The organism is Paenibacillus odorifer (assembly GCF_000758725.1).
GTDB classification, from domain to species: Bacteria; Bacillota; Bacilli; order Paenibacillales; family Paenibacillaceae; genus Paenibacillus_AQ; species Paenibacillus_AQ odorifer.
Map to the genome: position 1 here is coordinate 3,229,609 of NZ_CP009428.1, position 461,373 is coordinate 3,690,981.

The 461,373-nt window shown below is 42.7% G+C and carries 388 protein-coding genes, 4 pseudogenes, 2 riboswitches and 1 other annotated feature (2 of these 395 cut by a window edge); of the genes and pseudogenes, 265 read left to right on the forward strand and 127 right to left on the reverse strand.

Going from position 1 to position 461,373, the window contains the following annotated elements; genetic code table 11:
• The 3 genes from PODO_RS14070 to PODO_RS14080 form a co-directional block, all read left to right on the forward strand.
• On the forward strand, positions 1-2,248 hold the 3' portion of the coding sequence (locus tag PODO_RS14070) for an ABC transporter permease (protein ID WP_038570852.1). The gene continues 356 nt to the left of window position 1, outside the view; 2,248 of the gene's 2,604 nt are visible here — the last part of the coding sequence; its start codon lies off the left edge, out of view; its stop codon occupies positions 2,246-2,248.
• Positions 2,249-2,392: 144 nt separating this feature from the next.
• Positions 2,393-3,787, forward strand: coding sequence for a protoporphyrinogen oxidase (locus PODO_RS14075; RefSeq protein ID WP_038570855.1), 1,395 nt, complete (start codon positions 2,393-2,395; stop codon positions 3,785-3,787).
• 188 nt (positions 3,788-3,975) lie between these two features.
• Positions 3,976-4,242: a CD3324 family protein gene (locus PODO_RS14080; protein ID WP_038570858.1), complete on the forward strand. Its 267-nt coding sequence runs from the start codon at positions 3,976-3,978 to the stop codon at positions 4,240-4,242.
• Between the two features lie 70 nt (positions 4,243-4,312).
• Here PODO_RS14080 and PODO_RS14085 read toward each other — a convergent pair whose 3' ends face one another.
• Together PODO_RS14085 and PODO_RS14090 are read right to left on the reverse strand one after the other, a co-directional pair.
• Positions 4,313-5,068: a hypothetical protein gene (locus tag PODO_RS14085; RefSeq protein ID WP_155288132.1), complete on the reverse strand. Its 756-nt coding sequence runs from the start codon at positions 5,066-5,068 to the stop codon at positions 4,313-4,315.
• 287 nt (positions 5,069-5,355) lie between these two features.
• Positions 5,356-6,159 (reverse strand): DUF2935 domain-containing protein, encoded by an 804-nt coding sequence (locus PODO_RS14090; protein WP_036678028.1) that lies wholly within the window; start codon positions 6,157-6,159, stop codon positions 5,356-5,358.
• A gap of 404 nt (positions 6,160-6,563) precedes the next feature.
• On the opposite strand from PODO_RS14090, the gene PODO_RS14095 reads away from it, so the two are divergent.
• Both PODO_RS14095 and PODO_RS14100 read left to right on the forward strand, forming a co-directional pair.
• Positions 6,564-7,115, forward strand: a complete 552-nt coding sequence (locus PODO_RS14095; RefSeq protein ID WP_038570863.1) for a GNAT family N-acetyltransferase — start codon at positions 6,564-6,566, stop codon at positions 7,113-7,115.
• 20 nt (positions 7,116-7,135) lie between these two features.
• On the forward strand, positions 7,136-7,975 hold the full coding sequence (locus tag PODO_RS14100; protein WP_038570867.1) for a GNAT family N-acetyltransferase: 840 nt from the start codon (positions 7,136-7,138) through the stop codon (positions 7,973-7,975).
• A gap of 47 nt (positions 7,976-8,022) precedes the next feature.
• On the opposite strand, the gene PODO_RS14105 is transcribed toward PODO_RS14100, so the two are convergent.
• Entirely contained in the window at positions 8,023-8,664 is a 642-nt protein-coding gene (locus PODO_RS14105) for a cell wall hydrolase (protein WP_038570869.1), read from the reverse strand.
• A gap of 175 nt (positions 8,665-8,839) precedes the next feature.
• Between PODO_RS14105 and PODO_RS14110 the strand changes: the two genes are divergently transcribed.
• Positions 8,840-9,391, forward strand: coding sequence for a YdhK family protein (locus PODO_RS14110; protein WP_038570871.1), 552 nt, complete (start codon positions 8,840-8,842; stop codon positions 9,389-9,391).
• 91 nt (positions 9,392-9,482) lie between these two features.
• On the opposite strand, the gene PODO_RS14115 is transcribed toward PODO_RS14110, so the two are convergent.
• Both PODO_RS14115 and PODO_RS14120 read right to left on the reverse strand, forming a co-directional pair.
• Entirely contained in the window at positions 9,483-11,117 is a 1,635-nt protein-coding gene (locus PODO_RS14115) for an MDR family MFS transporter (RefSeq protein WP_038570873.1), read from the reverse strand.
• A gap of 29 nt (positions 11,118-11,146) precedes the next feature.
• The gene (locus PODO_RS14120) at positions 11,147-11,575 is read right to left on the reverse strand and encodes a MarR family winged helix-turn-helix transcriptional regulator (RefSeq protein ID WP_036678010.1); all 429 of its coding nucleotides are present in this window, start codon (positions 11,573-11,575) and stop codon (positions 11,147-11,149) included.
• Positions 11,576-11,833: 258 nt separating this feature from the next.
• On the opposite strand from PODO_RS14120, the gene PODO_RS14125 reads away from it, so the two are divergent.
• The 7 genes from PODO_RS14125 (at position 11,834) to rsiV (ending at position 19,861) form a co-directional block, all read left to right on the forward strand.
• Positions 11,834-12,895 carry an AAA family ATPase gene (locus tag PODO_RS14125; protein ID WP_038570875.1) on the forward strand — a complete coding sequence of 354 codons (1,062 nt, stop codon included), beginning with the start codon at positions 11,834-11,836 and terminating at the stop codon, positions 12,893-12,895.
• Positions 12,896-12,897: 2 nt separating this feature from the next.
• Positions 12,898-14,697: a vWA domain-containing protein gene (locus PODO_RS14130; protein ID WP_038570877.1), complete on the forward strand. Its 1,800-nt coding sequence runs from the start codon at positions 12,898-12,900 to the stop codon at positions 14,695-14,697.
• A gap of 36 nt (positions 14,698-14,733) precedes the next feature.
• Positions 14,734-15,195 (forward strand): NUDIX hydrolase, encoded by a 462-nt coding sequence (locus tag PODO_RS14135; RefSeq protein ID WP_052097483.1) that lies wholly within the window; start codon positions 14,734-14,736, stop codon positions 15,193-15,195.
• Between the two features lie 72 nt (positions 15,196-15,267).
• Complete coding sequence (locus PODO_RS14140; protein WP_052097024.1) at positions 15,268-16,338, forward strand: stalk domain-containing protein; 1,071 nt, start codon at positions 15,268-15,270, stop codon at positions 16,336-16,338.
• Positions 16,339-16,509: 171 nt separating this feature from the next.
• Positions 16,510-18,375: an acyltransferase family protein gene (locus PODO_RS14145; protein WP_038570880.1), complete on the forward strand. Its 1,866-nt coding sequence runs from the start codon at positions 16,510-16,512 to the stop codon at positions 18,373-18,375.
• Between the two features lie 90 nt (positions 18,376-18,465).
• On the forward strand, positions 18,466-18,972 hold the full coding sequence (locus PODO_RS14150; RefSeq protein ID WP_038570883.1) for an RNA polymerase sigma factor SigV: 507 nt from the start codon (positions 18,466-18,468) through the stop codon (positions 18,970-18,972).
• Position 18,973: 1 nt separating this feature from the next.
• Entirely contained in the window at positions 18,974-19,861 is an 888-nt protein-coding gene (gene rsiV, locus PODO_RS14155; RefSeq protein ID WP_036677997.1) for an anti-sigma-V factor RsiV, read from the forward strand.
• 342 nt (positions 19,862-20,203) lie between these two features.
• Here the strand turns inward: rsiV and PODO_RS14160 are convergent, their stop codons facing one another.
• Positions 20,204-20,788, reverse strand: a complete 585-nt coding sequence (locus PODO_RS14160) for a P-loop nucleotide/nucleoside kinase family protein (protein ID WP_038570886.1) — start codon at positions 20,786-20,788, stop codon at positions 20,204-20,206.
• Positions 20,789-21,020: 232 nt separating this feature from the next.
• Here PODO_RS14160 and PODO_RS14165 point away from each other — a divergent pair, with 232 nt between their 5' ends.
• Positions 21,021-22,577, forward strand: coding sequence for an ABC-F family ATP-binding cassette domain-containing protein (locus tag PODO_RS14165; RefSeq protein WP_036677991.1), 1,557 nt, complete (start codon positions 21,021-21,023; stop codon positions 22,575-22,577).
• A 106-nt stretch (positions 22,578-22,683) separates the two neighbouring features.
• On the opposite strand, the gene PODO_RS14170 is transcribed toward PODO_RS14165, so the two are convergent.
• The 3 genes from PODO_RS14170 to PODO_RS14180 all read right to left on the reverse strand — a co-directional run bounded on the left by PODO_RS14170 (position 22,684) and on the right by PODO_RS14180 (position 25,825).
• Positions 22,684-23,007, reverse strand: coding sequence for a DUF5823 family protein (locus PODO_RS14170; RefSeq protein ID WP_235219403.1), 324 nt, complete (start codon positions 23,005-23,007; stop codon positions 22,684-22,686).
• A 44-nt stretch (positions 23,008-23,051) separates the two neighbouring features.
• Complete coding sequence (locus tag PODO_RS14175; RefSeq protein WP_038570889.1) at positions 23,052-23,921, reverse strand: helix-turn-helix transcriptional regulator; 870 nt, start codon at positions 23,919-23,921, stop codon at positions 23,052-23,054.
• Between the two features lie 236 nt (positions 23,922-24,157).
• Positions 24,158-25,825, reverse strand: a complete 1,668-nt coding sequence (locus tag PODO_RS14180; protein ID WP_244886483.1) for a ribonuclease J — start codon at positions 25,823-25,825, stop codon at positions 24,158-24,160.
• 123 nt (positions 25,826-25,948) lie between these two features.
• On the opposite strand from PODO_RS14180, the gene PODO_RS14185 reads away from it, so the two are divergent.
• From PODO_RS14185 to PODO_RS14210, 6 genes are all read left to right on the forward strand, one after another.
• Positions 25,949-26,425, forward strand: a complete 477-nt coding sequence (locus PODO_RS14185; protein ID WP_038570891.1) for a GNAT family N-acetyltransferase — start codon at positions 25,949-25,951, stop codon at positions 26,423-26,425.
• A 116-nt stretch (positions 26,426-26,541) separates the two neighbouring features.
• Positions 26,542-27,075: a TetR/AcrR family transcriptional regulator gene (locus PODO_RS14190; protein ID WP_036677976.1), complete on the forward strand. Its 534-nt coding sequence runs from the start codon at positions 26,542-26,544 to the stop codon at positions 27,073-27,075.
• Positions 27,076-27,088: 13 nt separating this feature from the next.
• Positions 27,089-27,415, forward strand: a complete 327-nt coding sequence (locus PODO_RS14195) for a DMT family transporter (RefSeq protein ID WP_038570894.1) — start codon at positions 27,089-27,091, stop codon at positions 27,413-27,415.
• A gap of 17 nt (positions 27,416-27,432) precedes the next feature.
• A complete protein-coding gene (locus PODO_RS14200) occupies positions 27,433-27,792 on the forward strand; it encodes a DMT family transporter (RefSeq protein ID WP_038570897.1) in 360 nt (119 codons plus the stop codon).
• Positions 27,793-28,082: 290 nt separating this feature from the next.
• Positions 28,083-31,637: a discoidin domain-containing protein gene (locus PODO_RS14205; RefSeq protein WP_038570899.1), complete on the forward strand. Its 3,555-nt coding sequence runs from the start codon at positions 28,083-28,085 to the stop codon at positions 31,635-31,637.
• A 292-nt stretch (positions 31,638-31,929) separates the two neighbouring features.
• Entirely contained in the window at positions 31,930-32,271 is a 342-nt protein-coding gene (locus PODO_RS14210; RefSeq protein WP_036677965.1) for a DUF1801 domain-containing protein, read from the forward strand.
• An 81-nt stretch (positions 32,272-32,352) separates the two neighbouring features.
• On the opposite strand, the gene PODO_RS14215 is transcribed toward PODO_RS14210, so the two are convergent.
• On the reverse strand, positions 32,353-32,775 hold the full coding sequence (locus PODO_RS14215; RefSeq protein ID WP_169744822.1) for a MarR family winged helix-turn-helix transcriptional regulator: 423 nt from the start codon (positions 32,773-32,775) through the stop codon (positions 32,353-32,355).
• Between the two features lie 276 nt (positions 32,776-33,051).
• Here PODO_RS14215 and PODO_RS14220 point away from each other — a divergent pair, with 276 nt between their 5' ends.
• The gene (locus tag PODO_RS14220) at positions 33,052-34,575 is read left to right on the forward strand and encodes an MDR family MFS transporter (protein WP_038570903.1); all 1,524 of its coding nucleotides are present in this window, start codon (positions 33,052-33,054) and stop codon (positions 34,573-34,575) included.
• Positions 34,576-34,653: 78 nt separating this feature from the next.
• Here the strand turns inward: PODO_RS14220 and PODO_RS14225 are convergent, their stop codons facing one another.
• Positions 34,654-35,739: a helix-turn-helix transcriptional regulator gene (locus PODO_RS14225; RefSeq protein WP_038570906.1), complete on the reverse strand. Its 1,086-nt coding sequence runs from the start codon at positions 35,737-35,739 to the stop codon at positions 34,654-34,656.
• Between the two features lie 128 nt (positions 35,740-35,867).
• Between PODO_RS14225 and PODO_RS14230 the strand changes: the two genes are divergently transcribed.
• From PODO_RS14230 to PODO_RS14275, 10 genes are all read left to right on the forward strand, one after another.
• Positions 35,868-36,947, forward strand: a complete 1,080-nt coding sequence (locus PODO_RS14230; protein WP_036677954.1) for a saccharopine dehydrogenase family protein — start codon at positions 35,868-35,870, stop codon at positions 36,945-36,947.
• A gap of 35 nt (positions 36,948-36,982) precedes the next feature.
• Positions 36,983-37,549, forward strand: coding sequence for an adenylyl-sulfate kinase (gene cysC / locus PODO_RS14235; RefSeq protein ID WP_038570909.1), 567 nt, complete (start codon positions 36,983-36,985; stop codon positions 37,547-37,549).
• Positions 37,550-37,715: 166 nt separating this feature from the next.
• The gene (locus PODO_RS14240; protein WP_038570912.1) at positions 37,716-38,486 is read left to right on the forward strand and encodes a flavodoxin family protein; all 771 of its coding nucleotides are present in this window, start codon (positions 37,716-37,718) and stop codon (positions 38,484-38,486) included.
• 76 nt (positions 38,487-38,562) lie between these two features.
• Positions 38,563-40,947, forward strand: coding sequence for a polyprenyl synthetase family protein (locus tag PODO_RS14245; protein WP_038570915.1), 2,385 nt, complete (start codon positions 38,563-38,565; stop codon positions 40,945-40,947).
• 166 nt (positions 40,948-41,113) lie between these two features.
• Positions 41,114-41,611, forward strand: a complete 498-nt coding sequence (locus PODO_RS14250; RefSeq protein ID WP_036678355.1) for an RNA polymerase sigma factor — start codon at positions 41,114-41,116, stop codon at positions 41,609-41,611.
• Between the two features lie 17 nt (positions 41,612-41,628).
• On the forward strand, positions 41,629-43,110 hold the full coding sequence (locus tag PODO_RS14255; RefSeq protein WP_038570918.1) for a DUF4179 domain-containing protein: 1,482 nt from the start codon (positions 41,629-41,631) through the stop codon (positions 43,108-43,110).
• Between the two features lie 58 nt (positions 43,111-43,168).
• On the forward strand, positions 43,169-43,795 hold the full coding sequence (locus tag PODO_RS14260; protein WP_038570921.1) for an HAD family hydrolase: 627 nt from the start codon (positions 43,169-43,171) through the stop codon (positions 43,793-43,795).
• A 222-nt stretch (positions 43,796-44,017) separates the two neighbouring features.
• Positions 44,018-45,385 (forward strand): Na+/H+ antiporter NhaC, encoded by a 1,368-nt coding sequence (gene nhaC, locus PODO_RS14265; RefSeq protein ID WP_038570924.1) that lies wholly within the window; start codon positions 44,018-44,020, stop codon positions 45,383-45,385.
• A 94-nt stretch (positions 45,386-45,479) separates the two neighbouring features.
• On the forward strand, positions 45,480-46,700 hold the full coding sequence (locus tag PODO_RS14270; RefSeq protein WP_036677937.1) for a GNAT family N-acetyltransferase: 1,221 nt from the start codon (positions 45,480-45,482) through the stop codon (positions 46,698-46,700).
• 84 nt (positions 46,701-46,784) lie between these two features.
• Positions 46,785-47,108, forward strand: a complete 324-nt coding sequence (locus PODO_RS14275; RefSeq protein ID WP_036677934.1) for a hypothetical protein — start codon at positions 46,785-46,787, stop codon at positions 47,106-47,108.
• A gap of 170 nt (positions 47,109-47,278) precedes the next feature.
• Here the strand turns inward: PODO_RS14275 and PODO_RS14280 are convergent.
• Both PODO_RS14280 and PODO_RS14285 read right to left on the reverse strand, forming a co-directional pair.
• A pseudogene (locus tag PODO_RS14280) lies at positions 47,279-47,740 on the reverse strand (TIM barrel protein); the annotation flags it as partial.
• A 113-nt stretch (positions 47,741-47,853) separates the two neighbouring features.
• Complete coding sequence (locus PODO_RS14285) at positions 47,854-48,885, reverse strand: M23 family metallopeptidase (protein WP_080742494.1); 1,032 nt, start codon at positions 48,883-48,885, stop codon at positions 47,854-47,856.
• A gap of 191 nt (positions 48,886-49,076) precedes the next feature.
• On the opposite strand from PODO_RS14285, the gene PODO_RS14290 reads away from it, so the two are divergent.
• The 8 genes from PODO_RS14290 (at position 49,077) to PODO_RS14325 (ending at position 60,266) form a co-directional block, all read left to right on the forward strand.
• Entirely contained in the window at positions 49,077-49,832 is a 756-nt protein-coding gene (locus PODO_RS14290; RefSeq protein ID WP_036677929.1) for a response regulator transcription factor, read from the forward strand.
• Positions 49,829-51,580 (forward strand): sensor histidine kinase, encoded by a 1,752-nt coding sequence (locus PODO_RS14295; protein WP_036677927.1) that lies wholly within the window; start codon positions 49,829-49,831, stop codon positions 51,578-51,580. The genes PODO_RS14290 and PODO_RS14295 overlap by 4 nt, the downstream gene beginning before the upstream one ends.
• Positions 51,581-51,776: 196 nt before the next feature.
• Positions 51,777-52,643 carry an SDR family oxidoreductase gene (locus tag PODO_RS14300; RefSeq protein WP_038570928.1) on the forward strand — a complete coding sequence of 289 codons (867 nt, stop codon included), beginning with the start codon at positions 51,777-51,779 and terminating at the stop codon, positions 52,641-52,643.
• Positions 52,644-52,855: 212 nt separating this feature from the next.
• Positions 52,856-53,401 carry a CueP family metal-binding protein gene (locus tag PODO_RS14305; RefSeq protein ID WP_036677924.1) on the forward strand — a complete coding sequence of 182 codons (546 nt, stop codon included), beginning with the start codon at positions 52,856-52,858 and terminating at the stop codon, positions 53,399-53,401.
• 412 nt (positions 53,402-53,813) lie between these two features.
• Positions 53,814-54,326 carry a DinB family protein gene (locus PODO_RS14310; protein WP_038570932.1) on the forward strand — a complete coding sequence of 171 codons (513 nt, stop codon included), beginning with the start codon at positions 53,814-53,816 and terminating at the stop codon, positions 54,324-54,326.
• 279 nt (positions 54,327-54,605) lie between these two features.
• Complete coding sequence (locus tag PODO_RS14315) at positions 54,606-55,514, forward strand: NAD(P)/FAD-dependent oxidoreductase (protein ID WP_038570935.1); 909 nt, start codon at positions 54,606-54,608, stop codon at positions 55,512-55,514.
• A 300-nt stretch (positions 55,515-55,814) separates the two neighbouring features.
• The gene (locus PODO_RS14320) at positions 55,815-57,296 is read left to right on the forward strand and encodes an Lsa family ABC-F type ribosomal protection protein (RefSeq protein ID WP_038570938.1); all 1,482 of its coding nucleotides are present in this window, start codon (positions 55,815-55,817) and stop codon (positions 57,294-57,296) included.
• A 180-nt stretch (positions 57,297-57,476) separates the two neighbouring features.
• Positions 57,477-60,266, forward strand: coding sequence for a glycoside hydrolase family 3 C-terminal domain-containing protein (locus PODO_RS14325; RefSeq protein WP_038570940.1), 2,790 nt, complete (start codon positions 57,477-57,479; stop codon positions 60,264-60,266).
• Positions 60,267-60,355: 89 nt separating this feature from the next.
• On the opposite strand, the gene PODO_RS14330 is transcribed toward PODO_RS14325, so the two are convergent.
• Positions 60,356-63,835 carry a glycoside hydrolase family 2 TIM barrel-domain containing protein gene (locus tag PODO_RS14330; RefSeq protein WP_038570943.1) on the reverse strand — a complete coding sequence of 1,160 codons (3,480 nt, stop codon included), beginning with the start codon at positions 63,833-63,835 and terminating at the stop codon, positions 60,356-60,358.
• A 476-nt stretch (positions 63,836-64,311) separates the two neighbouring features.
• Between PODO_RS14330 and spoVB the strand changes: the two genes are divergently transcribed.
• On the forward strand, positions 64,312-65,862 hold the full coding sequence (gene spoVB, locus PODO_RS14335) for a stage V sporulation protein B (protein ID WP_244886484.1): 1,551 nt from the start codon (positions 64,312-64,314) through the stop codon (positions 65,860-65,862).
• 812 nt (positions 65,863-66,674) lie between these two features.
• The gene (locus tag PODO_RS32160) at positions 66,675-66,806 is read left to right on the forward strand and encodes a hypothetical protein (protein ID WP_256720315.1); all 132 of its coding nucleotides are present in this window, start codon (positions 66,675-66,677) and stop codon (positions 66,804-66,806) included.
• A gap of 33 nt (positions 66,807-66,839) precedes the next feature.
• Here the strand turns inward: PODO_RS32160 and shc are convergent, their stop codons facing one another.
• Both shc and PODO_RS14345 read right to left on the reverse strand, forming a co-directional pair.
• Positions 66,840-68,732 carry a squalene--hopene cyclase gene (gene shc, locus PODO_RS14340; RefSeq protein WP_036677908.1) on the reverse strand — a complete coding sequence of 631 codons (1,893 nt, stop codon included), beginning with the start codon at positions 68,730-68,732 and terminating at the stop codon, positions 66,840-66,842.
• A 120-nt stretch (positions 68,733-68,852) separates the two neighbouring features.
• Positions 68,853-69,299, reverse strand: coding sequence for an OsmC family protein (locus PODO_RS14345; RefSeq protein ID WP_036677906.1), 447 nt, complete (start codon positions 69,297-69,299; stop codon positions 68,853-68,855).
• A gap of 190 nt (positions 69,300-69,489) precedes the next feature.
• Between PODO_RS14345 and PODO_RS14350 the strand changes: the two genes are divergently transcribed.
• From PODO_RS14350 to PODO_RS14400, 11 genes are all read left to right on the forward strand, one after another.
• Entirely contained in the window at positions 69,490-70,125 is a 636-nt protein-coding gene (locus tag PODO_RS14350; protein WP_174890055.1) for a formylglycine-generating enzyme family protein, read from the forward strand.
• 41 nt (positions 70,126-70,166) lie between these two features.
• Positions 70,167-70,508 (forward strand): hypothetical protein, encoded by a 342-nt coding sequence (locus PODO_RS14355; RefSeq protein WP_052097028.1) that lies wholly within the window; start codon positions 70,167-70,169, stop codon positions 70,506-70,508.
• Positions 70,509-70,728: 220 nt separating this feature from the next.
• Positions 70,729-72,084: an ABC transporter substrate-binding protein gene (locus PODO_RS14360; RefSeq protein ID WP_038570948.1), complete on the forward strand. Its 1,356-nt coding sequence runs from the start codon at positions 70,729-70,731 to the stop codon at positions 72,082-72,084.
• 58 nt (positions 72,085-72,142) lie between these two features.
• Positions 72,143-73,042 carry a carbohydrate ABC transporter permease gene (locus PODO_RS14365; RefSeq protein WP_038570951.1) on the forward strand — a complete coding sequence of 300 codons (900 nt, stop codon included), beginning with the start codon at positions 72,143-72,145 and terminating at the stop codon, positions 73,040-73,042.
• Positions 73,042-73,881: a carbohydrate ABC transporter permease gene (locus PODO_RS14370; RefSeq protein WP_038570954.1), complete on the forward strand. Its 840-nt coding sequence runs from the start codon at positions 73,042-73,044 to the stop codon at positions 73,879-73,881. The genes PODO_RS14365 and PODO_RS14370 overlap by 1 nt, the downstream gene beginning before the upstream one ends.
• 104 nt (positions 73,882-73,985) lie before the next feature.
• Positions 73,986-75,752 carry a cache domain-containing sensor histidine kinase gene (locus PODO_RS14375; RefSeq protein ID WP_038570956.1) on the forward strand — a complete coding sequence of 589 codons (1,767 nt, stop codon included), beginning with the start codon at positions 73,986-73,988 and terminating at the stop codon, positions 75,750-75,752.
• Positions 75,742-77,346 carry a response regulator gene (locus PODO_RS14380; protein ID WP_038570959.1) on the forward strand — a complete coding sequence of 535 codons (1,605 nt, stop codon included), beginning with the start codon at positions 75,742-75,744 and terminating at the stop codon, positions 77,344-77,346. Before PODO_RS14375 ends, PODO_RS14380 begins: the two co-directional genes overlap by 11 nt.
• Positions 77,347-77,549: 203 nt before the next feature.
• Entirely contained in the window at positions 77,550-77,915 is a 366-nt protein-coding gene (locus tag PODO_RS14385) for a hypothetical protein (protein ID WP_052097030.1), read from the forward strand.
• Entirely contained in the window at positions 77,902-78,387 is a 486-nt protein-coding gene (locus PODO_RS14390) for a nitroreductase family protein (RefSeq protein WP_038570966.1), read from the forward strand. Before PODO_RS14385 ends, PODO_RS14390 begins: the two co-directional genes overlap by 14 nt.
• Positions 78,388-78,405: 18 nt before the next feature.
• Positions 78,406-80,145 (forward strand): ABC transporter ATP-binding protein, encoded by a 1,740-nt coding sequence (locus PODO_RS14395; RefSeq protein ID WP_038570969.1) that lies wholly within the window; start codon positions 78,406-78,408, stop codon positions 80,143-80,145.
• A complete protein-coding gene (locus PODO_RS14400; protein ID WP_080742495.1) occupies positions 80,132-81,997 on the forward strand; it encodes an ABC transporter ATP-binding protein in 1,866 nt (621 codons plus the stop codon). The genes PODO_RS14395 and PODO_RS14400 overlap by 14 nt, the downstream gene beginning before the upstream one ends.
• Before the next feature lie 208 nt (positions 81,998-82,205).
• Here PODO_RS14400 and PODO_RS14405 read toward each other — a convergent pair whose 3' ends face one another.
• A complete protein-coding gene (locus tag PODO_RS14405) occupies positions 82,206-82,781 on the reverse strand; it encodes a TetR/AcrR family transcriptional regulator (RefSeq protein WP_038570972.1) in 576 nt (191 codons plus the stop codon).
• A gap of 168 nt (positions 82,782-82,949) precedes the next feature.
• Between PODO_RS14405 and PODO_RS14410 the strand changes: the two genes are divergently transcribed.
• Positions 82,950-83,696 carry an SDR family oxidoreductase gene (locus PODO_RS14410; RefSeq protein ID WP_038570975.1) on the forward strand — a complete coding sequence of 249 codons (747 nt, stop codon included), beginning with the start codon at positions 82,950-82,952 and terminating at the stop codon, positions 83,694-83,696.
• Between the two features lie 47 nt (positions 83,697-83,743).
• A complete protein-coding gene (locus PODO_RS14415; protein WP_052097032.1) occupies positions 83,744-84,310 on the forward strand; it encodes a dihydrofolate reductase family protein in 567 nt (188 codons plus the stop codon).
• 76 nt (positions 84,311-84,386) lie between these two features.
• On the opposite strand, the gene PODO_RS14420 is transcribed toward PODO_RS14415, so the two are convergent.
• On the reverse strand, positions 84,387-85,517 hold the full coding sequence (locus tag PODO_RS14420; RefSeq protein ID WP_080742496.1) for a glycosyltransferase family 61 protein: 1,131 nt from the start codon (positions 85,515-85,517) through the stop codon (positions 84,387-84,389).
• 713 nt (positions 85,518-86,230) lie between these two features.
• Entirely contained in the window at positions 86,231-87,094 is an 864-nt protein-coding gene (locus PODO_RS14425) for a helix-turn-helix domain-containing protein (RefSeq protein ID WP_038570981.1), read from the reverse strand.
• A 143-nt stretch (positions 87,095-87,237) separates the two neighbouring features.
• On the opposite strand from PODO_RS14425, the gene PODO_RS14430 reads away from it, so the two are divergent.
• A complete protein-coding gene (locus PODO_RS14430) occupies positions 87,238-88,929 on the forward strand; it encodes a glycoside hydrolase family 43 protein (RefSeq protein WP_425311685.1) in 1,692 nt (563 codons plus the stop codon).
• A gap of 247 nt (positions 88,930-89,176) precedes the next feature.
• Here PODO_RS14430 and PODO_RS14435 read toward each other — a convergent pair whose 3' ends face one another.
• Complete coding sequence (locus PODO_RS14435) at positions 89,177-90,085, reverse strand: AraC family transcriptional regulator (RefSeq protein ID WP_038570984.1); 909 nt, start codon at positions 90,083-90,085, stop codon at positions 89,177-89,179.
• A gap of 156 nt (positions 90,086-90,241) precedes the next feature.
• On the opposite strand from PODO_RS14435, the gene PODO_RS14440 reads away from it, so the two are divergent.
• The 25 genes from PODO_RS14440 (at position 90,242) to PODO_RS14560 (ending at position 122,358) form a co-directional block, all read left to right on the forward strand.
• The gene (locus tag PODO_RS14440) at positions 90,242-90,628 is read left to right on the forward strand and encodes an NAD(P)H-binding protein (RefSeq protein WP_244886485.1); all 387 of its coding nucleotides are present in this window, start codon (positions 90,242-90,244) and stop codon (positions 90,626-90,628) included.
• 157 nt (positions 90,629-90,785) lie between these two features.
• On the forward strand, positions 90,786-91,769 hold the full coding sequence (locus PODO_RS14445) for an aldo/keto reductase (protein ID WP_038570987.1): 984 nt from the start codon (positions 90,786-90,788) through the stop codon (positions 91,767-91,769).
• A 288-nt stretch (positions 91,770-92,057) separates the two neighbouring features.
• The gene (locus tag PODO_RS14450) at positions 92,058-93,872 is read left to right on the forward strand and encodes a hypothetical protein (RefSeq protein ID WP_143767718.1); all 1,815 of its coding nucleotides are present in this window, start codon (positions 92,058-92,060) and stop codon (positions 93,870-93,872) included.
• A 170-nt stretch (positions 93,873-94,042) separates the two neighbouring features.
• Positions 94,043-96,403: a glycoside hydrolase family 95 protein gene (locus tag PODO_RS14455; RefSeq protein ID WP_244886486.1), complete on the forward strand. Its 2,361-nt coding sequence runs from the start codon at positions 94,043-94,045 to the stop codon at positions 96,401-96,403.
• Between the two features lie 179 nt (positions 96,404-96,582).
• The gene (locus PODO_RS14460; RefSeq protein WP_051491014.1) at positions 96,583-97,476 is read left to right on the forward strand and encodes an ABC transporter permease; all 894 of its coding nucleotides are present in this window, start codon (positions 96,583-96,585) and stop codon (positions 97,474-97,476) included.
• A gap of 18 nt (positions 97,477-97,494) precedes the next feature.
• Complete coding sequence (locus tag PODO_RS14465) at positions 97,495-98,358, forward strand: carbohydrate ABC transporter permease (protein WP_038570993.1); 864 nt, start codon at positions 97,495-97,497, stop codon at positions 98,356-98,358.
• Positions 98,359-98,529: 171 nt separating this feature from the next.
• On the forward strand, positions 98,530-99,555 hold the full coding sequence (locus tag PODO_RS14470) for a response regulator transcription factor (RefSeq protein WP_036677877.1): 1,026 nt from the start codon (positions 98,530-98,532) through the stop codon (positions 99,553-99,555).
• The gene (locus PODO_RS14475; protein WP_076144147.1) at positions 99,555-101,381 is read left to right on the forward strand and encodes a sensor histidine kinase; all 1,827 of its coding nucleotides are present in this window, start codon (positions 99,555-99,557) and stop codon (positions 101,379-101,381) included. The genes PODO_RS14470 and PODO_RS14475 overlap by 1 nt, the downstream gene beginning before the upstream one ends.
• A gap of 209 nt (positions 101,382-101,590) precedes the next feature.
• Positions 101,591-103,153, forward strand: coding sequence for an extracellular solute-binding protein (locus PODO_RS14480; protein WP_038570999.1), 1,563 nt, complete (start codon positions 101,591-101,593; stop codon positions 103,151-103,153).
• 59 nt (positions 103,154-103,212) lie between these two features.
• Positions 103,213-104,412: a hypothetical protein gene (locus tag PODO_RS14485; RefSeq protein ID WP_038571002.1), complete on the forward strand. Its 1,200-nt coding sequence runs from the start codon at positions 103,213-103,215 to the stop codon at positions 104,410-104,412.
• 16 nt (positions 104,413-104,428) lie between these two features.
• Positions 104,429-105,460 carry a glycoside hydrolase family protein gene (locus tag PODO_RS14490; protein WP_174890040.1) on the forward strand — a complete coding sequence of 344 codons (1,032 nt, stop codon included), beginning with the start codon at positions 104,429-104,431 and terminating at the stop codon, positions 105,458-105,460.
• 47 nt (positions 105,461-105,507) lie between these two features.
• Positions 105,508-106,674, forward strand: a complete 1,167-nt coding sequence (locus tag PODO_RS14495; RefSeq protein WP_052097034.1) for a glycoside hydrolase family 88 protein — start codon at positions 105,508-105,510, stop codon at positions 106,672-106,674.
• Positions 106,668-108,470: an alpha-L-fucosidase gene (locus PODO_RS14500; protein ID WP_038571004.1), complete on the forward strand. Its 1,803-nt coding sequence runs from the start codon at positions 106,668-106,670 to the stop codon at positions 108,468-108,470. The genes PODO_RS14495 and PODO_RS14500 overlap by 7 nt, the downstream gene beginning before the upstream one ends.
• 239 nt (positions 108,471-108,709) lie before the next feature.
• On the forward strand, positions 108,710-109,453 hold the full coding sequence (locus PODO_RS14505) for a metal ABC transporter ATP-binding protein (RefSeq protein ID WP_280513481.1): 744 nt from the start codon (positions 108,710-108,712) through the stop codon (positions 109,451-109,453).
• Complete coding sequence (locus PODO_RS14510; RefSeq protein WP_036677866.1) at positions 109,446-110,288, forward strand: metal ABC transporter permease; 843 nt, start codon at positions 109,446-109,448, stop codon at positions 110,286-110,288. Before PODO_RS14505 ends, PODO_RS14510 begins: the two co-directional genes overlap by 8 nt.
• Entirely contained in the window at positions 110,285-111,205 is a 921-nt protein-coding gene (locus PODO_RS14515) for a metal ABC transporter substrate-binding protein (RefSeq protein ID WP_038571008.1), read from the forward strand. Before PODO_RS14510 ends, PODO_RS14515 begins: the two co-directional genes overlap by 4 nt.
• Positions 111,206-111,418: 213 nt before the next feature.
• Entirely contained in the window at positions 111,419-112,309 is an 891-nt protein-coding gene (locus PODO_RS14520; protein WP_038571010.1) for a hypothetical protein, read from the forward strand.
• Between the two features lie 221 nt (positions 112,310-112,530).
• Positions 112,531-114,453, forward strand: a complete 1,923-nt coding sequence (locus PODO_RS14525) for a BglG family transcription antiterminator (RefSeq protein ID WP_038571012.1) — start codon at positions 112,531-112,533, stop codon at positions 114,451-114,453.
• Between the two features lie 143 nt (positions 114,454-114,596).
• Entirely contained in the window at positions 114,597-114,914 is a 318-nt protein-coding gene (locus PODO_RS14530; protein ID WP_036677859.1) for a PTS sugar transporter subunit IIB, read from the forward strand.
• 23 nt (positions 114,915-114,937) lie between these two features.
• Positions 114,938-115,261: a PTS sugar transporter subunit IIA gene (locus PODO_RS14535; RefSeq protein WP_052097037.1), complete on the forward strand. Its 324-nt coding sequence runs from the start codon at positions 114,938-114,940 to the stop codon at positions 115,259-115,261.
• A 59-nt stretch (positions 115,262-115,320) separates the two neighbouring features.
• On the forward strand, positions 115,321-116,619 hold the full coding sequence (celB, locus tag PODO_RS14540; protein ID WP_038571015.1) for a PTS cellobiose transporter subunit IIC: 1,299 nt from the start codon (positions 115,321-115,323) through the stop codon (positions 116,617-116,619).
• A 42-nt stretch (positions 116,620-116,661) separates the two neighbouring features.
• Positions 116,662-118,134, forward strand: coding sequence for a glycoside hydrolase family 1 protein (locus tag PODO_RS14545; RefSeq protein ID WP_038571018.1), 1,473 nt, complete (start codon positions 116,662-116,664; stop codon positions 118,132-118,134).
• Positions 118,135-118,351: 217 nt separating this feature from the next.
• On the forward strand, positions 118,352-118,672 hold the full coding sequence (locus PODO_RS14550; protein ID WP_038571021.1) for an ArsR/SmtB family transcription factor: 321 nt from the start codon (positions 118,352-118,354) through the stop codon (positions 118,670-118,672).
• A 2-nt stretch (positions 118,673-118,674) separates the two neighbouring features.
• On the forward strand, positions 118,675-119,091 hold the full coding sequence (locus PODO_RS14555) for an SRPBCC family protein (protein WP_036677852.1): 417 nt from the start codon (positions 118,675-118,677) through the stop codon (positions 119,089-119,091).
• 102 nt (positions 119,092-119,193) lie between these two features.
• On the forward strand, positions 119,194-122,358 hold the full coding sequence (locus PODO_RS14560; RefSeq protein ID WP_038571023.1) for an ATP-binding cassette domain-containing protein: 3,165 nt from the start codon (positions 119,194-119,196) through the stop codon (positions 122,356-122,358).
• 68 nt (positions 122,359-122,426) lie between these two features.
• Here the strand turns inward: PODO_RS14560 and PODO_RS14565 are convergent, their stop codons facing one another.
• On the reverse strand, positions 122,427-122,822 hold the full coding sequence (locus tag PODO_RS14565; RefSeq protein ID WP_036677849.1) for a cupin domain-containing protein: 396 nt from the start codon (positions 122,820-122,822) through the stop codon (positions 122,427-122,429).
• 234 nt (positions 122,823-123,056) lie between these two features.
• Here PODO_RS14565 and PODO_RS14570 point away from each other — a divergent pair, with 234 nt between their 5' ends.
• On the forward strand, positions 123,057-123,449 hold the full coding sequence (locus PODO_RS14570) for a MerR family transcriptional regulator (protein WP_036677848.1): 393 nt from the start codon (positions 123,057-123,059) through the stop codon (positions 123,447-123,449).
• A 91-nt stretch (positions 123,450-123,540) separates the two neighbouring features.
• On the opposite strand, the gene PODO_RS14575 is transcribed toward PODO_RS14570, so the two are convergent.
• Entirely contained in the window at positions 123,541-123,942 is a 402-nt protein-coding gene (locus PODO_RS14575) for a MerR family transcriptional regulator (protein WP_036677847.1), read from the reverse strand.
• Between the two features lie 123 nt (positions 123,943-124,065).
• Here PODO_RS14575 and PODO_RS14580 point away from each other — a divergent pair, with 123 nt between their 5' ends.
• From PODO_RS14580 to PODO_RS14590, 3 genes are all read left to right on the forward strand, one after another.
• On the forward strand, positions 124,066-124,917 hold the full coding sequence (locus tag PODO_RS14580) for an aldo/keto reductase (protein WP_038571026.1): 852 nt from the start codon (positions 124,066-124,068) through the stop codon (positions 124,915-124,917).
• Between the two features lie 229 nt (positions 124,918-125,146).
• On the forward strand, positions 125,147-127,105 hold the full coding sequence (locus PODO_RS14585) for an RICIN domain-containing protein (protein WP_052097039.1): 1,959 nt from the start codon (positions 125,147-125,149) through the stop codon (positions 127,103-127,105).
• Between the two features lie 162 nt (positions 127,106-127,267).
• The gene (locus tag PODO_RS14590) at positions 127,268-128,194 is read left to right on the forward strand and encodes a VanZ family protein (protein ID WP_038571029.1); all 927 of its coding nucleotides are present in this window, start codon (positions 127,268-127,270) and stop codon (positions 128,192-128,194) included.
• A 24-nt stretch (positions 128,195-128,218) separates the two neighbouring features.
• Here the strand turns inward: PODO_RS14590 and PODO_RS14595 are convergent, their stop codons facing one another.
• Entirely contained in the window at positions 128,219-129,277 is a 1,059-nt protein-coding gene (locus PODO_RS14595; RefSeq protein ID WP_038571032.1) for a PocR ligand-binding domain-containing protein, read from the reverse strand.
• A 203-nt stretch (positions 129,278-129,480) separates the two neighbouring features.
• Between PODO_RS14595 and PODO_RS14600 the strand changes: the two genes are divergently transcribed.
• The 3 genes from PODO_RS14600 to PODO_RS14610 all read left to right on the forward strand — a co-directional run bounded on the left by PODO_RS14600 (position 129,481) and on the right by PODO_RS14610 (position 134,426).
• Positions 129,481-130,617 carry a glycerol dehydrogenase gene (locus tag PODO_RS14600; protein ID WP_038571035.1) on the forward strand — a complete coding sequence of 379 codons (1,137 nt, stop codon included), beginning with the start codon at positions 129,481-129,483 and terminating at the stop codon, positions 130,615-130,617.
• A gap of 1 nt (position 130,618) precedes the next feature.
• Positions 130,619-132,379 carry a dihydroxyacetone kinase subunit DhaK gene (gene dhaK, locus PODO_RS30565; protein WP_038571038.1) on the forward strand — a complete coding sequence of 587 codons (1,761 nt, stop codon included), beginning with the start codon at positions 130,619-130,621 and terminating at the stop codon, positions 132,377-132,379.
• A 136-nt stretch (positions 132,380-132,515) separates the two neighbouring features.
• A complete protein-coding gene (locus PODO_RS14610; RefSeq protein ID WP_052097041.1) occupies positions 132,516-134,426 on the forward strand; it encodes an alpha/beta hydrolase in 1,911 nt (636 codons plus the stop codon).
• A gap of 97 nt (positions 134,427-134,523) precedes the next feature.
• Here PODO_RS14610 and PODO_RS14615 read toward each other — a convergent pair whose 3' ends face one another.
• Positions 134,524-135,303: a GNAT family N-acetyltransferase gene (locus PODO_RS14615; RefSeq protein ID WP_038574477.1), complete on the reverse strand. Its 780-nt coding sequence runs from the start codon at positions 135,301-135,303 to the stop codon at positions 134,524-134,526.
• A 176-nt stretch (positions 135,304-135,479) separates the two neighbouring features.
• On the opposite strand from PODO_RS14615, the gene PODO_RS30060 reads away from it, so the two are divergent.
• The 6 genes from PODO_RS30060 (at position 135,480) to PODO_RS14645 (ending at position 140,639) form a co-directional block, all read left to right on the forward strand.
• A complete protein-coding gene (locus PODO_RS30060; RefSeq protein WP_244886487.1) occupies positions 135,480-136,154 on the forward strand; it encodes a hypothetical protein in 675 nt (224 codons plus the stop codon).
• 74 nt (positions 136,155-136,228) lie between these two features.
• Positions 136,229-136,885, forward strand: coding sequence for an RNA polymerase sigma factor (locus PODO_RS14625; RefSeq protein ID WP_244886488.1), 657 nt, complete (start codon positions 136,229-136,231; stop codon positions 136,883-136,885).
• Entirely contained in the window at positions 136,882-137,787 is a 906-nt protein-coding gene (locus PODO_RS14630) for a hypothetical protein (protein ID WP_244886491.1), read from the forward strand. Before PODO_RS14625 ends, PODO_RS14630 begins: the two co-directional genes overlap by 4 nt.
• A 176-nt stretch (positions 137,788-137,963) precedes the next feature.
• A complete protein-coding gene (locus PODO_RS14635; RefSeq protein WP_038571041.1) occupies positions 137,964-138,938 on the forward strand; it encodes a helix-turn-helix transcriptional regulator in 975 nt (324 codons plus the stop codon).
• A gap of 130 nt (positions 138,939-139,068) precedes the next feature.
• Positions 139,069-139,977, forward strand: coding sequence for an ABC transporter substrate-binding protein (locus PODO_RS14640; protein WP_038571044.1), 909 nt, complete (start codon positions 139,069-139,071; stop codon positions 139,975-139,977).
• A gap of 68 nt (positions 139,978-140,045) precedes the next feature.
• Positions 140,046-140,639, forward strand: coding sequence for a chloramphenicol phosphotransferase CPT family protein (locus PODO_RS14645; RefSeq protein WP_038571047.1), 594 nt, complete (start codon positions 140,046-140,048; stop codon positions 140,637-140,639).
• Between the two features lie 255 nt (positions 140,640-140,894).
• Here the strand turns inward: PODO_RS14645 and PODO_RS14650 are convergent, their stop codons facing one another.
• Positions 140,895-141,977: a GntR family transcriptional regulator gene (locus PODO_RS14650; RefSeq protein WP_036677364.1), complete on the reverse strand. Its 1,083-nt coding sequence runs from the start codon at positions 141,975-141,977 to the stop codon at positions 140,895-140,897.
• 308 nt (positions 141,978-142,285) lie between these two features.
• Between PODO_RS14650 and PODO_RS14655 the strand changes: the two genes are divergently transcribed.
• From PODO_RS14655 to araA, 3 genes are read left to right on the forward strand one after another with little or no spacing between them, the layout of a single operon-like run.
• Entirely contained in the window at positions 142,286-143,893 is a 1,608-nt protein-coding gene (locus tag PODO_RS14655; RefSeq protein ID WP_038571051.1) for a xylulokinase, read from the forward strand.
• Between the two features lie 16 nt (positions 143,894-143,909).
• On the forward strand, positions 143,910-144,605 hold the full coding sequence (locus PODO_RS14660) for an L-ribulose-5-phosphate 4-epimerase (protein WP_036677359.1): 696 nt from the start codon (positions 143,910-143,912) through the stop codon (positions 144,603-144,605).
• Positions 144,606-144,637: 32 nt separating this feature from the next.
• Positions 144,638-146,062: an L-arabinose isomerase gene (gene araA / locus PODO_RS14665; protein ID WP_038571054.1), complete on the forward strand. Its 1,425-nt coding sequence runs from the start codon at positions 144,638-144,640 to the stop codon at positions 146,060-146,062.
• Between the two features lie 83 nt (positions 146,063-146,145).
• Here araA and PODO_RS14670 read toward each other — a convergent pair whose 3' ends face one another.
• On the reverse strand, positions 146,146-147,288 hold the full coding sequence (locus PODO_RS14670) for a family 8 glycosyl hydrolase (protein ID WP_038571057.1): 1,143 nt from the start codon (positions 147,286-147,288) through the stop codon (positions 146,146-146,148).
• A 49-nt stretch (positions 147,289-147,337) separates the two neighbouring features.
• On the reverse strand, positions 147,338-148,312 hold the full coding sequence (locus PODO_RS14675; RefSeq protein ID WP_038571060.1) for a glycoside hydrolase family 43 protein: 975 nt from the start codon (positions 148,310-148,312) through the stop codon (positions 147,338-147,340).
• A 326-nt stretch (positions 148,313-148,638) separates the two neighbouring features.
• Here PODO_RS14675 and PODO_RS14680 point away from each other — a divergent pair, with 326 nt between their 5' ends.
• Positions 148,639-149,538, forward strand: a complete 900-nt coding sequence (locus tag PODO_RS14680) for a glycerophosphodiester phosphodiesterase (protein WP_052097044.1) — start codon at positions 148,639-148,641, stop codon at positions 149,536-149,538.
• Between the two features lie 123 nt (positions 149,539-149,661).
• Here PODO_RS14680 and PODO_RS14685 read toward each other — a convergent pair whose 3' ends face one another.
• Positions 149,662-150,150 (reverse strand): nucleoside deaminase, encoded by a 489-nt coding sequence (locus PODO_RS14685; RefSeq protein WP_038571063.1) that lies wholly within the window; start codon positions 150,148-150,150, stop codon positions 149,662-149,664.
• Between the two features lie 153 nt (positions 150,151-150,303).
• Here PODO_RS14685 and PODO_RS14690 point away from each other — a divergent pair, with 153 nt between their 5' ends.
• The 5 genes from PODO_RS14690 to PODO_RS14710 all read left to right on the forward strand — a co-directional run bounded on the left by PODO_RS14690 (position 150,304) and on the right by PODO_RS14710 (position 154,107).
• Complete coding sequence (locus tag PODO_RS14690) at positions 150,304-150,753, forward strand: OsmC family protein (protein ID WP_038571065.1); 450 nt, start codon at positions 150,304-150,306, stop codon at positions 150,751-150,753.
• A 37-nt stretch (positions 150,754-150,790) separates the two neighbouring features.
• Complete coding sequence (locus PODO_RS14695; protein ID WP_038571068.1) at positions 150,791-151,153, forward strand: hypothetical protein; 363 nt, start codon at positions 150,791-150,793, stop codon at positions 151,151-151,153.
• On the forward strand, positions 151,134-152,081 hold the full coding sequence (locus PODO_RS14700; protein WP_038571071.1) for an LLM class flavin-dependent oxidoreductase: 948 nt from the start codon (positions 151,134-151,136) through the stop codon (positions 152,079-152,081). The genes PODO_RS14695 and PODO_RS14700 overlap by 20 nt, the downstream gene beginning before the upstream one ends.
• Before the next feature lie 18 nt (positions 152,082-152,099).
• Positions 152,100-153,125, forward strand: a complete 1,026-nt coding sequence (locus PODO_RS14705; RefSeq protein ID WP_038571075.1) for an AraC family transcriptional regulator — start codon at positions 152,100-152,102, stop codon at positions 153,123-153,125.
• Between the two features lie 166 nt (positions 153,126-153,291).
• Positions 153,292-154,107, forward strand: coding sequence for an SDR family NAD(P)-dependent oxidoreductase (locus tag PODO_RS14710; RefSeq protein ID WP_038571078.1), 816 nt, complete (start codon positions 153,292-153,294; stop codon positions 154,105-154,107).
• 24 nt (positions 154,108-154,131) lie between these two features.
• Here PODO_RS14710 and PODO_RS14715 read toward each other — a convergent pair whose 3' ends face one another.
• Positions 154,132-157,194: an ATP-binding response regulator gene (locus tag PODO_RS14715; RefSeq protein ID WP_342342257.1), complete on the reverse strand. Its 3,063-nt coding sequence runs from the start codon at positions 157,192-157,194 to the stop codon at positions 154,132-154,134.
• A gap of 781 nt (positions 157,195-157,975) precedes the next feature.
• Between PODO_RS14715 and PODO_RS14720 the strand changes: the two genes are divergently transcribed.
• From PODO_RS14720 to PODO_RS14740, 5 genes are all read left to right on the forward strand, one after another.
• A complete protein-coding gene (locus PODO_RS14720) occupies positions 157,976-158,323 on the forward strand; it encodes a VOC family protein (RefSeq protein ID WP_036677331.1) in 348 nt (115 codons plus the stop codon).
• A gap of 349 nt (positions 158,324-158,672) precedes the next feature.
• Complete coding sequence (locus PODO_RS14725) at positions 158,673-159,236, forward strand: hypothetical protein (protein WP_038571086.1); 564 nt, start codon at positions 158,673-158,675, stop codon at positions 159,234-159,236.
• 100 nt (positions 159,237-159,336) lie between these two features.
• Positions 159,337-160,218: a phosphotransferase gene (locus PODO_RS14730; RefSeq protein ID WP_038571089.1), complete on the forward strand. Its 882-nt coding sequence runs from the start codon at positions 159,337-159,339 to the stop codon at positions 160,216-160,218.
• Between the two features lie 735 nt (positions 160,219-160,953).
• On the forward strand, positions 160,954-161,403 hold the full coding sequence (locus PODO_RS14735; protein ID WP_038571092.1) for a DUF1569 domain-containing protein: 450 nt from the start codon (positions 160,954-160,956) through the stop codon (positions 161,401-161,403).
• A 78-nt stretch (positions 161,404-161,481) separates the two neighbouring features.
• Positions 161,482-161,719: a binding site (T-box leader), on the forward strand.
• Positions 161,720-161,766: 47 nt separating this feature from the next.
• On the forward strand, positions 161,767-162,576 hold the full coding sequence (locus tag PODO_RS14740; protein ID WP_038571095.1) for a GNAT family N-acetyltransferase: 810 nt from the start codon (positions 161,767-161,769) through the stop codon (positions 162,574-162,576).
• A 47-nt stretch (positions 162,577-162,623) separates the two neighbouring features.
• On the opposite strand, the gene PODO_RS14745 is transcribed toward PODO_RS14740, so the two are convergent.
• Positions 162,624-163,337 (reverse strand): MerR family DNA-binding transcriptional regulator, encoded by a 714-nt coding sequence (locus PODO_RS14745; protein ID WP_038571099.1) that lies wholly within the window; start codon positions 163,335-163,337, stop codon positions 162,624-162,626.
• 115 nt (positions 163,338-163,452) lie between these two features.
• Here PODO_RS14745 and PODO_RS14750 point away from each other — a divergent pair, with 115 nt between their 5' ends.
• The 3 genes from PODO_RS14750 to PODO_RS14760 all read left to right on the forward strand — a co-directional run bounded on the left by PODO_RS14750 (position 163,453) and on the right by PODO_RS14760 (position 166,224).
• Positions 163,453-164,376, forward strand: a complete 924-nt coding sequence (locus tag PODO_RS14750) for an alpha/beta fold hydrolase (protein WP_244886493.1) — start codon at positions 163,453-163,455, stop codon at positions 164,374-164,376.
• Between the two features lie 252 nt (positions 164,377-164,628).
• Positions 164,629-165,264, forward strand: a complete 636-nt coding sequence (locus PODO_RS14755) for a glycoside hydrolase family 11 protein (RefSeq protein WP_036677315.1) — start codon at positions 164,629-164,631, stop codon at positions 165,262-165,264.
• 132 nt (positions 165,265-165,396) lie between these two features.
• Positions 165,397-166,224, forward strand: a complete 828-nt coding sequence (locus tag PODO_RS14760) for a formylglycine-generating enzyme family protein (RefSeq protein ID WP_038571105.1) — start codon at positions 165,397-165,399, stop codon at positions 166,222-166,224.
• A 103-nt stretch (positions 166,225-166,327) separates the two neighbouring features.
• Here the strand turns inward: PODO_RS14760 and PODO_RS14765 are convergent, their stop codons facing one another.
• A complete protein-coding gene (locus tag PODO_RS14765) occupies positions 166,328-167,182 on the reverse strand; it encodes a LysR family transcriptional regulator (protein WP_038574483.1) in 855 nt (284 codons plus the stop codon).
• 131 nt (positions 167,183-167,313) lie between these two features.
• Here PODO_RS14765 and PODO_RS14770 point away from each other — a divergent pair, with 131 nt between their 5' ends.
• A complete protein-coding gene (locus PODO_RS14770) occupies positions 167,314-168,303 on the forward strand; it encodes a quinone oxidoreductase family protein (RefSeq protein WP_038574485.1) in 990 nt (329 codons plus the stop codon).
• Between the two features lie 23 nt (positions 168,304-168,326).
• On the opposite strand, the gene PODO_RS14775 is transcribed toward PODO_RS14770, so the two are convergent.
• On the reverse strand, positions 168,327-168,896 hold the full coding sequence (locus tag PODO_RS14775; protein WP_038571107.1) for a hypothetical protein: 570 nt from the start codon (positions 168,894-168,896) through the stop codon (positions 168,327-168,329).
• A 276-nt stretch (positions 168,897-169,172) separates the two neighbouring features.
• Between PODO_RS14775 and PODO_RS14780 the strand changes: the two genes are divergently transcribed.
• Complete coding sequence (locus PODO_RS14780; protein ID WP_036677310.1) at positions 169,173-169,676, forward strand: DUF1572 family protein; 504 nt, start codon at positions 169,173-169,175, stop codon at positions 169,674-169,676.
• Between the two features lie 70 nt (positions 169,677-169,746).
• Here PODO_RS14780 and PODO_RS14785 read toward each other — a convergent pair whose 3' ends face one another.
• Positions 169,747-170,616 (reverse strand): helix-turn-helix domain-containing protein, encoded by an 870-nt coding sequence (locus PODO_RS14785; protein ID WP_038571109.1) that lies wholly within the window; start codon positions 170,614-170,616, stop codon positions 169,747-169,749.
• Between the two features lie 123 nt (positions 170,617-170,739).
• Here PODO_RS14785 and PODO_RS14790 point away from each other — a divergent pair, with 123 nt between their 5' ends.
• From PODO_RS14790 to PODO_RS14825, 8 genes are all read left to right on the forward strand, one after another.
• Entirely contained in the window at positions 170,740-171,798 is a 1,059-nt protein-coding gene (locus PODO_RS14790) for a Gfo/Idh/MocA family protein (RefSeq protein ID WP_038571112.1), read from the forward strand.
• On the forward strand, positions 171,795-172,652 hold the full coding sequence (locus tag PODO_RS14795; RefSeq protein WP_038571114.1) for a sugar phosphate isomerase/epimerase family protein: 858 nt from the start codon (positions 171,795-171,797) through the stop codon (positions 172,650-172,652). The genes PODO_RS14790 and PODO_RS14795 overlap by 4 nt, the downstream gene beginning before the upstream one ends.
• A 25-nt stretch (positions 172,653-172,677) precedes the next feature.
• Positions 172,678-173,571, forward strand: a complete 894-nt coding sequence (locus PODO_RS14800) for a sugar phosphate isomerase/epimerase family protein (protein ID WP_036677301.1) — start codon at positions 172,678-172,680, stop codon at positions 173,569-173,571.
• 144 nt (positions 173,572-173,715) lie between these two features.
• Positions 173,716-174,849: an amidohydrolase/deacetylase family metallohydrolase gene (locus PODO_RS14805; protein WP_038571116.1), complete on the forward strand. Its 1,134-nt coding sequence runs from the start codon at positions 173,716-173,718 to the stop codon at positions 174,847-174,849.
• A gap of 13 nt (positions 174,850-174,862) precedes the next feature.
• Positions 174,863-175,915 carry a DgaE family pyridoxal phosphate-dependent ammonia lyase gene (locus PODO_RS14810; protein ID WP_051490980.1) on the forward strand — a complete coding sequence of 351 codons (1,053 nt, stop codon included), beginning with the start codon at positions 174,863-174,865 and terminating at the stop codon, positions 175,913-175,915.
• A complete protein-coding gene (gene dagF / locus PODO_RS14815; RefSeq protein ID WP_038571118.1) occupies positions 175,908-176,663 on the forward strand; it encodes a 2-dehydro-3-deoxy-phosphogluconate aldolase in 756 nt (251 codons plus the stop codon). Before PODO_RS14810 ends, dagF begins: the two co-directional genes overlap by 8 nt.
• Complete coding sequence (locus PODO_RS14820; RefSeq protein ID WP_038571120.1) at positions 176,656-177,672, forward strand: sugar kinase; 1,017 nt, start codon at positions 176,656-176,658, stop codon at positions 177,670-177,672. The genes dagF and PODO_RS14820 overlap by 8 nt, the downstream gene beginning before the upstream one ends.
• A gap of 213 nt (positions 177,673-177,885) precedes the next feature.
• Complete coding sequence (locus PODO_RS14825) at positions 177,886-179,823, forward strand: YhfM domain-containing protein (RefSeq protein ID WP_038571122.1); 1,938 nt, start codon at positions 177,886-177,888, stop codon at positions 179,821-179,823.
• Positions 179,824-179,928: 105 nt separating this feature from the next.
• Here PODO_RS14825 and PODO_RS14830 read toward each other — a convergent pair whose 3' ends face one another.
• A complete protein-coding gene (locus tag PODO_RS14830) occupies positions 179,929-180,468 on the reverse strand; it encodes a GNAT family N-acetyltransferase (protein WP_036677290.1) in 540 nt (179 codons plus the stop codon).
• A 294-nt stretch (positions 180,469-180,762) separates the two neighbouring features.
• On the opposite strand from PODO_RS14830, the gene PODO_RS14835 reads away from it, so the two are divergent.
• The 17 genes from PODO_RS14835 (at position 180,763) to PODO_RS14915 (ending at position 200,734) form a co-directional block, all read left to right on the forward strand.
• Positions 180,763-181,656, forward strand: a complete 894-nt coding sequence (locus PODO_RS14835) for a LysR family transcriptional regulator (protein ID WP_038571124.1) — start codon at positions 180,763-180,765, stop codon at positions 181,654-181,656.
• A 119-nt stretch (positions 181,657-181,775) separates the two neighbouring features.
• The gene (locus PODO_RS14840) at positions 181,776-182,291 is read left to right on the forward strand and encodes a GNAT family N-acetyltransferase (RefSeq protein ID WP_036677287.1); all 516 of its coding nucleotides are present in this window, start codon (positions 181,776-181,778) and stop codon (positions 182,289-182,291) included.
• A gap of 4 nt (positions 182,292-182,295) precedes the next feature.
• A complete protein-coding gene (locus PODO_RS14845; protein WP_038571128.1) occupies positions 182,296-183,153 on the forward strand; it encodes a transporter substrate-binding domain-containing protein in 858 nt (285 codons plus the stop codon).
• A 33-nt stretch (positions 183,154-183,186) separates the two neighbouring features.
• A complete protein-coding gene (locus PODO_RS14850; protein WP_038571132.1) occupies positions 183,187-183,972 on the forward strand; it encodes an amino acid ABC transporter permease in 786 nt (261 codons plus the stop codon).
• Positions 183,969-184,679, forward strand: coding sequence for an amino acid ABC transporter permease (locus PODO_RS14855; protein WP_036677282.1), 711 nt, complete (start codon positions 183,969-183,971; stop codon positions 184,677-184,679). The genes PODO_RS14850 and PODO_RS14855 overlap by 4 nt, the downstream gene beginning before the upstream one ends.
• Positions 184,676-185,428 carry an amino acid ABC transporter ATP-binding protein gene (locus PODO_RS14860; protein WP_036677280.1) on the forward strand — a complete coding sequence of 251 codons (753 nt, stop codon included), beginning with the start codon at positions 184,676-184,678 and terminating at the stop codon, positions 185,426-185,428. Before PODO_RS14855 ends, PODO_RS14860 begins: the two co-directional genes overlap by 4 nt.
• 11 nt (positions 185,429-185,439) lie before the next feature.
• Positions 185,440-186,456 (forward strand): LLM class flavin-dependent oxidoreductase, encoded by a 1,017-nt coding sequence (locus PODO_RS14865; protein WP_036677277.1) that lies wholly within the window; start codon positions 185,440-185,442, stop codon positions 186,454-186,456.
• 53 nt (positions 186,457-186,509) lie between these two features.
• Entirely contained in the window at positions 186,510-187,691 is a 1,182-nt protein-coding gene (locus PODO_RS14870; RefSeq protein ID WP_036677275.1) for an amidohydrolase, read from the forward strand.
• A complete protein-coding gene (solA, locus tag PODO_RS14875; protein WP_038571138.1) occupies positions 187,688-188,860 on the forward strand; it encodes an N-methyl-L-tryptophan oxidase in 1,173 nt (390 codons plus the stop codon). The genes PODO_RS14870 and solA overlap by 4 nt, the downstream gene beginning before the upstream one ends.
• A complete protein-coding gene (locus PODO_RS14880) occupies positions 188,860-189,339 on the forward strand; it encodes a DinB family protein (RefSeq protein ID WP_036677271.1) in 480 nt (159 codons plus the stop codon). The genes solA and PODO_RS14880 overlap by 1 nt, the downstream gene beginning before the upstream one ends.
• A gap of 75 nt (positions 189,340-189,414) precedes the next feature.
• Positions 189,415-190,761, forward strand: coding sequence for an LLM class flavin-dependent oxidoreductase (locus tag PODO_RS14885; RefSeq protein WP_038571141.1), 1,347 nt, complete (start codon positions 189,415-189,417; stop codon positions 190,759-190,761).
• A 211-nt stretch (positions 190,762-190,972) separates the two neighbouring features.
• Positions 190,973-191,866 carry an ABC transporter permease gene (locus PODO_RS14890; protein WP_052097050.1) on the forward strand — a complete coding sequence of 298 codons (894 nt, stop codon included), beginning with the start codon at positions 190,973-190,975 and terminating at the stop codon, positions 191,864-191,866.
• 6 nt (positions 191,867-191,872) lie between these two features.
• A complete protein-coding gene (locus PODO_RS14895) occupies positions 191,873-192,769 on the forward strand; it encodes a carbohydrate ABC transporter permease (RefSeq protein ID WP_036677267.1) in 897 nt (298 codons plus the stop codon).
• Positions 192,770-192,800: 31 nt separating this feature from the next.
• Positions 192,801-194,486: a type 2 periplasmic-binding domain-containing protein gene (locus PODO_RS14900; RefSeq protein WP_038571148.1), complete on the forward strand. Its 1,686-nt coding sequence runs from the start codon at positions 192,801-192,803 to the stop codon at positions 194,484-194,486.
• A 104-nt stretch (positions 194,487-194,590) separates the two neighbouring features.
• Positions 194,591-196,381, forward strand: coding sequence for a cache domain-containing sensor histidine kinase (locus PODO_RS14905; RefSeq protein WP_038571151.1), 1,791 nt, complete (start codon positions 194,591-194,593; stop codon positions 196,379-196,381).
• Positions 196,381-197,985, forward strand: a complete 1,605-nt coding sequence (locus tag PODO_RS14910) for a response regulator (protein ID WP_038571154.1) — start codon at positions 196,381-196,383, stop codon at positions 197,983-197,985. Before PODO_RS14905 ends, PODO_RS14910 begins: the two co-directional genes overlap by 1 nt.
• Positions 197,986-197,995: 10 nt before the next feature.
• Complete coding sequence (locus tag PODO_RS14915) at positions 197,996-200,734, forward strand: DUF8487 domain-containing protein (RefSeq protein ID WP_038571157.1); 2,739 nt, start codon at positions 197,996-197,998, stop codon at positions 200,732-200,734.
• A gap of 572 nt (positions 200,735-201,306) precedes the next feature.
• Here the strand turns inward: PODO_RS14915 and PODO_RS14920 are convergent.
• Positions 201,307-204,048 (reverse strand): hypothetical protein, encoded by a 2,742-nt coding sequence (locus PODO_RS14920; RefSeq protein ID WP_038571160.1) that lies wholly within the window; start codon positions 204,046-204,048, stop codon positions 201,307-201,309.
• An 89-nt stretch (positions 204,049-204,137) separates the two neighbouring features.
• Positions 204,138-205,061 carry a ketopantoate reductase family protein gene (locus PODO_RS14925; RefSeq protein ID WP_244886337.1) on the reverse strand — a complete coding sequence of 308 codons (924 nt, stop codon included), beginning with the start codon at positions 205,059-205,061 and terminating at the stop codon, positions 204,138-204,140.
• 113 nt (positions 205,062-205,174) lie between these two features.
• Here PODO_RS14925 and PODO_RS14930 point away from each other — a divergent pair, with 113 nt between their 5' ends.
• The 9 genes from PODO_RS14930 to PODO_RS31905 all read left to right on the forward strand — a co-directional run bounded on the left by PODO_RS14930 (position 205,175) and on the right by PODO_RS31905 (position 217,734).
• Positions 205,175-205,753 (forward strand): TetR/AcrR family transcriptional regulator, encoded by a 579-nt coding sequence (locus PODO_RS14930; RefSeq protein WP_038571167.1) that lies wholly within the window; start codon positions 205,175-205,177, stop codon positions 205,751-205,753.
• A gap of 469 nt (positions 205,754-206,222) precedes the next feature.
• Positions 206,223-206,792, forward strand: a complete 570-nt coding sequence (locus tag PODO_RS14935) for a TetR/AcrR family transcriptional regulator (RefSeq protein WP_038571169.1) — start codon at positions 206,223-206,225, stop codon at positions 206,790-206,792.
• A gap of 73 nt (positions 206,793-206,865) precedes the next feature.
• On the forward strand, positions 206,866-208,053 hold the full coding sequence (locus tag PODO_RS14940; protein WP_244886338.1) for an MFS transporter: 1,188 nt from the start codon (positions 206,866-206,868) through the stop codon (positions 208,051-208,053).
• Between the two features lie 5 nt (positions 208,054-208,058).
• Positions 208,059-208,523, forward strand: coding sequence for an FAD-dependent monooxygenase (locus PODO_RS14945; protein ID WP_038571172.1), 465 nt, complete (start codon positions 208,059-208,061; stop codon positions 208,521-208,523).
• A gap of 41 nt (positions 208,524-208,564) precedes the next feature.
• Positions 208,565-209,095 carry an FAD-dependent monooxygenase gene (locus PODO_RS14950; protein ID WP_038571175.1) on the forward strand — a complete coding sequence of 177 codons (531 nt, stop codon included), beginning with the start codon at positions 208,565-208,567 and terminating at the stop codon, positions 209,093-209,095.
• 142 nt (positions 209,096-209,237) lie between these two features.
• The gene (locus PODO_RS14955; protein ID WP_038571178.1) at positions 209,238-210,980 is read left to right on the forward strand and encodes a sensor histidine kinase; all 1,743 of its coding nucleotides are present in this window, start codon (positions 209,238-209,240) and stop codon (positions 210,978-210,980) included.
• A complete protein-coding gene (locus tag PODO_RS14960; protein ID WP_155288133.1) occupies positions 210,896-212,560 on the forward strand; it encodes a response regulator in 1,665 nt (554 codons plus the stop codon). Before PODO_RS14955 ends, PODO_RS14960 begins: the two co-directional genes overlap by 85 nt.
• A gap of 8 nt (positions 212,561-212,568) precedes the next feature.
• Complete coding sequence (locus PODO_RS14965; protein ID WP_038571184.1) at positions 212,569-214,311, forward strand: type 2 periplasmic-binding domain-containing protein; 1,743 nt, start codon at positions 212,569-212,571, stop codon at positions 214,309-214,311.
• Positions 214,312-214,539: 228 nt separating this feature from the next.
• Positions 214,540-217,734 carry a glycoside hydrolase family 9 protein gene (locus PODO_RS31905; protein ID WP_052097054.1) on the forward strand — a complete coding sequence of 1,065 codons (3,195 nt, stop codon included), beginning with the start codon at positions 214,540-214,542 and terminating at the stop codon, positions 217,732-217,734.
• On the opposite strand, the gene PODO_RS31910 is transcribed toward PODO_RS31905, so the two are convergent.
• Positions 217,697-217,834 carry a hypothetical protein gene (locus PODO_RS31910; protein WP_244886339.1) on the reverse strand — a complete coding sequence of 46 codons (138 nt, stop codon included), beginning with the start codon at positions 217,832-217,834 and terminating at the stop codon, positions 217,697-217,699. The two genes, PODO_RS31905 and PODO_RS31910, sit on opposite strands and share 38 nt — an antisense overlap.
• 172 nt (positions 217,835-218,006) lie before the next feature.
• Here PODO_RS31910 and PODO_RS14975 point away from each other — a divergent pair, with 172 nt between their 5' ends.
• The 3 genes from PODO_RS14975 (at position 218,007) to PODO_RS14985 (ending at position 221,568) form a co-directional block, all read left to right on the forward strand.
• Positions 218,007-218,966 (forward strand): ABC transporter permease, encoded by a 960-nt coding sequence (locus tag PODO_RS14975; RefSeq protein WP_038574490.1) that lies wholly within the window; start codon positions 218,007-218,009, stop codon positions 218,964-218,966.
• A gap of 13 nt (positions 218,967-218,979) precedes the next feature.
• Positions 218,980-219,915, forward strand: coding sequence for a carbohydrate ABC transporter permease (locus tag PODO_RS14980; protein ID WP_038571187.1), 936 nt, complete (start codon positions 218,980-218,982; stop codon positions 219,913-219,915).
• Positions 219,916-220,005: 90 nt separating this feature from the next.
• Complete coding sequence (locus PODO_RS14985) at positions 220,006-221,568, forward strand: ABC transporter substrate-binding protein (RefSeq protein WP_038571189.1); 1,563 nt, start codon at positions 220,006-220,008, stop codon at positions 221,566-221,568.
• A 94-nt stretch (positions 221,569-221,662) separates the two neighbouring features.
• Here the strand turns inward: PODO_RS14985 and PODO_RS14990 are convergent, their stop codons facing one another.
• The 4 genes from PODO_RS14990 to PODO_RS15005 all read right to left on the reverse strand — a co-directional run bounded on the left by PODO_RS14990 (position 221,663) and on the right by PODO_RS15005 (position 227,020).
• Positions 221,663-223,423 carry an ABC transporter ATP-binding protein gene (locus tag PODO_RS14990; RefSeq protein ID WP_038571192.1) on the reverse strand — a complete coding sequence of 587 codons (1,761 nt, stop codon included), beginning with the start codon at positions 223,421-223,423 and terminating at the stop codon, positions 221,663-221,665.
• Complete coding sequence (locus PODO_RS14995; protein WP_038571195.1) at positions 223,423-225,174, reverse strand: ABC transporter ATP-binding protein; 1,752 nt, start codon at positions 225,172-225,174, stop codon at positions 223,423-223,425. The genes PODO_RS14990 and PODO_RS14995 overlap by 1 nt, the downstream gene beginning before the upstream one ends.
• A 119-nt stretch (positions 225,175-225,293) precedes the next feature.
• Positions 225,294-226,349 carry a HAMP domain-containing sensor histidine kinase gene (locus PODO_RS15000; protein ID WP_080742500.1) on the reverse strand — a complete coding sequence of 352 codons (1,056 nt, stop codon included), beginning with the start codon at positions 226,347-226,349 and terminating at the stop codon, positions 225,294-225,296.
• Positions 226,346-227,020, reverse strand: coding sequence for a response regulator transcription factor (locus PODO_RS15005; protein ID WP_036677195.1), 675 nt, complete (start codon positions 227,018-227,020; stop codon positions 226,346-226,348). Before PODO_RS15005 ends, PODO_RS15000 begins: the two co-directional genes overlap by 4 nt.
• Positions 227,021-227,344: 324 nt before the next feature.
• Between PODO_RS15005 and PODO_RS15010 the strand changes: the two genes are divergently transcribed.
• Together PODO_RS15010 and PODO_RS15015 are read left to right on the forward strand one after the other, a co-directional pair.
• A complete protein-coding gene (locus tag PODO_RS15010; protein WP_036677191.1) occupies positions 227,345-228,310 on the forward strand; it encodes an aldo/keto reductase in 966 nt (321 codons plus the stop codon).
• Positions 228,311-228,346: 36 nt separating this feature from the next.
• Positions 228,347-229,198 (forward strand): annotated as a pseudogene (locus PODO_RS15015) (aldo/keto reductase).
• 119 nt (positions 229,199-229,317) lie between these two features.
• On the opposite strand, the gene PODO_RS15020 reads toward PODO_RS15015, so the two are convergent.
• Positions 229,318-230,814, reverse strand: a complete 1,497-nt coding sequence (locus PODO_RS15020) for a glycoside hydrolase family 43 protein (RefSeq protein ID WP_038571198.1) — start codon at positions 230,812-230,814, stop codon at positions 229,318-229,320.
• A 174-nt stretch (positions 230,815-230,988) separates the two neighbouring features.
• Between PODO_RS15020 and PODO_RS15025 the strand changes: the two genes are divergently transcribed.
• From PODO_RS15025 to PODO_RS15060, 8 genes are all read left to right on the forward strand, one after another.
• Positions 230,989-231,903, forward strand: coding sequence for an ArsR/SmtB family transcription factor (locus PODO_RS15025; protein WP_036677185.1), 915 nt, complete (start codon positions 230,989-230,991; stop codon positions 231,901-231,903).
• 154 nt (positions 231,904-232,057) lie between these two features.
• Positions 232,058-233,077, forward strand: coding sequence for a phosphotransferase enzyme family protein (locus PODO_RS15030; RefSeq protein WP_170914197.1), 1,020 nt, complete (start codon positions 232,058-232,060; stop codon positions 233,075-233,077).
• Positions 233,078-233,147: 70 nt separating this feature from the next.
• Positions 233,148-234,071 (forward strand): phosphotransferase family protein, encoded by a 924-nt coding sequence (locus tag PODO_RS15035; RefSeq protein WP_038571204.1) that lies wholly within the window; start codon positions 233,148-233,150, stop codon positions 234,069-234,071.
• A 235-nt stretch (positions 234,072-234,306) separates the two neighbouring features.
• The gene (locus tag PODO_RS15040; protein ID WP_038571207.1) at positions 234,307-236,958 is read left to right on the forward strand and encodes an endo-beta-N-acetylglucosaminidase; all 2,652 of its coding nucleotides are present in this window, start codon (positions 234,307-234,309) and stop codon (positions 236,956-236,958) included.
• Between the two features lie 286 nt (positions 236,959-237,244).
• Positions 237,245-239,860, forward strand: a complete 2,616-nt coding sequence (gene ppsA / locus PODO_RS15045; RefSeq protein ID WP_038571209.1) for a phosphoenolpyruvate synthase — start codon at positions 237,245-237,247, stop codon at positions 239,858-239,860.
• A 92-nt stretch (positions 239,861-239,952) separates the two neighbouring features.
• Positions 239,953-240,561, forward strand: coding sequence for a TetR/AcrR family transcriptional regulator (locus tag PODO_RS15050; protein WP_038571215.1), 609 nt, complete (start codon positions 239,953-239,955; stop codon positions 240,559-240,561).
• 172 nt (positions 240,562-240,733) lie between these two features.
• Positions 240,734-242,059 carry an amidohydrolase family protein gene (locus PODO_RS15055; RefSeq protein WP_038571217.1) on the forward strand — a complete coding sequence of 442 codons (1,326 nt, stop codon included), beginning with the start codon at positions 240,734-240,736 and terminating at the stop codon, positions 242,057-242,059.
• Positions 242,060-242,251: 192 nt separating this feature from the next.
• On the forward strand, positions 242,252-244,018 hold the full coding sequence (locus PODO_RS15060; protein ID WP_169744771.1) for a M20/M25/M40 family metallo-hydrolase: 1,767 nt from the start codon (positions 242,252-242,254) through the stop codon (positions 244,016-244,018).
• A gap of 17 nt (positions 244,019-244,035) precedes the next feature.
• Here PODO_RS15060 and PODO_RS15065 read toward each other — a convergent pair whose 3' ends face one another.
• Positions 244,036-244,845 carry a MerR family transcriptional regulator gene (locus PODO_RS15065; protein WP_038571223.1) on the reverse strand — a complete coding sequence of 270 codons (810 nt, stop codon included), beginning with the start codon at positions 244,843-244,845 and terminating at the stop codon, positions 244,036-244,038.
• A gap of 357 nt (positions 244,846-245,202) precedes the next feature.
• Here PODO_RS15065 and PODO_RS15070 point away from each other — a divergent pair.
• A pseudogene (locus tag PODO_RS15070) lies at positions 245,203-246,638 on the forward strand (amino acid permease).
• Here the strand turns inward: PODO_RS15070 and PODO_RS15075 are convergent.
• Both PODO_RS15075 and PODO_RS15080 read right to left on the reverse strand, forming a co-directional pair.
• Positions 246,635-247,267: a LysE family transporter gene (locus PODO_RS15075; protein WP_038571226.1), complete on the reverse strand. Its 633-nt coding sequence runs from the start codon at positions 247,265-247,267 to the stop codon at positions 246,635-246,637. The pseudogene PODO_RS15070 and the gene PODO_RS15075 sit on opposite strands and share 4 nt — an antisense overlap.
• Positions 247,268-247,386: 119 nt before the next feature.
• Positions 247,387-247,908, reverse strand: a complete 522-nt coding sequence (locus tag PODO_RS15080) for a DUF3231 family protein (protein ID WP_036677170.1) — start codon at positions 247,906-247,908, stop codon at positions 247,387-247,389.
• Positions 247,909-248,608: 700 nt separating this feature from the next.
• Between PODO_RS15080 and PODO_RS15090 the strand changes: the two genes are divergently transcribed.
• Entirely contained in the window at positions 248,609-248,917 is a 309-nt protein-coding gene (locus PODO_RS15090) for a WGxxGxxG family protein (protein ID WP_038571232.1), read from the forward strand.
• Between the two features lie 452 nt (positions 248,918-249,369).
• On the opposite strand, the gene PODO_RS15095 is transcribed toward PODO_RS15090, so the two are convergent.
• A complete protein-coding gene (locus PODO_RS15095) occupies positions 249,370-249,918 on the reverse strand; it encodes a TetR/AcrR family transcriptional regulator (protein WP_038571236.1) in 549 nt (182 codons plus the stop codon).
• A 183-nt stretch (positions 249,919-250,101) separates the two neighbouring features.
• On the opposite strand from PODO_RS15095, the gene PODO_RS15100 reads away from it, so the two are divergent.
• The 3 genes from PODO_RS15100 (at position 250,102) to PODO_RS15110 (ending at position 252,947) form a co-directional block, all read left to right on the forward strand.
• A complete protein-coding gene (locus PODO_RS15100) occupies positions 250,102-251,103 on the forward strand; it encodes an NADP-dependent oxidoreductase (protein WP_038571239.1) in 1,002 nt (333 codons plus the stop codon).
• A 236-nt stretch (positions 251,104-251,339) separates the two neighbouring features.
• Positions 251,340-252,092 carry an SDR family NAD(P)-dependent oxidoreductase gene (locus tag PODO_RS15105; protein ID WP_038571241.1) on the forward strand — a complete coding sequence of 251 codons (753 nt, stop codon included), beginning with the start codon at positions 251,340-251,342 and terminating at the stop codon, positions 252,090-252,092.
• 282 nt (positions 252,093-252,374) lie between these two features.
• Positions 252,375-252,947: a TetR/AcrR family transcriptional regulator gene (locus tag PODO_RS15110; RefSeq protein WP_038571243.1), complete on the forward strand. Its 573-nt coding sequence runs from the start codon at positions 252,375-252,377 to the stop codon at positions 252,945-252,947.
• A gap of 221 nt (positions 252,948-253,168) precedes the next feature.
• On the opposite strand, the gene PODO_RS15115 is transcribed toward PODO_RS15110, so the two are convergent.
• On the reverse strand, positions 253,169-254,878 hold the full coding sequence (locus PODO_RS15115; protein WP_038571245.1) for a glycoside hydrolase family 2 TIM barrel-domain containing protein: 1,710 nt from the start codon (positions 254,876-254,878) through the stop codon (positions 253,169-253,171).
• A 150-nt stretch (positions 254,879-255,028) separates the two neighbouring features.
• Between PODO_RS15115 and PODO_RS31915 the strand changes: the two genes are divergently transcribed.
• From PODO_RS31915 to PODO_RS15135, 5 genes are all read left to right on the forward strand, one after another.
• Positions 255,029-255,733, forward strand: a complete 705-nt coding sequence (locus PODO_RS31915) for a helix-turn-helix transcriptional regulator (protein ID WP_038571247.1) — start codon at positions 255,029-255,031, stop codon at positions 255,731-255,733.
• Positions 255,697-255,870 carry a helix-turn-helix domain-containing protein gene (locus tag PODO_RS31920; RefSeq protein ID WP_080742502.1) on the forward strand — a complete coding sequence of 58 codons (174 nt, stop codon included), beginning with the start codon at positions 255,697-255,699 and terminating at the stop codon, positions 255,868-255,870. Before PODO_RS31915 ends, PODO_RS31920 begins: the two co-directional genes overlap by 37 nt.
• A gap of 114 nt (positions 255,871-255,984) precedes the next feature.
• Complete coding sequence (locus tag PODO_RS15125; RefSeq protein WP_038571249.1) at positions 255,985-256,767, forward strand: ABC transporter ATP-binding protein; 783 nt, start codon at positions 255,985-255,987, stop codon at positions 256,765-256,767.
• A gap of 296 nt (positions 256,768-257,063) precedes the next feature.
• Positions 257,064-257,747, forward strand: a complete 684-nt coding sequence (locus tag PODO_RS15130; protein ID WP_052097055.1) for a MarR family winged helix-turn-helix transcriptional regulator — start codon at positions 257,064-257,066, stop codon at positions 257,745-257,747.
• 233 nt (positions 257,748-257,980) lie between these two features.
• Entirely contained in the window at positions 257,981-259,333 is a 1,353-nt protein-coding gene (locus tag PODO_RS15135; RefSeq protein ID WP_038571252.1) for an MATE family efflux transporter, read from the forward strand.
• A 130-nt stretch (positions 259,334-259,463) separates the two neighbouring features.
• On the opposite strand, the gene PODO_RS15140 is transcribed toward PODO_RS15135, so the two are convergent.
• A complete protein-coding gene (locus tag PODO_RS15140; RefSeq protein ID WP_038571255.1) occupies positions 259,464-260,441 on the reverse strand; it encodes a biotin--[acetyl-CoA-carboxylase] ligase in 978 nt (325 codons plus the stop codon).
• A 247-nt stretch (positions 260,442-260,688) separates the two neighbouring features.
• On the opposite strand from PODO_RS15140, the gene PODO_RS15145 reads away from it, so the two are divergent.
• The 16 genes from PODO_RS15145 to PODO_RS15220 all read left to right on the forward strand — a co-directional run bounded on the left by PODO_RS15145 (position 260,689) and on the right by PODO_RS15220 (position 281,795).
• Positions 260,689-261,240 (forward strand): biotin transporter BioY, encoded by a 552-nt coding sequence (locus tag PODO_RS15145; RefSeq protein WP_036677150.1) that lies wholly within the window; start codon positions 260,689-260,691, stop codon positions 261,238-261,240.
• A 118-nt stretch (positions 261,241-261,358) separates the two neighbouring features.
• Positions 261,359-262,792 (forward strand): AcpB/EbpR/MafR family transcriptional regulator, encoded by a 1,434-nt coding sequence (locus PODO_RS15150; protein ID WP_038571259.1) that lies wholly within the window; start codon positions 261,359-261,361, stop codon positions 262,790-262,792.
• A gap of 161 nt (positions 262,793-262,953) precedes the next feature.
• Positions 262,954-263,661 carry a purine-nucleoside phosphorylase gene (gene deoD, locus PODO_RS15155; RefSeq protein ID WP_036677145.1) on the forward strand — a complete coding sequence of 236 codons (708 nt, stop codon included), beginning with the start codon at positions 262,954-262,956 and terminating at the stop codon, positions 263,659-263,661.
• Positions 263,662-263,708: 47 nt separating this feature from the next.
• Complete coding sequence (locus tag PODO_RS15160) at positions 263,709-265,013, forward strand: purine/pyrimidine permease (protein ID WP_038571262.1); 1,305 nt, start codon at positions 263,709-263,711, stop codon at positions 265,011-265,013.
• A 15-nt stretch (positions 265,014-265,028) separates the two neighbouring features.
• Positions 265,029-266,210: a NupC/NupG family nucleoside CNT transporter gene (locus PODO_RS15165; RefSeq protein WP_036677141.1), complete on the forward strand. Its 1,182-nt coding sequence runs from the start codon at positions 265,029-265,031 to the stop codon at positions 266,208-266,210.
• Between the two features lie 20 nt (positions 266,211-266,230).
• Positions 266,231-267,418 carry a phosphopentomutase gene (deoB, locus tag PODO_RS15170; protein WP_038571264.1) on the forward strand — a complete coding sequence of 396 codons (1,188 nt, stop codon included), beginning with the start codon at positions 266,231-266,233 and terminating at the stop codon, positions 267,416-267,418.
• A 383-nt stretch (positions 267,419-267,801) separates the two neighbouring features.
• Positions 267,802-269,505, forward strand: coding sequence for an alpha,alpha-phosphotrehalase (gene treC, locus PODO_RS15175; protein ID WP_038571266.1), 1,704 nt, complete (start codon positions 267,802-267,804; stop codon positions 269,503-269,505).
• Positions 269,506-269,555: 50 nt separating this feature from the next.
• Positions 269,556-271,526: a PTS system trehalose-specific EIIBC component gene (gene treP, locus PODO_RS15180; protein ID WP_036677132.1), complete on the forward strand. Its 1,971-nt coding sequence runs from the start codon at positions 269,556-269,558 to the stop codon at positions 271,524-271,526.
• A gap of 164 nt (positions 271,527-271,690) precedes the next feature.
• A complete protein-coding gene (gene treR, locus PODO_RS15185) occupies positions 271,691-272,410 on the forward strand; it encodes a trehalose operon repressor (protein ID WP_038571269.1) in 720 nt (239 codons plus the stop codon).
• A 646-nt stretch (positions 272,411-273,056) separates the two neighbouring features.
• A complete protein-coding gene (locus PODO_RS30575; RefSeq protein WP_080742504.1) occupies positions 273,057-274,874 on the forward strand; it encodes a glycosyltransferase in 1,818 nt (605 codons plus the stop codon).
• A gap of 19 nt (positions 274,875-274,893) precedes the next feature.
• The gene (locus PODO_RS32165; protein ID WP_080742505.1) at positions 274,894-277,272 is read left to right on the forward strand and encodes an exosporium glycoprotein BclB-related protein; all 2,379 of its coding nucleotides are present in this window, start codon (positions 274,894-274,896) and stop codon (positions 277,270-277,272) included.
• A gap of 92 nt (positions 277,273-277,364) precedes the next feature.
• Positions 277,365-279,155: an RCC1 domain-containing protein gene (locus tag PODO_RS30065; RefSeq protein WP_169744772.1), complete on the forward strand. Its 1,791-nt coding sequence runs from the start codon at positions 277,365-277,367 to the stop codon at positions 279,153-279,155.
• A gap of 161 nt (positions 279,156-279,316) precedes the next feature.
• Positions 279,317-280,327 carry a phosphotransferase enzyme family protein gene (locus tag PODO_RS15205; protein ID WP_038571272.1) on the forward strand — a complete coding sequence of 337 codons (1,011 nt, stop codon included), beginning with the start codon at positions 279,317-279,319 and terminating at the stop codon, positions 280,325-280,327.
• A gap of 137 nt (positions 280,328-280,464) precedes the next feature.
• Positions 280,465-281,052, forward strand: a complete 588-nt coding sequence (locus PODO_RS15210; protein ID WP_036677123.1) for a DUF1349 domain-containing protein — start codon at positions 280,465-280,467, stop codon at positions 281,050-281,052.
• 159 nt (positions 281,053-281,211) lie between these two features.
• Entirely contained in the window at positions 281,212-281,475 is a 264-nt protein-coding gene (locus PODO_RS15215; RefSeq protein ID WP_051490957.1) for a hypothetical protein, read from the forward strand.
• A 128-nt stretch (positions 281,476-281,603) separates the two neighbouring features.
• Positions 281,604-281,795, forward strand: coding sequence for a hypothetical protein (locus PODO_RS15220; protein ID WP_036677120.1), 192 nt, complete (start codon positions 281,604-281,606; stop codon positions 281,793-281,795).
• A 93-nt stretch (positions 281,796-281,888) separates the two neighbouring features.
• Here PODO_RS15220 and PODO_RS15225 read toward each other — a convergent pair whose 3' ends face one another.
• A complete protein-coding gene (locus PODO_RS15225) occupies positions 281,889-282,701 on the reverse strand; it encodes a class I SAM-dependent methyltransferase (RefSeq protein WP_038571275.1) in 813 nt (270 codons plus the stop codon).
• 310 nt (positions 282,702-283,011) lie between these two features.
• On the reverse strand, positions 283,012-283,695 hold the full coding sequence (locus PODO_RS15230; RefSeq protein ID WP_036677115.1) for a helix-turn-helix transcriptional regulator: 684 nt from the start codon (positions 283,693-283,695) through the stop codon (positions 283,012-283,014).
• A gap of 166 nt (positions 283,696-283,861) precedes the next feature.
• Between PODO_RS15230 and PODO_RS15235 the strand changes: the two genes are divergently transcribed.
• The 9 genes from PODO_RS15235 to PODO_RS15275 all read left to right on the forward strand — a co-directional run bounded on the left by PODO_RS15235 (position 283,862) and on the right by PODO_RS15275 (position 296,094).
• Positions 283,862-285,265 (forward strand): MFS transporter, encoded by a 1,404-nt coding sequence (locus PODO_RS15235; RefSeq protein WP_051490956.1) that lies wholly within the window; start codon positions 283,862-283,864, stop codon positions 285,263-285,265.
• 18 nt (positions 285,266-285,283) lie between these two features.
• Positions 285,284-285,643 (forward strand): HesB/IscA family protein, encoded by a 360-nt coding sequence (locus tag PODO_RS15240; protein ID WP_370510539.1) that lies wholly within the window; start codon positions 285,284-285,286, stop codon positions 285,641-285,643.
• Positions 285,644-285,666: 23 nt separating this feature from the next.
• On the forward strand, positions 285,667-285,951 hold the full coding sequence (locus PODO_RS15245; RefSeq protein ID WP_051490955.1) for a hypothetical protein: 285 nt from the start codon (positions 285,667-285,669) through the stop codon (positions 285,949-285,951).
• A gap of 153 nt (positions 285,952-286,104) precedes the next feature.
• Positions 286,105-286,902, forward strand: coding sequence for an AraC family transcriptional regulator (locus tag PODO_RS15250; RefSeq protein WP_244886340.1), 798 nt, complete (start codon positions 286,105-286,107; stop codon positions 286,900-286,902).
• A 208-nt stretch (positions 286,903-287,110) separates the two neighbouring features.
• Positions 287,111-288,421: an NtaA/DmoA family FMN-dependent monooxygenase gene (locus PODO_RS15255; RefSeq protein WP_038571282.1), complete on the forward strand. Its 1,311-nt coding sequence runs from the start codon at positions 287,111-287,113 to the stop codon at positions 288,419-288,421.
• Positions 288,422-288,446: 25 nt separating this feature from the next.
• Positions 288,447-289,496 (forward strand): NAD(P)/FAD-dependent oxidoreductase, encoded by a 1,050-nt coding sequence (locus PODO_RS15260; RefSeq protein ID WP_038571285.1) that lies wholly within the window; start codon positions 288,447-288,449, stop codon positions 289,494-289,496.
• A gap of 25 nt (positions 289,497-289,521) precedes the next feature.
• Complete coding sequence (locus tag PODO_RS15265) at positions 289,522-290,469, forward strand: ABC transporter substrate-binding protein (protein WP_036677107.1); 948 nt, start codon at positions 289,522-289,524, stop codon at positions 290,467-290,469.
• A 133-nt stretch (positions 290,470-290,602) separates the two neighbouring features.
• Positions 290,603-292,522 (forward strand): AraC family transcriptional regulator, encoded by a 1,920-nt coding sequence (locus PODO_RS15270; RefSeq protein ID WP_038571288.1) that lies wholly within the window; start codon positions 290,603-290,605, stop codon positions 292,520-292,522.
• Positions 292,523-292,797: 275 nt separating this feature from the next.
• Positions 292,798-296,094 (forward strand): chitobiase/beta-hexosaminidase C-terminal domain-containing protein, encoded by a 3,297-nt coding sequence (locus PODO_RS15275; protein ID WP_038571292.1) that lies wholly within the window; start codon positions 292,798-292,800, stop codon positions 296,092-296,094.
• Between the two features lie 136 nt (positions 296,095-296,230).
• On the opposite strand, the gene PODO_RS30070 is transcribed toward PODO_RS15275, so the two are convergent.
• Positions 296,231-296,878 carry a hypothetical protein gene (locus PODO_RS30070; protein ID WP_155288134.1) on the reverse strand — a complete coding sequence of 216 codons (648 nt, stop codon included), beginning with the start codon at positions 296,876-296,878 and terminating at the stop codon, positions 296,231-296,233.
• Between the two features lie 275 nt (positions 296,879-297,153).
• Here PODO_RS30070 and nikB point away from each other — a divergent pair, with 275 nt between their 5' ends.
• From nikB to PODO_RS15320, 8 genes are all read left to right on the forward strand, one after another.
• Positions 297,154-298,098, forward strand: a complete 945-nt coding sequence (nikB, locus tag PODO_RS15285) for a nickel ABC transporter permease (protein ID WP_244886341.1) — start codon at positions 297,154-297,156, stop codon at positions 298,096-298,098.
• Positions 298,099-298,130: 32 nt separating this feature from the next.
• Complete coding sequence (gene nikC, locus PODO_RS15290; RefSeq protein ID WP_143763136.1) at positions 298,131-298,967, forward strand: nickel transporter permease; 837 nt, start codon at positions 298,131-298,133, stop codon at positions 298,965-298,967.
• Positions 298,964-299,749: an ABC transporter ATP-binding protein gene (locus tag PODO_RS15295; RefSeq protein ID WP_051490952.1), complete on the forward strand. Its 786-nt coding sequence runs from the start codon at positions 298,964-298,966 to the stop codon at positions 299,747-299,749. Before nikC ends, PODO_RS15295 begins: the two co-directional genes overlap by 4 nt.
• A 37-nt stretch (positions 299,750-299,786) precedes the next feature.
• Complete coding sequence (locus PODO_RS15300) at positions 299,787-300,635, forward strand: ATP-binding cassette domain-containing protein (protein WP_051490951.1); 849 nt, start codon at positions 299,787-299,789, stop codon at positions 300,633-300,635.
• An 18-nt stretch (positions 300,636-300,653) separates the two neighbouring features.
• On the forward strand, positions 300,654-302,327 hold the full coding sequence (locus PODO_RS15305) for a nickel ABC transporter substrate-binding protein (protein ID WP_038571294.1): 1,674 nt from the start codon (positions 300,654-300,656) through the stop codon (positions 302,325-302,327).
• Positions 302,324-303,079, forward strand: coding sequence for a class I SAM-dependent methyltransferase (locus PODO_RS15310; RefSeq protein ID WP_244886342.1), 756 nt, complete (start codon positions 302,324-302,326; stop codon positions 303,077-303,079). Before PODO_RS15305 ends, PODO_RS15310 begins: the two co-directional genes overlap by 4 nt.
• Before the next feature lie 7 nt (positions 303,080-303,086).
• Positions 303,087-303,836: a class I SAM-dependent methyltransferase gene (locus PODO_RS15315; protein WP_038571300.1), complete on the forward strand. Its 750-nt coding sequence runs from the start codon at positions 303,087-303,089 to the stop codon at positions 303,834-303,836.
• Between the two features lie 261 nt (positions 303,837-304,097).
• Positions 304,098-305,081 (forward strand): alpha/beta fold hydrolase, encoded by a 984-nt coding sequence (locus PODO_RS15320; RefSeq protein WP_038571303.1) that lies wholly within the window; start codon positions 304,098-304,100, stop codon positions 305,079-305,081.
• Positions 305,082-305,163: 82 nt separating this feature from the next.
• On the opposite strand, the gene PODO_RS15325 is transcribed toward PODO_RS15320, so the two are convergent.
• Complete coding sequence (locus PODO_RS15325) at positions 305,164-305,772, reverse strand: TetR/AcrR family transcriptional regulator (protein ID WP_080742704.1); 609 nt, start codon at positions 305,770-305,772, stop codon at positions 305,164-305,166.
• Positions 305,773-305,879: 107 nt separating this feature from the next.
• Here PODO_RS15325 and PODO_RS15330 point away from each other — a divergent pair, with 107 nt between their 5' ends.
• The 6 genes from PODO_RS15330 to PODO_RS15355 all read left to right on the forward strand — a co-directional run bounded on the left by PODO_RS15330 (position 305,880) and on the right by PODO_RS15355 (position 315,314).
• Positions 305,880-307,727 carry a zinc-binding metallopeptidase family protein gene (locus PODO_RS15330; RefSeq protein WP_052097061.1) on the forward strand — a complete coding sequence of 616 codons (1,848 nt, stop codon included), beginning with the start codon at positions 305,880-305,882 and terminating at the stop codon, positions 307,725-307,727.
• 565 nt (positions 307,728-308,292) lie between these two features.
• A complete protein-coding gene (locus PODO_RS15335; protein ID WP_036677095.1) occupies positions 308,293-309,657 on the forward strand; it encodes a cytochrome ubiquinol oxidase subunit I in 1,365 nt (454 codons plus the stop codon).
• Positions 309,654-310,670, forward strand: a complete 1,017-nt coding sequence (locus tag PODO_RS15340) for a cytochrome d ubiquinol oxidase subunit II (RefSeq protein WP_036677093.1) — start codon at positions 309,654-309,656, stop codon at positions 310,668-310,670. The genes PODO_RS15335 and PODO_RS15340 overlap by 4 nt, the downstream gene beginning before the upstream one ends.
• Before the next feature lie 68 nt (positions 310,671-310,738).
• On the forward strand, positions 310,739-312,583 hold the full coding sequence (cydD, locus tag PODO_RS15345) for a thiol reductant ABC exporter subunit CydD (RefSeq protein WP_036677091.1): 1,845 nt from the start codon (positions 310,739-310,741) through the stop codon (positions 312,581-312,583).
• The gene (cydC, locus tag PODO_RS15350; RefSeq protein WP_036677090.1) at positions 312,580-314,307 is read left to right on the forward strand and encodes a thiol reductant ABC exporter subunit CydC; all 1,728 of its coding nucleotides are present in this window, start codon (positions 312,580-312,582) and stop codon (positions 314,305-314,307) included. The genes cydD and cydC overlap by 4 nt, the downstream gene beginning before the upstream one ends.
• Before the next feature lie 383 nt (positions 314,308-314,690).
• Positions 314,691-315,314, forward strand: a complete 624-nt coding sequence (locus tag PODO_RS15355) for a hypothetical protein (protein ID WP_036677088.1) — start codon at positions 314,691-314,693, stop codon at positions 315,312-315,314.
• A 199-nt stretch (positions 315,315-315,513) separates the two neighbouring features.
• Here PODO_RS15355 and PODO_RS15360 read toward each other — a convergent pair whose 3' ends face one another.
• Entirely contained in the window at positions 315,514-316,536 is a 1,023-nt protein-coding gene (locus tag PODO_RS15360; protein WP_036677086.1) for an MBL fold metallo-hydrolase, read from the reverse strand.
• 206 nt (positions 316,537-316,742) lie between these two features.
• Here PODO_RS15360 and PODO_RS15365 point away from each other — a divergent pair, with 206 nt between their 5' ends.
• From PODO_RS15365 to PODO_RS32320, 11 genes are all read left to right on the forward strand, one after another.
• Positions 316,743-317,318 carry a TetR/AcrR family transcriptional regulator gene (locus PODO_RS15365; protein WP_036677083.1) on the forward strand — a complete coding sequence of 192 codons (576 nt, stop codon included), beginning with the start codon at positions 316,743-316,745 and terminating at the stop codon, positions 317,316-317,318.
• 386 nt (positions 317,319-317,704) lie between these two features.
• Entirely contained in the window at positions 317,705-318,652 is a 948-nt protein-coding gene (locus tag PODO_RS15370) for an ABC transporter permease (protein ID WP_036677080.1), read from the forward strand.
• Positions 318,653-318,665: 13 nt separating this feature from the next.
• Positions 318,666-319,535 (forward strand): carbohydrate ABC transporter permease, encoded by an 870-nt coding sequence (locus PODO_RS15375; protein WP_036677077.1) that lies wholly within the window; start codon positions 318,666-318,668, stop codon positions 319,533-319,535.
• 66 nt (positions 319,536-319,601) lie between these two features.
• Positions 319,602-321,188 carry an extracellular solute-binding protein gene (locus PODO_RS15380; RefSeq protein WP_038571309.1) on the forward strand — a complete coding sequence of 529 codons (1,587 nt, stop codon included), beginning with the start codon at positions 319,602-319,604 and terminating at the stop codon, positions 321,186-321,188.
• 288 nt (positions 321,189-321,476) lie between these two features.
• A complete protein-coding gene (locus PODO_RS15385; RefSeq protein WP_038571312.1) occupies positions 321,477-323,216 on the forward strand; it encodes a sensor histidine kinase in 1,740 nt (579 codons plus the stop codon).
• Positions 323,213-324,838: a response regulator gene (locus tag PODO_RS15390; protein ID WP_235219391.1), complete on the forward strand. Its 1,626-nt coding sequence runs from the start codon at positions 323,213-323,215 to the stop codon at positions 324,836-324,838. The genes PODO_RS15385 and PODO_RS15390 overlap by 4 nt, the downstream gene beginning before the upstream one ends.
• A gap of 99 nt (positions 324,839-324,937) precedes the next feature.
• The gene (locus PODO_RS15395; protein ID WP_080742506.1) at positions 324,938-327,154 is read left to right on the forward strand and encodes an FAD-dependent oxidoreductase; all 2,217 of its coding nucleotides are present in this window, start codon (positions 324,938-324,940) and stop codon (positions 327,152-327,154) included.
• Positions 327,155-327,171: 17 nt separating this feature from the next.
• Complete coding sequence (locus PODO_RS15400; protein ID WP_036677063.1) at positions 327,172-328,380, forward strand: SGNH/GDSL hydrolase family protein; 1,209 nt, start codon at positions 327,172-327,174, stop codon at positions 328,378-328,380.
• A 296-nt stretch (positions 328,381-328,676) separates the two neighbouring features.
• Complete coding sequence (locus PODO_RS15405; protein WP_038571314.1) at positions 328,677-334,283, forward strand: golvesin C-terminal-like domain-containing protein; 5,607 nt, start codon at positions 328,677-328,679, stop codon at positions 334,281-334,283.
• A gap of 121 nt (positions 334,284-334,404) precedes the next feature.
• Entirely contained in the window at positions 334,405-334,569 is a 165-nt protein-coding gene (locus tag PODO_RS31110) for a hypothetical protein (RefSeq protein ID WP_155288135.1), read from the forward strand.
• The gene (locus PODO_RS32320) at positions 334,556-334,768 is read left to right on the forward strand and encodes an ATP-binding cassette domain-containing protein (RefSeq protein WP_076143638.1); all 213 of its coding nucleotides are present in this window, start codon (positions 334,556-334,558) and stop codon (positions 334,766-334,768) included. Before PODO_RS31110 ends, PODO_RS32320 begins: the two co-directional genes overlap by 14 nt.
• 107 nt (positions 334,769-334,875) lie before the next feature.
• On the opposite strand, the gene PODO_RS31940 is transcribed toward PODO_RS32320, so the two are convergent.
• Complete coding sequence (locus tag PODO_RS31940; protein WP_244886518.1) at positions 334,876-335,592, reverse strand: galactose-binding domain-containing protein; 717 nt, start codon at positions 335,590-335,592, stop codon at positions 334,876-334,878.
• A pseudogene (locus PODO_RS31945) lies at positions 335,569-336,717 on the reverse strand (family 8 glycosyl hydrolase); the annotation flags it as partial. The pseudogene PODO_RS31945 and the gene PODO_RS31940, both read right to left, overlap by 24 nt.
• A gap of 951 nt (positions 336,718-337,668) precedes the next feature.
• Here PODO_RS31945 and PODO_RS15415 point away from each other — a divergent pair.
• From PODO_RS15415 to PODO_RS15540, 26 genes are all read left to right on the forward strand, one after another.
• On the forward strand, positions 337,669-338,634 hold the full coding sequence (locus PODO_RS15415) for a hypothetical protein (RefSeq protein ID WP_169744774.1): 966 nt from the start codon (positions 337,669-337,671) through the stop codon (positions 338,632-338,634).
• 109 nt (positions 338,635-338,743) lie between these two features.
• Positions 338,744-345,541: a stalk domain-containing protein gene (locus tag PODO_RS15420; protein ID WP_038571317.1), complete on the forward strand. Its 6,798-nt coding sequence runs from the start codon at positions 338,744-338,746 to the stop codon at positions 345,539-345,541.
• Between the two features lie 202 nt (positions 345,542-345,743).
• Positions 345,744-346,421, forward strand: coding sequence for a response regulator transcription factor (locus PODO_RS15425; protein ID WP_038571318.1), 678 nt, complete (start codon positions 345,744-345,746; stop codon positions 346,419-346,421).
• The gene (locus PODO_RS15430) at positions 346,418-347,434 is read left to right on the forward strand and encodes a sensor histidine kinase (RefSeq protein WP_038571320.1); all 1,017 of its coding nucleotides are present in this window, start codon (positions 346,418-346,420) and stop codon (positions 347,432-347,434) included. Before PODO_RS15425 ends, PODO_RS15430 begins: the two co-directional genes overlap by 4 nt.
• Positions 347,435-347,512: 78 nt before the next feature.
• Positions 347,513-348,235 carry an ABC transporter ATP-binding protein gene (locus PODO_RS15435; protein ID WP_425311652.1) on the forward strand — a complete coding sequence of 241 codons (723 nt, stop codon included), beginning with the start codon at positions 347,513-347,515 and terminating at the stop codon, positions 348,233-348,235.
• Positions 348,232-349,005 (forward strand): ABC transporter permease, encoded by a 774-nt coding sequence (locus PODO_RS15440; protein ID WP_036677043.1) that lies wholly within the window; start codon positions 348,232-348,234, stop codon positions 349,003-349,005. The genes PODO_RS15435 and PODO_RS15440 overlap by 4 nt, the downstream gene beginning before the upstream one ends.
• Complete coding sequence (locus PODO_RS15445) at positions 349,002-349,760, forward strand: ABC transporter permease (RefSeq protein WP_036677041.1); 759 nt, start codon at positions 349,002-349,004, stop codon at positions 349,758-349,760. Before PODO_RS15440 ends, PODO_RS15445 begins: the two co-directional genes overlap by 4 nt.
• 295 nt (positions 349,761-350,055) lie before the next feature.
• Positions 350,056-350,640 carry a TetR/AcrR family transcriptional regulator gene (locus PODO_RS15450; RefSeq protein WP_232061372.1) on the forward strand — a complete coding sequence of 195 codons (585 nt, stop codon included), beginning with the start codon at positions 350,056-350,058 and terminating at the stop codon, positions 350,638-350,640.
• Positions 350,641-350,797: 157 nt separating this feature from the next.
• Positions 350,798-351,667, forward strand: coding sequence for an NAD(P)-dependent oxidoreductase (locus PODO_RS15455; RefSeq protein ID WP_036677038.1), 870 nt, complete (start codon positions 350,798-350,800; stop codon positions 351,665-351,667).
• A gap of 64 nt (positions 351,668-351,731) precedes the next feature.
• The gene (locus PODO_RS15460) at positions 351,732-352,784 is read left to right on the forward strand and encodes an LLM class flavin-dependent oxidoreductase (protein WP_036677037.1); all 1,053 of its coding nucleotides are present in this window, start codon (positions 351,732-351,734) and stop codon (positions 352,782-352,784) included.
• A 60-nt stretch (positions 352,785-352,844) separates the two neighbouring features.
• Positions 352,845-353,786: an alpha/beta hydrolase gene (locus tag PODO_RS15465; RefSeq protein WP_036677034.1), complete on the forward strand. Its 942-nt coding sequence runs from the start codon at positions 352,845-352,847 to the stop codon at positions 353,784-353,786.
• A 304-nt stretch (positions 353,787-354,090) separates the two neighbouring features.
• Complete coding sequence (locus tag PODO_RS15470) at positions 354,091-355,017, forward strand: ADP-ribosylglycohydrolase family protein (RefSeq protein WP_036677031.1); 927 nt, start codon at positions 354,091-354,093, stop codon at positions 355,015-355,017.
• 44 nt (positions 355,018-355,061) lie between these two features.
• Positions 355,062-356,714 (forward strand): DUF6138 family protein, encoded by a 1,653-nt coding sequence (locus tag PODO_RS15475; protein ID WP_038571324.1) that lies wholly within the window; start codon positions 355,062-355,064, stop codon positions 356,712-356,714.
• Positions 356,715-356,776: 62 nt separating this feature from the next.
• Positions 356,777-357,085 carry a hypothetical protein gene (locus PODO_RS15480; RefSeq protein ID WP_036677026.1) on the forward strand — a complete coding sequence of 103 codons (309 nt, stop codon included), beginning with the start codon at positions 356,777-356,779 and terminating at the stop codon, positions 357,083-357,085.
• A 33-nt stretch (positions 357,086-357,118) separates the two neighbouring features.
• The gene (locus PODO_RS15485; RefSeq protein ID WP_036677025.1) at positions 357,119-357,571 is read left to right on the forward strand and encodes an NUDIX hydrolase; all 453 of its coding nucleotides are present in this window, start codon (positions 357,119-357,121) and stop codon (positions 357,569-357,571) included.
• A gap of 385 nt (positions 357,572-357,956) precedes the next feature.
• Positions 357,957-358,637, forward strand: coding sequence for a nicotinamide riboside transporter PnuC (gene pnuC / locus PODO_RS15490; protein ID WP_038571327.1), 681 nt, complete (start codon positions 357,957-357,959; stop codon positions 358,635-358,637).
• Positions 358,634-359,644, forward strand: coding sequence for an AAA family ATPase (locus tag PODO_RS15495; protein WP_036677020.1), 1,011 nt, complete (start codon positions 358,634-358,636; stop codon positions 359,642-359,644). Before pnuC ends, PODO_RS15495 begins: the two co-directional genes overlap by 4 nt.
• 26 nt (positions 359,645-359,670) lie before the next feature.
• Positions 359,671-360,558: an NUDIX domain-containing protein gene (locus tag PODO_RS15500; RefSeq protein WP_038571330.1), complete on the forward strand. Its 888-nt coding sequence runs from the start codon at positions 359,671-359,673 to the stop codon at positions 360,556-360,558.
• Between the two features lie 2 nt (positions 360,559-360,560).
• A complete protein-coding gene (locus PODO_RS15505) occupies positions 360,561-361,112 on the forward strand; it encodes a riboflavin biosynthesis intermediates N-glycosidase (RefSeq protein ID WP_038571333.1) in 552 nt (183 codons plus the stop codon).
• A gap of 59 nt (positions 361,113-361,171) precedes the next feature.
• The gene (locus PODO_RS15510) at positions 361,172-361,420 is read left to right on the forward strand and encodes a hypothetical protein (RefSeq protein WP_038571336.1); all 249 of its coding nucleotides are present in this window, start codon (positions 361,172-361,174) and stop codon (positions 361,418-361,420) included.
• 437 nt (positions 361,421-361,857) lie between these two features.
• Positions 361,858-363,828, forward strand: coding sequence for an AraC family transcriptional regulator (locus tag PODO_RS15515; RefSeq protein ID WP_038571339.1), 1,971 nt, complete (start codon positions 361,858-361,860; stop codon positions 363,826-363,828).
• A gap of 74 nt (positions 363,829-363,902) precedes the next feature.
• Positions 363,903-364,928, forward strand: a complete 1,026-nt coding sequence (locus PODO_RS15520) for a FecCD family ABC transporter permease (RefSeq protein WP_052097066.1) — start codon at positions 363,903-363,905, stop codon at positions 364,926-364,928.
• On the forward strand, positions 364,925-365,938 hold the full coding sequence (locus PODO_RS15525) for a FecCD family ABC transporter permease (protein WP_038571342.1): 1,014 nt from the start codon (positions 364,925-364,927) through the stop codon (positions 365,936-365,938). Before PODO_RS15520 ends, PODO_RS15525 begins: the two co-directional genes overlap by 4 nt.
• Before the next feature lie 9 nt (positions 365,939-365,947).
• A complete protein-coding gene (locus PODO_RS15530; RefSeq protein WP_038571345.1) occupies positions 365,948-366,805 on the forward strand; it encodes an ABC transporter ATP-binding protein in 858 nt (285 codons plus the stop codon).
• Between the two features lie 768 nt (positions 366,806-367,573).
• Positions 367,574-369,067, forward strand: a complete 1,494-nt coding sequence (locus PODO_RS15535; RefSeq protein WP_038571348.1) for an SMI1/KNR4 family protein — start codon at positions 367,574-367,576, stop codon at positions 369,065-369,067.
• 255 nt (positions 369,068-369,322) lie between these two features.
• Complete coding sequence (locus PODO_RS15540) at positions 369,323-370,795, forward strand: serine hydrolase domain-containing protein (RefSeq protein ID WP_038571351.1); 1,473 nt, start codon at positions 369,323-369,325, stop codon at positions 370,793-370,795.
• 218 nt (positions 370,796-371,013) lie between these two features.
• Here the strand turns inward: PODO_RS15540 and PODO_RS15545 are convergent, their stop codons facing one another.
• From PODO_RS15545 to PODO_RS15555, 3 genes are all read right to left on the reverse strand, one after another.
• Positions 371,014-371,364, reverse strand: coding sequence for a hypothetical protein (locus PODO_RS15545; RefSeq protein WP_036677002.1), 351 nt, complete (start codon positions 371,362-371,364; stop codon positions 371,014-371,016).
• Positions 371,354-371,593 carry a helix-turn-helix transcriptional regulator gene (locus PODO_RS15550; RefSeq protein WP_036677000.1) on the reverse strand — a complete coding sequence of 80 codons (240 nt, stop codon included), beginning with the start codon at positions 371,591-371,593 and terminating at the stop codon, positions 371,354-371,356. Before PODO_RS15550 ends, PODO_RS15545 begins: the two co-directional genes overlap by 11 nt.
• Before the next feature lie 294 nt (positions 371,594-371,887).
• Positions 371,888-373,066 carry an MFS transporter gene (locus PODO_RS15555; protein WP_038571354.1) on the reverse strand — a complete coding sequence of 393 codons (1,179 nt, stop codon included), beginning with the start codon at positions 373,064-373,066 and terminating at the stop codon, positions 371,888-371,890.
• Positions 373,067-373,209: 143 nt separating this feature from the next.
• On the opposite strand from PODO_RS15555, the gene PODO_RS15560 reads away from it, so the two are divergent.
• Entirely contained in the window at positions 373,210-373,821 is a 612-nt protein-coding gene (locus PODO_RS15560) for a TetR/AcrR family transcriptional regulator (protein WP_038571358.1), read from the forward strand.
• A gap of 551 nt (positions 373,822-374,372) precedes the next feature.
• Here PODO_RS15560 and PODO_RS15565 read toward each other — a convergent pair.
• Positions 374,373-375,296, reverse strand: coding sequence for a ketopantoate reductase family protein (locus tag PODO_RS15565; RefSeq protein WP_038571361.1), 924 nt, complete (start codon positions 375,294-375,296; stop codon positions 374,373-374,375).
• Positions 375,297-375,444: 148 nt separating this feature from the next.
• Between PODO_RS15565 and PODO_RS15570 the strand changes: the two genes are divergently transcribed.
• The 7 genes from PODO_RS15570 to PODO_RS30590 all read left to right on the forward strand — a co-directional run bounded on the left by PODO_RS15570 (position 375,445) and on the right by PODO_RS30590 (position 381,231).
• Positions 375,445-375,996, forward strand: a complete 552-nt coding sequence (locus PODO_RS15570) for a TetR/AcrR family transcriptional regulator (protein ID WP_038571364.1) — start codon at positions 375,445-375,447, stop codon at positions 375,994-375,996.
• A 413-nt stretch (positions 375,997-376,409) separates the two neighbouring features.
• Entirely contained in the window at positions 376,410-377,336 is a 927-nt protein-coding gene (locus PODO_RS15575; RefSeq protein ID WP_036676993.1) for a DUF2268 domain-containing putative Zn-dependent protease, read from the forward strand.
• On the forward strand, positions 377,311-378,060 hold the full coding sequence (locus tag PODO_RS15580; RefSeq protein ID WP_036676991.1) for a MerR family transcriptional regulator: 750 nt from the start codon (positions 377,311-377,313) through the stop codon (positions 378,058-378,060). Before PODO_RS15575 ends, PODO_RS15580 begins: the two co-directional genes overlap by 26 nt.
• Positions 378,061-378,511: 451 nt before the next feature.
• A complete protein-coding gene (locus PODO_RS15590; RefSeq protein WP_342342218.1) occupies positions 378,512-378,679 on the forward strand; it encodes a hypothetical protein in 168 nt (55 codons plus the stop codon).
• A gap of 271 nt (positions 378,680-378,950) precedes the next feature.
• A complete protein-coding gene (locus PODO_RS15595; protein WP_036676986.1) occupies positions 378,951-380,450 on the forward strand; it encodes an alpha/beta hydrolase family protein in 1,500 nt (499 codons plus the stop codon).
• Positions 380,451-380,632: 182 nt separating this feature from the next.
• Positions 380,633-380,986 (forward strand): sensor histidine kinase family protein, encoded by a 354-nt coding sequence (locus PODO_RS30075; RefSeq protein ID WP_052097068.1) that lies wholly within the window; start codon positions 380,633-380,635, stop codon positions 380,984-380,986.
• Positions 380,983-381,231, forward strand: a complete 249-nt coding sequence (locus PODO_RS30590; RefSeq protein WP_076143606.1) for a sensor histidine kinase — start codon at positions 380,983-380,985, stop codon at positions 381,229-381,231. The genes PODO_RS30075 and PODO_RS30590 overlap by 4 nt, the downstream gene beginning before the upstream one ends.
• Positions 381,232-382,063: 832 nt before the next feature.
• On the opposite strand, the gene PODO_RS15605 is transcribed toward PODO_RS30590, so the two are convergent.
• The 12 genes from PODO_RS15605 to melA form a co-directional block, all read right to left on the reverse strand.
• Positions 382,064-382,591, reverse strand: a complete 528-nt coding sequence (locus tag PODO_RS15605; protein WP_038571367.1) for a putative immunity protein — start codon at positions 382,589-382,591, stop codon at positions 382,064-382,066.
• Between the two features lie 15 nt (positions 382,592-382,606).
• Positions 382,607-384,484, reverse strand: a complete 1,878-nt coding sequence (asnB, locus tag PODO_RS15610; protein ID WP_038571370.1) for an asparagine synthase (glutamine-hydrolyzing) — start codon at positions 384,482-384,484, stop codon at positions 382,607-382,609.
• Between the two features lie 147 nt (positions 384,485-384,631).
• Complete coding sequence (locus tag PODO_RS15615; protein WP_038571373.1) at positions 384,632-385,570, reverse strand: alpha/beta fold hydrolase; 939 nt, start codon at positions 385,568-385,570, stop codon at positions 384,632-384,634.
• Between the two features lie 279 nt (positions 385,571-385,849).
• Positions 385,850-386,062 (reverse strand): DUF896 domain-containing protein, encoded by a 213-nt coding sequence (locus PODO_RS15620; RefSeq protein WP_036676956.1) that lies wholly within the window; start codon positions 386,060-386,062, stop codon positions 385,850-385,852.
• A gap of 62 nt (positions 386,063-386,124) precedes the next feature.
• Positions 386,125-386,541: a MarR family winged helix-turn-helix transcriptional regulator gene (locus PODO_RS15625; RefSeq protein ID WP_038571376.1), complete on the reverse strand. Its 417-nt coding sequence runs from the start codon at positions 386,539-386,541 to the stop codon at positions 386,125-386,127.
• A gap of 190 nt (positions 386,542-386,731) precedes the next feature.
• Positions 386,732-387,826, reverse strand: a complete 1,095-nt coding sequence (locus tag PODO_RS15630) for a sensor histidine kinase (RefSeq protein WP_038571378.1) — start codon at positions 387,824-387,826, stop codon at positions 386,732-386,734.
• Positions 387,827-387,907: 81 nt separating this feature from the next.
• The gene (locus PODO_RS15635; protein ID WP_036676948.1) at positions 387,908-388,546 is read right to left on the reverse strand and encodes an ABC-2 transporter permease; all 639 of its coding nucleotides are present in this window, start codon (positions 388,544-388,546) and stop codon (positions 387,908-387,910) included.
• A gap of 17 nt (positions 388,547-388,563) precedes the next feature.
• Positions 388,564-389,199: an ABC-2 transporter permease gene (locus tag PODO_RS15640; protein WP_038571380.1), complete on the reverse strand. Its 636-nt coding sequence runs from the start codon at positions 389,197-389,199 to the stop codon at positions 388,564-388,566.
• A complete protein-coding gene (locus PODO_RS15645; protein WP_038571381.1) occupies positions 389,192-390,061 on the reverse strand; it encodes an ABC transporter ATP-binding protein in 870 nt (289 codons plus the stop codon). The genes PODO_RS15640 and PODO_RS15645 overlap by 8 nt, the downstream gene beginning before the upstream one ends.
• The gene (locus PODO_RS15650) at positions 390,058-390,438 is read right to left on the reverse strand and encodes a GntR family transcriptional regulator (RefSeq protein WP_036676940.1); all 381 of its coding nucleotides are present in this window, start codon (positions 390,436-390,438) and stop codon (positions 390,058-390,060) included. The genes PODO_RS15645 and PODO_RS15650 overlap by 4 nt, the downstream gene beginning before the upstream one ends.
• A gap of 156 nt (positions 390,439-390,594) precedes the next feature.
• Positions 390,595-391,272, reverse strand: a complete 678-nt coding sequence (locus PODO_RS15655; protein WP_038571386.1) for a M99 family carboxypeptidase catalytic domain-containing protein — start codon at positions 391,270-391,272, stop codon at positions 390,595-390,597.
• Positions 391,273-391,452: 180 nt separating this feature from the next.
• Complete coding sequence (gene melA / locus PODO_RS15660) at positions 391,453-392,751, reverse strand: alpha-glucosidase/alpha-galactosidase (protein ID WP_036676934.1); 1,299 nt, start codon at positions 392,749-392,751, stop codon at positions 391,453-391,455.
• Positions 392,752-393,008: 257 nt separating this feature from the next.
• On the opposite strand from melA, the gene PODO_RS15665 reads away from it, so the two are divergent.
• Positions 393,009-393,872: an AraC family transcriptional regulator gene (locus PODO_RS15665; RefSeq protein ID WP_038571388.1), complete on the forward strand. Its 864-nt coding sequence runs from the start codon at positions 393,009-393,011 to the stop codon at positions 393,870-393,872.
• Positions 393,873-393,882: 10 nt separating this feature from the next.
• Here the strand turns inward: PODO_RS15665 and PODO_RS15670 are convergent, their stop codons facing one another.
• Together PODO_RS15670 and PODO_RS15675 are read right to left on the reverse strand one after the other, a co-directional pair.
• Complete coding sequence (locus tag PODO_RS15670; RefSeq protein WP_235219390.1) at positions 393,883-394,413, reverse strand: GrpB family protein; 531 nt, start codon at positions 394,411-394,413, stop codon at positions 393,883-393,885.
• A 39-nt stretch (positions 394,414-394,452) separates the two neighbouring features.
• Entirely contained in the window at positions 394,453-395,673 is a 1,221-nt protein-coding gene (locus tag PODO_RS15675; RefSeq protein WP_052097071.1) for an MFS transporter, read from the reverse strand.
• Between the two features lie 281 nt (positions 395,674-395,954).
• Between PODO_RS15675 and PODO_RS15680 the strand changes: the two genes are divergently transcribed.
• Both PODO_RS15680 and PODO_RS15685 read left to right on the forward strand, forming a co-directional pair.
• Entirely contained in the window at positions 395,955-396,641 is a 687-nt protein-coding gene (locus PODO_RS15680; protein WP_169744775.1) for a GNAT family N-acetyltransferase, read from the forward strand.
• Positions 396,642-396,665: 24 nt separating this feature from the next.
• Positions 396,666-396,974, forward strand: a complete 309-nt coding sequence (locus PODO_RS15685) for a DUF4190 domain-containing protein (protein WP_036676925.1) — start codon at positions 396,666-396,668, stop codon at positions 396,972-396,974.
• A 76-nt stretch (positions 396,975-397,050) separates the two neighbouring features.
• Here PODO_RS15685 and PODO_RS15690 read toward each other — a convergent pair whose 3' ends face one another.
• From PODO_RS15690 to PODO_RS15725, 8 genes are all read right to left on the reverse strand, one after another.
• A complete protein-coding gene (locus tag PODO_RS15690; protein WP_036676923.1) occupies positions 397,051-398,241 on the reverse strand; it encodes a Ger(x)C family spore germination protein in 1,191 nt (396 codons plus the stop codon).
• Positions 398,234-399,337, reverse strand: a complete 1,104-nt coding sequence (locus tag PODO_RS15695; RefSeq protein ID WP_036676920.1) for a GerAB/ArcD/ProY family transporter — start codon at positions 399,335-399,337, stop codon at positions 398,234-398,236. Before PODO_RS15695 ends, PODO_RS15690 begins: the two co-directional genes overlap by 8 nt.
• Positions 399,338-399,374: 37 nt before the next feature.
• Complete coding sequence (locus PODO_RS15700; protein ID WP_036677387.1) at positions 399,375-401,045, reverse strand: spore germination protein; 1,671 nt, start codon at positions 401,043-401,045, stop codon at positions 399,375-399,377.
• Between the two features lie 181 nt (positions 401,046-401,226).
• Complete coding sequence (locus PODO_RS15705; RefSeq protein WP_036676919.1) at positions 401,227-403,416, reverse strand: DEAD/DEAH box helicase; 2,190 nt, start codon at positions 403,414-403,416, stop codon at positions 401,227-401,229.
• Positions 403,413-404,732, reverse strand: a complete 1,320-nt coding sequence (locus tag PODO_RS15710) for an ATP-binding protein (RefSeq protein ID WP_036676916.1) — start codon at positions 404,730-404,732, stop codon at positions 403,413-403,415. Before PODO_RS15710 ends, PODO_RS15705 begins: the two co-directional genes overlap by 4 nt.
• A 15-nt stretch (positions 404,733-404,747) precedes the next feature.
• On the reverse strand, positions 404,748-406,307 hold the full coding sequence (locus PODO_RS30080; protein WP_052097073.1) for a TerB N-terminal domain-containing protein: 1,560 nt from the start codon (positions 406,305-406,307) through the stop codon (positions 404,748-404,750).
• Between the two features lie 187 nt (positions 406,308-406,494).
• On the reverse strand, positions 406,495-407,697 hold the full coding sequence (locus tag PODO_RS15720) for an MFS transporter (protein WP_038574515.1): 1,203 nt from the start codon (positions 407,695-407,697) through the stop codon (positions 406,495-406,497).
• Between the two features lie 91 nt (positions 407,698-407,788).
• Complete coding sequence (locus PODO_RS15725; RefSeq protein WP_038571393.1) at positions 407,789-408,556, reverse strand: DUF1836 domain-containing protein; 768 nt, start codon at positions 408,554-408,556, stop codon at positions 407,789-407,791.
• A gap of 114 nt (positions 408,557-408,670) precedes the next feature.
• On the opposite strand from PODO_RS15725, the gene PODO_RS15730 reads away from it, so the two are divergent.
• Complete coding sequence (locus PODO_RS15730; protein WP_036676912.1) at positions 408,671-409,981, forward strand: hemolysin family protein; 1,311 nt, start codon at positions 408,671-408,673, stop codon at positions 409,979-409,981.
• A gap of 50 nt (positions 409,982-410,031) precedes the next feature.
• Here the strand turns inward: PODO_RS15730 and PODO_RS15735 are convergent, their stop codons facing one another.
• The 3 genes from PODO_RS15735 to PODO_RS15745 are packed head-to-tail and all read right to left on the reverse strand — an operon-like array spanning position 410,032 to position 411,397.
• On the reverse strand, positions 410,032-410,565 hold the full coding sequence (locus PODO_RS15735; protein WP_038571395.1) for a GNAT family N-acetyltransferase: 534 nt from the start codon (positions 410,563-410,565) through the stop codon (positions 410,032-410,034).
• 24 nt (positions 410,566-410,589) lie between these two features.
• Complete coding sequence (locus tag PODO_RS15740; protein WP_038571397.1) at positions 410,590-411,018, reverse strand: GNAT family N-acetyltransferase; 429 nt, start codon at positions 411,016-411,018, stop codon at positions 410,590-410,592.
• A 25-nt stretch (positions 411,019-411,043) separates the two neighbouring features.
• Positions 411,044-411,397: a VOC family protein gene (locus tag PODO_RS15745; RefSeq protein ID WP_036677380.1), complete on the reverse strand. Its 354-nt coding sequence runs from the start codon at positions 411,395-411,397 to the stop codon at positions 411,044-411,046.
• Between the two features lie 191 nt (positions 411,398-411,588).
• Between PODO_RS15745 and PODO_RS15750 the strand changes: the two genes are divergently transcribed.
• Positions 411,589-412,905, forward strand: coding sequence for a TrkH family potassium uptake protein (locus PODO_RS15750; protein ID WP_036677378.1), 1,317 nt, complete (start codon positions 411,589-411,591; stop codon positions 412,903-412,905).
• Between the two features lie 57 nt (positions 412,906-412,962).
• Here the strand turns inward: PODO_RS15750 and PODO_RS15755 are convergent, their stop codons facing one another.
• Positions 412,963-413,238: a hypothetical protein gene (locus PODO_RS15755; RefSeq protein ID WP_038571400.1), complete on the reverse strand. Its 276-nt coding sequence runs from the start codon at positions 413,236-413,238 to the stop codon at positions 412,963-412,965.
• 178 nt (positions 413,239-413,416) lie between these two features.
• Between PODO_RS15755 and PODO_RS15760 the strand changes: the two genes are divergently transcribed.
• From PODO_RS15760 to PODO_RS15770, 3 genes are all read left to right on the forward strand, one after another.
• Positions 413,417-414,649: an aminopeptidase gene (locus PODO_RS15760; protein ID WP_038571402.1), complete on the forward strand. Its 1,233-nt coding sequence runs from the start codon at positions 413,417-413,419 to the stop codon at positions 414,647-414,649.
• A 44-nt stretch (positions 414,650-414,693) separates the two neighbouring features.
• On the forward strand, positions 414,694-415,923 hold the full coding sequence (locus tag PODO_RS15765) for an aminopeptidase (protein WP_038571404.1): 1,230 nt from the start codon (positions 414,694-414,696) through the stop codon (positions 415,921-415,923).
• Positions 415,924-416,150: 227 nt separating this feature from the next.
• On the forward strand, positions 416,151-416,333 hold the full coding sequence (locus PODO_RS15770; protein WP_036676895.1) for a hypothetical protein: 183 nt from the start codon (positions 416,151-416,153) through the stop codon (positions 416,331-416,333).
• Positions 416,334-416,407: 74 nt separating this feature from the next.
• Here PODO_RS15770 and PODO_RS15775 read toward each other — a convergent pair whose 3' ends face one another.
• The 10 genes from PODO_RS15775 to PODO_RS15820 form a co-directional block, all read right to left on the reverse strand.
• The gene (locus PODO_RS15775) at positions 416,408-417,100 is read right to left on the reverse strand and encodes an AlkZ-related protein (protein ID WP_036676892.1); all 693 of its coding nucleotides are present in this window, start codon (positions 417,098-417,100) and stop codon (positions 416,408-416,410) included.
• 25 nt (positions 417,101-417,125) lie between these two features.
• The gene (locus tag PODO_RS15780; RefSeq protein WP_038571406.1) at positions 417,126-417,698 is read right to left on the reverse strand and encodes a TetR/AcrR family transcriptional regulator; all 573 of its coding nucleotides are present in this window, start codon (positions 417,696-417,698) and stop codon (positions 417,126-417,128) included.
• Positions 417,699-418,415, reverse strand: coding sequence for an MBL fold metallo-hydrolase (locus tag PODO_RS15785; protein ID WP_038571410.1), 717 nt, complete (start codon positions 418,413-418,415; stop codon positions 417,699-417,701).
• Between the two features lie 98 nt (positions 418,416-418,513).
• On the reverse strand, positions 418,514-418,981 hold the full coding sequence (locus PODO_RS15790) for a DUF6773 family protein (RefSeq protein WP_038571413.1): 468 nt from the start codon (positions 418,979-418,981) through the stop codon (positions 418,514-418,516).
• A 2-nt stretch (positions 418,982-418,983) separates the two neighbouring features.
• Positions 418,984-419,187: a helix-turn-helix transcriptional regulator gene (locus PODO_RS15795; RefSeq protein WP_036676881.1), complete on the reverse strand. Its 204-nt coding sequence runs from the start codon at positions 419,185-419,187 to the stop codon at positions 418,984-418,986.
• Positions 419,188-420,240: 1,053 nt separating this feature from the next.
• Positions 420,241-420,843 carry a nitroreductase family protein gene (locus PODO_RS15800; protein WP_052097075.1) on the reverse strand — a complete coding sequence of 201 codons (603 nt, stop codon included), beginning with the start codon at positions 420,841-420,843 and terminating at the stop codon, positions 420,241-420,243.
• A gap of 222 nt (positions 420,844-421,065) precedes the next feature.
• Positions 421,066-421,842 carry a phosphate ABC transporter ATP-binding protein PstB gene (gene pstB / locus PODO_RS15805; protein WP_036687516.1) on the reverse strand — a complete coding sequence of 259 codons (777 nt, stop codon included), beginning with the start codon at positions 421,840-421,842 and terminating at the stop codon, positions 421,066-421,068.
• Positions 421,843-421,880: 38 nt separating this feature from the next.
• On the reverse strand, positions 421,881-422,777 hold the full coding sequence (gene pstA, locus PODO_RS15810; protein WP_036687518.1) for a phosphate ABC transporter permease PstA: 897 nt from the start codon (positions 422,775-422,777) through the stop codon (positions 421,881-421,883).
• Positions 422,774-423,676 (reverse strand): phosphate ABC transporter permease subunit PstC, encoded by a 903-nt coding sequence (pstC, locus tag PODO_RS15815; protein ID WP_036687519.1) that lies wholly within the window; start codon positions 423,674-423,676, stop codon positions 422,774-422,776. The genes pstA and pstC overlap by 4 nt, the downstream gene beginning before the upstream one ends.
• A 90-nt stretch (positions 423,677-423,766) precedes the next feature.
• A complete protein-coding gene (locus PODO_RS15820) occupies positions 423,767-424,702 on the reverse strand; it encodes a phosphate ABC transporter substrate-binding protein PstS family protein (protein WP_036687522.1) in 936 nt (311 codons plus the stop codon).
• A gap of 328 nt (positions 424,703-425,030) precedes the next feature.
• Between PODO_RS15820 and PODO_RS15825 the strand changes: the two genes are divergently transcribed.
• Positions 425,031-425,921: a LysR family transcriptional regulator gene (locus PODO_RS15825; protein ID WP_038571421.1), complete on the forward strand. Its 891-nt coding sequence runs from the start codon at positions 425,031-425,033 to the stop codon at positions 425,919-425,921.
• A 50-nt stretch (positions 425,922-425,971) separates the two neighbouring features.
• Here PODO_RS15825 and PODO_RS15830 read toward each other — a convergent pair whose 3' ends face one another.
• The 15 genes from PODO_RS15830 to queF all read right to left on the reverse strand — a co-directional run bounded on the left by PODO_RS15830 (position 425,972) and on the right by queF (position 441,212).
• Positions 425,972-426,961: a substrate-binding domain-containing protein gene (locus PODO_RS15830; protein ID WP_036687526.1), complete on the reverse strand. Its 990-nt coding sequence runs from the start codon at positions 426,959-426,961 to the stop codon at positions 425,972-425,974.
• Positions 426,958-428,742, reverse strand: coding sequence for a cache domain-containing sensor histidine kinase (locus PODO_RS15835; RefSeq protein ID WP_038571423.1), 1,785 nt, complete (start codon positions 428,740-428,742; stop codon positions 426,958-426,960). The genes PODO_RS15830 and PODO_RS15835 overlap by 4 nt, the downstream gene beginning before the upstream one ends.
• On the reverse strand, positions 428,739-430,349 hold the full coding sequence (locus PODO_RS15840; RefSeq protein WP_036687530.1) for a response regulator: 1,611 nt from the start codon (positions 430,347-430,349) through the stop codon (positions 428,739-428,741). Before PODO_RS15840 ends, PODO_RS15835 begins: the two co-directional genes overlap by 4 nt.
• Before the next feature lie 80 nt (positions 430,350-430,429).
• Positions 430,430-431,410: an ABC transporter substrate-binding protein gene (locus PODO_RS15845; RefSeq protein ID WP_036687532.1), complete on the reverse strand. Its 981-nt coding sequence runs from the start codon at positions 431,408-431,410 to the stop codon at positions 430,430-430,432.
• Positions 431,411-431,470: 60 nt separating this feature from the next.
• Positions 431,471-432,463 (reverse strand): ABC transporter permease, encoded by a 993-nt coding sequence (locus PODO_RS15850; RefSeq protein ID WP_051491519.1) that lies wholly within the window; start codon positions 432,461-432,463, stop codon positions 431,471-431,473.
• 32 nt (positions 432,464-432,495) lie between these two features.
• A complete protein-coding gene (locus tag PODO_RS15855; protein WP_036687534.1) occupies positions 432,496-433,995 on the reverse strand; it encodes a sugar ABC transporter ATP-binding protein in 1,500 nt (499 codons plus the stop codon).
• Between the two features lie 225 nt (positions 433,996-434,220).
• Positions 434,221-435,066 carry a class I SAM-dependent methyltransferase gene (locus tag PODO_RS15860; RefSeq protein ID WP_051491520.1) on the reverse strand — a complete coding sequence of 282 codons (846 nt, stop codon included), beginning with the start codon at positions 435,064-435,066 and terminating at the stop codon, positions 434,221-434,223.
• 32 nt (positions 435,067-435,098) lie between these two features.
• Positions 435,099-436,013 carry a DMT family transporter gene (locus PODO_RS15865; protein ID WP_036687536.1) on the reverse strand — a complete coding sequence of 305 codons (915 nt, stop codon included), beginning with the start codon at positions 436,011-436,013 and terminating at the stop codon, positions 435,099-435,101.
• Between the two features lie 142 nt (positions 436,014-436,155).
• On the reverse strand, positions 436,156-437,292 hold the full coding sequence (locus PODO_RS15870) for a zinc-dependent alcohol dehydrogenase (protein ID WP_038571426.1): 1,137 nt from the start codon (positions 437,290-437,292) through the stop codon (positions 436,156-436,158).
• An 81-nt stretch (positions 437,293-437,373) separates the two neighbouring features.
• The gene (locus tag PODO_RS15875) at positions 437,374-438,192 is read right to left on the reverse strand and encodes a VanW family protein (protein WP_038571429.1); all 819 of its coding nucleotides are present in this window, start codon (positions 438,190-438,192) and stop codon (positions 437,374-437,376) included.
• Positions 438,193-438,714 (reverse strand): cysteine hydrolase family protein, encoded by a 522-nt coding sequence (locus PODO_RS15880; RefSeq protein WP_038571431.1) that lies wholly within the window; start codon positions 438,712-438,714, stop codon positions 438,193-438,195.
• Between the two features lie 135 nt (positions 438,715-438,849).
• Positions 438,850-439,572 (reverse strand): 7-carboxy-7-deazaguanine synthase QueE, encoded by a 723-nt coding sequence (queE, locus tag PODO_RS15885; RefSeq protein ID WP_038571434.1) that lies wholly within the window; start codon positions 439,570-439,572, stop codon positions 438,850-438,852.
• Complete coding sequence (locus PODO_RS15890; RefSeq protein WP_036687544.1) at positions 439,565-440,047, reverse strand: 6-pyruvoyl trahydropterin synthase family protein; 483 nt, start codon at positions 440,045-440,047, stop codon at positions 439,565-439,567. The genes queE and PODO_RS15890 overlap by 8 nt, the downstream gene beginning before the upstream one ends.
• On the reverse strand, positions 440,047-440,709 hold the full coding sequence (queC, locus tag PODO_RS15895; protein ID WP_036687545.1) for a 7-cyano-7-deazaguanine synthase QueC: 663 nt from the start codon (positions 440,707-440,709) through the stop codon (positions 440,047-440,049). The genes PODO_RS15890 and queC overlap by 1 nt, the downstream gene beginning before the upstream one ends.
• A gap of 29 nt (positions 440,710-440,738) precedes the next feature.
• On the reverse strand, positions 440,739-441,212 hold the full coding sequence (gene queF / locus PODO_RS15900; RefSeq protein WP_038574518.1) for a preQ(1) synthase: 474 nt from the start codon (positions 441,210-441,212) through the stop codon (positions 440,739-440,741).
• 163 nt (positions 441,213-441,375) lie between these two features.
• A riboswitch (PreQ1 riboswitch) is annotated at positions 441,376-441,419 on the reverse strand.
• Positions 441,420-441,738: 319 nt separating this feature from the next.
• On the opposite strand from queF, the gene ymzB reads away from it, so the two are divergent.
• Complete coding sequence (gene ymzB / locus PODO_RS15905; RefSeq protein WP_036687547.1) at positions 441,739-442,074, forward strand: protein YmzB; 336 nt, start codon at positions 441,739-441,741, stop codon at positions 442,072-442,074.
• Between the two features lie 63 nt (positions 442,075-442,137).
• Here the strand turns inward: ymzB and murB are convergent, their stop codons facing one another.
• From murB to PODO_RS15960, 11 genes are all read right to left on the reverse strand, one after another.
• Positions 442,138-443,049, reverse strand: a complete 912-nt coding sequence (gene murB / locus PODO_RS15910; protein WP_036687548.1) for a UDP-N-acetylmuramate dehydrogenase — start codon at positions 443,047-443,049, stop codon at positions 442,138-442,140.
• Between the two features lie 150 nt (positions 443,050-443,199).
• Positions 443,200-444,000: an ABC transporter ATP-binding protein gene (locus PODO_RS15915; RefSeq protein ID WP_036687549.1), complete on the reverse strand. Its 801-nt coding sequence runs from the start codon at positions 443,998-444,000 to the stop codon at positions 443,200-443,202.
• Between the two features lie 55 nt (positions 444,001-444,055).
• Complete coding sequence (locus tag PODO_RS15920) at positions 444,056-445,090, reverse strand: FecCD family ABC transporter permease (protein WP_036687550.1); 1,035 nt, start codon at positions 445,088-445,090, stop codon at positions 444,056-444,058.
• Positions 445,090-446,145 (reverse strand): FecCD family ABC transporter permease, encoded by a 1,056-nt coding sequence (locus PODO_RS15925; protein WP_051491521.1) that lies wholly within the window; start codon positions 446,143-446,145, stop codon positions 445,090-445,092. Before PODO_RS15925 ends, PODO_RS15920 begins: the two co-directional genes overlap by 1 nt.
• 220 nt (positions 446,146-446,365) lie before the next feature.
• Positions 446,366-447,373 (reverse strand): iron-hydroxamate ABC transporter substrate-binding protein, encoded by a 1,008-nt coding sequence (locus PODO_RS15930; RefSeq protein WP_036687551.1) that lies wholly within the window; start codon positions 447,371-447,373, stop codon positions 446,366-446,368.
• Between the two features lie 203 nt (positions 447,374-447,576).
• A complete protein-coding gene (locus PODO_RS15935; RefSeq protein ID WP_036687552.1) occupies positions 447,577-449,394 on the reverse strand; it encodes an APC family permease in 1,818 nt (605 codons plus the stop codon).
• A 124-nt stretch (positions 449,395-449,518) separates the two neighbouring features.
• A riboswitch (cyclic di-AMP (ydaO/yuaA leader) is annotated at positions 449,519-449,678 on the reverse strand.
• A 194-nt stretch (positions 449,679-449,872) separates the two neighbouring features.
• Positions 449,873-450,337: a disulfide oxidoreductase gene (locus tag PODO_RS15940; RefSeq protein WP_038571439.1), complete on the reverse strand. Its 465-nt coding sequence runs from the start codon at positions 450,335-450,337 to the stop codon at positions 449,873-449,875.
• Entirely contained in the window at positions 450,334-451,086 is a 753-nt protein-coding gene (locus tag PODO_RS15945; RefSeq protein ID WP_036687554.1) for a DsbA family protein, read from the reverse strand. Before PODO_RS15945 ends, PODO_RS15940 begins: the two co-directional genes overlap by 4 nt.
• A 161-nt stretch (positions 451,087-451,247) precedes the next feature.
• A complete protein-coding gene (locus PODO_RS15950) occupies positions 451,248-452,564 on the reverse strand; it encodes a hemolysin family protein (RefSeq protein WP_036687555.1) in 1,317 nt (438 codons plus the stop codon).
• Positions 452,565-452,878: 314 nt separating this feature from the next.
• Positions 452,879-453,343 (reverse strand): spore coat protein GerQ, encoded by a 465-nt coding sequence (gene gerQ, locus PODO_RS15955; protein ID WP_036687556.1) that lies wholly within the window; start codon positions 453,341-453,343, stop codon positions 452,879-452,881.
• 121 nt (positions 453,344-453,464) lie between these two features.
• On the reverse strand, positions 453,465-453,896 hold the full coding sequence (locus PODO_RS15960) for a cell wall hydrolase (protein ID WP_036687557.1): 432 nt from the start codon (positions 453,894-453,896) through the stop codon (positions 453,465-453,467).
• A 294-nt stretch (positions 453,897-454,190) separates the two neighbouring features.
• Here PODO_RS15960 and PODO_RS31115 point away from each other — a divergent pair, with 294 nt between their 5' ends.
• Entirely contained in the window at positions 454,191-454,601 is a 411-nt protein-coding gene (locus tag PODO_RS31115; RefSeq protein WP_155288137.1) for a hypothetical protein, read from the forward strand.
• Positions 454,602-454,859: 258 nt separating this feature from the next.
• Here the strand turns inward: PODO_RS31115 and PODO_RS15965 are convergent, their stop codons facing one another.
• The 4 genes from PODO_RS15965 to bcaP all read right to left on the reverse strand — a co-directional run bounded on the left by PODO_RS15965 (position 454,860) and on the right by bcaP (position 458,549).
• Complete coding sequence (locus PODO_RS15965; RefSeq protein ID WP_036687780.1) at positions 454,860-455,252, reverse strand: DUF2500 domain-containing protein; 393 nt, start codon at positions 455,250-455,252, stop codon at positions 454,860-454,862.
• A 194-nt stretch (positions 455,253-455,446) separates the two neighbouring features.
• A complete protein-coding gene (locus tag PODO_RS31505) occupies positions 455,447-455,623 on the reverse strand; it encodes a hypothetical protein (protein ID WP_169744776.1) in 177 nt (58 codons plus the stop codon).
• A 223-nt stretch (positions 455,624-455,846) separates the two neighbouring features.
• Complete coding sequence (locus PODO_RS15970) at positions 455,847-457,136, reverse strand: VPS10 domain-containing protein (RefSeq protein WP_038571444.1); 1,290 nt, start codon at positions 457,134-457,136, stop codon at positions 455,847-455,849.
• Positions 457,137-457,166: 30 nt separating this feature from the next.
• Complete coding sequence (gene bcaP, locus PODO_RS15975; RefSeq protein ID WP_036687561.1) at positions 457,167-458,549, reverse strand: branched-chain amino acid transporter BcaP; 1,383 nt, start codon at positions 458,547-458,549, stop codon at positions 457,167-457,169.
• A 172-nt stretch (positions 458,550-458,721) separates the two neighbouring features.
• Between bcaP and PODO_RS15980 the strand changes: the two genes are divergently transcribed.
• Positions 458,722-459,645, forward strand: coding sequence for an L-lactate dehydrogenase (locus PODO_RS15980; protein ID WP_036687562.1), 924 nt, complete (start codon positions 458,722-458,724; stop codon positions 459,643-459,645).
• Between the two features lie 191 nt (positions 459,646-459,836).
• Here PODO_RS15980 and PODO_RS15985 read toward each other — a convergent pair whose 3' ends face one another.
• The gene (locus PODO_RS15985) at positions 459,837-460,808 is read right to left on the reverse strand and encodes a glycoside hydrolase family 113 (RefSeq protein ID WP_244886345.1); all 972 of its coding nucleotides are present in this window, start codon (positions 460,806-460,808) and stop codon (positions 459,837-459,839) included.
• A gap of 110 nt (positions 460,809-460,918) precedes the next feature.
• Positions 460,919-461,373: the 3' portion of a tyrosine-type recombinase/integrase gene (locus PODO_RS15990; RefSeq protein WP_038571448.1), read on the reverse strand. Its footprint extends 451 nt past the window's final position; only the last 455 of its 906 coding nucleotides appear in the window; its start codon lies off the right edge, out of view; the stop codon is at positions 460,919-460,921.

The following is a 461,373-nucleotide window of genomic DNA, read 5'->3' on the forward strand; positions in this document are numbered from 1 at the left end:
TGAACTGCTGGAAGGTAGACTCCCGAAGACAAACCACGAAGTAGTCATTTCTGAGGAGATTGCAAAGAATGCAAAAGTCCCTTACAAGATGGGGGAAACTTTAACGCTTGATGTTGGTGAACGTGTCACTAGCGATGATGAAAATAGTGGCCAACCCCTATCTCAGAATGAACGATTACGGACTGAAGAGGACACCCTGCTTGAAAAGATTATTCATAAAAAAACAATGAACTATACGATTGTGGGAGTGATAAAGCGTCCTACTTGGGAACCAACATGGTCTCCGGGCTATACTGCCTTAAGTTATGTGGATGAAAGCTTGATTGGAGCAGCCGAAAAAACCACAGCGACGGTAGTATTAAACAAGGTGGATAGCTCCATATACAAGCATGCAGAGGAATTGGCAAAAGAAAACAATATCGAGTCGATCTCTTATAATAATAGTCTGCTCCGCTACTATGGTGTGACGAATAACGATGGCTTACGTAACACACTTCTTTCATTGTCAGTGATCATTATGGTTGTGATTATCATTGGTTCCGTTTCATTAATCTATAATGCTTTTGCGATCTCTGTCTCGGAGCGTGCACGTCATTTAGGGATGCTCTCCAGCGTAGGGGCTACAAAGTGGCAGAAGCAGAATTCAGTGTTTTTTGAAGGAATGATTATCGGTTTAATTAGTATCCCCATTGGGATCATTTGCGGAATAGCAGGCATCGGGATCACTTTTATGTTTATCAATTCAATGATTCAAGATGTATTAGGCATAACAGAAAAATTAACGTTAGTTGTTACACCTCTGTCTCTACTAACCGCTTGTTTAGTTTCAATACTGACAATTTTTATATCCACTTATCTTCCAGCCAGAAAGGCTTCAAAGATCTCGGCTATTGATGCGATCAGACAAACAACCGATGTTAGGCTCTCTGGTAAAGCTGTGAAAACATCCAAGTTCGTGCGCAGATTGTTTGGTATTGAAGCAGAAATTGGTTTGAAGAATTTAAAGAGAAATAAACGCAGGTACCAAGCAACCGTGTTCTCACTTGTCATTAGTATCGTTTTGTTTTTATCTGTATCAGCGTTCACTTCTAATATGACAAGGTCGGTAGAACTCTCACAGGATGGGTTGAACTATGATATCCAAGTATATATGGGGACTGAGGACGCTCAAAAAGTGGATCGGTTGACGAAATCGATATCCAAATTACCTAATATAACGGAATATAATGTGACTAGGGAACTTAGTGTGAGTTCATGGATTGATGAAAAAAATATGGCGAAAGAATTGCAAGAGATTGTGCAGGCGGATAAGAGTGTTCTAAAGAACGGGAAATATCCTTACTACATTCAGATTTATGCACTAAATGAACAGAGTTTGAAAACCTATGCAGAAACGGTCGGCACAAATTATGAACAACTAACGAAGCTTGATCAGATGACTGCTATTGTGAATGATACGGTTACTTTTGAGGATGAGAAAGCCAAAAAAATTGTCGAGACCAAAGCTTTTCACTCTGAAGTCGGCCAAAAGCTTGATCTTTTTTATACGGATTGGGATACAAAAAAAGAGACGGATTTATTACCCGTAAAAATTGCCGCTCTAACTGATAAACGTCCCATGGGTGTACATTCAGCAATGGTTGGTGGAATAAACATCATCGTCTCTGAACAAGTCTTCGATAAACTAACAAATGATACGATGAGTAAAGATATTCAAAGTCGGCTTAACTTGAACAGCACAGACCCATTAGCGACACAGCAAGCCATAGAGGAAATGAAAGAGCGTAATATCTATGTTCAAAATGTGTATCAAAATAGACAAAATAGTGAGCAGATGATCATGTTAATGTCTATTTTCACCTATGGTTTTATTGCTTTGATTACTTTAATATCAATTGCGAATATTTTTAATACGATATCAACCAGCATATCCCTTCGTAAAAGAGAGTTCGCAATGCTGAAGTCTGTGGGGATGACACCAAATGGTTTTAATAAAATGATTAATTACGAAAGTGTTTTTTATGGAATAAAGTCACTACTATACGGGCTTCCGATTAGTATCGTTATTATGTACTTGATCTATAGATCAATGATGAGCAGCTTCTCTTATGGATTCACACTTCCGTGGATGAGTATCTTGTGTGTCATAGCGGCTGTATTTATCATCGTTAGCGCAGCCATGTTATATTCAAGCTCAAAAGTGAAAAAAGAGAACATTATTGATGCATTAAAACAGGAAAATATATAATTATTAGCCCATCATTGCCGCGTTTAACGCGGCTTTTTTGTGTCATATCTGACACGTTGGTATGTAAATTCTTATAAATTCCTATGATATAATGTACACAATTGAATTGATACAGATTATAACCACGAGGTAGGTGTCAACGAATTGAGAACAGTTGTCGTGATTGGCGGGGGAATTACTGGATTGTCTACCGCTTACTATTTACAGAAATCTATTGAGCATAACAAGCTAGATGTAAAAATTATTTTGGTTGAAGCCAGCGATAGACTGGGCGGCAAAATCAGAACACTAAAACAAGAAGACTTCATTATGGAGTCTGGGGCAGATTCTATGGTCACTCGCAAAACGAATGTTGCACCTCTGATTGAAGAGTTGGGTATACAAAATGAAGTCGTATATAACGCGACAGGAATATCCTTTATTTATACAGAAGGTAAACTGAAGCAAATTCCTAAAGATGCAGTCTTTGGCATTCCGCTCAGTATGGAGTCGCTTGCTACTACAGAACTGATCTCAGCTGAAGGAAAGGTTGAAGCACTTAAAGATTTCTACACACCCAATAATAAGTTTACGAAAAACGATTCCGTGGGTGATTTTCTAGAAGCTTTTTTAGGAAAGGAACTTGTCGAGAAGCAAATTTCACCTGTTCTTTCAGGTGTATATTCCGGGAAGTTGAGTGAACTTACAATTGCCTCGACACTGCCTTATTTGATTGATTATAAGAATGAATACGGCAGTATTATTCAGGGTTTATCCGCTAATAAAGCCAAATTTCAAGGAAATGGCGATAAGAAGTTCATGTCATTCAAGGGAGGTGTATCTGCCTTGATCGATTCTATGGAAGAACATCTTTCTAATTCGGAGATCATCAAAGGGATTCGTGCCGAGAGAATTGAGAAACGTGGAGAGCAGTACCGGGTAACTTTGGCAGATGGACGAATCATAGACTCCGATGTTGTCGTACTTGGAACGATGCATTCTACTGCACAAGCGCTACTTCAAGACGAAGAACTAAATGAAGATTTCAATCAGTTATATAATAGTTCAATGATTAGTGTATATTTAGGATTTAATATCCCTGATAGTCAGTTGCCTGCGAATGGCACAGGGTTCATCACTGCCAACAGCGATGATGTTCTATGTAATGCGTGTACGTGGACAAGTCGCAAGTGGGAGCATACGTCAGGACAACAGCGTTTGCTTGTCAGACTCTTTTATAAGAGCTCAAACCCTCATTATGATTCGTTGATCAAGCTATCTGAAGAGGAACTATTGAAGGTGGCTTTGAAAGATATACAGACCAGTCTCGGGATAACAGGACAGCCAGCTACCTATGATGTGACCAAATGGCATGATGTAATGCCAAATTACCATAAACTTCATCATCAAATTGTAGTATCCTTAGAGAAGAAGATGACAGATAGGTATCCTAATGTTATCCTTGCCGGATGCTCTTATTATGGAGTTGGTATTCCGGATTGTATTGCGAATGGAGAAAAGACAGCTGAGCGTATTTTGGAACAAGTAACTATACAATAAAAAGGAGGGTGTACAATCGTGAGAAGATTAGCGATCAGCTCTATGCAAAGTCTAGACTTATAAACAACGGCGGTTGTTTGTATAGAGCGAAAAATTGAGTTTACCGCTAGTGCAGTGTGCATGGGTTGTTTACAGAATAGACTTTGCTACCTTCAAACTCATTAAAAAGTTTAAGGAGCAGAGCGATTATGAAATATGTAAATGCAGATACGATTTTCCCAAAAGAATTATTAGAGGAAATTCAGAAATATATCAACGGTGGTATGGTTTATATCCCTAAGCCTGAAGAATCACATGTAAAATGGGGCGAAAAATCAGGGAGCAGAAAATACTTAAGATCTAGAAATATCGAAATCTGTCTAAGATTTGCTGTTGGTGCAACGGTTGACCAGCTTTCAGATGAATATTGCCTTTCTAGAGATAGTATCAAGAAAATTGTTTATTCAAAAAAATAGCTTATCATCCAAAAAAACCACGTTAGAGGAAACTCTGACGTGGTTTTTGGAATTTGATTATAATTTAATCTTAAATACCATATTTTTTCCGATATTTATTGATCCCATCTACAAACTGTCCTTCATACTTCACGCCTTCATCCATCTTTTTATTTGCGGCATTAATAGCTGTACTAGAAACCTTTGTTTTGTATAGTGCTTCTTTCATCATTGTCATTGCTTCTAATTGCAACTTAATCGCTTTTAAATAGATATCATGTAACACCTGCAATTCTGTATTGGGTGCTTTGATCTTTTTCGCCTCTATTACCAACTTAGTGTAATTAGGAATGATCACATTATTAAACGCTGTATAGCGTTGTTTTCTATTGTTACCTGTATCTATTCTGTTCTTTACATATGCCTCAGAGGCAATTTCGTCAAATTTAAAAATCGCTGCTATTTGATTAGAATAGGTTGTGAAATCTATTACTTCTTGTGGCGTTTTCATCTTTTCTTCATAATCTGCCTCAGATAGAACGGTAATAGGGAATCTTTCTTTAGACCAACCAGGAATGTTGAAGACTACTTCTGCAGAACCTTCTTGAACTCCTGTAATAATATAATCTGAGTAACCATCCAATTCAATGGTAAGTATAGATTCATCAGAAACTTCAGGTGTCAATTTTGCATATGTAAGACTGGTCATTTCGGCTAGTAAGCGAACTTTTATTTTTGTGGTTCCACCCACGGGAATAACATCACTAGACAAAGTAATACTCGCTTCGTTGAGCAATTTCTTATCAGCAGCAAACACAGTGGATGGCATTAATAGAGCAATAACCATAGTGCATAGTATCAAATATCGACCAAACCTTTTCATTTTCAATCATCCTTATCTATTGATTTTGTATTTACTGGTAGCAATCCCGCATTCCATAAACTTACTATTCCTCCCTGAGTTTTACTATAAAGTGTTTTTTCTCAAATACCAACTACTTTTTGTGCTTTAAATCTCTATACATCGATTGGGAATGGATTACTGAATTAAATGAAGTCAAATATAAAGATAGATAGGGCGACAACCTGTATTTTTTGATACAAGTTGTCGCCCTATCCATTAAATATGTAATGCTATACGATTTGTTTATTCATATTCAAAGAGGCTTCAAATGCATCAATTATATACAGGAATCGTTCTGCTTCTCGGAATACATGATCCGCAAGTAATGGATGGATGATGCTCTTTATTCGACATTCCTCAATAAGATCTCGTGCCGTTTTCTTAAAGTCACGGAGAGATTTAACTGAGACTTTATTCTCGTCAAGTTGCTGACTGAGCAGGGGTTTGGTTTGGGATTGAGGACGCATGGAGCTAAGATCAATAGCTTGATACAGCAAAACATCAAAGTCATGGCTGAAATTTCTTGCTTGTTCAACAAGTTGACGTTCAGAAGGGTCCAATAAATGACCAATGAATTTAGCATGGTCTGCCATTATACGTAGGAAGAATACATTTTCATTAATAATTGCGTCTGGTAAAGGATCTAACCTACCCTGATTCAGTTCTTCCAGTCGATTTCGAAAATAGTTGGCTTCCCTACTGACATGATCCACTAATAAGGGGAAGTTCGTTCCGCCTGGAAGCTTACATTGTAGAATTAGACCTAGTATTTTTCTTTTGAACGCCCAGATATGTGAAGCTGCACTATGAACTTCCTCATTAAACTTCCGTATTACTGCTGGATCAGAATCCACAGTAAATCCGAGTGATCTATTCTCTATGGCTTCGAATGTGGCATAGAAATGGTTTGCTTCATTAATTAGTTGCGTGTCTTCACAACGAAACCCTAATTTAAGAAAAAAAGAGTGTTCTTTCATGATTCGTGACCAGAATCGTATTTCATCTAGAGATCTCGAAACAAAAGGATCCGGCATATCTGAGCACACCTCCCATTTTTATACAATTATAATATGCTAGAGGTTTGTACTATATCCGCAGAAGTTAAGGCGAGTCGAGTATATAGAAGTACAGGTACGCTTAACTTAATTATCAAATATAAATGGTGACATTATATAAAAATTAATTCTAATCGAATATGGCATATAACTAGAGCGAGGTCGTAATTATACTGAGAAAAGAAGTAATTATGGAGAAGAAATTGTGGGGGATGATGGAGATTAAGTTTGTTCCTGAACCGTTGAAGATAAAAAGTTATTCTGCCATAATATTTTAACGGAAAGTACTTACAGAGTATACAAAAGATAATTATACAGAATGTTATTTGAGTGATCTCCATTAATATATTCAAAAATTCGATAGAAGGTAGGAAGGTAACGATATGAATATCACAATCACCTTAACTGATAGTGCCTCGAAGTTTATTATTAACAACCTCTACCCACTATACTTACACGATCTATCAGAAATATGGGGGACGATTCCTAATCGATACGGGGTATTCGAGGAGGACGAGACACAGACACTGAAGGAACAGAATAAAGTCTTCGACATTTGGTGGGAGAAAGCTGGCGTTTTGTATCCTTATTTAATAAAAGAAAATGATATTCCAGTAGGGTTTGCATTAGTTGCTACACCGCCTTACACACCGTCTGCTTGTGAATTCTATTTGAATGAATTTTTTATTCTACGGCCCTTCCGTGGTAAGGGAATTGCTGAATATGCAGCTAAGGAAGTCTTTAAGCTTCATTTGGGTAACTGGGAGTTGCAAACAAATCTCACGGGCACAAATAGGAGAGCACAGCATTTTTGGAGGAAAACTTTAAAAGAATACACTGGTGATAGTTATTTAGAGGAATGCGGGAAGTCATATGATGATGAATTAAAGATGATTTTTACATTTAGTAACCAATCAAAATTATCGAATCCATAAAAGGGGATTATTTCGAAGTTATGTTTAAGAATTCATTCCTAAAAGCGAAAGCTTATAAGTACAGTTCTTTGCAATATTTGGATGTTGAAGAGCTGGAACTACAGGCGCCTGAGGATATTCTTATTGATGAACCTGGTGTGTTTATATTATGTAAATCGGTTGATGAGGGTCATAATATTCATTGGGCTGCCGAGTCTACAGAATTATTTAGGACTGCACTAATAGATCTGACCAGTAAGTTTATTCAATTACCTGTGGGTGGAACTCATAGAATGTATATCGAATTTATACATCTAGATCTCATGCCAGTTATGGAGTCTTTGGGGTTCAAGGTAGTTAGTCAATTTATTGATTTCTGGAATGAGGATATCTCAAAGAAGATCACCGATCAAGCAGAATCACCATTCATAAGAAACATTGAGCCTAAAGACTATTTACAGGTTAGTATGATCACCAAAGCATGTATAAATCTTTCAAGAGGTTTCTATGGTGAAGAGTTGGATTTCATACAAACATGGAATGAATCGGATCATTCTTGTATTCTTGTAGCAGAATTGAATAAAAGCATTGTTGGAGTATGTTTATTGAACATCTACGGATTTGAAAATGAAAAGGGACCTGTGTTATGGCTTAGAGAATTAGCTGTAGATCCGAAATATCATAACCAAGGTATCGGACATAAGTTAGCTGTTGAAGGTATACGCTGGGGGAATAACAATGGTGCTAAGCGGAGTTTTCTAGCAGCAGATAAAGAAAATCGAAATGCGATCAGAATCTATAATAAATTGGGGTATAACCATAAGGACGAAGTAGGGCAGATTAATATGGCTTTAGTGCTTGGAATTGAAGAGCCGATCTAACTATCATAGTTAGATCGGCTTTTGTTGATCTTAGCTATTTGATGCGTTTAACTTGCAAATATATGCTTACCAATTTTTAAGTTTTGCGGACGTGACCAGATCCATGCACTTGTTGCTGTATCCGGATTGAAATAATAGATTGAATGGTTTGTGGGGTCCCAACCCCGAACAGCATCAAGAGCAGCTAAATAAGCTGTCTGATTTGGTGTAAGCCAATACTGGCCGTCAGATACGGCTGTGAAAGCTCCTTTTTGGAATACAACTTCTTTAATATTGTCAGGAAATTGACTAGATTGTATACGATTCATGACTACTGCACCCACTGCAACTTGTCCAACATAAGGCTCACCGCGAGACTCACTGTAGATAACTTTAGCCAAAATATCCATTTCATTAATATTAAGCGTGTGTTTTTTTAAAATATTCCAAGTTTTTGTCCCCGAAATTCCATCAGCGCTTATTACATAGGCCTTTTGAAATCTAGCAACCGCTGCTTTCGTTTGTGATCCGTATACCCCATCTAAGGGCTCAGTGTAGAAATCAAGGGTTTTTAATCTATATTGTAGATCCCATACATCTCCTGAAGAACTTCCTATGGTTAATACCGGAGCTGCATTAGCAGAACCGATCATAGTAGCCATGCTCACCAGACCCAAAAGAAGCAACAAAGTGAATATTTTAGTCTTCATTATAGCAGCCTCCTTTCAGAAAACATTATAAATATAGTTTAATCATTGAGACAACACTCATTTAATGGAAAATAAATTACTGTTTTACAAACTGTAAATCCTTAGTTCAGTTTGTGATTTTCTGAAATGGGTAAAATAATACTTATAGGCAGATAAAATTTCGGAGGTCTTTTATATGAAAAAGCAATTATTTCTACTAGTCGTCGCAGCTGCTTTCAGCTTAAGTGCTTGTAGTAATGACAATAGCTATGGCAATCAAATGTCTTCTAACGATACACAAATGGAACATAACTCACATTCAAGTTCAGGTGAAGTTCCAAAAGATCTGAGGGTAGCGGAGAATCCTACTTACAAAGTAGGAAGTGAAGCTGTGATCCAAACTGACCATATGGAAGGGATGAAGGGAGCCATTGCGACAATTGTGGGAGCTTATGAGACGACAGCATATAATGTTTCCTATAGACCTACTACAGGAGGTCAGCCGGTCACAAATCATAAGTGGATTATTCATGAAGAAATAAAAGAAACAGATGATATATCCTATCAACCAGGCTCAGAGGTTATTATGGAATCTGATCATATGAAGGATATGAAGGGTGCAACGGCTCAGATTAACTCCGCAGAAAAAACCACTGTCTATATGATTAATTACAAACCTACTACGGGTGGAGATGAAGTGAAAAATCATAAGTGGGTAACAGAAGATGAGCTTTCACCTGTAAAATAATAGATCAACACAAAAACTGCAACTTACTCAGTTACGCATGAGTACGTTGCAGTTTTTGTTGTTTTATAGTCAGCTTCAAAGTAATTTGCGGTTAGGCTTTATCCACTGCAAGTTTTGAAGATTTCATGTTTGACGGGTCCTGTTCAGCTTCTTCAGGAACTGGCATTTGGTTAGAAGTACGAAGTGGAAGCTCCTTCAGGAAGAAGACAAGCACGAAAGCTACAACAAGCACAATGGTCCCGGTTAAGAACACGGATGACAATGTCTGTCCTAAAGCGTCACGGATACCCTCAATCATTTGTAAGAAGATAGGCTGTACATCGGTTGGCAGACTAGCTTGAGTCTGTTCAAGCAATGGTTTGTTCATTAATGCCTGTGGATTAGCGAAGGAGAGCATTTGCTCAGCAAGTTTTGGATCTATCTGTGTGAAATCCGGTGCTGATGACGATTGCAGAGCTTCCTTCAAGTTTTTGGTAAGACTATTTGACATAACGGTACCCATGACTGCGATACCGATCGTACCGCCTAAATTACGGAATAATTGTGAGGAGGCCGTTACTACACCCAGTTCTGTGTGTGAAACCGCATTTTGAGTAGCTAGTGAGAATACTGGCATTCCCAATCCTAACCCAAGACCAAACACAATCATACTTAGGACAGCCATCGGTACATTATTCATAAATACCATAATTGTCATACCAGCAATCATAATGGGTATTCCAATTAATGCGTAACGTTTATACTTCCCTTTTTTCGCCATCTTTTGTCCGGTAAGGGCACTGGCTACAACCATAACGATCGACATTGGCATAGTAACATACCCTGCATATGTCGCGGAGATCCCCAGAACACCTTGTACGAAGAAGGAAAGATAGATCATAGCTCCCATCATACCGAAGTTCATAATAAAACCAATAATATTAGATATGGTAACTACGCTATTCTTAAATAGATGAAGCGGAAGAATTGGATTTTTAGCTTTGGATTCGACAAAAATAAAGAGAAGTGCCGAAACGACCGTTCCCGCCAACAGGCCGAGAATTTGCGAAGAACCCCAATCATATTCTGTACCTGCCCAGGTGAAGGCAAGCAGTAGAGGCACGATGGTAGTTGTCATTAGCAAGGAACCTAAATAGTCGATGCTTGTTGACTCCCCGCGTTTGCCTTTAGGAAATAAGGTAAGAATCATCACGAAGGCTACTACACCAAGCGGTAGGAAGATCCAGAACAGCCAATGCCAATCCATATTGTCAATCAAAAAGCCACCAAGCGTTGGTCCAAGCACACTGGAGAAGCCGAATACTGCCATCATCAACCCCATCCATTTACCACGTTCACGCGGAGGGAATAAGTCACCTACGGCAGTAAATGCGGTGGATTGAATAATACCTGCACCTACCCCTTGAATCCCACGGTAAATGATAAATTGATAAACATCGGAAGATGTACCTGTCAGAAAAGCCCCAACCATAAATAAGAGAATACCTGCTAATAGAAAGGGTTTACGTCCGAACATATCAGATAACTTACCGACAAGAACGGTTGCTATTGTTGATGTTAATAAGTAAATGTTAATAGTCCAAGTATAGTAATCCATGCCATCAAGAATTGCGATTATACGCGGCATAGCAGTACTTGTAATTGTCTGATTAATCGCTGCGAACAGCATTGCAGCCATTATTGCTATCATAATACTAAGTTTTCGTTTGCTGGATAAATGTTCCATTTGATTGTTTCCCCGCCACTTTTTAAATTTTATCTCTTGTCTAAATCAGAAATTATTACTGCGAAAATTCTTCTTAAATGCTCAATATCTTCATCGGGCAGTATCTTAAAGTAAGATTCCATAAGTTCTTGATGGCGTTCCTGCACCTCTTTAATCGTTGCTTCTCCTTTCTGCGTAATGGTGATGTGTACAACCCTTCGATCATCTTTGGCGCGTTCCTTATTTACGTAATCTTCAGCGATTAATTGGTCTGTTACGCCTGTAATTGCTGCTGAGGTAATACCCAGAGCTGCAGCAATCTGTGATACGTTTTGTGGACCGTTCTTAGATAAAGTCCTGAGGGTTTTGAACTGTGTAATATTTAAGGGGTAGTCTTGTTTGTTCCAATCTTGGGAGATTCCTTTTAAAAAGGATTTGAACATAGTAGAAATCTGAAGAAAATCTTCATTATTAGCCAAATCACGCCTCCTAAAGTTATGAAATAGGGCGGAATAAGTAATTCCATTAAATTTTAGATAACAACTAAATGATTAACTACTTAATTATTAAAGCGTGAAACAATATATCATCCTTTTTTATATCTCGTCAAGAAAAGGTTTGTTTTTTTCGAATGAAATAGAGTGTTGTTGTTGAAGTTCGTTCCTGAGCTAATGAATTATTTGTTATACTGTGTATAGTTATCGTTATTATCATTTCATTAAAAAAGGAGCATTTATTTGAATCTAGCAACTCCTGTAACACCTATTCAACTTATGCAAGTACTTCTAAACGTTTCTGTGATTCGCCCTGTTTTTATCTGGGGGGCGCCTGGTATTGGGAAATCTTCGCTAGTAGAAGCTTTTGCTGATCAGGTGGGTCTTCCTTGTGTGTCACTATTAGGTTCTCAATTAGCACCTGAAGACATCATTGGAGTCCCGCAAATCGTTAACGGTAAGAGCCAATTCTGTCCTCCAAAAATGATTGCTCGGGATGAACCATATTGTTTGTTCCTGGACGAGCTTAATGCCTGTTCTCAAGAGGTGCAAAAAGCTTTTTATAGTCTCATCCACGAACGCCGCATCGGCGATTATCAACTACCTGAGGGCTCTATAGTAATAGGAGCTGGTAACCGTGCACAAGATAGTGCAATTGTTAAACCTATGTCCTCCGCGCTTATCAATCGGATGTTCCATATACAGTTAAATGTATCGTTTCAAAATTGGATCTCTTGGGCATATGAGCATAGCATTCATCCTATGGTTATTGAATATCTGGAATTGCGTCCCAATCATTTGTGGAGTGCACCTCCAAAGACTGAAGAGCCTTTCTCCACGCCACGCTCTTGGCATATGCTTAGTGATGCACTACATGAGTTTGGCGATGATATAAATGTGGATACCGTGGGGATTTTAGCGAATGGTTCACTGACACCTTCTCACGCCACACAATTCAGGGCTTTTTATAAAAATCTAACTGGAAAATATGAACTTAATCAAATTATAGATGGTAAATCCTCATTTCCAACGGCTCCAGAAGATCGGGATCTCCTGTATTTTCTGGCGCAATCCTTGCGTGCCCAGATTATCAAAGAACTCCCTCCGATTAAAGATAACGTACGAGATGGACATCGCCAATTTGCACATACGGTTAAAAAGCTGATTAAAGACCTGTCCGTCATTAGCTTTGAAATTGCACAGCTAGTAGTTGCTAAGCAGGAGCAAAGTGATAATATTCCAGATTGGTTAATGGTTGAAATTGTACGTGATTTACCACGTCTTGCAATAAAAGAGCGGGGGTAAATATGGCTAAAAAAACAACTCCAGATAATCCCGCTTTGAAAAATTTTAATGAAGCATGTTCGTTAATCGCGGATCATCCTATTTTTGCGCCGTTATCTGTTCGAGCTTCGATTATCCATAATGAAAATAGTCCCTATCCTGAAGACGGCTGGGCAATTGTCACTAATAACGGTTATATTTACACTCATCCTAAACGGCGTGGCGAGGTTGCTGAATGGATGTACGTTTTGGCACATTGTTTTCTTCATTTAGGTCTTGGACATTTAAAGATTAAAGAGAATCAAGTGGCGTGGAACGTTGCATGTGATGTGTACATAGCAAAGTTTTTAAATGACTTGAAGTTTGGGAAAATACCCGCAGATATGGAGTCGCGAATTGATCTTACAATTAAAGATGAACAACAGCTTTACGAGCAGTTTATGATAAAAGGAATTCCGGACAACTCCAGATATTTTGGGACTGCGGGTGTTTCAAAACTGGATATGAATGTTAGAGATGCCACCAAAAGATACTGGGGAAAAGCACCGGATTGGGAAGCCTATTTTGCTTATGGGTTATCTAATGCTGTGACGAATGCAGTAAGTGTTGCTGGAGGACATGCTAATACTATTAGTGACCCTGCACTTTCATTAACAGCTCCACAACGGGCAAAACGATGGTTTATGGACAGATATCCTTTATTAGGAGCGCTTGCCGCCGGCTTTGAGATTATAGAAGATCCAGCGATATGTCGGCGATTAGATATTTCCATAGCTGCCATTGACGTTATTGATCGCAAAATATTCATGAACCCTGCAGCTGGACTAAACGATGAGGAGTGTATTTTCGTGATGGCGCATGAGCTTCTGCATGCGGGGCTTCAGCATCACGAGCGATGTCTTGGCCGGGATCATTATCTTTGGAATGTGGCTTGTGACTACGTTATAAATTTATGGCTAGTGGAAATGAGTGTAGGGGAGTATCCGCGAATTGGACTCTTATTAGATCCTGAGCTTAAAGGTTTATCTGCTGAAACGATTTATGATCGTATGGTCGGAGATATCCGCACTTATAAGAAACTGGCAACCTTAAGAGGGAATGGACTCGGTGACATTTTAGATAACGGTTCATCAAGTTTTTGGGATGCGAGAGAAGGACAAACGTTAGATGATTTCTGTAAAAATGCTATGCAACAGGGACTTATGTATCATGAAGAGCAAAGTCGCGGTCTTTTGCCATCAGGCCTAGTTGAAGAGATTAGAGCGCTGGGCCAGCCACCTATTAAATGGGATGTAGAGCTTGCACGGTGGTTTGATCATTATTTTTCACCGCTTGAGAAGACCAGATCTTATTCACGAATTAGCAGACGTCAATCTTCTACGCCTGATATCCCTCGACCACAGTGGGTTCATAGCGGTGCTGCAGATGATGGCCGTACTTTTGGAGTTATTTTAGATACCTCAGGCTCAATGGATAAAAAACTTCTGGCCAAAGCATTAGGGGCTATTTCAAGTTATGCGCAGGCTCGTGATGTTCCTTTTGCACGGATTATCTTTTGTGATGCTTGTCCTTATGATGCAGGTTACATGCCCCCCGAGGCTATCGCGGATCGGGTACAAGTGAAGGGAAGAGGGGGAACGATCTTACAACCAGCTATTGATTTGATTCAACAAGCTGAGGATTTCCCGAAAAAAGGACCGCTTCTAATTATTACAGATGGTTATTGTGACAAGCTGATCCTTAAAAGAGACCATGCTTATATTTTGCCCAAGGGTAATGACTTGCCTTTCTCACCCAAAGGACCTGTATTCAGAATTAATTAGGGCTTAGAATAAATTTAGAGCGAGGTAACAATGGATATGAATCCCCCCAAACATATTCTTTCAGCAGCTACAGTTGTATTCAATGATCAAGAAGAAATCTTATTAATAAAAGGTCCACGTAGAGGCTGGGAGATGCCAGGCGGACAGGTTGAAGAGGAGGAGTCCCTTATAGAAGCAGCAATCAGGGAAGCCAAAGAAGAATCGGGCATTGATATAGAGATTAATAAGTTCTGCGGAGTTTTTCAAAATGTTGATCGATCTATTTGTACTAACCTATTTCTAGGGAATGCCATCGGCGGCGAACCTGCTACTAGTTCCGAGAGCTTAGAAGTTGGGTTTTTCTCGATAGAACAAGCATTAGAAATGGTCACATGGAAAAACCTCAGACTGCGGCTGGAGTATTGTCTAAATGATGAGGTACAGCCTTTTTACGTAGAGTTACGGGGTACAGAAGTTGAAGAAATTATATTTAAATTAGAAAACCAGCAAACTTTTTAGAGGTCCTCCTGCGTCCTAGCTAATGAGTGTCATCGGAAGGCACTTATAAATAGAGATGGAGGATGACGAGATATGAACAAAAGAACAAAAAATCTATTTAAAATGAGTGCAGTGGGATGTGTAGCCATTATGGGAGTGAGTGCAGCTTCTTTACCGGTTCATGCTATGGTTTCCACACAAGTAACAGCTAATGTTTCTGCGGCTTTACCGTCCAAGATACCAGCCCTTGCTGGCATTAAAGTACAAGAAAAAGTACTTAACACAACAAGTAAATACCTGATTGCAGATTTAAAAGTACCACAGCTAACAGGAATGCTGGATACTCATTATCAAGATGAACTGAACGATATTATCCTCTCTCATGCTGAAAAGGATCTGGCACAATGGGAGAAAGACGCTGCAGAAATGGGCAAAAAAGCACAGGCTGATCAAATGGAATTTCATCCTTATACTCTTTACATTACTTATGATCTGAAATCAGATGGAACAGGTTCTCCAGCAGGCGTTATCTCTTTGACTGTTACTACTGAAGGCTCTGAAGGTGGAACAAGCATGCCGCGGATCGATACTTATAATGTGAAAAATATAGCTGAGGCAGAACCTGTTACACTAACGGATCTACTGGGCGCTAACTACAAAGAGAAGCTCGATGCAGACATTCTGGCAGAAATTAAAAAGGATTCAGATAAGTATTTCTTAGAAGAGTACACAGGAACTTCAACTGAGCAGTCGTTCTATATCGATAAAGGTAACTTAGTAATCGTATTCCCTAAATACAGCATTGCACCAGGTTATGTAGGTTCACCAGAGTTTCGGTTCAGCTTAAATCATAGTTCAACGGATACAACCAAGCTAGATTTGAAAAAAGTAGCTACTTTCACGAATAAGAAAGGCGTGCTCATGGTATCGCTTCGTGATGTGGCCAGTCAACTAAACTATGAATTGAAATGGAATCAGTCTACCAAAACCGCTGAATTGATGAAAGGTGCACAGTGGACAAGTGTTACGCTTAACAAAGATTCATACTTCTTCGCAAAAATGACTCCTAAAGCTTTAGGTGCTGCACCTGTTCTACAAGATAACAAAACCTATGTACCTGTTCAATTCGTATCAGAAATTCTACAGGTTGAAGTTCAGAAATAACCTTTTAGAAGTTTGTGAAAGTAGTTAGATTTTTTAAAAACATCCCGCAGGGTAATTCTTGCGCGGGTGTTTTTTTACTTTTGATAACAGAATAACCAGTTAAAAGAACTTTTTGTGCTACTCCTGCGTCCTGCCTATGAACAACAAATTAAGGGTAAGGACTGAAACAGAATGAATGACAACAAGCGTTATATGCCTGGAATTGATGGACTAAGAGCTTTTTCTGTACTCGCTGTCATAGCCTATCATTTGAATTTGAAATGGGCTGGGGGTGGACTGCTGGGAGTGGGAATCTTTTTTGTGATCTCGGGTTATCTCATCACAGACCAAATCATTAACCAATGGGAGCGTCATCGAAGATTGGACCTTCTGGACTTTTGGATACGTAGAGCACGGAGGTTGCTGCCGGCGACGATAGTCATGCTGATCGTTGTCACCTTATGGCTCTTAATCATAGATCCCACGAGATTAAATGGGCTGACAGGAGATTTCATGTCATCACTATTTTACGTTAATAACTGGTGGTTAATATTTCATGATGTTTCGTACTTCGAAAGCTTTGGACCTCCTTCACCGATCGGACATTTATGGTCACTTTCTATTGAAGAACAGTTTTATATTCTATGGCCGCTGCTGCTCGTATTAGGACTAAAGATCATACCTCGTCGAGGTAAACTTACTGCCTGGATTCTGGCTTGTGCTGCTGTCTCAGCTTTAGCCATGGCTATGTTCTATGTACCGGGCACAGATCCAAGCAGGGTCTATTATGGAACAGATACTCGCATATTTGCACTTCTAGTTGGAGCGGCGCTTGCCGTTGCATGGCCTAGTCAGAAACTTAAAAATACAGTCACAGAAAGATCTCGTTATATGTTTGATATCATTGGTGCTCTGGGACTGCTGGTATTAATGGTGCTAGTTTACCGGATTAACGAATTTGATGAATCACTATATCGTGGTGGATTTTTGATCATCTCTATCATTACTGCAGTAGTGATTGCCGTGCTTGCTCATCCTGCCAGTTCTCTTGGCCGGAAAATAGGCTGCAAACCTTTGCGATGGATAGGTGTACGTTCATATAGCTTATACCTTTGGCATTATCCCGTAATTATTCTTACCAGCCCTAATGGGAATCCAGATGAGAGCGGCGTGCTTCGTATGATCCTTCAGTTAGCAGGAAGTTTTCTACTGGCAGCCTTATCATACAAATATGTGGAGGAGCCGCTCCGGCGGGGATCATTAAGAAACATTTGGAACCATTGGAGTGCGAAACAACGCCGCAGCTACCGCCCAGTCTTTCTTATGACCATGATCTTTTTGATTCTTATTCCGATTGCCTGCAATGGATATTTATCCAATGCTGAATCTGACACGCCTACAATCGAAGTTGCAGATAAGCAGAATGTACAGCAAGAAGGAACAGCGCAAGATCCAATAGATCACAACTCATTGGCACCACCCGTAGAAAAAGATACGACGGATGTTGAGAAGCAAAAACCTGACACTGAAGAGAAACAAGCTGAACCAGAAAGAAACATAGCGGTAACCGAAAAAAATCAAACCGGAAAGAATATTACGGCCATTGGCGATTCTGTCATTTTGGATGCGGCACCATTTTTGGTAGAAAGTCTCCCTGGTATTGTTATCGATGGAAAGGTCGGCAGACAGATGATGCAGGCACAGGAGGTGGTTGATCAGCTTAGAGCAGAAGGACGGTTAGGGAAGCGGATGATCATAGAGCTGGGGACGAATGGAGCTTTTAACTCCAAGCAATTACGTAAACTATTAAACTCGTTAAGCGATGCGGAGCAGATTATTTTGGTCAATACACGTGTGCCGAGAAAGTGGGAGCAGACTGTGAATTCCACCCTTTCAAAAGTTTCCAGTGAATTCAGGAATACGACCATAGTAGACTGGTACTCAGCTAGTGAAGGAAAAGACGACTACTTCTACAAAGATGGTGTTCATCTGAAACGTGAGGGTGCCAAGTATTATGCATCAATTCTAATTAAAGCTTTGGAAAAAGAAAATAAATAATTTATTTGGAATCTCCAAACTTTTTTATACTCACCAAACGTCTTACTCCTGTTACAACACCAGATCACAAACAGAGAAGGATAATCGACCATGTTGAATAGGAAAACCGAGAAAATATTGACGCGATGTATCAAAGAAAACAAAGAAAATGTATACCGGCTTGCTTACAGTTATGTGAAAAACAAAGAGGATGCCCTCGACATTGTGCAGGATTCTATTTATAAAGCGATGACACGAATGGATTTGCTAAAGGATCACGATGCCGTGAAAAGCTGGTTTTACAGGATTGTCGTGAATACCTCTTTAGACTTTTTGCGCAGAAACAAGAAGGTTCAGACGATGGAGCCAGAGATAATAGAAACCTATAGTCCGGCTGTTGAGGATAACTATACAGATATGGATTTGAAAAGAACACTGGAAGAGCTGCCGGCGAAATACCGAAGTGTGATCGTGCTTAGATATTTTGAGGATATGAAGATTAATGAAGTGGCTGAAGTTCTTAATGAGAACACCAATACAATAAAGACAAGGCTGTATCAGGCCCTTCAGTTATTGCGAGTGAAGCTGAATGATGAAGCCTTAAAGGAGATAAAGTAAGATGGACGAAAGAATACAAGAATTACATAAAGAGTATACCGATATTCCCATTCCGGATGAACTTGATTTGATTGTAAACCGCTCTATAAAGCAGTCACTTAAAGCCAATAGAAAAAAACACACAACAACTAAGTGGGTGGCTAGTGTTGGAGCGGCCGCAGTTATTTTTCTAGTAGCCATAAACACCAGTACAACCGTAGCTAGTGCATTATCTTCCATCCCAGGCGTTGATCGGATAATAAAAGTGCTAACTATTAAAGAATACGTTGTAGAAGAAGAGAACTACGATGCTAATATCAAAGTTCCAGCCGTAACGGATATGGAGAACAAAGAACTGGAGCTTGGATTGAACAGCAAATATTTAAGTGAGAATAAAGCACTATACGAAAAGTTCCAAGCGGAGATCGAAGCGTTGAAGGAACAAGGTGGGGGCCATTTGGGGCTGGATGTTGGTTATGAAGTGAAAACGGATAATGAGCATATTTTCTCCATTGGCAGATATGTTGAGGAAACCGCTGGTTCATCTTCAATGGAAGTTACTTTTGATACGATAGACAAAGAAAATCAGATCCTTATTACATTACCAATGTTATTTAAAGATGATCAATACATTGAGCGCATCAGCGAAAATATTAAAGAACAGATGATTGCTCAAATGAAAGCAGACTCTGAGAAAGTTTACTGGATCCCTGAGTATGGCGATGATGTGCCAACGGATCAGTTTACATCCATTACGAAGGATCAAAGCTTTTATATCAATACCGAAGGTAAGCTTGTGATTGTGTTTAATAAATACGATGTCGCACCGGGTTATATGGGCTCCGTTGAATTTGTGATACCAACCGCGGTGCTTGCTGATGATTTGGTCAGTCAGAAGTATATTCAATAAAAGAATTCTGGGAATAACGTCATCTGCGTTCCGAAACTCTGCGCAAAAGTTGATAAATGTGGAACTAGCGTCATCTGAGTCCAAAAGTTTAGCCAAAACTCTTTGTCAAAGCCTTAAACATCGTTTGATGTCATTATTTTACGGGGGACGCAGCAGCTATCGGACTCAGCTGACCCTAAACGCAGCATTATCGCACTTTTGCAATCCTAACGGACCACATCGTCGCTATTGGCACGAAAAACACTCCCCAAGCACTCTTTTCTAACGAATAGCTGCACTGGGGTCCGAAACTCTGCGCAAAAGCTGATAAAAGCGGAAATAACGTCATCTGGGTCCGAAAGTTTAGACGTAAATAAATCGCTCTACTGCCGCAACGGTAGCATTAATATCCGGGTTAGAATTATCGATCAACGCAATATTTTCAGCCGGGAGCGGCCATGCTACCGTACGGTTGCCAAGAGAAGTGCGGAATTCATTCCAATGCTGGAACTTCCATTCATCTAGTGGTGATTGTCTGTCTTGAATTCGTTCCCGGTACAATTCCTCGTTGGCTAAACCTACCAAGACAACCTTGACTTCAACATCAAGGAGGGAACGTCCGATCCGAACTAACTCATTGCTGATCCAGTCAGGATTGGCCGCCTCTTTGGTGAAGGGACCAACCACAAAAGCATCGACGTACAAGCCTATATTATCCAGCGCAGCATCCATAGTGATTCGATAACCTAAATCGCGGCATAACCTTTTGTACTCTGCTGAGTCTCTATCTGCCGGATCCAGTCCGTGTAAAGTCATTATGGCGTCGGCAGCAGGCCGTAGCAGAATATCCATATCGAAAAATGGTATTTTGCGCCGCGAAGCAATCGCTTTAGCTAACGTTGTTTTGCCTGCTCCAGCTGGACCAAGAAAAAATACAAGTTTATTCATTTCTAATTCTCCTTAGTTCTCAAGTCAACTCCAAAGTGTATCTATGCATACTATCATATAAAAGATGACGAGCGATCGCCAGCGCAAACCTAATCTCGGCAAGTGACGGTCCACAAAAACTAAAATTGTTCGCAAATTAGCCTGAAAAATGATAATTTTTTGCTTCTCCATTGAGTTTTTAGTTAATCCTGCTTATAATATAGCGAGAAAAATAAGAAAAAGGTGTCCATAAATGAGCATATTAAATGTTGAAGGATTAAGTCATGGCTTTGGGGATCGTGCGATTTTTAAGGATGTTTCATTCCGTCTCCTAAAAGGCGAGCATATCGGATTATTCGGCGCTAACGGCGAAGGAAAATCCACTTTTATGAATATTGTTACAGGCAAACTGCAACCTGATGAGGGTAAAGTCGAATGGTCCAAGCGGGTGCGTGTTGGCTACCTCGATCAGCATGCTGTGTTAACCAAAGGAATGACGATTCAAGACGTACTCAGAAGTGCCTTTCAATACCTGTTTGATCTGGAGCAAGAGATGAATGATATGTACGGCAGAATGGGTGACGTTTCACCTGAAGAGCTGGAAAAGCTGCTTGAAGAAGTAGGTACCATCCAAGATACACTTACAAATCAAGATTTTTACATGATTGATGCGAAAGTACAAGAAACTGCGCGTGGACTAGGGATCACTGACATTGGATTGGATCGTGATGTAGCCGATCTTAGTGGTGGTCAACGTACCAAAATCTTGCTTGCGAAGCTATTGCTTGAAAAACCAGATATTTTGCTCCTCGATGAGCCTACCAACTATCTGGATGAGCAGCATATTGAGTGGCTGAGACGTTATCTTCAAGAGTATGATAATGCCTTTATTCTGATCTCTCACGATATGCCATTCTTGAACAGCGTTATTAACCTGATCTACCATATGGAAAATCAAAAGCTGACCCGCTATGTGGGTGATTATGAGCAATTCCAACAAGTCTACGAAATGAGAAAACAACAGCTTGAATCTGCTTATAATCGTCAAAAGCAAGAAATAGCAGAGCTGAAGGATTTCGTAGCTCGTAATAAAGCCAGCGTGGCAACCCGTAATATGGCAATGTCCAGACAGAAGAAGCTCGACAAGATGGAGATCATCGAGATTGCCAAGGAGAAACCGAAACCACAGTTTAACTTTAAAGAAGGTAAAACTGCGGGCAAGATGATTTTCGAAGCAAAAGAATTGGTTATCGGCTACGATTCTCCATTGTCCAGACCGCTTAATTTGCTGATGGAGCGTGGACAGAAGATCGCGTTGGTTGGGGCAAACGGAATTGGTAAAACAACTTTGCTGCGCAGCATTTTAGGTGAAATCTCTGCATTGTCCGGTTCGGTAGAACGTGGATACCATCAGGAGATTGGCTATTTTGAGCAAGAGATGAAGGAAGGCAATTACAAGACTTGTATTGAGGAAATCTGGGACACGTTCCCGTCTCTGTCACAATTCGAAGTACGTGCTGCCCTTGCTAAATGCGGATTAACTACGAAGCATATTGAGAGTAAGATTGCTGTTCTAAGTGGTGGGGAAAAAGCCAAAGTGCGTCTATGTAAGCTCATTAATAGCGAAACCAATATTCTCGTATTAGATGAGCCGACAAACCACTTGGATATCGATGCCAAAGATGAACTGAAACGCGCTCTAAAAGCATACAAAGGAAGCATTCTTATGATTTCTCACGAACCCGATTTTTATCAGGACATCGTAACAGATATCTGGAATTGCGAAGATTGGACGACGAAAGTATTCTAATTATACGAGTTCAATTAACGAATCTTAAATAGGATACCTTACTTCGATTCTCCGAAGGGTATCCTGTTTTTTTATCCCGAGGCACCATCTGCATTAACTGTGACGATTAAAATTGGCGTCTGAGGCAATGATTCCATCTCTCTGAGAAATCTTGAACAGTAACGCAAAAACACCACTGAGGATGGATAATGTAACTACACAAGGTTACTAGGATACCGATGATCCAGCCTGCAAGATGGGAGACACTTTCAATGCAGATGCCTTTTATAAAATCGACTGATTTATATTTCATCCGTACCTCAAGATAGGCGTAGATGATTACAAATAGCATAAATAGACCACACCAGAGGTAAAAGTATTTTGGCAGATTCCCAGATAACAAATCCGTCAAAAATTGAATGGCCGTCTTCATGATTTCCATAATTAACACAAACAATAGATCACTCCTCAAAACTTTCCGCCGGTAAGCAAACTTTAGGCTTCAAACTTCAGATTCTGCGGTTCCGTCGGAAATTCTTCTGTCCGTGCACGGGAATCAGTGACGGGAACGTCCAGGCCTACTTCTTCAAAGGTGCAGTCATCCAGCCAAATCTTTCCGGATCCGGATAGGAGAATACCTATGTTGATACAATCCGCCTCTGCCGGGATATCCAGCACACAAGCGTAAAAATTCCAGGAAGCAGTTCCTTTAATACTTCTGTACTGCATGTTGTCAAAACCCAGCATATTCTGGAGCTTGTCATCAATACGCATCCATAAGCCGCACCAGTCGCTTACTTCTTCGGTCCGGATAAAGCCGGCAAACCGCATCCGTTTCCCAAGATAATTTTTTGCGTCAAACTGCTGCATTAGAGTACCGAATTCGTTCCCTTCGAGTGGTTCAGTTTCTGCGCATTCCAGTGATACAGAGTTCCTTCCCTTATGGTAAATCTGCATATCTAATGATGCCTTATATTTGCTGGGAGATGTTCCGGTGATGAACCAACCTTTAATTTCGGACATGGTAAATTCCTCTCTTTCCTGAATCAATAGTTTTATCTGTGACCTGTATTGGGCTGGGGGGAGAACATAATGTCCTTTAAAAGCTCTTGTAAAAGCCTCTTGACTATCAAAACCATAAAGAAGTGCAATATCTAGAATGCGTTCTTCGGAATAGAGCAGCAGTTGGGCAGCAGAACTCAACCTACGGGAACGAATGTATTCAGCTACACTTTTGCCGACATATTTCTGAAAGAGCCGATGGAAATGATATTTGGAGAATCCAGCCTCTTTCGCAATTCTGTCCAGATTCAATTCTTCTTCTTCCAAATGGTTCTCAATAAATTCAATACTATTGTGAATCATCTTGTAATACAGCCTGATCACCTCCTTGTTCTGGTCTTAATATACCTCATCTATTTAAAGGGATTTTGATAATTCTTGCTTAGTTGTACTTCAGTATGTAGAAATTTGCACCTGAATCTAATACTATCAGCAGAATATATAAAAGAAGAGTATTAAAACTATAAAACACAAAAAGGCGAATTCTTACTCATAATGGAGTGAGAATCCGCCAATATCTATTTGGATGCATTCCTACATTAAACCTCAATGATGATTGGAAGGATCATTGGACGCCGTTTCGTTTTCTCGTATAGGAACTTACTTAATGATTCTTTGATGGTCTGCTTGATGATATTCCATTGGCCGAGATCAGTTTCGTTCATCTTTTTAAGGGTCGATGTTACATGCTGGTTGATCTCGTCCATTAAATTATCGGAGTTACGGACATAAACGAATCCCCTGGAAATGGTGTCCGGCTCATTTAATAGACGTCCATCGGTTTGGCTCAGTGTAATCACCGTAATCAGTATGCCGTCTGCTGACAGCTGGCGACGATCGCGAAGCACAACATTTCCAATATCACCGATCCCAAGGCCATCCACTAGAATTTGCCCAGCAGTCACTCGACCGGATTGGCGGACAACACCAGACGATGACTCGACGATGTCCCCATTTTTTAGAATAAAGATATTTTCTGGTTTGACGCCTACCGCCTCCGCTAACAAGCTGTGATGATGCAGCATGCGGTATTCACCATGGATCGGAATAAAGTATTCAGGTTTCATTAGAGTCAGCATTAGCTTAAGTTCCTCTTGGCTACCATGCCCTGAGACGTGAAGCTCACTGCGTGAACCATAGATGACTTTAGCACCCAGCATATATAAATTATCGACAATCCTTGAAACATTTCTTTCATTTCCTGGGATGGGATTGGCTGCGAGCAGAACCGTGTCCCCAGCCTGGATCTCCATCAATCGATGGCTTGAGTTCGCTAAGCGTGAGAGGGCGGCCATGGGCTCTCCTTGACTGCCTGTACATAAAACAGTTACCTGAGCCGGAGGAAGCTTAGCAGCTTCTGCAGGTTCGATCAGCATATTGTCCGGAATGTTTAAGTAACCGAGCTCTTGGGCTACTCCGACTACATTAACCATACTTCTGCCGAGTAAGGTCAATTTACGTTCAGTTAAATGAGAAGCATCAATGATCTGCTGTAGACGATGTACATTTGAGGCGAAGGTAGAAATAAAAATTCTACGTTCTGCTTTTAAAAAGGCTTCTTCTATGTGAGCGCCAACAAGCTTCTCAGAAGGGGTGAAGCCAGGGCGCTCAGCATTGGTGCTTTCTGAAAGCAGGATCTTTACACCCTTTTTACCGATATCGGCCATTTTATGTATATCTGGATACTGCTTGTTGACGGGCGTCATGTCAAATTTGAAGTCTCCCGTATGAACTACGGTACCTTCAGGTGTATCGAATACTACGCCAAGGCAATCTGGAATGCTATGATTTGTATTAAAAAATGTTGTAGTAATGGCACCCAGGGTTAAAGTAGATTCTGAATCAATACAATTGAGTTTCGTTTGTCGTAAAATCCCATGTTCCCTAAGTTTATTTTCGATTAATCCTAGGGTTAAACGGGAAGCATATATCGGGATATTCAACTGTTTAAGCAGGTAAGGAATCCCACCGATATGATCCTCATGTCCATGAGTAACCACCAATGCTTGTACCTTATCAATATTATTTAATAAATACGAAACATCAGGAATAATTAGGTCAATTCCTAAAAGACTTTCATCTGGAAATTTAGAGCCGCAATCAATAACGACAATGTCATCTGCGTATTGCAGGATATACATATTTTTACCGATTTCATGAACCCCGCCTAATGCTGCAATCGAGAGCTGCTTAGCTGCCATTTTCATTGAAGCCCCTCCTAAATAAATTTCTCTATATTATGTTTGATTCCCATTATAATTATCCATTCTGAAGGCTGATACAATATAATAACTGAAGAAAGCTAATCGAAAGATAGGAGAACGTTACTCATGAATATCCGACTATTACAAATGAAAGATAATAGCTCCATTGAAAAGGTCATCAGGGACTGCCTAATTGAGTTTGGCGGGAATCGCGCGGGTCTCGCCTGGGAGGATGACAGCCTGCATCATTTATCAGATTATTATAATCATAGTGAGAATCGGGCTTATTGGGTTGTTGAAGAGGGAGGGGAAGTATTGGGAGGTTGTGGAATTGCTCCTTTCGGGAATGATGACAAGATATGTGAGTTGCAAAAAATGTATTTATCTCAGTCGATTAGAGGTAACGGGATAGCCAACGAACTTTTAAATACAGCGCTGGACTTTGCCAAGCTTCATTACAACCAATGTTATTTGGAGACACTGCAAAACATGCACGCAGCCAACCGTTTCTACACAAAAAATGGATTTGAGCTTTTAGAAAAACCACTTGCTGGGTCGGAGCATTTTGCTTGTGATGCTTGGTATATTAAAAATTTAATGTAATTGATTTAAAAATGTTGGAGGCCTGGATTACCAGGCTTTTTTTGCTCTAAGATAATGATTTTTTATTTGACAATAAAACCGTCCAGACGGTATAGTAAATAACAGAGGTGATTATCGTGAACAGTAATTCAAAACGAAGTAGTATTTTATTAGCAGCTTCTATTGTTGTTAAAAATAATGGGGTGGAGAAGCTTACGCTTGAAGCTGTTGCCAAAGAAGCCGGGGTCAGTAAAGGTGGACTGCTGCACCATTTTCCGAATAAGGAAGCTTTAATAAAAAGTATGGTGGAAGAGTTAACAAGCGATTTTTTCAGTAATGTTCAAGAAAGAGTAGCGAATGCATCTAGAGAAACGGGGAAGTGGGGACGAGCGTTTGTTCAGGCGATTGACGACGATCTTAAGGAAGAGCAGGAGATTAGCACAGCGCTTTCGGCTGCTCTTTTTACGAATCCGGATATCCTTAAGAAATTTCAAGATCAATACTCAGTATGGCAAAACAATATAGAGAACGATGGAATAGATCCTGTACGTTCAACGATTGTCAGGCTGGCAGCGGACGGTTTATGGTATTCAGAAATGTTCGGATTAGGAGTTTTAGATAAGGAGTTACGCAGTAAAGTGATTCAAGAATTAATAAACATGACGGAGTAAGGAGGGGCTATTGTTGAATTCATATCTGTTACTGGCAACAGCGATTATCTGCGAGGTATTTGGTAGCTCCATGCTTAAGGTTTCTAACGGGTTTAAAAAGATTTTACCTTCAATAGGAGTCGTACTCGGCATGGGTTCAGCCTTTTATTGTCTTTCTTTAGCGCTTTCAACGATTCCTCTAGGGACGGCTTATGCTATTTGGTCGGGGGTAGGTACGGCTTTAACTGCGTTAATAGGAGTAATCATTTATAAAGAAAAATTCAATCTGAAGAAATTACTCGGTCTGATTCTTATCATTGGTGGAGTAGTCATTATGAAACTTTCTGGTGGATCTCATTAGAGCTTGGAGGAATTATTATGAACAAGAATAAGGGTTTTTTGGTACTAGGGGTAGCTATTATAAGCGAAGTAATAGGTACAACTATGCTGAAAATGTCAGAAGGGTTCACACAAATATTGCCTACTATAGGTGTTATTATTGGTTTTATAATCGCATTTTATAGTTTGTCTATAAGTCTCAGAGTTTTACCTTTAAGCTTAGCTTATGCGATTTGGGCAGGTGTAGGTACAGTTCTAACCGCTATCGTTGGCATAGTAATATGGGGGGATCCATTTAGTGTGCTTACACTTGCAGGCATAGTATTAATAGTTGGAGGTGTAGTTTTATTAAACTCTCCAGATTCAGCTGATGAAAAAGAACTTAAAACCACAAGCTAATCTTTATAAAAAACAAGGGCCTGAGAAATCAGGCCTATATTTGATTGGCGTGATGTTGATAGATTCCATATTTAGGGTAGTTTGGCGATATTGGTATCACATATCTTTTCCGTAGAATTACATCTTATAGCTTGAACTGTTCTTTCTCTATAATGAAAGTGTCTCACATTGAAAGGAGGATCGGTTGTTATTTAATGTGCTCTGAGATGAATTTGAATGTAAACGCTATCATTTGAGCACTCAGATAGGGTGACACGTTAGTGATAATCTACATTAAGAGGAGGATTATAATGCGCAACAAGTATGTCGTATGGTCGCTTGTAGTAACCCTGTTGATTTCAAGTTTATACCTGGCAGCGGGTCCGTTCACATTTGTTAGTGCCTCTGGTGGCGCGAATTTGACGCTGGGCAAAACTGTAACGGCTAGCGGTCAATCACAAACGTACAGTCCAAACAATGTGAAAGACAGCAATCAAGAGACGTATTGGGAAAGCAGCAATAATGCATTTCCGCAATGGATCCAAGTTGATCTCGGTACAGAGACAAGTATTGACCAAATCGTATTGAAGCTGCCAACGGGCTGGGAGACGCGTACGCAAACACTCGCCGTTCAAGGCAGCACAAATGGATCTACATTCACTGACATTGTTGGTTCAGCTGATTATGTGTTCAATCCTTCAGCAGGAGGGAACACCGTTAAGATTGATTTTTCAGCAACCAGCACTCGTTATGTACGCCTGAATGTAACAGGCAATACGGGTTGGCCGGCAGCGCAAGTATCTGAATTCGAAATTTATGGAGCTAGCACACCAACACCGACGCCAACAGCCACACCGACAGCCACACCAAGTCCAACAGCCACACCAACGCCAACTGTCACACCAACGCCAACAGCCATACCGACAGCAACGCCAACGCCAACAGCCACACCGACAGCCATACCAACGCCAACAGCCACACCAACGCCAACTGTCACACCAACGCCAACAGCCATACCGACAGCAACGCCAACGGCTACGCCTGTTGCGGGCAGTAATATCGCGGTTGGCAAATCGATTACCGCATCCTCTAATACGCAATCATTTGTGGCAGCAAATGCTAATGACAACAACACCAACACATACTGGGAAGGTGGCAGTAATCCTAGTTCATTGATACTTGACCTGGGGTCAAACTACAATGTTTCCTCAATCGTTCTAAAGTTAAATCCAACCGCTGCATGGGGAGCACGTACCCAAACGATTCAAGTGCTCGGTCACAATCAAAACACAACGACATTTGGGAATCTGGTGTCAGCACAATCGTATTCGTTTAATCCAGCTTCAGGAAATACAGTAACCATTCCTGTTACCGCAACTGTCAAACGTCTACAGCTTAATATTACTGCCAACTCGGGTGCTCCAGCTGGACAGATCGCCGAATTTGAAGTGTACGGTACTCCAGCTCCGAATCCGGATTTGGTGATTGCTGGCATGTCCTGGTCACCAACGAATCCGGTTGAGTCTAATGCGATTACGCTGAATGCAATCGTAAAGAATATCGGCAATGCCAACTCATCAGCTACTACTGTTAATTTCTATTTGAATAATGAGCTTGTAGGCTCAGCTCCGGTAGGTGTACTAGCAACTGGAGCATCGACAACAGCATCGATGACACTTACCGCAGGAGTTAAGCCTGCCGCAACGTATTCAGTTAGTGCCAAAGTTGATGAAGACAACCTAGTTATCGAACAAAATGAAGCGAATAACAGCTACACGAACCCAGCCTCACTTATTATCGCTCCAGTGTCCAGCTCTGACTTAGTGGGAACTGTTACATGGACGCCAAGTAATCCTGTTGCTAATAACAATGTAACGTTCAATGTAAATCTTAAGAATCAAGGAACCATCACCACTGCAAGTGGTTCACATGGTCTAAGCGTTGTTCTTAAAAACTCTGCGGGTTCCACTATTCAAACCTTTAATGGATCTTATAACGGTGCCTTAGCAGCGGGGGCATCAGTTAATGTTGCGATTCCAGGGACTTGGACAGCGATTAATGGTAACTACACAGTCACCACTACTGTTGAAGTGGATGCTACTGAGATAGCTGCCAAGCAAGCGAATAATGTAAGTGTTTCTAATCTCGTTGTCTATGCTGCGCGTGGTGCAAGCATGCCGTATAGTCGATATGATACCGAGGATGCTACTCTCGGGGGTGGCGCGACATTGAAATCGGCGCCAACCTTTGATCAAGCATTAATCGCTTCTGAAGCTTCTGGCCAGCGTTATATAGCTCTTCCTTCGAATGGTTCGAACTTAGAGTGGACGGTCAGACAGGGTCAAGGCGGCGCAGGTGTAACGATGAGATTTACAATGCCTGACTCTGCAGATGGGATGGGATTGAATGGTTCACTGGATGTGTATGTGAATGGAGCGAAAGTAAAAACAGTTTCCTTAACCTCATACTACAGCTGGCAGTATTTCTCAGGTGATATGCCTGGCGATACACCTAGTGCAGGACGTCCACTATTCCGTTTTGATGAAGTTCACTGGAAGATGGATACACCCCTCCAACCTGGGGACAAGATTCGAATCCAGAAGAACAATGGAGATAGCTTGGAATATGGTGTGGATTTCATTGAAATTGAATCTGTTCCAACAGCAATTGCCCGCCCAGCTAACTCCGTATCTGTAACAGATTACGGTGCTGTGGCAAACGACGGACAAGATGATCTGGCAGCTTTTAAAGCTACTGTAAATGCAGCCGTGGCAAGCGGAAAGTCTATTTATATTCCAGCAGGAACCTTTAATCTTAGCAGTATGTGGGAGATTGGTTCTGCTAGTAATATGATCAATAACCTCACTATTACTGGTGCTGGTCTCTGGCACACCAATATTCAGTTCACCAATCCTAATGCTGCGGGCGGTGGTATTTCACTCCGTATTTCAGGTAGGCTAGATTTCAGTAATGTATATATGAATTCTAATTTGCGCTCACGTTATGGGCAAAATGCAATTTACAAAGGTTTTATGGATAACTTTGGAACCAACTCTATTATCCATGATGTCTGGGTAGAGCATTTTGAATGCGGAATGTGGGTAGGCGACTACGCTCATACACCTGCGATTTATGCTAACGGGCTGGTAGTTGAAAACAGTCGGATTCGGAACAATCTTGCAGACGGCATCAACTTCTCGCAAGGTACTAGCAATTCAATTGTACGCAATAGCAGTGTGCGAAATAATGGTGACGATGGTCTTGCAGTATGGACCAGTAACACAAATGGTGCACCTGCTGGTGTGAATAATACCTTCTCGTATAACACCATTGAGAATAACTGGCGTGCGGCAGCGATTGCTTTCTTTGGAGGAAGTGGTCATAAGGCTGATCATAACTATATCATTGATACAGTTGGTGGTTCCGGCATACGTATGAATACCGTTTTTCCAGGTTATCATTTCCAGAATAATACGGGTGTAGTTTTCTCAGATACAACCATTATTAACAGTGGCACGAGTAAAGATCTTTATGGGGGTGAACGTGGCGCAATTGATCTTGAAGCATCAAATGATGCTATCAAGAACGTTACATTTAACAACATAGACATCATTAATACCCAGCGTGATGCGATTCAATTTGGATATGGTGGTGGATTCGAGAACATCGTGTTCAACAACATCAATATTAACGGTACAGGACTTGATGGAATAACAACTTCACGGTTCTCAGGTCCACATAAAGGTGCAGCTATTTACACCTATACAGGCAATGGTGCGGCAACCTTTAATAACCTGACAACTTCCAACATTGCTTATCCGAATCTGAATTATATTCAGAGCGGTTTTAATCTAACGATTCATTAATTTTATGTACGAGGTTAAGGGAGAAGCTCTTAGGAGCTTTTCCCTTTTTAGCTTGTAACGAGCTGGATATCTCTAATTTGCCAGAAGGATAATGACTACATGAACAAGAAATTAATATATGGGGAATTTAAACTATTAAATTTTTGAAATTCTTTTGCAGATGTGTTGATTTCATCATCTTATGTTCGTCATAGCAGATGCGTCGGATCTCAAAGGACCTCCTGATTTTGTTAAACAACTTACTGCGCTTATTCAGGCAAACCATTTAATTACTTAAAGGGAGAGATGAAAAATGAATCAGGAAGTAATCGATTTTATTGAAGCGCTAAAAGAATCATGGCAGGTGGAGTTGTCCACCTCACTACGTGAGGTTGTTCATCAGGCTATACCGGATGTGCAGGAACGTATTCAGTATAAGAAACCTCATTTTTTGAAAAATGGAAAATACGCTGCGGCCATCTCGACATCAAAAGACGCAGTCAGCTTTGTAATCTTTAATACAACCGAGCTAACGCTTCCAGAGGGAGCATTTGAGGGACCACCTGAAAGGAAAACCTTAAAGCTTCGAAAAGGAGACACATTTGATTCTGCACAGTTGGTCTCTTTAGTTGCTCAAGCTTCAGCTTCTCTTTGATCCATACTTATATTAAAAGGACGATATCTCAAAGTCATTTGACTTCATGGGATATCGTCCTTTTTTGATGATTATACAGTTTTAGTTACTAGTTGTAGTGCTGAGATAATGAATCTGCTCTTCCAGGATGGTACTTGCTTTGCCTAAAAATGTTGTTATCAACTCAAGCTCCTGCTCAGTAAAGGAAGACGCCAGTTTAACCATCTTAGTGTGCAAAGGAAGGTAGGCATTTCCAACCTCGTTATTCTCATATAAAGGGACAATGATCACCTTACGACGGTCATTTGGGTCATGTTCTCTGCGAACAAAGCCGTTTTTTTCAAGTCGATCAACTAATGTGGTAATGCTGCCTGTAGTAAGTCCAGTTAATTTGGATAGCTCGCCGGCGGTGATAGGACCTTTTTCCTGAAGGATATCTATAGATAGAAAATCGTTATTGTATAACCCCAAAGAAGTTGCTACTTTTTGCTGATACAAAACCGTTCGGCTGCCTAGGCCCCGCATGCGTAAAGTTAAGTCTTCCTGCTGAATTGTAACTTGATTGTGTCGATCTCTTGACAAAAGAGGACCCTCCTTTTAAAATGTTTATATCTTGATAGTCAAGATAATTAATAAACAAGATGCTTGATGAACATCTAATTAATTGTCTTGATTTTATCGAATTATTCACTAATTTGCAAAGGATATAACATCACGTGGTTTGGAATGAAGCCTGTGCACAATCCTTTAACAATTAGAGTAGAACTAAACATTTGGGAAAAGTGGAGGAGAAAAAGGAGCATGGAAAAGAAAAATAAAGTTGGGGTTATTATAGTAGCTCTATTGTTGGCCACCCTTATGGCATCAATGGATAATACTATACTTGCAACCGCAATGGGAACCATTGTAGGTGACCTTGGCGGTTTTGACAAATTGATGTGGGTTACGTCCGCTTATATGATAGCTGAGATGGCGGGTATGCCGATTTTCGGTAAATTATCGGATATGTATGGACGTAAGCGATTTTTTATTTTCGGTATTATTGTCTTTATGATTGGTTCAGCTTTATGTGGTACGGCAAATTCTATTGTCCAGCTTAGTATTTATCGGGCAATTCAGGGTATTGGTGGAGGGGCACTCGTTCCTATTGCATTCACGATTATGTTCGATGTAGTGGCCCCAGAAAAACGGGGGAAAATCGGGGGGTTATTCGGTGCTGCCTATGGTATTTCCAGTATTTTTGGTCCTCTTATTGGCGCTTATATAGCGGATTATATTCATTGGTCTTGGGTCTTTTATATCAATTTACCCATTGGTGTTATTGCATTCTTTATGATCGCTTTCTTCTACAAAGAATCTGTTGAGCATTCCAAAGAGAAAATTGATTATCTTGGGGCTTTTACACTTGTAGCTTCAATCCTTTGTCTCATGTTTGCGATTGAGCTCGGGGGTAAGAAATATGCTTGGGACTCGACAATGATTCTGGGATTATTTATGGCTTTTGTTGTGTTTTTAATTGGTTTTATTTTTATTGAACGTCGTGCAGAAGAGCCAATCATTACCTTTGGCATGTTCAAGAATCGTCTCTATTCTACGAGTAATGTTATGGCGATATTTAGCGGAGCGGCATTTATTACAGCCTCGGTGTACATTCCAATTTATATTCAAGGGGTTCTTGGCGGGTCTGCCACAAATTCGGGGCTTGTTCTACTTCCGATGATGATTGGTTCTGTTATCACTGCTGCTGGCGGAGGATTCTTGCTCTCTAAATTTAATTATCGCACGATCATGATTTCTACGTTAGTACTCCTTGTTGCAGGTATTGCTCTGCTTACCACACTAACACCAGACTCCTCCCGGTTTATGGTCACTATTTTTATGTTTCTGGTGGGTCTTGGCATAGGTTCATCATTTTCTGTTCTAAGCAATGCAGCGATTCATGGATTTACAGCAAGACAACGGGGTTCTGCAAGTTCGACACTTAGCTTCACACGGGAGCTGGGAATGACACTTGGTATTACGGTATTTGGTATTATTCAAAGTCACATTTTTTCGAATAAATTAACTTCCATGTTCAGTAAAGGAGGCGCGGCACCAGAAGGTGTTAATCTAAGTGATCCAAGTACAATTTTGACTCCCGACACACGGGCCAAAATTCCCTCTGAGGTTCTTGATAAAATCACCGAAGGATTATCTTCTTCTCTTGTTCATACCTTTGCTTGGGCGATTATTCCATCAGTTATAGCTCTAATGGCAGCATTTGTGATGAGCAGGGAGAAGTTTGATCCTGCTTCTGAGCTGGAAGAATTTACGGCATCGCATTAAGGAAATAAAAGATAAAATAAAAGCCTAAGTCCTTTGTTAATAAAGGCTTGGGCTTTTTTGATAAGAAGCTCGGCGATCCTATTTCTCTGAAATGCTATATCGAGAATGTAAATGCCAGATAAGCTCTCTACGGCTGCTGACACCTGCTTTAGCGAAAATGGATTTTAAATGATCCTGAACCGTGTAAGCAGAAATATGTAACTCAGCAGCCAATTCTTTAGTAGATAATCCACGAATTACTCCTTCAAGTAAATGCTGTTCCCGTTTCGTCAGATCATACGCTTCTGCAATGATAGGAAGCATATCTGCTGGACGTGCAGGCTCGAATGAAATAGCGATTTGCGTCTGACCGTCGTATGCATGAAGCCGGCTAGCCCGGATCACTAGATAAGGTCCTTCTGACATCCGGATACAGGACTTAGCCATCCCCGAAGATTCAGAGGGACTATTGATTGCTTGTGTGCTCACCGCCCGAATTGGACGTGGCAGGATATGGTGATCAATTTTTTCTAATGAACGAAGTTTCTCTAACCAGCGGTCTGCTGTAGGATTGGAGGAGAGGAGCACTAGTTGATCAGAAAGGACAGCAATTCCGGAACCGTAATCTTCTTCCAGCCAAGTCTGATTTCTCTCAGGCAACTCAAGACTGAAAGCCCGCATTCTTGCGGCAATCTCAGGAAGCATTAAGGCTATCCACTCACAATCCTCCCGCGAAAATACAGGCTGACCCGACTTTCTGTAAAGTGTCAGATACCCCCAACACGCATCTCCATGAACAAGTACAGCGCGTAATTCATCCTCAAATCCTGCCGGAGATAGTACCTTTTGATAGCGAGCACTCAAATCTGGCTGCCCTTCGGTTGCTTCATATAAAGTAGCTACGTGCACTTTACTATGAACCATTTGCTCATAGGGATTAATATCGTCTTCACCGTATTCGATCTGGAACAAGTGATGGTGAATGGATTCCACGTTATCTTCTGTAACTGCACCTGTCGAGAGTAGTGTACGTGGATCAACATGGGTACAGCAGGCAGCATCAAAGGGTACAGCATCGCGTAAAATCGACAGTAATGAAGTACGGTAGCTATGTGAAGAATCAGAAACAGCACCGAACCTTATGATTTGTTGTTTAATATGATTAAGTTGTCTTATGGTTTTCATAGGTAAGCCCTCTAGTCATGGAGTATAAAAACAGGTATCCCACATTTATGGGATAGTGAATGTAAACCATATCCGTATAATTGAGAATGGTTCTTAATTATTTCTATTATATAGGATGCGGTGATAAAATGCAGAGAAAAGAAGATATTGTAGTCGTCGGTGGATATGGCCATGTAGGGCGTACCATTTGTGAAATCTTAGAGAAAAAATATCCTGGAAAGGTATATGCTGCAGGGCGAAGCCTTGTAAAAGCAAAGCAATTCAGTCAAGCAACTGATGGGAAAATTAAGCCGATGCAGGTGGATATTAATAAACCTTTACCTACTGATAAGTTAGAACGAGTTAAATTAATCATTATGTGCTTAGATCAAACGGATACAGATTTTGTAAGAGCTGTGTTTCGAAGCGGTATTCATTATGTGGATGTATCTGCGAACGGTTTGTTTTTGAATGAAATTGAGAAATACAAGAGAGAGGCTGAAGATAATGGGTCAAGTGCTGTCTTAAGTGTAGGACTTGCTCCCGGCATCACTAATCTCCTGGCCCTTGAAGCAGAGCGGCAGATGGATCAGATCGAGGAGATAGAAATTGCAATTATGCTCGGACTAGGTGATTCTCATGGCAAAGCGGCGCTAGAATGGACAGTCGACAGTTTAGCAGCTAAGTTCGAAGTGAAGCAGGGTAATCGCCAGGTTGAGGTGGAGAGCTTTACAGACAGAAGGTTATATCATTTTGGTGATAAGATGGGTAATCGATATGCTTACCGTTTTCCATTCTCAGATCAACAGACACTGAGCAGAACACTGAAAGCATCGTCTATCTCCACACGATTTTGTCTTGATTCAGCTATGGTTACTAAAATACTGGCAATAACGAAAAAAACAGGAGCCGTTCGCTTACTGCAAATAGGCTGGCTGAAGAATTTAATTGTTCGTGCTATGGGGCGGCTGCATTTGGGGGATGATGGGTTCGCTATTAAGGTTGAGGCAAGTGGAAGAAATTTAGAAGGTAAATTACTTCATGCGGATTTTTTATTACAAGGAAAGAATCAATCTATCATTACGGCAAAAGTAACAGCGGCAGTAGCAAAACATCTATATGATTCACCACCCCCAGGTGGAGTTTACCATATTGAGCAGCTGACTGATATAGCGTATATACAGAAGGAATTAGGATCAGCAATTTCTCTCAAGACTGCGGTAAACTAGTATAATATTAATCATATAGAAAGGGGCGTCATAGAATGAATAGAAAAGATTGGGAGCTGTTGAACGGTCATAAAGCGGGCGTGTTTTGGTTCACAGGATTATCAGGTTCAGGAAAAAGTACACTAGCACAACAAGCTGAAAAAGAATTGTTTAAGCAAGGCATAAGATGTGCTGTGATCGACGGCGACCAGCTAAGAAAAGGTTTAAATATCGATTTAGGTTTTTCAGAAGAGGATCGTAAAGAAAATATGCGGCGCGCGGCCGAAGTAGCGTCTATGTTTTTGGACCTTGGCTTTATAGTGCTTGTCCCGATGATTTCACCTTCTTCAGCTGCTAGAGAAGCGATTAGATATCGTTTTCAGTCTGGCGAGTTTGCAGAGATTTATGTGCAATGTTCATTAGAAACCTGCGAACAACGTGATCCTAAAGGGTTGTATAAGAAAGCTAGAAAAGGTGAAATTCGTGAGTTTACAGGTATTGATGCTATTTATGAACCCCCTAAACATGCCGAATTGACAGTTGACACAGAGATTTACAATATGGAGAGCAGTGTGAATCTGCTAGTTGATTTTGTTACACATAATTACGCTAAAAAGATATAGTGGGAAGTTAACAGAAGCCTAATTAAGTAGGGCTTCTTTTTTTGCATTCTCAAATGGAATTTTATCGCATAAAGGGAATCAAGGTGCTACAATATGAATGAACAAAAATAAATTCATTCATATTTATCGGGATTATTCAAAATATGCGATATATGGAGGACTCCAAATGAAAAAAGTTACTGCATTTATTGGGAATCAGCAAAAGCATGCGACCTTTGAAGCGGTTTGTGAATTTGGCAATAATTTAAAAGCATATGGTGATATTGAATTTGAGTATGTCTTTTTAAAAGATTATCGGCTTGAATATTGCCGGGGCTGTAAGATATGTTTCAATAAAGGTGAGGAGTATTGTCCACTAAAGGATGATCGTGATGTATTGATGGAGAAAATGATTCATTCTGACGGGGTTATTTTCGCTACCCCTAATTATGCATTTCATGTATCGGCACCGATGAAGAACCTCTTGGATCGGCTTGCCTTTGTATTTCATAGACCTCGTTTCTTCGGAAAAACCTTCACGGCTATTGTCAATCAGGGGATCTTTGGAGGCAACAAAATTGAAAAATATCTTAGTAATATGGGCGAGAATTTCGGATTTCAAGTCACAAAAGGCTGTGTCTTGACTACTTTGGAACCAAGAACAGAAGTTGCGCAGAAAAAAATGACGAGAGAAATTAAGAAAGCCTCCGAAAGATTCTATAAGGACCTCATGTCACCTAAGACTCCGGTTCCTTCATTTTTCAGGTTAATGCTGTTTCGAATGTCACGTACAAGTATAAAAACAATGCTTGATGATCATTCCAGGGATTACCGGTATTACAAAGAACAAGGCTGGTTTGAGTCTGGTTATTATTATCCTGTTTCATTGGGTCTTATAAAAAGGACAGCGGGTCTGATCTTTGACTTTATTGGGAAACGTATGGCGAAGAATTCGTAACCATAAAGACACTTCCCCGTATAAGATATGAACATGACCGACAATTAACCAAAAGAGAAGTTGAGGTAATCCACCTATGAATGTAAATTTAACCGATCATGCCGATTCAGCCTATTCGCTAGCCGAGCAGAGGGCGGCTCAGTATTTTGTTTCACTGCATATGCAGTTCAAAGAAAAAACGTATGTATCTACTCTGACTGAAGATATTCAATTATGGAAAAAACATCATATTCATCACCGCTCATGGTTGTCCTTTTTCTCTAGAGGGAAGAGGAAACCTGATTCTCAGGATTATCATAAGTATATAGGGTGGCTGAATCTTTCCGGTAAATTGGATGATTATTTAGATCGCAGCGTTTCCTATTTATATATGAGAGATCTGGGCAAAGCCTTGGATTCTCCTGACACACAAAACAGGATTAAGCGAATGGTTGCTGACATTAGATCTCAATTGATCCCAGACGGTTCAACAATGATAAGAGAACAATCAGAATTTATGAGCTTGGCAGGAGTATATCGCTGGGCGCAAAAAGAAGGCGTCGAGACCGCCACCATCTGGGTGATCGACAAGCTAAAGAACGTATCAACCCATATTCCGCAGGAAATGAATGCCGAACAAGCGCAGCGTAAGTTAATTAAGATCATTATCGGGGTCATTCTGCATGTAATGGAGGAAATGGGGGAGAGTACCCCACCTTTGGAACGTTCTAAGAAGCTTAGTGAAGCCATTAGACTTGGTTATTCTTATGGGCTGACTTACCCTTTTATTGATGATCTTCTCGATTCCAGTGTCTTAACGCTTCAAGAAAAAGAGCAATATTCCCTCATGATACGCGACGCTATCCTTACTAGATCTGTGCCTGAGCTTGGAGAATGGTCCGGAGAGAACATGGAATTCATTCGATACGTACATTCGGAGCTTAGTGAAGCTTTCCAATATATTAAAAGCTATCAACGTCCAGAAATGCAGAACATATTTTTCGAGCAATCCTTTGTGTTTTTTCAATCTCAGGAGCTGGACCGTGTTAAGGAACTCTCCAACGCTAAATACACCAATGAAGAGCTTTATATCCCCATTATCTTAAAATCCTCTTCTTCCCGTTTAATTGTCCGATCCGTTATTAGTGCTCCTACAGATGATGGATTTGATCAACGTACTTTTTATTATGGTCTTTACAATCAACTGGCTGATGATTTTGCGGATATGTTTGACGATATGAAAGAGGGAGCGGTAACGCCGTATACCTATTTTCTGAAATACCGTGATCAACGTTCAGATTTGATAAACCCTTTTGAATTATACTGGACCGTCATCTCTCATCTAATCCATTCCGTATATCACTCCGATGCCAAAACCCGTGAAGTGATTCTAGATCGAGCAATTAACGGTTTGAAGCGTTGTAAAGAACGTGTGGGTACTGAAAAGTATAAAGAGATTATGCAGATCTTTGCTTCGGGTCAACCCGAATTTAATCATCTCGTGCAGCAAATGGTGTTGAAAGCTGATGATGTGGATTTTTTTGACAAACTACTAAGAGATCAACTGCTTACGAATTTAAAAAACAACAAGCAGGAAAAGGTGGATTTTCACAATACGATTCAAAAGGTTCGTGGTGAAATCAACAATCAATTGCCGATTAATAAACCTGTTGGGACACCAGCTATGAAAGAAATGTTAATTGATGCAGCCAATTATAGTTTAGAGGGTGATGGCAAGCGAATACGACCTATCCTGACTTGGGTTATGGGTGTGAACGAATACGGATTAGACAGCGCAGCAATTGTGCCGCTTTTGAGGTCTTTGGAATATATGCATACTGCATCCTTAATTTTCGATGATCTGCCCTCTCAGGATAATGCCCCCACTCGAAGAGGCCGTTCAACTCTACATGAGGTGTATAATAGCGCTACGGCGGAATTGACAGGACTCTTTCTAATTCAGAAGTCGATTGAGGAACAGGCATCCCTTCATACATTCGATGCTAAATCCGTAATTGCTTTAATGCAATATTCAGCTCAAAAGGCGGAAGATACCTGCATGGGGCAAGCGATGGATTTGAATTCTAAAGGAAAAGCATTGACGCTAGAGCAATTAAATATGATTTGTTTCTATAAGACGGGCATTGCGTTCGAAGCTTCACTAGTTATGCCAGCGATTCTTGCACAGGTTAAGGAGACAGAAATAGAAGCTTTGAAGAAATTCGCTTATCATGCGGGGATTGCTTTTCAGATTAAAGATGATTTACTCGACTTGGAAGGGGATTTACAATTACTAGGTAAGCCGACAGGGCAGGATGTTGAGAATAACAATGCAACGTTTGTCTCCATTCTGGGTTCAGAAGGTGCTAGAAAAGAGATGTGGGAGCACTATTGTCTTGCCATGGAGGCGTTAAAAGAGATCCCCCGCAATATCAATTTTTTAAAACATCTATTGAATTATATGGTTAATCGTGATCGATAAATATGAAAATGGAGTGTTGGCATCTTTGCCAGCACTTTTTTATGAAAAAAATCAATCGTTTTTACGTTCAGCTCCGTCTTACTTATAAGAACATCAGAACGATGACTTTATCCTAATACCGACACTGACAAAAAAAGAGGGGGTGTAGTGAGTGGTGGATAGGACGATGGACGAGGTCAGAATGGTTGATTTTGCCCGTATGGATGAGGAAGTTTTCTTTAAACGCCTGTATGTGGAGCATCGGAAAATGTACACCGTCGCTTATAGTTATCTACGAACAGAAGCGGACGCGTTAGAAGTTGTACAAGAGGCTTCATGTCGGGCCTGGATGAAACGTAAGAAGCTTAAAGATGAACAGTCATTTACACCTTGGTTGATTCGAATTACGATCAATTGCTGTATGGATGAACTACGACGAAAAAAACGAGTGATTCCTACGGAGAAGCTGGCAGAGGTTGCAACTCAGGAAATGAAAAGCAACGACCGGATTGATCTGGAACGCGCTATGAACAGGTTAAAGCCCAAATATCGGCATGTGGTACTTCTTAAATATTACAATGACATGACTACAATCGAAATCGCAAAAGTGCTAAAAAAACCAGAAGGTACAATCAAAACCTGGTTACGTGAGGGACTTAAACAGCTTCGTAATGTGCTGAAGTGATATGGGAGGTGAACAGAGTGACAGATAAAGAAGATCGTATTTTGCAGAAAAATGTTGATGAAATGAATCAGAATACTGAAACTTTACAGGAAATGAAAATATATAACGCGATGCGAAAGGGAATTATGGAAGGAAAAAAACGTGAGAAACGCCGTGTTTATACCGCAGGTTTGGGAGTGATTGCAGCTGCAGCCGTAGCCCTATTATTTACATACTCTTCAATCGGATTACCGGCCAAGGAAGTGGCCCAACCTTCAGTTCAAACCGCCAGCCCTAAAAATACAGATGATTTTGCAGCTTATCGCTCATTTTCAAGGTTAGAACCAGCACTTGCAAGTGCTCTGGAACAGAATCTCGTGATGCCGGTGGGTCAGAGCGCGGAAAACAAGGGGTACCGAGTGGATGTAACTGGTGCAGTAACAGATGGAAGGAAGGTGTATATTCTATACAGTGTTCAGAACAATACAGACAAAGAAGTTATACATGCGGATTTTGCGCTTCAATATGAAGGCATACAGGAGTCGAATCTACATAAAGGTGCTGCACTAAGTATGCTTGCCAGCGATAACCGAATTCAACCAGGCCAGTCTAAGGATTTTATATACACCACTAGTCTTTCACCAACGATTAAATATCCAAAGGAAGTAAACTATAATGTCATTCTCACTGAAACTTCAGATAAGGCGCTACAATCCAGTAGTAATAAATACCGGACTAATCTGGATGTTGCTTTCGAACTTAATCCTGATATGCTCAAAGCACAGGAAAGAATTCTAAAAACGGATAAAACGCTGACAGTTGACGGGCAAAAGATTAAAGTGAATCTAGTGCAATATACACCGCTTAGTACCTATGCAGATTTGGAGTATGATCTGAACAATGATAAACAAATTTTCCAATTGATTAATCCAGTTCTGATTAGTACAAATGGGGGTGCTACCGAAAAATTATTTTACCCCGACATCGTCAACTCTGACAATTCTGAAGTCTATTCGGACAACACCAAGTTTACGCTGGTGTTCAGGAACAGCCAGAGCGGCCTAAAGCATCAGCCAGACACCGTTTCATTAAAAACCTTTGGTATCTCGGCAGTCGAAAAAAATAAAATGAAAATTGTTGTCGATCTCAATAGGCAGCAAATCATTGAAGCACCGGGAAGCGGCCTTGAGCTTGTTGCTCCAACGCAAGAGAATTATGCAGATGAAGGAGAGATCTTGTTGCGGCATACAATTACTGATGCCGAATATTTAAAATACTACACTAGACTTGCTGAGACTTTTACTGATGCGGAAGGAAATGTGCATAAAAGAGCAATCAAAACAACTTCGGCAGGAAACTTCGGTGGCTACATGACTTCAAAGGATGGTACAGCCGTGGATGAAATGCGTTATACTTTTGGAAAGGGAGCGAAAGATTATCCTCAACCACTAACGATTACGCTAGAGAAATATATCAATCCGATTATGGATACGCAAGCCGTAGAGTTATTTTCTAAGTAATAGATTAAGCTTAACGATTAATAATCTTGTATTTGTTGTAATCCTATAGGAGGTAGTTATGCGTAAATATAACACTGTAATCTTTGATGTGGATGGAACCTTAATTGATACAGAAATTGCTGTTTTGAGTTCTCTGCAAAAGATGTTAAAGGTGGATCACAACAAAGAGTATGAATTGTCAGAGCTTAATTTTGTGTTAGGTATTCCAGGTTCAGCTTCATTACCGCAACTTGGGATCGAAGATATTCATGAGGGCAATGAGAGATGGAATGTTTTCATGAAAGATTTCTATGATACTATTAACATCTTTGACGGAATTGTAGATGTAATGAGTTCATTACAGTCAAAAGAGATCGTTCAAGGAATTGTGACTTCCAAGACAAGAGATGAGCTAAATGACGATTTCGCTCCATTTGGCTTAACTAAATATTTATCATATACCGTTATCGCAGAAGATACAGCAAAGCATAAGCCACATCCAGACCCCTTGCTAGAATTTATTAGAGTATCAAAAGCAAACCCTGAATCATCTATTTACATAGGGGACACGATTTATGATTATGAATGTGCACGAGATGCTGGTGTCGATTTTGGATTAGCTTTATGGGGATGCAAGCAGCATGAGCATATTCCCGCGAAATATAAATTTGAAACTCCGCAGGATATTTTAAAGCTGCAATTGTAAAGTGAATAGGATGAATATAAAGCAGAGCGGCATTTTGCCCTCTGTTTTTTAATGGAAAAACCTTCATTGTATGTTCTTAACATTGACTCTTCTCTATCTTATCGTTAATATTACCTCTGTGCTTCATTGCCCAAAAGCCTAAAAGCTTAAAAGCTTAAAAGTAAGGAAGCGCCGCATTCTTCGGATTTTATCCCAATCACAATGTTAAGGAGCACTATCGTTATGGACCGTCAGCTTAGTTTTTCAAAAAGTATGATTATCATCGCCTTTATTCTTGCATTTCTTTTTGTATCTATTTTCCTATTAAAAGCAGAACCTCATATCCCGCTTCTCGCAACCACAGTTGGCACAGCAGTCTTATTGGGTTTATTTGGTGTGTCATGGAAAGATATTGAGGCAGCTATCATCAAAGGCATACAAACAGCTATAATGCCCATTCTTATTCTCATGCTAATCGGAATATTGATCGCTGTATGGATGATGAGTGGTACGGTGCCTACACTTTTATTTTATGGTATGGATTATATTAATCCGAACTACTTTGCAGTAAGCGCGTTATATGTCACAATTGTCGTCTCTATGTTTACTGGAAGCTCATTCACCACCGTTAGCACGATTGGTGTAGCTTTGATGGGTATTGCTTTGACGACAGGGATTTCTCCAACACTTGCTGCTGGAGCGATTATTTGTGGAGCTTGTTTTGGTGATAAAATGTCACCTTTATCTGATACTACAAATTTCGCACCTGCAGTGGTAGGTATATCCTTGTTCACACATATTCGTAATATGATGTACACAACGATTCCAGCGCTTATTATAACTACTGTCTTTTTCTTGTTCGCACCAAAAGCCGATGCGATTGATTTATCGTCGATTCAGGGGATTAAGTTTGCTCTACAGGATGGATTTAGTATTCACTGGTTAACGTTGATCTCACCACTTGCCGTTATTATTTGCTCAATCAAACGAATCCCAATCCTTCCTACACTGATGGTTGGCATTGTCACTGGTCTTCTGGTGACCGCTATTATTCAGCAGCAGACAGAAATCGGTGTCTGGTTCAGTGTGATGCAGAATGGATACGAAAGTACTATTGCCAATGAAACCGTTGCTTCTATCGTTAACCGAGGTGGAATGCAATCAATGATGAGCTCCGTTTCACTTATCTTGATTGCTTTATCATTAGGCGGGCTAATACAATATTGTGGTGTCATAGAGGCTTTTTTTCGCAAAATCATTCAACCTCTCAAACGTAAAAGCAGTATCGTGCTTATGAGCGGCGCATCATCCATTGCGGTTAATGGGATGACTGGTGAACAGTATCTTTCTATTTTGCTGCCCGGTCAAATGTTCAAAGATGAATATAATCGCCGAGGCATTCCAGCAAAGACACTATCCCGTACGTTAGAGGATTGTGGAACCCTTGTTAATCCTTTAATTCCTTGGGGAGTTAGCGGTGCTTTTTTCGCAGCTACACTAGGTGTACCGGTAATTGAATATATACCTTATGCCACCCTTCTGTGGTTAAGCCCATTCATCACGTTTGCGTATGCTTTGATCCCGAAGCTGCAAAAGAACTCGTTAGGCTAACCTTCTCTGAAAGAATGTATTTATTGAACGGATATAAAGAATAATAAGAGTGATTTCTGATTTATATCTGGGTAATTCAGCGGGGGTATTGATAGTGAGTCGCAATAAGTTGCAGGATAGAATCAGGTTAGCAAATGTCGAGACTAAACATGCAGAGCAATTTAATAATTTATTACGTTATGTATTTCAAGTGACGAATCGTGATTTACAAATCTTTGGTTGGGAAAATCGTGAAATCACCCAAGCGAAGCTGCCAGTTCTAAAGTATGCTGATGTAGTCGGTTGGTTTGATGGTGATAAATTGATTTCACAGTTAGCAGTATACCCATTTCAAGTAAATATTTTTGGGCGAATTTATGAGATGGGTGGCCTGACGGGTGTTGGAACCTATCCCGAATATGCTAATTTAGGTTTAATGAATAAGCTGATGCTGCATGCATTAACTAAAATGCGGGGCCGCAAGCAATCAATTTCTTATCTATTTCCGTATTCCATTCCATATTATAGGCGGAAAGGCTGGGAGATCATTACCGATAAAATCTCATTTGAAGTTCCGGATACTCAGCTGCCGAAAACTAAAAAAGTTCCTGGGAACGTGGAGCGGGTAACTATTGAACATCCGGATATCAAGGAGATATATGATCAGTTCTCCATGCAGCATCATGGAGCTATGCTTCGAAATAAGTTGGCTTGGGAAGAATATTTACGCTGGGATCTGGATGAAATGACGGTAGGCATCTATTATAACAATGATGATTTGCCCACGGGGTATTTGTTGTATTGGGTTGCTGAGGAGATCTTTTATATCAAAGAAATGGTATATATTAACGAAGAAGCTCGGGTGGGATTATGGAACTTTATAAGTGCACATTTTTCGATGATTACTCTTGTCAAAGGGGATATTTATAAAGGGGAGCCGCTTTCCTTCGTTTTAGATGATGGTGACATCAAGGAAACCATTGCTCCTTATTTTATGGCCCGGATAGTGGATGTACAATTATTTATCGAACAGTATCCGTTTAAAAAACAGGATAAAGAGGGTTGCCTTATCTTCACCTTGAGTGATCCGATGCTGGAATGGAACCGGGGTACATTTACGCTTAATGTGGATAAAGATGGAACAGGTGTTTTGCACGCAGGAGGGACTAACCCTTCCTTGTTGATTGACATTCCGACTTTAACCACGATGTTAATGGGCTATAAGCGACCTACCTATTTGGCTAGGATCGGTCGGATCCAGGCAGATGAAGCGACAGTTCAATTCCTGGAAGGGTTAATCAGGCCAGAACATCCTTATTTCTCTGATTATTTTTAAAAAGCATACTCTAATGAGTGTGCTTTTTTGTTCTTTTATAGTAGAATTGATTCTCGGCAACACTAAATGATATGGGGTGTAAGAATGGCGATTAATTTCACCAAACCAATGATCCAAAGGTTAGAACAAGAAATCATAGAGGTAGAGAGCAAGCTCAAAAACGTGAAGAACAAAAAGGAAAAATCCAAATTCAAAATTAATCAATTAGAACAGGATATGAAATTTAGCAAGTCTCACACAGATTTGAGCAGTAAAATGACGCGAATCAAAAAGCTTAACGATGAAATTAAAAACATGAATCGCCTGCAAGCTGATCTTTCCAAAGAATTAACAGCAAAGAAAAACTCGTTAAAAAAACTCCAGGTAAATGGAACCGCGCCTACTACAATTGATTCCACAAAAGGATAATCGATGATGGTTGCACAGATAAAAAACCGCGTAACTGGCGGTTTTTATTTTTTTACCAGCTCATCTGTATCTCCCCTTAACAAGGAAATCTCATGCTTATAGGGTGCGTTTACATATTTCTTTTCACCGATGGAGGGAGTCTCTAAGAGTTTGGGAATAGCTGGAAGTTATTCAAAAGAGACTCCACATTCACTACCTTTTCCAGCCATAGTTTCTAATGAAACCTGAACATTTCGTTTATCTGTTAGCACTTCGTTTAAGCCTTCCGCGATCCGAGAGATGCCGGCTTGAGAGCCAGGATGTAGGACGATTTGGGTTGAACCCAAAGCTTCTGTTCTTATGATTTCTGATTGAAGAAACTCTATACTATGCTCAAAGACCTGTGCCGAAAGTGTATTTCCTAAGTTAACAATAAATGGAGCGTGTACAATAATATTAGAAATACCGTTATCTCTCATATGAGCATGTCCTGCTTCAATATTCAAAGCTTCAATGGGTTTGCGGCGTGTATTTTGTGGGGCTCCGGTATAAAAAAGGAAGGTGGCCGCTCCATAAGAAGCTGCCTCTTCACTAGCTCGAAGGAGCATTTTTGTTCCGGTCATAGACACATGAGAGCCTAGGAGTAAAGACATCGGGGTTGACACTTCCTTTCCTCAGAATACAGGAAGTTTTTTAGGGAAGATCAAGGTTGTCTTATCTGATCTATTATTTATGAGAGACAACCTTAGCGACCCGGAATTTAGCGCTAATTAGCGGCGAAAATAGTCTCGCCTTGAATTGGTTTTAAATCTTGCTCCCATTTAACTCTGATTGCCCGGGAAGTGAATAGATCAGCTCCATCTGAGATTTGGAAGTGTAGATGGGCCTCGCTCGTATTACCAGAATTACCTGTTAAGCCAATAACCTCCCCTTTTTCGACTTTATCCCCCGGTTTTACAGTAACTGACCCTTGTTTGAGATGCGCCAAATGACTATATTCCCCGCCATGATCAATGACAACGATATTTCCGGTAGCTTGATTCGGATTCATGACCCCAACTGGCTCATTGTCTTTAATGTCATTCACAACCGATACAACGGTGCCGTCCGCTGGAGCGAGAATGTTTTTGCCAAAGGCATAATAGCTTTCATTTTTTAGTGGGTCTCCTTTATAGGAATAGTTATCTTTGGTTTGGATAAAATCGTAAGCGTAACGCTGGATTTCTAACTCATAATGATAATTCACAAGCACATTCTCGCCACCCCAAAACACATACCAATCCCCCTCAAACGGCAGCGCGTATTCATGTTTACTTAGTACATTGTCGGTTTCAGGAGAAGGGATAAGCTCTTGAACTTGAATTAATGTAATCATCCCATCCGGATCAAACATCCCGACGAGCCCCTTATTGCCAGCATCACTAACCCATGTGCGTCGATCAAATCCATTAAGCTGCATGGTCGATGCCTTTTCCAATGTATGGATACCCTTAGTGAATTCTTTTCCTGTCTCTGCTAATTCTGCTTCACTTATTTCATCTTTTAAAGGCTGGTTAAAGCGGGCATACAACTCCTTATACTTCCCGTCCAGTAGAATCTTTGATAGTTCATCTGGAGCAAATCCGCTCAGAATGGCAGCTGTGGCCGGGTTTGTTGTCTGCTCCGCCTTTTCAGTAGTCGGCACATCAGCATTCTCTCCTCCACAGGCAGCCATTAATAAAGACAATGACCCTACAGCCAAGACAGTTCTTGTATTCAAAATAACTTTATGAATGATTTTTTTAGGTTTTTTGTTCATATATATCGCCTCCCAGTATTACGATTGTAGCAGTCTATCCTTAGCTCTTCTGAAATTCTATATTAACACTTACATAATTTACTAGCTATTTAATGAATACGAATTAAGCTTCCGTTAAGATTAGTAAGATTGCTAGCCAAAAAAATCATGCTATGATGATAAAAACGTCTATTGTGAAAGGGAAAATTTATATGAATGAGGCTTCAATTTTATTGGTTGATGATGAGGTATCACTTTTAGACATTATGGAGACAGTGCTGCGTAAGGAAGGCTACGTCAATATAGATACAGTGCAAACAGGTGAAGAAGCAGTAAGTGCCTGTGAATCCAAAAAATATGATTTAATTGTGCTGGATGTAATGCTGCCCGGACGAAGTGGCATCGAAATCTGCCCTTTTATCCGGCAGACGACGGATGCTCCTATTCTTTTTCTGACTGCTCGGACGTCTGATTTCGATAAATTAACGGGCTTTGCTATAGGTGGAGATGATTATATCACCAAGCCCTTTAACCCGCTTGAAGTGGTGGCTCGTATAAGAGCACAGCTGCGGAGATATTTTGCTTCTGCTAACCAACAGGCTACTGGCAAGAGTGTAGAAATAGTCCCCCATAAATCTGCAAATGTATATGATTACGGAAGGTTTAAGCTAGATGAGACAGCGGGAGAACTCCTGGTAGAGGGTCAGTCTGTTGCTTGTCCGGCACTTGTATTTCAACTGCTGGTCTTCCTATGCAAACATCCCAATCAGATTTTCAGCAAAAGTGAGTTATATGAGAAAGTATGGGGCGATGAAGCACTGAGTGATGATAATACGGTCATGGTTCATATTCATCGAATTAGAGAACGCATCGAAGCAGACCCGTCCGATCCAAAATTTATTGTTAACGTTAGGGGCCTTGGTTATAAGCTGGTGAAGGTAGACCGCCAGGAGTTGTCCATGCCATGAATATCAAACGCCGGTTAACGTTAAGGTTCGTTCTACAGCTAGCTATTACGGGAATGGTTGTTCTCGCTATTGCAGCAGTAACGTTTACTTGGATGCTGTTGCGTTTTCTCGATATCAGTATTACGCGTGATTTTGCTAATGTTGGCTTAGAGCAACTGGTTGAATCCTCCAAAATTGATGAGAAGGGCATTCAATTTTCCCCGAGCTTGCTGGAGCAAGTGAAGAAGAATAAGGGCTGGCTGCAAAACATCGATGAAAATGGAAAAGTTGAAAGTGCCTACAACACTCCAAAAGATGTCCCAATTCAATATGGACCGGGTGAAGTAGTCGCCTATTGGACAGGGACTCAGCCTTTTCCGTATACTCTGGCTGTATGGATTCAAGAGAAAAATGGGAGACAATTCACGCTTCTTTATGGCGCGCCAAATATACTAGATCCTCTGTTAAAAAAAATGAGCGAAGGTACATTTGATGCAGTAGATGGAGATCTGGTTCTGCCTGATTCGATTGAAAGAGAAATTAAATCATCACAGGCTTTTGTTCAACTCATTGATTCATCGGGTACGGAGCTGCTCTCCTATAATAGGCCAAAGATGATTCCCACCAAGTACTCAGTGCCAGAGCTAGCACTACGCACTCTCTACAGTGAACGTTACGGCTATCATGTCCGATCTTCTTTTGATAAACAAACCGGCCAAACATGGATCGTTGGACAACCAAACGTAAAGGGAGCAGATATAGGCCAAAAGGTATGGGTACCTGAAGAGGTTAAAATTGTTATTAAAGGCTCATTAGCAATGCTCGCGGCTTTATTGCTTGCATTTATATTGCTTTCTTTATGGCAAGCTCATAGGTTTGGAGCGCCAATGCTGCATATGCTTGTATGGCTCGATTCCATTGGAAATGCCATATATACAGAGCCTATGGACCGTAAAGGAAATCGTCGTAGTCGAACACACGTAGGTAAATGGAGACGGAGATACCGGGTTTTTTCTGATGTTATGGTATCCATAGAGAAATTATCTGCTAATTTGCAGAGAGATCAAGCGTTGCGGCAACAAACAGAGAATTTGAGGGAAGAATGGATCGCAGGTGTTACACATGATTTAAAAACTCCTTTATCTTCTATAACTGGTTATGCCCATTTACTGGCGGAGCCTTCGTATGATTGGTCGAAAGAGGAAGTTCGCAAGTTTACAAGGACTATGCTGGATAAATCAGCCCATATGGACATGCTTATTAGTGATCTTGCCATGACCTATCGGCTAAAAACAGGGATCAAGCCACCAGAGCTGATGGAGGTGGAATTGAACTTTTGGCTACATCAAGCCCTTGATCAAGCTGCTGCAAATCCCGAATACGGGAAGCAACGAATTATATTTGTGCCGGCACCAAACGAAGTGAGAGCTCGATTGTATACTCCATGGCTAGAGCGGGTGGTCAACAATTTGACTGCGAATGCTTTACTTCATAACCCCTCAGATACGATTTTAACGGTTTCGCTTACTATGAATGATGAGGACAGTGGATTTACTATTCAATTTTCCGATGATGGCGATGGAATGGATGAAGTCACACTTAACCGTCTATTTGAACGTTATTATCGAGGAACGGACACCGTATCTAGCTCCAACGGATCCGGCCTTGGCATGGCGATCTCCAAGGGATTAATCGAATGTATGGAGGGCAGGATTGCTGTTGAGAGTAGCCCTGGACAAGGGACCATTATTAAGTTGATATGGAGCTGATCATAGAACCAGCGTTTTTCCTAACGGAAATGACGGTGGTTTTTTTGTTGTGAATATAGTTTTTTAATTCTTCTGTTTATTATCCAGCCAGAGTTGGGATCATAAATAAGTTGACATCTAAACTGATTGTAACTACAATAGTTACAGGTAGTGATTAAAAATAAATTTATCATCCTAATTTGAGGAGGAAGTAAAAATGAAAATAGCAATAACAGGAGCAACAGGTCAATTCGGATCATTGGTGATAGAAGCTTTACTTAAAACTGTACCCGCAGGTGATCTTGTAGTTAGTGTGCGGAACCCAGAAAAAGCAAGTGATCTTCAGGCGCGTGGAGTAGAAGTCCGTCATGGTGATTTTGATCAACCTGAGACGCTGGAATCAGCATTTGCCGGTGTGGATCGACTATTAATTGTATCCGCAGATGGTGATAATGAAACCCGGATTCGTCAACATAAAGCAGCTGTTGTTGCTGCGGAAAAAGCAGGCGTTGGCTTCATTGCCTACACAAGTGTAGGACAAGCAGACAAGAGTGAACTATTTCTTGCTGAAGTTCACCGCATCACCGAAGAAGCTATTCGCGCAACAGGCATTCCTTACAGCTTCCTCCGTAATAACTGGTATTTGGAGAATGAGATCGGCTCCATTCAAGGCGCTCTAGCAGGTGCCCCATGGGTGACTTCAGCAGGGAACGGTAAAGTTGGCTGGGCTACACGCGGAGATTATGCAGAAGCTGCAGCTAATGTACTGACAGGTGACGGACATGAGAACACAGTGTATGAATTGTCTGGCAAACCTTTAACACAAGAGGAATTGACTGAGATCATAGGCACTGTAATCGGTAAAGAAATCAAAGTAATCCAGGTTGACGACGAGGCTTATGCCAAGACCATGTCGGAGGTGGGTGTCCCAGAAGCTGCGCTTCCAATAGTTGTAGCTATACAACGTGGTATTCGTGAAGGTTGGCTTAATATTGAAAGTAGCGAATTAGAGAAACTGCTGAAACGTTCAGCTACTCCTCTTGCGGATGTCATTCGTGTTATGGTCGGTAATTTACAAGCATAATAATATAAAAGATAAAAGGCTTCCTCGAGGTTGAAAAACCAGTGAGGAGGCCTTTTTTTGTGTTGATAGAGGATGAATCAAATACATAACTTTTCACTATTTTGCCTTGTTCATAATTGTGTTAGTTTAGTTTAACTAGTTATACTAAAAGAAATGGAAGATACTCTGAGAGAGTACATAATCTGGCGAATAAGCGAAGGAGATGATTACAAATGAAAAGAAATATCTTGCTGGTATCTGGAGCGGCGGTTGTTGCATTAGGTGCGTATTTGTTATTGGGAGGTATCGACAAGGATACGCCCTCAGCACAAGATACAACCGACATTAAGCAATTAGTGCAAGAATATAGTTCAAGCAGTATGGAAAACCTGTCCGCTTCTATCACTTCTGAGCAACTTATTGTAACCGATAGTAACAATAAAGAGAAAACTTACGACTTGCCTAAAGATGAGTTTTTTGTTTCTATAGCTCCATATGTGGAGAATACGCATCCTTGCGCTACACATAGCTTGACCGGCTGCCAAGGGGAATTAACGGATGATGAGTTTAAAGTATATATCGAAGACAGCGAAGGCAATGTGATTGTGGATAAAGAAATGAAATCGCTATCTAACGGATTTATTGATCTTTGGTTGCCCCGGGACAAAAAATATAACGTAACCATTGAGCAGGACGGAAAAGCAGCAAAATCTGAACTTTCCACTTTTAAGAGTGATAATACATGTGTTACCACTATGCAATTGGCAGAAAGTATCTAAAAAGTTGTAGAGAGAAGACTTGGAAAGCGAATGCTCAGGAGGATGTTTCTTAAGCGATGTCGAATTCGTTATTCATAGTCCAATCTGATCTTCCTTCTGATGTATTCTGTGTCGGACTTTCGCCAAATGTCCATCGTATCGGACTCCATTGCAGCTATTTTAGATTTTCGCAGCATTTTTCAAGCTTATCGGACTGCATAGCTCTTATTGGGTTGTAATGGCACAGAATCGGAGTGTTTTTAGGGAAATAGCTGCATCTGGGTCCGATAACCTGGTGAAATGCCATAAATCTTCGAAATAAGAGCCTCACGGTCCGATCCAGCGGAGAGTTAGAAACTGTTTGGGAAAAGGAACAAAAGTATCACACGAATGATCAAAAGAAATTGCTTTACAGAAGAGAGGAGAGAGATGAATGGTTAAAGAGCTGATCATTGGGGATGTTTTGCAGGAGTTGGCTGGTACGCGTCGGATACTGGAGAAGCTGCCTCAGGAGCATATGACATGGAAACCACACTCTAAGTCAATGAGCCTGGGTGGGCTGGCCACACATCTTGTTAACCTTCTGAGCTGGCAATCCGCAATTCTTCTTTACTCGGAGTTTGATTTGGCAACCGTGGCATACCGACGAGAAGCACTGGAGAGTCCCGATGCGATTCTACAAGAGTTCGACCTGAAAGCTCGTGAGATAGAGGAATTAATTACTGCAAGCAATGTGGAGATGCTCGGCGCCGAGTGGACCTTGCGGAACGGGGAGCAGATCATCCGTCGTCAGACCCGGGCTGCTGCGCTTCGTACCATCGGATTGAATCACATGGTTCACCACCGGGCACAGCTTGGAGTATATTTGCGGCTGCTTGACGTGCCGGTACCTGGTCTTTATGGACCCTCGGCTGATGAATTAGAATTAGCAAACGGGGAAGTTTGATTAGTGAGGAAGCCCTACACTGCCAAGTAAGTTCAAGATATAGCTCTTACTTTATATATTGGAGTATTAAGTTACTTCCAAACATACGGTAATGGGCTTATTTGCTTTTTTCTAGCACTACACTAAATAAAACTCATGGAGGATCGGGAGGTTTGGGTTGACACTTTAGTTAATTTGGAGATATTATAGATTCATTAAATCTATGATGTAACAGATATTTTTTTGATTTAATAATAGATAAAAAGAGTCTTTAATATCTGCATATAGGAGATGATTCATATGATTTACGATTGCATTATTGTTGGTGGTGGACCCGCAGGCTTGAACGCAGCCCTTGTTCTTGGTAGGGCAAGACGAAAAGTAGCTTTAATTGATAATAATCAGCCAAGAAATGCTGTTACCCATGCGTCATATGGTTTTATTACAAGAGACGGGGTTACACCAGCCGAGTTTCGTCGTATTGCGTATGAGGAGGTACTACGTTATCCGTCAGTTGAGCATATCCAGACTGAGATTATTTCGATTAACAAAAATGATTCTGGATTTGCAGTACTTGATTCGTTTGGTCGTCACATTGAAGCTCGCAGATTGATTTTGGCGACTGGGTTAAAGGAGGTCCTTCCTGAGATAGAGGGCCTACGTCCATTATACGGAAAAAGTCTGTTTAATTGCCCGTATTGTGACGGCTGGGAATTACGAGATCAACCCCTTGTCGTTGTTTGCGAAAATCCACATATTTTTCATATGGCAAAGATGCTGCTCAATTGGAGTAAAGATTTGGTTATCTGCACGAACGGCAAGACATTCCTTTCAGATGAACAGAAAAAAAGTCTTGAGGCCAAGGGGGTTGTAGTCAAAGAATCATTAGTTTCCTCTTTTATGGGTCATGACGGGCAACTTCAGGCGGTTCGTTTTGCGGATGGTACTGAGATCATAAGAACGGGAGGGTTTATTGCTCCGAATTTGATCCAAACGGCATCGATCGTAGATCATTTGGCTGTAGAGCGGAATGATTCTGGTGGGTTTAGCACAGATGGTGCGGGGAGAACCTCGATTCCAGGATTATATTCGGCTGGAGATGTTTCTTATTTTATGCCTTCTCAGCTAGTGTTTGCCGCGGCTGACGGGAGTCGGACAGCTATGAGTGTAAATATGGATCTTACAGAAGAAGAATTTGAACTTTTTTAACGAATTATGGGTAGGAAGTTGAAAATAATAAGTATGCATGATAACATAATTACAAATTAATGATCGGAGTTGAAAAGTATAGTGTAGTAATTATTCTTGCGTCCTATGATGAATAAAACAACAACAATGGTTTATTTCGTTTGTTTTATTCTTTGTATGCAAGAAAGTTACTACTTCTTTTCACTCGAAAATATATCCATATCTAACTCCATTTGGGGCTGGATTTGCTGTATTTATTTGAGTCACAAGAAAGTAACTTTCTTGTGGCTTTTATTTTTTAAAATACAGGAGGATTATTTTATGTCATTAATAAATGTCACAAATCTAACCTTTGCCTATGAAGGCAGCTACGATAACATATTTGAGAACGTAAACTTTCAAATCGATACCGATTGGAAATTAGGTTTCACAGGGAGAAATGGTCGAGGAAAGACTACATTTCTTAGCTTATTGCTTGGAAAGCATGAATACAGCGGTAATATTTCTGCTCATGTCAGCTTTGAATATTTCCCTTTTCAGGTGAATAACAAGGAGCTTAACACCATAGATGTGATCAGCGAGATTTTTCCGGATTATATTCATTGGAAGTTAATGCGTGAGCTTTCTTTGCTAAAGGTTTCTGAGGATGTGTTATATCGTCCCTTTGATTCATTGTCTAACGGAGAGCAGACGAAAGTGCTGTTAGCCACATTATTCATTAAGGAAAATAGCTTCCTGTTGATTGATGAACCTACAAATCATTTGGATATGACGGCAAGAAAGCTTGTCAGTGATTACCTCAATTCAAAAAGTGGATATATTCTGGTTTCTCACGACAGATCCTTTCTTGATAATTGTGTGGACCACATCTTGTCAATCAACAAAACCAATATAGAGATTCAAAAGGGCAATTTTTCTAGCTGGTGGGAGAATAAAGTCAGACAAGATAACTTTGAGTTAGCAGAAGACGAAAAACTTAGAAGAGATATCAAACGCTTGTCAGCATCATCTAAACGGACAGGTAACTGGTCACATGAGGTGGAAAAAACTAAAAACGGAACTAGAAATTCTGGATCTAAGTTAGATAAAGGTTATGTTGGGCACAAGGCCGCTAAAATGATGAAACGCTCTAAAGCCATCGAGCAAAGACAGCAATCTGCCATCAACGAAAAGTCTAAGCTTCTTAAAAATATTGAAAATTCTGAGAACTTAGAGATTACGCAGCTTGCTTATCATAAACGTCATCTTGCGGAGCTGGACAATGTTTCGGTTTTTTACGGAGAGAAAAGGGTATGTTCAGAAGTAAGCTTTACCATTGAGCAGGGGGAGAGAATAACACTCTCGGGTAAAAATGGTTCCGGGAAATCAAGTATCATCAAATTGATCTGCGGTGAGGAGATAGATTATACCGGCACCTTCACTAAGGATAGCCAGCTTATCATTTCCTACGTATCGCAAGACACTTCTGATCTACGGGGCGATTTAACAGATTATGCTAGAGAGAATGGGATAGATGAAAGTCTTTTTAAATCTATTCTGCGAAAGCTTGATTTCTCCAGAATTCAATTTGATAAGGATATTTCCACATACAGTGGCGGCCAAAAGAAAAAAGTCCTGATCGCCAAAAGTCTTAGTGAAAAAGCTCATTTGTATATTTGGGATGAACCGCTTAATTTTATTGATGTTATTTCACGTATGCAAATTGAAGAGCTATTGCTTGAATATACACCAACACTCGTTTTTGTGGAGCATGATCGCGAATTTTGCCATAATGTTGCCACGAAGATCATTGAACTTAGCTGATATTTTTAACATCGATTGAAAATTTCCAACTCTAACAGACCAATATTATTATATTAATAAAGATAATTATTATATATATTACAGTTATCCAATGTACTATAATGGTATAGTTAAACTTTATGATATGTAATTGATGCCTAAAGAAACAACCTATAGAATTGAACAACAGGAGGAAACAAGTTGAGTACACAGAGTGTGGGAATTCCATTAGAAGGTTTTGCAGAATTTAGCCGAACGGTAGCCGCTGAAGGTGCGGTACTGTTGAAGAATGATCATCAGGTGCTTCCGCTTGGTGAAAATGATAATGTTGCTGTATTTGGCAGAACTCAAGTGAATTATTATCGCAGTGGTACTGGTTCGGGCGGTAGTGTTCATGTTACTTATACGACCAACCTGCTAGGCGGTCTTCGCAGTAAAAAGAACCTTACGGTCAACGAAGATTTGGCAGCAGTATATGAGAAGTGGATTGCGCAAAATCCATTTGATAATGGTGGCGGCGTTTGGGCTGCAGAGCCATGGAACCAGAAGGAAATGCTTTTATCCGACGAATTGGTAGCAGAGGCTAGAAGAAAATCGAACAAAGCAATCATTGTAATCGGACGTACAGCAGGAGAAGATCAGGATAATGTCGATGGTTCAGGGAGCTACCAACTAACAGCTGATGAAAAGGCGATGCTGAAGCAGGTAACTACATATTTTGAGCAAACGATTGTTGTACTGAACGTCTCTAATATTATTGATATGAGCTGGCTAAACGATGAAAGTTATAAAAATCCGATTTCGTCTGTCATCTACTCTTGGCAGGGGGGAATGGAAGGTGGTAATGCAATTGCGGACGTGCTGGCCGGAGAAGTGACTCCAAGCGGTAAATTAACAGACACGATCGCATATTCCATCAACGATTACCCGTCAACACATAACTACGGCAATGAATTTACAAACCTTTATCAGGAAGATATCTATGTTGGTTATCGCTATTTCGAGACATTTTGCCCAGAAAAGGTTCAATATGAGTTTGGTTATGGAATATCGTATACCAAGTTTAAGCTCGAGCCAGAAGAAGCAAAACTTATTAACAAAGCTGGCGAACTAAATGTTGAAGTCGGCGTAACCGTAACCAATATAGGAACTACCTTTGCTGGAAAAGAGGTCGTTCAGGTCTATTATGAAGCTCCACAAGGGAAATTGGGACAGCCTGCTAAAGCTTTGGCAGCATTCGCAAAAACAAAAGTCCTTCAGCCAGGCGAAGCACAACGTCTTACTGTGAGTTTTCCTGTTCATTCTATGGCTTCCTATGATGACGCTGGTGTGACAGGGCATGCTTCTGCTTATGTGCTAGAAGAAGGCACGTACCGCGTGTTTGCGGGAACGAGTGTTAAAAAAGTGGAGGAAGTCAAGGTTGAAGGGAATAGCGGCTATGTCGTGGAAACTCTTCAAGTTGTGGAACAGTTACAAGAAGCTCTTGCACCAACGCAAAGCTTTACAAGAATGCAACCTGGCGTTCAAAATGCAGACGGTTCGTATGAACTTCTGTATGTAGAGGTTCCAACACGCAAGATTTCGTTAGCAGAACGGATCGAGAGCAATCTACCAACAACGATCTCCCAGACAGGCAATCAAGGGCATAAATTAAGAGATGTATTTGAACAAAAAGTTAGTATGGAAGCTTTTATTGCCCAGCTTAGTGACGATGACTTGGCTGCCATTGTCCGGGGTGAAGGCATGAGCAGTCCTTTAGTTACACCGGGTACAGCTTCTGCATTTGGAGGAGTAAGTGATAGTCTATATAACTTAGGAATCCCTGTTGCATGTACGGCAGATGGTCCTTCAGGAATTCGTATGGATAGTGGAGCAAAAGCGACTCAGGTTGCGATCGGAACGCTTCTTGCAGCTACTTGGAATGCCGAATTAGTCGAAGAGCTGTATGTGTTAGAAGGACAAGAGTTGGTAAGAAACAACATAGACACCTTGCTTGGACCAGGTCTGAATATTCGTCGCAGCCCGCTTAATGGCCGCAACTTTGAATATTTTTCTGAAGATCCTTTGATCTCTGGGGTGTTTGCCGCTGCATGTACACGTGGGATTATGAAAGGTGGCTCTAATGCCACACTGAAGCATTTTGCCTGCAATAATCAGGAGAAACATCGCAGTAAGGTTGACGCTGTTGTGTCGGAACGTGCGCTTCGCGAGATTTATTTGAAAGGTTTCGAAATTGCTGTGAAGCAGGGTGGGGCAAATTCAATTATGACCTCTTATAACCCTGTTAATGGACATTGGGCCGCTTCAAATTACGATTTGAACACTACAATTCTCCGCGGAGAATGGGGCTTCAAAGGTATTGTCATGACAGACTGGTGGGCCATCATGAATGATGTCGTTAATGGTGGAGCTGCAGACCGGAAATTTACAAATTGGATGGTCCGTGCACAAAATGACCTGTACATGGTTGTAGCTAACTATGGCGCCGAAATTAATGGATGGAATGACAACACCATTGAATCCTTGGAAAATGGATCTTTGACTAGAGGAGAGCTGCAACGTTCTGCAATGAATATTTGTGAGTTCATCATACATGCTCCAGTATTCTCGAGAAAACAGCAAATTGTTGAAACAGTTGAGTCCTTTAAGGCTAATCCTTCACTTACTGCAGAACAAGTACAATCCTTATCTCAAAATCCACAGGTTAAGCCAGCCGTTGAAGGATCGACTTTCTTTGAAGTTGGCCAAGCTGGTCAATATCGGATCCTCGTGCATATCATGTCAACAGAGCCTGAGCTGGCTCAAAGTGCATGCAATGTTAATTTGAATGATCAATTGATGACAACCATTCAAACCAACGGGACAGAAGGTCAATGGATTAGACAAAAGCTTGTGAAAGTAGAACTAGAAGCAGGTCTTTATGAAATGAAACTGGAGTTCATTAAACCAGGTTTACAGATCGACTGGATCGAATTTAATAAAGTTGACTAAGTAGCTCTAAATATAAGTTAAAGGAAAAACCCTGTGCTAATGCGCAGGGTTTTCTTTTGGTAAGCGATTAGTTTAAAGTTGAAACTATCTTATTCTGCTTGGAACTGGAACCACTTAAAGTCAAACTGGCTCCCCGGTAGAAATATAAAGGTGACGGTTTGTGGACCGGTTACGCGCTCCAACACAAATTCTCTTTCGCAATAATCACTTGACTGTGTAAACTCCACAAGCTGTCTCTTTTCACCCTCTGGTCCGCTAAATAGAATATGCAGAGTATTTTTATCGATAGGCGAATGCCCGCATAAGGTTAGTTTAGTGCTTCCAGTATCACCGAAGTCCATATCTTTAAAGATGAGAGAGACGTTGTTACCAATATTTTTGATTTGTCCATCTGCCAGTGTAAAGGAATCTCCATAAATCTGATTGTATTCCAGAACGTTAAGTTGTTCGTACGCTTTTAAAGGTTTGTTAAACTGAAAGCCCTTGAGATGAATCTTTTTATGAAGAACAAAACAAAGGGTGGTGACACCTTTTATTCGCTCAGGTAATGAGTAGGTTTCCTCTTGATATACATTCCATATAGAAGGTTTTTGATAGGTTACCTGTGTCAGCAGAGCTGCGTTTGGAGCATCCGGAGTACCTTTCCATATATCAATCGTATATTTATCGTTATCTAGCGCGAAGATAGGAAGGGTAAGTTCAGTAGCTCCATAATCACCGAAATCGATGTTGTCGAAACAGATCCAGCTTTCTCCTTCTCTTGCAGTAGCCACTCCGCGTTCATTCCCATTTGTTAAGTTCCGGCTCGTATTGCTATGATAACCAGCGGAAACAAACTCATAAGGATTCAAAAAGGCAGCTCCCATATCTCGAATATGGAATTCCATAAGCGAGTACAGGCGCACTTGATCTGCACCGTTTTTCGTTGCACACCGTACATAGACGTCTCCGTCTCCCAAAGCCGATATTACTGCTTCATGCCCATTTGCCTCAAGAACGGCTATATTGGCGTCAATGCCGGCAGCATTCGTAACTCGCCATTCAATTTCCTGATAGGTTGCGTTCTCTGGATGAATTTGCACACGAACCGGAAGTGCTCGGGTGTCCTTCGTTAGTTGATTTCCTTGTGGGCATATGATTTCCAGCTTGCGAACGGGAATTTCATCTGATAAATAGTCTTGGGATAACTCGCTCACATCCGATAGTGATTGTGACGAATGCTGATAAAGTACAAGCTCTTCGTCCTTAGAATGATCTAGCTCTCGTGCTTCGGCAGTCAGTGTAAGCTCAGCGGACTGTAAGGCTTGGGAAGATGCACGTACAACGATTTTACCTGGCTCCAATGAAGAGGCAATGACTGCAAGCAATTTTCCACTGAACATCCGGCGACTTGTTCCTTTATATGAATCGTAGTCAGTGCTGTCACCATTATCCAAACCAACAAGACGCCCCGGTCCTTCTACAGAGATTTGGATACGATTATTGGCGTTCTCCACGGGACGTCCTTCTTGATCGAGGGTCGAGATCTCAACAAATACCAAGTCCGATCCGTCAGCAGTGATCTGAGTTTTATCAGGCTTCATGACCACAGTAGTTGAATCTCCGAAAGAAGTTACCGTATCTTCAGCGATCTGTACTCCGTGTTCATCATAAGCGACTGCTCGTAGAGTACCTTCGCTAAATGGGAGCTGCCATTCCCCAAGCAGCTTTTTACCATGTTTATGGTCAATGTTAAAAGTGCCCATGGATTGATCATTAAAGAACAATTCGATTTGTGGTGCGTTGGAGCATACTCGCACATCAATAAGCTGCCCTTCAGAGAAATCCCAGTATGGAAAAATATGAATCATCGGGGCGACCTTGTAATCCGTCCATTCTGCTTGATAAATATAATAGGAATCCTTTTTGAATCCCGCGGTATCCAGTTGACCGAAATACGAGTTTTTAGTGAAGTACGGGGTCGGCTCCCCGATATAGTCAAATCCAGTCCAAATAAATTGTCCCGGTGAGTAGGTCGCATCACGATCTGCAATGATGCAAGCTTCTGTGTTCTTGGCACCCCAGCTAGTGGAGCTATTTCCTAAAGCTGAGCATTGTTCATCATCGTCAGACAATACAGACTGAGCAAAAGGGAAGTGATAGATGCCTCTGCTCTGTACAGTAGACGATGTTTCACTGCCATAAATAATCCAGTCTGGATGTTCCTCATGATGCTGATCATAGTATTTTTCGGCATAGTTATACCCTGCGAACTTCACTAGATCTGCGCATTTCTGTGCATTCTCCCAAGGCATATAGTTGGAACCGATAGTAACCACTGCATTTCCTTTAGGGTCATGAACCTGCACCAGATCTCGTAATTCTATGGTTAACTCTTGGCCGCGTTCATCGGCATGGGTGTCGTATATTTCATTTCCGATACTCCACATGAGCATGGAGGGGCGATTTCTATCCCGGCGTACCCAACTGGCAATATCTTGTTTCCACCAATCCGGATAAAATCTGGCGTAGTCAAAAGGAGTTTTACTGCGTTCCCACATATCGAATGCTTCGGAAACTATGAGCACGCCCATCTCATCGGCTAGTTCCATCAATTCAACGGCTGGCATATTGTGGGCCGTACGAATAGCGTTTACGCCCATCTCCTGCAGGAGGATAATCTGTCTTTTTAGAGCTACCTTATTCACCGCAGCCCCCAAACATCCCAAATCATGATGTTGGCATACGCCATGAATCTTCACCTTTCGGCCATTCAAAAAGAAACCTTGTTGGCTGTCAAACTCCATCGTACGGAATCCGAAGGTTTGGACTTCTTCCTCGATCACTTGTTCGTTCTCTAACAGCTCCGTTTTTAGGTTATAACAGTAAGGCTGGTTAATATCCCAGAGCATTGGATTATTGATGGATAAGAGGGCAGAGCTGGATACAGCAGACCCGACTTGTACTGGGATTTCATTTTCTACATGAGAGATACAAGTTCCTGAAGCATCTAGTATACTGTGACGAATTATGTAGTGCTTTGCGCTTTGCAATAGATCATTGCACAATACTTCGGTATCTACCTCAACATTCCAGGTATCCTCTTTTTTGCGAGTAGAGATATAAATACCATCAGGCACAATATGTGTCCCTGGATACGTCTTCAGCCATACACTCCGATAGATGCCCGCACCGGAATACCAGCGTGAATTTGGAGACTCATGAACCACTTGAACATAGATTTCGTTGACACCTTCAATAATGTATGGCGTGATATCTAATTCAAAAGTGGAGTATCCATTTTTCCAGACACCTGCGATATGGCCGTTCACATAGAGAGTGGAGTCCATGTATACGCCTTCAAAACGAAGCGACACACGGCTATTTGGCACGTGCTCATCTATAACTATGCTTTTACGGTACCAGCCTTCTCCGCTTTCATATAGATTATGTGTATCAAAAATTAGCCAGTCATGGGGTAAGGTTACGTCGATCCACTCCGAATCAGCTGCTATCACCGATTCTAAAGTAGACTTAAGCGGCTGTTTGCTGAATAACCAGTCATTATTTAATCTTGTTTTCTGACTCATGAATGAAGTTCTCCTTTATCTTTGAAAAATTTAGAAGTGGTTATTATCGATGTGAATGATTTCCGTAAAGCCTTTTCTATTCTTTTTTATCATATCAAAGATTTTGCAAAAAGACATTCACGAAGAAGAGTAAAAAAACCGTTATAACAAAGCTATTGAAATCGCATTCAAAATGATAACATGCCATTGGTAAATTATCTATTTATTTCTTAATATATCTTTTATTGCGGAGGATGAAATTTATACAAAAACAGTACTAATGAGCGATACAGAGGAGTATCTCTGGTCTATGAAAAATGTTTTTGCTACAGAGGATAATGAAAGTGAGGGAAATTGCCTGGTATACCAACTAAGATGTGGCGGCTTATTGCTGATTAAATACTTTACAAATACTTGTCTGCATGTACTTGTGTTTGTTCGAATAAGTTAGAAAGAAGGACAGGACAAACCATAGGTGGAGATGCGTATAAATGGGGATGCGTAAACAAAGTTTTATTCGTGGCACGTTCATATTAACCGTGTCGTCATTTTTCACAAAAGGGCTTGGTTTTTTGAACGGAGTCTTGCTGGCACGTTTTTTGGGAGCAGAGGGAGTAGGGCTGCTTATGATTGCTCATCCACTGCTTCCCTTATTTATTACGCTGACAGAGCTGGGGCTTCCTGTTGCGATTTCAAAGCTTGTATCGGAAGCTGAGGTTAAGCAGGATGAAGCGCGAGTAAAGCGTATTCTCACTGTATCCTTAAGCATTACGGGTACGTTGAGTATTATATTAACTTTAGTGGCTCTATTTGGCTCCAAATGGATCGCATCGATTTTTTTGGCCGATCAGCGGGCGTATTATGCTATGGTTGCTATTACGCCGATCATTCCAATTATTGCGATGTCTGCTGTACTGAAAGGTTATTTCCGTGGAAAACAGAACATGAACCCACTTGCCTTTTCCGATATTATTGAGAATCTGGCGCAAATCATTGTTATTATCGGTGTTGTCAACGTTTTGCTGCCCTACGGTATTGCTTATGCAGCTGCTGGCGCAATGGCTGCCTCCGTTGTTGGAGAAGGTTTTGGTTTGCTCTACTTGTTTGCAGTTTTCAAATGGGCTAATCGAGGTAAGATCAAAACCTCTCCACCACCACCGTCAAGAATTTCACTTAAAGGAGATAGTACGTTAAGAGATTTGCTGCGCATCGGCTTACCGATGACAGGCAGCGGTTTTATTCATTCGCTCTATCATGCCTTTCTACCACTGCTGATTACGAAAAGTCTAGTACTGTTTGGTGTAGGTGTTGAGATGGCAACCAAGCAATTCGGACTTCTGGCGGGTTATGCTCTTCCCATGTTGTTTCTCCCCAGCTTCTTCACACAATCGCTGTCGACTGCATTAATTCCGGCGATCAGCGAAGCAAGTGTGAGCAACAATAGCAAGCTTATGCATAATCGGATGGATATGGCTATGCGATCCGCGCTTATAGTAGGTTTCCCATGTACAATCATCCTGTACTTGTGGGCTGTACCCTTAACAACTATGATCTATCATTCGCCAGAAGCGGGCGAGCTGTTAAGGTTAATTGCCCCCTTATTTTTTCTTTATTATTTCGGAGCGCCACTGCAAGCGATTTTACTTGGTTTGGGGAAAGCATCAACCGTTATGTGGAATCATATTCTTACGAATATTTTCGAAGTGATTGCGATCTTTGTTCTAGGTTCTAATATTGGAATCGAAGGGGTGGCCATGGGATTCGGACTGGGACTCTTGCTGCTGACACTGTTGAATTTCTTATCTGTGGCAGGAACGATCGGATTTTATTTTGACTTTCGTATTGTATTTAAGGTGGGAGCAGGAGGAATTGTCATGGCGCTTAGCGGACTGGCGGCTCACGGAATTCTGGAACGATTGGACCTGGGGCAGATCATTGAACTGTTCGGAGCGTTGCTCGTTTCGTTAATCACCTATGCAGCAACATTGCAGGTAACCCGTGCTTGGGAAAGAGCACCGAAACCACCAACGATTACGCCTGTTTCTTGAAAGGGAATATTTCTGATATTCCGGTACCGTGCTCCAAAAAGTAAACTTAGTAATGATGCAACCCTCTGTGTACCCGTATGGAGGCGGATGAAGGTAATGGATGGGGAGCAGCGAGGTGTTTAACTGTATTTTGTGCAGCTATAATCGTTCAAAATAGTTGTGCATTAAAAATAGCTGTATTTCATACATCTATTCTCATGAGATTAAGGCTTCTAGGTGATTTCTCTTGATTTTAATTGTATAGAATGCAGTTAAAGTCGAAGTTATTCCCTAGCAATATGGATTAAGTGTATAAAATGCAGTTATTTCATTAAATTGCGTGAAAATCTTGCGCTACAAATATACGGAGTGGGGATATCAGACGTTACAGTCTTAATTGCTCAGGCAAACCGCGAGTGATCCAAAATATCAGGCAGCGATCCTTGATTATCGGAGATCGCTGCCTGATTCTAATTAGCTTTATGCTAACTATGCTCGATTGACTCACATGCAAAAATGGAGTCTATCTCATAAGTAATTTAAGTAATTTCTATAGGGTTGCTCCAAATGGCAAGTTGGCTTGATAGGTAACATTTTGCGCACACGTATTTGCTATCGGACTCAGCTGACCTTAAGAGCAGATTTAGCTTACAATTGGAATTTTAACGGACACTATCGCAGTTATTACTATGAAAAACACCCGAAATGACTCTCTTTTTAAGGAATAGTTTCACTGGAGTCCGTAACTTAACTCAAAAGCCTAAAAACAAGCAAATAGCGTCTTCTGAGTCCGAAAAGCTCTAAGCTTGATCAAGACTGGGTGATTTAGGTAGGTGCAACGGACAAAAGCATTCATCTCTCGATTCATAACATCAGAGCAACGAGATTCTCCAGTAACGACGATTGCTGCTCTGGCGATCCAAGCTTTTTCGAGACAGTTAAGAAGTGGAGCAGGACAACGCTAGTTATTACCGAGTATTACCGAGTATTACCGAGTATTATCCTTGACCGTATTTTTTTCTGTAATGACTCAATGTGAGTAGTGGCCAGATATAGCGGTAACTATGATAATTGGAATAGAAATTACCGGGGAGTCCAGCGCCAGTGGGATAAGAAGTTTTCCAATCCTCTTCATGAATAGACGTGATTAGTCTTTGAATCCCTTTTTCCACCGCAGCTGTTGGCTCTGGCTGAACGGCAATAATCGCATCAAGTGCCCAGGCGGTTTGTGAAGGTGTGCTTTCTCCTAAAGGAACATATTGTAGAAGCCGGTCGCTGTGACAAGACTCCCCCCAACCGCCGTCCGAGTTCTGAATGCTTAGAAGCCACTTCACTCCTTTTTGCAAAGTATCATGATTTATAGGGAGCCTAACAGCCTGCAGGCCTGTTAATGATGCCCAAGTGCCATAAATATAACAAACACCCCATCTTCCATACCACGAACCATCCTTCTCCTGATGTTGAATCAGCCATTTCGTACCCCGTTTAATGAACTCGTGTTGTGTATTTAAACCAGCGAAGTTTCCGAGAAACTCCAAAGTTCGTCCGGTAAGATCTGCTTCCGAAGGATCAATGGCTGCAGATTTAGCACCATCGATAGCGAGCCATGTGAGCATTTCTTTATTGGTGTTTTTTTCGAATGCCGGCCAGCCGCCGTCGTTATTTTGCATCGATAGGACCCAATTCAGACCGCGATTCCATGATTCCAGATATGAAGGGTGAATTGTTGATAAGCTTCGGATGGCTCGCAAGGCTGCCGTTGTATCATCTACGTCCGGATTGATTGTATTGGACTCAGAGAATCCCCACCCACCGGGAACTGTATCCGGATTATGGATGCTCCAATCAGCAGTTTGATGATGCTGTTTATCCAGAAGATAAGCTGCAGCGTGTTTTATTCCTTTGTGATCAACCGGAATTTGAGCCTCTTGTAAAGCATAGGAGATTAACGCTGTATCCCATATTGTAGATGGAGAGTTTTGAATTGTAGTTTTATGATTTGATTGGCATTGCAGCGCGGTGAGCCCTTGAATGGCCTGTGTAATTATTGGATGCTGCCGATCATAATCGAGAGCAAGCAGGGCAAAAACCATAAGAATTGTACTGCTGGCATAGCTGTAAAAGGTACCGTCGGATTCGATTCGCTGGAGCATATATTGCTCTGCTTTGTTTTTGGCAGCTTCATGTATGTAGTGTGGACTCCCGAGTAATCTGCTCAAACCCATTTGAATAACATCCTGCAGCTCCTGATATCCACGGGTAGGCGATTCATCTGCATCCAACCGTGTCTCCATAAGATCTGACAGATCAGGAGCATGGGCTGTAGTGATCGAAAATCGCCGATCGGCCATAATGAGCATAGGAGTGAGGTGTACCCTAGAGTAGCCAGAGAATTCGAAATAGTTAATAGGGAAGTAAGACGGAAACAAAAGCACCTCCAGTGGAATCGAAGAAATTGCTAAAGGCCACTTGCTTTGACCCGTTGCGGCGAGAATGACTCTAGTTAAGATACTTGTGACTTTGCCTAATCCATCTTTAGACAGTATATAACGCTTAGCACGCTGTATTGGCTCGTCTGTTATCTTACTGTACCCAGAGTAGAGCAGGGCATAATAAGCTTCGACCGATGTGGATAAGTTCCCAGCTTCTTCGTCCTTATATAACTGCCAGAAACCCTCTCGCTGTTGTGCGTCAAGAATGCGTTCATGTAGCTGCCGAATGAGGGTTTCATTCTGTTGGTTCAACACCCTAAAGAGAATGATCATATAAGCATCGATCACAATCCCGTTCTCAAAACAAAAATGCCATGAGCCGTCATCCTTCTGCTGTTGTAGCAAGAACGTTGTCAAACGTTCGATTTCTTCATCTACTTTTCTTAGTATATCCGTCATTTTTTGGGTTCCTCCGAAGGCATCATTTTTAACATTATATGAAGTCGGAGAACAGGTCATGAAAAGAGCTGCTTAGTCGCTTTTACGCAACTTTGCAGCTCTCTTAGCATTATAAAACGGTTAATTTTCAATCACAATACGATGTAGCTTGAGATTAACCGGAGCAGCAATGGTGTCACCTACAGGGCATTTACTCTCCAGAAATTGTACGAACTGTTCGACCTTCTCAGCAGGGGATGGAGTCTTTATGTAGAATGTATACCGAATATCGGAATAGCCAGGACGTACTTCAGAGCGGTTGAAGAATCCGTCGAGATCCAAGTCACCTTCCACATCTACTCTGAAATCTTCAAGCTCCACCTCAAATTTAGAGGCGTAGACCCGAGCTACAATGGATTGGCAGGCACCCAAAGAAGCGAGCAAAGCTTCAACAGGATTCATTCCTGTATCCGTACCCCCTAGACTTGTCGGTTCGTCGATGACCAGCTCGAATTGTCTTACATTAGTAACGACCCTAACGCCGTCTTGCAAATGAGCAGTTGCTTTGAAAGTTTGAACATTTGGCATGTGTTTACACTCCTTCTTCTGGATAAACCAAGTATGATTTAATGTTTCTTATTGTTTGTAATCCTGAGTAATTAACTAGGAAATGTATAGATTATAGTTCTATTCTGTATACCCGTCAATACATGATTAAAATAATAGATAGGAGGCAGCTAGAGTGTCAATCGAAATTGAGAGCTATTTGGACTATCCTATGGTTGCAATTCCAGGGGGAGAAATAGAATTAAGAGACGATCGGATAAAGCGTAGATGGAAAGCAGAAATCAAACCGTTTCTTCTTGCACCTTATCCTGTAACTGTGGATCTATACAATGCTATAATTAATAACTCATCTCATGGAGATCTAAAACCGGTTGTGAATATTTCATGGTTTGAAGCCATCTCTTTTTGCAATCTGCTTTCCCAGAAAGCTGGATTTATAGAAGCTTATACTATAGGTGAAGATGGTAAACTCATTACTTGGGATAAGGAAACAAACGGATATCGACTTTCAACAGAAGCAGAGTGGCAATATGCATGTAAAGCAGGAACTTCCGGTTATCAATATGGAGAACTGGATAAAATTGCTTGGTATAATGAAAATTCAGGTGGCGAACTCCACGAAATAGGACAAAAGGAACCCAATGCTTGGGGACTTTATGATATGTTAGGAAATGTATGGGAATGGTGCTGGGATTTATATGATGAACAAGTGTATGGCTCCTATCGAATTTTTCGGGGAGGCAGCTGGGCAGAAGAGGACAGAGGATGTGGAGCCACATGCCGCCGTCGTAGTCATCCAACATTTAGCGTAGATGATCTTGGCTTCCGTCTTGCCCGGTCTTATTAATGGGCCATACATTTGTAATCAGAGTTAGAGGAGGAAATAACATGCGCGAAGGACACATAGAAAAGCACAGTTATAACGAGCATCGAGAATACGGAGAGCATGGAGAAATGAATATAAATGGAGTCAAGGAGGGTTCGGAGCATCCTCACAAAAGCGCTCAGACCTTTCGTCGTGCTAGGGCTATCGCATTTTTGGACAAGCTAATGATTAATCGTTCGGCGTTGCAGCAGCAGCTAAAAGAGTCAGAGGTTGAAACGACAAAACAAGTCATTAGTGGTGAACTAAAAGCTACGGAAGCGATCATCGATGAGTTCATACATATGTTTCAGATTCATGAGATAACTTCTGATAAAAGAGAAAACTTTAATTTGGATAGAACCTAAGCCACTCAGCTATATAGAGGTGTTTATGCCCTAGGTTTTGATATGAATGAAAAAAGAAGACTTCTGAAGAAATCAGAGGTCTTCTTTATGTGTAGTTAATAAAGAAAAATGTCTAATGTAAAGAGAATACATCATAAAGTAAAACGCTTTCATGTTCACTTGATAAATTGATTTATATAATTAGTCCTGTAAGCAATATAAAAATGGGGGGCGAAAAAGAATGAAAAAAGTCAACAAAAAAAGGATGAACCTAACTCTAACAGTGTTGATGGCTATGTCCATGCTTATCACTGCTTGTGGTGGGAACAACGGGAATAACGTGAATTCCGAGGCTAATGCAAACGCAGGCAATACGGGAAAAACAACTGCGGCGGAAGAGAAGCTCAAGATTACCATGTGGTCTCAATTCGCGGATCCAAATTCTAAAGATGGTGGGTTTGTTGGTTTTTATAAAGCACTTGAGGCAACCAAGGCTAAATTCCCTAATGTAGAAATCGAGCATGTAGGTGTTGGGGGCGAATCTTATAAAACAAAAGTGAAAGCGGCTTCAGCAGCCAATGAACTGCCCGACATTTTTTACACCTGGGGTGGCGGATTCTCTGAGCCATTTATAGCGGGGAACCGGATTCTGTCCATTGATGATCTCGCAAAAGATGGAACGCTGGACCAAATCGTACCAGGTACGACAGACAATTTCGTCTTCGATAGCAAGCTTTACGGTCTGCCGATCAATATAGCTACTGCTCAAATGTACGTTAATAAAGAACTATTTGAGCAAGCAGGAGCAAAAATTCCGGAAACATGGGATGAGCTTGTTGCTGCGATTGAAGCACTAAAAGCAAAAGGTATTCAGCCGATTGCACTTGGGGCTAAAGACAGATGGCCAGCCATGCAATGGAACGCGATTCTAGCCATCCGGATGGCAGGCGTGGATGCTGTAAATGCCGCTTTAACGAAAACAGGATCATTCGACACACCTGAATTCACAGAAGCTGCTGCGAAATACAAACAATTGATTGATGCGGACTCCTTCGGCAAACATTTTGTTGGAACTTCTTATGATGACGCGACAAATATGTTCCTATCAGGCAAAGCAGCTATGATGTTCATGGGTGCTTGGGTCAACGGACAGATTGAAGATGATAACTCTCTGGTCAAAGGTAAAGTGGTACCGATTAAATTCCCAACCATTCCAGGGGGGAAAGGAAATGCTGACGAGTGGTTCGGAGGTTCGGGTGAAACATTCGTGCTCAATGCCGATCTGAAAAACAAGGAAAGAATATGGGAAGTATACAAGTTCTTTATTGAGACCATGTCTAAAGAAGTATTTCTGGCTGGTTCAGGCTCCTCAGCATGGAAAGTTGATGTAGGTGACACTTCTCAAATGAATCCACTGGCTCTGCAAATTGGTGAATTGTCTTCTTCAGCAACAGGTTTCTCCTACTGGTGGGATCAAATGCTGAATGGTAATGACACTGAATCTATGTTCGGCTCGCTGATGAAATTCGTTGCCGGAAAAACAACACCTGAAGACTACACGAAAGAATTACAGAGCAAGGTCAATCAAGGACAATAATCTGCGTCAGGCGGCGAGAATTGTTCGCCGCCTGATCGATTTAAAGGTGGAGTGAAGCATGCATCAAGTATTCGGAAACAAAAAGGCTATCGCCGTATTTGTTGTTCCTGCTTTGATTTTATACATTCTTGTTGGTTTTTTCCCGATCCTTCAGTCCATGTATTACAGTCTGCTGGACTGGGATGGGATTCAACCGGCTAAATTTATCGGTTTAGCTTCTTATAAGGATTTATTTTTTACAGATACGTACGGCATGGATTTTAATCATTCGATACTTAATACGTTGTATCTGGCAGTTCTTTCTGTTTTCATGCAACTTCCGATAGCTCTGGTGCTCGCTCTGGTTCTTGCCAGAGGGGTCTGGGGTGAAAAGCTGTATCGTACTTTGTATTTCATTCCAGTCTTGGTATCCTCCTCTGTCATCGGCGTTATGTTTCTGAAAATCTATCAGCCTGAATATGGCTTGCTGAATACGATACTCAATCAACTAGGCTTGTCCTCCTGGACACATGATTGGTTAACGGAAAGCGGAACAGCACTAATAAGTGTTATGATTCCAATCGTTTGGCAATATATCGGCTACCATATGCTTCTAATGTACGCTGCCATCAAAGGGATACCTGAAGATTTGTACGAGGCTGCAAAAATTGACGGAGCATCAAGTATAAGAACCGCCTTCTCTATTACCATTCCACTTATCTCACCGATCCTGAAGGTATGCGTCATATTTGCTGTTTTGGGATCATTAAAGTTTTTCGATTTAGTCTTCATTATGACCAATGGCTACCCTACACCGGAAACTAGTGTTCCAAGTACATTGATGTATTCATCGATTTTTAATCGCAATATGTATGGGTACGGCAGTGCGATGGCCGTGTTTATGGTTGTGGAATGTCTCTTTTTCTACTTAGTTCTACAAAAACTGATCAGAACCTACGATGATAAGGAGGAGAGCTAATGACAACAACACATAACCGCCGCTGGCCAAAGGTTGTTTTGCAGCTTGCGTTTCTAATCTTCGCCGTTATTCAATTGTATCCGCTCGTGTGGCTTGTATTTTCATCCTTTAAAACAAACTTAGAAATTACAGGCTCAAATGTGATGGGCTTGCCTAATGAGTGGCGGTGGGCGAATTACGACTACGCACTTTTTAAGGCGAATATCGCACGTAACTTTTTGAACAGCCTTATGTATACAACGGTAACTGTCATTATTTCTGCTCTGTTATCGGCAATGGTTTCTTTTGCTGTCGCAAGAATGAAGTGGAAGCTTAATAATGTGGTGCTTACTTTCTTTATGCTGGGATTGATGATCCCCGTACATGCTACGCTGCTACCTGTCTTTCAGATGTTAAAAATGACAAGTTTGCTGAATACACCGTGGGCTTTAATCATTCCTTATACCGTTAGTGCACTTCCTACTACAATCTTTATCATGATTGGTTTTTTTAGAGCGCTGCCAGGGGAGTTGGAAGAAGCCAGCGTTGTAGACGGCTGCAATATTTATCAGGTTTTTTTCCGTATTATGCTTCCGCTTGTAAAGCCGGCTATCGTAACCACTTCCATCTTTACTTTTTTATCCGCTTGGAACGAACTGATGTTTGCTAATACGTTCATTAATGATCCTGACTTAGCAACAATTACCGTCGCCATCAATTCGTTTAAAAGTGCCTATGCCACAGAATTCGGACCTATGTTCGCAGGAATGGTTGTGGCTACACTACCCATGATCATTATCTACTTGTTCCTAAGTAACCAAGTCCAAAAAAGCATTATTGCCGGGGCAGTTAAGGGCTAAAGCAATGGGATAGGAATCCTTCGAAAAATGCTATACTAGTTTCGTATTGAAGTAGCTATAAATAAAAGTCCGTATTCGCTTAATTGTCGGCCAGGAGGTTACCGATGAGGTTTGCACGTATCCGATCACAAATCGTTTTTTACTACTTGGCTTTATTAGTGGTTTCCATGATTGCAAGCGGTATTATGTACCAACGAATCAATGAGAAATTCACCGAGGAAAAGGTAGGTGAGGTATCGCTTCAAACCTTAAACGCCATGAATTCCGGAATCGAATCACTTCTTGACAGCACGAATAATTATTCCAAGATGATCGTGTCGAACAACACAGTTCAGGAAATTTTGGGCAGTGATCTGGCGGGTAACGACATCGGGATTTTAACTTACAAGCTAGAGGTGGCTCTGTCAGATTTTATGCTCGCAGAGCCCTCTATCTCTTCTGTTTATCTATTCGATAATGCAGGACGTAAGTTTGCGATTGATTTGCAGTCTGCAAAACCGATCAGAACGGATGGGATCGAGTCAGCGGAATGGTACTCCGAGGCGGTCGCCTTGGACGGAAAAGCAATTTGGAGGAAAAATGCCGGAGGTATCTTCAATTTTGAGACGAAGGAACCCCAGCAGGATCCACAATATATTTCTCTGATTCGCATCGTAAACGACATGAACACTTCCAAGAAAATAGGAGTATTAGTCGTGAACATTACCGTTCAGGAGCTGAAAAAAAGCTATGAACGTTCGATCAACGATAATAAACCTGATTTAATGATCGAAACTGGATATGAGACACTCCTTGATTTTACAAGGCCTGAATTATCGACTTATACAAACTCTTCTATGCTTGATGTGCCGCTCGGCAGTAGCAAAATCGTAAAGATCAAAGATCATAATTATCTGATCTCTTCTCTGGTTTCAATGGATCGTGGTTGGAAGTTTACTAGCGCTCAGCCTCTGGGGGAATGGGAAAGCCCCTATCGTCAATTTAATCTAATGCTGTTAATGATTATGTTGTTTAATTTCATTTCTATATTTTTAGGTTCCGTCTGGATTTCTAGATTCATTACAACACCTATTTTACATATGCTGCGATCCATGAAAAAAGTGGAGATTGGAGAGTTCAGTTTGGTTCGGTACGAGGCAAGAACTGATGAACTGAACCAGTTGAAAGATAGGTATAACAATATGATTATGACCATTGAGCAAGCGCTGAAGCGGGAGAAAGAAGAACAGAAATTGATTCGGAAACTCGAATTGGATATTTTGCAGCAGCAAATTAAACCACATTTTTTATATAACACGTTAGAATCAGCTGGCTATTTAACTTTGTCAGGAAATAATAATGAGGCGTACCAGATTATTTCTGAGCTTGCAGCCTTCTATCGTCAGAGTCTTAGTAAGGGCAGTGATGTAGTAACGTTAAGAGAAGAAGTAGAGATCACTAAAAGTTATTTGAGTATACAAAATATTCGCTATCCAGAAATTTTCACCAGTGAAATTGAGGTGCCGGAAGAAGCTGAGTATGTTCGGATACCCAAATTGACGCTTCAGCCGCTTGTAGAAAATGCGCTTTATCATGGTATTCGCCCTTTAGGGGAGTGTGGTAAGATTCGCATCCTTGCCCGAATTCAGGGGAATCGACTGAAGCTAGTCGTGGAAGATGATGGTGTGGGGATGAATGAAGACAAACGTCGGGAAATGCAAGCTGAGCCCTATGGGCAAAATGAGTCCAGTTTTGGGTTGCGCGGTACTTTGATGCGTCTGAAGCTGTACTATGGGGCGGACATGAATTGTAGTTTGGTCAGTGCACCGGGAGAAGGAACTCGGATTGAATTGGAACTACCGCTTGAGGAGGGGAATAGTCATGGAGCTTGAACTGCTCAGAGCCATTATTGTGGATGATGAAATTAATGCGAGAAAAATTGTTCCCATTATTATAGATTGGCAAGCGGTTGGTTACAGATTCGTAGGTGAGGCCTCGAATGGAAGCGAAGCGTTAGATTTGATCGAAACGATGAAACCGGATGTAGTATTTACAGATATCAGTATGCCTTTTATGGATGGGCTGGAATTAAGCCGGTTGATAAAAGAAAGGTATCCGCTAGTCAAAATTGTGATCATCACTGCACATCCCGAATTCGAATATGCAAAAAGAAGTCTGGACATTGGAGTACAAAATTTTATCTTGAAGCCGCTTCAAGCCGAGGAAGTACGAAGAGTTGCGGTAGATCTTCATGGGAAAATCCGGGAAGAGACAGAGCGGTGGAACGAATATCAGGAGCTGAATCGACAGTTAAAAGAAAATGCCGTTCAACTAAAAGAAAAATTTCTAAATGATTTGCTATCAGGCCTCTGGGACCCCGATCAGCTGGACAGCCGGTTCTATTACTTTTTTCCTGACTCAGAGAGCAGCCTGTTTTCAATCATGCTCATTGAACTTCAAATCTCCTTAGAAGAAGGGGAGGAACAACGAATCCTGCAGTCTTTGCGTTGTAAGAGGTTTATTGATTACGCGCTTGAAGAGTATGAGGGAATCGAAGTTTTTTTTGATAACAGTCAACGAATAGTCCTTCTCAATAGAAAAGATAATCAGAATCTTACGAAGATTGGAGAGTGGCTGGCCCAATCGCTCCATGAAAAGCTTGAATGTAAAGCTTCCATTGGCGTAGGGAGTACCTGCAAGGATTTCAATAGGATCAAAGAATCCTATAAAGAGGCGCTGGAGGCAGTTAGATATGGTAAGTTAAAGGGCAGTAACGCTATCTATTTTTTTAATGAAGAAATTCATTTCGGAGGCCGATCCTGGGAAGTTAAGACGAATGAAATTGAGGAGATTTTGTTTTTTGTAAAAGCTGGTGTCTTAGACAAGGCTATGCAATCCATCGAGAAATTGTTTCAGGATTTGGAGAAGTCCAAAGCTTTTTCTGTGGAACGAGCTAGGTTGGTTTCCGCCCAATTTGTCTCCACATTAATCAATTCACTCGCTGAAATGGGAGTTATACTAGATAATAATCTTTCATTCGATATTTCGCCATATAAAAGGATTTTTGAGCTCGATAGCCTGCCAGACATGCAACAGACATTGCTAGAACTCACAGAGAAGGTAACCTCTCAAGTAACCCGGGCACGAAGTAAAAAAACCAATAATATTATCCATGAAGTTAAAGATTTTATTCAACAGGAGATGCACATTCCGGAGATGTCTTTATCCTATGTATCGAATAAATTCCACATGAATTCCAGTTACTTTAGCCGGATCTTTAAGCAGGACATAGGGATTAGCTTTACGGATTATCTTCTCAAGTGCAGAATGGAAAAAGCGGTGAAGCTTCTGAATGAAACGGATTGGAAAGCTTATCAAATTGCTGAAAAGGTAGGCATTAAAGATCCATTTTACTTCAGTAACTGTTTTAAAAAAGTAATGGGAGTATCCGTTCAGGAGTATAAGAAAAATAGTTTTTCCCTATAAATCACTCCGTTGAATTTGATAATTTTTCTCTTTAAGCCCGCACTTTATGCGGGTTTTTATTGTTTTTTCAGATATAAAATGAGCAATTATGATGTTACAAAATGGAAAAATGATCTTGACAGAAATGGATTCTATCGTATACATTTGTATACATGAAGAACGCGTATACAAATGTATACACTACTGCAAAAGGAGGAAATAAAATGCGTGAAGGACATATCGGCAAACGTGGCGGTCATAGGGAGCATGGAGAACACAGAGATCGAGGCTTTATGAAACATGGGATGACAGAACCGATGGATCAACATCCTAAAAGTGCTCAAACTTTTCGCCGTGGCAGAGCCATCGCTTTTTTAGATAAGCTTATGGTTAACCGGGCTACATTACAGCGGCAGTTAAATCAGCCTGAGCTTGAATCGATTAAACAAGTGGTTAGCGGTGAATTAAAAGCAACGGAAGCGATCATTGAAGAGTTTAAACAAATCTTTCAGATTCATGAGATCGCTCCAGAAGATACAACATCAAATGTAAAAAAAGAGGAGAGTAAAGAAAAAGATGAAAATAACTGAGCTCATTAAAACCCGTAGAAGTATAAAACAATTCAAACAGACTCCAATAGGTGAAGAGGAGTTACATTCATGGCTGGAGGCTGCAAGTTACGCTCCTAATCATCGTATGACCGAACCTTGGGAGCTTCTTTTCATCGGATCCAATACTAGAGCGAAATTAAAACATAAGACGGATTTTGGCAACGCACCTGTTGTTTTTGCAGTTCTGTCTAAGCCTGCCGCAACTGCGTTTGAACGCGATGAGAATGTTATGGCTGCTGCTTGTTTCGTACAAAATTTCCTATTAGCTGCACATGAAGCAGGTGTAGGTACGTATTGGGCTTCGCTGGGGGCTTTGCCTCATAATCGTGAGATTCTTAATGTTCAAGAAAATTACGATGTTATTGGGATATTTGGAATGGGTTATCCGGAGGAAATGCCGAATGCGAAACCCAGAACACCGATTAGTTCTAAAATCACGTATTTATCTTAAACAATTGAAGGTGGCGGAATGTGGAAGCTTAAGCATTATTTGAGGCCATATTGGGTGTGGTGTGTGTTGGCACCATTGCTGATGCTGGTCGAAGTGACTATGGATTTACTGCAGCCCACGCTCATGGCGAGCATTGTGGATAAGGGTGTTATGACAAAAGATTTGTCTCATATTTTCTCGACCGGACTGATTATGCTTGGTGTAGCGTTTATCGGTCTAATTGGTGGGGTGGGCTGCACTATTTTTTCGAGTATTGCTTCTCAAAACTTCGGTAATGATTTGCGGATTAGCTTGTTTGAACATATTCAGAAATTTTCTAACAAGAACCTGGATCAATTGAAGACGGGCTCACTGATTACGCGATTAACAAATGATGTGGTGCAGCTGCAAACCTTTGTGCAAATGATTTTGCGGAGTATTCGATCTCCATTGCTATTAGTCGGAAGCTTGGTGATGGCCATCCGGATTAGTCCTATGCTGACCCTCATCCTAGCCGTTGCCGTGCCACTCTTGAGTTTAATATTGTATGGGTTAATCCGACTTTCTTTTCCTTTGTTTCAAAAAATGCAGGTCAAATTAGACGGTGTGAACACAGTGTTGCAGGAAAATTTATCCGGCATCCGTGTAGTCAAAGCATTCGTCCGCGCTAATCATGAACAGAAACGCTTTAATACAGCTAACAAGGATTATACAGAAATTGCGATAAAAGCGGTACGGTTAATGTCATTAAATATGCCGCTAATGATGCTTGTACTCAATGCCAGTATTGTTGCTGTACTATGGTTTGGGGGAGTGCAAAGCTGGAACGGTGGGCTGCCAGTTGGTCAGCTGATCGCTTTTATTAACTATATAACCCAATTGTTGATGTCAATGCTGATGTTAAGCAATATGTTGACCTTCTTCTCACGAGCCAAGGTTTCTGCCGATCGGGAGAATGAAGTATTTTCCACCATTAGTGAGATTACAGAAGTTGCCAACGCTAAAAAAGATGCCATACACAACGGTCGGATCGTATTTGACAATGTATCTTTTGCTTATGATCCTACGGATGAAAATCTAGTGTTAGACGGTATTAATTTCACTGCGGAGCCAGGAGAAACAGTGGCCATTCTTGGTGCCACCGGTACTGGTAAATCATCATTGGTCAGCCTTATTCCCCGGTTTTACGAAGTGTCCTCTGGCGCAATCACAATTGACGGCTCCGACACTCGTATGATTGCTCTGGAAGATTTGCGCAGCAGAATCGGATATGTTATGCAGCAGGCTATTCTGTTCAGCGGTACTATCCGCGATAATATCCGATATGGCAGATCGGATGCCACAGATGAGGATGTGGAAGAAGCAGCAATAGCCGCTGAAGCTCACAATTTCATTTTAGAACTTCCACAGGGTTACGATACAGAGCTCGGCCAGCGTGGCATTAACCTGTCCGGTGGGCAAAAGCAGCGGCTTTCGATTGCACGGGCACTTTTAATTCAGCCAACAATCCTCATTATGGATGACAGCACTAGTGCGCTCGATGCAGCGACAGAGTCACGAATCCGGCAGATGTTAAAAACACGGCTGCGCAGCAGCACGAATATTTTGATAGCTCAGCGTGTCACCTCTGTAATTGACGCTGATCGCATTCTGGTATTAGAAAACGGCCGAATTGCTGTACAAGGTACACATGAGGGGCTGATGAACAGCAGTGAAATATACAGAGATATTTGGAGATCACAGATGAAGGGAGAGGAGGTGCCTTATGTCAAAGCTTAATAACGGCATGAACACCACTCCTTTTAATCGATCAGGCGGATTCGGACCGGGACCTGGATCTGGACAGGGATCTGGTCCCGGACGCGGCGGAGCTGTGCCGATCGTACGCGCTAAGAATCAAGCGGGCACACTCAAACGCATCTGGACTTATTTGAACCGCCAGCGGTTCGGGTTAATCATTGTATATGTATTTACTGTGTTGAATGCAATCCTTTCGTTGATTGGGCCTTATCTAATCGGTAAAGCCATTGACACTGCCGTAATTCCCCACGATTATCAGGGTCTAATTCGCTTTTGTCTACTCCTAATTGGTATTTATGGGCTAAGCAGTGTGGTTGCTTGGGTGCAAGCCTATGTTATGACATCCGTTTCACAAAATACCGTATTCGAGCTGCGTCGTGATTTGTTCAGCAAATATCAACAGCTACCGATCAAGTTTTTTGACACGCAAGCTAACGGAGAACTAATGAGCCGGGCAACCAACGACATAGAGAGCGTATCCAGTACACTTAATCAGAGTGTGACCCAGTTATTAAACAGTTTGATCACATTAAGCGGTTCACTAGTGATCATGTTAATGATGAACGTTCCGTTGACCGTAGTTTCACTGATAACGATCCCTCTTGTGTTATTGTCCAGCCGTAAAATCATAGGTTTAAGTCGAACTTATTTTAAAAATCAGCAACGCCATTTAGGTGAGTTGGGTGGATTTATCGAAGAAACCATCAGCGGACAAAAAGTGGTCAAACAATACAGCAGGGAAGAGACAGAAGTGAAACGGTTCCGCAAAATCAGCGGAGAGTTGAATAAAGTCGGCGTTAAGGCACAAATTGTTTCCGGATTAGTGGGACCGGTTATGAACATGATTAATAACCTTGGATTTGCAATCATTGCCGGGGTGGGTGGCTGGATGGCTTTTCATAACATGGCTACGGTTGGCGTAATCGTTAGCTTCCTTACGTATTCCAAACAGTTCGGACGACCGATCTCCGATCTTGCTAACCAGTACAATCTAATTCAGTCGGCAATTGCTGGTGCGGAGCGTGTGTTTGAAGTTATGGATATGCCATCCGAATACGGTGACGGTGATGAACAAAGTGACGATCTGCCGAGGTTAAAAGGGAATGTTGTTTTCAAAGACGTTTCATTTGCTTACAAGCCGGATTCACCAATTCTGAGTGGGGTTACGTTTGAAGCAAAACCCGGAGAGAAAATTGCGCTTGTCGGCCCAACGGGTGCTGGGAAAACGACCATTGTGAACTTGCTGATCAGATTCTATGATTTGAGCGGCGGCTCCATATTCATTGATGGGCGCGACATTGGAGAGCTGGATAAAAACGCACTTCGTAGTCAATTGGGAATGGTATTGCAAGACGCGCATGTATTCTCGGGAACGATTCGGGAAAATATTCGTTTTGGCCGTCTTGATGCGACAGACCAAGAGGTAGAGGAAGCGGCAAGATTGGCCAATGCAGATGCCTTTATCAATAGACTTCCACATGGATATGAGACCATTCTCCATGCGGAAGGCAGTAATTTGAGCCACGGCCAGCGCCAGCTTTTAACGATTGCCCGCGCCATTCTAGCTGATCCAGCTATTTTGATCCTAGATGAGGCAACCAGCAGTGTGGATACGCGTACGGAAATGCATATTCAACAGGCGATGGAAAAGCTAATGAAGGGACGAACAAGCTTTGTGATCGCCCATAGGCTTAGTACCATCCAGGATGCTGATCGTATACTCGTTATTCAGGGTGGCGGAATTGCCGAGCAAGGCAGTCATAAAGAGCTTCTTGCGCTGCAAGGTGTTTATTACGAGCTGTACAATACCCAGTTCAAACGAGCGATTTAAAAGAATCTTTACTTGAACCGATAACATTTGTAAGTAGATGCTTTTATCGGACTCATCTGACCTTAAAGGCGAGATTTTCTGATTTTCAGAATGTTAAAGGACCCCACTGCAGCTATTGGGGTGAAGGAATAGCATCCCAGGGTCCGAAGTCCTTAAAAAGATGTGTAATCTATTGCGTAATTAATGCCCGATAAAAAAGAGCGACGATTCACCTATTATAGGAGAATCGCCGCTCTTTTAATAAATTCCTCTCTAATAACGTTCCGAGTTGTTCAGCCAAGACTTGATGTGCTACAGGTCTTTCATTCTTGAACCACCATTCCACTACCCCTGCATAAGCCGATGCAACAAAACTAATAATAACCTCTTCATTTAACCCTTGGTTTATTCCTGCGGTGACATTTACTTCATGCCGAAACTCATCGAGAAGAAAGCTTAAGAAACGATTTCGAAAATAAGGAGCACCTTTACTCGCTAACATCATAGAGAAGAAAGAATAATTTTTATCGAAGTATTCCGTCCAGATCAACGTTGCCTCGATAAAATCCAATTCAGACGCCGATTCACAAAGTGCTCTTAGGACCTCTATATGTTCTTCGATAAGTTTATCTAACAAATCATATTTATCCAGATAATGAAGGTAGATCGTTCCCCGGCTTACATTTGCTGTGTCGGAGAGATCCTGTATGGTAATGTCGTCAAAATTTTTCTTAGTCATCAGTTCAATGACGGCCTTTTTAAGCGCATCTTGAGATTTGAGTATTCTTCTATCCACTTTAGACATTCGAGGTTCACCTTACTTTCTAAAAATAATAAACACATTTATAGGATCTGTTTAGTATTGAACAAAACAGACTCATCGTACAATTGAATGTATTCTGTAACTGTTTATAATAATAGATTGTAGTCTATTAATAAATCAATATACGATATCGAAAGGGTGTTTTTTCACATGCCAAATATCAAAGATAAAGTCGTAATTATTACAGGTGCTTCTAGTGGGATTGGGGAAGCCGCCGCGAAAGAACTAGCCTCTAAAGGTGCTAAGCTTGTTCTAGCCGCTCGTCGTGAGGAACGTCTTCAAAAGCTTCAAGGAGAAATTGAACAAAGTGGTGGAACAGCCATCTACAAAGTGACAGATGTGACTTCCCAAGCACAAATGGAAGAACTGGCTGCTTATGCACTTAAAGAGTTTGGCAAAATTGATGTATTAGTTAATAATGCGGGAATCATGCCACAAGCTTTTCTTTTTAAGAAAAAGGTGGATGAATGGGATCAAATGATTGACGTAAATATCAAAGGGGTTTTATATGCGATTGCAGCTGTTCTCCCATCAATGAGAGAGCAAAAATCTGGTCATATTATTAACTTATCATCGGTTGCTGGCCATAACATTTACCCAGGGGGTACAGTATATTGTGGCACCAAGCATGCGGTTAGAGCAATTTCTGAAGGGCTTCGTCAAGAAGAAGCGATGAGTGGAACCAATATTCGTGTTACCAATGTTTCTCCAGGAGCCGTCAGCAGCGAATTGTTAGATACTACCTCAGATGCAGAGTCAAAAGCTGGCTTGAATGAATTTTACAAAATAGCCATTGATGCAGACAGCATCGCTCGTGCCATCACATTTGCCATTGAGCAACCTTCAGATTTGGCTATCAATGAAATGATTATTCGCCCAACAGTTCAAGTAGGTTAAAAGGGGATCGTTATGGATGTAAAGCTTGGATATGTGGCAGGATTACCATGGAGGAAAATTTTACGTTAGGCAATAAATTAGAATTAGAGCAGAGTAACACTTCAAGCATTCCTAGAACAGAATTTATCGCTCAAAATGATGCCTCAACATATGCAGTAGCTGTAGATCCCTCGGGAAAACTGGGCTGGACCAAAAACTACATTTCAGAAGGAAGTCACAATAGAACAGAGCATCATATCATTGAAGTGCTTACAGAACAGGTATCTGATGCTTATCTAGCTTATCTGAAAAATCTAGGAATCTCATATATATTCGGTGGAAAAGAACGATTGAATTTTTCTGTAGTCGTGAGAAAGCTGAAACAATTATTCTCAATCGATGAATTGATGCTGGAGGGTGGGGGCGTTTTAAACGGCTCTTTCCTGAACGAAAACTTAATTGATGAGTTAAGCTTGGTTATTGTTCCCATCGTAGATGGTGCCTCTAATTCTGTGACCATATTTGAAATGGATGCATCTATGAAACAACAGACCCCAGCAAATTTCAGCTTAAAAAGTGTAGAAAAACTTGCGGATGATGGGCTATGGTTGAAGTATGTAACACGGCGTGATTAAATCTATGTTTCTTAAAAAGCGCAAAGCAAAATATGCTTTGCGCTTTTTGAATTCGAGAAAGTAGTAAGCAAGCTTCTCATTCGAAGCCTGCCAGATGCATCGTTTGTTTCAGACGATCTACGTTCACATAGATGTCCTCCAGTCCTGGAAAACGAATCGCAGGATCTGCTACACCTTGCCCGTACACCATATAATATTCGAGATTATTATGGTTGCTGATCATCCAATAGGTTGGAACAACATGCTGGGCATGGAAAATTTCAATGACCTGTGTTCCAGGCTGGCAAAAAGCCAAATTAGCGAGTCCAGCACCATGTGGACCTACAATTACTTTTGCTGAGGCGAATAATTGGATTTGCTGGGCAACCGTCCAGTCCTCTAGACAAATCGGTACGATATTAAATTTCTCTAGGCAGCGGATGACATCATCTTCATTAACCAACCTTCTTGAGCTTGCTTTTTTTCGTGAGATATAAATTCGTTCTGGAGTGACTAGTGTTGTTTCTCTATGCGGTAACAAAAATCTCCGCAGTGTATCCGTGGTCCAAGGAGGATAATGTGAATTCATCATTAAGGAAGGGACAAGTAGCTGGTCAGCCTGAACATATGCTTCTGAATTCGTCCGGATCACCAATGACTCGGATATCCCAAGCATGGCCCACGTTTGTTCCACAAAGGGTCCATACGGATTTGGATTCATGATAATAGTGGAGTAAGTGATTCCGCTCGATTGAAGCATCGCTAATCTAGGAAGCACATCATACATCCAATGAAAATAGTTATGGGCTCCGCAAAATGTTAACACCGCCGCGGTCCCGGCAAAATGTTGAAGCTGAGGATCGTTCCACCGGTGAAACACAGGGTGCTCATCTGCTTCAAGCATCCTGTATTGTTCGGCATCATATTCTTGGGAAAGATCAAAGATCAATTTCCCTTCTGGTGTTAGAAGGGCACCAGATTCTCCCCATACCTTCCCTCTGGAAATGGTGGCTACGTATCCGCCAAAGGGCTCTAAACAATAAGGTGTTAGTGCTGGAGCAATACTCGTTTCAATGCTTTTGGGCGCTCTGAACTCAGCCGCCCGTCCGAAGTCAAAAGGAACGACACTCCCAGCTTCCTTTGTACTGTTTTCGTTGTGGGAAGTAAAGTCCCAGATGCTTTGGTAATATCCTTGGGGTGGTACCCCTTGTGCAGAAAATAACATCATGTCACCTCATATTCCCAAGTAGAAGCGCAGAAACCTTATTAAGCTATTTTATGAAATGAAGATTCTTTGGACACAGGCTTACTCGGAAAGAGGCGTATGAACAAGAAGACTTACGTGAGACTGAGCAGAAACAACTCATCGCACAGAAACAGATCAGATCCAAAAATCTAAATATATGCGTTAACCTATGAAGAAATTGCGTTTCTGGAAAAGACATATGTTCCATTGTTGGTATGAATTAACTTATTAACTAATAAGCGACGAGCACGCTAACGCTGAATAGATAGCCGATGGATGCGATGTGTACCAACGTTTAACTGCATTTCGTACAACTATATTCCTTCAAATCACTCAGCTCGGGGATATAAGTGTACTTCGTACATCTATTTCCTTGATTTTCTACCCAATAGGTGGATTTGATCGTTTTTAGTTGTATAGAATGCAGTTAAAGTATGAAGGTTCTTTTTGCGTACGGAATAAGTGTATAGAATGCAGTTATCTCCCAGATTCGATTAAGACACAGAACTAAGAGAATACGGAGAGGGCATTCCGATCGGTTACATTCCAAGGTTTGCTATAAGCGATATGCGGACCATTAGTTTGTTTATATTCACTTGCCCATAATCTGATCAGGTAAGCTGGTTAATCCAAAAACACCAGACAGTAATTTTCCAACAATAGGAGAATCGCTGCCTGGTGTTCTTTTTTTACCCTCAAAGCTTGTTCCTATAGACCTTGGGTGACATCCCATAGATTTTAGTGAATTGGCGGGTAAAATAATTGCTATCACTAAATCCGCATTCATGTGAGATTTGGGTGATACTGAGGTTAGAATGCTTTAATAGTCCGCAAGCCCGTTCCAGACGTAAACGATGAAGATAAGCGATCGGGGTTGTCTGATAGTAGGAGCGAAAGATCCGGTTTAAGTGTCTGACTGAAATGTCCGAATGTTTGGCGATCTGATCCAGTGTTAAGGGCTCAAGATAACGATCTTCCATATATGAGAGTGCATTCGCCAAATGCATCAGATGGTTCCCTTGAATCCCTTTTTCCTGTTGGTCATAATGTCTGGACAAATAGACAACCAGTTCCATAAACTTGGAGCCCAGCATGGTCTGATAACCCTGTAGCTTGTTGTGATATTCTTCAATCATGCCCGCTATGAGAAAAGAGACATACTCCAGGTTAGGAATCGGCAAGCTGAGTTTGCTTGTGTAGGAATGTTTATGACGATACAGGGGTTCCAACACAAATAATGCTTGAAAGCCGTTGGATGTCCGCAAATCTGGCCCAGCTGTCGATAGCATTTCAGGCTGAAACATAATATTGCAGATCTTGAAATCCTGAGGATCTTTAAAAGCATGCGGGGTCGAACCATTAATTACAAACACATTTCCCTTTTTGATAAAAGACTCCTCAGTATTAACAATATGTGTAGCTGTGCCACTCAATACAATTACGAGCTCTGAAAAGTCCGCATGTCTATGTAGATCGGTGTCTTCGTCGTGATAGCCGTATTGAATAAAAAATGGAAATTGACGATCAGATGTAAACCATTTTAAATAAAATTCACTCAACTCGTTACCCTCCAAAAGCTTGTCTAGATGAATGTCTATATCATGCTATTTTAGGACCGAATAATCAAGGCTTTCTATCCAGCTGAAGCAGTATAATCCTTGACATAGGTTTCAGTGATTAAGATAGAGAAGGAGAATACTACATGAAATATAACAATCCGATTATCCCGGGGTTTTATCCAGATCCAAGCATTTGCAGAGTAGACGAGGATTATTATCTGGTAAACAGTTCATTTGCCTATTCTCCGGGAATACCTATTTGGCACAGCAAGGATTTGGTGCATTGGAAGCAGCTTGGGTATTGTTTGACTCGTGAGAATCAGCTTCAATTTGATGAATCAGTGGTTTCCGGAGGTGTGTGGGCGCCGACTCTTCGTTATTATAACGGACGTTTTTATATGGTTACGACAAATCAGGATAGCGGAGGTCATTTCTACGTTTGGGCGGATGACCCTGCAGGCGAATGGTCGGATCCACTTTATGTGGAGCAGGAAGGTATTGATCCCTCCTTGTTTTTTGATGATGGAAAGGTTTATTTCACAAGCACAGGCTCCGAGCAAGGAATGGGGATCTACCAATGTGAGATTGATATTGAAACGGGTCAAAAGCTTAGCGATACACGCTTGATCTGGACTGGTAGCGGAGGGAAATTCCCGGAGGGTCCACATCTTTACAAAATAAACGATTACTATTATTTGATGTGTGCAGAAGGTGGGACAGAATATGGACATATGGAGACTATTGCAAGAAGTAAATCGCCATATGGGCCTTATGAATCGTCTCCTCACAATCCGATTTTGACTCATCGAAGTTCAGATTACCCCATTCAAGCTACAGGACATGCCGATTTAGTTGAAGCACAGGATGGTAGCTGGTGGGCGGTATTTCTGGGGATTCGACCAGTAGGTTATCCTTACCGTTATCATCTTGGCAGAGAGACATATTTGGCTCCGGTTCAGTGGACGGAGGAGGGTTGGCCAATGATTGGGGATAACGGAGTGGTTGGATTAGAAATGGAAGCTGACCTGCCTTCACCAATGCCGTGGGAAGAAGAGCCTGAAACCGACGATTTTAATCAATCTGACCTAAGAATGAGCTGGAATTTCATTCGTAATGCTAATAAGGTGGATTGGTCATTGCAGGAACGGGGAGGGTGGCTAGCTTTACGTGGATCAGATGTGAGATTAAATGAGAAGGGAACGCCTGCTTTTATTGGCTGTAGACAGCGGCATTTGAATTGTGAAATTACCACCAAAATGGAATTTAGCCCTCTTGATGGTGACGAAGCTGGTCTTGTAGTTTTTATGGATCAGAAGTATCACTACGCAATTGGACTAACGCAGATGGAAGGTAAAAATGTTATTGCGCTGCGCAGACAGGTAGGGAGCATTAGTGATGTGGCATATTCTTCGGCTTTAGAAGGTACAGGGGTAGATTTGAGAATCCAGGCATCACCTGAAAAATATATGTTTTACTATCGAGGTGTGGATCAAATATGGCATCAGCTTGGCGAAGCCGAGACACACTTGATTTCTACTGAAGTCCAGGAGGATTTACTGGAGTATTTTTCGGTATGTATAGCTACTCTCCTAATCAAACAACTGCTTATTATGATTGGTTTAGCTATCAAAAGAAATAAAAAGCGGTCGGCTACGTGTTCGTCAGAAAAAGCAGTGTTAGCTTGTGGAAAACACAAAGCAGTGATTCTCCAAGTATGGATGAATCGCTGCTTTGTGTTTTTTGGTTGTCGTTGGTTGTTTGCCTCAGCTTGTATTTATAAACCTCTTGGGCTTAAGGACTCAGAGGACGTTATTTGCGTATTTATCCCTTTTTGAGCTTAGTTTCGGACCCCATTGCAGCTATTACTTCGAAAGCGATTCAGATTGAGCGTTTTTTGAGCCAATAGCAGCTATGCGGTCCTTTAGCATCCCAAATGTGAGATATTACTGCGTTTAAGGTCCTCTGGGTCCGATAGTAATAAGCTCATTAGCGATAAACCCGATAGAATCAGCGTGTGCGCAAAGGTTACCTATACATGTTGGTGTTTAGCGGATAGTTCCATATTATGAATGAAGCACGCTTTTATCCAATGAGCATATCTTCCTTCAAACGCTTGATGTCTGCTCTAGGTGGTGAACCGAACATCCGTGAATATTCGCGGCTGAATTGTGATGCACTTTCATAGCCAACGCGAAACGCGACATCCGCTGCATCCGCTGATTCAGATAATAAAAGGCGGCGAGCTTCCTGTAAGCGCAGATGCTTTTGAAACTGTATAGGACTCATAGCAGTTACCTCTTTGAAGTGTCTATGGAACGAAGAAATGCTCATACTGGCTGTTTCAGCAAGCTCTTCAATGCGCAAAGGTTTATCACATTTCTCGATAATCTGTTCGATGGCCTCCCGAATGCGGTAGGTGCTGCTACCTTCCATCGCAATTTGAGCGAGTGTAACTCCATATGGTCCCTGCAGAAGCCGGTATAGAATTTCATCAGTATAAATCGGAGCCAAAAACGGAATGTCCTTGGGATCATCCAGCAAACGTACCAATCTCAGGATCGCATCCAATAGTGATAACTCTATCTGCCCGACATACATAGCTCGCTTAGCATTTTCTTTCGGAGCGAGTTTAAATTCGGAATCATTTAGTACCTTCAATATCTGACTCTGCGTAAATTCTAGCTTAAAGCTTAAATAGGGTGCATTGGGAGAAGCTTTTATAATCTGACCGATAACCGGTAAATTCATTGATGATATTAGATAATTTGCGGGACCATACTCAAAACGGTCCTTGGCCAGTATGATCTCCTTTGTTCCTTGCGCAATGAAACATAAAGAAGGTTTGTATACTCTGTATACTGGCTCAGTCACGTTGGAGTTACGAATCACAAACAATGAGGGGATAGCGGTCTCATATACTCCATCCTGGCACGAATGATGTTCGATCAATCTGGCGAGTTCTTCTTTCCGCTCTAGTAATTCTTTAGACATGTGCTCCTCCTAATGTTTTATTCTTACTCAATTATAAAGTAAAAGCATCTTTTGTGTTAGTGCTAGTGAGAGGAATAGGCAATCATTTAAGATAATTGAGATAACGGTGTCAACTTCATACATCGCATAATTAGAACTAAGAAAGGGGTTTTGAAATTGAGCAATGTTTTGATCTTAGGCGCTAACGGTGGAATTGCTCGTCATGCGATTGATTTATTCTTGAACGAAACCGATGCTCAGTTAACTCTATATCTTCGCAACTCGGACAGATTAAGCTATATAACATCCAGCCGTGCTCGAGTAGTTGAAGGGGACGTTATGGATAGTGAGCAATTAAAAGAAGCGATGATCGGGCAAGATGTTGTTTATGCCAATCTGGCTGGTAATTTGGAAGGAATGTCTAGATCTATCGTAGAGGCAATGAATACAACTGGTCTTAAACGTTTGATTTTTATAAGCTCAATGGGCATTTACGATGAAGTTCCCGGAGAGAAGTACAGCAGTATATTGGATCCATATCGAAAATCAGTAGAAATCATTTGACTACGAAACAACTCAGAAAGGTGAACCTTTTAAAGGGAGAGAAGTGTCGCGAAAAAGTGTGGCTGCGTTAGTTGTTAAATTGGCCGAATCACCAGATATGGAAATTTGCCGCAGTTTAGGAGTTAACAAACCCAAAATCTAAAGGAGGCACAAGCTAATGGAATATATAAAACTTGGACGTACTGGTTTGGACGTATCTAGAATTTGTCTTGGCTGTATGAGTTACGGAGTACCTGAACGTGGAATGGCTCCGTGGTCGCTGAATGAGGAGCAGAGCAGACCTTTTATTAAAAGAGCACTGGAGCTTGGGATCAACTTCTTTGATACGGCTAATGTATACTCTGACGGAACTAGCGAAGAAATTGTCGGACGTGCCTTAAAAGAATTCTCTCGCCGGGATGAGGTAGTCATTGCGACAAAGGTGTTTTTCCGGATGCATCAGGGACCAAATGGGGCAGGACTTTCACGCAAAGCGATTATGACCGAAATAGACAACAGTCTAAGACGGCTGGGCACGGATTATGTGGACCTATACCAGATTCATCGTTGGGATAATGACACTCCTATCGAAGAGACCATGGAGGCACTCCATGACGTAGTAAAGGCAGGGAAAGTTAGATATATAGGAGCGTCCTCTATGTATGCATGGCAGTTCTTGCAGGCGCAGCATGTTGCTGAGCGAAATGGTTGGACTAAATTTGTCTCTATGCAAAATTACTTGAATCTACTCTACAGGGAAGAAGAACGGGAAATGTTGCCTCTTTGCCGGGAAGAAGGAATCGGTGTGATCCCATGGAGTCCGCTTGCTAAAGGCCGACTAACCCGTGATTGGAATGAACAAACAGCTCGTTCAGAGATAGACGAAGTCGGAAAGGCATTTTATGCAAAAATGGCTGAAGCTGACCGCAAGGTTGTTGAGGTAGTTGCCGAAATTGCGGCTAAGCGGGGGATTCCACGTGCACAAGTAGCGCTTGCTTGGGTTCTGCAAAAAAAGCCAGTAACATCGCCTATCATTGGTGCAACCAAACCTAATCATCTGGAGGACGCCGTTGCAGCGTTATTAGTGACGCTGGAGCCAAGTGATATAGCGAGACTAGAAGAGCCTTATGTGCCACACCCAGTTATAGGAAATCTAAGCTAGATAAAAAAGCGTGATGCCCTTTGGGATCGCGCCTTTTTTTATCTAAGTTAACTTTCATCTCTTATTTAGTGCCTTTAGAATCTTATCTTTAGTTTGGCTTAATCGTTGCTCAGCATCATGCGGGTGCAAGGGTTTGCTTAAATAGGTGAATAAGAAAACACATTCCAATCAATAAAAATGACATGTTAATTCTTCTTTAGCCAAGGTAATATGTATCCGACATGTGAGAGTGAATATAGAAAAGGAGGTGAACTCTTTATTATTAATTCCACGTTAAAGCATACGCACATGACTACTGAAATTGGTCAACCAGCTATCCTCAAGCCTAGGGAGGGTTATCCGACGGTTTCCTTCACATCGTGTGTTGACGGAAGGGTTGCCGGTGAATTGATTTTTGATAGAACGAAGCTGGTTGATAGTTTGCCTGAGACTCCTATGGTCAAAGACTCGTTAATGGAATGGACACCGTTAGGCACGGCAGAACAACTGGGTACTTATGAACTGCGAATGACCCTCAAGCAGGACGGAAAAGCTCCTCAGTATGACTCATATTATTTTACCGTGCTGGATCCAAAGAGCATCCCCGCGGGACAGAGCCCAATTGCTTTCCTTGGTAACGATGGAATGATGATGTATATCGGTGATTATCGAGGTAATCGGATCTTAGATTTTTCCAATGCGGGTTATAGGGGTGGCGGTGTTGAAATCCCGAATATCCCCGTTAAGTCGACCGTTCTACCCTTAGACGGAGACGCGACGGAACGTATTCAGGTTGCGATTGACCAGTTGGCCAAGCTCCCGCTCGATAAGAACGGATTCCGCGGAGCGATCCTGTTGAAAAAAGGCAGATATGAAATCGGAGGCACGTTATTCATTAAAGCAAGCGGGATCGTCCTTCGCGGCGAAGGTCAGGACAAAGAGGGCACAATTATCTATGGTACCGGAGCGAAACCACGAAATTTAATTGAAATTGGTGAAAATGCAGATCTTATGCTGGACAGCAACTCGAAACGGATGATTTCAGATTTGTATGTACCCTCAGGCTCGTGCACTTTCCATGTAGAAGACGGGAATGCTTATCGTGTAGGCGATCAGATCATAGTCCGCAGAATAGGTGATAAAAACTGGATTCACGAAATTGGCATGGATAACATATATAAGCGCCCGGGTGGAACCGTAACCCAATGGTCACCGTTCAATCTGGATTTTGACCGAGTCATCACTGCTATTGTAGGTAATGCGATTACGGTCGATGCCCCACTAGCGAATGCTATCGAACTTCAGTGGGGCGGCGGAGAGATCTATAAATATACAGACCATGCCCGCATTCAGCAGGTGGGGGTAGAGAATATGAGGGTAGAGTCCGATTTTGACCCGAGCATTATAGATATTAAGATGGATAACGATACAACGGATCCTTATTATGCGGACGAAAAGCATGCTGAGCGTTTTGTCGTATTCAACAGTGTGAAGAATGGCTGGGTTCGAGATGTGACGGGTTACCATCTGTCCTATTCTCTCGTTCAAATGAAGCGTTATTCCAAATGGATTACGGTTCAGGATTGTCAAATGTACGATATGATCAGTATGGTTACTGGGGGTCGCCGTTATGTCATACATCAGATGGGCCAGCTAAATCTCGCTCAACGTATTTATACAGAAACGGCGCGGCATGCTTTCACCGTCGATAGCTGGGTACCGGGGCCAAATGTATTTCTGGATGGGGAAGCTGTTAACAATTATAACACCAGTGAGCCTCATCATCGCTGGTCAGTCGGAGGCCTGTTCGATAATATCAAAGCTCCCATCTCTATTCGGGATAGGGCGTGGTTAGGCAGCGGACATGGCTGGGCAGGCGCGAATTATGTAACCTGGAATACGCAAGGAGAACTCACTTTACAGCGGCCACCAACCGCTCAAAACTACGCCATTGGCCATGTTGGTAGCAAGGTACCCGGACTGGTTCCTAACGATTATGATCCCCGGCCCCGTGAAGATGGATATTGGTGCAGTTGCGGTCAACATGTCGTCATTAATAGTCTCTACAAGCAGCAGCTGATGGAACGTTTAGGTCGAAATGCGCTCAGTAATATAAAAAAATAATTTACAGTAGGGTGCGGAATCTTCCGCATCCTTTTTAGTTTGGATCATAAAAAAACACAACCCCTAACAATCTATGCCATGGAGAGACATCAGAATCAAGAGTAGCATAAGAAGTGGAGTTACTGACGAATGATATGACCTGAAAATAGGAAAGGCCAGGTGAACAAGAGTTGAGTGAAAGAAGACGAGCGAAACAAGAGGTGGCATTACCGGCAACCATGCGGGAATCAGAACGTCTTCGATTATGGTATACAAGCCCGGCGTCAAATTGGAATGAGGCTCTTCCCATAGGAAACGGGCGCCTTGGGGCGATGGTGTCTGGTATGATCGGCCAAGATAAAATCCAGCTTAACGAAGATTCAATCTGGTACGGCGGCCCTGGACGCGCAGCTAATCCTGCAGCTCAGCCGTATTTGACGGAGATTCGGCAAATGCTGAAAGACGGCAGGCAGGCGGAGGCAGAACATTTGGCTCGAATGGCTATGACTGCTTCACCAAAATATGAACAGCCGTACCAGCCACTTGGCGATTTGATTTTGAAGTTTCTGGATTCCAGTGAGGTTATTGAAGAATACGAGCGGGAGCTCGATTTGGAGCAAGCGGTTGTTACGGTGTCGTACCGTTGTGGCGGGGTTCGCTATTACAGGCAATATTTTGTAAGTGAACCGGACGGTGTATTAGTAGTCCGATTGACAGCTGACAGACTTGGCAAGATCACGTTGGCTGCGAATCTTATGCGTCGTCCGTTCGATACCGGCTGTAGTACTGGTCCTGCAAACACAGTTCTAATGAATGGGGAATGCGGAGCGGATGGTGTTCGCTTTTGCACAGCACTAAGGGCAGTTCAACAAGGAGGCCGCCAGAGGCTCATAGGGGATTTCATCTCTATTGAGGGAGCAGACTCCGTCACCCTTATGCTGGCAGCGCAGAGTACCTTTCGTGTGGATCAACCTGAAAAAGCCTGTCTGGAGCAATTGGATCAAGCCACGGCTCAGTCTTTTGCAACTCTAATAAAGCGGCATAAGGAGGAATACAAGTCCCGGTTTGCTCGATTTTCAATCGATTTAACAAGGGATGGCGACCCGTACGCCGAGCTTCCTACCGATAAACGATTACTGCGGTTACAGCAAGCAAAAGATGAAAGAAGCAATTCCAATGAGTTTGGTGATCCAGGACTAGTTGCACTATATGTGCAGTATGGGCGCTACCTATTGCTTTCCAGTTCTCGACCAGGTACGTTGCCTGCTAATCTGCAAGGCATATGGAATGATAGCTTTACCCCGCCATGGGAATCAAAATATACAATTAATATTAACCTCCAGATGAATTACTGGCCTGCCGAAGTCCTAAATATGGCTGAATGCCATGAACCGCTGTTTGATCTGATCGAACGGATGCAGTTGAACGGTCAAGAAACGGCAAAAGAAATGTATGGCTGTCGCGGTTTTGTTGCTCATCATAACACTAACTTATGGGCGGAAACCCGACCTGAAGGCATCCTAATTACCTGTACGGTCTGGCCAATGGGTGCTGCTTGGTTATGCCTTCATTTGTGGGAACACTACCGGTTTGGACTGAACCTGTCTTTTCTCAAGGAAAGGGCCTATCCAGTGATGAAGGAAGCAGCGATTTTTCTGCTTGATTACATGGTAGAGGAGGGTGGTGTACGGATTACTGGGCCTTCGGTCTCCCCTGAAAACCGCTTCCTTCTTTCGGACGGAAGCAGCGGCAGCCTCTGTATGGGACCATCTATGGATTTGCAAATCGCATATGCAATGCTTTCCGCCTGTTCGGAAGCGGCATCAATAATTGGAGAAGCAGATACAATGTTTCTCTTTGAACTACATGAGACGCTTGAACACATTCCACAGCCGAGTGTGGGCAGTCATGGACAGATTAAGGAATGGCTGTTTGACTACGAAGAGCAAGACGCAGGTCACCGGCATATTTCTCAGTTGTTCGCATTACATCCGGGTGAACAGATTGACATGAGGCACACCCCTGAGCTTGCCGCAGCAGCCCGACGAACGCTTGAACGCCGTCTTGACGGAGGTGGAGGCCATACCGGCTGGAGCAGGGCATGGATCGTCAACTTTTATGCCCGTCTCGGTATGGGTGCGGAAGCCTACGAGCATTTACTTAATCTCTTAGCCTCCTCCACGTATTCGAATCTTTTAGACTGCCATCCACCCTTTCAAATAGACGGAAACTTTGGTGGAGCAGCAGGCGTAGCAGAAATGCTGCTGCAATCCCACCGAGGAGAACTTCGACTATTACCTGCCCTTCCTAAGGAGTGGGCTTCAGGCAGCATAAGGGGAATGAGAGCAAGAGGTGGTTTTACCGTTGATCTTTCTTGGAGCCAAGGAAAGCTTGATGAAGCGACGATTCACTCTACGTTAACCGCTGAATATCGAATTTGGTCTGCTGTTCCGCTTGATCTGCCAGAACAATCTCTTATTAGCGATGGTCAGGGATTTGAATATACTTTTTCTTCAGTTGCAGGGAAGTCCCGCAAGATTTGTGCACAATAGTCAATCGTAATAAAACACAGGCAAGCCGAAAAATCTCCATTTTGAAGACCTGGATATTGGATTAACATTAGCCATACAACAAAATCCAAACTGCAACCAAAGGAGCGATATTTATGCCACAACAAGTGCCAGCCGCATTGCCAGCGAGCAGGCCAGATCTTTCCCCATTCCAAAGAAGAATGACCAATTTGCGCAAATATAAGGCGCTATATCTCATTTCACTGCCGGGCATTATTTTTTTTATCGTATTTAAATACTTACCCTTGGCGGGTTCCATCATGGCCTTTCAAAACTACAACATATTCAAAGGTTTTACAGGCAGTCCTTGGGTTGGCCTTGATCAGTTCCGGCGGATGTTCACCTATCCAGAGTTTTTGAGAATTCTTGAAAATACTATCCTGATCGGCCTATATGATATGGTCTTTGCGTTTCCGGTTCCCATAATATTCGCCCTCCTTCTTAATGAAGTGAGAAAAGCTTTCTATAAACGGATTTTGCAGACCGTCGTTTATTTGCCCCATTTTCTCTCATGGGTCATTATTGGGGGGATTATGATCGGCATTTTGTCCCCAACGACAGGTATCGTGAACCAGATCTTAAATGCTTTTGGGCTCGACTCCGTTTATTTTCTGGGCGAGGACTCGTATATTCGTACCATCCTGGTTGGAACAGGCATATGGAAAGACAGTGGATGGGGAACTATTGTTTATTTAGCCGCACTCGCAGCTGTGAATCCCGAGCTGTATGAGGCGGCCCGGATTGACGGAGCAAATCGGTGGAAACAAACCTTATCCATTACGATCCCGACGATCTTGCCCACCATCATGATTATGTTCCTGCTTCATATCGGTAACTTCCTTGATTTTGGCTTCGAGCGAGTGTTTGTATTTATCAATTCGCTTAATGAGACCAATGGAGATATTCTCGATACGTATATATACCGAGTGGGTCTTATTGATCAGCAATACAGCTATACAACAGCTATAGGCCTCTTTAAATCGGTCGTCGGACTGTTGCTAGTCATGATCGGGAATACGCTTAGCAAAAAAGCATCAGGGGATGGACTTTACTAGAAAGGAGTCGAAGAGTAAATGAAAAATAAAGGTCGCCTGTTTGACGTTTTTAACTATATATTTCTGATGCTGGTCGGGTGCTTGATGATCTTCCCTCTGCTGCATGTGCTCGCCAAATCATTTAGCAGCACTCATGCCATTAATGCAGGCGAGGTTAAGCTATTCCCTGTAGATTGGACGCTTATGAATTATCAAGTTATTCTTGGGGATACCTCCATCTGGAGAGCTTTCATGGTAAGTATATTTATTACAGTTGTCGGAACAGTTATTAATCTGATTTTAACTGCATCACTGGCCTATCCTTTATCCAGATCCGAATATTCGATGCGCAAAGGAGTTCTGATTTTAATCCTAATTACGATGATATTTCACGCTCCGCTCATACCGAACTATATGGTCATCAAAAACTTGCACTTGATCGACTCTTTATGGGTATTAATCATCCCATCGGCCATCAGTGCATATAACCTGTTCATCATGCGTTCTTTTTTCTCAGCCCTGCCTACTGAACTGATAGACAGCGCGCGAATGGATGGAGCGGGAGAGCTGCGCACGATGTGGAGCGTCATCCTTCCTTTGTCCAAACCTGTTATGGCAACTATGGGCTTGTTCTACGCGGTATCCCATTGGAATTCTTATTCATCGGCGTTGTATTTTATCAATACACGAGCGCTTTATCCACTTCAGCTGCGGCTTCGGGAAATCGTACTGAGTAACGACCTTGGGCAAGCGGGCAGCTTATTAGAAAACGTAAATGAAGTATCTCCGGCAGGTGTGCAAATGGCAGTTATTGTCGTCTCCGTCATACCGATTATTATCGTGTATCCGTTTCTGCAAAAGTATTTTATCAAAGGGATGTTAATCGGATCTATTAAGTCTTAAATCAACCAGCTTGCATCATCCTTTAAAAGAAACAGCCATCTGCTTATCAAAATATGGTAAGATATAATCCAAACTCAAAAATGGAAGCGTTGCCAATGATCGCAACTTCAAATCAATTTCATACCACAAGACAACTGATTCTGATTCCATTCCGGAAGGGATTTGATACAAGTGCGAGTATTGATTGTAGAAGATGAGCCTGTCATTCAAAAAGGATTGGTGAAGATGGTCCAGCGTTATCCGGTCTCATTCACCGCGATTTATACAGCCGACGATGGCGAAGCAGCCTTAGAAACTATCCAAAAGCTAGAACCGCATTTAGTGCTGACAGATTTGCGCATGAAGCGGATGGATGGCCTTGATTTATGTGAACGAATTCACCGTGATTACAGTCATGTCCAGGTGGCAGTCATTTCCGGGTACAATGACTTTCAATATGCTCAACGAGCAATGGCATACGGCGTTAAGCGATATTTGTTAAAGCCGGTTCTCCAGCAGGATGTGCATGATATGCTGAGAGAACTTATATCCGGAATGACAGGCAACATTATTCCTGTTCATAAATACGTGGATTGGGCCGAACAGCTGGAACAACATATCTGGCTGCTGCAACGTGATGAGACAAACCGTCTGCTTGATGACAGAGAAACATCCGGTTTATTTGAAGGGTTGAACGTCTTTAGCATGGATGCAGTCCTGAATGATTGTCTACAAATGGTCGTAGATCGCTTGGAACGCCGAGGCTGGAAGCCTCAGTCCCGGTGCTGTGGAGATGTGAAAGCCGCCAATACGAAAAAAGAAACGATGTTAGCATTTGTCGCGATAATAAACGGTATACTTGCGGAGCTGCAACTTACTCGCAAAGGCAACTATAAGGACCCGGTTGAAGAAGCAAAAGCTTTCATTGATAAACATTTGGCTGAGGATGTGTCGTTAGAAGAAGTAGCCAAACGGGTGGGACTTGCCCGCACCTACTTCAGCGCATTATTCAAAAAAATGACGGGGGAAACCTTCGTACACTACCGGATCCGAAGAAGAATGGAGGAAGCGCGCAGACTTCTTGCCGTACCTACCATGACAATCAGTGATATCTCGATTCATGTAGGTTACGAGGATTATCCCCATTTTACGAAGACGTTTAAAAATCTCGTGGGTGTGTCACCTTCGGAATACCGTGCTTCGTTTGGCATTGAATAATGAGAGCAACCCTCAGCCGGAAGCTGCTATTTTATTTTACCATTGTCATCTTACTTTCCCTGTCAGCGCTGGGGATTTCCTTCTACAGCATTTCTGCCAAGCAATTGCAGGCAAGCACTGAAAACCAAATGATTCAGATCGTAAATAATGCAGTTCATCATACCAATCTCTATATTTCATCCTATCAACGGTCGACCGTGGCGCTACTAACGGATTTGAGAGTTAAAAGATATATTGACCTATCATCAGACCGTGAGGAATATGAAAATTACCGCTACACGACCGATATTCGCGATGCAATTGTCGAACCAGTATGGATTCGCAATCCCGAGATTGAAGCCTTATATATTATCGGGTATTCCGGAAATGCGCTTTATTATTATAATGGCGGTTCAGCGCCATCTTTTACACAGGAAGACACCGCTAGACAGATCAGGTATTTCAAAGAACATACAGATGTCAGTGGACAGTTGAATGTAATCAATTACAGTATCCGTGGGGATCAAACGCCGATGTTGACCTTAATCCGCAGCATTCGTGGCCTTCAGTCACCAGAGATGAAAGGATTTGTAGGCATCGAAGTCAAAGCGCAGGAGCTCTCCACGTTATGGAAAGGGATCGATCTTGGTCCCGAAAGCTATTTTTTTATTGTAGATGGCGAAGGCAGGATTCAATATCATAACGATCAAAACAAAGTAGGGACGTTGATTCCCGATAGTCTTGGCAAGCAAATTGAGTTAGCAGGAGATGCGATGTTCCGCAGCTCGGCAGAGGGAGTGGAAAAATCTTATATCAGCCGTAATGCGGAATATTCCGGTTGGCATCTGGTTGTATCCATTCCAGACACTCAGCTGCAAAAGCCGCTAATTACCATCAGGAATTATATTATTGCTGTCGCGATTTTGACATTTATGATAGCGCTGTTTCTGGCAAGCCGATTTGGTAAGTCTGTTACTACACCAATCCGTACACTGATGAAAGGAATGAGCCAGACCGAAAAAGGAAATTGGGAATTAATCTCCCTTCCGAAAAGCCAGGATGAGGTCACTGGGCTTATCGTTCGTTACAATCTGATGGTAACGCGCCTGTCAGAGCTTGTGGACACCGTGTATCAATCAGAACTGAAGAACAAGGAAGTGGAAGCCGAGCGGCAGAAGGCCGAATTCCAATCCTTACAGTTACAGATCAACCCCCATTTTTTATATAATACGCTCGAAACGGTGGTCTGCTATGCAGTAATTCAGGATTCAGATGAAATATCAGAAATTGTCGGAGCCCTGTCCTACATGCTGCATTATTCGGTGCGCACCAATCTTGAAGAGATAACCGTGGCCAATGAGCTGAAGCATGTCATCCATTATATGGTCATTATCAATCACCGGATCGGAAGGCCGTTTGATATCGATGTGCGGATAAAGCCTGAAATGCTTCTGCGCAAAATGGTCCGCCTGACCTTACAGCCACTTGTGGAAAATGTGTTCCAGCACGCTTTTCGTTATGGTGTTGAAGATCATCACACGATTACGATTGATGCTGGAGAGGATGGCGATATCTTCTGGGTCAGCATTACGGATAATGGCAGCGGGATGACCCCGGAGCGGCTTGAAGAACTTCGCCTCAAACTGAGCGAAAATCGACTCGCCGATGTGGAGGAAGGTAAAGGAAGCCCAGGCGGCATCGGTGTGCAAAATGTTCACCGCCGGATACAACTTGTCTTCGGGGAAGAATGCGGTGTTGACGTAGAGAGCAGTCCAGAATGGGGAACACGCATGATCATGAGAATGCCGATTTCCGGAAGGAAGGAACATCAAGTGCTTAACGCATAGGCGCTACTCGCCGAAGAGAACGAGGATCAAAAGGCTGTCCTGAGGTCCGAGCCGCGGACTTTTTGGGATGGCCTTTTTTTATAACGGCAACCGATCACAAAAAAACACATCCCATAATAATCCACCCCATGGGAGTGCTGATGATACAGCTTTATGATGGGTACAGGTAAACCAAATACCTTTTTATACTAATAAGGGGGATTATCCAGATGAAAAAATGGGTTAGTCTGATCCTATCCACGGCGCTTGTATCAAGTCTCGTCGCAGGATGCGGAGGCAATGAAACATCGGACGGTAACGCCGATGCAGCAGGCGAATCAAAACCGCTTAAATTTAGTATTTCGTTAAACACAAGCGGAAACGCTTACACGGAAAGTTCTAAAGACATTAACACCGATAAGTGGGTCAAGGAGTTGGAAAAACGGGCGAATGTCGATTTAGACATTAAGTTAATTCCTTTGAAGGACTTTGATTCCAAAATGGCTGTTATGTTCGCAGGCGGTGATATTCCGGATGTGGTTCAAAATGTCGGAGGGGCTACAGATAAATCGATGGCTGGATCGGTTCAGGCTGGTGTTTTTATGCCGCTAGATGATCTGCTGAAGGAGAATGCGCCTAACTTGATGAAGGTTGTCCCGCAGGAAGCATGGGATGAAGTCAGCTACGACGGAAAAATATATGGCATTCCGACTTGGCTCAGCAATCCGTCTCGACGTGCCACCTTTATCCGAACAGATTTATTGGAGAAAACCGGTCTCCCGGTACCTGTAACGATTGAAGATTTCTTGAATGTGCTACGCGCTTTTAAGAAACTCGGTGTGAGCGCGCCTTATCAGATGCGTGAGAACTTCAAATATGCAGATATCGCATTCGGTGCATATGACGCGCTTGGCTATCAGTTTACAGAGGATAATGGAGAGATCGTACCCAAATTTTATAATTCCGAGAATATGGAAAAAGCACTGAACGTATACAAAACGATGTATGACGAAGGCCTCATTCAGAAGGATTTTGCGACAATTCAGACGGCGCAGTATGGCGAAAATATTGCTGCAGGCAATGCAGGAATCTGGACAGCTAACGCGCAAAATCTACTGGATTTCCGGACCCAAATCGCCGCATCCAATCCGGAAGCGAAAGTGGATATTATCTCGTCGCCAACCGGTGACAATGGACAAAAAGGATATGGCTTGTATAGTTCGGTCAATACCTCACTGTATATCAACAATAAGGTCAGTAAAGAAAAGGCTGCCCGGATTATTCAAATGTTTGAATGGATGCAGACCCCGGAAGCAAGTAATTTCTATAGTTTTGGGATTGAAGGCGAGAATTACACGGTAAAAGACGGAAAAGTTGATTATAAGCTGCCAGAGAACAAGGCTGCCCAAGATGAAGAGAAATTCCGCACACAGCTGCGCTGGGTAGGGGACGGAACGATCAACCGCGAACGAACTGAGCTGCTTTCGGGTGGTAAAGATGTCTTGAAAGCATTGGATGAAACGCTGAGCAAAGAAGGCTTAGGGGGCATTGGATTTGTACCTGATCTGGAGTCTTTTAGCAAGTTCCCTGATCTTGCCTCCAAACGTCCCGATCAGGCACCAAAATTGATCATAGACCATATGGTCAAAATGATTTATGGCAAAGAACCGATTAGCGATTTCCCAAAAGTCATCGAGGAATATAAGCAAAAAGGCGGCGTAGAAATCTTAAAAGAAGCAACAGAACGCTACAAAAATAATGAGGGAATCCTTAATCAGCAAAGTCGTAAATAGATAGATTCTCAGGAAGCCTCTTCATTCGAAGGGCTTCCTGCCAGTTAGGAGGGAGAACGATGAGTCAAACTTCATTGTGTGATGAAATCATGCGTCTGCCTGTAATCGATACACATACCCATCTCGTCGGCGATAAGCTAAACGCGGCTGACTTCTGGGAAATAGCCGATTATTTCTGGTTGAACCAAGAGCTTCAGTCAGCAGGATATCCGGCGAATGCGGACCAACTTTCGAAAGGGAAACGGGCTGACTCTTTTGTTAGCGCCTACCACGCTTCCCGTAATACGATGATGAATCGTGCTTTTACAGCAATCATGAAAGATCTGTACGGTATCTCCATCACAGATTCAGAGTCGGTGTTCAAAGCGGATATAACGATTAAACAGCAAAGTCACGATCCCGGCTGGGCGCAGAACGTAGCTGACCGTCTGCATGTGCAGCGGTTTATTGTAAACCGTCCGGAACATGCCAACTTTGCACACATGAGGGAAAATGCTCTACTGATTCCTCGAATTGACTCTTGGCTGCCTGAGCTGGCAAAGAATATTGCAGATTCCTATGATCCCAGCCGGGAGGCTGCTTATGCTCAAGCGAAAAAATTTATTAGCGAGCAGCTGCAGTCTTATCAGACTATGGGCTGTCCAGGAATCATGACTACGTTGCCAGCTTTTGAAGCCAAAGCTCATGATGTTTACAATCTTAGCAACGTAACTGGACCGGATGAAATCATGATGCTGCTCTTTCATCATATTTGTTCGGAACTGCAAGCAAGAGGAATGTTCTTGCAGTTGTTTCTCGGCGTCGAACGCAGATGGTGTAATACATCAGCTGCGCCAGTTAACGATTCGCTACGGATTGTTAAACTGTACGGTTTATTCGAACGGTATTCCATTCCGTTTGAGCTGGTGGTGGCTTCGGAATTAAATAACCTGGATGTTGTGCAGGCTGCATGGAATTTCCCTAACGTTCATGTAGGCGGGATGTGGTGGTATAACTTCAGACCCAGTACCTATTTGCAGAGCATGCAGTATCGGTTAGAGGCACTCGCCCCGCTCAAGTGTTCGCTCATTGTCTCGGATGCGCGCTGTATCGAATGGACATATGGCAAGCTGCTGATCGTTAAAAAAATACTTGCGCGCTTTTTGGAAAGTCAAATAGCGGAAGGCTGGATCAGCCGGGATGAGGCGCTGGATATTGCTGCGGAATGGCTGCATGGCAGTGCTGCTAAACGTTATAGACTAATGGATGTTAAGCAATAAGCCATGGAGGGAGAAAATGACTTTTTCATTAATGGACCGAATGTTGCCTGCTCCTTTGAACGGAGGATTCCGTATGGAGAATTGGTGGGTGTGGTGCGGATCAGCTGTGCGTGGCGAGGATGGGCGTTTTCATTTATTCGCATCCCGTTGGCCGAAATGGCTGCCGATGCATCCGGGATGGTTACTTCGCTCAGAAATTGTCCGCGCATCTGCCGATAACGCGGAAGGACCCTATACGTACGAAGAAACCGTACTACCCGCAAGGGGAGCGGAATACTGGGACGGACGAAGCACCCATAATCCGCATATCCTTCGGTATGGCGATAAGTTTCTGTTGTATTATATGGGCTCAACTCATCCATTCGCTGAGCCGCAACCTAATGAAACAGTGGAACTTGACGACTATCGGGTGATTGCCGCTCGTGCCAACAAACGTGTTGGCCTAGCTGTAGCCGACAGTGTATTCGGACCATGGACAAGGATGGATGCACCTATTCTGCCTACACGTCCGGGCAGGTTCGACAGCTTCCTCACATCCAATCCGGCTCCTTGTATCCGCGAAGATGGCTCCTTGCTATTGGTATATAAAGCCCGCAAATACGAAGGCAATTCCTATGGACAGATGACGCTTGGCATTGCCGGTTCATCTAAGGACGAAGGGCCATATAGAGTAATTAACAACGCACCTCTGTTTCCACCAGAGCGGTCCCATATTGAAGATCCATTTATCTGGCGGTCCGCGGACGGGTACCAAATGATCGCCAAGGATATGGATGGCCGGATATGTGGAGAAAAGCACGGTGGGATATTTGCATCATCTACGGATGGAACCGACTGGCAGCTGGCTGATTCAACGCAATCGTATTCCCGGCGGGTTCTCTGGGAGGACGGCACTGTGCAGTGGATGGGCAGCTTTGAACGTCCGTTCCTATTATTTCAGGAAGGGGTTCCTACCCATTTATTCGCTGCAGTAGCAGATGGACCGGGAGGGTTCCGAAATGCGAAGCACACTTGGAATATGGTCATTCCACTACGGACAACGTTTTAAGAAATTGAATTTCATAAATATCATCAGTGTTAACAGGAGGAACTAGAATGGGAGAAGTACTACCAACTCAACAAACTCGCGAACTGCTGATTTCGGAGTCTACTCTGGAATGGGCGGATAGCGCATGGCAACAAATTGTAAATAAAGTGGAAAAGAATAGTAAGCGAATTGGTGTTAGTTTTCCGCATGCTTCCGTGAGCGGAGTATACGATAACATGCGTCCATCATGGTGGACAGCAGGGTTCTGGCCGGGTATTTTGTGGCAGATTGCCGCAGAAGGTAATCATCCGGCACTGCAAGAAATCGCCGAGCAAATTGAAGAGAAATTGGATGAACCTCTTTATGCCCTTACCGTACATCATGATGCTGGTTTTATATGGACACTCTCAGCTTTGGCCAATTACCGAGTGACTGGTAATGAACGCTCCAAGCAGCGCGGGTTGATGGCTGCCGCTCAACTGGCCAGCCGCTTTAACCTGAAAGGGTCATTTATCAGAGCCTGGCATGACACGGAGAAGATAAACCGGGCGGGATGGTCCATCATTGATACTGTAATGAATCTGCCCTTATTATACTGGGCATCGGAAGTTACAGAGGATCCGCGTTTCCGGCATATCGCCGCTGCGCATGCGGAAACGGTAGTGGAGCATTTTTTACGTCCAGATGGATCAAGTTATCATATTCTGCAGTTCAACCCGGAATCAGGAGAAAAAATCGGCGCTATGGCCGGCCAAGGTTATGCGGAAGAATCCGCTTGGGCACGGGGCAGCGCATGGATGATTTACGGTCTTACTTTGTCTTATCACTATACCGGAGAGAACAAGTTTCTATCGGGAGCTAAAAGAGCTGCGCACTTCTTCTTGGCTAATCTTCCGGAGGATCATGTACCTCACTGGGATTTCAGGGCACCTGATGCAGGCGAAAAGCCGCGTGATACCTCTGCTGGTGCATGTGCGGCATGTGGCTTGATCGAGCTGGCAAAGATCGTACCACAGGCAGAAGCCTCTTTTTACCTCCGAGCAGCAGAACAAATCGTTCGCTCACTTTATGAGAATTATGGGGCTTGGGACATTCCGGAAGAGGAGGGATTGATTCTTTCTGGAACATCCAATCTTCCAGGGGGTGTGCATATTGATACGCCACTGATCTATGGCGATTATTTCTTCGTCGAGGCTGTTTCTAAACTCCGCGGAGCCGTTCTTCAGTTATGGTAAGGAACGGAAAAACAACAGAAAACCTTCTCGATGATCCGTATAGTATACAGTCGGTCGACACTCCGATAGATAACGAGCAGGCTCGGCGTATGGAATGGTGGCAGGAAGCAAGGCTCGGCTTGTTTATTCACTGGGGACCTTATGCCCTGCCTGCGGGTGAATGGAAGGGAAAAGAAATACAAGCTTCTTACAGTGAGCATATTATGCTACGCGCGAAGATCCCAGTTGCTGAATATGAGGAAATGGCCGCGGCGTTCAATCCATCAGCTTTTGATGCAATGAAGTGGGTGCGGACTGCCAAGCGTGCTGGCCTAAAATATATCATCTTTACAGCTAAACATCACGACGGCTTCGCGATGTATGACTCGAGTGTATCCCAATATTCGATCAGTAAGCACACCTCATTGGGCCGTGACCCCCTTCGGGAACTAATGGAGGCATGTCGTGCGGAAGAAATGGTACTCGGAATTTACTACTCCCATGCGATGGATTGGCATGATCCAGACTCTCAAGGGAATACCTGGGATTATCCACTGAATATCGGCGCTTATGATGACGTTCAAACTTGGTTAAATGATACCGATAAACACACCCGCTTTGAACGATATTTGCACAGCAAATCAATCCCTCAAGTCCGTGAGCTGCTGACGGACTACGGAAAAGTTGGTTTAATGTGGTTTGATTGCGGGGGCAAACTGACCCGTGAGCAAGGAGAAGCGTTTTTGGCGGCGGTTCATGCAATTCAGCCAGATTGTTTGGTCAATAGCAGAGTATGGAAAGCACCACTTGGAGATTATTCAAATACATCTGATAATCAACTTACGACTCGTAACCTTGGTAAGTACTGGGAGAATATTATTACGTTAAATGACTCATGGGGGTATAAGAGATCCGATCACCATTGGAAATCCCCTGTAACTATCATCCGCCAGATCATCGATGTTGTAAGCAAAAATGGGAATCTGGTTATCAATATCGGCCCAACAGCGACAGGGGAATGGGATCCGGTATCCGAATCCATTTTGCTTGAAGTAGGAGATTGGTTAAATACCAATGGGGATAGCATTTACGGTGCTGGAGAATCGCCCACAGCCAAACCGTCTTGGGGTAGATGCACTTTGAAAGGAAACACATTATATCTGCATATTTTCGATCTTAAGAAGAGAAATAAGCTAATCGTTCCCGGTCTGAAGACCGCTGTTCAAAAGGTATTTGCTTTAGATGGAGGGGAGGAGCTGTTTTTCACAAAGCTATCTGAGCAGGATCTGGAAGTCGAACTCCCCAGCTTACCGAACTTTGCCGAAAATTCTAACAACATGCCGCTGGTCATCGCAATTGTCTGTGCAGAACCTGTAGGAGGTAATCCAGTCCGATTATTGGACTTTGGAGAAGATACCTTACTAGAATTGGGGGTATTTGAAAGCGAGATCTTTGGTCCAACCCTCCGTTACGATACAGGAAAAAAAGACCATGATAATTTGTTGGACTGGAAGGATAGAGAGGATACCACAGTTTGGCATGTCCGGACATTAGGTCCGGTAAGATTTCAAGTTAGTATCGCATATCGCAGCGAAGAAGGAGAGAATGGCGGTGGCGGAGTCTACCTCATCAAGGCTGCGGATCAAATTTTGCAAGCTAAAGTTATTTCTACCGATGAGGTTAATAATTTTCAAAGCTTTCAAGTAGGTGAACTGTATCTCCCCACGGCAGGAGAATATACGATTCAATTGCAGGCAGAGCTTATTACAGGGGGTTATTTGATGCAGCCTAGATGTTTAAAACTACTGCAACTATGATATTTTTATATTGTAATAATGAAAAAGAACTCAAATCACTTGGGTTCTTTTTTTTGTTGATTTAAGGATTGTTGTTGACATATTGCCCTTGGGTAAATATATTGTATATAAGAATAAATGTTTACCGAGGGAAACAAATTGGATCAAAGGAATCATTGTTTCTATTAGGAAATAAATTAACCGGGTGAACAGAACAGTGCTACATATGAACTTAACAGAGATAAGGAGTTTTTTTTATGATTGAAATCAGAAACCTAAACGTAGATTATTTCGGTAATTCTGCACTAGAAAATGTAAATATTGATATTCCCTTTGGGTATGCAATCGGAATTATCGGACCAAATGGTGCCGGGAAATCTACATTTATCAAGTCTTTGTTAGAGGTGATAAAGAAGAGAACAGGATCAGTTATGGTGGAGGGAAAAGATATTTCTGAGTACAAACGGAAGATCGCATATGTGCCGCAAAAAAATGACATTGATCTTTCTTTTCCAATCACGGTGAGGGATACAGTACTGACTGGAACTTACCCAAATTTGCGAATCTTTCAGCGCCCCGGAAAAACAGAGCGGCAAAAAGTCGAGGAATGTATGGCGATGGTGGATATAAGTGATCTTGCGAATAAACAAATCAGCAATCTGTCCGGAGGACAACTACAAAGAGTTTTTATCGCCAGGGCTCTTGCACAACAAGCAAATGTATTTTTTTTAGATGAACCTTTTGTTGGCATAGATCTAGTCAGTGAAAAAATCATTGTAAAGCTGCTTAAACAACTTCGCGAAGAAGGAAAAACCATACTCATCGTTCATCATGATTTGCATGAGGTCGAAGAATATTTTGACAAAGTCATCATTCTCAATAAGAAATTAATTGCTTTTGGTGACGTTAAAGACACCTTTACGCCAGAGAATATCCTCAGCGCCTATGGTGCGTCCTTAGGTAATCTGGTGATCAAAGGGATGGGGGCGACAGATCATGATTGATTATTTCTCAGGGGTATTAAACATTCCAATATATGCACTTAACGCGGGATTATCTGCTATCATTCTTGGAATTGTATCAGGGGTTTTAGGAAGCTTTATTGTGCTCAGAAAGATGTCATTAATGGGAGATGCGTTATCACATGCAGTGTTACCTGGGGTGGCGTTATCTTATATCTTAGGAATCAACATCCTTCTTGGAGCTTCACTGTTTGGACTATTAGCAGCAGTTCTCATTCAATTTATAACAAGTCGCAGCAATATTAAAAGTGACACTTCTATTGGCATTATTCTTAGCTCATTTTTTGCGCTAGGCATTGTCCTAATTACTTTCGCCAAAAGCGGGCTTGATCTAACTCACATTCTGTTTGGTAATATTCTGGCCGTCCCACAGTCGGAGTTAATGCAATCCTTTATTATTATGATTGTTGTTATTGCCATCATTTCATTGCTGTATAAAGAGCTTTTAATGAGTTCGTTTGATCCGGTTGTTTCCAAAGCCTATGGGTTAAAAACAGGGTTCTATCATTATTTATTGATGATGCTCCTATCTGTGGTTACCGTATCTTCGTTATCTCAAGTAGGAATTGTGCTTGTGATTGCAATGCTGGTTATTCCTGCTGCTACATCCTATCTCTGGACGAATAAGCTGTTCCACATGATTATCCTGGCTTCTACAATCGGCGCTGTATCCGGGATTATAGGTGTAATTGTAAGCTTTAAATTCAATTTACCTACAAGTGCCACGATTGTTCTGGTCGGCGTAAGCATGTTCGGAATTTCATTTATAATCTCACCCAAAAATAATTTTTTCAGGAAAGGGTTGAAACAAGGATGAAGACCATAAAAATACTCTCTTTGACAATGTTTATCGTACTTCTTACCGCATGCTCAAAGGTTAGTGAAGGAGAAGCAGACCATGATAAGCTGCAGATTGTTGCAACATACTCCATTATCGCTGATATGACCGAAAACATTGTAGGGGAGAAAGCTGAAGTTTACAGTATGGTACCCATCGGAACAGATCCGCATATGTACGATCCATTACCCAAGGATACAAGTAAGGTTTCTAGCGCAGATTTAGTGTTTTATAACGGTTTGAACCTAGAAACAGGTAAGGGGTGGTTTCAAGATCTTCTAGATGTGACTAATAAAAAGGATGTTGCTTTTGCAGTCTCAGATGAAGTATCTCCAATGTATCTAACAGAAAAAGGAAAAGAAACTCAGGTAGATCCTCATGCTTGGCTGGATATTCAGAATTCAATAAAATATGTAGATATCATCACAAAACGTGTAATCGAAAAAGATCCCGACAACAAAGAATTTTATCTTAATAATCAATCGGAATATGTTAAGAAACTGAATGAATTGGATCAATATGCAAAAGAAGCAGTCGAAAAAATTCCACAAGAGAAACGTATCCTTGTTACCAGCGAAGGAGCATTCAAATATTTTTCTAAAGCTTACGGATTTGAATCGGCTTTTATCTGGGAGATCAATACGGATAGTCAAGGAACGCCAGAGCAAATGAAAAATATAATTAAGATCATTGATGAAAATCAAGTGCCTGCATTATTTCTGGAAACTAGCGTAAATCCAAAAACAATGGAAACCATCGCAAATGAAACGGGAGTACCGATACACTCTAAGATTTTCACCGATTCTTTAGCTAAGAAAGGCGAAGAGGGCGACACATACATTAAGATGATCAAATGGAATATTGATAAAGTTATAGAAGGTTTATCTCAATCCTAAATGCCTGGCTCCAAGCTTATATCAACCGACAGAAGGTTCAGTTTACAGCTGATTCCTATGTCGGTTTTTTATTGAATAAAATCTACATTCGAGCCTCGAAATATTACGTTTATGCCTTGGGATAACCTGCTACAGGAAATATCTTCTTGTCTACTTTTCAAAAAAATCTTGGTAAGGTAGAGGCTAACACTTAATAAGAGGTGAAAAGTTGTCATGATTAAGAAACACTGTTTGTTCTGTGATGAGATTGTTTCCATTGAACCAGAAGGCGATAACGATAGATATATAGGCTGTTCTTGTTCACCAGGCGGGTTTTATAGTCTACGTAGAGACAGCTACGAACCCATTAATTCACTCCCGCATCAAAAGAAACGCGATATGCTGCATGTAGTATCGGCTTACATACGTGAGCTGACTGATTGTGATGAAAAGATCACTATATCTGCTGATGATTTAGAGTCCATTGTAAATTCACCCAAAATACCTGTGAGCATTGAAGATAAAGGAAACCGTCTACTGCAATATTTATATAGACATTCTGAAGGCCCGGGGGAAGCGGTTGTCATTCAACCCCTCTCTAGCAGCTATAACTTGACGTATTCTCCCAATCTGCAAGAGCTGGTATATATCATAGACAAGTTGATAAGTGATCAGCTTCTGATCAGGGAAGGCATGACCTTTAAGCTTACTGAAACCGGCTGGAATGAAGCTGCGGAAAGCGCTGGAGGTAAGAAACTAAAACCTTGCCTCGTGCTCGTGTCGGATGAAGAGAATTTGTCTACAACATGGCTGGAGAAGTTATTGCCCAAAATAGAGCAGTGTGGTTTTCTTCCGCGCTTATTAACACATACGAAAACTCAGAGTGGTGAAAAATACGAGTTGGAACAAATCGCAGATAGCAAACTGATTATCGCAGATTTAACGGGACAATCCCCAGAGGTGTATTTCTCAGCGGGATATGCACTTGGTTTAAACATACCCGTATTATGGACCGTAAACAGTATTGAGGCGGATAAACTTTTTGTACAGCTTAAGGATATTCGTCCTATTGTGTGGGATTCAGCAGAAGAACTAGCAATTATACTACAGCAGAAGTTGAGTTAACCCGCAAAATCATTGCCTATGACTCGATAAGCTGGCTGAAATTCAAACAGGTGTCTTCTTAAATGAGGACGCCTGTTTCGTTTGGTACTGTAAGAACACTATCAAATTTTCTTAGGAAGTGATATTGTAACCGATATAAAAAAATGAGCAAATGTATGTAAATGTATGCTTCAGTTAATATTAGCTCATATTCATACTCTGGATAAGAAAGAGGGATAGAATTGTTTTCAAAACGGCAAAAAGAAATACTTTTATATTTAATTAATTCTAATCAACCTGTCACAGCTGCATGGATTTCTAAAGAACTGAATGTTAGCGATCGAACGATCCGTAATGATTTAAAGGAACTACAAAATATATCTTCCGTATTAGGCCTGAAAATAGAATTGATTCGTGGGAAAGGCTTCGTTATAAGAATCATCGATAAAGATACATTCTCTCAAAAATTACATGAGTTAACTAATGATAAAATCAGTCATTCTACATTTGATTTTTCAGAACAAGATAATAGGGTTTTTTATTTGTTGAGCCGTTTTTTATTAGAAAATAACTATATCAAGTTGGTCACTATTGAAGATGAGATGTTTGTATCTAAATCAACAATCCAAAACGATCTAAAAGAAGTGCGTAAGATACTGGAAAAATACAACCTGAATTTAGTTAATCGGCCTCATTATGGCCTGTTTATAGAGGGCGATGAATTTAAGAAACGAATATGTTTGTCCAATTTTTTATACAAAAGAGAAGAAAACTCCGATCCGACCCTCGATAACTTTACTTTGTTTGACAAAGAGGTATACACGAAAATTAAAGAAATTATCATTGGCAAAGTAAATAAATACAAAATTGAGATTTCAGATATTTCCTTGGAAAACCTCGCTATTCACTTAATAATAGCTTGTAAACGTATCGAAGAGGGATTTTTAATCGAAGAACCGTCGGTAAATCTTATGGAAGAGTACCCGTTTGAAAAAATTGTTGCCCATGAAATTGTTAAAGACATAGAAGAGTTCACAGATTTGCTCTTTTCTGATTCAGAGATTAATTATATTATCATCCATTTAGTTGGAACAAAGTTGCTGCCGAAAGAAAATTTAACGGAATACAGTAAGTTCGATGAAGTGGACTCCATTGTCAGCTGTATTTTGAAAAGTTTACAAACTGAGTTGAATTGGGATTTTGGCCATGACCATGAATTTATTCAAGCCCTGACCCTTCACATTAGGCCTGCGATGAATAGGTTAAGATACAACATGAATTTTAGAAATCCTCTGTTGAATGATATTAAGACGAGTTTTCCAGCCGCATTCGAAGGAGCACTTATTGCGAGTAAATGTATTAACTACTATTTGGATTTAGAAGTTGGAGAACATGAAGTTGCTTACATTGCTTTGCACATTGGGGTTGCTTTAGAAAGAATGAAAAATAAAAACAAAAAAATAAAACGAGTTATTCTTGTATGTGCGTCCGGTGTTGGAAGTGCCAAATTACTTTATTACCGATTGATCAATTCATTTGAGAATCTATTGCAGATTGTAGACACAATTAGTTTTTACAAATTAGCAGAAACGGACCTATCCTCGATTGATTTTATTATCAGTACAGTTCCGATCAATGAAGATATATGTATTCCCGTCTATGTTGTAAATACCTTTTTAGAAGCTAAAGACCTCAAAAGAATCAAGGACGTCTTATTGTCTTCAGAACAGGTGGCAGAAACTCATTCTTACCTTGACGCATCTAGAGTATTCGTGAAAAAAGAATTTACCACAAAGGAAAGTGTGATTCATTTTTTAAGCAATGAGCTAACAAAACAAGGGCTTGTACCAGAGCATTATGAATCCTTAGTAGTTGAAAGGGAGTCCTATGCACCCACTAGTTTTGGAAATCTTGTCGCTGTTCCACATCCTTCACTTCCAGTTACCTCGGAAACCTTTTGGACAATCTGTACGTTAAAACGTCCTATTCGTTGGAATGATAAGCAAATGGTGCAATTAATTTGTTTATTAAACATTAAAGAAGGAAACAATGTCGACCTAGATAAAATGTATAAAAAGCTAGGATCATTGATAGAGGATAAAGAGATTGTTGTGCAGATCCTTGCCAAGGACTCTGTGGAAGAAATTATACAATTACTAAACTAGAGTGAGTGAGAAATTAGGTATGGCCTTACTGTTTGCAATGTAACCGTTTCCTGTTGATTTGGAAAAAGGTTAGCTTAAAAAGAAAGCGATTTAAGTTTACACTAAAGGTGTTCAATAAATGATAATTTTAGGGGGAAGTCAATATGAATACAATTATGTTGGTGTGTTCAGCAGGAATGAGTACAAGCCTTTTAGTAACAAAAATGCAGAAGGTTGTTGAAGAAAAAGGGTTGGATGTCGATGTTTTTGCTAAATCAGCATCTGAAATTGATATTACTTTGCAAGAGAAAAAGGTTGATGTCTTATTGTTAGGACCTCAGGTGAAATATATGAAAAAGCAATTAGAAACAAGATTAGCAGATAAAAACATTCCTATAGAAGCTATTGATATGTTGAATTACGGAATGATGAACGGTGAAAAAGTACTTGAACAAGCATTGCAATTAATTGAAAGTAAATAGAGATAAGAGAGGAGCAGAGAGTAATGGTAGATGAAGTGAAAGAGGAATACTATACTGTGGCTTTTAACATTATCAGTAATGTAGGCGCAGCTAAAAGCTTAGTAATGGAGGCGCTTTTCGCAGCCAAAGAGGGAGAATTTAAAGAGGCACAAGAAAAATTAGAAGAATCAAAGCAATTTTTTAGAGAAGGTCATAAAATGCATAAATCATTAATCAAAAGAGAAGCAAATGGCGAACAGCTTCAATTCTCACTGATCCTTATGCATGCTGAAGACCAACTAATGAGTGTTGAGACCATTTCTTTACTTGTTACGGAAATAATTGAACTTTATAAGCTTTCAAAATAGGATCAAAAAGAAGTGGCATCGCAATAAGAAAATACTTCTTCGGGAGCGTGCAAGAAACTATGGATAAAATAACGAAATTTTTAGAAGATAAGGTAATGCCAGTTGCAGGTAAAATCTCTGGTCAGCGGCATTTACAAGCGCTTCGCGATGCAATGGTTTTAACTATCCCGTTTATTATTATCGGTTCCATTTTTTTAATCTTAGCAAACCTGCCAATTCCAGCCTATTTAGATTTCTTGGTCGCCCATCCAAATATCAAAACAGCCTTACTATATCCGTACAATGGTACATTTAACCTTGTCGCATTAGTTGCAACATTTGCCGTTGGTTATAGACTAGCAGAGAGCTATAAAGTGGATCCGCTTTCCTCAGGGGCTGTGGCATTATGTTCATATTTTGTAGTCACTCCATCAACATCTTTCACAGTAGATGATGTTGTCACAAAAGCAATGAACGTGAACTATTTTTCGAGTCAAGGATTATTTGTAGGATTGTTAACCGCAATCTTCGCAACAGAAATATATCGCAGAATCGTACAAAAAAATATAGTTATTAAAATGCCGGATGGTGTGCCGCCAACAGTTGCTAAATCCTTTACAGCGATTATTCCTGGTTTCTTTGTTATCGTGAGTGTCTGGGGAGTTCGCCTACTCGTTGAGAACTTCACTGGTTTTGATAACGTGCATACCATTGTTGCCAAACTTCTTCAACAACCATTAACTACTGTTGGTACAAGCTTAGCGGGAACAATTGTTGTGTTTTTGTTAATCAACTTATTATGGGCAATAGGATTACATGGTTCCACCATTGTAGGTTCTGTCATGTTGCCTATCTGGTTGCAATTGACCTCAGAAAATGCTGCAGCTTACGCAGCGGGTTCACCCGTCCATAATATTGTTACAGCAGAATTCAGATATCTTATCTTTATCGGGGGTTCTGGTGCAACTCTAGGACTAACGATTGCAATGTTATTCTTTGCGAAGAGCAAACAGCTGAAACAAATGGGTCGACTGACGATTGGACCAGGACTATTTAATATCAATGAACCGTTAATTTTCGGGATGCCCATCGTATTAAACCCAATGATGTTAATCCCATTTCTTATAACACCGATTGTTACTGTTTTGATAACCTATCTCTCCATGGATTTTGGATTAGTAGCGTTGCCAATAGGTGTACTGCCTCCGGGAACAATGCCATTAATTATCGGCGGATATTTGATGACAGGTAGTATCTCGGGAATGATCTTACAAATTGTACTGTTTGCAGTAGCGTTTATTATTTACTATCCGTTCTTTAGAATAATGGATAATCAAAAATATAAAGAAGAACAAGATGCCCTTATCCAACAGGTTTAATCCGTAGTATATGTTTTATTTAACAACAAGGAGGGTTTACACATGTTTGAATTGAAAACGACATTTCCAGAAAACTTTTTATGGGGGGGAGCAGCAGCTGCTAATCAACTAGAAGGAGCAAGTGATGTTGGCGGTAAAGGGCTTTCTCTAGCAGATGTATATATTTTTGACGAAAACACCCCTAAAAAAAACTGGTCTGACCAGTGGCACCTCATGACTCATAAGCAAATAGAAGAAGCACAAGATCCCGCAAGTGAAAAGTATTATCCCAAAAGACATGGGGTGGATTTTTATCACCACTATAAAGAAGATATTGCTTTATTAGCCGAAATGGGTTTTAAAGCCTTCCGCATGTCCATTGCTTGGACTCGTATTTTTCCAAATGGGGATGAATTAATCCCTAATGAAGAAGGTCTTGCATTTTATGATCGTGTGTTTGATGAATTGAACAAATATGGAATTGAGCCTATTGTTACTTTATCCCATTATGAAATGCCACTTCATCTAACAACTAAGTATGGAGGTTGGGTGAACCGGAAAGTTATAGATTTTTTTGTTCGCTATGCAACCACTGTAGCTGAAAGATACAAACATAAAGTGAAATATTGGATGACTTTTAATGAAATTAACTGTGTAGTACACCACCAATATGTAAGTCTAGGAGTTATCGAAGAAAATCACCCGAATATTGAACAAGCAATGTTTCAAGGAGCACATCATCAATTTGTAGCAAGTGCACTTGCAACCAAAGCGTGTAAAGAAAGTAATCCTCAAGCAATGGTTGGATGTATGGTTAGTTATCAACTTCTTGTTCCTTATAGCTGCGATCCTGACGACGTTCAAGCCACAGTTGATAAACAACGTACCTCTTTATTCTTTACTGATGTACAAGCGAGAGGTTACTATCCGGCTTATACCGCTCGAATGTTTGCAGAAAAAAATATAGTTCTGAAAACAGAGCCTGAGGATGAACAAATCATGAAAGACTATCCAGTGGATTATGTATCCTTTAGCTACTATATGTCTGGTGCAGTCAGTGCACATCCAGAAAAGATAGAAGGCGCAGAAGGGAATTTGCTTACAGGCGGAGTGAAAAATCCTTATTTACCATCCAGTGATTGGGGTTGGCAGATTGATCCTAAGGGTTTACGAACTGCAATAAACCAATTGTATGACCTTTATCAAAAGCCGGTACTTGTTGCAGAGAATGGCCTAGGTGCTTTAGACGTATTACAAGAAGGCGATGTTATAGAGGATGATTATCGAATTGATTATTTAAAAGAACATATTAAGCAAATAAAAGAAGCCATTGCAGATGGTGTAGATGTAATGGGCTACACAAGCTGGGGTTGCATAGATATGGTGAGTGCAGGAACAAATCAAATGTCCAAGCGTTATGGCTACATTTATGTGGACCAAGATGATATGGGCAGAGGTACAAAACGTCGTATAAAGAAAAAATCATTTTATTGGTATAAAAATGTTATCGCTACTAATGGAGAACAATTAGATTAATTATTAAATCGTAAAACGAAATGATTCATCTGGAGGCATTATCAGGAGCAGTCGTAAGCGGGACTTGCTTTTGGTAATGCTTTTTTTCACTGGATTGTTGACATGTGACCATTTGGTGTCTTATAATCAATCAGACACCAAATGGTGTCCTATTAGGTAATATTGATGGATACTCGGTGACATTACAGGAAATATTACGGAAAAGGTGGGGGTGGTTGTGAGCGACAATAGTCAAGTGAGGGATGTTTATGACGCTGTTGCGGATCCAACAAGACGAAAACTTCTTCAAATTCTGGCTGATGTTGATGAATTACCTCTGTATGAGATAACGATTCATTTTGAAATGGGTCGTACAGCCGTTTCGAAGCATTTAAATATACTTAAAGATGCTGGTCTCGTAATTGCTCGAAAGGTTGGCAGAGAGACGAGGTATCGGTTGAATGCCAATCCTTTGAAAGAAATTCAAGATTGGGTATCTTTTTATGAAGGATTCTGGAAGCAAAGAATTGATAAATTAAAACTTATATTGGAGGAATAACTATGAAACCAGATGTATCATTAGATTTTCAATTTACAAGTTCGATCGAGAAGGTATGGAATGCTTTAACGGATTCGGATACGCTTGCGAAATGGATCTGGAGTAATGATTTTAAACCCGTCGTTGGTCATAAATTTCAATTCCGTGCTGAGCCAAATGAATGGTGGGATGGAATTGTAGATAGCGAAGTACTCGTCGTGGATGAGCCTCATACGTTATCTTATACTTGGAATAGTGCGGGAGAAAGTACTACTGTTACTTGGACTGTGAGTCAAGATTCAGAGGGGAAGGTTAATCTCCATCTAGATCAATCAGGATTTAGTGAAGAGACGAAAGCCCGCCAAGGAGCCATCGAAGGTGCTAAATATGCTTGGACAAATATGGGTGGTCAGCTCGAAAAGGTATTAGCAGAATTGTAATTCAAGAATAGGGCGCTTTTCTGGAACAGGGAAAGTGCCCTTTTTAATGGAATAAATCATGGCAATACTAGATGAAGAGAATGGAGATGAGATGAGCTTACTATGAAAATAAATCAATTAATTGCGAACAATATTAACAGATTAGAAACGGTACTGCCAGTGGATGAGTCGTTAGGAATTGCTGGTTTGTCTGGATCTGGTAAAACAACTTTTTGTCAAACGATTGGGGAAGAATCAAAAAAACGTCTCGTTTCCTTATTGCCAAAAGCTGAATACCAGTATTTATTCCCCAATATTATGGAGACTAATTTCAGTGCGATCAAAATGGAAGCAATGCCCCTTGTTCTTTTTCTTGGTAGGTCATCCATATCTTCAAATCCTCGGTCAACCATTGGCACACATACAGGTGTGTTTACTGAAATTCGTGTCACTCTTGCTGAAAAATATAATCTCTCTCCAGAGGTTTTTTCATTTAATAATGAATTAGGTTGGTGTCCTGATTGTAAGGGGCGTGGAACTACAAAAAATATCGAGTGTAAAAAGTGTCAAGGAAAACGCTACAATCAAGCAGCTGAACAATATAAAATTGAATTATCGGATCAAGCACAGAGTATTTCCGATCTAAACGACTTTAGCATCGAAACCATTTTTAAACTAGCAGAAAAGCTTAAGATAAGTGAGGGTAAACAACAAATCCTGAAAAATATAATCAATATGAATATTGGTTATTTAACATTAAATCGTATTATGGGTACATTGTCAGGCGGAGAATTAACACGACTTTACTTGGCAGAATTTATGGCAACAAGTGAAAATACCGTGATTATCATTGATGAAATCTCCGTGGGTCTCGATCACCAAACCCTATTGAAGATTTTAGCGGAGATTAAACAATTGGGATATAAAAATCAAATTTGGCTCATTGACCATTCTGACACGGTGCTGGACACAGCGGATAAACACTTGTTCTTTGGACCTGGCAGTGGCAAATATGGCGGGAAAATTGTTGAGGAATCACCACGTCCTGAGCCCATCAATAAAGAACTAAATCAGGCAGCACCTGCAGAATATTATCAATTTCATGATCTTTATTGTCGTAATATTCAAATGGCCGAGATTCAGATTCCCCAAAATAGGCTGGTAACTTTTACAGGTGAGTCCGGATGTGGTAAATCTACGCTGGTTAATGAATGTATGGTCAAAGATTTTCTAAAGCGTTATTCCAAAGATAAGCTGGTGATCGTAGGGCAAGATCGAAATCAGTCGATTACCAGTCGCTCGACCGTTGCCACTTTTCTTGATATTAAAAGGAAACTGACAAAATACAGTGAGGATATTGATGATATTTTTGAGCGCTCGATTGAAGATATTATTGTTGAACTGCCAAATGAGGACATTGCTCATAAAAGACTAAGCTTATTGATCAAGCTTGGACTTGGTTATTTGACGTTGGAGCGAAAAACACAGTCCTTATCCACGGGTGAATTTCAATGTGTCCATTTAGTTTCTGAGCTGTTTGCGGGCTCAAGAAATCCACATACACTTTTTATTTTTGACGAGCCTTCCAAAGGTTTATCACAAAATATTTTAAATCAATTCATTGACAGCATTAGGGACATTTTGCAGGATGAATCTGTCTCCATAATCATGATTGAACATAATTCTTATATGTTAGATAACTCTGATTTTATCGTTGATTTTGGCAAAAGACAGCTTGCACCTGTGGAGCATCTTGATGTTCTCAGTCATGATGATTATTATCGTCAACAAAACAGTGCAGATAGCGTGGCGCCTGCGCACATTTCTTCAACACTCCAGCAACAAAATGGAATTGCCTATTTAAAAGAAGATCAGATCGCCTATTTTAAAAATGCAGAGAACATCTATAAAGGTGGCATATTAAAAAGCTTATCCTCCATGGCCCGCCTGATTTATGGTGAATATGAATCGGATACGATTGCACCTGTCATCGCCATTGATCTGGAACGACACTTGTATAGTCAGTTTACTTTCCTTTATGAAATGGGTGGCTTGATCAACCATATTGTGGCAGCGCATCCCACTAATAAGGATACAAAAAGCTTTGATTTCTATCAATCAGACAATCATTGTCCAAGCTGTAAGGGCCGCCGTGTGATTGAAGAATTTGATTTTGATATTGTACTTCAGGACAAGAACGTCCCCTTTTGGGACGGCTCATTACATCCAGATGCGATGGAGATTCTGAAATTCTATCAATTACCAAAAATAAAATTCATCTTTGATGAGTTAAAGAATGAGCTCGGACAAGATATTAGCAAAAGTTATAATGAGATGACAGAAGCTGAAAAACACACCTTTTTATACGGGTATTGGGAAAAGTCCTTCTATGATAAAGCAGCTAAAGCCTCGAGAACTTGGGAAGGCTTTAATACCATTATCGGGAACTATATGGTCATTTCGAAATCAATTATTAAAGAGCATATTAAAGCGTCCAAAAAAATGATTACTTGTCCAATCTGTCAAGGAACGGTGTTAAATCATCATAAAAAGCTTAAATTCGGCGACACTGATATTCGCGAGATTATTGGGATGCCCCTTGATCAAGTCATTAGCACCGTTGGTGAATTACAGGTACTAGAAAAAATGAAAGCCATCGTGGGCGGAGATATGGTTTTGACAGAAGAGGTCTCTCTATTACCCAGGGAATCACAAGTCGCACTAAAAATGCTTGAACTAGAGTTAGGAAGTTTTGCGCAATATGAAATGGTGTTACAAAATGCCTTGCCATTCTGGGACAGCATTAGCAGCAGTATCGAATCCATCAGCAGGAAAAACCGGATTACGATCTGTGATTTTGCCAATATCCACGAAACAAGAGAAAATATCATAGATAAGTATTTCACTAATGGAAAATATAAAAAGCTGACTTATGTCTATGAAGCGTTTGGTTACAAAAAAATCGTCACCTTAATTAATAAGATTAAAGCAAGCCATCCATGTCCATTCTGTAAAGGGAAAAAAGTTATTTCGGAAGATGGACTTCATGATGGCGTATATAAATTAACGATTCCTTGTGTAAGTTGTTATGCGAGTGGCATCAATGATGAAGGGCGTAAGGAAGTCGTTGAAGGTATAGATGTGCAAACTTGGCTAACGGGTAAAATAAGTGACGTTGTTTCTAAAAGCTTAAACATTGAGGCTGTAGCTGATATTCCAATTTTCAATCGTATTCGTGAGTTGAATAAACAAGAGATGATGGCAGTTTACCAATTTCTTGAGCAATAGAGTTTAGTTTTCTCAAAAAGACGATATAGAAAAGTAACGCATCGAGTCCATAGACCCGATGCGTTTTTTTACAATTGATTATAAAGCTTACCATCAACAGGTTCTAACCATTCTGTTTCTCCGGGTGAAATGGCTAAGTGAACAAACCAGCTGTCTTTTGTAGCACCATGCCAATGTTTTACGTTCGCTGGAATATTCACAACATCCCCGGTTTGGAGGAATTGAGCTGGTTTGCCTTCTTCTTGATACCAACCCTCACCACCGGTAACTAATAATACTTGTCCGATTTTATGGGAGTGCCAGTTATTGCGAGCTCCCGGGGCAAAGGTTACGTTCCCAATAGGCGCATTCAAAGGTGTCGCGTCAGTATAAATCATCTGCAAGTATGCATCACCTATAAAATTAGCTTCAACCTTTTGTCCGAGTGGAAAGATAGTACTGTTGCTTAGTTGCTCATTAGCCATAATAAAAAACCTCTTTCGTTTAATTTTTATAAATTTCTTTGGCAATATTAAATGCCGCCCAAGCTTTAGGCCACCCTACATAAAACGAAATTAACTGCTTCAAAATGAAGTATAGACCTTAAAGTACACTTTAAGGCAAGCCATAAAAATGGATTCATACTCCGACATTTGGTTTTTTATTAGTTTAAGTATATCCTTTGGATAGAAACAAAATTAGAAATGGAGGTGGGGATCATGCCTTATTCCATTGGAGAATTTGCAGAAATCGTCGGTGTTAACAAGAGCACGCTCAGATATTACGAAATGGAAGGATTACTTACTCCACATCGAAGTGACAATAATTTACGCGAATATACAGATCAGGATATAGGTTGGGTTCAATTTTTACTTCATTTAAAAGATTCAGGAATGACGATGGCAGAATTGAAGCAATATACCGAGTGGCGGGCTATGGGGGACGAGACAATTCCTGAACGGAAAAATTTACTTGAACAGCGTAAGCAACAAGTGGAACAAGAAATTAAGGCATTGCAACAAAACTTAGATATACTGAACCGTAAAATTGTATTTTATAATGATCAACTAACGGGGAATAAATACGAATTCGTCCTTTATCACAATGAATAGATATCACATCAAGAAGAAAAGTAGATTCCTAACAAGTTAAGAGGCAGATGAACAACCTTTGATAATCAAAAGTTGTTCATCTGCCTCTTGTTCATGATTTTGTCCATTTAGCTGGATTCGTGTCATCCGGGATTACCTGATTGATAATATCTAGATAATGATTGGCTTTGTCTTCCATATATTTGACTTTAAGTTTGGCCTCTTCCAACTGAGCTGCAGCAGCGGCTTTATACTCCATTATGATTTGATAACGATCGTGGATGGTAGAATCGCCTAGTAAACACAAGTCTACATAGCTTTTAATGTCTTCTACTGACATCCCACATTGTTTGAGATATTTTACACCTGTTAGCCAATTAATGGAGTCATCATCAAAAAGACGAATGTTATTTTTGTCCCGTTGTATCGTTGGAACTAAACCCTTATCCGTATAATAACGGATGGTATGTTCAGTCAAACCCAGTAGTTTGGCAACTTCCTTCACAGTATACATTGTAATTCCTCCTTGAAAATGGATGCGAAAAGAACTCAGCATCGCTTGACTTCGTGTTACTCGAACCTGTTAGGCTAATTATTGTAATCTTAATCACAGAACATGTAAATAGGAGGATTTCATATGCAAACAGTAACTCTGAACAATGGTGTAGTGATGCCTATCCTTGGTTTTGGTGTCTATCAAATGAATGATGCTAGCGAATGCGAGCAGAGCGTTTATGAAGCTATTATGGCAGGCTATCGCCTGATTGATACTGCAGCAGCTTACCAAAATGAAGAAGCCGTCGGTAGAGCCATCAAACGCAGTGGTGTACCAAGAGAAGAAATATTTATTACTACTAAACTTTGGATTCAGGATGCCGGTTATGAGCGTACTAAGAAAGCCTTTGCCAAATCGCTCGATCGATTACAAGTGGATTATTTAGATTTATATTTAATTCATCAGCCATTTGGTGATGTATATGGTTCCTGGCGTGCTATGGAGGAATTGTACCGTGAGGGTAAGATCAAGGCGATTGGAGTCAGCAATTTTCAAATGGATCGTCTAATTGATTTGATTAGCCACAATGAAATTACACCTGCAATCAACCAGATTGAAACACATCCTTTTCAGCAGCAAATCGAAAGTGCGAATTATATGAAAGAGAAGAATGTGCAGATCGAGTCATGGGGACCTTTTGCGGAAGGACGAAACAACCTTTTCAATAATGAAGTATTAGTTTCTATCGCTGAAAAATATCAGAAATCCGTTGCTCAGGTAGTTTTACGTTGGTTAACTCAAAGAGGCGTGATTGCTATTCCAAAGTCTACGCATAAAGAACGGATCATCGAAAATTTTAATATTTTTGACTTCGAATTAAACCAAGAAGATTTAGAGACAATAGCTAAATTAGATACGAAACAGAGTGTTTTCTTCTCGCATAATGATCCCCAAATCGTAGAAGGACTCGCCAAACATAAATTTGACATTTAACATTTGTATAGCACATCCAAGGGGTGCCCTAAAAGCCATGAAAAGGCTAAGGGGCACCCTTATTTTATAAACCAGATCTAACTCCAAAACTTTATTGAGGAGATGATAATCTACTTGAGTAATCATATTGCATGATCCGGTCGAGATATTACATTCTCATTTATCCGTTTATTAATTATATTGAAGCTGTATTCGTTTAAAAAATCCCAGAGTAAAGGAGAAATTACTTTTGAGAAGAGAACTGAGGAAGGTTTTGTCTTTTTTGTTGGTTTTAGTGACAGTGGTTGGCACAGGGATTAGCTTTGATGGTAATATTGTAAACGCTTTCGGACCTAATGTCTTATATGTACCACCAGCAGATTCACCATCCTATGGGGCTTTATCACCTAGGGCAATCCAGCTTAAATATAGTGGCATCAACAATAATAAAATGTATGCTACATTTGAACAAACCTCTAATACCACACCTGTTTTCCCTATTTATGAAAGCGTTGACAATGGTGTCACTTGGAATCAGGTTGGAGAAGTGGAGGATACTCAAAACGGTTGGGGAATGTTAAATTGCCCTGAATTGTTTGAACTCCCCCAATCTTTAGGTAACATGCCTGCGGGTACTATGCTTCTTGCAGGAAATTCTGTGCCAAGCAACAAAGCAGCTACCAAGTTGGAATTATATAAAAGCAATGATTTAGGTAGAACATGGACATATGTAAGCACCATTGCTGAAGGTGGACGAAACGATATTGGTTACGATCCCATTTGGGAGCCTTTCTTTTTGGTTCACAACAACAAACTCATTGTTTATTATTCAGATGAACGTGATCCAGCCCATGCCCAGAAGTTAGTTCATCAGACTACGTTGGAGGGCACGAACTGGGGACCTGTGGTAGTTGATGTGGCATTTGCAGACAGTAAATTACGTCCAGGAATGCCTACAATCGCTAAGCTGGGCAATGGTAATTACGCAATGACCTATGAGATGGTCGGATACCCGGGCGTGCCCAATTATTTGAAAATTTCAGCAGATCCTGAGAGCTGGAATCCAACTGAAGTAGGAACTCTTGTAGGGTACGGAGGAAGTCCCTATATATCTGCTTTGGGAGATGGGAGACTCGTATTAAACGTTGCAGGAAAAAAAGAAGTGCTGATCAACTCTTCTAGAGTGGATGCATCCGGCAGCTGGGTTCCATATAATCCACCCGTAGACGCAGGGTATAACCGCCAACTACTGCCGCTTAGCAATGGCCGCTTATTTATCCCACAAGCCGGATTTTTTAGTGGGAAAAACACGGTGAAATACGGTGATATGTCCGTAGGTTACTACAAATTAATTAATGTGAAGAGTGGGAAGGCTTTAGGTGTATTGGAAGGCGGAACTGCGAATGGCAATCCGCTCGTGCAATGGAGCAGTGGGACTAATTCCTTGGATCAATATTGGCTCATTTCCACTGCGGAAAGTGGTTATGCTCCTAACGGTTACAAATCCATTGTGAATGCAAAGAGTGGTAAGGTCGCCGGAATATTAGAAGGATCAACAACAGAAGGAGCCAAAGCCGTATTATGGACTGAAAACAATTCCGATGACCAGCAGTGGACTTTACAAGCCTCTGGTAACTACTACAAGATTGTTAACCGTAACAGTGGTCAGACGTTAGGTATAGCGCAGGGTTCTACTGAAGAGGGTGCCCAAGTTATACAGCAGGCTGATGCAGGCAGCACTGATCAGCTGTGGGAGTTGGTTCCAGATGAAGGACATATTATGGTGGACAGTTATCGATTGGTTAATGAGAACAGTGGTAAAGTGTTGGGTATCTATCAGGGTTCGATGGCAGATGGAGGGAAGGCGGTTCAGTGGACCAGCGGAATTTCATCATATGACCAAAATTGGTTTGTAGTCAGCACAGCTGATGGTTATACGAAACTGGTCAATACTAATAGTCGTAAAAACCTGGGCATTTTAGGAGGTTCATTAGCTAACGGTGCTCAAAGTGTTCAATGGAATGATAACGGATCGAATGACCAGCAGTGGACTTTGGAGTCCTCAGGTGAGTTTTACAATATTATTAATCGTAACAGTGGAAAAGTTCTGGCAGTAGATCAGGGTTCAACGACAGAGGGTGGAAATATTATTCAAGCAAATAATACAGGTTCTGCTAGCCAGCACTGGAAACTAGTCACGAATAGATAAAATATCATGTATCAAAAAGTCATCGGCCTTAAACTAAGGGTGATGGCTTTTTTATCGAAATAAGCCTTGAATGACTAAATCGTCACCTTCAGTGTCACTGGAATGTCACCTTGGAGAGATATACTATTTCCATCGACATATGGAGGGAATTGTGAAGTTATTATGGGAGTGAAATTACGGAAGATCCTTATTATAGGAACTATTTTGTATACACTGTTGATCTTATATTTTTTGTTTTTTGCTTTCAATAGAGTAGAGCATGCAACAAGCCAGTATGAATACACGTTTATGTTGATTCCTGAAAGTGTTCCGCTTCTTTTTCCTGATCTCTTTGACCTATCCTTTTCTTGGGTTTATGACTTTGGGAACATCGCTGCTTTTATTCCTTTTGGCGTATTATTCCCTTTGCTGTATCGTACACATTTTAAGAAGTTTATTTGTTTGTTTATCTTAACAATTTTTGGGCTGGAAACTCTTCAAGCTTTAACTTTTTTAGGTTCCTTTGATGTAGCCGATGTCATCTCCAATACGTTAGGGGCAATGATCGGATTTTGTGCATATAAGATTGGATTTTCCCCGGAAATCACCAGGAGATCGCTTTTTACTTCGACATTATCTGTTGTTGTGCTATTGGTTGGAATCATGGGAATCTCTGAGATCATTGATTTAACTCTGAAGAAAAGTGAAAGACCTGTGCAGGGATTACAAACGTTGGAAAAGCTTACGGGAAGCATGCCTATCACGCATAATCTTCCCAGTTTCACTATCGCTGGTGAAAATATAATACCAAAAATGAATTTATACAGCAGTGAAGGTGAAGAAATTAAAAAATACACCTATACTTTGGGTGATAAAAAAGAGGTATGGTTATATTTCAGCTTTGGATTCCCGCAAAATGAAAATTCTAGCAGTGAACTAATGATTATAGCTGATGGTAACATGATCCTTCAATCCAGTGAACAATATAGTTCCCAAGCTGAACTCAACAATACGGCATTAGTTACCGTAAAAGAAATAACCTTTATCCTTAAAGGGAATGTGAAGTTATGGGATGTAGGATTTAGTGAAATGAAGCATTGGTGGGAATGAGAAACTAACCCTTCGTTAATTTTATTAACGGAGGGTTTCTTTTGCTGATCGCCTCATATACATATTCCGATATACAGCCGGGGTGAGGTTCTCGTATTTTTTGAAGGTTTTAATGAAATAGCCCGTGTCGCAAAAGCCCAAATCATCACTGACTTGATTGATCGGGGAATCCGTGGATTCCAGCAGTTGCTTAGCCCATTCAATCTTGAGTCTGGCAATGAAGACGGAGAAATTCTCTCCAGTTTCTTTTGTGAAAATACGGCTGAAATAACTGGGGCTGATATGACAAAGCTTAGCCATTTCTTTGAGGCTGAAATTCTCATTTTTGTGTGCATAAATGTAATTAAAAGCAGGCTGAAGCACAGAATTTACTGAGACGAACTTTTGAACACCATTCTTTAATTTGGTCTCGATCAAAGCCCCGGATAACTCCTGCTGTATGGATTGGATTTTTCGGTACGTACGGTCTGACTCGTCCATAGCTTCAGCAGAGGCGGGTTCTTCTATATTGGTGGTCAGAACCTTTTTGTACAAATCCACGGTAGTATGCTTTTGAATGGCTTCCTCCACGATATAGGTACTTAACTGCAGCAGCAGCTCAACACACTTTGTTACTTCATCGTAGGATAAAACAGGCAGTGCCTGGTAATGCTCTTTGAGTGCTTTAAATTTCATGTTCGTCTCCACATTCGGCGGCCGAGAGACAATCTGCTCCAGTTGTGGCACGTCAGGTTCACGAAGCTTGAGCTGTCCGGCCATAATTGCACCTAGATATTGATTATCTATAATGATGGGAATCGCGATATCTATAATATTGAAATGACATAAATAAATAAACGGTTTGTTCTGGCGAACCGCTTCAATCCCAGCGCGGGCATCACATTTTTGACAATATTGAGAGAGATGGGAGTCCTGGCGCACACCTTGACAGAAAGGCTGACAATAGCTGTGCTTGGTCACGGGAACACCCTTGTAATCAACAGTAAGAATAGCCATTTTGGTTACAAGAGATAAGGAATCCTGGAGATTTTCCCATTTCTTCAAATCAATAATTTCTTCTAGATTGAACCGGGATTTTGACATCACAAAATTCTCCTATGTAAGTTATAGAATCTTAATGAACATTATACAGAATAATTCAACACAATGACATGAAAGTTCGATTTTTCACGATTATGACAAAAAAATACGATAAGAAAACGCTTTAATAAGCTTTTATTGTTTCATGTTTCTTAAATTAGAGCAATCTATAATGATAACTATAAACAACTGAGGAGGAACGAAAAATGAGAAGAGCGTTTATCAGTCCGACGAAATATGTACAAGGTGAGAATGAATTATTGAACTTAGGTTACTTCGTAAAAACATTTGGTGATTCTGCTTTGTTAATTGCCCATCCAGATGATGTAACACGTGTGAAAGACAAACTGGAGGCAACTAAACAGAAATTTAATATAACTCTTGTTGAAAGCGGCTTCCACGGGGAATGCTCAAGACAAGAAGTCGCCAGATTACAAGCGCTAGCCAAGGAGCATCAATGTGCATGTACGATTGGCTTGGGTGGAGGTAAGGCGATTGATACGGCAAAATGTGTAGCTGAAGGAGAAGCACTGATTATCGTTCCAACGATAGCAGCAACTGATGCTCCGACAAGCCACTCAGCGGTGCTCTATACTCCGGAAGGTGAATTTGATGATTATGCTTATTTCAAGCAAAGCCCGAGTGTAGTCATGATTGATACAACTGTTATTGCTAATGCACCTACAAGATTTCTTGTGGCAGGCATGGGAGATGCACTTTCAACCTATTTTGAAGCAAGAGCTACTGCAAATTCGTATTCCAATGTGAATGCAGGTTTACCTTGCGGAGTTCGTGAAGGGGTTTGCGGTGAAGCTAAAGGGACGGTAACAGCGCTGGGACTTGCAAAGCTCTGTTATGAGACATTGCTTGAGAATGGATTCAAGGCGAAGCAGGCTTGCGATCTGAATATCGTAACCCCAGCTTTGGAGAATATAATCGAGACGAATATTCTTTTATCGGGTCTTGGGTTTGAAAGCGGTGGTTTGGCAGCGATTCATGCGATTCATAATGGGTTAACTGCTTTGGAAGGAACTCATCATTATTATCATGGTGAAAAGGTAGCCTTCAGCACGATTGCTCAACTGGTTCTTGAAAACGCAGACCGGACTGAGTTAAAAGAAGTGTTGGACTTCTGTCTTTCGATTGGTCTCCCAGTTTGCTTAGCGGATATTGGTGTTGAGCATGTAACCTATGAGGAACTGCTTGAGGTTGCTAAAAAAGCTTGCATTGCTGAGGAATCTATCCATTCGATGCCGTTCCCAATTACGGAGGATGCGGTTGCATCAGCAATTATGGCAGCCGATCAATTAGGCCGTCAATATAAATCAAGTAAGGAGCTTTAAGATGAAAAAAATCATAAACAAGCCGGAGACTCTGGTTAGGGAAATGTGTAACGGGCTTGTCTTGGCGCATCCCGAGCTGGATTTCGATCCGAAATTTAAAGTGATTTCTAAGAAAGAGATTAATCAAGATAAAGTTACCCTGATCAGTGGTGGCGGAAGCGGGCATGAACCGGCTCATGCCGGGTTCGTAGGAACCGGGATGCTGGATGCAGCTGTATGCGGTGATGTGTTTGCTTCACCATCCCAAATCCAGGTTTATCAAGCGATTCGCCGCACAGCAAGCGCCAAAGGTTCGTTGCTTATTATCAAGAATTATAGCGGTGACATCATGAACTTTAAAAATGCGGCCCATCTAGCAACTGAAGATGGTATCGAAGTGGATTATGTCAAAGTAGACGACGACATTGCCGTTGAAGACAGTCTTTATACAGTAGGGAGAAGAGGCGTAGCCGGAACAGTGCTTGTTCATAAGGTAGCCGGAGCAGCAGCAGAAGCTGGATTGTCTTTAGCAGAAGTGAAAGAAGCGGCGCAACATGCAATTGATCATGTGCGCAGCATAGGCTTCGCCTATACCTCTTGTACCGTACCTGCCAAAGGTACTCCGACATTTCATATTGAAGAGAACGAGATGGAATACGGGGTTGGGATCCATGGAGAACCTGGAATACGCAGGGAGAAAATTGTACCCGCAGATGAATTAGCACAGCGAATGGTTACCTCTTTGCTAGACAACTTCCAAATGAATGATCAGAAGCAGGAGGAAGTAGCCGTATTAATTAATGGATTTGGCGGCACCCCGCTGCAAGAGTTATATTTGCTGAACAATTCTGTCATCCGCGAATTAACTGCTAAGAATAAACAAGTGTTTAAAGTGTTTGTTGGTAACTACATGACCAGCATTGACATGGCAGGTGCATCGGTGACGATAATGAAGCTGGATGAGACGCTGAAGAAATGGTTATCTGCGCCTTGTGATACACCAGCCTTGTCGATTAAAGGCCCCTTTGAGCCTGTGAACTATACTGAAGTAATCCAGGAAGAGAAAGCAGACAGCAATGTATCCTTTAAGAATAATACGGATGCTGCTGCAGCGGTGATTAAGAACAATCGGTTTACTTTGCAAAATATCGTCTATCTGCTCGATCAAATGAGCCAGGTTATTATTGAGAATGAAGTTCCGTTCTGTGAGCTTGACTCCCACGCTGGAGACGGCGATTTTGGGATGAGTGTAGCTAAGGGCTTTAAACAGCTGAAAGTCGAGTGGGAGGATATTTTAGCTCATCATCTCACTAATATCGGCGAGTTCCTTGATGCCTGTTCCATGGTCATTATGGAATATTGCGGCGGAGCATCCGGACCGATCTGGGGATCAGGCTTCCGCGCAGCGAGCAAAAATGTTCAACAGAAGGAAGAGCTGACCATTCAGGAGTTTGCTGATATGATGCAAGCTGTTGTCAAAGGGATTCAAGATACGGGTGAAAGATCTTTTGGCAGAGGGGCTGTTGTCGGAGACAAGACATTGATTGATGCGCTTGTACCGTTTGCAGATGCCTGGACCCAAAGTGCAGAACAAGGCGACGATATCAAAGTGGCGGCAAGTAAAGCAGCGGAAGCAGCTGTCCAAGGTTCTAAAAATACTATAGAAATCGTTGCCCGTATGGGAAGAGCCGGCACAGTGGGGGAACGTAGCATAGGTTATCCAGATGCGGGTGCTCATGCACTTGGGGTTATTTTCACAGAGCTGGCAAAAGCAATGAAATAAGAATCACACATAACCTGAATCCGAGGGATATCTACTCATGGGGTCTACTAATGAATTTTTCGGATTCAGATTATTTTTTTTTGCCCATTTTGTGTTACACATTTTGATTTGATACTTTTTTTGGGGGGGAGACCAGATGAAAAAGTTTCTGTCTACGAGATTAGCATTGAAATTTTTATGTGTCGCTTTATCCATGGTTTTGATCAGTTGTGTGGGAGCTTCTTTCTTGCAAACAGATTTCGGAAAGGTCCAGATTAGTAAGTTTAAGATTCCGTCCGATAATGGTACTTGGATTGAGGGAAATCTGTTCAGGCCTGTCTCAGCAAATGCAGAGCATAAAGTTCCACTCGTCATTACTAGTCACGGTTTTTTAAACAATAAAGAGATGCAGGATAGTACCGCAATCGAACTTTCCCGTCGGGGAATTGCCGTGATTGCAATGGATTTCTTATGGCATGGAGGCTCGAGCTCTCCTGATATGCCATTTTTCCCAACGATAATGTCAGAGAATAATGGGATGATTCCTCTGGTGGAATATGCATCATCCAGTCTTGATTATGTAGACTCTACAAAAATTGGCATTAGTGGTCATTCTATGGGTGGAATGATTACCTGGAGTACACTCCAGTATTATGGCCAACTTTATTTGGCGGAGCTCGAAGCGGCGAAAGATCCCTCTTCGGAAGACGGCGCAGTTATTACGGTAAGTGAACAAGCCAAGGCTGATGCTTCGAATAAAGTTGCATCCGCTTTCATTGTTTCTCAGGTCGAACAGTCTACCGATGAGACTTTTCAAAACATCCATGCCAATGTAGGCATCAATGTAGGCAAATATGATGAAGGCGGCTCCGGATTTGCGAGAGGGAATGCTGATCTTTCGGGCGATGCCCCAGAATCACTAGCTGCTATAAATTCAGTAATGCCGGAGAATCAAAAGATAAACGCTGTGGAAATCGGCAAATATTACGGTAATGCAGCTGATCAAACCTTGCGCGTCGTGTACAATCCAGCGGAGATCCACCCTTGGCAACACTTTTCGGTGGCGAGCACTGGTTATTTAGCAGACTTTTTTACGAAAGCGTTTCAAATCAATAATCCGTTATCTGCCGGCAACCAATTATGGTTATGGAAAGAGATCTTTAACTTTATCGGCTTGTTAGGATCCTTTTTATTTATTGTCCCCTTTGCGGTATTGCTCCTCAAGCTTCCTTGTTTCAATAGTCTAATTCAACCTACTCCTGCCAAGTTACCGGAGCCTAAGACCAGAAAAAGCAAAATTCTTTTTTGGGGTTCTTGGATAATGAGTTGGGTAATTTCCGCAATATCATACCTTCCGATCAGTCGCTGGAGTATTATAGCTGGACAGGATATCCTTCAGCCTCGTAGTTTGTTTCCACAAACCGCCATGAACTTTATTTTAATCTGGGCGATCTTTAACGGCCTTGTGGGTCTATTGTTATTCTGGTTAACCACTCGTTTATCAGGAAAAAATTATAATGAGCACTCTGAAAGCTGGGGAATAAAAACAAATTTGAAAGAACTGCTGAAGACTTTTGCACTTGCTGTATGTATATTCACTGGATTCTATGCTTTGGTTGCATTTGCAGATTATTTCTTTCAGACAGACTTCCGCTTATGGGTACTGGCAATTAAAGTATTCACTCCGAATCAATTATTAATTGGCTTACGTTATATGCTTTTCTTCTTTATATTTTATGTTGCACAGTCAATTGCCGTGAACTCTACCACCCCAGTTGAAGGGCAGAAAGAATGGAAGGATCTGCTCATTAGCGGGACAGGCGGTGTACTCGGAATTCTAGTGCTCATTGGGGTACAATACGGAACGTTATTTTCAACAGGTGTAACTTTTTGGCAAAATCAAGATTGGCTCAGAATACTAGTCCTTTTCCCTCTCGTTTTCCAGCTCTTTATTGCAGCTTATATTTCGCGTTACCTCTTTAAGTGCACAGGAAAAATATGGCTGGGAGCCATGGTGAATTGTATGATTATTGTGATGATGGGCGCAGCCAATACATTTACATTTTGAGAGATGCAATAATCTATTCTTCTACGAAGAATATGCCTACGGCGTAAGAGGTTTAGATAGAAAAAACGTACTGCAGCTTATGCAGTACGTTTTTTGATTAAATAATAAATTCAACGATGTATTGTTGGCAAATGAGTTCATATCCCAGCGATTGATATAGAGAAATGGCTCCTACATTCTCCTCAAAAACATTCAAATATACGTTAGCTGAAATGGCATGTCCTTGGCGTGTTAGCTCTGCACAGACTTTTTTTCCATATCCATTTCTTCTCCAGGCTACATCCGTTCCGATATTTCCTAGTTCAACGTAATCCTCACTATATATGTGGTATCCTCCTACAGCAATCAGCTCGTCTTGTGCCATCACACCATAGAACGGATTCTGTAATTCTTCTTTTGAAAAAGCCATGGTTTGCAGCTCGTTCATCTTTGCTTCAATTCGCTGGAAATGAGCAGGTCCTAAGTGCATAACATGCTTGTCCGCTGTTGGTAGAACATCTTCATGAATATGTTTCATTAGAAGCAATTTTTGGGGAGGGCTGTAGAACTCAAGCTGAGAAGCAAAGACCTGCAGCTCTTGTTCGTTAATAATAAAGCTACCCACCGCATAGTTATGTAGATGTAATTCATCTTTCATGAACGCCAACATTGAGCTGAGACAAAAGGATTGCTGAACTGGATATACAGAAAAAGCATTAAACGGAAGGCCACTTAAAAAGGCTAATACTCCAAGCAACTCGCCCTGGTCAGAATACTGACCGTAATGCACTGTGTTTTGTCTGCGAAAAGTAAGGTATGAATAATATAAAAAATGCTGTTCCTTATTAATCGAGCTTAAAATAACATCCAACTCTGCTGCTGTTAATTTTTTATACATATACGACCTGCCTCCATTAACAATTGCTGTTGCTATTTCCTCTTGCCGAATTAGCACAACCTTTTCTAATATATCATAAATCAGAACTTTAATTGCTTTATTGCTGGGTTGAGCCAAGTATGATACTATTGTCCCCTTAGAAACATAAAATGAGATATGAAGGTTTTCTTGAGAGGATGATATATATTAAGGCAATCTTAGTTCGGTACTTCGGAAATCCGCAAGATCGAACCGCCATGTTCAACGCCGCTTCCCTAGTCATCAATGCTTTTATTGGTATAGGCAAATTAATTCTTGGGTTATATCTATTGTCCGGATGGTTCATCACAAATGCACTTTATTATCTGATTCTTTGTATAGCCAAAGGACAGGTGCTTCATAAATATACATTAGCTAAAAAAGTCAGTTCACCACAGCAAAGGTATTCCATGGAGCTTTATGTTTATAAGCGTGGCGGTGTTTTTCTTTGTCTTCTAGGTGTTTCATATCTGTTGGTCTGCCTGCGGATTTATCTAGTCGGGGACGCTTTGGTTTATGAAGGTTACATTGTATATCTGGTAGCACTGATCGCTTTTACAAAACTTGGTTTTGCCATTCATGGAAACATTGTTAACCGTCATCTCAACAATCCCATTATATCAACATTAAAAATGATTAGCTTTACTGATGCCGTAGTCTCCATTGTTGTCACTCAAATGGCTGTGCTTACGATGAAAGGCTCACCTCAGGCATTAAACGCCAGCGCGTTGTTTGGCATGGGATGTAGTGTTTTATTTTGTCTGGGGGGGATCTGGATGATGCTCCGTAAGACAAAGGTTCCAATGAAGGAAGTAGAATTAATTAAAAATTAGAAGATATTATAACTTCCCCTTATCCCATAGGATGAGGGGTTATTTGTATTTTTATGTCATATTATCAGCGTTGAATGCCGAAGCTTATAGAAAATTATATTTTAATGCAACCTAAACACTTCTTTTCCTACTTTATAAGTGAATGCTTAATCAAATCGAACGGAAGTGATGGAGTGGAAGATAGTGAAATCATACAATTGTATTTTGCACGTAATGAAAGGGCAGTAGAAGAAACATCGAAAAAATATAGAAATTATTGTACTCGGATCGCTCATAACATTTTGTCTAATGCTGAAGATTCGGAAGAATGTGTTAACGATACCTTTCTTGGTGCATGGGAAGCAATACCGCCGAAGTCTCCTGCAAAGCTGTCCTCTTTTCTGGGGAGAATCACACGAAATATTGCTTTGAACAAATATGATTATTACATGGCTAAAAAACGGAATAAAAAATTCGATACGATTCTTGATGAATTAAACGATTGTTTATCCTCTTCAGACAACGTTGAAACCCAATACGAGGAAGCACAAATAGCCGAATCTATAAGCAAATTTCTACACAACATTAAGGAAGATCAGCGGGATATTTTTTTGAGGCGTTACTGGTATTCTGATTCTTTGGCCGATATTGCCGCACGCTTCTCAATCAGTGAAAGCAAAACCAAATCAATTCTTTTCAGAACACGCAAAAAACTCCAAATATATCTTCAGAAAGAGGGTTATTTCCTTTGAATAATAAAGAGCTCTTCAAAACAATCGGTTACATAGACGAAAATTTGATAGAAAAAGCCAACTCCGCGAGACGCACTAATAAAAAAGCTTATGTAAAGTGGGGCTCATTCGCAGCTTGTGCTGCATTGGTGTTAGGTGTGGCCGTTTATAAATTTCCACAGACGCCGTTGCCTAATTCACCACAAATATCGCAGCAGACAGCAGTCTCGTCTCCCACAGGGGTTCGCAAAATTCTGAATTACAATGGATACCGTTATGCATTCGTAGCAGATGGCGCTCAGTTTAAGTTCACAGGTATGGAGCCTGACAAATCGCTTGGTGCATTAGAGTTTGATCTCAACCAAGAGCCCGGAAAGAAAGACGGGGATAAGAATGCGGAAAAGGATTATGCCGCTACGTTCGCAATTGGTGGAAAGCTGTATGAAATCCCAACATACCCATCCCATTTTCGTATTGCAGTTAAGGATGAGCAATATTTTTATCTAGCTGAAATTGTGGCGAAGGTAGACGATTCTGCAATGAGCGCGAAGGAGTATTTAGATCTGGCTAATCTGAAGGAGCATGCAAAAGATATCTATATTCTGAATCATGTGGGGAATGACGTGCAAAAGACTATCACTGATCATCCTATTGTTGAGTCCATTATCGAAGGTTTGTACAGCGCAAAAAAAACAGAGCTAAGCAATAAGGAATATGAAGCTCTTGCAGCGGCGCAATCCCAAGGGAAATCATATCAATTACAGTTCAACCTAAAAGACGGGACTTATATCGCCATGTATATCATTCCCGAATTAAAGGTGGTGTCTATGGGTGATGCTTATTATTATTTGCCTGATGCCTTTTTTGTTCAAACCAGCGACCTCTTTTCAGGGCTGACCCAAGAGGTGCTACCGCTTTACTGAGGAGGCGGAGATAAGTGATCCTTACAAACTGTACATTGCAGGTTATCCAATATCTCGCATATAATGATCTAAATGATAATCGTTATCATTTAATAGAAGAGAAAAGGTGATCTGCTCATGATAAAACATAATATTGGGATTACGGAGTGCAGCTTACCTGCTGAGTGTATAACAGAATGACAAGTTCATCTATTCATAACATCTATAACGGGTATTTCGATGCTTTGTTTGAGGCTCCGTCTATGAGGGACACTACAGAGAGGAAACATTTTGCACAATCCAGTACCCAAGGATACGTCGATAGGGTGATCACACCCTCCGGGATCGAAATTGTTGATAGTGATTACCGTTTTGCTGATGATCGCCTAGTTCAGGTTCAATCCGAAGCAGCAATGATTGAGTTAAGCTTTTGTCTGCAGGGGAGCGGGGAAGTTCATGTTACAGATACTAGCCATGAGTTAATGCCCGATAGTTGTTCATTGCAGTTCATGCAGGATTTCCAGGCGGAATTTCACTATCGCAGTGCTGAACCTATCCGTTTATTGTCCATAGGTGTACCAGTTACACTATTTGATTCATGGATGGAGGATCAAGGCTCTTCACATGCTCGCAGCTTATCCGGACTGTTAGATTCACGTGCTTTTCGAATGTTCCGTATGCCTATTCTTCCAGAAACCACCCGATTATTGGTGCAATTGAGAGACTGTCCATATCATACCTCCATGCGCCGGTTGTACGTAGAGGGGAAGGCATTAGAACTCTTATCTGTATATTTTGACGTTTTTCTTTTTGAGCAAAAGCATATTAAACGCAGTTTGCATTTATCACGTAGTGACCGAGAAAACATTCGGAAAGCCAGGGATATCATCCTTGACCACATGGCAAACCCACCATCGCTAATCGAATTGTCCAAGCTGGCAGGCATTAACGAATACAAATTAAAAGTTGGATTTAAGGAAGAGTACGGAACAACTGTATTTGCATATTTACGGAACAAACGTTTAGAAAAAGCATGGGAAATCATAAGTACCGGGGATATTAGTGTCAGCCAAACAGCGACGATGGTAGGTTACAACAACTTTAGTCATTTTGCCGAAGCTTTTCGGAAGCAATATGGAATTAATCCTTCAGAAGTAATTAAAAAACGATAAAAATTAAATAAATATCCGCCAAACCGTTATTCAATCCCTCTGCCGGTAGTTCTGTCCTATCAGCAGAGTGTATGATCGGACTTGCTAGAAGTGAGAATGATTATCAATAGATTGGAGAGGGTTGGAAAAAATGTTCAGTTTAAAACGGATCTCTTTTGCCGGAATCGCCTTAATCATGATGGTGATGCTGTACGGGTGTGGGAAATCAGGTCAGGAGGCTAAAGGAGATGTTGAATTACCGGTGAATCCGGTTAGAATTGCCGATGTATCCGGCTCAACGGAAGAACTTCTGGTGCTTGGATATAAACCTGTTATTACTGGGAATACAGATATGGCTAATTCATTAGAAATCACTCCTATTCTCAAAAAAGAACTGCCTGATGTAACTCCCGCTGGATGGTTTCAGACGGAAGTCAACTTAGAAGCGATCATTGCAGCAAGCCCTGATTTGATACTGGCAGGACCTACCCAAGAAAAAATCTATGATCAACTAAATATGATTGCTCCAACAGTGAGGGTGCCTTATGGCTTTAACGCTTTTAGAGAGCGATTTGCATTTGTTGCGGAGGTGCTTGATAAGAAAGCGGAAATGGAAGCGTGGTTGAAGGTCTATGATCAACGTGCTCTACTACTACATGATCAAATCACTGAGATAACCAAGGAAGAGACGTTTGCGGTAATCGAAGCTACAGAGAAAGAAATACGCATCTATTCCCGCACAGGTATTGCGGATATGATTTTTAATGATCTAGGATTACCCATCGCGCCAGGTACACCGAAGCCAGATCCATGGGGAGGGAAAGTGACAAGTCTAGAAGCACTGTCCACCTTTAATCCAGACCATATCATTTTATTATCCGATAATGACCAGAATGTTCTTGACCAAAGCAAGGTCTGGAGCAATCTGAAAGCTGTAAAATCGAATAATATATATCGTATGACAAGCAGACAAAATTATAATGAGGCTTTCTTTGCTTTAGGAAAAGAAGCATTGTTGGAGCAAATAGCCGAACAAATCAAGGAACATATCAAACAGTAAAGGATAATTTAATCTTTTCTCGAATAATCTCTGAGTTGCAATGATTATTATTTGAAGGGATGATTAAATTGAAGCAAGGGATATTAGTTTTTCTAAATGGAACTTCAAGTTCCGGAAAGACCTCCATATCGACTGAACTGATAAAACAGAAAGAGATTCCTTTTTATCATTTATCAATTGATGATTTTTTTAATAATTACAATGATTTTATTAATAATAAATTTCCAGATGAACCTACAAGAGAAATAGATCATCAAGTCGTTTCCCAAATATTGGATGATTCCATATTCTCAGTGTACCATTCGACAATTAAATTGTTATCAGAATTTGGTTTTAATGTAATAGTAGATACCGTAATCGACAACGATAAGAGGTTTAATGTGTTTCTTGATCAATTTTTCGATCACCCTACGTTATTTATAGGTGTAATATGCTCGAAAGAAGAACTCATAAGAAGAGAGCAAACAAGAGGAGATAGAATGATTGGACTAGCAGCTTCACAGTTTAGCAAAGTATATTGCTTTGAAGAATATGACCTCGAAGTAAATACGGAAGAGATGAATTCATTAGAATGTGCTGAAAAGATATTAAGTTTTATTAAGTCCAATAAGGAATACTCGGTATTTAAGAAATTAAGTAAAAGAAATGTTAGTGTTTCCTAGATGGTGTATCCAGATAACACCATATTCAAGCCTTGGGGCTATCACCCCTCGGGCTGCCGAGGGATTTCGGGATAAATACGGGATAAATCCCGGCAAGCTTGTGAAACAGTTTGCTTCTTCTGTACTGTTGACTTCAAAACAAGAATCGAACCTTTAAAGAATACTAAGATAACAGTTGCAAATAACCCACCAGTCACAACTGGTGGGTTATTACATTTATATATGAAGATAAACACAAATCCCTCAGAATTTATTCTATCTCTCGACTACTGTTTCTCCTTCAATTAACACAGGTTGATAATAAGTATTGTTGGGAAGATCCTTTTTTCCTTGTAATTTTTTAATGACCCAATCCGCTGCATCACGGCCCATAGTTTCTTGGGGATGCGTTAAAGTGGTCAGTTTGATGTTCGCATTTTGGGCAATATAGGAGTTGTCCTGGCCAATAATTGATAATTCCTCTGGTATAGAAATGTTCAGCTGTCTGCAAGCATTGACCACTTCCAAACCAACCTCGTCGTTGTAGCAGACAATCGCAGAGAGGGTATCTCTATTTTTATTTAGGAAATCCTTCAAGTTCGTAGCTAAGGTTTGTTTGGTCTCGGTGTTGAACGAAAATATTTGCTCTGGATAAAACCGCAATTTAGCTTCTTCGAGGGCTTTGATATAACCCTTCATTCGATATTTGCCTTGTAAATCATCCATTTTTGCGATAAGTCCAATTTGAGAGTGGCCTTTGGAAATCAATTCTTTTGTTGCCAGATAACTGGACTGCACATCGTCAAGACAAAGGAAGGGGAGCTCTATTTCCTCATAAAAAGCATTAATCATAATGAGTGGAATATCTTGCTCCTTAAACGACAGATAATACGCAATATTGGGATTATACAGATTACTTTTCGTAGGTTCAATAATTAAACCATCTACGCCGTAGGACAACATCATTTCGAGAGCTTTTTTTTCTTGCGCAACATCGTTATTGGTACTAGCCAATAATAGAGAATAGTTATCCTCATTCATTCGGCTTTCAATCCCCCGGATAATAGAAGGGAAGATGTAGTCAGAGATATACGTCGTAATTACACCGATCGTCTTCTTATGTGAACTCCCGCCGGTCTTTGTGCGATATTGGTTGCTGACATACGTGCCAGAACCTTTTTCGCTGCGGAGGAATCCTTCGTTGGATAGCTCTAAAATGGCTTTTCTAACAGTCTGTCTGCTAACCTCGTACAAGGACTGCAAGGCAGACTCCGTAGGAATTTGTTCGCCTACATTGTAATCTCCTGAAAGGATCTTGCTTTTTATATCCTCTATAATCACTTGATACTTTGGTTTCATGTAATTCCTCTTTCCATACTTGTTCGCTTTTTGATTCGTTCATTTCGTTAAGTTGTATGTACAAATTATAGCATGACTACGAATTAAATATAAAGGGGCTCTTTTTTTATGAAAAAATGTAAATATTTCGTACCTTTAGATCATCATAAACAAACTAAGTACGGAGTTAAATTATTATCATCTCCATATTTGTATGTATATATAACTATTTTATTGACAAATGTACGTACAAAAATTTATACTAAAGCTGTTAATTAAGAAAGCGAATTCTTTTATATTAAAAAAGCGCTGTCAGAGAGGTGACTAACGTGATATCGAATCGATTAAGCATCGAAGAAGCAATCAATAAGGGAGAAACTTCGCTAGGGATTGAATTTGGATCCACGCGTATTAAAGCAGTACTTATTGATCATAGTTTTCAAACGATCGCTTCTGGAAGTTATGAATGGGAAAATCAATTGAAAGACGGCTTTTGGACGTACAGCCTAGAAGATATTATCAAAGGTCTACAAGATGCTTATCGTGAGATGAAGCAAGAAGTTCAACAAAATTACGGAATCACCCTCCAAACCGTTGGTTCAATCGGGTTTTCTGCAATGATGCATGGATATATGGCTTTTGACGAACAGGATCAATTGCTCGTTCCGTTCCGGACTTGGCGTAATGCAACAACTGGTAAGGCAGCCAAAGAATTGACGGATGTATTTAAATTCAATATCCCGGAACGTTGGAGTATTGCTCATCTTTATCAGGCGATCTTAAACAAAGAAGAACATGTACCGGAGATTCGGTTTGTTACGACGTTGGCAGGATACATTCATTGGTTATTGACCGGCAACAAAGCACTTGGTGTTGGGGATGCTTCAGGTATGTTCCCGATTGATGAATCCATAGGGAATTATAATGAATCCATGATACAACAGTTTGATGAGCTTATTGCTGGCAAAGGTTATTCGCTGAAGACCAGCGATCTTCTTCCTAAGGTGTATGTTGCCGGTGAGCAAGCGGGTCTATTAACCGAAGCAGGAGCCAAAATTCTGGATCCATCATTGCAATTACAAGCTGGGATTCCGCTTAGCCCTCCAGAAGGGGATGCGGGAACCGGTATGGTTGCTACCAATAGTGTAAGAAAACGTACCGGGAATGTCTCCGTAGGAACCTCTGTTTTTGCCATGATCGTATTGGAACAAGAACTTTCTAAGGTTTATCCGGAAATTGATATGGTGACTACACCAGACGGAAGTCCGGTAGGTATGGTTCATGCTAATAACTGTTCAAGTGACCTTAACGCCTGGCTCGGATTATTCCGTGAGTTCTATGAAGCAATGGGGCAAAACGTAGAAGCTGATAAATTGTACAGCGTATTGCTGAATAAGGCTTTGGAAGCAGACGCAGATGCGGGTGGATTGCTCAGTTACGGGTATTTCTCGGGTGAGAACATTACGGGGTTAGAAGAAGGCCGTCCGCTATTTGTACGTTCGCCTGAGAGCAAATTTAATCTGGCTAACTTTATGCGTGCACATTTGTTCAGCGCCTTTGGTGCTTTGAAAATTGGAATGGACATTTTGACGAAAGAAGAGAATGTAGCCATAGATAGTATTTTAGGACATGGCGGTATATTTAAGACTCCGGTTGTTGGCCAAAAAATGATGGCAGCTTCACTGAATGTTCCTGTTTCCGTAATGTCAACTGCTGGAGAAGGCGGCGCATGGGGAATGGCTATTCTTGCCTCCTACATGATGAACAAAAATCAGGAAGAAAGCTTGGAAGACTTCCTCGATCAAAAAGTGTTCAAAGATGTAAAGGGAGAAGAAATTCATCCCGATGCAACCGACATTAAAGGCTTTGAAACCTTTATCGAACGTTATAAAAAAGGTTTGGCGATTGAGCAATCCGCTGTTGATAATTTAGTCTGAAAATGGAGGGACCAAGATGTTAGAACAACTTAAAGAAGAGGTTTTTCAAGCCAATCTGGAATTGCCGAAACATGGACTTATCAAGTATACATGGGGAAATGTGAGTGCAATTGATCGCGAAAGTGGATTATTCGTAATCAAACCTAGTGGTGTAGATTATGAAACAATGAAAGCCAGCGATATGGTAGTTGTTGATCTGGATGGCAATGTGGTTGAAGGGGAGATGAGACCTTCCTCCGATACACCTACTCACGCAGTACTTTATAAACATTACTCCGAAATTGGCGGAATCGTGCATACACATTCCACTTGGGCAACTATTTGGGCACAAGCAGGACTTGACGTTCCTGTAATGGGAACTACGCACGCTGATACATTCTATGGCTCCATTCCTTGTGCGCGTTTCTTGACGCAAGAGGAAATCGATCGGGGTTACGAAGCGGAAACAGGTAATGTAATCATCGAAACCTTTGAACAACGCGGGATAGATATTATGGCGGTTCCCGGTGTTTTGCTTAAAGGCCACGGACCCTTTACTTGGGGGAAAAATGCAAAATCCGCTGTAATGAACAGCGTAGTGTTGGATGAAGTATCAAAAATGAATTTATTTGCTAGAGAGTTAAACCATTTTGCGGAAGAATTGCCACAACGTATTCTAGATAAACATTACTTGCGCAAACATGGGAAAGACGCTTATTACGGTCAAAAATAATCAAACTACAAAATGATGAAAAGAGGATGAATATGTCAACAGCAGTAGCAAAAGAATTTTGGTTTGTCGTAGGTTCGCAACATCTTTATGGGGAAGAAGCATTGGCTGAAGTTAAAGCGCACGCACAAACGATGACAGATGCTTTGAATAAAAGCGGAGTTTTGCCTTACCCACTAGTATTGCAGGATTTAGCTGTCAGCGCAGATAAAATCACCAACATTATGAAAGAAGTTAACTATCGTGACGAAGTTGCCGGTGTCATCACTTGGATGCATACTTTCTCACCTGCAAAAATGTGGATCCGCGGAACAAAAATGCTGCAAAAACCTTTGCTTCATCTAGCTACGCAATATAATGAAAGTATTCCATGGGCAACAATTGATATGGACTTCATGAATCTAAACCAAGCAGCTCATGGTGACCGTGAATATGGTTTTATTAACGCCCGTTTGAACAAACAAAACAAAGTGGTTGTAGGCTATTGGGAACGCCCTGAAGTTCAAAAGCAAATTGCAGAATGGATGGACGTAGCTGTTGCTTATAACGAAAGCTTCAATATCAAAGTTGCTCGTTTTGGTGACAACATGCGTAACGTTGGTGTAACTGAAGGAGATAAAGTTGAAGCCCAAATTCAATTTGGCTGGACGGTTGACTACTTTGGTATTGGTGACCTGGTTCAAGTCATTAATGAAGTTAAAGAAGAAGAAATCGATGGTTTGTTTGCTGAATATGCAGAGCTGTATGAATTCGACTATGGCACTAACAGCAAAGAAGCATGGGAAGCTAGCGTAAGAGTTCAAGCAAGCTATGAAATTGCTATCAAACGTTTCCTTGATCAAGGTGGCTACAATGCCTTCACCTCAAACTTCGAAGATTTACATGGAATGAAACAACTTCCAGGACTTGCTGTTCAACGTTTGATGGCACAAGGATATGGTTTTGCTGGAGAAGGAGACTGGAAGACTGCAGCTCTCGACCGCTTGCTTAAAGTGATGAGCCATAACCAATCCACTGGCTTTATGGAAGATTACACTTATGAATTGACGGTTGGACAAGAATCTATTCTTCAATCCCATATGCTTGAAGTAGATCCAACTTTGGCAAGCAACAAACCAAAAATCATCGTGTCTCCACTAGGTATTGGTGGCAAAGACGATCCAGCCCGTTTAGTATTTGACGGTAAAGCAGGAGACGGTGTAGTGGTTTCCATGGCTGACTTCGGTACGCATTACAAACTTTTGATCAATGAAGTGACTGCTTTTGAACCAACTGTTCCAGCTCCAAACCTTCCAGTAGCTCGTGTGCTTTGGAATGTTAAACCAAACTTCCAAGACGGGGTAAAAGCTTGGATCGAAAATGGTGGCGGTCACCACACCGTTGTTTCTTTAACTCTTACAACAGACCAAATTATTGCTTACGCAAAACTTGTTAACTTGGAATATGTAGTAATTAAATAATAGCAAAGCTTTATTACGATTAATAGGACTCCATTCCTCGACCTTTTCGAGGAATGGAGTCCTATTGTTTTGTTCGATATACTTCAATAAATGCGATAGTTTCCACTTAGGGCTAGTAAACTAAAGAAGTACAGACAGTTATCATAATAACGACGTTGTCCAGTTCGCAAAGGTGTATCCCAAAACAAACGGACAAAATGCTCTGCCTCCGGGCCATCCGAAGCAAGCGAAGCCATGGCATTGGTCGCCAAAAGGCCTACTGGATGCAGCGCCGGTTCGTCGAATGCCTGTCCCTCAATGGTGTACCGCCGGTAATTGGAAACTTCGATATTCCTAAAAAAAGCTTGAATTCGGTTACATTGATTGACCTGCCAGCTGTCCTTTTGGAACCATACCCAGTCCAGACCGATATTAGCCGCAACCCGGTAAGCATCACTGAAAAAATGGCTGAAATCACCATGAGGCTGGGGTTCTGCCGGGGTGCCGTTAAAATTGGCATATTCGGGAGCGAGACCAGTTATAGGATGGCATGTAGTGTGTAGATATGTGCGGCTGGCTTCCGCCGCTTCTCGCCAAAATATATGGTCACCTTCATCAGCCCACAAAGCGAACAAATCATAGAAATGGGGGAGATGGTAAGATGGATCACTGAAGGTGGATTCCGGTACGAATTTAATCAGTTTCGTTTCCGCGTCCCACATTGAGTCACCAGCGCCTGTTTCAGTTTTATGTACACAAGCACGCAATATTATTCGAGCCTGCTCGGAATAATTATAAGGTGCCGGACCGTTCCCCCAACGTTTTGAGGCAAAAAACAAAGCCATGGCGAAAAACTCTTCCCCGTCCGGTGCGGGTCCTGGTGAAATTCTTGTACCGTCAGGCTTGCAGTGCCAAGCAAAGTAATCGGCATAACGGCCTTCTTTGTGCTGCATAAACGTCTTAGAGAAGTTCCATAAACGATCAAACTCATCTTTTTTATTCATTTGAACAGCCATCATCATCCCGTAGGACATTCCTTCAGACCTAACATCCAGATTACCTGTATCCAGAATATAGCTTTTATCCTCGTCCAGCGGATAGTAGATTCGTACGTTCGGATCTCCGTAAAACAAATCACTCCAAGTTTCTTCGAGTTTAGCGTTGATTTCATCTTCAGAAAAGCCAAACTCCTTAAATAAATTGCGATATTTCCCCGTATAAAAAGCACCTTGTTGTGTCATTGGCATGATATTTCCCCTCCTGTGCACTCCAGCATGCACTCCATTTCAATAAAAACTAAGGATGGATGGTTTGAATGGTGCCATCATCGTTGTATTTCAGCTCCGTATATTTTACAGATCGCTTGTTGTCAGCACCACCAGATAAAGAACTATCATGATAAAATAAATACCACTTCTCTTTAAACTGAACAATAGAATGGTGTGTTGTCCAGCCCAGGACGGGTGTAAGTATTTTTCCTTGATATACAAAAGGCCCAAGCGGATCTTTACTGATAGCGTATACAATATTATGGGTAGTTCCCGTGGAATAAGAAAGATAATAATAACCGTTATATTTATGAACCCATGGACCTTCAAAATATCTTCTTTCTTCATCTCCAGCAAGAATCGCATTTCCGTTCGTATCGATGATGGATATTTCTCTAGGCGCACCTTCAAAGCTCAGCATGTCCTCGCTCAGCTCCGCTACGATAGGTCCAAGAGCTGGTGCCGTTTCAGCCGGTCCCTCGGCATTCGCAACAAATGAGCCGGTTTGCCATTTTTCAAGTTGACCGCCCCAAAGACCCCCAAAGTATATATATGATTTGCCATCATTATCAACGAAAACAGCGGGATCAATGCTATAACTGCCAGGAATGTAGCTTGGTTCAGGTGTAAAGGGTCCGGAAGGTGAAGTTGAGGTGGCAACCCCGATTCGGAAAATATCGTCATGGTCTCGGGCTGGGAAAAACAAATAGTAGGTATTGTTTTTGTATGCTGCATCCGGAGCCCACATTTGCTGTTTAGCCCATGGAACATCCTTCACATGAAGTACTTCACCGTGGTCGATACAAGGGGAGCCATCTCCATCAATAGACAGAACATGGTAATCCTCCATATTATATTGGTCACCGTTGTCATTAGAGATCATATCGTGATCCAGGTCATGAGAGGGATAAATATAAATCTTGCCTTCAAATACATGAGCAGAAGGATCCGCAGTATAAATATGAGTTACGAGAGGTTCATTGGGTTGCACTGGCTTTGTCAAGTCATTTCCTCCTATAAAGTTAATCGCTTACAAAGTTAATGGTATAAGAACTTTAGGACTCTGTATATATAGCAACTATAGTTTATACCCCACAAAGTTTAGATGTTGCTTCTTGACCTTGCAGACCCTTTCCCATTTATGCTGCCTCGCAATATTTTCTCTAGATAATCTGGTACAATAGAAATCTCCAAGCTTTGACCTTACAAATACATTGAGGTGGGATTAACATAAGGGAATATAAATCATAATTTTACACAAGAATGAATGTTAGAGCGAAAGTCACCAAGTATTCTACATTATATTTATTAAAAGATGAGGTCAGCTTAATGCAAAAAATTCAAAATTCTAGAATCTACTTTATAGGTATACATGTGCTTTTGTTAATCTTATTGTTCACCTCTTTGTATGCTTATTCCCCCTGGATTCGCATTAAAGTAAAGGAAATTATCATGCCTGCGGATAAAGTATATACAATCGCTCACCGTGGTGCTTCAGGATATGCTCCTGAGAATACAATACCTGCATTCGAACTAGCTATTGATATGAAGACCGATTATATCGAGTTAGACATTCAGTTAACAAAAGATCATGTTCCTGTTGTTATTCATGATGGGACCGTAAATCGCACCACGAATGCTAAAGGGTATGTAAAGGATTTTACTTTAGAGCAGATCTCAAAATTAGACGCGGGATCATGGTTTAATGAACAATATCCCATGTTCGCTAGAGATAAATATGTAGATTTACGTATTCCGACACTAAAAGAGGTATTTGAAAGGTTCGGAAAAGAAGTGGACTATATGATTGAGATTAAAGATCCCACGTCGAATTCGAACATCGAGGCATTGTTAAATGAAGAAATCTTAAATTATGATCTGTCGGCTCATGTTGCTATACATTCATTTAGTGAAGCGAGTTTACGTAGATTCCATTCCATAAATCCAGCAGTCCCTCTTTATCAAATTGTATGGTATGATTTTCCTGTTTATAAAATATCAGAATCCTATGTGAATAGATTAAAAACTTATGCGGTAGGCATAAGTCCTAACTTTCAAAAAATAAATGCGGCATATGTCGCGCAGGCAAAAAATTCAGGGCTAAAGGTGTTTCCATATACTGTGAATTATCAAGTGAATATGGATAAAGCCGTAATTTGGGGTGTAGATGGTGTACATACAAATTTCCCTGACCGCTTTAGCGAAGTAATTAAGAATAATAAAAGGTAAAGGGATGTGAAATCACCCTTTTCTGGACATAAATAAAGCTGCCGAGACTTTCTCGACAGCCGAAGAACCTTTATCCGAAGGTTCTTTTTTTACGGAAAAATAGAATATTTTTGATTCTTCGTATTACTGAAGAAGTCTTTTCTCGTGAAATTGTAGATGAAGCTCCCGTACTTGTTCTGCAAGATCCGGTACAGGGCCATCTACGAACGCATCGTGAATAACCTCTTGAATCCTTAAATTACGGACGGGTGATGCTGCAATTCCCATATCATTTAACCACGCCGATAATTGCTTCGAGGAACTGGCATATACAATTCGTCCTAAACGAACCCAACCGTGTGCCGCTGCACACATAGGGCAATGTTCTCCGGAGGTATACACTGTTGCCTGCTTACGTTCTTCCAGTGTCATATTCTGAGCTGCCCAGCGGGCTAAAGCGAATTCGGGATGCTGAGTATGGTCACCGTTACCTACATGGTTGCGGTCTTCCGCCAGCACTTCTCCACTTGCTGATACAAGGACTGAACCAAAGGGTTCGTCCCCAGCTTCTAGTGCAATTCGGGCAAGTTCAATACAACGCTTGAGATGTTTTATATCCGTGTCGTTTATCATGATGGTAGAACCTCCTGGATTTTAATTTATAGATAAGTTTCATGAATTGTAGGCCTGAGCCTGTTTGTTCACCACATTCTTCTATGTTAGCATGTAAAGTATTCGATGAAAAATATATCATGCAATATCAAACTAGGGAGGATATATATAAAAATGAAGCACCCATTTATATTGAACGCCGTATGGAACGGTGGCCGTAACAGTGACGGAACTATTGAAGCTGGACAGCTTAAGACTCAAATTTCCATTCCGAAAGAAATGGGAGGACCCGGAGTAGGAACGAATCCGGATGAGATGCTTTTGGGAGCAGCAGCAACCTGTTATCTCATTACACTTGCAGCAATGCTGGAGCGGGCAGGGCTGACGACTTCAGAGCTGACGTTAACCTCAGAGGCGACGGTCGATGTAACGAATAACATTTTTACATATGAAGCCATCAAACATTCACCCCTAATCACCCTTACCAAAGATGCGTCACAGGACGATATTGATAAAACCATCCGTATTGCCCATAAAGCAGAAGGCTCCTGCATGATCTCCAGAGCCGTTGCAGGAAATGTAGAAATCACGACAGAGCCAACGGTGCTGACTGCAAGCCTATAAAATTGAGTTCTAGGTAATCAGAGAGGAGACGTTAACTTTGAATGTTGAGTTATATAAGGATTTGATCAAGGATGATCGCGGAAATTATTACGTAGCTGTACAAAAAGAGGGCAATGAGCTGACTTTGGTAAACGCAATGCTAGAGCGGTCTTACCAAGAGCTGTGGGAGTTTAATGAAGCTTTCAAAAAGAAGTACGCGGAATACGAGCATCAGTTCATCGGCAAAATGATTATGGATAAGCTGCGGCACGATGTTGTTTTTGCCTCCAAAGAAGACGGCCATGGCCGAATGTATGATCTGGCCGCGGTTGCAGTTGATTACAAGCTTATTTTTATCGATATGATCGAATTTTACCGAAACCCTCGAGTAGGACTTAACCATGACAACAACATCCATTAAGCTTAGTGTATTAGATCTCGTACCTGTCTTTAATACTGTGGATGCTAGTACCGCATTGGGACAAGCAGTGAAGCTGGCTCAGACAGCAGAAAGACTGGGGTATTCTCGTTATTGGGTTGCTGAACATCATGATATGCCGGGATTAGCATGTACCTCTACGGAGGTGCTTTTATCGCATATTGGAGCGAAAACAGCACACATTCGCCTTGGCTCAGGCGCTTTATTGCTGCCACATTATAAGCCGCTAAAAGTGGTGGAAGCATTTCATTTGCTGGCCAGTTTGTACCCGGGACGCATCGACCTTGGATTAGGCAGAGCTCCCGGCGGTACTGCTGAAGTAAGTTTAGCACTGAGTGGAAATTTTCTCGAAAATGTTTGGAAAATGCCAGAACTGCTTAAAGGAGTCACTGAATTATTACAGGGCAACTATTCCTATGAAGGACGTTCAATAACCGCCCGGCCGGTCCCACCCGTATCTCCAGAGCTATGGCTGCTGGGTACAAACAAGAAAAGCGCGGCATATGCTGCCGAGTTTGGAGCAGGTTATGTGTTCGGCCAGTTCATGAGCGATGTAGCAGGGGAGGAGGTTTTGCAAGCTTACCGTGAAACATTTACTCCTTCTTCACTTTCTCCTGAACCGCGGGCCATGGTTGCTGTTGGCGTCATTTGCGCCGAGACTGAGGAAGAGGCAGAGCGATTGGCCTCATCTGGTACGGCATTATTCCAACAAGAAGGTTCTGCCGAAGCGAAGTCTGAGCCCTTGGAACGCAAGCTGCTGGTAGGTACTCCGGAAAGTGTTAAAGGTAAGTTGGAACGGTTATCTCTTTTGTATGGAGTTAATGAATTCATTATCGTTACCATGATTCCAGATTATGAGAAACGATTGCATTCGTTCGAACTGCTTGCCCAAGCGTGCTGGAGTTCTTAATAAAGGAGGTCCATATGTATGAAGTCTCATACCTCTGATCAAATTAAAATCCCACCAGGATTTTGGGCTGGATTAAGTCAATTAGGGATAACTGCACAAGATGTAGCCAGCAAAGCAAATCTTCCACTTAGCCATCTCAGAGAGTCAGAAGTCACCACTGCTCAATATTTCGCAGTCTGGCAGGCATATAACGATCTCATTGGGGATACTGCCGAAGGAATCATTAAGCTTGCAACCGTCTTTGAAACCACACAATATCCGCCGACGGTTTTAGCAACATACCATGCTAAGGACTATCGCGATGCTCTTAACCGAATGGTACGATACAAACAAATGTGCCCTCCTGAAAGCTTGCGTATTACCGAGGAAGGCGAGCTATGTACAATCGAATTGGAATGGCAGCATCCCGGGCATTCTGGTCCACCGCTGCTGCTCGGCCTCACTTTGGCATTTCTTCTAGAACTCGGACGGCGAGGCACAGGTCTACCTTTGACAGCACAGCTTGTCGAGTTTTCACAGCCTATAGGAAATGTAAAGATTCTTGAAGCTTATTTCGGTTGCCGAATTCAGATAGATGCTCAATATAATCGTTTGACGTTGCGTCGAAATGATTTGAATCATCCTTTTATCTCGTACAACGAAGAGTTGCTGGAGATTCTGACTCCCGTTTTGGACCGGACGCTTGCTGAACAGAAGGGCACACGCTCTATAACCGAGAGGGTCAAATGGATCATGAAACGCAGCTTCAGCGGAGGACGCCCTGACATTCAAGCTGTTGCGAAGGTATTAAGTATGAGTGACCGTACCTTGCAACGCAGGCTTACTGAAGAAAACACAAGCTTCAAGCAATTGCTGACACAAGCTAGACATGAGCAAGCACGAGAGTATCTGGCAGATCCTTCGCTTGATATTAAAGAAGTGGCTTTCTTGATTGGATATGAAGACCAGAACTCGTTCTACCGTGCCTTTCGTCTTTGGGAAGGTGATACTCCTTCAAATTGGCGTAATGAACATTTAGGTTTAAACACGATACCCTCTTCATAAAGACAGTATTTTCAGAGTTTTATCATTGGCGTGTTAAACAAGAACTTTGGCGCAATCCGCTAGTTACTGAACAACCCCGGTACGATAATATAATCCTAGCCGGCACACAGGACTGTTCTTAAAATGACAACTACTCAGCACGCCGGGATAAAAGGAGAAATGTAATATGGATATGGGATTAAATAATAAAACAGCTTTAATTACAGGATCAACAAAAGGTATTGGTAAAGCAATCGCCATTGAACTCGCTAAAGAAGGAGTTAATGTACTAATTAATGGACGGAATTATGATCAGGTAGAACAGACTGTAAATGAAATAAAGTCGAATTTCCCGGCTACCTCTCCACAAAATGCTACAGCGGATATTGTGGATATTGCGCAAAGAGAAGCCTTATTCGAAAAATACCCTAATATAGATGTTTTAGTTAATAATATGGGTATCTATGAAATTATGAAATATGAGGACGTTAACGACGAAATATTTGAAAAATACATCCGTACTAATGTCCTTGCTGCGAATGGATTAACAAAATTCTATTTACCTAAAATGTTACAAAAAGATTATGGCCGAATTCTCTTTATTGCTAGTGAAGAAGCCATTATGCCTTCAGGCCAAATGCCTCAATATGCAATGACCAAATCAATGTTATTATCATTGTCAAAAAGCTTATCTAAGTTAACGATAGGAACTGAAGTTACAGTCAATACGATCATGCCAGGACCAACACTATCTGAAAATGTGCATCAAATTATTGATGGGATATACTCCAATGAGGATATGACTTTTTCAGAAAAAGAAAGAAAATTCATGACTACAAATCTTCCTCAATCTGAAATACAACGATTTATTAAACCTTTTGAAATAGGCAGACTAGCAGCATTTGTATGCAGTCCTTATGCCTCTGCATTTAAAGGTTCTCCAATTCGCATGGATGGGGGAATGGTGCCGACTATTTTTTTTGCGTACTCTAAAAGGATATAGATAACGATACAAAAAAGCCACTCCTTATGGAGCGGCTTTTTTGCTTGAAAAGTTATCACTGTCCTCTGGTACAACAAAGGATACCAAGGTGCCTTCTCCAGGCTTACTCTGGATCGAGAGACCTTGACCATATAATTGACTTAACCTCCGATGGGTGTTGGCCAGCCCGATGCCACCTTTGCCTTCCATCAATGGCTTCAGCAGTAAAGAGAGTGTTCCGGAATCCATGCCTTGCCCATCATCCTCCACTTCAATCTTTACAGCCTTGTGCAGACGGATAATTCGTATTTGAACAGTTCCACCCTGTTGGCGCTTAAGTATACCGTGCTTAACAGCATTTTCTACCAACGGTTGGATGGATAGAGGAGGGATTAGGATATCAATATTCGGATCTATCTTCCAGACAACAGATATCCTTTCTGCAAATCGAGTCTGTTCAATATACAGATAAGATTCTACCAATTCCAGTTCATGGGAGAGGTTCACGAGCTCTCCGACATTTAAAAAGTCAAAACTGATTCTTAAGAAAGAAGTAAACGCACCAATGAGCTCCTGCATTTTTTTAGTATCCAAATCACTGAGTGCGGCAATAGAGTTTAACGTATTGAATAAAAAATGTGGTTGTATCTGTGCTTGTAGATATGCTGCTTCTATCCGCACCCGTTCATTGAAGGATAACTTCATTGCAGTTAAAGCCCGAATACGATATTTAAGCTCCACTGCGTCCACAGGTTTTGTGACATAATCATTGGCACCGGACAAAAATCCAGTATAAATATCCTCAGGCTGACTACGGGCAGTAAGCAATAGAATTGGAAGCTCATATAAGGAGTAGCTAGTACGAACCTTCTGTGTTAATTCGTATCCCGACATCTGTGGCATCATAACATCGCCAATAAGTAAGTCCCAGTTCCTTTTATCCAACAATTCCAATGCTTCATGGGCTGAGTTCACGGTAGTTATGATATAAGGTTCGGTTTCAAGAATACCCTTTAGTACATTCAGATTGACAGGATCATCATCTACCACCAGAATATTTACCTTAATCTCTGTAAAAAGCGGTGGAATTTTTTCAGAGTGATTACTTGGCTGATGTTCGGAAATTCCCCACTCAGTCATCTGTCTATGAATCTCATCTGCCATATACGAAACTGTAGGTTCCGTCTGTCTTATTATCTGTTCGCTGTAAGAATCGGCAAGAGAGAGTGTGAAACTAAAAGTTGAACCTTTACCAAGCTCTGATTGAATGCGTAGGCTGCTTCCATGCAGTTCTACCAGCTGCCGGCATATGCTTAATCCCAGCCCAATTCCACGCCCGTCATTTATTCCGTGAGGGCCTTGCTCATAGGGTAGAAATATCCTTGCCATAGTCTCTTCAGTCATGCCCACTCCGGTATCTGTCACATAGATAAGAACCTGTCCGTCCTGTTCCTCACCCTTAACAGCTACAAGTCCTGCTTCGGTGTATTTGAGCGCGTTGTGCACCAGATTTAATAAAACCTGCACCAGTCTTTTCTCGTCCGCAAGAACTGGCGGCATAGCTTCCGGGATATCCATAGATAGCTGTACTGGCTTACCTTCAATCATATATTGAAGCATACTAATCACACCGGGAACTACCGATTGAACCGAAATAGGTTCCTGTTGTAAAATAACACGATGCTCCTGAAGACGGACCACATCCAGTAGATCACCAAGCATATGAGACATACGGCGGCTGATTGTAATCAGCAGCTCCATATCTTGACGGCTACTTTCGTAAAGTCTGTCCTTTTCCTTTGTGACAATATTTTGTGCGATATTCATGATTCCGTGAAGCGGTGTGCGCAGCTCATGTGAGGTGTTAGCGAGAAACTGGTCCTTAAGTTTGTCTGCTTTTTTCAGCTGCTCATTCAGTTCCATGTTCTCTTTAGCATTTTGAAAATACTTTTTAAACCAATATGCTGAGAAGCCCACGATGGCTGCGATAATATCCAAAGGATAATAGACAATTGAATAGTGTCCGTTACTATCCCACAAATTCCATAACAAATTAGAAACGATCGCCGCACCTGATAACAGCAGAAAAACAACATCTTTATCATCTTGCTTTTTGAACAATAAGCGCCCTAAGCTATAGAGCAACCAAATGAAGGGAATATACTGGAATACTTGAATGATTCCCAAATGAATGGATGTGCTGACCCAATAAGCTGGGACGGTAAGTATAAAAACAGAATAAAGACCAAGACTCACTACGTATGCACGTAACCCCTTATTGATTTTGGCAACTGAGGTGAATTTTCTAAAAACAAGAAGAATAAAAAGATTTTGCCACAAAAAAGCAAGCAAACGGATCTTTAATGACCAGGTATAATTAATCGGCACTATTGCAAGAAGTAAGTTGTCATTACGGGCTAAAATGATAACAGCTACGGATAATGTCATTAACCCTACAAGAAACAAAGCACGTTCTTTAGGATTAAATAAATAAAGAATGCAGGCATAGAGCCCATGCAATAACAGGATGATTGCTGTTAACATTTGAAAACCTACGGTATAAAAGTATGTACGGTCAACTTTTTCCTGAGAACCAAAATAAACAGGCCCTCCAATCCCCCCCTTATAGGGTAGATCAAAGTTTGCTACACTAATAAACACATCAATTACTGTTGTGTTTTTTGTGAAATAGGATACTTTATATGAGGTGGTTTTGGGCACATAAGTATCGGCATCAAGAGATATTGTCCCATTATTGAGCAATAGGCTACCGTTAATTTCTACGCTGGATGCAGTATAGATTTGTTTGATCCACAATGCTACAGGCTGCTGAAGGGGTTCTACCAAAATTCGCAGACGATACGTACCAAAACCGTACGAAGAAGGGTCATCCGTTCCTATCGCGCGGCTCCAGTCTCCGGGAACTTGAAGCGGGAGGGAAGGTTCTGGTAAAGTTGAAATATCCTTGGACGTTACGAATTGCGAAGGATAGAAGCTCCATTCACCATCCAGCCTGAATAAGTTAGACTGCTCCAGATCCTGGCCGCGTAAATCCAGTACACCATTGTTAATCACAGGTACAGTGTTGGAAACCTTAAATATACTCAACCAAATGCAGCGTAGGCCAAAGAGAATGCTTATAAAAAGTAGAATGATAGCTAATTTGTTTAGAATAGTTTTATTTTTCATGAGAACATTATAGCAAATAATTCTAATCTAGAATCTAAAATGAAGATTATTTACATAAGAAGGAGAAGTAATGAGCAACGGACACTGCGTGGGGTTAGGAGGAATGATCCCCAAATGGAAGAAGCATGATGTAACTCCTTGAACACTTGAGTACTCGAATCCTCGAACACACAGATACTTCAATACTTGATTGGTGCTTTGCTGTTGGGCGTTTGTATTACTTGATGTGCGACTATGCTGTTTGTTTGACGTCTGTGATACCGGATGTGCGACTATGCTGCTTGTTATGCGTTTTGTATTCCCACACTCCCACGCTCTCTCTTCACCATGAGCGATCGGACTCAGTTGCAGCTATTTGGCTGAATTTTGTCTTTTAAGAAGTGTTTCGGACCCCAGAGGCGTTATTCGTTCCAAATATGCGCGATATGAGGGATTTTCGAGCCAATAGCGACTATAGAGTCCGATAGGTTCTCAAATGAGCCGAATTATGGCTAATAGCGACTCTGGAGTCCGATAGACTTCACTCATGCTTCTATTGTCATTTGTCTTAAGCTTGGCTTCTCGTTTATTGGTGAATATGATGTTGAATACCCCGTTGGCACTACCATTCGATGTAATGACTGGAGGTTAACGGTGGATTCTCCTTAATCCTAAAGGGTATATTATTAGATAATTTAATGCAGACAGGAGTGTAGATACGATGATTAAAGGTTTCGGAGGAATATTCTGGAGAACTAAGAATCTTGAAGCTACAAAAAAGTGGTACAGTGAGGTGTTGAAGCTTGACATAGAGAATTGGAATGGGACTGTGATAAAACCTCAAGTGGGAAATGAGACTATCTTTTCTTTCTTTACCGAGGATGATAGTTATTTTCCAACAGAACAACAAGTGATGTTAAATTTCCAAGTGCATGATCTAAACGAGACGATTAAGCATTTTGAACAGATTGGTGTACCTCTTGCAAAGAAAATAGAGATTAGTGAATTTGGAAAGTTTATTTGGATTGAAGACCCAGAAGGTCGACTGATCGAGCTTTGGGAGAAATAAGGAGTTGCACATCTTTGCTATTGAGCTAACAGGTGCGTTAGTTTAATAAAAACTCAGTTCAACATCTAACTGTAAATGAATTAGGGATTAAAGTTGAATTAACTCCTTGGGTAATACTTCTTCAAAGCTTTCAGCTCCTTGGAAGAATTCATTAGCTTCTATCACCTGAGGTGCGGCGCTTGCGTTGCATGCATGGCTAACAGAATACTATTCTCACCCAAATAGGGAGCATACCATCTAGGTGTACTCCCTATTGCATTGAAGGAACTGGAAAATTAGTGCAACATTTCACCTATTAATAAAGTCAATAAAGATGTTATGAAATAAAATCATAAGAGCAGGTGGTAAATTGAATCTTCGTTTAATCACGTTAATATGTTTATTCACATTCGCGTTCTTTATTGCAAATGGACAAGATGCTAAAGCTTTATCCTGTGTCGAGATAGGAAGTCCCCAAGAAGCCCTAGAGGTCTACGGTGGAGCTATTTATGGTGAAGTAAAACAAATAAAGGTTGATTTGAAACAAGAAGGATTTGCGGGGCCAAAAGAGAAAATCAGATATATATTAGTGGATGTTGAACGAAGTTGGAATACTGAAGTTGACTCTCAAATTATTGTGGGAACAGACTACACTTGGGGTTTTGATTTTAAGAAAGGTAATAAATACTTAATATACATAAGCGAAGTGGATGGCGTAACAAGCAGTAGTCCATGCAGTTCAACCATTGAAATGAATAACCTTAACCAAGCAACAGAACTATTCGGTGAAGGACTTCGACCCAAACAGCAAGTACACATAGAATACAAGATGTGGTTAATGTTTGAGCAGGATACTGATTTGTATATCGTAATTGCAATAGTACTAGTAGTGATTTCAGTCATTTACCTGAGAGCAAGAAAGAAAAAGAGCTAAGTGTAATCTTATTGCACTAACGGTTAGGATAGTTCAAATAAAATTAAGAAAAAGATAGCTGAACTAATTACTATTTCATTCATAACATGTGAGGTGCGAGTTGAACTTAGTAGAAACGATCATAAAAAGATTTAACCTTAATGTATTAAGTATAGATAATGTTCCTGAGTCCTTTAGTTCACAAGTATACAAGCTGAATCTTACTAATGGAGAAACGGTGTATGCGAAGATCCCTTATAACAGGGATAAGCTATATCGCGAATATCGTATGCTTGAAATGTTGAGAGAGGTATTACCGGTTCCAAAAGTGTTAGACTTCTGGAGTGGGGATGACTTAATCTCTGGTGCATTACTTTTATCTGAGATTAAAGGTATACCATGTACAGGTGCTATTAACGATGAATTAGCATTTCAAATTGGGTTACTTCACGCAAACCTGCATGAAGTTAAAATGCCGGGATATGGTGTGGAAGGATTAGACGGTTTTCAATTTTCTAATCAGAACAATTGGAGACTTTATATAAGAAATAGCTTTGAAAAATTTATAGAACCTTGCAAGGAAGTCCTTGAGAGAGGACTTTTCGAAAAATGTATTAATTACTTTGAGGGTTCTTTCTCAGTTTTACCTCCTCCTGATGGCCCGTGTGTTGTTCATATGGATTTTCGACAAGGTAATATACTAACAAATAATAATATGGTTGTTGGAATTATTGATTTTGAGAGTGCACGGGGTGGATCCTCTGAAATTGATTTCACAAAAATTAACCGATATGTTTGGGAAGTGAATCCTCAAAGTAGAATTTCGTATAAAAAGGGATATTCAACAATTCGTCCTCTAATGGATTTGGAAACAATACTACCCTTTTATAATTTTTACGATGCTTTTAGTGCTGTTGTCTGGTGTAAAAATAGAGGGATTGAAAAGAACAGGGCGTTCCTAAAGGAAAGTATTTCTGTATTGCAGAAATCCGTAGGTTGTTGAAATTACGGGACACGTTAGTTTGCGAAGGATATTCCTTGTTTTACGGAGGAGATGATAATCTGAAACTATTTATTGATTGGCTAAACCGCAATCGAATACGTCGATGCGAAGCCTGTAACACTGAGCTTAATATTTATTCATATTTCTCCGATGAATCGCAGATTTTGTACTGTGTTGCATGCAATAGGTATTATATTAGGGCGGACAAAAGCTCTCCCATATTTAAGTATGAAGTTTCCGAGGGGCTTTTAAAGATATGGGAAATGGACCCTTATCATTGTTATTATACAGGGATTCCAATTAGCGAAGCATACGAGCCGAAGTGGATTAAATTTCTCCGTAAAATATTAAGATAACAGGAAACGATAGTTAAATAACGAGTTAAGACGACGAGCTACCTGCATTATGGGTAACTTTGTTACGTTAGCGGACATGATAGTGAATAAAGGATAGAATGATAGAGAAGGGCGAAGATTAGATTGGTAGTAGCTGTCGAATTGTAATGTTGCAACGATGAATATAATAGCCCAAGAAGATTTTCGTCCAGCTGGTTGAACTTACTCCAGCTGGTGCAGAAATATTGGGTGCTATCTACGAACAATATCCTGAGTGGAACCAGCATCTAATAACTAAACTTGTACTTGTACCAGAGCAATGGGATAAGATAGCAGACTCTATTGACAATTTCATGCTAACTTTTGAAAAAAACAGAAAATCGAAATGGGGAGTGTGTTTATGGAAAATATATACAACAAATTACATACCGCAGAAATACTGAGCCGTATCGAGAATTTAAGTCCAAATTCTAAACCACAATGGGGAAAGATGAATGTTGCTCAAATGTTGGCTCACTGTTCAGCGTTTCAAGACATCGCAATCGGAAGTTCCTTTCCCCCAAGACATTGGCTAGGAATATTAATAGGAAGGTTTGTAAAATCTATTTTTTACAATGACAAGCCGGTACCACACAATATGTCAACAATTCCGACCATACTTATTTTAGATGACAGAGATTTTGGGAAAGAAAAAGAAATACTGAAACAAAAGATTTTAATTTTTCAAAGTAACGGTCCGGAAAAATGTTCATCCCATCCACATCCTTTTTTCGGAAAATTCACTCCGGAGCAATGGGGTAAAGGGATTTATAAACATCTAGACCATCATTTAAGACAATTTGGTGTTTAGTGTTTTTTCGCAATGAACAATAATATATTATTGACATAAAATCCCTATTACTTTATATTGTATCTAATTACATTGCAATCAAATGCGACGAAGAGGACAAGTAAATCCGGATATGTCGATCAGAGAACTGCCGGTTGGTGCGAGGCAGTGGACACCCGAATCGAACAATCGCCTCAGAGCTGGCTCCCGAAATCATAGTAGGCGGGCCCGGGATTCTGCCGTTACAAAGAAGCATCGTTGTTGGACGATGGCAGAGAGGGTGTATTCACGAATACACTAATCAGGGTGGTAACGCGGAATCTACTCCGTCCCTAATGGGACGGAGTTTTTTGCGTTCATATAAATAAATAAGGAGGAGTAACGATGTTCCAAACAATCAATGTTTCCGATCGCATACTAAGCCAGGATATGTTTATTGCTGATGAGGTTCAATACAACCTGATTCACCTTATTTGCGAGTCGAAGAGTTCTAGATGCTTAAAAGATTCTGGTGAAACAATGATCTATGCCCAGTCAACGGGACATAACGCATGGCTTTGGAGTTCTAAGGAGATTGCCGAGGATAAGAAGATCGTTCTCTACGAAGAACTTATAGAATTCCTTAAAGGGACAACATTATCGGGAGTATCTGGAGAACCAAAAACAACAGAACGTTTTGCACAGCTGTATTCTCAGGCAAATAATCTTCAATATGAGTCCACGATGACTATAGAATCTTATTTCTGTACAGATCCAAAGAAACCTTTGAACGTAAAGGGCATAATGCAACAAGCAACGAGAAAAAATGTGGCCATTGTAGCAGAATTTTTGGCGGGTTTCTCAGAGGGGGCTTATGGGATTACGGTGAACCCAGAAACTAAAATTCTAGATGCCAAGAGGATGATTGAGACAGGTGACTTGTATTTATGGTTTGTAGACGATAAACCTGTATCGATGGCGTACATTGCACATCGGTCGGCAAGATATTCCAGATTAAATGCGGTATACACACCTCCGTCTTGCCGGAAAAAAGGTTATGCAAGTGCACTAGTAGCAGAGTTATGTTCTGTTCTTTTATCGGAGGATTTAGTGCCCATGCTTTATGCTGATTTAAAGAATCCTGACTCCAATAAGGTTTATCGAAATATTGGTTTTGTGGAAAGCGGAAAGATTGTTGACATCAAGTTCAAATAGGCACGAAAGGGCTACCGCAAGGTAGTCCTTTTTCTATGATCAATATGTTACTTGGCATTACTTTTATACAATTTAACATAGTTTGTAAGTTCAGCTATCGCGAAAAATTGCTTCGTTAATTGAGAATTCAATTTTTGTAAGGCAAGCTGAAAGGATACCTCCACTTTTTTGTAGTTATGTGTTTCTATTTCATTCAAAAGCTGTTTCATATTCTCGATATAATAAACAGTTTTCCTTAAACTGCTGATAAGAATAATTTTTCTTAATTCCGTTAAAGTGAAGACTCTGTAGCCATTATCTTTGTTCCTATTCGAAGAGATTAGCCCTTCTTGTTCCCAATGCCGAATAGCTGATGGATTAACTCCTGCCATTTGTGCAACTTCACCAATCGTCATTGAATCTGTTACAGTTAAATCTTTGTATTTTGATAAATCAACATCCCGAAACATGCGTAAAACTTCCTCTAACCTTTCTTTTTCCACTTGGGTCTTATGTTGCTCTTGATTGATTGCCCAAAGAGCAGACTCCATCTGCTGGCCTTTAATCTTCCTCATCACATCGTACACAACCGGAATTTCATATCCCTGCAATAATGCGCGAATGGTAATAAAAGCTTGTACATGGATGGAAGTGTAACATCTGCGGTTGCTGGCGGTCCTTGATACATCTGGAATTAAGTCTTGATCTTCGTATCTCCTTAAAGTAGTGGTACTCACATTTAATTGCTTAGCTATCAGTGTAGGTGTATATATCTCTTCCATAATCATCATCGCCCCAAAACATTAAAGTTGAACCTTCAAGTGCTACAACAATATTAAATCGAATTTAGGCAGATATATCAAGGGAGGTAAAGGGATAAACCGAAAGATTGCATGAATGTTATATGATACTTTTATAGAACACAAAGGAGTGAGTTCATTGAAAAAGATAATACAATTAGCAAACCAATCAGAAATAGAAGTAGGTATGGCAGGGCTTCCAAATCGTCCAACCATCATGTTACCCATCGCTAAAAAATCTGTGTACAATCAGGAAGCAGAAAACTTAAAGCTGTGGGGAGTAGATCCCGAATTAGGTAAACATTTTGTTGAAGGACTAGCGGATACTTTTCAAGTGCTTTATTTCGATTATGAAGGTCATCTATTTCAACATCCAGTGGAAAATCTAACAGCAGATCATATTGTGAAGGATCTTCTCCACATTGCGGATGAAATGAATGTTACAAGCTTTAGTTACTACGGTTATTCCTGGCTTGCGTTGATTGGATTGCAAATGGCTATAAGAACAGATCGCTTGGAGAGTTTGGTAATGGGAGGTTTTCCACCCTATAATGGCCCCTATCAAGAAATGAGGGTTGTGACCCATAAAACACATACACAAGCTTTGAGTAACCAAAATGAATCTGTGGAAAGCCCTGCTGGACCGGATAATCCAAACGAAATGGATTGGGACAATATAAAGGTTACCATAGATACCCGTGTTACAGCACAATTTGTCTCCCTATACCATAGCCTCACAGCCTTTGATGATCGCAGAATTCAACATTTGCCTAGTCTCCCTAAACTAGCTTTTGCAGGTGGAAATGATACGATCGTTTACGGTGAAAATTTCGGGAGCGTTACCGTTGACATCGTCGGGTTGTTAAAAAAGAATAAGGAGCAGTTGGCGGATTTAGGCTGGGATGTTGAAATCCTTTCGGGAGCCCAGATGGACCATACAAAAGCTATGCAGCCAGCAGTAGTTGTACCACTGATTAAGACATGGTATATGAACGTGTTACTAAAAAATACTGGATTGTAATTGTGGCAGATACAAAAATCCAGTGAATAAGGTATCCCAAAAGAACAATACTTTTTAGGGTAAAATCTTTAATTTGAAGAGATTAAATAGTAAACGATCTATGATAAGATTCCATATGTAATCGCTTACATTAATATATATGGAAGGAAGTGGTGTTGCGAATCTGCCCCAACAAGAAATTGCTTCGACTACTAGAAATACAGACAAGCAGAATGTAGGTATGTAGTGACAAAAAATTTCAGGAGGTAGATTATGTTTAAATTTAACAAGAAAATCGTGACTGTAATTATGGCCGCTTCAATGAGTTTCAGCTTGTTTGCAGCAACCTCAAGTGCAGCGACAGACTATTGGCAAAATTGGACCGATGGTGGCGGGACAGTAAATGCTACTAATGGATCTGGTGGGAATTACAGTGTTACATGGTCAAATACTGGTAACTTTGTTGTTGGTAAAGGTTGGAATACTGGATCCCCATCTAGAACAATAAACTACAATGCAGGCGTCTGGGCACCATCCGGCAATGGGTATTTAACTCTTTATGGGTGGACGAGAAACTCCCTCATAGAATATTACGTCGTTGATAGTTGGGGCACTTATAGACCTACTGGAACCTATAAAGGTACCGTGACTAGTGATGGAGGCACATATGATATATATACGACTACGAGAACGAACGCCCCTTCTATTGATGGTACGGCAACCTTCACACAGTTTTGGAGTGTAAGACAATCCAAGCGAGCAACGGGAAGCAATGTCGCGATCACTTTTGCCAACCACGTTAATGCTTGGAAAAGTTACGGAATGAATCTGGGCAGCAGTTGGTCTTACCAGGTATTAGCGACAGAAGGATATCAAAGTAGTGGGAGCTCAAACGTAACAGTATGGTAATAACAGGTTATCTATAAGTATTCACTATCATTGCTAAGGTTGTCGGTCCACAACCGGCAGCCTTAGATCATTCTAGATCATTCAGCAAATGATACTTAACTACATACCAGTGGTTGGAAAGGAGATATATCCATGAGAAAACTATTAATTTCTCTTTTAATAGTTGTTGCTATCAGCGCTTGTTCGCAAGAAAAGCCTGAACAGAAGGATACTTATGTATTGGTCAAAGGTGGAAATTTCATTAACACAAATTCCAACTACAAAAGTACAACTATATCAAATTTCTATATCGGCCAATATGAAGTTACTCAGAAAGAGTGGGTTGAAATAATGGGAAGCAACCCTTCAGCATTCAAAGACGAAAACTTGCCAGTAGAAATGGTTAACTGGTATGACGTAATAGATTACTGTAATAAAAGAAGTATAAAAGAGGGGCTCAAACCTTATTACAATATAGATAAAAATAAAAAAGATCCGAATAATAAAAGTAATAACGATACTTTAAAATGGACAGTAACGCTCAATGCAGGAGCTAATGGTTACCGATTGCCTACAGAAGCAGAGTGGGAATATGCTGCGGGTGGAGGACAGTTGAGCAAAAGTTACACCTACAGTGGAAGCAATAAAGCAGATGAAGTAGCATGGTATTGGCAAAACGCTGGAGACAAATTCTTATCAGGAGATTGGAACTGGCCGATCATAGAAAACAACCATAACAAAACAAAATCTATTGGTGGCAAAAAACCTAATGAGCTAGGTCTTTACGATATGTCAGGGAATGTTAGGGAATGGTGTTGGAACTGGTACGGAGATATAGATAGTAAGAGCGGTTCTTTCCGGGTTGTAAAGGGTGGCGGGTGGATCGGCGGCATTAACAACAACGAGATTTCATTTCGGGGAAAGTTCGAAGCGAATGGTATGGGTCCTGATCAAGGTTTTCGAGTGATTCGTGGTGAGTAGACGGGAACAAGACATACCAAGTATAATCGGAAAAAGCTGAAAAGGGTTTGATTAATATACAAGCTTTGCGCTCGAATATAATCAAACCCCAATATGTATGTTGCTATATTTCTTCGATCATTTGGATTAATTTTGACAACGCACTAGTAAAAACCGCGTTCCGGCGATACACAAACCATACCTGCAAATCTCGATATCCTTCAGGCAGACGGTGGGAAGTAATTACTCCCGCCTCTTCGGCCTTAGAGATCGAAGATTGGGGCAGCATAGACACGCCGAGTCCAGCGGAAACCCCACTTAGAATTACATCTAACGTTCCGTATTCCATAATCTTATAAGAGCTCATCCCGCTTTCATTCAGGAAACTCTCAGCTTTGGCACGATGTGTACATCCGACGTCGAAAAACAACATTGGCTTTGTAAGCAATTCGCGCATATCGCTCTTACCTGGTTGTGAGATAAGCACCAGCTCCTCTTCGAAAGCAACTACATGTTCTATATCAGGCTGGTCAATGGGTCCATAAACAAAGGCTCCATCTAGTTGGTAATCAAGCACTTTTTGTAAGAGTTTATGCGTTTCTCCCGTTATAAGCGATAGATTAACATCGGGATATCGTAAGTGATATTCGGTTAGCAGGGGCGTTAGATGAGTAGCCGCTGTTGTTTCGATGGAACCTAAACGGAGCGGACCAGTAGGGTGCTCAGAGTATTGTGTGGTTATTACAGCCTCGTCCATTAATAATAATATTTTGTCTGTATATGCCAGTAAGTTCTCACCTGCCGGCGTTAACGTCATCCCTCGATTGGATCGGCGAAATAGGGGGATTTTCAGCTGAGCTTCTAGATACTGAATCCGGTTTGTCACATTTGACTGGACATAATTTAAGACTTGAGCAGCCTTCGTTATGCTACCCTCGCGAGCAACCGCTTGAAATATTCTCAAATCTCCACTTTCCATTTCCTTTGCACCTTCTTGGTATGATGATTTATGATAGTCACCTTCAGTTTTGATCATTTTACTGGATTACACCCACTATGTAAAATTTATTATAGATTCATTAATAACAACTTGAGGAAGGGGCTTGGATGATGAAAGCCATTGTACATGCTGGAGAAGGTGGCCTGAAGGGCTTGAACTATAAAGAGATTATGGATAAAAGACCGGGGATTGGAGAAGTGAAGGTTAGGTTAAAGGCTGCAGGGCTGAACCACAGGGACTTGTTTATCATGGATGACAGAACAAAACAGGATACTCCTTTGATTATCGGCTCTGATGGCGCGGGGAGAATTGAAGCAATAGGTGAAGGTGTACTTGATCATAATGTTGGTGAAGATGTCATCATTAATCCGTGCATCGGATGGGAATATGCCGACAATGTTCCTAACGTTCCAGCCATTGTAGGGGGACCTTCAGAGGGTACATTCGCTGAGTCAATCATCATTCCAGCGCAAAATGCCGTCAGCAAGCCAGCTTACCTGTCATGGGAAGAAGCCGGCGTGCTGCCCTTATCAGCCTTAACAGCCTATCGGGCGCTGTTTACTAGAGGCCGCTTAAAGAAAGGTGAACACGTTCTTATACCTGGCATTGGTGGTGGGGTTGCGACATATGCCATGATGATGGCTTCAGCGGTGGGTGCACGTATCAGTGTCACTTCACGCAGTGAATCGAAAAGACTAGCTGCACTCGCTCATGGAGCTGACCATGCTTTTGACAGTCATAGCAATTGGAAGGAAAGCATGAATGGAGACACCGTTCATCTCATCCTCGACAGCATTGGGCCTGCGACGTTCCCGCATTACTTTGATATTATTAAACCCAATGGACGTATTGTCACATTTGGTGCAAGCTCAGGAGATCGAATGGAAATCCCGACGCGAGCCATATTTTTCCCGCAAATTAGTATCATAGGTAGCTCAATGGGAAGTAGTGAAGAGTTTGCGGATATGCTTCAGTTTATGGAACATCATTCGATTCGACCTATCATTGATCGAGTGTATCCTTTACAAGACACAGTTCAGGCATTTCACCGAATGCAGCAGGGAGAACAATTTGGTAATATCGCGATAAGAATAGAATGAGCTGAGTCCCTTATAACTGGAAGTCAAATGCCAAAAATATCGATTTCGGAGACAGGAAACCACTTCTTCGAAGCCACATCTTTAAAAAACACTTGAATAGTGTAGGTGCCCTTTGTATTAAAGGAATATGTATACTCGTTGGTTTTGAACCAAAAGTTTTCTTCGCTGTTCTTAATTTGTTGAGCATCAATGGTTTCTGTTTTGTCCGCAGGATCGGTGATCACAACCTTAATATCTGAAATTTCTGTTTTTAAATGATCCACCTGTAATAGAGTAGAAAATGCAAAACGTGACGGGCTTTTTACTTTACCAAAAATCTCTCCATTATTATCGAGCATAACCATGTTTATATTAGGCTTGTAGATTCGAACCGTTTTACCTGATTCATCCAAGGCGAATAGTGCAAATAAATCTTTAGACAACTGTTCAGTCGTCAAGGAAACCGAACCTTCGGACAATATTGCGGGCTGTTTTTGAAGCACATTATTCAAATATAATGATACTTCAGATGAGCCAGCTGCAGCATAAATCACGGTTCCCGGTAAAATCATGATGCAAAATCCTAAAAGAATCAGCTTCCTTATTTTTCTCAATGATTTTCCCTCCTATAGAGCTTTATGTTAATTATACCCATAAGATGGAAGATAGTTTCTTTTACACCATTAATAAAATATAAGAAGGTCAGTAGAGGGAACTACCCTTACCTGACCTTCTTGGTGTTAAATGAAAGAGTTATTTTTTCTCAGGAGCCAGGATAAGAATGTAACAAAACATTGTGGCATAAAAATAGCATTGGGACTAGATTTCATTTGACAGAGGAGATGTGTTTGGTAAAATTATACATAGGTTTTATTAATAGGAGGTTAGCAATGGATATCGCCATTGAGTTAATTGAAAGTATGTTAGTCAAATTTAGATCGGAAAAGAAATGGACGCTCCAAGCAATCGAGCAATGTACCCAAGAGGATATTACATGGTCCCCAACCGTGGAAAGTAACAGTATTGCAAATTTGGTTGCTCATATTAGCGGGGCAGTACATTCACGAATTGAAACTATCCTTTTAGATATTCCGGATACTAGAGATAGGGAGAGGGAGTTTGAAAGAGGCCTAGAAATGACAAAAGAACAAGCCATAACCATGACCAGGGATGCTTTTGATATTATCATCCAATATCTTGAACGGCTCCAATCTAACCCGGAGTTATTGATGTCACAACCCTTTCTTAATTTACCACCACTTACATATAGCCAAGTAAATAACGAGACTACCGCTCTTAATCTCATGATAGCGATGGTGAGAGAAGTCCATTATCATACAGGCCAAATCATTTATGCAGCAAAAATAAGAAAGGGTCAGCTTGTATGGCAATGACAGTTTAACTAGAGGAACGATACATACACTAACAAAGGACTGCCAAGAGGCAGTCCTTTGTTCACTCTAACTAGAATCCTCTCACACTGCTAGGGGTTACCTTTTTATGTTTTTTAAAGGTGCGGCTGAAGTAGTAGATATCGCTGAAGCCAGTAGTGGTAGCGATTTCAGAAATCGTTAGCTGGGTATGGCGGAGCAAATAATCTGCACGGTCTAAACGGACAGCATTTACATATTCCGATATCGTATGCCCAGTGAGTTCCTTAAAGAGACGGCTGAAATGGAAGCGGCTTAACCCCGCTAGCGCCGCAAGTTCGTCAACTTGAATCGGCTCCTGGTAATGGGTATCGATATAACGCAAAACAGGTGCGAAGCGTTCAACGGTCTGAATACGTCTTTCTTGCTCCGCTTGTGAGAGTACGGTGACGATATGTCTGCGCAACAACAGTGTTAGCAGGCGGTACAGCTCGGATTTGACAGCCAGCTCGTAACCAAATTCGCGACGTTCCAGTTCCCGGATAATCGCCAACGCACAGTCTGTAATGTGCTGATCCCCCCGGATATGGTTACGTAACAGCAGCTGGTTCCGCTGAATCGGGGCGATGAACTTGGTTTCAGCAGCGTCGCTTACCGCACTATGCAGCAAGGAAGTATCTGCAATAATCGCATAATACAATAAATCAGAAGAAGCGCTTACCCCATAATGCAGCTCGTTGCTGTTCACAGCAACTAAATCGCCAGCCCGGACGTTAATTGGTGTTCGTCCGCACTCAAAAACAGCCTCACCACTTTCAATAAATATAAACTCAAGATGCTCATGCCAATGATGTGGGAACAACATAACTCCTTCTTGGTTGAAGCGCTGGGTATGTACTTTAATCGGGAACTCGGGATCCGGCATGTCCATGGGTTCCTGTAGATGTTTATCATAGTCCAACATTTATAGACTGCACCTCCTATAGCACAATTGTACAAATGAAACCGCAAGGCTCTGCATGGTATTTAGGGTTGAAATCATTATAATACGAATCATAACCTATGCAAAATAAAGGAGCGAGTGTTAATGGATAAGATCAAAATTGGCGTAATAGGTACGGGCTCTATCTCCGGCATGCACTTAAGTGCTTATCGGAATAATCCGCAGACAACCATATATGCGGTATGTGATCTGAATGAAGAACGTGCACGCGAAGTAGCTACAGAATATAACGTCGAGAAGGTATATACGGATTACCGTGAATTACTGGCCAATTCCGAAATAGATGCAGTCAGCATCTGCACATGGAACAACTCCCATGCCGAGATCAGCATCGCGGCGCTTGAGGAAGGCAAGCATGTGCTTGTGGAAAAGCCGCTTTGCCGTACGGTTGAAGAAGCGCTTCAGGTACAGCAAGCAGTGGAAAAGAGCGGCAAGATTTTGCAAGTAGGCTTTGTACGACGTTATGACTCCAATGCCCAGCTCCTTCAGACATTGGTGGAACAAGGAGAATTCGGCGAAATCTACTATGCAAAGGCAACGACGTTCCGTAGACTAGGCAATCCCGGCGGCTGGTTCAGTGATATTGAACGCTCCGGCGGCGGACCGCTGATCGATATTGGCGTCCATGTGATCGATCTTTGCTGGTATTTGATGGGCCGTCCGAATCCAGTATCGGTAAGTGCCAATACCTACCGGAAGCTCGGCAATCGTTCTAATATCAAGAATCTCTCTTTCTATAAAGCCGCGGATTACGACGCAGCGAACAATACGGTGGAAGATTTAGCGAATGCACTGATACGCTTTGAGAATGGAGCTTCACTGATGGTCGATGTCAGCTTTACACTGCATGCCAAAGAAGACGAGCGTTCGGTACGCCTGTACGGTGACAAGGGTGGTTTTGAAATTGATCCTGAGATAGTCATTGTTAAAGAACAGGCGGATACGATCGTCAATACCTATCCGCAGACCGATAATAAGGGGTTTGAGTTCAACAGTGCATTCCAGAATGAAATTAATCATTTTGCGAGCAACATCAGTACCGGCTCTACACCGATTAGTCCTGTGCAAGACGGCGTTACAATCATGAAGGTACTCGGCGCGATCTATGAATCCGCAGCCAAAGGTGAAGAGGTGAAACTATGAAGTTAGGAATCAGCACTTACAGTCTGCATTCAGCTTTTTCGACGGGTGAGCTCACGCTTGAAGGAGTCATTGAGACGATCGCCGATCTGGGCGCAGAACATGCGGAGATTGTACCCTTGGGTATCAATTTGGTTGAAAATCCTGAGCTAATTGATCAGATTGCACGAACAGCAGCGGGTCGTGGACTAGAGTTATCCAATTATGCTATCGGGGCGAACTTTGCCGGGCTGGAGACAGCGGAAATGCAGCGGGAAGTCGAGCGGGTAAAGCGGGAAGTAGACGTGTGCGCGGCATTAGGCATCCAGCGGATGCGGCATGATGTAGCCTCCTCAAACGATCTATCCATCACGCATTTTTTGGAAGAGCTTCCACGTTTGGCTGAAGCCTGCCGAGAAATTGCGAATTATGCTTCAGGTTTGGGCATTACGACCAGTGTGGAGAATCATGGATACTTTATTCAGCACAGCGATCGTGTACAGGCGCTGGTTCATGCCGTAGGAAGAGACAACTTCCGTACAACACTCGACATTGGGAATTTCCTGTGCGCAGATGAGAACCCGCTAATAGCTGTACCTAACAACATCAAGCTTGCTTCGATGGTGCATTTCAAAGATTTCTATATTCGTCCGCAAGACCGCCAGCCTGGCGAAGGTTGGTTCCAATCCTCCGGTGGGAACTGGTTGAGAGGTGCCATCGTTGGTCAAGGAGACATCGACATGCCGAGTGTAATTCGAATCGTTAAAGAAAGCGGTTACGACGGATATATCTCTGTAGAATTTGAGGGAATGGAAGAGTGCCGTAAGGGAACAAGACTGGGGCTGGAATACATCAAGCGGGTTTGGAACCAAATCTAATTCATTATACTGGAGGATTATTGCCATGGTTAAACCAATTATCACTAATAAAATCGGTGTTATCGTAGACAGCTTTCAGGTTGGAGTGAAAGAGGGATTGCGTAAGGCAAAAGAAGCTGGGGCAGATGGAGTTCAGATTTATGCGGTGCAAGGCGAATTTGATCCCGCTACTCTCTCTCAGTCAGCACGCCGTGAATGGAAGGATTACATTGCTTCGCTGGGTTTAGAAATCTCTGCCCTCGTTGGAGATTTAGGCGGACATGGCTTTCAGGATCCTGCCCAGAACCGTGCCAAAATTGAAAAGTCCAAGCGCATTATGGAACTGGCTAAGGAGCTAGGTACAGATATCGTAACTACACATATCGGTATTGTTCCCTCTAACCCAGCCAGTAAAATTTATGAAACCATGCACATTGCCTGTGAGGAACTTAGCAGATATGCACATGAGATGAATTCTTATTTTGCGATTGAGACTGGGCCAGAACCCGCTGCACGTCTGAAGACTTTCCTCGACGGTCTGGGTTCCAGAGGGGTTTCCGTTAATTTTGATCCGGCCAATATGGTCATGGTGACTGGTGATGATCCGGTGCAAGGTGTTCATACTCTAAAAGATTACATTGTACACACCCATGCTAAAGATGGTCTCAAGCTTGCCGATATCGATCCGCGCGATGTTTACGGTCAATATGGTTATGAAGCACCAGCATTAGACCATGAGAAGATCGCTGAAATGGCCGAGACCGGCTCGGCATTCCGTGAAGTTCCGCTCGGAGCGGGTTCTGTTGATTGGAACAACTATCTGCAAGCGCTGAACGACATCGGTTATACAGGATTCCTGACCATAGAACGGGAGGTTGGCACTAATCCGGAGGAAGATATCCGCCAGGCTGTGAATTTTTTGAAGGGTTTTCGGGTCTGAACACGGTAGTAATAAAGATTAAATAGTTCATCCAAACAGTCCCTGTGAAAAAAGATCTTACATCCATTGGGACTGTTTGTGTTATAGAGTGTGCGGGAAAGACCTAGGACGGTAATGTTCTGAATTTGGAAAGAAGGTGTGACGATGACAGCAGAACGTTTACTCCTCCGCCGGGCGAAAGTCCTGAATGGAACGGAAATGGACATTGTCATAGCTGATGGTAACATAGTCCAGATAGTTCCCGGTGGCACCGCCGAAGAGCATGGGTTCAAGGTCGTGGAAGCCAATGGGGCGTATGTTTCTAGCGGCTGGATCGACTTACATGTACATGCGTTTGCAGAACTGAATCCGTATGGTGACGAGATCGATGAGATTGGAATCAGATGCGGCGTGACTACGCTCGTGGACGCAGGTAGCTGCGGAGCGGAGCGGATGGGTGAGCTGGCGGAGGCGGGGGAAAAGTCAGCAACGCAACTGTTAGCTTTTCTTAACATTTCAAAGATTGGCCTGATGCGAATTGACGAGTTGTCCCAACTAGAGTGGATTGATCATGAAAAGGTGCTTCAGGCGGTAGTTGCTTATCCAGAATTTATCGTAGGCTTGAAGGCCAGAATCAGCAAAAGCGTAGTGGGTGACAATGGCATTCAACCGCTTCATCATGCGCTGGAGCTCTCGGAGAAGACCGGGCTGCCGCTGATGGTACATATTGGCTCCGCTCCGCCGGATATTCGTGAGGTTCTACCGCTACTTCAACGCAACGACGTGATAACCCATTATCTAAATGGTAAAAGCAACAATTTATTCGATAAGGAGAATCGTCCGCTCCAGGTGCTAAAAGATGCTATTGAGCGAGGAGTTCACTTGGATGTGGGACACGGTACGGCTAGCTTCTCGTTCGCTGTGGCCGAGGCGGCCAAACAAAACGGTATTGATCCGGATACGATCAGCACAGACATATACAGAGGCAACCGTATGAATGGTCCCGTCTACTCCATGGCGAATCTGTTAAACAAGTTTCTCGCACTGGGATATTCCCTTGAAGAAACAATTGCGCGAGTGACGAGCAGAGCAGCCCAGTGGCTGGGACGCCCGGAACTTGGGGAGATTCGGATCAATAACAAGGCGAATCTGACCCTTTTTCGTGTGACGGATGAGAAGATTGAGCTGGTAGATTCTGAGGGGGAACGCCGGGTAGCGCAGCAAACCATTCAAGCAATAGGGGTGATCATAGGTGACAAATACATGGAATGCGAAATACGGCCTGAAAAGAGTTATTAATGCAAGCGGCCGGATGAGCATCCTCGGGGTATCGGCACCGACCGATACGGTGATGGAAGCTATGCGTCAAGGCGGACAGAGTTATGTGGAAATCGCCGATTTGGTGGATAAAGCGGGAGATTATGTTGCACGTCATACAGGTTCTGAAGCAGCGGTGATCGTGAACTCGGCTTCCAGTGGAATCGCTTTATCGGTGGCTGCGCTGGTAACCCGCGGTAATATTCGTACAAGTCTGCGGCTCCATCAGGATAGCATTTTTAGAAATGAAATTGTAATGCTAAAAGGTCATAACGTACAATACGGTGCACCAGTAGAAACCATGGTTTATCTCGGTGGCGGTAAGGTGGTGGAAGCAGGTTATGCCAATGAAGGACGGGCGGAGCATTTGGCCGCTGCGATCTCGGATCAGACTGCAGCTATTTTGTACGTCAAATCTCATCATGCCGTTCAGAAGAATATGATCTCTGTAGAGGAAGCTTGGGCTGTGGCCCAAACTCATAACGTACCGCTTATTGTAGATGCTGCAGCGGAAGAGGATCTGCAGAAATACGTGCAAATATCCGATCTGGTTATTTATAGTGGCTCCAAAGCTATAGAAGGTCCAACATCCGGACTTGTGGCGGGAAAACGTCTTTATATTGAATGGCTGAAAGTGCAGCTTCACGGCATTGGCCGCAGCATGAAGGTTGGTAAGGAAACATCCTTCGGCCTGATGCAGGCGTTGGATGAATATGCTCACAAGCAGGATACAAGCGAAAAGGAAAAAGCTACGCTCCAATTGCTGATGCCGCTCGACGGGCTTCCCGGAATTCGGGTAGCTATCGTGCAGGATGAAGCAGGCCGGGCAATTTATCGTGGACGCATCCATGTGGACCCGAATCAGTGCGGAATAACAGCACTTGAGCTATCCCAGCAGCTTCAACAAGGTGAAGTGGCTATATACACTAGAGACTATGGGGTAAGGCAAGGTTATTTTGATATTGATCCGCGTCCGCTAATGGGTGATGACATAGAAATGATTACTGCGAGGATAAGGGAATTGACAGGAGGGGCAAGCAATGTCTGAAATTAACAAGCGGTTCTATAAAGGTCGGGTGGCCTTAAACGTATTGGCTAAGGATATAGAAAATGCCAAAGAAGTGTTTACTGCCGCCGAAGGTTATGTACTGGTCGGTGTATTGTCCAAAGATTATGCAACGGTAGAGGAAGCCGTACAGGCGATGGAGGCATATGGGCGGGAAATTGACGGTGCGGTATCGATAGGACTAGGTGCGGGTGATAATCGGCAAGCTGCTGTTGTTGCAGAGATTGTCAAATCCTATGCTGGCAGCCATATTAATCAGGTGTTCCCGGCAGTTGGGGCGACCCGTGCCAACCTTGGAGCGAAAGATAGTTGGATTAACAGCATGATCGCACCAACGGGACAACCTGGTTTTGTGAATATCTCCACCGGCCCGGCCAGTGCGGCACAATCTGTACCAGCTGTAATTCCCGTAAATGCGGCGATTGCATTGGTCCGGGATATGGGCGGAAATGCTTTAAAGTATTTTCCGATGCAGGGGCTGAGCCGTAAAGCGGAGCTAATCGCTGTGGCCAAAGCCTGTGCGGAAGAGGGTTTTGCGCTGGAGCCGACCGGCGGTATCGATCTGGACAACTTTGAAGAGATCTTGTCCATTATATTGGAAGCAGGAGTGCCGCAGGTGATTCCCCATGTCTATACATCGATCATCGATCCGCAGAGCGGAAGAACGAGAGTGGCGGACATACAACAGCTGTATCGGACGATGAAAAAGCTGGCGGATCAATATGCCTAAACATATCGCCGCTTTTGGTGAAATAATGATGCGGCTACAGGTACCAGGCTTTGAACTGTTATCTCAGGGTAACCTGCTGAAGTATTCCTTTTCCGGCACCGGCGTCAATGTACTGTCTGCATTGTCCCGATACGGACATCAAGGAAGCATGGTGTCGAGGCTGCCTGCGAATCCTATTGGTGACGCAGCAACAGCCTATCTTCGGCGACTGGGTATCCAGCCGGAGCATATCCAGCGCGGGGGCTCAAGTATAGGGATGTACTTTCTTGAAAACGGATTCGGGGCTCGCCCCTCCCGAGTGACTTATTCCGGTCGCCCGGAGAGCAGCTTCAATACTGCTCCTCCGGGCACTTATCCATTCGCAGAGCTGGCAGACCTCGCGGATGCTGTTCATTTCTGTGGGATAACGCTGGCAATGAACGACGGTGTGCGAAAAGCGATGAAAACTTATGCAGAAACGGTTAAGCAGCGCGGTGGTCTAGTCGTTTTTGACTGCAATTACCGCCCATCGCTTTGGGGAGAGAGAGGCTATGAGCTGGCGCGTTTCCATTATGAAGACATGCTGCATTTGGCCGACATCGTGCTGATGAATGAAAAAGACGCAATGCTAATCCTTGGTATGAAGCCCGAGGGAACTTCAAGGGAAGAACAACTTCAGGAGCTAATTCCCGCAGTAGCTTCACGCTACAGTCTATGTACGATAGCAGGAACGCATCGGTCCATCCATGAAGATAACCGCCATTCGTTGCGCGGTTATATCTTCAAATCCGGTCGCTTCGCATATTCCGAGACCTTAAGCTTTCCGGTGCTTGATAGAGTCGGGGCTGGAGATGCATATGCCAGTGGTATAATTCACGGAGAGCTGGAAGGTTTTGATCCTCAGCATACTGTAGCCTTTGCGGCCACGGCCGGTATGCTAGCCCACACAGTAGAAGGAGATTCTCCGCTGGCCACCGAGCAAGAAGTTATTGGTGTGCTGACAGGTGCTGTAAGAGATATATTGAGATAAAGAAGAAGCTGCCTTACAGGAGAACAGGCCTGTGCGGTGGCTTTTTTTATCGCTACAGACACTGTAACTTTGCTCAGATCAAGAATCTGATCCAATGGCTACAGGCTAGATTTGGCTTATTTAGGTCTTTTTAAATAGGTGTAAAATCTCATTTTTTGCAACTTTATCCTCTAACCGGCGTCAAAGAAGAGAGAATAAGAAGGGGGAGGCTATATGAAAAAGTTAAATCTACTAGCCCTTTTAGCAGTTATTTCAATAATCTTTGTTGGATGTGTCAATACAGGGGATAAAGATAAAGCGAATCAAACGCTAATCGATCTGAGTTCTGTGGACTCCATTACAATCCATGATGATAGCGGCGGATTAATAACCATAACGGACCAAAAGCTAATAGAACGTTTCAATAAAGCTATACATACTGCTGAGTATGACAACGCGAAGCTTGATATTGCAGCACCTGAATATGAGGCTACTGTTGAATTGAAGAATAAAGAAAACGAAAAGTTCTCATTCTGGATTATGGGCAAGAATAATGGTCTTTTCACCAAATCAGGACAAAATGGGCATTACAAGTTATCTGAAACGGATAAGGCTGCTTTGCTTAACTTATTTGAATCAAATGATCAGCATGTAGAATCCGATAATCTAAAGATCGATGAGACCATCAAGCGAATCACATTAGCAAACTCTCTAGCACATGGTTCAGTGAATGCTAACATAAAGGATGAATACACAGATCATGAAACCATAGATATTTTCGTCCGAGCCATCCGTACCGCTGTACAAATACCAGGGAATTTAAATACCGCAACGCCTAACTACGATATCGTTCTAATTTCAGATAATAATAAATATGCCTTTCATTTATGGATTACCGAGACAAGCGAGCAAGGCATGTTAATGAATGTGAACGAAACGGATACAGGCTACACACTTACTAAGGAATCAACTGCTGAGTTAAAAAAGATTCTGTTCTCGGAAGCAAAATTTAATGGTTTGGAGTTTAATACAGAACGGAACTCTATTGGAGATCTGGTGGCCAAACCGATGGGCCTATCCGAAAATAACTATCTATTAAATGGTGGAGCAGTAGTTGAACTGCAAGGGATCTCTTATCATACCATTCATCTTTTCTATGGCGACCACAATGCTGTCAACGCTTTGTTAGCCCATGATCCTGCTACGGATGAGGTGAAGGTGAAATGGAGCGACGAACTCAACGATTCCAATAATCGATGGAATAACGCTTTTATGAGCAACTATAATATGCTAATCCCGCTGGATGAGGATCATCTATTATTTCTGGAATCGGATGTGACGAAAAAAGCCGGGCAATATCATTTGTCCTCATATAATGTTGTTACAGGAAAGATTGAACGACTTCGGGAAAACTTCTGGCCGCTTTCTGATGATTATGATTACATTTATAAATTTCAATGGAAAGCTGATGAGCAAAAATTGTTTATGCAGAGTTATCTCGGCAATGTATGGATCTTTGATCTGAAAACAGGAAAGGACGATGTCCATCTTCTGAAATATCGCGTAATCCCACATTCGACGACCGGGGCGCCATCCCTGTTCCTCTCACCAACTTTTAAGAGATTTGTACATGATGATGAGAGCAGCGAATTAACCTTTTACGATAATAAAGGAGTTTCGCTACGTACTGTACCGTTACCACAAGAGCAATATGTACCTTCTGAGAAAATAAAGTGGAACCCGGCGGGCACGATTGCCTGGATGGATACAGCAGAAATCAACGAAAACCGAATTCTTGACATCGATATCGATTATCTGAAAATAGCTGCACAAAAAATTAATTTTTATAATCAGGATGGTCTTTCCATCGGATCCATTAAGACTGAAGGCAATCATGAAGATACGGCTATTGAAGTTGTGGGGTGGATGGACGCTAATGTAGCCGTGATAAAATCATATACTGTAGAACTTATGCACAAGGATAATATAGGGCTTAATGTTAAGGGTGTTTCTTATTATCTCTATGATGTAAAAAAGAAGCAGAAGGGGGCAAGCTTTTCGTCCATCCCTTCCAGTGCTACCATTACTACAGATCTTCGAATGGGCGATATCGATAATACGGGGGAAATCACCGTGAGTTTTAAAGAAATCACCTATAAAAAAGAAAAATAAATAAGCCTCGGGAAGTTCACCGTAACGATCACACAAGATCATTGGGGAAGCTTTCCGAGGCTTCTTTTTATATTTAAAAGACAAATATTTAAGAATTCTCGAATTCTATATTTGTCCCGCTGTAGAACGGACGGAGGACAGCAGGTCTAGCCGGAAGCCTTGTACTAGAGTGTCACCGTTCATAAGATCGGTCTCATACGCACGATTAAAGCCTAAGCGCTGGTACAGTTTGATGGCTGAAGACATCATTTCCGAGGTGTGTAGGTTCAAGGTGGTGGCACCCAACTGTAGTGATCTCCGTGCAGCATCGCGAATCAGAAGAGTTGCAACGCCAAGACCACGAGCGGATGGAGATACGGCTAGCAGACGTAGGATAGGGGAGTGAATCCCGAGCTCCGGTTTCCCGTAAGCCGTTTCCGAGGAACTGAACAAGAGTGCGCTACCAACGATTTTCTTGTCGATTTCAGCGATGATCCGAACGAGCGGGGTATCACCATGAACGGAATCAAGAAGCGATTTCCGATACTCCAGCCACAACGGCTCAGGCATGATCTCCGAATATTGGTGGTATGCATCTAACAGCAAATCGGCGATAGCATTACGATCTTTATTCTCAGCTTCACGGATAATGATCTTTTGTGACATGTTTTCGCTATCCCCTTTCAAACAAATGTAATGTTCATTCGAATGAGATTATTATATATGATAATTCCCAGTGGAATAAGAGGGGTTTCATAATTCTGATATAGGAATAGAAAAGTTCTATACGAAATAAACATAACGTTTGATCCGAAATCCGATTGATTTACACGGAATTAATTGTTGACAAAAAATAGGGCGATGACTAAGATATAAACAAAATCTATAGGGAAGCATCGCTATAATTCATTGTTTTTACATCGGAATAGTTAATTTAATAAAAGCATAGGGGGATTAGGGATGAACATTGAAAATATTGAGGCTTTTGTCTACATCAACCATTATGGAAGCTTCAATAAAGCGGCCGAAGTTCTATATATCTCACAGCCGACAGTAACGGCCCGGATTCAATCGCTAGAGAGGGAACTGGATTGCAAAGTGTTTGATCGGTTGGGCAAGCAGATTAACCTAACGGATAAAGGTAAACAGTTTCTTCCCTATGCCCAGCAGATTCTCCAGATCTATCAGAACGGTAAATATCAGGTTCAGGCTAAGGGACACATTCCAAATGAACTGAGAATCGGCAGTACGGTCTCGGTTTCCAATTATTTAATGCCCCATCTGATGCTCCATTTAAAGCGCAGATATCCTCATATCACAATCAAGCTGATGACAGCTTCTACGGAAGTATTGACTGAAAAGTTGAAATCGAAGGAGCTTGATTTGGCTTTTATCCGTAAGATCGTAAATCCGGCAATTCAAACCTTTCCTTTCTGCGAGGACCCCATCTCACTGTATGTACATGAGGGACATCGCTTTGCTAGAGCACAGCGGGCTTCACTGGAGGATATCCGCCAGGAGACGTTGGTTTTTTTTGAATGTGGCTCTTTAGATTGGATGCGGCTGCATCGTGTATTTGAGAGCATGGAACAGCCACCGAAGATTGAATATCAGGTAGATAACCTGGAGACAGCCAAAAAGCTGGTATTGAAAAAAGCAGGCATCTGTTTCCTTCCCGCCCTCAGTGTGCAAGAGGAAGTGGCGACGGGGTCGCTGATCCGGGTGGATATTGCGGAGACGGAAGGCATCTCCTTACGAACCAGCTTGATTTCGCTAAATGGAGAGAACGCAGAATTCATCGAAACCTTGCTTGAACTGGGGATTGGTAAAGTCGGAGATCGACTAATTGTATAGATGTATTAAAAAACTCTATTAGCGCATGGACACATGCAGTGATAAAGTTAATTGCATATAATCACGACTAATTCGATAGGGATTATAAAATTAATTTTCGAAAGGCTGGAGGGCATGTGATGAGTGAGGTATACAGGCTGGCAGAACTGAAGGATGCGGAGCAATTGCTGGATGTTACATATCGTGCTTATCAGCTGATTCGTGAACTTGGGCTGCATTGGCCGGCGGCCACAGCCGACTTGGCGCTTATTGAAGACAATATAGCTACGAATGAGTGTTATGTGCTTGAAGTTGACGGAACGATAGTTGCGACCATAACCCTTTCAAAGGAAGAAGAGATTAAGAAGATTAGCCCACTGCCTTTTATTAAATGGTTTGCTGCTCATCCAGATTACAGTAACAGAGGTTATGGTGGAAAACTTTTGGATTGGGTGGAAGAGAACATTATTGCTGGACAGTTAGGTTCGGCTGCAGTCACGCTGGCAACGGCGAAGAAACATCCGTGGTTGGTTCAAATGTATGAACGCCGGGGGTACGAACGGTTTTTAGAACTGGATCAGCAGAACGGTGACGGCATTATGTATCTGCTGAAAAAAACACTTACAGACAAACCACAGTTCATTCAAAGGGGATAAAACAATGAAAAAGTCCATTTCACTAGTATTTGCATCGATATTGACACTGGCGATTGCCGGCTGCGGAAACAACAGTAACAGTGCTAGCAGCAATCAGAATGGAAATACAGCAGAAGCTGCGGCACCGGCAAAGGATTCGGCTAAGGTAACTAAGATCATTGTGGGCACGGGTACTGCTTTTCCGAAAGTCTGCTTCATAGATGAGAACGGCAAACTCACCGGATTTGATGTGGAACTGCTCAAAGAAATCGATAAGCAGCTTCCAGAATATGAATTCGAATTTCAAACCATGGATTTCAGCAATCTGCTGCTGAGCCTGGAAACCAAAAAAATCGATTTGGTCGCCCATGTCATGGAGAAAAATCCGGAACGGGAGCTGAAATACTCTTTTAACAAAGAAGCCTATGCCCACTGGAGAAACCGCATTGTAGTGGCAAAGGATAATAATTCAATCCAATCGCTTGATGATCTCAAAGGGAAAAAGGTGCTTGTAGGTGCAACGAGTGCACAAGCACAAATACTCGAGAACTACAATAAAGAGAATGACAATGCGATTGATATCGTGTATCAGAATGGTGCAGCGAATGATACCGTCGCACAGATTAGTACTGGTCGTGTGGACGCAACGCTGGCTGCAGATTTTGTCCTACCGATCATTGATCCGCAGAATCAGCTAAAAGCAACGGGCGACGAGCTGTCCTCCGCGGACATTCTCTATGTTTTCCGTAAGGATGATGCCGATTCACAAAAGCTGTCAGATGCGATTGACAGTGCGATTAAAGAGCTGAAGACAGACGGCACACTAGGCAAGCTTAGTACGGAATGGTTGGGTGCGGATGTTACAGCGGATTCGGTTAAATGATTGAGCCGGTGAGCACGGGAAGGGAGGGAATATATGGGCGCACAGTTTGATATCAGCTTTGTATTTTCGTTTTTGCCTAAGTTACTAGAGACTTTAAGCACCACGCTTCTGATTGTCGCCTGTTCTCTACTGACAGGAATTCTTGTCGGCTTTCTCGTAGCTCTGCCAAGACTTTATAAAGTGCCTGTGTTAAAAACCATCTCCGAAATCTATATTTCTTTTTTTCGGGGAACTCCGATTCTTATCCAGCTCTTCTTGTTTTATTATGGTCTGCCCGAAATTATGAAGCTGGTTCATGTCGATATGACCCGGACTCCCGTGCTTGTTTTTGTGATACTTACTTACGGGCTGCATACGGGGGCATACATGTCCGAAATGATCCGGGCTTCTGTAATGGCGGTGGATAAGGGGCAGGTAGAGGCTGCTTATGCTACAGGAATGACGGGGGTTCAAGCCTTTACGCGAATCGTGCTGCCGCAGGCGCTCGGAATCGCAGTTCCGGTATTCTCCAATCTGGTGATTGCTCTACTGAAAGATACGTCATTGGCCTTTACTCTTGGGGTGATGGAAATGTCAGGTAAAGCACAGACGCTAGGCAGCTTAACTCAGCATTTTATTGAAACGTATATCGCGCTTGCGCTAATCTATCTGGTCATCAGCTTTACAATCGAGAAACTGCTGCTTATAGCAGAACGCCGGCTGCTGCGGCATGAGAAACGGAATACACCGGAGAAAAAATCGTTCAAAATCAACAAAAGCTGGTCCTACCGCCGCATCATTGCTGAACTTGGACCGGGTAAAGGAGGTAGCGGATTATGAAGCTGGACCCATCTTTTATCTGGACTGCTCTGGTGCAAATTTTAAGTGCAATTCCTGTGACCTTATCTATTACTGTTGTCTCAGTACTCATTGGATTTGTGATTGGTGTGGCTGTAGCGTTGATCCGGATATACAGAATTCCGCTGCTGTATCCGCTGGCTGTCGGTTATGTTACGTTCATCCGCGGGACACCGATGCTGACACATCTTTTGCTCATCTATTTTGGGCTTCCCGTATTAATCGATGGTCTGGCGGTACAGTTCGGCTGGAGCTTCAGGTCGGTATCGATTCCCATGATCGGTTTTGCCTATATTTCGTTCTCGATTACAGCGGGAGCCTATATGTCCGAAGTCGTCCGTTCAGGTCTGCTTGCGGTGGATCGCGGTCAGCTGGAAGCGGCCCATTCTATCGGCATGACCACGCCCCAGGCACTGCGGCGGATTGTTTTTCCTCAGGCGCTGGCGGCGAGTCTGCCCAATCTGTCAAATTCGGTAATTGGTATGCTGCATGGATCTACCCTTGCTTTTACCGTTTCGGTGGTGGATATCAATGCTAAGGCGCAAATTGTTGCTTCAACGAACTGGAAGTTTTTTGAGGCTTATCTGGCGGCAGCACTGATTTTCTGGGGACTTACGTTCCTGATCGAACGCGTGACGTCGCTGATTGAAAAAAGAATTAATCTGTACAATCGAGGTGGAGTAGCATGATCAAGCTTGCGCAAATTTCGAAGTCATTCGGTCGGAATCAGGTGCTCAACAATATAGATTTAACGGTGACGAAGGGCGAGGTTGTCGTCATTCTCGGTCCCAGCGGCTCAGGCAAAACGACACTTTTACGCTGTGTGAATTATCTGGAGAAGCCAAGCAGCGGAGAGATCGCCATCGGCGATTTCAAAGTGAACTGCAAGCACGCCCGTAAAAAGGAGATTCATCTGCTCCGGCAAAAAACGGCAATGGTGTTCCAGCAGTACAATTTATTCCGCCATAAAACCGCGCTGGAGAACGTGATGGAGGGACTGTTGATTGTCAAAAAGCTTCCGAAGGAAGAAGCGAAAAAGCGGAGTATTGCTCTACTTGAAAAGGTTGGTCTTGGCAGCAAGCTGGACGCCTATCCAAGTCAGCTGTCCGGAGGCCAGCAGCAGCGGGTTGGCATTGCCCGTGCCTTGGCACTCGAGCCGGAGGTTATATTGTTCGACGAACCCACATCGGCGTTGGACCCAGAGTTAGTGGGTGAGGTGCTGGCCGTCATCCGTAAAATTGCCAAGGAAGGCATCACAATGATTGTGGTGACTCATGAAATGGGCTTTGCTCGTGATGTGGCGAATCATGTGGTTTTTATGGACGGAGGCGTCATTGTTGAAGAAGGGACTCCGGCAGAGCTGTTTAACCATCCGCGCGAAGAAAGAACGAGGCAGTTCCTGAAGCGGATCACACCTGAATTTAACTATTCCATATAGGAGGAAAAACAATGGCTATTACAATCAGCGTACTTGATCAAAGTCCGATCTATCCGGGAGAAACGCCGGAGGAAGCATTCCAGCATACAGTCAAGCTGGCACAACTGTCCGAAGAGCTTGGATTCCACCGGTTCTGGGTTTCAGAGCATCATGACTCCGAGCAGGTAGCCGGCTCTTCCCCGGAAGTACTTATCTCACATCTTCTGGCTAAAACAGAGCGAATCCGCATTGGCTCCGGTGGCATCATGCTCCAGCATTACAGCCCGTATAAGGTAGCGGAGAACTTCAATGTGCTGTCTACACTGGCTCCTGGACGAGTGGATCTCGGTGTGGGACGTGCTCCCGGTGGACTCCCGCGCAGCACACAGGCACTGCAGCAGGGAAAAGCTGAAACCCCAGACCTGACGGGCAAAATCATCGAGCTGGAAAAGTATGTACATAACCGCCTCGAAGAAAACCATCCGCTGGCAGGGTTGAAGGCAGGTCCCCTTCCTGGTATTCCTCCCGAGTTGTATGTCCTTGGTGCGAGTGTAAGCAGCGCGGAAATTGCCGCTGAACTGGGGTTACCGTACGTATTCTCCCTGTTTATTAACAGCGATAAGGCGGTAGCGCTGGATGCCATTCGTGCTTACCGCAGCGGTTTTGCTTCTTCACAGGGCAGACAACCGCAAGCGATTATCGCTTTATCGTTAGTGGTGGCTGAGACTGAGGAGGGAGCGAAAGAACTGGCAGGTGCGCATAAGCTGATCCGGATTCAACTGGCGAGCGGGAAGAAGCTGACAGTAGGGACCTTGGAACAGGCGGGAGAATTTGCCCGCCAGAGCAATGAAGCCTACACGATTGAAGAGCTGGAACCGGAGATTACCAAAGGAACTAAATCATCTGTCCGTGAACAGTTGTTGGAACTTTCAGAGGCATCCGGTGTCGAGGAGTTCATCATAACGACGAATGTACAGCCCTTTGACAAACGGCTCCGATCCTTTGAGCTATTGAGCGAAGCAATCGCTGAAGTGGCGGCAGAGGCATAAAGCGGGCGGGCTCGGTATCACACAGGAAATCGTGTAAAGGAGGGTGACTGTATATGACAAGTAAAGCTAAAGAGTTAAGTGCGGAAGCGCTTGAAGAAGAATTAATCGGGATACGCCGTCATCTGCACCGGCACCCGGAACTGTCCAATGAAGAATATGGCACAACAGAATATATCATTTCCCTGCTGGAGCGGGCAGGAGTCAGGATCGTAGAATACGGTCTGTCTACCGGCGTGATCGCAGAGATTGGCGGCAAAAAGCCTGGTTTGGTCATCGCACTGCGCGCAGATATTGATGCCTTGCCAATCCAGGAGGAAAGCGGAGTATCCTTTGCTTCATTATATCCCGGCAAAATGCATGCCTGCGGGCATGATTTCCATACGGCTGCCTTGATTGGTGCCGCCTTTCAATTGAAACAGCGAGAGCAGCAATTACAGGGAACGGTGCGCCTGTTATTCCAACCAGCGGAGGAGAAGGCGCAGGGTGCACAGCGAATCATTGCTAGCGGGGCACTAGAAGACGTCCGGGCAGTGATCGGGCTGCATAACAAGCCAGACCTGCCAGTCGGAACCATCGGTATTAAGGGTGGTCCTTTAATGGCAGCAGCTGACGGGTTTGTGATTGAAGTGCAGGGTGGCAGTTCTCATGCTGCCGTTCCGGAAGCTGGCATAGACCCGATTGTAGCGGCTTCGCATATTGTGACGGCATTCCAGTCCATTGTAAGTCGCAATGTCAGTCCACTGCAGAGTGCGGTGGTCAGTGTGACGCAGATTCACAGCGGCAATTCATGGAACATTATCCCCGAAAAAGCCGTGCTTGAAGGGACGATCCGCACCTTTGATGAAACGGTGCGCAGCAAAGTGCTGAACCGGTTTCAGGAAGTGGCGGTCGGTGTAGCAGCGGCTCTTGGAGCAGAAGCTACCGTTCGCTGGATAGAAGGGCCACCTCCGGTTATCAACGACCCCTCCCTAGCAGCGCTTGGAGTTGAATCGGTCGAAGCTCTTGGTTACCGAGAGATTCAGCCAGAGCTTTCTCTGGCTGGAGAGGATTTCGCCTTCTATCAGCGCGTGGTACCCGGACTGTTCGTTTTTGTTGGTACTGAAGGAAGCCAGGAATGGCATCATCCGGCCTTCAATCTGGATGAACGTGCACTCCCTGTGGCAGCACGTTTCCTTGCGGATGTAGCTGTTCGTTCCCTAGTGCAGTACAGTCCCGATGGAGGTGCAGAATTATAGCTGAATATAACAGTTACGATGTAATTATCGTCGGCGCAGGCTCGATGGGCATGAGCGCCGGTTACTATCTTGCGAGGCGCGGAGTGAAGACGCTGCTAATTGATGCCTTTGATCCTCCACATACACAGGGAAGCCATCACGGGGAAACCCGGCTGATCCGGCACGCTTACAGTGGTGATCCCGCTTACATTGATTTGGCTCTGCGGGCAGATCGTTTATGGAAAGAAGCCGAGCAGTTGAGCGGAATAGAACTGCTTGTCCGCTCGGGCGTATTGAATCTAGCAGATAGTGCAGTGTATTCCTTCAGCGGTCGTCTCGCGGAAGCGAAGAAACGGAAGGTGCAGGTTCAGCATCTGGATGCCGGAGAGGTCCGGCGGCGCTGGCCGGGATTGAACATTCCAGAAACATTCGCAGCAATGTATGAACCAGATGCCGGGTATTTGTACAGCGAGCGCTGTATCTCCGCCTACCGCCAGCTTGCCCTTGGACAGGGTGCGGAGCTGTTGACGAACACTTCGGTAGTAAACATCACCGCCCGCGAAGGCAGTGTGACAGTTCATACAACAAACGGCGATTATCACGGAGCGTCAGCTATCCTTAGTGCCGGAGCCTGGTTTGGTGCGTTGGCGCCTTTTGTGCATTTGCCAATCAAGGCGATCCGCAAAGTTGTGGGCTGGTTTGAGAGCTCACCTGCTTTTGCAGCCGGTAACTTCCCTGGCTTCACGCTAGGGGCTGAGGAAGGTGGCTATTATGGCTTTCCCAGCATTGATGGAACCGGTCTGAAGATCGGCCGGCACGATACGGGGCTGGAATGGAAACCAGGAACACTACTTGCTCCCTTTGGCAGTGAAGTCAGCGATGAGCAAGACCTTCGTAGAGTACTGGAGTCTTATATGCCGGGTGCAGCTGGCCGATTACTTAAAGGTTCTGTATGCAAATATGAGCATACGCCTGATGAAGATTTCATTATTGACCGCCATCCGCTCCACTCCAATGTGCTGGTAGCCGGAGGGTTCTCAGGGCATGGTTTTAAATTTTCTAGTGTTGTAGGTGAAATACTTGCTGATATGGCGACAAGTGGAGCTACCAACCACAACATCCAACCTTTTTCGTTATCACGTTTTGCACCTGATCATTCGCAAGCAGGCTTTATATTGGAGGGGATTTAATGAGCAAAGTTCAAATCAGTAATTTTTTAAGTACTTACAACCAGCTGGTGCATGCAACTGCAGGGTTAACAGAGGAACAGCTGAAATGGAAGGCGGAACCAACAAGTTGGAGTGTCACTGAGGTGCTGGCTCATCTAGCTGATCACAGCATTGTGGTTTCGTTCCGCATCCGTGATATTCTCGCTGCTACAACTGCGCAGCTGCCAGTCTTCAATCAGGACGCTTGGGTCAGCGGCCAGTACGCCAACAGTGGTTATGCTTCCGATAGCCTGGAGTTGTTCCGCAGCCTGCTTTATTATAACAGTCTATTGTTTGAACGGCTCAGCGCAGAGGATTGGGAGAAAAGCGGGATTAACTTCAAGGGGGAGATCGTGAAAATTTCCGATATCGTCCATAGCTTCACCGCACATGTGGAAAGGCATCTTGGCCAGATCGAGCGAATCAAGCAGGGCGCTGCCAATGCATCGTTCGTGCAATGAATACTTTCAAAGTTAGTTTTGCATGAAGTCAAACCTGGGAATCGTATGCTCACAAAACTTTTAGGAGGAATGAACATGACCAAACCAAAACAACTGAAGCTAGGGGCACTGCTTCATGGAGTAGGAGGCAGCACGTCGATGTGGCGCCATCCTGATGCTAAGCCGGATGCAAGTGTAAACTTTGAATTATACAAAGCGTGGGTACAGAAGGCAGAAGAAGGCAAGCTGGATCTGATCTTCATCGCAGACGGTTTGTACATTAATGAAAAGTCCATTCCGCATTTCCTTAACCGGTTTGAGCCGCTGACCATCCTTAGCGCACTCGCCGCCGTCAGCACCAACATCGGTCTGGTTGGTACCCTGTCCACCTCCTACAGTGAACCGTTTACTGTCGCGCGTCAATTCGGCTCACTGGATGTAATCAGCGGAGGCCGGGCCGGCTGGAATGTGGTGACTTCACCGCTGGAAGGCTCTGCCTCTAATTACAGCAAAAAAGAGCATCCTGACCATGGCAAGCGCTACCGCATTGCTACCGAATATTTGCAGGTGACGCGCGGATTATGGGATTCCTGGGAAGATGATGCGTTTGTCCGAGACAAGGAATCAGGTGTATTCTTTGATCCGCAAAAAATGCATACCCTGGACCATCAAGGTGAGTTCTTCTCCGTGAAGGGACCGCTCAATATTGCTCGTTCGAAGCAGGGGCAGCCAGTCGTGTTTCAGGCAGGTTCCTCAGAAGTTGGTAAAAATTACGCCTCAAAGGAAGCGGATGCTATCTTCACTGGCCACGAAACGCTAGAAGATGCCCAGGCATTCTATAGCGATGTTAAGACACGGGTAGCTTCATTTGACCGGGATCCGAATGAGGTGCTGATCTTTCCTGGCATTGCACCAATCATTGGCGACACACCAGAGGAAGCAGAGCGCAAATATCAGGAGGTTGCTGGTCTCGTGACGATTGAGAATGCACTGAAATATTTGGGCAGATTCTTCGAGCATCATGATTTCTCGCAATATCCGCTGGATGCACCGTTCCCTGAGCTTGGCGAGTTGGGGCGCAATAGTTTTCAGAGCGGCACGGATAAAATCAAAAAGGACGCGAAGGAGAGAGGCTTAACACTAAGACAGGTCGCCTTACAATCCGCTACCCCGCGCAGCAGCTTTATTGGCACACCTGAGCAAGTGGCGGATCAGATTCAAACCTGGTTTGAGGGTGGAGGAGCAGACGGATTTATGATCGCAGCTGCTGTTCCTAACGGACTGGAGGAATTCGTCGATCGGGTAGTGCCGATTCTGCAAGAGCGGGGTCTGTTCCGCACTGAATACGAAAGTAGCACCCTGCGTGGAAATCTCGGTATTCCATTGCCTGAGAACCGCTATTCCAAGGCATCTCAACCGGCAGGGCATAAAGCCATACATTAACAATAATATTAATTTGAATTTCAATATTTAGCTTTCGTCATAAAAAATGTAACGCAGCCGTTTAAGGCTGCGTTTATTTGCGTGCGCGCGGAGCTTGTCTATCAACGTAAGCGCTTTAAATATCCAATCAGAGCAATAGATAACCAATCACTGTTATATAGGCAGGGTTCCCGCTGCAGCTTATGATAGAAATATCAAGGAGGGATGTAAATTGTACGCTAAGTTCTACAAGTACCGATGGCAATATTTAATGATTCTTCCGGGAGTTCTGTTGCTATTTCTGTTCAGCTATATTCCGATGGCAGGGATTCAGGTCGCCTTCCGCGACTTTCAGATTGGCACCTCGATCTGGAATAGCGTATGGGTGGGATTAGACAACTTTTCTTTCCTGCAAGATCCCCAGTTTTTAACTGTTGTCAAAAACACGTTATATATATCCGTGCTTAAGTTCATCTTCGGATTCCCGGCACCGATTCTGCTGGCGCTGGTGATTAACGAGGTAACCCGGCCTGTATTTAAACGATTCGTGCAATCGGTCAGCTATTTGCCACATTTTTTCTCATGGATTGTAGTCGCTTACATCCTGCAGTCTTTTCTGACTTTGGATGGTGGGCTGGTCAATCAGTTCATCGAGAAAGCAGGTGGTGATCCCGTATTTTTTCTAGGTTCCACGGAGTGGTTCCGGCCCATGGTTATATTAAGCGGCTTGTGGAAAGAGACCGGCTGGAACACGATTCTCTATTTGGCTGCGATCACAACGATTGATCCGCAATTGTATGAGTCCGCCAAGGTAGAGGGGGCAGGAAAGCTAGCCCAGATTCGGCATATCACCTTCCCGGGTATTCTACCGACGATATCGATTGTGCTAATTCTAAGTATCCCAAGCCTGATTACTGTAGGGATGGATCAGATTTATCCGCTGATGAATTCTGCTAATCAAGGGGTCGCGGATGTACTGGATACGTATATCATCCGCAACGGATTGCAGCAGGGATATTTTGGGATGGCGACCGCAGTAGGACTGTTATCCTCAGTGATCAGCTTGATATTGGTTGTTTCGACTAATCAGTTATCCAGAAAAATAAATGGTGAAGGATTATGGTGATGGCATATGAAGCTCAGCAGAGGTGAAAAAATAGCTCAATACGTCATCGTCATAGTACTGGCCGGTCTGTGCTTGTCTGTACTATATCCATTCCTGTACATGCTGGCAATCTCACTGAATGACGGTGCAAGTGCGGCCAAAGGTGGCGTGTATCTATGGCCCAAGAATTTCACATTAATAAATTATGAGATCGTATTAGGAAATGAAATTATCCGGCAGTCTTATCTAATTACAATCGCTAGGACAGTCATTGGCACATTCGCAGGACTTATCGTCACACTTCTGGTGGCATTTGGCTTGTCCTACCGCGGTCTTCCCTTAAGAAGCACGATACTAGGCTATATTCTTTTAACCATGTTATTCAGTGGAGGACTGGTTCCTTTCTATATTCAGCTTAATAATCTCGGGCTTATCAACACGTTCTGGGTGTATATTTTCCCCGGGCTGTTCTCGGTCTGGAACATGTTTGTCATGCTGAAGTTTATACAGGGAATCCCTGAAGCTCTGGTAGAATCCGCTGAACTAGATGGAGCCGGTCCTGTTCGTACTCTGATTCAGATTATTATTCCACTCTCTCAACCTATGCTTGCAGCGCTGGGACTGTTTACCGCAGTGGGACACTGGAATGATTGGTTCGCCGGTGCTTTCTTCGTCACGAAGCAGAATCTGATTCCGGTGCAGACCTTCCTGCAGCAATTGCTCGCTGCTCAGGATTTATCCGCTGTCCTTGGCTCGAATACCAACCAGGAAGCTTTGGCGAGGAGCTCACAAATGCAGAATATTACGCTGATGTCGATTAAGATGGCAGTCGTTATGGTGAGTGCAATCCCCATCCTGTGCGTGTATCCGTTCCTGCAGAAATATTTTGTGAAAGGAGTTCTTGTAGGGTCAGTAAAAGGTTGATCTACAATAATAGAACAGGGGGAATTAAACAATGATGATCAAAAAAACGGGTCTAGTCGCCTTGGCTGCAGCAACCTTACTGATGTCTATTGCCGGATGCTCCGGATCAGGTGGGAATACTGCGAACAAGCCTGGAAGTGACAATGAAACGTCAAATAACCAGCCCGCCAGTGGCTCGACTTCCTTTAATCTCTGGCTCGGATGGACGGCAACCATCAATAATGATAGTATGGTCCAGAAATATTGGCGTGAACAGGAGCCTGGAGTAAATGTGAAGCTGGAAACCACCCAAGGCGACGCGATGACTGCACTTAATTTGAAGATAAACACTGGCGGCTTTGAGGATGCAGCTATCTTCAGCCGAAACGAAACGGTCAAAAGCGCGATGAACCGGTCGAAACAGCTTATGCCGCTAGAGCAGTATTTCGACATGCCTGACAAATATCCAGGACTTGCGTCTATTCCAAAGCAGTATCTGGAACTTATGAAGGATAATGAGGGCCATATCTGGTCCATCCCTACCTGGTTTGACCAAAACCCGGAAGATCCGTGGCCAGGTTGGGCATCTCAAGCCTGGATTGTCAGAAGTGATGTGCTGGAGAAAACAGGTATGACCAAAGAGGACTTAGCAACGTTAGAAGGAGTTGAGACCTTCCTTAGGAAAGCTGCAGAAGAGAAGGATGCTTCCGGCAAATCGCTGATTCCTCTATCATTCCTGATGGACACTAGTGATAATCTGGGCTGGAGCGATGAAAACGCGATTTTGACAGCATTCGGGGTGACTACAGCGGGTAATGGCGTTGACAAACGCGGCGATGATTTTGTATTCGCTTACGACGATCCCAATTATAAAGCAGCTTATCAATGGATGAACAAGATGTACCAGGAGAAGTTGATCGATCCAGAGGTCGTCACCAGCAAAAAAGAACAGTATACAGAAAAGAACAAATCAGGTCGTATTGCCTTCAATGTCGGCAGCTTCTGGAACATTCCTGCCTCAGCCTGGGAGACATTGGACGGCCCAACAGAGCCAGGGTGGTTTTACGAAGCGATCCCTTTTCCTAAAGTGGATGGTGTAGAGAAAGTCGGAATTAATCAGGTTACCAATCCGAATCCAGGCTATGATGTCTATGTTAGTGAAAAAACTAAAAATCTGGAAGCTATTCTGAAATTCTTCGATTATACCTTGCAGCCGAAACCCGAGCAGCAGCAGGTCATTAATGAAGGACCGGCGGGATTATACTGGGATTGGATTGATCAACCGTTGGGTAAATGGAAATTTACAGACGAAACCTACAAGACGAGCCGCAATTCCGGAGACACCGCACAAAAAGCTAAAGTCACCCCGGAGCTTTACATGACTGCCTCTTACAGCAATGAATGGTACCCATGGTGGAACACAGAGGATGCAGGAAAAGCCGGAGCTGCTAAGACAATTAAGTTCACAGAAGCTATCGGCAAAATGGGAACGATCCGCGTGGCAGAGCCTTATGATCTGTTCCAGATGAAACAGGGCGGCGCATGGGAGAAATATTCACCGGAGATCGAAAATATCCGCAAGGAATATCGAGCCAAGCTTTTAATGGCCAAAGACGAGGGGCAATTCGAGAAGAATTGGAGCGATTTCCAAGCAGCACTAGAGAAGCGTGGGCACTGGAGTGAAGTCAAGCAGGAGTGGCTGGATACGTACAAGGAGGAAGTAACAGCCTTGCAATAGACAACCGTGATGCTCATTCAGTCGCGGATCTTAAACGATAAAAAAATTAATGGAGCACCTCTCACTTGGAGGGGGCTCCCTTTGCACTTCATGGGGGGGAATCTATGATTAAACAACAAATAGAGAAATGGATCATCCGTATGACCCATTCTATGAACCTGAGGAGTAAGATTGTATTATTCTACGGACTAATTGTATTTCTCCCCACCGTACTGCTGGCTGCAGGTGCAGGGTACATGATGCTTCATACAGTGCGGGCCAATTATATGCTTACGATCAGGGAAGCCGTTCGGCAAAGTGCGCAGAGTATTGAATTCAGGAAGCAAAGCTATGATCTGCTGGCTACCCGGACGGCTACGGATGGTGAGCTGATCTCTAGATTAGCCAGGGACTATGCGGATATCGATGAACAATTGGGTACGGTCAATTATGTGGACCGTTCCTTCCTGCTCACCAGTAAATACTTGCCAGGTATTGAGAATTTCCGGATCTATCATACCAACGATACACTAGTGCAAGATGGAGGGCTTCTGTGGAAGCCGGAAGAACGGAGCCTTTCGGGAATTCGAGAGCGGGAATGGTATACGAAAATGCTTCGCACAACAGACAATATGGTATGGACTAATGCAGCTGACGACAGGACTAAGCTAGTGGTATCCCATAAAATTCTGAACGCATATGGAGATGTTTACGGGATTGTGTACCTGTTACTGAACTATAACGGTGTCTTCATGGAATCGTTCGAGCATCCTTTTGAAGGGGCCGGAGAATTGTATATTGTTGACGACAACGAACGAATTATTGCATCCTCGGAGCCCTCTGAAATTGGCAGCCGGTTATCCTCATCCTCCTTAGGTCAGTACTGGAATAACTCGTTGGAAACATCGGCGACAAAAAGCGGGATGATGCTGATCACTCAGGAGATTAAGTCTGGCTGGACGGTTGCCGCGCTTGTGCATCTTGACCGACTGGAGGAGCAGTCTACGCGGATTATGTACTATATCGGAGCAGGTATTGCATTTTTCCTGCTGTTGTCCATCTTTCTAATCATGATTGTACTTAAAAATGTGATTTGGCGGATCCGCAAGCTGGGCATCCGAATGACAGATATCTCACAGGGCTATTTCGAAGTTACAGTGAGAAACCGTGACAACGATGAGCTGGGTGAACTTGAGATATTGTTCAATTCCATGTCTGGCCGTTTGAGAAAACTGGTCGAAGAACATACAGAGGCCATGCTCAAAGAGCGGGAGCAATCATTCAGGGCGTTGCAGGCACAGATTAACCCTCATTTCATCTATAATTCGCTAAGTCTGATCCGTTGGCGGGCATTAGATCAGCAGGACGAATTGCAAATCCGAACCATAGATGCGCTGACGACATTCTATCGGCTGGCACTCAATAACCGGGTTAATGTGACGCTGATCCGTGACGAAATTGAGCATCTTAAGGCGTATATCGAAATTCAGCAGCTGCGTTATCCCGGTCAGGTATCCGTAGAGTGGCTGGTAGAGCCTGACGTTCTTGACCTGTACAGCATTAAGCTGATTCTACAGCCAACGGTCGAGAACTGTTATCTGCACGGGGGCATCACAACTAGAACTCATGCTTTTATACAAATTACGATCAAACGAGTGGAGAATACGGTGCAGTTTCAGATTTTTGATAATGGAAAAGGGATTGGCAGTGAGAAGCTGGAACAGATCCGTACCGGCAGCTACACGGGGACGCAAAACGGATTCGGGATGAACAATATCCGTGAACGTCTTGCCTTGTATTTTGGCACAGAGGGCCGCTTTGAGATTGACAGTGTAGAAGACGAATGGACTTGTGTAACCATTGATATCCCTGTTTGCAAGGAAAGTCCTGAGATAAAAAAGGGGGATGGAGCTTAATGCGGGTATTAATTGTCGACGACGAGCCTATGCAGATTCAAGGGCTTCTTCGTCATATTGGCTGGAAAGCTCTGGGGTATGAGGAACCGTTAACTGCATTATCTGGTGAAGAAGCACTAACAATCCTAGGAAAAACTCTTGTGGATGTGCTGATCGCTGACGTCTCGATGCCCGGTATGACAGGGATCGAACTGCTCGCCAGATGCAGAGCGGATTATCCGTTACTCCAGTCTTTACAGACTGTGATGATCAGTGGATATGACGAGTTTGAATTTGTGCAGGAGGCTATACATCTGGGAGCTAAAGCTTACGTTCTGAAGCCCATCAAGACGGAAGAACTCGAAATGAAACTGGCTGCGTTCAGAGAAGTAGTTGAGAAGAAAAAACAGATTGAACAGGAAACCACTGTACTTAGGGAGAAAGTTACAGAGAGCTATGAGGTGCTGCAGGAACGTTTCGTCAAAGATATGGTCGAAGGCTGGATCCACAGTGATGAGCTGCTCGAATCCTGGCGGCGTCTGCTGGATCTGCCTAATGGGGAATGGCAGGCAACTTTATTCCTGTTCGGATATGACCGCAGGTTCCTAGATAATCCGCATGATGCCAAGGATCGGATCCTGCTTAGCGAAGGGTTATTGAACTGCGTTAAGACTGGTCTATCTGGCTTCTCCGGTACCTATATAGGGAAGACAGGAGCGGATGAACTGGCCGTCATTGTGCTGAACGCAACGCCATTGGTGCGGGCAAGACTTGAGAAGCAGCTTGCGTTTATCCAAGATATCCTAAGAGAGCAGTATAAAGCCTCCGTCTCGGTCGGAATTAGCAGAGAGTGCTTGTTCTGGACGGAAATACCGTTGCTTTATAAGGAAGTAAGGCATATGATGACCGGTGCCAGGCTGGCCGGCTACGGACAAATCCTCTATTTCGACCGGAACTTGATGAATGAATATCATGATTTCAGGTTGCGTGAAGAATACATTCCGGAAATCGTTAAGCTATTGGACAGAGGAGAGAGCGATAAAGCTTCCTCTTATTTCAATCATGCTTTCGAAGTGCTACTTGCACGAGAACCTGTATCCTTTTCCTATGTGCAGGCTTTCGGAATGGGTTTGCTTAGCGAACTAGCCAGAAAACTGAAGCGTATACATGAGAAGGATACAGAGATGAACATCCTCATGTGGCAGCGCCTGATCGACTGTACAGGCGTAGATGAAGTCAGGAAGGTCGTACTGGAATATTTGGCGCAATATGCTAAGCTTAATCAAAGAGAACAGGTCGCTCAGCAGCATAACCTTATCCAGCGGGTCGCCCGCCAATTGGAGGAGCATCTGCATGAGAACATGACTGTAAAGCAGCTTGCTGAGCAGTTTCACTTGAATCACAGCTATTTAAGTGTTCTCTTCAAGAAAGAAATGGGCCGGACGATTTCCGATTTCGTGCAGGAAGCGCGTGTGAACAAAGCCAAGGAACTACTTCGTGACCCCAATATTAAGGTTTACGAGGTTGCCGAGCAGGTGGGCTTTCAAACCGCGGCTTATTTTGCCTTCCTTTTTAAGAAAACAACCGGCACCACACCTCAGGAGTTCAGAGATTATCATTATTAGGAGTGATATTTTGCAGACAAAGATCAGCCTGGAAGGCGAATGGAAGTTGCAATTGGATGAGGGAAATCAAGGACTGGCATTGCCTTTTACAGATGTTATCACACTGCCGGGAACAACGTCCTACGCACGCAAAGGTTCGAAGAACGAGGATGTTTTAGTAAGCGCATTAACGGATGAGTATTTGTTTGAAGGGCAAGTCTGGTATTCAAAAGAGGTCGTCATTCCGGAAGAACTAGCCGGCAAAGTCTGCTTCCTATATTTGGAACGCACGAGGCTGACGACTCTATGGCTGGACAATCAGGAAATAGGCAGCCGTAACAGTCTGAACACTCCACATATATACGAGTTGCCGCAGCTTCAACCTGGGAATCATACGCTCATCATACGCGTGGACAATACTGGTTATCCAACCAAAGGTGGACATTTAACGTCGCAGGATACCCAGACCAACTGGAACGGGATTACCGGACGTATGGAGCTTCAGTTCTATGGTGAGTCACGGCTCAGCGGCATCCGGCTCGATCCGGATCTCTCAGCCCGCTCAGTCCGAATCACGGCAACCTTGGACAGCAGGAACGAATCTATACTTACAGTGTCTGCTCAGAGCTTCAACAGCGACAATACACATGCTGTGGACGAGAGGGAGTACCCAGTCTCACCGGGTAGTTTTTCCGTCAACTATGAGCTTGGTCAAGACGCGCTGCTCTGGAGTGAAGGCGCTCCCAATCTTTATAACATAAACCTTGTTTTGAAAGACAGCGATGGATATATAACGGACCGACAGGAGCTCGTTTTTGGATTGAAGGAATTCCGGGCAGAGGGCGATAAGTTTACAATCAACGGAGAAAAAACCTTCCTCCGCGGCAAACATGACGGCCTGATCTTCCCGCTAACCGGTTATGCCCCGACTGACGTCGAGGAATGGGTAAGAATCCTGGGCATCTCCAAGTCTTACGGCATCAATCATTATCGCTTTCATACCTGCTGTCCGCCGGAAGCTGCTTTCACCGCAGCGGATATGCTCGGTATCTACATGCAACCAGAGCTTCCATTCTGGGGAACAATCACAGAAGAAACCGACGAGGGCCATAATCAGGCGGAGCAGGACTATCTGATCAGCGAAGGCTATGCCATTCTTCAGGCTTTTGGCAATCACCCCTCCTTCGTGATGATGTCGCTTGGCAACGAGCTATGGGGCAGCAAAGCCAAGATTGATTCCTTCCTAAAGGACTATAAAGCATTTGATAACCGGATTCTCTATACACAGGGGTCCAATAACCACCAATGGGTGCCAGAAATTCTGGAACATGACGATTTCTTCAGCGGCGTGCGCTTCTCCAGAGATCGGCTGTTCAGAGGCTCCTATGCGATGTGTGATGCTCCATTAGGTCATGTCCAGATCGATCTGCCAGGCACGATGAAAGACTATGACGATCAGATCGTCCCTCAGGATTTCTTCAACGGAGAGGGGATGGAAGCTGCCGCTGGCGGCGAGATCCAGATCCAGTATGGTACGGAAGCCAAGACGGTGAAGGCTGGAGACGCTTCCGCAGAATGGATACCGCACATTCCGGTAATCTCGCATGAGATCGGACAGTATGCTACCTATCCTAATTATGAGGAAATCGATAAATACAACGGTCCGCTCAAAGCTGAGAATTTCAAAATTTTCCGTGAACGACTGGAAAGTAAAGGGCTGGGTCATTTGGCCGCCAAATATTTTGAATCCTCGGGGCAACTGGCAGTAGCTTGCTACAAAGAGGAACTTGAGGCGGCATTCCGCTCCCGGCGGCTTGCGGGCTTCCAACTGCTTGATTTGCAGGATTTCAGTGGCCAGGGAACGGCGCTGGTGGGTGTCCTCGACGCCTTTATGGATTCCAAAGGAATGATAAGTCCGGAGGACTGGCGAACTTTTTGTAATGATGCCGTTCTGTTGGCAAGATTCCCTAAGTATAACTATGTCTCTGGTGAATCGTTCGATGCCCATGTTGAACTGAGCTGTTTCCGCAGTGGTATGCCGAGTGCATTTGAACTGCATTGGGAGCTTACCGCGGATAATGGTATACTCGCCGCAGGTTCAACCGAGGTGGACGTACCTGCAGGAACGAATTATATCGATATCTGCGATCTGGCAATAAAACTACCTGAAGTTGACCGTATGAGTACTATCGTATTGTCCCTCTCCATACAGGGAACAGATATCCGTAAGAGTTACGACCTGTGGATTTATCCAGTGAAGAGTGGCAACATGCTGGAAGGTGTCCATGTCTTCGACAAGCTGTCTGATGATGCGCTTGCATTGCTGGAGCAAGGTGAGAATGTGCTGCTTATGCCGAAACCGGAATCTCTCCAAAATGCCGTTGAAGGTTATTACTGCACAGATTTCTGGTGTTATCCAATGTTCCGCTCGATCTCAGAGAGCATGAACCGGCCAGTACCCATTGGTACTATGGGGCTGTTGATTGATAACAAGCACCCGGTGCTTCGTGAGTTCCCGAGCGAGGAATATTCTACCTATCCCTGGTGGAGTATTGTTGAGAATTCGAAATCGCTCATCATGGATGCAGCTGACCGCGATTGGAATCCCGTTGTGCAGACTATCGATAATTTTGAACGCAATCATAAGCTGAGTTTCCTAGTGGAATGCAGTGTAGGAGCAGGCAACCTGCTGATATGCGCATTGGATGCTGATAAGGTTAGCGATACGCCGGAAGGCAGACAGTTCTTATTCAGTCTTGCGGTTATATGAAATCAGATGATTTCAAGCCACAGTACAAGGCGAATGTTGCAGAACTTCTTGAGCTGATCCAATAGGCAGAGGCAGGCGATTGCTAAGGTTACCTGTCAAATTTCATATGGATGAATAGTCCAATGGGGCTACAGTGAAAACTACGTTCTCCACTTGAGTAAAACAGACTGTCGCATCGTAAAAAACTGAAGAGCAGCGATTCTCTTAATGAAGAGAGATTCGCTGCTCTTAGTTTTTTGCTGCTTTTAGTTTATTGGTAGCCGCCAGCTTCAACAGTGTCATCGTTATCTGAGCCTCTGAGGGTTTCGGACTCAGATGACACTATTTTCTGATTTTCAGCCTTGTGAACAACATTTCAGACTCCAGTGACGCTATTGCTTATAAAGAGGTTCATATGTGGTATATTTCATGCAAATAGTGGCTATGAAGACCGTTAGCCTACCAAAAGTGCAATAATACTGCATTTAGCGTCATCTATGTCCGATAGATGGTGCTAGTTTGAAAGATACAACAATGCGAAGAAGGTTTCAAATAGGCAGCATTTCGAAGTTGAAAAATTAAAAGATATTCCTTTAATTACTATACTTTTTCAAAGCTTCTGCCATATCCAATTTATATTGATCTACTTTTTTGAAATTATCGATAGTTGTTACAACCATTTGGAAAAGATACTCCGATGTTCCTCCTAATTTTAGATTGTTACGTATTAAATTCATTACAATGTCTAAAACGATTGATGACGGAATGAGGACATCTGTAAGTCTAAACGTATGAGATAAGGATTGTGACCCTAAAGGCCATGGTAAGTCAATCGAAAAAGAAACCGGCACTTTAATATCCAATTTGAAATTTTTCATATTTAAACCTTTTTCAAGTTGATTCTGGATCTCCCCAAAAATATAATCGTTAAAAATCTCAGAAAATTTAGTAAAAGTAAAGTTGGAAGCGTCACGGCAAAGATCCACGAGCTTACGAGGATTGAACTTGATTTCTTTCACTGTCATAACAACAGGAGGGATGATTGCTTCTTGAATTATAGCTTCGACTGCTCCTCTTAACCCTTTGAAAAATTCATCTTTTACTTTACCGGCACCGATTAGAGAAAAAATGTTAAACGTTAATACGTCAGCGGCTTTTTCAGCAATTTCCATTACCGGATCAATCAGTTCTTTCATTAGTTTTTCTTGCATCAGCTTAATTATGAAATCGGTAATAGTATTTAATATCTTGGCTATTTCATTTAGCCAGTGTTCGATTATGGCGAGTAGTTCATCGATCAAGGCTTGAAACAACGCTGGAATCAGTTTTAGAGCGAATTGAATCATATGATCAGTTAAATGATTTATCAAAATTTTGGCTATTGCTTCTATTTCAGCCATTTGAGGCATCCACATCGGATCGCTTTGCAAATGGTTGGCGAAGTCCACGGCGTTACCTTTTATTGGAGTAAATATGTTTAGAGCATTCTCAAAAAGTTGTTCTTGTGCTTCAGGTGTCAAAGGCGCTACCATTTCCGCAATAATTTTAACAGCTGCCTCCAACGGTTTCTTTAAAATATCTTGAGCTCCAAGTGGTCCAAGAACATTTGCAGCCTGACCAGCAGCTTCGCGAAGAAGACCCTCGATTTGTTTATTAACTGAAGTCTGAATTCCGTCCATGACATGAATAACGCTTCTTCCAAGCATTGTGAGTAATACGCTGGATAATGCTTCTTGCATAGTTTTTATGTCAAAATTTTGAAATCCATTAACGATCTCTGGAATTAGAACATCAGAAGTCAGTTGTATGCAGGGAATCAGGGCTTGCTCAAATAGAATCTTAATCTCTTCCTCGCCAGCCAAAGTGTTCGAGATTGCAGTTTTTCTGGCACTTATTTCCGTATCCACGTAATGATCGAAAGCTTGATTTATGGCTCCAAGTGTTGATCTAAAAGAGTTTTCCCCTGTAGTCGAAGGAAATGAGGGACTGAATAAGAACTTCATTGCATCTTGGGCAGTTCCTGAAACGGCAGGTTTGAGAATTGCTGCTATCTCCCGAACGCTATCTACATGTTGTATGGTAAGCGTCAAAGGTTTATCAAGTAGAAATGAAAGAAGATCCTCATGGTTCAAATTTGTGTCAGACGGATGGTTCAAATCTGTATTAATTGCACTTTTGACAGCGGGAGGAGGTTGGTAAGACAATTGTGCCGTAAAAGTAGGCATGGTTGCTTTATCTGCCGCTTGCACTGCAAAGGGGAGCAACAAAGCTGATACCCACAAAGCAGAAATACTTCGGTCAAACTCCTTCTTAAGCTGCTCGTTTTGAATTAATGCTGATAATGAGTCTAAACGAACAAAAATTGCATGGTTATCCGGTACTAACTGAAAAGAATTAAAGCCTTTCAGGGTTTGAATGACTTCTGTGGTTTGTTCAGCTGGTAAAGAAGCAAGGCCAATTAAACGAAGGATCTCTTCCTTAAAGAACACATTCATAGTCAAGAAGAACAACGATTGGAACTGTCCGCCAATAAATGTAAGAACGGTTTGCGCTAGTTTTTCGTTATTGCTCCCGGTACCTTCATTTAATTGTCTACTGACCTCATAGGCTGATTTCACTCCTATCCTTAGCATAGTACCGAGCATTAATGCTTGTTCCTGCTGTGTGTCAATAGCTTTATTAACAATGCCCTCAATTAAGCGGTCCCCATAACGATTGACCAGTTTTGCAGGATCGGGGAATTTAAAATTGATGCCACCTCTATAGCCACCCCCCGCAATAAATCCCATTCCCGCCTCATAGACAAATTGGAATCCAGATTCCCCTAGAGTAGCTGTCTTATGTAAATTACCAAGCATAACAAAATTGGCATACGCCATAAAACCAACCGCAAATTGGGCGTACAAATAACCTTCGAGCTCTGATTCTTCTAACAATAGCTCAATCAATTCACCGGATAAACCATTTCCTGACGGTTTATTCTTCAGGATTTTCAATAACTCTTTAACTGTCATATTCATGCTTAATCCAGCCGCTACCGCCGCTTTAAGAACGGCTTGAAGTCGACCAGCTAGCCCGGCTTCGTCGAATAGATCCAGGGGCGTTTGTATCTGTACTTGGAGAAGAAGCGAAACTTCGGCACTCCCCAATATTTTTAATTCAGCCCATTTATTTAATAAATTATTGATTTGTGCCATAGCCTGAGCGCCTAACTTATAGTTCATTCCTCTTCTCAAGCTACCCTGGCCTGCAACTAAGGTCTGTCCCTGGATATTTCCCCAGCTTTGAGTTGTTGTGCTTTGTTGAAAGATCTGCTGATCTTGATTCAGTGGCAATCTAACACCTCCATATTACATTGTTTTAGTATTAAGTAATATGGGGTGTGAACTCATTTGATAACTTTTATGGAAAAAATTTGCTTGGATCAAATCGAAAACTTCTCATGAAACATTTCATCCAATAATATTATTTCTGCTTTTCTGCTGACAGCTTGGTTTCCAAACTTAACATCAATGATAAACTCATCACTCAGCATCTGCCGATACCGGGATATAATCTCTTCTTCCATCAGTTCTCCCATTGACTTCGTTTCAGTCGGGATTACAGAGATTCCAGCTTGCTCTACCAAGTAAAGATTTTGTTTGATATCTGTAGCTACTTTGCTAAGAATGCTTTCGCTTATTGCTGTCTCAATATCTACCATTCCTTCACTCGTATAAAAATGCTTGTTGACTGCAGCGAGTGCAGCATGTGAAACATGAAATGCTTGAATATCTTTTTGTATTTCATACTGCATTTCAGCTGTTTCGAATATCAAAGCAAGCTGCTTAACTCTTTCGGTCGTTTGTCCATTTATTTCACCAAAATAAGTTTTGGAACCAAATTGAGCGTATAAAATATCCTCTTTAATGTCTCCACCTGCACCAGGGAATCCTGGAAGTAACCGATCACCCACGATTTCAAGCCAGGGATTATAACCAATAGTGTTGGTCAGTGTAATTATTGTTTTGCTCTGATTATTTTTGATCGCAGACAGGGCAGATTCTGCCTGATCATATCGTACAGGAACAAAGATAAAATCATAGATGTCATCATCTACAAGCTTTTCGACCGTCTTAATGGATAGTTGCTTTATCGTACCGTTGTCGTTGTATCTCAAACCCTTCCGCTTAAGTTCATCCAGCCTTTTTCCTCGAGCCAGTAAAGTGACGTCAAACCCCGATTGTGCAAATCTAAGAGCGTATAAACTGCCAATTACGCCAGCGCCAAATATTAGAAGTCTATTTTGTTTTATGTTCACTATTATCATTCCTTCCGAATAACTAGTCACTGATTGTTTAAGCAACATCTGTTTGATAAGATAATAGTATGACAAGATTATGCTTACAACCGTCATTGTAAGAAAAGAGTTGCATAGACAACACATTCCGATAATTGATGTTTTAGAAAGGGGAGACTCAGATGGTACATCAAGAAGATCCGAGAGTAATACGGACTCGCCTGTTAATAAGAGAAGCTTTCAGAAATCTTTTACAGACTAAAGGATTTGATTCAATGACAATAAAAGATATCTCACAGAAAGCTACGATAAACCGGGCTACTTTTTATGCCCATTATGAAGATAAATATGCTTTACTCGATGAATTTACAGAACATTCTTTTCATCAGATGATTCCTGAACAAGTAATGAATGCACGGGAGTTTTCAGATGAAATATGTAACCAGTTGATCTTGTTGACTCATCAGTACATCGTTGATTTTTATCAGAAATGCAGAATGGATTCCAAATCTATTGCTAAGCTGGTGGATGAGAAAGTAAAAAATATGCTGCAGCAAATCATTGAAAACATATTTTTGAAGGGGATTAATTATGATATCGCAGACCGCCAACATACAAAGATCATTTCAGCAATGACAGGTTCAGCGATCTATGGCGCTGCATTTACTTGGTTAATTGAGGGGGAGGCTGATCAGACCGATTTACTTGTGGACATTGTTCGTCCTTATGTAATGAGTGGCCTGGGACTCTTGATAAGATAGAATAGGAACGCTTACAAGCATAACACTCGGGACAAGTCCCACGAACAGGAAGGTTTAATCACTTCGCCAAGATTATCAGAAAGGTGGAACCTATGGTTGATTTTGACTGGTCATTTTGGGAGACGATATTACTTTATTTCATGCTCATTTTTTTCGAATCACCAGTAGGTATAATTATCGTAATTATTTTTGTTATTATTTTTATTATGTTTATAGTTGATAAACTAGTCATCAAATCCTAAATTGCAAATATCCACAAAAACTAACGCTTCGGACCATTCCGAAGCGTTAGTTTTTGTATGCACAAGTTATGTTTAGTCATCTAACGCATGCCTAAATCCAGAAAATAATAATTCTCAAATTAGCTATTTTAAATTTGATGAAAATGATATAAGATAATGTAACAAATGAAACGATACGTATCGTTCTATAATTACATACTTTTAATAAATAACATCTAGGAGGTGAAATGAAATTGAACGTGAAAAACAAAGAACCTCGAAGTAAAAAGGAGATTCTTACTGCAACTCTAGAAATGTTGGAATCTAACAGTTATTCATCATTAACGATTGAGGCTATTGCAGCACAAGCTAGAGTTGGCAAAACAACCATCTATAGATGGTGGGAAAATAAAGCACGGCTTGTATTGGACGCTTTTCTAATGACCGTAGAATCAGAGTTTGAATTTGATAGCAATAAATCCATTGAGGTTAACTTTAAACAACAGCTTGAAGCTTTAGCTCGTATCCTCAATAGCAAAATCGGGAAATCCACTTTAACTATAGTTACAGAGAGCGAAGAAATCGCGAAAGATTTTTACGTATTGTTTTTAATGACTAAAAGAAATGAAGCCAAACAATTACTCCAAGCAGCCATAGATAAGGGAGAATTGAAGTCAACAATTAACCTGGATATAACTTTAGATCTGCTTTATGGTCCCATTTACTTTCAAATTCTCATCTATAAAAAAATTCCGGATGCGGATTACATAAAGGATTTGTTGATCCATGTCTTGGAAGGCATCACTGTTGCAAATTAATAGTAAACCGGGGGATATTCACTTTATGAATCAGACGATAGACGTTCAGAATTACAATAAGAACTATTCATTAATGACGATTATTTTATTTTGGTGTGGTTTAGTTATTCTAACTAGCATGTATATTACAATTCCATTATCCGAAGTGTTTTCGCATGCCTTCCAGATTAGCCCGAGTGAGGCGGCTTGGATTGGGAGTTCATTTTCTCTTTGTTATGCTCTGGGCTGTCTTTTGTATGGACCTTTCTCAGACAGGTATGGACGTAAAGTATTTTTAGTAGCTAGCATTATTGGGTTAACCGTAGTTACGCTTGCGCTAGGATTTGTGGATAGTTTTTACGGGCTTATTATGCTCAGAGGAGTGCAAGGCCTAGTGGCTGCTGCATTTGCACCTATTGCGCTAGTGTATGCAGGGGAAATGTTCCCGCCTCTTAAAAGATTAACAGCCGTTGGATTTATAAGCTCAGGACTGTTAATGGCAGGCATAGTAGGCCAGGTTTTTAGTGGGATTGTTAACGAAGCTCTTGGCTGGCGTGCTATTTTCTTTATTTTGGGGATTGTGTATGGTATTACTTCAGTGATTGTAATGAGGTTCCTTCCTAAAGATGAAATGCTAAGACCGAAAGAAAATGTTCTGCGGAAGTTTAAACAAATGACATTTCTGCTAAAACAATCACAATTGCTTTTGGCTTTTGCGATAACCTTTATGCTTCTATTAACTTTAGTTGGCATGTACACTGTTTTGGGAAGTTATTTAAGCTCAGCTAAGTTTGGACTTTCCTCACAGGATATCCTTTATATTCGTGCATTTGGAATCGCGGGGATGCTTTTATCACCCTTTTCCGGAAGAATTGCTCAAAAACTGGGAATGGCCGCTGTTCTAAGGGGAGGCTTAGCTTTAGCTGCAATTGGGTTGCTTGCTCTAGGTTTTAGCACGAACCTGCCATTTCTTGTCCTAATGAGCGTTGTATTTGTGGCTGGTATCGCGCTGGTAACTCCCGTTATCATCTCAATCGTCAGTCAATTAGGGGGAAATGCAAGAGGGTCTGCTATTTCATTCAATGCATTTATTCTATTCCTAGGTGCTAGCACAGGCCCGATATTAGCTTTGAAATTATTAAAAACAGAAAATTATTCGTTATCCTTTACTATATTAGGTTCTATTCTTTTATTAGGTTTTTTAATCTCTCTTTTTCTTAGATTATCGGCTAGGGTTCCAGTAGTGAAAAATGAACGGGCTGCTTCTTTACCCACAGAGTGATAGGAATGATTAAAGAAACGGAGATTTGCATTGTTGGTGGTGGACCTTCAGGTCTCTTTCTAGGGCTGCTGTTAGCCAAAAACGGAATTAGAGTTACTGTACTGGAAAGTCAAACAAGCTTTAATCGCAAGTTTAGAGGAGAAGTTCTCCAGCCTCGATTTGTAAGGCTCATGAAAGAGCTGAACCTGGAACAGCGTCTTGAAAAGTATGAGCATATAAAATTATTTAATGCCGAAATATGGAATAATAAAAAATATATCACTCAAATTGATTATAAAAAGGAAATGCCAGAGGGACCTTACGCAATTAAAATAAAACAATCCGTCCTGTTAACTTTTCTTTATGATCTAGCAAAGGATTATACTAATTTTGTGCTCGTTTTTAACGCTAAGGTCACTTCAACTATTAAAAGTGCAAATCGAACAGTCGGGGTAAACGCCTTAGTAGATGGACAAATAGTAACTTCATAGGACTTCCTTATTCCTCTGATTGTGTGCAAATAGGTTTTACAATGAAGAAAGACCAATGGAATACCATAAAAAGAAAAGGCATCGAACCATTAAAGCTTGAATTCATAAAGGCCTTTCCTGAGCTTGAAGAAGACATTGAAAAAATCAGTGATTTCAAATCGTTCGTTTCTATCCAATCAGAGACTTTTATGGTGGACAATTGGCATGATAAGGGTTGTATTCTAATCGGTGATGCTGCACATTGTTCTTCTCCACTCGGAGCTATCGGATTGTCCTTGGCTTTTGAAACAGCGCTGGTCACAGCTGAACTTATTGTTACATCAAAATTAGAGCCAAATCATGAATACAAGCGTTTAGATCGTTTGCAGTCCATTCGTAATCGGGAAATTCGTTTAGTGCATTTTGCTCAACAGTTGATAATCAGCATGATCGTTAAATCCCCTAAAGGGATTAAAAACTTCTCGCTAGCGTGCATGAAACTGATGGGAAATAGCAGGATCGCTAGATATTTAATGCGGAGATTCTTTTTGGGGAGTCCTAAAATAACGGTTGATAATGCCTTTAAATTTTAACGAAGCCTCATTCCTAAGTAGAGTTCATTGGGAATGAGGTTATTTTAATTTGTTGAAACGCAAAGAATTTGTATAGAAAACGCTTTCTATCCATTGTAAAATACAGGTTGAGGTGTAATTACAAAACAAGGATGGAAATCCCATGCGGATCAAATTTAATATTTTTCAGAAAATGTTAGTGTTATTGCTGATTCTGCTAACTCCGGTTGTGGCGCTGTACTATTATTCTACCTCTAAGAGCATCAACGTCATACAGGAGGAGCTTATCAAAGCCAGCCTGAACCGGATGGAGCTTTTCGTGGCACAACTGGATGCCAGCATTGAGAAGTTCGACTTAGTCTCCGCACCTATGCTCGTTGACACGAACGTGCTGGAGTACCTTTACAACCTCAACATGAGCGATTATTCCCTAATGAAAACAAGGCTGCTGATCCAAGAGAAGCTGTCGCTGGCCAGCGCATCGGGCAACTGGCGCAATGACGTAACCGTCTATTTCCCGCAACGAGACGATAGTATTTCTTCTTCCCCCTCCTATGAATATGACCTTCAAGAGTTTGAAAGCCGATTTTCGCTAGGGTGGAGCTACAGCGAAGATTTGGAGATTGGCTCCGGTTTTACTCGAACTTATGTCACTACGGGTTACAAACCAGCCCGTCCGGACGATCTGGATGTTGCCGTTCGCATTAACCTCTACAAGTGGAGCTTCGAAAATTTGCTTGATACCTACAAATCTGGTCACTCTGACAACCCGTTTTTTTACAAAGAAGGACATGCCATCATCGCCAGCCGGTCCGCAGATGGGCCCAAGATGGACCAAATTATCACGGAATTAGGCGACAGGATCAATAGCCGGGATTCAAGTTTTTTAATTCATTCCTTCGACGGCAGGCCTTATCTGATTACCTATTATTATTCCAATATTCTTGAGTGGCATCTCGTCGATTCTGTTCCACTTAACCAGATTATCGGACCTATCAAGCAACAGCGGTTATTGTTTGGAGCTTCTTCGATTATTTTGCTCCTATCCTGTATTACCGCCGCGTCTGCCTTGTACTGGAACGTACATCGGCCTATCTTTCAACTTGTGCGTGCGGTGCAGCGGATTAAGGAAGGCGATTACGCCTACCGCCTGCCGAAGAAATCAAACAATGAATTCACGTTCCTGATGCAGAACTTTAACGAGATGGCGACGCAGATCCAAGATCTCATCGAGAATGTCCTACAATCGCGTATCCTTGCGCGCGATGCTACGCTAAAACAGCTACAAGCACAGATTCATCCTCATTTTCTGTACAATTGTTTAGGTTTCATCATTAATATGACCAAGATGGGAAAGAATCGGGCTGTCATAGACATGGCGTATCATCTGGCCGACTATTACCGGTATACGACGCGAATGGATAATCAAGGAGTCAGCCTGGGGGAAGAACTGGCGTTCGTGCGCATTCACCTCGAGATTCTTCGGCTTCGCAATGAGACGCTGTCCTACAGCATCGAACTGCCTGAAGAGTTGGCGGAGCTGCGAATTCCCCGGCTTCTTATCCAACCGATCGTGGAGAATGCGATCGTGCATGGACTTGAGAACGTCGAATATCCAGGCCGGGTTGAAATTAGAGTTTACGTCAATGAAGACCAATTGCACTTGGAAGTGGAGGATAACGGAAAAGGATTAAATAAAGAACGGATGGACCAACTGCAAATGGAGCTTCATATTCCGGCCAGCGAATATGCAGGCTGCGGTCTTTGGAACGTATATCAAAGACTGCAAGGCAACTTCGGTTCAGACGCTCAAATTGAGTTTTGCCCGTCCAGACTGGGGGGGCTAAACGTGAGGCTGATTTGGAGACTTGGGATGAAAGACGAAACGAAGGAGGAAGAGCAATGAATAGCCTGCTTGTAGTTGATGACGAGAAACATTATGCGGACAGTCTGGCAGATACAATTCCATGGGCGACACTTGGTATCTCCCGCGTTTGGAAGGCTTACAGCGCGAGCGAGGCACTTGCTCTGATAGACACCTTCCCCATTGACATCCTTATGACGGATATCCGTATGCCCCGCATGAACGGTCTGGAACTGATCGAACAGGCCAGGCTTCGTATTCCAGGGCTGAAGTGCCTGCTCCTCACAGGTTATGCGGACTTCGATTACGCCCGAAAAGCGATTGAGCTGCAAGCGCTCGATTACCTGATGAAGCCCGCGAAGGACGAGCAGCTACTTACGGCAATGGGCCGGATCATTAAGCAGCTTGAGCAGGAGCGATCAATCGAACAGGGCTTCCGTATCTACCGAGACAATAGTGCAGAACTGAAAGCAGGGTTGTTGCTCAAAGTGCTCAGCGGAAATCTGAATAGCAAGGCGCTTGCAGAGAAGTTAAAGCTGTTTGACCTCCCTCTTCCGATACCAGGTCATGTCTCGATGTGCCTGGTCCGATTGGGTTCCCCCTTCGATGGACAAGACCTCTATTCGCAGTCACTGATCCGGTTCGCGGTAACAAACATGCTGGAAGAATTGCTGATGGACCGCTATGACTGCTGGTCGGCGGCGGATGATGAAGGAAACCTGCTCGCTCTGGTATACGACCTGTCAGGAGCACCACCCGATCCGGAATGGGTGCTTGAGCGGATAGAGCGATTAAAGCAAGAAGTACAGGGTTTGCTTAAAGGTGAAATTTCTGTAGGGGAAACCGACTGCTTATTCCCGGAAGGACTGCAAGCTAGTTATATGACAGCTAAATCACGATTGGATAGTGACGGTTTTTCGGGTGGGCAGGTGCCAGAGCGGAATGAAGAGGAAGCGCGTCTTATGCGCAAGCTCTATGAAACGCCTCTGCTGACACATCTTTTGGAAACGGAGCAATGGGAAGCGGCGGAAGTTAAGATCCGAGCGTTTGTGTCACCGCTAATGCATACGGGTTCGCCTTACCTCATGCGCGATGTCTTTTTCTTTCTCTCCAATGCCTTCCAGTATATCGCGAATCGCAGCGGCAGGACGCTGGCCCAAATGCTCACTCCTGAGCAATCGGCTTTCGTTAAAGGAAAAGCGATGCTGCACGCGTCGCAGCTGGAAAGCTGGGCGCTCGACTTACTACGCACACTTCGCGATAAGCTAGGGGAGGAGACCGAGGATCACAGCCAGGTGATCATCCGGAAGACGCAACTCTACATCCAGAAAGAGCTGGACAAGGACTTGTCACTTACTTTGCTGGCCAAACGCGTCTTCGTACATCCTAACCATCTGTCAAAAATCTTTAAGCAGTGTACAGGCACTACCGTATCCCAATATATTTACGAGCAGCGTATGCTCAAAGCCTGCGAGGTGCTCAAGCATACAAATAATAAAATCTACCATATTGGTGAAAGTATTGGCTATCCCAATACCAACTGGTTTATTCGGAAATTCCGTGACTATTATCAGGTGACGCCGCAGGAATTCAGGGATAGATACCGATCGGGAATGGAGTGATTGGGCCGGTGAAGAAGCAAAAAAGAAAGGCCAGATTTCTATGGGCAGTTCTGAGCGGAGTACTGCTAGTTTCCGGCTGTTTAAGTAACACAGGGAAAACGGCACAGAACAGTACATCCAATGGGGAAACGAAGCCGGTATGGGATTTTAAATACGATCCGCCTATAACCATCACAACAGGAATCGTGGACGAGAATCGGCCTAACGCATTCAAGCCAGATGAGAGCCTTACAGACAACGTGCATACCCGCTGGATGGAAGATAATCTGGGAATCGTCACGAAGTTTGATTGGATTGTCAGCAAGTTCGAGGATGCAGATACCAAAATTCGGCTGGCGCTGGCTGTGAATGGCAAGCTGCCGGACACCCTTAGCGCTGAAGGAGACATCCTGAAGTATCTGCTGAAAGCCGACAAGCTGCTTCCGCTGGATGATGCCATCGAGAAGTATGCGCATCCTAAGCTAAAAGAAGCGCTCGAGAAGTACGCTTATACTATGGCAGAAGTGACCAAAGACGGCAAGATATATGGACTTCCCCGTTTTAGTGCAGGAGATGAGGGAACGGTCATGTGGATCCGTAAGGATTGGCTTGAGAAACTGTCGCTGAACCCGCCTACGACGATAAGTGAGTTGGAGAACGTGCTGAAGGCATTTTCTGAACAAGATCCTAATGGGAATGGCGAAGATGACGAAGTTGGTCTGGCGGTTCCGCTAAAGGAAGGTCCCTGGAGCTGGATGGGGCAGACAGATGCGATCGGCGGAGCTTTTTCAAGGCAGATGATTAGCACGTCTGACATCAAACTGTTCTGGAATGAGGACGAGAAGGGCAGCTTGATGTTTGGCGCCGTACATCCGGATGCTAAGAAATACCTGGAAACGATGGCGTCCTGGATGGCGAAGGGCTACATGGACAGAGATGCAGGCATGCAGGACCCGAGCCAAGCGTCCGAACTGGCGGTTAACGGAATGGCTGGTGTCATGTTCGGCCCGTTTTGGATGGGAGCCTGGCCGCTCGGCGATACAGTGAAGGTCGACCCGGAAGCGGATTGGGAGGCTTATTCCCTTCCTGCCGGACCGGATGGGTTAAAGGGCAAGGCACAAAAGCCGTTGTACGGTATCTATACGGTGTTCAGCAAGGATTTCACGAATATGGAAGCCTGGTTCGCTTATTATAACAAGTTGCTTGCCAAAAATTTCGGACCGGATGATCCGTACTTCGATCCCCGATTCGCACAAGGGTTTCACGAAGGTTACGATTATGTGATCATGAACGACAAGGTCATTACTGTCAATTTTGCGACTGAAGGCGTGCCGAATGATAAGTGGCCGCTTGCGGACGGGTCTTCAATGGATATGCGCTGGATGCTCTATCCGCTGACAGGTGGCGCTCCAGCCTTGCCTTATATGAATGCGGATGCAATCAGAAAATTATCTGAAAATTCGGAAGCCATAGTGACGACGCCGATCGAACAAGCCATTAAAGGTTTGAATTCGGCTCAACTTACGGCGGCTGGGGTAGCGATTGCCGAGCAGGGACTCGAAATCCCGAACCGGTACCACGGACCTTTAACGGACGGGATGGAGAAACACGGAGTGTTCCTGCAGAAACTCGCAACGGAGAGTTATCTGAGCATCATTTATAGCGAGAAGCCGCTCTCCTACTTTGATGAGTTCGTAGCCCAATTTTACAAGAATGGCGGCGACGTAATCACGAGAGAAGTAAATAATTGGTACATGGAAAACAAGCCATAATATTGTGGCTTGTTTTCTTCTATGTTCCTTTATTTCTTCTATATAACAGGATTAACTTATTGAATTAAAATGATTTTATTAGAAAGCGTTTTCAATAAAAAGAGGTGATGGTATACGAAGCTAATCATAGAGTAACTCTCACAACTAAGTGTAAACTTTCGAACTGAGTTTTGTTTGAAGCGGAGCGAAGCAATTTTATGCTCACAAAACTTTTTAGGAGGAGAGGTAATGAGGAAAAAAGTAAGCGTGTTTCTGGCATTAACTATGTTTGTGACTATCTTTTTTTCAAATCCGATCAAGACTAATGCGGCAACCCCCGAAGCGCCTGCAGGATGGAGAGACTTACTAGATTACCAAATATTCAGTAATATATCCGATGGCTGGGCAGGAGATAGCGGGTTTGGATTGGAGACGGAGAACAGCAAGCTGCCCATAGATTCTACAGCAATGTACAATGGATTGCCTTCATTATTGTTGAATGCGAAGACGCCTACCAGTCCTTCCTGGTACAACGCTTTAATTACGGTTGCCGGCTGGAAAGCGTATGACTTTACCTCTTATCATCCAAATGGATTCCTTGAGTTTAATATCAAAGGAAATGCGGGTGGAGAGTCCTTTTTACTGGGCTTCAAAGACCGGGTATTCGAAAGAGCTGCCGGCAATGAAATTACCACTACAGTAAACATTAACAACTACGTCAGCATTACTACAGGTTGGACCCATGTGAAGATCCCGTTAAAGGATCTAATTCAGGTCTCCCAAGGAATTGATGTATCTTCCATAGATGCATTATCCATCAAGAATAATGGTTTTCAACCTTTAAAAGTCTGGCTTAATGACATTAGGGTTACGTCTCCCGATAAGGAAAAAGAGTACGCACCCATCAAGGTCAATCAATTAGGTTATCCCGTAGATGGAGTAAAGCAAGCGCTCGTAACCGGTTTTGAGGATGTGCTCACGGTCGATGCAGGTACTCCGTTTAACGTTATTAACGCCACAAATAATTCCACAGCTTACTCCGGAACGCTTGTACTCACCAAGAATTATGATGCTATTGACAGCGGGGAGCGTATTTTTACCGCCGATTTCACAAATTTAACGATTCCGGGAAAATATTATGTTTCAGTTCAGGGTCTTCAGAATTCGCCCAAGTTCACTATCAGCGAAGCTAACGAAATCTATGAACCCTTTTTAAATGACGTAACGAGATACTTCTATTACCAGAGAACCGGGATTAATATTACCAGCCCATACACTCAAAATTATCAAAGAACAGATTTTACTCCTGACACCGCAGTGCCTTTAATGTCCAATCCTTCCATCAAAAAAGATGTTTCCAAGGGATGGTACGATGCGGGCGATAAAGGCAAGTACGTTAACGCAGGAGCCAAAGCCTTGTCGGATCTCTTCTGGGCCTATGAAATGATGCCGGAGAAATTTACGGACAATCAATTTAATATTCCTGAGAGCGGAAACGGCATTCCCGACATCCTGGATGAGGCAAGATGGGAACTTGAATGGATGCTCAAAATGCAGGATGCTGCAACTGGCGGTTTCTATGCTCGAGTGACCTTTCAGGATGACGACAATATGGTAGACAGAGAAATTATCGATAAGGATACGGTAAGCTCGCGTACTGATATCAAAACGACCGCCGATACAGCTACCGCAGCCGGTGTATTGGCACATGCCTACTTAATGTATCAGAATATTGATCCGGCTTTTGCCCAAAGTTGCTTGGATGCGGCAATAGACGCATGGGGGTACCTGGAAGCACATCCGGAAAATATTCGGACGCCTAACACGGGCAGATGGCCTTACGATGTGACGGATGACGCTTCGAATCGTCTGTGGGCTGCAGGCTCCCTGTACCGATCAACCGGCGATGCCGAATACAACGATTATTTCCTGGCGAATTACACTGATATGGGAATATTTTTTGAGGATACCCTTGATTTCGCCAGTGGTTGGGCAAACACCTGGAATACAGGCTTCTTCAGCTATCTGAAAGCCGCTAATCCGGACTCTGGAGTCTTAAGCTGGTATTCGGATAAATTCCAGCAATGGTTCAATGATAAAGTGAGCAGATACAACGACAGCCCTTGGAAAAGCATCATAAAAGATGGTAACTACTATTGGGGAATCACCATGCAGGTTGCGGACACACCGATGGAAATGATCATCGGTACGAAATTGCTGGGAACTTTTGAGAGCAACCGCGCTATCATTAATGAGATTAACAATAGCCAGTTAGACTGGATTCTGGGGCAGAACCCGGTAGGCGTATCTTTTGTATCAGGTTACGGCGATAACAGCGTGAAATATCCGTTCAGCATCATGTATAGAACGGATGGTTTACCTGGTGTACCTAAGGGATATCTGGTCGGAGGACCGAATAAATACTCCAATGACATAACTGTAGGAAACCAGATATCAAGATTTGCAGCCAAGAACTATACCGATAACTTCCAAGAATGGACTACAAATGAACATACCGTTTATTGGAATTCAGGGTTGGTATTCATTGCCGCATTCGCAACCGGAAATAGCACCAATTCGACCATTAATCCAACGACTGCTGCCTTTGATAAGAAAACCGCAAATCAAGCTGATATTCCGGTGACCCTAACGTTGAACGGCAACACGCTCACCGACATTAAGAACGGTACGACATCTCTGGTTGTGGACACGGACTATACCGTTTCGGGTAACACGGTCACTCTACACAAGAGCTATCTCGCGCAGCAGCCAATCGGCACGGTCAACCTCACTTTCCAGTTTAACGCCGGTTCATCTGCTACGCTATCCGTTGCTGTGAACGATTCGTCGGTTATTAACTCGACGATCAGTCCGACGACCGCTACCTTTGACAAGCAAACCGCGAATCAGACCGACATTCCGGTGACCTTGACGCTGAACGATAACACACTCATCGGCATTAATAATGGCACGACTGCCCTAGTTGCTGGTACGGACTACACCGTATCAGGCACGACAGTGACGATCCAGAAGGCTTATCTGGCTGCCCAACCGGTGGGAACAACGACACTGACTTTCAACTTTAGCACAGGAGCAAGTGCGAATCTTGCGGTCTCCGTGGTCGATACCTCCTCTACCGGAAGTGGTTCTATCACAGTGCAGCAGTACAATTCTCCTGTTACGGCAACGAGCAATTCGTTAAACCCACGGATAAAGCTGAAGAACACCGGTACCACTGCCATCAATCTGTCCGACGTGAAGCTTCATTATTATTACACGATCGATGGGGAGAAGGATCAGAATTTCTGGTGCGATTGGTCCACTGTCGGCAGTAGCAACGTAACTGGCGTCTTCGTCAAGTTGCCGGCTCCTTTGACAGGAGCTGATCATTATCTGGAAATCGGCTTTACGAGCTGGAAGTTTGGCTGCTGGAGACAGCATTGAGCTTCAGATCCGCATGAACAAGACCGATTGGACGAACTACACGCAGACGGGCGATTACTCCTTCGATTCGACCGATTCGACTTACACCGATTGGAGTCATACAACTGGCTATGTCGCAGGCGCTCTTCAGTGGGGAACAGAACCTCAATAAGTAACGTCACAATTGCCATTACGGCTCAATAGCGAAAACCTGAACTCCCCATTACCGCCTAAACAACGGTGTGGGGAGTGTGTAAGACAGTGAAAGGAGTGCAACAACTCTATTGAAAGCTATGCCACTTCCTACAAATAGGAAACCGATACGTACTGTACGTAATTTTTCCATCGTGAAGAATCTTCGTACTTACTGGATGTTCTACGCAATGATGCTGCCGGGAATCGTTCTGCTTGTAATAAATAACTACATCCCTTTGTTCGGGATCGTAATTGCCTTTAAAACAATTAACTACCAGGACGGTATCCTTGGAAGCCCCTGGACAGGGATGAAAAATTTCGAATACCTGTTTGCCTCGAAGGATTCGTACATCATCATTCGCAACACATTGCTTTATAACTCGCTGTTTATTGTATTGAACATGGCGCTTCCACTGGGGTTCGCCTTGATGCTTAACGAGATGAAGAACCGCTTCCTCTCGAAGCTACACCAAACGATCATGTTCCTGCCATACTTCCTGTCGATGATCGTCATCTCGTACTTAGTGTATGGGTTCATGAGCGACGAACGAGGATACTTCAACGGCACATTGCTGCCGGCGCTTGGTCTTGATTCCGTACGCTGGTACTTCACGAAAGAAGTGTGGCCGATCGTCTTGCCGATCATTAACACGTGGAAAAACATGGGGTACTACACGGTTGTGTACATGGCAGCAATCATTGGTATCGACGAGGAGTACTACGAAGCCGCGACGATAGACGGGGCGAACAAGTGGCAACAGATCAAGAAAATCACGATTCCCTTGATCATGCCTGTCCTCACGATTATGACTTTGCTGCAGGTTGGCCGGATCTTCAATGCTGACTTTGGCCTATTCTTCCAAGTGCCGCGTGAATCGGGGGCATTGTTCCCTGTGACAAACGTTATCGATACCTATGTCTACCGCACCTTCCTGACCGTTGGGGATATCGGACTTTCCTCAGCAGCAGGCCTGTTCCAATCAGTAGTTGGTTTCATCTTGGTTTTTGTATCTAATTGGGTCGTTCGCCGCTTTAACCGCGAGAACGCGCTGTTCTAAGAGAGGAGCCCTTATGACCAATACAAAGAGTAAATCCTTATCTGGGTCCAATCCAAAGAATCAGCTGTCGGGATGGGCGTCAACCCTCATCAACATCTTCTTCGTCATCTATTCGGCGCTCTGTATCCTACCGCTTTTGCTGATTCTTTCGGTATCGTTCTCCGATGAGCAGTCCGTTATGACACACGGATATCGATTTATGCCCGAAAATTTCAATCTGGCAGCCTATCGATTCCTAATGAAAGATATCAGTCAAATCGTTCATTCCTATGGAATCTCACTAACTGTCACGGTGATCGGCACGATACTAAGCGTCATCATAATAGCACTGTATGCGTACCCCATTTCCCGGAATAATTTTCCACAGGCTAAGTATTTTACATTTTTTGTTTTTCTAACGATGCTGATTTCCGGCGGTTTAGTCCCTTGGTACTTGGTTTACGTACAGATGCTGGAATTAAAAGATACACTTTGGGCACTGATCATGCCGCTGATCATGTCCGCATTCTGGGTACTGATCATGCGCACTTTCTTTAAGGAGACCGTACCTGAAGCTGTGCTGGAGTCAGCCAAAATAGATGGGGCAGGGGAGCTACGGATATTTATCCGAATTGTATTGCCCTTATCTCTGCCGGTTCTGGCAACCGTAGCACTGTTCCAAACACTGACATACTGGAACGACTGGTTCCTAAGCTTAATGTTTATTACAGACAACCACAATATATCCGTGCAGTACTTTCTTTACAAGATGATGGTCAACATCCAGTACTTATCCAGTAACCCGAACGCGATGGCTGAAATTACCCGAGCTGGCGGAATGATTAACTTCCCAAGTGAAACCGTGCGTATGGCGATGGTGGTTGTAGGTGTTGGACCTATTGTATTTGCTTACCCGTTCTTCCAGAAATACTTTATTAGAGGACTGACAGTAGGCTCCGTTAAAGGCTAAGATTGCTGATCACTTACGTGGGCACGGAAACGGCTAAAACCAGTATATGGTTTAGCATATCATTCTATTTTACGGGGGGATTACTTGAAAATGAAGGATACGAAAAGCAAGGCTTCACTGCTTCTCACACTGATGCTTATCTCAGCAGTAGGCACTACGGCTTGCGGCAATTCAAACAACTCGAACAACGCTACACCGGATAATGCCGGAAAAGAAAGCGCCACACCGAGCTCATCAGCGAATTCAACCACCGATAACACATCCAATGAGCCCTCGAAGCTGGAACCCTACAAACTAAAGCTGGTCTACGAAGGAGCTCCACAGGCGGACGAGGCTATCGTCGAGGAAGCGCTGAACAAGATCTTGACCGAAAAAATCAACGCGACGGTAGATATCGCACCAATCGATTGGGGAGCATGGGATGATAAGACTAACCTCATCATCGCTTCTCGAGAGCCCGTAGACATTCTATTTACAGCCTCATGGAACGGGTATGCAAAGAACGTTGCCAAAGGTGCTTACTTAGATCTCGGTCCCTTGCTCGATCAGTATGGCCAGGGCATTAAGGATAGCTTGGATCCAGCTTTTCTCGATGGCTCCAAAATCGGCGGCAAAAATTATGCAGTTCCTACTAATAAAGAATTGGCATCGTCAGGGGGCATTGTGTACCGGAAGGACATTGCCGATGAACTCGGCATCGACATGAGTAAAGTGCAAAAAATCGAAGATTTAGATGCCGTTTATAAGATCGTTAAAGAGAAGAAGCCAACCATGTATCCGCTGTATACAACGGGTGGCACGTTCGCCTCTCACTCTTTTGTGGAATTGGATTTTTTAGGTGATACGACGATACCTGGCGCTATCGATAAGAATGGCACGGAGGCGACAGTCAAACCGGCCGAAGAGTATCCCCAATACTTAAATGCATTAAAAGTAACCCGTGATTTCTTCCAGAAGGGGTATCTAAACAAAGATGCGGCCACTTCCCAAACGTCATCCCTTGATGCTTATAAGACGGGCAACGTATTTTCCACTGTAGAGCCTCTCAAGCCAGGCAAAGCAGAGGAAATCGCATCCGCGACAGGACTTGATGGCAAGCTTGCACAAATTACTTTGACAGGTAAAACGGTCGCCACATCGGAGACTACCGGTGCCATGTTAGCCATCTCATCAACGTCCAAGAACCCGGAACGCGCCATGATGCTGATTAACCTGCTTCATACAGATCAAGAGATTATTAATCTGCTTAACTTCGGTATTGAAGGTACACATTTCACACTTAATGGTAATGTTATGACGCAGACGGAGAAGTCTGGACAGTACGCACCGGGCGTCGCTTGGGAGCTGGGAAATCAGTTCCTCAACTATGTCTGGAGCTCGGAAGCTCCGGACAAGTGGGAGCAGTTCAAAAAGTTCAACGAAGGGGCCAAATCGTCACCAGCGCTGGGCTTCACCTTTGACAGTGAGCCAGTCAAATCAGAAGTTGGAGCACTAGCAAACGTCCTAAGAGAATATCAGAAGATGCTTGAGACCGGCTCGGTTGATCTGGACAAAGAATTACCGAAATTTATCGCCGCCCAAAAATCGGCCGGCCTAGATAAAGTCATTGCTGAAAAGCAGAAACAGCTTGATGAATTCCTTGCCAGTAGGTAATATGCGTTCATAGCGAACAAAGGACCTGCTTATTGTTCTTATACTGAACAATAAGCAGGTCCTTTCGCTATATAATTCACAGTTCAACTAGGATTTAAGAGGCTTGATCAAATTGGCTATTATAAAGCTCCGCATAGAAACCATTTTTGGCAAGTAGTTCTTCGTGGCTGCCGCTTTCCAGAATATCGCCTTCCTTCAGAACCAGAATCACATCGGCGTTCTTAATGGTTGAGAGTCTATGCGCAATAACAAAGGAGGTTCTTCCTTCCATAAGCTTATCCATTGCCTGCTGAATCAAGAGCTCTGTTCTTGTATCGACTGAGCTTGTAGCTTCATCGAGGATGAGCATTGGAGCATTCTTGAGCATCGCGCGGGCGATGGTAAGCTGTTGCTTTTGGCCGGTGGATAAATTAACCTTGTCATTTAGTATGGTATTGTAACCGGCACTTAAGGTCTGAATGAAATGATGCAAGCCTACCGACTTACAAGCATCTTCAACTTCTTTATCGGTTACACCTGTTTTGTTGTACACCAGATTTTCCCTGATAGTGCCCTCAAAAAGCCAGGTGTCCTGCAAGACCATACAGAATAGATCATGGATGTTTTCTCTTGTTAAGCTGCTGATGGGGGTATCATCAATATAAATCTCTCCGCCCTTTAATTCATTAAACCGTATTAGAAGATTTATCAGTGTAGTTTTACCTGCGCCGGTAGGGCCGACTATAGCAATTTTTTGCCCAGGCTTAATCTCTGCAGAAAAATCTTTAATCACAAGTTTATCTGAATTTTCATAAGCAAATTGCACATGTTCAAAATCCACTCTGCCCGTTGCAGTTTTAAGATGTCTTTCTTTATGACTTTCATTGTCCATTTCATCAGCATCGAGGAACTCGAAGACACGTTTGCTTGCCGCGGAAGCCGATTGCAGACTTTGTGCGGCTTGAGCAATCTGAGAGAGCGGTTGTGTAAAGTAACGGACATACAGTATAAAGGCTACAATGACCCCAAAGGATATCGTTCCGTTCATAGCAAGTACAGCACCAACGACACAAACGGCCACAAAACCTAGATTGCCTATAAACATCATAATCGGCATCATAAGACCGGAGAGGAACTGCGCTTTAAATGCACTATCTTTAAGATTCATATTCAGGGATTCAAATGTATTGCGCATTTGTGATTCACCATTGTAAGCTTTCACTACAGTATGTCCTGTATATACTTCCTCCACATGACCATTGATTTTCCCTAAGTATTCTTGCTGACTTTGAAAATACTTTTGGGATTTTTTCATAATTGCCGCTATGAGGCCAAAGCCAATGATAGTTGCAACAACCGCCGTAATAGTCATGATCACATTTGTTTTGAACATCATGATGATGGATCCCGTAAAGAGGGCAAGGGCAGTTACCAGTGTGCCGACGCTTTGGTTTAAAGCTTGCCCGATCGTATCCACATCGTTGGTAACCCGGGACAGAATGTCACCGGTTGTAGAATTATTATAATAAGAAATTGGAAGTTTGTTCATTTTGCGTGAGAGATCGGCTCTTAAGTTTTTGGAGACCTTTTGCGTAACTGCGGACATAATTAATCCTTGTACCAAAGATAACACAGCGCTAAGGATATAGATAAATACAAGGAAAAGGCCGATAGAAGTTACTGCTTCCATATCAATTCCGGTGACGAGGCCCGCCGTGATCAAGTCTGTCATCTCCGAAAGCTTATCCGGTCCAAGCAAAGTCAGAACCGTACCGATTGCTGCACTAATAATAGCTATAAGGACTACAGGGATATATTTTCTGCAATAGTGGAGAAGTTTGCTCCACGTGTTGAGTTGCTCTTTGCTTTTGTTCATTAAGCTAGCTCCTCCTTTGAAAGTTGTGAGTAAGCAATCTCTTGGTAGACATCACAGGTCTGCATCAATTCATCATGTGTTCCCATGCCTGCCATTCGTCCGGCTTCCAGTACAATGATTTTATCTGCGTCTTTGATTGTACCGATCCGCTGCGCAACGATTAGTATCGTCGTACCGCTGGATTTCTTCTTCAATTCACTACGCAATTTGCGATCCGTCTTATAATCAAGTGCTGAGAAGGAATCGTCGAAGATCAATATTTCAGGACGACGGGCAATGGCTCGGGCAATGGAAAGACGTTGCTTTTGACCGCCAGACAAGTTCGTACCGCCTTGAGAGACATGAGCCTCGTAGCTTCCTTCCATCTTTTCAACAAAATCTGAAGCTTGAGAGGTGTAAATGGCATCTACAACATCAGAGGACAGATCACTGCCATTGTCGCCGAAAGCAACATTAGAGCTCACCGTGCCGCCAAACAAAATCGCTTTCTGAGATACATATCCCATTTTATTGCGCAGTGCAGTTTGCTCATATTGGTTAACATTAATACCATCCACCAACACTTCACCTGCTGTAGCATCATAAAAGCGAGGGATCAGGTTCACTACGGTACTTTTTCCGCATCCGGTTGAACCGATGAAGGCCACAGTTTCTCCTTTTTTCACCGTAAAGCTGATATCCTCAATAACGTATTCTTCTGCATCCGGATATTTAAAGCTGACTTTTTTGAATTCGACTTCACCCAACCGATTTGTCTTAGAGGAAGTAAGTGATCCGTTCTCTAAGCTTGGCTTAGTATCCAGCACTTCATTGATTCTTTTAGCGGATACATGGGCACGAGGCATCAGGATAAAAATCATGATCAGCATCATGAATGCCATAACCACCTGCATCGCATAGGATGAGAAGACAATCATATCTGAAAATAAGCCCATCTTCGCCGTACCATTGGCATTTTGAATCAAAATAGCACCAATCCAATATATTGCGAGACTTAAACCGCTCATAATGAGAGAAATACTTGGCATCATCATGGACAGTACATTGTTGGCAAATAAATTCGTTCGGGTAAGCTCGCTGTTGGCTACGCTAAATTTATCTTCCTGGTAACTTTCCGCATTATAAGCACGAATGACACGAAGGCCTGTAAGATTTTCTCTTGCAACACGATTAAGATTATCAGTCAGTTGCTGCAATTTTTGGAATTTCGGAAGCACAAGCACGATCACTATGCTGACAATAAGAATCAATACCCCAATTGCGACACCGGTAGCAAGCGACCACTGCCAACTCTTGCCTGTAATTTTGAGCATTGCCCAAACGGCAAGGATGGGAGCCTTCACCAGCAGTTGCAGACCAATGACAATTAGCATTTGCACTTGTGTAATGTCATTCGTTGAACGGGTAATTAAACTAGCTGTAGAGAAGTTGTTGATTTCTTCCATAGAAAAAGACTGTACCTTATCAAACAATTTGGAGCGTAATCTTGAAGAGAAGTTAGCGGCAATTTTAGCGGCGATCCCTGCCACTATGATTGATGTGGCTAAACTGCCGAGGGCACAGAGCAACATCCAGCCTCCGGCTGCAATGATTTCGCTCATTTCACTTCCTGGTATCTGTACAAGACGAGTAATCTCGCTCATATAACCGGGCAATTCCAGATCCAGCCATACCTGTGTGACAATGAACAGGATGCTGATACCGATTAGGGTCCATTCCTTCGGTTTTAAGTACTTAAGTATAGTTACCATACATCTGACTCCTTTATGTGGCGTTGCTTAAATGATAACGAAAGAAGATAAACTGAAAGTTAACTTTTCTGAAAAATGAAAAAACCCTGAAAGAACGATGAGGTTCTCCAGGGCTCGTACTACATTCCAATCGGAATCGTAACTGTAAATGTGGCTCCTTGTAATGGAATGCTTTCGCAAGAAATGGTTCCATTGTGTAGATGAATGATTTTTTTAACAATTGCTAATCCAAGTCCATTGCCCGCAGTCGAATGGGAAGTATCCTGCTGATAAAATTTATCGAATATCTTGGGAAGAGCCTCAGGATGAATACCGCTTCCGCAGTCACGAACTAGAATCACCACGTTATCTTCGTTTCTCTTCATGTTAACTTCAATTTCGCCATGTTCAGGAGTGAATTTGATCGCGTTATCCAATAAATTTAACCAAACTTGATTTAAAAGCTCTTTATTGCCGGAGAGTTCATAATCCTGAATATTAACGTTCAGCTTCAGGTGCTTCTTCTCAAATTTAGCAGCTAGCAAAAGCACAGATTGGCGAATTTGTTCCCCAACATTAAACCTCATTTTGTTTGTCAGAATCTTTTGCGTCTCAACTTGTGTCAGCTCCAGTACATTCGAAGCAAGGGAGGCAAGTCTGGTCGATTCCTCAATGACAATATCTAGATATTCATTCCGTTCTTCTTTGGTAAGATCATCGTTCTTTAAGACTTCGGCAAATCCCTTGATAGATACAATCGGTGTTTTGAATTCATGGGAAAAATTATTCACAAAATCGGTTCGCAGAATTTCAATACCCCCAAGCTCTTCAGCCATCCGGTTAAAGTTCTCTGATAGAATTTCAAACTCCGGCGGGCTTTTGAGCTGAAGCCGCATGGAGAAGTCACCGCTGGCAAGACGCTCTGTGGCCTCAATAAATAACCGGATGGATTTTACCATTTTCCGGCTTGTGATGGCTGATATCGTGGTACCGATAATTGTACAAGCGATTAATACCATTATGGGTAGTACGAATCCATCCTGGGCAAGCTCTTCGTTCAACAAACCAAAAACCTGTGCGAGAAAGAAGAGTAGTCCTGTAATCACAACGGTAATAAGAAAGATGAAAAATATGATAAGAGAAAAATAGATGGGAAGGCTGATTCTGTTGCTGAGCTTGTTACTTATTTTGCTCACTGGCTTCGCACCGCCTTGTATCCAAGACCTCTGACGGAAACCAGTTCAAACTCTGGATAAGCGTCAAACCGTTTCCGCAGGCGATTGATATGTACATTAACGGTTGTATCCGTACTTTCACTTTCCATGCCCCATATTTCGTCCATAAGCTGGATACGGGTGAATATCCGTTCCGGATAAGATAATAGCTTATACAACAAATAGAACTCTTTTTGCGGAAGCGTTTGTTTCTCGTCCTCCCGGGTTACTGTCAATGCGTCATAATCAAGGATCACTTTACCCACTACTAATTTACGGGCACTTGCGATTTGCGAACGGCGAAGCAGCGCTTGGATTCTGAGCAGCATTTCTTCGGTATCAATGGGTTTGGTCATATAATCATCAGTTCCAATCCGGAACCCCTTTTTCTTATCTTCAGGCAGCTGTTTTGCTGTAGCCATAAGAATGGGGACCAAGCTATCGGCATCTCTTACTTCCTTGGCGAATTCATAACCATCCATATTAGGCATCATAATATCCAGAATGATCAGATCAATATGTTGTGAATCTAGGACCTCCAAAGCTTTAACTCCGTCTTCAGCAGTTACTACATCGTATCCTTCGCGTTTCAGAACAGCTTCAAGAAGTCTTCTTACATGCTTATCATCTTCAACAACGAGTATGTTAATCATTACTGTTCACTCCAATAGTAGGTTTGTATCCATTATTACCTGTGGGGAATTTGTTTTAAAGGGAGCAGAATCAATATTTATCTAATCTTAAGATTCGGTTTGAAATCCTTGTAGTCGCTATAAAGTGACTCATATATCTGTCTATTCGTTAAAATGAGAGGAATAGGCAATGATTTAATACTATTATGATATCTGTTTTGTGAAAAATTGTTGCATACTAAAATAGTACCCAAACTAATTTAGCTGAATTAACGTGCTGAAAATAATGCAGACTACGTTGAACGTTGAACTTTGACTGAACTTCATGCGAAAGGAAGATCTCAGATGCAAATGCGTAAATTAGGAAATAGTGGCTTGGAAGTTTCGGCAATAGGGCTTGGCTGTATGGGAATGGATCATGCCTATGGAAAGCCAGCAGATCGTAATGAAATGGTTAAATTAATTCGCAGAGCAGTTGAACTAGGATGTAATTTCTTTGATACTGCTGCTTTTTATGGACAATCCAATGAGGAATTAGTAGGCGAAGCTCTTGCACCACAAAGAGATCAAGTTGTGATTGCAACTAAATTTGGAATTTTAGGACAAGAAGCTGTAGACGGTCAACCTCAACTTATTTTAAATAGCACACCAGATTCTATTCGTGAGCAAATAGAAGGTTCATTAAACAGGCTGAGGGTCAATTGTATTGATTTATATTATCAGCACCGAGTGGATCCGAATGTCGAACCTGAAGCTGTCGCAGAAACAATGAAAGATTTAATAGCTGAAGGGAAGATTAAAACATGGGGTGTCTCAAATGCACCGATTGATTATATGAAACGAGCACATGCTGTTTGTTCGATTACTGCAACCCAAAATCAGTACTCCATGATGTGGCGTGAACCGGAAAAAGAGTTGTTTGAACTTTGTGAAGAGTTAGGAATTGCTTTTATCGCTTACAGTCCATTAGGAAATGGTTTCTTAAGTGGTAAATATACTAAGGAAACCAAATATGATGAAGATGACTATCGAAGTTTCATGGGAAGATTCAAACCTGATGTGATTGATCATAACCAAGTGTTATTAGATTTAATTACTCAAGTTGCAGAAAGTAAAAATGCAACACCGGCTCAAGTCGTATTAGCGTGGGAATTAGCTCAAAAACCATATATCATTCCAATTCCAGGCACTACAAAATTAAACAGATTAGAAGAAAACCTATATGGAGCTGATCTGAAATTAACAAAGGAAGATGTAGATAGACTAAATGAAGCTTTGTCTAAAATGGAAATTGATAGTACACACTTCTAACTAGAGGTGTATCATCAACTAATAGGAGGATTTTTTATGCAAAAAGTTATTTTGAACAATGGTGTTGAAATGCCGATACTTGGTTTTGGAGTTTTTCAAATTCAAGATGAAGCTGAATGTGAACAAGCTGTTTACGATGCGATCATGTAAGGTTATCGACTGATAGATACCGCAGCCTCTTACCTAAACGAAGAAGCGGTGGGAAGAGCCATCAAACGGAGTGGAGTACCAAGAGAGGATCTATTTATTACTACGAAATTATGGGTTCAAGATACCGGATACGAACGTACAAAGGAAGCATTTGAAAAATCCCTTTCAAGATTGCAACTTGATTATTTGGATTTGTATTTAATTCATCAGCCCTTTGGCGACGTGCATGGTTCTTGGCGGGCGCTGGAGGAATTGTACCGTGAAGGAAAAATCAGAGCGATTGGCGTAAGTAACTTCCAGAACGATCGTCTGATTGATTTGATTATTCATAATGAAGTAACGCCTGCCGTTAATCAAGTTGAAACACATCCATTCTGCCAACAAATTGAAAGTGCTGCATTCATGAAAGAAAACAATGTTCAGATCGAATCATGGGGTCCATTTGCTGAAGGTAAAAACAACATGTTCCAGAACGAAGTTTTAGTATCAATAGCTCGAAAATATAATAAATCTGTTGCCCAAGTGGTTTTACGCTGGTTGACGCAAAGAGGAGTTGTTGTGATTCCAAAGTCTGTCCGGAAAGAAAGAATAATTGAAAACTTTAATATCTTTGATTTTGAATTAAATTCAGAGGATATAGAACAAATTGCGCTGTTAGACACAAAAGAGAGTTTGTTCTTTTCACATAGAGATCCTGTAATGGTAAAAGCGTTAAGTACTAGGAAGCTGGATATCTAATTTTTCTTAGGATCTTATTGGTTTTGATAAAAGATGGGTTAACCATAATTAAGGGGTTAACCCATCTTTTATTTATAAGAACACCCTTAGCCTTGTACAGTTCATTCTAATTTGGAGGTTTAAGAATAAAGGCAGCTAAAATTTGTGAATATCGCATTATAATCTTGGTCTTCTCCAGTGGCGTACAAACCAATAAGCACACCTGTGAATCCTCCGGCTATTTCAGAGGATAAATATTTGGTTTGCGCAGCTCCGAGTAAGATCTCAGTACCGTCTACCTGGATATAAAAGTGATAATGCGTTGGACTGCTTTTGACAACTAATGAAGCATGGTTACATTGACCTATATGTTTTGTTTTTTCAATGGATTTGATATCTCCGATATTCAGCCGTTCGATAATCTCATAACCCTCTGGATGTTTACGCAAGGCCAAGTCATAATGGTGATTTTCGTCCATGTAAAGCGTAATTCCGGCTTCACCATTCGTAAGGCTGACTTCGCATGAAATAATCGCGTTAAAGTCTTTTTGACGAATACCAATAAATGTCGGGGTAGCCGGGATATCTAACGTTATTGGAGTTCCTTTAAGCTTTATTTTATCAGCTTCTAACCGATAATTTTCTGTAACCGGGTGACGCAGGTAACACCAGTCCAAATTCCAATCTGTGTTCTCGAACGTATAGACTTCTTTCTCCTGCTGAATGACTGTGTCCGCAATACGATCAGTCTCGAAACTTATTAGAGTGGTACCTTCATGACCTGCTGTAAACCATCCATCCTCGCCAAAGGTAATCGGAGTTAGAAAAACCTCACGCCCCAAATGGTGATAGGTAAGATACTGGCCAGTCTGCCGGAATCCAAGATGTAACAGCCACCAATCCCCCTCATGATCTTGTACCAAATCTCCGTGACCAACACCCTGAAGCTCGTAACCGCCTAAATTTCGATTAGTCAATACGGGGTTATGCGGATAGGCTTCGAATGGGCCAGCAGGAGAATTGCCCCTTGCATAAGTGACCATATGCCCATATTCGGTTCCGCCCTCAGCTGCTAGCAGATAGTATTGTTCATTAATTTTGTATAAATGAGGACTCTCCAAATAACGCCCACCGGATCCTTGCCAGATTGAACGGCTTGGCGACAGCTTCTGCCCAGTTTCAATTTCAATTTCACATTGGATTATACCATTAACTCCGTAATCGTCTGTCCCATTACTCATGAAATACGTTTTGCCGTCTTCAAAATACAAGTCCGGATCAATACCGCCTTGATCTACATTAATCGGATCAGACCATTCGCCGTAAATATTGTCAGTCCAGACATAGAAGTTCTGGCGCAAAGTGTCATTAGTGGTCGTCATGTAGAATCGTCCATTATTGTACCGCAGGGTGGGGGCGAATACACCACCGGAGCTGTCCACAGTATCCAGTTGAATCTGGTTCTTTCGGGTTAAGCAATGACCGATTTGGGTCCAATTAATTAAATCTTTGCTTTCAAAAATCGGAACACCGGGAAAATACTGAAAGGAACTGCAGACCAAATAATAAGTGTCTTCAACTTTACATGCGCTGGGATCAGGATAAAACCCTTTGATGACCGGATTATTGTATTTCATTTCTCCACCTCATTAATAAATTTATATAAATATGAATTCAATATATTTAACTACTAAGAAAATTAAACACTATTGCTTATGGGTTTTCAATGAATCGGGGTTGAAGATATACGTTATATTTATTAAATTAATATATATGTAATTTCAATAAGCACAGGTCAGGTGATTATGATGATGATCAAAGCAAACGGTGAAGCAAAATTCATGGCGTTGTATGAAGCGCTGGCAAGCGAAGTCAGATGGAGGATTATGAGCCTCATTGCAGATAATGAAATGAATGTGAAGGAGATCGCGGCTAAGTTAGAGCTTAGCCCTTCCATAGTTACTATGCATATCCGAAAGCTCGAACAAGCTGGACTTATAGGAAGCCACAGGGTACGCCTAAACGGAGGAACGCACAAAATGTGCTTCCTTAAACAAAAAAGAGTTGAGATCGAACTCCCCACTGCCACTCAAACCCCGAGGATCAGAGAGCAGACCATTTCAGTCGGTCATTATACTTCGTTTGATGTTCAGCCTACATGTGGTCTTGGGACACAAGAGAAAGAAATTGGGGTTTGGGACGATCCCCGCTATTTTCTGGATCCCGAGCGGGTCAACGCCGGCATTTTGTGGTTTGGGAGAGGTTACGTAGAGTACAAAACGCCTAACTACTTACTTCCCGGTCAAATGCCCGACGCCATCGAGATTTCAATGGAAATTGCTTCTGAAGCCCCGGGCTTGAGAGATCATTGGCCTTCGGATATTGAGTTCTTTTTTAACGGTGTGAAGCTTGGAACTTGGACCAGTCCGGCAGACTTTGGAAGAGCGGCACGAGGCATATATACTCCGGATTGGTGGCATCGGAATGTAAATCAATACGGGTTATTGAAGACGATCCGCATTGATACTTCGGGCACATTTATTGATGAAGAAAGGATGTCGGACATTACTGTCGCAGATATTTTGCTACGGGAACAATTCTGGACGCTTCGTTTCGCAGTTGACGAGAAGGCTGTTAATGTTGGTGGTTTGACACTTTATGGGGCTGGATTCGGTAATCATGACCAAGATATTTTAATTCGTGTGTACCTAGGAACGATGACCTAATGAAGCAGGATATTTCAGTTATAGTTGTTTTCTCCATGCAGTTTATCAGCTGGAGCTGGTAAACTAACCATATATTGAAGGAGTTGAGAGGAGAGATATTCTGAATTATAACGAGGTTATTAAAATTGCTGATACACACATACTTCCATTAGTGATGGAATTGTACGGATTGGAAGGTTATGAAATCAGGCTTATCAATGCACATGAAGGAGGACGGAATGTTGCATATAACTGTGATAAAGCTGATTCTGAAGCAAAAATAATCAGAATTGCCTTCTTAAGCGACAGAAGCCGAGAAGATATTCTGGGTGAAGTGGAATATATCAGGTACTTGTACGAGCATGGCGGCAGTGTTTCGAATGTGGTTAACTCCCAGAAGGGGAATCTGCTGGAAACGATAACTCTTAATAATCATACCTTTTTTGTCTGCTTGTTTGTAAAGGCCAAGGGGGGTATGCTCGTGGAAAATAATTATCAGTATCGGGAAGGCGTTCCTATTACGGAATACTATTATAACTGCGGTAAAGTCCTTGGAAAAATGCATCAATTATCGAAGGGATATACGCCTGTCCATTCTCGGTATGATTTTTTTGATAAATACAATGCCGATTATATAGATAAGCTAATACCTGACTCGTTATCTCTGTTGAAGGAGAAGCTGGTAGATCTCCTTACAACGTTAGAAGGGATGGACAGGCATCACGAGTCTTTTGGGATGGTCCATTTTGATTACTGCGATGGGAATTATATGATCGATTTTAATACAGGGCAAATAACTGTGTTTGATTTCGATAACTCCTGTTTTTGTTGGTATATGTATGACCTGGCAAATCTCTGGACACTTGGAGTGGGCTGGATACAATTTGAACAAGATACTGATAAACGCAAAAAGTTTATGGATGATTATTTTAAAACAGTCCTTGGTGGCTACAGATCCGAGACCAGGATCGAAGATTCGATGTTAGATACATTGCCATTATTTATCCAAGTAACCCTCATGGAAAACATCGTTGATGCATTCGAGGTAATGCGGAACAATGGTGAAGAGCCGGAATGCGATGAAGAGCTGTCATATCGTATAAAATGTCTAGAAGACGATATCCCATATGTAGGGTTTTTCCATGAAATTTACTCATGTGATGAACCCTTTGAGTATGAGGAACGAGATATTTAGGATGATGGTGTTTATGATATGCTGCGGATAAATTCATAGTAGACTCAAATAAGCAGGAGTTGGAGTAAAAATGGTTTACGAAAAACCGGAATTGACCATGAGTGAAATTGAAAAAGTACTGTGGAATCATCTTGGACAGGGAGCAGCTGAGATTACACCGATGTCTGGCGGCAATATTAGCAACGTGTTTTCTTTTATTCTCGAAGGAAAAGACTATGTTGTTAAATTCAGCGATTTGGAACGAGCATATGAGACCGAACAATTTGTATCCAATTTGCTACTCGACCAAGGTATCCCTTTCCCAAAATGTTTGGGGTTAGGGAGGACTAATCAGTTAACCTATTTGATCATGGAGCGAATGGAAGGTCGCAATCTATCCGATTGTTCAGCAAAGGAACAAACCCGGCTGATGCCTGGAATTATCGGCATTTTAACAAGAATGGCCGAAACGGATATTGGGGGAACTAACGGGTATGGTTGGATCGGGCCTGACGGCAATGGCTCCTATTCATCTTGGAAAGACTTCGTCATTGCTGTAAATGCGGAAGATCAGACGGGGACATTCTGGGAGAATTGGCATGAACTCTTCCGCACGTCTTGCTTGGAAAGAGACGTATACGAAGAAATCTATAGTCGTTTGATGACCTACGTACCCTATAATGAATCTAATAGAAGCTTTATACACGGAGATTTTCAACAGTGGAATATTTTGTCCAACGGAACAAGGATAACCAGCATTATTGATGGAAATTGCATGTATGGCGATTCTCTCATAGACCTTGCGATTCTCGACAAGCATATGCCTTGGTGTAATGTCATTAACGCGTATCAAAACTATCAAGAGAAAGCTAGAATAGTGACCCCGAATTTTGAGGAGCGGCTAATCGGTGCCTATTATTTTAAGGGACTCGATGGACTTCGATTCTATGCTAAGATGGGCTGGACAGATGCTTATCAGGACACACGGCATTTTCTTTTAAACCTGAAAGCGTAATAACTATACACTTTACCTTATCCTATACATTTACATTTACTAGCCGCATAATTGCGGCTTTTTGTATATAAATATCAAATTTATAGGAGCAAATTCCCCACTGAGATTATTGACCTTAGACTTACGACCTGTAATAATTGCACCTGAACTTGCCATTAATCCACTATCTATAGCTTTGTTCAACTTGATAAAATGTAAGCGCAATCATTTAATCTATCGATTGGAGGAGTATGGCATGAAAAAGATTGGGGCAGGTTTTATATTCTTACTTGTGATGTGCGCAGCCTTATCCACAACTGCGTTCGCGAAACAGCCTTATTCATCCTATTGGTTTCCGGAGCAATTGCTTCAGTGGAGTCCGGCATCCGACCCGGATGCGGCATTTAACCGGAGCACAGTCCCGCTGCAGGACCGTTTTGTAGCAGATGGAGTCAACGCTCATGCAACCAAAGCGCCAAAAGTCATGGCTTTATCAGCACTGAACCCGGGAACAAGCGGAGTTCCATCGCAGGGTTCAAGCAAATTCGAAGCTAACACATTTACCTATTGGCAATATGTTGACAAGCTGGTCTATTGGGGTGGTTCCGCGGGCGAAGGGATCATCGTACCTCCAAGCGCTGATACGATCGACGCAGCTCATAAAAATGGCGTGCCGATTATCGGAACGGTGTTCTTCCCACCAACCGTATATGGCGGGAAGTATGAATGGGTCAAGCAGATGCTTCAGCAGAATAGTGACGGCTCCTTTCCTGCTGCTGACAAGTTGATCCAGGTTGCGAGCCATTACGGATTTGACGGCTGGTTTATTAACCAGGAGACTGAGGGCGGAACACCGGCCGACGCACAGCAAATGAAAGCTTTCCTAAGTTATCTGGAATCACACAAGTCAAATTCTATGCACATCGTATGGTATGATTCCATGACCAATGAGGGCAGTATCAGTTGGCAAAATGCACTTAACGACAAGAATGCGATGTTCCTGCAAGACAATAAAAAGCAAATTACAGACAATATGTTCCTGAACTTTTGGTGGAAGGATCTTAAAAGCTCGGCAGAGAAGGCTAGAAGCTTGGGCAGAAGTCCATATGACTTGTATGCAGGCATCGATGTCGAAGCCAAGGGTTACGATACAAAGGTGAACTGGAATCTGTTGTTTCCGGATAAAGATCCTGCCGTTACTTCCCTTGGTATTTACCGCCCGGATTGGGCTTTTAACAGCGCAGAGAGTATGGAAGAATTCTTCGTACGCGAGAACAAATTCTGGGTGGGTCCAAACGGGAATCCGAGTAACACCTCGAGCGATCAAGCCTGGAAAGGTATCGCAAACGATGTGATCGAATCATCACCAGTAAATGAGCTGCCTTTCACCACTAACTTCAACACGGGAAGCGGACAGAAATATTTTGTACGAGGGAAGCAGGTGCGGGATAAGGGCTGGAACAACCGGAGTCTGCAGGATATTCTTCCCTCCTGGCGCTGGATTGCAGACAGCAAAGGTACCCCGCTTTCACCAGTGCTCGATTGGTCCGATGCCTATTACGGCGGCAGTTCGCTGAAGGTATCAGGCGTGCTGAACCCTAACAATGCGACACATCTGAAGCTCTACAAGACCGACCTTAAGATCGAAGCAAGCACAAAGCTGTCTATTACGTACAAAACACAAAATAAGCCAAGCCTGAAGGTTGGTCTCGCTTTCGCAGACCATCCCAACCAATATGTCTTCCTTAACGTGAAGGATAAGACATCGCCAGACTGGACTACTGAAACATTGAATTTGACCCCATACAAAGGGAAACGGATCGTAGCGTTGTCACTGTATTTTGACTCTAAGGATGCGATTAATAATTACAACATTCAAATTGGCCAGCTCTCTATTCAAAATGCTAATGACTCGATCAAACCATTGCCCGCGGTTCGCGATCTTAAGGTCACTCAATCCGATTTCCGCAATGGTATTTATGGAGACGCCCGATTACAGTGGAAACAGCTTGACCAGCAGGTCAAACAATACGAAATCTATCGTGTACTGCCAGATGGTAGTGAAATGTTCATAGGTGCAACACCAAATCATGTGTTTTACGTTCCTGAGATACGAAGAATAGACAAAGAAACGGTCACAGTATTGAAGGTTGTTGCCATCAATGGAAGATACGAGCAAGGTCAACCCTCTAGCGTGAAGATCAGCTGGCCGGATTATCCAAAGCCGATTGCGGAGTTCAAGGCTGATCGAACCCTAGTGGCTCCAGGCGAGAGCGTAAACTTCACCGACCTGTCGACTGAAGTGACAGAAGGATGGTCATGGACCTTCGAAAGCGGAAGCCCGGCGGTCAGCACATCGAAGAACCCAGTTGTGACATTCGCTCAGGAGGGCGTTTATAGCGTGACGCTAACTGCAACCAACAGCTCGGGCCAAGACACAATTACGAAAAAAGGGCTCATCACAGTGAGCAAGGAAGCTAGCGCAGTGAAAAATCTGGCACTTGGTAAAACTGCAACAGCCGATCATGCCTGCGGGGAAAAGGAAGGGGCACCTAACGCCGTAGATGGTAAAGTGACGGATAACAGTAAATGGTGCGCAATTGGCAATCTGCCCCATTGGCTTCAGGTTGACCTCGGCGCCGAACATCAACTCAGCACTTTTGTCATCAAGCATGCTGAGAGCGGAGGAGAGTGGTCCGGTTTTAATACCAGTGATTATACGATTCAGGTCAGCAGCGACGGAACGAACTGGACGGATGTTGTCAACGTCCAAGGAAACTCGGCTGCCGAGTCGACTGATTCAATTGCGTTAGTAAAAGCCCGCTATGTAAAATTATTGATTCTCAAACCTACGCAGGGAGCCGATACAGCAGCGCGGATCTATGAGTTTGAAGTGAAGGGATTATAATATACCCTATTACGACATTCTAATATTACAGCAAATAAACCGTAGGCCACTTGAGGGGCTGCGGTTTATTTGCTTTAACACTAATGATAGCTGAAATCAAAAAAAAGAACCTGATTTATCTCATCAGATTCTTATATATTGCATATGAAAAGACACGATGATATAATCAACTCACGACTGATATTCAAAGGTTAGGCATAATAATTGCATCTTATATATTTATATTATCATGCCGTTAAATTCTTGTCAATTTTTTTCTCAATTTAATAGTTAGGAGCGATAATAAATGCGTTCTTTAGTTCTCGGTTTTCAGGAAGTGGACAATACACAGCTTTTGCTCGTTGGCGGAAAAGGGTTAAATTTAGGGAGATTATCAAAAATAGAAGGAATACAAGTACCAGAAGGATTCTGTATTACAACAGTAGGATATCACCAAGCCCTCGAACAGAACCAAACGTATCATGCTTTGTTGGATCAACTAACTATGCTAAAAGTAGAAGATCGGGATCAAATCGGTGAAATCAGTAGGAAGATTCGGCAAATCATTATGGAAGCAGAAATTCCTTCCGATGTTGTGAAGGCAGTTTCTCACTATCTCACCCAGCTTGGTGATGAACATGCTTATGCAGTGCGTTCTAGTGCCACCGCTGAAGATTTACCACATGCCTCTTTTGCAGGTCAACAAGATACCTATTTAAATATCATCGGCATAGAAGCAATCCTTCAGCATATCAGCAAATGTTGGGCTTCTCTATTTACGGATCGTGCCGTAATCTACCGTATGCAAAATGGATTTGACCACAGTCAAGTTTATTTATCCGTTATCGTTCAAAGGATGGTTTTTCCACAGGCTTCAGGGATTTTATTTACCGCTGATCCGATTACTTCTAACCGGAAACTGCTATCCATCGATGCTAGTTTTGGACTTGGCGAAGCACTGGTCTCTGGCTTGGTATCTGCCGATTGTTATAAAGTACAGCAAGAGAAAATTGTCGATAAGAGAATAGCAACCAAAAAATTGGCTATCTACGGACTAAAAGAAGGCGGAACAGAGACCCGGCAGATCGACCTCGAACAGCAAAAGACTCAAACACTTACTGAACAACAAATTTTAAAAATAGCAAGGATAGGCAGACAGATTGAAGCCTATTTTGGTTGCCCACAAGATATCGAATGGTGTTTGGACGAGGATACATTTTATATCGTCCAGAGTCGGCCAATCACGACTTTATTCCCCATCCCTGAAGCGAATGATCAAGAAAACCACGTTTATGTATCTGTTGGTCATCAACAAATGATGACAGATCCCATGAAACCGCTGGGATTGGCTTTTTACCTGTTAACGACTCCTGCACCTATGCGTACAGCTGGCGGAAGATTGTTTGTTGATGTCACATCAAGTCTTGCTTCACCTGGCAGCAGAGAAATGATCATAGAAGCCTTAGGTAAATCTGATCCCCTCATAAAAGACGCACTCATAACCATCGCAGAGCGAGAAGATTTTATAAAATTTTCGGCAGATAATGAAAAAGCTTCTACTCCGAGTAAAAGCAATACAAGCCTGCCACCTAGTGATTCTCAAGTACAACTCGAAAATGATCCGACAATCGTTTCTGACCTCATTAAGAGCAACCAAGCATCGATAGAAGAGTTGCAACAAAACATTCAAACCAAATCAGGGGCGGAGTTGTTTGATTTTATTCTGGAAGATATGCAGCAATTAAAGAAGATTCTATTCAACCCACAAAGTATGCGTGTGATTATGGCGGCTATGGATGCTTCAGCATGGATCAATGAAAAAATAAACGAATGGTTAGGTGAAAAAAACGTAGCAGATACGCTTTCTCAATCTGTACAGGGCAATATTACTTCGGAAATGGGTCTGGCGTTACTCAATCTCGCTGATGTGATTCGACCTTATCCGGAAGTCATTGATTATTTACAGCAGGTTAAAGACGATAATTTCTTAGATGAACTGGTTAGTTTTGAGGGTGGGCAGGAAACCCAAGAGGCTTTCTATGACTATCTCAGTAAATACGGAATGCGATGTACCGGAGAAATCGATCTTACAAGAACTCGTTGGAGCGAAAAACCAACTACACTTGTCCCCATGATTCTTAGTAATATCAAAAACTTTGAACCTAATGCTGGCCATCGGAAATTTGAGCAAGGTCGACAGGAAGCTTTGAAAAAAGAACAAGAGCTATTAGATCGATTGAAGCAATTACCCGATGGTGAACAAAAAGCTAAAGAAACAAAACGAATGATTGATCTCATCCGGAATTTCAGCGGGTTTAGGGAATACCCCAAATACGGTATGGTTAATCGCTACTTCGTTTATAAGCAAGCTTTATTAAAAGAAGCCGAACAACTCGTACAAGCAGGAGTTATTCCTGAAAAAGAAGATATATACTATTTAACGTTTGAAGAACTTCGCGAAGTCGTAAGTAGATGCAAACTGGATTACCAGATCATCAGCAAACGAAAAGAAGAGTACAAATTATATGAAAAACTAACTCCACCACGTGTTCTCACGTCTGATGGTGAAATTATTGCGGGTAAGTACAACCGAGAAAACCTCCCAACAGAAGCTATTGTAGGTCTAGCGGTTTCTTCCGGTGTTATAGAGGGACGAGCGCGTGTCATCTTAAACATGGAGGATGCTGATCTAGAAGATGGAGATATATTAGTTACCTTATTCACTGACCCTAGCTGGACTCCATTGTTTGTATCTGTAAAAGGCCTAGTTACTGAAGTTGGTGGACTAATGACCCATGGGGCAGTTATTGCGCGTGAATATGGCTTACCAGCAGTTGTCGGAGTGGAGAATGCTACCAAATTGATAAAAGATGGGCAACGAATTTGTGTGCATGGTACAGAAGGCTATATCGAAATATTGTAATGGTTGAATCACGAATGTAGTTTGACAAATCGAATCTTTTGAATTATTTTTAATAGTGAATTTTTAATTCATTATTAAAGGTGAGGGGCAATATGCAGTCTAAAAAAGACGAAGTAAAACAGGAAATTGAATCCGCTGCTTTAAAGGTATTTTTCCGAAAAGGCTTTTCTGATGCCAAAATGAATGATATTGCCGATGAAATTCAAATTTCTGTTGGCAATATTTATACTTATTTTAAAAATAAAAAAGAGTTGTTCTATTCGGTTGTTCCCCCGTCTTTAGTGGACTATTTGAAGAATGTGCTAGTGGAAAATATTCGTATCGATAACCAGACTTTTTTTGATGATGTTAATAATGAGAAAAAATCAGCTATCGTTCAAGAGCAAATAAATATATTAACCCAGTACAGCAGGCAGATTGTCATTATTTTTGAAAAGAATAAAGGGACCGTATATAGCAATGCCAAAAACGAGCTGATCGATCTGATGATCGAAACTAAAAGACCCTATATAAAAGATCATTATAAAAGATACGAAATCGGAACCGAAGAAAATATGATTCTGCTGAAGATCATCGCGAACAATGTCATCAATATGATTCTGGATTTATTAAAGCACGAGATGAGCGCCGATAGCCGGAGAAGGATTTTTGAGGCATTAAGCTTATACTGGCTGCATGGACTAAAAAGCTTAAACGAATAACATCAATGCGCCGAATTTAGGTGTGGGGTAGAACTGGGGCGCAACGCAGCAATGAGGGACAACCAAGTGGATATGCACATTTAGCATCTACGAGGGTCCCTATTTTTTTAATCCAATAATGAATTAATTATTCATTTTTGGGCGGTGTAATCAAGAAACGGGGGAAGTTACGATGAAGACAGGTTATGCGTTTATGGACTGTAATGTTATTTATGGAGATGCGAAAAAAGGGACTGATTCCCATATGACGATTTTGATTGATGAAAACGGCTTGATTCAGGAGATCGGGAAAGCAAGCGCTGTAACTGTCCCCACCCATTTCCAAACGATCGATTGTTCGGGGAAATATGTGATGCCCGGTCTCATCAACGCGCATGTCCATCTTTTTGCCGATGGTAAGCCGTTTACGCTGTCTGCCAGTGAAGGGCTGCTGAATTTTGCGTTTCATCATATTTTGGATACGAGACTGGGCAGAAACATGTTGAAGAGACGGATGAAAAAAAATGCCCTAACCGCACTGCATTCCGGAGTAACAACGATACGTAGCGTAGGTGAATTTTTTTATACTGATGTTCAGTTGAGGGATGATATTAAGGCAAATCAATCTATTGGACCTAATCTTTTGGTATCTGGGTATTTCCTGAGCGTAACGGATGGCCACGGTGCACCTTATTTGGCTTTGGTCGGTGATTCACCATGGGAAGGGAGAAGAAATGTAAGAATCAATGTAAAAAACGGAGTGGACCTAATCAAAATATGTGTAACTGGCGGGGTCACTGATGCCAAAAGGATCGGAGAAGCAGGCCGCTTGCAAATGACGGAAGAAGAGGTGGCTGCCATTTGCGAGGAAGCTCACAAAATTGGGATGCGTGTGGCGGCACATGCAGAAAGTACCGAAGGTGTAAGAGTTGCGTTAAAGGGTGGAGTGGATACTATTGAACACGGCGCGGTGATGGATGAGGATATGATCAGGCTGTACAAAAATAATCCCAGAGCCTTAAAGGGCTACACCGCTGTGATTCCTACTTTACAAGCAGCTTATCCCAGTGCGAAATTAGATCCGATCCTGACAAAGTTGAATACAACCATTAAGGAAAATGCCCGGCTTGTGTATGACTCTATGTTAACAGGGCTACAGCAGGCTATAGAACATGATATCAAAATCGGTGTGGGAACGGACGCTGCTATGTCCTATGTAACCCACTATGATCTTTGGCGTGAGCTTGATCATTTCATGCGACAAACAAAGCTGAACGCAAGTGAGGTTATTGAACTAGTAACCAAATCAAATGCAGATATTTTGGGAATCGATCACCTGACAGGTTCTATAGATGTGGGCAAATATGCGGATTTAATCATGATGGAGCAAAACCCATTGGAGAACATAAAAGCTTTGTCTGATGTAGCTATGGTTATGGTCAGAGGGAATTTATTACAAACACCATCTGTGACCAGAATTCAAGCAGTGGACGAGCTGCTGGATACGGTTTGGATTTAGGAGTTACTCAGATATTCCAAAACAAAAGAAAAACCCCCTCTTTACTATGGAGTAACTCCATACCTTATGATACCCTTTGTCAGGACAGATGACCTATGTAAGCCTGCAAATCATCAATCACTCAAAGGAGACAAGGATATGGATCAACAATTGAAGCAAAAGAATCAGTTAAAACAAATTAGCGAGATAATAATGAATTGTGTCGAACGTGATGAGGAGAAGATTGTTCAGTTCTTCTCAAGTCTAGTTAAATGTGAAACCCCTAGCCCTCCAGGTGATACGCGTGAGGCAATGGCGATGGTTCAGAGTTACCTCGACATCGAGGGACTTCCGTACAGGCAAGTCAACGCCAAAGATACCATGCCAAATATCATTTCTTCGGTGCAAATGCCAAGCGAGGGTAGGTATCTGATGTTCAACGGACATCTCGATGTACTGCCTGCTGGAGATGAACCCGGGTGGACTGACGATCCATGGAGCGGAAAGATTGTGAACGGTCGGGTATGGGGACGCGGGACGTCAGATATGAAGGCAGGCGTAACGGCGATGCTTTTCGCCTACACGTATCTATCACAATTACGCGATCAACTGAAGGGCAAACTATCGCTTACCATCGTCTCCGATGAAGAGACTGGATATGGACGGGGCACCGGCTTTATGTTCGAGCAGATCGAAAGCGAAATGGAAGCCGACTGCGTCCTCAGCGCCGAACCCTCTGGAACGGATGCGATTTCGTTCGCCTCGAAGGGTTACATGCAGTTTTCTGTACGAGTGGCGACACGGGGAGCTATATCCGGGTATCCTAACGAAAGCAAAAGCTCGATCCGTATCGCCACCGATATCATCCGCGACCTTGACGAGTTGGAAGGTATCGAAGTAGACGTTCCCTCCTCGATTACGGATATACTCTCTAATCCGCAGCGGCGTGAACAGTACAACGAGTCCAGAGGAGAAGGTGCGGCTGAGATTCTGCCATTAATCACGGTTAATGTTGGTACGATCGAGGGTGGCAATTCACCTAGTGTCATTTCACCTGATTGTATATTCTCGGTATCCGTTGTTCTTCCAGTCGGAGCTGATCCGTATACGATTTTCTCGAAAGCCAGAGATATTGTTGCTCGCTATCCCGAAGCAGAAATCAAATTGGAAGGCGTCGATTCGGCGGATGTATCGGATCCAGACAGTGAGATGGCTAGGATCTTGCAGGAGACGGTAGAAGATTTGGGGTGGAACAAACCGGTGCTGGTTCCTGATGTTGCAATTTCCGATTGTCGGTACTGGCGTTATCGTGGTACGCCTGCTTTCTGGTATGGTCCGGACGGAAGCAATTGCAGCGCGGCCAATGAGTCGGTATCGATCAAGGAATTGCTGCATCTGGTTCGCACCCATGCCTTAGCGGCAACGCAGTACCTCATGAATAATTATATAGAAGAAGACACAGAAGAAAAAAGTGTTGAAGGATCAGCAGTGTCTGAAGAAAAACCTAAGTTCGCTGCACACAAACCAGAGATCAAATCGCTGCCGGCTCTGCGCGTCGCCCGCATCATGGCAAAAGCGAAGAGCTTTAATCACATCAACCTTATCATTGGTCCAATGTTTAATCAGCTCTACCTCAGCCTTACCCAGGCAGGTGTGATTGTTGGTGCGGTATCGCTAGCCACCTTTGAGGAAGACGTGGACGGTAACGGGTTAATTGTGACTGCCGCATTTCCTGTCGGACCAGAGGTTGTCTCCGGAGACGGATTCGAGGTCGTAGTACTCTCTGGTGTTGAAGCGGCTGTAACGACGGTCCACCGTGGCTCAGAAAGCACTGCTGCCACCTGGAATAATCTCCGACGTTGGATTAGTAGAGAGGGGTATCGGTCTCAGGAAGTATACCGCGAGTTCTACATCGTGGCTCAACCGAATCCGCAAGAGCTCTGGGCTACCGAGTTGCAGCAACTCGTCACACGACGCTAAGCTATAAATTAAATTTTCTACTTTATAGCAAGACTGATTTTCGTGACAAAGTCTTCTCCTCTATTGGTTGACAATGCATTGACCAAATATTCTTCATAAGCATTACCGGATACATGAAACCCTCTATCCCTAATTTCATTTAACAGGAACGGATAAACTTCCGTTATGCTCTCATAGCTGCCTTTATGATAAAGAATGGCATAAAGACCTGCGGATTTTAATTCGGCATTCGGAGTTTCAGTGTGAACAAACAAACGTTCAACTCGGTTAAACCGACCATGCAAGATATCCTCTTTGCTAGTCACAGAACCAATGAAAGCTGGACCTTTCATTCCTGTTTGCTCTAAAAAAACTTCATAATCGTAATTCCATTCTTCGTTAGAGGTATCACCGGTACGTGGATTCGGGGCACTATATATCACGTGTTCCTCCGGTAATTCAACGATTGTAACTTCACCTAGTGTGGTATTTATTAATTCTTCTGATATGGATGTCAACTTCGAAAGGAACCAATAAATTTCTTGTAGCTTTTTAATTTCTTCTTCCACCTTTATGAGTTGTTCTTCAGCAAGCTTGGTCAATTTCTCCGAGGAAGGTGAACTGAAATAGCTCTTCAGATCTTTAATAGGAAAGTTCAACGATCGGAGTGATTGTATAGCCCAAAAGGTATCGAGCTGCTGTATAGTGTAATATCGATATCCGTTATCGCTTATTCCTGCTGGTTGAAATAGCTTTATTTTGTCATAGTAGAACAATGTATCTTTTTTGATTCCGAATAGCTTAGCAAATTCACCAGTATAAAAATTCGTTAGATTTTTTCTAATCATGAGTAAATTATCCTTTACTATAGAGTAAGTCCATACCCAATAGTACCATTTATACGGAAAGATATCATTTATACTGCGGTTTAGATGTAGTTACGATTGCCATTCCACAGATCACAGAACAAGAAACTTCCGTAAACATGCGAATCGATACAACGATTCCTACCACAAAAAAGCCATACTGATTAACCAGTCTTTTCTTCTTTATTGCATACTACCCGGTATGAATAACTATAAGCCTGTCAGCCTTTCTGGTCGGGAAGCTTATTTATTATGATTCCTGTAAATAACGGACCCGCCTGAAGGGAATTCTAGAAATGAGAGATATCTCAAATTCTAATCAGGATGAGGACGGAATTCATGAAGCAACCTTCCAGTAAAACTGAAGAAGACGATAAACTGAAATGGTGGCAACTAAGCTTGTTAGGCATAGCAGGCACTATAGGAACCGGGTACTTTCTTGGCTCAGGTCTAGCAATTTCTATGGGAGGGCCAGCAGTGCTGCTAGCCTACATTTTAGCTGCTATTGGAACATATGTCGTATTTGATGCACTGGCTCAGATGACAGCGGAAGATCCGGAGCAGGGTTCATTTCGATCCTATGCAAAAAAAGCATTTGGAAATTGGGCAGGGTTCGGGAGCGGCTGGGTATATTGGTTTTCGGAACTGTTGATTATGGGAAGTCAGCTCACAGCATTGTCCATATTCTCGCGTTTTTGGTTCCCGGCCGTACCGATGTGGGTATTTGCTGCCAGCTTTGCGGCCGTGAGCCTATTGATTGTGTTTTTTGGTAATAAGGGCTTTGACAGGGTTGAAAATATACTGGCCATCATTAAAGTGGCGGCTATACTAATGTTCCTTGTTATTGCTGCCGTACTTCTGACGGGTTGGATCGGCGGTTCTAAGTTCTCACCGAAAGTTCCACTTGGGTTTAAAGCGTTGTTTCCATCTGGAGGTATTGGGTTGTGGTCTGCCTTTATTTTTGCTTTTTATGCCTATGGTGGCATTGAGGTGCTGGGAATTATGTCCTACAGGCTAAAGAAACCTGAGGAAGCTCCAAAAGCAGGAAAGGTGATGTTGCTGGGACTGGCTACAGTATACGTTCTCTCAATCGGGCTTGCAGTAATCATGGTGCCGCTTAGTGCTTTTAATCCAAAAGAAAGTCCTTTTGTGCTCGCGCTCAGCAGCGACCATCTGACCTTTATACCGCATTTGTTTAACGGGGTGTTGATCATAGCTGGGTTCTCCACGATGACAGCTTCGCTTTATGCCATTACCTCGATGATGATCACTCTTTCACAGGAAGGGGATGCACCCAAGGTTTTTTCGAAGAAATGGAAGGATAAATATCCGTTTTTTGCCCTTTGTTTAATAGCTGGAGGTTTAGGGGGTGCCATTATGATGTCATTGTGGTTGCCAGGAAAAGTATACGAATACATTACAACAGCTGCCGGACTGATGATCCTCTATAACTGGTCCTTTATATTGCTCTCCTCCCGCAAGCTGCTTAAGCCCAGTCTTCTAAACGGGGTGAAACGCTGGCTAGGCTTAGTGCTGATCGTACTGCTGTAGCAGGTACGCTATTTCATGCGCTCAGTCGTCCAGGCTTCTACATCAGCCTGCTAATTGTTTCGCTGATTGCCTTGAGTGATTGGATCGTTCAACACATCCGTAATAAGAAGGACAGTTATGTTATGGGGCATGGGGCGGACGAACAGACCCATGAATATCATTCTTTACCGGGCGGTCCTGAATTTCGGATTAAGGGCATAAGGATGCGAAAAAACAAGGTTTAATGAAAAAAGAGAAGTCGGGCAGCCTGTACACCAAAATAAAAACCAAATCCAATCAGCGACAGACCTGACAGAACGGAGATCGCCTTCAATACCCGAACGGTTAGAAATTTACGAAAGAGACTGGAGGCGGCAGCCATGGTTACATCCCAGAAAAGAATCCCTAGTACGATTGCTCCGCTATAGATCAATAATTGCTGCATCGGATACTCGCTGACCGCCTTGGCTAATATTGAGCCGTAAATACCCAACCAAAAAAGGATCGAGAGGGGATTGAACAAGGACATGAGAAATCCCGACAGATAAGATTTGGATAGTGAGGTATCGTTGCCCCTCAGCCCGTCAGCTGAAATGTCACCTGTATTTTTAATGCTGTCTACACCTGAATAGACGAGGACAAAGAATCCGAACAACCATAAAAACACTTTAACAAACGGAGCATCCAGCAGATGAATGAGGCCAAAATAAACAAGCAGCATGTAGATGATATCGGCACTAACCGCCCCTAAACCGACTATCCAGGCAGGCATAAATCCTCCGCGGAGTCCCTTGTCCAGCTGTGCTGCATTAATGGGTCCGAGAGGTGCCGAGAGGGATAATCCTATAATCATATAACCTATAAATACGTTAATGTTGTCCTCCTCCTTTATATAGATAGCTTATTCTGATAAAGGCAGTGGTAGGACAACCAAAAAAAGGCCCGCGGAAGATCGCGGGCCTTCTTTTATAAGAAACTAAAGAGTGAGTAGAATTACGCCTTCACGGATTCAGGTCTTTTAACAAGAAGAGGTGGAGGAATCAACCAGCCCTTTTTCTTAGTCAAATGTAGAATTTTAAGGCCGATGGCTGCTTTGGTAAGGTGATATTTAGCAAACAAAGCCCCTATATCTTCTCTGATCGATTGTCCCATTGCCTGACTACATGCCACAAGTCCAACAGCATTATCAGCTGCAAGTTTGGCTGCAATTTCAGGATCTGTGAAACGTGCCCCTACAGGAATATCTTCAAGTTTAGCATCGGGCCGATTTGGCATTACTGGTGCAGATGCAATACCTTGCTCTGAGAGCAGTGTATCACACTCACTGATTTCAAGCTCCGCTTGATCAATTAAAGCTCCTAATATTTTTTTCAGGTCATTGTCGCCCGCGTGGTACATATAAGCTCTGTAACAAGAGAGGGCTCCCTTTGCGACCATTGAGGCTTGCCAAACCGTAAAAATCTCTCCATAATGCATCGGTTCTTCTTTGGGGTTACCGCCTAGAATCCCTGTCATAAATAGTCTCCTTTATTGTTGGATTTGAACAAACATTAGCATGCCCACAACAACAAGAAAATTGCAGCTTTTCACATAAAATAGGTATGTCAATTTGAGGCTTCGACATCCGTGCAAGTTTAAGGATAAATAGCACTAATTTTCTCATAATAGGATAAATGTGAAAATAAGGAACGATAAAATTGAACACGAGTTGTGGAGGAATCAAATGTTTTTCATCGTGATGATTGGATAGATACTTCCATGGACGATGGCAGATACTATTTTAGAGAGGACTTATCAGTAATCGTTCTAACGGACCGCTTGCAAGTATAATTGCCTTTGCATTCAATGAAGTTGGTTATCACTGGAGAGAGTCGAGTGTATCTCCAATCGAGGCATGGATTAGGAGTCATTACTTCCAACACTTTTGGTAAAGTGTTAAGCCCTGTCCTCGGCGCTTATTTAGGTACATTGTTATGGTTTGCACCCTTGAAGGAATTGAAAAAGAAAATCGAGGCACGATCACTTCTTTATATAGCAGCCGTAGGGGCGGAACGTGACTGCTATCCTTATTCGCTGTTACTCCAAGCGAGGGAAAGACAGGAGGGAAGAACAATCAGAAGCAAAGCTATTCCTCAAAATTCTCGGATAGGAAGGATTAAATAGGGGAAAATAGCAATGGGTGCTGCCTGCCCAATATTGTTCTGGAGGGAAAAAAATGAAGAAGATTGCTACTTTTGCATCAGTTGCATGTCTTAGTTTACTTTTAAGTATTCCAGCATTTGCGAACCAAGATGAAGCAAACCTAGGGATACAAACACATTACTCGGCTAATCAAACAAATGATAACCTGAATGCAAGGAATGTTAATGCAACGGGTAATCATAATTCAACAGCGGTCGAGAATGGAAATTACCGAGCGCAGGCAGTCGGGGATGAGAATCGAGGCACTAATTGGAGCTGGTTGGGTCTCTTAGGGTTGCTTGGACTTACAGGCTTGCGGAATAGAAGCCGAGAAAAAAGCTAAACTTTTTAGAGTTAAAGGGAACTATAGGGGCCATTTTTATGATTAGAACTGAGGACTGCATTTACAGACTCGGCAAAAAATTTATACCTTTAATTTGTTCTAAATAAAAAGCCGGTTTCAGGATGATCCTGAATAACCGGCTTTACATTTTTTTAGCAAACCATTTTTAGGAGAGATTTAAAGATAATCGCACTTGAATTTGCCATTCACCAGCCACAGGTTCCAGAAGTCGTCCGTAACCCGCACATATTGGCATGCTCAGTGAGGAATTCAGGAATTCCGCGTATTCCACCAAAACAGGACTTCGTAATGATAATTTTATTCCGAGTTTTACGAAAATTGGGGAACCGGACAAAAGTGGGAGAGCAACGGCAGTACTTCAGAAGACAGAAGCTTCTGGACCATGTTTATGATTGAAGAATAATTTTTTTTAAAAACTAGAGGATTTGAATTCATAGACCCTGTTTGATTAAACTCCAGATGCGTTCAAACCTGTCTTGGTAGTCAGGTAAATTCCAGGATTCTTTGAAGGATGGGAGGCTAAATACTGCAAACGCAGAGAGAATCGCCTCAGCCCGTTCCAAGTGGGGATCGTGATAGTCCATGAAGCCGTCAATAATTTGGTAGGAATCCCAGAGAACATCGCGTAATACCAGTGGATTGCTATCCACGTATTGAGTATTCAAGGCAAACATCTTGGGATTCTCGTTATAAGCCCGTTTTTTTGCGTTAACAAATGCCCATAACCAATCGTGAAGCAATTCTTGCGGTTTAGTTAAACTAGTCATATCTAATTTAATTTGTTCTGAAATCATCCGGTTGAACCAGCTCTTAGATACGGCTGCCCAGAGCTCTTGCTTATTTTTAAAGTGCTTATAGAGCGCTGCATGGGTGATACTTAATTCATCCGCAATTTGTGAGAGTGTCACTTCGGATTTTTCCGTGCGTTTAATTAATGCCTCAGCTGTTTCAATAATGAGCTCTTGTGTGATTTTAGCCACAGTACTGCCAACCCTTCTTTCTTCAATAAATTCCTTTTTATCATTAATACACTTGCGAATATTTTAACATATAAAATAATCAGTAACAATTATTGATTTTTGTAACTTATTGCTTTATGCTTATTGTATAAGTTACAAAAATAAATAAATGTTACTTTTTTAACGCATAGGAGGTCATTAATTATGAAAGCAGCACAGATCACCAAATATTCAAAAAAGTTCATAGTAAAAGTGAACGATATTCCAATCCCAGAAATAAGTGATAACGAAGTCTTGGTCCAGGTGAAAGCAGCAGCAGTTAATCAATTGGAATTGCTCATTGGTACCGGAAGCGTAAAGCTGATTCAGGATTATGAATTCCCATTGGTACTTGGTAACGAGCTGACGGGTGTTATTGAAAAAGTAGGTAAGAAGGTGCAAGGCTTCAAAGTTGGCGATGCAATTTATTCACGTCTGCCACTACAAAAAATCGGTGCTTTTGCGGAATACGCGGCAATTAATGCAAATGCCATCGGGCACCTACCCGCTAATTTGAATTTTGTGACTGGTGCAGCTGCGCCATTAACAGGATTGACAGCCTATCAAGGATTAAATGAAGAATTAGATGCTAAAGCTGGCGAAATCGTGTTTATCCCTGGAGGTTCTGGTTCATTTGGCCAAATGGCCATTCCTATCGCCAAAAGTATGGGGCTCAAGGTCATCATCAGTGGAAATCCAGAAGCACGTGAACGGACAATGGCCGCTGGTGCAGACCAATATATTGATTATACGACTGAGAACTATTGGGAACAGCTTGGTGATGTAGATTATGTGATTGATACCTTGGGACCAAGCGAATTTGATCATGAGCTTTCAATTATTAAAGCAGGAGGCCGCCTTCTTTCTCTGCGGACCGGTCCTAACGAACGTTTTGCAGAAGATCTGGGCTTCTCTGGCTGGAAAAAAAAGCTCTTCACCATCGCCGGGGCTAGGTATGATCATAAAGCGAAGAAAAAGAAGATTCAATATCATTTCATTTTTGTTCGCAGTGATGGCGAACAATTAAAGAAAATCACGAAGATTATTGAAGATAATGGGATTGTACCAGCAGTGGACCCAACAGAATTCCACATAGAAGAGATTAACGAAGCACTGAATTTTGTTGCTGAAGGTCATCCTAAAGGGAAAGTTATTATCAGATTTTAAAGGAGTATATCTCAATTGGTTGTCAAAAATTTCTTTACTGATCATTCTAGAATTGATATACTGATTTAAATTAGAGTTAATAGTGTAGTTTTTTTTGCCGTAACTAGAATGATCGTTCTTGAATATTTCGAAGAAATTTATTAAGGGAGGGATGAACGAGATACAAGTTTAATCGTGAACAAAACTCTATCGAAATGTTGTTAAATGATCAAAAAACTTAAAAGGGAGAGAATAATATGAAATATACAGTGATTACAGGAGCAAGCTCAGGAATTGGGTATGAAACAGCATTGGCGTTTGCTGCACGCGGTAAAAATTTAATTTTGGTAGCTAGAAGATTAGATAAATTAGAAGAACTTAAATCAACAATTCAGAATATTGATCCTAATGTAAATGTTCTTGTTCGTTCAAGTGATCTGTCTGTTACAGAGCAGGCTTACACACTGTATAACACTTTGAAGGAATACCAAATAGAAACCTGGATTAATAATGCAGGACTTGGTGAAGCTTCTTTTGTGGTAGAACAGAATTTAGATAAAGTTGAAACTATGTTACGTGTTAACATCGAATCCTTGACGATCCTTTCTACACTATTTGTGCGAGATTATGCTGATGTAGAAGGAACTCAGTTAATTAACGTATCATCCGCACTCGGATATGCCATTGCTGTTGGGAGCGTTGCTTATTCTGCATCTAAATATTATGTTAGTGCCTTCACCGAAGGGCTTGCAAAAGAACTAGAGCTTAAAGGCGCGAAATTAAAAGCAAAAGTTTTAGCTCCAGCAATAACTGAAACGGAATTTGTGAAGAAATCAATAGATGCTGAAGAATTTGATTACAAAGCAAACATGCCTAAGTACCACACTGCCAAACAAATGGCGAGTTTCATGGTAGAACTTTATAATAGCAATGATATGATAGGGATTGTTGACCAGAACTATAACTTCAATCTGAGAGATCAAATCTATCCAATTATATCTGAGTTTTAAATCGAATTAGATATTAGTCACGAAAACGATCGTCGAAGAAACTGGAGCAAAAAGAACTGGCTTCCCTATTCTTAAACGTAGGGTACAACTTTTGCACACGCTGGAAAAAGATTGGACTCTGGATTGTTTAAAAACAGCCAAAGTAAGAATCCAATGGTAAGCATCAGTTCAGTTATCATGTTATGAATAAAATCAAGCATCTTGCTTGATTTTATTTTCGTTTTATATATTAGTTTGCGGATCGTTTACTTAAATGTATAATGATTGCTTGAGGTGATTACAATGGCAAGAAGCAAAGAATTTGAAATTAATGAAGTACTAGATAAAGCGATAGAACTATTTTGGATGCAAGGTTACGAGAAAACTTCAATGCAAGATTTGGTAGACTGTATGGGAATTCACAGAAGAAGTATCTATGATACATTTGGTGATAAGCACGCCTTATATTTGACGGCACTCCAACGGTACGAATCTACTCAAAACAAAAAAATGAGATTCTTGGTTGAGAAGCAAGAACCGGTAAAGGAGATCATTCGACAATTTCTAGAATCCTCGATGAGGAGCGAAGGAGAACCTCAAGGATGTTTCATAGTTAATTCGGGTGTGGAGTTGGGAGTACTGGATCCGGAGGTTGCATCCTTTGTTGAGAATAGCTATTCAAAAACGGAGAAGTTGTTATATGACCTCGTTCAGACTGGCCAGCAAAGAGGTGAACTTAGAATTTCACTGGAGCCCGAGGCCATTTCTCATTATTTAATGAATGCCTGGTTAGGACTGCGTACAATGGTAAAAACGGCAACGGATCATAAAAAATTAACAAGTACTATTCATACCATACTGATCACTCTAGATTAAAACTCCTTTATCTATCTGCAATGTAAGAGGAGAAGCACTTGTATCGAATGCCGAAAATAGACAATCAACTTACTGCTACCCGAGTACGCAAAGAATAGAACCGGCTTAATACGCCCAGCTTAACTATATATATACAGCATCCGACACCAGCTGTAAGGATCTAAGAATGAAGACACTAAAAAAAACCATGCTGACGATGGGCTTCTTAGTCAATGTGGATATTAATCTGTCCAAGATCGGTAGATACAGCGCACTTCACGAAAGGATTGTTTGGGTTTACGGTATTCATTAACCAGACCCTTATTGTTGAAGCCGCGGGCCCGGTCGCGGAAGTTCTTACTGCTGCTTTTCAGATCGCCGCGGATGTCTGCAAACTGCCAGATGTAGGTCCCGCCAATTTTCGAATCATTCTTGAAGATTGTCAGCGCTTCAGTCACAATATCTGCCTGATAATCCTCGCTGAACAATCTCGGCTCCCAGCCCACATCCCCGAATAGTCCAGCACCACCGAATTCGGTCATGAGCACAACCTTGTTACCGGCTCCCATCTGCTCCGCACGCACATGGAACTGTTCCAGCATGTCTTTGAAGCTGGCTGTATCGCCTTCGTACCAGCCGAAATATTTATTTATACCGATAACATCGAATAATGGAAGTAGAATATCTTCGAGTGGATGCATCGTAGCGTAGGTGACAAGCCTAGTGCTGTCGAGTTTCTTCACCAACCCGACTAGAGCTTGTGTGAAAGCATATGCTTCTTGAGTCCGGGTATCAATCTCATTATGAACGGACCAGAAGATCACACTTGGGTGATGAAAATGCAGGCCAATCATTTCTTCAATCATAGACAGTGCACGCTCCTGGAAGAGCGGCTCACTTACCGTTTCGTTCGGCAGAAAGGCTCCCCATATCGGAATTTCGCTCCAGTATACAATCCCTTGCTCATCGAGTAGATCAAGCCAATATGGGCTCTGGGGATAATGCGAGCCCCGGACGGAGTTGCAACCTAATTCCAAAATGATACTGAGCTCCTTGTGCATCAGCTTCGGTGGGAAGGCAAAACCCCACTCAGGATGCTCTTCATGTCGGTTCACCCCCTTAAGATATACGGGTGAACCGTTAATTAGAATCCGATGATCCTTTGTTTCAATACAGCGAAAACCGATCCGTTCAATCTTGTCGTCTTCCTCTGTCCGCAGTTGAAAGGTATACAGTTCTGGAAGACCTACGTTCCACAAACGTATTTCAGGCATAAGCAACTTGAACGTATGACTGAGGGTTTGGCCAGTCTCAATCTGTACTTCTTCCGAGTGCAATTCATGTCCGCTTTCGGAGAATGTGATCTTGGTAGTATGCTGCTCCTTATGGAAGGAATGGAGCTGCACCTGAACAGTAACATCTGCATCTGATCCATGCAGTGCATAATCAATCTTCAGCTGTTCGATGTAAATATCAGGCAAATATTGCAGCTCCACCGACCGTATGATACCCCCGTAATGATACCAATCCACCTGCTCTGTCGGAATCGTAAGTAGGTCCAAGGTGCTGTCCGTCCGGACGATAATCTCATGTTCTCCTGCCCCTAAGGAAGGAACAATAAATTCAAAAGGTGTAAATCCGCCATAGTGATACCCAAGGTGCCGCCCGTCCAAATAGACATCGGCATGGCCCAGCACGGCATGAAAGATGAGTCTGACATGCTGCGAATTCACAATTTGTATTTTTTTACGATACCAACCGACACCTTCATAATCGTACATTCCCAGTTCATTATTCCAGCACGAGGGCACATAAAGAGACTGCCTAGAATGTGGAAATCGCTCAAACCATTTTTCTTGAACACCCGTATTTAACGGATCCTTCATGAAATCCCAAGGCCCATCCAACAGCTCAGTTCTCCGAATTTGATACTCGCTAAAAGTCCTTAACAAGTGTGTTCCTCCTTTTTTTTTCTGTAATGTATTGAGAATTTCAGACATCTTGATAATATGGATAGTAACATTTGGAGTTTAAGCATTGAATAGAAAAAAACGTTACCGTCTTGTTTAAATCGCTCTTTTAGCAGCAGGAGGGGATATTAATTGGAAGAAAATGATTACAAGCTGAATGACCTCACCGTGCATATCCATTTTGTACTCGACAAAGCTACTTATCCCGGCTGGGAGGACATCCGTAACATGGTAAATGTGCACAGCTTGTACTGGATTCATGAAGGTAAAGGGGTTTTCCTGACCAATGTTGAGCACAAAGTAGAGGCTGGAATGCTAATCTATTTAAAACCAGGCCTTAAACTGTCCATGCGCTCGCAGATGGATGCTCCACTTCGTATAACGATGCTGCTCTTCGATTGTGCCGAGCTTGGTTATGATGCGGTATGGAAGGAAGTCAAGCCAATCGGAAAACTAAGACTTCCCTTCTTAAGCCAATATAATCAACAGGAAGCTGAGGAAATTAGCCGGTTGGTCTGGGGGATTCACCAGGAATGGCTGCCCGGACTAACCGATGGCATAGCTGTTTCCCGGGCTAAAATGCAGATCCTGCTGCATATGCTGCACCAGACCGTACAACCGGACTGGAATCTGATGGAGTCTGGAGCTTTCGCCGCCTTCGAGCAAATCAAGAAAACACTCGAGAACGACTATAAGGATCATCACCGGATCGAAAAATTGGCGGAGAAATACGGCATTTCGCCATCTTACTTGCGTAAGATGTTCCTAAAATTTACGGGGATGGGCCTAAGGAATACCATATGCACATACAGAACCAGCAAGCTTGCCGTTATCTAGTCTTTACCGATTATCCAGTTAAGGAAATAGCCAAATTATGCGGGTACTACGAAGAATATCATTTCAGCAAGATTTTTAAACAGCTTAACGGGATCCCTCCGACAGTATACCGAAACAAACAGAGAATCAAAGATTAATTGTCCGTAGAACCACTGGTAAAAAAATCTTGAGGTTATGGTTTTTTTACGGGAAGGGCTGTACCATGATAGTATTGAACTCATTGAAGCATGTATAAGGAGGGAAAATTGGGCATGATTATATCACTCAAAAATGTATCATGGCAACGTGATAGGACAATGATCTTACGCGATATGAATTGGGAAGTGAAGCAAGGACAACACTGGTGTATCGTCGGTCTGAACGGTTCAGGAAAAACGACGATGCTAAATGTAGTGAACGGCTATATCTGGCCGACAACAGGACAAGTCGAGGTGCTGGACCATCGCTTTGGCGATGTGGACTTGAGAGAGCTACGCAAACGAATCGGTTGGGTAAGCACCTCCTTGCAGCAGAAGCTGTACGGCCATCAGACTGCCCTGAACATCGTCCTAAGCGGAAAATTCGCGACGATTGGTCTGTATGATAAAACGAATGAAGAGGATCAAAAACAAGCCGAGGAGTTAATGGAGTTTCTAGACTGCTCTTCCTTAGTTAGTCGTACATATGATACCTTGTCGCAAGGACAGCGGCAGAAAGTCCTCATAGCACGCGCACTAATGGCCAATCCAGATCTACTAATTCTTGATGAGCCATGCACGGGACTTGATATTTTTGCCCGAGAACAGCTGCTGCAGATGATCGAGAAGATAACAAAGCAACCCGGTGGACCAACCTTGCTGTATGTAACCCATCATATCGAAGAGATAACACCATGCTTTACGCACACGCTGCTGGTAAAGAGCGGCGAAATCTACAAAGGGGATGAGACAGTAAACTGCTTGCAGTCGGATGTCTTGAGCGATTTCTTCGATACCCCTGTTGAAGTACAGGAACATCATAACCGCAAGTGGCTTACACTTGCCGGTGATAAGTAGAATATCAAGGCACATCGAATAGGCGAGCAAACCGTTCTGAAGTGGTTTGAAGGATTGCTTGCAGATATATAAAATGAAAACTGATCACAATATAATTTTAAAATAACCCGCGCGGGGCGCGGGTTTTGTATTTTTTTGCAAGCTTATAAGCCACCTCCCAGAAACAGCGGAACAACATACTAACGGTACCTGCAAAAAACATTTTGATATATCTAACAGGTACCGTTATAATACAAATTAACAGGTACCGTCACAAAGAACAACAGGTACCGTAAAAATTCAACGGAGGATTCATTATGGACATGAATGATGAGTTATACGAAAAACTCGCGAAACTGCAATGGCTGTTGCAAAGGCAACACTTGAAAACTCACGCCGCGGTTGGTCCTATGGCCGACGCATCACGTGGGCAAGGCAGGATATTAGCATTTCTTCGGATGAAAGACGGTATCAGCACCAAAGACTTATCCTATATGCTGGACATCCGTGTATCATCCCTCAATGAATTGCTTGGTAAACTGGAGAAAGCAGAATACATCACCCGTAAGCCCTCAGAAACAGACAAACGTATCATGTTGATTTACCTAACGCAAAAAGGGCAAGAGGAAGAGAAACAAGAGATAAACAGCGGCAACATATTTTCTCGCTTATCGCCAGAAGAGCAGATAGCTTTCGGGGATTACCTAACTCGCGTCATTACAGCTTTGGAGGAAGAACTTGGAACGGACGGAGAACGTGATGTGATGGCTATGTGGATGGAGGCCGCAAAGGAGCGTATGGGAACAGAGGAATTTGAAAAACTGATGGCTATGCGCGGACAAATGCACAAAATGTGGGGAAATTCTAGGGACGAACGCTTTAGCGGCAGATTCCCTGGGTTTGGCGGAGAAGGGCATGGTGACATGCGCGGATTCGGCTGGCCTTCCAGAGATGACAGTAATTCGTCACCTGACAAGTCACATGGCCCGGACGATAAGTAATTAGAGTCTTTTAGCAAACAGTAGCTGAGGCGCTGCCTTTTCACCAGAGAAAGATGAACGGCAAAGGCAGCGTAATGTGAAACTGAAGAATAGTCAAATTTCGTACGCCAAATCTGAGACTCGACGTTAGGGTACAGGTTTGCTTGTTGCTGCGTCACGGTTCATATTGGACCGATAGTTAGAATTCTAAGTAATTTCAAAAAACAAAATAAAGAAAGATAGTGGTGAACCCTATGGATGCAGAAAACCTCCATTACTTTGAAAAAGCACCTGTCGCAAAAGCCGTAGCTCACTTCGCAGTACCGATGATGCTAGGCATGTCGATGAGTGTCATATACTCCATTTTGAACGCCTATTTCCTTGGTACACTGGGCAATACTGCGATGTTAACCGCACTCGCACTAACTTTACCGTTATTTGCCGCCATAATGGCGCTTGGTAACTTGATTGGCATCGGTAGCAGTGCATTTATCTCCCGTTTGTTGGGAGAGAAAAAATATGATGATGTAAAGCATGTGTCTTCATTCGCCTTTTACAGCAGTTTAGTTCTCGGTCTTATTTTGATGGCTGCCGGCATCCCATTGATCGATTCAATCGTTCATGGCTTGGGAGCGACGCCTGACTCCTTCGGATTCACGAAGGACTATGTCACGATTATGCTTATTGGTTCACCTTTCGTCGTTCTATTCTTCACGCTGGAGAATATCGTGCGCTCGGAGGGGGCAGCAATCACTTCGATGATCGGTATGCTTCTCAGTGTTGTTGTGAATATTATTCTCGATGCGCTAGTCATTTTCGTCTTCCATTGGGACGTGATCGGGGTTGCATCTGCTACAGTCATTTCTAACTTGGTTGCTAGTGCATTCTATGCCTTCCACATGGGATATAAGAGCCAATTCTTAACCATCTCCGTAAAATGGTTCAAAGCTTCCAAAGACATTCTCAGCAATGTATTTAAAATTGGAGTTCCAGTCTTTGTTATGAGTCTCTTCATGGGTGCAATGTCACTCATCTTTAACCGTTTTCTGGTCGAATATGGGGAGCAGGCCATTGCGGCCTTCGGGATTTCATCACGTTTATTACAATTTCCAGAGGTTATCCTGATGGGCTTATGTGAGGGAGTCGTGCCGCTGATTGCCTTCTCTTTTACAGCTAACAAATTACGCATGAAGCACACCATTACTTTTACAATCAAAGTGACTGTGGCATTAGCAGCCGTGTTCGGCATTATTGTATATCTGATTTCAGACCACTTAATCGGTTTATTTACGAATGACCCTCAATTAATTGAACTGGGCAGCTACATTCTTCATGTAACGTTCTTATCCCTGTTCATTTCAGGAACGACCGCGTTGTTTACAGGGATATTCCAAGCGACAGCACAAGGAACCGCCGCCTTTATTATGTCAATTATTCAAGGTATTACTCTGATTCCAGTATTGTATATCGCTAATCGAATGAACGGTTTTCACGGAGTAGTCTGGTCGCTCGTCATTTCGGATGCTGTTGCGTTCCTTGTGGGTGCCATCATGCTGTATGTTCTGCGGAACAAATTGCAGCCTGATTTAGATACTTTAGTACAGTAAAATCCTAAGCTTTAAGTTGATACTTTAAGTTCATCTAAAAAAACCTTGGATCAGCAAGGTTTTTTTGGCTCGTATGATGACGCAGCCTGCCATGAGGCAGCACATAGCTGCTTTGGAGGCGAAGCTCCAGTTAAATTTTAATGCTGACTTCTCCACTTGAAAGATACTCCTCGTCACCATTCTCATATCTGACTTTCAGATGGCAATCGTCATCGATATCAATGGCTGTTGCTTTACGTTGTTCATTATCCTTTATCACGGTCACAGGTTCTCCAAGTGAAATTAACCTTTTTTTGTATTCGGAAAGAAACAATCTGTCCGTTAAATGCTCATAATATCTCATGAAATTGTTTAGTACTTCTGCAACGAGACGGTTGCGGAGATCACCATAAGGATTGTTTTCGGAAATTACAGTTGTTGCAATCTCGGTAAGATCAGTGGGAAAGCCTTCGGAAGGGAGGACTACATTGATACCGATGCCGAGAACAGCATAATCAAGCCAGCCGTTTTCCAGTGACACGGATGCTTCGGTAAGAATCCCGCACACTTTTTTCCCTTCCATGAAAACGTCATTTACCCATTTAATCTGCGTTTCTTTACTGGATACGCTCTCGATAGAAAGGGCTACAGCTACTGCGGCGCAAGTGGTCAATAAAGCTGAGTCTGTTGCGGACAGCTTTGGACGCAGCAGGATGCTCATATAGATACCCGTTCCAGGTGGAGAAAAGAACTTCCGGCCCATTCGCCCGCGACCAGCTGTTTGTTCTTCCGAAAGAATCACCTTACCTTCAGCTTCTCCATTTGAGGCAAGGTTTTTTACGGCTTCATTCGTGGAAGATATGGTCTTAAAGACTTCAACTCGTAACTTTTGCCCCCGAGTATCCAGGTACTTTGAAATTGCACTGGCTGATAAGATATCCGTTTGTGGTGACATGGAATATCCTTTATTGGTTACAGCTTGTATGGAATAACCGTCTGTCTGTAAAGATTTTATGGCTTTCCAGACCGCGCTGCGCGTCACGGATAACTGAACGGCTATTTCCTCGCCGGAAAAATATTCACCCTTATTACTGTCGAGTAAGGCAAGAATATGTTCTTTTACTGTCATGAACTTAAACCTCCAAAAGTATAACTCTCCGACCAAAACCCATTGAATAGATTAACATCCAACGATTGCGACTGAATACTCTAATTCTATATAACAATAGGAAAAACTCAAGCATGGTATTTTATTCTATTGTAAACCATATAATAATTTATGGTTTACAATAAAGAATATCTCCATTATAATTCAGCTTACTGGACGTATTTACTAACCAGAATACAATCATTGATATCCAATGGAGGTCATTTTTTTGAAGACAAAAGAACTTATTTATGCTGCATTATTCGCAGCACTTATCGCGGTGTTGGGGATGATACCGCCCATCCCACTAGGCTTCATCCCCGTTCCGATCACTGCCCAGACACTTGGCGTCATGTTGGCTGGATGTTTTCTGGGGAAACGGATGGGCGCTCTCAGTCTAATTATTTTCATCATACTAGTAGCCATTGGGCTGCCTGTACTGACCGGCGGTCGCGGCGGAATCTCGGTGCTAGTTGGACCTTCTGCAGGATACATATTTAGCTTTCCAATTGCGGCCGGCCTTATTGGCTGGTATTCCGAAAAAATCTGGCCGAAGGTTCGAACTTGGAAGCTGGTAGCTATCAACATAATCTTCGGTGTATTACTAGTGAGTCTGATTGGTGCCCCTGTCATGGCATTGATAACCAATACTTCGATCTGGGCTGGTCTTGTCGGAGCGTTGGCCTTTCTTCCGGGAGACATCATCAAAGCCGTTATTGCAGCCGTCATAACGATGCAGCTGAAAGCAATTAGCCCTATTGAAGAAAAAACACAAATATAATGTGATGTGAAACTCGGGTAAATAAAGCCCGGGTTTTTTTATTGAAAAATAATAGGGTTATGGTTGCGAATTTGTTTATACTATAAAAATTAAAACGAAATTAAGTGGGTGTAGAAAAATGGATAAGGGATTTAATTTAGCTAGTCAACTATTAACGCTGCTTGATACGGAACATAGATGGTTTACCTTAGCGGAAATTGAAAAAAGTTTAGGGATCTCTGATAAGACCATCCGGAAGATGGTGGAGGAAATCAGCAAGCAATTACCATCTACTGTAACCATTGAGGTTTCTAGAGGAAAGGGAATAGTTCTTCAACGTGATGGGCGAAGTACGATTAGTGAAGTGATTTCTTCTATGTTCAGACAAACCATCTTTTATCGGCTGATGGATTTTTTGTTTACGAATGTAGGGCGACTGTCTGTGGAGGAGCTCTCCGAAGCCATGTTTATGAGTACCTCGTCTTTGAAGAAATTGATTGTGCAATTAAATAATGATGATCTAAAAGCTTATAAGCTACGCATTAGTTTTTCTACCCCCATGATCAAAGGGAATGAAATGAATATTCGATATTTTTATTGGAAGTTATATTGTGATGCGTATGAGTTTACAGGCTGGCCCTTTGCGAATGTTGATTTTGCTTATATTAATCAGTTAATCACAAATATAGAAAATGAGAATAACATTGTATATTTTATCAATTCCAAAAGGAGATTATCGTTTTTGTTGGCCATTGTTATAGAAAGAGTGGCTAAAGGAAAGTGTGTGAAAATAGACGAAAATGCTTACCCTTGGGAAAAGGGGATGTTTTATTTTCCAGTGAAAACTATTGCAAAACGTCTTGAGGACAAGCTGTCCCTTAAATTTCCAAACAGTGAAATATTCTTTATGCAATCCATGGTTAGTCTCAGCCAATATCATTATTATGAAGGGTCAGAGATCACTCCGATGAAAGAAGTAGAATTACATAAGGATAAAGAAGAATATCAAATGGGGAATCTGCTTCTAATGTTATTAGCAAAGGTATACCCGAACTTGCATATGCAAGAACGGTTTATTTTGGAGATTTACGGGTTCTTTGACAAGCTATTAATCGAAAATGCCATTCCTGAGTGGATGATGATTTCAACAAGTCATTTAACAACATATGTTCAAAAGGAGTGCCAGCAGATTTATCAAGAATTGCAAACCTGTATGCAAACGTGGAATAAAACTTACCCTTCTGTTTTGTTTAATCACTTTCATTTAACAAAGCTAACCTTAATTGTCCGCTCGAGTTTACGTTACAAAAGTAAGAGGGCTTTTTTAGTGATCGGGGAAGAATTTTCAATTCGTCATTACATAGCAGATTTGATAAAAAAAGAAATTGGGGATCAGTTGATCCTTAATACTTCCATAATGAAAGGCCTGACCAACGAGATCATGCAGCAAAATAATATCGATCTTGTCATTAGTAATATCCCGGTTGCATTAAAGACAGTGCCTGTTGTTATTATTTCTACGATCCCCTCTAAAAGAGACTTAGACAACATTCGTAAAGAACTGCTTTTATAATTTGACCAATTATTTTCCGTAAGCTCCGTAAGTTTTTGGTCTAGTTTGTAATGTTAAAAAACCTTATGCTCAATCTAGTTTCGAAACTGATTTTACTTGAAGGCAAGTGGAAAGCGATTTCGGTAAACCTCAGTTTACTATTAAAAGTTGGAGGAAGAACTATGAGTAGGCATTTAGGTGCAAATAAGGGAGAAATAGCAGAGCTCGTTTTGCTCCCAGGAGATCCCTTGCGTGCAAAGTTTGTGGCAGAACACTTTTTAGAGGAGGCTTATTGTTATAACGAAGTAAGAGGGATGTATGGATACACTGGATTATACAAGGGTGTGCCTGTGTCGGTTCAGGGGACAGGGATGGGAAATCCATCGATGAGTATCTACGCGACAGAATTGATCGTCGATTATGAAGTTAAGAAATTGATTCGCATTGGTACATGTGGCGCGATGCAGGAAGAAATCAATATCCGCGATATTATATTAGCCCAAGCAGTATCTTCAGACAGTAATATGACGGAAAAGATCTTTCATGGCTGTAATTTTGCACCAACGGCAGATTTCTCATTGCTAATGAAAGCATATCAACAAGCACAAGCTAAAAATGCCAATGTGTTTGTTGGTAACATCTATAATTCTGATGAATTTTATCGTGAAAATTTAGATCGGCTTCACAAGTTTATGGATTTCGGTGTATTAGCTGTAGAAATGGAAAGTACCGCCCTATACACTTTAGCCGCTAAATATGGTGTAAAAGCTTTATCGATTTTGACCGTCGGCAGTCAATTGTTAAGACAGGAACACCTAACTCATAAAGAAAGTGAACAATCCTTTTATGAAATGGTCGAAGTAGCTCTTAACACAGTCATTGAAGGCTGATTTATTGATAAGAGTGTAGTGTTGTTAGAAAAGAGAGTGAGAAAGAAATGAAGGTAATACTGTCAGGATTGCAGTGGATGATTTTTATGATCGCTGGTGCAATTGCTGCACCCATTGCTATCGCAGATTTATATAACTTAACACCCATAGAGACTTCCGGACTTATTCAGAGCACCATGATTACTTTAGCAATAGCTGGATTTTCACAAGGCCTGATGGGTCATAAATTCCCTATTCATGAAGGTCCGGCAGGGTTATGGTGGAGCATTTTTACCATTTACGCGAGTTTAGTGGGGGGACTCTATTCCTCTAACAACGGAGCTTTACAGGCTTTAAGTGGAGCGATGATCATTAGCGGAGTGTTGTTTATCCTAATTTCAGCATTTAAGCTAATGGATAAAATCGCTCGTTTATTTACTCCAACCATCACCTTTATTTATTTACTTTTATTGATCTTTCAATTAAGCGGATCTTTTATGAAAGGGATGATGGGGATTACCATATCCCACACCATGTTAGATGTTAAAGTATTCATCCTTAGTGTGATTGTGGTCTGCATTACCTTTTGGTTAGGCAACAGCCGCTTTGTATTACTCAGCCAGTTTTCAATAATTTTCAGTATAGTGATAGGCTGCCTATTATTTATAATCTGCGGTAGTATGCCGGCGGTTTCTCGTGCGGATACTCTATTTAAGCTGCCGGAAATATTCCCATTTGGAAAACCCCGATTCGATGCCGGGACAATTACTACTGCATTTTTACTAACCCTATTATTAATAACCAATGCAGTGGCATCCATCCGTTTGATGGAGACCGTTATGAAACCCAAGCAAGGGGATCATCGTCGTTATTTGCGCGCCGGGTTTACTTCTGGAATTACGCATCTTATTAGTGGTGGTTTAGGAGCGATCGGCTCAGTCCCTATTTCGGGAGCGGCGGGATATGTTGAGCAAACAGGGATGAGGGAGCGCAAATCATTTTTAATAGGCTGCAGCTTAGTGATCTCAATATCCTTGTTTCCGCCTATGATGAATTTCATATCTGCGATTCCAGCTCCCATAGGCTATTCTGTTACCTTCGTCATTTTTGTGAAGATGGTCGGACTAGCGCTAAAGGAATTGAAAAAGGTTATTCATGAAGAGCGAACATTTATTGTCAGTGGGCTTTCCCTTTTAGTGGGTGTAGGTTTAATGTTTATTCCTGCATCAGCTACGGCCCATTTATCTCCGATCGTGATAGCCATTTTAAATAATGGATTAATATGCGGAAGCCTGTTAGCGATTATTTTGGAACAAGGGTTAATGTGGAAAGATGCATTTCGATATGAGGATTCCAAGAAAATTAACCGATAATTTGGAGGGCTAAAAATGCATTATCTAATTTCTATTGCTGGTCTGGTTATTGTTCTATTACTGGCATGGCTAGGAAGTAACAATAAGAAAAAGATTAAATATCGTCCAATCATTGTAATGATTGCTATTCAGATAGGTTTGGGATTAATTATCCTAAAAACGAGCATTGGAGAATTTTTGATTAAAGGGTTTGCTGATAGTTTTGCAAAATTACTTGGATACGCCAATGAAGGTACTGACTTTGTGTTTGGCGGGATTGCAAATGAAGGGGCGCATACATTTTTCCTTTATGTTTTGATGCCCATTGTTTTTATGTCAGCATTGATAGGGATTTTGCAACATTACAAAATACTGCCATTCATTATAAAGTATATTGGACTGGTACTGAGTAAAATAAATGGCATGGGTAAATTGGAATCTTATAATGCAGTTGCAGCCGCAATTGTCGGACAAAATGAAGTGTTTATTTCAGTGAAAAACCAACTTGGACTATTGCCGAAACATCGCTTGTATACATTATGTGCGTCTGCAATGTCTACGGTTTCCATGTCAATCGTTGGTTCCTATATGACGATGCTAGAACCTCGGTATGTAGTAGCTGCATTGATATTAAACCTATTTGGCGGATTTATCATTTCATCCATCATTAATCCGTATGAAGTTACACCTGAAGAAGATATTGTTGAAGTTCAGGTAGAAGAAAAACAAACGTTTTTTGAAATGCTGGGCGAATATATTATGGATGGCTTTAAAGTAGCCATAGTAGTTGGGGTAATGTTAGTTGGTTTTGTGGGAATCATTGCTTTGATTAACGGGGTCTTCAGTGGCATATTCGGAATCTCGTTCCAAGGAGTGTTAGGCTACGTCTTTGCACCCATCGCCTTTCTTATCGGTGTGCCATGGCATGAAGCTGTTGAGGCCGGTAGTATTATGGCGACAAAGCTTGTTGCGAATGAATTCGTTGCTATGCTTGACTTTGTTAAGATTCAAGAAGGTTTAAGTGGCCGTACTACAGCCATTGTCTCCGTTTTTCTAATCTCATTTGCTAACTTTGGGTCGATTGGTACCATTGTGGGTGCAGTGAAGGGATTGAATGAAAAGCAAGGGAATATCGTCGCACGATTTGGATTAAAGCTGTTATTTGGCGCCACACTTGTAAGCGTTTTATCAGCTTTGATTATCGGTATCATATTCTAGTTGAAGCAAGGAGTATTAACATGAAACAAACACCCCGGTTTAAGCGGATTTTCGTCATCGTTATGGATTCTGTAGGCATTGGTGAAGCTCCAGATGCTGAAAAGTTTGGGGATGCAGGATCACATACATTACGGCATATTGCAGAAAAAATGAATGGGCTACATGTTCCTGCGTTATCCAAGCTAGGGTTAAGTCATATTGACCCAATACCCGGAGTTCCCAAAGTAGAGCGCCCTTTAGCTTATTGGACCAAAATGCAGGAAGCTTCTAATGGAAAGGATACGATGACAGGTCACTGGGAAATCATGGGCCTACGAATTGACGTTCCTTTCAAAGTGTTTCCTGAAGGGTTCCCTTATGAATTAATTAATGAATTAGAAGAAATAACAGGACGAAAGGTGATTGGGAATAAACCCGCTAGTGGCACAGCTATTCTCGATGAGCTTGGACAAGAGCATATGAACACAGGTGCACTCATTGTCTATACTTCAGCAGATTCCGTGATTCAGATTGCGGCTCATGAAGAGGTTATTCCTTTGGAAGAACTGTATCAAATCTGCGAGATTGCCAGAGAGATTACTTTACGTGAGGAGTACATGCTAGGCAGAGTGATTGCTAGACCATTCCTCGGGAAGCCCGGAAATTTCAAAAGAACATCGAACCGTCATGATTATGCCTTGAAGCCTTATGGAAGAACCGTGATGAATGAGCTCAAGGATGCCGGGTTCGATGTACTAGCGATTGGCAAGATCTCAGATATATACGATGGGGAGGGTGTCACCAAGTCTTTGCGTACAGTGTCTAACATGGATGGCATGGATAAACTCATGGAGACCCTTCATACTGATTTTACAGGACTTAGTTTCTTGAATCTTGTTGATTTCGATGCACTTTATGGCCATCGTAGAGATCCGATCGGGTATGGGAAAGCGCTAGAAGAATTTGATGATCGATTACATGAAGTTCTAAAGGAGCTATGTGAAGACGATCTTCTAATAATTACGGCAGACCATGGGAATGATCCCATTCATGCGGGTACGGATCACACCCGTGAATATGTTCCTTTACTACTCTACAGTAAGAGTTTCAATCGACAAGGGGAGCTGCCTATATCGAAGACTTTTTCGGATATTGGAGCAACAGTTGCTGATAACTTTGTTGTGACCATGCCCCAATTTGGTCAGAGTCTCCTACAGGAGCTTAAATAAACTTAATTTGAATAGACACTTTGAAAAGAAACAGGGTACCTAACTTGTATTAGTAAAAGGTATCCTGTTTGTTTTTTATCTACATATCTTCGTATCTAAAAAGCTGCCGAGTAAGCGGCTTTTTTTGTTATTACGGATCAAATATTAGGGTAATAATCAATTATTAAAGGGGTTAATTTTATAGCCACCTGTCGTTAATCCTTTATTCGATGAATCGCATTCTAATACAACGTTATAAATAATCTAGTTTCTACTCATGCCACTCCTTCGATAGTAATAGTGTTGACAACCTGTATATACAGGTTTAAACTGTGTGAAGTGTTTGAACTTGTATATACAGGTTTAATGGTTGAAATAAAGAATTCTTTTTGGAGGTGTTCAACTTGAGTCAGTCCCAGTATTCGGAATGGTGGCGCCGCTCCACGGTGTATCAGGTGTACCCGAAGAGCTTTAAGGACACTACAGGCAACGGAACAGGAGATATTAAAGGACTTATTGAGAAATTAGATTATTTGCAGAAGCTTGGAATCGATATTGTCTGGTTACAGCCGGTTTATGTTTCGCCGCAACATGATAACGGTTACGATGTAGCAGATTATGAAAATATCAACCCGGATTTCGGTACGATGGAGGATTTTGACGAGCTAGTACAGGAATTGCATAGACGCGAAATGAAGCTAATGATCGATATCGTGGTTAACCATACTTCGACTGAACATGAGTGGTTCAAACAGTCCATTTCAAGCAGGAACAACCCTTACCGTGATTACTATATCTGGAAGGATCCGGCTCCGGACGGGGGCTTACCCAACAACTGGCAGTCGAAGTTCGGGGGTCCTGCCTGGCAGTTCGACGAAACTTCGGGACAATATTATCTTACTCTCTTCGATAAAACCCAGGCGGATCTGAATTGGGAGAATGAGAAGGTACGTAGAGCAGTGAATGATATGATGTTATTCTGGGCTAAAAAGGGTGTCGACGGCTTCCGCATGGATGTAATTAATTTAATCTCCAAAGATCAGCGCTTCCCTAACGATGACGGGAGTGTTCCACCGGGGGATGGACGTAAATTCTATACTGACGGTCCACAGGTCCATGAATACATCAAAGCAATGTATAAAGAGGTGTTTGGTCCGTTTGAGATGGTGACTGTAGGAGAGATGTCCTCAACTACACTGGAGCATTGTATCCGGTACTCAAGTCCCGAAGAGCGGGAATTTTCCATGACCTTCAATTTTCATCATTTAAAAGTCGACTATCCGAATGGACAGAAGTGGGAACTGATGCCTTATGATTTCGAGGCAATGAAACAGTTGTTCTCGCAGTGGCAGACTGGAATGCAGAAAGGCGGAGGCTGGAACGCACTATTTTTTAACAATCATGATCAACCACGTGCCCTTTCCAGATTCACTGATGATAGGGTTTACCGTGTGGAAAGCGCCAAGCTGCTCGCGACAACTCTGCATGGCCTTCAGGGAACACCTTATGTATATCAAGGGGAAGAAATCGGTATGCCGAATCCGGTATGGAAAAGCATCGATGAGTTCCGCGACATTGAGTCACTAAATATGTACCGCATTCTGTGTGAACAGGGGAAAAGCCCGGAGGTTGCTCTCAGCATTCTCCAAGAACGTTCGCGGGACAATTCACGTACGCCGATGCAGTGGGATGACAGCCGGAATGCCGGATTTACCACTGGTACTCCATGGTTGAAGGTAGACGAGCGGTATCCAAACATCAATGTGCAGAAGGAGCTGGAAAATCCTGGTTCCATCTTCCACCATTACCGTAAACTGATTGCACTACGCAAGGAATATGAAATATTTATAGAAGGTATTTTCAAGAGACTCGATGAAGGTCATCCGGAAGTATTCGCATACGCCAGAACAGGCGATGAAGAGACACTTGTTGTGGTCTCGAACTTCAGCAGTAAAAAGATCTCTTTCCGCTTTGAAGATAATCACTGGTCTGAATTGTCGCCAAGTGGTAAGGACGAGCTTCTGATTGGGAATACAGCAGATGCACCTAAATTAACACAAAAGCTTCAGCTTAGTCCTTATGCTTCCTACATGTGGTTAGTCCGCTAACGAGGTGTACTTAAGAAGGAGCACACATCAATTTTGTAAGGAGTGAAGATATGGCTATAGACCGCAAAAATGTTGAAGATATTGTACGGGCGGTTGGGGGCAAGGAGAATATTGAAGTTGCGACGCATTGTGTAACCCGGCTGAGATTCTCGCTGTATGACGAGAACAAGGTGGATTCGGAAGCCCTGGACCGTAACGAACTCGTAAAAGGACAATTCTCTACGCAGGGGCAGTTCCAGATCGTTATCGGACCAGGAACTGTAGATAAAGTATACGATGAAATGATTCAGATCACTGGTGGTGCCCGCTCTTCCAAGGATGACGTGAAATCAGCGGCAGCACGGAAACAGAATCCACTGCAGCGGGCGATCAAAACACTGGCTGATATTTTTATTCCGATTCTTCCGGCCATCGTAACCGCAGGTTTGCTGCTTGGGATTAATAATATTTTGACCGGACCTGGTATCTTTTTTGATAGTAAGTCATTGGTAGATGTCTATCCTGCATGGAAAGACATTGCTGCGATTATTAACACGATTGCCAGCACAGCCTTCACCTTTTTACCAGCACTTATCGGTTGGGCAGCTGTTACACGTTTCGGGGGCAGTCCTCTGCTCGGGATCGTGCTAGGTCTCATTCTCGTACACCCGGATCTATTAAGTGCCTACAGTTATGCAAGTGCTTCAACTGAGGGAACCGTTCCGACCTGGAATTTGTTCGGCTGGCATTTGGAGAAGATCGGTTATCAAGGGCAAGTATTGCCTGTACTGGTTTCGGCCTATATTCTGGCTAGACTGGAGAAGTTCCTCAACCGTCGGGTGCTTGATTCCATTAAACTACTGGTCGTTGCTCCAGTGACCCTGCTGGTTACAGGTTTTCTGGCCTTCACCATTATCGGACCGGTTACGTTCGCCATTGCCAATGCTATCACCTCGGGTTTGATCTATGTATTTGATCATTTTGCGCTCCTTGGTGGTTTGATCTATGGTGGATTCTATGCACTTCTGGTCATCACTGGGATGCATCATACTTTCCTGGCAGTCGATGTACAGCTCATCGGCAGTGAGGGGGGCACCTTCCTCTGGCCGATGCTGGCGCTCTCCAATATTGCACAAGGCGCTGCGGCACTGGCGATGATGTTCGTTGTTAGAGAACAAAAGGCAAAAGGTTTGGCGGCTACGTCTTCCGTCTCTGCATTCCTCGGCGTGACTGAACCGGCAATCTTTGGGGTGAATATCCGCTATCGCTACCCTTTCATCTTCGGGATGATCGGCTCAGCAATTGCCGGTATGCTCCTTACCGTTAACCAGGTTCGCGCTTCATCCATTGGCGTAGGGGGAATTCCCGGTTTCCTTTCGATTTTCCCGAACCAGTGGGGCGTATTCTTCATAGGTATGGTTATTGTTCTCGTTGTGCCATTTGCCGCCACAGTATTGTACGGACGTTCTGTAGTGGGTCGTTCCGAAAAGAACACAGCTACAGAGGCTTCTAGTACTACGAGCGAACCAGAGGAATTGAGCAGCCGTCATTCAGTTCAAGGGTCACAGGAATCAGTTAATATTCTGGAGCTTGTCTCCCCGCTTAGTGGAACTGCAGTATCGCTAGAACAGGTACCCGATCCTGCCTTTGCTGAAAAGCAAATGGGTGAGGGAATTGCAATCGAACCTTCTGAGGGGAAAGTATATGCTCCCTTTGATGCTACAGTAGCTCATGTGATTAAGAGCAAACATGCGCTTATACTGGAGCATGCCAGCGGTGTTCAGGTATTAATCCACGTTGGAATTAACACGGTGGCGCTTAAAGGTAGCGGTTTTACCAGCCTGAAGAATATTGGTGATAAGGTGCAGGCAGGCGAGCTTCTACTAGAATTTGATATGGAAGCTATCCGCGCAGCAGGTTACCCGGTGATTACTCCAATCATCATTCCTGCAGGTCAGGAGATGGTCGAGAAGATTGAAGAGAAGACCGGACCAGCTACGGCCAAACAAACAAGCATCTTGACTATTCATCTCAAGGGTTGATAAAGGCTATATTGGCAAAGACTTTATACTATAGAAAGACAGCCCCTTGGGGGCTGTTTTTCTATAAATATAAGAATTTATATGTTCAACGCTATGAATTCCCCTCCAATTGAATCGATGCTTCCAAAGGCATGACGTGATACAATAAAGGGCGGTGATCAAAATTGAGAGAAAATAAATATTTGCAAATTTATAATGAATACAGCAACCAAATCCATTCTGGACAACTGCTGCCGGGAACCAAGCTGCCTTCCGAAAGTGAACTCGCCGAAGCTTACGCCACTTCACGAGAGACCGTGCGCAAAGCGCTGAATCTACTTTTCCGAGAAGGATATATTCACAAAATTAAGGGAAGAGGCTCCTTTGTGCTTGACATGACCCGAATGGATTTCCCCGTTACCGGTTTGATTTCATTTAAAGAGATGGCCGATACACTGGGTACTGCCTCGCGGACACTGGTAGAGCGGACGATACAAGAGCCGGCAGGCTCCGCTCTCGCCAGACATCTGCAGATTCCACCTGAAACTCTGGTTTGGAAGGTTGTTCGTGCCAGAGAGATTGAAGGTGAACGGATCATTTTGGATAAGGATTATTTTCGTGCGGATATCGTTTCCTTCCTGAGTGCGGAAATCGCCGAGGGCTCAATCTATGAATATCTGGAGCTGGAATTGGGCCTTAAGATCAGTTATGCGAAGAAGCTGATATCTGTTGAACCTTCCACAGAGGAGGATCATAGACTGCTCGATTTGAAGAATTTTACGCATATTGTAGTAGTACGAAACTATGTTTATTTGGAGAACACGGTGCTTTACCAATATACCGAGTCTAGACACCGGCTGGATAAATTTCAGTTTGTGGATTTTGCTCGGAGGGTGAGACGATAAGCTAATCAGAGGGTGTCCCAGTTTGGGATACCCTTTTTTTTATGAGAGTTTCCTGAGAAAAAATACAATCTAATTGTGAAATCTCTATCCCTTTCAATCACTATCAGGTGTGTTGGAGTTATATAGCCAATACTGTGCAAATTTTCGATACAAGAGCGCTTTAAAGGTTCATTCGCTCCATTCGTAAAAACGATATATTAAGAAAAAAAGCTGCCCTCAGAGGCAGTTTTTTTATGTAAGACGATCGAATGTTGAATCTCAATAGGAACAGATAAATGATTAACGACCCTATCTTTTCATGTAAAACCCATTAAATACCATATTGTCATATGACAAAAGTGATGACAACCCACACTATTTAAATGTTCTTTATACATATATATTGTTGGAATATGGAAACAGCGATACCTTCGTTGCCAGTCGTAACAAATACGGTATACGTTGCATGCCAGAATTAGTAGGTGGAAATTTCCTGCATTCTGTAAAAATTATTTATTGCATTAATAGAGCAGAGTTGCATACCCGGCTGTCTTTTTAAGCTTATCATTATTTGTGAAACTGGCTAATAGCAACTTTGGTTGTCTTGAATGCAACGCTAATAGAATGGTAGATTTAGGGAAAATGTCGAATATAGGAGGAAAAGCGATTGAATATTAGCATTATATTGTTGGCTCAGCACTTTAACCTGACCGTACAATGTCTGGATCGGATTAAGAAATATACGTCTATGTCCTATGAGCTGATTGTCGTCTCGGATAACGAATCTGCCGAAGTGTCGAATTACCTTGCGTATGAATACGGCGTTCATGTCATTCATAGCCGGAGCAAAGGGGTTGCAGCAGCATTCAATCTGGGCGCGGTGTCATCTTCGGGAGATCATCTTGTATTCATCCGCGATCAGATTATGGTTAACGAGGGATGGTTAGAACAGTTGTCGGGCTGTCTGGACCATCATTCCAATGCTGCAATCGTGGGTCCGAGGATGAATGATGTTAGCGGCGCTCAACGGATTCCGATTGTATATCAGAACATGGAGCAACTCTATCAGTCGTCATCGATGCTTTCCATCGGGAAATCAATGTCTTGGACCCGGGTTCCTAGACTTGTCAGTTTACTAATGATGATACCCCGTCGCTACTTTGAGCAGATCGGGTCCTTTGATGAGCGATTTGAGGTCGAATCTTACGAGGATGACGATCTGTGTTATCGCACGTTATCTATGAACCTGGATATTTACATAGCCGAAGGATGCGTAGTCTTCCGGAATGAACCTCCTTCAGTAGATCCCAATGATCCTGATTGGTACAATAACCGATTAATCTTAAATCGTGCTATGGCCATAAGCAAGTGGGGATTCGATTTAACTTCTTCCTTGTATAGTGGCACAAGGAAAGTCACTGTCAGCCTATGCATGATCGTAAAAAACGAAGAGTACACCTTAGGGCGTTGTTTATCCAGCGTGAGGGAGCTTGTCGATGAGATCATTATTGTGGATACAGGTTCGAGTGATGGAACCAAAGAGCTCGCGGCATCTTATGGAGCACGGGTTTATGATTTCGAATGGGTGAACGATTTCTCCAAAGCAAGAAATTATGCCTTCAGTCTCGCTACTCAAGAGTACCTGATGTGGTTGGATGCGGACGATTATCTGCAGTTAGAGGATGCAAAGGCTCTCCAGTCCATCGTATCCGATCTACCATGGGATATCGATGCTGTATCGATGCATTATTATCTCGACCGTGACAAAGACGGAAGTGTAACTTCGAGCTTGAGACGTAATCGCCTTCTAAGACGAAATTGTGAATTCCGTTGGATTGGAGTCGTTCATGAGTACCTTGAGGTCGCAGGCAATGTGTTCTATGCCGAGTTAGGCATAACACATGATCGAAAGCATACGCAGTCCTCGCGTAATCTTCTCATCTATGAGGGGATGTTGAAAGCGCAAACGAGGTTCACTCCGCGGGATTTATTTTATTATGCCAACGAGCTATACGATCACGGCCAATGGCAGCGAGCGATAGAGCAATACGATGCCTTCATAGTCATGCCGAATGGCTGGTTGGAGGACAAGCTACTTGCGAGTCGGCGTGCCGGAGATGCATTGTCACAATTAGGTCTCTTTCAAGAAGCCAAGCTTAAAGTACTTCAAGCTTTTGCCTTGTCGCCTCCCCGAGCCGAAGCCTGTTGTCAATTAGGGTCTTATGAGCTAATCGAACAACGGTTCGAGAATGCTGCTTTTTGGTACAAGCTAGCCACGGAAGTACCAAAGCCGACTGAGCTTAACGCTAGAGTAGACCTTCCGGCATGGACGTGGCTGCCGCATTTGCAATTATGCGTCTGTTACGATCGCTTAGGACAATACGAACAAGCGCATTATCACAATGAGATAGCTGGGGGCTATGTACCGGATTATCCGAGCGTCATGGTTAATCGCGATTATTTGAAGCAATACATAACTTTATAAATTTGAGGGGGATTTAGTAATGGCAAGATTAAAGAGGACGAAGACAAGTGGCAAGAAAAGTGGCAAGCAGTTAGCTTACAAGAGCTCAATGGCATTTATTCTGATGAGTCAGTTGATTGCACCCTTGAGCCCTGCTTATAGCAGTATTCTACCCCGGGCAAGTGCAGCAGCTTACAGTGATGTCGATTCTACCTCATGGGCATATCAGTATATCACTAAAGCTTCCGCGCTTGGGGTAATCGAAGGAGACGGTTCCGGAAACTTTAGCCCTAACCGACCAGTCACGAATCAGGAAGCGGTTGTTATGGTACTCAGGTTCATGGGATATGAGCAACCTAAGGCTACTAGCGGCAGCTTGCCCTTCACCGTAGATTCTTGGGCTACTGTTTGGATTCAGCAAGCGATTGACATCGGCCTCGTGATTCCAAGCGAGGAAGCGAGACCCAACACCGTCATCTGGGGAAAAGAGCAAGCAAGTCGAGAGTGGATAACACGTCTAATTATTCGTGCCGCAGGCAAAGAATCCGAAGCTATCGAGTTTAGGGATAGCGACATAGGTTTCTCGGATGCATCAGACGCATCGGACTGGGCAGCAGGCTACATTAATGCCGCAGTTAACCGCAAGGTCATATCTGGCTTCCCTAATAATACTTTCAAGCCTAAGCAGACGGCTACTCGCGCCGAGTTTGCAGCTATCTTGTCTAAGACTGAAATATTTGCGAGCAAGGTATCCGATCGGATTATCCATGGCTCTGTCGTCTCGATGTCCAAAAATTCGATCGAACTCTTAAGCAGCAGCGGTCAGACAGAGAAGCTCGAAATCAATAGCAAATCTGTTCTGTTCGGGGACAATGGCAAGGGCGTGTTTCCTGCGGGGTCTTTGGTGACGCTTATTCATAATGGAGGAATGGCATCCTTCGTTGAAGTGTTGGGATTAGGGGCTGTAGGCCAGACTAGTTCGAAAGGGGAAAAAGGAGACACAGGTGCTACCGGTCCAGCGGGTCAAAATGGGGTATCTGGTTCAAGTGGACCGCAAGGTGTCACTGGTGCGACCGGAGCGACTGGTGCAACCGGAGCTGTCGGGGCAATTGGGGCTGTTGGAGCTACTGGCACAACCGGGGCGAATGGTGCTAATGGAGCGACTGGTGCTGTCGGGGCTACTGGTGCTGTCGGGGCTACTGGGGCTGTTGGAGCTACTGGCGCAACTGGAGCAACTGGTGCTGTCGGGGCTACTGGGGCTGTTGGAGCTACTGGCACAACCGGGGCTACTGGTGCTAATGGAGCGACTGGTGCTGTCGGAGCTACTGGGGCTGTTGGAGCTACTGGCGCAACTGGAGCAACTGGTGCTGTCGGGGCTACTGGAGCAGCCGGAGCAAATGGGGCAACAGGTGCCACGGGTGCTAACGGTGCAACTGGCGCTAATGGAGCGATGGGGTCAACTGGCGTAACGGGTGCACAGGGTATTCAAGGGATAACCGGTGCTCCCGGATCGACTGGCGCAACTGGCATTGGTCTTGATAGCATTGCTCCGTTCAATTCAGCGACTTCCTATCATGCAGGACAAGTCGTTACTTATTTAGGAAGTATCTACATCGTTACTATAAACAACCCATCTGGAGTACCTTCTGATATAAATAACGACTTTACCCTGCTTGTCTCTAAAGGTGAAACCGGAGCTACCGGGGCACAAGGAGTTCAGGGAATTCAAGGCGTAACTGGCGATACAGGCGCACAAGGAGTTCAAGGGGTGACTGGAACTACCGGAGCTACAGGTGCAATAGGAGTTCAAGGAGTAACTGGCGCAACCGGAGCTACGGGAGTACAAGGAATTCAAGGGGTAACCGGAGCTACCGGGGCATCTGGCGCATCAACTATAATTCCATTCTCTTCCGGATCACCAATTACTGTAACAACAATCGTCGGGGGATTAAAAGGTACAGTTGCGATGCTTGGATTTGGCAGTTCGTACTCAGGAGCTAGTATAGTAGGTGGAAAAATAGATTTAACCAGAAGTAATGGTTCTGATCCTACAAAAGATCCGTACAACCAAGCTTTTATCGTTCCACGTAATGGTACGATCACTTCAATATATGCTTTTTTCAGCCCAACTTTAGCGTTTTCTTTAATAGGCACGACCATAAACGTTCAAGCAGAAATATATAAAGCGGATAGTAATAGCAACAGTTTTACACCTATTATTGGTTCAGCAGTATCCTTGGCGCCTAGTTTGACAGGAATAATTTCTATTGGATCTACTAGTGACGGATCAGTCAAAGGCATAAATACGGCTGTTCAGGCTGGCGATCGCTTAATGTTAGTGTTCTCTTCGACGGCTTCCGGTCTAAGCTTGATAAATACTGTAACAGGTTATGCCAGCGCCGGAATTGAGATTAAGTAATTCAAGATTTGAGGTAGGAACCATCCATTTTATTTGATAGGAAGTGATTAAAAATGGCAAGGAAGCTATTTCCGATAAAAAAATTGAGCTTAATGTTGGTGTTAGTTCTTATATTTCCATCCGTCATTCAATTCCCGTCTGTAGGAGATGCAAAAGGACGCTCTTTTGAACAAGTAAAGCTATTGGCTGCACCAGCGAATCTGGCAGTCAGCGATTCAACCTCCACAAGCATTCGCCTTACCTGGGATGCCGTAGAGGGAACCTCTAACACGGATGTGAGTTATAAGGTAAATCTAATGGAGTCTACCAATCCTAGCGTAACCGATGTGGTCTATACCTTCGATTCAGGCGAATTAACGGAGTATACGGTGAAGGAATTGGTTTCCGACCGGAGCTATACATTTACGGTCCAAGCCGTAAACATATCCGGACCCGTGTCAAAAACAAGTCCACCTTTAACCGCAAGTACGCTTCCAGCGGAAGCGTACCCACCAACAACGAAGGAAGAGGAACTCCCTCTAGCCGATCAAGAATCACCGAGTACGCCCGAGCTAACTCTTTTCAGTCGCACATCAGATAGCATTAGCTTGGCATGGACTTCATCCGAGGATAATGTCGGAGTTGCGGAATATGTTCTATATAAGGACTCTGATCTGTTGGCAGAAGTAACAGTTAGCACAACGGTCTACACGGCCGTCGACTTGAAGGCTGGACAGGAGTATACCTTTGTAGTACAAGCTATAGACGAAGCAGGGAACAAATCAGCAATTAGTAACGAGTTGAAGGTTAGTACACTTGATGTTGTAAGTAATGTTGGTCCCATTATGAGCATGGGCAACGGGAATTCCTTTCATACATTGACTGTACAGCCGGATGGTACCGTATGGGCTTGGGGCAATAATAGGATGGGCCAGCTCGGTGATAGCACAACCATTGCTCGTAATAAGCCTGTGCGAATTGTTGGCTTGCCGGAGATAAGCGCCACATCCGTTGGACAAGACCATTCCATCGCGCTCGCGACGGACGGAACGATTTGGACATGGGGAAGCAATAGCGTGGGCCAGCTGGGTAATGGTACGTCGGCGCCCCAGCTTGTGCCGCAGCAAGTGACTGGATTAGTGAATGTCATAGCGGTTCAAGCAGGTGAGCAGCATTCGTTAGCGTTGTTGTCCGATGGAACGGTGTGGGCATGGGGACTTAACACATATGGTCAGCTTGGAGATGGAACCACCGAGGATAGTGCATTACCGGTGCAGGTTGCAGGTTTGGACTCAATCGCATCGATCTCAGCCGGAGCCTTTCATAATCTAGCGGTTAGCCACGATGGTCAGGTTTATGCATGGGGGTTCAATGCCTACGGTCAGCTCGGAGATAACACAAAAATCGACCACGTGACCCCAGTGCAGGTTGCTGAGTTAAGCAGCGTTACTTCCGTATCTGCCGGCTTCTATCACAGCATGGCAGTGAAAAAGGACGGAACCGTATGGAGCTGGGGAACGAACGTTAAGGGAATCTTGGGGGATGGGACAACCGAAGATCATTATACTCCCGTTCAAGCCTTGGATCTTGGTTCAGTTATCAGTGTATCCGCTGGCGCCTTGCATAGCATGGCTCTGAAAAGCGATGGAAACGTATGGTTATGGGGAGCGAACAATGAGGGCCAGCTCGGTGGTAGTGCTGAGTCGGAGCGTTCCCTCGCTTCTAAGCTCAACATTGGCAGTCGTATCGTCGCTATTAGTGCAGGTTATATGAGCGGCGGTGCGGTTAGTGAGGAGGGGACCTTGCTGACCTGGGGGTATAATGGGTTAGCTCAGCTTGGTGATGGCACTTATACTAATGTCATAGAACCTGTTGCAATTTCGCTTGTAGAAGAATCTTATTAGATTTGAAGAGTAGGGAATTTCATGCCTAAATGGCAATGAATTCCCTATTTTTATAGGTGAGTCAAAAAGAGAAAACTCTTTTCATATTCATACTTTATTATTACAGCTATCCGTCTAGACTGTTAAAATGATGGAAGTATGGTAGACAAAGGGGATAAGCAATGAATAACGGTTTTCAGATCAATACTGAGGAGAATCGACTCCGAACTCTGAGACAAGTAAAACAAGCGGCCTTTCATGCTTTGCAGGAATACGAAATAGACTGGAACTCCATTCACTTCATTCAAGTATCCGAACATGTCACCTTCCGCATTGTAAGCGAAGTGGGGGAACAGTTCTTGCTCCGTATTCACCCGAATAACAAACAACGCGAAGGAACCATTTCAGAAATAGAGTGGTTGTTCGCATTGAAGAGTAAGGGCCTCATCTTGCCCGAAGCTGTAATCAATCGTGAAGGGGCCTTTATTACGGAAACGTCGGTGTGTGACGGACAACGGTTTTATTCGAGCATAATGAGATGGGTCGAGGGAAAGCATGTAGACAAAAGCGAACTAACGGAGGAGGGCATCCGTAAAACAGGATCATTGATGGCAAAGCTTCATGAGGCCAGCTCTGATTTTAGTCCTTCCAGCGGCTTTACTCGTCCTTCTTGGGGTGCACTGAGCTTTAAACGGGACTGGGATCACCTAAGTCTACATCGCAAACATTTCATATCGGATGAGGGTTTTAAGTTGTATTCCGTAGCTGCCACTAAAGTGGCAACATGTCTCGAAACGTTCACAAGACATGAACAAAATTACGGGATGATCCACGCTGACTTACATAATGGAAATGTCATTTTTCAGGATAATGAACCGTACCCTATTGATTTTGGCAGGTGTGGCTTCGGCTACCATCTTTACGATATAGCTCAGGCTATTATGGGATTATACCCAACACAAAGAGCTTATTTCGTCGAAGGATATCAGAGAATCAGAAAGCTGGAAGATGAACATATAATGAAGCTAGAGTGCTTCTTAGTCATGGCAATAATCGAAGCCTATAGCTTTCATGCAGAGAATCCGCTAGAGACCGAGGGTTTGATCGAAGAGCAGCCATATGCTCAAGCGATTTTGAGAGCTTATGTGAACGGGACAACCTTTTTATTTAATTCTCTGGATACTTCAATATAAAAGATTAGAAAATGATGTGCGTTATATTCTTCAAATGGTATTATTAGGATGAACTGCTGAAAACTATTTAAATTGTATTTGGAATCTTAGCAATGAAAATGGTTGACAAAACTTTATAAAAAGTGAGGAGTAGAGCAATGAACTTTAATAAAGAACAGCTTTTTTGGATAAATCCAATCAATGATTATTCTATTACAGAAAACAGGATTGAATTTGTAACGATGCCGAATACAGATTTTTGGCAACGAACCTATTATGGTTTTAGAAATGATAATTCACCTGCACTGTTAATGAAAACTGCTGAGAAGTATTTTTCATTTATAGTAAGAACAGATTATGATAGTGCAAATAGATACGAGCAGTGTGGGATAGTCATCTATCAGAACAGTGACAATTGGTTCAAAGCATCGGTAGAATATGAAAATGAGGAATTCCAAAGACTTGGAAGTGTGGTTACAAATCACGGATATTCAGATTGGGCAACAACAGATATCGATGCAAATATTAAAACAATGTATTATAGACTAAGTCGACGTGAAAGTGATTTCTGTATTGAAAGCTCTTTGGATGGAACTACGTTTGAACAGATGCGTATTTTTCATTTGTTTGAAGGGAATGAGGAAATAAATTTTGGCTTATATGCTTGTAGCCCAGAGAATTCTTCATTTAAGGGCGTTTTCACGGAAATGGAAATTACTGAGTGTAAGTGGTTGGAGCATAAATAGTCGTTTACACAGCTGAAAGTGAATATTACTCAATAATGGCCTTCCTATAAAGGAAAGGTCTTTTTTAGTGGAGCGGTTATAAAGTTGTCATCAGTTTCCATTTTCTACAGTTATCCATGTGGTAAAATTAGGATAAGTGGATCTTGGGAGGAGAGGACATTGAGTCTTGTGATGATCATTTTGTTACTGTTCTTAAATATTCCAGTATATAGATTTTTGTTTCGTGTGTTCTTCGTGGATAATGATGATTATAACGAATCGATTAGGCATACTTTTACGCCTAACATCATTTCTTTATTCCGGGGAGAGTATTGGAAGGATAGAATGAATACGGCAAGACTTCAGTTTTTTATACTCATTTGCGGTGGGATTGTTGTTTTGGAATACCTTGTTTTGCATAAAATAATTGATATTTTTCGTTAAATAGAACTTCATTTAGAAACTTCTGCTTATGGTGAGCAGGAGTTTTTTTATCTTGCATAAGCACCGCTCTATTATGGAAAACTTATGTAGTGCGAATAAACAGCATGAATCCATTTTGCGAGGTGATAATGATGACAAATCAAGATCCGCAGGAGCTTCTTAAAAGTAAACATAAGCTAGATGAGCAGAAGAGGCAGTTCACAAATTTTGCCCGAAGTGCTTCCGGTCATGGTGAAGTAGAAGCAGGCCAGGAATTCAGTAATGACCGAGTGCCAGATGATCAAAACCGTATGAAATCTGTTGAGAACAGGCAAGATTGATCTTAACAAAGCTATCAAATAAGCCGATCCTTTTCTGGATCGGCTTAGAATAATAATTATTACGTTGTAAGGTTGTTCAATAGGTATCGGATGCTAGAGTTTTCTTGCTTTAATTACAAAAGTTACAGGAAGCATCTTTGCTTTTTTTGCAAAATCGCTTTTATCGTCCCGCGACTGCATAAGTTCATCATCAGATTGCTCAATCATTTGCTCAATAACAAATCCAGCTTTAGAGAGCGCATTCACATAGGTTGATAATTTACGATCCGATAAGGTTAGCGTACTTTCTTCAAGAGATACTGAATACCAAGATTCATCGAAATAACATTTTTTGAAAACAAGCATATCATTTTCTGCAACAACACATTTGTGTATAGGGTGAGACCAGCTGAAAATAAATGATCCATCTTTTTTAAGGTAAGAAGCAATCCGGCTAAAAGTACCCTCAAGGTCTGTTGTCCAGCCTATGGCATAAACCGAATAAACAAAGTCAAAATAATCCTCTGGCAGGCCACATTCTTCTTCCATGGGAGAACAGATCAAATTTGCTGAAAGTCCGTGCGCCGTCAAAAGTTGCCTAGTCTTTTCGATTTGATTCTCTGATATATCCGTACCCCATAGTTCAGATGCATTGCGTTCCCCCAAATATTGCAAAGATTGACCGCTTCCACAGCCTATCTCCAGCAACTTTTTCCCTGAGACATCACCAAAAAGTTGACATTGTTCTTCTGAGACAAATGCTCCATATAAAGGTAGTGCGGTAGCTCCTAAAACATCATTTCCTTTTGTATCCCAAAATAAGCTGTTTGTTTCATGAATAGCATTCGTATTCATATCGACCGAGATGGCGACGCCAACCTCACCCGCGCCTATAACGTTTGTTCTATGACCAGAATTTTTGTCCATGCAGACACCCGCCCCAAATATAGATTATATAAGCCTAAACATATCTCCCGACTTGCGCGTAATCCTAATAACATATATCGAACACGAACAAGCTGAAATATCAACCATAGAATAATCTACCATTTTCCCATGAACATAACCATCCATAATTTTCTATTAAAACTTCCATTTATGAAATAAAGCATGATATGACCATATCAGAAAAGGAAAGTTATGCCCCATGAATTTGTTACAATATGTAAAACCGCTGCAAGGTACCGCTTCAAATTATGAATATTTCAACGGGAACACCCTTCCCTTAGTGGCGCGGTCATTCAGCATGGCAGCTTGGAAACAGGAGCTTATTTTTTCTAACCGTATATACACAGTTTCTTCCTCCCGCTAATATGTACTCCCCCCGTTCAATATGAACATTATTACCTAGAACAGTTTTAAATAGATGTAACTCATTTTTGCATAACCCGGTACATACAGCAGCAGCTTCACAGATCGGGCAATGTTTCTCAATGAATAAAAGACTGCCATCATCCTGCTCCTTAACCTCGGCCATATACCCTTCATTTGTTCGAATCTCGGCCAGTTTCTCCAGCTTCACTCTAACATCTGCTGTATCACCGAGTTGCTGAAGATATTGTTCTTGCATATTCTTATTTCGAACAGCCAGCAGCTTGTCCAGCCCCTCGTTTCCGAAAGCTTCTTTCATGGAATGGATCAGACTGACGGATAAATCCGAATATCCGCTTGGAAAAAACCGATCGGCCGCGGGGGTTAAGATCCATAGCTTGGTGGGCCGCCCCATGGGACGGGCCTCTTCTTTATTAGTAACCAGCCCTTCTTCTTTCAGCGCATTCAAATGTTGACGAATAGCCATTCCAGATAGCGAAAACTGCGAGGAGAGTGCCATAACATCCATTCCCCCTTGCTGCTTTAACAGATCAATGATCGCTCTTCGGGTCTTGGTTGAGACATCCTTTTTGGTTTGATTTCGGCTCAAGGTGCACCTCCTTTTGAAGCAACTAAATCTACATCACAGACTACATTTTAAACAAAAATGTTGACAAAGTCAAAGCTGAACTGTAGCTTAGACATTATAAACAAAAATGTTTACTAAGTGTCCGGATACGATGTATACATACCAATTTTCTTGGAGGTCACATTTCATGTCGTCTAATCATCAAAGTATTTTCAGCCCACGTTATTTTGCACTATCCATAGGTATTATTCTGTCAGTGATGGCTGTTGGATTCGAAGGTCTGTCCGTAACCACCATTGCCCCTTCGATTGCTGGAGATTTGAACGGCCTTAGCCTGTTTGGCTGGATATTCAGCACGTATCTGCTTGCGCAGATTATCGGAACTCTGGTCGTCGGTCGAATCATAGATAGAAGAGGACCTGCAGTACCGTTCACTATCGCACTACTTTTGTTTATCGTTGGGTTGATCGCTGCCGCAACATCAGGCGATATGTTTACCATGATAGGATCACGGGCCATGCAGGGTTTGGGCGCCGGAGCTATGATGACTTGTGTGTACACAGCAATATCCTTAAGCTACCCGGATGAATTACGCGCCAAAATACTAGGAGCGTTTGGTACGGCCTATGTTCTTCCGTCCATGCTCGGTCCATACGTTGCAGGTCTTATCGCAGATCAGTGGTCCTGGCGGTTTGTTTTCTGGGGAATATTACCGATCCTGATAATTTCAGCGCTGCTTAGTTTACCTGCGTTCACGAAATTAAAAACACCGAAGACACAAGGGGATATCGGAGCTTCATCGACTTGGATGGCTTTACTGTTAACGATGGGTACAGGGATTTTCTTGGTTGGTCTAAGCATGCTTCCGAGTATTATGGGATTTGTTTTAGTCCTTATCGGCTTAGTACTGATGATATTTCCGCTCCGCAAACTGCTGCCGAAGGGAACTCTTACGCTTCGAAGAGGCATGCCAGCTATTCTGGCAACACGTGGGCTGTTCTTCGCTGCCTATACCAGCACACAGAATTTCTTGGTATTGGCTCTAATCGATGTGAAGGGAATAACGCCTTCTCAGGCCGGATTGATTGTAGCGAGTGCTGCGTTGAGTTGGTGCGTCATAGCGTATCTGCAAGGACGGTGGGATTCGGCAGATCAGGGGCGTGGACGGCATACGCGAATTATTCTGGGTGTATTGCTGCTTGCCATAGGGATTACTATCGTATTTTGGATACCCGTGGTGACCGTTACCGTTGCAGTTATTGGACAGATCATCGCTGGAATCGGCATTGGATTGGCGCATCCGATTAGCGGTGTTGTGGCGTTTTCTCAGACAAGAGAAGGAGGTGTCGGCAACACCTCGGCAAATCTGCAATTTGCGGATTCTTTTACACCCGGTGTAGTTATCGGGATCGGCGGTTCCATTCTTGTGGTTTGTCAGGCTGGCGGAATGTCACTCCAATCCGGATTAATTGTAGCAATGGGTTTCCATCTCTTGTTGATTGTAATGAGTTTATTTGCGAGCACTCGGATCTCACCAGTAGCTGAACAGATAGGAACGGGTATCCAATCTTTAGGTTTGAAAAACAAATAAACGAAGGAGGAGTTCACAATGATCATCGAGGTCAGTGATAAGGCATCAGAAAAAATCGCCGAAATCTTATTAAGTGCGAATATCCGAAATCCATTCCTTAGAGTGGGTGTTGATGAAGGGGGATGCAGTGGATTATCCTATACCCTAGTCGTAGATGAACAGCAGGCAGAAGAGGATATTGTATTAAATAAAAAGGATTTTAGTATATTGGTTCACCCGAATAGTATTCCTTATATTGACGGTCTTGAAATTGACTATGAAGAGAGTGGAATGGTAGGCGGATTCACTATGAATAACCCTAATGCAAAAGCTTCATGTGGATGCGGAGCCAGTTTCAGAATGGCCAATTATCGTGGCGAAATAAAAAAATGTGATTGAACAGCAGAAAGGAGAGAAGAGGAATGATAGCATTTGCAGTATCCGAAAAAGCATTGGATTCATTTAAGAATGAATGGGGTTTGGAAGAGGACCAATATGTAAGAATTTATGCAAAATATGCCGGTGGAGGCTCAAATGCCTTCACTGTTGGAATTAATGCAAGTGCTACACCGATCGATCCCGCATGGGTTCAATCCATTGGCGGATTTCATTTTTTTGTTGAAAAAACTGATATTTGGATTTTACAGGATGAACTTCTTCAAATTGATTGTAATGAAAACGGCATATTTTCAACCAAAATCTCCTGAGCATCTTCTTGGGTACAATGTACATTAGAATATCTACTACACTTCTAGCAATTTCGCACACTATTGTCTATACTGTTTTAAATAAATATCAGAATTGGATCTGATCTTAAAAGAAGCATGGTGCTAGGAAGCAGGTGCAGAACATTGATAAATTTGGACAAATTAGCAAAGGCATTTACTAAAGGTGTCTATGAAATAGAAGATAGAAGCCGCTTAGTCATCCAGCCCAAAAGCTTATTAAGTGAATTCACCACCGTTAAGCATGGATTTCTATTTATCATTCGCGGGGGAGCCAGAATACGTGTGAATGGAACGGTATATGAATTACGGCCAGGATCAGTTTTTCATGCTGCTCCGGGCATGCAGATGGATTCACAGGTTATAGGACAATCTGAGCTCGAGTATTACTCACTTTTTTATAAATTGGATATGCCGGAAGAAATGAATAGTACTCACGAATTTGACTCTCATTTCAAGCTGGAGCCGGGAGCGAATCTAAAGATTATTGAATTACTAATTATGCTCCATCAGAATGCCCATCCATCCGGAGAAATTGGGAAGCTGCGTATCAAGGAGTTGTTCTTAAGCCTGATGCATCAGGTTCTGATTGCGTGCAGTTACAGAGAGAACGATAGTTCTCCGAATCAAAGAATGGTAGACGAAGCTCTTGCGTATATTAAACTTCATTATATGAATTCACTTACACTCGGTGAGTTAGCGGAACAGCATGCAATGAGTGCCAACCGCTTCTCTTACCTCTTTCATAAATATACGGGACTACGACCAATCGACTATGTCGTTAATTATCGTTTGGAACGGGCCTGTGAATTACTCAAAGCAGGTAATTTTCCTATCCGCGAGATTGCTGACCGTGTTGGTTATGACAATCCACTATATTTCAGCCGATTATTCAAAAAGAAATTCGGTGTTTCTCCCTCTGCTTATAAATAATGTACATAATGAGCTTCTTTTACTTGAACTACGTCTGCAGCTACTGGTGATAAGCCAGAAGTGCAGACTTTTTTTATTTAGATTAAATAATGATGCATGCTGGATTTGAGATTTGTACATTTGAATTTATTTAAATTTTTGATAAACTCACCTTTGTAACTGAGAATCATTATCAGTAAATTGATTTATAAATGAAAGGCTGGTAGATATGACAGAAAAAAGACCAAGACAATTATGTATTGGCCTGTCCTTAAATGCAACCTGGATGAAAGGAGACGGCTGGCGGCACCCGGATAGCGGAGTAGAGAAGATGGAGTCTATTGATTACTATATTGATTTGGCAAAAATGGCTGAGAATTCAAAGCTCGATTTTCTTTTCAGGGCTGATTATCTGTATGTTAGCCCGCAGATGTTAGGAGACTCCTCAAATTTCGGCAGCCCCGACCCTGCATTGTTTTTTGCAGCGATAGCTCGTGAAACCGAGCGGATCGGACTGGTAACGACGATTTCCACTACTTTTAATCCGCCGTATGTTGTTGCAAGGCAATTGCAGTCCTTACACTGGCTGAGCAATGGACGCGCCGGCTGGAATATTGTCACTTCGATTGAAGGTGCCGATAATTTCAGCGATTCACCTATGCCGTCACCGGAAGAAAGATATGCCAAGGCTATGGAATTCACGGATGTTGTACGCAAGCTTTGGGAGAGTTTTCCGAATGAAGCGATTGTTATCGACCGTCAGTCAGGTATGTTTTCGGATAAGGATAAAGTGACTGCCATTAATCATTCCGGGGAATTTTTCAGTGTAAAAGGGCCGCTTACTTTGCCTGCTCACAAATCAGGAACACCGCCGCTATTTCAAGCTGGTGCTTCAGACATTGGACGGAATTTCGCCTCATCTGTAGCCGATGCTATTTTTGCGGCAATGCCGGATATCGAATCGGGAGTGGAACTAAGGAATGATCTGAGAAGAAGAGCGGCTGAGCAGGGCCGTGATCCGGATGCTATCAAAGTTTTGCCGGGCTTATATTTTTTCCTGGCCGATACGCGCGAAGAAGCACTTAAATTACATAAGGCTGCACATGCGAATTTAAGCCTTGAACGCAGACATGCTTCGCTCAAATCGGTGATGGGTCTTGATTTAAGCGGTTATCCCTTAGATAAGCGAGTAACTGACGATATATTACCCGATTCCAGTCAGGCCGTCCGCAGCCGGACTCATGCCGAATTGTTACGGCGGTATATTATCAAAAACCAGCCTACAGTGAAAGAAATCTTGGACAGGCCGGAGGTTGTCGGATCTGCACATTGGGTATCTGTCGGGACAGTAGAGGATGTGCTGAACGATATTATTGAACGGTTTGATGCGGAGGCTATGGATGGCTTCATCGCCTTGCCAGGCGGCTCGGAACAATCTATGGAGTTGTTTTTTGAGAAGTTGGTACCGGAGCTGGTTGAAAGAGGTTTATTCCGGAGTGAATATACTGGAAGCACTTTCCGTGAGCATTTAGGGATTTAAAAAAGAGAAATGAGGCGATTGAACGATGCATGAAGAGGAATTGTTTGATGTTACGATTATTGGCGGCGGTCCGGCTGGATTATTTGCTGCATTTTATAGCGGACTCCGTGAAATGAAAACCAAAATTATAGAATTCCAACCTGTGCTTGGCGGCAAGGTGCATGTCTATCCGGAAAAGATGATCTGGGACGTAGGAGGCTTACAGCCTATTCTTGGCTCACAACTTATTGAACAAATGGTTGCTCAAGGGATGACTTTCCAACCGGAGGTTGCCTTTAATGAAAAGGTCACATCCATCTCGCAAGATGAAGCAGGTTACTTTATTTTACACACCGCCGCAAACCGGAAGCATTTCACTAAAACTGTGATATTGGCCATTGGAGGAGGCATTCTGAAGCCGGTCAAGCTCGAAATCGAGGGTGCCGAAAGATTCGAAATCACAAATTTGCATTATACGGTGAAGTCACTTGCCCGATTTAAAGAGAAGACTATCCTAATATCGGGAGGCGGCCATTCTGCTGTTGACTGGGCGAATGAACTGGCTCCGATTGCCAAAAAGGTGTCTCTGACGTACCGGAAAGAGAACTTAAAGGGGCATGAAGCCGATATTTCACGCTTGGCAAACAATGGCGTAGAGTGCTTGTTAAATACTTCAATCGAAAAGTTGATTGCCACACCGGATCACGAAAGAATAGGGACTGTACTGCTGAAAAGTAATGACAACGGAGAGGCATTTGAGCTGTCTGTCGATGAGGTCATCATTAATCACGGTTATGAGCGCGACAAAGAACTGCTGGTGAACAGTGAAATTAAAATGGATCTGTGGGAACATCAGATTTCAGGATCAGTAACGAGCGGGACATCCGTGCCGGGTATTTATGCGGCAGGTGATGTTCTACACCATGATGGGAAACTGCACCTGATCGCGGGGGCATTCCAGGATGCTGCCAATGCGGTAAACCAAGCCAAACAATACATCACACCGGAGGCAAATTCGTCCGGGATGGTGTCTTCACATAATGACCTGTTCACGCAGAAAAACCGTAATTTAATGAAGCATTTATACAGACAGTAATGATAACAACTCAAGGGGGAGCCAAATGAAAAGACTATATGGATGGATTGCATCCTTAATTATACTTGCAGGATTATTGGCTGGATGTTCCGAAACTTCAGTCACGCCTACACCGGAAGCCGGCAAGATCGATGAAGCGGGATGGCCTAGAACAATTGCGGATGCCAGCGACAATGGAGTGGTGCTTAAGACACGTCCTGAGCGTATAGCGGTTTTGCATCCCTTGTATTTAGATTACTTTTTTGCTCTAGATACTCCTCCAATCGCATCAACCAATGCAGCGGAAGCGATGAAGGATTTTGCTACTTTACAGCCTTATGCTGGAACTGCTGAAATTATTAATTTGGGCAGCAGCAATGCGAACCTGGAAATGATCATGGATGCAAAGCCAGATGTGATTGTAACCTTCAAGGGTTCTGTTGATAGCAATTATGAAGAGTTGAATAAGATTGCACCAGTCATCTTAATTGACTACACCGATACCTGGGAAAAAACGGCCATGCTGTGTGCTCAGATTGTTGGTAAAGAGACATTAGCGGAACAAGCCATTAAGGAAACCCAAGAAATGATTGCAAAAACAAAAGAACAGTTAAGTAGTCTTGAGAATAAAACATTTGCTTTACTACGGGTCGACGGAAAAGCCAATTTTAATGCTCAAGGCTCTAAAAACACGATGTACTACAATCAAACTGTAGGCTTTGGGTTGTTGCCACCAAAGGGATATCCTGAAGAGGGAGGGGCACTTTCTCTGGAGGGAATATACAGCATGAATCCAGATTATATTATTATCCAGCATGATATGGATATCGCAAAGGCAGCCATCAAGGACAAGGAAACTTCGAACGTGTGGAACTCACTGGAAGCAGTGAAAAACAATCATGTACTTATCTTTGATAACTCACTCAATAGCGCAAGTATCCTGGCTGTCCGTTTGGCTGCAGATCATTTTCTGCAATTGGCGTCTGAACAATAAAATTATATTACAAAATCCGATTGCACCTTTTAGGGCAATCGGATTTTTGTTATTAAGTTAAATATCTTGACTGTTATTGATAATGGTTATCATTTATGATGAGTATTAGACAGATAACGGAGGGGTAGTCATTATGCACAAAAGCAATCAAATATTGCTTTGGGACCAAGCGACGGTCAAGTTATTGGATGTGCGCCGTATTGAAAGGGTTCGGGGCGAAATTCTTCATAAATATAAGATTCCTGCCAGTATATTTTTACTTTCGGTACAAGGGAGCGCTCAAGTTCAATTAGATCAGTCTGAATTTTCTTTTACAGGATTTCAAGTCCTGCATAGCGGGAAAGGAGCGACCCTTAATATTGTTCCGACAAGCAAGAATTTTGTTTACTATATCATTTATTACCGTGCATGGATGCAAGAGGAGGATCTGTTCCAAACACAATATTGTTTTTCCCCAGATGCACCCATTTTACTTTATAACAAAATGCAATTGATGTATCAAAAATGGAACGAGCAAGAAGAGAGACTCAATGTAAAATCACTTTTTTATCAATTCATTCATCAGGTTTTAAAAGAATTACATAGAAAAGAGACTGAAGTGAAACAAACAAGTGTTGCAGTCCAGGTAATCACCTATATCCAGGAGTACTATGCGGAGCCAATTACATTAGATTCGCTTGCGGAAGTATTTAATTTCAGTGCTTATCATTTGTCATCCTTGTTTAAAGAGCACACAGGTATGAGTCCGATTGATTACTTAATTCGGTTTCGGCTTGAACTTGCAACGGAGCTTTTAATGACAACAGATGCTTCGGTCGGGGAAATATCAGCAAGTGTTGGTTATAAAGACGTATATTATTTCAGCCGAATTTTCAAGAAAAGAAAAGGTGTATCCCCTGCACATTTTAGAACAAGAGAGTTTCAGCGGCCTAAAGTTGCTGAAAGTCCATTAAACTTCCCCACATCCTCTATTTTTGAACCCATCGTTCAACAGTATATTAATAATGATAATCATTATCATAATACGGAAAAAGGGGAATTACCTATGTTTAAAATGACAAAATCTCAGACGACGGCAGCTTTACTGCTTTGCAGTTCTCTATTATTAGGTGCTTGCTCAAGCGGGACGGGTACTGCTACGAAGGAACAAAGTAATGGGAATGGAACCGTAAATCAAGCAACATCAGAAGAAAGTACGAACACTCGAATAGTATCAACGCCTAAGGGAGATGTGGAAGTACCAGCAGAGCCGAAAAGAGTGGCGGCTGACCAATATATGGGGCATTTATTGAAATTAGGAATTATACCCATCGGAGCAAGAACGTTTATGCTGGATGAAGGGTGGATGGAAAAAGCGGACATACCCAAAGAAACGATCGAGAAAATTGAGGATTTAGGGGATTTTCCTTTAAATTTGGAAAAATTAACGATGCTAGATCCGGACTTAATTATCGGTTCGATCGATGAGAACATAGAACAATATGAGAAAATTGGGACCACTGTTTTTCTGCCTTATTGGGAGGGGTTAAAAACAGCAGGGCCGCTTGATAAATTTAGGAGTGTAAGCAAAATATTCGGAAAAGAAAAAGAAGCAGAAGAATGGATTACGGAATATGAACTGAAAGTAGCTGAAGCAAAGTCGAAACTTGCCGGGGTTATCAAGGAAGGGGAAACCGTTTCGATTGTTCAGTTTTCACAAAAGGCCGTGTACGTCTTAGCGGCAAAGGGAGAAAATTATGGTTCTTCCACTATATACAATATGCTGAAGCTGCCTCCAACAGAAAGTGCCAAAAATATGGCGGAGGGGTTTGAATCCATTTCACTTGAAGTGCTTCTAGAATACTTAGGTGATTATGTTTTTGTATATAATGGCGATGCGGATGCAACCAATAAAGCAATGGAAAGTAACATATGGAAAGGCATCCCTGCAGTGAAAAATGGCAAAGTTTATTTGTATGGCGATAATTATCATGATGAATTCGTAATGGAGGACCCTTTTTCATTAGAGCTTCAGCTTGATACGATTGTGAATTTGTTACTTGGTTATCAGTAACTTAGGAGAGAGCGAAACGGAGCATTTATCCGTTTCGCTTTTTTTTGTACTAATATCCCGATAGCCCAATCCTTCATCATGAGCCTCAGCAACTGTGACTTTTTTCATAATACCCTTTCTATATTCGACCCGTTTTATAGGCCAAAAGTATAATTTTTACAGCAGTTTACATAAATCTATCTTTTTTTTAATTGTTTTGAGATAGGATAGTAGATGTCAAGCAGGTGGGTATTTATGGTAATTACTCACCGGACTATTTCTTGAGGAGGAAGGGTATGAAGGAGAAGAATTCAGTTTGGAAAAAGAGGCTGATGAACAGCACTCTATCTGTGGCGGTGGCCGTACCACTTCAGCTGTTCACGTTCGGAGCCGGTTCGGCGGTATTCGCAGAAGGACCAAACGATCCTGCACCGTACATTGAGGCCAAAGTGGTCAATGAGCATGCAGGCCAGAAGATCCTGTTTGACAATACCCATGAGCAGACTGCGGGAGCAGCCGATTGGGTGATTGACGGCGCTTTTTCAGACTTTGGGAATGCCCTTGCCCAGGAAGGCTATTATGTCAAAGAACTCCGCAAGACGACTCCAATTACTTTGAGTGATCTTTCCGATTATGATGTCTACATCGTCGCCGAATCCAACGTGCCCTACAAAGCAAGCGAGCAGCTTGCGATGGCGGAATATGTGGAGGATGGCGGCAGTATTTTCTTCATCGGCGACCATTATAATGCCGACCGCAACAAAAACCGCTGGGATGGTTCTGAAGCTTTCAACGGCTACCGCCGTGGAGCGTGGGACAATCCAGCCAAAGGCATGAATGCCGATGAGGTCGCTTCTGCAGCCATGCAGGGTGTGGTTAGCTCTGACTGGCTGGCGGACGAGTTCGGTGTCCGTTTCCGCTACAATGCGCTTGGCGACATTAACGCAACCAACATCGTGGCTCCCGATCAAGCCTTCGGCATTACAACGGGCGTATCGGCGGTAGCTATGCATGCCGGTTCCACGCTGGCCATTCTAGACCCAGCACGTGCGAAAGGTATCGTCTACCTGCCGCAAACCAATGCTGCCTGGGCCAATGCCGTAGACCAGGGGGTCTATAACGGCGGCGGTGTGGCAGAAGGTCCTTATGTAGCAGTTGCGAAAAAAGGCGCCGGCAAGGCAGCCTTCATCGGTGACTCATCTCCTGTAGAAGATGCAACACCGAAATACCTGCGCGAAGATACCGGCGCCAAGAAAACAACTTACGATGGCTTCAAGGAAGTGGACGATGCCACACTGCTGGTTAACACCGTCAACTGGCTCGCTGAGCAGGAGAGCTATACGGATTTCACCCAGGTGAATGGCCTGATGCTAGATCAGCCGACAGCACTGCTGCCATTCGAGGAGCCAGCGCTGTCCACTGAGCCGCAACCGGAGCCTTGGGCTCAACCAAATGCTGGCTACAAATGGTATGATCGCAGCACCTTCAAAGCAGGCTCCTACGGCGGACCAGCAGCCACTGCAAGTGCGGTTTATAACTTCACGCACCAGGCTGTGCTGCCAAATGCACAGAATTTTCAGATTCGGGTGAGTGCAGATAATCTTCCAGCAGGCACAAGCGTTTCCGGCTTCCAGGTAGGTGTCTACCAGGTAAGCAGCGGCGCCCAAATCGCCAAGATTCAGAACAGCGACGGCACCTGGCCAAGCAGCTACGGCTATAGCTCCTCATTCAATCTGACGGCTGATCTGAACGGTCATGCCTACAAGGACCTGACGATCCAGATCAAGCCGGGCACCACAGCTGCATCCAATCTGCGCCTCCGTCAGAACAGTACAAACCTCAAGACTGAATCGGTGACGCTGGGCAATGTTCCTGCTGAACCGCTTCCGGCTGAGGAAGATCCCATTCCGGCTACAATCTCTATCGGCGATTCCCGGGCTAAGGCAGCCGGATCACTGGTAACGGTGGAGGGGACCGTGACGACCGAGCCGGGTATCTTTGGCGGACAGTCCTTCTATCTCCAAGATGGAACCGGTGGGGTTTATGTCTTCCAGAGTCAGAGCGGCTTCCACGTGGGCGATAAGGTCAAGGTAACAGCGTCCACCGCACTGTACAACACAGAGCTGGAGCTGACCGAAGCAGTACAAATTGCGAAGACGGGCACGGCGGCACTGCCGCAGCCGATTGCGGCGAACATGGTGAATGATGCCAACCAAGGCCAATTGGTTCAACTGAACGGTGTGACAGTGGCGAACATTATCAACGCTACGCCAAGCGGCTCCTTTGAATTCGACGCAGTCAACGCCGACGGGACAAGCAATCATGTGCGCGTGGATGCCCGGACAGGCATTACTAAGGATATCTTCCCTTATACTGAGGGACAAAAACTTAATATCACAGGTGTTGCCGCAATTTTTAAAGGCATCTACCAGCTCAAGCCGAGAAGCCTCGATGACTTCGCCGCAGCAGAAGAAGAGGGGGCTCCGGTGACAACGGCGACGCTGTCTGCCGAGCCTAATGCTTCCGGCTGGTTTAACCAGCCGGTCACCGTTACCCTGAAGGCGAATACAGATACAGCTAATGTTTATTACTCGCTTAACGGCAACAATGAAGCTGAGTACAGTACACCTGTGGACCTGAAGGAAGACGGGCGGCATACATTGACATACCATGCTGTGCCGGGAAAAGGCAAATCGGAAGATCCCAAGACGTTGAACCTCAATATTGATACGGCTCCACCGGTTGCCGAACTGAAGGAATCCGGCCATGAGGTGAGAGATGTAGAAGAAGGAGCGCAGCTTTACTTTGAATTGACTGCTGACGATATATTGTCAGGTGTCACCTCGAAACAGCTTCTATTAGATGGGAAAACGATTGCCGAGGGCCAGACCCTGAGCGCCGCCGATTTAGGCGCCGGCTCCCACACCGTGAAATACACCGTGCAGGATGCGGCCAGCAATACGACTGAAAAGAGCTATACTTTCCAGGTTATTGGCGGCCAGGTGATTGCGACTGGTAAGCCAGGACAGGCTGATCTTTCCTCCAACAGCAGCTATGCTAATGGACTTAGTGATGGTAACTATACGGTCACCATGAACCTATGGTGGGGTAATAACGGCACGAGCTACAAACTCTATGAGAACGGCACACTGATTGATTCTAAGACACTGAAGGATGTATCGCCGGCTGCCCAGACGGCAAGCACAGAGCTTCATGGCAAGGTGAACGGCACTTATGTATACACTGCGGAGTTAACCAACAAATATGGCACGACCAAGATCGATTCGCTTACGGTCACCATAAGTGACTCTGCGCCGGGCAAGCCGATTCTGTCCGAAGATAACTGGGACGGAGATGGCACCTATAAGGTGTCGATGAATCTTTGGTGGGGAACTAACGCTACAGAGTACCGACTGTATGAAAACGGGGAGCTCATCGACTCACAGCCGCTGAATGCCCATACACCTTCGGCGCAAAGTGCAGCAACCACCATCAGCGGACGCTCTGCCGGTGTGTACGAATATCGGGCGGAGCTGGTCAACGCGGCGGGAGTAACTGCCAGTGATACGATCAAGGTAACGGTCATCCGCTAAACTGAATGGCAGTAACAATAACAGTAAAAAACGAAGAGCGCCGGATTCCAGGCCGCTCTTCGTTTTTTACATTACCATTAGTTCATTGTGCCTCGCAAAAAGCCCTGGTTCGCACCAGGGCTGCAAATCATATGGATTATAGGCCGCTATCATCGGTAGTTTCGTAACCATAGTCGAAGGTCTCGATAGTACCATCATCATATTGAAGTGTGAGCTGGTCAATAATAATCGTATGTATTGTATTCTGATATGTAAAATCACTGAAAATAAATAAAGTATCATTGGGCTCAACCGGCCCCACATATTTAAGCGAAAAGCTGCTCTTGCCGTTCAGCTGATCATTGGAAGGATCGCCTACTGGATTAAACGTGCTGATGTGGGCTGTGTAATAATTGATCCTTTTACCGGTTAAGTTGTCAGCTTCCCAGGTCAGCTTAACAGCATCGGCAGAGTTCGTACTATACTTGAATTCTAATGGCGCACCAATCCCTTGCCCGGATGGGGTATCTGCTGCTGGCAGATCTTCAGCTTCATCACCGGCGGGTCCGGTATCATCGTCCGAAGGCATATCTTCCAAGACAACGGCTTCCGGGGAAGGTGAAGATTCAGTAGGATCTGATTCAATAGAATTGGACCCAGTAGTGTTGGATTCAGCAGCAATAGCAGCTTTATCTGCGGTACTAGGTGGTATTTCTTCGATAACGGGATTACTTGCCACATTCTGCCCATTCAAGCGTGTTTCAACGCTAGGGGCCACGTAAATTCCTAAAAGAAAAGCTATCATGATGGATAAAACATAGATGAGGACTAAATTGAACCGATTCAAATACACACTTCCTTTATTGTTATTTTTAATATGAACCTACTTATAATGACATGATTATTAAGGATTTGACAATATTATTGCAAAAAAAAGTTGCGACTGTGCAGAGGCCAAATGTTTAAAGATCAACTCATTTAATATGGGTTGATTTTTTTATGTCCTACATGAAATAAATCAAATTAAGACTATTAATTTAAAAAGATTATGCTATAATCGTAATTATTACGATTAAGATCTTGGAGTTGAATGCCATCAATCGATACTTGTTGCAACGCTTATTGCAGCTCATCCCCGTGCTGCTCGGTATCTCTTGCATTACCTTTGCGCTGATGCACTTAACGCCAGGTGATCCAGCGGAGATCATGCTGCGTGCTGACGGCATTAAACCCACGCAGGAAGCTGTTGAGGTGACCAGACTTGCACTTGGTCTGGATGGTCCTGTACATAAGCAATATTTTCATTGGTTGAACCGGGTGTCCCATCTCGATTTAGGCCTATCTTACAGCAGCGGTCGTCCAGTATTCACAGAGCTAATGAGTCGCTTTCCGGCAACTATACTGCTCAGTGCCTGTTCCGTATTGTCCGCTATTCTTATTGCCTTGCCTATAGGAGTGGGATCTGCACTAAATCCGGGTAAATTGCTTGATCGACTGGGAAGAGTATGTGCACTGCTCAGTGTTTCAATGCCGGGATACTGGCTAAGTCTGCTCCTAATTTATTATGGTGCGGTGAAGTTTAAGCTATTTCCTGTGATGGGAATGGATGGGGTATCCAGTGTCATTCTACCTGCCCTCACACTAGGATTTGGAATGGCAGGAGTCTACATCCGCTTGATTCGTTCCAGTCTTCTAGACGTTTTGGGCAAGCGGTACATCACAGCAGCTAGAGCTAAGGGGCTGCAGGAATGGAGAATAATCATTCGGCATGCACTTCGTAATGCGCTTCTTCCGAGTCTTACCCTCCTTGGAGTTAACATAGCGGGGCTATTGGGCGGTTCCGTTATTGTTGAAACTATATTTTCTTGGCCGGGAATCGGTAAGTATGCCATTGAGGCGATTTTTGCGAAAGACTATATTGTCATTCAGGGTTACGTATTATGGATGGCTGTTGTCGTTGTCCTGATTAACTTGACAGTGGATTTATTACATCTGCTGCTGGATCCGCGAATCAGGCTGCGGTGACGATTTAGAAGGAGCGGATTGTCATATTTCGTATTAGCTTATTTAAGAATAAGGGATCAAGGTTAGGAGCGGGCATAGTACTTTTGTTCATATGCGTTGGAGTCTTTGCCCCATGGCTTTCACCTTCCGATCCGCTGCAGATTCACATGGAACACAAACTGGCTATGCCTTCCTGGCAATACCCGCTTGGTACGGATCATCTGGGACGCTGTGTCTTATCCCGATTAATCTATGGGACCCGAACCACCCTGAATTATTCGTTTATGGTGTTGATCGTTGTTTTTGCGATTAGCATCCCTGTTGGTTTACTGGCTGGTTACGCTGGCGGCAAGATCGATCATTTGATTATGCGGATCATAGATATATTGCTTGCCTTTCCCAGCTTAATCCTATCCCTTGCGATTACAGCCATGCTAGGTCCCAGTATGAAGAATCTGCTAATCGCATTTGCTGCTGTCTGGTGGACGGGGTATGCCAGAGTGATACGCAGCATGGTCCTTCAAATCAAGGAAAGTGAATATATTACAGCGGCCAAAGCGTCAGGCACTTCTCATTTACAAATTATTTTCAGGCATATTCTGCTGAACGCAGCCCGGCCTATTCTGGTTCTTGCTTCTATGGAAGTGGGTACGATTATGCTCTCCATTGCGGGTTTGTCCTTTCTGGGTTTGGGAGCTCAGCCGCCTACACCGGAATGGGGAGTAATGCTGAACGACAGCCGTGCCTATATTCAAACGGAGCCACGGTTGATGCTATTTCCGGGAATGATGATCATGCTGGCGGTTCTGGGCTTTAATCTGTTGGGAGATGGCTTGCGACAACCAGAGCGTGTTTTCGATTCTGCAGTGAAGTGGGGGGCCAGAACATGATGGCAGAGTCTCCACTGCTGAAGGTCAGTCATTTACGCACCTGCTTTCACACAGGCAGTTATAAAGTTACGGCAGTTGATGATGTCAGTATCGAGGTGAAATCCCGGCAGATTGTCGCACTTGTAGGCGAGAGCGGCAGCGGTAAAAGTGTTACGGCAATGTCCATATTAGGATTATTAGATTCTCCAGGCTTAGTTGAGAGTGGAGAAATCTGGCTTAAGGGTAACAATCTTCGTGAGTGCTCCAGCCGTCAGTTACGGAAGCTTCGGGGAACAGAAATGGCCGTAATCTTTCAAGATCCTATGAACGCGCTGAATCCGGTACTTACTATTGGCAGGCAGATCACGGAGACGATTAAACTGCATAAGCGGGTGTCGGGAAAAGAAGCAAGATTACTTGCCATGAAGCAGATGGAGCAAGCAGGGCTCAGCGATCCTGAATTACTTTTCAATAAATATCCTTTTCAAATTAGCGGTGGTATGTGTCAAAGAGTAATGATTGCCATCGCACTGGTATCCGGTGCAAAATTATTAATTGCAGATGAGCCTACAACGGCATTGGATGTAACCATTCAAGCCCAGATTCTTAAAGAGCTGGACCGAATCAGATGGACGAACAATGTCGGCATCCTATTAATTACCCATGATCTAGGCGTTGTTGCGGAGCTTGCAGATTATGTATATGTGATGAAGTCCGGGAAGATCGTGGAATCAGGCAATGTGTTTGAACTCTTTTCTAATCCCGTGCATCCCTATACTCAATACTTAATGGAGTGCAGATAACAACGGTAATATTACATTTTTCAGGGACGTGGTGATCTTGAAGTTATTGGAAGCGGTAAGCCTGAACAAGAAATATGGGATGGAAAGGGGGTGGTTCACACGTAATGCCAGAAGTGTTCATGCCGTCAACAACCTGTCTCTCAGTCTGGAGAGCGGCGAAACCCTTGGATTAGTGGGGGAAAGTGGCTGTGGTAAGAGCACTTTGGCCAGACTTCTTCTGGGACTGGAGAAACCATCCTCCGGAAGAGTTATGTACCGGAACGAGGATTATACGGACTGGAGCTTCAGCGAAATGCGCATGATCCGCAGGAAGATGCAGATGGTGTTTCAGAACAGTCTGGCTTCATTTAATCCGTTGTTTACGGTAGAGCAGATTATCGGGGAGCCTCTTCGAAACTATGGAGAGAGGAAGGCTGGAGCCCGCAGGGTTACGGTAGCAGACACACTTGAGCTTGTGGGACTTGAACGGCAGCATATTCACCGCTATCCGCATGAACTCAGCGGTGGACAGCAGCAAAGGGTCGGAATTGCACGAGCGATCACCTTGCGGCCGGAGCTGATTATCTGTGATGAACCTTTCTCGAGTCTCGATGTCACCCTGCGAAAGCAAATGATGGATCTGCTGCAGGAGTTGAAGCATGAGCTGGGATTATCCTATGTATTCATTACACATGACTTGTCAGTTGTAAATCGTTTTTGCGACAGTGTGGCAGTGATGTGTCAAGGGGAAATAGTAGAGAAGCAATCAGGTGCAACTATGTTGCAGCAAGCAGACCACCCTTATACAAGAACATTACTCTCTTCGGTACCCGTGCAGGACCCCCGCTTAAGGAAGAAGAGACTGGGCACAGAGTGGCAACCCAGCCATTCCTATGATGTTAAGTAGAGAAAGGATGTACCAAGAATGAGAACGAACCTTAAGACAAAAAGCCTATTATCAAAATCGTTATTCTTTATGCTTCTTGTGGTAGTTATGGTGATATCAGGTTGCGGTAACAGTAATAACAGCAATTCTACGGCTAGAGCCAATAATACCGCCAATAATGAAGCTGCACAAGGATCTGAAGCTCAGGACAAGACAGTCACTGTTGCTATATCGTCCGATGCCGGTATAGACCGATTGGATGCCGGTGCCTATGATGGTTCGATGAATGTGCACGCGATGATATATGAGGGATTAGTGGAGTATAGTGAAAAAGGCGAAATACTGCCGTCGCTTGCGGAGTCTTGGGATATTTCAGAAGATGGGAAAGTATATACGTTCCATCTTCGCCATGACGTCAAATTCTCTGACGGTACGGAGTTTAATGCTGATGCGGTTAAATTCTCCTTCGAACGCTGGATTAAGGATCCAGCCAATTCGTTAAATGTGGCGACTGCGATGCAATCCCTTGTTGTTGTGGACGAACATACGATTACAATGACATTCAACAAAGCGTATTATCCCTTCTTAACCGAGTTATCCTTTGCAAGACCGGTCCGAATTATCAGCCCTTCCGCTGTGGAACCCACAGGAGATATTACGGGTAAATTCATCAAAGCGATTGGAACTGGCGCATGGATGGCTGAGAGCTACAAAACAGATCAGGAAGCCGTACTCGTCAGAAATCCGAATTATTGGGGAGAAATGCCGAAGCTGTCGAAAATTATTTTAAAGGTAATCCCTGATCCACAGTCCAGAGTACTAGCGCTGCAAGCGGGAGATGTTGACATTGCCGGGGGACAAATGGGAAAGATTCCGGTCGAAAGCGTGCCAGTGATTGAAGCGGATTCTTCGCTGACCTTGCAAAAAGCACAAGGAACAAACTCTCATTTCATGATCTTTAACTACAAAACGCCCGCACTTCAAGATCTGAATGTGCGCAAAGCTATCAATTTGGCAATTAATAAAAAAAGCATTGTCGATGATCTTATGGACGGTATCGGCAGTGAAGCCCAAGGTCTGTTCCCGTTGACGGTTCCTTATGTGACGGAATCCAATAATACCTGGTACGGCTTCGATCCGCTGGAAGCGAAGCAGCTGCTAGCAACTGCCGGTTACACGGATTCGGACGGAGATGGAATGGTACAGAAGGACGGAGCGCAGCTTGAGCTTAATTTCGTGCTGCAGCAGGCTGAGTATCCCGAATGGAAGTCCATCAGTGAACTGGTTCAGTCTGAGTTAAAGGAGATTGGCATTAGAGTGAATCTTCAGGTTCTTGAACCGAATGCCTATTACGATGCCTTATGGACAAGCAAAGCCTATGATCTAATTATGTACCGGACTTATGACGATGCCTATAATCCGCATGCATTCTTGCTCTCCTTATTTCATAAAACAGCTGATGCATCTGCTGTGGTATGGTCTGATCCTGCACTAGAATCTCAAATTGACACAGCAGTAGGAACAACCGATATTCAGGAACGTCAGACCGCATATGACTCCATTTTTTCCAAATTGTATCAGGAGGCTATGTTTGCAGCTATTTATTTCCCTGACGATATCTTGGCAGTAAATAATAGAGTGACTGGATTTAAACCGGGGTACTCCACCTTTATGCCGGTCTTCTGGAATCTACTCGACATAGGAGAAAAATGATGTTAAAAGAGATTTCGAAATACTGGACATCAAGCTCGGAGAGTTATGACAAAGTCATACAGACTCAATTCCGCAGTAAAAAAACTATAAACCTCTGGAAACAACTGCTTATTAAAGGGTTGGGAACAACTCCCCAGCAAAAGGTGCTGGATGTGGGAACAGGACCTGGCTTTTTCTCCATACTCTTATCACAGATGGGTCATCTGCCTACAGCGGTGGATGCCTCTCAGGGAATGATAGATAGAGCTTCACGAAATTTTGAGAGTTATGGATACAAAGTTCCAGCTTATGTCGCTGATGCTGCCGACTTGCATATGGAGCTAGAGAATAGCTTTGATGCAGTGGTCTGCAGGGATGTAGTATGGACGCTGCCTGATCCACAGAGGGCTTATGCTGAATGGTACCGGATTCTAAAACCGGGCGGGACTCTGATTATTTTTGACGGCAACTATTTATATAAAGAGAGCAAGACTGTATTCCGTAAACTTTGGTATGCTTTGTCCTGGACGCTGATTCTGCTCACAGAACAAAGAATCCGCCAGCGAAGCAGTCAAGATAAAAGCCTGCTAAGCGAGTTGCCATTTGTTAATGTATTACGGCCTGAAGCTGACGAGACAGCGCTGAAACAGGCCGGGTTCCGAACCATAGATGTTCACCGAAACTTTATCCCTGCCCGTGCGATGCCGCTAGATTATTTGAAATACGGTTACCAGAATGTAAACCGGTTCATGATACTTGCCAAGAAGGAGTGAATGATAAATGGGTATACAACAAGAGGTGGAAATGTATTGGGAAGGCGAAGCTGAGCTGTACAGCGAAGGCATTCAGAAGGAACTGAACGGATTCCAGCGGGAGGCCTGGCTGAAGCTTATCCTCGCTAACGCACCACAGAAGGAAAGATTGCAGGTTCTAGATATTGGCTGCGGGCCTGGCTTCTTCTCTGTGATTCTCTCAAGTGCCGGGCATCTGGTTACTGCGATCGATTGTACCGACAATATGCTGGAAGAAGCACGTTCCCACTCCAGTCGGGAAGGTGTCACCGTTACTTTCCGCAAGATGGATTCGCACAAGCTTGACTTTGCTGCGGAAAATTTCGATCTGATCGTGTGCCGCAATGTTACCTGGAGCCTTACCGATCCGCAGTCAGCTTACAAAGAGTGGAAAAGAGTACTTAAGCCTGGGGGACGGCTACTGGTTTTTGATGCCAACTGGAATCGCCATCTCTGGGACGAAGAGATGCAGCAAAAGCGAGTAGAGGATCAGAAAGTCTATGTAGATAAGGGCTTTGGTGAGCTCCCGCATCATAAGGACATAGAGGAGACAGACCGTCTGAGTCTTGTATTGCCACTGACCAGAGAGTGGCGTCCCGAATGGGATATACGGACTCTCAAGGAAGAAGGATTCACCACTATTTTTGCTGAAGAGAATTTGAACGCCAAAGTACTGGATGAGAAACAGCAAGTCTTAAACCGGTCAACACCGATGTTCATGATTTGTGCTGAAAAATAATATAATAGTGAGAACCTACACATAATTAAATGAAGTAACAATAAAAAGCAGCGATCCTCTAAATGAGAGGCGCTGCTTTTTGAGTAAAGGACAAGAACATTATTTCATTTCCGATTTGATGTTGATCTAAAACCTCTTTTTTGGCTTGTTCATATTCCGTTCATATTGTCGTCACGAAGAGTACATCTTGATTGATTACACTTTGAATATGTCGTCAAGGCGGCACTTCAGATACAGGGACAAGGAAGGGAAGAGATCAACGTGGCAAATAAGGTGGAAATAAAAACAACTGGGACTAAGAGCCACAAGAAACGGAACCTATGGTTAAAAATAATCGGAGGTATTGTAGGGGCGCTAGTGTTGTTCATGGGCATCGTTTTTATCGTTGATGCAATCAGCGACGGGGTAGAGAAAAAGAAAATCGAATCGTATGGCCAGTATGTCAATGTGGATGGGAAAAAGATGAATGTGCTTATTCAAGGCAGCGGAGAACAAACGGTTGTACTCCTACCAGGACAAGGAACCCCGACACCTGCACTTGATTTCAAATTGCTGATCGATGAGATTACCCCTAATTACAAAGTCGTGGTGGTCGAGCCTTTCGGTTATGGTTTGAGCGATGAAACCGAGAAGGAAAGAACGACTGAGAATATAGTAAGTGAGGTTCACGAAGCTTTGCAGCAACTGGGTGTAGACCGTTACATTCTAATGGGACATTCCATCGCGGGACTATACGGAGCGACCTATGTGAACACATATCCGGATGAAGTTCTTGCTTTTGTCGGCATCGATAGCAGCGTTCCCAATCAACCCGGAATGGATGTCAAATTACCTTTGAAAGCCATGCAATTTCTTCAAAAATCAGGTCTAATGAGATTGGTCCAAAAAGTGAGCGGAGATCCGTATGAATCGCTTGCATTCGATGAGCATACCAAAGAACAAATGCGTTTGATTTCGAATCAAGTCGCGACCAATCCAACGTTGATGAATGAACTGAGCCACCTCGGTTCCAATTTCAAAAATGGAGAAAAAATCACAATGCCAAATGACTTGCCGTTGCTTCTCTTCGTTCAATCGAATAACGAGCACAATAAACAGTGGATTCCGCTGCATGAGGAGCAAGTCAAACAATCCGCACAGGGCAAAATGATCCCAATGGAAGGTTCACATTATCTGCATCATACAAAATATAAAGAAATCGCTGAGGCATTCAAAGAGTACATGAAACAAATTCAAATTCAATAGTAGGGTTGATAATTAAACTGCGGAGCCGAACTTGGTTCCGTGGTTTCTTTGTTTTTTTATTTATAAACACGATTTTTAAACCTTATTCCTGGGACATTGGAGTATGGTATACCTCAAGACAAATTTTGGTCATTTCGTCAATGGATTTTGCAAAGTCTGATTGTATCCATTTAAGGAGAACATTATAGAGGGCCCCTGCTTTAAAGTATATTCGGTACACATTCTCGTCGCTTTTGTCATGAGCAGTAGAAAGCATCATTTCATTCAAGCAATCCAGAATTACATGATCAAATTTTGCACTTTGAAGTGCTTTGTAGATGTTCCGCTGCTGAAAAATAACTTCAAAAAGCACTTTGATAAATTTTTGAGGTTCTTTAGCTTTGCCTGTTAATTCATTGGTGTAAGGTAAGAGTTTTTGATTAATTTCGAAAATAAGCGAATCGACCAAATCCACCAGGATCTCTTGCTTGGAGGAATAGTTGTTGTAATAGGCCGTTCGAGAAACCCCTGCGCGTTTCACAATATCGGTGATGGTGATTTTACTAAAAGACTGTTCCTGGATCAAGAAGACTAATGCCGTGCAGATGGCTTCTCTTGTCAAACGGTTAGTTTCTTTATTGGAACGATGCTGAGAGGTATTTGGACTGTATAATTCATGATTTGAGATGACATTTTCCCTCCGTTTGTACATTCTGATGTTCGTTTCATTGTTTTTCATGAGTCTTTTCAATATGCTAAAACCATAAGGCATTACAAATGTAATGTCAAAATAATCGTTAGTTAAAATGGGAGGGCGTCATGTTAGAAATCTTATATAGACGATTGTCAGCGGTGCTGCTTTTGATCCTAGCACTCTGTGCTACGGTATTCATTGGCAAAGAAACGGTAATCTCGATCGTGACCATTATCTTTTTGTTAGCAGATTTAGGCATCTCTTTTTTACTCTTAAAGAAACGTGAGAAGGTACATGTGGTTTTTATTAGTGTGATGGTGGCAGAAGGGCTATTCTTACTAACAAGAGAATTTTGGCTGCTTGCGCTTTCTATCCTGCTGCTGATCGTAGCGGGCATATGTAGAGGACTCTTTGGGCAATCGGGGAGCAAAAGAGTCACTCCGTTTCTAGCCGTTCGTAAAGTGTTATTCAGCATTACTGCACTTATCGTTACTGCACTTTGGGGGATTGGAATCTATGCAAAACCTATTACAACACCTGTGGCATTATCAGCTGATGCGGCTATGACGATCGATGAACGTAAATTGGATTCTGCAGCAATGATGCTGAAAGATATTGAAGTAATGAATTCTTTTGGAAGCCGTACAACCGGCTCTGAGGGTCACAATCAGTTTATTGCTTGGCTGGAGCAGCAGGTAACGGATATGGGGCTGCAAGTATATCGTGATCGCTATACTTTTGACCGATGGGAAGAAAAGAACAGTGCTTTAATGATTGATCAGCAGGCAATTCATGTCTCTTCAGCTTTTCCCTATTCCGGGGAAACTGACGAAAAAGGTGTGACAGGGGAGCTGGTGTATACGAAGCGTGGTGAATATGGCCAGGCCAGTGGAAAAATTGCTGTCATTGAAATTGAGAATTTTAGAAATTTTCCAAGTGGGATCGTTATGAATATGCGGGCTTCATCTCCAATGGACAACCAAATTGCCCCAAATGAAGGCGATCTGGTCCTCACTACAGCTTTAAAAGAAGCTAAATTGGAGCAAGCGACGGAAATGGGCGTAAAAGCTGTTGTTTTAGTCTGGAAAGGGGTATCTGACGATAAGGTTGAAGAGCAATATGTGCCTTTTACCACCGATTATGCAGGAATCCCTGCAATCTGGGTTAATGAAACGGAAGGGAAAAAGGTGATCAGCGCAGCTCAAGAGCATAAAGAAGGTACGGTTATTTTAGAAGCGGAAATACAAAAAGATGCCCCAACAGAATCCTTTTATGTGAAGATTGACGGTAAGAATAAAGACGAAGCGATTATCGTAAATACCCATACGGATGGGATAAATGTAGTGGAGGAGAATGGCGCTGTGGGTATGCTGTCTATGATTCGTTACTTACAGCAGGAGCAGCCGGAACGTACGATGATTTTCGCTTTTGTGACAGGGCATTTTAGATTACCGGAGTTCAAAGGGTCCTCTCAGGCAACTTCCACCTGGATGGAGGGGCATCGAGAGCTCTGGGATGGCAAGAATGGCCATTTAAAAGCTGTAGCTGGAATTACGGTTGAGCATTTAGGCAGCATGGAGTGGAAGGACGATGATACGGGTCACTATGGTCCAACTGGACAAATAAGTACAGAATATACGTATGCAGGCAATGAAATGATGGCAGCCATTTGGCTGAAGGCTATTGAAAAGACAGATAGCACACGTACTGTATTATTGCGTGGACATAACAAGTTTGAGTTTGGAGAGAGTCAGCCCTTATTTGAAGCAGGGATACCGGTGATTGGATTCATTCCAATGCCCGACTATCTGCTCGTGGATAGTGACAACAGAGAGATGGACAAATTTGATGCAAAGCTAATGCATACGCAAATTGTATCGTTGCTGAAAGCGGTCAAGCTAGTGGACGGAACGGAGACAACTAAGCTTGGGAAGTCAGATGGGTATTCTTTTTTCTACGGTCGTACTAAATGATAGTGGCAGTTCAAGATTTGTCATGACGAAGATGACATTAGCTTGAATTCAAAAACACTGATGATTTAAGTCAGTGTTTTTTTGTTGCAAAAAGGGGGTATATTACGGCTTAAAATCAGAAAATTTCGTTTTTTTGTTAGCATCGAAGTAGGAGGAAACTTGTGACATCACATATACGCTAATCAATCAATAGCTCCTTCGGGTGCTTTTTGTGTTATTCACTGAGTTGTTAGAAAGATTTGTCCCTTTCTTGAACGTTTAGGGATTAAGAGATGTCGATGATTGAAATACTTAAAATTTAAGATAAGATAACTTTAATTATTAGGCCACGTTATTAATTTGACTGCTCAGTAACAGGTAAATCAGGTTCGCCAACTCTTGCTTTGTGAAATATTTCTCTTTTTACATAGCAAAGAACGAGGAATGTCATACTAAAACGAACAGGAAACGATGTCGCTGAGCCTTGCTAAACCTGATATTGAATGCAGCCTACAGTTAGCGGGCCTAATCATAAGTATCAACTTAAGACGAAAAATGAACAGAGTTTTGAAGGGAGCAGTAAAGAATGGCAATTGATACGGTGCTATGGAGCAGGCTAGTGACAGGCTTGACTCTCGGATTCCACGTTATTTTTGCGACGATTGGCGTCGGTATACCGCTAATGATCGCTATAGCAGAGTTCATCGGGATCCGGAAGAAAGACCCCCATTATACACTTATGGCAAAGAGGTGGTCTCGAGGATTTGTCATTTCTGTGGCGGTTGGTGTTGTGACCGGTACAGCGATTTCACTACAGCTGGCCCTGGTATGGCCGAATTTTATGAAACTGGCTGGGAATGTCATTGCACTTCCGTTATTCATGGAGGTGTTCGCGTTCTTTTTCGAGGCTATCTTCCTGGGCATTTATTTGTATACGTGGGATCGGTTCAAAAATCCATATACCCATTGGCTGCTGACGATACCGATTGTCGCCGGGGCAGGCATGTCTGCCGTTTTTATTACGACGGTGAACGGATTCATGAACCAGCCTGAAGGCTTTGTCATGGAAGCAGGCCAATTCACAGCGATTAACCCGGTGCAAGCGATGCTGAATACGGCGACGTTCTCCAAAGTGTTCCATGTATTAAGCTCGGCCTATTTAACAGGAGCTGCCTTGTTAGCCGGGATTGCAGCCTTCGCGATGCTGAGAAAAGGTGTGTCCGCATACCACAAAAAATCTTTAAATCTCATGATGGCGGTCGTTTTACTATTCGGTTTGCTGAACACGTTAGCCGGTGATGTGTCCGCCAAGTTTTTGGCCGAGCATCAGCCAGAGAAGCTTGCAGCGGCAGAGTGGCATTTTGAGACGAGTAGCAGGGTGGATTTGGTTCTATTGGGATGGCTGAATGCAGAGCATGAAGTTCTAGGGGCTCTTCATCTTCCGAAGCTGCTCAGCTTCCTGGCCTTTGGAGACTTTAATGCAGAGGTGACGGGGCTCGAGGAATTCCCCAAGGAAGAATGGCCACCACTTCTCGTTCATTATCTGTTTGATTTAATGGTCGGAATCGGATTTACTCTGCTCGCGATTTCGTTCCTATATTTTCTGTTTGTGTTCTGGAAAAAGCGTAATGAGCTTAACAAGTGGATGCTTCGCATCATCGCACTGAGCGCCCCCCTCGCTTTTCTGGCTGTTGAGCTGGGCTGGTTTTATGCAGAGGTTGGCCGACAGCCGTGGATTATCCGTGGATATATGCGTGTTGAGGAGGCGGCCACGTCTTCACCGAATGTAAGAATTATATTCTTCGCCTTATTGCTCTTGTACATCGTTCTCGGCAGTATGTGTGTAATCGTGCTAAGACGCTTGTTCAACAATAATCCAGCAGAAGCTGAGATGGAGAAATGGATGAAGGATCATCCTAATCAATCTACGGAAAAGGGGGGCACTGAATGATGAGTTACGAATTGATTGGCATCTCGGTGCTCTGGCTGTTTTTGTACGGCTATTTAATTATAGCTTCCATTGATTTCGGAGCGGGCTTCTTCGCCTTTTATGCCCGTTTAACGAAGCAGGATCATCTCATTAATCGTCTGATTTCGCGTTATTTATCACCCGTTTGGGAAATTACAAATGTATTTTTTATCTTTTTCTACATTGGCATCGTCGGTTTTTTTCCGGACACAGCCTATTATTATGGCTCCGCGCTACTTGTTCCGGGAAGCATTGCATTGATTCTTCTTGCGATTCGCGGTTCATTCTATGCTTTTGAAAATTACGGTTCCAAGAAAAACATAGTATATCTTTTTTTGTACGGAGCTACAGGTTTGCTTATTCCAGCATCGTTGTCAGTGGCGCTAACTTTGTCTGAAGGCAGCTTTATCGTGAAGCAGGGGGAGACGGTTTCTCTGGATTACTGGGCGCTGTTCACCAATCCGTTATCGTGGAGTATCGTTGGACTGGCAATTGTGTCCGTTTTGTTCATTAGCGGCTCATTTCTGACATTTTACGCTTCTCGGGCAGAGGATCATTCCGCGTTGAAGCTGATGCGCAACTACGCCCTGTTTTGGAGCACACCGACGATAATCCTCGCACTTACAGCATTTATCTATTTGGGTCAACACAATGAGCGGCATTTTCAAAATATGATGGATTTATGGTGGTTGCTGGCACTTTCCGTTGCTTTCTTCATGATCGCGATGTGGCTATTATATAACGGACGCCGTTACGGATTAGCTTTTATATGCGTCATGTTGCAATTTTTCTGTGCCTTTTTCGCTTATGGAATTGGGCAATACCCTTATATTCTTGATCCGTATATCACGATTCAGAGCAGTGCAACTTCACCGGCAATGGGCTTAGCATTAGTTATTGTGTTTATCGGCGGTCTATGCCTGTTGATCCCATCCCTTATTCTGGTCTTCAGACTCTTCCTGTTTGATGCGGATTATGTAAAAGGGAAAAAATAAAGCTGATTAATCCATTACGGCATGTTTGAGGTTTCCCTACAAGCCTATATATAAAGGAGGTGTGATCTGTGAAGAGGAAATCCAGTTTGATTTCTCAACAAATGTCTTCACAAAGGAAAAACATGGCTCTCCTCGCAATCATTTCGTTCGGGCTTGGTATAGCTATTGTGAGTCAGGCTGGACTGCTTGCTGAAGCAGTCCAACGGATTTTTGTGGAGAGAGCTTCATTTTCATCGGTTATCCTGTTGCTCGGTATACTTCTGGCTATTATGGCTGTACGCACACTATTGTCTTATGGAAACGGTATTGTTGGCTTGCATATGGCAGCTGCTGCCAAGACAAATATGCGCGCAGCCGTGCTGCAAAACTTGACCCATGCTTCCATGCCTTCAACCCTTAGTGGACAGACGGGAGGGAAGGTCAGTATTGCTCTGGATGCTGTGGATGAGGCTGATAGTTATTTCAGTCAATACATGCCGCGTATGATGGAAGCTGCTATCATCCCGGTTCTGATTTTGGTCGTTACATTTATCCAACATGCCAACACGGGGTTCATTCTATTGTTTACTGCTCCGTTCATCCCGCTGTTCATGATTTTGGTAGGGCTGAAAACGAAGAACAAATCCGAAGAAAAATATGCGCAACTGGCTGAGTTTTCAGGGACGTTTCTAGATTCTCTTCAAGGACTGGTGACATTGAAAATATTTGGACGGGCTCACCGTCAGCAACAGGAGATTGAGCGCAGTAGCTTAGGTTATCGTGATGCCACGATGGGTATTTTGAAGATTGCGTTTACGAATACATTCATGCTGGAATCAATCGTGATGCTAAGCATTGGTATTGTGGCTCTCGAACTGGCCATCCAGTTGCTTGTTTTCAAAGCTATGACGTTCCACACTGCCTTTTTCGTTTTGCTGCTCGTTCCCGAGTTTTACAACCTGTTAAAGAATACGGGAACAGCCTTTCACAGCGGCCGGACAAGTATGGGTGCGGTTCGTAAGGTGGAACAGATGCTTGAGGAAACGGCAGGGGAGAGCAGGGACGCTAATGGCATTGAAGGAGCATTAACAACCGATGGAATCGACGAGATCGACAGCATAGATAAGGTCGGGGATAGGACCGACAGAATAAGCAAACTGGAACTTGCCCATTCTGGAGACCTTTTAATACCACCGTCTATCGTAATTGACCAACTTCGGTTTCAGTATGCTCCAGATTCTTTCGAGCTTAAGACGGGGCGGATCAAGCTTAGCCCAGGAGAACACATTGCCATTGTTGGCAAAAGCGGTTCCGGCAAAACGACTTTGCTACATCTCATTGCCGGTCTGCTGAAACCAGAATCGGGTACGCTTCTGGTGAATGGAAGTCCACTCTCGCAATACGATGAAACCGAATGGTTCGAACATGTTAGCTACATTACACAGCATCCGTATATTTTTGCAGGCACATTTTCTGAAAATATTGCGATTGGTGCTGGTGGAAACATCTCCAGAGCTGAAATTGAGCGGGCGGGGGAGGAAGCCGGACTCGCTGCGCTTACAGCCCAATTAGAGCATGGATTTGATACCTTTGTTGGTGAAGGAGGCCGGGGACTGTCTGGTGGGGAAAAGCAGCGGCTTGCCTTAGCACGCGCTTTTTTGAAGCGTCCTGCTATCATTTTGTTTGATGAACCCACAGTTGGACTGGATTTGCACACCGAGCGGGTACTGCAACGATCCATAGCCAAACTGGCAAAAACGGCTACGATGATTACGGTGGCTCACCGATTATATACGATTCAACAAGCCGACAAGATTTTGTTTATGGACAATGGAGTGTTGGTGGACTCGGGACGACATGACGAGCTTCTGGAGCACCTGCCTCAGTATGCCGAGATGATTGATGTAGAGCGGAAAGGGGGGATATCCTCATGAATGAACTGGCTGTTCTGTCAAAGGCGATGATTCAGGAGCGCAAGGATATCATTCTTTCGATTTTGGGTGGATTTATCGCCGGCATAGCCGGTGTGGCACTCTTTTCTGCGAGCGGGTATCTGATTTCGCAAACGGTATTTGCGCCACCGCTTTATACTTTAATTGTACTCACCTCCATGGTCAAACTGCTGGGTCTGCTTCGGGCGGCGAGTCGTTATGGAGAACGCTTGTATTCTCACCGGGCGACATTCTCCATGCTTAGCCGTTTACGTACATCCTTTTTTGCCAAGCTTATTCCTTTAACGCCTGGTATATTGAACAAAAATCGAAGCGGGGATCTGCTTGCGCGGATCGTTGGGGATGTGGAAAGTTTGCAAAATTATTTTTTGCGAGTCGCTTATCCTCCGATCATGGTTGTCATGGTATTTTTGGCTACGGTGCTGTTTACTTCTACCTTTTCGATCTGGATTGCCGTTTTGTTTGTAATAGGTATGCTGGTAACGGCATTCGTTGTACCGGGAATTGTGTTACTCGGGCAGCGGAGAACACATGGACGCGTTCGTGAGCAGAGGTCGCAGCTGTCCACGGAAGTTACCGAAGTGTTGTACGGTTTCCGGGATTTGAAAGTATATGGTCAATTGGCACAGCGGGAGGAGCAGCTTCAGCATGCTTCCGCTGTATTAGCAACTGAACAGCAACGAGCAGCCGGGCACTTGCTGCGCGGGCAATCGATGCACACTTTTGTTACATTTCTCGTTTCCTGGGGAGTGCTGACGCTCGGCGCCTATTTAATTATGGAAGGAGCGCTTGCAGGCGTATTTCTTGCCATGTTGGTTATGGCATCACAAACCGTATTTGAAGAAGCGACGGCTATGGCCACATTACCCGCGTATAAAGAGGATAGCGAACACGCAGCCAAACGACTGACGGAAACAGTTCAGACTTTTGATGAGCAGTCTTCGCAACCAAGTGGCACATTGCCTGTTAATCATGCTGTTACGATGGAACTATCCAATGTTACATTTCAATATGAAGGGGAGTGGAGACCGGCACTCAGGGATATGTCCCTGCACATTTTACCTGGCTCCAAAACGGCAATAGTCGGGCCGAGTGGGTCAGGAAAATCAACAATTATCGAATTGCTGCTCAAACTGCGAACACCAACGGCTGGCGAGATACGATTAAACGGTATTTCGGTGAAGGAACTGGACGAGACGAGCATTTGGCAAACGGCTAATGTGGTATTTCAGCAAAGTCATTTCTTCCGGGGAACGATTCGGGACAACCTGCTGCTGAATGGAGAAGAACACGCTGACAAACAATTGTTGGATGTGCTAGCTAAAATGCAGCTGCCCGATACATCGTTGACCGATATGGTGTATGAAAAAGGGGAGAATCTGTCAGACGGCGAGAAGCAGAGGTTGGCTATGGCGCGAGCGATGCTCCGCAAAGGACGGGTATGGCTTCTGGACGAACCAACTTCATCGCTGGATTATGTGACAGAGCATCACGTATTGAAGCATCTCTACGCACAGGCGGCTAATGATACGCTTCTCCTGATTTGTCATCGGCTAACCGGATTAGAAGAGATGGACCAGATTGTGGTCATGGACCAAGGCAGGGTAGTCGAAACGGGGTCCTATTCGGAGTTGATGGGGCAAAAAGGCTATTTTTATGAGATGAAACAAATCGAACAGCAAATGATCGGAGAAGTTGAAGTGTAAATATAGACCAAACACATCAACTTGTTGCAAATGTCACTTCTCAGATTCCGATGGTTAATACACGATTGATTCAAAAAATGGTTAAGATAAAAACTAAAGGTTGATCTTGTTTGGTATTATCCCCTTCAAGTAGACACTCGAAAAAACCTGCATGTTATCATGGAGGTTCGAGTGACACTTGGAGGGGATATTTTTATGGCGAAAAAAGGACAAACATTCCAACGGAAAAGGGCCACACAAGCTCCTTGCGAAGCTCGATTTAGATTGTAATGATCTTTATTGCTGTCACATTTTGGGTCGAGCTCTTCGTTGTATAGAGCGTAAAAACAGAATCGAAAGATGAGGCAGATCGTTTCAAGGCATTTTTTGAACTGAAGGAAAAGGTGCTAAAGATCGGGGAAGCTGGGCTGTTCTATATGGTTGCCAATAACCCGAATCATCAAACAGATCTTGGAACAAAGTTGACTATCTTCCACAATCCATCTCAATTGCGCGATAAGATTACGGATAAATCCATTAAGATCGCAGACAACATCAATGGAAATTATACTTTCCAAAAGGCGGACGTAATCTTTAAAAATGCTCAGGAAGTGAATCCTCCTTCTTCGGAAGAAAAAAAGAAAATGGCAGAAAAGCTGAGAAAACAGGCGGAAGAGTCCAATAAGGGCTATGCAATGATGTCTGTTGAAATGACAGATCAGTTTTCTCTTCTCAATGTTACGTATCAAAATGGCGAAGATAAAATCGGGGTTATGATCAATAATCTGAGCGGGAAAAGCGACCCAACATCGTATATTGACGAGAAAGTTGAATTTAAGCAGGAGAAGGTTCAAGTGAAGGGTGTAGAAATGCTGCATACAGAATTTGGTCCTTCGCAGTGGCACGAGCTGAAATGGGTATACGAGAGCCCAGACAAAAAGGTGAAATACGCCTATACTATACAAGGAGACTTGAATAAGGTAAGCAAAGAAACCTTGATGAAACTTGCCGAAGGTTATTTGGAATAATAAGTCCAACAACAACGGGAATCTTCTCCAATCCAAATGAGGGGATACCCTCTAGTAAGTCATAGTCCTTCTCCATTTTTTATCATAATCGTTTCTAAGCACCGTTTTTAATTTCGTGGAACAATTCAAAAGAACGACCGCTGTTCGCATCATTTGCGACAGGGCGGTTCTTTTGTTTTCATAGGTTAGCTGTAAATTGCTATTCTTGCCAAACACTCATAGGGTCCCATGGCTTGATCTGATTGTCATATTTTCCAGCCAAAAAAACTTTCATGTCTTCCAGCTTAGCAGGCACCTCGTTCCAAATTGGAAGGGGTGGTAACCCTCGTTTGCTTTTCAATAGGATATCCACTGTAACATACAAGCGTTCTGGCTGAATCCAATGAAGGAAGCGGGAAATCTCCATTTGCTTGGTCAGGGACAAGGAATCGATTTCATCATTGTAATGCTTGTTGAACTCGCTGATCAGGTTCAAGAGGTAGTCTCTCTGTTCCTTCACGAAATCCAAGCCGCAAATGGCGCCATGCCCTGGAACAACGATTTCGGGTTTAATTTCATCAATAATGCGATCAAGCACTTTAACCCAATTGAGGGTTCCCTCTTCGCTGTATGCCGTACAACCATTAAACACGACATCGCCAGCGAACAGCACTTTTTCTTTTGGCATCCACAACAGTAAGTCACTATCAGAATGGGCTGGAGCTACGTTGTGAATCATAACTTCTGTATCGCCAAGACGGATGTTGATATCGTCCTTTATCTCAATACTCGGGAGCACCCATTCTACGCCTTCCAGGTCGAATCCTTCAAATTCCGCTGCAAAAAACCGCTCACCCGGAGTCGATTCCGGAGAATTCTTTCCTCTTCTGATGACGCTGTCCATCCAAGCGATATTTTCGGTGAGACGCTCTCTGGAGGCTTCCTTGTGCATAATAATACAAGCATCTTCAAACACTTTGTTTCCCCAGGCATGGTCGCTGTTATAGTGCGAGTTCACCACATATGCGGGAGAGCCGCCGTTGCTTACTTCCATAAAAACCTCCCGCATTTCCCGCGCATGGAACAAATCGAAGAACGTGTCATACACCAACCCATCACCCTTGTTGATGAATCCGGCATTGGCCCAACTGATCCCACGATACGGCGAAATACCAGCAAAGACACCATCTGCGACTTCAAAAAATTTAACGCGAGGTTTTTGGATAATACGTCCATACTTCATAAAAATTCTCCTTTACGTATATGTTTTTAGGATAAGGCATACTGACTAAGTCATTATTATAGAGAATGAAAAGAATAAATGCAAGCGAGTACTTGCTTGCATTTATTCTATGCGATATGATAGTAAAAGAGCATGCTCACGCAAATGGTACCTGACTGCAAAACTTGTAGTAGAATAGGATTAACATATGCAAAAGGAGAAATACAATGCAAACTTCAGACAGAATCATTGAAGCCGCGACACAGCTCATCAAAAAGAATGGCTATCGGGGAGTAAGCACCAAAGCCATTGCAACGGAAGCTAAAGTCAATGAATCTACGATTTTCCGGCAATTCGGAAGCAAGCAAGGCATATTGGAAGCCATCATTGAAAGACATTCGGATATTCCGCAATTTGAGAAGCTGTTAAAAGAGGAAGCGACCGATAATCCGGAAGTCGATCTGCTGAATGTAAGTCAGCAGTACCGTTTATTTTTCCATAAAAATGCGGACATCATTTTGATTGGCATCCGCGACAAAGGAATGCTTCCCGAATTAGACAGAGTGCTGGCCGATCCGCCGGCGAAACTTCACTCCTTGCTGGTTGAATATTTTGAACGCTTGCAGAAGAAAAAAGTTATCGCCAGGCAGGATGAGCGTCTTGTCGCAATGTCTTTTCTCTCGATGTGTTACGGATTTCAGATGAGCGAGCTGATTCACCGGCAATATCAATCCCAATTCGTCACCGAGGAAGAGTTCTACAAGCATAGTGTCTCATTGTTTGTTAAAGGAATTTTGGCCTAGTCATAAGCATTATTGATTTATATATTGAGAAGTCTAAACTTACGTGAACAGGGATGGAGGATGCCTTTTTTGCTCATGAATGTAGTTTTTAGTAATGGAAAATAAAATACGTGGATGCATTATATAAAAAAACATGACTCATTAAATTAAGCCCAATTTTTTCTAGGGCTTTTTTTGTTTGGGACCTCAGGATTGTATTTGGTCTATACTGAAACTTTCGAGCCAGAGTTATTGTACAGCTTTAAATCAAGACAATCATGCCTATTGCATTGGAATTATCCAGGGCTGTACTTACTTAATATCTTATAAGAAATTCTTGAAATTACAGAAATTTATCCAATAGGGGGATGCTATTATACAAATACAAATAAAGACGAGGTGATGATATGCAAGCAAAATTGGCAGCGGACGCCATTCCCCTCCCCAAAAAGCGGAACTCATGGATAAGGACGATAAAAAAGTATAAAGTGATGTACGCTCTCTTGTTCCCGGCATTAGTTTACTTTGCCGTATTCAAATACATTCCTATGGCGGGAATCATTATTGCCTTTAAAAACTATAATCTGGCTTTGGGACTATGGGATAGCCCATGGGTGGGATTTAGAAATTTCACAGATTTTATGAACGGCGTTTATTTCTGGGACATCATGAGAAATACGATTATCATATCCCTGTATAAGCTGTTGTTCGGTTTCTCAGCTCCTATCATACTTGCTTTGCTGCTCAATGAAGTTTATACCCAATGGTTTAAGAAAATCGTACAAACGATCACTTATTTACCCCACTTTCTATCATGGGTCATTGTTTATGGAATGATGGTGGCATTATTAGCCCCAGGGGATGGTCTTTTTAACATGATTTTGAAGGAAACTGGAGTTGAACCCATCTCATTCCTAACGGAACCTGCCTGGGGCAGACTGCTGATCATCTTATCTGAAATATGGAAGGATATTGGATGGGGAGCGATATTGTACCTTGCAGCATTAGCAGGAATCGATCCAAGCTTATATGAAGCGGCTAGAATTGATGGCGCTTCCAAGTGGAGACAGCTATGGCATGTAACACTTCCCGGCATTCGAGGCGTTATGATTCTGATGCTGATCCTTAAACTAAGCCATATTCTGGATGCTGGTTTTGACCAAATATTCATGTTTGCCAACAGCTTTAATCAGGAGAAGATCGACATTATCGACACATGGGTATACCGTGAAGGGCTCGAGCGACTTAAGATTGGCTTGGCTACTGCTGTGGGATTATTTAAAGCGGTCATCGGATTTGTTTTAGTGTTGGCAGCGAATAAGCTCGCCAAAAAATTCGATGGGCAAATTTGGTGAGGTGGTTATCAAAATGATCAATTTGACAATCGGAGAAAAGGTCTGGCAAGCATTCGTTTATTTTATTCTTATTTTGCTAGCTCTACTTTGCTTACTACCCTTTCTATATGTGGTTGCTGTTTCAGTAACGCCAGAATCGGAAGTGCTAAGAAGAGGAATTGTTATTATACCAGAAACCTTTACCTTTCTAGCCTATAAAGAAGTATTTATTTCTCATGGTATTGGGCAGGCGTATAAAATTACATTGTTTCGAACGATTGTAGGGACTGCTCTCAATGTGTTCTTTACGGTAATCGCGGCATATCCGTTATCCAAAAAATATTTGCCGGGTCGCAGCCCATTTTTACTATTCATTGTCTTTACCATGATGTTTGGGGGAGGATTAATTCCGACTTATTTACTAGTCCGCTCTCTGGGATTGCTAAACAGTCCGTGGGTATTGATTATTCCAAATCTCATTAGTGCATTTAATCTGGTAATCATTAAAGGCTTTTTCGAGCAATTGCCTGCTGAAATCGAGGAATCAGCGAGGGTAGACGGTGCAAGTGAACTTCAGTCGTTATGGCGGATCATTTTACCTCTGTCCTTGCCCGTCCTTTCCACAATTTCTTTATTTTACGCAGTCGGGCATTGGAACAGTTACTTCGATGCTATTGTTTATATCAATGATTCCAACTTAATGCCGCTTCAAGTGATCTTGCGCAACATCCTGCTTAATGTCGCAACACAAAGTGCTGATTCGCTTGCCAATACCGGAGCTGTTAGTACGTTCGCTATACAAATGGCAGCAGTTGTCGTGACTACAGTTCCGATTTTGATCGTTTACCCATTTATGCAAAAGCATTTTACCAAAGGTGTGCTCTTGGGATCGGTTAAAGGTTAAAAAGATATTCCAACCTGAGTTGTTACGGGGAAACCGTGATAATATAGAAGCAAAGGAGAGGTCATTATGCAACGTAAAGCGATTACATTTGCTATTCTGACAGCAATGGTCGGTGTGGGAACAGTATTGTCAGGCTGTGGGGAACAAAAAGAGGTTACATCGACAGCTTCGGGCAATTCACAAGGCCAGTCTAGTCCCTTTGAAACCAAATTGAAAATTTCGATGTTTAACCAAGGAACTTTCAATGCTGCTGCTCCGATTCCTCCCCGTGAAGAAGATATCCAACGCCAAATGTTGGAGAAAGCAGTAAATATCGACTTGGAAATGCTGATTCCTCAATCAGGGCAAGCAACGACTAAATTAAATACGCTCATTGCTGGCGGAGATATTCCAGATTTGATCTTCTTAAAGAGCCGGGCTGATCTTGCACAATATTATGACCAGGGCGTTCTTGCGGATTTGACACCGTATCTGGATCAATTTCCTGAATTGCAGAAACGTTTTAGCAACGACTCCTGGGAGGCGATGTCCTATCAGGGAAAAACCATTGGGGTTCCAGGTTATGATAACGTAAACGGTATTAGCCGAAGCTTCTTTATCCGTAATGATTGGCTGAAAAAGCTGAATATGGAAGTGCCAACAACACCTGACGAGCTATTTGAAGTTATGAAAGCCTTTACTGAGAAAGACCCTGACGGCAATGGCAAAAATGATACGTACGGATTCATAGGCGGAATGAATAAAGAAGGTAATCTGCAAACCTACGGCTTCGATAGTTTGATGTGGATGTTTGGTGTCAATCCTCCCTCAGCCATTGATGTGAAAGACAATGAACCAGTGTTCCTGTTTACCGACCCAAAAATGAAAGAAGCACTCGCTTATATCAATAAAATGATGGAAGCTAAAGTTGTAGATCCAGACTGGGTGACGATGAATACTCCCGATTTATTGGACCAAAAGTTATTTAAGGGTAAAGTTGGCTTCATGATAAGAGATGCCCGCAGGCTGGAACCAGATTATCAGCAAAAAATGAAAGAAATCAGTGGAGAGGTGCCGGAATGGATCGTCATTCCTCCAATGACAGGTCCTTATGGTGATCAAATTGTAGAGAGAAAATCGTTCCAAGGCAATTCATGGGCCATATCCAAGAAAGCGGATAAGGACAAAATCATTCGGATCTTGTCCATGCTAAATTATCTCTTTACGGACAAAGAAGCATATCCGAATTTTGCATACGGAATTAAAGGGATTCATTGGGATTCGGTAGACGGCAAGATCAAAAATAAAACCTCCGAATTATCAAAGGAAATGAAAGAAAAGTACTTATGGGTCGATCATTATAGAATGCCGCGTCGTGGTGATGATGCTGAGTACTTCAGCTTCCAGAATCCTAAGACGGCAGAAGCTTTTGAGAACAATCAGAAATACGTGGCGGCTACGTTGCCCGGGAATTTATTGACTGAAGACCCGAACGATTCATTGGCAGCTGACCGCCAACGTTACATTAATGAAAGCTTGGTCAAATTTATGACTGGCAAAGAGCCTCTTTCGAACTGGGACAATTTCCTCAATACATTGGAAACTAAGTTTGACATGCAGAAGTATAAAGACTCAGTAATCAAGCAATTTAAAGAAGCAGGCTTAATCAAGTAAATCAAGTAGAAACGGCTTCGCCGTCCTTTTAAAGGGCGGTACCGTTTCAGCGAGAAAGATAAGGAACATTTATGCGCGAAGCATATAAATTCTTATCTTTTAAACGAAGAGAGCGGCTATAATTAGCCCCTCTCTTTATTGAAATATAAGAAAGTATAAGTTTTACTTTATACTTTATCCTTCTATTTTTCGAAGAAACGCTTATCGTCCTTAAAAAGGACGCCGAAGGCGTTTCTTCTTATCATATGCTATTATTTGTTTATTACAGATTTAAAAGGAAGATGATCGATGCGAAGAAGAATCAGCTTGCCTTTAAAACTATTTTTTATCGTGTTTGCATTTGTATTAAGCTGCATAATCTTGATAAGTCAATTGTCTTATCGCTATGTCCAAAAGGAAATAAGAACCTCTGACATTTATTACACCAACCAAATACTTGATAAGATTGATCAGTATTTCACAGTTAATTTTTCCTCCTTCCAGACGATGCTGTTCTCGGTCGAGTCATCGGTGAAAGCCAACATTGACAATCCGGACGTGATTAAAAAGCAATTAAGAGAGCTGTATGAACTCAACAGTAATTACGTCAGTAATATTTATTTGATCAAAAGCGATTTATCCATTCTAGGCGGAAGTACACCTACCCGAATATTTGATGAACCTTTATCTGAAAGAGAACCATTGTTTGAGGCAGCTGACAAGAACAGAAGGATTACATTTGTCAGTGATCCTTACAAATCTAAATATTCCGGCTGGACAGTTACGATGGTCCGATATCTGAACAGTGCTCCGTTTCCTATGGCCATTGCGGTAGACTTAGATCTAAATGCCATTGAAGAAACCTTGTTCAAGATTAATAAAAAAGAACAAATGAATTTGGCTCTAATCACCGCATCGGGAAAAATCATTGCCGGGTTTTCGGAAAATAAAGGACCCCTGAATGTTCAAGATCATACTTTTTCAGTCGGTGAAACGTCAGCGGAACAAATTCTGGATACTACAGAAACAAACCTTCAACTGCACACCAAGGAGGGGATTCAGGTCTCCCTTCTGAAAAAACCGACTGAAAAATTTAATTGGACCATCATCTCAATCAACGATGAATCACGCCTAAAAGCTGCTTTATCCAGATTGGAAACCTATTATATAGAGCTTCTAGCTGCAGGTTTTCTCTTAAGTCTGTTCGTTTCCTTCTTTATTGCCAAATATATAAGGACTCCGCTCTATGCACTCAAAACAAAAATGAAGCGGGTGGAGCAAGGCTCCCTCACAACTACAATATCGATTAACCGAAACGATGAGTTTGGAGATCTTTCCCGAGCATTCGATCGTATGCTGCAGCAAATTGTGGAACTGATTCGGGGAGCAGAGCTTCATAATGAACTTGAACGCAAGCTGGAAATTCAAGTACTGCAGTCTCAAATAAACCCTCATTTTCTGTATAACACGCTTGGTTCTATCAGCAATGTCATACGACTCGGACAAATAGAGAAAGTAGATGTGGTGATTGAGTCTCTTATTTCAATATTGGAATATGGGATAGCCGACGCTTCGGAGAAGGTATCACTGCGTCAGGAATTGCAAAATGTATCGGACTATATCGCGATCCAGAACATCCGCTATAACAGAAACTTCCACTTAATCGAAAATATCGAAGCAGGGCTAATAGATTTTCCGGTTTTTAGAATGCTGTTGCAGCCCCTTGTGGAGAATAGTATCTTCCATGGTTATAACGGAGGGGGGATCGAAGGCCCTATTACTATTCATGCGTACAGGGAGGGTGGCAATGTCATCATAGAAGTAGTTGATCAGGGCGAGGGAATTCCAACTGATAAAATAAAGCATATTCTAATTTCAGAACCGGGGGATGTGGAATTGAAAAGGAAAAGAATCGGGTTAAACAATATTCATGACCGAATCAGACTTCACTACGGAGAAGAGTTCGGGCTCCAAATCATAAGCATACCTAAGGAAATAACCCGGGTTCGCGCCTTATTCCCAGCAGGCTTGTTTAAAGGAGATGCATGATGATGAGAGACTACACCTGCTTCATTGTTGACGATGAAGATCTAATCATTCAGAGATTGGAATTGTTTTTTCACGAGCGCTCCCTTAGGGATAAGCGATTTCATTTAGTGGGAAAAGCGAATAATGGGCTGAAGGGGATAGAGGAGATCGTAAAGCTTAAACCGGATATCGTAATATCTGATATCGTCATGCCGCGAATGGATGGGATTTCCATGATTGAGCAGCTAAAGCCAAAGCTTCCCCATACCCAATTCATTCTTTTGACCGCTTATTCATCCTTTGAATATGCCCAGAGAGCTATTCAAGCCAACGTATTGGAGTACATTGTTAAGGTTCCGCTCAGAGATGCGGATTTGGATCGGGTTTTAGATAAGGCAGCCGGGATTTTAAATGAAGTTAAGAAAAAAGAAGCGGAATTTCAATCGTTAAACGTATCCGTGCTTGAAAATAAATATAGAGTCCGCAAGCAATTTTTTAACGAGCTTATCAGAGGCGAAATCCCTTCTCATCGGGCATCAGATTTTGCCAATCGTATGCAGTTTCATTTCTTTCAAGCCAACTATCGCTGCTTCATTGTCGAGATGAATATGTATGAAAGTTTCCGAAATGATTATTCAGCGTCTGATCAGAACATATTGAGGTATGCGATTACAAATATAATCGAAGAAACGGTGATGAATGGTGGCAGTGGTGTAGCTGCGGATCTATCCGATAATCGGTTTATTGGCTTTCTATCCTGGGAAAATAATCGTAGTGATCTGGAAACGGAATATGATTGCCAGACATTGGGGGGGCAGATCGTCTCCCATTTGCATCAATATTTGAATCAAAGGGTATCCGTCGCTTTTGGAGGTCCACACCGAGGCTGGGAATCCATCAAACAAGCTTACACGGAAGCACAAAATGTGAGTGATGATTTCTATTATCATACAGAGAAAGTAGTAAAAACACCCATGCATCGGTTCCATTACCATAATGACAGAAAAGAAGAATTTCAGCAGAAATTGGCTGATTTTCTTGCTGGGGTGAAAAGAAAGGTTTCCAAGGAAGAGCTGGAGAAAGCATTTGCTGATCTGAACCAATTTGTTACGGACCATAAAATCCATAAGTCCATCATGGCGCCTATGTTAAGAGACTTGTACAGAGACATTATTGTGAAGTTTAAATCGGGGAACAAGTTGGCCACGGAAGTAGCAGAGTTTCCCATAGAATTTTTAGCTTTTCGGGAGCAGCTTGCCTATATTGGCGACTTTACCTTCGAATATGTACACGCTGGCCAACTTTTACATCGTATAGAAATCATGAGTGCTATGCGGTTTATAGAGAAAAACCTGAAACAGCGATTAACGCTCGAGGCGATTGCCGAGGAAGTGAATTTAGCTCCATCGTATTTTAGCAGCTTATTCAAAAAAACAATGAACGAAGGTGTTATCAGCTACATCAATCGTAAAAAAATCCAATTAGCTCTCGAGCTGTTAAATGTTCAGGATTATTCTATATTGGAATTGTGCGAGGAAGTAGGAATTGTGAATGAAGGTTATTTTTGCAAATTATTTAAAGAATATACGGGTGATACTCCTAAGCAATATCGGATAAAAATGACACGGTATGAATCCAATTAAGGTTGCAAAAAATGTGTGATTTTTTCGCGAAATCATGTAAAAAAAAAGGGAGCAAAAGGATTACCATGATAAAAGGATCTAATCATGGAGGTTATCAAAATGGAGCTTATTAAAGCAGATGTAACCGTCGTCGGCGGAGGTATTGCTGGGATATGCGCTGCCATTGCTGCCGCACGCCAAGGGCTGCAAGTGTCACTTATTAATGATCGACCGGTTCTTGGGGGAAATGCGAGCAGCGAGGTCAGGGTTCATATCAACGGGTCGGCATATCTCGGAAACAGTCCATCCTATTATGCACGCGAAGGAGGGTTGGTGGAAGAACTCAAGTTGAAGATTTTCCACTATAATCCGTTATACAACAAGAAGCTGATGCTTTCGCTTTCGGATACGGTCTTGTTGGATATGGTCTATGCTGAGCCTAACATTTCTCTATTTCTGAATACATGCGTGCATGAAACGGGCATGGAGAACGGCAGAATTAAATGGGTGGAGGGCCTTCAATTGGCTTCCGAAAGGAAATTTCGTTTTGAAAGCCGAACCTATATCGATTGCTCCGGAGATGGAGTTGTCGGATATCAGGCAGGTGCTCTCTTCCGATGGGGGAGAGAAGCGAAACATGAATACAAGGAAGAATTGGCTCCTGAAGTGGCGGACCATTACACCATGGGCGATACGATCCTGTTTCAAGCCCGTGACGTAGGATATTCCGTTCCATACAAAAGACCTGGCTTTGCGTATGATATTACGAAGTTGGCCTTTTTCGATAGTATCAGAAAAGGCTTGAACCATCGGGCTTTTCCAAGAAAAATCAACGGGCTTGGCGGATTGTGGTGGCTGGAATACGGCGGACATATGGATATTATCAAAAATAATGAAGACATCGCGTTGGAACTGCGGAAATTGGTGTACGGGATTTGGGATTATCTCAAAAATAGCGGTGAATTTGATGATGTAGACAATCTCATCTTGGATTATGTATGCCCGATCCCGGGAAAGCGGGAGTCGAGGAGGTTTATTGGGGATCACATGTTGTCTCAGAACGATCTCACAGCAAAGCCGCATTTCGAAGATGCTGTATCCGTCGGTGGATGGTATATGGATTTACATGCTAATAAGGGTATCTACGATGAGGGGCCGGCTACAGCTTGGAATTTCGTGCCCGGATTGTACAATATCCCTTTCCGCAGTTTATATTCACGAAATATTCCTAATCTCTTGTTCGCTGGTCGCAATATAAGTGCTACCCATGTGGCTTTCGGATCTACAAGGGTTATGGCAACCTGCGGTTGTATGGGGCAGGCGGTTGGAACAGCTGCTTCTTTGTGCTCGAAATATGAGGTAGACCCCGCGGCCATAGTCGAAGCTCATATGGGGGAGCTGCAGGCGCTACTGCTTCGAGACGGGCAAACCATTGTAGGCCTTCAAGAAGAATTGGATCCTTACTTCGCTGACGGATTAACTATTCGTGCCTCGTCTCAGCGCAGTTATGACAATCTTCATCCAACCGTAGAGATTTCCTTGGAGAAAGGGTTATGTTTGGTCTTGCCGATTCAGACATCCGTGGCTGAAAGCGTACGGATCAAAATTAAAAATAGGTCCAAGCATTCGGAAACTCTACATGTGAAGCTGTTTGGCGGGGAACGGAAGGAAAATTACATTCCAACCAGCGAGTTGAGAGACTACCACTTGGTTATTACAGCCGGTCATGACGACTGGATTACGCTAGACTTGGACTGCAAGAAACCGGCTGACGACAAAATCTACATCATATTGGAGGGCACGGCGAGCCTTGCCATATACGGTAATGAAGAGAAATTGACAGGTGCGGTCAGCTTCCATTATAGGCCGGAAGAGCCGTCCAGGCTGAAGAAATTCAATAAGAGCATTTGCTTTAAGGACCTGATGCCAGCTCAGAATATGTATAGTCCTGAGAATGTTGTCAATGGCTACTCCAGACCTTATGGCCAACCGAACGGCTGGATTTCTGAACATTCGAAAGGACAGGAATGGTTGGAATTCTGTTTTACAAGCCCCAAAAATCTGGACGAAATCCATCTTGTTTTTAATTCACAGCTGGATTTGGAGCATTTCAACGATCCGATCGAGTCCCTTATTCAAGATTATGATATGACCTTGACCTTAGAAGACGGAACCGATAGGACAATCATAACTCGTGGGAATTATCTCACCTTGAATAAACATAAGGTGGATGAGAAACGTGTATCCCGAATCCGGATTAATTTCTGCGCAACTTATGGTTCGCCTTATTTCGAAGTGTTTGCTGTAAAATTGTTTGCTCCTAAAATCGATAAATGAGGTCAGGTGAAGTCACGATGAAGGAATTATTCCCTCGTAAAGGGCTCCCCAATATAATTCAAAAATTGGAAAATGGGGATACCGTAACAATCGTCTATTTCGGCGGCAGTAATACACGTTCTGAAGGCTACAGGGTCATGACGGCGGATTGGCTTCGTAAGCAATATCCTAAGGCGGATATCCGCTCTGTGAATGCAGGCATTGATGGGACAGGATCGGATTTGGGCTGTGCCCGTTTGGAGACAGATGTACTGCGTCATCGGCCTGATCTAGTATTTGTTGAATTTGTCGGTAACGATGGCGGAGATCCCGAATCCAAGGCGCGTATCGAAGGGATTGTCCGTCAGATCCGCAAGCGGAACCGGTTTACTGATATCCTGTTCGTTTATACGCTGAAGGAGCGGGATGTGGCCTTATTTCAGTCTGGGGAATACCAGAAGGGGGCTATAATGCAAGAGGAAGTGGCCGACTATTACGGCATTCCTTCGATTCATCTAGGCGTAGAGGTCAGTCACTTGGTGTCGGAGGGAAAACTCGTTTTTACCTCAAGGGAAGACGTGTCCATTTCCGGAGCCGTTGTTTTTACGCATGATTCGATCCATCCGACTATTCCCGAAGGACACCAGATTTACACGGATACGATCACCCGGTCATTTGAGAAAATTAGAGAACTTCAAGATCATCCGGGAAGGTCAGTACATCACTTACCTCAGAATCCGTTGGTTCCGGCTAATCCTTGGGAGTATGCGACCATGCTGTCACTGGATATTCTTACCGATTTTTCCGCAGGATGGTCTTACATGACTCCGGATGATTGTGCTTTAGTGCGCGAGTACAATTGGTTGTTCCCCGGCCTATGGCGAGCAGTCGATCCTGGAGAGGCTATCACGGTGCAGTTCGAGGGAACCCATATCGGGTTATTCGATATCGGGGGGCCTGATTCTGGCAGATTGAAGGTGTCGGTGGATGGTGGAGAACCCTTTATTGTCGATCGATTCACACTACACAACGATCATAATCGTAATCAGTATGTATTCTTGCCAGAGCTCCCGAATGGGAAACATACAGTTCGCTTCGAAGTCGATACCGAAAAGACAGACAAAGCGGCTGTGTTTGAGGCATGCGGCAATGAACGAAGTATTGAGCATGTTCGGCAGCATCCAGATTGGTATGATCAAACGGTGATCCAGCTTGGGAAGTTGTTATTGGTGCAGCCGCCATTATAATTAATCTAAAGGTTTTATCCAATTGAAAGACCTATTTTATACTGACTGCAGTTGAGCGGCCAGTTATGATGTAGGTCTCTTTTTTAAAGGAAGACAAAGTCGTTTCTTCTTGCTTAAAATCTTATAAGAAATTCTTGAAATCAAAGAAATTTCACAGTTCTGTGACATGCTATGATAAAAACGACGGAGCGGGATTAGCCAGAAGGATACGGCTGATCGCTTCTTTATGATCTTCGAACAAAGGAGGGTTTTATTATTTTGAAAGCGTTATCAACTTAAGGGAGGCTGTGAGTTGTATGATAAAAAGGAAGCTGTTTTTCTTAATCGTTTTCATCGTGACGATATTAGTTCCTTTCAGCCTAGACGGAATAAGGACCGCTTATGCAGAGACCTTACCGTATAAGACGATTATCATCGATGACGGGAGCATCACGATCAATGATGTTGTGACACCTGATGTGGGTAACGAGAACAACGGATATTTGGCACCGAATTGGACCACAAGTACAGGGGTGAAGGGGTATGATAACTCCAGTTCCAAATATACGAGTACAGCAGGCAGAACGATATCATGGAATCCACGATTGGAAGCGGGAACGGCGAGAATTTCGTTATACAAGCTTAACTGGGAAGATAAAGCAGATAGCAATGTAAAAATTGAAATCGTCCACAATGGAACGACGGATGTTCTTTTTATGGATTTGAGACCTTCATTTGGCGCTTCTGTGGGATGGGTTGATTTGGGAGAGTACTATTTTTCCGGAGTGGGTAACGAATTCGTTAGATTAACTCGGTCTACCAGCACAACCAGTACGATACTTACTCGTGCAGATGCGGTCAAGTTCGAAGGTAATATTCAGCAAAAAGAACCTCATAAGACGATCATCATTGATGATGGAAGCATCACGATTGATGATGTCGTCACCACTGATGTAAATAACGCAAATAACGGATTCTCCGCTCCTGATTGGACTACAAGTACGGGAGTGAAGGGATATAATAATTCCAGTTCCAAATTTACCGATGCAGTAGGAAGAAGCATCACATGGAATCCGCGATTAGAAGCAGGGACGGCGAAAATTTCATTCAACAAGCTTGATTGGGCGGACAAAGCAGACAGTAATGTTAAAATCGAAATTGTTCACAATGGGATTACGGATGTCATGTTTATGGATCTGAGACCCTCGTCGGGACCATCGGCCGGATGGGTTGATTTGGGGTCATATTATTTCAGTGGTGATGATAGCGAATTTGTCAGACTGACTCGAACACAACCTACGACCGGAAAGATCATTACGCGGGCCGATGCGGTCAAATTTGAAGGGAATATCCGGCAGCAGGCTCCCCCGTTGCCTCCGCTGCGCAGCCGTACATTGGCGAATCTCAGTTACACGGAAAAAGGCAGCATCGAGAATGACGGCTATAAAGCAACCTTCTATGAAGCAGCTTGGGATGGTGGCAAATCCATCGTTCGTGATTTGTTCTACAAGGACGCGGATACGGAGAACTGGGTACCTGTCAATAATGTATCAGAAAGACTTGAAGAACAATGGGTCTTATTGGATGGGAATGCGGGGAGTCGTACCAATTACTACGATACGATGAACAAACACTGGATTACATTCGACGAGATCGACTTCCCCGACAGCCACACGGCGATATTAACCGATTCATCACATGAAAGCGATTACGATTTACAAGTGAACTGGTCTATGTCAGGGGACAAACCTGATGTTTCCTTCGCCTTTACACCTCGCAGGGATGGCAATTATGTAATCGGTTATCAGTCCTTCACAACAGAGCAAATCTCAGGTGTCAATGAAGTGTTAAATGGTTTCAGATCACACGCCAAAATGGTAGGTTCAGTGGAATCAACAAGCTTAAGGGAACTGAGCGCTCCGATGAGTCTGGTTGAGAAGAATGACGGTTCGGGGAATCCATTGACGTATGGGGTATTTGTACCGTCGGATGAGCTTCCGGTTGAATTTGAACCGACGGGAGGTGTTACGAAGCAAAGGCTCGGCATGAGCCTTGTCAACAACGAAGGCAGCGTGCAGCCAATCTTGTATGCTCCTCAATTAGGGACCTATTCGCAAATGAACGCAGAAAGCACTTATCAATTTCATATGGGACTAATCGCTCAAAAAAGTAATTTGTATGAGTCCTACGCGGATATTCTTCGCAAAGAGTACGGTTATTCTGCATACCGTGAGAATGTATCAGATCAGTCGCTTACTGACGCGATGTTCAATATGATCGATTTACTTAAGATAGAGCCGCAAGGAGATGACTCTGTTGATTATGTCCCGTCACCCAGCGGGTGGTGGAGCCGTGCCAAGGGCTTCATTGACATCGAAAACGAGGATAGCGTTCGAACAAGCTCGAATGCGGTTCTTTTGGGGGCTTACTATTTGACTGGGGATGACCAGCTTTACGATACGAGAGCATTGCCGTCCGTCCAGTATGGCTTATCGCGAAATGGCATAGGTTGGTCGCCGACGCAGAAGCCAGTATACGGTGTGCCGTCGTTATGGAAAATGGCAACCTTGCCGTTTGATTTTTCAAGCGTAGCCGCTGTCAATCAGATGATGGGTACTTCGGCAGGAATTGGGGCGCTAGCACAGGAAGAGTACCTCGTGCGTGATCCTGACCAGAAAGACCGCGGTCCTGTCATTCAGCCCCTGATGATGTATCGTATGACGGGAGATGCGCATTATTTACAGGCTGCCAAGGATGCAGCCGACAGCTATATCATGCAGCATATTGATACGCCTGCATCTGTTAATGTGAGTAAAAATGAGTTCATTTATTATTATAGCAAGCTGTGGATGGAGATCTTGGAGCTTTACGAGGAAACTCAGGATCCCAAATACTTAAATGCTGCTTATAAGGAAGCCAAACGGTATGCAACGATGTTCGTTGCTCGTCCGGTTCCTGAAGGTGCCGTTACGATTCCGCAGCCTGAGACGTATAATTACGCGGAGTCGTTCCATTGGCCGGAAAGTGGTAAATATCAATATCCTCGGATCAAGCTCCCAGAAGATGTAGCCGGAGGCGTACAAGCGGATAGTGAGCTTGTTTCTCCCAATGGATTGACGTTTGAAGCGGGAAGTACAACTGGCTATTATCGGATGAATGCTCAGGAAGCTCCATTCATGCTGAGATTGTCGCTCTATACAGGTGATAAACTGCTGCAGGATATTGCTCATAATGCGGTTATTGGTCGGTATTCCAGTTATCCAGGTTATTACTATAAGGGCTTCGCCGTTAGCCAACTTGAACCAGAGTTTCCTCTGGAAGGCCCAAGCGGGGCTACATCTATCTATTATCACCATATACCGGGACAACTCGGGCAAACGATGGATTATTTGATCAGCGAACAATCGTTGAAATCGAATGGTAGTATTACATTCCCTACTGTATTTGAAACTAATTTTTTATGGTTCAAATATCACCTCTATGGTAATAAACCAGGTCATTTTTACGGTAATTCCGACGTTTGGCTCTGGATGCCCAAGGGGATTATTAAGACCAACCATCCTCAATTGAACTGGATAACGGGAGAGAGCGGGAATAAATTCTACATCGGGTTAAGCAACGAATCGTCAGCTGAAGTCCAGACTCCTATCGAATTGAATGCGCAAATCATAGGGTTCAACCCGGCACAAGATTATACCGTAACCATCATCCGCGACAATGGTACACCAGAGCAAACGGTTATGAGTGGCGGAATCATTCAAGCCACGGTTTCAAGCAAGGGAATAACCGCTATTATTGTAGAAGGCCTAAACATTGATGTGCCGCTGCACCAGGTCAGAACTGCTGATACATCGGAGGCAAGCTATTTCTTCGATATCCACAGCCCTATAGATGCGGTTAAAGGTATGCTGATTGTCAAGCCCGACGAAACGGCCTATGATGCTTATGTGCAGGCAAAAACGACAAAACCAGCGACGATCCATTATTCCTTGGATGGCGGGGCGACGTATACGACGATTCCAGATACGATTTATCCGATGGAATGGTCGATACGGGTAAACGATTTATCCCAAACCCTCACTTATTATGTGGAGTCGGACGGGAAACAGACTCGCAAGCGGACACTCTATTTGCCTGATCAGGTACAAGAAACTCCGGTTCAACCGGATTGGCAGAAGGGTTCATCGATCATTGTGGATAATACGGAGGCGGAGACAGAAGGCGTCTGGATACGGGATACAACCGCTAACGACTATTACTATGATAACTATGTGTACGCCAAATCGGCTGCCGGCACAGCGACAAGCAGAATTAAATGGCAGCCTGAGCTGCCGGAAAGTGTTACTTACAGTGTGTATTACAAGGTTCCGCAAATAACCGCTACAAGTGAAAATTGGGCAACGAATGCCTCATTTACCGTTTATTATAGTGGAGGCTCCGAGACGGTTACCGTTGATGAGACAACGACCAATGGGACTTGGGTGCACCTGGGAGATTATCCTTTTGCAGCAGGCGATAGCGGATATGTCGAATTAACCAATAAGGCCAACAAGTCACGGGTAGTTGCCGATGCGATGATGTGGGTGGATCCAAACAGTATGCCGCAATTGGAGTCTGTGGTGATCCTGTCGGATCGGGGTGAACTGCAAATGACTCAAACCGCACAACTAAGCGTGACCGGCTATTTGGATAACGGTCTGATTGGTGATCTATCACAGGCAAATGTGCAGTATGTCGTTGATCGAACCGATCTGGCTGAAGTGGACAGTAGCGGTATGTTGACCCTTCTAAGTCTCGACGGAGAAACGGATCATATTGAGGTATGGGCCACTGTAACGATTGACGGGGTGACCTTAACAACGCCGTCTTTGACAATTGCGATCAGGGACTTAACGGTTATTGTCGACAGCACGAATACGACTGGGTTATACACAACAGAAGGATCTTGGAGCCAAAGCAATTTAGCCGGATACAAAATTGGGGTTAAGTCCCGTTACTCTACCGTGCAAGGATCATCAGCGACGTGGAAAGGCCAGTTCCCAGAGGGGAAATATACGGTCTCCATCTACAAGCTCGTCCATACGACGGCAAACGATAATTATGTCAAAGTAGAAGTGAAGCATCAGTCGGTTACCGAGGTCACGTATATTGATGCAACCGTCGGCTCCTCAGGTTGGGTTAATCTAGGAACGTTCGACTTTACTGGAGACGGCAGCGAGTACGTTCGTCTAACCAGGGTTACTCCCACAACGGTAGATCCGCCAACTCTACCTGCCGATATGATTTATACGAGGGCTGATGCAGTCAAGTTCGAACGGCATTCCGTTAGCCCGGAATTGCTTGCAAATAGGGTGCCAGGTAAACCGGCACTTTCGAATAACAGCGGTGTTGCCACAGGCATAAATGATGGCAATTACGAAGTTACGATGAATATGTGGTGGGGAAACAATGGCTCACTGTATAAGTTGTACGAGAATGGCCAATTGATCCAAACGAAGTCACTGGCCGATGTTTCGCCTGCTGCCCAGACTTCCATTATTCCTATTCAAGGAAAGCCGAATGGAACCTATGTGTATACATGTGAGTTATCGAATTTGTATGGAACGACTTCATGTGATCCACACACCGTCACCGTGACTGAAGCGAATCCCGGCAAACCTGTGTTGTCTAGTGACAACTGGGATCAAGATGGGGACTATAACATTACTGCTAATATGTGGTGGGGCACGAACGCAGCACAATATCGATTATATGAAAATGGCGAACTCATTGAAACGCAATCTTTATCTTCACAAACACCAAGTGCTCAATCGGCCATTACACAAATCTCAGGGAAAACTCCTGGCATTTATCAATATCACTGTGAGTTTATGAATGGAAGTGGAACTACGGAAAGTGATACTATACAGATTATTGTAAAATAAACCTATGAGCTGAGTGGATGAGAACGATCCATTCGGCTTTTTATTTCTAGGAATTTAGTATTGAATTATGCAAAACACTTGTAAAACGATGATGTAAGAAGACAGTACATTTTTGGAACATATGCCGGAGCATCCGATCGTATTTAATCTAATCTTTCAAAGCTCACAACTGGGTGATATTTACACGATACTGCTCATGCTAGATCAGCAGGGCGATATCAGCCAACCGTATTATTTTGAACGTGAGATGTGCCAGATTAAAAAATATAACTATGTGCATCCTTGAAAAATCAATTACGGCTTTGATCGGCCCCTCCGGTTGCTGGAAATCAACCTTGTTGCGAACGATAAATCGAATAAATGATCAAGATCAGGATATGAGAGTGGAGGGAGGCGTCCAGATTTCGGGATATTCAATCTTTAATAAAGAGATACGAGCAAATGTCGCAATGGAAATGGTTCTTATTCTCCTATATTCGAAGTGAAGTCCATATAGCTGCACATCCAGTGATAATACGGTTTATAGAACCGTCGCTGGCCTAAGCAAAAGTAACAAAGCCTGACGGATTCATATCCGCCAGGCTTTATTCAATTAAGAGCCGTAAACCTCGAAATCGAATATTGAATATCCGTATACGGTCCCTCTAGCAGTACACAGCACTCTGACGTAACGTCCGCTATTTGCGGTAAATGTAATATCGTCAATAGAACCATTACCGGTCGTTGTTACGTAAGTATCCGTCCATGTTGTTGCGTCGTTAGACACCTGAACTTTGTAGCCTTTAGCGTAAGCATCTTCCCAATTCAACTTGACGCGGTTCACACTTTGGGTTGCACCCAGATCGACGTAAATCCATTCATTGTTGCTTCCTTCCATGCTCGCCCAACGGGTAGTGGAGTTGCCGTCTGTTGCTTTGGAAGCTTCAAATCCTGCACCTTCGATAGAGCTGGCTACCGCTGTCTTACCTAGCGCAAGGTTGGTGTTGTCAGGAGAAGTTGCACTTGTAGTTTCTGTTGCGGTATTGCTGTTAGCAGACAGGTTGCCTGCAGCATCGACAGCTTTCACCGTATAGCTGTAAGCTGTCGATGCGGTAAGTCCGGTATCGCTGAAGGATGTGTCTGTAGGTGCGCCTACTTCCACGCCGCCACGGAAAACCCGATAGCCTGTTACACCGACATTATCTGTGGAAGCAGTCCAACTCAGATTAATTTGGCTGCTTGAAACTGCTGTTGCGGTCAGATTCGTTGGATCCGAGGGAGCTTGTGCATCCGCTGCACTGTAGGTAGGCTTCCACCAGTTCCCCGAGATGAACAGTAGGTTCAGCATGTTAAAGGAGTCGCTGAAGTAACTTTCCTTTTTGTTCTTCATCCAGTCCCAACCGGCATTGACCCAAGCTTGATGCGTGCTGGTAGTCGTCGCTGCGGAGATGAAAGGCGCTACGAATACCGCTGTTGCATAAGTACCGCGATTCGAACCGTTCAGTTGGTAACCGTCCTTCACATTGTTCGGATTGTTGCCTGTTTTTCCTTTGATCCATACCACCATTTTATTAGCGATATCCTTACCGCGGGTATCTCCGTACAAGGCGTAATCCATTACGATCCGAAGTGGTACACGGCTTGCATTGTAGTTGTATTCATTTGTTTCAGGGAACTCTTCCAAATAGTTTGGGGGAGCCGGCTTAGGCGGGTTGCCTACCACGAAGTCCGATATCAGACCTGTGCTAGACGAATAAGCTGCTGTAAATTGGCTGTATACGTTATACAGATTGTTGATGACATTTAGCCAAGTTGAATCTCCAGTTACTTCATTGAAAGCCCGTAGATGGCTGAGCATCCAGTCGGAGGGACGGGTATTCAAGGCGCTCTTCGTATCCCAGTCACCAAGGTTCAGCCTGTTGTTAGTTGTCACATTGCTAAGCTTAATAGCGCCAATCATCTTTTTGGCTTCAGCCAAATAATTGATCGTTCCGGTCGAGCCCCATTGGCGATCAGCTAGAATAAGGGAGTAAGCGATATCGAGGTCCCCGTCTGTTGCCGAACCGAAGTGCCCTTGAGCCCCAGTACTATCTGCTACTACCCATCCCATCAGGTTCGGGTTGTTAGAGCTCTTGAACGCTCTAGCCGTTTTGAACAAACCGTCATAGATTGTTCTGGAATTCGTATCGTAACCGGCCATAAGCACGGTAATGACCATACCGTATCCTTGGCCTTCCGATGTGCCTAGCGGATCGAAGCCGTCCGCTTCGCCAGTAATGTCACCTTTTACATAGTATCCTCCAGTCAGCGAGGACAGGTTGTTTTTAAGATAAGTAGCCTTCCAGTAGTCATAGTAGGAAGCTACAGAACTATTCAACGAGGATTGACTGACGTGGTTTGGTTTAATGATACCCGGATAGCTGACTTGTTGAGGAAACGGTTTCAATTCACCCGCTCCATGAGCTTTTGGTTGAAGCGGTGCAGGTGCGGCTAATGTCGATAGAAGCATAACCGCCGAAAGCATAACAAGTAACATCACTTTCATTGTGCCTGAGGTCGATTTCAATGAGTACATAAAAATTCCTCCTTAAGTGATGGTTAGTTTAATTAACGTCAATGAATTCTCCTTCCCTATAGAATGATCTCCAAAGTAAAACGCTTAACAATAAGTGCTACACACGCTTATAATGTTTAAGCGCTTTAACTTTAGGGCGGAAGTGACATTTACTTATATGCTGAAAAAGATTTGGAGATACGTGCTTCCTTAGGGAATCATCGCATCCTCAACGTTACTATTAACACTTTCATTGTGCCCGAGGTCGATTTCAATGAGTGCACAAAAATTTCTCCTTAAGTGACGGTTTTTAATTAACGTCAATGAATCCTCCTTCCCTATAGTCTGATCTCCAAAGTAACACGCTTAACAATAGATGTTATTTAAGCCTATAAAGTTTAAGCGCTTTAACTTTAGGGCGGAAGTGACATTTGACTTATATGCTGAAGAGATTTGAAGATATGCGCTTCAATAGGAAATCATCGCATCCTCAACGTCACTTTTCACCTATAGGTAGAAATTGCTAACCCAGCAGCATTACTTATGCTCAAATGTATCACAACTATTTTCGCCGTGTCTAGGTGTTTGTGAATAAAATTTAAAAATTAATATCCATAAATAAAAGCGTTTACACCAAACGACAGTTCCTTTTTAAGATATTGATCCCCTAGCACACACAAAGTTGCGAACTAGGACTGTTTTTTTATAAGTCAAATTTGTTCTAATTCAGTCTAAATAAGCGCTTACATTAAGGGGTGGCTAAACTTACAATAATGTCTAACCATTTAAATTTGGGAACTTCTCCTGCAACGGGGAAGAATTTCACTGTCATGGCTTTCATGCAAAGCTAGGTTGAATATTGGAAAGGGGGCTGTCATGGGGATTACAAGACGAAAACCAACAGTGATTATCTTGTTTACCGCTCTGATTGTTCTTGCTTTACTCATGTTGGGCTTAACTAACAAAAAGGCGGAGCTGCCTGAAAACTGGATATTTACAGTAGATGGATATGCCGTAACAGAGGAAGAATTTCATTTCTATGTAACAGAGCAAAGAGCTGTAACAGCAGACTATTTCTTCAGAACTTATGGGGCTCAAGTAGATGAGGGCTTCTGGACACGTAAATACGGCAAAAATCATGAAACCCCCTCTGAATACGCCAAAAATTCTGCGATGACTGCATTGCTAAAAACCAAGCAGGAGCAATTTATTGCAGATGAGCGGGGGATCGCCCCTTATAAAAGCTTTGATGAGCTAGAATCCGACATGGATGATGAAAATGTTAAGCGAGCTAAGATGGATGATTCAGGAGAGACATACTATGGGCTGCCTCAGTTTGAGTTATATCAATACATGCAATATTTAAGTGGCGCCCGTTGGCCGGATTTGGTAGAAACCCAGGTTAAGAAAACGAAAATGAGCAACGCGGAGTTACAAGTTGAGTATGCATCAAAAAGTGCGGAATATACTCGTGTTGCTGATAAATTAACGGCTGCGTTAGCAACAACGGGGCAGGCCAAGAAAGAGAAAGTGCTAAATCGTTTGGATATATCCAAAGAAGATACCGAGTCTCTTAAGTTCTGGGAGTCATTAGCTGCTGCTTCTGTAGGTGAGACAGTAATCGGTAAATATATGGACGAGGATGTCATTGCCACATTAATCACAAAACCGGAAATCACCAAGCTTAAACTGGAAGAAGTGAAAGATTCCATTATATACGAATGGGCGGAATCTGACTTGCGAGCGTTAATAACAAATACGAATAAGTTGAAGATCGTGTATAACGGTAATCGATTCAGTGAATTAGTAGTGAACTAGAATAGTTAGTTTTTAAGTTTATAAAAATCTATGTCTATTGAGATTTCCATAGATACAGATTTTTTTATAAAGTATAAATTTATTAATTTCAAAGGGAGGAAATTTTGGAATGATACGATCGAAATGGATGCAAAAAGCTTTGTCGATAGTTACGGCAACAACGTTGGCATTCCCTGGTCTGTTCGGCTTGGCGCCTTCATCTGAAGTATCAGCTGCGGGAGGGGGCGAATCTTTTGACTCCGTTGTACTAGAATTGACACAAGCCGCAGGTCAGGCAGGCAGGGTAAATCTTTCCTATAAAGGTTCGCCTTTAAGCAGTCTGGTTAAAGGACCGGTTATTGACGAGGTAAGTTATGATTCCAGCAATTCGCATCTTTTAACTGTTAATAATCAGGGTAACATTACTTTATCTAACGGTTATACATTTGCGTCGCCAGGTGCCCCGGGCGTCCCGGTGACAATCACGGCCACGGCAGGTTATTACCCTGACTCAGAAGTGTTATTCATGGAGGACTTCGAGAACAACGATGGTCCGATGACATCTATGAGCAAATTAGGCTCGTCATTCACGCTGTCCGATGCACAGTCCCGCTCTGGATTGAAAGCGATTACACCATCGGATGATACGAATAATGAAAAGGTAGCCCAGGACGTGGCATTGCCGGCTGGCAGCAATTATAAGATGACGGCATGGTATTTTGACCCGTATCCTAATGAGGAGAAGACTGCGACGGATAGAACGCAATTTGCTATTGTAGATGGCAAAAATGCCACCTTTGCCGGGACATTCTATCAAAGTTCAGAGGCTGATGTTATTCATAACCCGACGAAATATACTTGGGCTTATGAACCATCATCAGCGGGTACAGCAGGCAACCGTTGGAAAGATAGCGGGGCTTTACGTTCCACAGGCTGGCATAAATTCGAGTGGCTTATTACACCGAATGGTGCGACGTTACAAATAGACGGAACATTAATATCCGATTCAGCGCAAAGTGATATTTACAAAGCTATGAAGAGCGGTACAACCATTCAGCCTAAAATAGCTGGAGGATGGAATAGCCAGTCAGGGAACAAAGCTTATATTAAAAATAAACATCTAATTGACGATTTTTATGTTGTAAAAGATGTGGATACAACAACAGGTACCAGAACATTAACAGTGAATTTGGTACCTCCCGGCGGATTGCCAAATTTAGAAATAATCACTCAGCCAACAAGGGCAGAAGTGAAACAAAGTGAGACAGCAACATTTAGCATTACGTCATCAGCCGCTACTACTGCTTATCAATGGTATGTATCTGATGACGAAACTGGCTTGAGCGGGACAAAAGTCAGCGGAGCTGATAAGGCAGTATTAACACTTTCCAATGTGGACGCAGCTTCACAACAAGGCAATTTTTATTATTGCGAAGTGTCCTCGGCAGAGGGAGTTGTGGTGAAATCCCATGCTGTACCGTTGTTGATAACCACCAATACGCAGGTAAATGCACCAATTAATCCAACGCTTGACTCGGATACGGGTATTTATAATGGCGCTTCCAATTACGGCGATACCCTTGTAACGCTGTTCAAAGACGGTGGACCTGTTGGTTATTATTTATCGAAAAATGGGGGGCCCGACCAGCCTAACAATCATGAAAGGCATCATGTTCTGCCCTATGCAAGGGCACTGGGAGTGGGCAACTACACTGTTACAGCTATTGTCATAAATAATGCGGGAGATATCAGTGAAGAAGTTGCAGTATCCGGAATATTGAAAATCGAGAAATTGCCTACACCGGCAAATGCCAGATGGAACGGCACATACGCTACATGGGATCGCGTCACTAACGCATCTGCCTATTCGGTTCAACTCTTCAGTAATGGAGTGGTTAATGGAAGCCCGATTGCAGCGACAAGCAATGATACGGCTTTGTCTCCGACTTTAAACGATACCTTTAAAGTAAAGGCAAACGGCAACGCAACGTCACGATTCTTGGACTCTGATGAATCAGGGGAGAGTGCACAATATTCAGCGAACATTGCGCTAATTCGCCAGAACGATACATTACGGGCAGGAGATAGAACGCGGTTAATGGTTGACACAGCTGATGTGTTCGTTGCTGATAACATCAGCTTCAGTCCGGCGGATCAAGACAAGAATAAGATTGAAGTTGATGATGCCGGATTCGTGACGGTTAAGAAAGGTTATATTCCGACAGGGAACGAAGAAGTTACTGTACATGTGAGCGTTGATTACTTCAATAAGGCTGACACTAAATTTTACGATGGATTTGAAGGGGAGAAGAAATTTTCAAATGGTGCGAACGGATATATTCACAGCGATGTGATGTCCCGTACCGGAGGAAAGGCCGCGACATCAAGCGGCGCCGGTCAGGTGGCGACTGTTCCAGGTACCTATAATTACGCCCCTGCAACCGGTAAGACAACAATCGTTACTGCTTGGTACTATGATGATGGCAGAGCGGCTTCCAATGACCACGCTGTCTTTGGCTTAACCCCATCGTCCAATGAACATATCGCAATAAATTATGGCAATGGAGATGGTGACTGGACGGCAAATCTGACCAATTACGCAGTCAGACCCGGTTCATCCGGGAGATTCTATCCTGTAGATGTCAAGCGAAGTGAAGGCTGGCATAAATTTCAATGGTTCGTTACATCAACAGGAACAACCTATAAAATTGACGGACAAGACATTCAAAGGCAAACAACAGCTGGCGGAAATTTTGATACCCTAGTTAAGAACAATATTTCCAAGATCGATGCATTGCAGCTTGCTACGAACTGGGGCAACAAGGCTGGAACGGTTAAGGATATACAGAACAGGCACTTTATCGATGACGTATATGTTATCGATAGTGGAATAACAGCCCAAACCGGAACATCTTCTATTACGCTAAAGCTTTTGCCCAAAGAGTATAGCCACTTGGAAGACAGCACATATGTTATGGGTCTGGACGACTATAATATCACCGTAAATCCTGATTTAGCAGATCTAGCTGGAGTGGAGATCGGCGCTGTAACACTGCAGCGGGATGTGGATTATACGGTTAGCGGTAATGTATTGAAAATTAACAAAGAATCATTCGCAAGAAATAATATCGTACCGGGGAAATATACCGTTAGACTTGATCTGTATCCTGCCGAAATCACATTCGAGTTGAACATTGTACCCCTTGAAGTCCGTGATTATTATTTCTCCAATAACGGTGACGATCATGCAGATGGACGCACACCGGCTACAGCATGGAAATCAATCTCCAAAATTAATGAATATGTATTTATGCCAGGTTCAACCATTTATCTGGATGCGAATAGCGTATGGAATGAACAAATCAGACTGCGTGGCAATGGTGAGGAAGGAAATCCGATTACGCTAACAAAATATAATACGACCGACCCTAACCAACGCCCGGTAATTAATGGTGGAGGAACAGCGTCGAGCCCATCTGGCATTTCCTTAAACGGTACCATTGAGTTATATGACGTTAACTATTGGATTGTCAGTGGAATTGAAGTAACGAACATCGGCAATGCGGCAGGTGACGGCCGTTCCGGTATCGCTGTAATGTCACGGATTTCCAAGCTGGGACAAGGACAGTTTAATATTCAAGATTATGCTGATGCTCGTATGCAAGGAATCGTCATTCGAGATAACTATGTTCATGATGTTAATGGGCTGCACCAAGCAAATGGAGCAAGTAAGGTATCCGGCGGCATCATTATTAATGGTTATGTAGATATATTGGTTGAAGGCAACAAAACCCTTCGTTGTGATAACGAAGGTATTCGCAATAATGCCTACGGGCCAAGCAATCCAGGGACTAATAACACAGGCATTACTTGGAGTAACTCAAGCTATCCTTGGGCATCCAACGCTGTGTTTAGAAACAACTGGGTTTCTAGTTCGGTTGGAGATGGCATTGTCATGTCCGGCGGGAACAACTCCCTTGTGGAACGAAATGTGGTCACAGACAACGGTTATAGCTATTTAAGCGATAAGAGCGGCAATCTGGTTACGAACTGGGGTCCAAATAATACAACACCAACATATCTAGGTTCGCAAAACTATGCAGCAGCGTGGATTATGGCAAGTAAAGGCACCATCTTCCGCTATAATGAAGCTGTGGATAACCCTTATCATGCAAGTAATGACGGTATGGCTTGGGACATTGACAACTATTGTCAGGACAATGTGTATGAATACAATTACAGCCGAAATAACTATGGTGGTTGGTACTTACAGATGAACGCTGCCAAGGGCAATATCGTTCGCTATAATATTAGCGTGAACGACGGCCGCAGCCCGGATTTTAACAAGAGTTTTAACAGTCTAATATTGCTTGCAGGAGGTTCTTCAACGAGCGAGGAATTAAGTGGCTTATACTATAACAATGTTATCGTCACACCATTGAAGAATAGCAGTTCGTTAGTATTTGACCCGACAGCCTCCAACTTGCACATTTATTTCCAAAATAATATATTTGCCTACACTGGGGCAAACAACCAGGTTGGTCTGAAAGGCGGGGGAACATCAGCTCCATTTGCAACCGGACGGTTTACAAACAACATTGTATATCCGGCTAATCTTTTTGGCAGTATGAACGCAGGTGGAGGCGGATATCTAGGTGCAGGCGTAACAGCAACAGACAACCGCTATGTAACGGAAGAGGAACTAAATTCTATATTAAATGATTATAAATCTGCGCCGGAACATTGGATTACCAACAGCGGAACAGTGGATGCCAAGCTTGATTACAGTGCGATGAACGGGTTCCGTCTTGCTGATGGTAATAACCTGGCCTATGGTGCAGGTGCCGAGATTGTAAGCCCATATGTGGATCGGGCGAACGCTCTGCCTCATATGACGGAGAGAACAGACTTCTTCGGCAATCCACTTAGCGGAAGAACGCCTTCCATCGGCGCGCACAACCCTTATGCGGTAACTTTTGATTCCAATGGTGGCAGCGAAGTTGCGATGAAGTTCGCTGATATGGGCGGGACAATTACCGAGCCAACAGCGCCAACAAAAGAAAAAACTGTTTTCGGCGGTTGGTATCAAGATACAGGATTAAACGATGCCTGGAATTTCGTTGCTGATCCTGTTACAAGGGATATTGGATTATATGCGAAATGGGTTGAAGACGCAGGTACGGCACCAACGATTACGACGAATTCGCTTGCGGATGGCAAGGTCGGACAACCTTATTCGGCAGTTCTTACGACTGAAGGCGATAAGCCTATCAAATGGGCCGTTGTAGAGGGACAATTACCATCAGGATTGAGCTTGGATGAAGGTGCAGGTGTTATCTCTGGTACACCGGATCAGTGGGGTCAATTTACGTTCAAAGTTCAAGCAAATAATGACGCAGGCAGTGACACAAAACCTTTCAATATAGTGATCACTGAAGATGTCTCAGTTGACACAGCTCCGGGGATTATCACTAAGAATTTGCCAAGCGGAAAAGTTGGACAACCGTATACGGTAACACTAGCGGTATATGGCAGCAAACCGATTACTTGGAAGGTCCAGGGAGGAGATTTGCCAGTAGATTTGAACCTAGATGAAGCAACAGGCGTTATCTCGGGTACGCCTCAAGAGACAGGATATTACGAATTCACGGTTGCAGCAACGAATGACTTTGGTATAGATGAGCGAGTATTGAGCATCGAGATTAAAGAGGATAAGCCAGTTGTTACAGCTCCGGAGATTATCACTAAGAATTTGCCAAACGGCAAAGTTGGACAACCGTATACGGTAACATTAGCAGTATACGGCGACGAACCGATTACTTGGACAGTAAGCGATAATTATTTACCTTTTGGGTTGAATTTAGAAGGAGCTACGGGTGTTATTTCAGGCGTGCCTACTGAAGCGGGAACTTACAAATTCAATATTACAGCTTCCAATCATGCTGGCATGGATACGATAGAGTTAACTATTGTAATTACTACAAATGACAGTGGTGGCAATAATGGCAATAACAATGGCGGCAATTCAAATGGCCACAGCAGTACGCCGACTCCTTCGCCAGAGTTATCAGTAGCGGAGCGTATTGATGCTACAATCAAAGAGAAGCTGAAGAAGGGCAATTCCATTGAATTGACGATGTCAGCCGGAAAAGATGAGCTTGAGATTCAAAGCGATACGATCGGTGCGATTATTAAAGCTGACAAACCGCTAATCGTTACGAATGACACCTTATCTGTTGAATTGTCCGCTGAATTGTTGAAGCAATTGAATACAGGAAAGCGGATGAAGGTTGTTATTAAACCTGTAGATGAAAGAGACGGAGCTATAGGGCGGGGATATGAATTGAAGATCTTCGCGGATGGCCGGGAAGTAACGGATTATACAGGGCTTATACCCGTAATCTTCGATCTGTCAAAAGAGAAGTTGTCGACAAACGATCTTAGCATGTTATGCGGTGTCATGCTTCGATTGAACGGTAATATGGAACGTTTAGGCGGCAACTATGACCATGAGACAGGTAAATTTACCTTCAAGGCAAAAGGACTAGGTTATATCTTCGTTACAGCCAAGCCTGAACCTGTGAAATTGGAATTCACTATAGGAAAGACAGGATATAAATTAAACGGAATCGAAATGAGTATGGACGTTGCTTCAATGGTAGTTAAAGGCAGAACGTTAGTCCCACTGCGCTTCGTTGCCGAGAGCTTAGGAGCAAATGTAAGCTGGGATAACGTTATGAAAACCGTAATGATTACCTTGAAAGGTCAGACTTTGTCGATTAAGATCAGTGAACTTGCACCAGGAATGGATGTAGCAGCTGAACTTGTAAACGGTCGTACTATGCTCCCATTACGTTTCATTGCTGAGTATTTTGGTGCAAATCTATTCTTCGATAATACTTCGAAATCTATTAGTATCATGAAGTAGTATTTCCTAAAATTAGCAGCTACGCTCGAAACCCTCTAACATGCACTGCTATGTTAGAGGGTTTTCTAGTGTGCGCCCGGCATGGACGATAACTTGGCGGTGAAAGTCCGCACGAACAATAAAATTGTCTTAACTGGAAACAATTCTTTAGATTGTGTTAATCTGTCTAATAGTGAACTCGATTTTGAGAGAGGGATGTTACTTGAAAAGAAACGTGTTATATATTGAAGACAATGAGAAGATAGGCAGTTGGGTAAAGGAAGAATTGGAACAACGAGGATTTTCAGTACAGTGGCTGCTTTCTGGTGAAGGAGCTGAAAAAGTAGTAAATCAGCATAAAATTGTTATTTTGGATATTATGTTACCCGGTTTAGATGGATTTACTGTGGGAAAACGATTAAAAAAGGCAGCTCCTGCTGTTCCTATTTTGCTGTTAACTGCTCGAACATCGATAGATGATAAGGTAGAAGGGTTACAATTTGCTGATGACTATTTAACGAAACCATTCCATACGGATGAATTAGTGGCAAGATTAGAAGTACTAATCCGTCGAGGTGGCGGAACACATCCCGAACGTATTTCTTTAGGGAGTTATATTGAAGTAGATCCAGAAGTCCAAATGGTATTTGACAAACACACAGGAGAAGAAATTATATTGACAGGGAAACAACATCATATTTTGATGTACTTCTTACGCCATCCTAATCAAGTTTTACCAAAAGAACAAATCTATGAAGCCATCTGGGAAGAAGCTTATATAACAGGTGATAAAACATTAATGGTACATATCCATCGACTGCGCCAAAAGCTGGAACGTCATCCAGACTCCCCAGAGATTATTGAAACGTTGAAGGGAATAGGCTATCGGGTGAAACTATGAAACAGACTAAATCATTATTTCGTCGTTTTCTAAAAGGACATTTTCTATTTATCTTTTCACCTCCGATCGTACTTATTTTCTTATCTGCGTTCATTGAGTCTCCTATTAATGGTGAAGAACTGAATGCGTTAAATCTATTTTACGTTGTACTACTTTTGTTTGGTTTTATTATTGTCGCATTTGTGGTAATCTCTTGGATTTTCTTCTTGAGACTTCGTAAACGTCTCACCCACTTACAGGAAGTCATGTCATTTTCCGCTAATCATAACTCATTTCCTAAACCAATATCTGTTCAAAGTGATCGTATGGATGAAATAGACCAGTTAGGCAGTTCTTTTAATTGGATGATTCAACAGCTTGAAGACAGTCGCAAGCGAGAACATGAAGAGGAATTGTTACGACATCGACTCATCGCGAATTTATCTCACGACTTACGAACACCGCTTACCATTTTGAGAGGACATGTCACCCGATTAAATAAAGAATCATTGAGTCTAGAAGGACAAAACTCATTATCAGAGATGAACCATACGATTACTAGAGTCGGAGATCTAATGGATGATTTACTTTCCTATACATTGCTTACATCAGGAAAACATCCTTTTGAGCCCATTTCAACAGATATTGGACGTTTAGTAAGAGCATCTGTTGCTGCGTGGTATCCTGTATTTGAAGAAAAAGAAATCCAGATCGAGGTTGATTTACCGACAGAGGCGACTTTTTATTGGGAAGTAGATCCTAAATGGATGACACGGGTTCTTGATAATTTATTTCAGAATATTCTTCGACATGCAGCAGAGGGGAAATATGTAAGCATTGGGGTTGATGTAGAAAAAGAACAGATCATTGTTGCAGACAGAGGTCCAGGTATGGATAACTCTTCCTATGAGCGTGGGGCGGGGATTGGTTTATCGACTTCAAATTATATGTTAAAAAAAATGAAACTGAAAGCTGACTTTACATCAAATGAAGATGGCACAAGAGTAGCTATTGGTAGAGAGAGCTTAACCTAAAGTTAACCCAGAAGTAAATAGCAGGATAACCGAGATGTAACTTTGCTTCTTTATAATTAGAACCATAACAGAAGGGAAGTGTTATGGTTGCTTACAATTAATAACTTAGTCAAACATCGCGGAACTGTGGAAATCTTATCAGGTATCAGTTTTAAAGCTAGACCTGGTAGAGTAACTGGTTTTTTAGGTCCAAATGGGGCAGGTAAAAGCTCTACGCTTCGTATCCTGCTTGGGTTAGATCGTGCCACCTCAGGGAGTGCCCTAATCAATGGAAAGCCATTCGCAGAACTACATAATCCTCTAGCAACAGTAGGTGCTGCACTTGATGGATTTGGAGCTCATCGTATGCGAACAGGACGGGCACACTTGCGTTGGATTGCTCGTGCCGCAGGATTGTCTAACTCACGTGTCGAGGAAGTTTTGGAAATAGTAGGTCTTACTAATGCCGCTGGAAAAAGAGTTGGGAAGTATTCTCTTGGTATGGGGAGAAGACTTGGAATTGCAGCTGCGCTGCTTGGTGATCCAAAAATATTGATTTTAGATGAGCCTGTAAACGGGCTCGACCCAGAAGGAATTCGTTGGATTCGGACATTTTTACGTGAACGTGCTAAGTCTGGAAATACGGTGTTATTATCCAGTCATCTAATGGGAGAGCTTGCAGAGACCGTTGATGATGTGGTGATTATTAAGCATGGAACCATCGTTGCAGATGGAACTTTGGAAGAAGTAATAGGTAACTATTCCACGCTGGAGGAAGCCTTTTTTGCCCTGACATCTGAAAATGCAGGTGATGTTGTATGAGGGCATTCAACGCGGAACTATCTAAATTGATCTCCCTGCCAGGCATTTGGCTAGCCTTACTTATTGGAGCATTTGCTCCGGCGGCCATTGCTGCTTTGGACAGCATAGCACAAAAAGAGGAGATTATAGCTGGAGTTAGCACACGGCTATCGGAAGTTGGCTATATCGGGTTAGCTCTTGGTGTGCAAGGTGTTATTATTCTTGGTGTGCTAGCTGTTAGCAGTGAGTATTTGACAGAGAGCAGTGAATCTGGTGGAGGACAACAGATTACAACGAGTTTAACTGTTGTTTCATCCCGAATTCATTTTTTGCTGGCAAAAGCAGGTGCTGTGACTGTGATCAGCATACTGCTTTGTATTGCTGCTATTATGACAACTGTGTCAGCAACGCATCTTATTCTTGGTGAATATGCCCCTGCATTTGAATGGTCCAGACTTATCGGTGCAGTTTGTTACTGGACATTTACTGCTCTTCTAGCACTTGGGATTACTTTTCTAACTAAGAATGGCATCATCCCGCTTGCTGTGCTCATAATAAATTCATCCGTTGTATCATTTAGTGTCCTGTTGTATAGGGTTACAAAGTTGGCGTTTTACTTACCAGATAGGGCTGGCGCTGAAATGTTTATGTTTACGGACAACACGTCCACAGGCAGTTTATTCGACGGGTTTCACACCCCCTTCACAGGCGGTTTAGTCATGTTTGCCTGGGTAGTCGTTGTTTTCATTGTTGCAGCTATTGTATTCCATAGGAGGGACGTTGCAGCATGAGTGTCTCATCTAGTAGAAAGATAACACAAATCCTTGGTGCTGAACTGGATAAATTAGTTACATTACCATTGATAGGGCTCACTCTTATGGTTACATTCATACTTAATTTAGGTTTAGCCGCAGCTTTTACTTCTGTTGATCTACAAGAGGCAGCAGGAACGCAAAATATACTGAATACAGGACTTTCTTCTATGGGATATCTTCAAGCAGGGTTTATTATTCTTGGTATATTAACTACTTGTTCGGAGTATACAGGGGGACAGATTCGAACTACTTTAACTACGATACCTTGGCGAGGGTTTCAATTATCCACGAAGTATTTGGCCTTGGCCATTATAACCATTCCTGCGGCGTCTATTACTACTGCATCAGGTGTGCTATATACCTTTATCATGATGAAAGACACAGCAGTAGTGATTGAAATAGACGAAATGATAAAATCATTAGCAGGTGCAACAGGCTATCTAACTTTAACCACACTTCTCAGTGCAGCTATAGGTGCTTTATTAAGACGAACTACTCCTGCTTTAGTGGTACTGCTTGGCTATTACTTCATTGTCAGTCCATTGTCGAAAGATTTTCTACACAATACTAAATATTTTTTTCCAGATACAGCAGGTTATTATATGTTTATGCCGCCTTCCTCCGATGAAATAAATGTCCTTACACCAATGGAAGGGACAGGTATTTCCATGTTATGGACACTGGTCTTTATTACAGCAGCCATTGTATTTTACCGTAAACGAGATGCCTAACTCTGAACTAGCTGATATGATCATTTAACTAGATCAATATGCAACAAACATTAATGTTTGAATAAAAGATGTTTTTGAGCAATTCAATGAATAAGTATTTCATCTAAGAACGGACACCAATATGAGTGTCCGTTTATTTTATAAATCAAAAGAATAGTCTGGATTAATGACATTGCCTAGGAGTTTTAATAATAGAAAATAAACGTACAAATATCGCAAAGAATCATGAGCGAAAGTTCTGCTCACTTTTTTCTGGACTGATCAGTTCAGATATGTTATATTTCAATGACGGGAGGTGTTACTTATCGCTAGGACAAAAGAATTTAACAAAGATCAAGCGCTGCATCAAGCCATGCTGTTGTTTTGGAAAAAAGGATACGAAGCGGCTAGCATACCAGATTTACTAGAAGTGATGGGCATTAGCAGATCCAGCCTTTACGATACGTTTTCCGACAAGCAAACCTTGTATACAGATGCCCTTGAGCATTATAAAAAGGGGAATTTCAATAAGCAGGCTATTCTTGAACAGGCATCAAGCGTTAGAGATGGAATTCTTCAATTTTTTGAGTATCACATTGCTTCAGCATACGATACCAGCCTGCCGGGCGGATGTTTTGTTACGAATGTAGCTACAACATTGGAGTCGCCAGATGAAAAAATTAATGAGTTGATAAAGACTAGTTTTTTGGAATTAGAGCAAGCTTTTTGTGACCTTTTAGAAAAGGGCCAGCAACGGGGAGAAATTGATAAAACGACTGATATCAAAGTGTTATCTTATTTATTGCTGAATTTACATCAAAGCATAAATATTATGGCCAAAGCAGATCAGCACCCGGAACGTGCAAAAGAGATGATTAGCTTTGTAATTGCAGGAATCTAATTTTTTTTAATTATTTTGGAACGATCGTTCCGTCATCATGTTTCCCATATTATGAAGGTGATAATTGAAGAGTATATGTTAGACTATATTTTTTTTGATTATTTCGGAACAATCATTCCGTTATTCAGAATTCCATCAAAATAAGGAGAGGTGTCTAATGAAAGTATCGTTTATTGGGCTTGGAAATATGGGGCTCCCAATGGCCCAAAATCTATTGAAAGCGGGTTATGAATTAGTCATCTTTAATCGGACCCCTGAAAAAGTTGAACCCTTAATGAAACAGGGAGCACGATATGCCAAAACACCGCTAGAGGCAGTGAAAGAAAGCAATCTTGTAATTACCATGCTTTCTGATGATGCTGCTTTGAAGGAGGTCGTCGAGGGACCGAATGGTGTACTGAATGGATTATCGGAAAATGGAATTCACATCTCTGCCAGTACAATCAGCGTAGATCTGGCTCGAAAATTATCCGTCTCGCATGCGGAGCGAAAGCAACACTTTGTGTCTGCCACGGTGATGGGGCGCCCAGATGCCGCTAAAGAAGCTAAATTGCGTATTATTTTAGCTGGTCCGGAACAAGCAAGACAACGGGTACTTCCCGTTTTAACAGCAATGAGTCAAGAGATAGTAGAGATTGGGGATCACGGCGAAGAAGGGAACGTTGTAAAAATTGGCGTTAACTTTCTAATTGCTTCAATGCTGGAAGCTTTGTCGGAAGTGCAGCTAATGGTAGAAAAGCACGGTATTGATTCGTCCCAATTTATGAATGTTGTAAATGCTCTTTTTCAGTCTCCAATATATCAGAACTATGGAGCGATCATGAGCGAACAGCGCTTTGAACCGGCCGGTTTTAAAATGAAGCTTGGGTTAAAAGATGTTGCATTGGCTATTGAGGCAGCGAAGTCCGTTCAAACTCCTCTACCTTTAGGTCAGCTTATCCACCATCACTTGTCTGAAGGAATTGCCAATGGTTATGGTGAGTTGGATTGGACGGCTTTAATCCGTTGTCTTGAGCATTCTTCTTAAGAAATTGGGTTGTCACCGATGATGTCGGACAAATTGCAAGAGAAAATATAAGGAGAGATTAACTATGGAAATAGGTGTTACTTCGTTCATAGAAACAAAGCCAGATACTGAGACCGGAGTTGTGATGAGTCACGCACAACGATTACGTGAAGTCGTCGAAGAAATCGTCCTTGCGGATCAGGTAGGACTAGATGTGTTTGGCATAGGTGAACATCATCGTGAAGATTATGCAGCTTCATCACCAGCAGTGGTGTTATCTGCTGCGGCCCCCCTAACAAAGCGGATTCGATTGACGAGTGCTGTGACGGTCCTTTCATCAGCTGATCCTGTCCGTGTGTTTCAGGATTTTGCCACGCTGGACGGCTTATCCAATGGACGTGCCGAGATTATAGCGGGCCGGGGTTCCTTTGTTGAATCTTTTCCGCTTTTTGGTTATGACCTGCATGACTATGAGGATTTATTTAATGAAAACATTGAGCTGCTTCTGAAAATACGGGAATCTGAGAAAGTAACATGGAGTGGAGGACATCGATCAGCGATAAATAATCTGGGTGTATACCCGCGCCCTGTTCAGCACTCTTTACCCGTATGGATTGGTAGCGGCGGTACTCAGGAGTCTGCCGTACGTGCAGGACTTCTGGGTCTGCCATTAGTCCTGGCGATTATCGGTGGAAACCCAACCAATTTTGCGCCGCTTGTACAACTGTATAAAAAGGCGGCAGCTCATGCCGGACATGATGTTTCGCGGCTTCAGGTAGGTTCACATTCCATTGGATTTGTTGCAGAAGATACGGAACAGGCGGCAGAACTCTTTTTTCCGTCTACCCAGTACGGTATGAATAAGCTCGGTAAAGAACGGGGGTGGGCGTACTATGATCGTTCCAGCTATGATGCTGCCCGACGCTTTGATGGTGCGCTGTATGTAGGGGATCCGGAAACAGTCGCCCAAAAAATTATCCATCTGCGTAAGCATGTAGGGATTACACGATTCATGATGTATGTTCCCTTAAGTACGATGCCGCATGAGTTGGTTATGCGGGCTATAGAACTGCTCGGTACAGAGGTTGCGCCGCGAGTACGAGAGGAAATTGCCAAGTGGGAAGCTCAAATGGGATAAGGATTATCTATGAATAAAACGTAAACGAACGAATTCATTATTTTATTTGGAGGGATTATCATGAGTAATGAAACACGTATACTACCAGAATTAAGAGAGGTTTATTCACAATTTCCTGGGTTTGAATTGGAGAAGAATTTAGAGTGGAGCAGGAGCTTAGTGTCAGCTGCATCCGTGAAAGGATCAGAGCATGTAAACACAACCAGTCGTAAAATCCCGAGGGATGGAGGCGAGATGCTGGTGAAAATTTATGAACCTGCCGGGCGAACGAATGACTTGTTACCTGCCATGCTATGGATTCACGGGGGCGGATACGTGTTAGGACATCCGGATATGGACGACGAATTATGCGAACGTTTTGTTCAGACAGCTGAATGTATTGTCGTATCGGTTGATTATAGGCTTGCTCCCGAGCATCCTTATCCGGCGGCGATCGAAGATTGTTATGCTGGATTGGTATGGATGACGGAGGAGGCAGCCTTGCTTGGCATTGATGTGAATCGGGTTGCAATTGCCGGTGCTAGCGGTGGCGGCGGACTGACAGCAGCGCTCGCGCTGATGGCGCGTGATAAAGGAGGACCCTCTCTTATTTTCCAAATGCCATTATATCCGATGCTTGACAACCGTAACATCACACCGTCCAGTCATGAGATCACAGAAGCAGGCGCAATCTGGAACCGAACAGACAACATAGCAGCTTGGAACATGTACCTGGGCGAGGAGAGCGTTGGCAGAGGAGAATCTACTTATGCAGTACCCTCGAGAGCGGAGAACTTGGCAGGTTTGCCGCCAGCCTATACTTGTATAGGTCAGCTCGATCTATTCCGAGACGAGACAATGGAGTATGTGGCACGACTTGCACAAGCAGGTGTAGATGTTGAATTCCACCTGTATCCTGGTTGTTTTCACCTTTTCGAAATTTTCGCTCCAGAAACAGAAGTGAGTCAGCGCGCTGTTCAGGGCTATATGGATGCGATGGCCCGGGCACTTCACCCTAACTAATTACTGGGACTAAAGTAAATTGCGAATACGCAGAAAAACTTGATTGGTTATTTAAGTAGAGACACGTAATTATTCGGGAAAGATTCATAAAAAAGATGAGGTTGTTGATTTTTAAAAACAGCCTCATCTTTTGTTATGTATTGATTTCAAAATAGGCTTAGATTACTATCGTATTGTTCATTGGAAGCTTATTTTTTCAATTTTTATTTAGATGATGCAAAACAGTTTAAATATTGATAGGGTAGGCTTATATATTTGTAGGCAACTTGATCCAAATTATATCTAGTGATAAGGAGAATACAACATGTGGGATAAAATTAAGGGTGGGCTTTACGGCTTATTGATTGGAGATGCTCTTGGTGTCCCCTATGAATTCAGATCAGCGGAGCAGCTCCCACCTCTGAAGCATATTGAGTTTACTCCTCCTGTGGGCTTTCAGCCCACCTACCGAGATGTCCCTGCAGGCACCTGGTCGGATGATGGTGCGCAGGCACTATGTCTGCTGGAGAGTCTGATCGATAAAGGTACACTGGAGCTAACTGATTTTGCAGACAAATTGGTCGATTGGTATCACGAAGGTAGATGGGCAGTAGCCCAACAAGTTTTTGATATTGGGATACAAACCAGTCGTACGCTGACTACTTATTACCATGGAATGTCCCCTTACGAGAGTGGCAATACGGTTCCTGATGGGAAAGGGAATGGAGCGCTGATGCGCGTGCTACCACTTGCCTTGTGGCATAAAGGAACAGACGAGCAGCTCGTTCAAAACGCACATACTCAATGCCTTGTAACTCATGGACATATCTGTAATCAGGTATGTTGTGCCTTGTATGTGTTAATTGCACGTGAACTGTTGCAAAAGCAAGACTTCAATCTGTGCTACCGAACTGCTCTTAGCAAGCTTCGAAAGATCTACCAGCAGATGCCTGAGCATGAACGGGAGCTTGAAGAGAACATTCAGCCTGATAAAGTATTCTATGGCGAAGGATCTGGTTATGTCGTGGATTCCTTGTTCAGTGCATGTATGATCCTCCAAACCTGCACTTCCTACGAAAATGCCGTCAAACGAGCAGTTGCCTTAGGCAACGACACGGATACAACGGCCTGTATCACAGGCGGTCTTGCCGGAATCCGATATGGCTATGAGCATATCCCTCAGCGCTGGATCAACCAGCTGCGAGAGACAGATCTGGTTGATCAACTGCTGCTCCGTCTTCAATCTGCATGAGGAGTACTAAGTTCTATTAGCATTAACTATGAGGAGGAGTGGGAATGAACGCAGCAGTACAGAGGTTTTTAAACGATGTGTGGAGCGAGATGATGACCATATATAACAAAGAGACTATAAGAATAAATGAATTCATAGGCAATCGTCCGCTTCAGGCTGGGATAAAGGATTATCTCCAAGTAGCTTGGCGTGAAGGAAAAATACATATTGATGTTGAAGAACCGCTTGATTGGACGGACAGCTCTTATGAAATCGAAGCAGGTCCTTATATCGCCGAGCTCACGGATGAATTAATTAGATCTGAACTTTACCCGGCATTATGCAAGAGAGTGGAGGAGCTTTTTTTATCAGATAAACTAGGTCCTCGTTTTTTTGATTACCGATTCCAGATCGTACTTTCCTTTGAAATGGAGGACGAAGACTTAACGCTTTGCGTGCATCTGGTAAACGAAGAGAAGCTGAACGAACTCCGCCAATCATTACAGAAGTTTATAACATCCAAAATCATGTCTGATCTTCCGGTATTGCCGAGTGTTGATGACCAGTTTTTCTTTTCTCATCACTTGATGAATCCTGATCTTTTGAAGCAGGAAGAGAATGCGGTTGGCCCATTAATAGAGCGTTTGTCCGACAAGCTCAGAAGTAATAGGGGACGCTTAGACGAATGGACTGGCCAGTATACTTCGGCTATGGATGATTGGATTCAGAATGTTTTTCTTCCTCGCCATTTTGTGCGTACAGGCAGCTTTAGAATGGATTGGATACCTAAAGAGAATATGGCGCTTATGGATCCGAATGCAGATCAACTTTCCTTTTTTGTATATACCGCTCTGCAAATTGGAAAAACGAAACCGGACATCCGGGAACAATATTTGAAACTTGCTGTCCAGCTTGGTTCAAAACGCGCAGCGGAGTATATTCAGGGGGGAAGCGGGAAATTCACTCCAGTATATAAAGGAACCCGTGTTGAAGTTGATAATAATGATGTAACCCAGAGCATTGAAATCCGGATTTTGACCGAGGAGGAAACAGCTTATGGAGAAGCATTAGATCACATTACCGAATTGCTGCAGCAAGGATTTCCGAAGGAATATTACCTGAAGCTTAAAAGCAAACAAAAGAACTATCTTCCTCTAAAAAAAATGGCTAAATCAGGTCTTCATCAGTTTTTTGCTGGTGCACTCGCATATCCGGCTCTATATCCTAAGCTAGCTGCGTATGCGAATATTGCTATGGAGCCCTTTGCGTGGTACAAGGACACAAATCCGGGTGAAAAGTCGGTCATGCCTGGTACCTATGCTGTACTCGGATTAGGATTGTATAGCAAGGAATATTTTTCACTCATCTCTCGTTATATGGAGATGGTAGATACGGAGCACCAAATGATACAAGACGGCTATGCGGAGGCCTTTATTGATGCGCACGGTGTAGAGGCTGAGCTTATACCAGTCCTAGTAGACATTCTGCTAGCAGGAAATGAGGAAGCAAGATCTGTCAAAAACTTCGTGATCGATCGGGTCGAGCTAGCAGAAGTGCTGCTTCAAGAGGTGTCGCCTAAAGAAATATATGAACGGGAGCAGGTTCTATACCGGATATTCGGAAGTCGAGCAAAGCTGGAAAAAGCCGTGAAGTCAGAGCAGACGGAGCATGAGCTTAGAGTTATTCTATCAGAGCTGCTGACTCTTATAAGTTGCTGATGCTATATAGAGATAAGTGAAGCTAGGATCTGAAATAGATCTTGGCTAAAGGAGGGACACAAATGAGTAACCTAACCTCTCAAAATTGCAATCTAAATATATGGTATTACCTATCAGATGAAGTCTGGGATAAAGTAACTAATATATATGAGAGTATGCCAGGTTGGATAGGATATAAAAATGGAATTCCTTATTGGTTCGGGCAGGAAGATGATGATATTTTTATTGTGGCCTCAGTAGAGCCAAGTGGATTATCATTTTATGCACAGATGAGTAATGGTGATTGGAATTCTTGGATAGAGAGATTTAAATTGGAAGCGACAAAAGTATTAGGATTTGATGTTGGTGAACCCGAAGACGGGTTTATCTGATGTAGTGCACAATTTAATTGTGGAGATGATTTCGTGTTTCAATATAATGTGTGTTTTTTAAAGAGTGACGACCGTATCTTAATGTTGAATCGTGAAAAACCACCAATTATGGGCGTGTGGAACGGTGTTGGCGGTAAAAATGAAGTAGGCGAAAATGCTGATGATGGTGCAAAACGTGAAGTATTAGAAGAAACGGGTATTAAAGTAAGCAAATACTATTCAAAAGGTATCATTACCTGGGATAAAAATGGCGAGGAAAAAGATGGATTGTATCTGTACTTATTCGAAGTAGATAAGAATTTAGGAAATCAGCCCATACAAATAACGAGAGAAGGTATTCTCGATTGGAAACAAATTGATTGGATATTGAACCCAAGTAATTTAGGAATTGCTGAAATGGTAGCTCAATATTTACCTGTTCTCTTAGAAAAAGAGGGTGATTATTTATTTAAGTATAAAGACGGAATAGTAAACCTTATAGAGTGAGAATTATAAAATACATACCTAAAAAAACAGTTCACCTATTGGTACGTTAGTTGAACAAGATTGGAGGAAACCCCTTTTATTAGGGGTTTTCTTTTATTTTCACACAATTAAAGTTAGTTCTGTTGAGAAGCCTTCTGGACTTCCAAACGCATACCTTACTGGCGAGGAGTTCAATTATCCCTAGAGCAAAGGGCTTATGCTTGATCCTATAACGAACCATTACAAATGAATAAGTACCTGTCTGTAGAAATAGGAAGAATTTACTTGCCCTTCGCAGGATTTTCTGTTATTTTTGATAGTAACAATATGTTATTAACAAAATGATACTAAGTAAAACTTATGTTTTTCACTCTATGAATGAGTCGAAAAAGCGGAGGGATGCAAGATGAAAAAGGTGGCGGGTAGCTGGAATCTGTTCGAAATTACGTGGTTGGTACTGTTTACCTCAATCGCTGTCGGGTTTACGGTGATAACAAAGGACTCTTTATTCGGATTTACGGTTTTTATTACTGGGGTGTTATGCGTGGTGCTTGCGGCGAAGGGCAACCTGATGAGCTATGTTTTCGGCATGTACAATACAGTCGGTTACGCTTATTTGGTCTATATTAACGGTTTGTTTGGAGAGGTTATGCTCAATCTGCTATTCTTCGTTCCAATGAATGTCATTGGCTTCTACATGTGGAAAAGTAATCGGCAAGAAGACGGTAGGCTGACCATGAGGCAGATGGATCTTAGAAGACTGCTCCTCGTTGGGATGGTCTGTGTAATCGGCTGCTTGCTCCTCGGATTTGGTCTTTCGTTCATTCCGGGACAGAACTCGCCTTACATCGATGCTACTACGACGGTGCTGTCTGTTGGGGCGACCTTCTTAATGGTTAGAAGATTCAAGGAACAATGGCTGGTCTATATCGTGCTAAATCTCTTTACGGTGCTATTGTGGGTGATTCGTATGCTGGAGGGTAGCGGAGAAGGCCTGCTGATGATCGTGATGTGGAGCGCGTATCTGGTCAACGCAGTATACGGGTACTATATTTGGAATAAAGGGGCTAAGGAGGTGGCGGCATGAAAACGCTTGGACTAACACTGGGGAAGTTTGCCCCGCTGCATAAAGGCCATCAGTTCATGATCGAGACGGCACTACAAGAAGTCGATGAATTGATCTTGGTCATTTACGAAACGACGGTCACCCCGATCCCGCTTCATGTCCGGGCAAATTGGATTCGCAGGCTCTATCCGGAAGTCCGGGTAATCGAGGCTTGGGACGGTCCGGACGGGTATTCGGATGACAGGGAGCATGAGATTCGGGAAGAACAGTATATACTCGGTTTGCTGAACGGAGAGCAAGTAACGCATTTTTACTCGAGCGAGTTCTACGGCAAACATATGAGTCTCTCTTTGGGTGCAATAGACCGGCGGGTGGATGAAGCCCGAGAGCGGGTTCCGATCTCAGCGACGATGGTCCGTTCCAATCCATATAAGTACAGGGAGTTCGTAAGTGATATCGTGTACCGGGATTTGATCACGAAAGTGGTGTTCGTTGGAGCGATGTCGACGGGGAAGTCGACGATCACCGAAGCGCTGGCACGGCGATATTGCACGACGTTCGCGAACGAATACGGACGCGATTATTGGACCGAACATCAGGTGGACCGCCGAATCGGCTTGGAAGCGTTCGATGAAATCGCGGTGGGTCATATCGAGCGCGAAGAACAGGCAATACTTGAGGCGAACCGGGTTCTGTTCGTCGATACCAATGCGATCACGACGTATATGTTCGCCCTGGATTACCACGGCCGGGCCCCAGAGCTGTTAACCCGGATCGCTCTTGAGAATGCGCAACGTTATGATCTGTTCTTCCTATGCGCTGACGATATTCCTTACGACGATACTTGGGACCGCAGTGGGGATCAGAAGCGGCATGTGTTTCATAAACAGATTATCGCGGATTTGAAGGAGCGGCGGATCCCCTATATTACGCTGCGGGGGAGCCTGGAGGAACGTATTCGCAAGGTTGATGAAGTGTTGGCAAAGTTCGAGCCCTACGGCAACTATTTCGGAGAGCTGAACGGTTAAATCAAATATAAAGGAGGCGTACCCACTTGGATTTGTTGGATAAGGATGGACTTATAGAACGCGAATTTTTGGAGCAATACAGAGCAGGGGATTACGAGCGGCCTTCAGTGACAACGGATATGGTTATTTTCACTGTGACGGAAGAGGATGCTGACAGTTATCGCAAACTGCCGGAAAAAGAGCTACGCGTCCTCCTTATTCGCCGGGGGGCTCACCCCTTCTTGGGCAAATGGGCTCTGCCTGGCGGTTTTGTCCGGCCGAATGAGACGACTGAGCAGGCAGCAGTAAGGGAACTATGCGAGGAAACCGGTGTGGAAGACATTTATCTGGAACAGCTGTATACGTTCAGTGATATCGGGCGCGACCCACGAACCTGGGTGATAAGCTGCAGCTATATGGCTCTGATCAACAGCGACAAGTTGGAGCTTAAGGCAGGAGATGATGCAGCAGACGCCGCCTGGTTCAAGGTATCCTATCGGCCGCTGCGGGAGCAAAAAGAGCTGATTGAGGACGGATACATCAAGACGCTGGAGTACGAACTCAAACTAAGCAGTGAAGAAGAAGAACTTTCGGCGGTCGTGGCAAGGACTATGACAGCGAAGACTACATCGACTGGCACGGATTATGAGATCGTATCGAATGACGGATTAGCCTTCGACCATGCGAAGATCATAGCATGCGCGATTGATCGGTTACGGGGAAAAGTAAATTATACCGATATTGCACTGCACTTGATGCCGATGCTTTTTACCTTGACGGAACTGCAGCAGGTGTATGAGGTAATTATGGATAAAGAGCTGTTGAAGGCGGCCTTCCGGCGTAAAGTAGCAGATCTTGTAGTGGAGACCGATCATTATACCGAAAATGCGGGGCATAGGCCATCCCGCTTATATCGGAGAAATTTGGAGGGTTAACGATGATTTACAATATCGATGAGTTAAGAAAAGTATATAACGAAGGAAAAAAGTTCAAATTCGTATTTTTTTGGGGACATACACCGCCTAAGGACGGGAGCGTCGATAAAAGCTGCTTCAGCCAATGGTGGATGTGCCCGTTCACGGTAGAGGGAACGCAGTACTCCTGCGCCGAGCAGTTTATGATGGCCGAAAAGGCAAGGTTGTTCGGCGATGACGAAATGCTGGAGTCCATCCTTAAAGCTAAGCACCCAAAAGAGATGAAGGCTTTTGGACGTGCGGTCCAAAACTTTGACAAAGATATTTGGGATAAGGAATGTTACGGTATCGTCAAAAGAGCCAGCTTGGCCAAATTTTCGCAGAATCCGAAGCTTAACGATTATCTTAACTCGACGAAGAACCGCATCCTCGTGGAGGCTAGCCCGCGGGACCGTATTTGGGGGATCGGCATGGGCCAGTCCAATCCAGATGCGGAGAATCCCGTGAAATGGCGGGGTAGAAATCTGCTGGGGTTCGCACTGACGGAAGTGCGGGACGAGTTGCTGCGGAGTTAGATTTATACAAGATTAAGAAAATAGACATGATGAAATCAATGAAAGGATGAGGGAAGACCGTGAGATATACCGATTATATCCGCCTGAAAACAGGTAGATACCAATCTGTAGGAAAGTTTGGCGACAATATTTATGCATATGAGGTCCTAACGGGGGTAACCGACTCCCCGGAGTACCATCAAATATCTATGGCGGAATTCGATTCGTTTGAAACTTGGAGCCAAGAGTACATTTCCGATCTTAAAAAAATGTATGAAATCATTAACCGCCCCGTTATCTGCAGCGGCTACTTGGAGAGAGGAGCTTAATACTTCACTGCTTCGTGATATTTAGCTGTAAACTATATCTTCTGCTGAGATTATAGAATCGATTCTTCGGTCAGAGGACAAGAACATAGTCTCAATGGAAGCCGCGCTGGGCGCGGTTTTTTTTATTGGAACAAGTTCTTGTCTTTTGTTCAGGGCAAGAACTTGTGATTGCCGATTCGATGTTCTTCTAAATTTCTCGAAGCGGAAGTCCGCTGAAACGTTCATTTTTACGATATCTGTGTTTAAAGGTGGGGTTGATGCAACGATGACCGTTCATGAAAGCATCCTAGATAAGGATCCTATACATTTATTCGGCCCCTGTCCCCAATGTCACTTAATGATGATATACTTACCTCATGAATTATGATATTGATAATCAATATCAATTGATAGGTGATATATAAAATGGAAAAAGTGAGATGAGGGAGCGCAGATAGATGCAAGACGAAGCAGCAGCAAGCCAGGTATTTACACCGGAGATGATCGATACGATGGCCCATATTTGGACACGTTCGATCATTACATTAATAGACGTGCGTTTTCAGAATGTAGCGTCCCAATACCCGTTGGAGCAGTATAAAATGCCTAGTAGCATGTTTATCTATGCATGTGGAGGAGAAGCACAAATTCAACTGAATGAAACCACATTTGGAATGGAACGCTTTGGTTTAGTTCACGGAGGGAAGGGGAGCCTGCTCAGTATTTCACCTATAGGGGAGAATGTGAAGACCTTTATGGTGTTTTATAAAGCAGAATTACCTCTTTTTTTCAAGAGGCACCTGCAGCAATTACTGGAGGAAGTGAACCCATTTGTTCAACAGTTTGGTTATACACCAAGTAATCCTATCTTGCTACTCGATTGGTTTCAACAGATGATGAATGGCTGGAACCGCGGCAAGGCGATGGATCAGCTGCAGGCCAAAAGTTTTCTATATCAATTGATTCATGGGGTCTACAGAGATTTTGAGAGTGGTGAGATTCGGTATCTCCAGCCAGATCCGGCTTGTTCTGCCAAGATATACCTCGATAAACATTACATGCAGCCGATTATGTTTCAAGAAATTGCCGATATGTTTGGGATCAGTGGCGGGCAATTGACGCGGCTGTTCAAAAAGAAGGAAGGCATGAGCTTACAGGAGTACCTCATTCAGAGAAGGATTGAAGCTGCCTGCCATGACTTGAAGCATACAGAAGCAACCATTAAAGAGATCGCAACAGGATCTGGTTTTGCAGATGAGAAAAATCTGTTTCGGATGTTTAAGAAGTATTACAAGATGACACCAAGTGATTATCGGAAAATAAACGCACTATCCATGCAGGTTGATGGTATTGATAATGATTCTCATTTTCTTTACTATGAGAGGGAACTAGCAGGTCTAGTCCAGTCTTATAGAGAAGGGGAATCAACCATGTTTGGAAAAGTAAGAAGTAAAGAAATGATCTTGGCGGCGGCGATGAGCTTGATGCTGTTATTGTCGGCATGTGCGTCGGGAACGCCATCGAATAACGGGGGAACGGTAAATCCAAACCCTGCACAGACACAACAGACGACACAACCGGAAGTATCGGAGACGAAAGCTTCAGAAGCAGTCTCGCAGACGAGAACGCTATCCACAGTAAAGGGTGACGTTAAGGTGCCTAACAACCCTCAGCGTGTTGTAGTCGATTACTTAGTGGGTGATGTGGTAGCCCTGGGTGTAACTCCTCTAGGTGTGGCGAGAGCAGCAAGGGACGGGAAAGAGGCTGTTTTTGCTAACCAGATTACAGACTCCATTAAAATAGCTATGGAGCCGGAAGATGTCATGACTCTTGAGCCTGATCTGATCATTTTAGCATGGGGTGATGAAAATTATGAAGATTTATCCAAAATTGCCCCAACAATTTATGTCCCTTATGGTGATATGACTACAGAAGAGCGTATACATTTTATTGGCGATGTTTTGAACAAGCAGGAAGAGGCTAAGGCTGTTTTGAGTGCTTATGCCGGAAAAATCGAAGAAGCGAAGTTAGCCCTTCAGAATGCAGGTCTTTCAGACGTGACGATTACTATGGGGGAATTCAGTGATAAAAGTAACTACATCGCTGGAGCCAAACATGCGGTTGGCGAGCTTGTTTATAATGAACTTAAAATGAAGGCACCATCAAAAGTTCAAACTGATATTATTGACGCAGATAAATATTGGGGAGATATCTCTATGGAGGTATTGGCTGCTTACATAGGGGATTATCTAATCGCTATAGGAGATACGGAAGTTCCTACTAATAATGCGGTCTGGAAATCACTACCTGCTGTGCAACATAATCGGATCATAACGGTGGGTACATCGCTATCTTGGTCCACGGATATAATGACTTCCAGTGCATTGATTGATCATATTATCAAACAATTGCTGGCAATGCCTCAATAAGGGTTTTGACAAGGTATTAAGAAGTACTCCAATTTACAAATATGACTGTCAGTAGGTAAGGAAAGGAAAACGTAATGAAAAACAAGCCTGAACAAAAACGCCGTGGGGCGGTGAACTTCACCATGTACATGGTGGTAGGGCTTGGATTAACGGTTCTCATGTCGGCGGCGTCGATTAGCTTCGGTGCCGCCGACATGAGGTTAGCGACTGCATGGGAGGCTATTTTCCGATTTGATCCAACGCTCACTGAGCATCAAATTATTCAAACCCTACGTCTTCCGCGTACCGTAGCCGATCTGATCGTCGGGTGCAGCCTTGCGGTATGTGGGGCTATTATGCAGGGAACGACGCGCAATCCGCTGGCCGACTCCGGGCTGATGGGGATCAGCTCTGGGGCAGCATTCGCGATTGCTCTTTGCCTGGCCTTTCTGCCGGGTTATTCGTATGGGCAGATGATGCTGTTTGCTTGTCTGGGAGCAGCGCTCGCGACCGGGATCACTTATTTCATCGCGTCACTCGGCAAGCGCGGGATGACGCCTCAGCGGCTGGTACTGGCAGGACTGTCCATCTCCATGCTATTTGGCGCACTCAGTCAGTATTTAGCGATCAATTATAACCTGGGTCGAGCATTGGCATTTTGGACGGCAGGCAGTACAGCGGGGGTCAAGTGGGGGGAATTGCTAATTATCTCACCGCTATTTGTTGGAGGTGTGCTGCTGGCGCTGATGCTATCTCCTTCTGTTACACTGCTCAGTTTGGGGGATGATGTGGCAAGTGGACTCGGTATTCGTAGCGGACTTGTCAAGGGGTTATCGACGATTATCGTGCTCGTGCTGACTGGATTGGCTGTTGTCTTAGTTGGCCCCATCGGTTTTGTTGGTCTGATTACCCCACATATTGTGCGATACATGATCGGTGTCGACTATCGTTACATTATTCCGGCAGCTGCGCTATATGGTGCGTTGCTGACCGTGTCGGCCGATCTGGCTGGACGCTTGATCAATAAGCCGTTCGAAACACCGATTGGCATTATATTTTCTATCATTGGTGTGCCGTACTTTCTCTTCCTGGCTCGCAAGCAAAGGAGGGAAGCTGAATGATCAAGCAGCGTTATACGGTGCAAAGGGGCATAATCGTCAATATAGTGCTTATGGTGCTCATCCTTATGTTTGCTGTCATTAGCATGAATTCTGGCAAAATGAATCTTTCACCGCTAGAAGTGCTGAATGTTCTCCTGGGAAACGGTACAGACAAGCAAAATCTGATCGTGTTCGATTTTCGCCTGCCACGAATCACACTGTCGATCTTGGTAGGTCTGGGAATGGGAGCGTCTGGGGTCGTGATGCAGAGTTTGCTGCGCAATGACATGGCTAGTCCGGGGACGCTGGGGATTAGTTCGGGATCAGGTTTGTTTGTCCTGTTCTTTGTCGTATTCATCGCATCAACAGGAAAGGGCTCCTTTATTGCTCTGCCACTACTGGCCTTTGTTGGCGGATTGTTGGCGGTGGGATTAATCTTCTTATTATCGTATCGCCGTGGGCGAGATATCTCACCAATCGGTTTGATCTTAACCGGGGTCGCACTCGGAAGCGGGTATGAAGCGCTGACCACCTTCCTGACACTCAAGCTGAATGATTCGCAGATGGATTTCATGCTGCACTGGCTGGCAGGAAGCTTATGGGGCGCTGATTGGCGCTATATCTCCGTACTGGGACCATGGGTCTTGATTTTACTCGGCTATATTTTCTACAAGTCTCGCATACTCAACACCCTCCATCTGGGCAATCAGACGGCAGTAGGGCTGGGTCTTGCCGTGAAGCGGCAGTTTTTGGGGTTGTCGATCGCTGCGGTTGCTTTATCCTCTGGCAGTGTGGCCGTAGGTGGAAGCTTCTTTTTCGTTGGCTTGATCGCTCCGCATATGGCAAGAAAACTGGTCGGGCCCGATCACAAATTGCTCGTTCCCGCTGCCAGCCTGACCGGGGGATTAGTCGTGGTACTTGCTGACACGATTACGCGCACGGTTAGCCTGGGGGGAGATGTGCCGACGGGAATTGTCATTACGGTCATCAGTGTTCCGTACTTTCTTTATTTACTATCGAAGGCCAATTAGGAGGACGTCATGGAAAGTATTACAGCGCAACAAATCGATATTGCCTATAATGACACGCTTATCGTACAAGAACTGGACTTGCAGATTCCGCGTGGACAGATTACCTCGATTATTGGTCCCAATGGATGCGGCAAATCAACCGTACTAAAGGCAGTTGGTCGGCTGCTTAAGACGAATAATGGTACGGTTTATCTGAATGGTGCAGATATCCGCACGCTGTCCACCAAGGAAGTGGCCAAGCAGATGGCGATTCTGCCGCAGACGCCGACCGCACCAAGCGGTTTGACGGTCGGTCAATTAGTCGCCTATGGGCGTTTTCCACATCAACGGGGCTTCGGCAAGCTCTCCAAAGAGGATAAGCAAGTAGTAGCCTGGGCCCTATCGGTTACACAGCTTACAGCGTTTGAGCATCGTGAGGTCGATACGCTATCTGGCGGTCAGCGTCAGCGCGTATGGATTGCGATGGCTCTCGCCCAGCAAACCGATCTGATCCTGCTGGATGAACCCACCACCTATCTGGACCTGGCGCATCAGCTTGAAGTGCTGGAACTGCTCTATGAACTGAATCGCAGTCAACAGGTGACGATTGTGATGGTGCTGCATGACCTGAATCTGGCAGCACGCTTCTCCGACTATATGGTGGCGATTCGTGAGGGCCAGGTGGTGGAGCATGGTTCGCCAGAGCGTGTAATGACGGTACGAACGCTGCGTGAGGTGTTTGCCATTGATGCCGAGATTATGCTGGAACCACGAACAGGGCGACCGGTGTATGTGACGTACGAGCTCTTGCGTGATAGTCGTAGAGAACAAGGAGTAGATCAAGGATTCCCAAAAGCTAAGGAACAGAAAGAGGCGATTGCCACTTGAAAATCGCATAGCGTGTCCTCCTAGGAGCACGGAAATACTGGTGCAGTTAGGCATTGGATTTGCCGGGGTCGTGATAGCCACGATTCAACGCGTATAGCCTTTGCTGTAGCTTCCACAAGCAACTCCATAAAAGGGGGCTATGGCTTTGTTGGGGAGGGGAGAGATAATAATAAATTACAACATATCCTAAATAAAATTCAAAGCCGCAGGTACCTAGCTTGCGGGCTTTTTTTATTATTCGGAGCACTAGATTACGTGATTAATTTGAGAAAACCAGTATATATAACTCTAAATGAAGCAAGGAGGACTATTGAAGGTATCAGAGGAATGCGCAACAAGCAGATTGCCCGGAAACTGCAGATGGGGACCGCAACACAGCAGTTGAGAAGATCAGCTGGTTCAGACTCAGGGCGCACAATCACAATAGAATCTAAACGTGGCTGAAAGCTTGGAACAGATGTATCCCGCGGTGAGGACAAATCGGGCTGAACCGTACCATAAATAGGGTGAAAAATTAGTTGTGATTGAAGTTTATATAGAGATAAAATCAACCCCTAAGATGACTCTTAGGTTTTTGTATATGACTTAATACAACAATATTTACAAATTCATGATACGATATTGCTAAATTGGGAAATAGATGCTCCATATGTAAGATAGAATTAATTATTGATAGAACTGTTGAAGATGAATCATAACAAAATGATTGATGATCAACCAAGGATGTTTACTGAAACTATTATGACTCTGTAGAATGGGGGCCACTATATGTCGTTAGCTAATAAAAAAGAAGAGTGTTTACTTATTGAGACATTAAAATCGCATATACCAAATGTAGAGGAATTACTGAATCCAGCACTTGAGGAATCAGAAATAGATCTTTTCGAGAGCATGATGAACTGCAAATTTCCAGAAGATTTCAGAAAGTTATACATGAATTCTAATGGAGAAGGAGAGCAGATTTTTGGTGTTATGGCTGGTCTTGGTTGGATGAACATTGAATCGATAGTAAGCAACTGGAAGTCCCTTTTGGAATCAGCATACGATATTATATCCAGCAAATCAGATGTAATAAAAGATGGGAACTACAGAGAAGGCTGGATTCCTTTTGCTGAAGATGGTGGTGGCTCATTTTTGGCAATAGATTTAGACCCCGGAAATAAAGGCGTTTATGGGCAAATTATTACGATTGATCATAATTCTAATTTTTCCTATGTTATTGCTGAAAGTTTGGGGCATTTCTTTGAATTTATTGATTCGAGCCTCAGAAATAATAGTATTGGTATTCGTGAAGAAGATGATGTAATCATATTATCTCGTGAAAATGGAAGTTTGTTAGATGATATTTTAGCTTTGACTAATTGGAATATCGAAGAGAACAGCCTTATCCCTGTAAGCGGATTTTGGGAAGAGTATTTTAAAGACGATGTTGAGAGTGGTTTTGTATCTTCAAAAACATTGAAAAAAAAGAGAATGGTATTTATTAGAGCTGATCAAGCTCAAAAATACGGAGCAATATCTTTGGATATTTTAACCCATATGGTTAATCTTAAAGAACTTATTATACATGCGGATGAAATTACTAATTTTGATGTACTTCAACGGTTGACTTCTTTAGCAGAACTTGTGATAGGATCAGAAGCTTTTAAAGAGTCTGATTTGAAGTACTTGGTTTCTTTAGATGGGTTAAGGAAGCTAACATTAATAGGACTTCCATTAAAAGATATACATAAACTGAAAGATATAAAGAATTTAAAGAGTTTGAGATTATGTAGAATGAACTCAATTGAAATGGAATTAATAGGAACTATAAAAAATTTGAAGGAACTAAGTTTAGAAGAAATGGAGGTTGGCGACCTGCTTTATATTTCAAACCTTAGTAAGTTAATAAAACTAGAGCTCAAACAAGTGACAATACCACATTTATCATTCTTAAAAGCTTTAAAGAATCTTACGGTTTTTGAGACAGATAGCTGTGCAATAGATGAATCACATATAGAGGTTATAGGAGAATTGAAGAAATTAAAGCAGTTCACTTATCCGGTTGGAGATTTAACAATACTCAAAAATTGTATGAGTCTAAAGCAGATTGGAGTAGATGCATCAAGACTTAAAGGTTTGGAGGAAATTTCAGACTGTAATATAGTCGATATAACTATATTTCATGCAACATCGAAAGAGAATGCGAAGTCCGTAGTCGCGGAGTTTAGTAAATACTTTAAACTTCAGTCATATGGATGGCAGGTAACATGGAAAGATTAATGAAACTTGCCTACGCTGAGCTTTATCATAATAGGGTGGAATTTTTATAAAAGAAAGGAGACCTTTCCGGTAAGCAATCAGAGGGGTCTTTTTTGCGAAACAAGAAATAATATACATGGGTCTGTGAAGTTTACAATTGTAATCTAATTATTGAACGTCTAGCATTAAGTAAAATGGAACGATACATTAGGTGGATAAGGCGTACTACGGGTTGTTTATATTATCCTCGCATAATTTTTTCGATATGGAGAGTTTATGAAAAAGACTATTGTTTGTGTGATAACGATACTTATATTAATCTCAGGATTCGCAACACAAAGTTATGCGTCGTTGTCAGATACGCAATCTGCGGCAATACACGCGTTGCTGGATGATGCCCGTCGTATATCAGGTGTGCCGGGAATGTCAATCTCGATACTTGCTGATGATGAAATGTTCTACTTTTCTTCCGGGTATGCAGACCGTAAAAGTGGGTTGTCTGCAAGTGAAAATACACTATATGAGTTGGCCTCGGTCAGTAAAGCCTTTACCGGCATGGGCATTCTGCTGTTGGAGGAGCAAGGGCTGCTGTCAATGACTGACACTGTCCAAAAATATTTACCTTGGTTTACGTTAAAGTATCAAGGGAAACCTGTTGATATGACAAGCCTTACACTCAATAACTTTCTTCACCATACTAGCGGCCTAACAAATAGTAGGCATTCTCAAAATATTCCACAAGGCAATACACCAGATTTGCTGCAAAAGACTGTGGAAAAGCTGGTAGATGCTGGGTTGGCGTTCCCTCCCGGTGAACAGTATAGCTATGGAACCGTTAATTATGACGTATTGGGTTTGGTTATTGAGATTGTGTCGGGACAAAGCTATGAAGACTTTATGAGGGAACAGGTATTTCAGCCGTTAGGTCTTCACCAGACGTATGTTTATAAAGAAGATGCTCAAGCCACCGGACAGTTGGCACAGGGCTACCGTTCTTCCTTTTTTATGACAACTCCATATAACGCACCGGATTATTCCGGGAATAAACCCGCAGGCTACATCATTTCTTGTACAAAAGATATGGCGCGTTGGATGAGCATACAGATGGGTATTGTGAAGGACATACCCGAAATATTCCATACGGTTATCGAAAAATCACATCAGGGTGATATGTCTGTTCCGGCTGTCAACGAAATGTATTATGCGGCGGGCTGGACGGTAAACGCCAACCAAACGATTATAGAGCACCCCGGGGGAAATCCCAATTTTGGAACCGAAGTGATCATACTGCCAAATGAACGAACAGCCGTCTGCTTGCTGACCAACGGCGCAAATATCAACAGAAGCATTGTACTAAAAGTTAAAGATATATTAGACGGCAATCTAACGCAGTCATATGAAATAAGCGGCACACAGCTTTTGGACATCATTTTATCGTCTACCACAATTATTTTTTGCTTATTGGCCGTTCTGTTCTTTCTCTTAGGATTACGCAGAAGGAAGACGAATGAGCGGCAGCCAATGACAAAAAAGCGAATAATCGTAACAGCTATTTTGCTGATTGCTACGATTGCCCTGTGTATAATGTGCTGTGCATTAGATTGGTCAACGATACTTATTTGGCAAACATATAGTGTTCTTACAGCCTTGATTTCGTCAGCATTATTAACAGCAAGCATTACATGGTTTGTATACACTCACCGATATAATAGTCTGATAAGAGGAGGGGCAGAGCGCGGTTTTTTTTGATTTATGAATACATGTTCTTGTCGCGATCAAAGGACAAGAACATGTAAACATTGCCGCTAGAAGCAGAGGGGGGAAGGAACATAAAAGGATATTTTTGATTTTAGCAATTTATTTTACAACCCGATTGCACCTATTGAACTTCCATATCACTTAGTTAGTATATTTATCAACATTGTCTAATCCCCATCCTTAGCTGGCCCTCGCTCTGCGACCCTTCCTTACGACAAATCCTTTTTATACTGGATGGCCATGTAAATTCCACCAGCTAAAAATGCTAGCGCATATTTGAACAAGAAAAAGATGTTCCACATATACTCTTTAGGAAAAATCATGTCACATAGAATAATTGTCAACAGCATAAAGTAACTGCTTTTCAAAAAGATTTTATTTGTCCGTTCATCGTCTTGCCCAATCTTCTTATAAAATACATAGGTAAAAATCGCACTACCCATGAGCAGTAAAAAACCGACTCCAATGAGAATATTCCAATTTCCCGTAGATTGCTCAGCCCAGGACTTTAAAGGGTGAAAAATTGCGTTATGGATATCAGAAATAGACTTAATTTTCATTTTGATCATTTCCTTTCAAATAAGTAAAAACATCGTTTACATCAACATTAAAAAAATCGGCAATTCGAAAAGCCAATAGAAGAGTTGGAACATAATTCCCTTTTTCCATTACGAAAATGGTTTGTTTGGAAACCCCGACTTTCTCTGCTAATTCTTGCTGAGACATTCTGGCAAGTACACGATATTCATAAACCTTATTGGATATCGAATCACCAAAATCTTTCTTCATGACCATCACCTCTTGAAGCAAATTATAAACTTATTTTTAACAAAAGTAAAGTATACTTATACTAAGTAATATAAAACCTTTATGTTTACTTAGATTGCTTTGATTTACAAGACTAGACTACAAAAAGAACCTGACGAAATTCATGATTCCGTCAGGTTCACATATCGATCTGATATAATTTATGGTTTTTGGTGCTGCATTTTATGATTTTCAGTGGCGCAAATCGATGAATGATTGCCACAATCGTGCAAGAACAATTCACAGTCAATAGCAGACGGATGGCAATCGGATTACTTAACGGCTCTGGGATGGGCGAAATCCATACCTTTTAGCACGCCAGGCAACAAACAGAGCAAGAAGCAAGAGAAGCAGGAGTGCCCAAGGAAAGGAGGTTGTACCCCATTGATTCAGAAGGACTCCTCCCAATATCCCACCGCCGGCGATAGCCAGATTCCAAACCGTTGTATTGATAGGCATCACGATATCCACACCTTGCTTCCCGGCAGCCTGGGCAAGTGCCGTCTGCAACAATGTTGCCGCACCACCGAATGTCAGCCCCCACAGCGCAACAGAAATGAAGATAATAGTACCATGCTCACTCCAAAGTCCTAGTACAAGAGATATCAGAGCAAATCCGGTAAGACTGATGAGAACCAACGGACGCAACCAACGATCAATGAAAATCCCAATCACCCAGATTCCCACCAGTGCCATAATTCCAAAAATAAGTAGAATCTGTCCGAGATAGGGTTCTAGCCCCATATCATCCAGGAAAGGAGAGATATAGGTGTACAAAATATTATGTGCCAGCATCCAGGTAAGAACCACAACCAAGATAGGAATCACCCCAGGTGTGAGTAAAACTTTGAATACTGAAATGCGTTTATCAGCCGACTGTCCCGGATAATCGGGAACTTTCCAGAGCACCCAGAAAATTAGCAAGAACGCCAACAACGACATCAACCAGAACACCGAGCGCCAGCCCATTAAGGTTCCTATCAGCGTACCGGCAGGAACTCCAAGGGATAAAGCAATGGGTGTTCCAATCATGGCTACAGCCATGCCCCTTCCCTTTAGATGATCAGGCACCATACGTAGAGCATAACTGGCAATCAAGCCCCATAAAACACCGGCAGCTACTCCGGCAAAGAAGCGAGCGACAAGTGTTAGTACATAGTTCAATGAGAGAGCTGTAATAGTGTTGAAGATAAGAAATCCGATAATCGATAGAAGCAAAAGCGGACGCCGCCGCCACCCCCCAGTCAGTACTGCCACGGGTATGGCGGCAACCATCGAACCAATGGCGTACAATGTGACAAGTTGTCCAGCCAATGCTTCCGACACCTGTAGCCCTTCTTTGATTTGCGGCAACAACCCCGCGGGAAGGGTTTCAGTCATAATTGCAATAAAACCAGCCACAGCTAAGGCTAACAACCCCAACCATGGGAAACGATTAGAAGATAAATCAGACATCTATGAGCCTCCTTCTAGGCAGATATGAAAAGTTAATCGACTTGTGGATCGATCATTCCTTATGTTATTCAACCTTTCACACCTTGTCAATAACTTTTGGATCGATTAGTATATAATTAAGAAAAACAAGGGGGGGATCTCTTATGGCAAGAACTGGACGTCCACGCATTTTTGATCGGGATGAAGCGCTTTTAAAGGCGATGATGCTCTTTTGGGAACAAGGATACGAAGCAACCTCGTTGCTACAACTTCGAGCGGACATGGGGAATATTTCAGCAGCCAGTTTCTATGCGGCCTTTGAGTCAAAAGAAGCCCTGTTTAAAGAAGCTGTTGAACAATATATGGGGACTTTTGGACGAGTCACGGAAAGTCTTGCGGATCACACGCTTACTCCTCGGGAAGCAATTGAAACAACTTTAAGACGTACCGCAAAAATGCAAACGGATAGCGATCATCCGAATGGCTGTTTGATTGTGCTGTCAGCTAGCACATGCTCCTCCAAAAACAATCATATTCGTGAAATTGTTGCTGAAAAAAGAAAGCAGATTCGTAGCCACCTGCAAGATTGCATCCAGCGTGCCATAGATGTTGGTGAAATTCCTTCGTCCATAGATGTCTCGATGATGACTACCGTCTTTGATACCTTCATGCATGGCATATCTACACAAGCAAGGGACGGAGTCCCTTTTGCAACGATTGATCGCGCCATCACGGAGGTAATGGGCATCTGGGAGTTATTTAAACATTCAGCCTGACTTTAAAGCGATAGAAAAACCAAAATAGAGCACTCGGCCATAACGTGAGTCAAATCAAAACACCTTTAAGAAAGTTCTTCCCAGTCGTAAGATAGGGGGATCATTTGAGAGGTGTTTTTGTGTTGGTAACCAAAGTGGGCTACTCCGTAGAAGTGAAGATGAAAGCCATAGAAATGAGAGTGGCGGGCGTTTCGGGGAGAGATTATCATGGGGCGTTTTGGACTTAATGGATTGCAAGTTAGGAAAAGTGGGAGGGGAACGTTTATGAGTTTTGATTATTACTGGGGATTCTTTAGTGCGATATGTGGATATGTATGGTGTTCTGTGAAAAAAAGTCTTAGACTGGGTCCAGTAAATAAAGCAGCGACAGAAAAAGACTTGATAAATAAAGTCTTAGACTGCCGCTGTTGTTGCTCAATTATCGTTTCCCGTTAGTTTAGTCAAGGATGTTACGAAAAAACTATATATTTCGATTTTCATATTTAGATTAACCCCAATTGAAGGATTTAATGAAAATAAATTAAAAATCACCATACTATTTTAACAAAAAATTACTGAACATGTATTTCCGATTTGATATCATTTTGACTTAAAAATTTCATTAAATCATTACTCAGCTGCACAATCTCATTGTTAGCATTATTCGCATAATCCGGCAACATCATATCCCTAACCATTTTAGTTCTTAGCCATGTCATAAAGAAAAGATCCAAAAATAAGTTTGGAAATTTCAGCACCATTTTAAGCATTGATGGATCAATTGAAACGCCAGCTTTTTGTATTGCCCTTAGATACGCTTTTAAAGTGACTGTTATTTTGCGTGCCGTCTTTCTGGTTCTGGCTGTTTTTTTGTCAATTATCTTATTCTCAGAATGCAAAAAACTCAACATGGCAATATCTGATACGGAATGTGTGATTAAATACGCTTGCATATCCTTTTTAATAACGTAGGGAAGCTTTGCTGTCTTAAATAATTTTGCGAGGTTTTCTATGCGTTCTGTCACTACACTATTAATTTCTCCAAATGCAGTTGCCGCTATAAACTTTGGTAGAAATCGAGTATGCAATACTCCATCTTTAATCTGTCCGCCGAAGCCAGGAAAAGCTGGTAAAAGTCTATCCCCTACGATATCCAGCCACGAAGAAAATCCAATTGAATTACTAATCATCGTAACTATATTTTTGCTTTGATTATCTTTTAGCGCTAACAATGCTGATTCCGACCGATCATAACGAACGGTAACGAAAATAAAATCGTATACATCGTCATTTTCGAGCGTATCAATGACATTCACTTGTATCGATCTAACTGTACCTTTTTCTATATACTGCAGGCCATTTTCTCTTAATGATGTATATCTATTCGAATGTGCAAACAGGCTAACGTCAAACCCTGCTTCAATAAGCTTAATTGCGTACATGCTCCCGATGACACCTGCACCAAAAATTAAAATTCTATCTTGTTTTGCTGACAATTAAACCACCCCTACTTATTAGCATTTTCTTTTAATTATCCGACAACATGTTGTATGATGTGATTATAAATCTTCATTATTCCTTGATCAACCATCAGTTTTTTATGATTTGTCGGATGATATTCTTATTCACTAGTAGGAGGGTAACATGAAAAAGCAACCCCAAATAACGGAGAAAACAAGACAAAAGTTTGTAGAAGTTTTTTGTGAGTTATATAGCCAAAAGCCGATTGAAAAAATTTCGATTCAGGAAATTTCGAATAAGTCAGGATATAACCGCAGCACCTTTTATCAATACTTTACTGACATTTACGAATTGTTAGACTCTGTTGAAAATGACTTATTGAATGACATGAAAAAAGAATTGGCGAATAAAGAGCTATCGAAGGATACGGTTCAAGATACGCTCAATTGTCTGGATAAAAAAGAACATCTCCTGGTTCTTAATGCCCTTTTGGGTGATTATGGAAGTGCCCGTTTTTTAAAACGCTTAAAGAAAGAAATCACTTTGGATCAATTAGGATTAAACGTTCCGCAAAACCAATCCTTAACGCCATACTTCATTGAGTTTTACCTGACAACTGCTCTTTCTTTGTTTCGTCTTTGGCTCCAGCGTCAAAAGGATTTATCGTCTGAAGAATTTTTCAAGTTAGTGGAGAACCTATATTCAAGAGGGATTACGCCCTATTTTAAAGAATGAGTCTGTCATTCAAACCAAATCCATATGTTCTATAACAATAAAAAAGCGCGCATAAGCTTGTTTACACAATATACTCCATAAAAACTGACCTAACTTACTCTTAAGGTGGACGATGTTATAGAGCACGAGATAGGGCGTTATTGCTTATATATGTACGGAGCGACATTCCATACGATCAGTTTCTGTTATATTGAAATATCAACGAAATTGTTTGTAACCTTTTGCAAATTCGTATCTAACAATTGATTCAACGGTGTAATCATAATTATTAGGGCAAAGGAGAATCATCTGGGAAGAAACTTATATAACTGGCGATAAAAGTACCTAATTATCAGTATTTGATCCAAATTACTTGACTATGACGTTAGGTCATAGTGCATAATTCTCACTATAGACGACTAGGAGTGAGAGATATGAACATAAAAACATTGCGTTCAGACCACATTTATCAAAAAGTTGCCCAAGCTTCGCCCGAGGAAAAACTTGAATTATTCAGAAATGAAATGATGGCTCCCTTTATGAAACAATGGCAAATTCAACAGATCCCTTTTAGAGCTGAAGAGGGGAATGGTTTTGACGTTGTTACGTTTAATAGTATAATGCATCGATCCCCTGATCAGATTACCCAGCAGATTTCATCTGAGGTAGAGTTGATTTCATCAGATTCTTTTTGGTTAGAGTGTGAGCACGCGGTAAGGAAAAGCCTCCGTCTATTTATAGAGCATGAAATAAGTCTCCCCGTATCCGAATATTTGTTTACCATTCAACTAGGGAATCCTGAAAGCAGTGCCTTAACAATAAACGAAGGATATAGTGGCTTTGGGGGCATTCCCGGGTTTATCTGGGGTACACTCTTGCCAAATGAGTACACGATTTCTCGAATGAAGGCTGCGCTGGCGCACGAGTGCAACCATAATGTGCGATATCAATTTATTCAGTGGGATCACACCGTTAATTTGGGCGAGCTCATTGTAAGTGAAGGATTAGCTGAAAACTATGCTATGTTCATGTTTGGCGAAGAATTGCTCGGCCCTTGGGTAACGAAAACAAACGCAGACACACTTAACAGGCGCATAAAGCCTGTCCTTAGAGAGCAATTGCAATTAACAGGGTTTGATAAATTTGCTCCGTATCTTTACGGTGACGAGATCGCCAAACTTCAAAACTTTGAACCGGTCAATATGCCTTATAGTGCTGGCTACGCTTGCGGATATTATTTAATCCAATATTATTTAAGAAAAACAGGAAGAACAATCTTTGAGGCCACAATAACACCTGCTGCTCAAATACTAGACGAAGTAAAAGGATTTTGGGATGAAGAAACCATTATTAGCTGTTAAAGATATTGTTCAGATTACAGGCATTACAAGCCGGACCTTGCATTATTACGATAGGATTGATTTATTTAAACCGACACATCTGACGGAAAAAGGGTATCGCTTATATGATCGAAGCAGTTTGGAAAAACTTCAAACTATTTTGTTCTTAAAGGAATTGGATTTTTCCTTGAAAGAAATTGCGGACATTTTAAAGCTGACCAGGCAAGAACAGAATCAAATATTAAAGAAGCAGAGACAAACCTTATTTTCGAGAAAACAAAGACTAGAAACCATCATGGTTGCTCTCGAAGAATACGTTTCGGGGAATGATATTAGTAATTTGCAAATTTTCAACAATTCTTCCGTTTTGCCATTAAAAGAACAATATGCAAATGAGGCGAGATTCATCTATGGTGAAACAGAAGCGTATAATGTGTTTAATGAAACGTTGGATAAACTATCACAAGATGAAATAGATGAACGTTTTCAATCGATGGAGGAAGTATTCAAGCAAATTGCGTCTTGTGTCGATCAGCATCCTTCCTCCGATGAAGTTCAGCGATTAATCAAGGAGTGGAAAAAAAATCTAATGCAATTCATGCCATGTGATAAAGAGCTACTGGCTTGCATTGCCGATACTTATAAATTCGATGTACGATTCAATAACTACTTTAATCAATATAGCAATGAGGATTTTGCAGATTTTCTACACAGTGCTATTATGCATCATATATCTCAATCGTGAACAGGAAAATTCGTTTGAAACTTCGGTTGATAAGCGGAGTGTGCAGATAGAAGAGAGGAACAATATAGAAAAGACAGCCAAGATAAATAATTTGAAAGCCACAGATAATGCAGTTTTTATAATAAAAAATGAGGAACAGATAGAGAACGCCATACCATATAAATCGAAAACATTTTGGTATGAGTCTTGGCTGAAGATAAAAGAGTTCTTCGGAGTCTAACACGGTTGAACTAACGGGAAACGAAGGCCCGCGATGGAACTCGCCCAACAATTGGGCAGACGCATGGGGAATTTCATCGTTATAGGACTCTTTATGAAGTATATTCATGCTGGCAATGGACAACGCTTAAGGTTAAGTATTATCTTATACGGGAGGTCATCGCTTCTTGAAATTTGAACTAGGACGTTGCTTACTGAATGAACGATTGATGGAATCCGGAAAGTCAGCAGAATGGCTGGCAAAAGACTTGTTTTTAAACCGGAACGAGTTTACGACTTTATTGAAAACAAAAGAGTGATGCCACTCAAAATTGCCATATCGATCGCCGATTCCATCGGTTGTGATGTTCGTGCCTTGTATGAATTAATTCCGAACGATAATGAAGTAAAGGGAGATTAAGGGAATAAGTGGTAGGTTGCATTAAACTACAAATGTGATCCATTAAGCTAGTTAATGATAAACGATAGCTCAATCAAAATGAAAAGGCAGCCGGTCAAATGATCGGCTGCCTTTTCATTAGCTAATAAGCAGTTTACAGTAACGAAACTGATACATTTTGGATTGAGAAACCGTCTTTATACTGAAGCAGCAAAAGGAGGGGAGGTTAGGCTAGCTAGGCAGGAATGATTTGAACAAATGAAAATGAAATTTTTTTTAAAGGAGACTTGAGATGAGATTGTTTGAATTATTGCTATATTTGTCAAACATCAGTTTGTTTGTATTAACAGTTGTATTAAAAAAAGGTCAGCGTATAATTCCAGTATTCGTTGCAAGCGGGATCGCCGCAGTTTTACTGGTCATTCATTGGACGGTGGAAGGATACAGAGTGCAGCTGTTTTTATCATATTGCATAACGGTCTTTTTTTTAGCCATTTCAAGTTATAGTTATTTTAAAAAAAGCAGTTTCCAAAAAATCCCTCGATTCCTGTTGGGTTCAGCTTATACCGCTATAGCGATCATGCTGGTCGGAACAGCGGTCCTCATGTATACTTTTCCTGTGTTTAAACTCCCTGAACTGACAGGCATATTTAAGGTAGGAACGCAAACGTTTCATTTTGTGGATACCAATAGGGAAGAGATTTTTGATAAAGCAAGAGAGGGTAAAAGAGAATTGATGGTTCAGGTATGGTATCCGACTCAAGCTGGTAGTGGCAAGCGAACTGCTTTTATTCCCGATACGCGGATTTTAAGTTATATGGCCGCGAACTATGGTCTTCCCGGGTTTACTTTTCAACACCTGAAGTACGTATCCAGTCATGCATATTCGGAAGCGGAAATCTCTACGGCAAAGACTTCATACCCACTGATCCTTGGGAATCCCGGCAACGGCTCTTCTAGGTTCCTCCACACGTCGCAAGCCGAATATCTCGCGAGTCACGGATATATCGTGGCAATGATCGACCACACCTACAACACATCTGCAACCGAGTTTCCGGACGGTCGAATCACGACCAGCACAACCAACGACTTATTCTCGCCTGACCATGATTATCGGACGGAAAGCGGAAATCGCGACAAGTTAGGCAAAGTTTTAACCGACGATGTGGTGTTTGTGCTGGACCAATTCGAACTTATCCAATCGGGGCAGATTCCAAGTCATCTAAAAGGCTGGATTGATCTCGACCATGTCGGGGTGTTCGGTCATTCTATCGGTGGAGCAACGGCTTATGACGCTTCTTACGATCCGCGAATCGCGGTTGGCATAGACCTAGATGGAGGGCTTTATCGTTTGCGTGAAAGAGAGGGACTGCAAAAACCGTTTTTATTCCTCAACTCGGAAAGCTATTTTGAAAAATTAAAAATGGTGATGGATAACCGGGTCTACACGGATGCAGAAATTAACCGTATAGGCTCAACCAGAGAGTGGGAGGATCAAGTAACGGAAGATAAAAAGTTAGAGCTAGAACGGATGCGCAAAGCGGTCGACGAAGGGGGACAAGTCCTCTATATCGAAAATACGGAGCATTTGAATTTTACCGACGTACAGTTCATTTCTCCGATTTTCAAAATGCTGGGCATTACAGGAAAGATTGAGCCCGATAGAGCGGACTCCGTTACCAATACCTATATGCTGAATTTCTTCGATATGTATCTGAAAAATCAAGACGGAATCTTAATGAAAGGACCGGATAGCCGTTTTCCGGAGGTGAAGTTCGTAACCTCGCTATAAATTACGGAGCAGGTTAATATGATTGCAGTTATTTTAGACTGAAGCAACATCATTACGCTTACGGGGAATGATCGATCAATCCATACACGATAGCAGCCGTCTAGATGATCGGCTGTCTTTTTATTAAGCTAACGGCCACCCGTTAACTTTACCCTTTTAAGTACCGTAGCCGAAGTAGAATATTGTTACGCCATCCCGATCATACGATCGAGGAAGAAAGTGCTCCAATTTCAGTCATTCTGAAAGAAACCAAAAGAATGAGCAACATGGTAGACGGCCTACTTCTTCTGGCAAGAGGCGATTCACATGAGGAAGTTATCTCATGCACACCTGTTCGTATTGACGGGATCATTAAAGAGATCGCCAAAAAAATGGAGCCAATAATGGATTACAGGCAGTTGCGGGTACAGCTTCATGTCGAAGGCTCGGAATTGCTCATGAATGGAGATGAGAATCGTCTCATACAGTTGTTCATGATTTTGTTGGACAATGTCATTAAATTTACGCAGGCGGATGGGCAAATCGATCTTGAGTGAGGCAGGGGAAATCAGTTCTTGTAACCGTCAAGGATAACGGAGTGGGTATTTCGGAACATGAATTACCACTCGTATTTAATCGCTTTTATAAGGGAGATTCCTCTAGAAGTAGAGGGGATCATGGAGCAGGTCTAGGGCTATCGATCGCACGTTGGATCGTCGATCAACATCAAGGTACTGTCCACATTAGCAGCGGGGTAGGGTGTGGTACGACAGTTATGATTCGTTTTCCGGTGATTAGTTAAATAATAATAGTACTCTTCAAAAGAGACTTACAATTGTTGTCGGGACTTTTGGGGATATCTATAGAACGCAGCAAAGTTCTTTATTATCTAATCTTTTCAAAAAAGAAGAAATTAGTACATACTGTGTGCAATAAGTGAAGAAGATTATCTGGCTTCGCTACCGGTTATTAGCGCATATAAACAAAGGGTGATTATCGCTCAATGTTTAACTTGGATGTGATGCCTTGTAGGAATTTCAAAAAAACCGTTGAACCAGCTCAACGGTTTTTTTGAATGCATTTGTGTGCCGTCCTATAAGTGGTTGATGAAACTCTGAGCAATTGATATGGCCAGTCGAAATCGCAAGGCTCTAATTAATGATGTGGTTATTGCTCGGAACTCAAAAGAGGAAGTGATAAATAGATCAAATAATATAAACCCCTAGATTGTGACACAATCCATATAGATCTATGTATAATCTAAGTAGAATGCATCTTAGTGACATATGTACAAAATACGGGTTTTGTGAGGAAGTAGTATATAAATTAAAGGAACCAACCAATTTGATGCAAATTATTGCCAATTTACTGTCTATTAATGATTATCTAATCAATGTTCAAACCTGTTCAAAATAACTGCCCTTTCATAAGCAATTGATTCTTATTTAGTAATCGATTTATCTTAAACGAGTATTAAGCTTTAAAGCTCATCAAGTCTCGCATAAAACTTTAAGTGCTGATAATGTTTTTATTGTTGCATTAGATTACATAACTCTTGATTATATAAATTGACTATTACCATTATTTAACTTTTATAATCATCCTCATACATGTTCATCTTTAAAGCTTTAATTTCAAAGCAACTCTTCAGCTATCCTTAATTGTCTTTCCCGTTCTTTAGTAGCTGCCTCTGCAACTGAAGAATGATCTGATATGTAATTCACCAGTTTTACTGCATAGTCACTGCAAACCATAGCGTGTCCTCGCATATGTCCAGTTGCTATGGCTTGTGCAAAAGAACGGGCAGCATACTTACTAGCCTCGGTTGTGGACTCTTTGGCCAATTCATTGACTATGAATCCAACTTTTCTTAAATCAAAGGCTCTAATCTCACCAGTTATACGCTTTTCTAGCGTTTCTATACCTAAATCAATCCGCGGGTCATTTACAAGCTGCTGGTCCAGATGATCCAGGTGCTCAGCTGCTACTTTCAAAGCCCATTTGGCCAGAAACTTCTGCGGCAGCTCTTCAAGCGTTTCTTCAAGCCGATTTCTTAATTCATGGTTATCTATAATCTTTATCTTTGGACTAGTATAAGTAAACATGTTAGTTTCTCTTAATTGCTGTTCATGTTTATTCCATGCATATTCCTCAATATTCAACGAATCACTCCCCCATTACAATACGGCACTATTTAATTGCTTCAGATCTTCTTTTATAAAAAGAGTGTACCATACTGAAAAAATGTAAATTAGCCATATTCTACGCGAATAGTCGCCTTTATTACTCCGATGCTGGGTAAACATCTCTTCGATGATATTCATATTGAATATTTCTTCAATGCCACTATATCGTATTTGTTCGAACATTATATCTGAAATTGGAGTTTTGAGCCAATCACGAATGGGTACGGGAAATCCTAGTTTCGGGCGATTCACAATAGCTTCCGGAACGATTCCTTCCATAGCTTTACGCAAAGCAAGTTTTGTTGTTTTTTGCCCAATCCGATTGGATACAGGTATTTTACTAGCCGTTTCGAAAACCTCTTTATCTAAAAATGGGACTCTTAATTCTAATGAATGTGCCATGGATAGCTTATCTGCTTTTGATAAAATATCTCCAGGTAACCAAAAATTCATATCAATAAACTGCATTCTTGTCGCAGGGTCTAGGTGAGCTGTCTTATCATAAAAAGGCTTAACGATATCCGCGGGATGTAAAAAGCTATGCTGAGCGTGTACCGATTCGTGGAGCAAATTCATCTTACCGGTTTTGTTGAAGATGTTCGCATTACCGAAAAAACGTTCTTCTAAAGGTGTCAGACCCCGAAGCAAATAATTTTTTCCATAAAAATGATAGGGATATACGGATAATGATTTTCGTAACGAATCCTTTATAAAGTTAGGCATCCAGGTTATCGGTCTTAAAGCATTTGGCTCTCTATAGATTCTGTATCCTCCGAATAATTCGTCAGCACCTTCCCCTGATAAGACAACCGTAACATGTTCTTTGGCAAGCTGGTTTAGATGATAGAGTGCAATGGCAGAAGGATCCGCTACAGGTTCATCTAGATGCCAGACCGTTTTCGGGATACTTTCAAAAAAGTCTTTTTGCGATAAGATGTGAAAATAATGATCTGTCCCCAGTTTGGCTGCTGTTTGATTTGCAATGATTGTTTCATTGTTCAACCCTTCAAATCCAATTGAAAAGGTTTTGGTGGATTCTTCTGTTCTCATCATTGCAGCTATAGCTGTAGAGTCAATTCCACTGGACAAAAAACATCCTCTATTCACATCACTTTGTAAATGAAGGTTTACAGACTCTTTCAATTTCCACTGAATTTCTTCTGCGTAGTCTGCTAAAGATCGTACTACCGGTTGAAAATGGGGTTCCCAATATTTCTCGATCTTCATTTCACCTTCCGAGTTAACAAATACTCGCTCTGCAGGTCCTAATTTATGAATGTGTTCAAACATCGTATCAGGATGCGGGACATACTGAAAAGTTAAGTAGCTGAATAAACTTTGATACTGAAGCTTTCTGGGTACCCCTTGCACTGCAAGTATGCTTTTAATTTCCGAAGCAAATAAAAGATTATTTTCGTCTTTGTAATAATAAAAAGGCTTGATCCCGAAATGATCTCTAGCAGCAAAAAGAGATTGTTCCTTAAGATCCCAAATCGCAAAACTAAACATTCCACGTAAATGATGGACACAATCCTTGCCGTATTCCTCAAATAAATGCACAATGACCTCTGTATCGGATTGCGTCTGAAAGTGATGTCCCTTTAGCTTAAGTTGATCTCGTAGTGTTTTATAATTATAGATTTCACCATTAAAAATAATCCAAAGAGTACGATCTTCATTCGTCATCGGTTGATTGCCATCACGTAAATCAATTACAGACAATCTGCGAAAACCAAGTCCAATGCGAGAATCGAGCCATACTCCCTCATGATTGGGACCTCGGTGATTCATAACCCCTGTCATTTGTTTTAAGGTTTCTTCATGTGGTGGCTGTCCATTATATTTTAATATTCCTGCTATTCCGCACATACTCTGGCAGTCCTTCCTATTATAAAGATTAGGATATAGAGTGCCCATAATTGCTTTGATAAATTTATCATTTTTTTCTAAAGGATTCACTTATTTGAAAATATAAAAAAAGAAAAGCCTGTATTAGCAGGCTTTTCTCATTCATTTTTACTTTATCTCTCCCAGAAAGCTTCTAAAGTTCTCGACAATGTCTTTAGATCGGGTATGGTGCAAATAATGCTCCCCATCAAGCAACATCAATTTCCCGTGTAAGGAGTCGTTAATCTGTTCTTTATGCAGGGATTCCCAGCCTGGAACATCCGTATTGTCTTTCACTAGGAAGAAAATAACAGGAAGATCTTTAGGGAAATTTAATGTTTCCGTGGCTTTGAAATTGCTTTTAAAATGCTCTGCTTCGCTGATGATATTAGGATTCATCATGTTTTTAAGTGAAATCATTCTATCTTGTTCTTTAGTTTCCTCATCATCACTTGGTGTAACGATTTGGGCCGGGTTGAGTTTTACCAGCAATCGCATAAATCCTGATTTTTTAAGCAGCTTATAGGTTCCTGATGGAAATTCTTCATCGTTGCCCCCTTGTGTGGGTACGCTGCTGTCGATGCCTACGAATGCACTAACTTCGTTTTCGTATTTGTTCACATAGTCCAGTCCGTAAATTCCTGCTATAGAGTGTCCCATCAGAATATAACGATCTATCTTTAATTCTTGTAAAGCTTCATGAAGCTCACTCACTATATTGTCGACCGTTCGTTCTTTTGTGGTGACATCACTTAGTCCATAACCAAACGGCTCAACTACTACAACTTTATAGAAAGGAGTCAGTTCATCTACAAGTGGTTTGAAATCAATTACGGGTGATGCGGTTCCAAACCCTGGGAGTAACACGACCGTTTCCTTGCCTTGCCCTTGTATGGTTACATTCATTTTTTTCCCGTCGACAGGTACAAGCTGACCATAGGGTTCTATTTTTCCTTTCTCCACTTTATTGCTGATCACATTGACTGTAAAAACGATGACCAGAAAAAGTGCTAGGAGGATGACTATAGCGACTATTACTTTAAGTAAAATTAATAATGTTTTCTTCATACTTTCATTTCCTTCCTTGATGTTTCTTTTAGTTTCTCCAACTTCTGCACCCCTTCTTGTTATCCCTTATCTTTTGTCTATTCCATTCTATCAATCCAGTCTTAGATCCTGTGTAACGCAAGTTTAATTGATTCTTAACTTTCAACAGCCCCTAATGATAACGATTTAAGCTTCTGTTAAGATTGGAATAACAAAAAAACACCTTTAGTTATCCGTCGATTAACCATAGGCCAATTCAACGTTTTCTAAAGGTGTAGTTTCCACTTATTAGTTCATTGATTATTTACGCGCTGCACGAAGCTTCTCAGGAGTTACATCATTTCCATCCGGATCTAAAATTGTCACTCCAGAAAGACTGTTACGAACTTGTCCACGAATTTCACGCAGGTAGTCTTCACGCAATGCGATCTGTTCAACCCATTCGCCTTGTGTCAGACCTACTTCACGTTCTTTCTTAGCTAATTCATTGATGCGAGTCAAACTTGTAATCATCTATGTTCCTCTTTTCTTAGTTTTAATTAGCTTACTAACGGTTATGGCGATTAGTTCCAGATTCAAGCTAAATTATCAGCCATTTGTTTCATAAGTCTTCTTAATAATAAACGTTCTTCAGGTATAATTCCGGCTAGTAATTTATCCAGCTGTTTGTTCCAGATCTGTTCCACAGGTTCGCAGAGATTACGTCCGGCTGGGGTTAGATACACTCGGCTAACTCTGCCATCTTCAGGATCTCTTTTTCGAACAACAAACCCATGATTTTCAAGAGATTTCACCATATTTGTTATGGTTGGAGGCTCACAATTCAAGCGTTCACTTAGCTGTATCTGTGTCATTCCATCTGTTCTCCATAACCGGCATAATAACTGTTCTTGACCCACATGAAGATTAAGTTCTCTAAGCAGCTCTGCATAATCTCTACGCATTTCCGCTGATATTCTATCCAGTAGTTCCCTTATCTCATCTTCTACCACAGATATTTCCTCCGTACTGCCTTACAAATTACTTAGCAAGCTAATAATATCACGATTTATTAAAAATTTCAAATAAATGTCCGTAACGTTCATCCTGTTTGCTGACCAAACCATTAAAAAAGGAGTAACACCACAAGATCACGTAGATCTTATTTTTTTACTCCTGCCCAGTCAACACTTGACTTCGTTCTCAATTATTTTGTGGAAGCCGCACTTCAAACATCGTCCGAACTACACTGCTTTGTGCAGAAACTGTTCCAGCATGTTGTTCCACAATGTTTTTAGTGATAAATAAGCCCAGTCCCGTACTCCCTGTGGGATGCGTTCGCGCTCGATCTCCGGTGTAGAACATATCAAAAATACGCGGTAGCTCTTCCGGATCAATACAATCTCCATAGTTAATAATCTCAATAACGACTTCGTTTTCTTCTAAATACCCATGAATATCAATAAATTGACCGTCGCTTCCGTATCGCGCTGCGTTAGTGAGAAGATTCTCAAATACACGTGCCAGCAGCTCACCGTCACCCTCTATCTTCAGAGGTTGGGTTACATCCAAACGGGAAGTAAGACCATTTTTCTCAAAAACGGGATATAACTCTTCATTTAATTGTAAAAGAAGCTCACTAAGGTCGATCGAGGTTTTCTCAAGCGTAAGCTTACCGTAGTTCATTCTTGTAATTTCAAATAGCTCATCAATTAATTTTTCCAAACGTTGAGATTTAGTATAAGCAATCGTTGTGTAATGTCTGGTCTGTTCTGGCGTTAATTCATTGTCCCTAAGGATAAAATCCAAATAACCTATAACTGAGGTAAGTGGAGTACGCAGATCATGTGCCAGATTTAACACAAGTTGATCTTTACTGCTCTCCGCAAAGTCTCCCCGCTCAATAGCTTCCTGAAGATGATCAATAGCCAGATTGATATCATGGCCAATAAGGCCGAATTCATCTTTAGAAGGGATATCCACCCGCTCCGAGAAATCACCCGACGCCAGCTGATGGATCCCTTTCGAGATTTCCTTGAAATAATTTGCATATGGTTTAGTAAATATAAAAAAGAATAAGATGGCCAAAGGAATGAAGATAATCAAAAACGCATTAACATCACCGATATCCCGCATCAAGTAGCGAACTTTAGTCAATGGATTTTCTAATAAGACCTCTGATCGATAATATCTCTGCAGAATTTTATAGATTGAAAAGGTAATTCCACCGGATACAAGCATACTGGCCATCAGCAGCATAATCATTTTTGTACGAAAGCTATAAATCATTTTAGGCATTGGTTGTATACCCTTCCCCTACTATTTATCTTTGTAGTGACAATGGTATATGAATTCATTCAAAATCTCAAATCCTTCGAATCAAAGATCTTTCCGCACAAAAATCCGCAGAGAAATGATATATGAACAGCTAAGCAAGAATATATAAGCCAGCCCTAGGATTATAAAGGGAATGACCGTACCTTTCACTCCAAAACTTAGCCATCTGTTCACATCAGGTATCCACTGGATCAAAAAGCTAAACACGTTCGGGCCAAACATAACAATCATCATAAAAACAAGATTAACCACTTGTGCCCCCTTTGCCCCTAACCAGTAATGAATCGGTAAATAAAGCATCGCAAGGAGAGGGAAAATGGATATCGTAATACCAACCTCTTGCCAAAAATGAGGGGTTACGGCTTTACCTGTCACAACAATCAGGAGATAGGTAAAGGCCGTTGCTGCCAGCCCGACAAGAGCAAACGGAAGGATCGAAAAATATTTGGCACGGACAAGCTCTTGTCTCCGTACAGGGAGATTAACGAGAAACCGTTGCGTCATCTGCTGAGTATCCATTGAACAGGAGCTTATCAATAACAGCATAGGTGGCATTACCGTAAATAAACTGAAGCTATGATAGTTTGAGTATGCTATGAAAATAAAGAAAGGGATTAGCAGCATCAGAAATTTACGCAGAAGAATGAAGTCTTTTTGAATTAAAAAAAATGATTTATACACTTTACGTCCTCCTTAGCTTATAACTCTTCCTTACTAAACAATCGTAGTGAAATTCTATACGAGCAGTACAATATAGATAGATAAACAATCCCTGTCAAACCAACCGGCACCAGATGATCTTGCAGCTTTAAATGGGTAATCGTTAAGAAAAAGGATGAATTTGAGAGTGAAGATCCAGTGTTTAGGGTGGTTATCGTTATTACTACATTAAAAAGGATATTGAAGTAATAGTTTTTGGAACCAAGCCAATAATGAATCGGCAGATAAATAGACGCAGTCAAAGGAATCATCAGTAATGTTAAAGATACCCCTATCCAATAAAACGGGCTTATGGAATATCCAAATGAAAAGGAAATTAGTAACAAAGCTAAAGAGCAAACCAAACCGATGAAACAATAAGGAACAAGTGATAAGTATTTAGCCAAGATAATCTCTTGCCGTCTTACTGGCAACCCTATAACAAACTTTGTGTTGTTATTCAATGCATCCATAGAACAGGAGTATACGAGCAACAGTAAAGATTGAAATGTAGCAAACATGCTGGAGTTATCCAGTTGAACATATGCAATAAACAAGATACTCAAGAGAAATATAGGGATAAAATTCCGCAGTAGGATAAAATCTTTTCGAATCAGCAAAAAGAGGTTAAACATACAAAGCGTTTCCCTTTACCGTAAAATACATGATTTCTTCCAGGGTAGGTGTTTCGCATATGGCATGATCTCTAAAGAAGTGTTCCCCCTCAGAGCGATTGTTCAGAAGCCCCTCGAAACCAACTTCCGTCTCTCTAAGCCCGATGAACCATTTTCGCACATCCCGATCAAGCAACTCTTTGTTGCCTTTAACCATCATATATTTGTTGGCTAGTGATTCCTTCATTTCATTAAATACTAAGCGCCCTTCGTTCACAAAAACAATATAGTCCGCGATCCGATCCAAATCAGTCGTATTATGCGTTGAAAAAAGAATAGACTTCTTTTCATCCTGGATATGCTCACTAAGCAAATCAAGCAACTCTCTTCGGAATATAGGATCAAGTCCTGCAGTAGGTTCATCCATAATGAGCAGATCTGCACCATGTGATAAGGCAATGGCGAGTGAATACTTCATTTTCATTCCTTTGGAGAGCTCCTTAATCTTTTTCCGCGGGGAAAGCTTGAACATCTCTATGTATTTCCTATACGTTTCTTGATCCCAACGACTATAAAAAGGAGCAATAATCTTACTCATCTGATCGATGGTTAATTGATCGTAAAAGTAATTCTCATCGGAGACATAGCCAATCCGATCCTTATTCTCTGCTTCATGAATAGACATCTCTTGGTCAAAAATCTTGACGCTGCCGCGATCAGGAAACACCATCCCCATCATCATTTTAATTATTGTTGTTTTCCCTGCCCCATTCGGCCCAATTAGCCCCGTGATATACCCTTCTTTGATACCGAACGTAAGTTCGCATAGGCTAAAATGGCCATATTTTTTAGAAATTTGGTCCAATTGAATGACTTCTTTCATTCTGTCTCCTCCTCATAAAGCAATTTCAACATCTCACTAAACTCAGCAAAATTAATCCCCAGCATTTTACTCTCGTCGATAATCTCCTTCATTTTTTGCTCCATAATCCGTAGCCGTTGTTCCCGAATAAACTCCTGATCTGCACCAGAAACAAAGGAACCTTTCCCCACAATTGAATTGATAAGCCCTTCTCTCTCCAGTTCTTCATAGGCTCGTTTCGTTGTAATTACGCTAATCTGCAGCTCTTTGGCTAATAGCCGGATAGAAGGTAATGGGGTACCAGACACTAATTCTCCTTGCAGAATCATCTGGCGGATCTGGCTGACAATCTGTGCATAGATGGGTTCACCGGAAGTGTTGGATATCAATATGTTCATGGAATCGTGCCCTCACTCCTAGTTTATGTGTTATCAATGTATATATGTAATATATACACTATACTCAATGTTGTCAATTACCTTTCTTGTATCGGCAAAAAAGCTGATTCCTAGGATCTAAGAACCAGCTTACATAGTTATCAGATATTTTCTTCATCACAATAATCCAGCACTTTTTAAAAAACGGCTAACAATATCTATCTGATAGCGAATCCGTAGGTCACGATCAAGGCTCCAGCAGGTTTCCACAGTAAATGCTTTAGCTCCTAATATACGGGTAACGGCTGCCCTTGAGGAGCCGGGGCGCTCCCGTAAACGGATATTAAAATGATAAGCGGTTTTGGGAATCGTTCGATTAATGCCTTTGATGACACGTTTTGCTGTACCTATTCCTCGGCTTCCCGGAGTGACGATGATCGACTGGCCAAGTCGCTTAGGATTTTTTTGTGACAACCCATTTGCTTCATGAAGGTCCAGAAACCAGGTGGGACGATATCTTAGTACTAGCTGTAGCAAAGCTGAAGCTAATGGATGTCTTGCCGCTGTTTTGCTAGAACGTGGAAAGGTGCGATTTAAATCAGGTACACCTCTGATCCGTTTGCGGTAAGCTTTTTGATTCAATAGAGGAACTACAATGATCGTGCCCCGGTGTATATACAACCTTCTCTGGTTAAAACGTTCTACAATGATCTGTGCGGCACGAATACTTCCTGTCTCATTCCCATGTATCCCCGACACCACCATAAAGACAGGACCAGGAAGCTCACCTCTAATCACATAATAAGGGGTAGCATAAGCTGTGGACGATGCTAAGGTATAGCTTTCAACGATCATAAAGGATCACCTCCACATTTAGATAATCCATATATGTGTATTCCGATATACCCCAGTTGTCCTAGACAGATAAGCAAGAAGAAATGACGTTGTCTTTTTTAAAGATAACATTCGTTTTTCGTAGAAATACAATCAAAAAAAGCCTGATTTCTCAGGCTTCCTTAGTCCTAACTAGTTAATTTATTTATACGCTGGGAGCCAGTCTCCATGGGCTGTGATCAGCTCGTCGCACATATTTGTAATGTCATCCATCGACAATTCAGCTGCTGTATGTGGATCGAGCATTGCGGCGTGATAGATATGCTCTTTCTTATGGGTAATCGCTGCTTCGATCGTTAACAATTGTGTATTAATGTTTGTACGATTCAGTGCGGCGCACTGTGGAGGCAGATCTCCCACGTAGGTCGGAGTTACTCCGCTTCTATCTACTAAACAAGGGACCTCTACACATGCTTCATTTGGCAAATTGGTGATAAGACCTGTGTTCATAACATTGCCACCTATTTTGAAAGGCACATTAGTTTCGATGGCTTCCATGATATAAGACGCATATTCATGCGAACGTTCATGTTTAAGTTCTTTGTTATTAACCAATTCTTCCCGCATTTGTTGCCAACGTTCAATTTGATCTACACAGCGGCGTGGATACTCGTCGAGTGGAATTTGAAACCGTTCGATAAGCTCAGGGTAATTACGTTTGATAAAATAAGGATGATACTCTGCGTTATGTTCCGAAGATTCCGTAATGTAGTAACCAAATTTAAGCATCATTTCATAACGGACCATGTCTCCGTGATGTTCTTTTTGCTTCTCAGCTGCACGGCGTTTAATTTCCGGATACAAATCCTCGCCGTCTTTAGTAACCTCCAATAACCAAGCCATATGGTTAATCCCAGCGATCTTAGCCTGAACACCTGTCTGATCCATACCCAGATGCTCGAACAAGCCCGGAATACAATGCTGCACACTATGACATAATCCCACCGTCTTTACACCGCCATAGGTATTCATCACATTGGTCAGAACTGCCATAGGATTCGTATAGTTCATAAAGAGTGCGTCCGGACAAACCTCCCGTACATCCGCAGCAAAGTCCAGCATCACTGGAATAGTACGCAGGTTACGGAATATCCCACCTATGCCAACTGTGTCCGCAATCGTTTGCCGCAAGCCATATTTCTTCGGAATTTCAAAATCTGTGATGGTGCAAGGATCGTAACCTCCCACTTGGATTGCATTAATGACATATTTAGCTCCACGCAAAGCTTCTTTACGATCCGTATAGGATTTCACAACACAAGTGCTGCCGCTGCTCTCTTTTATATTATTAAGCATATTCTCGGAATCTTTAAGGCGTTGCAGATCAATATCATACAGGGCAAGTTCAAACCCTTGCAGGGCTGGCGTTCTCATACAATCTCCCAACACGTTTTTGGCGAATACGGTGCTACCCGCTCCGATAAATGTAATTTTAGACATATGAAATATTCCTCCTTATAGGTGAGGTGAACGGTGTTAACATCGCAGTTTTATGGAGTAGAGTAAACTATAATTCCCTTATAAACACTAGGATGTTAGATCATAACCGTCTGCTCTCTTCACTAATCACTATAAATGAGAGCGGTCCCAATGAGTATGGAGAAATACAAGAGAAATATGGACGTTTGTTGCATTTGTATATTCAATCCTATACTCTAAATGTATTATAAAAGCAATCTTGGGGAGGTCCTAAGTGAATGGCTTCAGAGCATTATCATTTTACAGCAGGGTTTAATCTGGCTCCCGATGATCATGACCTATCTGTATTATTCAGCGGAGAAGGCAAGCCTGTTCCTGGCCATAAAATGGGCCCCTCTGTTCATGATTACTATCTCATTCATACAGTAATTGATGGTAAAGGTGTTTTTCAAAGTGGCAGTAATTCACAGGGATGTAGTAAGGGGGATACCTTTGTAATTTTTCCGGGTGCGTTATTTAGCTATCAGGCAGACATGGATCGTCCGTGGACATATGTATGGGTGGCCTTACAAGGGGAAGCGGTTGAACAGCTACTACACGAAGTGGGAATTACAAGGGACAAGCCAATAATCCACTTAGATAACCTAATAGAGATACATAAAATATATGAACATATTCGTTTATCCTTTCAGCAATCTGCTTATCCTCGACTGGAGAGCTTAGAAGCTTCGGGTTGGCTGCGGCTGCTAGTGCACAAATTCGGTGTTGCGAACATAAGTTCGCTTTCCTCTCAATCGATAGAATTACCGGATGTTATCGACCGCCAGATCGATCAAGCGATCCGTTGGATTTCTCTGCAGTTTCATCAACAGATCAGTATCGACCATATGGCATCGTCTCTAGGCTATCATAGAGCGCATCTCTCTAAAGTCTTTAAACAAAAGATCGGCATGTCTCCCAAACAATATTTATTAAAGGTTCGGATGGATAAAGCAAAAAAACTGCTAGGAGGAACGCTGACCATCGACCAGATCTCCTCTTCGGTCGGTTTCAATGACGCGTTATACTTCTCCAAGCAGTTCCGTAAGTGGAGCGGCATGTCTCCCAGTGAATTTCGAAATCATCTTCGAACGGGCAAGTGATTGATATTACTTACGTTTCTTTCATGGCTTTAGATAAAATAGAGGTAACAAACGTTGTCTTTCCTTCACAATAAGCATCAATGTCATAACGATGTTGTTCTGCCAGGCGCTGCTTGACCTCTGCATACGCTTGACGCGCTGCTGTATTCGATCGCAGATAGTCTCTGAAAGCGATATGCTCCAAGTAGCCTTTTCCATCCTTAGGGCAAACATACAGATGATATTTCATAAACCCGTCATCCTGAAGTCTTTGAAAAGCTTCTCTGCCCTCTATTCCCAAGTTCCCTTGGTGTTCATAACCACGCTGTTGTAAACGTTCGATGATTTGTGGGAGTACATCGTAGCTTTCCATCACAAGATCTAGGTCGATGATAGGTTTAGCAGCCAGCCCTTCAATGGAAGTACTGCCCACATGCTCGATAGAAATAATAAGATCTCCGACATAAGATAAGAGCTGTTCTTTTAATCTATTGAATTCTGCCTTCCACTCTGGGTTATACGGGACAACCTCTATAACTTTCGTCTTCTCAGCGATGATCAAACACCTCCCGGGTATAATAAAAGGTAATGTAATACGTTTCTAGCTAATCTCCGGTATATCCTCTTTCTCGATCACTCTATAGACTATCCATATGCATAGAGCGGCTACAACAAGCGTTCCCCCCATTAAGCAGACGCCACTCCAGCCCCAATGCTGCCATGCAAAACTTCCCAGCGTGGATCCAATCGCTCCACCTGTAAAAGTGCTGACCATAAAAACAGTATTTATACGACTGCGAGCCGCTGGTTCAAGTGCATATATCCGTGTTTGGTTACTGACCTGTGATCCCTGTACCCCAAGATCCAGAATAATAACTCCTGCAATCAAACTCCAGATTGTAAATCCGGCTAAACCAAAAAATCCGTAAGCAATCAATGTAATTAACAGTAAGATTCCTACAATCTTTTTGGGAGCAATTCTGTCTGCTAACCTCCCGATAAATGGAGCACCAGCAGCACCTGCTACACCAATAAGACCAAACAATCCTGTGATTGAGCTACTGTAGTGATAAGGTTCTCCTTCCAGAAAGAAAGCTAGAGAAGTCCAGAACACACTGAAGCCGCCAAACATGCAAGCCCCAATTAAAGATGACTCACGAAGCGTCGAATATCTGCGAATCAGTTGCCCCATTGATTTCAGCAGATCGGAGTACGAAGAATTATTGTCTGGTTTCGTTGCCGGGATTAGCCGATAAAGAATAAGGGATAGCAATAACATAACTACTGCGGCAATCCAGTACATCGCTCTCCAGCCGAACATATCCCCTATAATTCCGGATATTGTTCTTGCTAGCAGAATACCAAAAAACAATCCGCTCATTACTGTACCTATAACCTTCCCCCGCTCCTCCGGTAAAGCTAACTCAGCCGAGAGAGGAATGATGACCTGCGGCACCACCGTAGTTATGCCGATAGCAAAGCTGGCGATATACATCCAAGTGAGGTTTTGTGCGGTAGCGAAACCAATTAGGGACAGTGATACAGCAATAAGAAGTCCGGATATCAGTGTTCTGCGTTCACGAATGTCACCTAGTGGAACAAAAAATAACATTCCCAGCGCGTAGCCGATTTGAGTAAGCATCGATACATATCCCACTGAGTTAGAGGAAGCATTAAAGGTGCGTCCTATCTCAGCTAGGAGCGGCTGATTATAATACATATTTGCCACGCTTAGTCCTGATGCAATGGCTAGAATTAGGATGAATTGCTTAGATAGACCTTCTCCTACACGAACAGCAGCGCCTGTGATAGATTGTGTCATGAAATTATGTGCCTCCGTTCACGTATGCTGCTTCAAACAGCGAGCTTTATTTTCCCTAATATATTATATCAGTCACTGTCAACCTTCTTTTTTCAATAGATTAATGATTAGTAAAAGCAAAAATATAAATATCTGCATAAGTACAATTTATAGTAAAATATATAAATCTGAGCTAGGAGTGGATGGGTGTGCACCAGAACGAACAAATCATAAACAAACTACAAAAGAACCCCTTAAAGAATGTAAGCTTGTTAAAAATGTTAACCTCCTTCCACGAAGTCATGGAAACACATCTAGTTGAGCATGGTGATCAGTGGGGTATTGTATTACTTCTTCCAGCCACAGCATACGCATATGATCATAGGGTATATCCTCAAGCGGATTACATCGTATTTTTGGATTACAGCTGCCCCGATATATTTCCAGCATTACTAACGCTGCTCCCCACAGAGGCGAAGCTTGTTTTTAAACTGCAGGATGTGAAGTACCAAGAGGCACTGTCTGCGCATTTTTCTTTAGAAAAAGTTCGGGGGTTTTTCTCTTACAGCACAACTGAGGGGTTAAGGTATGTTAAGGACAAAGAGGTAACAATCAATCATTCATTTGACGACAGACTACTTCCACTTTGGGCTGCTAACCATTACAATAAGGAAGAAATTGAGGAATATTTCCAAAAAGGAGCGTTTTCCGTTTCAATCTTTCAGGGCGACAATCCGGTTAGTACCTGCCTAGCGTTCCGCAATGAAGAGCAGATTTGGGAAATCGGCGCTGTACATACTTTAGAAGCATTTCAAAGATACGGATACGCGAAAATGGTAGTTCGCACAGCCATACAAGAAACGTTAGAACGAGGCTTTATTCCACGCTATCACGTCCTTGAAAGAAATCAAGCGTCCATTCGTCTAGCTGAATCTATTGGACTTGTCCCTTGTGTGCAGCTAGAGCACTGGATTAACTACATTCAATAACAATTTCTATTGGAGGTGATTTTAATGAGCTATCCACCAAACGACAATTTGAACTATTATCAGCCTCCACCCCCTCCGGCACCAACGAATGGCAAATCAATCGCTGGTTTTGTCTTGGGAATCCTCTCCATTGTTGTGCCTTATATTGGTTTTCTGTTAGGAATTATTGCGATTATTCTATCCGCCTTATCGCTGAAGGAAATCCGTAATCGTTATGAACAAGGCAAAGGCTTAGCGATTGCAGGTCTGGTATGTGGAATTGTGGGCACGCTGATGTACGCAATTATTATATTATTCGTCGTTGTGTTTGTTTTTGCAGCTTCTACTTACTAACCACGAAAAGGATCTCAATAGCCATCATCGGCTGCTGAGATCCTTTTTGAGTTAACACGTTTATCAAGTGAACCCTTCATTCAGTCGTGGAACCAAAATCGGTGATTTTAAGCTTTACATCAAAGGTTAATGGCATCCGAATAAATTCCTCGTCCCAATGATCCTTGACCTTTTTCCAAACCTGCGGTTTTTCTATGCTGAACCAATTTCCGAACCCTGCCACATCTACTTTATAGGTGGAATGCATTTTGTGAATAAGAGCATTAATTTTTTCGGTCAATCTCTCCTCGAATATCTTCTCCAATTCTTTGAAATAGGCAACTTCCGCGGAATGCTCATTATCATCCCAATGCTCAATAAGACGTCCATCAGACTCAATCGCAACATGAAAGGAAAACTTCTCATCAGCAGTCTCCTTCAGTGTAATCTTGCTCTTGACTGATTTAATCTCATAAGTAATTGCTTCGTTTGACTGATCATATGTTTTGATGCTCCCGCCTTTAACATCGCCTTTGATCCAGGCAATACTCTCCACATCCTGTTGGTTCAGATTGCCGATCCAATATCCTGTGTCTCCCTTGATAATACCGGCACCGGAAAACTCCACCTCACCATTTGCCTCAATAACGTTCTGCAAAACAAAGCTTTGCTTCGAATACATCAATGCATCTAGATTCGACAATGTTATGCCCTTCATAACTTTACTAGTCCTGAAGTGGTTATGGACCATGTCCTCCAGACGAAAAGAAGGAACCTCCTCTGCTGTCGTGTTTAGCGTATCAGACGCACGTCCTTGGCTAAGAAAGATGAGGCAGCTAGGGCGAATATCGTTATCACGCAACAGAAAGTCCATTAGCCGTCGGATTTTCTCCTCTTGTATCAATTTCTCGGATATGACAACAACCTTGAGGTGATGGCCTATAATCGGACGGTTCTTGCGGATCGAAATCTGGCGGAATACTTCAAGCAGGGAATCTCCAGACTCTGAAATATTATGGAAATGAGTTTTGGGTGTTTCACCTTCTTTGCCGGAGTTTCCAATTACATTTTCAGGCACAATTTGTACCGTAGCCGTCAATTTATTATGCTTAAGGTAACTTCCTCCGAGTTCCTCAAATTTCTTTTCGACTGTTTGAGGTTCCCCCTTGTCAAGCGCCAATCCCGTATAAACACTCAAGTCTTCAATTTCCTTACTGCTCCAGCAGCCGGACTGCGTAAGCAGAATCATAAATACCAATAGTAAGCGAATAACCTGCTGTCTAAACATTCTGCTTGAGTCCTTTCTTCCTAATGATTAATACAATCGACAATAACAGTGGCAGCAATATAAAGATCAGCACACCCATATAGCCAATCGCATCACCAAGACTGAAGACATCATTGATGCGTTGAGGGATCATCGTGCAGATGAAGATGATGGGCATTAAAGCGAACATAACCGGATGGATCTTTAGGTGAAACACCTGGGAGATTCCGAGTGACGCATTAAAGAAAAAGCTGCAAAAATTGCAGAACATCTGCATCAGCCAGATAACCAGCAACGGAAATTCAAATCGTTCAAAAAAGAACCCTGAAATTTCAAAGCTCCGCACCAAATCTATCGTCGGCCAGGTGCTGGAGATTACAGAATTAATAGATAAGCCGCCGATAACCATTACAACAGTAACCAAATATAATACAAATGGTATGCTTAAACCAACCAACATTCCCTTGACTGCTTGCTGTGGATGCTCCATAAAGGCCGTCATTGTCATCACAACCTCACAACCGGTAAAGATCAGGATGCTCGACTTCATGCCTCGGATCACCGGGATCATACCTTCACTCAGAAAAGGACGCAAATGCTGGATATCAAATATTCTGGTACTTAAGATATAACAAATTATCAGGATAAAAATACTGATCGGAAATACAATCTGAAACACGCGGGCCATGGAATTAATCCCACCATACACCAAATAAGTGCCCACCCAGATGAACGGCATCACAATCGCCCAGATCGGTGTCCCTTCCAGAAGAAAAAACAATGTTACTTCCGCCAAAACGCGGATTTCGAAACCCGCTATCACAATAAAGTACAGAATCAATATTGTACTCATTACACTGCCTGGAATATTCCCAACAATTCTTTTAGAATACTGAAAGACAGTCTTCCCTGGAAATTGCTGGCTAAGCTTCACCATAACCAATATCACCAAAGATACGGTGATACCTCCCAGCACTACTGAAATCCAGGCATCGGGAGTCTGTACAGCCTTAACAACATTTCTGGGCAAAGTCAAAATTCCCGCACCTAGCATTGAATTGGTCAAGATTATGGAAGCCTGCGAGGTTGTGATCTTGTCATCAGTTCGTTTGAACACTGTGGTCTCCCCTCTGCTCCTGCTAAGAATACATTCTCTAGGACCTGCGCTTTTTCTTCTGGGTCTTCAGCATCTCCGGTCTTCGCTTCATGATTGATAACGGTGCACGGACGAACAAATCCTTCCAGTCACTTAACCGGAAAGGGGAAATAGGAGTGACGTAAGGAACTCCAAAGCTTGAAAGCCGAGTCAGATGACTGCAAATAAGCAGGAAGAAAAGGATGGTTCCGAACATGCCCAGGACCGCCGCAAATAACATGCCTGCGAATCGTAAGATCCGGAGAGTAATCCCCGCACTGTACATCGGTATGGAAAACGAAGAGATCGCTGTCACGGCTACAACAATTACCAGAAACGGACTCACAATACCAGCCTGTACCGCGGCATCTCCAATGATCAGACCTCCGACAATCCCCATTGCCGGACCTATGGGCTTCGGCAGCCGGATTCCAGCTTCACGCAAGATTTCAATGGAAATTTCCAGAATCAACACTTCAATTAATGCAGGAAAGGGTACACCTTGGCGTGTTTCGATAATGGAGATCGCCAGTTGTGTAGGAATCAGTCCCGGATGAAAGGAGATAAAGGAAATATACAGCGCCGGAGCCAACAGAGCCAGAAATGATGCGCAAAACCGGAGTATCCGCAAAAGTGTACCCGGAATCCAGCGCTCATAATAATCCTCAGGAGACTGCAAAAGCATACTGAACGTCACTGGAACAACGAGTGCAAACGGTGTGCCATCCAGCAAAATAGCGACTCTTCCCTCTAACAAGGAAGCAATTACCCGATCGGGTCTTTCCGTATTCTGTGTCTGCTGAAACGGGCTTAAATAATCATCCTCGATCAACTGTTCCACATAGCCGGATTCCAGAATAAAGTCCATATCAATTTTGGAGATACGTTCCTTCACTTCCTGGAGCAGATCAGGATTTACAATGTTTTTCATATAAGCGATAACCAGGTTCTTCTTGATTTCGCTGCCTACTTCAACCATTTTCATTTCCAGATTCTTATTAAGCCCTTGGCGCCGCAGCATAGAGGTATTCTCACTGAGCACCTCGGTAAAGCCAATCCGAGGCCCCCGCAGCAAAGCCTCTGAGGTCGGCTCAGTAATCGAGCGCACTGCTCCATGCGGAGAACCCACCAGCAACATCTCACACATGCCTTCGACAATCAGCGCAGTGTATCCGAATAGGACAAACTCCTGCAGCTGGTCTAAATCCTTGGCTTCACTGAGCTGAGCTAGCGGGAGCATATTCTGTTTCAAGTAGTTGTATATTCCTTCTGAAGCTTGCGTTTCGCCGGCAAACATCAAATTCTGCAGCACCTGCTGATTGATCAGTTCTTCGTGCTGCATCCCCTCTACATAGACTAATGCGGCACGTGCCTGAATACCTTTAACTGAGAATTCACGAAAATGTACATCACTGTTCTCCCCCAATGCCGTTTTTATCGCTGTCAGATCGGCATCATAGTCCTGAGTAAAAGCAGTAGACACAGGAGGCTGCGGATTTACTTCCCGATTGTCATTCTTCTTCAGTTCCGCATCCTGTGATTTGGCCTCTGTTTCCTTAGAGCGTCCGCTTCCAACATAAAAATACAAATGCCTGTAAAGATAAAAAATCCCTACGGGAAAGAGCAGCGTAATCGCCGCCTGCATAAAAATTGTCCAGTCCGGAATATAAGAGACTATTTTAGGCCACATCGCAATCATCCTCTATAGGAATCTGTTAGTACTATTCTCCTTCCACCCTATTCTTATGCAACATTTGAAACTTAAGGAAAGTTCATATATCACCATGGATCCGGACATAACAAAACGCCCGCTTATGCGGGCGTCTGCAATTTAGAGTATTTTCGATGTTTACTGCCCAAGGTTAATTAGGTTACTGCCACTGCTTTAAAACTTCAATCAAACCCGGGACATCTAATCCATCCAAGGAAAAAGCTTTGCGCAGCAGCTCATGCGGGATGAACTCATCGTATTTTCCGAGGTAGGGTGCTTCATCTGGTGATAACAATGATAATGGATCTGTGGCAGCCATACTTTCGGCAATGATCTCTGCTTCCAGCGTTTCTGCATCAGTTTTACCCGCAACAACCATATAATAAGGTTCCATCGGAACGATAGAACGCAGTCCCAGAGGGCTCTTCAGATTGTTCTTCAGAAGGCGCTCCAGCGTGCGGAATTGTCGACTGCCCGCCCAGGGCAGAATGAACATAGAATCTCCACCCGCCGGCATAACGGATCGCACAAGCATTCCGCTTTCCTTCGCTAAACGACGAGCTCGTTCGAGCCGCGCAGCGGCACTCGGAGCTAAATACGGATACAATGAAGTGGCTCCTAAGATTTCACGGATCTTGTTCATGATGCGTGTATGTACATCCCCACCCGCACCAAGCCACAACGTATCTACTTTGCCGCGTGAGGTTTTCACATAAACGGCTTTATGGCGATTATCCACCTCTTCTACCTTCCAAAGCTTACCTGCCAGAGTAAAACAGTAGCCTGGTGGTGGAACCGTTGTGATCGATCCGATTTCCTCAGTTCCGTTATAGACCACATGCTCTTCATCATCTTTGAAGACCGCGTAGAAGCGGAAGTTATTCACGATCTTCTCTCCCGCCATCCCGATGATCAAGCTGCCTTCGTCCATCTTCTCAATTTGTCCCATGCCTAACATATAGGTCATGAAAATATCATAATCAGTAGGATCTATGGTTTTAAACGAAGGCAAACTCAGAACCGCTTCTTTTAAATCATCCGGTTCGGCCTCACCCATACTTTTCAAAATGCTCATCGTCTGATGGTATAGCAGTCCAACTGGCAGCTGACGCACGACCAGGGGTTCAACCCATTTCTCGCGCACATATAGCTCAATAACCGCTATCGCTCGAAGCAGTGTCCACGGCATCCGCGCCGGAAGCTGAGCTTCCTCGTCCTCTTCCTCGGGCGTGACAAAGATCATCTCGGATGCAGCGTCTCCACGCCTGCCCGAGCGGCCTAACCGCTGCACAAAGCTAGCACAGCTATAGGGAGCGCCGACCTGTAGCACTCGCTCCAGCTCGCCCAGATCAATGCCCAGCTCCAGCGTCAACGTCGCTGCGGCAACAGCCGGTCCGGTGCCTTGCCGCAGCGCGGCTTCCGTCTCTTCACGCAGCATCGCGGAGATGCTGCCATGGTGAACGTGAAACACATCCCGTTCACCACGCTTCGCGGCCGTTCTCCGCATCTCTAGGGTCGCCGTCTCCGCATCTGAGCGGCTGTTGGTGAAGATCAACGCCTTCTTCAGATGCGTATGATCATAAATAAAATCGTAATAAGACTGCTTCGCACGTTCTAAATGCTCCGCCTGCACCTCATCCCGTGCATCCGGGAAAGAGAAATGCTCCACACTTAACCTGAGCTTACGCCCGCCTTGTGGAGCGGACACTTCAACGCTCTCCCGTGTGCCTGCCGCTAGCCACTCCGTGACAGAAGCGTAGTCGCTCAGCGTAGCAGATAGACCGATTCTGCGAGGATGGCATCCCGCCATTCGTGAAATTCTCGCCAGCTGGCTTAACACCTGGATCCCCCGGTCAGCTCCCATAAAGGCATGCACCTCGTCAATGACAATAAAACGTAGATCATGGAACAACGCTGGAATAGCATTCGGGCGGTTCATCAACAATCCTTCAAGCGATTCAGGGGTGATTTGCAGCACGCCTGAAGGATTCTGCACCAGTTTTGTTTTATCAGCTTGTGGTACATCTCCATGCCAGTGCCACACCGGAATGTTGCCTTCGCGAAGCAAATCATTCAAACGTGTAAATTGATCGTTGATCAAAGCTTTCAAAGGGGCGATATACAAAATGCCAACCGAACCGGAAGGACGTTCATACAGCTCAGTAAGCGCAGGGAAAAAAGCTGCCTCTGTCTTACCTGAAGCGGTACCTGAGGCAATCAGCAGATGATGCGGGGTATCAAAAAGCACACGGCAGGCATCCACCTGTGCCTCACGCAAAGTCTCCCAGCGGTTCTTATAAATAAACTCTTTAATGAAGGGTGCCAGCCTATAGAACGGATTATCACTCATAATTCAAACTCCGCTAAGAACCCATCCAGTTCATTTTGCTCGGTCTCAGCTGGCTTAGCTGTTTTTTCGCCCACTAGCTGTTCAAAAGTAATCTCCGGATGCTGGTGGAGCGTATGCAGCAGATCCATGAAATCACGAACTACCTCCCGTGGAGTCAAGAGTTCCTCAGCCCCTAATCTTCCAACCGCTTCCTCCATAAAATGAACCAATTGTTCCTGTGATAAACGCGCTTCATAACCATAATGTAGGGCGTGAATCCCTTTAAGCTTTTGCAGCAGTACCAGAATTTCCTCGTGTGATAACATGTCCAGTGCAATGATAGGTCCAGTATAATTGTTCAGACCCGCCGCCCCGTACCGGCCTGCAACCAATCTCGATCGCAGTGCCTCATAACTAAATAATCCGCGCCGTCCATCTTCCACAAATTGCGGTGTTCCCCCTATAAAAATCCCAAGGTTCTCTGCCTTCCCCTGCATCGTATCATTGAACATGGTAAGCAGCTTTTCATAGTTGCTCTGGCGGGAAATACTGTTCGTAATTTTATAGAGATTGACACCTTCATCAATAAACAGCAGCAGACCTTTATAGCCAATAGCCGCGGTAAATTCCGCCCAAAGCTTCATATAGTCATACCAATTATCATCATCAATAATCACGCCAACTCCAAGCGCTTTGCGGGCTTCTGTCCGAGTTGCAAATTCTCCACGCAACCAGCGAAGCGAATCCTGTTTCTGGTCATCATCAGCCAGCTTGTGTGCATTCCAATAAGAGGCGAGTACTTTGGCAAAATCAAAACCATGTACCAAACCACGCATTTCAGAGGCTACAGCGTAAATTCGCTTCTCTACTTCTTCACCAAGCTGAGGGTGATCAGGTCCATATTCCTTCTCCTGCATCACGGACTGCTGTAGCGTAATAATCCATTTTTGCAGGATGATCTCCAACGCTCCACCATCTGGACGTGTGCGGGTCGATAAATGGCTCATTAGCTCCCGGTAAGTCGCTAGGCCTTGTCCTTTGGTTCCCACTAATCTGCGCTCAGGGGAGAGGTCAGCATCTGCTACTACAAAATCACGATCCATAGCGTAATTACGGATCATCTGAAGCAGAAAGCTTTTGCCGCTGCCGAATTTGCCTGTAATCAGCTTAAAAGCTGCCCCACCCTCTGCAATGTTCTCCATATCTCTTAATATGGCTTCAATCTCCGGCCGGCGGCCAACGGCTATATGCTCTAGTCCGATACGCGGAACAACACCAGCCGTCAACGAATTGACTAGCGCAGTTGTCATTCGTTTAGGTATTTTTAATTCACTCATCCAAAGTTCACCTCATTAAATATTGCGCAGCATAGAGATATATTCCTCAACAATGTCTTCCCCCTCAATGATCAGATCACCGAGAATATTCATTGCGATTTCATTAATCTCATCAATTAAAAGCTCTGACATCGTGCCATTGGCAGCAGCCAGCTTCAGCATAGATTGACTTCCATCCTCATCCAAAAGAGCAAGCAGTGCTTCCCGTTGTAGTGGATTTAAAGCATTGGCAAACTGTTCTGCCTCCGACCCTATGTTAACCACTTGAGCTTCTTCAATCACATCTACAGGCAACAATTCTTCCTTGCTGTCTTTTATTGGACCGATTTCATCGATAGTTACATCGATCTCGCTATCCTCGTAATCTTCCTGCTCGTCCATATTCTCAACCGTAAGCATCGTCCGTACAATTTCAGAATCACTTTGCAGGCGTTCTAGCTTCTCCGGATCTATGACGACTGCCGGTCCCTTGTCTTCCTGCGTCTCTTTAAGGTACTCACGCTTTAGAAAACGAGTGATCAAATCGTCCATATCGGCATCCACATTAACACCTTTAAGTCGTCCGCGGTAGCCCATCAGTTCCCGTAGTTTATTCTCAGTCAGACGAAATAGCCTGGTAATCAGACTGCGAAGTGGTGGAGATTTACTAATACGTACAACCGGTATAAGAACAGAATAGCCATATAATGAAATGTCATATACGGCACTTCGGAATAAATAACGCTCCCGCATCACCGCTGGTCCAGGTGGAAACATTTCAACTAGATTGGAGCCGTGTTTCCGGGTGACATAAGCATTGATTAACGCCACGACCTGCGGAATGTATTGTTCAAGAGCTTCTTTGCCTTCTCCGATGTAGAACTTGGATTTACTAATATCATAGTCCGACATTGCCGTTAATACTGCAAAGGTTAGTTGCTCAGGCGCTGCGGTCAAGCCTCTCATTAATTCAAGTTCCGCCAGATCTCCTGCAAGACCACGTGAACGAGCCACAATGATAGAAAGCGGGACATCCAAGTGATGTACAAAAGAGAAGTCCGCGATCCAGCCGCCAAGATATTGATCCAAGCGTTTATAACTTTCCCGGTAAGCTTCCCAGATCTGATTTAGCTGCCTATAGCCATCATAAGGATCAGTCCACCCCACACCATTAATAAGCTCATATACATGCAGAAAAATATAAGAAAGATCTGTTTTCAGATATCTGCCTTGTCTAACTTCATTCCGCCAATAGAAATACCATCTGCTCTGCGTGCCTGTCATATGGCCATATGTAGGCCAGTAACTCTTAAAAGGAACAAATAGCGCTGAATCCTCAGTTTTATCAACCAATTCCTTCGCTCTTGTTACGAACTGCCCTTCGGTGGTAGTCACAGGCTCCGGTGTTTCCATCTCTGTATCCCAAAGCTGCAGCTGTAATGATGGTTCAGGGGATGAATTCGTTTTGCCTCTATTCGTTGAAGATGACTTAGACAACAGCGGTTCAGGGGAATTTCGCGGCGGAATCGGTACATTTTGTTCCGTACTTTCCCAGACTAATTCTGTGAAATGCGGCTGCTTCCTATCATTACTCATGTGCGATCGCTCCGTCCTTATAAATAAGGATTAATGTAAAAAAACGGTCCTGTTCACAACTGTGAAGGAACCGTTTTGTTCTTACGTAATAGTAGTGGTCATCCATACAGGACGACAACATCGTTTCTCCTTGATATTTTAGCATTGTTGATAGATTAACATCAAGTATGTAATGCAGAATCACACTTTAGAGAAGCTCGGTTCCCTTTGTTTCTTTGCCAAGGAACAATACCGCTAATGCACCGATAACAATCGTTACAAAAAATAACATAAAGATCGAGCCAATCGCCATAGATTTACCTACTAGAACCCCTACCAGCAAAGGTGCGATAATGCCCCCAATCCGGCCAAAGGACGTTGCTAAACCAGCACCTGTGGAACGAATAGCCGTTGGGTACAGCTCTGGCGTATAAGCGTACATGCCACCCCAAGCGCCAAGATTGAAGAAGGATAAACAAATTCCGGCAGCCATCAGCATTCCTTCAGTAGTCGCATTTCCGAACCATGCAGCGCTAACCGCAGTGAACAGCATATAGATGACTAGGACAAATTTACGTCCGAACTTTTCAATAAAGTAAGCGGCAGTAAAATATCCAGGCAGCTGAGCGAGCGTCATAATAAGCACATACTCGAAGCTTTTGACCAAGCTGAAGCCTTTAAGTACCATAACTGTAGGCAGCCATAGAAACATGCCATAATACGAGAACACCACCGTAAACCATAAAATCCACAACATAATTGTAGAACGGCGATATTCTGGCGACCATACGGTAGCGATTCGTTTCTTTAAGGAAACGGGTGCCTTTTTAATCTCAGCAAATTTCGGTGAATCATCAATCGCCCGTCTTAGATATAAAGCGTAGAGTGCAGGTACAGCCCCAATTCCGAAAGCTATACGCCAGCCATAATCAGGGATAATGAAGAACGCGATTAATGCAGATGCAATCCAACCGACTGCCCAAAAGCTCTCCAAAAGCACAACCGCACGGCCTCTCTCCTGAGCAGGCATGCTCTCTGAGACCAAGGTAGAAGCGACAGGCAGCTCTCCGCCAAGACCAAACCCAGCAATAAAACGAAGCACACAGAGGATCGCAAAGCCTGTTGCAAATGCAGATAATCCGCTTGCCGCCGAGAAAATAAGGAGTGTCCACAGCAATACCGGTTTACGACCAAAGCGGTCTGCTAATATCCCTGCCGCTGCAGCACCTACAGCCATACCGACGGAATTAATACTAGTCAATATACCGATCTGCTCCGGTCCCAGATTCCAATCCTTAGCTAAAGCTGCTACAACAAAAGAAATCATTCCGACGTCCATCGCATCGAACATCCAGCTCAAGCCAGCGCTGAAGAGTAATTTCCTTTGTTTCGGATTCCGCAGCAGTGTCATTTGATTCACTTCGAAGCCCCCTTATTTCAACCTGCTAACTAATAAAACTTACTTTTGATTGTTTCACTTATACATTTTAAAATTGAAGTGCTCAAAAATCAAGAAATAAAGCAGCATTAAAGTATTGCCTAGCCAGCGATTGAAAATAACAGGTCTGCACAGAAATTGTAGCGATAAGCAGCATATTACGAACGGATTCTCTCTGCGCTCTCGACAAATGTGTCAGCCGGTTAATTACACGATCTATAGAGTTTTTTAACGAGGTATCTTCTTTCCAAGAGAACTCCTTGTGCAACACTTGATCTACTTTACATTGCGTCTGAATCGATGGACTGCTTTTGATCTCCTCAAAAAGCCCTGCATATGCGTAATACAGCTTGGCCGGTTCAATTAGATCATCATCATCGCGATCCGGCTTTAGGAACATTAGCTGGAACAATTGGCGAATACTTTCAAAGTTAAGGGCTGATTTGAGATCATCAATAATAAACAAAAGCGCCGCCTGATTAACCGAATATTTCTTTCCTTCTTTAGGCGAACCGAGATATTCCTTGAAGTCGCGCTTGACCCAATTTTGCATAGCTGTGACGGTCAATGTGGAATACTCTATAAGATGGCCCAATGAAGCAATTTCACCAAGTGAAAAGCCTTTTACATGGCCGCCTTTAATGATCTTTTGTAATATGGGTGGAACATTGGTTGATAAAAAAGCGGGTAACGAAGTCCCCTTTTGTAATTCTTCACGGTGAAACTTTGCCCATGCCTCTTGGAGGATATTCAGCGGTTTCCGGTCTGACAATCCGGTCAATGAGAGCAGTAGACTGGACATCTCCACACGAGTCAATGCAAATGATTCCATATCTGTTTCCCTCCACCATTTGATATTTCACTGAAAAGTTCGTAGAATAGTTCATAAGAACTCATAATAATGAGTATAACCTATTTTAGGAACGAAAGGGATGGTAAAGATTATATGGGTATAGGACTTAGTTTGACGTTGGTGGTTATTTTGATTATTTTAACCGCTTTTTTTGTAGCAACAGAATTTGCATTGGTGAGACTTAGAGGTAGCCAGATCAGTCAAATGGTGCTTGACGGAAAGAAGAATGCCTTAGCAGTACAGAAGGTATCCGCTAATCTCGATGGCTATTTATCCGCTTGTCAGCTCGGGATTACTATCACTGCGCTGGGTATTGGTGCACTGGCAGAGCCTGCATTCGAACAGTTATTGCTTCCTATTTTCGACTGGGCCAATATCAGTTCTAGTGTGAGTCACCCTCTTGCGTTTTTACTCGCATTCATCATTGCAACATTCTTACACGTCGTTGTCGGAGAACTTGCTCCGAAGACGGCAGCTATAAACATTCCGGAAAAAATCGGTCAAATTACTTCACCGCTGATTATTTGGTTCTACAGAATTTTGTACCCTCTCATTTGGTTCATGAACGGTTCCGCTAATATGCTTGTTCGACTTTTTGGGATGAAACCAGCTAGTGAGCATGGAGACGCGCATAGTGAAGATGAGATTCGTTTGATCTTGTCCGAGAGTTACGAAAGTGGGAAAATCAATAAAGCCGAATATGGCTATGTTAACCGAATCTTTACTTTTGATGAGATGCTCGCCAAAGAAATCATGGTTCCGCGAACCGATATGGTATGTCTTTTTACCAATCATTCGTTGAAAGAAAATTTCGAAATTATCCGCAAGGAGCAATATACTCGTTTCCCTGTGGCACAAGGCAGCAAGGATAATATTATCGGAATGATCAACACGAAACAGCTCTATTTGCAGTATGATAACAATCCTGATTTTGATTTCCACAGCTTAATTCAACCCGTACTGACAGTATCTGAGGTGACACCAGTCAAGAATCTTCTAACTCGTATGCAGTTGGAGCGTGTGCATATTGCCTTGCTGCTTGATGAATATGGTGGAACATCCGGTCTCATCACGATTGAAGATATTTTGGAAGAAATCGTTGGTGAAATCCGTGACGAGTTTGACGGTGATGAACGCAGAGAAGTCGAAAAAATAAGCGATACTAACTATCTATTCGATGGTAAGGTATCTCTGTTAGAGGTCAAGGATCTTACAGGGCTTGATTTCGAAGATGAAGAAGTGACCACAGTTGGAGGTTGGGTATACAGTCATATTACCGATCCAGCCATTGGCAAAAGTATTGTTCGTGACCATGTAACATTGACCATCCGCGAGATGAACAGATACCGTGTCCGCAAGGTTGAAGTTGTTATCGAACAATCAAGCAACACTGAATCATCATAAATTACGAAATCATAACCTTTATTCATAAAAAAAAGGATAGGGTCATCAGATTAAATCTGATCCTCTATCCTTTTTTCTTTTGGGAGAATTTTGCTCATATAATATTCGTCCACCCACTCACCATCGATAATAAGAGATTTCCGCTTCGTCCCTTCGATTTCAAACCCGTTCTTGATATATAGCGCCAAAGCAGCTTGATTATGGGTCATGACGGATAACTCAAGACGAACAATCCCATTGTTCATAGCCCAGATGTCCATCTCACGGAACAGGCCAGCTCCAATCCCATTCCCCTGATATTGTTTCTGAATCCCAATCACTATGTACGCGCTATGTCTATTACGTCTAACACTTCCACCTCTAACAGACAAGTAACCTGCCAAATGATTGTCAACCTCTGCCCCTATAAGAATTGAAGTTTCTGCTACCAGAAAGCTTTCGATCATTTCTTTGACCTGACAAAGACTAGCTTGTCTTTCATCCGGTTCCAATAACATAAATTTGGACTCCTGGTCTAACTGATGCTGAAGTCGAAGCAATTCACCTGCATCCTCCGGCACCAGTTCTCTAAGTGTAACCATCATATCATCACTTCCAATCGTAAATAACTATAAATACTTCTTGAACAACTTGCTGGAGCTGCCATCATAACCTAGATGCTCGTAAAAACGATGCGCTTCTTCTCTCTTTGCAGCACTTGCTAACATAATCTTAAGGGCTCCCTTGGAGATTGCTACATTCTCGGCATGTCTCATTAGCATTGCGCCATACCCTTTTCCTCGTACTTTTTCAGCCACAATAACTCTTTCTATAACAGCAAAGGGCCTATCGTCACACAAAGCATCCATACAAAAATGAAGATGTAACGACCCGACAATTATTCCTTGTTCTTCGTACACATAAAGAAAACTATCCGGATGATCTGCTATCTGCTTCAGTCGCTCAGGGGATACATGAATAGCTGGATGCTCAGGCAGCAAAATCCGGTATAGTTCTTCAATATTGATAGCGTCTTTGGGCACAGCTTCTCTTATCATTCGTCTACTCCCTTCTATATAACGCTTAACAACGACAGACCATAATCACATTTCCATCGGGATCTTTAAAATTAAACCAATGATCATGTTCGATATCCGTCAGAATCTCTCCTCCGTTGGCCTTTACATAATCATAAGCAGCATCAATGTCCTCGGTGTTTAGATGAAACGAAGGGATGTTTAGAACAGATTCAGCGGTGTAAATCTTACTGTCCAAAACGATGCCCGGTCCCTGCATAGGGACTACATATAAATGGCCGAATAATACCTCTCCATCTAGTGGCAGTCCAAGCAATTGGCAATACCATTGTTTAGATTTCTCAATATCCTTTACCGGAATAAAAACAGCACCAATCTGATTCAGAATCGGACTTATCATCATTAAGAAAGCCTCCTCTTTAAAGTTGACGGATAGGGTGTTATTCTAGAATAATTCGATAAAATATGTCAATTACCTCCCTCCATTTAGGGAAGGGCTGGTAAGTTGTGTTATAATTCTGTGAGCATTACTCCAATATCACGTACGTCAGGAGAATTACATTGGCTAACCTGAACTTCGGTGGTTTTAAAATGACCCCGCCCAAAGTTTTATCACTAGGATTCTTAATCCTTATCACTGCCGGGACTTTTCTGCTTAGTCTCCCGGTCTCCTCAACATCCGGACAAATATCCTTTATCGATGCCTTGTTTATGGCGACTTCAGCCACATGTGTTACAGGTCTTGCAGTCATTGATACGGGAACTCAGCTAACTACCTTCGGACAAGTTGTTCTACTCATTTTATTTCAAATCGGAGGATTAGGCTTTGTAACGATGGCTACTTTGATTACCTTGGTCCTTAATAAACGGATATCCTTGAAAGAGCGAATCCTTTTGCAAGAATCTATGAACCAAAATTCGATGCAGGGAATTGTACTCTTAATCCGTAGGGTCCTGATCTATTCTCTTGTTATTCAGCTGTCGGGTGCCGTGTTGTTTGCTGGAAGGTTTATGATGGATATGCCCTTTGGGAAAGCAGCATATTATGGGATTTTTCACAGTATATCTATCTTTAATAATGCAGGCTTTGATCTCTTCGGTGATATTCATGGGCCTTTTAGCGGACTTACTCGTTTTGTAAATGATCCCATTGTTAACTTCACCTCAATGAGCCTTATATTTCTTGGAGGGATTGGTTTTATCGTTCTGTCTGATCTTATGGACTTTCCTAAACGCAGAAGACTCACTCTTCATTCAAAGGTTGTTCTTTGGACTTCTCTTATATTGATTATTATTGGTGCGGGGCTGTTTTTCCTACTGGAGTATAATTCTACGCTGAAGCCCTTGAGTGCAAGCGGAAAGTTTTGGGCGACCTTTTTACAAGCGGTAACTCCGCGATCTGGTGGTGTCACCACCATTGAAGTTCCACTTTTACGGCAATCCACACAATTTCTGATGATTCTATTGATGTTTATCGGTGCTGCACCTGGGTCGACGGGTGGAGGAATTAAGATCACTACATTCGCCGTACTGGTTACTGCGGTAGCTGCACGATTACGGGGGAAAGAAGATATTGTAATGTTTCGCCACCGGATCGCTAAAGAAAATGTATATAGAGCCCTTACCATCACATTAATGTCTCTTATGCTGCTTGTCATCGCTACGATGTTATTATCCTTGACCGAGAGCGCTGAATTTCTAACTGTACTTTTTGAAGCTGTATCTGCTTTTGGAACCTCAGGCTTATCTATGGGCCTTACTCCGGAACTGACTACGGCAGGAAAGGTTCTAGTGATTATCCTGATGTTTATGGGCCGGACCGGACCACTTACACTTGCTTATGCTTTGAAACCAAAAGGTAGTAAAGAACTGTATCGTTACCCAGAAGGTAAGATAACGATTGGATAGTCATGATATGGCCAGCGGCTACCAGATAATGCCGCTGGCGTCATATCAATAATAGTATTATTCTTCCACGATTTCTTGTTGATCAAGTGCCGCATCCAGCAACTGATTGTACACATCATCGTCATTCTCCAGCAATGCATCCGTTTCTAAGAACTGTTCCTCGCTCCCAGGCTCACCCGCAAAGCTTAGACTGTAATCCCATTCCGTTCCTCTTGTACTGAAGAAAGTAATTTCATATGGAGCCTTATGATTTTCGAGAGTGAATACAGTCCTCCCTACATAACTTTTATCTTCTTTACGGCTCATTTCAGCACTTACGATCTCTAAATTCATCCACTTATCTTCCTTCCTATCATCAAATCAGCTACCCTTTCAGTATATCATTGAAATGATTGTAATTCCTTCTCTTTGCTCTGTAAATTCCACGTAATTGACTTTTTTCATCCGGCGGTTAATAATTTAGTACAATGCTTGTAAAGTACTAAACTATTAGTAAATGGAGGAAATTACAATGACTGATTTTCAGGCTAAGCTTAGTAAATATGCAGATTTAGCTGTACAAATAGGTGTTAATGTTCAACCCGGGCAAATTCTAGTGGTGAATGCACCGATTCTTGCCGCTGATTTCGTACGTCTAATTACCGCTAAGGCATATGCCATCGGAGCAAGTTTAGTTAAGGTGAACTGGAGTGATGCGAGCATTACACGCCAACAGTTTGAACACGCTGCGCCAGAGGTATTCACTCAGCCTCCTACTTGGTACGCAGGTGAAATGACTGAATTCGCCGAAAAAGGTGCGGCTATCCTTAACGTGATCGCTGAAGATCCTGATGCACTTAAAGGTATTGATCCAGTACGTATCTCCAATTTTCAAAAAGTACGTGGAGCTGCCCTCACCAAATATCGTGAAATGCAAATGTCCGACAAAGTTAGCTGGAGTATTGTAGCTGTTCCTTGTCAAGCTTGGGCGGATAAAGTGTTCCCTGAGGTTCCAGCCGAAGAACGTGTAGATAAACTCTGGGAAGCCATTTTCCACACCGTGCGTCTTGACCGTGAAGATCCAGTAGCTGCATGGCAGGAGCATCTCGACACCTTAGAACAAAAAGCAAATGTACTCAATGCAAAAAAATATAAAAAGCTGCATTACATAGCACCTGGCACTGACCTTAGCATCGAGCTTCCTGAAGGCCATATCTGGGCACAAGGAGACAGCATTAATGCAAAAGGTCATTCTTTTGTAGCCAATATGCCTACCGAAGAAGTCTTCACTGCACCACTAAAAACTGGTGTTAATGGCACTGTAAGAAGCACAAAGCCACTTAGTCATGGCGGCAACATCATCGATGGCTTCTCTATTAGCTTTGAGAACGGCCGTATTGTAAGTGTTACTGCTGAGCAAGGTCAAGAAGCGCTAGAGCACCTCATTAGTATGGATGAAGGAGCGAAATACTTAGGGGAAGTTGCCTTGGTTCCTCATAAATCCCCTATTTCTGAATCCAACATTCTTTATTACAACACATTGTTTGACGAAAATGCTTCTAATCACCTTGCTATAGGTATGGCTTATGCCTTCTGTTTAGAAGGCGGTAAAGATATGAATCCAGAGCAGTTAATTGAGCATGGCCTCAACAATAGTGTAACCCATGTGGATTTCATGATCGGGTCAGCTGAGATGAACATTTACGGGATAACTGCTGATGGAACTGAAGAACCTGTCTTCCTGAATGGAAACTGGGCGTTCTAATTTAAGCACACAAGAGATACAGGATATTGGGAGGAATAGAAACTATGTTGGATTTCAAGCAAAAGCTGGAGAATTACGCATTGCTGGCCGTGAAGATTGGCGTTAATATTCAACCGGGTCAGACACTCGTTGTGAATGCAGATATTGTATCCGCAGAGCTTGTGCGACTTGTGGTTCGTAAAGCCTATGAAGCCGGCGCGAGACTTGTAAAGGTGAATTATAGTGATGAAGTTGTATTACGTACACGATATGATCTTGCTCCATCCGATTCCTTCCTGGAGCCGCCGCAGTGGCAAGCCGATGAATTAGAGGATCTTGCTAAAAAGGGAGCCGCATTTCTAACCATTATCTCTGCTGACCCGGATCTTTTAAAAGGCGTTGAACCTGGAAGAATTGCCGATAATCAGCGTATCTCTGGGCAGACCCTAGCGCCATATCGTGAGTACTTAATGGGAAATCATGCGAGCTGGAGCGGTCTTGCCTTCCCATCAGCCTCTTGGGCGGAAAAAGTGTTCCCTGATGCTCCATCCGAGCAGCAGGTTGAACTGTTATGGGATGCCATCTTTAAAGCCACACGTGCGGATCAGGACGATCCTATTGAAGCATGGAGCCGCCATTTAGATGGACTCAAAACTCGTTGCGCTTCCTTGAATGAAAGTAAGTTTCGCAAGCTGCACTATACAGCACCTGGTACAGATTTAACTATTGAGTTGCCGGAAGGACACATCTGGTGTCAGGCAGGAGCTGTGAACGGTAAGGGCGTCCCTTTCTTAGCCAATATTCCTACGGAAGAAGTGTTTACTGCCCCTTTGAAGTCTGGTATTAATGGTAAAGTGAGCAGCACTAAGCCACTTAGCTACGGCGGCAATCTAATCAATAACTTCACGCTGACCTTTGAGAACGGTAAAGTGATTGATTTTACTGCTGAAGAAGGCGCTGAAACTTTGGCATCACTAATCGCGCTGGATGAAGGCTCTTCCTATCTTGGCGAAGTTGCTTTGGTACCTTTCCACTCTCCGATTTCTGAGAGCGGTATTCTTTATTACACTACGTTGTATGATGAGAATGCCTCCTGTCATTTGGCTTTAGGTGCAGCTTATGCCTTCACAATTCAAGAAGGAATTACGATGACTAAGGAACAGCTGTTGGAAAAAGGAATGAATCAAAGCCATACCCATGTTGACTTTATGATGGGCTCTCCTGAAATGAATATTGACGGAATTAACGATGATGGAACAACAGTACCTATCTTCCGTAATGGGGATTGGGCTTAAGGCTTAAACAACACCCGTTAGATCCTAGATAGAACCAACTTCAAACAACCCGCTTAGCTCTCTAATTAGAGAGTAAGCGGGTTGTTTTTGTTTTAACAATAACATTTCAGGTGGTGAAATGCCCAAATTTGAATAAATGTTCAATATTTGTTCACACTATTGTTGATTTTCGTTCACAAATATGTCACAATACAATTAAGGATTGAATTTCCAAGGAGGGGATTATCATGTTGAGAGACCCAGTATCCAAAGAAGTTGACAGCATCGAAGAAGAACAGCTAGAAATTCAACCACCGGTAGATTCAAGAATTGTTGCATCTAATGCTATTAAATACACTGCCTATGTTATGCTGCTTTTTGGATTCTTGTATTTCCTGATTGCTTACTTGGCGCCTATGTTGGAACCTTAATGTGATGGATATAACTTTATTGGAAAACGCTTACGGTTAATCACTCTCTATGGAGTAGTGATTAACCGTTTTTATTAATTCCATGAGAATGCTTTGTTTGTCCAAGCTATTGCTGTAGGCGACCATACCCCGTTCATCTTCGATTGTATCCAAGCTATGGCCTCTTCTCTATCCCCTTCAAAAGCGGATAAACCGTTATCTGACATCCAGTGACTGACCGTCTCGAACGAGGTACTACTCCAACCATTTACTTCACCTTCATCATTCAGGCGTTGCTTGATGCCTGAGATCACCATATCTAAAGATCCTTGCAGCTCAGTAACCGCGTTATCGAAGGCTGTTTTCTTTTCTTTTGCCTTCATATCAGCCTCTGCCCGAAGTTTACGTGTATCAATACCTTCATGTTCACGAACAATCTGCAGCAAGGTCACAGCTTCTTTACTAGCCAACCCATCCTTATACCGCTCTTCAATAGATTTGGTACTGCCTGCTGCTGCTACAAATGCCGGGAACCACTCCCTTGAGACCAAAATAGCCTTTTTCTTAATAAACTTTCCGTATCCTGCAAGGCCCTCACCTGGAAACTGCGCACGCCATGACCACGGATCTAAATCTGTTCCAGTATGCCAATTCTCGGGCTTAGTTAAGCCGTTTAAAGACGGGTGCCCGGGGATGAGCGCAGCAAGCGGTAAAATCCCCAATTTCGCAATAACCTCTGCTGTTTCACCATAAGTGGTGACACTACCTTGTTCATATTCCTGACCCATTTGTTCATCATCTCCTAGATCTAATTTAATCAGATTTCATATTTCCAATTCCGGTTATAAAAGTGCTAATCAAGCGGGTTAGACTCTCGTTAGTATCGAGCGCCATACCGAATCCACCCTTTTGCTCCAATGAGGCGAATCCATGCAGGATACTCCGTAATCCCCTTACGGCATGAAGTTCTCCTTCTTCGCCTAATAGATAACTCTTCATCACCTGAATTATAAACTGCAAAATATGCTCACCAGCCGCTTCAAGCTCCGTGTTCTCCTGCTCAGGCGCTCGTAGTGTAGTCTCATACAGACCTGGTCTACTCCTAGCAAAATCCACATATGCCCGGCCCATTGCGTGTACAGCAGCATCTCCATTTAATCCTTCAGCTGCGTTCGACATGCTTGTAAATAATAACTCTAATCCGTAAATGGCGAGCCCAGTCCGCAAATCCTGCAGTCCATTTATATGGTTGTATAATGACGGGGAACGAACACCTAGTTTACCTGCTAATGCAGCCAAGGTAACGGCCTCTATACCTTCATCATCGGCAATTTCTGCTGCTCTAATCACTAGTGTGTGACGATCTAATCCTGCTCTAGGTGACATTTAATTACTCCTATCCTGAATCATTTGTGCCTTACGTATGGCTTTCTCCATCTCCTGCTTTGGCGCTTTAAGTAAGTTGCCGTGACCAACAGCAAGTAAAGCTGGAGATAACTCTAGAAGCTTAATCGCACTATTCAAAGCTTGAGCTTTATTCCATGTAGCCATTGCTGGAAAAGGAAACAGGGGGATGATGGTTCCAGCCACCGCAGTTCCCCGGAAGGTCTGAAGAGCATCCCCAACGATTACAGCACCGCTGCGTGAATCAAGGAAAGACATAGAGCCGGGGGTATGTCCTGGAGTGTGAATCGCTGTTAATGATCCAATGGTATCCCCTTCGTGGAGAAGGACATCTGGCTTGGTAGCTATCTTCTTCGGCACGCCTCCCTTAATAGGGGTCTGAGGTTCTCCTTCCCGAAGTGAACGATCTCCACGCAGTAATGCCGAATCTCGCTCAGAGATGTACACCTGAGCCTCTGGACGTTGCTTTTTTAGTCCATCCAGTGCCCCAATATGATCATCATGCGCATGCGTTAAGATTATGCGTGTAAGCTTCTTATTTAGCTTCGCTTCAGTATCCATAATTCCTTTTAGACTAAATGGCATAGCGGCATCTATTAAAGTCAATCCATCCTTTTCCTCAATAATGTAACAATTCACTGGAAAAAAATTTGGCATCCAAGTCAACTGCAATAAATGACCTTCACGTGTTACTCTCATCCTTACCCCTCCGATAAACTAATGGTATTAGCTTAAATATAAACTAATGACATTAGTTTTGCAAGAGATTGTTATCTTTAATCTTTAATCTTTAATATTTAACTCTCAATGTTCTTGTCAGCATTTTTGTTGGATTTATTAATTATGTACCACATCGCCCAAGTGATCCCTATGAAAAAAACAACCGCCCCCACGAGAGTACTCGATATATTTTTTCTAATATCCACTTCTCCCGCTTCTCTAAAATCAAGCAAAAATGTTAGCGTGGCCCAAATAATCGTGCTGATAACACCCGATATTAAATGAATCTTCTTAAACCGTCTGAGTTCTCCTTCCTTACTCGGCAGCAGGTATATCCCATCTTTGACACAACGAACGGTAACATACAAGCAACCTAACAGCATAATCCCAAAAGTATCTACCCAATATTTGATGTCCCATTCCAGGATAAATACTTTTACCAAAAGGCTGATCATAAATCCCACTAACACAATCAATAATCCGTGCGTACTAAACTTCTGAATTTCTGTGATAATTCGTTCGTCTTTAATCTTTGGCCCTTTCACAACTAATCCTCCCAAAAAATATCGTTTAATGACGTATCTAACGCCTTGCAGATGGCTATGCACAGCTTAATCGTCGGGTTATAGTTACCAGCTTCAATCAGGCCGATCGTCTGCCGTGTAACCCCTACAACTTCCGCTAACTGTTCTTGGGAAAGATTCTTTTGGATCCTTGCCAGCTTTAACTTGATGTTTTTGTTCTCTCCCACTCCATAACCTCCCTTTAATGTTTGTGATGCATTCCATTTTCCACCATTGTAATCTATATCGGTCATTATGTACATTATATATTACATTTGTTTATTGGGATCAACATTTCACTTTAGGATCGACGTGTCATTTTAGGATCCAGACTTCATTTTCCATTCCCTCTCCGTCAGGAATACTTTCTCCCCACCGTTGGATCAAATGGTGAAGAGTGATTGTAACTGAGTCCATAGCCAGTCAGCTGCGATGCCTAACTCGCCGCCTTTGCTAGTATGTAAGTACACTTTTGCCAATAGTTCGGACTCAGATGACCTTATTATGCAAATTCGAGTGTTTTCTGCGGGTTATCGGACTCAATTGCAGCTATTTACTCAAAACCACACCAATTCTGCGCCTTTACAAGGTAATAAGAGCTATGGGGTCCGATACTTCTACAAAATGACTCAAAAAGCTCAAATAGCTGCAATACAGTCCGCAACATGAGGTTCTTTAGTTAGTTTAGGTTAGTTTGGGGTTAGTTTGGGGTTAGTTTGGGGTTAGTTCGCTTATTCGCCGTTGCATCGGACTGAGGAGTCCTTATTTCGTATATTTGCAGCTAATTGACGTGCTATCGGACCCAGTTGCAGCTATTTACTCATAACCACACCAGTTCTGCACAGTTACATGGTTATAAGAGCTATGTGGTCCGATACTTCTGCAAAATGACTCCAAAAGCTCAAATAGTTGCAATACGGTCCGATGCGGAGGTCAGTAGGATATCACTAGGGAGCCCGTAGGAGGTCTGTATGAAGCCCGCTGGAGGTCAGTAAAGATCATTAAGAAGTAAGTAGAAGGTTGAGCCACATCAGCAGAGGAACCAGCAGCGAAACGTGATCAGCACCTAGCACCCAGTAGCCCTCCCCCTACTATCGCTAGTCAAAGTAACAAAAAAAAGCATCCCTAAGGATACTTTTGATCTTTCGATGCTTTTGATCTTTCGATCTTTTTGATATTTCGACGCTTTTTCGATGTTTATGATCTTTCCGCTTTTAATATACGAATGCCTTCGACTTTCCTTATTCCACTACGCCATTCTCTGGATAGAAGTCTACGATCTTCAGCAGCTCCGAAGCGTCTGTGCGTGGACGGCTGTCAGGTACAGTTTCCGGATATCCGGCATGGATCATGGCTACAATTTTTTCGCCGGGCTTCACACCAATTTTAGTGCGGAATTCAGGGTTGTTGATGTATGGATCAGTCTTCCAAATCGTTCCTACACCTTGTTCCCAAGCTGCGAGCTGGAAGTTCTGTACTAGTGCGGACGCTGCTGCAAAATCCTCGTCCCACTCTCTTTGCCGAGGATCTTCAGGCATCACTACGATTACTGTTAATGGAATATTCGAGATATATTCTTTACGTTTAGCAGCCACTTCTGGATCAGCTATAGCACGTTTTACAAAAGCAAATGCAGATTCAGCTAGGAATTTCGAACCTTCCCCTTGAAAAGCAATAAATCTCCACGGCTCACGCACACCATGATTCGGTGCCCATACCGCTACATTTAATAATTCCTCTAAAAGGCCTTGTGGAAGTGGATCTTTTTTAAAAAGCTTAATCGAGCGTCGTTCTTTTATTATTTTGGCCACACTATTCTGTTGAGTCTTCTGAGATTGCGTCATAAGATCCACTCCCTAATATAGCAATAATGATAATCATTATCACAAATGATACAGCATCTTTCTGCCTTTTGCAAATAATAGGCAACCATTCGAATCACAGTTAATTTCATTTAAAAACAACCGATATACTTCGCAGAAACTTTCGGATGTCATTGTTTCTCTGCATATTAACTCTTGAATTCACAAAAAAACACCGTTCCCGAAAGAACGATGTTCACAGCTTCAGCCGAATCGGCCCATGATATATTCTTGCGTCATTTGATTCTCTGGATTGGTAAAGACTTTATCCGTCTTATCATATTCGACAAGGGAGCCTAGATAAAAGTATGCGGTATAATCAGAGATCCGAGCTGCCTGCTGCATATTATGTGTCACAATAACGATGCGAAGCTCTTCTTTCAACTCCTTGATTAGCTCCTCTACTTTACCTGTGGAGACCGGGTCTAGAGCTGATGCTGGTTCGTCCAAGAGCAGAATTTGCGGGTTAACCGACAACGCTCTAGCAATACAAAGGCGCTGCTGTTGTCCACCGGAAAGTGCAAGTGCTGAATCTTTTAAACGATCCTTTACCTCATCCCACAATGCTGCTTTGCGAAGACTGCTCTCAACAATCTCATCAAGAGCCTTTTTGCCTTTAATGCCGTGATACTTAGGTCCAAAAGCGATGTTATCGTAAATCGATTTATAGAACGGATTTGGCTTTTGCCATACCATCCCGATCTTCTGACGCAGCTTAATCACATCCGTACCCGGAGCATTAATATCCACTCCATCAATCCAGATGCTTCCTTTTGTTTTTGAGCCAGAAATTTCGTCATTCATCCGGTTCAAAGAACGAAGAAAGGTTGATTTACCGCAGCCGGATGGGCCGATCAGTGCAGTAACCGTATTTTCAGCAAATGGAAGGCTTATCCCCTTTACTGCCTCATATGTTCCGTAAAAAATACTCAGGTCTTCGGTTTGAAAAGATTCACGCACTGCTGTTGCCGACGTTCCCATCGATTACTCCTCCTACATCTCTACTTTAATTTGTATGATTAGTTCATTCTTTTTGAAGCTGTAAGCTTACGATAAATAAATCTTCCGAAATAACGTGCTGCCAGATTGAAGATTAACACCATAATTACAAGCACCGCCGAAGCTCCCGCAGCAATCTGTGCAGCATCTGGAGCTAGACCTTCACTGTTGACCTTCCAAATGTGGACAGCCAGCGTTTCCGCTGGACGGAAGGGATTCAGTGGCGAATTCGCACTAAGTGGATTCCAGTTGGTGAAATCCAATCTAGGGCTACTCATTCCTGCTGTGAACATCAACGCAGCTGCTTCCCCAAAGACACGGCCAGCGGACAAGATAGTACCTGTAATAATTGTAGGTAATGCTACCGGAAACAACACCGAGGTAACAATTTTCCACTTGGATAATCCTAGTGCAAAACCGGCCTCTTTTTGTTGTTTTGGAACACTACGAAAAGCTTGCTCCGTAATCCGCACCATCAGTGGTAGATTAAAGACCGTCAATGCCAATGCACCGGAGATTAAGGAGAAGCCTAGATTGAAATAGTTAACAATCAGCAATAGACCAAACAAGCCGACTACGATGGAAGGGAAAGATGACAATACTTCAACAATCAAGCGAATAAAGCCGGTAATCTTACCGGGACGAGCATATTCCGCCATATAAATACCGGCACCCAGTCCAAGCGGAACTGTAATAATAAGTGTCAGTACTAACAGGAATAAGGAGTTAAATAGCTGTGGTCCGATCCCTCCACCTGCACGAATCTTTTGCGGTGCGGAGAAAAGAAAATCCCAACTGATATGGCTTAAGCCTCTAAAGAGGATATATCCCAAAAGTCCAAGTAGAATGGCAACGATGAGCATCGCGAAAAATACAATAAGACTGGTGGCAATTTTATTTACGGTTCTCGGCTTCAAATTTTATTTCTCCTTTCAAGCATTCTCACAAAGAAGACAAATACGAAAGTCATCAGCATGAGAACCAGTGCCATACTCCACAGTGCATTATTGTGAGGTGAGCCCATGGTCGTGTTCCCCATACCGAGTGTGATCACACTGGTCAAGGTAGAAGCTGACTCAAAGAGTGATTTTGGTACGAATGGCGCGTTCCCGATAACCATTTGTACAGCGAGTGCTTCACCGAAAGCACGAGCCATTCCCAATACAATCCCTGTCATTATGGCAGGAAAGGTTGTTGGAATAATCACCCGCGAAATCGTCTGCCACCGGGTGGCACCAAGCGCATAGGAAGATTCTTTTAAGTTTTGCGGCAATGAAGCCAGCGCGTCTGCAGCCACGCTTGTAATCGTCGGAAGAATCATTACCGAGAGCACAAGCGCGCCTGCAGCTACCCCGATGCCTTGGCCCGGCAGGTTGTTGCGTAGAAACGGTACAATTACACTTAATCCGATGAAACCATATACTACCGAAGGAATCCCTGCCAAAAGCTCAATAACAGGTTGAAGTAATTTTTTGCCCCACCCTGGAACAATCTCAGTCATAAATAACGCAGCGCATAAGCTAAGTGGACTAGCAATCAATGCGGCAAGCAAAGTAACCAGAAAGGAACCCGAGATAAATGGAAAAGCTCCGAAGGAAGGCGTATCCGCTTCTGGCGACCACTTTGTACCGAATAAAAATTCAGAAACTGTAGCATTACCACTTGTGAAGGTTGAAATTCCTTTAGACGCTACAAAATATACCATCGATACAATGATTGTTATCAACAGTAATACACAGAAGGACATATAAGTACGTCCAACAAAATCTTCAATATGATGTTTTTCGAATCGTGAGTTCTTTAGTTTCACCCTCAATTGCTCCCTCTTTCTAAAGTGAAAAGAGAGGCAGATGTATCCGCCTCTAATCACTTGAGATTCTAATCAATAACATTGCCTAGAATTTAATTACTTAGCGGTAACAGTTCCTGCAACGTCGCGAACAACTTGCATTTTAACAGCTGGGATGTATCCAAGTTCAACAACTTCACCAGTTTGCACTTCGTCAGTTAAGAAAAAGTCGAGGAATGCTTTTACTGTCGCGTTAGGTTCACCATTTGTGTACATATGCTCGTAAGCCCACACTGGGTATTTACCAGAAACAACATTATCAACAGATGCTTCCACACCGTCAAGACTAAGTGTTTTAATGGAATCATCCAGGTAAGAAAGAGCAAGGTATCCGATTGCCCCTGGAGTTTCACCGATCATTTTCTTAACCGTACCGGAGGAATCTTCTTGAATCGAACCTGGGATATCTTCTGTTTTGGTTCCAAGTGCAAAGCTTTCAAAGGTTGCACGAGTACCGGAGCTGCCTGGACGGTTGATGATTTGGATTTTTTGATCCGCTCCGCCTACTTCAGACCAGTTAGTGATTTTACCAGTGAAAATGTCCACCAGTTGTTGTTTAGTTAAGCTATCCACACCAGCATCAGGATGAGCTACTGCTGCTATCGCTACTACTGCTACTTGATGATCTACGAGTGCTGCTGCTTTTTCTGCATCTGCATCTTTTAATTTTTCTTCTGCGAATACGTCAGAGTTTCCGATATCTACTTGTTTCTCAGCTACTTGAGTAAGACCAGTACCACTGCCACCGCCTTGAACTTGAATGTCCACGCCAGTGTTTTTATCCATGAAATTCTCTGCTACCAGCTCAACCAAGGGTTGTAATGCTGTTGAACCAGAAGCCAGAATCGAACCACTTATTTCAGCGCCGCCGCTTCCTTCGTTAGTTGCTGCAGCGTTTCCTCCTGTGTTGTTTGCCCCGCCGTTACCGCAAGCCGATAGTGCCAGTACGCTTGTTAAAGCCAAAGTCATGATCCAAGATTTTTTGAATTGCATTGTTTTGTCTCCTCCTAAATGGTTTGTTAGCATGGCTCCCTGATCAGTTCATACCAAACTGGCTTCGAAAGCTTTAACATGGTGTTGTGGAGCTTGGCCCCCATATGCATGGTTACTGTAAAAGTTCATCAAACGCATATGTTATATGTTGTCCGGGACTTCTTGGCCCCTCTGACTCTTCTTATTCTAGAGCTCGTTCGTTAGAGAAACTTCTTATCTTTGTAAAGTGAACGAAAAAAATACCAATATAAAGTGTATATCTGTATAGATATAATCTATAATGGAGATATAATTTGTAATCCAACTTAGCATTATGTGGAGGAAAGTCATGAATATTATGAAATTGAACATCGTAGTTCTAATTGAAAAATATAAAAAGGTAACCGATGTAGCCGCAGAATTAGGCCTTAAACAGCCTACTGTTTCTTTTCATATGAAGAATCTGGAGGCTGAGCTCGGAACCCCTCTATTTCTTTACCGCAGCGGAAGAGTGCTGCTTACGGATGCTGGGCGAGCCCTTTATCAATACGCCCTCAAAATCGTTTCCCTCACAGCAGAAGCTGAGCGTACAGTCAAACAATTTTCTTCCCCCTCAAAAGGAACATTAGAGCTGGAAGCCAGTTTTATTCCTGCAACTTATATTTTACCTAATGTGTTAATCCAATTCATGAAACTCTATCCGGGGATTAACAACTCCTTGACGGTTCAAAGCGATGCTTTGTTACGCGAACGTCTCCGTAGTCGGGATATTCAGATGGCCATTTTACATACTTCGGATTGGCAGGACGAATCTTTTGATTTTCAGCTTATTGTCCGTGATGAACCTGTCCTAATTTTTGCACCGGGTCATCCATTTGAAGGCCTAGAGAAATTAACACCTGAACTAATTGCCAATGAGCCGTGGATTCAGCATGAGCAAGGATCTTGTTTACGAGGGTATGCCGATCAATGGGCACAATTCAATCAAATCCGTTTATGGAACCGATCCGAGTTGAATTCTCCAGAAGTGATTAAGCAGCTAGTTAGCGGGAGTGACTGTGTTGGCATATGTTCTAAAGCGGCGGTTAAAGCTGAGATTGTGCTAGGCAAGCTTAGCTATGCTAACCTGCCAGGGATTCTGCCTGAAAGCGGTGGGTTTGTGCTCGGCTGGCGTAAAGATCATATTTTAAAACCGTTGCAGCAATCCTTTGTTGACCTTGTTGAGTCTCTTACCCCTTAAACAAAGGGTAGCTCCTAAAGCCACGAATGGTTTAAGGAGCTACCCTTTGTTTATTCTATAAAAGGAAACATTAATTTCTCATTTTCACTTAAATACATATTCTCCTTCGTGATGACCACGGAGCCTGTGTCTATTATCTGTTCCACTTCCTCACCCTCAACAGCTTCAATCGCCGTCTTCACAGCTAAGTACCCCATATTAAAGGGCTTCTGCATGACCGTGCCAAGCAAAATCCCTTTTTCGAGGAGCTTCACCTCATTGCTAGAATTGTCGAACCCAAACAATTTCACTTTGTCCTGAAATCCCATATCCATAATCGCCTCCCCAGCACCTAGTGTAGAAGGTTCATTAAGACCGATTATTCCCTTTAAATTTGGCTCGTCCTTTAGCAAATCAATAGTTAACTGATACGCTTTTCGCACGGAACCATCACTGTATAATGTAGGCTGCACATCATGAACTCCATTTTCTAAAAGGGCGTCACGAGCTCCTCTTTCCCTCTCTATTGCTGTCGCAGAGCCTTGTACAAAGTTAACGATGGCGACTTTATCCTCTGGATCGATATATTTTCTTAACTCCTGCCCTGCCTTACGTCCTGCTTCATAATTATCCGTAGCAATAAAACTCTCTGATACACCACCGCTCAAGCCCGAATCTACAGTAATAAGCGTAATGCCAGCTGATTTGATCTTTTCCGCGATTGGAATGAGACGATAATAATCCGTAGCAGATAAAATAATGGCGTCAGGCTTCTCCTTAATTGCTTGCTCCAGCAGTTCTATTTGTTGATCTACATCAAGCTCTGTATCCGTTCCAACCGTGCGAACCTCTGCACCGAACTCCTTAGCCGCTGTTGCCACACCTTGTTTCATCACTTCCCAGAATTCAATACTGCTGTCGATAGTCTTGGGCACATAAATAATGGTCCTAACCTTTGCGTCAAGCTCATTTGCAAACATACGATAGGCTAATGAACCCAAAGTAACAATGAAGAGCAGCAACAGAGTATACAGGCCAATTTTTGACCGTAATGCGCTCATTGACTCTCCTCCTCATAAATTACAGGTATTCGTAAAGTGGCCGTCGTTCCTTCCTCCATCTCGCTTGTAAAAGACAAACCGTATTTCACACCGAAATACAGCTGGACACGATGGTTCACATTTGCGACACCTACACCGCTGCCAGTCTTGAAATCTGATTTTTGCAGCAGTACCTTACCCATCTGCTCTTCATCCATCCCAATACCGTCATCAATGATCTGTACGATAATATCGTTCTGTTCTTGTCTTGCCCGGATCAGAATGTGCCCTTGCTCAGGATTATGTTTTATGCCGTGATAGATCGCATTTTCAACCAAAGGCTGAAGTACCATTTTTAAAATGCTGCAGGTTAGGATATCTTCTTGTACCTCTATGGAATAAGTGAATTTATTACGATAACGCATGTTCTGAATCGTTAAATAGTGCCGAATATGCTCTAATTCTTTGGCCAGCGGAATCAATTCCTCACCCTCACCAATTGTTGAACGGAGCAGCTTGGATAGAGATGAAGTCATCTCCACCACTTCCTCCATCTTTCCTGTCTCTGCCATCCAAATAATCGAATCAAGTGTATTGTACAAAAAGTGAGGTTTAATCTGCGCTTGCAGCGCCTTCAGTTCACTGACACGCTTCATCTCTTGCTCCAAGACGATCTGCCCCATTAACTCTTTAATCTTCATGATCATAAGATTAAACGTACGAGCAAGCTTGCCGATTTCATTCGTGCTCTCAATCTCTACGCGTATGTCGAACTCTCCACGTTCCGCTTTTTTCATATTCAGCTCCAAATTCTTCAGCGGTTTGGTCAGTGCGTACGAGAGAAATATCGATATAGCCATAGCAAAAATCAAACTAATTGCTCCCCATAAGGCGGCGGTTCCTTGCATACGTTGCTTGTTCGCGACCAAATCATCCGGATAAGTGACTCCAACTATTTTCCAGCCAAAGCTGGTAGTGTCCACAGTGTACAGTTTCTGGTCATTCCCCGTGTTAACCGTAACAGATCCATTTTTGATCCCAAGGACCGTCTCCAATTGTTCGAACTTGAGCTGGGAGTAGATCAACTGCTGTTGTGGATGATAGACAAGGCTACCTGCGGGATCGACGATAAAAACATAACCGCGTTTTCCCAGTTCGATTTGTTTACATAGATTATTAATTACACTGTAATTGAGATCTACGAGCAGTACACCTTGTTGATCCGCTTCCGTCACAGCATTCGCATTCGAGAGCTTTCGGCTTATCGACACTACCCACCGGTATTCATCTTGAAAGATGTGCTGCACATGAGAGGAAGAAACTGCAACGTCTAGTTGATTCATAGCTTTTTGATACCAATCTTGAGCTATTAGTTCAGGAAGCGGTTTCAAAACAGCATGCTGTCGATCCGAAACGGTCATGCCATCTGAGCCTGCATATAATATAGAGGAAATATCCGAGCGGGACTGAACGACTGACCGGAGATAATGACTGGCAAGCAGTTTATCCTTAAGCGCCTCTTCTTCATCTAATTTCGAGCCTTTTATATATTTCTCTAGATCACTGCTAGTTAACACCAGAGCAGCTATGCTCTCCATATTGCCAATGTAATTCTCGATATTCAGTTTTACTTGTTCTATTAATTGTGAAGTGTAGGCTACAGAATTGCCCTTGACTGCAGCTGAGGACAGGCGATAGGAAGTATAAGTCAGGACAATAGTTGTGCAGAGGATAAGAAGTGAAAAGGAGACAGCAATATTAGTATGAATACTTCGGCTGCGGAAAAAGCGCTGTGATCTCATAGAGAGAGATTCTCCTTCTGCCGGTGTCGATATTCCTTCGGTGTGCTTCCTACATTACGTTTGAAAATAACACTAAAATACTGTGGATCAGCATAACCAACTCTGGCAGCGATATCATATGTCTTCAACTGTGTGACCGTAAGGAGTTCTTTTGCTTTTTCCAAACGGAGTCGAGTCAGATATTCTATAAATGTTTCTCCGGTATGCTGTTTAAAAGTTGCACTGAAATAACTGATGCTCATAAAAATATGGCTACACAGCTCATTGAGTGAAAAGCTGTCATTACAATAATTCTCGCGAATATAAGCTTCTGCGGCTTGCATCTGAGAAGTCCGAACCGTTGTTCTCTGTTCCGATAGTTTAAGTATCAGCTCATGGCAAGTCCTCTCCAGATAATTCCTAGCTTCATCTAAAGTCTTAAGCGCAGCAACCTCTGCAAACATATTATGCGAAACAACTACTGTATTTGGGAAGCCGATGTCGACTACATAGTTCATCAAAGAAACCAGCAGCTGATAGATGCTGCTACGGCAACCTTCTATAGAGGAGGTATTACTTTTAAGCTCCTGAAACCACTTCAATAGAATTTCCGATACAGCAGAAGCTTTACCTGTCTTTAAAGCGGATATGAATTGCTTTTCCCATGAGGTGAAATGCGCCTGATCCAATCCCTTGCCAAACTCAAGATCCTGTATGGAGATAACTTTATTTATGCCTAAAAGGTAACGATATTCTATGGAGGAGACCGCTTCTTGGAAGGATAGTGGAATTTGTTGTACAGTATTATATTTTCTACCGATGCCTATGGTTGATGACAGCTTCAAATATTTATTTAAGCTACTCTGGACTTGCTCTGCGAGAAGCTGCGTTGCTACTTCTAACGCCTCTGAATTGCCGGATAATATCGCAGCGATTTTTCCATCTCTCGTCTGGAATACCACTCCGTCTTGCTCTTTCTCCAGCTGCTCTTGAACAATGTTAAAGGCGCCGAAACGCAGTAGCTCTGCATCAAAAGTTATGTTCTGGCTTCGTTTCTCCAGTTCTATATCTATAACGAGCGCAAGGTACACTTGACCCTGCAACTGAATATGAAAATAACTCAATTTATTCTCGATTTCTTCGCTTTTCATTCGAGTAGTTACCAGCTGCTCCAAAAATCGTTCCCGCAGCAATGGAAGACTCTGATTAAGTTGCATACGAAGCTTAACTAAATTCGCTTTCTGTAAATGCTCTTCATCTAAATCCTGCTTCATCTTACTTAGAAATTCAGCAAACTCACGTGCATTAATCGGTTTTAATAAGTACTCAGTCACCTTTAGCGTTATCGCCTGCTTCGCATATTCGAAGTCTTCATATCCAGTGACGATAATGACCTTCATATCCCGGTACCTATCCATCACAGCTCTGGCCAATCCCAGTCCATCCATAAAAGGCATACAAATATCAGTAATAATTACGTCAGGCCGATGCTGCTCGATCGCTTCCAGCGCATCTCGGCCATTATCGAAATCACCAACCAGCTCAAACCCATATTTACTCCATGTGATCTTCTGTTTGATCCCTTCGCGAACCTCATCTTCATCATCAACCAGAATTATCTTATACATCCAACACCTCCACAACTTTAAACTTATCAGCATAAGCATAATAGAGGCCGCCTGCGTGAGGCAACCTCTATTATTAAACTCTATTTGTATAGTAGAGGTTTGATCTCATCGGAATCCATATTGTTTTTATCATACCAGTGGAACCCCGTGTCGATGTTCTTTTCAACCGCTTCCCCTTTAATCGCTTGCACAGCTGCCTTCACAGCTTGATAGCCAATACCAATGGGGTCTTGTGTAACAGCGCCAGCCACAACACCACTGCGGATAGCATCCATCAACTGCTTGCCAGAGTCAAAGCCGACGACTACGATCTTACCATTCATTTGCAATTCATTTACTGCATTAGCCACACCTACAGCAGAACCTTCGTTAGAGCCATAGATTCCTTTCAGATCCGGATTTGCCTGCATCATCGCTTTCGCAAGGTCTGTGGACTTTAACTGATCTCCACCCCCATATTGCGGCTCTAACACTTGAATATCCGGATATTTTGCTTTCATTTGTTCCAAGAAGCCATCGCGACGCTGTTGCCCTGTGCTGCTCGTTTGGTCATGTATGACAAGGCCCACTTTACCTTTCTTGCCAATCAGTTCAGCCATTTTATCTGCGGCCAAAGCAGCTGCTGCTTTATTGTTAGTCGCTGCTGTTGCTACAGGGATATCACTGTCTACACCAGAGTCGAAGCCGATGACCGGAATCTTATTTTCCTTTGCCTTTTCTAGATAAGGAATCGCAGACTTGCTGTCTAGTGCGGCTAGCGCAATTGCTGCTGGCTTCTTGTCGAGAGCTGTTTGCAGCATCTCAATTTGTTTATCCACCTGACTCTCATTTTCTGGACCTTCGAAGGTAATCTCAACATCAAACTCCTTAGCAGCTTTCTCCGCTCCTTGCTTTACCGCTTGCCAGAATTGATGCTGGAACCCTTTTGATATGACTGGAATGTATGGTTTGTCTGAACCGGATGCACTCTTGTTACTATCATTGTTGTTACATGCACTCAGCAAAGTAGTGACTAACAATAGACTGGCAAGCATGATAAACCCTCTACGACGTAGTTTCATTTGAATCTTCCCCCTCGTCATTTGCTTTGTATATCACTCCGGATGGAGATCATACCAAGTTTATTGCTTACGGCGGCGTAGAATATCAGCGTAAACCGCAATGATGATTACAACACCGACAATAACCGTCCGCCATTCCTGAGCCACGGACATAATCTGCAAGCCATTCGTCAGCACACTCATAATCAGTGCGCCAATAATCGTGCCTAGAATAGAACCTACACCTCCACTTAAGGAAGTTCCGCCAATGACCACTGCCGCAATAGCCTCTAGTTCATAGCCAGTGCCTAGTGATGGCTGAGCTGAATTCAGACGTGAGGCCATCAGGATACCTGCGATTCCGCTAAAGATTCCTGTAATGGAATAGATAATAATCTTCCATTTGACTGTGTTCACACCTGATAAGCGAGTGGCTTCTTCATTACTGCCAAGCGCGAAGTTGTAACGCCCAATAATCGTCTTAGACAAGATTATGCTTGCGATCATACCGAGTAATAAGAAGATAACGATGGTATTGGGTATACCGGGGATCATTTTACCCATAGCGATCTTGGCGAAGATCGGATCATCGTTGAAATAAATGGGTTTGGCTCCTGTAATGACAAGCGACAAGCCTTTGGTGACCATCATAATCGCCAGAGTGGCGATGAAGGGTGGAATGTTCATCTTCGCCACCATCAAACCGCTGATAAAGCCGCACAGTGCTCCAGCCAGAATCCCACCTACAATACCTAACGGGACGGGCAGACCCCAGAAGGTAATAATGACTCCAACCATAACAGATGAGAATGTCATTACAGTACCCAGAGCGAGGTCGATGCCACCCGTAATAATAACAAAGGTAGCTCCAAGCGCTAATACTCCGATTACAGCTGTAGAAACTAGAATTCCGACAAGATTTGAGAATTGAAAAAAGTTACTGGAGGATAAAGAGAATACGATGACCAATATGATCAGACTGGCAAATGCCAATAATTTTTGTTTGAATCCGGATTGCCCTCCCGTTTGCTTCATACCCGCTGGCTGACTAATCTCTTTATCCGCGATCTTCATAGTCCTGACACCTCCGGTTAACTCTTGAACAGTTATGAACGTTTCGTCGCATATTTCATAATCGCCTCCTGCGATGCTTCTTCTGCGGGGAGTTCTCCTGTTATACGCCCTTCACACATAATGATAATCCGATGGCTCATTCTTAGAATCTCAGGAAGATCTGAAGAAATGATAATGATCGCCTTCCCTTGACTCGCAAGCTGATCCAGCAGCTTATAAATTTCACTTTTCGCGCCTACATCAATACCTCGTGTGGGCTCATCGAAGATGAGTACATCACAGTCTCTAGTCAACCACTTGCCGATGACCACTTTCTGTTGATTACCTCCGGACAGAAACTTAACCTTTTGACCTACACTTGGAGTTTTGGTGGCTAGCGCTTCAACATGCTGCTCCGCTGAGCTTCGCATCTCCCGCTCCTTCATCCAGCCAAATGAATTACGGAATTTATAAAAGGAGGCAATCGCATTATTCATGCTGATATCCATATCCACAAGCAGTCCGAAACGTTTACGGTCTTCGGACAAATACCCAATACCATGCTGTACCGCTTGATGTGGCTGACGTATACGAACCGATTTTCCATGGAGCATAATTTCACCCTCATCGATGGGATCGGCACCAAATACGGCACGAACAACCTCGGTACGTCCAGCTCCCATTAAACCAGCGAAGCCCAAAATCTCACCTTTATACAGATGAAAGCTAATATCCTTGAACGCATGCCCTCTAGAAAGATTCCGAACTTCTAAGACAACTTGCTGAGTCTGTTTCGCAATCGTTGGTTTCGACGTTTGATATAATTCACGTCCAACCATCATGCTGATGATCTGATCAATCGTTATTGAATCGGTACGAACGGTATCTACATAACAACCATCGCGCATAACTGTAATGCGGTCTGTAATTCGCTTCAATTCATCCATGCGGTGAGAGATATAAATAATTCCCACACCTTTATCTCGTAGCTGCTCAATCATTCGAAATAACTCGTTAATTTCTGTATCTGTTAACGCGGCGGTTGGTTCATCCATGATCAATACCTCGGCTTGGAAAGACAAGGCTTTAGCGATTTCAACCATTTGCTGATTAGCAACTGTCAGATCTGATACCAAAACTCTGGGATCCAGCTTCAGATTCATTTGATCAAACAAAACCTGAACTTTTCGGTTTATCTCTAAATCATCAACGAACCATTTCAGAGCTTTTCGCGGCTCTCGTCCAATGTAAATGTTCTGGGCGACCGTAAGATGAGGCATTAAATTCAATTCCTGATGGATGATACTAATTCCAAGCTCCTGTGCTTCACGGGTATTAACAATTTGCACTTCATTTCCCTTGTACCACATTTGACCAGCATCCTTGGAATAGACACCTGTCGCAATCTTCATAAGGGTAGACTTGCCAGCGCCATTTTCTCCTACTAACGCATGAACTTCTCCACGCTTCAGCTCAAATTGACATTCATTCAAAGCATGAACACCTGGGAAAAACTTGTTGATTCCCTCCATACGAAGCAACACTTCGTTCATTTTGATATCCACCTCAAATTCTTTGAGAATGCATTAACCCTTAAAGTAATCGCTTACAATCCGGAATGTAAAATCATTGTATTCCCTATAAGTTGCCATTGTAATGGAATAATCTCCGTAAAAAAGTTTAAAATTTTATGTTTTACACACAAAAAAACTGAACCGAGAGCACCTCAGTTCAGCACAAATGTTATATCCTAAAAAATCACATGTCAGCGATCCCTCTTACAGGCTTGCGCCATTTCCAGCCACCAATGTGAAGGTCTTAGGAATTCCCTTATCATACACGTCGGAAGATAGATTAGGTTCTTCTACTAATTGGCGGATCACTAGTCCGCTATTAGCTGCTGCGGTTACAATTTCTCCGAGTGTCCAGCGGCGCCAATACACAACACTATGCTCTTGTACACCTGCTGGTTTACCTGTGGAAGGCAAATACTTGGAATAGGATACCTTTTTCTCTTCCAATGATGAGTCAAAATAATCTCCGTTTACTTTGTGTTTGCGTACCTTCGCAGTAGATCCCTTCGAGGAAATAAGCTTGGTCGTTACCGGATGAAAATCGCGGAGTACAAATACGCCTCCAGGAGAAAGCAATCGGCGAGCTGTTTCCATGAATAGTGTAAGGTTGGTAAAGTAATGAACAATTCCTAACTCCGCGAAGACGATGTCATATGAACCATCAAGGACGTCTTCTGGCAGCTTAAGAATATCTGAGACGATATAGGTTAGTGGTACCCCTGCTTCTTGGGCAAGATCAGCCGCATATCGCGCATTGGCTTCCGAGAAGTCAGCAACCGTTACTTCCGCACCTAGTAATGAGAGTGCCACGGCCTTCATTCCGTTTGAGCCCATTAAATTCATCATTTTCTTCCCCTTCACCTCTCCAAAAAAAGAAAGGAGCGGGTAAAGCTTTGCACTTGGTTCCTTTATTAATTTTGCAGCTGCTTCTGGCGGTGTACCAAACCGAGTTACCCAAGCGGTATAAGTATCTTCGTTCCAAAGCTCTTCGCTTGTTGGCACAGCGTTTTTTTCTGCCTGATTATTTGAATATTGATTCTGCTCTTCCATCCATTGCTACCCCTTTATGTGTAAAATATCTGTTATGAAGCATTCTGAATGGCATCAGCCATCCGGATAGTTTTCCTTCTTCCCGCGTACAAATATACTGCGAGTCCAATCATAACGAGCAGCCCACCTGCCCATTGTAAGGTTGTTAGCTGTTCACCCAAGAGTAAATACGCTAAGATACTGGCACCCACTGGTTCTCCTAAAATGTTCATTGAAACCGTAGTCGCAGATACATATTGTAGTAACCAATTAAACAAAATATGGCCAAACACCGTTGGCACCACTGCTAACAATACAAAGATTCCCCATTCCTTGGCCGGATAATTAAAAAAGGAAATCCCCATGAACAGATTGTATACGGCGAACACGCCAGCGGCTGACAAGAAGACAATCAAGCTATATAAATAAGAGGGCATGCGCACCACTAGCTTTTGACCGATCAGCATATGTATAGCTACCGCCACAGTGCCTCCGACCGATAATAGATCACCTTTAAGATTATCTGCAGAGATTCCAATATCACCCCAGCCGATAAACACGACACCGCCAATTGCAATGCCAAGCCCTAGAATAGCAGACAGAGCTGTCTTTTCCTTATACAAAAAATAAACACCCAGCATAATAAATACAGGCTCCAGCGCCATGATCATTGTTGAACTAGCTACCGAAGTATACTTTAATGATCCCATCCATAGCAAAAAATGCAGCGCAAGCATTGCGCCTGAAAGGATGAGCATTAGCCAGTCTTTTTTACGAAGAGCAAAAGCAGCTCCACTATAGGGTCTTGCAAAAGGCAGCATCAGCAGTGAGGTAAATAATAATCTGTACATGCCTTGTATAGATGCAGGTGCATCAGACCATTTAATAAAAATGGCGGAAAAAGAGATGGCCACAATCCCTATCAACATTAATAGTGGAATCGGAAGTGGCGGTTTTTTAAGTTTCACATGTTACGCGTCCTTTCAATATCTTAAGTCACTTATGTTAATTTAACGCAGACCGTGAAAAAATGCATCTTTTTTCATAAGATTTCACTAAAAAAAGCACAAGCAATGTCATTTCTGACGAAAGCTCATGCTTCTTAAAAGGCTACGGCTTCAGAACAACCTTGATGCAATCTTCTTTTTTCTCACTAAAAACGTCATAGCCATGCTCCGCTTTACTAATTGGCAGACGATGCGTAATGATATCTGTAGGATCAAATTTATTTTCTTTAATCATCTTATACAGCAACGGCATATAGTGAATCACCGGCGCTTGTCCCATCTTTAATGTGATGTTTCGTTCAAATAGCTGACCCAGCGGGAACATATTGTAATTAAGTCCATAGATCCCTACAAGCTGGATGGTTCCGAATTTACGTACGATATCCGCGGCCATTCTGAATGCACTGAGCGAGCCCCCTTGCAGCTTCAGAACCGTTTCCACTTTCTCCAAGGCAGATATTTTGGCATCTAGACCCACACAGTCAATAACCACATCTGCGCCCCCATGAGTGATCTCCTTCAAATGAGCACCAATGTCCTTGATCTCTTCGAAGTTATAAACTTCAACATTATTGGTCAGCTTCGCATGTTGCAATCGGTAGCCGATATGGTCAACAGCAATGACTCTAGAGGCTCCTTTGATCCAGGCAAACTTTTGAGTTAGCAGTCCCACGGGCCCGCAGCCGAGAACAATGACCGTATCTCCCGGCTTCACTCCCCCGCTTTCTACTCCCCACCAAGCAGTAGGCACAATATCAGATAAGAAAAGAATTTTCTCATCTTCCATTTCTGCATCCTCCGGAACTACAAAAGGCCCAAAATTACCATAAGGTACCCGCAGCAATTCAGCTTGTCCGCCAGCAAAACCGCCATAAGTATCGGAATAACCAAGATAACCGCCTGTGTCCTTGGCGTCATTAGCATTGTCGCATTGGCTCTCCATCTCATGCTGGCAGAAAAAACACTGCCCACAGGCGACATTAAAGGGGATGATGACTCGGTCACCTTTTTTGACTCTAGTTACGTCAGGTCCCACTTCCTCAACAATCCCCATCGGCTCATGACCAATAACATAATCATCATGCATACCTGGAATTTCTCCGTTATAAATGTGCAGATCCGAGCCACAAATCGCCGTAGTGGTAATCCGAACAAGAATGTCATCTTTTTTCTCAAGCTTCGGATCAGCTACTTCTTTAACTTTCACTTTTTTCTTCCCTTGGTAGGTTAGTGCTTTCATGCTGTTAATCCGCTCCTTTGGAGATGGTCTAGAGATATAACGTTCATACCTTTCTATGTTATATCCCTAAGCCCTAACCTCTTATCCATGAAGAAGCGGAGAATACATCATCAGTGCGTAATTATCAGTTACAGCTTCATCTCCAATTAGATCTCCAGATCGGGTATATACTTTTCGACTGATCTTATTACTGCGTATATATCCGCCCCAAGGCTCTAGACTAATCCTATGATCACTTTCGTATACTTCATAATCATAAAGCGCCTGCTCATTGCATCTCCATTCCCCGTGTAAATGGCTATCGTCCAGCCAGAGCTTTAGTTGATACGTTTGAGCGGTGTTATTTTTCAATTGAAGATCCAAATAGTTATAAGAACAGGTCGCCCCGCTTCCAAAAGGTTGTGTACGTTGTTCATCTGGAAATACATCATAGCTGTGACGATGCCGTTCAATAACGGTAAGTGGTGTGTGCAGTGCCATCCAATAGATCAGATTAGACAACTGGCATAAGCCTCCTCCAACCCCGGAATGAAAACCACCATAATGCAGCACCATACCCTCCAGATACCCTTTTCGTTTAGTGGGCTTACCAATACTTCTCCAGTAGGAAAAAGTCTCCCCCGGCTGCACAACAAGTCCATCCAGCTTCGCAATTGCCAGCCGTAAGTTAGTAATTTTATTGTATTGAAGCAGCATATCTACATTCCGAAGACTTCTTAATAACGGGGTAGCATGAGTCATAGCTGCATAAGATAATGTTTCATCCGTACGCTGCTTCGCTATTTTGCTTCGTCCAGTGTACCATTTCAAATATCTTTTCCAAATAAAATATCGTTTGCCAGCAAACAATCTAAGGCGAGAACGCTGAATAGGCTTCATGGCAGCCTGGGGTGTATTCATCTAGAACTGAACCTCGCTTTCAGCTCGTAACTGGGCGAATCTACCTCCAATTATCGCATTATGATGCTTAACGATCTCCCTACTACTCAGAACCCCATTATCAAAGGTGCTATGAGCATCTGAAACCAGTACACTTTTATATCCCATGCTGTATGCGCGTCTTATTGTCGTATCCAGACAGAATTCACTTTGCATCCCACAGATCACCAGATTCGTGATCTCGAGCTTTTGGAGTTCATCTTGCAATTCCGTTCGGTGAAAAGCATCCCAAGTAGGCTTCTCAACGATAACTTCGCCTTCCTGCGGTGTGATGCGGTGACTGATCTGCCAAGTGGGTGTACCTTTTGTGTACTCCTCATCTTCGGTATGTTGAATATACACAATAGGAGTACCTGCTAATCGAGCTTTTTGCTGAAGGGAGACAATCCTGTCCATCACACCCTCTTCATCGTACAGCTTTAGTTCATAGGAGAACATGGCTTCTTGAACATCGATAATTAATAATGCTGTTGATTGTTCCAAATGAATAACCTCCAAGAGCTTTTTTCAAAATCATACCAGAAACTGGGACAGACTATCTACCTACTAGAAGTTACAAATGTTAAAAATAAAAAACGAGCATCTGTAAGCTGATACCCGGACGATTTCATCAATCTTTTATTTGCCACGCTTATTATGCCAGATCAATGCATGCAACTGTGGAAGTACACGAACCTTGTTCATATCCGAATCCACGATTACTTTATTAAACAACCACTCCAGCCTTCCCAGAAGTCGAGCAGAAATGTTGCCCTCTTCCGTGACATCATCATTACCAGGCTGCAGAAAGAGCTGCACATTCGGATATCGCTGGTGAACGTTTTTCGCATAATCAAAATCATTATCATCAAACACTACGACCTTCAAGCTATGCGTAGAACGACCCAGTTTCTCCATCTTACTCATGATGTTATCTAACATTTCCCAATTCGTTGTCATTCCTGAGCTTGGGGGTTTAGGGCTGATTGTCAGCACATCCACGTCATTGAACCAATCCTGCCATTTACTCCCCTGAGTTTCTATCGCTGCTTTTATTCCACGCTCATGAAGCAGACTGATGAAGGTACCCATTCCTTCACCAATCAAGGCAGGATTACCGCCTGAAATCGTAACACAGTCGAAATTATCTCCAGCTAACGCCAATAATTCATTTATGATTTCTTCTGCTTCCATCATGCGAACCTTATTCTTAGCCGTACCATCCCAAGTAAAAGCGGAGTCACACCAGCCGCAGCGATAATCGCAGCCATAGGTGCGGACAAACATCGTCTTCACTCCAATTACCGCACCTTCGCCTTGAATAGTTGGACCGAACATTTCAATTACAGGAATCTTACTCACAGTCACAGCCTCCATACAAACGGTAGGATGGCCCTTCATCCGGAACGTCTTCAGCCAGCACCTCTGCCCAAGAGGTTGGAGTCTCCCATAGCTTTACCGAGTATAAAGGCAACCCTGCTTGCTTAAGCTTGTAGGCAATATATGAAGACATATTCTCCACTGTGGTGCGGAAAGACAATAAGGCTACTTTGGAGCCCGTATTCGTTAACGTCTCTAACACAGGTTCATTTCCCATAGCAAGAAAAGCGTGATCTAAACGATCTACAAGGCTTTGTTGTACTGTCATTTTGATATCGCTAAAATCAATGACGAAGCCTTCATCCGAGTGGCCTTCCGCGGCCATAGGTTTGCCCTTAAGCACTACTTCGAGCTTATAAGTATGTCCGTGCAGATTGCTGCATTTCCCTTTGTGTCCCACTAACTGGTGTGCCGCATCGAACGTAAATATTTTGCAGACTGAAACCTCGTTAAGCATTAAGAACCGGCCTCCATTCTCTCCGCCTCATATTGCTCAAGACCACGCTGACGCAATAGACAGGCTGGACAAGTACCGCAGCCACTGCCAATAATACCGTTGTAACAGGTCAGTGTGTGTTCGCGAACATAATCAAAATACCCCAGTTGATCGGCCATTTTCCACGTTTCTTTTTTATCCAGCCACATTAGGGGAGTGTGGATCGCAAACTCATAGTCCATAGATAAGTTCAGCGTAACATTCAATGATTTCACAAAAACATCACGGCAGTCCGGATAACCGCTAAAGTCCGTTTGGCAAACCCCAGTGACGATATGGGAGTACCCCAGTTGTTTAGCTAATATAGCGGCAAAAGATAAAAACAACAAATTCCGTCCATCGACGAAAGTACTTGGAAGCTCATCCCCTTCCCCAGCCACGATATCTATATCCTGACGGGTAAGTGCATTGGGTGCCAGCTGATTAAGCAGCCCCAGATCAAGAATATGCTGTTTTACATTAAACTTAGCTGCTATCTCTGTTGCAACTTCGATTTCAGCCGCATGACGTTGATTATAGTTGAAGGTAACTACCTGCACTTCCTCATACTGCTGCAATGCCCAAACCAGGCAAGTGGTGCTATCTTGTCCGCCGCTGAATACGACGAGTGCTTTTTTGTTCATATGAATCTCTCCTTATCACAAGTTGGAATTTAGCGGTTGTCCACTTTTTCTGGATAGAGGTCGTGATTGATTAAGCGGTGTTCCGCCATCGCCTCATACTTCGTACCCGGTCTTCCATAGTTGCAATAAGGATCAATTGAAATGCCTCCGCGCGGAGTGAACTTGCCCCATACCTCAATGTAACGCGGATCCATCAGTGAGATCAGTTCATTCATAATAATGTTGACACAGTCCTCATGAAAGTCACCATGGTTGCGGAAGCTAAACAGATACAGCTTTAATGATTTGGATTCCACCATTTTTTGTTCAGGAATATACGAAATATACAGCGTGGCAAAATCCGGCTGACCCGTTACAGGACACAAGCTAGTGAACTCAGGGCAGTTGAATTTAACAAAATAATCACGTCCGGGATGTTTGTTATCAAACACCTCCAGAATGTCTGGATCATAACCAAACTTGTACTGTGTTCCCTGATTACCAAGCAAAGTAACTTCTTGCATTTCCTCTTTCAATCTTCCTTCTGACACGACAAAAAACCCCTCTCTTTTCCTTCGGCCTTGGCCGGTAATGGAAAGAAGAACGAGATTTCGAAAACTTGGCTCCACTAAGAAGAAACGGAAGCAACGTCCGGATAAAGGACAGCAACCGCTTGTACTGTTTAATATATTCTTAGTTTTTTATAGAGGGAGTTCGCGAACCTCTCCTGCACAACTTTAGTGCAGACTTCTTCTTAAAGCATAAAGCATATTGCGTCTTGAACTATACCATGGGTAGCCCGCTCCTGACAAGTTCTACTCTTTACTGTTACCTTATACAGATCAGCAAATCACTCCAGATTAACGTGGATAGACCTGCGTATGTAGAGATTAGGAAGCTCAAAACCAATGCCAATTTGATTGTGGATTTCTTTTTAATGACATGAATTATTCATATGGTTAATTAAGATGCGGCAAAAAAAAGGATTCAAATCCTAAGAAAAGGGTAACTTATTCATAATAATCTTCGAGCTAAGGGTGGGAGCATTTTATGGAACAAAGTATACAGCAGCTTATGGATTGGCTTAACAATCATTTGAATGAAACAATCGCTATTGAAAAGAAAGAACTTCGTGATTTGGATAAAGTTCATTTCAATTTAGAGTCCGTAGATTTCCGGAGTGCAGACGATGTTATTGATGAATATCTTGGAAGTGCACTGATATTAAGAGGTTTCGGCAGCACACTTAACGCCGATGGTGAACTGGTATCCCTGCCACAATCCACTTATGATTTAGCTGTTGAAGGTCTTCAAATCGTAGACTTAGCCGACCGCAAGGCAGAAATAACTACGGACAGAGCTAATTACACCCTTTCAGTAGATTAAACGAACATGATTATGATAAGCAAAAAGAGCCCACAGCGATTGCGGGCTCTTTTTGCTTATCATTTATTCTTCTCCAATGATCTCCACTTCAGTTTCCAGCTCTACACCGAATTTATCCTTCACAGTCGCTCTTACATGGTGGATTAGCCCGATGTAATCACTGGCTGTTGCATTATCTGCATTCACAATAAATCCCGCATGCTTCTTGGATACCTCAGCACCGCCGATTCTTGTACCCTGTAAGCCGCTCTCTTGAATTAACTGACCTGCAAAACGGCCTGGAGGCCGCTTAAATACACTCCCACAGGATGGATACTCAAGCGGTTGCTTCGATTCACGTAAATAAGTTAGTTCATCCATTTTTGCCTTGATCGTTAAAACATCACCGGAAGTCATAGCAAATTTGGCCTCAAGTACAATGTACTCACCGCTTGCGAACACGCTTTTTCTGTAACCCCATTGCAGCTCATCACCTTGCAGAGTTACCAATTGCCCGTTCTTATTTATAGCTAGTGCACTATGCAGGACATCTTTGATCTCACCGCCATAAGCACCTGCGTTCATATAGAGCGCTCCACCAACTGTTCCTGGAATGCCACAGGCGAACTCAAGACCCGTAAGCTCCTTATCAAGTGCATATCTGGAAACATCAATTATTTTGGCACCACATTGCGCATATAAGAGATTGTCGCGAATCCCCATTTCGGTCAGTCCTGCCGTTTGCAGAACGATCCCACGTACACCTCCATCACGGATAATCACATTGGAGCCATTCCCAAGTACCGTAAGGGTTATCCCATTTTGTTCTGCATATGTAACGATCTTTTGAATTTCATCATAAGTAGCTGGTGCAGCCAAAATATCAGCTTTGCCGCCCATTTTAGTGTACACGTGATCTTTTAAATTCTCATGACTTTTCACTTTTCCTGCAGTCATTAGCTGCTCTAGGTCATCTTGAATTTTGTCAATATTCATGTTTTCATGCTCCTTTAACCATGTATAAATGATGGTCCTTGATCTATTTTAAAGAGTTATTATGAAATTGTAGGCAACCACAACTGTAACAACGAACAGGCTCCCTTGTCAATGACGGGAGCCTGTTCGTTGTATGATTTTAGATGATAATTACACAGCTTTATAGGCAGCAAGCTCGTAAGGAAGACACAGTGGCACACCCGTACGTGGATCCGGAACGATATCCGCTTCAATTCCAAACACTTCCCGCAATACATCTGGTGTCATAACCTCAGTAGGTGAGCCTTCGCTAACCACAGTACCGGACTTAATCGCTACCATATGCTGCGCATAACGAGTAGCATGATTCAAATCATGCACGACCATGATGATGGTACGACCTTCTTCCTCATTCAGCTTTTGCAATAGCTGAAGAACTTCGAGCTGATGCGCCATATCTAGGAAGGTTGTAGGCTCGTCAAGGAATAAAATATCTGTTTCTTGAGCTAACGCCATAGCGATCCATGCGCGTTGACGTTGTCCACCTGAGAGACGGTCAATAGGGCGATCATGAAAAGATTCCATGCCCGTAACAGAGATGGCGTTGGAGATGATGTTGCGATCCTCAGCGGTCATCGTGCCAAATCCCTTCTGATGAGGGAAACGACCGTAGCTGACCAGCTCAGATACCGTCAGACCGTCAGGAGCCGTTGGGTTCTGCGGTAGAATCGCTAGCTGCCTAGCAACCTCTTTAGTTGAAAAGTTATGGATCGATTTGCCGTCCAGCATTACGGTGCCACTCTTCGGCTTCATAATCCGGGCCATCGTTTTGAGGATTGTAGATTTACCGGAGCCGTTAGCGCCCACTAGTGCGGTGATTTTTCCCGTAGGGATAGACAAGTTCAATCCTTTAACTATAGTAGCCTCTGCATACCCAATACTTAATTCTTCTGTATTCAAACGTTCTGACATGATCTACAACTCCCTTAAAAGTTTTATGGAGCTTTGCTCCTAAGTATGAACTAATTTACGCTTTAGACTTGGCGAGTAAATATAAAAAGTAAGGTGCGCCAATAATCGCAACCACAATGCCAGTAGGAACTTCCGCAGGTTGCAACACCCATCTGCCGATGGTATCAGCGGTAATCATAAGAAGCGCCCCTGTCAAAGCACTAGCAGGTAATAACACCTGATGACGGGGTCCCACGAGCCTGCGAGCCAGGTGTGGTGCTATCAGGCCGACGAAGCCAATACCTCCGCTTACTGCGACGCAGGAGCCGGCAAGCGCTACGGCTGTTACCAGAAGGAGAATACGTTCCTTCTCCACACGCATTCCTAGACCTAATGAAGTATGGTCCCCTAGATTCAATACATTTAGAACCCGGGCTTTATAGAAGGCGAACGGTAACAGAATCGCGATCCAAGGCAGCAAAGCAAGGACGAATCTCCAATCCCCACCCCATATTTTCCCGGCGATCCAAGTAGCTACAAATTGATAATTATTAGGATCAAGCCTAAGTGCCAATACAAGCTGGCAAGCATTGATTCCTGCAGCGACCGCAATCCCGATAAGGATCAGCCTTGTAGGAGACAGACCATCTGCCTTCCGGTAGGCAAGAATATAGATTAAAGCTGCGGTCAGGCCAGCCCCACCAAGCGCTAGGAGAGGCAAGACAAATACCGGAGCTGCTGTTGTAGCCGGAAAGAACGAGATAAAAATGATTACAGCAAAACCTGCACCAGCACTTATGCCCAGCGTAGCCGGTTCGGCGAGTGCATTACGTGCGAGACTTTGTAGAATACAGCCTGATACTGCAAAGCCCGCTCCAACTAACAATGAAATTACGATGCGGGGTAATCTGAAATCAAATAAAATAAGCTTTTGCTGATGTGTTCCATCACCCAGCAGTGTATGTAATACCTCCAGTGGGGATAGACGCATAAACCCTGTATTCATACTGACTATAAACACCACGACGATCAGTATAGCAAGGAGCGATAACACCGTTAGGGCGCGTGTACGGCGTTCTTTTTCATCTGGAGTAAGGGTTATTTTGGGCATTACAGCTCCCCCTTCCGCTTACTCGCTAAATAAATAAAGAAAGGTACGCCGATGATGGCAATTAAGGCTCCTAGCGGTGTCTCATACGGTGCATTTATCATTCTTGCGGCAATATCTGCAAAGATAATCAATAAGCTCCCCAGAACAGCCGAGCAAGGTATAATCCAGCGGTAGTCCACTCCAACGAAATAACGTGTAACATGTGGAATAATTAGTCCTATAAAAGCAATCGGGCCAACCGTTGAAACCGCACTTCCAGCTAAGATAACCACAACAATCATACATGCCAACTGAACTAACCTTGTCCGCTGCCCCAGACCAACCGCAACTTCTCTTCCTAAGCTGAGCAATGTAACGGATCGTGATAACATCATCGCTGCAATTAAGGCTACGGCCACCCAAGGGAATATAATCTTGATCTGAGTCCAGCTAGCTCCACCCATCCCACCGGCTAACCAGAAGGCTATATCCTGAGATAAGTTGAAAAGAATAGCTACTCCCTGACTAATAGCAACCAATAAAGCACTAACTGCCGAACCTGCTAGTGTCAATCGCAAGGGGGTCAGGCCATTAAAAGAAAGCGAACCGATTCCGAATACGATAAAAGAGGCCACAGCGGCACCGATAAAGCAATACAACATTAGTGAAGTGAATGAGAGTGAGGGTGCAAAAGCAAATACTATTGCCAGCGCTACTCCTGCTCCTGCATTCAAGCCTAACAGCCCTGAATCCGCAAGCGGGTTTCTTGTCATCCCCTGCATGATAGCCCCTGCTACTGCGAAGCAAGCACCGACTAAGGCGCCAGCAATAGCACGTGGAAATCGCAGTTCTCTAATCACCTGATGTTTTTGTAAATCTGGATTGAAATGAAATATTGCTTCCCATACCGTAGCTAACTTGATATCTGCCGCACCCACTGAGACCGAAAGTGCCAATCCGAAGGCAATGGCAGCAAGTCCAAAAATAAGAATACCAATGGCAGCTGCCGGTCGGGTATGTAGAGCTTTTTTGGGTTCATTGTTAATACGATTTGCGAAATCTGAGGGTGAAACCATGGGTTGTCTCCTTATTCAATAGTTACAATGGTTTATATGATAACAACAATCATTCTCATTATCGCAAAAATATTTATGTTGTACAATTGCAGGAACGATTTTTCCGTACTATGGGATTGGTTTATAAAAAAATGGTGCAGATCTTTGTATCACGAGATACTTGATCTGCACGCCCTTCCCCACCGAAATGATCAGTCTCATTCATGGTGAATTACGACTTTTATTTCACAAGACTTTTTAGCACATCGTCAATGATTTTGCTGCCAGCGTTCGCACCACTGTAAAGCCAGCTGCTTGTTGAGCTCATTTCATGCACATTTCCAGCTTTCACAGCTGGGATGCCCTTCCAAATTGCACTATCTAAGATCTCCGAACCCTCAGTCTTATCACTATTTACAAGGAAAATATGATCTGCAGTCAGCTCAGAAAGCTTCTCTAGCGAGATTGGATTCCAAGTTGCTCTTGTTCCTACTGGGATCTCTGTTACTAAGTTAGGAAGCTTTACGCCAAGGTCTGTATATAATACAGCACCACTGCTGCGGGTTTCGTCTACAATATAGAAGTTTTTTTGCACCAACCATAGAATAGCCGCGGACTCTTGTCCAATAGCTCCTGCAAGCTGTTCTTTCGCAGCCGCTGCTTTAACATCATAATCTTTAATGGCTTTTTCTGCTTCAGAGGTTTTGTTCAAAATCTCACCAATCTTGAGCAAAGATTTGCGCCAATCTTGATTTAGTTCATCCCCAATTACATAAGTGGGTGCAATCTTATTCAACTGATCGTAAATCCCGTTCTGAACAGAAGACTCCGATGGGATGATAATAAGATCCGGAGCAAAGCTGGTTACAGCCTCTAACGGAAGATCGTAACTAATTGTAGGAACATCCTTCAATTCAGTGGCCAGATAATCCTGAACGCCATTTGTAACTGACCATTGAGCTACTGGAGTCACACCCAGAGTTACCAATGAGTCTTCCAAATATGAACCCAGGACGCGCTGTGGATTAGCCGGAATCGTTACTTCATGGCCCATTGCATCTGTTAATGTCTTAGGAGCAGCAGGTGCCTCTGTAGATTCTGCTGTAGGAGCTGTTGTAGGCGCTGTTCCTGCATTTGATGAACTTTCAGCATTATTATTACCACAAGCGGAAAGTAATAGCGTCATCACTATTAGTCCGCTCATTGTCACTTTCATGCTTCCTGATCTTTTTCTGTTAAGCCAAAACATTAAAAACCCTCCTATATGTAACTGCTTTGATATTCAAAGGTGACCTTTACCTCTGCTTCACTTTTAAATGATATTGATTCTCATTCTCTGTGTCAACATATAAATTTCAAATTCTGTGGATTTGCAACAATTTCCTTCATATAAAATACAAAAGAGGTTATATTCCGAACGTTCCGGATATAACCTCATCTTTAATCTTCTACTTATTTATTTAAATGATAAGGGACAGTCGCTACTACAACGTCCTTTTGATTCATTAGATACGAGCGGATTAAAAAGCTGGTCTGATTATGAAGCACGGCTTGCCACCAATGTTTGGTAATAAACTGTGGAATCAGAATCGTGATGTGATCCGTCGCAGCTGTCTTCCACTCAACCGTATCGATAAACTTCACTAACGGACGAATGATACTACGATATCTGGAGCGAAGTACAATCAGGCGTACGCCTGGATTCCATTCCTCCCACCGTTGCTCCATCTTATGAATGTCTTCTTCATCAAAGCCTACATACACAGCAACAACATTATCTGTTAGAGACTTCGCATAGCTGATGGAATGTAATACAGCACGTGTAACCCCTGCAACAGGAACAACTACAGTACTTCCTTTAATTATAGGTTTATCAGTAGCCGGACATATACGCAGTTGATCCGCAGTGTTCAAATAGTGCTTATGAATACGGTGGAACACGAACATTACAGCAGGTAAGAAAATGAATGCCATCCATACGCTTGAGAATTTAGTAATAATAAATATAAGCGTAATCGTCAATGTAGTCAGCATACCGATGGTATTTACAACAAATCTTTTCACCCATCCAGCAGGTCTTGTTTTGATCCAATGCACCATCATCCCCAGTTGGGATAAGGTAAAAGGAATGAACACGCCTACCGCATAAAGTGGAATCAAACCTTCCGTATTCCCATGGAATGCAGCCACAAGTATGATAGACATAACTCCTAGAAAAATAATGCCGTTTGAGAAGCCCAGGCGGTCACCACGGACCATAAATGCGTGTGGCAGATATTTATCTTTTGCAAACATAAAGGCAAGCAGCGGAAACGCTGAATATGCTGTATTAGCTGCCAAGAACAAAATCACTGCTGTAATCCCTTGAATGAAAAAGTACAATCCGCCACGGCCAAAGGTCGATTCAGCGATCTGAGAGACAACCGTAGCCTTTTCATCTGGCACAATACCATACCAATACGCCAGCACAGTGATTCCGGTAAACATAAAGCCAAGGATAAGTCCCATGATCATTAGCGTCTTGGCTGCATTCTTCTCAGCCGGTGCTTTAAAGTTTGGGATCGCATTAGATACGGCCTCAACCCCCGTTAGGGCTGAACAACCAGAGCTAAACGCTTTTAATAGTAGAAACAAACTTACATTAGATACGGCGCTGCCTATTTCAGGAACATTCGCATGCGCGCCACCCATTGCATATTTAACGATACCGGAGATAATCAGAACAACAATCGAAACCACAAACAAATACACTGGAATTGCGATGAACGAAGCCGATTCAGTCACTCCGCGAAGATTAATGATTGTTAATAGAACGATAACAGATACAGCGATGAGAACAGTATGATTATGAAGACTTGGAAAAGCCGATGTGATCGCATCCGTCCCTGCCGAGGCACTAACCGCTACGGTAAGAATGTAATCCACCAATAATGAACCCCCAGCGAGCAGCCCTGTCGGAATACCAAGATTGCTCTTGGCTACGATATAAGCTCCGCCTCCTTGCGGATAAGCAAAAATCGTCTGCCGATAGGATAAAATCAGGATGGCCAGCAGGCCCAATACGGCTAATGCAATTGGCAGGGAATACCAGATGGCAGTAAACCCGGCAGCCACCAGTACAATCAGTATTTGTTCCGTTCCGTAGGCTACAGACGAGAGCGCATCAGAAGACAGGACAGCCAGTGCTTTAACCTTGGATAACTTTTCATGATCGAGTTCATTCGACTTCATCGGACGTCCGATCAATAGTCGTTTTACCTTGCTTACCATGGTGGATACAGTTCCTTTCTTTGGGAGCTGAAACGGAATTTCCGTGCGCTGTTTTCATCGGTGGATTTCATAAATGCAGACACAAAAATAAGCATACGGAAATGATCCGCATGCTTATGCATGGTCATTTTCCCACCTTGCTTACGAGGTTAGCTGGCGGATTCGGGCTGTGGTTATAGCCCTACGGTACAGGTCTGTTCGACCCGGTTCCGATTCACCCCATTGGCATGAATGCCAAGTTTGGTTCCCCCGTTTTTCCTAAGAAAATTCAGCGCATATTCAACTTCTCACAAGGTCTAATATTAGTCTACAAAGTGCCTACAGTAAAGCGTTGAAAAAAATGAAAAAAGAATGAAAAAACATCCAATAAGCTCAAATATAGCGTCTTATTGGATGCTCTCTTTCATTATCTTCAATTATCCCTCTAGCCCGTGATTTTAATACCTTTTCAGCTTTTTTGTAACTTCCAAAGCGAAAACTAAAATCCTAAGCTCTCCTCTGCATCTACTTCAATCATTTCTTCTTCCTTACGTCCATACCAAAGAAGGAGACTAATTAGAGCAAAAGCGATTAAAGCTAACAAAGGAATCGTAATAAATCCGAAGTAGTTCAAGTAATCTTTATTACAAGGAACAACAATTGTACAAGGTAGAACTTTACTTAACGCTGGAATCTTCTGTTCCGCATAATGATAGATTGAGATACTGCCACCAATCAAACTTAATGGAAGCACATAAGGAATGATGCGCTTATCTCCACGGAAAGTGGCAATTCCCAACAAAAATAACTGCGGATACATAAAAATCCGCTGAAACCAGCAAAGCTTACAAGGTTCATATTTCAAGACTTCACTTAAATACAAGCTACCAGCTACAGCAACCAAAGAGACAAACCAGGCCAGATAGAGGCAGTTACGCTTGCAAAAAGATAGGAATTTTGTCACTTTGCCTCCACTGCTTTTGCGGCGGTGTTAATTTCAGATGTAATCGCTTCAATATCGAAAGGTTCAGCCGTTTTCACCCCATTAATGTAGAGCGAAGGCGTAGTTGTCACGCCTGCGTCAGTTGCCAACTGAATGTCTTTCTTCAGCTCATCTGCATAAGTTTTCTCTTGGATGTCTTTACGCAACAGATCGTAATCGATCGCTAATTTCTCTTTTTCAGCAAGGCTTATCAAGAAATCCTCAGTGGCCCATTCGTCGCTCTCATCCCCTTGCTGCGCATATACAGCATCATAGAACTTCCAGAATTCATCCTTATTCTGATGGTATACAGACAATGCAGCTAGTGAAGCTGTCTCAGAGTCAGGACCAACGAAAGCCATATTTACAAAGTAAAGAGCTGCTTTTCCCTCGTTGACAAAATCTTGAACAATTTTCGGTTTCATGGAGCCAGCAAACTGGGAACAAGCTGGACATTTGAAATCGCCAAATTCAACAAGCTTAACAGGTGCATCCTCATTACCAATCCTAGGTAGCTCACTGTAATTGAATTCTACCGGTTCTCCTGTAGAGACATTCTTTGCTGCATCTTTCGAAGCTAACATAAACAATCCAACAAAAATGATAACTACTACAGCTATTGAACTAATAACTAAAATTCTCGTTTTCTGCTTCTGTTGCTCCTGTTCTACCCGTCGTTTCTCTTGTTTGCTCAACTGGGGAACATTTGGACTTTTTTTAGGTTTACTCAAGGAGAATTCCTTTCTGTCCTCTAGGGACTAATGTAGTTTTTATCATATACATTTAAAATTATATAATTATTAATCTCTTTTTGGCAAACAGTATAGTCAAAAAAAACAGCGTGACTCCAAAAGGAGAAACGCTGCTCTTATTTTAAAAATATATAATTCCATCAAGCTCCAGCTTCTTCATTCAATAACTGTAACCGCAATAGCTTAATTCGAGAAATTCGCTTATTCTCAGTCTCTTCTACAATAAATAGATGATCATCAAATTCTACGGATTGCCCTTTTTGAGGTGGATTAACCTCCAATTTAGAATACAGCCAGCCGCCTATCGTATCGTAATCCTCAGTCTCCATATGAAGACCCAAAAGATCATTAATCTCTTCAATAAGCATCAAACCGTCAATGGAGTGTTCATCCTCGCCAAGCTTCTCAACACCGGGACGTTCCTCATCAAATTCATCCTGAATTTCTCCAACAATTTCCTCCATGATATCTTCCAATGTCACCATTCCTGAAGTTCCACCATATTCATCGATCAATATGGCGATTTGTGTCTTCGCACGCTGCATAACTTTCAGCAAAGCGCTAATCTGAATGGATTCCGGCACGGTTAATATTGGACGAATTAATTTCTGATAACTTTGCGGGCGATCCTTAATTAAGTCCTTTATATGGATGAAGCCTAAAATATGATCCTTATCACCATCACAGACGGGATAACGTGTCCTCATGCCATCATAGGCAATCTCAAGGTTCTCCTCAGCAGAAACATGATTATTCAGACAGATCATCTCTGTCCGCGGAATCATGATCTCCCGAGCCATGGTATCCACAAATTCAAAAATATTGTCAACCAAAGCCATTTCAGTATTATCGATAAAGCCGCTTTTGTTACTTTCCTGCATGATAATACGAATTTCTTCTTCCGTATGCGCCGTTCCCAGCTCTGAAGCCGGGGCTAATCGGAAAATTTGCAGTAAACCACGCGCCAGCCCATTAACGATCCATATCACTGGATACATGATTTTGTAAAATACATTCATCGGTCCTGCTGTTAGTAAAAGGACAGATTCAGCCTTGTTAACAGCAATGGTCTTAGGTGCAAGCTCACCTAATACGATATGCAAGATAGTAATGAACATAAGAGCAATAACCAAAGATACAACATTAACAGCAGTTTCTCCTAAACCTATGCTTCCTAATAAAGGTCCTATAAGATTAGCTATAGCTGGTTGACCCAGCCACCCTAATGCAAGTGAAGCCAATGTAATGCCGAGCTGACAGGCTGAGAGATAGCCATCCAGGTTGCTGACAATGCTTTTTGCATTAAAAGCTTTTTTACTACCTTCTTCAATCAGGGTATCAATTCTACCACTTCGCACTTTCACCATTGCATATTCGACTGAAACAAAAAATCCATTTAACAATACCAACAAAATAATAAGACCAACATGTAATATACCGGGTAAAGGGTCGCTCAATTTATACTCCTATCCACCATTTTCCGTACATGGATGGATAGGCCCACCTCCTTCGTTTTTTCAGAGTATTGGCAAAATGCTCGCCGTTTGTTCCTTTCAGTATCAATTTCCCAATGGTTTCATCTCCAGTCTAGAATCACGTTTTTGAATATATACTTTATTATATTAATATATTGGGGCAAACCGCAAGCATGCGTGTCCTTTCGAAAAAAAATGGGCAGTGATTATCAAGATTATTCCATAAATTAATCACAAATAAAAAGAACTCCTAACCGTTTGGCGTTGGAGTTCTTCTCATCGAAGATGGATTACATTTAGCGACAATTTCTCATCGTTGGAGGATTGCCAATTACACCTGGGTATTGATAAGTAAGGGGCTCATCGAAGGTAGCATAATCAAAATAAATCATAAGTAAGACGGTGCGTTGGCCAGTCGCAGGGTCACTGATAATAATGTGGTCACGGCCTGCCGCTTCCAGCACACCCTTGTAAACTTTGGCATTCCAGTCTTTGTTGTTCTCATAAGTAAAATAAAACGTACCTACTTTTCCTAAATTCAGGCGGAAAATATTTTCGATGTAGGATTGTTCGAACGTTTGTGGTGGATTCTGAACTACTACTCCCCCTGGCGTCATTGGACTGCCACTGCTTACTTGAGGTGGCATGCTGCCCATGCCTTGCATTCCTGATGACATCGGCATTCCGGAAGACATTGGCATACCTGAAGAAGAGACACTACCGATGGTATAAGTTACGGGGCGGTAAGGTTGAACGATCATTTAATGAAACCTCCTAAATGTTTATCGGAGCATAAACTCCTTTGGACACAATTGAAATCACTCTTACTTTCTGTGAGAATTACTCATTTTATTGAGTAATTCTCTTTGCACAGTTACCATTCTAATTGCCGATAAATACAGTCGGGCAATCTTCTCCGGTCGGAGTAAAGAAGCAATGGGCTTTGAAGCGGCCTGTGTTTTGTTGGTTATACCAGGTTGCAGGACAATCACCTGCGGGTCTGAAGAACCACAAAGCATTGGTAGCTGGCCAGGTTCTTTCACCTGCAATTACACGTTTGGCTAGACGGATATCTGCTTCTCTGGCTCGCTGATAGAAGTATCCCTTCTGCGGCGCTTCGAAACCTCCTGGACTTTGATAGACCATGTCATTCACATTCCGAATGTTATTAAAGTCCAAGCAATTGCCAAGAATCCGGTTGACGCCAACATTGCCGACCATGAGCATACCGAGTTCTCCATCTTCCTCAGCTTCCGCTCTCATCAACCGCGCCAGCACCTTCACATCTTCCGAGTTCGTTTTGATGACGGCCACGCTGTCTCCTCCTTGGGGTCACTTCTTGTAGCAACCTCGTTCTTAACTGCATGCTGTATAGTATGTGCATTCGCCTAAGAGGTGACAGTTCCCGCCTATTTTTTAGAGTAGGGATTTTTCCTTTTAACCACTCAGCAAATCCCCTTTATCTACACTCTAAGCTGCGTTTGCCCAATTACATTCGCGTTACAGCGTAAGAGTCGGGGGCAGCTGCGGTGTTAGCGACAATGTCAGCGTCAGCATCGATGTCCTCGTTAACGACAGCGTTAGCGTCTGAGTCGGGGGGCGGTGTCGGTGTTAGCGACAATGTCAGCAGCGTTAGCATCGATGTCCTCGTTAACGACAGCGTTAGCGTCTGAGTCGATGTTGGTGGCAGCATCAGGGTCGGCGTCGGTGTTAGCGCGTCAGTACAGCATCAGAGTCGGCGTCGGTTTTAGCGTCGAATCGGTGCTGGAATCGTTGTCGGTGTTAGCCACAATGTACACGTCAGCGTCGATGTCCTTGTTAGCAACAGCAATAGCTTCAACGTCAGCAACAGCATCCACGTCAACGTCCGCTCAGAAGGCGCTATCGGACACAGCTGACCTTATTCGCGATATTAATCCACTTTTGGGATTCTATCGGACCCCAAAGCCCCTATTGGCCCGCAAAGCACCGATTATAAGCATCTTTCTAATGAATAGCTGCATTGGAGTCCGAAACTAGGCTCAAAAGGCTGTGAAATTACAAATAACGTCATCTGGGTCCGTAAGGTAAGAGGGTAATGAATATCTGACACTTAATAGATGATCGCACCTACAGTGAGCTTTGAGAGCTATAGTATCAGTGAGCTTTGAGCGCTACGGGATCAGTGGGCTTTGAGAGCTACAGGATCAGTGGGCTTGAATGGTACATAACCAAAACGCAAAGCAGCGCTCCTCCATTAGCATGGGGATCGCTGCTTTGATTTTATATAACAAATGACTACTCCGCAGTTGAGTATTGTGGCTGTCGTTGGAATCCATGATATCTAGTTCCTTGATAAGTAAGCATTCCTCTATCGCCTTCTGCGCTCAAGCCATATTCATGGCCATCTACTTTAAATTCCATGCGACTGCCGCCTTCCAGCTCGTACGTTAAATAGTAAGTTGTACTCGTACGAGTTGAGCCATTCTCTTCCTGAAGCTGCTGCTGTCGTACTTCAGTCCGTTTGCTAACGATATGTGCAGGGATTGTTAGTATGGGGGAGCCATTGTTCCTGCCCCATTGAAGCAAGCCCCTGCCTGCTGATATAGCAAGAATACCAATCATAACAACGATAAAGATCGGCATCACCGTTCCGGCAAAATCAAACATCCATGAAAGATCCGGGCCCATTCCCATGACAGTTTCCCCCTTCTTCCTCTTGTAATTCAGCCTAATTGCTGCGTTCTGGGTACTTCTGTACATGTATATGCCTCATCTAGTCCAGAAAGCATTAAATAAGTGAGACTAGATGCAAAAAAGACCACTTCGTTTTCTTAGAAATCAAGAATTCGAGTGGTCTCTATACAGAGTTTTCAGTTATTAAATTAAGCATGAACTAGGTCTAGCAATTTCTTAGTTTCGTCTGTCTGATCATCTAACATTCCATTTTCAGCCCAGCAAGCTCTGCATTGTTCTTCAGTTTCACAAAGATGAGCGTCATCACAGTTGTAGCAAAGTTGCAAAAGGTTTCTTGTCATATAATCTGTTTCGAATGTTTTCATTGTAATCTCTCCTATTCGATGTCTGAGTTTGTGAAAATTTGAACTTGTTTTCTATGTGTTAAATATATCACAGGATTCTTTAAATGTCATGTGATTTTTTTCACATTTATAAAGAAAATTTTAAATAAGTTTTTTCCTTATATTCAATCATTCACAAACAACAATAAACCCCCACTCTGCTAACAACAAAAGAACCTACCAACAGGCAGGTTCTTTTTCCTTATTACATTACGCGCCAGCTGATACCACCATTCGTAGTCTGTAACAGTATCGAGCGCTTGTCCTCTTTTTTCTCAATCAAAAGCCACCCCACCTCAGTGGAAAAAAACTGCAGCTTTACAATCTCCGGATATTCCAGAAGCTTAGATCGCAGTACACTGCTCTCTTTAAGAGGTAACCACGTAACTCCTTGATCCACCGTATGGTAAAGGGTGTCGCCAAGTATGGTCCAACCGATCTGTGAGTTCAAGAACGTCGGAGCAATTTGACGATTGACACCAGCTTGTGCGTTCAATCCAAAGGATGCAAATTTCCAGTTAGCTCCACCGTTAGCCGTAAAATATCCATGGTAGGCGATTGTTTTTTCTTTATCCTTTTGGCAGCCAACAGACATCCAACCAGTAGACTTACTGGCATCAAAGAACTCCGGTTTGCCCGTAATTACTCGGTCACAATCCTCTAAACGTTCGTTAACCAGAAAAGCTGGCCCGAGGGTCCAGCTCTTACCGCCATCTTTTGTCATAAAGATTTTGGGAAGAGCACCTGTCTGCATTGTCACAAATCCATGTGTACTATTGCGAAAAATCATTCCAGTGGTAACGCCGGCAAACGGTATCGAATCATTAGGGAAATTCGGATTGTATTGCTCATTCTGCATCACTTCTTCCCAAGTGGCCCCACCGTCTGTCGTTGAAAAAAGTGCCTTGTTCTCTTTATTGGAAGAAGCGTTCCATGAGGTCATCAGCCAACCCTTTCTGGGTGAGTTGAAATATACAGAGGATACTGTATTCACATCTCCTAAAGATGAGATTTTCCAGCTTTGGCCGCCATCTGTGGTTCGCAGCACAATCGTCTCTGTCGAGCCAAAAGCACTTCTTATAATCCAACCATGAGATGGATCCGTGAAGAAAATCCCCTTCCCATACACAGGATTGGAGAGGAACTGCACATTTGGTGCTGGTGAAATATTAGCCCAAGTTGCTCCGTTATCCCTGGTCAAGTACAACCGAAGTTCGTTTTTGGTAACCCCCCAGGCCAGACCCTCACTTTCACTAAGCAGCTGAAAATCTGTAAGACGAGTCTGAATTTGATATTTCGGAGCGCTATCATTATCAATATGATTGGCGTCTGGAGTAATCAGGGTTATCGTCTGTCCTTCTTCAGGTGCCTCTGTCGGCTGGGGCTGCTGAGTAGGTTCCGGGGGAGGAGATGAACAAGCCGTGACCACCCACGCTAACAAAATCAGCATCAATATTAATCTTATTCCCTTCAATCCAGCAATCTTAGATGCCAATAACCTCTCTCCTCTCGGATGGATTGAATCTTATTTATGATTCAAATTACTATTACGATAGCCGTATAGTGCATAGATTAGAAGTCCAACAACTGTCCAAATTAGAAAACCAATCCATGTCTCACTTCCTAGATTATACATCAAAATACCACAAGTTGCCGCACTTAACAGCGGAATGAAAGGTACCCAAGGAACTCTGAACCCTCTTTTTAAATCCGGATGAATATATCTAAGCGCGATTACCCCTAAAGACACTACAAAAAAGGCAAACAATGTTCCTATGCTTGTCAGATTTGCCAACCGATCCAGTGGGATGAAACCCGTTAACACGGCTATTAAGATGCCTACCATCCATGTGCTTCGTACGGGTACCTGTGTTTTAGCATTAATCTTAGATAAACTTATTGGCAGTAGGCCATCACGTGAGATGGCAAATAACAGCCGGGTTTGACCGAATAACATCACGAGGAGTACTGTAGTCATTCCCGCGATGGCTCCAACAGAGATCAGACCGGCAATCATATCCTGATTTACAAAGCGAAGCGCATATGATACAGGATCACTAACATTGAGATCAGTATATGGAACAATACCTGTTAATACGAGTGAGACAAGAACGTACAAGACAGTGCAGATAGCAAGGGATGAAATAATTCCAATCGGCAAATCGCGTTGGGGTCTTTTCACCTCTTCTGCAGCGGTTGCTAGCGCATCAAAACCTATGTAGGCAAAAAACACTGTGGCCGCGCCATTGATCACGCCATGGTATCCAAAGGGGAGAAATGGAGTCCAATTCTCTGGCTTCACATAGAAAAATCCAGTTACGATAAATAGAAGCACCACTGCTATTTTGATAAAGACCATGATGGCGTTAAAACGTGCCGTTTCTTTCGTTCCCCGAGTCAGTAAATAGGAAATTAACAAAATGATGATTACTGCAGGCAGATTTATTATTGTACCCGCTTCCGGATTATAAGCCCCCGATAGTGCAGTTGGGAGATGTATCCCAAAGCCCTCTAATAACCCCTGAAAATACCCTGACCAGCCACTGCTTACAGCCGCTGCGGCAACTCCGTATTCCAAGACGAGATCCCAGCCTAAGATCCAAGCTAATAGTTCTCCAAAGGCTACATAACTATAAGCATAAGCACTCCCGGAAACAGGAATGGTCGAAGCAAATTCCGAATAACATAATGCCGAGAGCACACAGGCAAACGCCGCCAGTAAAAAAGAAATTATAAGACCAGGACCTGCATGTTCTGCTGCGGCAACTCCTGTCATTACAAAAATACCTGTGCCGATAATGGCTCCTACCCCAAGCATTGTTAGATCCAGGGCACCCAACGTCTTGTTTAACTGCGTCCCCTCAGAACTTGTGGGTATGTTTAGAGCCTTTTTACGAAATAAATCCATCCTTACATTCTCTCCTGTCTAGTCTTGCTAAGATAATGAAATAAAAATCACATTTTAGTATGGCCTTAATTAGGGTAATGCATTAAATAAGATCAGCTTGAAAACACTACCGTTAACGATTATGATGGACAAGATTGAAACCAAAAATTTGAAATATTAAGGAGATGGAGACATGGCCCCCCCAAAACCCAATCGGGTCGTAGTTATCGGTACTGGAGCAGTTGGTACAACTACAGCCTATACTTTATTGTTACGTAGACGTATGCCCGAACTCGTACTTATTGACGTTAATCATCAGAAAGCACTTGGCGAAGCACTGGATATGAATCACGGCATGCCTTTTGTCGGTGGTGTGAAGTTATGGGCTGGTACTTATGAAGACTGCCGTGAAGCAGATATCATTATAGTAACTGCCGGTGCATCACAAAAACCGGGAGAAACCCGGATAGATCTGCTTCGTAAAAATATTTCAATTTTTAAAGATATCATTGAAAAAATTACAAAGTATAACCAACATGCCATTCTACTTATTGCGACTAACCCTGTAGATATTCTGTCTTACGCGACTTTGAAAATAAGCGGGTTTGACCGCAGACGTGTAATTGGTTCTGGTACGGTACTTGATAGTGCTCGTTTTCGCTATTTGATCGGTCTTCACAAAGAAATCGATCCTCGCAGTATTCACGGACAGATCATCGGTGAACATGGAGATTCAGAGCTTCCGGTTTGGAGTCTTGCGAATGTAGCTGGGATTGATCTTGGTTTTGACGAAGCAGAACGCGAAGAAATCTTCCAAGATACCAAGAATGCAGCCTATGAAATAATTGATGCCAAAGGCTCAACCTCTTATGCAATAGCGCTTGCACTGGACCGAATTGTAGTCTCCATTCTTCATAATGAAGGCGCCGTGTTGAATGTTTCTACTTTATTAAATAACTATAACGGGGTTTCGGATGTCTATCTCGGTGCACCTTGCGTAGTAGATCGCTCGGGTGTTCGACAGGTACTGGACCTCCCACTCAATGAAACCGAACAGGCTTTATTCCAGAAATCCGCTGAGAAGCTAAAAGCAGAAATAGCTAAGCTAGAATTGTAAGCGAATCTGGCTGGAAACAGCCCTTTTTGACTACAAAAGACACAAGAAACCGTCCTTTTTATATGTGGAGCGTTGCCTCCACTATGAAAAGGACGGTTTTTAATATAACACGAATTAACTTAGCCTGCCAATGACAAAAAGATCCTTTAGCAGGCCAGGCTCACCTGAAATTCCGGATCTTTTTTATCAATTTATTTAGTGATAGTTTGCTTATAGTATTCTTTGAGAACTTGTTCGGCTTTTTTGCCATAAATATCAAAACCACGGTCAATGGAAGCCTCTTCTAAGTCATACAATTTCGTGCTCCAATCCCACCAGAAGTAACCGGCAAACCAAGGTTCATTCCAGAATGCTTCCAGCGCTGAGCGATAGAAGTTGGCCTGTTCATCTTCTGAATATGGTAAGTCTGTGTATGTAAAGTCCCATGGCATGGTGGCACACCCATGAGCACTTCGGCAGCCAATCTCGATGAATACGAGAGGCTTGCCAAATCGCTCAGAGAGTGACTTAAGCCGCGGTTTCTGCCGCTCCCAACCAGCCAGCATATTCTCATAAGAATCTCCCGGCACTGAAGCTACCGGATAATAAGCGCTGGTTCCGATAAAATCCACCTCATCCAGCCACTCGATTCCTTCTTCTTTGCCATGATTGGCATTATAAATGATCGGCCCTGTATAAAGATTGGTGACCTCTTGAATCAATTGTCTCCATTCCGCAGTTCTAGACTCTGTGCCGACCATTTCGCAGCCGATACAGAACATCTCACATTCAAGTTCTTCCGCCAACTCTGCGTAGTGTTTAATGAAATTAGTATAAGAACGGAACCATGCTGCCCAATAAACATCTCCCTCTTCCGGAAATCCAATCCTAGCTCTCCAAATGCCATCCCTCGAATTCACTACAGGTTTAAGACAAACTTTAAGACCAAGCTGTTTTGCCAGTTGTACCGCATGTGTGAGATCACGATCAGTCAACGTGTAACCGTAATCATAATGAATTTCTGTTGAATGCACAGTGTCTTGCCATGTCCAAAAAGATAAGGCAATCCATTCACTACCTGTCTCTGCCAGCTTTCTCATCGAATCTTCTGCATATTCTGTACGGTATTCACCTCGTTTTGATCCCCAGCCATAAGTCATCCCTTTTAGAAAAACATTCTTCACGATTAGGACCTCCTATAAAACTCTTAATAACTGTTAGAATAAATCAATACCGTTATAATAACAAGTTATTTTTTGTTATCGATTTTCTAAGGAGGTTGCTTTCTTTTCAATCACAGCTGGATTTGTAATTTAGACATGGCCTCTTCCTTCTCACGACTCGTGATATGTGTGTATACGGTTGTAGTCTGGATCGAGGAGTGACCTAGCAGTTCCTGTACGGTACGCAGATCTGCCCCTTTTCTCAGCAGCATGGTTGCAAAAGAATGTCGGAGCTTATGGCTTGAATACGGGCGTCGCTGTGCTGCTGGCACATCCCTTTGGAAACGATCGAAGGTATCTGCTGCGATTTGCTGAATGCCTCGGATAGACAACCTGCGTCCTTTTTGTGAAATGAACATCGCTTCCTCTTTACTGCGCCAAGGGTCTAACCTTTCTGCTAACGCGGAGTCGAGAAAAGGCACTACATCCTCGGGAACCGGCACATTACGCCATTTACGCCCCTTCCCAAACACACGGAGGGAATGTCTTTCTACATTATAATCACTCAAATTCAGCGTGTGGACTT

Coding starts and splice junctions, on each gene's coding strand:
- PODO_RS15020 (WP_038571198.1), bottom strand. CDS start 230,814: ATGAAATACAATAATCCGGTCATCAAAGGGTTTTATCCTGATCCCAGC.
- PODO_RS14780 (WP_036677310.1), top strand. CDS start 169,173: ATGGATATCGCCATTGAGTTAATTGAAAGTATGTTAGTCAAATTTAGA.
- PODO_RS14140 (WP_052097024.1), top strand. CDS start 15,268: ATGAACAAAAGAACAAAAAATCTATTTAAAATGAGTGCAGTGGGATGT.
- PODO_RS15255 (WP_038571282.1), top strand. CDS start 287,111: ATGACAGAAAAAAGACCAAGACAATTATGTATTGGCCTGTCCTTAAAT.
- PODO_RS15160 (WP_038571262.1), top strand. CDS start 263,709: ATGAAGGTAATACTGTCAGGATTGCAGTGGATGATTTTTATGATCGCT.
- PODO_RS14650 (WP_036677364.1), bottom strand. CDS start 141,977: ATGAAACCAAAGTATCAAGTGATTATAGAGGATATAAAAAGCAAGATC.
- queF (WP_038574518.1), bottom strand. CDS start 441,212: ATGCAAGAAGTTACTTTGCTTGGTAATCAGGGAACACAGTACAAGTTT.
- PODO_RS14985 (WP_038571189.1), top strand. CDS start 220,006: ATGAAGGATACGAAAAGCAAGGCTTCACTGCTTCTCACACTGATGCTT.
- PODO_RS15545 (WP_036677002.1), bottom strand. CDS start 371,364: ATGAAAATTAAGTCTATTTCTGATATCCATAACGCAATTTTTCACCCT.
- PODO_RS15870 (WP_038571426.1), bottom strand. CDS start 437,292: ATGAAAGCACTAACCTACCAAGGGAAGAAAAAAGTGAAAGTTAAAGAA.
- PODO_RS14500 (WP_038571004.1), top strand. CDS start 106,668: ATGGTAAGGAACGGAAAAACAACAGAAAACCTTCTCGATGATCCGTAT.
- PODO_RS14320 (WP_038570938.1), top strand. CDS start 55,815: ATGTCATTAATAAATGTCACAAATCTAACCTTTGCCTATGAAGGCAGC.
- PODO_RS14180 (WP_244886483.1), bottom strand. CDS start 25,825: ATGAAAATGGCAGCTAAGCAGCTCTCGATTGCAGCATTAGGCGGGGTT.
- PODO_RS15310 (WP_244886342.1), top strand. CDS start 302,324: ATGATGTTAAAAGAGATTTCGAAATACTGGACATCAAGCTCGGAGAGT.
- PODO_RS15125 (WP_038571249.1), top strand. CDS start 255,985: ATGATTATATCACTCAAAAATGTATCATGGCAACGTGATAGGACAATG.
- PODO_RS14490 (WP_174890040.1), top strand. CDS start 104,429: ATGACTTTTTCATTAATGGACCGAATGTTGCCTGCTCCTTTGAACGGA.
- PODO_RS15295 (WP_051490952.1), top strand. CDS start 298,964: ATGATGGCAGAGTCTCCACTGCTGAAGGTCAGTCATTTACGCACCTGC.
- PODO_RS15640 (WP_038571380.1), bottom strand. CDS start 389,199: ATGTTTAACCTCTTTTTGCTGATTCGAAAAGATTTTATCCTACTGCGG.
- PODO_RS15825 (WP_038571421.1), top strand. CDS start 425,031: ATGAATATTATGAAATTGAACATCGTAGTTCTAATTGAAAAATATAAA.
- PODO_RS15385 (WP_038571312.1), top strand. CDS start 321,477: ATGCGAAGAAGAATCAGCTTGCCTTTAAAACTATTTTTTATCGTGTTT.
- gerQ (WP_036687556.1), bottom strand. CDS start 453,343: ATGATCGTTCAACCTTACCGCCCCGTAACTTATACCATCGGTAGTGTC.
- PODO_RS14615 (WP_038574477.1), bottom strand. CDS start 135,303: ATGTATAAAAAATTAACAGCAGCAGAGTTGGATGTTATTTTAAGCTCG.
- ymzB (WP_036687547.1), top strand. CDS start 441,739: ATGGAACAAAGTATACAGCAGCTTATGGATTGGCTTAACAATCATTTG.
- PODO_RS14445 (WP_038570987.1), top strand. CDS start 90,786: ATGGAATATATAAAACTTGGACGTACTGGTTTGGACGTATCTAGAATT.
- PODO_RS14895 (WP_036677267.1), top strand. CDS start 191,873: ATGAAGCTCAGCAGAGGTGAAAAAATAGCTCAATACGTCATCGTCATA.
- PODO_RS15575 (WP_036676993.1), top strand. CDS start 376,410: ATGAACATAAAAACATTGCGTTCAGACCACATTTATCAAAAAGTTGCC.
- PODO_RS14290 (WP_036677929.1), top strand. CDS start 49,077: ATGAATGAGGCTTCAATTTTATTGGTTGATGATGAGGTATCACTTTTA.
- PODO_RS15645 (WP_038571381.1), bottom strand. CDS start 390,061: ATGAAAGAAGTCATTCAATTGGACCAAATTTCTAAAAAATATGGCCAT.
- PODO_RS14305 (WP_036677924.1), top strand. CDS start 52,856: ATGAAAAGAAATATCTTGCTGGTATCTGGAGCGGCGGTTGTTGCATTA.
- murB (WP_036687548.1), bottom strand. CDS start 443,049: ATGAATATTGACAAAATTCAAGATGACCTAGAGCAGCTAATGACTGCA.
- PODO_RS15375 (WP_036677077.1), top strand. CDS start 318,666: ATGATCAATTTGACAATCGGAGAAAAGGTCTGGCAAGCATTCGTTTAT.
- PODO_RS14460 (WP_051491014.1), top strand. CDS start 96,583: ATGACCAATTTGCGCAAATATAAGGCGCTATATCTCATTTCACTGCCG.
- PODO_RS14555 (WP_036677852.1), top strand. CDS start 118,675: ATGAAACCAGATGTATCATTAGATTTTCAATTTACAAGTTCGATCGAG.
- PODO_RS15525 (WP_038571342.1), top strand. CDS start 364,925: ATGATCAAGCAGCGTTATACGGTGCAAAGGGGCATAATCGTCAATATA.
- PODO_RS14925 (WP_244886337.1), bottom strand. CDS start 205,061: ATGTTGCTTAAACAATCAGTGACTAGTTATTCGGAAGGAATGATAATA.
- PODO_RS15930 (WP_036687551.1), bottom strand. CDS start 447,373: ATGTTTTGGCTTAACAGAAAAAGATCAGGAAGCATGAAAGTGACAATG.
- PODO_RS14495 (WP_052097034.1), top strand. CDS start 105,508: ATGGGAGAAGTACTACCAACTCAACAAACTCGCGAACTGCTGATTTCG.
- dagF (WP_038571118.1), top strand. CDS start 175,908: ATGTCTGAAATTAACAAGCGGTTCTATAAAGGTCGGGTGGCCTTAAAC.
- PODO_RS15655 (WP_038571386.1), bottom strand. CDS start 391,272: ATGATCGTTGAAAGCTATACCTTAGCATCGTCCACAGCTTATGCTACC.
- PODO_RS15630 (WP_038571378.1), bottom strand. CDS start 387,826: ATGCCTAAAATGATTTATAGCTTTCGTACAAAAATGATTATGCTGCTG.
- PODO_RS15770 (WP_036676895.1), top strand. CDS start 416,151: ATGTTGAGAGACCCAGTATCCAAAGAAGTTGACAGCATCGAAGAAGAA.
- PODO_RS14315 (WP_038570935.1), top strand. CDS start 54,606: ATGATTTACGATTGCATTATTGTTGGTGGTGGACCCGCAGGCTTGAAC.
- PODO_RS15495 (WP_036677020.1), top strand. CDS start 358,634: ATGAAAACGCTTGGACTAACACTGGGGAAGTTTGCCCCGCTGCATAAA.
- PODO_RS15335 (WP_036677095.1), top strand. CDS start 308,293: ATGGCAATTGATACGGTGCTATGGAGCAGGCTAGTGACAGGCTTGACT.
- PODO_RS14395 (WP_038570969.1), top strand. CDS start 78,406: ATGTGGAAGCTTAAGCATTATTTGAGGCCATATTGGGTGTGGTGTGTG.
- PODO_RS14260 (WP_038570921.1), top strand. CDS start 43,169: ATGCGTAAATATAACACTGTAATCTTTGATGTGGATGGAACCTTAATT.
- PODO_RS14770 (WP_038574485.1), top strand. CDS start 167,314: ATGAAAGCCATTGTACATGCTGGAGAAGGTGGCCTGAAGGGCTTGAAC.
- PODO_RS14835 (WP_038571124.1), top strand. CDS start 180,763: ATGAACATTGAAAATATTGAGGCTTTTGTCTACATCAACCATTATGGA.
- PODO_RS14220 (WP_038570903.1), top strand. CDS start 33,052: ATGGAAAAGAAAAATAAAGTTGGGGTTATTATAGTAGCTCTATTGTTG.
- PODO_RS14640 (WP_038571044.1), top strand. CDS start 139,069: ATGTTCAGTTTAAAACGGATCTCTTTTGCCGGAATCGCCTTAATCATG.
- PODO_RS15430 (WP_038571320.1), top strand. CDS start 346,418: ATGAAACAGACTAAATCATTATTTCGTCGTTTTCTAAAAGGACATTTT.
- PODO_RS15480 (WP_036677026.1), top strand. CDS start 356,777: ATGAGTAACCTAACCTCTCAAAATTGCAATCTAAATATATGGTATTAC.
- PODO_RS14710 (WP_038571078.1), top strand. CDS start 153,292: ATGGATATGGGATTAAATAATAAAACAGCTTTAATTACAGGATCAACA.
- PODO_RS14465 (WP_038570993.1), top strand. CDS start 97,495: ATGAAAAATAAAGGTCGCCTGTTTGACGTTTTTAACTATATATTTCTG.
- PODO_RS14950 (WP_038571175.1), top strand. CDS start 208,565: ATGAAGAAAGACCAATGGAATACCATAAAAAGAAAAGGCATCGAACCA.
- PODO_RS14865 (WP_036677277.1), top strand. CDS start 185,440: ATGGCTATTACAATCAGCGTACTTGATCAAAGTCCGATCTATCCGGGA.
- PODO_RS15515 (WP_038571339.1), top strand. CDS start 361,858: ATGCAAGACGAAGCAGCAGCAAGCCAGGTATTTACACCGGAGATGATC.
- PODO_RS14485 (WP_038571002.1), top strand. CDS start 103,213: ATGAGTCAAACTTCATTGTGTGATGAAATCATGCGTCTGCCTGTAATC.
- PODO_RS14310 (WP_038570932.1), top strand. CDS start 53,814: ATGGTTAAAGAGCTGATCATTGGGGATGTTTTGCAGGAGTTGGCTGGT.
- PODO_RS15035 (WP_038571204.1), top strand. CDS start 233,148: ATGGTTTACGAAAAACCGGAATTGACCATGAGTGAAATTGAAAAAGTA.
- PODO_RS15740 (WP_038571397.1), bottom strand. CDS start 411,018: ATGATAAGAGAAGCTGTGCCCAAAGACGCTATCAATATTGAAGAACTA.
- PODO_RS14430 (WP_425311685.1), top strand. CDS start 87,238: ATGAAATATAACAATCCGATTATCCCGGGGTTTTATCCAGATCCAAGC.
- PODO_RS15240 (WP_370510539.1), top strand. CDS start 285,284: ATGATCATCGAGGTCAGTGATAAGGCATCAGAAAAAATCGCCGAAATC.
- PODO_RS15980 (WP_036687562.1), top strand. CDS start 458,722: ATGGCCCCCCCAAAACCCAATCGGGTCGTAGTTATCGGTACTGGAGCA.
- PODO_RS15595 (WP_036676986.1), top strand. CDS start 378,951: ATGAGATTGTTTGAATTATTGCTATATTTGTCAAACATCAGTTTGTTT.
- PODO_RS15780 (WP_038571406.1), bottom strand. CDS start 417,698: ATGTCACCTAGAGCAGGATTAGATCGTCACACACTAGTGATTAGAGCA.
- PODO_RS15720 (WP_038574515.1), bottom strand. CDS start 407,697: ATGACACTGCTGCGGAATCCGAAACAAAGGAAATTACTCTTCAGCGCT.
- PODO_RS14115 (WP_038570873.1), bottom strand. CDS start 11,117: ATGGAACATTTATCCAGCAAACGAAAACTTAGTATTATGATAGCAATA.
- spoVB (WP_244886484.1), top strand. CDS start 64,312: ATGCGTAAACAAAGTTTTATTCGTGGCACGTTCATATTAACCGTGTCG.
- rsiV (WP_036677997.1), top strand. CDS start 18,974: ATGGACGAAAGAATACAAGAATTACATAAAGAGTATACCGATATTCCC.
- PODO_RS15380 (WP_038571309.1), top strand. CDS start 319,602: ATGCAACGTAAAGCGATTACATTTGCTATTCTGACAGCAATGGTCGGT.
- PODO_RS14845 (WP_038571128.1), top strand. CDS start 182,296: ATGAAAAAGTCCATTTCACTAGTATTTGCATCGATATTGACACTGGCG.
- PODO_RS14250 (WP_036678355.1), top strand. CDS start 41,114: ATGGACGAGGTCAGAATGGTTGATTTTGCCCGTATGGATGAGGAAGTT.
- PODO_RS15080 (WP_036677170.1), bottom strand. CDS start 247,908: ATGACAGGGATTCTAGGCGGTAACCCCAAAGAAGAACCGATGCATTAT.
- PODO_RS15270 (WP_038571288.1), top strand. CDS start 290,603: ATGCACAAAAGCAATCAAATATTGCTTTGGGACCAAGCGACGGTCAAG.
- PODO_RS15010 (WP_036677191.1), top strand. CDS start 227,345: ATGCAAATGCGTAAATTAGGAAATAGTGGCTTGGAAGTTTCGGCAATA.
- PODO_RS15395 (WP_080742506.1), top strand. CDS start 324,938: ATGGAGCTTATTAAAGCAGATGTAACCGTCGTCGGCGGAGGTATTGCT.
- PODO_RS14380 (WP_038570959.1), top strand. CDS start 75,742: ATGGAGCTTGAACTGCTCAGAGCCATTATTGTGGATGATGAAATTAAT.
- PODO_RS14080 (WP_038570858.1), top strand. CDS start 3,976: ATGAAATATGTAAATGCAGATACGATTTTCCCAAAAGAATTATTAGAG.
- PODO_RS15455 (WP_036677038.1), top strand. CDS start 350,798: ATGAAAGTATCGTTTATTGGGCTTGGAAATATGGGGCTCCCAATGGCC.
- PODO_RS15225 (WP_038571275.1), bottom strand. CDS start 282,701: ATGGACAAAAATTCTGGTCATAGAACAAACGTTATAGGCGCGGGTGAG.
- PODO_RS15060 (WP_169744771.1), top strand. CDS start 242,252: ATGAATTGTGTCGAACGTGATGAGGAGAAGATTGTTCAGTTCTTCTCA.
- PODO_RS15135 (WP_038571252.1), top strand. CDS start 257,981: ATGGATGCAGAAAACCTCCATTACTTTGAAAAAGCACCTGTCGCAAAA.
- PODO_RS31920 (WP_080742502.1), top strand. CDS start 255,697: ATGCACATACAGAACCAGCAAGCTTGCCGTTATCTAGTCTTTACCGAT.
- PODO_RS31505 (WP_169744776.1), bottom strand. CDS start 455,623: ATGAAAACATTCGAAACAGATTATATGACAAGAAACCTTTTGCAACTT.
- PODO_RS14935 (WP_038571169.1), top strand. CDS start 206,223: ATGAAATTGAACGTGAAAAACAAAGAACCTCGAAGTAAAAAGGAGATT.
- PODO_RS15460 (WP_036677037.1), top strand. CDS start 351,732: ATGGAAATAGGTGTTACTTCGTTCATAGAAACAAAGCCAGATACTGAG.
- PODO_RS32165 (WP_080742505.1), top strand. CDS start 274,894: ATGGCAAGATTAAAGAGGACGAAGACAAGTGGCAAGAAAAGTGGCAAG.
- PODO_RS14245 (WP_038570915.1), top strand. CDS start 38,563: ATGAATGTAAATTTAACCGATCATGCCGATTCAGCCTATTCGCTAGCC.
- nhaC (WP_038570924.1), top strand. CDS start 44,018: ATGGACCGTCAGCTTAGTTTTTCAAAAAGTATGATTATCATCGCCTTT.
- PODO_RS14510 (WP_036677866.1), top strand. CDS start 109,446: ATGATTGATTATTTCTCAGGGGTATTAAACATTCCAATATATGCACTT.
- PODO_RS15325 (WP_080742704.1), bottom strand. CDS start 305,772: ATGTACAAACGGAGGGAAAATGTCATCTCAAATCATGAATTATACAGT.
- PODO_RS14980 (WP_038571187.1), top strand. CDS start 218,980: ATGACCAATACAAAGAGTAAATCCTTATCTGGGTCCAATCCAAAGAAT.
- PODO_RS14210 (WP_036677965.1), top strand. CDS start 31,930: ATGAATCAGGAAGTAATCGATTTTATTGAAGCGCTAAAAGAATCATGG.
- PODO_RS15440 (WP_036677043.1), top strand. CDS start 348,232: ATGAGGGCATTCAACGCGGAACTATCTAAATTGATCTCCCTGCCAGGC.
- PODO_RS14885 (WP_038571141.1), top strand. CDS start 189,415: ATGACCAAACCAAAACAACTGAAGCTAGGGGCACTGCTTCATGGAGTA.
- PODO_RS15730 (WP_036676912.1), top strand. CDS start 408,671: ATGGGTATAGGACTTAGTTTGACGTTGGTGGTTATTTTGATTATTTTA.
- PODO_RS14230 (WP_036677954.1), top strand. CDS start 35,868: ATGCAGAGAAAAGAAGATATTGTAGTCGTCGGTGGATATGGCCATGTA.
- melA (WP_036676934.1), bottom strand. CDS start 392,751: ATGTCTAAAATTACATTTATCGGAGCGGGTAGCACCGTATTCGCCAAA.
- PODO_RS14800 (WP_036677301.1), top strand. CDS start 172,678: ATGGTTAAACCAATTATCACTAATAAAATCGGTGTTATCGTAGACAGC.
- PODO_RS15560 (WP_038571358.1), top strand. CDS start 373,210: ATGGCAAGAACTGGACGTCCACGCATTTTTGATCGGGATGAAGCGCTT.
- PODO_RS14825 (WP_038571122.1), top strand. CDS start 177,886: ATGAAAAAGTTAAATCTACTAGCCCTTTTAGCAGTTATTTCAATAATC.
- PODO_RS15030 (WP_170914197.1), top strand. CDS start 232,058: ATGGAATTGTACGGATTGGAAGGTTATGAAATCAGGCTTATCAATGCA.
- PODO_RS14790 (WP_038571112.1), top strand. CDS start 170,740: ATGGATAAGATCAAAATTGGCGTAATAGGTACGGGCTCTATCTCCGGC.
- PODO_RS14390 (WP_038570966.1), top strand. CDS start 77,902: ATGAAAATAACTGAGCTCATTAAAACCCGTAGAAGTATAAAACAATTC.
- PODO_RS14435 (WP_038570984.1), bottom strand. CDS start 90,085: ATGTCTAAAGAATTACTAGAGCGGAAAGAAGAACTCGCCAGATTGATC.
- PODO_RS14580 (WP_038571026.1), top strand. CDS start 124,066: ATGCAAACAGTAACTCTGAACAATGGTGTAGTGATGCCTATCCTTGGT.
- PODO_RS15475 (WP_038571324.1), top strand. CDS start 355,062: ATGAACGCAGCAGTACAGAGGTTTTTAAACGATGTGTGGAGCGAGATG.
- PODO_RS14475 (WP_076144147.1), top strand. CDS start 99,555: ATGAGAGCAACCCTCAGCCGGAAGCTGCTATTTTATTTTACCATTGTC.
- PODO_RS14625 (WP_244886488.1), top strand. CDS start 136,229: ATGCCGAAGCTTATAGAAAATTATATTTTAATGCAACCTAAACACTTC.
- PODO_RS14530 (WP_036677859.1), top strand. CDS start 114,597: ATGAATACAATTATGTTGGTGTGTTCAGCAGGAATGAGTACAAGCCTT.
- PODO_RS15025 (WP_036677185.1), top strand. CDS start 230,989: ATGATCAAAGCAAACGGTGAAGCAAAATTCATGGCGTTGTATGAAGCG.
- pnuC (WP_038571327.1), top strand. CDS start 357,957: ATGAAAAAGGTGGCGGGTAGCTGGAATCTGTTCGAAATTACGTGGTTG.
- PODO_RS15550 (WP_036677000.1), bottom strand. CDS start 371,593: ATGAAGAAAGATTTTGGTGATTCGATATCCAATAAGGTTTATGAATAT.
- PODO_RS14515 (WP_038571008.1), top strand. CDS start 110,285: ATGAAGACCATAAAAATACTCTCTTTGACAATGTTTATCGTACTTCTT.
- PODO_RS15065 (WP_038571223.1), bottom strand. CDS start 244,845: ATGATTAGAAAAAATCTAACGAATTTTTATACTGGTGAATTTGCTAAG.
- PODO_RS14535 (WP_052097037.1), top strand. CDS start 114,938: ATGGTAGATGAAGTGAAAGAGGAATACTATACTGTGGCTTTTAACATT.
- PODO_RS31905 (WP_052097054.1), top strand. CDS start 214,540: ATGAGGAAAAAAGTAAGCGTGTTTCTGGCATTAACTATGTTTGTGACT.
- PODO_RS14175 (WP_038570889.1), bottom strand. CDS start 23,921: ATGATTCACAATAGTATTGAATTTATTGAGAACCATTTGGAAGAAGAA.
- PODO_RS15470 (WP_036677031.1), top strand. CDS start 354,091: ATGTGGGATAAAATTAAGGGTGGGCTTTACGGCTTATTGATTGGAGAT.
- PODO_RS15055 (WP_038571217.1), top strand. CDS start 240,734: ATGAAGACAGGTTATGCGTTTATGGACTGTAATGTTATTTATGGAGAT.
- PODO_RS15590 (WP_342342218.1), top strand. CDS start 378,512: ATGGCTGGCAAAAGACTTGTTTTTAAACCGGAACGAGTTTACGACTTT.
- PODO_RS14805 (WP_038571116.1), top strand. CDS start 173,716: ATGACAGCAGAACGTTTACTCCTCCGCCGGGCGAAAGTCCTGAATGGA.
- PODO_RS14545 (WP_038571018.1), top strand. CDS start 116,662: ATGTTTGAATTGAAAACGACATTTCCAGAAAACTTTTTATGGGGGGGA.
- celB (WP_038571015.1), top strand. CDS start 115,321: ATGGATAAAATAACGAAATTTTTAGAAGATAAGGTAATGCCAGTTGCA.
- PODO_RS15920 (WP_036687550.1), bottom strand. CDS start 445,090: ATGCCCAAAATAACCCTTACTCCAGATGAAAAAGAACGCCGTACACGC.
- PODO_RS15140 (WP_038571255.1), bottom strand. CDS start 260,441: ATGACAGTAAAAGAACATATTCTTGCCTTACTCGACAGTAATAAGGGT.
- PODO_RS14410 (WP_038570975.1), top strand. CDS start 82,950: ATGCCAAATATCAAAGATAAAGTCGTAATTATTACAGGTGCTTCTAGT.
- PODO_RS14135 (WP_052097483.1), top strand. CDS start 14,734: ATGAATCCCCCCAAACATATTCTTTCAGCAGCTACAGTTGTATTCAAT.
- PODO_RS15855 (WP_036687534.1), bottom strand. CDS start 433,995: ATGAACGAAGTGTTGCTTCGTATGGAGGGAATCAACAAGTTTTTCCCA.
- PODO_RS15800 (WP_052097075.1), bottom strand. CDS start 420,843: ATGACGCAATCTCAGAAGACTCAACAGAATAGTGTGGCCAAAATAATA.
- PODO_RS15340 (WP_036677093.1), top strand. CDS start 309,654: ATGATGAGTTACGAATTGATTGGCATCTCGGTGCTCTGGCTGTTTTTG.
- PODO_RS14385 (WP_052097030.1), top strand. CDS start 77,550: ATGCGTGAAGGACATATCGGCAAACGTGGCGGTCATAGGGAGCATGGA.
- PODO_RS15570 (WP_038571364.1), top strand. CDS start 375,445: ATGAAAAAGCAACCCCAAATAACGGAGAAAACAAGACAAAAGTTTGTA.
- PODO_RS15650 (WP_036676940.1), bottom strand. CDS start 390,438: ATGAACATATTGATATCCAACACTTCCGGTGAACCCATCTATGCACAG.
- PODO_RS15505 (WP_038571333.1), top strand. CDS start 360,561: ATGATTTACAATATCGATGAGTTAAGAAAAGTATATAACGAAGGAAAA.
- PODO_RS14185 (WP_038570891.1), top strand. CDS start 25,949: ATGAATATCCGACTATTACAAATGAAAGATAATAGCTCCATTGAAAAG.
- PODO_RS15620 (WP_036676956.1), bottom strand. CDS start 386,062: ATGATTACAAGTTTGACTCGCATCAATGAATTAGCTAAGAAAGAACGT.
- PODO_RS15685 (WP_036676925.1), top strand. CDS start 396,666: ATGAGCTATCCACCAAACGACAATTTGAACTATTATCAGCCTCCACCC.
- cydC (WP_036677090.1), top strand. CDS start 312,580: ATGAATGAACTGGCTGTTCTGTCAAAGGCGATGATTCAGGAGCGCAAG.
- PODO_RS15005 (WP_036677195.1), bottom strand. CDS start 227,020: ATGATTAACATACTCGTTGTTGAAGATGATAAGCATGTAAGAAGACTT.
- PODO_RS32320 (WP_076143638.1), top strand. CDS start 334,556: ATGTGCATCCTTGAAAAATCAATTACGGCTTTGATCGGCCCCTCCGGT.
- PODO_RS14480 (WP_038570999.1), top strand. CDS start 101,591: ATGAAAAAATGGGTTAGTCTGATCCTATCCACGGCGCTTGTATCAAGT.
- PODO_RS15260 (WP_038571285.1), top strand. CDS start 288,447: ATGCATGAAGAGGAATTGTTTGATGTTACGATTATTGGCGGCGGTCCG.
- PODO_RS15315 (WP_038571300.1), top strand. CDS start 303,087: ATGGGTATACAACAAGAGGTGGAAATGTATTGGGAAGGCGAAGCTGAG.
- PODO_RS14240 (WP_038570912.1), top strand. CDS start 37,716: ATGAAAAAAGTTACTGCATTTATTGGGAATCAGCAAAAGCATGCGACC.
- PODO_RS15360 (WP_036677086.1), bottom strand. CDS start 316,536: ATGAAGTATGGACGTATTATCCAAAAACCTCGCGTTAAATTTTTTGAA.
- PODO_RS15275 (WP_038571292.1), top strand. CDS start 292,798: ATGAAGGAGAAGAATTCAGTTTGGAAAAAGAGGCTGATGAACAGCACT.
- PODO_RS14820 (WP_038571120.1), top strand. CDS start 176,656: ATGCCTAAACATATCGCCGCTTTTGGTGAAATAATGATGCGGCTACAG.
- PODO_RS14275 (WP_036677934.1), top strand. CDS start 46,785: ATGGCGATTAATTTCACCAAACCAATGATCCAAAGGTTAGAACAAGAA.
- PODO_RS15760 (WP_038571402.1), top strand. CDS start 413,417: ATGACTGATTTTCAGGCTAAGCTTAGTAAATATGCAGATTTAGCTGTA.
- PODO_RS14760 (WP_038571105.1), top strand. CDS start 165,397: ATGAGAAAACTATTAATTTCTCTTTTAATAGTTGTTGCTATCAGCGCT.
- PODO_RS14095 (WP_038570863.1), top strand. CDS start 6,564: ATGAATATCACAATCACCTTAACTGATAGTGCCTCGAAGTTTATTATT.
- PODO_RS15210 (WP_036677123.1), top strand. CDS start 280,465: ATGAACTTTAATAAAGAACAGCTTTTTTGGATAAATCCAATCAATGAT.
- PODO_RS14600 (WP_038571035.1), top strand. CDS start 129,481: ATGAGAAGAGCGTTTATCAGTCCGACGAAATATGTACAAGGTGAGAAT.
- PODO_RS14910 (WP_038571154.1), top strand. CDS start 196,381: ATGCGGGTATTAATTGTCGACGACGAGCCTATGCAGATTCAAGGGCTT.
- PODO_RS15420 (WP_038571317.1), top strand. CDS start 338,744: ATGATACGATCGAAATGGATGCAAAAAGCTTTGTCGATAGTTACGGCA.
- PODO_RS15265 (WP_036677107.1), top strand. CDS start 289,522: ATGAAAAGACTATATGGATGGATTGCATCCTTAATTATACTTGCAGGA.
- PODO_RS15690 (WP_036676923.1), bottom strand. CDS start 398,241: ATGTTTAGACAGCAGGTTATTCGCTTACTATTGGTATTTATGATTCTG.
- PODO_RS14105 (WP_038570869.1), bottom strand. CDS start 8,664: ATGAAGACTAAAATATTCACTTTGTTGCTTCTTTTGGGTCTGGTGAGC.
- PODO_RS15710 (WP_036676916.1), bottom strand. CDS start 404,732: ATGAGTGAATTAAAAATACCTAAACGAATGACAACTGCGCTAGTCAAT.
- PODO_RS14350 (WP_174890055.1), top strand. CDS start 69,490: ATGGTTGCAATTCCAGGGGGAGAAATAGAATTAAGAGACGATCGGATA.
- PODO_RS14955 (WP_038571178.1), top strand. CDS start 209,238: ATGCGGATCAAATTTAATATTTTTCAGAAAATGTTAGTGTTATTGCTG.
- PODO_RS30065 (WP_169744772.1), top strand. CDS start 277,365: ATGTTGGTGTTAGTTCTTATATTTCCATCCGTCATTCAATTCCCGTCT.
- PODO_RS14375 (WP_038570956.1), top strand. CDS start 73,986: ATGAGGTTTGCACGTATCCGATCACAAATCGTTTTTTACTACTTGGCT.
- PODO_RS14405 (WP_038570972.1), bottom strand. CDS start 82,781: ATGTCTAAAGTGGATAGAAGAATACTCAAATCTCAAGATGCGCTTAAA.
- PODO_RS15305 (WP_038571294.1), top strand. CDS start 300,654: ATGAGAACGAACCTTAAGACAAAAAGCCTATTATCAAAATCGTTATTC.
- PODO_RS14355 (WP_052097028.1), top strand. CDS start 70,167: ATGCGCGAAGGACACATAGAAAAGCACAGTTATAACGAGCATCGAGAA.
- PODO_RS15445 (WP_036677041.1), top strand. CDS start 349,002: ATGAGTGTCTCATCTAGTAGAAAGATAACACAAATCCTTGGTGCTGAA.
- PODO_RS15925 (WP_051491521.1), bottom strand. CDS start 446,145: ATGGTTTCACCCTCAGATTTCGCAAATCGTATTAACAATGAACCCAAA.
- PODO_RS14690 (WP_038571065.1), top strand. CDS start 150,304: ATGAAGCACCCATTTATATTGAACGCCGTATGGAACGGTGGCCGTAAC.
- PODO_RS15755 (WP_038571400.1), bottom strand. CDS start 413,238: ATGAATTTAGAGATCGTAAGTGCTGAAATGAGCCGTAAAGAAGATAAA.
- PODO_RS15785 (WP_038571410.1), bottom strand. CDS start 418,415: ATGAGAGTAACACGTGAAGGTCATTTATTGCAGTTGACTTGGATGCCA.
- PODO_RS15330 (WP_052097061.1), top strand. CDS start 305,880: ATGTTAGAAATCTTATATAGACGATTGTCAGCGGTGCTGCTTTTGATC.
- PODO_RS14165 (WP_036677991.1), top strand. CDS start 21,021: ATGAGCATATTAAATGTTGAAGGATTAAGTCATGGCTTTGGGGATCGT.
- PODO_RS14855 (WP_036677282.1), top strand. CDS start 183,969: ATGAAGCTGGACCCATCTTTTATCTGGACTGCTCTGGTGCAAATTTTA.
- PODO_RS15540 (WP_038571351.1), top strand. CDS start 369,323: ATGAAAAAGACTATTGTTTGTGTGATAACGATACTTATATTAATCTCA.
- asnB (WP_038571370.1), bottom strand. CDS start 384,484: ATGTGCGGAATAGCAGGAATATTAAAATATAATGGACAGCCACCACAT.
- PODO_RS14945 (WP_038571172.1), top strand. CDS start 208,059: ATGATTAAAGAAACGGAGATTTGCATTGTTGGTGGTGGACCTTCAGGT.
- PODO_RS15835 (WP_038571423.1), bottom strand. CDS start 428,742: ATGAGATCACAGCGCTTTTTCCGCAGCCGAAGTATTCATACTAATATT.
- PODO_RS14795 (WP_038571114.1), top strand. CDS start 171,795: ATGAAGTTAGGAATCAGCACTTACAGTCTGCATTCAGCTTTTTCGACG.
- PODO_RS15745 (WP_036677380.1), bottom strand. CDS start 411,397: ATGATAAGTCCGATTCTGAATCAGATTGGTGCTGTTTTTATTCCGGTA.
- PODO_RS14295 (WP_036677927.1), top strand. CDS start 49,829: ATGAATATCAAACGCCGGTTAACGTTAAGGTTCGTTCTACAGCTAGCT.
- PODO_RS15520 (WP_052097066.1), top strand. CDS start 363,903: ATGAAAAACAAGCCTGAACAAAAACGCCGTGGGGCGGTGAACTTCACC.
- PODO_RS14100 (WP_038570867.1), top strand. CDS start 7,136: ATGTTTAAGAATTCATTCCTAAAAGCGAAAGCTTATAAGTACAGTTCT.
- PODO_RS14995 (WP_038571195.1), bottom strand. CDS start 225,174: ATGGTAACTATACTTAAGTACTTAAAACCGAAGGAATGGACCCTAATC.
- PODO_RS14765 (WP_038574483.1), bottom strand. CDS start 167,182: ATGGAAAGTGGAGATTTGAGAATATTTCAAGCGGTTGCTCGCGAGGGT.
- PODO_RS15845 (WP_036687532.1), bottom strand. CDS start 431,410: ATGAAACTACGTCGTAGAGGGTTTATCATGCTTGCCAGTCTATTGTTA.
- araA (WP_038571054.1), top strand. CDS start 144,638: ATGTCAACAGCAGTAGCAAAAGAATTTTGGTTTGTCGTAGGTTCGCAA.
- PODO_RS15965 (WP_036687780.1), bottom strand. CDS start 455,252: ATGGGCCCGGATCTTTCATGGATGTTTGATTTTGCCGGAACGGTGATG.
- PODO_RS15700 (WP_036677387.1), bottom strand. CDS start 401,045: ATGTGGCCTAAAATAGTCTCTTATATTCCGGACTGGACAATTTTTATG.
- PODO_RS14685 (WP_038571063.1), bottom strand. CDS start 150,150: ATGATAAACGACACGGATATAAAACATCTCAAGCGTTGTATTGAACTT.
- PODO_RS14830 (WP_036677290.1), bottom strand. CDS start 180,468: ATGTCACAAAAGATCATTATCCGTGAAGCTGAGAATAAAGATCGTAAT.
- dhaK (WP_038571038.1), top strand. CDS start 130,619: ATGAAAAAAATCATAAACAAGCCGGAGACTCTGGTTAGGGAAATGTGT.
- PODO_RS15090 (WP_038571232.1), top strand. CDS start 248,609: ATGAAGAAGATTGCTACTTTTGCATCAGTTGCATGTCTTAGTTTACTT.
- PODO_RS14520 (WP_038571010.1), top strand. CDS start 111,419: ATGATTAAGAAACACTGTTTGTTCTGTGATGAGATTGTTTCCATTGAA.
- PODO_RS15235 (WP_051490956.1), top strand. CDS start 283,862: ATGTCGTCTAATCATCAAAGTATTTTCAGCCCACGTTATTTTGCACTA.
- PODO_RS14145 (WP_038570880.1), top strand. CDS start 16,510: ATGAATGACAACAAGCGTTATATGCCTGGAATTGATGGACTAAGAGCT.
- PODO_RS14205 (WP_038570899.1), top strand. CDS start 28,083: ATGCGCAACAAGTATGTCGTATGGTCGCTTGTAGTAACCCTGTTGATT.
- PODO_RS15405 (WP_038571314.1), top strand. CDS start 328,677: ATGATAAAAAGGAAGCTGTTTTTCTTAATCGTTTTCATCGTGACGATA.
- PODO_RS14085 (WP_155288132.1), bottom strand. CDS start 5,068: ATGGTTATTGCTCTATTAATGCCATCCACTGTGTTTGCTGCTGATAAG.
- PODO_RS15245 (WP_051490955.1), top strand. CDS start 285,667: ATGATAGCATTTGCAGTATCCGAAAAAGCATTGGATTCATTTAAGAAT.
- PODO_RS14680 (WP_052097044.1), top strand. CDS start 148,639: ATGCAAAAAATTCAAAATTCTAGAATCTACTTTATAGGTATACATGTG.
- PODO_RS30060 (WP_244886487.1), top strand. CDS start 135,480: ATGATATATATTAAGGCAATCTTAGTTCGGTACTTCGGAAATCCGCAA.
- PODO_RS14365 (WP_038570951.1), top strand. CDS start 72,143: ATGCATCAAGTATTCGGAAACAAAAAGGCTATCGCCGTATTTGTTGTT.
- PODO_RS14635 (WP_038571041.1), top strand. CDS start 137,964: ATGACAAGTTCATCTATTCATAACATCTATAACGGGTATTTCGATGCT.
- PODO_RS15390 (WP_235219391.1), top strand. CDS start 323,213: ATGATGATGAGAGACTACACCTGCTTCATTGTTGACGATGAAGATCTA.
- PODO_RS14225 (WP_038570906.1), bottom strand. CDS start 35,739: ATGAAAACCATAAGACAACTTAATCATATTAAACAACAAATCATAAGG.
- PODO_RS14840 (WP_036677287.1), top strand. CDS start 181,776: ATGAGTGAGGTATACAGGCTGGCAGAACTGAAGGATGCGGAGCAATTG.
- PODO_RS30080 (WP_052097073.1), bottom strand. CDS start 406,307: ATGAGTAATGATAGGAAGCAGCCGCATTTCACAGAATTAGTCTGGGAA.
- PODO_RS15165 (WP_036677141.1), top strand. CDS start 265,029: ATGCATTATCTAATTTCTATTGCTGGTCTGGTTATTGTTCTATTACTG.
- PODO_RS15555 (WP_038571354.1), bottom strand. CDS start 373,066: ATGTCTGATTTATCTTCTAATCGTTTCCCATGGTTGGGGTTGTTAGCC.
- PODO_RS14700 (WP_038571071.1), top strand. CDS start 151,134: ATGACAACAACATCCATTAAGCTTAGTGTATTAGATCTCGTACCTGTC.
- PODO_RS14345 (WP_036677906.1), bottom strand. CDS start 69,299: ATGCCAAATGTTCAAACTTTCAAAGCAACTGCTCATTTGCAAGACGGC.
- PODO_RS15820 (WP_036687522.1), bottom strand. CDS start 424,702: ATGCAATTCAAAAAATCTTGGATCATGACTTTGGCTTTAACAAGCGTA.
- PODO_RS14360 (WP_038570948.1), top strand. CDS start 70,729: ATGAAAAAAGTCAACAAAAAAAGGATGAACCTAACTCTAACAGTGTTG.
- PODO_RS14900 (WP_038571148.1), top strand. CDS start 192,801: ATGATGATCAAAAAAACGGGTCTAGTCGCCTTGGCTGCAGCAACCTTA.
- PODO_RS14370 (WP_038570954.1), top strand. CDS start 73,042: ATGACAACAACACATAACCGCCGCTGGCCAAAGGTTGTTTTGCAGCTT.
- PODO_RS14565 (WP_036677849.1), bottom strand. CDS start 122,822: ATGGCTAATGAGCAACTAAGCAACAGTACTATCTTTCCACTCGGACAA.
- PODO_RS14150 (WP_038570883.1), top strand. CDS start 18,466: ATGTTGAATAGGAAAACCGAGAAAATATTGACGCGATGTATCAAAGAA.
- PODO_RS15750 (WP_036677378.1), top strand. CDS start 411,589: ATGACCCCGCCCAAAGTTTTATCACTAGGATTCTTAATCCTTATCACT.
- PODO_RS14720 (WP_036677331.1), top strand. CDS start 157,976: ATGATTAAAGGTTTCGGAGGAATATTCTGGAGAACTAAGAATCTTGAA.
- PODO_RS15465 (WP_036677034.1), top strand. CDS start 352,845: ATGAGTAATGAAACACGTATACTACCAGAATTAAGAGAGGTTTATTCA.
- PODO_RS15040 (WP_038571207.1), top strand. CDS start 234,307: ATGAAAAAGATTGGGGCAGGTTTTATATTCTTACTTGTGATGTGCGCA.
- PODO_RS14570 (WP_036677848.1), top strand. CDS start 123,057: ATGCCTTATTCCATTGGAGAATTTGCAGAAATCGTCGGTGTTAACAAG.
- PODO_RS15370 (WP_036677080.1), top strand. CDS start 317,705: ATGCAAGCAAAATTGGCAGCGGACGCCATTCCCCTCCCCAAAAAGCGG.
- PODO_RS31910 (WP_244886339.1), bottom strand. CDS start 217,834: ATGACTCCAATCGGTGTAAGTCGAATCGGTCGAATCGAAGGAGTAATC.
- PODO_RS15935 (WP_036687552.1), bottom strand. CDS start 449,394: ATGGTAAGCAAGGTAAAACGACTATTGATCGGACGTCCGATGAAGTCG.
- PODO_RS15615 (WP_038571373.1), bottom strand. CDS start 385,570: ATGAAGAAAACATTATTAATTTTACTTAAAGTAATAGTCGCTATAGTC.
- PODO_RS31110 (WP_155288135.1), top strand. CDS start 334,405: ATGCCGGAGCATCCGATCGTATTTAATCTAATCTTTCAAAGCTCACAA.
- PODO_RS14870 (WP_036677275.1), top strand. CDS start 186,510: ATGACAAGTAAAGCTAAAGAGTTAAGTGCGGAAGCGCTTGAAGAAGAA.
- PODO_RS14130 (WP_038570877.1), top strand. CDS start 12,898: ATGGCTAAAAAAACAACTCCAGATAATCCCGCTTTGAAAAATTTTAAT.
- PODO_RS15725 (WP_038571393.1), bottom strand. CDS start 408,556: ATGGAATCATTTGCATTGACTCGTGTGGAGATGTCCAGTCTACTGCTC.
- pstB (WP_036687516.1), bottom strand. CDS start 421,842: ATGGGAACGTCGGCAACAGCAGTGCGTGAATCTTTTCAAACCGAAGAC.
- PODO_RS14670 (WP_038571057.1), bottom strand. CDS start 147,288: ATGCCAATGACACAACAAGGTGCTTTTTATACGGGGAAATATCGCAAT.
- queC (WP_036687545.1), bottom strand. CDS start 440,709: ATGAACAAAAAAGCACTCGTCGTATTCAGCGGCGGACAAGATAGCACC.
- deoB (WP_038571264.1), top strand. CDS start 266,231: ATGAAACAAACACCCCGGTTTAAGCGGATTTTCGTCATCGTTATGGAT.
- PODO_RS14590 (WP_038571029.1), top strand. CDS start 127,268: ATGGGAGTGAAATTACGGAAGATCCTTATTATAGGAACTATTTTGTAT.
- deoD (WP_036677145.1), top strand. CDS start 262,954: ATGAGTAGGCATTTAGGTGCAAATAAGGGAGAAATAGCAGAGCTCGTT.
- PODO_RS14450 (WP_143767718.1), top strand. CDS start 92,058: ATGACTACTGAAATTGGTCAACCAGCTATCCTCAAGCCTAGGGAGGGT.
- PODO_RS15535 (WP_038571348.1), top strand. CDS start 367,574: ATGTCGTTAGCTAATAAAAAAGAAGAGTGTTTACTTATTGAGACATTA.
- PODO_RS14215 (WP_169744822.1), bottom strand. CDS start 32,775: ATGCGGGGCCTAGGCAGCCGAACGGTTTTGTATCAGCAAAAAGTAGCA.
- PODO_RS14420 (WP_080742496.1), bottom strand. CDS start 85,517: ATGATGTTATTTTCTGCACAAGGGGTACCACCCCAAGGATATTACCAA.
- PODO_RS15110 (WP_038571243.1), top strand. CDS start 252,375: ATGGCAAGAAGCAAAGAATTTGAAATTAATGAAGTACTAGATAAAGCG.
- PODO_RS15735 (WP_038571395.1), bottom strand. CDS start 410,565: ATGATGGTTACACTTAGAGAACTGGTGCCGGAGGATGCAGGTGAATTG.
- treP (WP_036677132.1), top strand. CDS start 269,556: ATGGCTATAGACCGCAAAAATGTTGAAGATATTGTACGGGCGGTTGGG.
- PODO_RS14415 (WP_052097032.1), top strand. CDS start 83,744: ATGGAGGAAAATTTTACGTTAGGCAATAAATTAGAATTAGAGCAGAGT.
- PODO_RS15830 (WP_036687526.1), bottom strand. CDS start 426,961: ATGAGCGCATTACGGTCAAAAATTGGCCTGTATACTCTGTTGCTGCTC.
- PODO_RS15890 (WP_036687544.1), bottom strand. CDS start 440,047: ATGCTTAACGAGGTTTCAGTCTGCAAAATATTTACGTTCGATGCGGCA.
- PODO_RS30070 (WP_155288134.1), bottom strand. CDS start 296,878: ATGATAGCTTTTCTTTTAGGAATTTACGTGGCCCCTAGCGTTGAAACA.
- PODO_RS14930 (WP_038571167.1), top strand. CDS start 205,175: ATGGTACATCAAGAAGATCCGAGAGTAATACGGACTCGCCTGTTAATA.
- PODO_RS15400 (WP_036677063.1), top strand. CDS start 327,172: ATGAAGGAATTATTCCCTCGTAAAGGGCTCCCCAATATAATTCAAAAA.
- PODO_RS15775 (WP_036676892.1), bottom strand. CDS start 417,100: ATGGGTCAGGAATATGAACAAGGTAGTGTCACCACTTATGGTGAAACA.
- PODO_RS14850 (WP_038571132.1), top strand. CDS start 183,187: ATGGGCGCACAGTTTGATATCAGCTTTGTATTTTCGTTTTTGCCTAAG.
- PODO_RS14160 (WP_038570886.1), bottom strand. CDS start 20,788: ATGAATAAACTTGTATTTTTTCTTGGTCCAGCTGGAGCAGGCAAAACA.
- PODO_RS14660 (WP_036677359.1), top strand. CDS start 143,910: ATGTTAGAACAACTTAAAGAAGAGGTTTTTCAAGCCAATCTGGAATTG.
- PODO_RS14880 (WP_036677271.1), top strand. CDS start 188,860: ATGAGCAAAGTTCAAATCAGTAATTTTTTAAGTACTTACAACCAGCTG.
- PODO_RS14560 (WP_038571023.1), top strand. CDS start 119,194: ATGAAAATAAATCAATTAATTGCGAACAATATTAACAGATTAGAAACG.
- bcaP (WP_036687561.1), bottom strand. CDS start 458,549: ATGGATTTATTTCGTAAAAAGGCTCTAAACATACCCACAAGTTCTGAG.
- PODO_RS14755 (WP_036677315.1), top strand. CDS start 164,629: ATGTTTAAATTTAACAAGAAAATCGTGACTGTAATTATGGCCGCTTCA.
- PODO_RS15100 (WP_038571239.1), top strand. CDS start 250,102: ATGAAAGCAGCACAGATCACCAAATATTCAAAAAAGTTCATAGTAAAA.
- PODO_RS14785 (WP_038571109.1), bottom strand. CDS start 170,616: ATGTTGGACTATGATAAACATCTACAGGAACCCATGGACATGCCGGAT.
- PODO_RS14090 (WP_036678028.1), bottom strand. CDS start 6,159: ATGCCGGATCCTTTTGTTTCGAGATCTCTAGATGAAATACGATTCTGG.
- PODO_RS14905 (WP_038571151.1), top strand. CDS start 194,591: ATGATTAAACAACAAATAGAGAAATGGATCATCCGTATGACCCATTCT.
- PODO_RS15675 (WP_052097071.1), bottom strand. CDS start 395,673: ATGACACAATCTATCACAGGCGCTGCTGTTCGTGTAGGAGAAGGTCTA.
- shc (WP_036677908.1), bottom strand. CDS start 68,732: ATGACGGATATACTAAGAAAAGTAGATGAAGAAATCGAACGTTTGACA.
- PODO_RS15665 (WP_038571388.1), top strand. CDS start 393,009: ATGGCTTCAGAGCATTATCATTTTACAGCAGGGTTTAATCTGGCTCCC.
- PODO_RS15530 (WP_038571345.1), top strand. CDS start 365,948: ATGGAAAGTATTACAGCGCAACAAATCGATATTGCCTATAATGACACG.
- PODO_RS15105 (WP_038571241.1), top strand. CDS start 251,340: ATGAAATATACAGTGATTACAGGAGCAAGCTCAGGAATTGGGTATGAA.
- PODO_RS14200 (WP_038570897.1), top strand. CDS start 27,433: ATGAACAAGAATAAGGGTTTTTTGGTACTAGGGGTAGCTATTATAAGC.
- PODO_RS14575 (WP_036677847.1), bottom strand. CDS start 123,942: ATGTATACTGTGAAGGAAGTTGCCAAACTACTGGGTTTGACTGAACAT.
- PODO_RS15220 (WP_036677120.1), top strand. CDS start 281,604: ATGATGACAAATCAAGATCCGCAGGAGCTTCTTAAAAGTAAACATAAG.
- PODO_RS14745 (WP_038571099.1), bottom strand. CDS start 163,337: ATGGAAGAGATATATACACCTACACTGATAGCTAAGCAATTAAATGTG.
- cysC (WP_038570909.1), top strand. CDS start 36,983: ATGAATAGAAAAGATTGGGAGCTGTTGAACGGTCATAAAGCGGGCGTG.
- PODO_RS15150 (WP_038571259.1), top strand. CDS start 261,359: ATGGATAAGGGATTTAATTTAGCTAGTCAACTATTAACGCTGCTTGAT.
- PODO_RS14750 (WP_244886493.1), top strand. CDS start 163,453: ATGTTATATGATACTTTTATAGAACACAAAGGAGTGAGTTCATTGAAA.
- PODO_RS14330 (WP_038570943.1), bottom strand. CDS start 63,835: ATGAGTCAGAAAACAAGATTAAATAATGACTGGTTATTCAGCAAACAG.
- PODO_RS15680 (WP_169744775.1), top strand. CDS start 395,955: ATGGAAACACATCTAGTTGAGCATGGTGATCAGTGGGGTATTGTATTA.
- ppsA (WP_038571209.1), top strand. CDS start 237,245: ATGCGTTCTTTAGTTCTCGGTTTTCAGGAAGTGGACAATACACAGCTT.
- PODO_RS14300 (WP_038570928.1), top strand. CDS start 51,777: ATGAAAATAGCAATAACAGGAGCAACAGGTCAATTCGGATCATTGGTG.
- PODO_RS14860 (WP_036677280.1), top strand. CDS start 184,676: ATGATCAAGCTTGCGCAAATTTCGAAGTCATTCGGTCGGAATCAGGTG.
- PODO_RS14940 (WP_244886338.1), top strand. CDS start 206,866: ATGACGATTATTTTATTTTGGTGTGGTTTAGTTATTCTAACTAGCATG.
- PODO_RS14975 (WP_038574490.1), top strand. CDS start 218,007: ATGCCACTTCCTACAAATAGGAAACCGATACGTACTGTACGTAATTTT.
- PODO_RS15050 (WP_038571215.1), top strand. CDS start 239,953: ATGCAGTCTAAAAAAGACGAAGTAAAACAGGAAATTGAATCCGCTGCT.
- PODO_RS15580 (WP_036676991.1), top strand. CDS start 377,311: ATGAAGAAACCATTATTAGCTGTTAAAGATATTGTTCAGATTACAGGC.
- PODO_RS14110 (WP_038570871.1), top strand. CDS start 8,840: ATGAAAAAGCAATTATTTCTACTAGTCGTCGCAGCTGCTTTCAGCTTA.
- PODO_RS14810 (WP_051490980.1), top strand. CDS start 174,863: ATGAGCATCCTCGGGGTATCGGCACCGACCGATACGGTGATGGAAGCT.
- PODO_RS14285 (WP_080742494.1), bottom strand. CDS start 48,885: ATGAACAAAAAACCTAAAAAAATCATTCATAAAGTTATTTTGAATACA.
- PODO_RS14740 (WP_038571095.1), top strand. CDS start 161,767: ATGTTCCAAACAATCAATGTTTCCGATCGCATACTAAGCCAGGATATG.
- PODO_RS15705 (WP_036676919.1), bottom strand. CDS start 403,416: ATGAGTGATAATCCGTTCTATAGGCTGGCACCCTTCATTAAAGAGTTT.
- PODO_RS15205 (WP_038571272.1), top strand. CDS start 279,317: ATGAATAACGGTTTTCAGATCAATACTGAGGAGAATCGACTCCGAACT.
- PODO_RS15840 (WP_036687530.1), bottom strand. CDS start 430,349: ATGTATAAGATAATTCTGGTTGATGATGAAGATGAGGTTCGCGAAGGG.
- PODO_RS15365 (WP_036677083.1), top strand. CDS start 316,743: ATGCAAACTTCAGACAGAATCATTGAAGCCGCGACACAGCTCATCAAA.
- PODO_RS14705 (WP_038571075.1), top strand. CDS start 152,100: ATGAAGTCTCATACCTCTGATCAAATTAAAATCCCACCAGGATTTTGG.
- PODO_RS14610 (WP_052097041.1), top strand. CDS start 132,516: ATGAAAAAGTTTCTGTCTACGAGATTAGCATTGAAATTTTTATGTGTC.
- PODO_RS15915 (WP_036687549.1), bottom strand. CDS start 444,000: ATGTCAGAACGTTTGAATACAGAAGAATTAAGTATTGGGTATGCAGAG.
- PODO_RS15850 (WP_051491519.1), bottom strand. CDS start 432,463: ATGAAGATCGCGGATAAAGAGATTAGTCAGCCAGCGGGTATGAAGCAA.
- PODO_RS14990 (WP_038571192.1), bottom strand. CDS start 223,423: ATGAACAAAAGCAAAGAGCAACTCAACACGTGGAGCAAACTTCTCCAC.
- PODO_RS15860 (WP_051491520.1), bottom strand. CDS start 435,066: ATGGAAGAGCAGAATCAATATTCAAATAATCAGGCAGAAAAAAACGCT.
- PODO_RS14595 (WP_038571032.1), bottom strand. CDS start 129,277: ATGTCAAAATCCCGGTTCAATCTAGAAGAAATTATTGATTTGAAGAAA.
- PODO_RS14400 (WP_080742495.1), top strand. CDS start 80,132: ATGTCAAAGCTTAATAACGGCATGAACACCACTCCTTTTAATCGATCA.
- PODO_RS15765 (WP_038571404.1), top strand. CDS start 414,694: ATGTTGGATTTCAAGCAAAAGCTGGAGAATTACGCATTGCTGGCCGTG.
- PODO_RS15130 (WP_052097055.1), top strand. CDS start 257,064: ATGGACATGAATGATGAGTTATACGAAAAACTCGCGAAACTGCAATGG.
- PODO_RS14735 (WP_038571092.1), top strand. CDS start 160,954: ATGGAAAATATATACAACAAATTACATACCGCAGAAATACTGAGCCGT.
- PODO_RS15875 (WP_038571429.1), bottom strand. CDS start 438,192: ATGAATACACCCCAGGCTGCCATGAAGCCTATTCAGCGTTCTCGCCTT.